Source organism: Bradyrhizobium sp. 6(2017), assembly GCF_011058295.2.
In the GTDB taxonomy this organism is placed as follows: domain Bacteria; phylum Pseudomonadota; class Alphaproteobacteria; order Rhizobiales; family Xanthobacteraceae; genus Bradyrhizobium; species Bradyrhizobium septentrionale.
Window position 1 is genome coordinate 738,025 of sequence record NZ_CP049289.2, and the last position, 455,049, is coordinate 1,193,073.

At 64.1% G+C, this 455,049-nt stretch carries 418 protein-coding genes, 2 tRNA genes, 1 other RNA gene, 4 pseudogenes and 1 riboswitch (2 of these 426 cut by a window edge); of the genes and pseudogenes, 192 read left to right on the forward strand and 233 right to left on the reverse strand.

From position 1 onward, the window contains the following. The 3 genes in view from minD to G6P99_RS03500 are tightly spaced (each overlapping or abutting the next) and all read left to right on the forward strand, a layout consistent with a single transcriptional unit that may run on beyond the window. Positions 1-777, forward strand: the 3' portion of a protein-coding gene (minD, locus tag G6P99_RS03490) for a septum site-determining protein MinD (protein WP_029080500.1). Its footprint begins 39 nt before the window's first position; 777 of the gene's 816 nt are visible here — the last part of the coding sequence; its start codon lies beyond the left edge, outside the window; the stop codon is at positions 775-777. Then, on the forward strand, positions 777-1,055 hold the full coding sequence (minE, locus tag G6P99_RS03495; protein WP_029080499.1) for a cell division topological specificity factor MinE: 279 nt from the start codon (positions 777-779) through the stop codon (positions 1,053-1,055). The genes minD and minE overlap by 1 nt, the downstream gene beginning before the upstream one ends. Beyond that, entirely contained in the window at positions 1,052-1,348 is a 297-nt protein-coding gene (locus G6P99_RS03500) for a hypothetical protein (protein ID WP_029080498.1), read from the forward strand. Before minE ends, G6P99_RS03500 begins: the two co-directional genes overlap by 4 nt. 24 nt (positions 1,349-1,372) lie before the next feature. Here the strand turns inward: G6P99_RS03500 and G6P99_RS03505 are convergent, their stop codons facing one another. Then, positions 1,373-2,176, reverse strand: coding sequence for an NAD-dependent protein deacetylase (locus tag G6P99_RS03505; protein ID WP_165127274.1), 804 nt, complete (start codon positions 2,174-2,176; stop codon positions 1,373-1,375). A 143-nt stretch (positions 2,177-2,319) separates the two neighbouring features. On the opposite strand from G6P99_RS03505, the gene G6P99_RS03510 reads away from it, so the two are divergent. Beyond that, the gene (locus tag G6P99_RS03510) at positions 2,320-2,700 is read left to right on the forward strand and encodes a c-type cytochrome (protein ID WP_051346167.1); all 381 of its coding nucleotides are present in this window, start codon (positions 2,320-2,322) and stop codon (positions 2,698-2,700) included. Positions 2,701-2,720: 20 nt separating this feature from the next. On the opposite strand, the gene G6P99_RS03515 is transcribed toward G6P99_RS03510, so the two are convergent. The 3 genes and pseudogenes from G6P99_RS03515 to G6P99_RS03525 form a co-directional block, all read right to left on the reverse strand. Then, positions 2,721-3,881, reverse strand: coding sequence for a LysM peptidoglycan-binding domain-containing protein (locus G6P99_RS03515; protein WP_165127276.1), 1,161 nt, complete (start codon positions 3,879-3,881; stop codon positions 2,721-2,723). Between the two features lie 166 nt (positions 3,882-4,047). Beyond that, positions 4,048-4,134, reverse strand: a pseudogene (locus G6P99_RS03520) (AsnC family transcriptional regulator); the annotation flags it as partial. Positions 4,135-4,194: 60 nt separating this feature from the next. Continuing rightward, positions 4,195-4,401, reverse strand: coding sequence for a hypothetical protein (locus G6P99_RS03525; protein ID WP_029080494.1), 207 nt, complete (start codon positions 4,399-4,401; stop codon positions 4,195-4,197). 404 nt (positions 4,402-4,805) lie between these two features. Here G6P99_RS03525 and G6P99_RS03530 point away from each other — a divergent pair, with 404 nt between their 5' ends. Next, positions 4,806-5,048, forward strand: a complete 243-nt coding sequence (locus tag G6P99_RS03530; protein ID WP_029080493.1) for a hypothetical protein — start codon at positions 4,806-4,808, stop codon at positions 5,046-5,048. Between the two features lie 22 nt (positions 5,049-5,070). Here G6P99_RS03530 and G6P99_RS03535 read toward each other — a convergent pair whose 3' ends face one another. Next, positions 5,071-5,535 carry an Lrp/AsnC family transcriptional regulator gene (locus G6P99_RS03535; RefSeq protein ID WP_029080492.1) on the reverse strand — a complete coding sequence of 155 codons (465 nt, stop codon included), beginning with the start codon at positions 5,533-5,535 and terminating at the stop codon, positions 5,071-5,073. 161 nt (positions 5,536-5,696) lie between these two features. Between G6P99_RS03535 and G6P99_RS03540 the strand changes: the two genes are divergently transcribed. The 3 genes from G6P99_RS03540 (at position 5,697) to G6P99_RS03550 (ending at position 8,528) form a co-directional block, all read left to right on the forward strand. Then, complete coding sequence (locus G6P99_RS03540) at positions 5,697-6,710, forward strand: 1-aminocyclopropane-1-carboxylate deaminase (RefSeq protein ID WP_165127278.1); 1,014 nt, start codon at positions 5,697-5,699, stop codon at positions 6,708-6,710. 99 nt (positions 6,711-6,809) lie between these two features. Next, a complete protein-coding gene (locus tag G6P99_RS03545) occupies positions 6,810-7,055 on the forward strand; it encodes a hypothetical protein (RefSeq protein ID WP_245284645.1) in 246 nt (81 codons plus the stop codon). Positions 7,056-7,262: 207 nt separating this feature from the next. Then, complete coding sequence (locus tag G6P99_RS03550) at positions 7,263-8,528, forward strand: S1C family serine protease (protein ID WP_165127280.1); 1,266 nt, start codon at positions 7,263-7,265, stop codon at positions 8,526-8,528. A 23-nt stretch (positions 8,529-8,551) separates the two neighbouring features. Here the strand turns inward: G6P99_RS03550 and G6P99_RS03555 are convergent, their stop codons facing one another. From G6P99_RS03555 to G6P99_RS03580, 6 genes are all read right to left on the reverse strand, one after another. Beyond that, positions 8,552-9,496, reverse strand: coding sequence for a metallophosphoesterase (locus G6P99_RS03555; protein ID WP_029080488.1), 945 nt, complete (start codon positions 9,494-9,496; stop codon positions 8,552-8,554). Positions 9,497-9,578: 82 nt separating this feature from the next. Then, positions 9,579-11,327, reverse strand: a complete 1,749-nt coding sequence (locus tag G6P99_RS03560; protein ID WP_029080487.1) for a flavin-containing monooxygenase — start codon at positions 11,325-11,327, stop codon at positions 9,579-9,581. Positions 11,328-11,486: 159 nt separating this feature from the next. Next, positions 11,487-12,179, reverse strand: coding sequence for an alpha/beta hydrolase (locus G6P99_RS03565; RefSeq protein ID WP_029080486.1), 693 nt, complete (start codon positions 12,177-12,179; stop codon positions 11,487-11,489). Positions 12,180-12,324: 145 nt separating this feature from the next. Then, a complete protein-coding gene (recQ, locus tag G6P99_RS03570; protein WP_029080485.1) occupies positions 12,325-14,193 on the reverse strand; it encodes a DNA helicase RecQ in 1,869 nt (622 codons plus the stop codon). Positions 14,194-14,433: 240 nt separating this feature from the next. Next, a complete protein-coding gene (locus G6P99_RS03575) occupies positions 14,434-15,648 on the reverse strand; it encodes a DUF2235 domain-containing protein (RefSeq protein ID WP_029080484.1) in 1,215 nt (404 codons plus the stop codon). A gap of 64 nt (positions 15,649-15,712) precedes the next feature. Continuing rightward, positions 15,713-15,997 (reverse strand): hypothetical protein, encoded by a 285-nt coding sequence (locus G6P99_RS03580; RefSeq protein WP_156928539.1) that lies wholly within the window; start codon positions 15,995-15,997, stop codon positions 15,713-15,715. On the opposite strand from G6P99_RS03580, the gene G6P99_RS03585 reads away from it, so the two are divergent. Next, positions 15,989-16,516, forward strand: coding sequence for a hypothetical protein (locus G6P99_RS03585; protein ID WP_246709450.1), 528 nt, complete (start codon positions 15,989-15,991; stop codon positions 16,514-16,516). The two genes, G6P99_RS03580 and G6P99_RS03585, sit on opposite strands and share 9 nt — an antisense overlap. A 48-nt stretch (positions 16,517-16,564) precedes the next feature. On the opposite strand, the gene G6P99_RS03590 is transcribed toward G6P99_RS03585, so the two are convergent. From G6P99_RS03590 to G6P99_RS03625, 8 genes are all read right to left on the reverse strand, one after another. Next, positions 16,565-17,956 carry a vWA domain-containing protein gene (locus tag G6P99_RS03590; protein WP_029080482.1) on the reverse strand — a complete coding sequence of 464 codons (1,392 nt, stop codon included), beginning with the start codon at positions 17,954-17,956 and terminating at the stop codon, positions 16,565-16,567. Between the two features lie 6 nt (positions 17,957-17,962). Then, a complete protein-coding gene (locus G6P99_RS03595) occupies positions 17,963-18,910 on the reverse strand; it encodes an AAA family ATPase (RefSeq protein ID WP_165127282.1) in 948 nt (315 codons plus the stop codon). Between the two features lie 255 nt (positions 18,911-19,165). Further along, a complete protein-coding gene (locus G6P99_RS03600) occupies positions 19,166-19,798 on the reverse strand; it encodes an HAD-IA family hydrolase (protein WP_198031151.1) in 633 nt (210 codons plus the stop codon). Between the two features lie 169 nt (positions 19,799-19,967). After that, positions 19,968-20,666, reverse strand: a complete 699-nt coding sequence (locus tag G6P99_RS03605) for a methyltransferase family protein (protein ID WP_165127284.1) — start codon at positions 20,664-20,666, stop codon at positions 19,968-19,970. 99 nt (positions 20,667-20,765) lie between these two features. Next, positions 20,766-21,107: a hypothetical protein gene (locus G6P99_RS03610; protein WP_156928538.1), complete on the reverse strand. Its 342-nt coding sequence runs from the start codon at positions 21,105-21,107 to the stop codon at positions 20,766-20,768. Between the two features lie 271 nt (positions 21,108-21,378). Then, the gene (locus G6P99_RS03615; protein WP_029080476.1) at positions 21,379-21,570 is read right to left on the reverse strand and encodes a hypothetical protein; all 192 of its coding nucleotides are present in this window, start codon (positions 21,568-21,570) and stop codon (positions 21,379-21,381) included. Between the two features lie 175 nt (positions 21,571-21,745). Next, positions 21,746-24,205: a S8 family serine peptidase gene (locus G6P99_RS03620; RefSeq protein ID WP_165127286.1), complete on the reverse strand. Its 2,460-nt coding sequence runs from the start codon at positions 24,203-24,205 to the stop codon at positions 21,746-21,748. A 346-nt stretch (positions 24,206-24,551) separates the two neighbouring features. Then, positions 24,552-25,226, reverse strand: coding sequence for a LuxR C-terminal-related transcriptional regulator (locus G6P99_RS03625; protein ID WP_165127288.1), 675 nt, complete (start codon positions 25,224-25,226; stop codon positions 24,552-24,554). Positions 25,227-25,680: 454 nt separating this feature from the next. On the opposite strand from G6P99_RS03625, the gene G6P99_RS03630 reads away from it, so the two are divergent. Then, complete coding sequence (locus G6P99_RS03630; RefSeq protein ID WP_334261918.1) at positions 25,681-26,430, forward strand: S1 family peptidase; 750 nt, start codon at positions 25,681-25,683, stop codon at positions 26,428-26,430. Positions 26,431-26,618: 188 nt separating this feature from the next. Here the strand turns inward: G6P99_RS03630 and G6P99_RS03635 are convergent, their stop codons facing one another. The 3 genes from G6P99_RS03635 to G6P99_RS03645 form a co-directional block, all read right to left on the reverse strand. Beyond that, entirely contained in the window at positions 26,619-28,841 is a 2,223-nt protein-coding gene (locus G6P99_RS03635) for an acetate--CoA ligase family protein (RefSeq protein WP_029080472.1), read from the reverse strand. 168 nt (positions 28,842-29,009) lie between these two features. Beyond that, positions 29,010-29,600, reverse strand: a complete 591-nt coding sequence (locus tag G6P99_RS03640) for a class GN sortase (protein ID WP_029080471.1) — start codon at positions 29,598-29,600, stop codon at positions 29,010-29,012. Between the two features lie 213 nt (positions 29,601-29,813). After that, the gene (locus G6P99_RS03645; protein WP_414645615.1) at positions 29,814-32,033 is read right to left on the reverse strand and encodes a marine proteobacterial sortase target protein; all 2,220 of its coding nucleotides are present in this window, start codon (positions 32,031-32,033) and stop codon (positions 29,814-29,816) included. Positions 32,034-32,286: 253 nt separating this feature from the next. Between G6P99_RS03645 and G6P99_RS03650 the strand changes: the two genes are divergently transcribed. Beyond that, positions 32,287-33,051, forward strand: a complete 765-nt coding sequence (locus G6P99_RS03650; RefSeq protein WP_029080469.1) for a helix-turn-helix domain-containing protein — start codon at positions 32,287-32,289, stop codon at positions 33,049-33,051. Between the two features lie 251 nt (positions 33,052-33,302). On the opposite strand, the gene G6P99_RS03655 is transcribed toward G6P99_RS03650, so the two are convergent. Further along, the gene (locus G6P99_RS03655) at positions 33,303-34,523 is read right to left on the reverse strand and encodes an ABC transporter substrate-binding protein (protein WP_035976700.1); all 1,221 of its coding nucleotides are present in this window, start codon (positions 34,521-34,523) and stop codon (positions 33,303-33,305) included. A 128-nt stretch (positions 34,524-34,651) separates the two neighbouring features. Beyond that, on the reverse strand, positions 34,652-36,193 hold the full coding sequence (locus G6P99_RS03660) for an acyl-CoA synthetase (RefSeq protein ID WP_029080467.1): 1,542 nt from the start codon (positions 36,191-36,193) through the stop codon (positions 34,652-34,654). A 215-nt stretch (positions 36,194-36,408) separates the two neighbouring features. Here G6P99_RS03660 and G6P99_RS03665 point away from each other — a divergent pair, with 215 nt between their 5' ends. The 4 genes from G6P99_RS03665 (at position 36,409) to G6P99_RS03680 (ending at position 40,439) form a co-directional block, all read left to right on the forward strand. Continuing rightward, entirely contained in the window at positions 36,409-37,545 is a 1,137-nt protein-coding gene (locus G6P99_RS03665; protein ID WP_165127294.1) for an acyl-CoA dehydrogenase family protein, read from the forward strand. Positions 37,546-37,661: 116 nt separating this feature from the next. Beyond that, positions 37,662-38,831, forward strand: coding sequence for an acyl-CoA dehydrogenase family protein (locus tag G6P99_RS03670; RefSeq protein ID WP_165127296.1), 1,170 nt, complete (start codon positions 37,662-37,664; stop codon positions 38,829-38,831). Continuing rightward, a complete protein-coding gene (locus G6P99_RS03675) occupies positions 38,831-39,487 on the forward strand; it encodes a glutathione S-transferase family protein (RefSeq protein ID WP_029080464.1) in 657 nt (218 codons plus the stop codon). Before G6P99_RS03670 ends, G6P99_RS03675 begins: the two co-directional genes overlap by 1 nt. A 133-nt stretch (positions 39,488-39,620) precedes the next feature. Beyond that, on the forward strand, positions 39,621-40,439 hold the full coding sequence (locus G6P99_RS03680; protein ID WP_156928537.1) for a helix-turn-helix domain-containing protein: 819 nt from the start codon (positions 39,621-39,623) through the stop codon (positions 40,437-40,439). A 178-nt stretch (positions 40,440-40,617) separates the two neighbouring features. Here the strand turns inward: G6P99_RS03680 and G6P99_RS03685 are convergent, their stop codons facing one another. Continuing rightward, complete coding sequence (locus G6P99_RS03685) at positions 40,618-41,841, reverse strand: ABC transporter substrate-binding protein (protein ID WP_165127298.1); 1,224 nt, start codon at positions 41,839-41,841, stop codon at positions 40,618-40,620. Between the two features lie 218 nt (positions 41,842-42,059). On the opposite strand from G6P99_RS03685, the gene G6P99_RS03690 reads away from it, so the two are divergent. The 5 genes from G6P99_RS03690 to G6P99_RS03710 all read left to right on the forward strand — a co-directional run bounded on the left by G6P99_RS03690 (position 42,060) and on the right by G6P99_RS03710 (position 48,363). After that, entirely contained in the window at positions 42,060-42,926 is an 867-nt protein-coding gene (locus G6P99_RS03690; protein ID WP_029080461.1) for a 3-keto-5-aminohexanoate cleavage protein, read from the forward strand. 106 nt (positions 42,927-43,032) lie between these two features. Further along, the gene (locus G6P99_RS03695; protein ID WP_029080460.1) at positions 43,033-44,634 is read left to right on the forward strand and encodes an AMP-binding protein; all 1,602 of its coding nucleotides are present in this window, start codon (positions 43,033-43,035) and stop codon (positions 44,632-44,634) included. Beyond that, complete coding sequence (locus G6P99_RS03700; RefSeq protein WP_256375159.1) at positions 44,631-44,759, forward strand: hypothetical protein; 129 nt, start codon at positions 44,631-44,633, stop codon at positions 44,757-44,759. The genes G6P99_RS03695 and G6P99_RS03700 overlap by 4 nt, the downstream gene beginning before the upstream one ends. Further along, positions 44,759-46,387, forward strand: a complete 1,629-nt coding sequence (locus G6P99_RS03705) for an acyl-CoA carboxylase subunit beta (RefSeq protein WP_165127300.1) — start codon at positions 44,759-44,761, stop codon at positions 46,385-46,387. The genes G6P99_RS03700 and G6P99_RS03705 overlap by 1 nt, the downstream gene beginning before the upstream one ends. Next, positions 46,384-48,363 carry an acetyl/propionyl/methylcrotonyl-CoA carboxylase subunit alpha gene (locus G6P99_RS03710; RefSeq protein ID WP_165127302.1) on the forward strand — a complete coding sequence of 660 codons (1,980 nt, stop codon included), beginning with the start codon at positions 46,384-46,386 and terminating at the stop codon, positions 48,361-48,363. Before G6P99_RS03705 ends, G6P99_RS03710 begins: the two co-directional genes overlap by 4 nt. Positions 48,364-48,496: 133 nt before the next feature. Here the strand turns inward: G6P99_RS03710 and G6P99_RS03715 are convergent, their stop codons facing one another. The 9 genes from G6P99_RS03715 to G6P99_RS03755 form a co-directional block, all read right to left on the reverse strand. Further along, positions 48,497-49,492 (reverse strand): ABC transporter ATP-binding protein, encoded by a 996-nt coding sequence (locus G6P99_RS03715; protein ID WP_165127304.1) that lies wholly within the window; start codon positions 49,490-49,492, stop codon positions 48,497-48,499. Next, positions 49,489-50,502: an ABC transporter ATP-binding protein gene (locus tag G6P99_RS03720; RefSeq protein ID WP_029080456.1), complete on the reverse strand. Its 1,014-nt coding sequence runs from the start codon at positions 50,500-50,502 to the stop codon at positions 49,489-49,491. Before G6P99_RS03720 ends, G6P99_RS03715 begins: the two co-directional genes overlap by 4 nt. Then, on the reverse strand, positions 50,502-51,395 hold the full coding sequence (locus tag G6P99_RS03725; protein ID WP_029080455.1) for an ABC transporter permease: 894 nt from the start codon (positions 51,393-51,395) through the stop codon (positions 50,502-50,504). The genes G6P99_RS03720 and G6P99_RS03725 overlap by 1 nt, the downstream gene beginning before the upstream one ends. A 60-nt stretch (positions 51,396-51,455) precedes the next feature. After that, positions 51,456-52,403, reverse strand: a complete 948-nt coding sequence (locus G6P99_RS03730) for an ABC transporter permease (RefSeq protein ID WP_029080454.1) — start codon at positions 52,401-52,403, stop codon at positions 51,456-51,458. Between the two features lie 35 nt (positions 52,404-52,438). Then, positions 52,439-54,034, reverse strand: coding sequence for an ABC transporter substrate-binding protein (locus G6P99_RS03735; protein WP_029080453.1), 1,596 nt, complete (start codon positions 54,032-54,034; stop codon positions 52,439-52,441). 423 nt (positions 54,035-54,457) lie between these two features. Continuing rightward, positions 54,458-55,345 (reverse strand): TauD/TfdA dioxygenase family protein, encoded by an 888-nt coding sequence (locus G6P99_RS03740; protein WP_029080452.1) that lies wholly within the window; start codon positions 55,343-55,345, stop codon positions 54,458-54,460. A 79-nt stretch (positions 55,346-55,424) separates the two neighbouring features. Next, positions 55,425-56,123 carry a DUF2270 domain-containing protein gene (locus G6P99_RS03745; protein WP_245284639.1) on the reverse strand — a complete coding sequence of 233 codons (699 nt, stop codon included), beginning with the start codon at positions 56,121-56,123 and terminating at the stop codon, positions 55,425-55,427. A gap of 122 nt (positions 56,124-56,245) precedes the next feature. Beyond that, on the reverse strand, positions 56,246-57,796 hold the full coding sequence (locus tag G6P99_RS03750; RefSeq protein WP_029080450.1) for an AMP-binding protein: 1,551 nt from the start codon (positions 57,794-57,796) through the stop codon (positions 56,246-56,248). 39 nt (positions 57,797-57,835) lie between these two features. Further along, a complete protein-coding gene (locus tag G6P99_RS03755) occupies positions 57,836-58,990 on the reverse strand; it encodes an iron-containing alcohol dehydrogenase (RefSeq protein WP_029080449.1) in 1,155 nt (384 codons plus the stop codon). 1,125 nt (positions 58,991-60,115) lie between these two features. On the opposite strand from G6P99_RS03755, the gene G6P99_RS03760 reads away from it, so the two are divergent. After that, positions 60,116-60,418 (forward strand): DUF6916 family protein, encoded by a 303-nt coding sequence (locus tag G6P99_RS03760; RefSeq protein ID WP_245284638.1) that lies wholly within the window; start codon positions 60,116-60,118, stop codon positions 60,416-60,418. Here the strand turns inward: G6P99_RS03760 and G6P99_RS03765 are convergent. The 5 genes from G6P99_RS03765 to G6P99_RS03785 all read right to left on the reverse strand — a co-directional run bounded on the left by G6P99_RS03765 (position 60,400) and on the right by G6P99_RS03785 (position 70,993). Continuing rightward, on the reverse strand, positions 60,400-60,957 hold the full coding sequence (locus G6P99_RS03765) for a GNAT family N-acetyltransferase (RefSeq protein ID WP_035976699.1): 558 nt from the start codon (positions 60,955-60,957) through the stop codon (positions 60,400-60,402). The two genes, G6P99_RS03760 and G6P99_RS03765, sit on opposite strands and share 19 nt — an antisense overlap. A 7-nt stretch (positions 60,958-60,964) precedes the next feature. Beyond that, positions 60,965-61,495 carry a phage tail protein gene (locus G6P99_RS03770; protein ID WP_165127306.1) on the reverse strand — a complete coding sequence of 177 codons (531 nt, stop codon included), beginning with the start codon at positions 61,493-61,495 and terminating at the stop codon, positions 60,965-60,967. Positions 61,496-61,507: 12 nt separating this feature from the next. After that, entirely contained in the window at positions 61,508-62,026 is a 519-nt protein-coding gene (locus tag G6P99_RS03775) for a phage tail protein (protein WP_029080446.1), read from the reverse strand. A gap of 12 nt (positions 62,027-62,038) precedes the next feature. After that, a complete protein-coding gene (locus G6P99_RS03780) occupies positions 62,039-62,536 on the reverse strand; it encodes a phage tail protein (RefSeq protein ID WP_029080445.1) in 498 nt (165 codons plus the stop codon). A gap of 381 nt (positions 62,537-62,917) precedes the next feature. Beyond that, on the reverse strand, positions 62,918-70,993 hold the full coding sequence (locus G6P99_RS03785; RefSeq protein WP_165127308.1) for a cadherin repeat domain-containing protein: 8,076 nt from the start codon (positions 70,991-70,993) through the stop codon (positions 62,918-62,920). Between the two features lie 880 nt (positions 70,994-71,873). Here G6P99_RS03785 and G6P99_RS03790 point away from each other — a divergent pair. The 3 genes from G6P99_RS03790 (at position 71,874) to G6P99_RS03800 (ending at position 77,691) form a co-directional block, all read left to right on the forward strand. Then, complete coding sequence (locus G6P99_RS03790) at positions 71,874-73,034, forward strand: efflux RND transporter periplasmic adaptor subunit (RefSeq protein ID WP_245284644.1); 1,161 nt, start codon at positions 71,874-71,876, stop codon at positions 73,032-73,034. Next, a complete protein-coding gene (locus G6P99_RS03795) occupies positions 73,031-76,204 on the forward strand; it encodes an efflux RND transporter permease subunit (RefSeq protein WP_029080442.1) in 3,174 nt (1,057 codons plus the stop codon). Before G6P99_RS03790 ends, G6P99_RS03795 begins: the two co-directional genes overlap by 4 nt. 296 nt (positions 76,205-76,500) lie before the next feature. Then, positions 76,501-77,691 (forward strand): ABC transporter substrate-binding protein, encoded by a 1,191-nt coding sequence (locus G6P99_RS03800; protein ID WP_029080441.1) that lies wholly within the window; start codon positions 76,501-76,503, stop codon positions 77,689-77,691. A gap of 161 nt (positions 77,692-77,852) precedes the next feature. Here G6P99_RS03800 and G6P99_RS03805 read toward each other — a convergent pair whose 3' ends face one another. The 5 genes from G6P99_RS03805 to G6P99_RS03825 all read right to left on the reverse strand — a co-directional run bounded on the left by G6P99_RS03805 (position 77,853) and on the right by G6P99_RS03825 (position 83,392). Beyond that, positions 77,853-78,242, reverse strand: coding sequence for an MAPEG family protein (locus G6P99_RS03805; protein ID WP_029080440.1), 390 nt, complete (start codon positions 78,240-78,242; stop codon positions 77,853-77,855). Between the two features lie 166 nt (positions 78,243-78,408). Continuing rightward, positions 78,409-79,494 (reverse strand): lipocalin-like domain-containing protein, encoded by a 1,086-nt coding sequence (locus G6P99_RS03810; RefSeq protein WP_029080439.1) that lies wholly within the window; start codon positions 79,492-79,494, stop codon positions 78,409-78,411. Next, entirely contained in the window at positions 79,484-81,943 is a 2,460-nt protein-coding gene (locus G6P99_RS03815) for an ABC transporter permease (protein ID WP_165127310.1), read from the reverse strand. The genes G6P99_RS03810 and G6P99_RS03815 overlap by 11 nt, the downstream gene beginning before the upstream one ends. Next, positions 81,940-82,593, reverse strand: a complete 654-nt coding sequence (locus G6P99_RS03820) for an ABC transporter ATP-binding protein (protein ID WP_029080437.1) — start codon at positions 82,591-82,593, stop codon at positions 81,940-81,942. Before G6P99_RS03820 ends, G6P99_RS03815 begins: the two co-directional genes overlap by 4 nt. 40 nt (positions 82,594-82,633) lie before the next feature. Beyond that, on the reverse strand, positions 82,634-83,392 hold the full coding sequence (locus G6P99_RS03825; RefSeq protein ID WP_029080436.1) for a class I SAM-dependent methyltransferase: 759 nt from the start codon (positions 83,390-83,392) through the stop codon (positions 82,634-82,636). Between the two features lie 224 nt (positions 83,393-83,616). On the opposite strand from G6P99_RS03825, the gene G6P99_RS03830 reads away from it, so the two are divergent. Next, positions 83,617-84,933, forward strand: a complete 1,317-nt coding sequence (locus G6P99_RS03830; protein ID WP_029080435.1) for an MFS transporter — start codon at positions 83,617-83,619, stop codon at positions 84,931-84,933. 219 nt (positions 84,934-85,152) lie between these two features. Here the strand turns inward: G6P99_RS03830 and G6P99_RS03835 are convergent, their stop codons facing one another. Both G6P99_RS03835 and G6P99_RS03840 read right to left on the reverse strand, forming a co-directional pair. Then, entirely contained in the window at positions 85,153-86,871 is a 1,719-nt protein-coding gene (locus G6P99_RS03835) for an N-acyl-D-amino-acid deacylase family protein (RefSeq protein WP_029080434.1), read from the reverse strand. Between the two features lie 188 nt (positions 86,872-87,059). Continuing rightward, positions 87,060-88,868 (reverse strand): chloride channel protein, encoded by a 1,809-nt coding sequence (locus G6P99_RS03840; RefSeq protein ID WP_165127312.1) that lies wholly within the window; start codon positions 88,866-88,868, stop codon positions 87,060-87,062. Between the two features lie 78 nt (positions 88,869-88,946). On the opposite strand from G6P99_RS03840, the gene G6P99_RS03845 reads away from it, so the two are divergent. Both G6P99_RS03845 and G6P99_RS03850 read left to right on the forward strand, forming a co-directional pair. Next, positions 88,947-89,399, forward strand: coding sequence for a MarR family winged helix-turn-helix transcriptional regulator (locus G6P99_RS03845; RefSeq protein ID WP_165127314.1), 453 nt, complete (start codon positions 88,947-88,949; stop codon positions 89,397-89,399). 262 nt (positions 89,400-89,661) lie between these two features. After that, positions 89,662-91,251, forward strand: coding sequence for a CHAD domain-containing protein (locus G6P99_RS03850; protein WP_334261919.1), 1,590 nt, complete (start codon positions 89,662-89,664; stop codon positions 91,249-91,251). Between the two features lie 73 nt (positions 91,252-91,324). On the opposite strand, the gene G6P99_RS03855 is transcribed toward G6P99_RS03850, so the two are convergent. Together G6P99_RS03855 and G6P99_RS03860 are read right to left on the reverse strand one after the other, a co-directional pair. Continuing rightward, complete coding sequence (locus G6P99_RS03855; RefSeq protein ID WP_156928535.1) at positions 91,325-91,513, reverse strand: hypothetical protein; 189 nt, start codon at positions 91,511-91,513, stop codon at positions 91,325-91,327. A 148-nt stretch (positions 91,514-91,661) separates the two neighbouring features. Further along, on the reverse strand, positions 91,662-92,885 hold the full coding sequence (locus tag G6P99_RS03860; RefSeq protein WP_029083579.1) for an MFS transporter: 1,224 nt from the start codon (positions 92,883-92,885) through the stop codon (positions 91,662-91,664). A 170-nt stretch (positions 92,886-93,055) separates the two neighbouring features. Between G6P99_RS03860 and G6P99_RS03865 the strand changes: the two genes are divergently transcribed. Beyond that, positions 93,056-94,342, forward strand: a complete 1,287-nt coding sequence (locus tag G6P99_RS03865) for a hypothetical protein (protein ID WP_035977726.1) — start codon at positions 93,056-93,058, stop codon at positions 94,340-94,342. A 110-nt stretch (positions 94,343-94,452) separates the two neighbouring features. On the opposite strand, the gene G6P99_RS03870 is transcribed toward G6P99_RS03865, so the two are convergent. Further along, positions 94,453-94,626 carry a hypothetical protein gene (locus G6P99_RS03870; RefSeq protein WP_165127318.1) on the reverse strand — a complete coding sequence of 58 codons (174 nt, stop codon included), beginning with the start codon at positions 94,624-94,626 and terminating at the stop codon, positions 94,453-94,455. A gap of 112 nt (positions 94,627-94,738) precedes the next feature. Next, positions 94,739-97,003, reverse strand: a complete 2,265-nt coding sequence (locus G6P99_RS03875) for a TonB-dependent receptor (protein WP_165127320.1) — start codon at positions 97,001-97,003, stop codon at positions 94,739-94,741. A gap of 109 nt (positions 97,004-97,112) precedes the next feature. Then, positions 97,113-97,310: riboswitch (cobalamin riboswitch) on the reverse strand. 112 nt (positions 97,311-97,422) lie between these two features. On the opposite strand from G6P99_RS03875, the gene G6P99_RS03880 reads away from it, so the two are divergent. Genes G6P99_RS03880 through G6P99_RS03890 form a run of 3 tightly spaced genes read left to right on the forward strand, consistent with a single transcriptional unit; the run spans position 97,423 to position 100,072 of the window. Then, a complete protein-coding gene (locus G6P99_RS03880; RefSeq protein WP_029083581.1) occupies positions 97,423-98,466 on the forward strand; it encodes a FecCD family ABC transporter permease in 1,044 nt (347 codons plus the stop codon). Beyond that, the gene (locus G6P99_RS03885; protein ID WP_165127322.1) at positions 98,463-99,236 is read left to right on the forward strand and encodes an ABC transporter ATP-binding protein; all 774 of its coding nucleotides are present in this window, start codon (positions 98,463-98,465) and stop codon (positions 99,234-99,236) included. Before G6P99_RS03880 ends, G6P99_RS03885 begins: the two co-directional genes overlap by 4 nt. 41 nt (positions 99,237-99,277) lie before the next feature. Then, positions 99,278-100,072 (forward strand): ABC transporter substrate-binding protein, encoded by a 795-nt coding sequence (locus G6P99_RS03890; protein ID WP_334261920.1) that lies wholly within the window; start codon positions 99,278-99,280, stop codon positions 100,070-100,072. Positions 100,073-100,275: 203 nt separating this feature from the next. On the opposite strand, the gene G6P99_RS03895 is transcribed toward G6P99_RS03890, so the two are convergent. From G6P99_RS03895 to soxX, 8 genes are all read right to left on the reverse strand, one after another. Further along, the gene (locus G6P99_RS03895; protein WP_165127324.1) at positions 100,276-101,316 is read right to left on the reverse strand and encodes an MBL fold metallo-hydrolase; all 1,041 of its coding nucleotides are present in this window, start codon (positions 101,314-101,316) and stop codon (positions 100,276-100,278) included. A 311-nt stretch (positions 101,317-101,627) separates the two neighbouring features. After that, on the reverse strand, positions 101,628-102,083 hold the full coding sequence (locus tag G6P99_RS03900; RefSeq protein WP_029083585.1) for a hypothetical protein: 456 nt from the start codon (positions 102,081-102,083) through the stop codon (positions 101,628-101,630). Next, a complete protein-coding gene (soxB, locus tag G6P99_RS03905) occupies positions 102,080-103,828 on the reverse strand; it encodes a thiosulfohydrolase SoxB (RefSeq protein ID WP_029083586.1) in 1,749 nt (582 codons plus the stop codon). The genes G6P99_RS03900 and soxB overlap by 4 nt, the downstream gene beginning before the upstream one ends. Positions 103,829-103,862: 34 nt before the next feature. Then, positions 103,863-104,165 carry a hypothetical protein gene (locus G6P99_RS03910; RefSeq protein ID WP_029083587.1) on the reverse strand — a complete coding sequence of 101 codons (303 nt, stop codon included), beginning with the start codon at positions 104,163-104,165 and terminating at the stop codon, positions 103,863-103,865. Further along, the gene (soxA, locus tag G6P99_RS03915) at positions 104,162-104,995 is read right to left on the reverse strand and encodes a sulfur oxidation c-type cytochrome SoxA (protein WP_029083588.1); all 834 of its coding nucleotides are present in this window, start codon (positions 104,993-104,995) and stop codon (positions 104,162-104,164) included. Before soxA ends, G6P99_RS03910 begins: the two co-directional genes overlap by 4 nt. Before the next feature lie 86 nt (positions 104,996-105,081). Beyond that, positions 105,082-105,393 carry a thiosulfate oxidation carrier complex protein SoxZ gene (gene soxZ, locus G6P99_RS03920; protein WP_029083589.1) on the reverse strand — a complete coding sequence of 104 codons (312 nt, stop codon included), beginning with the start codon at positions 105,391-105,393 and terminating at the stop codon, positions 105,082-105,084. A gap of 92 nt (positions 105,394-105,485) precedes the next feature. After that, positions 105,486-105,980: a thiosulfate oxidation carrier protein SoxY gene (gene soxY, locus G6P99_RS03925; RefSeq protein WP_029083590.1), complete on the reverse strand. Its 495-nt coding sequence runs from the start codon at positions 105,978-105,980 to the stop codon at positions 105,486-105,488. Between the two features lie 32 nt (positions 105,981-106,012). Further along, a complete protein-coding gene (gene soxX, locus G6P99_RS03930) occupies positions 106,013-106,303 on the reverse strand; it encodes a sulfur oxidation c-type cytochrome SoxX (protein WP_051346599.1) in 291 nt (96 codons plus the stop codon). Between the two features lie 468 nt (positions 106,304-106,771). Between soxX and G6P99_RS03935 the strand changes: the two genes are divergently transcribed. Beyond that, positions 106,772-107,440: a DUF938 domain-containing protein gene (locus G6P99_RS03935; protein WP_029083592.1), complete on the forward strand. Its 669-nt coding sequence runs from the start codon at positions 106,772-106,774 to the stop codon at positions 107,438-107,440. 6 nt (positions 107,441-107,446) lie between these two features. On the opposite strand, the gene G6P99_RS03940 is transcribed toward G6P99_RS03935, so the two are convergent. Beyond that, a complete protein-coding gene (locus G6P99_RS03940; protein WP_029083593.1) occupies positions 107,447-109,516 on the reverse strand; it encodes a prolyl oligopeptidase family serine peptidase in 2,070 nt (689 codons plus the stop codon). Between the two features lie 107 nt (positions 109,517-109,623). Next, on the reverse strand, positions 109,624-110,496 hold the full coding sequence (locus G6P99_RS03945) for a protein-L-isoaspartate O-methyltransferase family protein (RefSeq protein ID WP_165127326.1): 873 nt from the start codon (positions 110,494-110,496) through the stop codon (positions 109,624-109,626). A gap of 81 nt (positions 110,497-110,577) precedes the next feature. Between G6P99_RS03945 and G6P99_RS03950 the strand changes: the two genes are divergently transcribed. From G6P99_RS03950 to G6P99_RS03960, 3 genes are all read left to right on the forward strand, one after another. Beyond that, positions 110,578-111,069: a type II toxin-antitoxin system HicB family antitoxin gene (locus G6P99_RS03950; RefSeq protein WP_029083595.1), complete on the forward strand. Its 492-nt coding sequence runs from the start codon at positions 110,578-110,580 to the stop codon at positions 111,067-111,069. A 305-nt stretch (positions 111,070-111,374) separates the two neighbouring features. Then, positions 111,375-112,619 (forward strand): MFS transporter, encoded by a 1,245-nt coding sequence (locus tag G6P99_RS03955; RefSeq protein ID WP_029083596.1) that lies wholly within the window; start codon positions 111,375-111,377, stop codon positions 112,617-112,619. 200 nt (positions 112,620-112,819) lie between these two features. Next, positions 112,820-114,034 (forward strand): MFS transporter, encoded by a 1,215-nt coding sequence (locus tag G6P99_RS03960; protein WP_029083597.1) that lies wholly within the window; start codon positions 112,820-112,822, stop codon positions 114,032-114,034. Positions 114,035-114,314: 280 nt separating this feature from the next. On the opposite strand, the gene G6P99_RS03965 is transcribed toward G6P99_RS03960, so the two are convergent. Beyond that, positions 114,315-114,809 carry a VOC family protein gene (locus G6P99_RS03965; protein ID WP_165127328.1) on the reverse strand — a complete coding sequence of 165 codons (495 nt, stop codon included), beginning with the start codon at positions 114,807-114,809 and terminating at the stop codon, positions 114,315-114,317. A 134-nt stretch (positions 114,810-114,943) separates the two neighbouring features. Continuing rightward, complete coding sequence (locus G6P99_RS03970; protein ID WP_029083599.1) at positions 114,944-115,489, reverse strand: carboxymuconolactone decarboxylase family protein; 546 nt, start codon at positions 115,487-115,489, stop codon at positions 114,944-114,946. A 167-nt stretch (positions 115,490-115,656) separates the two neighbouring features. On the opposite strand from G6P99_RS03970, the gene G6P99_RS03975 reads away from it, so the two are divergent. Together G6P99_RS03975 and G6P99_RS03980 are read left to right on the forward strand one after the other, a co-directional pair. Beyond that, a complete protein-coding gene (locus G6P99_RS03975; RefSeq protein WP_029083600.1) occupies positions 115,657-116,841 on the forward strand; it encodes an acyl-CoA dehydrogenase family protein in 1,185 nt (394 codons plus the stop codon). Between the two features lie 182 nt (positions 116,842-117,023). Further along, positions 117,024-118,163 (forward strand): acyl-CoA dehydrogenase family protein, encoded by a 1,140-nt coding sequence (locus G6P99_RS03980; RefSeq protein WP_029083601.1) that lies wholly within the window; start codon positions 117,024-117,026, stop codon positions 118,161-118,163. 531 nt (positions 118,164-118,694) lie between these two features. On the opposite strand, the gene G6P99_RS03985 is transcribed toward G6P99_RS03980, so the two are convergent. From G6P99_RS03985 to G6P99_RS04025, 9 genes are all read right to left on the reverse strand, one after another. Beyond that, positions 118,695-119,732 (reverse strand): amino acid ABC transporter substrate-binding protein, encoded by a 1,038-nt coding sequence (locus G6P99_RS03985; protein ID WP_029083602.1) that lies wholly within the window; start codon positions 119,730-119,732, stop codon positions 118,695-118,697. Between the two features lie 47 nt (positions 119,733-119,779). Next, positions 119,780-120,373 (reverse strand): L,D-transpeptidase, encoded by a 594-nt coding sequence (locus G6P99_RS03990; protein ID WP_029083603.1) that lies wholly within the window; start codon positions 120,371-120,373, stop codon positions 119,780-119,782. Positions 120,374-120,541: 168 nt separating this feature from the next. Beyond that, complete coding sequence (locus G6P99_RS03995) at positions 120,542-120,670, reverse strand: DUF2474 domain-containing protein (protein ID WP_156928837.1); 129 nt, start codon at positions 120,668-120,670, stop codon at positions 120,542-120,544. Further along, positions 120,670-121,680, reverse strand: a complete 1,011-nt coding sequence (gene cydB / locus G6P99_RS04000; protein ID WP_165127330.1) for a cytochrome d ubiquinol oxidase subunit II — start codon at positions 121,678-121,680, stop codon at positions 120,670-120,672. The genes G6P99_RS03995 and cydB overlap by 1 nt, the downstream gene beginning before the upstream one ends. After that, entirely contained in the window at positions 121,677-123,083 is a 1,407-nt protein-coding gene (locus tag G6P99_RS04005; RefSeq protein ID WP_029083605.1) for a cytochrome ubiquinol oxidase subunit I, read from the reverse strand. Before G6P99_RS04005 ends, cydB begins: the two co-directional genes overlap by 4 nt. Positions 123,084-123,254: 171 nt before the next feature. After that, on the reverse strand, positions 123,255-123,833 hold the full coding sequence (locus G6P99_RS04010; protein ID WP_029083606.1) for a thioredoxin family protein: 579 nt from the start codon (positions 123,831-123,833) through the stop codon (positions 123,255-123,257). Between the two features lie 18 nt (positions 123,834-123,851). Beyond that, a complete protein-coding gene (locus tag G6P99_RS04015; RefSeq protein ID WP_029083607.1) occupies positions 123,852-124,547 on the reverse strand; it encodes a cytochrome c biogenesis CcdA family protein in 696 nt (231 codons plus the stop codon). 413 nt (positions 124,548-124,960) lie between these two features. After that, positions 124,961-125,572 carry a sigma-70 family RNA polymerase sigma factor gene (locus G6P99_RS04020; protein WP_165127332.1) on the reverse strand — a complete coding sequence of 204 codons (612 nt, stop codon included), beginning with the start codon at positions 125,570-125,572 and terminating at the stop codon, positions 124,961-124,963. Positions 125,573-125,807: 235 nt separating this feature from the next. Continuing rightward, positions 125,808-126,875, reverse strand: a complete 1,068-nt coding sequence (locus tag G6P99_RS04025; protein WP_029083609.1) for an acyltransferase family protein — start codon at positions 126,873-126,875, stop codon at positions 125,808-125,810. Between the two features lie 223 nt (positions 126,876-127,098). Between G6P99_RS04025 and hrpB the strand changes: the two genes are divergently transcribed. The 4 genes from hrpB to G6P99_RS04045 all read left to right on the forward strand — a co-directional run bounded on the left by hrpB (position 127,099) and on the right by G6P99_RS04045 (position 133,783). Then, entirely contained in the window at positions 127,099-129,633 is a 2,535-nt protein-coding gene (gene hrpB / locus G6P99_RS04030) for an ATP-dependent helicase HrpB (protein WP_029083610.1), read from the forward strand. Positions 129,634-129,962: 329 nt separating this feature from the next. Continuing rightward, positions 129,963-131,429 carry an NCS1 family nucleobase:cation symporter-1 gene (locus tag G6P99_RS04035; protein ID WP_156928838.1) on the forward strand — a complete coding sequence of 489 codons (1,467 nt, stop codon included), beginning with the start codon at positions 129,963-129,965 and terminating at the stop codon, positions 131,427-131,429. 190 nt (positions 131,430-131,619) lie between these two features. Continuing rightward, positions 131,620-132,132, forward strand: coding sequence for a TIGR02281 family clan AA aspartic protease (locus tag G6P99_RS04040; RefSeq protein WP_029083612.1), 513 nt, complete (start codon positions 131,620-131,622; stop codon positions 132,130-132,132). 151 nt (positions 132,133-132,283) lie between these two features. Continuing rightward, positions 132,284-133,783 carry a phosphomannomutase/phosphoglucomutase gene (locus G6P99_RS04045; protein WP_029083613.1) on the forward strand — a complete coding sequence of 500 codons (1,500 nt, stop codon included), beginning with the start codon at positions 132,284-132,286 and terminating at the stop codon, positions 133,781-133,783. Positions 133,784-133,960: 177 nt separating this feature from the next. Here G6P99_RS04045 and G6P99_RS04050 read toward each other — a convergent pair whose 3' ends face one another. The 4 genes from G6P99_RS04050 to G6P99_RS04065 all read right to left on the reverse strand — a co-directional run bounded on the left by G6P99_RS04050 (position 133,961) and on the right by G6P99_RS04065 (position 136,941). Then, on the reverse strand, positions 133,961-134,461 hold the full coding sequence (locus G6P99_RS04050) for an Lrp/AsnC family transcriptional regulator (protein WP_024578797.1): 501 nt from the start codon (positions 134,459-134,461) through the stop codon (positions 133,961-133,963). Between the two features lie 76 nt (positions 134,462-134,537). Further along, positions 134,538-135,485, reverse strand: a complete 948-nt coding sequence (locus G6P99_RS04055; protein ID WP_029083614.1) for a sugar kinase — start codon at positions 135,483-135,485, stop codon at positions 134,538-134,540. A 79-nt stretch (positions 135,486-135,564) separates the two neighbouring features. Next, a complete protein-coding gene (gene nudC, locus G6P99_RS04060; RefSeq protein WP_029083615.1) occupies positions 135,565-136,515 on the reverse strand; it encodes an NAD(+) diphosphatase in 951 nt (316 codons plus the stop codon). A 6-nt stretch (positions 136,516-136,521) separates the two neighbouring features. After that, entirely contained in the window at positions 136,522-136,941 is a 420-nt protein-coding gene (locus G6P99_RS04065) for an HIT domain-containing protein (protein WP_029083616.1), read from the reverse strand. A gap of 97 nt (positions 136,942-137,038) precedes the next feature. Between G6P99_RS04065 and ffs the strand changes: the two genes are divergently transcribed. The 5 genes from ffs to G6P99_RS04090 all read left to right on the forward strand — a co-directional run bounded on the left by ffs (position 137,039) and on the right by G6P99_RS04090 (position 140,618). Then, an RNA gene (ffs, locus tag G6P99_RS04070) (signal recognition particle sRNA small type) lies at positions 137,039-137,135 on the forward strand. A gap of 113 nt (positions 137,136-137,248) precedes the next feature. Continuing rightward, positions 137,249-139,093, forward strand: coding sequence for a DNA polymerase III subunit gamma/tau (locus G6P99_RS04075; RefSeq protein ID WP_029083617.1), 1,845 nt, complete (start codon positions 137,249-137,251; stop codon positions 139,091-139,093). 21 nt (positions 139,094-139,114) lie between these two features. After that, a complete protein-coding gene (locus G6P99_RS04080; protein WP_029083618.1) occupies positions 139,115-139,435 on the forward strand; it encodes a YbaB/EbfC family nucleoid-associated protein in 321 nt (106 codons plus the stop codon). Beyond that, a complete protein-coding gene (gene recR, locus G6P99_RS04085; RefSeq protein ID WP_028335942.1) occupies positions 139,436-140,041 on the forward strand; it encodes a recombination mediator RecR in 606 nt (201 codons plus the stop codon). It begins immediately after the preceding gene. Positions 140,042-140,189: 148 nt separating this feature from the next. After that, the gene (locus G6P99_RS04090) at positions 140,190-140,618 is read left to right on the forward strand and encodes a hypothetical protein (protein WP_029083620.1); all 429 of its coding nucleotides are present in this window, start codon (positions 140,190-140,192) and stop codon (positions 140,616-140,618) included. A gap of 130 nt (positions 140,619-140,748) precedes the next feature. Here G6P99_RS04090 and G6P99_RS04095 read toward each other — a convergent pair whose 3' ends face one another. The 3 genes from G6P99_RS04095 to G6P99_RS04105 all read right to left on the reverse strand — a co-directional run bounded on the left by G6P99_RS04095 (position 140,749) and on the right by G6P99_RS04105 (position 143,795). Next, on the reverse strand, positions 140,749-142,125 hold the full coding sequence (locus G6P99_RS04095; protein WP_029083621.1) for an AmpG family muropeptide MFS transporter: 1,377 nt from the start codon (positions 142,123-142,125) through the stop codon (positions 140,749-140,751). 78 nt (positions 142,126-142,203) lie between these two features. After that, entirely contained in the window at positions 142,204-142,509 is a 306-nt protein-coding gene (locus G6P99_RS04100; RefSeq protein WP_165127334.1) for a GIY-YIG nuclease family protein, read from the reverse strand. 77 nt (positions 142,510-142,586) lie between these two features. Beyond that, positions 142,587-143,795: a DNA recombination protein RmuC gene (locus tag G6P99_RS04105; RefSeq protein ID WP_165127335.1), complete on the reverse strand. Its 1,209-nt coding sequence runs from the start codon at positions 143,793-143,795 to the stop codon at positions 142,587-142,589. A 170-nt stretch (positions 143,796-143,965) separates the two neighbouring features. Here G6P99_RS04105 and def point away from each other — a divergent pair, with 170 nt between their 5' ends. From def to truA, 3 genes are all read left to right on the forward strand, one after another. Continuing rightward, on the forward strand, positions 143,966-144,493 hold the full coding sequence (gene def / locus G6P99_RS04110; RefSeq protein ID WP_029083624.1) for a peptide deformylase: 528 nt from the start codon (positions 143,966-143,968) through the stop codon (positions 144,491-144,493). Between the two features lie 177 nt (positions 144,494-144,670). Then, positions 144,671-145,606 (forward strand): methionyl-tRNA formyltransferase, encoded by a 936-nt coding sequence (gene fmt, locus G6P99_RS04115; RefSeq protein ID WP_029083625.1) that lies wholly within the window; start codon positions 144,671-144,673, stop codon positions 145,604-145,606. Continuing rightward, complete coding sequence (truA, locus tag G6P99_RS04120; protein ID WP_029083626.1) at positions 145,606-146,343, forward strand: tRNA pseudouridine(38-40) synthase TruA; 738 nt, start codon at positions 145,606-145,608, stop codon at positions 146,341-146,343. The genes fmt and truA overlap by 1 nt, the downstream gene beginning before the upstream one ends. Positions 146,344-146,406: 63 nt before the next feature. Here truA and dapE read toward each other — a convergent pair whose 3' ends face one another. The 11 genes from dapE to rpmH all read right to left on the reverse strand — a co-directional run bounded on the left by dapE (position 146,407) and on the right by rpmH (position 155,829). Next, entirely contained in the window at positions 146,407-147,573 is a 1,167-nt protein-coding gene (dapE, locus tag G6P99_RS04125) for a succinyl-diaminopimelate desuccinylase (RefSeq protein ID WP_029083627.1), read from the reverse strand. A gap of 17 nt (positions 147,574-147,590) precedes the next feature. Continuing rightward, positions 147,591-148,208 (reverse strand): DUF805 domain-containing protein, encoded by a 618-nt coding sequence (locus G6P99_RS04130; protein ID WP_029083628.1) that lies wholly within the window; start codon positions 148,206-148,208, stop codon positions 147,591-147,593. Between the two features lie 72 nt (positions 148,209-148,280). After that, positions 148,281-149,126, reverse strand: coding sequence for a 2,3,4,5-tetrahydropyridine-2,6-dicarboxylate N-succinyltransferase (gene dapD / locus G6P99_RS04135; RefSeq protein ID WP_029083629.1), 846 nt, complete (start codon positions 149,124-149,126; stop codon positions 148,281-148,283). A 221-nt stretch (positions 149,127-149,347) separates the two neighbouring features. Further along, positions 149,348-150,043 carry a pyrimidine 5'-nucleotidase gene (locus G6P99_RS04140; protein ID WP_165127337.1) on the reverse strand — a complete coding sequence of 232 codons (696 nt, stop codon included), beginning with the start codon at positions 150,041-150,043 and terminating at the stop codon, positions 149,348-149,350. A gap of 27 nt (positions 150,044-150,070) precedes the next feature. After that, positions 150,071-151,057 carry a DUF1036 domain-containing protein gene (locus tag G6P99_RS04145; protein WP_165129238.1) on the reverse strand — a complete coding sequence of 329 codons (987 nt, stop codon included), beginning with the start codon at positions 151,055-151,057 and terminating at the stop codon, positions 150,071-150,073. A gap of 86 nt (positions 151,058-151,143) precedes the next feature. Beyond that, positions 151,144-152,037 (reverse strand): acetylglutamate kinase, encoded by an 894-nt coding sequence (gene argB, locus G6P99_RS04150; RefSeq protein ID WP_029083632.1) that lies wholly within the window; start codon positions 152,035-152,037, stop codon positions 151,144-151,146. A gap of 167 nt (positions 152,038-152,204) precedes the next feature. Continuing rightward, positions 152,205-152,576, reverse strand: a complete 372-nt coding sequence (locus G6P99_RS04155) for a DUF423 domain-containing protein (protein WP_029083633.1) — start codon at positions 152,574-152,576, stop codon at positions 152,205-152,207. Further along, positions 152,573-153,226 carry a ribosome biogenesis GTP-binding protein YihA/YsxC gene (gene yihA / locus G6P99_RS04160; protein ID WP_029083634.1) on the reverse strand — a complete coding sequence of 218 codons (654 nt, stop codon included), beginning with the start codon at positions 153,224-153,226 and terminating at the stop codon, positions 152,573-152,575. The genes G6P99_RS04155 and yihA overlap by 4 nt, the downstream gene beginning before the upstream one ends. Positions 153,227-153,385: 159 nt before the next feature. After that, entirely contained in the window at positions 153,386-155,278 is a 1,893-nt protein-coding gene (yidC, locus tag G6P99_RS04165; RefSeq protein WP_029083635.1) for a membrane protein insertase YidC, read from the reverse strand. A 3-nt stretch (positions 155,279-155,281) separates the two neighbouring features. Next, the gene (rnpA, locus tag G6P99_RS04170; RefSeq protein WP_051346598.1) at positions 155,282-155,662 is read right to left on the reverse strand and encodes a ribonuclease P protein component; all 381 of its coding nucleotides are present in this window, start codon (positions 155,660-155,662) and stop codon (positions 155,282-155,284) included. A gap of 32 nt (positions 155,663-155,694) precedes the next feature. Continuing rightward, the gene (rpmH, locus tag G6P99_RS04175) at positions 155,695-155,829 is read right to left on the reverse strand and encodes a 50S ribosomal protein L34 (RefSeq protein WP_008542748.1); all 135 of its coding nucleotides are present in this window, start codon (positions 155,827-155,829) and stop codon (positions 155,695-155,697) included. 468 nt (positions 155,830-156,297) lie between these two features. On the opposite strand from rpmH, the gene G6P99_RS04180 reads away from it, so the two are divergent. Both G6P99_RS04180 and G6P99_RS04185 read left to right on the forward strand, forming a co-directional pair. Then, positions 156,298-157,776 (forward strand): ATP-binding protein, encoded by a 1,479-nt coding sequence (locus G6P99_RS04180; RefSeq protein ID WP_029083636.1) that lies wholly within the window; start codon positions 156,298-156,300, stop codon positions 157,774-157,776. A gap of 155 nt (positions 157,777-157,931) precedes the next feature. Continuing rightward, positions 157,932-158,008, forward strand: a tRNA-Arg gene (locus tag G6P99_RS04185). 394 nt (positions 158,009-158,402) lie between these two features. Here G6P99_RS04185 and G6P99_RS04190 read toward each other — a convergent pair. After that, positions 158,403-159,284, reverse strand: a complete 882-nt coding sequence (locus G6P99_RS04190; RefSeq protein WP_165127339.1) for an ArdC family protein — start codon at positions 159,282-159,284, stop codon at positions 158,403-158,405. A gap of 794 nt (positions 159,285-160,078) precedes the next feature. Here G6P99_RS04190 and G6P99_RS04195 point away from each other — a divergent pair. Continuing rightward, positions 160,079-160,330: a hypothetical protein gene (locus tag G6P99_RS04195; protein WP_165127341.1), complete on the forward strand. Its 252-nt coding sequence runs from the start codon at positions 160,079-160,081 to the stop codon at positions 160,328-160,330. Positions 160,331-160,348: 18 nt separating this feature from the next. On the opposite strand, the gene G6P99_RS04200 is transcribed toward G6P99_RS04195, so the two are convergent. From G6P99_RS04200 to G6P99_RS04215, 4 genes are all read right to left on the reverse strand, one after another. Next, on the reverse strand, positions 160,349-160,966 hold the full coding sequence (locus tag G6P99_RS04200) for a helix-turn-helix domain-containing protein (protein WP_246709451.1): 618 nt from the start codon (positions 160,964-160,966) through the stop codon (positions 160,349-160,351). A gap of 68 nt (positions 160,967-161,034) precedes the next feature. Continuing rightward, positions 161,035-162,024, reverse strand: a complete 990-nt coding sequence (locus G6P99_RS04205) for a PAS domain S-box protein (protein ID WP_165127343.1) — start codon at positions 162,022-162,024, stop codon at positions 161,035-161,037. 312 nt (positions 162,025-162,336) lie between these two features. Then, complete coding sequence (locus tag G6P99_RS04210; RefSeq protein ID WP_165127345.1) at positions 162,337-163,260, reverse strand: hypothetical protein; 924 nt, start codon at positions 163,258-163,260, stop codon at positions 162,337-162,339. Positions 163,261-163,452: 192 nt separating this feature from the next. Beyond that, positions 163,453-163,857: a hypothetical protein gene (locus G6P99_RS04215; protein ID WP_165127347.1), complete on the reverse strand. Its 405-nt coding sequence runs from the start codon at positions 163,855-163,857 to the stop codon at positions 163,453-163,455. 105 nt (positions 163,858-163,962) lie between these two features. On the opposite strand from G6P99_RS04215, the gene G6P99_RS04220 reads away from it, so the two are divergent. After that, a complete protein-coding gene (locus G6P99_RS04220) occupies positions 163,963-164,205 on the forward strand; it encodes a DUF6471 domain-containing protein (RefSeq protein WP_050426012.1) in 243 nt (80 codons plus the stop codon). Positions 164,206-164,461: 256 nt separating this feature from the next. Here G6P99_RS04220 and G6P99_RS04225 read toward each other — a convergent pair whose 3' ends face one another. Next, entirely contained in the window at positions 164,462-164,704 is a 243-nt protein-coding gene (locus G6P99_RS04225; protein ID WP_165127349.1) for a hypothetical protein, read from the reverse strand. 819 nt (positions 164,705-165,523) lie between these two features. Beyond that, positions 165,524-166,174, reverse strand: a complete 651-nt coding sequence (locus tag G6P99_RS04230; protein ID WP_165127351.1) for a response regulator transcription factor — start codon at positions 166,172-166,174, stop codon at positions 165,524-165,526. 220 nt (positions 166,175-166,394) lie between these two features. Here G6P99_RS04230 and G6P99_RS04235 point away from each other — a divergent pair. After that, a pseudogene (locus G6P99_RS04235) lies at positions 166,395-166,583 on the forward strand (hypothetical protein); the annotation flags it as partial. 54 nt (positions 166,584-166,637) lie between these two features. Here G6P99_RS04235 and G6P99_RS04240 read toward each other — a convergent pair. Next, on the reverse strand, positions 166,638-168,062 hold the full coding sequence (locus G6P99_RS04240; protein WP_205751473.1) for a DUF4041 domain-containing protein: 1,425 nt from the start codon (positions 168,060-168,062) through the stop codon (positions 166,638-166,640). A 279-nt stretch (positions 168,063-168,341) separates the two neighbouring features. On the opposite strand from G6P99_RS04240, the gene G6P99_RS04245 reads away from it, so the two are divergent. Further along, complete coding sequence (locus tag G6P99_RS04245; RefSeq protein ID WP_165129242.1) at positions 168,342-168,722, forward strand: NUDIX hydrolase; 381 nt, start codon at positions 168,342-168,344, stop codon at positions 168,720-168,722. A 142-nt stretch (positions 168,723-168,864) separates the two neighbouring features. Here the strand turns inward: G6P99_RS04245 and G6P99_RS04250 are convergent, their stop codons facing one another. Next, positions 168,865-169,053 (reverse strand): hypothetical protein, encoded by a 189-nt coding sequence (locus G6P99_RS04250; protein WP_165127355.1) that lies wholly within the window; start codon positions 169,051-169,053, stop codon positions 168,865-168,867. Positions 169,054-169,116: 63 nt separating this feature from the next. Here G6P99_RS04250 and G6P99_RS04255 point away from each other — a divergent pair, with 63 nt between their 5' ends. The 3 genes from G6P99_RS04255 (at position 169,117) to G6P99_RS04265 (ending at position 172,725) form a co-directional block, all read left to right on the forward strand. Beyond that, the gene (locus G6P99_RS04255) at positions 169,117-170,019 is read left to right on the forward strand and encodes an ATP-dependent DNA ligase (RefSeq protein ID WP_246709452.1); all 903 of its coding nucleotides are present in this window, start codon (positions 169,117-169,119) and stop codon (positions 170,017-170,019) included. 112 nt (positions 170,020-170,131) lie between these two features. Continuing rightward, positions 170,132-170,317: a DUF3606 domain-containing protein gene (locus G6P99_RS04260; RefSeq protein ID WP_165127357.1), complete on the forward strand. Its 186-nt coding sequence runs from the start codon at positions 170,132-170,134 to the stop codon at positions 170,315-170,317. A gap of 617 nt (positions 170,318-170,934) precedes the next feature. After that, positions 170,935-172,725 (forward strand): adenylate/guanylate cyclase domain-containing protein, encoded by a 1,791-nt coding sequence (locus G6P99_RS04265; RefSeq protein ID WP_165127359.1) that lies wholly within the window; start codon positions 170,935-170,937, stop codon positions 172,723-172,725. 179 nt (positions 172,726-172,904) lie between these two features. Here G6P99_RS04265 and G6P99_RS04270 read toward each other — a convergent pair whose 3' ends face one another. The 9 genes from G6P99_RS04270 to G6P99_RS47425 all read right to left on the reverse strand — a co-directional run bounded on the left by G6P99_RS04270 (position 172,905) and on the right by G6P99_RS47425 (position 180,266). Beyond that, a complete protein-coding gene (locus tag G6P99_RS04270; RefSeq protein WP_165127361.1) occupies positions 172,905-173,216 on the reverse strand; it encodes a hypothetical protein in 312 nt (103 codons plus the stop codon). A gap of 10 nt (positions 173,217-173,226) precedes the next feature. Next, positions 173,227-173,730: a M50 family metallopeptidase gene (locus tag G6P99_RS04275; protein ID WP_165127363.1), complete on the reverse strand. Its 504-nt coding sequence runs from the start codon at positions 173,728-173,730 to the stop codon at positions 173,227-173,229. Continuing rightward, positions 173,723-173,929, reverse strand: a complete 207-nt coding sequence (locus G6P99_RS04280) for a hypothetical protein (protein ID WP_165127365.1) — start codon at positions 173,927-173,929, stop codon at positions 173,723-173,725. The genes G6P99_RS04275 and G6P99_RS04280 overlap by 8 nt, the downstream gene beginning before the upstream one ends. Then, positions 173,926-174,609 carry a hypothetical protein gene (locus G6P99_RS04285; protein ID WP_165127367.1) on the reverse strand — a complete coding sequence of 228 codons (684 nt, stop codon included), beginning with the start codon at positions 174,607-174,609 and terminating at the stop codon, positions 173,926-173,928. The genes G6P99_RS04280 and G6P99_RS04285 overlap by 4 nt, the downstream gene beginning before the upstream one ends. A gap of 381 nt (positions 174,610-174,990) precedes the next feature. Next, positions 174,991-175,446, reverse strand: coding sequence for a cupin domain-containing protein (locus tag G6P99_RS04290; RefSeq protein ID WP_165127369.1), 456 nt, complete (start codon positions 175,444-175,446; stop codon positions 174,991-174,993). Between the two features lie 66 nt (positions 175,447-175,512). Beyond that, positions 175,513-175,908 carry a hypothetical protein gene (locus tag G6P99_RS04295; protein ID WP_165127371.1) on the reverse strand — a complete coding sequence of 132 codons (396 nt, stop codon included), beginning with the start codon at positions 175,906-175,908 and terminating at the stop codon, positions 175,513-175,515. A 32-nt stretch (positions 175,909-175,940) separates the two neighbouring features. Beyond that, a complete protein-coding gene (locus G6P99_RS04300; protein ID WP_165127373.1) occupies positions 175,941-176,318 on the reverse strand; it encodes a hypothetical protein in 378 nt (125 codons plus the stop codon). Positions 176,319-177,029: 711 nt separating this feature from the next. Beyond that, positions 177,030-179,456, reverse strand: a complete 2,427-nt coding sequence (locus G6P99_RS04305) for a DNA topoisomerase (RefSeq protein WP_165127375.1) — start codon at positions 179,454-179,456, stop codon at positions 177,030-177,032. A gap of 249 nt (positions 179,457-179,705) precedes the next feature. Then, positions 179,706-180,266, reverse strand: coding sequence for a phasin family protein (locus G6P99_RS47425; RefSeq protein ID WP_414645531.1), 561 nt, complete (start codon positions 180,264-180,266; stop codon positions 179,706-179,708). Positions 180,267-180,438: 172 nt separating this feature from the next. On the opposite strand from G6P99_RS47425, the gene G6P99_RS04315 reads away from it, so the two are divergent. Next, positions 180,439-180,888 (forward strand): hypothetical protein, encoded by a 450-nt coding sequence (locus G6P99_RS04315; protein ID WP_165127377.1) that lies wholly within the window; start codon positions 180,439-180,441, stop codon positions 180,886-180,888. Between the two features lie 42 nt (positions 180,889-180,930). Here G6P99_RS04315 and G6P99_RS04320 read toward each other — a convergent pair whose 3' ends face one another. Next, positions 180,931-181,119: a hypothetical protein gene (locus G6P99_RS04320; protein ID WP_165127379.1), complete on the reverse strand. Its 189-nt coding sequence runs from the start codon at positions 181,117-181,119 to the stop codon at positions 180,931-180,933. Positions 181,120-181,583: 464 nt separating this feature from the next. Between G6P99_RS04320 and G6P99_RS04325 the strand changes: the two genes are divergently transcribed. Beyond that, a complete protein-coding gene (locus G6P99_RS04325; protein ID WP_165127381.1) occupies positions 181,584-181,748 on the forward strand; it encodes a Flp family type IVb pilin in 165 nt (54 codons plus the stop codon). Positions 181,749-181,818: 70 nt separating this feature from the next. Here the strand turns inward: G6P99_RS04325 and G6P99_RS04330 are convergent, their stop codons facing one another. From G6P99_RS04330 to G6P99_RS04345, 4 genes are all read right to left on the reverse strand, one after another. Continuing rightward, positions 181,819-182,091: a hypothetical protein gene (locus G6P99_RS04330; RefSeq protein WP_165127383.1), complete on the reverse strand. Its 273-nt coding sequence runs from the start codon at positions 182,089-182,091 to the stop codon at positions 181,819-181,821. Positions 182,092-182,490: 399 nt separating this feature from the next. Next, on the reverse strand, positions 182,491-182,637 hold the full coding sequence (locus G6P99_RS04335) for a hypothetical protein (protein ID WP_165127385.1): 147 nt from the start codon (positions 182,635-182,637) through the stop codon (positions 182,491-182,493). 122 nt (positions 182,638-182,759) lie between these two features. Beyond that, the gene (locus tag G6P99_RS04340) at positions 182,760-183,041 is read right to left on the reverse strand and encodes a hypothetical protein (RefSeq protein ID WP_165127387.1); all 282 of its coding nucleotides are present in this window, start codon (positions 183,039-183,041) and stop codon (positions 182,760-182,762) included. Next, positions 183,038-183,415 carry a response regulator gene (locus G6P99_RS04345; protein ID WP_165127389.1) on the reverse strand — a complete coding sequence of 126 codons (378 nt, stop codon included), beginning with the start codon at positions 183,413-183,415 and terminating at the stop codon, positions 183,038-183,040. Before G6P99_RS04345 ends, G6P99_RS04340 begins: the two co-directional genes overlap by 4 nt. An 860-nt stretch (positions 183,416-184,275) precedes the next feature. Here G6P99_RS04345 and G6P99_RS04350 point away from each other — a divergent pair. The 4 genes from G6P99_RS04350 to G6P99_RS04365 all read left to right on the forward strand — a co-directional run bounded on the left by G6P99_RS04350 (position 184,276) and on the right by G6P99_RS04365 (position 189,940). Continuing rightward, positions 184,276-185,778 (forward strand): MmgE/PrpD family protein, encoded by a 1,503-nt coding sequence (locus tag G6P99_RS04350; protein WP_165127390.1) that lies wholly within the window; start codon positions 184,276-184,278, stop codon positions 185,776-185,778. Between the two features lie 349 nt (positions 185,779-186,127). Beyond that, entirely contained in the window at positions 186,128-186,949 is an 822-nt protein-coding gene (locus tag G6P99_RS04355) for a class I SAM-dependent methyltransferase (RefSeq protein ID WP_165127392.1), read from the forward strand. Between the two features lie 760 nt (positions 186,950-187,709). Then, positions 187,710-189,311: a hypothetical protein gene (locus G6P99_RS04360; protein ID WP_165127394.1), complete on the forward strand. Its 1,602-nt coding sequence runs from the start codon at positions 187,710-187,712 to the stop codon at positions 189,309-189,311. A gap of 53 nt (positions 189,312-189,364) precedes the next feature. Continuing rightward, the gene (locus G6P99_RS04365) at positions 189,365-189,940 is read left to right on the forward strand and encodes a hypothetical protein (protein ID WP_165127396.1); all 576 of its coding nucleotides are present in this window, start codon (positions 189,365-189,367) and stop codon (positions 189,938-189,940) included. A gap of 552 nt (positions 189,941-190,492) precedes the next feature. Here G6P99_RS04365 and G6P99_RS04370 read toward each other — a convergent pair. Both G6P99_RS04370 and G6P99_RS04375 read right to left on the reverse strand, forming a co-directional pair. After that, complete coding sequence (locus tag G6P99_RS04370) at positions 190,493-190,645, reverse strand: hypothetical protein (RefSeq protein ID WP_165127398.1); 153 nt, start codon at positions 190,643-190,645, stop codon at positions 190,493-190,495. A 205-nt stretch (positions 190,646-190,850) separates the two neighbouring features. After that, a complete protein-coding gene (locus G6P99_RS04375; protein WP_165127400.1) occupies positions 190,851-191,000 on the reverse strand; it encodes a hypothetical protein in 150 nt (49 codons plus the stop codon). Between the two features lie 161 nt (positions 191,001-191,161). Between G6P99_RS04375 and G6P99_RS47925 the strand changes: the two are divergent. After that, a pseudogene (locus tag G6P99_RS47925) lies at positions 191,162-191,412 on the forward strand (IS1 family transposase); the annotation flags it as partial. 97 nt (positions 191,413-191,509) lie between these two features. On the opposite strand, the gene G6P99_RS47430 reads toward G6P99_RS47925, so the two are convergent. Then, on the reverse strand, positions 191,510-191,758 hold the full coding sequence (locus tag G6P99_RS47430) for a response regulator transcription factor (protein ID WP_165127402.1): 249 nt from the start codon (positions 191,756-191,758) through the stop codon (positions 191,510-191,512). Positions 191,759-192,117: 359 nt separating this feature from the next. Between G6P99_RS47430 and G6P99_RS04385 the strand changes: the two genes are divergently transcribed. Both G6P99_RS04385 and G6P99_RS04390 read left to right on the forward strand, forming a co-directional pair. Next, positions 192,118-192,273: a hypothetical protein gene (locus tag G6P99_RS04385; protein WP_165127404.1), complete on the forward strand. Its 156-nt coding sequence runs from the start codon at positions 192,118-192,120 to the stop codon at positions 192,271-192,273. Positions 192,274-192,492: 219 nt separating this feature from the next. Continuing rightward, entirely contained in the window at positions 192,493-192,837 is a 345-nt protein-coding gene (locus tag G6P99_RS04390; protein WP_246709453.1) for a hypothetical protein, read from the forward strand. 1,182 nt (positions 192,838-194,019) lie between these two features. On the opposite strand, the gene G6P99_RS04395 is transcribed toward G6P99_RS04390, so the two are convergent. Continuing rightward, a complete protein-coding gene (locus tag G6P99_RS04395; protein WP_165127406.1) occupies positions 194,020-194,250 on the reverse strand; it encodes a hypothetical protein in 231 nt (76 codons plus the stop codon). Positions 194,251-194,312: 62 nt separating this feature from the next. After that, on the reverse strand, positions 194,313-194,570 hold the full coding sequence (locus G6P99_RS04400) for a hypothetical protein (RefSeq protein WP_165127408.1): 258 nt from the start codon (positions 194,568-194,570) through the stop codon (positions 194,313-194,315). A 358-nt stretch (positions 194,571-194,928) separates the two neighbouring features. On the opposite strand from G6P99_RS04400, the gene G6P99_RS04405 reads away from it, so the two are divergent. The 4 genes from G6P99_RS04405 to G6P99_RS04420 all read left to right on the forward strand — a co-directional run bounded on the left by G6P99_RS04405 (position 194,929) and on the right by G6P99_RS04420 (position 197,408). After that, a complete protein-coding gene (locus tag G6P99_RS04405; RefSeq protein ID WP_165127410.1) occupies positions 194,929-195,105 on the forward strand; it encodes a hypothetical protein in 177 nt (58 codons plus the stop codon). A 770-nt stretch (positions 195,106-195,875) separates the two neighbouring features. Beyond that, a complete protein-coding gene (locus G6P99_RS04410; RefSeq protein WP_246709454.1) occupies positions 195,876-196,196 on the forward strand; it encodes a hypothetical protein in 321 nt (106 codons plus the stop codon). Next, the gene (locus tag G6P99_RS04415; RefSeq protein WP_205751475.1) at positions 196,169-196,402 is read left to right on the forward strand and encodes a hypothetical protein; all 234 of its coding nucleotides are present in this window, start codon (positions 196,169-196,171) and stop codon (positions 196,400-196,402) included. Before G6P99_RS04410 ends, G6P99_RS04415 begins: the two co-directional genes overlap by 28 nt. A gap of 61 nt (positions 196,403-196,463) precedes the next feature. Then, the gene (locus tag G6P99_RS04420) at positions 196,464-197,408 is read left to right on the forward strand and encodes a DUF1259 domain-containing protein (protein WP_165127412.1); all 945 of its coding nucleotides are present in this window, start codon (positions 196,464-196,466) and stop codon (positions 197,406-197,408) included. A 231-nt stretch (positions 197,409-197,639) separates the two neighbouring features. Here G6P99_RS04420 and G6P99_RS04425 read toward each other — a convergent pair whose 3' ends face one another. The 3 genes and pseudogenes from G6P99_RS04425 to G6P99_RS04435 all read right to left on the reverse strand — a co-directional run bounded on the left by G6P99_RS04425 (position 197,640) and on the right by G6P99_RS04435 (position 201,071). Then, positions 197,640-197,900, reverse strand: coding sequence for a DUF1127 domain-containing protein (locus tag G6P99_RS04425; protein WP_165127413.1), 261 nt, complete (start codon positions 197,898-197,900; stop codon positions 197,640-197,642). Positions 197,901-198,534: 634 nt separating this feature from the next. Beyond that, positions 198,535-199,818: a peptidoglycan-binding domain-containing protein gene (locus G6P99_RS04430; RefSeq protein ID WP_165127415.1), complete on the reverse strand. Its 1,284-nt coding sequence runs from the start codon at positions 199,816-199,818 to the stop codon at positions 198,535-198,537. Between the two features lie 397 nt (positions 199,819-200,215). After that, a pseudogene (locus G6P99_RS04435) lies at positions 200,216-201,071 on the reverse strand (metal-dependent phosphohydrolase). Positions 201,072-201,138: 67 nt separating this feature from the next. Between G6P99_RS04435 and G6P99_RS04440 the strand changes: the two are divergent. Beyond that, positions 201,139-201,573, forward strand: coding sequence for a hypothetical protein (locus tag G6P99_RS04440; protein WP_165127417.1), 435 nt, complete (start codon positions 201,139-201,141; stop codon positions 201,571-201,573). A gap of 407 nt (positions 201,574-201,980) precedes the next feature. On the opposite strand, the gene G6P99_RS04445 is transcribed toward G6P99_RS04440, so the two are convergent. The 7 genes from G6P99_RS04445 to G6P99_RS04470 form a co-directional block, all read right to left on the reverse strand. Next, positions 201,981-202,295, reverse strand: coding sequence for a hypothetical protein (locus G6P99_RS04445; protein ID WP_334261923.1), 315 nt, complete (start codon positions 202,293-202,295; stop codon positions 201,981-201,983). Between the two features lie 320 nt (positions 202,296-202,615). Then, complete coding sequence (locus tag G6P99_RS04450) at positions 202,616-203,464, reverse strand: Ku protein (RefSeq protein ID WP_165127419.1); 849 nt, start codon at positions 203,462-203,464, stop codon at positions 202,616-202,618. A 327-nt stretch (positions 203,465-203,791) separates the two neighbouring features. Further along, positions 203,792-204,073 carry a hypothetical protein gene (locus G6P99_RS04455; protein WP_246709455.1) on the reverse strand — a complete coding sequence of 94 codons (282 nt, stop codon included), beginning with the start codon at positions 204,071-204,073 and terminating at the stop codon, positions 203,792-203,794. Between the two features lie 159 nt (positions 204,074-204,232). Next, on the reverse strand, positions 204,233-204,457 hold the full coding sequence (locus tag G6P99_RS47435) for a helix-turn-helix domain-containing protein (RefSeq protein WP_165127421.1): 225 nt from the start codon (positions 204,455-204,457) through the stop codon (positions 204,233-204,235). Further along, entirely contained in the window at positions 204,358-204,957 is a 600-nt protein-coding gene (locus G6P99_RS04460; protein ID WP_165123018.1) for a Crp/Fnr family transcriptional regulator, read from the reverse strand. The genes G6P99_RS47435 and G6P99_RS04460 overlap by 100 nt, the downstream gene beginning before the upstream one ends. A 629-nt stretch (positions 204,958-205,586) precedes the next feature. Beyond that, positions 205,587-205,853, reverse strand: coding sequence for a hypothetical protein (locus G6P99_RS04465; RefSeq protein ID WP_165127423.1), 267 nt, complete (start codon positions 205,851-205,853; stop codon positions 205,587-205,589). Positions 205,854-205,855: 2 nt separating this feature from the next. Further along, positions 205,856-206,245: a hypothetical protein gene (locus tag G6P99_RS04470; protein ID WP_246709457.1), complete on the reverse strand. Its 390-nt coding sequence runs from the start codon at positions 206,243-206,245 to the stop codon at positions 205,856-205,858. A 521-nt stretch (positions 206,246-206,766) separates the two neighbouring features. Between G6P99_RS04470 and G6P99_RS04475 the strand changes: the two genes are divergently transcribed. Further along, positions 206,767-208,380, forward strand: coding sequence for a PIN domain-containing protein (locus G6P99_RS04475; protein WP_165127425.1), 1,614 nt, complete (start codon positions 206,767-206,769; stop codon positions 208,378-208,380). A 218-nt stretch (positions 208,381-208,598) separates the two neighbouring features. Here G6P99_RS04475 and G6P99_RS04480 read toward each other — a convergent pair whose 3' ends face one another. The 5 genes from G6P99_RS04480 to G6P99_RS04500 all read right to left on the reverse strand — a co-directional run bounded on the left by G6P99_RS04480 (position 208,599) and on the right by G6P99_RS04500 (position 214,727). Then, positions 208,599-208,904, reverse strand: coding sequence for a hypothetical protein (locus G6P99_RS04480; RefSeq protein ID WP_165127427.1), 306 nt, complete (start codon positions 208,902-208,904; stop codon positions 208,599-208,601). Positions 208,905-208,979: 75 nt separating this feature from the next. After that, positions 208,980-209,465, reverse strand: a complete 486-nt coding sequence (locus G6P99_RS04485) for a hypothetical protein (RefSeq protein WP_165127429.1) — start codon at positions 209,463-209,465, stop codon at positions 208,980-208,982. 495 nt (positions 209,466-209,960) lie between these two features. Beyond that, complete coding sequence (locus G6P99_RS04490; protein ID WP_165127431.1) at positions 209,961-212,888, reverse strand: DUF3987 domain-containing protein; 2,928 nt, start codon at positions 212,886-212,888, stop codon at positions 209,961-209,963. Next, positions 212,885-213,181, reverse strand: coding sequence for a helix-turn-helix transcriptional regulator (locus G6P99_RS04495; protein ID WP_165127433.1), 297 nt, complete (start codon positions 213,179-213,181; stop codon positions 212,885-212,887). The genes G6P99_RS04490 and G6P99_RS04495 overlap by 4 nt, the downstream gene beginning before the upstream one ends. A gap of 271 nt (positions 213,182-213,452) precedes the next feature. Continuing rightward, positions 213,453-214,727 (reverse strand): tyrosine-type recombinase/integrase, encoded by a 1,275-nt coding sequence (locus tag G6P99_RS04500; RefSeq protein ID WP_165127435.1) that lies wholly within the window; start codon positions 214,725-214,727, stop codon positions 213,453-213,455. Between the two features lie 281 nt (positions 214,728-215,008). Between G6P99_RS04500 and G6P99_RS04505 the strand changes: the two genes are divergently transcribed. Continuing rightward, a complete protein-coding gene (locus G6P99_RS04505; RefSeq protein WP_029083637.1) occupies positions 215,009-215,488 on the forward strand; it encodes a DUF6538 domain-containing protein in 480 nt (159 codons plus the stop codon). A gap of 624 nt (positions 215,489-216,112) precedes the next feature. Next, positions 216,113-217,423 (forward strand): glycoside hydrolase family 16 protein, encoded by a 1,311-nt coding sequence (locus tag G6P99_RS04510; protein ID WP_165127437.1) that lies wholly within the window; start codon positions 216,113-216,115, stop codon positions 217,421-217,423. A gap of 180 nt (positions 217,424-217,603) precedes the next feature. On the opposite strand, the gene G6P99_RS04515 is transcribed toward G6P99_RS04510, so the two are convergent. After that, complete coding sequence (locus G6P99_RS04515) at positions 217,604-217,864, reverse strand: DUF927 domain-containing protein (RefSeq protein ID WP_245284798.1); 261 nt, start codon at positions 217,862-217,864, stop codon at positions 217,604-217,606. Between G6P99_RS04515 and G6P99_RS04520 the strand changes: the two genes are divergently transcribed. Both G6P99_RS04520 and G6P99_RS04525 read left to right on the forward strand, forming a co-directional pair. Further along, positions 217,793-217,981 carry a hypothetical protein gene (locus tag G6P99_RS04520; protein ID WP_245284799.1) on the forward strand — a complete coding sequence of 63 codons (189 nt, stop codon included), beginning with the start codon at positions 217,793-217,795 and terminating at the stop codon, positions 217,979-217,981. The genes G6P99_RS04515 and G6P99_RS04520 overlap by 72 nt on opposite strands. Positions 217,982-218,243: 262 nt before the next feature. Beyond that, a complete protein-coding gene (locus tag G6P99_RS04525; protein ID WP_165127439.1) occupies positions 218,244-218,621 on the forward strand; it encodes a hypothetical protein in 378 nt (125 codons plus the stop codon). A gap of 43 nt (positions 218,622-218,664) precedes the next feature. Here the strand turns inward: G6P99_RS04525 and G6P99_RS04530 are convergent, their stop codons facing one another. The 6 genes from G6P99_RS04530 to G6P99_RS04555 form a co-directional block, all read right to left on the reverse strand. Beyond that, positions 218,665-220,161 carry a sugar ABC transporter ATP-binding protein gene (locus G6P99_RS04530; RefSeq protein ID WP_165127441.1) on the reverse strand — a complete coding sequence of 499 codons (1,497 nt, stop codon included), beginning with the start codon at positions 220,159-220,161 and terminating at the stop codon, positions 218,665-218,667. After that, positions 220,158-221,255, reverse strand: a complete 1,098-nt coding sequence (locus tag G6P99_RS04535; RefSeq protein WP_029083164.1) for a hypothetical protein — start codon at positions 221,253-221,255, stop codon at positions 220,158-220,160. Before G6P99_RS04535 ends, G6P99_RS04530 begins: the two co-directional genes overlap by 4 nt. Continuing rightward, on the reverse strand, positions 221,252-223,375 hold the full coding sequence (locus G6P99_RS04540) for an ABC transporter permease (protein ID WP_029083163.1): 2,124 nt from the start codon (positions 223,373-223,375) through the stop codon (positions 221,252-221,254). The genes G6P99_RS04535 and G6P99_RS04540 overlap by 4 nt, the downstream gene beginning before the upstream one ends. A 70-nt stretch (positions 223,376-223,445) precedes the next feature. Continuing rightward, a complete protein-coding gene (locus G6P99_RS04545; protein WP_029083162.1) occupies positions 223,446-224,462 on the reverse strand; it encodes a sugar ABC transporter substrate-binding protein in 1,017 nt (338 codons plus the stop codon). 36 nt (positions 224,463-224,498) lie between these two features. Then, a complete protein-coding gene (locus tag G6P99_RS04550) occupies positions 224,499-225,470 on the reverse strand; it encodes an ABC transporter permease (protein WP_029083161.1) in 972 nt (323 codons plus the stop codon). After that, on the reverse strand, positions 225,467-226,198 hold the full coding sequence (locus tag G6P99_RS04555; protein ID WP_051346545.1) for a TetR/AcrR family transcriptional regulator: 732 nt from the start codon (positions 226,196-226,198) through the stop codon (positions 225,467-225,469). The genes G6P99_RS04550 and G6P99_RS04555 overlap by 4 nt, the downstream gene beginning before the upstream one ends. Positions 226,199-226,569: 371 nt before the next feature. Between G6P99_RS04555 and G6P99_RS04560 the strand changes: the two genes are divergently transcribed. After that, on the forward strand, positions 226,570-226,761 hold the full coding sequence (locus tag G6P99_RS04560; RefSeq protein ID WP_029083160.1) for an MJ0042-type zinc finger domain-containing protein: 192 nt from the start codon (positions 226,570-226,572) through the stop codon (positions 226,759-226,761). Between the two features lie 42 nt (positions 226,762-226,803). Here the strand turns inward: G6P99_RS04560 and G6P99_RS04565 are convergent, their stop codons facing one another. Then, entirely contained in the window at positions 226,804-227,826 is a 1,023-nt protein-coding gene (locus G6P99_RS04565) for an AraC family transcriptional regulator (RefSeq protein WP_029083159.1), read from the reverse strand. A 476-nt stretch (positions 227,827-228,302) separates the two neighbouring features. Here G6P99_RS04565 and G6P99_RS04570 point away from each other — a divergent pair, with 476 nt between their 5' ends. The 7 genes from G6P99_RS04570 to G6P99_RS04600 all read left to right on the forward strand — a co-directional run bounded on the left by G6P99_RS04570 (position 228,303) and on the right by G6P99_RS04600 (position 236,506). Next, the gene (locus G6P99_RS04570) at positions 228,303-229,955 is read left to right on the forward strand and encodes a fatty acid--CoA ligase (protein WP_029083158.1); all 1,653 of its coding nucleotides are present in this window, start codon (positions 228,303-228,305) and stop codon (positions 229,953-229,955) included. Between the two features lie 42 nt (positions 229,956-229,997). Further along, complete coding sequence (locus tag G6P99_RS04575; RefSeq protein WP_029083157.1) at positions 229,998-230,474, forward strand: MaoC family dehydratase; 477 nt, start codon at positions 229,998-230,000, stop codon at positions 230,472-230,474. Further along, entirely contained in the window at positions 230,471-232,174 is a 1,704-nt protein-coding gene (locus G6P99_RS04580) for an alpha/beta fold hydrolase (RefSeq protein ID WP_165127443.1), read from the forward strand. The genes G6P99_RS04575 and G6P99_RS04580 overlap by 4 nt, the downstream gene beginning before the upstream one ends. Then, positions 232,167-233,132: a poly(3-hydroxyalkanoate) depolymerase gene (phaZ, locus tag G6P99_RS04585; protein WP_063618972.1), complete on the forward strand. Its 966-nt coding sequence runs from the start codon at positions 232,167-232,169 to the stop codon at positions 233,130-233,132. The genes G6P99_RS04580 and phaZ overlap by 8 nt, the downstream gene beginning before the upstream one ends. 16 nt (positions 233,133-233,148) lie before the next feature. Beyond that, a complete protein-coding gene (locus tag G6P99_RS04590) occupies positions 233,149-233,577 on the forward strand; it encodes a phasin family protein (protein ID WP_165127445.1) in 429 nt (142 codons plus the stop codon). 93 nt (positions 233,578-233,670) lie between these two features. Then, on the forward strand, positions 233,671-234,888 hold the full coding sequence (locus G6P99_RS04595; protein ID WP_029083154.1) for an acyl-CoA dehydrogenase family protein: 1,218 nt from the start codon (positions 233,671-233,673) through the stop codon (positions 234,886-234,888). 73 nt (positions 234,889-234,961) lie between these two features. Beyond that, entirely contained in the window at positions 234,962-236,506 is a 1,545-nt protein-coding gene (locus G6P99_RS04600) for an acetolactate synthase large subunit (RefSeq protein WP_029083153.1), read from the forward strand. Between the two features lie 27 nt (positions 236,507-236,533). Here the strand turns inward: G6P99_RS04600 and G6P99_RS04605 are convergent, their stop codons facing one another. From G6P99_RS04605 to G6P99_RS04625, 5 genes are all read right to left on the reverse strand, one after another. After that, positions 236,534-237,769 (reverse strand): MFS transporter, encoded by a 1,236-nt coding sequence (locus G6P99_RS04605; protein ID WP_029083152.1) that lies wholly within the window; start codon positions 237,767-237,769, stop codon positions 236,534-236,536. Further along, the gene (locus G6P99_RS04610; protein ID WP_029083151.1) at positions 237,766-238,095 is read right to left on the reverse strand and encodes a hypothetical protein; all 330 of its coding nucleotides are present in this window, start codon (positions 238,093-238,095) and stop codon (positions 237,766-237,768) included. Before G6P99_RS04610 ends, G6P99_RS04605 begins: the two co-directional genes overlap by 4 nt. Further along, positions 238,082-238,657, reverse strand: a complete 576-nt coding sequence (locus G6P99_RS04615) for an isochorismatase family protein (protein WP_165127447.1) — start codon at positions 238,655-238,657, stop codon at positions 238,082-238,084. Before G6P99_RS04615 ends, G6P99_RS04610 begins: the two co-directional genes overlap by 14 nt. Positions 238,658-238,706: 49 nt before the next feature. Then, positions 238,707-239,159, reverse strand: a complete 453-nt coding sequence (locus G6P99_RS04620; protein WP_029083149.1) for a MarR family winged helix-turn-helix transcriptional regulator — start codon at positions 239,157-239,159, stop codon at positions 238,707-238,709. Positions 239,160-239,230: 71 nt separating this feature from the next. After that, positions 239,231-240,151 carry a LysR substrate-binding domain-containing protein gene (locus G6P99_RS04625; RefSeq protein WP_165127448.1) on the reverse strand — a complete coding sequence of 307 codons (921 nt, stop codon included), beginning with the start codon at positions 240,149-240,151 and terminating at the stop codon, positions 239,231-239,233. Between the two features lie 267 nt (positions 240,152-240,418). On the opposite strand from G6P99_RS04625, the gene G6P99_RS04630 reads away from it, so the two are divergent. From G6P99_RS04630 to G6P99_RS04670, 9 genes are all read left to right on the forward strand, one after another. Continuing rightward, complete coding sequence (locus G6P99_RS04630; RefSeq protein ID WP_029083147.1) at positions 240,419-241,456, forward strand: ABC transporter substrate-binding protein; 1,038 nt, start codon at positions 240,419-240,421, stop codon at positions 241,454-241,456. Positions 241,457-241,525: 69 nt separating this feature from the next. Next, positions 241,526-242,569, forward strand: coding sequence for an ABC transporter ATP-binding protein (locus G6P99_RS04635; RefSeq protein WP_029083146.1), 1,044 nt, complete (start codon positions 241,526-241,528; stop codon positions 242,567-242,569). Next, positions 242,566-243,471 (forward strand): ABC transporter permease, encoded by a 906-nt coding sequence (locus G6P99_RS04640; protein WP_029083145.1) that lies wholly within the window; start codon positions 242,566-242,568, stop codon positions 243,469-243,471. The genes G6P99_RS04635 and G6P99_RS04640 overlap by 4 nt, the downstream gene beginning before the upstream one ends. Then, a complete protein-coding gene (locus tag G6P99_RS04645; RefSeq protein WP_029083144.1) occupies positions 243,468-244,274 on the forward strand; it encodes an ABC transporter permease in 807 nt (268 codons plus the stop codon). Before G6P99_RS04640 ends, G6P99_RS04645 begins: the two co-directional genes overlap by 4 nt. Before the next feature lie 8 nt (positions 244,275-244,282). Next, complete coding sequence (locus G6P99_RS04650; RefSeq protein ID WP_029083143.1) at positions 244,283-245,410, forward strand: NAD(P)/FAD-dependent oxidoreductase; 1,128 nt, start codon at positions 244,283-244,285, stop codon at positions 245,408-245,410. 11 nt (positions 245,411-245,421) lie between these two features. Next, positions 245,422-245,718, forward strand: a complete 297-nt coding sequence (locus G6P99_RS04655) for a (2Fe-2S)-binding protein (protein ID WP_029083142.1) — start codon at positions 245,422-245,424, stop codon at positions 245,716-245,718. Next, positions 245,715-247,133 (forward strand): NAD(P)/FAD-dependent oxidoreductase, encoded by a 1,419-nt coding sequence (locus G6P99_RS04660; RefSeq protein ID WP_165127450.1) that lies wholly within the window; start codon positions 245,715-245,717, stop codon positions 247,131-247,133. Before G6P99_RS04655 ends, G6P99_RS04660 begins: the two co-directional genes overlap by 4 nt. Continuing rightward, positions 247,130-248,251, forward strand: coding sequence for an NAD(P)/FAD-dependent oxidoreductase (locus tag G6P99_RS04665; protein ID WP_029083140.1), 1,122 nt, complete (start codon positions 247,130-247,132; stop codon positions 248,249-248,251). The genes G6P99_RS04660 and G6P99_RS04665 overlap by 4 nt, the downstream gene beginning before the upstream one ends. A gap of 13 nt (positions 248,252-248,264) precedes the next feature. Then, complete coding sequence (locus G6P99_RS04670) at positions 248,265-248,612, forward strand: RidA family protein (RefSeq protein ID WP_029083139.1); 348 nt, start codon at positions 248,265-248,267, stop codon at positions 248,610-248,612. A 179-nt stretch (positions 248,613-248,791) separates the two neighbouring features. Here G6P99_RS04670 and G6P99_RS04675 read toward each other — a convergent pair whose 3' ends face one another. Then, a complete protein-coding gene (locus G6P99_RS04675; RefSeq protein WP_245284797.1) occupies positions 248,792-249,079 on the reverse strand; it encodes a hypothetical protein in 288 nt (95 codons plus the stop codon). 287 nt (positions 249,080-249,366) lie between these two features. On the opposite strand from G6P99_RS04675, the gene G6P99_RS04680 reads away from it, so the two are divergent. From G6P99_RS04680 to G6P99_RS04715, 8 genes are all read left to right on the forward strand, one after another. Next, the gene (locus G6P99_RS04680) at positions 249,367-250,437 is read left to right on the forward strand and encodes a sensor histidine kinase (RefSeq protein ID WP_084518585.1); all 1,071 of its coding nucleotides are present in this window, start codon (positions 249,367-249,369) and stop codon (positions 250,435-250,437) included. Positions 250,438-250,590: 153 nt separating this feature from the next. Further along, positions 250,591-251,247 (forward strand): response regulator transcription factor, encoded by a 657-nt coding sequence (locus G6P99_RS04685; RefSeq protein WP_165127454.1) that lies wholly within the window; start codon positions 250,591-250,593, stop codon positions 251,245-251,247. Between the two features lie 139 nt (positions 251,248-251,386). Then, entirely contained in the window at positions 251,387-251,770 is a 384-nt protein-coding gene (locus tag G6P99_RS04690; protein ID WP_245284796.1) for a hypothetical protein, read from the forward strand. 1 nt (position 251,771) lies between these two features. Then, positions 251,772-253,523, forward strand: coding sequence for an OmpA family protein (locus tag G6P99_RS04695; RefSeq protein ID WP_029083134.1), 1,752 nt, complete (start codon positions 251,772-251,774; stop codon positions 253,521-253,523). After that, positions 253,523-254,023 carry a Rab family GTPase gene (locus G6P99_RS04700; RefSeq protein ID WP_029083133.1) on the forward strand — a complete coding sequence of 167 codons (501 nt, stop codon included), beginning with the start codon at positions 253,523-253,525 and terminating at the stop codon, positions 254,021-254,023. The genes G6P99_RS04695 and G6P99_RS04700 overlap by 1 nt, the downstream gene beginning before the upstream one ends. A gap of 287 nt (positions 254,024-254,310) precedes the next feature. Next, positions 254,311-254,724: a DUF3597 domain-containing protein gene (locus G6P99_RS04705; protein WP_029083132.1), complete on the forward strand. Its 414-nt coding sequence runs from the start codon at positions 254,311-254,313 to the stop codon at positions 254,722-254,724. A 72-nt stretch (positions 254,725-254,796) separates the two neighbouring features. Next, positions 254,797-255,081, forward strand: coding sequence for a hypothetical protein (locus tag G6P99_RS04710; RefSeq protein ID WP_029083131.1), 285 nt, complete (start codon positions 254,797-254,799; stop codon positions 255,079-255,081). Positions 255,082-255,171: 90 nt separating this feature from the next. Further along, positions 255,172-255,333: a hypothetical protein gene (locus G6P99_RS04715; RefSeq protein WP_165127456.1), complete on the forward strand. Its 162-nt coding sequence runs from the start codon at positions 255,172-255,174 to the stop codon at positions 255,331-255,333. A 59-nt stretch (positions 255,334-255,392) separates the two neighbouring features. On the opposite strand, the gene G6P99_RS04720 is transcribed toward G6P99_RS04715, so the two are convergent. Both G6P99_RS04720 and G6P99_RS04725 read right to left on the reverse strand, forming a co-directional pair. Further along, positions 255,393-256,211: a class I SAM-dependent methyltransferase gene (locus G6P99_RS04720; RefSeq protein ID WP_029083130.1), complete on the reverse strand. Its 819-nt coding sequence runs from the start codon at positions 256,209-256,211 to the stop codon at positions 255,393-255,395. Further along, positions 256,198-256,662: an Rrf2 family transcriptional regulator gene (locus G6P99_RS04725; RefSeq protein WP_029083129.1), complete on the reverse strand. Its 465-nt coding sequence runs from the start codon at positions 256,660-256,662 to the stop codon at positions 256,198-256,200. The genes G6P99_RS04720 and G6P99_RS04725 overlap by 14 nt, the downstream gene beginning before the upstream one ends. Positions 256,663-257,004: 342 nt before the next feature. Here G6P99_RS04725 and G6P99_RS04730 point away from each other — a divergent pair, with 342 nt between their 5' ends. Then, a complete protein-coding gene (locus tag G6P99_RS04730) occupies positions 257,005-259,095 on the forward strand; it encodes a tetratricopeptide repeat protein (protein WP_051346547.1) in 2,091 nt (696 codons plus the stop codon). A gap of 46 nt (positions 259,096-259,141) precedes the next feature. On the opposite strand, the gene G6P99_RS04735 is transcribed toward G6P99_RS04730, so the two are convergent. Together G6P99_RS04735 and G6P99_RS04740 are read right to left on the reverse strand one after the other, a co-directional pair. Continuing rightward, positions 259,142-259,423: a helix-turn-helix domain-containing protein gene (locus G6P99_RS04735; RefSeq protein WP_029083127.1), complete on the reverse strand. Its 282-nt coding sequence runs from the start codon at positions 259,421-259,423 to the stop codon at positions 259,142-259,144. A 109-nt stretch (positions 259,424-259,532) separates the two neighbouring features. Continuing rightward, on the reverse strand, positions 259,533-261,272 hold the full coding sequence (locus G6P99_RS04740; protein WP_165127458.1) for an ATP-dependent Clp protease adaptor ClpS: 1,740 nt from the start codon (positions 261,270-261,272) through the stop codon (positions 259,533-259,535). 337 nt (positions 261,273-261,609) lie between these two features. On the opposite strand from G6P99_RS04740, the gene G6P99_RS04745 reads away from it, so the two are divergent. From G6P99_RS04745 to G6P99_RS04765, 5 genes are all read left to right on the forward strand, one after another. Beyond that, on the forward strand, positions 261,610-263,952 hold the full coding sequence (locus G6P99_RS04745; RefSeq protein ID WP_029083125.1) for a mechanosensitive ion channel domain-containing protein: 2,343 nt from the start codon (positions 261,610-261,612) through the stop codon (positions 263,950-263,952). Between the two features lie 229 nt (positions 263,953-264,181). After that, positions 264,182-265,282: an LLM class flavin-dependent oxidoreductase gene (locus G6P99_RS04750; RefSeq protein ID WP_029083124.1), complete on the forward strand. Its 1,101-nt coding sequence runs from the start codon at positions 264,182-264,184 to the stop codon at positions 265,280-265,282. 80 nt (positions 265,283-265,362) lie between these two features. Continuing rightward, positions 265,363-265,917, forward strand: coding sequence for a flavin reductase family protein (locus G6P99_RS04755; RefSeq protein ID WP_165129248.1), 555 nt, complete (start codon positions 265,363-265,365; stop codon positions 265,915-265,917). A 284-nt stretch (positions 265,918-266,201) separates the two neighbouring features. After that, a complete protein-coding gene (locus G6P99_RS04760; protein WP_029083122.1) occupies positions 266,202-266,957 on the forward strand; it encodes an SDR family oxidoreductase in 756 nt (251 codons plus the stop codon). A 209-nt stretch (positions 266,958-267,166) separates the two neighbouring features. Continuing rightward, the gene (locus G6P99_RS04765; protein ID WP_029083121.1) at positions 267,167-269,125 is read left to right on the forward strand and encodes a DEAD/DEAH box helicase; all 1,959 of its coding nucleotides are present in this window, start codon (positions 267,167-267,169) and stop codon (positions 269,123-269,125) included. A 50-nt stretch (positions 269,126-269,175) separates the two neighbouring features. On the opposite strand, the gene G6P99_RS04770 is transcribed toward G6P99_RS04765, so the two are convergent. From G6P99_RS04770 to G6P99_RS04785, 4 genes are all read right to left on the reverse strand, one after another. Then, positions 269,176-269,595, reverse strand: coding sequence for a hypothetical protein (locus G6P99_RS04770; protein ID WP_035977546.1), 420 nt, complete (start codon positions 269,593-269,595; stop codon positions 269,176-269,178). After that, positions 269,595-271,082: a hypothetical protein gene (locus G6P99_RS04775; protein WP_245284795.1), complete on the reverse strand. Its 1,488-nt coding sequence runs from the start codon at positions 271,080-271,082 to the stop codon at positions 269,595-269,597. Before G6P99_RS04775 ends, G6P99_RS04770 begins: the two co-directional genes overlap by 1 nt. Before the next feature lie 211 nt (positions 271,083-271,293). Then, entirely contained in the window at positions 271,294-273,156 is a 1,863-nt protein-coding gene (locus G6P99_RS04780; protein ID WP_165127460.1) for a sigma-54-dependent Fis family transcriptional regulator, read from the reverse strand. Between the two features lie 117 nt (positions 273,157-273,273). Continuing rightward, the gene (locus G6P99_RS04785) at positions 273,274-274,302 is read right to left on the reverse strand and encodes a DUF1254 domain-containing protein (RefSeq protein ID WP_165127462.1); all 1,029 of its coding nucleotides are present in this window, start codon (positions 274,300-274,302) and stop codon (positions 273,274-273,276) included. 107 nt (positions 274,303-274,409) lie between these two features. On the opposite strand from G6P99_RS04785, the gene G6P99_RS04790 reads away from it, so the two are divergent. Continuing rightward, entirely contained in the window at positions 274,410-275,297 is an 888-nt protein-coding gene (locus G6P99_RS04790) for a LysR family transcriptional regulator (protein WP_029083117.1), read from the forward strand. A gap of 108 nt (positions 275,298-275,405) precedes the next feature. Here the strand turns inward: G6P99_RS04790 and glgX are convergent, their stop codons facing one another. Together glgX and radC are read right to left on the reverse strand one after the other, a co-directional pair. After that, the gene (glgX, locus tag G6P99_RS04795) at positions 275,406-277,520 is read right to left on the reverse strand and encodes a glycogen debranching protein GlgX (RefSeq protein WP_165127464.1); all 2,115 of its coding nucleotides are present in this window, start codon (positions 277,518-277,520) and stop codon (positions 275,406-275,408) included. A 479-nt stretch (positions 277,521-277,999) separates the two neighbouring features. Then, positions 278,000-278,713 (reverse strand): RadC family protein, encoded by a 714-nt coding sequence (gene radC / locus G6P99_RS04800; protein ID WP_029083116.1) that lies wholly within the window; start codon positions 278,711-278,713, stop codon positions 278,000-278,002. Between the two features lie 288 nt (positions 278,714-279,001). Between radC and G6P99_RS04805 the strand changes: the two genes are divergently transcribed. Then, the gene (locus tag G6P99_RS04805; protein WP_029083115.1) at positions 279,002-279,721 is read left to right on the forward strand and encodes a DNA-3-methyladenine glycosylase I; all 720 of its coding nucleotides are present in this window, start codon (positions 279,002-279,004) and stop codon (positions 279,719-279,721) included. Positions 279,722-279,742: 21 nt separating this feature from the next. Here the strand turns inward: G6P99_RS04805 and map are convergent, their stop codons facing one another. Both map and G6P99_RS04815 read right to left on the reverse strand, forming a co-directional pair. Next, positions 279,743-280,567, reverse strand: a complete 825-nt coding sequence (gene map / locus G6P99_RS04810; RefSeq protein WP_029083114.1) for a type I methionyl aminopeptidase — start codon at positions 280,565-280,567, stop codon at positions 279,743-279,745. Between the two features lie 270 nt (positions 280,568-280,837). Then, the gene (locus G6P99_RS04815) at positions 280,838-282,154 is read right to left on the reverse strand and encodes a mechanosensitive ion channel family protein (protein ID WP_029083113.1); all 1,317 of its coding nucleotides are present in this window, start codon (positions 282,152-282,154) and stop codon (positions 280,838-280,840) included. Between the two features lie 323 nt (positions 282,155-282,477). Between G6P99_RS04815 and G6P99_RS04820 the strand changes: the two genes are divergently transcribed. Continuing rightward, positions 282,478-284,271: a potassium/proton antiporter gene (locus G6P99_RS04820; protein WP_029083112.1), complete on the forward strand. Its 1,794-nt coding sequence runs from the start codon at positions 282,478-282,480 to the stop codon at positions 284,269-284,271. A 3-nt stretch (positions 284,272-284,274) separates the two neighbouring features. Here G6P99_RS04820 and G6P99_RS04825 read toward each other — a convergent pair whose 3' ends face one another. From G6P99_RS04825 to mepA, 6 genes are all read right to left on the reverse strand, one after another. Then, complete coding sequence (locus tag G6P99_RS04825; RefSeq protein WP_156928776.1) at positions 284,275-285,513, reverse strand: hypothetical protein; 1,239 nt, start codon at positions 285,511-285,513, stop codon at positions 284,275-284,277. Between the two features lie 193 nt (positions 285,514-285,706). Next, positions 285,707-286,378 carry a molybdenum ABC transporter ATP-binding protein gene (gene modC, locus G6P99_RS04830; protein ID WP_029083110.1) on the reverse strand — a complete coding sequence of 224 codons (672 nt, stop codon included), beginning with the start codon at positions 286,376-286,378 and terminating at the stop codon, positions 285,707-285,709. Positions 286,379-286,380: 2 nt separating this feature from the next. Beyond that, positions 286,381-287,076 carry a molybdate ABC transporter permease subunit gene (gene modB, locus G6P99_RS04835; protein WP_029083109.1) on the reverse strand — a complete coding sequence of 232 codons (696 nt, stop codon included), beginning with the start codon at positions 287,074-287,076 and terminating at the stop codon, positions 286,381-286,383. Positions 287,077-287,078: 2 nt separating this feature from the next. Next, positions 287,079-287,864, reverse strand: coding sequence for a molybdate ABC transporter substrate-binding protein (gene modA / locus G6P99_RS04840; RefSeq protein WP_165127466.1), 786 nt, complete (start codon positions 287,862-287,864; stop codon positions 287,079-287,081). Between the two features lie 191 nt (positions 287,865-288,055). Next, a complete protein-coding gene (locus G6P99_RS04845) occupies positions 288,056-288,565 on the reverse strand; it encodes a hypothetical protein (RefSeq protein WP_029083107.1) in 510 nt (169 codons plus the stop codon). A 148-nt stretch (positions 288,566-288,713) separates the two neighbouring features. After that, the gene (gene mepA, locus G6P99_RS04850; protein ID WP_029083106.1) at positions 288,714-289,661 is read right to left on the reverse strand and encodes a penicillin-insensitive murein endopeptidase; all 948 of its coding nucleotides are present in this window, start codon (positions 289,659-289,661) and stop codon (positions 288,714-288,716) included. A gap of 195 nt (positions 289,662-289,856) precedes the next feature. On the opposite strand from mepA, the gene G6P99_RS04855 reads away from it, so the two are divergent. Next, positions 289,857-290,291, forward strand: a complete 435-nt coding sequence (locus G6P99_RS04855; protein ID WP_246709458.1) for a L,D-transpeptidase — start codon at positions 289,857-289,859, stop codon at positions 290,289-290,291. A gap of 324 nt (positions 290,292-290,615) precedes the next feature. After that, on the forward strand, positions 290,616-292,832 hold the full coding sequence (locus G6P99_RS04860) for a putative bifunctional diguanylate cyclase/phosphodiesterase (protein ID WP_414645534.1): 2,217 nt from the start codon (positions 290,616-290,618) through the stop codon (positions 292,830-292,832). A 6-nt stretch (positions 292,833-292,838) separates the two neighbouring features. Here the strand turns inward: G6P99_RS04860 and G6P99_RS04865 are convergent, their stop codons facing one another. From G6P99_RS04865 to G6P99_RS04875, 3 genes are read right to left on the reverse strand one after another with little or no spacing between them, the layout of a single operon-like run. Further along, positions 292,839-293,285 (reverse strand): DUF1801 domain-containing protein, encoded by a 447-nt coding sequence (locus tag G6P99_RS04865; protein ID WP_029083104.1) that lies wholly within the window; start codon positions 293,283-293,285, stop codon positions 292,839-292,841. 35 nt (positions 293,286-293,320) lie between these two features. Beyond that, positions 293,321-294,100, reverse strand: a complete 780-nt coding sequence (locus tag G6P99_RS04870) for a sulfite exporter TauE/SafE family protein (RefSeq protein ID WP_165127468.1) — start codon at positions 294,098-294,100, stop codon at positions 293,321-293,323. Between the two features lie 11 nt (positions 294,101-294,111). Further along, positions 294,112-294,717: a TetR/AcrR family transcriptional regulator gene (locus tag G6P99_RS04875; protein WP_029083102.1), complete on the reverse strand. Its 606-nt coding sequence runs from the start codon at positions 294,715-294,717 to the stop codon at positions 294,112-294,114. 112 nt (positions 294,718-294,829) lie between these two features. Between G6P99_RS04875 and G6P99_RS04880 the strand changes: the two genes are divergently transcribed. Continuing rightward, on the forward strand, positions 294,830-295,741 hold the full coding sequence (locus tag G6P99_RS04880; RefSeq protein WP_029083101.1) for a sterol desaturase family protein: 912 nt from the start codon (positions 294,830-294,832) through the stop codon (positions 295,739-295,741). 204 nt (positions 295,742-295,945) lie between these two features. On the opposite strand, the gene G6P99_RS04885 is transcribed toward G6P99_RS04880, so the two are convergent. Then, complete coding sequence (locus G6P99_RS04885) at positions 295,946-297,913, reverse strand: methyl-accepting chemotaxis protein (RefSeq protein WP_165127470.1); 1,968 nt, start codon at positions 297,911-297,913, stop codon at positions 295,946-295,948. Between the two features lie 658 nt (positions 297,914-298,571). Between G6P99_RS04885 and G6P99_RS04890 the strand changes: the two genes are divergently transcribed. Further along, entirely contained in the window at positions 298,572-298,880 is a 309-nt protein-coding gene (locus tag G6P99_RS04890) for a hypothetical protein (RefSeq protein ID WP_165127472.1), read from the forward strand. Positions 298,881-299,557: 677 nt separating this feature from the next. Here the strand turns inward: G6P99_RS04890 and G6P99_RS04895 are convergent. The 4 genes from G6P99_RS04895 to G6P99_RS04910 all read right to left on the reverse strand — a co-directional run bounded on the left by G6P99_RS04895 (position 299,558) and on the right by G6P99_RS04910 (position 303,931). Beyond that, positions 299,558-300,730 (reverse strand): acyl-CoA dehydrogenase family protein, encoded by a 1,173-nt coding sequence (locus G6P99_RS04895; RefSeq protein WP_029082982.1) that lies wholly within the window; start codon positions 300,728-300,730, stop codon positions 299,558-299,560. Positions 300,731-300,876: 146 nt separating this feature from the next. Next, on the reverse strand, positions 300,877-302,103 hold the full coding sequence (locus G6P99_RS04900) for an MFS transporter (RefSeq protein ID WP_029082981.1): 1,227 nt from the start codon (positions 302,101-302,103) through the stop codon (positions 300,877-300,879). 250 nt (positions 302,104-302,353) lie between these two features. Further along, a complete protein-coding gene (locus G6P99_RS04905; RefSeq protein ID WP_029082980.1) occupies positions 302,354-302,683 on the reverse strand; it encodes a hypothetical protein in 330 nt (109 codons plus the stop codon). Between the two features lie 297 nt (positions 302,684-302,980). Further along, positions 302,981-303,931 carry a helix-turn-helix domain-containing protein gene (locus tag G6P99_RS04910; RefSeq protein WP_029082979.1) on the reverse strand — a complete coding sequence of 317 codons (951 nt, stop codon included), beginning with the start codon at positions 303,929-303,931 and terminating at the stop codon, positions 302,981-302,983. Positions 303,932-304,177: 246 nt separating this feature from the next. On the opposite strand from G6P99_RS04910, the gene G6P99_RS04915 reads away from it, so the two are divergent. Then, positions 304,178-305,854, forward strand: a complete 1,677-nt coding sequence (locus G6P99_RS04915) for a winged helix-turn-helix domain-containing protein (RefSeq protein ID WP_029082978.1) — start codon at positions 304,178-304,180, stop codon at positions 305,852-305,854. 217 nt (positions 305,855-306,071) lie between these two features. Here the strand turns inward: G6P99_RS04915 and lepA are convergent, their stop codons facing one another. Further along, positions 306,072-307,883, reverse strand: coding sequence for a translation elongation factor 4 (gene lepA / locus G6P99_RS04920; protein WP_029082977.1), 1,812 nt, complete (start codon positions 307,881-307,883; stop codon positions 306,072-306,074). Between the two features lie 190 nt (positions 307,884-308,073). On the opposite strand from lepA, the gene G6P99_RS04925 reads away from it, so the two are divergent. Next, entirely contained in the window at positions 308,074-308,898 is an 825-nt protein-coding gene (locus G6P99_RS04925; RefSeq protein WP_245284775.1) for a M15 family metallopeptidase, read from the forward strand. A gap of 172 nt (positions 308,899-309,070) precedes the next feature. Beyond that, positions 309,071-310,684, forward strand: coding sequence for a glycosyltransferase family 39 protein (locus G6P99_RS04930; protein ID WP_029082975.1), 1,614 nt, complete (start codon positions 309,071-309,073; stop codon positions 310,682-310,684). Positions 310,685-310,707: 23 nt separating this feature from the next. On the opposite strand, the gene G6P99_RS04935 is transcribed toward G6P99_RS04930, so the two are convergent. The 5 genes from G6P99_RS04935 to G6P99_RS04955 all read right to left on the reverse strand — a co-directional run bounded on the left by G6P99_RS04935 (position 310,708) and on the right by G6P99_RS04955 (position 314,716). After that, positions 310,708-311,034: an HPr family phosphocarrier protein gene (locus G6P99_RS04935; protein ID WP_029082974.1), complete on the reverse strand. Its 327-nt coding sequence runs from the start codon at positions 311,032-311,034 to the stop codon at positions 310,708-310,710. Further along, entirely contained in the window at positions 311,031-311,432 is a 402-nt protein-coding gene (locus G6P99_RS04940) for a PTS sugar transporter subunit IIA (RefSeq protein WP_021076632.1), read from the reverse strand. Before G6P99_RS04940 ends, G6P99_RS04935 begins: the two co-directional genes overlap by 4 nt. 214 nt (positions 311,433-311,646) lie before the next feature. Continuing rightward, positions 311,647-312,087: an HPr kinase/phosphorylase gene (locus G6P99_RS04945; RefSeq protein WP_165127474.1), complete on the reverse strand. Its 441-nt coding sequence runs from the start codon at positions 312,085-312,087 to the stop codon at positions 311,647-311,649. Further along, positions 312,084-313,832 (reverse strand): stimulus-sensing domain-containing protein, encoded by a 1,749-nt coding sequence (locus tag G6P99_RS04950; protein WP_371261206.1) that lies wholly within the window; start codon positions 313,830-313,832, stop codon positions 312,084-312,086. The genes G6P99_RS04945 and G6P99_RS04950 overlap by 4 nt, the downstream gene beginning before the upstream one ends. Before the next feature lie 182 nt (positions 313,833-314,014). Next, positions 314,015-314,716, reverse strand: coding sequence for a response regulator transcription factor (locus tag G6P99_RS04955; RefSeq protein ID WP_016843287.1), 702 nt, complete (start codon positions 314,714-314,716; stop codon positions 314,015-314,017). Between the two features lie 237 nt (positions 314,717-314,953). On the opposite strand from G6P99_RS04955, the gene G6P99_RS04960 reads away from it, so the two are divergent. The 3 genes from G6P99_RS04960 to G6P99_RS04970 all read left to right on the forward strand — a co-directional run bounded on the left by G6P99_RS04960 (position 314,954) and on the right by G6P99_RS04970 (position 320,366). Then, entirely contained in the window at positions 314,954-315,688 is a 735-nt protein-coding gene (locus G6P99_RS04960) for a HugZ family protein (RefSeq protein ID WP_029082971.1), read from the forward strand. A 148-nt stretch (positions 315,689-315,836) separates the two neighbouring features. Continuing rightward, positions 315,837-318,437, forward strand: a complete 2,601-nt coding sequence (locus G6P99_RS04965) for a CHAT domain-containing tetratricopeptide repeat protein (RefSeq protein ID WP_165127476.1) — start codon at positions 315,837-315,839, stop codon at positions 318,435-318,437. A gap of 312 nt (positions 318,438-318,749) precedes the next feature. Then, positions 318,750-320,366, forward strand: coding sequence for a phosphoenolpyruvate carboxykinase (locus G6P99_RS04970; protein WP_029082970.1), 1,617 nt, complete (start codon positions 318,750-318,752; stop codon positions 320,364-320,366). A 209-nt stretch (positions 320,367-320,575) separates the two neighbouring features. On the opposite strand, the gene rocF is transcribed toward G6P99_RS04970, so the two are convergent. The 3 genes from rocF to G6P99_RS04985 all read right to left on the reverse strand — a co-directional run bounded on the left by rocF (position 320,576) and on the right by G6P99_RS04985 (position 325,219). Then, the gene (rocF, locus tag G6P99_RS04975; RefSeq protein WP_029082969.1) at positions 320,576-321,553 is read right to left on the reverse strand and encodes an arginase; all 978 of its coding nucleotides are present in this window, start codon (positions 321,551-321,553) and stop codon (positions 320,576-320,578) included. A 163-nt stretch (positions 321,554-321,716) separates the two neighbouring features. Then, on the reverse strand, positions 321,717-322,535 hold the full coding sequence (locus tag G6P99_RS04980) for an acyl-CoA thioesterase (protein WP_029082968.1): 819 nt from the start codon (positions 322,533-322,535) through the stop codon (positions 321,717-321,719). 173 nt (positions 322,536-322,708) lie between these two features. Then, entirely contained in the window at positions 322,709-325,219 is a 2,511-nt protein-coding gene (locus G6P99_RS04985; protein ID WP_029082967.1) for a glycogen/starch/alpha-glucan phosphorylase, read from the reverse strand. A gap of 243 nt (positions 325,220-325,462) precedes the next feature. Between G6P99_RS04985 and G6P99_RS04990 the strand changes: the two genes are divergently transcribed. After that, the gene (locus G6P99_RS04990) at positions 325,463-325,690 is read left to right on the forward strand and encodes a hypothetical protein (protein WP_029082966.1); all 228 of its coding nucleotides are present in this window, start codon (positions 325,463-325,465) and stop codon (positions 325,688-325,690) included. Between the two features lie 285 nt (positions 325,691-325,975). Here the strand turns inward: G6P99_RS04990 and G6P99_RS04995 are convergent, their stop codons facing one another. Further along, positions 325,976-326,266 (reverse strand): GIY-YIG nuclease family protein, encoded by a 291-nt coding sequence (locus G6P99_RS04995; RefSeq protein WP_029082965.1) that lies wholly within the window; start codon positions 326,264-326,266, stop codon positions 325,976-325,978. A 186-nt stretch (positions 326,267-326,452) separates the two neighbouring features. Here G6P99_RS04995 and G6P99_RS05000 point away from each other — a divergent pair, with 186 nt between their 5' ends. Further along, complete coding sequence (locus G6P99_RS05000; RefSeq protein WP_029082964.1) at positions 326,453-326,884, forward strand: hypothetical protein; 432 nt, start codon at positions 326,453-326,455, stop codon at positions 326,882-326,884. An 80-nt stretch (positions 326,885-326,964) separates the two neighbouring features. Here G6P99_RS05000 and G6P99_RS05005 read toward each other — a convergent pair whose 3' ends face one another. Both G6P99_RS05005 and pyrE read right to left on the reverse strand, forming a co-directional pair. Then, positions 326,965-327,762 carry a DUF2865 domain-containing protein gene (locus tag G6P99_RS05005; protein ID WP_029082963.1) on the reverse strand — a complete coding sequence of 266 codons (798 nt, stop codon included), beginning with the start codon at positions 327,760-327,762 and terminating at the stop codon, positions 326,965-326,967. A gap of 317 nt (positions 327,763-328,079) precedes the next feature. Further along, positions 328,080-328,643 (reverse strand): orotate phosphoribosyltransferase, encoded by a 564-nt coding sequence (gene pyrE / locus G6P99_RS05010; protein ID WP_029082962.1) that lies wholly within the window; start codon positions 328,641-328,643, stop codon positions 328,080-328,082. Positions 328,644-328,845: 202 nt separating this feature from the next. Between pyrE and G6P99_RS05015 the strand changes: the two genes are divergently transcribed. After that, entirely contained in the window at positions 328,846-329,472 is a 627-nt protein-coding gene (locus tag G6P99_RS05015) for a glutathione S-transferase family protein (protein ID WP_029082961.1), read from the forward strand. A 118-nt stretch (positions 329,473-329,590) separates the two neighbouring features. Here the strand turns inward: G6P99_RS05015 and G6P99_RS05020 are convergent, their stop codons facing one another. From G6P99_RS05020 to G6P99_RS05045, 6 genes are all read right to left on the reverse strand, one after another. Continuing rightward, complete coding sequence (locus G6P99_RS05020) at positions 329,591-330,226, reverse strand: LysE family translocator (protein WP_029082960.1); 636 nt, start codon at positions 330,224-330,226, stop codon at positions 329,591-329,593. 442 nt (positions 330,227-330,668) lie between these two features. After that, positions 330,669-333,734: a DNA polymerase I gene (gene polA, locus G6P99_RS05025; protein WP_029082959.1), complete on the reverse strand. Its 3,066-nt coding sequence runs from the start codon at positions 333,732-333,734 to the stop codon at positions 330,669-330,671. A gap of 202 nt (positions 333,735-333,936) precedes the next feature. Beyond that, complete coding sequence (locus tag G6P99_RS05030) at positions 333,937-334,674, reverse strand: response regulator (protein ID WP_029082958.1); 738 nt, start codon at positions 334,672-334,674, stop codon at positions 333,937-333,939. Next, positions 334,671-336,419 carry an ATP-binding response regulator gene (locus tag G6P99_RS05035; protein WP_029082957.1) on the reverse strand — a complete coding sequence of 583 codons (1,749 nt, stop codon included), beginning with the start codon at positions 336,417-336,419 and terminating at the stop codon, positions 334,671-334,673. The genes G6P99_RS05030 and G6P99_RS05035 overlap by 4 nt, the downstream gene beginning before the upstream one ends. After that, a complete protein-coding gene (locus G6P99_RS05040; protein WP_156928763.1) occupies positions 336,389-338,380 on the reverse strand; it encodes a sensor histidine kinase in 1,992 nt (663 codons plus the stop codon). Before G6P99_RS05040 ends, G6P99_RS05035 begins: the two co-directional genes overlap by 31 nt. A gap of 97 nt (positions 338,381-338,477) precedes the next feature. Continuing rightward, positions 338,478-339,434, reverse strand: coding sequence for a TRAP transporter substrate-binding protein (locus G6P99_RS05045; protein WP_051346523.1), 957 nt, complete (start codon positions 339,432-339,434; stop codon positions 338,478-338,480). A gap of 297 nt (positions 339,435-339,731) precedes the next feature. On the opposite strand from G6P99_RS05045, the gene ugpB reads away from it, so the two are divergent. The 11 genes from ugpB (at position 339,732) to G6P99_RS05100 (ending at position 351,160) form a co-directional block, all read left to right on the forward strand. Further along, on the forward strand, positions 339,732-340,970 hold the full coding sequence (ugpB, locus tag G6P99_RS05050; protein WP_245284778.1) for a sn-glycerol-3-phosphate ABC transporter substrate-binding protein UgpB: 1,239 nt from the start codon (positions 339,732-339,734) through the stop codon (positions 340,968-340,970). Between the two features lie 94 nt (positions 340,971-341,064). Next, a complete protein-coding gene (locus tag G6P99_RS05055; RefSeq protein ID WP_198031208.1) occupies positions 341,065-342,015 on the forward strand; it encodes an aminoglycoside phosphotransferase family protein in 951 nt (316 codons plus the stop codon). Positions 342,016-342,265: 250 nt separating this feature from the next. After that, on the forward strand, positions 342,266-343,888 hold the full coding sequence (locus tag G6P99_RS05060) for an ABC transporter substrate-binding protein (protein WP_165127480.1): 1,623 nt from the start codon (positions 342,266-342,268) through the stop codon (positions 343,886-343,888). A 308-nt stretch (positions 343,889-344,196) separates the two neighbouring features. Continuing rightward, the gene (locus G6P99_RS05065; RefSeq protein ID WP_029082951.1) at positions 344,197-345,210 is read left to right on the forward strand and encodes an ABC transporter permease; all 1,014 of its coding nucleotides are present in this window, start codon (positions 344,197-344,199) and stop codon (positions 345,208-345,210) included. Positions 345,211-345,219: 9 nt separating this feature from the next. Beyond that, positions 345,220-346,119 carry an ABC transporter permease gene (locus G6P99_RS05070; RefSeq protein ID WP_165127482.1) on the forward strand — a complete coding sequence of 300 codons (900 nt, stop codon included), beginning with the start codon at positions 345,220-345,222 and terminating at the stop codon, positions 346,117-346,119. A 97-nt stretch (positions 346,120-346,216) separates the two neighbouring features. Further along, positions 346,217-348,001 (forward strand): dipeptide ABC transporter ATP-binding protein, encoded by a 1,785-nt coding sequence (locus G6P99_RS05075; protein WP_029082949.1) that lies wholly within the window; start codon positions 346,217-346,219, stop codon positions 347,999-348,001. Between the two features lie 19 nt (positions 348,002-348,020). Continuing rightward, positions 348,021-348,200, forward strand: a complete 180-nt coding sequence (locus tag G6P99_RS05080) for a DUF4089 domain-containing protein (RefSeq protein WP_029082948.1) — start codon at positions 348,021-348,023, stop codon at positions 348,198-348,200. Positions 348,201-348,207: 7 nt separating this feature from the next. After that, entirely contained in the window at positions 348,208-349,605 is a 1,398-nt protein-coding gene (locus G6P99_RS05085; RefSeq protein ID WP_029082947.1) for an AtzE family amidohydrolase, read from the forward strand. A gap of 1 nt (position 349,606) precedes the next feature. Then, the gene (gene hpxZ / locus G6P99_RS05090) at positions 349,607-349,999 is read left to right on the forward strand and encodes an oxalurate catabolism protein HpxZ (protein WP_029082946.1); all 393 of its coding nucleotides are present in this window, start codon (positions 349,607-349,609) and stop codon (positions 349,997-349,999) included. 43 nt (positions 350,000-350,042) lie between these two features. Next, complete coding sequence (locus G6P99_RS05095; RefSeq protein WP_029082945.1) at positions 350,043-350,774, forward strand: GntR family transcriptional regulator; 732 nt, start codon at positions 350,043-350,045, stop codon at positions 350,772-350,774. Between the two features lie 38 nt (positions 350,775-350,812). Continuing rightward, on the forward strand, positions 350,813-351,160 hold the full coding sequence (locus G6P99_RS05100; RefSeq protein ID WP_156928760.1) for a DUF2489 domain-containing protein: 348 nt from the start codon (positions 350,813-350,815) through the stop codon (positions 351,158-351,160). A 166-nt stretch (positions 351,161-351,326) separates the two neighbouring features. On the opposite strand, the gene atzF is transcribed toward G6P99_RS05100, so the two are convergent. Further along, complete coding sequence (gene atzF, locus G6P99_RS05105; RefSeq protein WP_051346519.1) at positions 351,327-353,147, reverse strand: allophanate hydrolase; 1,821 nt, start codon at positions 353,145-353,147, stop codon at positions 351,327-351,329. A 204-nt stretch (positions 353,148-353,351) separates the two neighbouring features. After that, the gene (locus G6P99_RS05110; RefSeq protein ID WP_051346518.1) at positions 353,352-353,882 is read right to left on the reverse strand and encodes a MarR family winged helix-turn-helix transcriptional regulator; all 531 of its coding nucleotides are present in this window, start codon (positions 353,880-353,882) and stop codon (positions 353,352-353,354) included. A gap of 155 nt (positions 353,883-354,037) precedes the next feature. Here G6P99_RS05110 and G6P99_RS05115 point away from each other — a divergent pair, with 155 nt between their 5' ends. Then, positions 354,038-355,900, forward strand: a complete 1,863-nt coding sequence (locus tag G6P99_RS05115) for a feruloyl-CoA synthase (protein ID WP_029082942.1) — start codon at positions 354,038-354,040, stop codon at positions 355,898-355,900. 419 nt (positions 355,901-356,319) lie between these two features. Here the strand turns inward: G6P99_RS05115 and G6P99_RS05120 are convergent, their stop codons facing one another. Continuing rightward, positions 356,320-356,844, reverse strand: a complete 525-nt coding sequence (locus G6P99_RS05120; RefSeq protein WP_029082941.1) for a MarR family winged helix-turn-helix transcriptional regulator — start codon at positions 356,842-356,844, stop codon at positions 356,320-356,322. 82 nt (positions 356,845-356,926) lie between these two features. Between G6P99_RS05120 and G6P99_RS05125 the strand changes: the two genes are divergently transcribed. Then, on the forward strand, positions 356,927-358,129 hold the full coding sequence (locus tag G6P99_RS05125) for a cytochrome P450 (protein ID WP_165127484.1): 1,203 nt from the start codon (positions 356,927-356,929) through the stop codon (positions 358,127-358,129). Between the two features lie 53 nt (positions 358,130-358,182). After that, positions 358,183-359,409: an ABC transporter substrate-binding protein gene (locus G6P99_RS05130; RefSeq protein WP_035977477.1), complete on the forward strand. Its 1,227-nt coding sequence runs from the start codon at positions 358,183-358,185 to the stop codon at positions 359,407-359,409. A gap of 151 nt (positions 359,410-359,560) precedes the next feature. On the opposite strand, the gene G6P99_RS05135 is transcribed toward G6P99_RS05130, so the two are convergent. Beyond that, entirely contained in the window at positions 359,561-360,226 is a 666-nt protein-coding gene (locus tag G6P99_RS05135; RefSeq protein WP_029082938.1) for an isochorismatase family protein, read from the reverse strand. A gap of 149 nt (positions 360,227-360,375) precedes the next feature. Here G6P99_RS05135 and G6P99_RS05140 point away from each other — a divergent pair, with 149 nt between their 5' ends. Further along, positions 360,376-361,326, forward strand: coding sequence for a helix-turn-helix domain-containing protein (locus G6P99_RS05140; RefSeq protein WP_165127486.1), 951 nt, complete (start codon positions 360,376-360,378; stop codon positions 361,324-361,326). Positions 361,327-361,345: 19 nt separating this feature from the next. On the opposite strand, the gene G6P99_RS05145 is transcribed toward G6P99_RS05140, so the two are convergent. The 3 genes from G6P99_RS05145 to G6P99_RS05155 all read right to left on the reverse strand — a co-directional run bounded on the left by G6P99_RS05145 (position 361,346) and on the right by G6P99_RS05155 (position 366,032). Beyond that, on the reverse strand, positions 361,346-363,010 hold the full coding sequence (locus G6P99_RS05145; RefSeq protein ID WP_165127488.1) for a tannase/feruloyl esterase family alpha/beta hydrolase: 1,665 nt from the start codon (positions 363,008-363,010) through the stop codon (positions 361,346-361,348). A 226-nt stretch (positions 363,011-363,236) separates the two neighbouring features. After that, complete coding sequence (locus G6P99_RS05150; protein ID WP_029082935.1) at positions 363,237-364,511, reverse strand: NAD(P)/FAD-dependent oxidoreductase; 1,275 nt, start codon at positions 364,509-364,511, stop codon at positions 363,237-363,239. Between the two features lie 114 nt (positions 364,512-364,625). After that, positions 364,626-366,032 (reverse strand): MFS transporter, encoded by a 1,407-nt coding sequence (locus tag G6P99_RS05155; protein WP_029082934.1) that lies wholly within the window; start codon positions 366,030-366,032, stop codon positions 364,626-364,628. A 182-nt stretch (positions 366,033-366,214) separates the two neighbouring features. On the opposite strand from G6P99_RS05155, the gene G6P99_RS05160 reads away from it, so the two are divergent. Continuing rightward, a complete protein-coding gene (locus G6P99_RS05160; RefSeq protein WP_029082933.1) occupies positions 366,215-366,523 on the forward strand; it encodes a hypothetical protein in 309 nt (102 codons plus the stop codon). A 29-nt stretch (positions 366,524-366,552) separates the two neighbouring features. Beyond that, the gene (locus G6P99_RS05165) at positions 366,553-367,449 is read left to right on the forward strand and encodes a sigma-70 family RNA polymerase sigma factor (RefSeq protein ID WP_029082932.1); all 897 of its coding nucleotides are present in this window, start codon (positions 366,553-366,555) and stop codon (positions 367,447-367,449) included. Positions 367,450-367,626: 177 nt separating this feature from the next. On the opposite strand, the gene G6P99_RS05170 is transcribed toward G6P99_RS05165, so the two are convergent. Beyond that, positions 367,627-368,166 carry a DUF805 domain-containing protein gene (locus tag G6P99_RS05170; protein ID WP_051346517.1) on the reverse strand — a complete coding sequence of 180 codons (540 nt, stop codon included), beginning with the start codon at positions 368,164-368,166 and terminating at the stop codon, positions 367,627-367,629. A 389-nt stretch (positions 368,167-368,555) separates the two neighbouring features. Here G6P99_RS05170 and G6P99_RS05175 point away from each other — a divergent pair, with 389 nt between their 5' ends. The 5 genes from G6P99_RS05175 to G6P99_RS05195 all read left to right on the forward strand — a co-directional run bounded on the left by G6P99_RS05175 (position 368,556) and on the right by G6P99_RS05195 (position 373,399). After that, complete coding sequence (locus G6P99_RS05175) at positions 368,556-369,728, forward strand: ABC transporter substrate-binding protein (RefSeq protein ID WP_029082930.1); 1,173 nt, start codon at positions 368,556-368,558, stop codon at positions 369,726-369,728. Between the two features lie 316 nt (positions 369,729-370,044). Further along, the gene (locus tag G6P99_RS05180; protein ID WP_029082929.1) at positions 370,045-370,962 is read left to right on the forward strand and encodes a branched-chain amino acid ABC transporter permease; all 918 of its coding nucleotides are present in this window, start codon (positions 370,045-370,047) and stop codon (positions 370,960-370,962) included. Then, positions 370,959-371,906, forward strand: coding sequence for a branched-chain amino acid ABC transporter permease (locus G6P99_RS05185; protein ID WP_198031207.1), 948 nt, complete (start codon positions 370,959-370,961; stop codon positions 371,904-371,906). The genes G6P99_RS05180 and G6P99_RS05185 overlap by 4 nt, the downstream gene beginning before the upstream one ends. 4 nt (positions 371,907-371,910) lie before the next feature. Beyond that, entirely contained in the window at positions 371,911-372,678 is a 768-nt protein-coding gene (locus tag G6P99_RS05190; protein ID WP_029082927.1) for an ABC transporter ATP-binding protein, read from the forward strand. Then, entirely contained in the window at positions 372,671-373,399 is a 729-nt protein-coding gene (locus tag G6P99_RS05195) for an ABC transporter ATP-binding protein (RefSeq protein WP_029082926.1), read from the forward strand. Before G6P99_RS05190 ends, G6P99_RS05195 begins: the two co-directional genes overlap by 8 nt. 147 nt (positions 373,400-373,546) lie before the next feature. Here G6P99_RS05195 and G6P99_RS05200 read toward each other — a convergent pair whose 3' ends face one another. After that, positions 373,547-374,035, reverse strand: a complete 489-nt coding sequence (locus tag G6P99_RS05200; protein ID WP_246709836.1) for a TetR/AcrR family transcriptional regulator — start codon at positions 374,033-374,035, stop codon at positions 373,547-373,549. A gap of 212 nt (positions 374,036-374,247) precedes the next feature. On the opposite strand from G6P99_RS05200, the gene G6P99_RS05205 reads away from it, so the two are divergent. Then, positions 374,248-375,345: an enolase C-terminal domain-like protein gene (locus G6P99_RS05205; protein WP_029082924.1), complete on the forward strand. Its 1,098-nt coding sequence runs from the start codon at positions 374,248-374,250 to the stop codon at positions 375,343-375,345. A gap of 47 nt (positions 375,346-375,392) precedes the next feature. Here G6P99_RS05205 and G6P99_RS05210 read toward each other — a convergent pair whose 3' ends face one another. Continuing rightward, complete coding sequence (locus G6P99_RS05210) at positions 375,393-376,829, reverse strand: glutamine synthetase family protein (RefSeq protein WP_029082923.1); 1,437 nt, start codon at positions 376,827-376,829, stop codon at positions 375,393-375,395. Positions 376,830-376,974: 145 nt separating this feature from the next. Next, positions 376,975-378,333, reverse strand: a complete 1,359-nt coding sequence (locus tag G6P99_RS05215; protein WP_165127492.1) for an aromatic ring-hydroxylating dioxygenase subunit alpha — start codon at positions 378,331-378,333, stop codon at positions 376,975-376,977. Between the two features lie 123 nt (positions 378,334-378,456). Here G6P99_RS05215 and G6P99_RS05220 point away from each other — a divergent pair, with 123 nt between their 5' ends. Continuing rightward, positions 378,457-379,242, forward strand: coding sequence for an IclR family transcriptional regulator domain-containing protein (locus tag G6P99_RS05220; protein WP_029082921.1), 786 nt, complete (start codon positions 378,457-378,459; stop codon positions 379,240-379,242). Between the two features lie 6 nt (positions 379,243-379,248). On the opposite strand, the gene G6P99_RS05225 is transcribed toward G6P99_RS05220, so the two are convergent. Then, entirely contained in the window at positions 379,249-380,157 is a 909-nt protein-coding gene (locus tag G6P99_RS05225) for a helix-turn-helix transcriptional regulator (RefSeq protein ID WP_029082920.1), read from the reverse strand. Positions 380,158-380,331: 174 nt separating this feature from the next. On the opposite strand from G6P99_RS05225, the gene G6P99_RS05230 reads away from it, so the two are divergent. The 5 genes from G6P99_RS05230 (at position 380,332) to G6P99_RS05250 (ending at position 387,263) form a co-directional block, all read left to right on the forward strand. Continuing rightward, complete coding sequence (locus tag G6P99_RS05230; RefSeq protein WP_165127494.1) at positions 380,332-381,864, forward strand: benzoate-CoA ligase family protein; 1,533 nt, start codon at positions 380,332-380,334, stop codon at positions 381,862-381,864. Positions 381,865-382,034: 170 nt separating this feature from the next. Then, positions 382,035-382,844 carry an alpha/beta fold hydrolase gene (locus G6P99_RS05235; protein WP_029082918.1) on the forward strand — a complete coding sequence of 270 codons (810 nt, stop codon included), beginning with the start codon at positions 382,035-382,037 and terminating at the stop codon, positions 382,842-382,844. Between the two features lie 166 nt (positions 382,845-383,010). Further along, positions 383,011-384,699: a 2,3-epoxybenzoyl-CoA dihydrolase gene (boxC, locus tag G6P99_RS05240; RefSeq protein ID WP_029082917.1), complete on the forward strand. Its 1,689-nt coding sequence runs from the start codon at positions 383,011-383,013 to the stop codon at positions 384,697-384,699. Between the two features lie 149 nt (positions 384,700-384,848). Then, a complete protein-coding gene (gene boxB / locus G6P99_RS05245; RefSeq protein ID WP_029082916.1) occupies positions 384,849-386,300 on the forward strand; it encodes a benzoyl-CoA 2,3-epoxidase subunit BoxB in 1,452 nt (483 codons plus the stop codon). 123 nt (positions 386,301-386,423) lie between these two features. Continuing rightward, positions 386,424-387,263, forward strand: coding sequence for an alpha/beta fold hydrolase (locus G6P99_RS05250; RefSeq protein WP_051346516.1), 840 nt, complete (start codon positions 386,424-386,426; stop codon positions 387,261-387,263). Between the two features lie 141 nt (positions 387,264-387,404). Here the strand turns inward: G6P99_RS05250 and G6P99_RS05255 are convergent, their stop codons facing one another. Next, positions 387,405-388,205 carry an SDR family NAD(P)-dependent oxidoreductase gene (locus G6P99_RS05255; RefSeq protein ID WP_165127496.1) on the reverse strand — a complete coding sequence of 267 codons (801 nt, stop codon included), beginning with the start codon at positions 388,203-388,205 and terminating at the stop codon, positions 387,405-387,407. Positions 388,206-388,444: 239 nt separating this feature from the next. Between G6P99_RS05255 and G6P99_RS05260 the strand changes: the two genes are divergently transcribed. From G6P99_RS05260 to G6P99_RS05270, 3 genes are read left to right on the forward strand one after another with little or no spacing between them, the layout of a single operon-like run. Further along, positions 388,445-388,657, forward strand: a complete 213-nt coding sequence (locus G6P99_RS05260) for a hypothetical protein (protein WP_156928758.1) — start codon at positions 388,445-388,447, stop codon at positions 388,655-388,657. After that, entirely contained in the window at positions 388,644-388,850 is a 207-nt protein-coding gene (locus tag G6P99_RS05265) for a hypothetical protein (RefSeq protein WP_029082912.1), read from the forward strand. The genes G6P99_RS05260 and G6P99_RS05265 overlap by 14 nt, the downstream gene beginning before the upstream one ends. Before the next feature lie 48 nt (positions 388,851-388,898). Continuing rightward, positions 388,899-389,624: a sulfite exporter TauE/SafE family protein gene (locus G6P99_RS05270; protein WP_029079908.1), complete on the forward strand. Its 726-nt coding sequence runs from the start codon at positions 388,899-388,901 to the stop codon at positions 389,622-389,624. Between the two features lie 74 nt (positions 389,625-389,698). On the opposite strand, the gene G6P99_RS05275 is transcribed toward G6P99_RS05270, so the two are convergent. Further along, complete coding sequence (locus G6P99_RS05275) at positions 389,699-390,757, reverse strand: polysaccharide deacetylase family protein (RefSeq protein ID WP_029079907.1); 1,059 nt, start codon at positions 390,755-390,757, stop codon at positions 389,699-389,701. A 169-nt stretch (positions 390,758-390,926) separates the two neighbouring features. On the opposite strand from G6P99_RS05275, the gene G6P99_RS05280 reads away from it, so the two are divergent. The 13 genes from G6P99_RS05280 (at position 390,927) to phoB (ending at position 402,794) form a co-directional block, all read left to right on the forward strand. Then, positions 390,927-392,321, forward strand: a complete 1,395-nt coding sequence (locus G6P99_RS05280) for an OmpA family protein (RefSeq protein WP_165127498.1) — start codon at positions 390,927-390,929, stop codon at positions 392,319-392,321. A 2-nt stretch (positions 392,322-392,323) separates the two neighbouring features. Next, the gene (locus G6P99_RS05285) at positions 392,324-392,620 is read left to right on the forward strand and encodes a hypothetical protein (RefSeq protein WP_029079905.1); all 297 of its coding nucleotides are present in this window, start codon (positions 392,324-392,326) and stop codon (positions 392,618-392,620) included. A 107-nt stretch (positions 392,621-392,727) separates the two neighbouring features. Next, positions 392,728-393,318: a TetR/AcrR family transcriptional regulator gene (locus tag G6P99_RS05290; RefSeq protein ID WP_029079904.1), complete on the forward strand. Its 591-nt coding sequence runs from the start codon at positions 392,728-392,730 to the stop codon at positions 393,316-393,318. After that, positions 393,315-394,223, forward strand: coding sequence for a haloalkane dehalogenase (locus tag G6P99_RS05295; protein WP_029079903.1), 909 nt, complete (start codon positions 393,315-393,317; stop codon positions 394,221-394,223). Before G6P99_RS05290 ends, G6P99_RS05295 begins: the two co-directional genes overlap by 4 nt. Positions 394,224-394,242: 19 nt before the next feature. Beyond that, positions 394,243-394,470, forward strand: coding sequence for a SelT/SelW/SelH family protein (locus G6P99_RS05300; RefSeq protein WP_029079902.1), 228 nt, complete (start codon positions 394,243-394,245; stop codon positions 394,468-394,470). A 290-nt stretch (positions 394,471-394,760) separates the two neighbouring features. Next, a complete protein-coding gene (locus tag G6P99_RS05305; protein WP_224741319.1) occupies positions 394,761-395,816 on the forward strand; it encodes a lysylphosphatidylglycerol synthase domain-containing protein in 1,056 nt (351 codons plus the stop codon). An 84-nt stretch (positions 395,817-395,900) separates the two neighbouring features. Then, a complete protein-coding gene (locus G6P99_RS05310) occupies positions 395,901-397,214 on the forward strand; it encodes an ATP-binding protein (protein ID WP_029079900.1) in 1,314 nt (437 codons plus the stop codon). A 136-nt stretch (positions 397,215-397,350) separates the two neighbouring features. Next, positions 397,351-398,361, forward strand: coding sequence for a phosphate ABC transporter substrate-binding protein PstS (pstS, locus tag G6P99_RS05315; RefSeq protein ID WP_029079899.1), 1,011 nt, complete (start codon positions 397,351-397,353; stop codon positions 398,359-398,361). A 209-nt stretch (positions 398,362-398,570) separates the two neighbouring features. Next, positions 398,571-399,560 carry a phosphate ABC transporter permease subunit PstC gene (gene pstC / locus G6P99_RS05320; RefSeq protein ID WP_029079898.1) on the forward strand — a complete coding sequence of 330 codons (990 nt, stop codon included), beginning with the start codon at positions 398,571-398,573 and terminating at the stop codon, positions 399,558-399,560. A 4-nt stretch (positions 399,561-399,564) separates the two neighbouring features. Beyond that, positions 399,565-400,410: a phosphate ABC transporter permease PstA gene (gene pstA / locus G6P99_RS05325; RefSeq protein ID WP_051346119.1), complete on the forward strand. Its 846-nt coding sequence runs from the start codon at positions 399,565-399,567 to the stop codon at positions 400,408-400,410. After that, positions 400,407-401,225 carry a phosphate ABC transporter ATP-binding protein PstB gene (gene pstB, locus G6P99_RS05330; RefSeq protein WP_029079896.1) on the forward strand — a complete coding sequence of 273 codons (819 nt, stop codon included), beginning with the start codon at positions 400,407-400,409 and terminating at the stop codon, positions 401,223-401,225. The genes pstA and pstB overlap by 4 nt, the downstream gene beginning before the upstream one ends. Positions 401,226-401,236: 11 nt before the next feature. Beyond that, entirely contained in the window at positions 401,237-401,953 is a 717-nt protein-coding gene (gene phoU, locus G6P99_RS05335) for a phosphate signaling complex protein PhoU (protein ID WP_024578984.1), read from the forward strand. 130 nt (positions 401,954-402,083) lie between these two features. Further along, complete coding sequence (phoB, locus tag G6P99_RS05340; protein ID WP_029079895.1) at positions 402,084-402,794, forward strand: phosphate regulon transcriptional regulator PhoB; 711 nt, start codon at positions 402,084-402,086, stop codon at positions 402,792-402,794. A gap of 241 nt (positions 402,795-403,035) precedes the next feature. On the opposite strand, the gene G6P99_RS05345 is transcribed toward phoB, so the two are convergent. Together G6P99_RS05345 and G6P99_RS05350 are read right to left on the reverse strand one after the other, a co-directional pair. Further along, the gene (locus G6P99_RS05345) at positions 403,036-403,548 is read right to left on the reverse strand and encodes a GcrA family cell cycle regulator (RefSeq protein WP_029079894.1); all 513 of its coding nucleotides are present in this window, start codon (positions 403,546-403,548) and stop codon (positions 403,036-403,038) included. A gap of 260 nt (positions 403,549-403,808) precedes the next feature. Beyond that, the gene (locus tag G6P99_RS05350; RefSeq protein ID WP_156928484.1) at positions 403,809-404,048 is read right to left on the reverse strand and encodes a hypothetical protein; all 240 of its coding nucleotides are present in this window, start codon (positions 404,046-404,048) and stop codon (positions 403,809-403,811) included. Between G6P99_RS05350 and G6P99_RS05355 the strand changes: the two genes are divergently transcribed. The 3 genes from G6P99_RS05355 to G6P99_RS05365 all read left to right on the forward strand — a co-directional run bounded on the left by G6P99_RS05355 (position 404,047) and on the right by G6P99_RS05365 (position 407,411). Further along, positions 404,047-405,255 carry an aspartate aminotransferase family protein gene (locus G6P99_RS05355; protein WP_029079893.1) on the forward strand — a complete coding sequence of 403 codons (1,209 nt, stop codon included), beginning with the start codon at positions 404,047-404,049 and terminating at the stop codon, positions 405,253-405,255. The two genes, G6P99_RS05350 and G6P99_RS05355, sit on opposite strands and share 2 nt — an antisense overlap. Further along, complete coding sequence (argF, locus tag G6P99_RS05360; protein WP_029079892.1) at positions 405,255-406,181, forward strand: ornithine carbamoyltransferase; 927 nt, start codon at positions 405,255-405,257, stop codon at positions 406,179-406,181. The genes G6P99_RS05355 and argF overlap by 1 nt, the downstream gene beginning before the upstream one ends. A 225-nt stretch (positions 406,182-406,406) precedes the next feature. Beyond that, positions 406,407-407,411 (forward strand): Hsp33 family molecular chaperone, encoded by a 1,005-nt coding sequence (locus G6P99_RS05365; protein ID WP_029079891.1) that lies wholly within the window; start codon positions 406,407-406,409, stop codon positions 407,409-407,411. A gap of 37 nt (positions 407,412-407,448) precedes the next feature. Here the strand turns inward: G6P99_RS05365 and G6P99_RS05370 are convergent, their stop codons facing one another. The 6 genes from G6P99_RS05370 to G6P99_RS05395 all read right to left on the reverse strand — a co-directional run bounded on the left by G6P99_RS05370 (position 407,449) and on the right by G6P99_RS05395 (position 410,632). Then, complete coding sequence (locus tag G6P99_RS05370; protein ID WP_224497023.1) at positions 407,449-407,679, reverse strand: hypothetical protein; 231 nt, start codon at positions 407,677-407,679, stop codon at positions 407,449-407,451. A 23-nt stretch (positions 407,680-407,702) separates the two neighbouring features. Beyond that, the gene (locus G6P99_RS05375; RefSeq protein ID WP_029079889.1) at positions 407,703-408,074 is read right to left on the reverse strand and encodes a hypothetical protein; all 372 of its coding nucleotides are present in this window, start codon (positions 408,072-408,074) and stop codon (positions 407,703-407,705) included. A 27-nt stretch (positions 408,075-408,101) separates the two neighbouring features. Then, positions 408,102-408,596 carry a hypothetical protein gene (locus G6P99_RS05380; RefSeq protein WP_035976533.1) on the reverse strand — a complete coding sequence of 165 codons (495 nt, stop codon included), beginning with the start codon at positions 408,594-408,596 and terminating at the stop codon, positions 408,102-408,104. A gap of 419 nt (positions 408,597-409,015) precedes the next feature. Further along, positions 409,016-409,252, reverse strand: coding sequence for a hypothetical protein (locus G6P99_RS05385; RefSeq protein WP_156928482.1), 237 nt, complete (start codon positions 409,250-409,252; stop codon positions 409,016-409,018). A 130-nt stretch (positions 409,253-409,382) separates the two neighbouring features. After that, positions 409,383-410,162 (reverse strand): sensor histidine kinase, encoded by a 780-nt coding sequence (locus tag G6P99_RS05390; protein WP_029079887.1) that lies wholly within the window; start codon positions 410,160-410,162, stop codon positions 409,383-409,385. Positions 410,163-410,248: 86 nt separating this feature from the next. Further along, positions 410,249-410,632, reverse strand: a complete 384-nt coding sequence (locus G6P99_RS05395; protein WP_029079886.1) for a response regulator — start codon at positions 410,630-410,632, stop codon at positions 410,249-410,251. 823 nt (positions 410,633-411,455) lie between these two features. On the opposite strand from G6P99_RS05395, the gene G6P99_RS05400 reads away from it, so the two are divergent. Next, positions 411,456-411,716 carry a DUF1488 domain-containing protein gene (locus tag G6P99_RS05400; protein WP_084518382.1) on the forward strand — a complete coding sequence of 87 codons (261 nt, stop codon included), beginning with the start codon at positions 411,456-411,458 and terminating at the stop codon, positions 411,714-411,716. Between the two features lie 314 nt (positions 411,717-412,030). On the opposite strand, the gene G6P99_RS05405 is transcribed toward G6P99_RS05400, so the two are convergent. The 4 genes from G6P99_RS05405 to apaG all read right to left on the reverse strand — a co-directional run bounded on the left by G6P99_RS05405 (position 412,031) and on the right by apaG (position 414,905). Next, on the reverse strand, positions 412,031-412,354 hold the full coding sequence (locus G6P99_RS05405; protein ID WP_029079884.1) for a hypothetical protein: 324 nt from the start codon (positions 412,352-412,354) through the stop codon (positions 412,031-412,033). 175 nt (positions 412,355-412,529) lie between these two features. Then, positions 412,530-413,753 carry a radical SAM protein gene (locus G6P99_RS05410; protein WP_051346118.1) on the reverse strand — a complete coding sequence of 408 codons (1,224 nt, stop codon included), beginning with the start codon at positions 413,751-413,753 and terminating at the stop codon, positions 412,530-412,532. A gap of 133 nt (positions 413,754-413,886) precedes the next feature. Continuing rightward, complete coding sequence (locus G6P99_RS05415; protein WP_029079883.1) at positions 413,887-414,165, reverse strand: hypothetical protein; 279 nt, start codon at positions 414,163-414,165, stop codon at positions 413,887-413,889. A gap of 341 nt (positions 414,166-414,506) precedes the next feature. Beyond that, positions 414,507-414,905 carry a Co2+/Mg2+ efflux protein ApaG gene (apaG, locus tag G6P99_RS05420; protein ID WP_029079882.1) on the reverse strand — a complete coding sequence of 133 codons (399 nt, stop codon included), beginning with the start codon at positions 414,903-414,905 and terminating at the stop codon, positions 414,507-414,509. A gap of 287 nt (positions 414,906-415,192) precedes the next feature. On the opposite strand from apaG, the gene G6P99_RS05425 reads away from it, so the two are divergent. From G6P99_RS05425 to G6P99_RS05445, 5 genes are all read left to right on the forward strand, one after another. Further along, on the forward strand, positions 415,193-416,470 hold the full coding sequence (locus tag G6P99_RS05425; RefSeq protein WP_029079881.1) for an OpgC domain-containing protein: 1,278 nt from the start codon (positions 415,193-415,195) through the stop codon (positions 416,468-416,470). Further along, positions 416,470-417,234 (forward strand): SGNH/GDSL hydrolase family protein, encoded by a 765-nt coding sequence (locus tag G6P99_RS05430; protein ID WP_029079880.1) that lies wholly within the window; start codon positions 416,470-416,472, stop codon positions 417,232-417,234. The genes G6P99_RS05425 and G6P99_RS05430 overlap by 1 nt, the downstream gene beginning before the upstream one ends. A gap of 14 nt (positions 417,235-417,248) precedes the next feature. Then, positions 417,249-418,256 (forward strand): SGNH/GDSL hydrolase family protein, encoded by a 1,008-nt coding sequence (locus G6P99_RS05435; protein ID WP_165127500.1) that lies wholly within the window; start codon positions 417,249-417,251, stop codon positions 418,254-418,256. 263 nt (positions 418,257-418,519) lie between these two features. Beyond that, the gene (glpK, locus tag G6P99_RS05440; RefSeq protein ID WP_029079878.1) at positions 418,520-420,022 is read left to right on the forward strand and encodes a glycerol kinase GlpK; all 1,503 of its coding nucleotides are present in this window, start codon (positions 418,520-418,522) and stop codon (positions 420,020-420,022) included. A gap of 110 nt (positions 420,023-420,132) precedes the next feature. Beyond that, positions 420,133-422,577 carry a penicillin acylase family protein gene (locus tag G6P99_RS05445; protein ID WP_029079877.1) on the forward strand — a complete coding sequence of 815 codons (2,445 nt, stop codon included), beginning with the start codon at positions 420,133-420,135 and terminating at the stop codon, positions 422,575-422,577. 179 nt (positions 422,578-422,756) lie between these two features. On the opposite strand, the gene G6P99_RS05450 is transcribed toward G6P99_RS05445, so the two are convergent. Beyond that, the gene (locus G6P99_RS05450) at positions 422,757-423,038 is read right to left on the reverse strand and encodes a hypothetical protein (protein WP_029079876.1); all 282 of its coding nucleotides are present in this window, start codon (positions 423,036-423,038) and stop codon (positions 422,757-422,759) included. A gap of 151 nt (positions 423,039-423,189) precedes the next feature. Here G6P99_RS05450 and G6P99_RS05455 point away from each other — a divergent pair, with 151 nt between their 5' ends. Beyond that, the gene (locus G6P99_RS05455) at positions 423,190-423,783 is read left to right on the forward strand and encodes a GNAT family N-acetyltransferase (protein ID WP_029079875.1); all 594 of its coding nucleotides are present in this window, start codon (positions 423,190-423,192) and stop codon (positions 423,781-423,783) included. Between the two features lie 27 nt (positions 423,784-423,810). On the opposite strand, the gene G6P99_RS05460 is transcribed toward G6P99_RS05455, so the two are convergent. Further along, entirely contained in the window at positions 423,811-424,278 is a 468-nt protein-coding gene (locus G6P99_RS05460; RefSeq protein ID WP_165127502.1) for an EF-hand domain-containing protein, read from the reverse strand. Positions 424,279-424,451: 173 nt separating this feature from the next. On the opposite strand from G6P99_RS05460, the gene G6P99_RS05465 reads away from it, so the two are divergent. From G6P99_RS05465 to G6P99_RS05485, 5 genes are all read left to right on the forward strand, one after another. Continuing rightward, complete coding sequence (locus G6P99_RS05465) at positions 424,452-425,078, forward strand: glutathione S-transferase family protein (protein WP_029079874.1); 627 nt, start codon at positions 424,452-424,454, stop codon at positions 425,076-425,078. Positions 425,079-426,223: 1,145 nt separating this feature from the next. After that, the gene (thrC, locus tag G6P99_RS05470; protein ID WP_029079872.1) at positions 426,224-427,639 is read left to right on the forward strand and encodes a threonine synthase; all 1,416 of its coding nucleotides are present in this window, start codon (positions 426,224-426,226) and stop codon (positions 427,637-427,639) included. Beyond that, complete coding sequence (locus G6P99_RS05475) at positions 427,640-428,929, forward strand: M16 family metallopeptidase (RefSeq protein ID WP_029079871.1); 1,290 nt, start codon at positions 427,640-427,642, stop codon at positions 428,927-428,929. It abuts the gene before it with no gap. Positions 428,930-429,118: 189 nt separating this feature from the next. Then, positions 429,119-429,706 carry a GNAT family N-acetyltransferase gene (locus G6P99_RS05480; protein WP_029079870.1) on the forward strand — a complete coding sequence of 196 codons (588 nt, stop codon included), beginning with the start codon at positions 429,119-429,121 and terminating at the stop codon, positions 429,704-429,706. Positions 429,707-429,846: 140 nt separating this feature from the next. Further along, entirely contained in the window at positions 429,847-430,494 is a 648-nt protein-coding gene (locus G6P99_RS05485; protein ID WP_029079869.1) for a hypothetical protein, read from the forward strand. A gap of 119 nt (positions 430,495-430,613) precedes the next feature. Here G6P99_RS05485 and G6P99_RS05490 read toward each other — a convergent pair whose 3' ends face one another. From G6P99_RS05490 to G6P99_RS05510, 5 genes are all read right to left on the reverse strand, one after another. Further along, the gene (locus G6P99_RS05490) at positions 430,614-431,099 is read right to left on the reverse strand and encodes an ATP F0F1 synthase subunit B (protein ID WP_029079868.1); all 486 of its coding nucleotides are present in this window, start codon (positions 431,097-431,099) and stop codon (positions 430,614-430,616) included. A gap of 4 nt (positions 431,100-431,103) precedes the next feature. Beyond that, positions 431,104-431,670, reverse strand: coding sequence for a F0F1 ATP synthase subunit B (locus G6P99_RS05495; RefSeq protein WP_165127504.1), 567 nt, complete (start codon positions 431,668-431,670; stop codon positions 431,104-431,106). Positions 431,671-431,729: 59 nt separating this feature from the next. Beyond that, positions 431,730-431,960, reverse strand: coding sequence for a F0F1 ATP synthase subunit C (locus G6P99_RS05500; RefSeq protein ID WP_016847054.1), 231 nt, complete (start codon positions 431,958-431,960; stop codon positions 431,730-431,732). A gap of 55 nt (positions 431,961-432,015) precedes the next feature. Beyond that, complete coding sequence (locus G6P99_RS05505) at positions 432,016-432,765, reverse strand: F0F1 ATP synthase subunit A (RefSeq protein WP_029079866.1); 750 nt, start codon at positions 432,763-432,765, stop codon at positions 432,016-432,018. A gap of 72 nt (positions 432,766-432,837) precedes the next feature. Beyond that, positions 432,838-433,209: an AtpZ/AtpI family protein gene (locus G6P99_RS05510; RefSeq protein ID WP_029079865.1), complete on the reverse strand. Its 372-nt coding sequence runs from the start codon at positions 433,207-433,209 to the stop codon at positions 432,838-432,840. 275 nt (positions 433,210-433,484) lie between these two features. Between G6P99_RS05510 and G6P99_RS05515 the strand changes: the two genes are divergently transcribed. From G6P99_RS05515 to G6P99_RS05525, 3 genes are all read left to right on the forward strand, one after another. Next, entirely contained in the window at positions 433,485-434,108 is a 624-nt protein-coding gene (locus G6P99_RS05515; RefSeq protein ID WP_029079864.1) for a 2-hydroxychromene-2-carboxylate isomerase, read from the forward strand. Positions 434,109-434,139: 31 nt separating this feature from the next. Beyond that, positions 434,140-434,652 (forward strand): hypothetical protein, encoded by a 513-nt coding sequence (locus tag G6P99_RS05520; protein WP_029079863.1) that lies wholly within the window; start codon positions 434,140-434,142, stop codon positions 434,650-434,652. A gap of 64 nt (positions 434,653-434,716) precedes the next feature. Continuing rightward, a complete protein-coding gene (locus G6P99_RS05525) occupies positions 434,717-435,190 on the forward strand; it encodes a secondary thiamine-phosphate synthase enzyme YjbQ (protein WP_029079862.1) in 474 nt (157 codons plus the stop codon). 96 nt (positions 435,191-435,286) lie between these two features. Here G6P99_RS05525 and G6P99_RS05530 read toward each other — a convergent pair whose 3' ends face one another. Further along, on the reverse strand, positions 435,287-436,951 hold the full coding sequence (locus G6P99_RS05530; protein WP_035976527.1) for an MFS transporter: 1,665 nt from the start codon (positions 436,949-436,951) through the stop codon (positions 435,287-435,289). A gap of 317 nt (positions 436,952-437,268) precedes the next feature. On the opposite strand from G6P99_RS05530, the gene G6P99_RS05535 reads away from it, so the two are divergent. Continuing rightward, the gene (locus G6P99_RS05535) at positions 437,269-437,943 is read left to right on the forward strand and encodes a response regulator (protein WP_029079860.1); all 675 of its coding nucleotides are present in this window, start codon (positions 437,269-437,271) and stop codon (positions 437,941-437,943) included. Positions 437,944-438,134: 191 nt separating this feature from the next. Here the strand turns inward: G6P99_RS05535 and G6P99_RS05540 are convergent, their stop codons facing one another. The 6 genes from G6P99_RS05540 to G6P99_RS05565 all read right to left on the reverse strand — a co-directional run bounded on the left by G6P99_RS05540 (position 438,135) and on the right by G6P99_RS05565 (position 448,222). Next, positions 438,135-441,644, reverse strand: a complete 3,510-nt coding sequence (locus G6P99_RS05540; protein ID WP_165127506.1) for a PAS domain-containing hybrid sensor histidine kinase/response regulator — start codon at positions 441,642-441,644, stop codon at positions 438,135-438,137. 113 nt (positions 441,645-441,757) lie between these two features. After that, entirely contained in the window at positions 441,758-442,987 is a 1,230-nt protein-coding gene (hemA, locus tag G6P99_RS05545; RefSeq protein WP_029079858.1) for a 5-aminolevulinate synthase, read from the reverse strand. A gap of 191 nt (positions 442,988-443,178) precedes the next feature. After that, positions 443,179-444,243 carry an MBL fold metallo-hydrolase gene (locus tag G6P99_RS05550; protein ID WP_029079857.1) on the reverse strand — a complete coding sequence of 355 codons (1,065 nt, stop codon included), beginning with the start codon at positions 444,241-444,243 and terminating at the stop codon, positions 443,179-443,181. A 312-nt stretch (positions 444,244-444,555) separates the two neighbouring features. Further along, positions 444,556-446,700, reverse strand: coding sequence for a methyl-accepting chemotaxis protein (locus tag G6P99_RS05555; protein WP_165127508.1), 2,145 nt, complete (start codon positions 446,698-446,700; stop codon positions 444,556-444,558). 237 nt (positions 446,701-446,937) lie between these two features. After that, positions 446,938-447,672 (reverse strand): outer membrane protein, encoded by a 735-nt coding sequence (locus G6P99_RS05560; RefSeq protein ID WP_029079855.1) that lies wholly within the window; start codon positions 447,670-447,672, stop codon positions 446,938-446,940. A 229-nt stretch (positions 447,673-447,901) separates the two neighbouring features. Continuing rightward, complete coding sequence (locus tag G6P99_RS05565; protein WP_029079854.1) at positions 447,902-448,222, reverse strand: hypothetical protein; 321 nt, start codon at positions 448,220-448,222, stop codon at positions 447,902-447,904. A 102-nt stretch (positions 448,223-448,324) separates the two neighbouring features. On the opposite strand from G6P99_RS05565, the gene G6P99_RS05570 reads away from it, so the two are divergent. Next, positions 448,325-448,450, forward strand: coding sequence for a hypothetical protein (locus G6P99_RS05570; protein ID WP_256375151.1), 126 nt, complete (start codon positions 448,325-448,327; stop codon positions 448,448-448,450). A 42-nt stretch (positions 448,451-448,492) separates the two neighbouring features. On the opposite strand, the gene G6P99_RS05575 is transcribed toward G6P99_RS05570, so the two are convergent. From G6P99_RS05575 to G6P99_RS05585, 3 genes are all read right to left on the reverse strand, one after another. Then, positions 448,493-449,920, reverse strand: coding sequence for a hypothetical protein (locus tag G6P99_RS05575; RefSeq protein WP_165127510.1), 1,428 nt, complete (start codon positions 449,918-449,920; stop codon positions 448,493-448,495). A gap of 574 nt (positions 449,921-450,494) precedes the next feature. Continuing rightward, complete coding sequence (locus G6P99_RS05580) at positions 450,495-451,586, reverse strand: peptidoglycan-binding protein (protein WP_029079852.1); 1,092 nt, start codon at positions 451,584-451,586, stop codon at positions 450,495-450,497. Positions 451,587-452,294: 708 nt separating this feature from the next. Then, positions 452,295-452,369 (reverse strand) — tRNA-Thr (locus tag G6P99_RS05585). Between the two features lie 319 nt (positions 452,370-452,688). Here G6P99_RS05585 and G6P99_RS05590 point away from each other — a divergent pair. From G6P99_RS05590 to G6P99_RS05600, 3 genes are all read left to right on the forward strand, one after another. Next, entirely contained in the window at positions 452,689-452,898 is a 210-nt protein-coding gene (locus tag G6P99_RS05590; RefSeq protein ID WP_165127512.1) for a hypothetical protein, read from the forward strand. Between the two features lie 53 nt (positions 452,899-452,951). Then, the gene (locus tag G6P99_RS05595) at positions 452,952-454,646 is read left to right on the forward strand and encodes an FAD-dependent oxidoreductase (RefSeq protein ID WP_029079851.1); all 1,695 of its coding nucleotides are present in this window, start codon (positions 452,952-452,954) and stop codon (positions 454,644-454,646) included. 161 nt (positions 454,647-454,807) lie between these two features. After that, positions 454,808-455,049, forward strand: partial view of a UBP-type zinc finger domain-containing protein gene (locus G6P99_RS05600; protein WP_029079850.1) — the 5' portion only. The gene runs 67 nt beyond the window's last position; the window shows 242 of its 309 coding nt (coding positions 1-242); it begins with the start codon at positions 454,808-454,810; the stop codon falls past the right edge of the window.

Below are 455,049 nucleotides of genomic sequence, written 5' to 3' on the forward strand. Positions count from 1 at the left end.
GTCGGCAAGACGACCTCCACCGCCGCGCTCGGCGCGGCGCTCGCGCAAATGGGCCAGAACGTCGTCGTCATCGACTTCGACGTTGGCCTGCGTAACCTCGATTTGGTGATGGGCGCGGAGCGGCGGGTCGTATTCGACCTTATCAACGTGGTGCAGGGCGTCGCAAAACTGCCGCAGGCCCTGATCCGCGACAAGCGGCTGGAGAACCTCTGGCTGCTGCCGGCGTCGCAGACCCGCGACAAGGACGCGCTGACCGAAGAGGGCGTCAAGCGTGTCATCGCGGATCTCAAGACCAAGTTCGACTGGATCCTGTGCGACAGCCCGGCCGGTATCGAACGTGGCGCGACGCTCGCGATGCGCTACGCCGACGAGGCCATCATCGTCACCAATCCGGAAGTGTCGTCGGTGCGCGACTCCGACCGCATCATCGGCATGCTGGACTCCAAGACGGCTCGCGCCGAGCGCGGCGAACGGGTCGAGAAGCATCTGCTGGTCACCCGCTACGATGCCGGCCGCGCCGCCCGCGGCGAGATGCTGTCGATCGACGATATCCTGGAAATCCTTGCGACCCCCTTGCTCGGCATTGTCCCGGAAAGCCAGGACGTGCTGCGCGCCTCCAATGTCGGCTGTCCGGTGACGCTGAACAATGCCGGCAGCGCGCCGGCGCGCGCATATAGCGACGCGGTGCGGCGCCTGATGGGCGAGCAGATCGAAATGAAGGTGCCGGTCGAGCGAAAGGGGCTCATGGACCGGCTGCTGCGACGGAGGGCTGCGTGATGAACCTGATGCGGCTCTTTGGCGGCCGTGCAGGGTCCGCCCCCGTGGCACGGGAGCGGCTGCAAATCCTGCTCGCGCATGAGCGTGGCCGGAGCGGTGCGCCCGATCTTCTGGAGACCCTCCGCTCGGAAATCCTGAGCGTGGTGTCCAAACATGTCGATCTTGATCCCGACAAGATCGTGATCCGGATGGATCGCGGCAAGTTCGTCTCGATGCTCGAGGTCGACATCGAGGTTCCCAACGGCGTGCAACGATCGAAGATGGTGGCGGCCTCATGACGGCAGACAGCGACAGCCATATTGCCTGGCAGCGCGCGCAGCTGAAGAAGCTGCGCGCGGCGTTGAAGGCGATCGAGGCCGATCAGCTCGGCAAGGCCAATTGCGGGCGCGCGACGCAGATGACGATCGACGAATTGCAGCGCAAGATTGGCGAATCAGGCCGCTGCATCGCCGAGTATGAGCGCCGTACCCGTCGCCCGCTGGCGACGGATCTCGGCAGCCTCGCCAGCGTGAGCTGGACGCACTGGAACGCCAACATGCCGATGGCCAAATCGCAGCGCCATCGGGCGTGAGAGCAGACGCGAGCGAGCGCTGATCTACAGCAGAAACGACAGCGCGGTCTCGCACTGGTCCTCGACCTTGAGCGTGAGCAGGTCGTCGGCTCGGGTGCGGCCGAGATTGACGGCGGCAATTGGCAACCCGCGTTGCTCGGCCATCCGTACGAAGCGGAAGCCGGAATAGACCATCAGCGAGGAGCCGACGATCAGCAGCGCGTCGGCCTGTTCGAGATGCGTCTGCGCCGAAGCGACCGTGTCGCGCGGCACGTTCTCGCCGAAGAACACCACATCAGGCTTCAGCACGCCGCCGCAGGCTTCGCAGGCCGGCACCACGAACGACGAGAAATCCTGTTCGAGGTCGGCGTCGCCGTCGGGCGCATCGGTGGCATCGAGCGCGAGCCAGGCAGGGTTCAGCCGCGCCAGTTCGCCCTGAAATTGTTCGCGCGGCATCGTCGTGCCGCAGCTGAGGCAGCGGACCACGTCGAGGCGGCCGTGCAGGTCGATCACGCGCTGGCTGCCCGCGGCCTGGTGCAAACGATCGACGTTCTGGGTCAACAGTAGCTCGCAGCGGCCCTGTTGCTCGAGCTTGGCCAGAGCGCGATGCGCACCATTCGGTATCGCGCGGCCGAACCGCCGCCAGCCGACCATGCTGCGCGCCCAATAGCGCTGCCGCGTCGCCGCCTCGCCCAAAAATGCCTGGATGGTGACCGGGCGCGTCCGCTTCCAGTTGCCGTCGCTGTCGCGATAGTCGGGAATCCCGGAATTGGTGCTGCAGCCGGCTCCGGTCAGGACAAACAGGCGTTGATGGCTGGTGATGAAATCCTGGAGGGCGGGGTGCTGCATGGCAGCACATCTAGTGCGGCGGCTGGGCGTGCGCCAGATGCAGGGGCTTGCCGTGCGAGGACCTTTCATGCGGCCTCTGCGTTGACGGCATGGCACAAGCGACGCGGTGTTGCGAGCTTGCGCGGTTGCCGACGGAGCGATCGATGCGGCCCAGATTCATCGTCCTGCTTTGCGCACTGGCGTTCCTGCCGCTGCTGCCGTCCCATGGCCAGGATGCGGGCGTGTCCGGCGAGCAGGCGTTCAACAATTCCTGCCGCACCTGCCACACCGTCAAGGACGGCGACAACCGTGTCGGCCCGCATCTACACAACATCGTCGGCCGCAAGGCCGGATCGGTGGCGAATTTTCCCTACTCGGAGGCGATGAAATCATCCGACATCATCTGGGATGAGCGCACGCTGCTGCGCTTCATCGAGGATCCCGAAGCCGTGGTGTCGGGCAACGGCATGAAGCCGTATACCGGCGTGCGTTCGGCGGAGGATCGCGCCGGGATCGTGGCCTTCCTGAAATCTCCGGGCAAATGACCGCCGACGGAACGCCGATCTCACCGCGCCGGCAGGACGAAGACCTGGCCGGGATAGATCAAGTTGGGATTGCGGATCTGCAGCGCGTTTGCCCGATAGATCACCGCGTAGCGCTGCCCGGCGCCGAGCGCGCGCTGGCTGATCCGCCACAGACTGTCGCCGCGGGCAACGGTGGTCGTCGTGATCTTCGGCACGATCACGGCGGAGGGTGAGCTCACTGCCGCTGTGGTTGTCGCCGCCGCGAGCTGCGGTGTGGCCACATCCGCACGGCCGGATGATGCTGCAGGCGCCGGGATCGACGCGGTCGTCGTCGTGTCCGGAACGTTGAACGGCACCTCGGCACGCGCGCGGACCTTGCCGGAGCCCGGGTCGACGTCGTCAAGCCGGACCCGATAATCGCCGGCCGTTACGCCCTTGTTGATCGTGACCGAGAGGTGCCCCGCCTCGTCGGCCGTGGCGGATGTGATCAAGCTGTCGTTGAGATAGAGCCTGATGGTCGCGCCGGGAGCTGCCCGACCGCTGACATGGAGCTTGCCGCCCGGCTCGGTCTCGACGGCCTCGACAGCCACCTTTCCGGCCGCTGGCGCCGCGGCCGCAGGTTGCGACAGTACCCGGATCGGCTTGTCCGGCGTCATCAGCGCCACCATCGGCCGCTCCCTTGCCGCAGCCTCGAGCGCCACGGCCACGCTCTGCTTGGAGGTCACCTGCTTGCCGTCACGCGTGATTCGCAGGGTCAGGTCATAGTTTCCCGGCGGAAGCGGGCGCGGAACCATGACGAACTGGCCGGATGTATCAGCCACGATGCGATCGTGCACCTCGCCATTGCGCAGCAATTCCACCGTCGCGCCCGGCACTGCCCTGCCGGCGACAACGGTCTCGCCGGTCGGCTCGATGCTGACGACGTCGAACTCCGGCACCGCATCGCTGCCCGGTGCTGGCGGCGGTCCCGCCAACACGTTGGCGAGCGCCGCGGTCTCGGTTTGCGCCTTTGCCAGCGGCGTCTTGTCCTGGTCTTGCGCGGGAACCGTCGGCGCGGATGGCGCCGTCGCCATCAAAGGCGTGCTCACGCCGAGGATTTGCTGGGTTTGGTGGATGCCGTAGACCAGCGCCGCCGTGCCGCCGGCGGCAAGTGCCAGCAACGGTATCGCCAGTCTGATCGCCGTGACGTTCATGATCGTCATCCGCGGATGTCCCCGCGCGTCCGCGCGCGCCCCTGCAGCCTGAGGGGATTCCGGGTGAGACTGCGCCGATTTGCGCTGCCCATCAAGTCGAATGAGAGGATTACTCCTCCCGGGCCGCCTGGCCGACCGAGCTCACCGCCACTCTGCGGCATTGATCATGTCAGGCTCAGAACTCCGGTGCCGCATTGTCCACCACCTCCTTCATGACGAAGAAGGAGCGGGTCTGCCGCACGCCGGGCGGCGCGCTCAACCGGTCGCCACGGACGCGCTTGAAGCCGTCGACCTGCGCCGATTTTCGACGGCTGCGCATTGCCTATTGAGAGTACGAGAGCTGCTCTTCCGTCACCACGCGCTCGATGTTGCCTGCCTTGCTCCTGATGCGGTATCGAAGCCGCCCGTCTGCTTCAATCGGCATGCGTTGAACGATGGTGTAGACCGCCGGCTGATCGGCCTCGGCACGACCTTGCGGCCCCTGGGCCCGGTGGTGAACGTCTTCATTCAGCTTGTAGGCATATGACATCTATCCACCTCTGCAGTTTTGGGGTGCTCTAGAGCATTTTCGGTTCTGATTAAATCAGAACCGAAGCTCCAGCTTTTTTGTTTTGACGCGTTTTCTTCACGCGAACCGGTGTCCACTCCGCTCGAAAACGCTCTAACGCAGGACTGTGCCGTGACGCAATGGAGCTGTGGCTTCCTGTATCGACGCGACTTGCTGCTTCGATTGCCGCGTCAGGCCTCTCTGGAGTCCGCAGGAGCACGTAAGTCACATTGACCGAATACGCGGCAAATAGCCACCGAAACCTCGCCTTCGACGAAGGCTGTATGAGGGCGTTGGAAGGGTTCCCCAGCCATTTTGTGCGGCCTCAATTGCCATTTGATCTCCGCAGGCAGATGCTGCCAGCAAAAAGCGCAAGGGAGAGCAGCATGAGCAAGCCAGGTCTCGACAATCGGCATCCCAACAAGGACGGCGAAATCAGCGGCAAGCACGGCAACACGCTGCTGCGCACCTTGCGCAAGGTTTACGGGCCGGGTTTCGCGGCGGGTTATCCCGAAACCGAGAAGTTGAGCGATGTCCTGGCCGCACTGAATGAGACGTCGCTGAGCCAACTCCGCAGAGATCATCAGACCGGCCATCTCGGGCACAAGATCGCCAAAGCTTCGAAGTAGGTTGCCGAGCGGAGCTAGCGGCTCAAAACTCCAGCGCCGCATTGTCCACTACTTCCTTCATCACGAAGAAGGTGCGGGTCTGCCGCACGCCGGGCAGTGCGATCAACTGGTCGCCATGGATGCGCTTGAAGTCGTCGACGTCGCCGGCGCGGATCTTGAGGAAGTAGTCGAAGTCGCCGGCGACGAGGTGGCAGTCGAGCACGCATCTGAGTTTCGCCACCGCCTGCTCGAAGCTCGCAAAGCTCTCCGGCGTCGAGCGGTCGAGCACAACGCCGACCATGACCAGCGTGCCCTTGCCGAGTTTGCGCGGCGCCACCATGGCGCGGACGCCGCTGACATAACCCTCGTCGAACAGCGCTTGCGTCCGGCGATGGCAGGTGGCGGGGCTGACGCCGACCTGATCGGCCAGCTCGGCATTGCTGAGCCGGCCGTTCTTCTGCAGCAATCTCAACATCTTGAGGTCAATGCGATCGAGTCGGGCGGACATGGAAGAATCTCTCGCTGTTGGACTAATTTATGAAAGAAAACATAGCATCTGCGCCAAAATCAGCAATCATCGGTAACTGCGAGGGCTGAGTTAGAGAGCACCTTTCGCGCCTCGGGTGATAGGTGTGGCCGCCGTTCCAGACCACCAAAGAGGATGCCAGTATGCTGGAGAAGTTCGCGCGCTATCCGCTCACCTTCGGACCGACCGCCATCGAGAAGCTCGATCGGCTGTCAAAGCATCTCGGCGGCAAGGTCGAGCTCTATGCCAAGCGCGAGGATTGCAATTCCGGGCTCGCCTTCGGCGGCAACAAGCTGCGCAAGCTCGAATACATCATCCCCGATGCGATCGCCTCCAACGCCGACACGCTGGTCTCGATCGGCGGCGTGCAGTCCAACCACACCCGCATGGTTGCGGCCGTTGCGGCCAAGATCGGCATGAAGTGCCGGCTGGTGCAGGAGAGCTGGGTGCCGCACGAGGACGCGGTCTACGACCGTGTCGGCAACATCCTGCTCTCGCGCGTGATGGGCGCCGATGTGCGCCTGGTCGACGAAGGTTTTGACATCGGCATCCGCAAGAGCTGGGAGCAGGCGATCGAGGAGGTGAAGGCGGCGGGCGGCAAGCCCTACGCCATTCCGGCCGGCGCCTCCGTGCACAAATATGGCGGGCTCGGCTATGTCGGCTTCGCCGAAGAGGTACGCGCGCAGGAGCGCCAGCTCGGCGTCAAGTTCGACTACATCGTCGTCTGCACGGTGACCGGCTCGACCCATGCCGGCATGCTGGTCGGCTTCGCCGCCGATGGGCGCGCGCGCAACGTGATCGGCATCGACGGTTCGTTCACGCCCGCGCAGACCAAGGCGCAGGTGCTGTCGATCGCGCAGAACACGGCGAAGCTTGTCGAGCTCGGCCGCGACATCGTCGAGGACGATGTCGTGCTGATCGAGGATTACGCCTATCCCGCCTATGGCGTGCCGTCGGAAGAGACGAAGGCGGCGATCCGCCTCAGCGCGCGGCTCGAAGGCATGATCACCGACCCCGTCTACGAGGGGAAATCGATGCAGGGCATGATCGATCTGGTGCAGAAGGGCTTCTTCCCGGCCGGAGCGAAGGTGCTCTACGCCCATCTCGGCGGTGCACCGGCGCTCAACGGCTACGCCTACGCGTTCCGGAACGGCTGAGGCGGCTACGGGCTCTTACGGGGCTGCCGCGTCAGGTCCGCGTCAGCTTCGCCCGGTAGTTTCATCGTGCCGGGCGAGTCGGGAGACCTTCGCGTGAGGATGATGAATGCGGCCGGCCGAGCCATCGCCGCGCTCGGCATTGGCATCGTCGCCGTGGGACATTGGTTCTGGGTCTACCAGAACCATGGTCATATGCCGCGCACCCGCCTGCTGGCGCTGAACAGCGAGGTCGAACTCTATGCCGGCATCTTCCTGATCGGCGTCGGCGTGCATGCCCTCGCATCCTGGTACTGGTTCAACGATCCGGATCCGCCGGCGCAGTCCTCGGTTCGGGAGCCGCAATAGCCACCCGCGTTCGCAGCGCTTGGATTATGTCCGGGTTGACATCCTAGGAACAAAATAGGAACATGCGGCCATGTAACCTGAGGGTGTGGCGAATGCCGCATCCGCGGCGGTATTGCGTGGCCACAGGACCAAAGACCAAGCCGCGCACCACTTGCGGATGAATTTCTCCGCCTCCTATGATGGGGTTGTGGCTGGGGAGTGCGCGTCATGAGAGTTGTGATCTGGGCGGTCGTTGCGGCCGTTTGCCTGCTTGTGTCTGCAGCTCCGTCGAGTGCCCGCGGGCCCTATGGCTCGATCACTGTCGGCAACTGGAAGGGCGGCGCCTTCACGGACGACAAGAGCGGCACGTTCACGCATTGCTCGGCGGGGTCGACCTACCAGAGCGGCATCTTCTTCATGGTGGCGATCGCCGCGAATGGCAGCTGGCGGCTGGGCTTCGCCCATGAGAGCTGGCGTCTGACGCCGGGCGAGGCCTTTCCGCTTGCGCTGACCTTTGACGGCCAGCCGGCGTTCAATGTCTACGGCATGCCGCTCGGCACCACGCTCGTGAATGTCGAGATGCCCGTGAACTGCAGCCTGATCAATCAGTTCCGCAAGGCGCGCCAGATGACGGCATTCGCGCAGGGACAATTGTTTCAGTTCAACCTGAATCAGACCGGACAATTGCTGCCGGCGCTGCTCAACTGCGTCATGTCGGTGAAGAAGAACGGCGTCGCCAGTGCCGGGGAATTCGCGGTCGCGGCGAAGCCAGTGGCGGCCCCGCAGGCTGCACCGGCGCAGTCTGCACCGAACCCGCCACAGAAGCAGGCCAGGGGCGGGACCGGCACCGGTTTCGTGGTCAGCAGCACCGGTCATGTCGTAACCAACCATCATGTCATCGATGGCTGCAGCGAGATTACGGGTAATCTGAGCGGCGAGGCGCCAGTCAAGCTGCGGCTGGTGTCGAGCGATGAAACCAACGATCTCGCGCTGCTGCAGGCGCCGTCCCCGTTCAAGGACGTTGCCAAGATCAGGCAAAACGCCATTCCGGTCGGCAACGGCGTCGTGGCGATCGGTTACCCCTATCACGGGCTGCTGACATCAGATTTCACCGTGACCACGGGCATCGTCTCTTCGCTGAGCGGCATCCTCAACGACACCCGCTTCCTGCAAATCAGCGCCGCGGTGCAGCCCGGCAACAGCGGCGGCCCGCTGTTCGATCTCGGGGGCGGTGTGGTCGGCGTCGTGGCCGCGAAGCTCGACGCGGTCAGGGTTGCGCGGGCGACCGGAAGCATCCCGGAGAACATCAATTTCGCGATCAAGACCGGCGCGTTGCGCGATTTCCTCGACAACAGCGCGGTGCAGTACCAGATCGCCGAATGGCATGATGCGTCAAAGCGGGAGACGTCCGAGATCGCAAAGGACGCGCGCGGCTATACGCTCCTGATCGTTTGCAAGGTGAACGAACAGAGCGCGGGCGCGAAGAAGCCTTGATGGTGGTGCTGCGGTCTGCGGCGTCAATCGCCGAGCCGCCGCAGCGTATGCACCGTGATCTCGGCCGGGCAGTTCAGCCGCACCGGCGCCAGGCTGGTGCCGGCACCGGCCGATGTGTATCCGGCAAGCTGATGGAGGCGCCAGGCGCCTCTGCCCATGCGGCGCGGCAGCCGCGCCTCCAGCTTGATCGCGATGCCGCCGGGCAGGCAGAGCTGGCCGCCATGGGTATGGCCGCTCAGCATCAGGTCGAAGCCGGCCGCCGCCGCCGCGCGATAGGATTCCGGCGTATGCGCCAGCAGGATCGAGAACGCATCGCGCGGGATCGCCGCTGCGGCCTTCGGAATGTCGTCGGTGCGATAGAAATGCGCGTCATCGATGCCGGCGAGATGGATCGTTGCGCCGTCGCGCGTGATCGGCTCCTGCTCGTTGAACAACATCCTGATGCCCATCGCCTCCAGCGCCGGCGTCATGCGGATGCTGTCATGATTGCCGAGGATGCCATAGAGTGGCAGCTTGATCCGCGCGCAGAGATCCCTCATCAGCGCCAGGCTTTTCTCGAACGAGCCAAACGTCTTGCCACGATAGTCGCCGGTCAGGACGCAGATGTCGCAGGTGATGGTGCGCACGATGTCCGTGAGATGCTGCATCGCGCCGGCGCTGATGTCGGCGTGGAGATCGCTGAGCTGAAGGATGGTGAAGCCGTCGAATGCCGCCGGCAGGCGTGCCGACGTCACCAGATTGCGTCGTACCTCGACCTGGTCGGCGTTGCGCCTCGCGCGGCCGTAGAGGCCGGCCGCCTTGAGCGCAGTCGTGACGATCCGCGGCGCCAGATTCCAGTTCTCGACGTTGAACACCAGCGTGCCTTGGCCGAACAGCTGCTTCTCGTGCGCGGCCTCGATCGCAAGCCGGCGCACGACGTGATGTGCGCCGATCCGCTCGACCAATCCCTGCAGTGCCGTGTCGGCCATCGTCCCCCGTGCGGCCCGCGATGCGAAGCGCGGGCCGGGACGAGACTATCATGCGCGATCCCGGTGGGGATACCACTGCTGCTCAGACCATGGGAACGCGCCTGGCGGCGACCGCGGCCGGCGAGATCACCTCGATGTCGAGCGGCACCTGCCAGCGCTCGGTGAAGCGCACCTGCGGCGGCGCATTGCCGTTGCGGCCGCCCTGCAGCACGAAGCCGTCATAGCCCGAATTCATCACCTCATTGCACTTTTGCACATAGATCGGGAAGCCGCCGATATAGGGCATGAACACGCGGGGGCGGCCCGGGATGTTCGCGCCGACATACCAGGAGCTGCAGGTCGAGCGCAGCGAGACCGTGGAGACGTCGTTGACATGGGCGACCCAGGCGTCCTCGTCGTCGCGCACCGCCTCGATCGTGCCGGCGCCGATGTCGCGCATATGATTGATGCAATCCGCCAGCCAGTCGACATGCTGCTCGATCGCCTGGATCATGCTTGCGAGCACTGACGGGCTGCCGGGCCCGGTGATCATGAACAGGTTCGGAAAGCCCTCCGAGGCGAGGCCGAGATAGGCGCGCGGGCCGGCCCGCCATTTCTCGGCCAGCGTCTGCCCGCCACGGCCAGTGATCGCGATCTTGTCGAACGAGCCGGTCATCGCGGCGAAGCCGGTCGCGGAGACGATCGCATCACACCTGTACTCGGTGCCGTCGACCACGATGGCATCGCGCGTGATGCATTCGATCGGCGTCTTCGACACGTCGACCAGCTTCACATGCGGCAGATTGTAGGTCTCGAAATAATTGGTATCGACGCAGAGCCGCTTGCAGCCGAACACATTTTGCGGGCACAGCAGCTCGGCCGTCGCGGGATCCTTGACGATGCCGCGGATCTTCTCCCGCGTGAAATCGGCGATGGTGTCGTTGGCAGCCTGCTCGAACAGGAGGTCGCCGAAGGCGCCGAGGAAGGGCAGGCCGCCGCGCTGCCAGGCTTCCTCATAGAGCCGCTCGCGTTCCTGCTCGCTCGCCTGCAAAGCCGGCTGGGCGTTGAACTGAAAGTAGAAGCCGGTCGGGCGCGCGCGGGCCTTGGCGCGCAGCTCCGGATAATGCGCCTTGGCCTCCTTCAGATACTCCGCCGACAGCCGCTCGTTCCACGCCGGCACCGACCAGGTCGCGGTGCGCTGGAACACCGTGAGTTCGGACGCCTCCTGCGCGATGATCGGGATCGACTGGATCGCCGACGAGCCGGTGCCGATGACGCCGACGCGCAGGCCGGTGAAGTCGACGCCCTCATGCGGCCATTCGCCGGTGTGATAGATCGGCCCGCGGAAATCCTCCATGCCGGTGAAGGCCGGACGGTTCGGCGCCGACAGGCAGCCGACCGCCATGATGCAGAATTTCGCGGTGATCCTGTCGCCGCGGTCGGTCTCGATCAGCCAGCTGCCGGCCTTCTCGTCGAAGGTCGCCGCGGTGACGCGGGTGTCGAACACGATCTGGCTGCGCAGGTCGAAGCGGTCGGCGACGTGGTTGGCGTAGGCGAGGATTTCGGGCTGCGGCGAATATTTCTCCGACCAACTCCAATCCTGATCGAGTTCCTTGGAGAACGAGAAGGAGTATTGCAGGCTCTCGACGTCGCAGCGCGCACCGGGATAGCGATTCCAGTACCAGGTGCCGCCGACGCCGCCGCCGGCCTCGAACACCCGCGCCGTGAAGCCGAGCCCGCGCAGCCGATGCAGCATGTACATGCCGGCAAACCCCGCGCCGATCACCACAGCATCGAACGTTCCGGTTTCGGCAGGGCGTGCAGTTCTGTGCGCGGTGCTCTCCTGAGCCATGGCCCGTCTCTTCCCTGTATCGTCTCTTGGCCGCGCCTCGTTGGACGCGCTGCCCGAAAGATTAGGGCGAGGGCGGCGCGGCCCGCAAGCACATGCGTTGCCGCGCCGGGTATGGCTCCTATGCCGCGGTGCCGATGGCCGCGGTATCCGGGCGCTGCCTCAGGCGAGGCTGGTTGCCGCCTCGTCGATCAGCGCGGCCACCTCGGCCGGTTTCGAGGCCAGCGAGGCGTGGCCGGCGGCGAGCGTGATGATCTTGCGCGGTTTCATCCGCTCCGACATGCGCTTCTGGTTGTCCGGATTGATCATCCGGTCTTCGCTGGAGATCTGATACCAGACCGGCTTCTTCTTCCAGGCCGGCGCGGTGATGTTGTTTCCGAACGTGCTGGCAAGCGGCGCCTTCTGGGTCACCGCCATCACCAGCGCTTCATCGGCGGACAGATCCTGGCAGAAGCTCTCGTGGAACTTGTCAGGCTTGATCCAGAGGTAGCCGTCGCTATCGGGGGCAACATTGGCGATCGCCGCCGGCGGAAGCGCCTGGCTGATGCCGCCGGGGCTCTCGCCGGCGTCGGGTGCGAAGGCCGCGATGTAGACGAGGCCCACGACATTGGGAAGATCGCCGGCCTCGGTGATGACGGCGCCACCATAGGAATGACCGACTAGCAGCACCGGACCACTCTGCTGCTTGACCATCTTGCGCAGACGTTCGGCGTCATCAGCGAGTGAGGTCAGCGGCATCTCAACCGCTTGCAGGCCGCTGTATCCCTTGCGCGAGAGCGCGACGATCACCTTGCTCCAGTGCGCCGCGCCTCCCCAGAATCCGTGAACCAGAACGATCGTCGGCTTGCTGCTCATGCTCGGCTCCTCTGGTGGACCGGTTAAGGAAACGCGGTCAGGATGAGCGGGCATCCGGCAGCCGTCAACGAGACAAGAAGCGGCCGCATCGGTCCGGCGTCACGATGTCGTCACCAACACGATGCCGTCGGCCAATGCCGACTGTTCAGCCGTCGTTCGCCTTCACCAGCCTGATCAGCTCGTCGCCATAATGCTCGAGCTTCTTGTCGCCGATCCCGGCGATGCCGCGCAGTTCGGTCAGCGTGTCGGGCCGCATCGCGGCGATGCCGTCGATGGTGGAATCATGCAGCACGACATAGGCCGGCACGCCACGCTGCCGCGCCACCTCGGAGCGCCAGGCGCGCAGCGCTGCGTGTAGCGTGGGGTTGGCCTCCGCGCCTTTGCCGTCGGCCGCCGGCGCCAGCTCGCCGCGGCGCGACTTGCCGCGGATCGCACGGTTGCGCGCGCCTTCCGGCTGCTCGCGCAGCATCACCGCGGTCTCGCCCTTCAGCACGCCGCGTGCGCTGTCGGTGAGCTTGAGCGCGCCAAAAGCGTCGCTGTCGGCGCGCAGATGCCCCATCGCCACCAACTGGCGCAGCACCGCGCGCCATTGCTTCTCGTTGAGCTCGCGGCCGATGCCGAACACCGACAACTGGTCGTGGGCGAACTGCTTGACGCGCTCGGTCAGCCGCCCGACCAGCACGTCGATCAGGTGCATGGCGCCAAAACGCTGCCCGGTGCGATAGGCGCAAGAGAGCAGCTTCTGCGCGTGCACCTTGCCGTCGCGGACCCGCGGCGGCGTCAGGCAGTTGTCGCAATTGCCGCAGCTTTCCTCCGCGCGCGCCTCGCCAAAATAGCCGAGCAGGCGCTGCCGCCGGCAATGCACGGTTTCAGCCAGCGCGACCAGCGCATCGAGCTTGCCGATCGAGACCCGCTTGAAGGCGTCGGAGCCGGTGGATTCGTCGATCATGCGGCGCTGCTGCACGATGTCGGAGAGGCCATAGGCCATCCAAGCGGCCGAGGGCTTGCCGTCGCGGCCGGCGCGGCCGGTCTCCTGGTAGTAGGCCTCGATGCTCTTGGGCAGATCGAGATGCGCGACGAAGCGCACGTCGGGCTTGTCGATGCCCATGCCAAAGGCGATGGTCGCGACGATCACGATGCCGTCCTCGTTGAGGAAGCGGTCCTGATGCCGGGCGCGCACGGATGCGTCGAGCCCGGCATGATAGGGCAGCGCGGGAATGCCGGCCTCGCTGAGCGACGCCGCGACGTCCTCGACCTTGGCGCGGGACAGGCAATAGACCACGCCGGCGTCGCCTGCATGCCGCTCCTTGATGAAGCTCTTCAGCTGCGTGGTCGCGTTCTGCTTGTCGACGATCTCGTAGCGGATGTTGGGCCGGTCGAAGCTCGCGACGAATTGCGGCGCGTCGGTGAGTTGCAGCCGCTCGGCGATCTCCTTCCGCGTTGACTCATCCGCGGTCGCTGTGAGTGCGATGCGCGGCACATTGGGGAAGCGCTCGGCCAGCGCGGACAGGCCGATATATTCCGGGCGGAAGTCATGGCCCCATTGCGACACGCAATGCGCCTCGTCGATCGCAAACAGCGCGATCTGCGCCTGGCCAAGCAGATTGAGGCAGCGCGGCGTCAGGAGCCGTTCCGGCGCGACATAGAGCAAATCGAGATCGCCGGCGAGCAGCCGCCGCTCGACCTCGGAAGCTTCCTGATAGGACAGCGTCGAATTCAGCACCGCGGCGTTGAGGCCGGCTTCGGTGAGGCCGGCGACCTGGTCGCGCATCAGCGCGATCAGGGGCGACACCACGATGCCGCAGCCGTCGCGCAGCAGCGACGGCAGCTGATAGCACAGCGACTTGCCGCCGCCGGTCGGCATCAGCACCAGGCAATTGCCGCCATCGGTGACGTGGCCGATGATCTCTTCTTGCGCGCCGCGGAAGCCCGGCAGGCCGAACACGGAACTGAGCACGGCGCGCGCGTCGCGAGGCGGCGTGGATGCGTGGTCGAGGGCGGGCTGGGCAGTCATGATCCGAGATAGGGCGATTCGAGTTCCGTGGTCGAACGATTCCGGAACAGAACGTGTTAATACACCCTCCCGCGATAAACTCAATTCAGGCGTTGGCTGCCTGTTGCCGTGTACGCCCGCGCCACCGGCAAGCGGCTGAGCTCAGCCGCAAGCGGATCAAGGATGCGATCGACGCGGAGAGCGTTTTCGAGCGAAGTGGACACCGGTTCGCGTGAAGAAAACGCGTCAAAACAAGGAGCGTCAGACCGTCGGGGTCGGTGGCGCCGGCGTCATCGGCTCGACCTTGTAGGTGGTCGGCAGGTTGATCGGCCGGTAGGTCGAATCCTTCTCCATCCGTTCCAGCACCGAAGCATGGATGGTGGAGTTGTCCGGAATCAGCCGCGGCTCGCCCATCGGCAGATAGAAGCCGAGGAAGGATTTGCGCGCGGGCCATTCCTTCCATTTGTCGCTCTTCGGAATCCATTCCAGGATTTCCCAGGCGCCCGTCAGCGAATTGTGCAATGGGGCCGTCGCGCTTGGCGGCACATAGACGTGCGTGCGCGGCGGCAGCGGCATCCCCCAGGCGAGATGATCGATCAGCGCCTGGTCCATAGGCAGCCCGGCGGCCTTGGCCTGCTCGAGCATCCAGATCAGCGGAAATTTTGACGGCCCGCTCTCCGTCTCCGGATAGCCGCCGCCGACGTCGGAATGCACGCCGGCGAACCAGACCTGGCGGATATCCTGCTCCACCGCGGTCGACGGGTCGAACGGATCGGAGCGGAATTTCTGCGGTTCGATCCAGCGGTTGAGGCGAAACATGCGCCTGCGCTCGTCGATCGAGATCGCCTGGCGGAAGCGCTTGACGCTCGAATTGGTGCGGGTGAACAGCAGTGTCTGCAGATCGAACAGGAAGTTGTCCTGCCGCGGCACGATGATCGAGGCCACGGTGTCCCAGACCCCGATGAACTCGATATCGATGTTGCGGCCGCCGGCGATCTGGTTGAAGTGCCAGGCTTCTTTCAGCGGGGCATCGTCGAACGTGCCGTCCGGCTTCTGGGCGTCGGAACTGGCTTTCTTGTAGGTGTTGAACGCGTAGCCGGCGATGTCGAGCTGGTCGACCGGCAAGAGGCCCATCACGTGAACGAAGGCAGCCAGCACGCGCACGGTGTAGGCGCCGCGGCTGAAGCCGAACATCCAGACCCGGTCGCCCGGCTCCCAAGTCCGGCACAGGAACTGGTAGGCACCGAGCGTGTCCTTGTCGAGACCGGCGCCAAAGGCCAGCCCAAGCAGGCCGCGCACCTGCTGCTTGAAGCGGCCCCACGTGTTTTGCAGGCCGATCGTGCCGAGGCCGGGATGGTAATAGACCCGCTCGCGCTCGCTCTTGTCGGTGACGCGAAACAGCTTCAGCACATTGGAAATATTGGCGCCGATCTCGTTGCCGGTGCCGTCGCAACAAATCACAATATCCTTCGGCATCCGTTGCCCCCGCGGTCGCCGTGAAAATCCGCGGCCTCAATGTACGGCAGAATGCGGGCTGGATTCAATCTCCAATAGAATACGGTTCTGTGTACCCGGCGTGAACGCGGCCGCCGCGCAACCCGAATCCTCTGGCCGGCATTGGCATCAGCTGCATACTGGCGCTTGAGGACGATCCGCAGAATTCAATTGCAACGCTTTGGAAAAGGTGGGAATCTGCTTCCTGATCATTACAGTATTGCGTCGATATTTTCTCCCGTTCGGGGATTTCACCGGTGCGCGCGATCGTCTTGCCTGCGGCTTTGCGCAGCGTTCTCACCATGGACAGAAACGGATCGGCATGGGCCATCAAGCTCTCGTGACGGTCATTCTCGCGGGTCTGGTGGTGATTGCGTTCGGACTGTTCTGGTGGGTCGGCAGCTATTCCGATCGCGTCTTTGCCAACAGATTCCGCAGCCGCTTTCCCGAGAAAACGCTGAGCTGCAGCGGCGCCCAGCTCGGCGAACTGGTGCAGTCCGATCTCCGGATGAAGTATGTCTTCCCGATCCTGTTCCCGCTCGATCTCGCCGTCATGCTGGCGCTGGCCGGCGCGATGGGGACGGCGTCATCGTACTGGCTCAACCTGTCCTACCCGCCGGCGGCGTGGCTCGGCCTGGTGGTCCCGGCGGTGTATCTGCTGAGCGATCTGATCGAGGATTTCCTGCTGGGCTGGCTGTTGCTGCGCGGCGATCCGCATGGGGCGGCGCGATCGGCCTCGATCCTGAAGGCGATCACGACGATCAAGCTCGTCAGTATCTCGGCGTCGGTCGCGCTGACGCTGATTGCATTCGCCGGGTGGCTGTTCCACGGCGACGCGCTTCGTCTCTGAAGCGCGACAAGCATGATCTTCCCGGACATGCTTTAGGCCGCTGGCGGCCTATTGATAAGTCGCCACGATGTCGGAGACGGCGCGCTCGAGTTGCTGCGCGGTCGCGCATTGGCGGACGACGGTGCAGAACGTCGCGTAGCGCGGCATCTCGGAATCGCCAAAGCCCCAAACCATGCGGCCCTCGGGGTTGAGCCACACCAGCCGCTTGGAGCGCTCGCCGATGCGGCGCAGGATGTCGGCGCGCGGATCGAGATTGTTGCTGCGGGCGTCGCCGAGCACGATCACCGTCGTCTGCGGCGTGATCGCGCTCATCCAATTGTCCTCGAAATCGGCGAAGGAGTTGCCGTAATCGGACGAGCCGAAGCCGACCTTGGACATGATCTCCTTCATCGCCTCTTCCGGCGTCTTCGATTCCAGGATGTCGCTGACCTCGATCAAATGGCCCGAGAAGGCGAATGAGCGGACGTCGTCGACGACCTCATGCAGGCTGTGGATCAGCAGCAGGAAGAAGTCCGAGACGCGAGCGACCGAGCCCGAGACGTCGCACAGCGCCACGATCTTCGGCCGGTCACGATGCTTGCGCTTCCATGCAGTAAGGAACGGCACGCCGCCCCAGGCCGCGTTCCGTCGCAGCGTGCGGCGAACGTCGAGATGGCCGCGGCGCTGGCGCTTGCGCGGCTTGGAGTAACGCTCGCGCAGCCGGCGCGCGATCCGGCGGATCAGCGCGCGCATCTGCTCGACCTGACGCGGCTCGATCCGCGCCAGCGGCGCATTGCGCAGGATCTCGTTGCGCAGGTTCTCCGCTTCTTCACGGCCGTAGAGCAGCAGGGCTTGCGAGACGGTGTCGCGCACGGTGCCGCGCAGGCCGTTGAGCGCCTCCTGCAGCCGCTCGGCGAGCCCCGGATTGCGCGTGGTCAGGTCGTCGATATCGTCGCGCAGGCGCTGGATGCCCATCGCATCCAGGATGCGGGTCTGGAAGATACCGCGCTGGGTGAAGTAGCGAATGTCGGGCAGCGAGGCGGCGCCGGAGGCATTGGCGATCGCGGTCGATATCGCGGAGCGGTCCTGCGACAGCAGCATCTGCGCCAGCGGCCCGATATTCTCGTTGGGCGTATTCTCGTTGGCGGCACCGCCGGCCGTGTCGCCATGCTCATCGGCGGACGGATTGCTGCCCTGCTCGCTGTTGTCGTCTGTCTTGCTCTGCTCGGTGCTCTCCTGCTGCGGCTCGGGCTGGCTGAAGAACAGGTCAAAGCACTCGCCGAGCGCGCGCTTCTCGTCTTGCGTCTTGGCAAGCGTCAGCAGGAACGTGTCGCGTAGGATGTCGCGGTCGGCAAAGCCGACCTGAGCAACCGCGCGCATCGCATCGATGCTTTCGGCGGGCGAGACCCGGACCCCGGCTCCCCGCGCCGCACGAAAGAAGCGATGCAGGTTCTCGCGCATCTTGGTCTAGCTGAACACGCCGTGCCGCGACGCCTTGGCGATGAAGCTCGAAATCTGCGGCGTCGCAGCCTCGATATCGGCCTCGTATTTCAGCAGCACGTTGAGCGTATCCTTGACGATCTCGTGGTCGAGTTCGCTCGCCTGCAGCAGCACCAGCACGCGCGCCCAGTCGATCGCCTCGCTGACCGAGGGCAACTTCTTCAGGTCGAGCGTGCGGATCTCGTGGATGAAGCCGACCATCTGCTTGCGCAGCGTCTGCGAGATGCCTGGCACCCGGCTCTCGACGATGCGCTCTTCCAGCTTCTGTTCGGGGAAGCCGATATGCAGATGCAGGCAGCGCCGCTTCAAGGCGTCGCCGAGGTCGCGCTCGCTGTTCGAGGTCAGGATCACAGTCGGCGGCGCCACCGCCGAAACCGTGCCGAGCTCGGGGATCGTGACCTGGAAGTCCGAGAGGATTTCCAGGAGCAGCGATTCGAATTCGGCGTCCGACTTGTCGATCTCGTCGATCAGCAGCACGCAGCCGGCCGGCTGCTCCAGCGCCTGCAACAGCGGCCGCGGCTCGACGAACTCCTTGGAGAAGAACACGTCGCCGAACGTGTGCAGCTGGTCGAGCGCGGCAGCCAGCGTCTGCGCGCCGCCAAGCACCTCGCCGAGCTTGTCCTTCAGGATCTGGGTGTAGAGCAGCTGCTTGGCGTATTTCCACTCATACAGCGCCTTGGCCTCGTCGAGGCCTTCATAGCATTGCAGGCGGATCATCTTCAGGCCGCGCCAGGCGGCGATCGCCTTCGCCAGCTCGGTCTTGCCGACGCCGGCAGGGCCTTCGACCAGGATCGGCTTCTCGATCTGCTGCGACAGATAGACCGCGGTCGCGATCTGCCGGCTCGCAATATAGCCTTGCGCGGCGAGGCCGCTTTCCACGGCCTCGATCGAGGCGGTGGGCCTGGTGTCAGCCACGAGGATCAGCTCCGAATTTGCCTTGAACTCGGACCTGTTTTGCGCCTGTTGCGGGCAAAGCACAAGGCTCGTTTGGCTCGTAATGGCATGGGGTTAGCGCATGGTTCCCGGGATATTTCCGCCGAGCGCAATACGCAGAAGCGTAGCCCGGACAAGGAACGGATCGGTGCGATTTCGCGATCGTGCTGTGACCCGAGGGGAGGCTGAGGATTAGAAGCTGTCGCCTGAATGCGAAGTGAATAGGGGGAAACCGCTTCACCTCAGCGTGAGGCCGGTCGCGGCTTCCAGCTCGGCGATCGCTTGCGCTGAATTCACGACCTTGATCGTGGTCATGCCCATCTCGCGCGCCGGCTTCAGGTTGACGCCGAGATCGTCGAGATAGATGCAGTTCTTCGGGTTCACCTGAAGCGTCTCCACCATCATCTGGTAAATGCGCGGGTCGGGCTTGCGCAGGCCGATCTTCGCGGACTCGATGATGTGGTCGAACAGCGCCATCACCTCGGCGACGTAGAGCGTGCGCCCGCTGCGGCTGCCGATCGCATTCGCCGGCAGATTGTTGGTGATGCATCCGGTCTTGAACTTCGCCTTGACGCGCTTCAGTGCCTCGACCATCTCCGGGCGCAGGTCGCCGGACAGCAGCGGCAGCACGTCCTTGCCGCGCACCTCGGCGCCGAGTGCTTTCGATTCCGTGGCGAACAGTTCGTCGAAGGCGTCGATATCGATCTCGGCGCGCTCGAACTTGGCCCAGGCGTTCTCGAGATGGTTGGCGGCGTTGGTGCGGCGGATGATGTCGATCGGCAGGCCGCGCTCGGTCTCATAGCGCGCGAATGCCTCGAACGGCGAGGTGGTCAAGACGCCGCCGAAATCCCAGATCACTGCCTCGATCATCAAAATCCTGCCCGTTAAGATCCTGCCCGTTGCGAAGCGGCGGCTTCGCCTCGCGTTTTCCGGCCGTCTGGCAGGAAGATAGGGAAACGCGTGCCCGTTCTCTTTATGGGAATTGCCGCCGACTAGGCAAGCCGCCAGTTTGCGGTGAAAATCCGCCACGCGGAACGGCTCACCAGACCATCGGCACCAGGCGGTAGCGTACGCGGGCGAGATACTCGGCATAGCCGTCGAGCTCGGCGGTGAGCATCCGTTCCTCCATCAGCGCCCGCAAGCCGAGCAACGCCGCCATGACGGGTACGATGGCAAGGCCGTACCAGGATCCGAGCAGCAGCGGCGCGCCGACATAGGTCAGCAACCCGCTGGCATAGATCGGATGCCGCACATAGGCGTAGGGCCCCGTGGTCACAGCAGCATGACCGCGCTCGCGCTGGATCTTCACGACCGGCGCGGCATAGCTGTTTTCCCGGTAGGTCCGGTACACGATGTAGAACGATGCCGCGATCATGACAGCGCCGGCACATTGCAGCCAGCCGGGGACGAACGAAGTCTGGTAGCGGACCGCGTCGAGCGCCATCAGCGGCAACCACGTCAGCCAGAGCAACGGCATGATCGTCGTGATGATGCGATCCCATCCCGCCTGGCCGCGCGAGGTACGCCGCTCCGCCAGCAATCCCGGATCATGCTTCGCGAGCCAGGCCTCGGTGATCAGCCCGCCGATCGTGATCTCGAGCAGCAACACCCAAGCGCCGGCCCATCGCATGGTGCCGGCCGCGAGGAACAGCAGTATCCCGAGGCCTGTGAATGTGAAGGCCGCGCGGCGCAGATTGGGGCCAGGAGTATAGGGGCGGGGATTGCTGTTCTCGTTCATCTCTCTCTCTCCGGCGAGCGGCAACGGCCGCGCCGCCGGACCGGGCGGGCCGTTGCATGTCTAGGCAGCAGATCGATGCGGCTCAACGCGAAACGTCGATCACGGTCGGCGGGTCCAGTTTCGCGCCTGTCCGGAGTAGACCTTGCTCGGCAGCGCGCGCGCAGTGGGATCGAGCAGGATCTTCATCGCGGTGTTGAGCCGCGTCTCCGAGTGCGGCGAGCCATCATGGCGCATCTGCTGCGGGGCGCCCGGGCCCTGCGGCGGCGCCATGTAGGCCGACGTTGTCGGCGGAGCGGGCGTGGTGGCGATCTTCGGACGGGCGACAACAGCGGCCTCCAGCGGACGCCGCGCCTGGTCCATTCTTGACGCTGCGGATGGTGCTTCCGCCGGCGGCGGGGAGGCGGCGCTGTCGGATCCGGATTTGCGGGGTGGTCTTGCCATGGCATCGGCTCCTTAAGGTTCGGTGATGACGACGACGTCAGGATTTGTCCTCGTCGGATGTGGTGCGTTTGGCGATGATCGGGTTGCGATCGCTGATCGCGGCGAGCAGCGAGGCGTGGCTCACAACTGATGACACGACGATCTTCCCGGAGGGCTCGATCCGGCGACCTTTCTGCTGCTGTTGCTCCGGGCTCCTAGCGGTGGATTTCTGTATCATGTCGGCCTCCTCGAGGGGGGGGGGCCCGACAGCGCCGGGCCCCGAGTTTGGCGATCAGATGCCGAAAGCACCGAGGACGCCCGGCAGCGCCTGCACGGCCGTACCGAGGATGTCCTGCCAACCCTGCGGGTTGACCGACCCGTTGGTCGCCACTTCAGCAATCCGCTTCGGACCGCGCTCGATGCCCTCACACTGGATCGGGCTACGCACGCTTCCGAAGGTCTCAAAGTCGTTCCTTGCGTACATGTTCAGCTCCTTCTTTCGGTTTGAATTGACGGCAACTACGGGAGGTGAGCACCGACCGGGGCAGCCGTCGCTGGACGTCGCCCAGGGGATCGCTCATCGCGTCGATCCCCCGGACCACGTGACGCCGATTTCGCGCCACGTTCTGATCTCCTCCGAACGCAGAGGAGCAATCGCGTCAATAGACCTGCCACTGCCGCAGCGGCCCGACCGCCACCGGCACCACGTCGCTCACGTCGATCGTGTACTGATAGACTTCGCGCGCCTGGGTCAGGACCTGCGTCGGATTGAAGAAGCGGTAGGTCACGTCGTGGCAAATCGATTCCGGGCGGCAGATCACGCTCTGGTCGACTTCGACGGTGTCGAGCCGCAAGCCCTTCTTGGCGACGTCGCTGAAGATCTTCCGCGTGTTGTAGGCATTCATCGCGGAATAGTTGAGCGCACGATCCTGCGGCGAGAGACCGACATTGCGGAACTCGTTGTAGATGCGCTCGAGGAAGCCCTCAGCGCCGGCCGGCCAGGTGTCGGGGTCGGGCCCGAACAGCGTGTAGAGATCCCACTGATAGAAACCGCGCCAATCGGTCACCAGCGTCGGCACGACCGTTCCGTTGAGCAGCTTGGTCGTGTTGGTGCTGTCGACCCAGCCGGCCATCGAGACCCGCGCAACGCCGCCACGCGGCGGGAATGCCGGCGTCGTCGGTCGCGCGTCGGCGTCGGCGGCGGCGGCCGATCTCGCTGTCACCACGGTGCGGGTCGTTGCGGGATCGTCGTGCGAGACTTCCTGGTGCCACAGCGCCAGGATCAGTGCCGCGAAGAAGCCGAGACCGAACACGTCGAGCGGCTTGATCGCGTAGATCGGGATTGAGTCGATCGTCATCGTCCAGGTGATGGCGTCGGCGTCCGGGAAGTTGTTGCCGGAGCCGGCCGGTGTCGCGCTCTCGCCTTCGGCCTGGTTCAACAGATAGCGCGCCATGATCGCCGGATTGTACGGCGCCGAAGTATCGCCGGAGTGGTCGCGCTCCGGTCCGAACTCCGGATCGCCGCGTCCGATCAGGCTGTCGCGCCAGTTGGCGATCGCCTGCACGAAGTAGTCGAGGCGGGCTTCCTTGCCGAAATCGTAGAACAGCCTGCCGATCGGGAAGGCGAGCTGACCGGAGGACTCGGCCGCAGCGCCCTGCGGACGCATGCCCCCGCCGCAGCCGCAGCTCTTCTCGCTGGTTCGAACCGCGGGCGCCTCGTACATCGGCAGCGCTTGGGGCATTGCGACCGGAAGCGCGTTGCTCGGCATCAGTGCCGGCAGCTGCGGCGGCTGCAGCCAGGCTTGCGGCATCATGGCGGCCGACTGCATCGCCATCTGCGGCATCATCATCTGTGGCATTGCCATCTGCGGCATCGGTGCCGGCATCCAGACCATATCGCCGCCCGGATGGGGGGCGTGATAGGGATAAGGCGCGGGCGCTGCGATCTGCGCTGCGACGACACCGTGATCAGCGGGGGCCGCCATGGCCACAGGCGTCGCCGACGCGGCAGGCTGGGCCTCGCTTGGCATGATCCCGGGACTGCTTCGCAGGACCGAGCCGTCCGGCCCGAAAATGCGTGGAGCCGATGGTGCAGACATTGCTGATAGATCTCCCATGGAACCCTCTCTGGTTGCAGTTGGCTGAGCGGCGGATGACGGTTGGACGAAAGAGCGCGCGGACACTCCCCAGAAGCGGGGAGGCGCGGCCGTGGCACCCGACGGCATGACGGCGTCCGCCTGCTCGCCAAGCAGGGCGGCGACAGCCGCGGGAATATCGAGACGTCCGGCGAGACAGCGCGAGGCGCTGCCGTCATTGCGGCAAGGCACCGCGCTTTCGAGCAGCGCAGCACGGACGGCTTGCGGATCGGCCTTGCGTCCATTCTGGCGCAGGCATGAGAGCAGCAGGGCGACGACGCCGGTGACGATCGGCGCGGCGAAGCTCGTTCCGGAACGCAGGCTGATGTTGCGGACCGGCGAGGCGCCGGCGATGTTCTCGCCCGGCGCGAGGATACCGTTCTCGAGATACGCGTCGCCGAAATTGCTGAAGTGCAGCGGGGTGCCGGCGAGATCGCATGCGCCCACCGCCAGCACCGAAGCGAGGCTGCCCGGCACCTGGACGCAGCGGCAGCCGTCATTGCCCGCGGCGGCCACGATCAGCTTGCCGGCGCGTTCGCAGGCGCGGGCCGCGTCGATGAGGATGCGATCGGCCTGTCCCGTCGCGGATTGCTGGCCGCTGCTGATATTGATGACGTCGGCGCCCGCGGCGAGCGCCTGGTTGATCGCGAGCGCCAACGTGCTTTGCGAAGAGGGTTCGATCTGTCCGCCTGCATTCTCGCGATAGATCGAGAACACGGTCGCGCTGCAATTCGGCGCAACGCCGAGCACCGGGCTGCCGGGCGTGCCCATCAGCACGCTCGTGACATGCGTGCCGTGCTCGGACTGGATCATCGGCGAGGACGGCGCGACGAACTGGCCGCCCATCGCGACACGGGCCTGCCTGAGCGAGGGATGATTGAGATCGACGGGGCCGTCGATGATCGCGATCTTCACCGCGGGGGCGCCGCCCGACGCTCGCTGCCACAAGGCAGCCAGACCAGCGATGTCGGCAACTGGATTCATGAAATCAATCCCGACCGACCTGCCGCAAATCCTCGCAGCCGATCCGTCTTCCACGGCAATCTGCAATTACGCAGCGAGCGAAAAGAGCGGGATGTCGTTGCGTTGGCGATGTTGTGGCAGGTGCTTCGCGAAAGGCCTATTCGCCGTGGTGGATCAGAAAGGATCGAGCCGGGGATGGGGGCCGATCGATCCATGAGATCGATCGCTTGGGCCGAATGATCGATCAAAGGATTTAGCCGGGATCGATCTCATGGCGCGACGCACGCGCATGCGCCGTGACGCGCTGCATCATCGCGCTGATGCGCGACGCCGCGGTCGGTCGGACACGGAATTCAGGATGGCGGGATCAGCCGAGTTCGCGGCGCCGATCGGGCGCTGGCGCCGATGATGCGATCCACGGCGCTTCGCGCACGCGCCGCATCGCCTGCGCCCGGCGGGGCAGGCCGAGCTTCTGGAGCACGTGGTGGACGTGATGCTTGACAGTCGCAAGACTGAGATTGAGATCGCGCGCGATCTCTTTGTTGGACAGGCCCTGTCCAATCAGCGTGAGAACCTCGCCCTCGCGACGCGTCAGCCCCTGATCCGCATCGATCGTATCGGTCTGACGCTCCATGCAAAACAGCGCGCGCAGCAGGCCGCCGGAAATCTCGGCGCTGCAGGCGAGCCGCCCCGAGGCGACGTCCGACAGCGCGCGGCAGAGCTCATCGAAGCTGGCGTTCCGGGAAATGTAGCCGCTGAATCCGGCACGGCCGCAGCGAACCACGTCGCGCCGGTCTTCGTTGAGGCCGAGCGCTACCAGGTCGACTTCCGCATGCGCGCTCGCAATCACGCGTACTTCGTCGAGATCGATGCCCTGCGTGACATCGATCAGAATGACATTCACACTGCTTGAATCGAGTGTCTGGCGCAGGCCGGCGAGATCGGGCACCGCCGTCTCGATCGCAAATTCGGCGTGGTTCTGGAAGCTCGAGATGAGCCCCTCGCTGAACAGCCTGATCGGCGTGACGACCGCGATCCTCATCAATATCCTCGAACTTAACGAAATGGCGAATGGAAAGCCGTATGAAAGTCAACGGCACCGGCATCCAGAAAGTCATGAAGGTAAATGCGGTATGCTGCCAGAGGTTGTATTATTTCATTGTCGGGTGGAAACTACGTCCGCGATGCGCGCATGATCAAGAGGCTCAGTTCACATTCGAGCGTCGTCCGGATCGCGCGACGTGATCCGAAGTGTTGCATATCGCGACAAGACGGCGGATGCGGAGCACGTGCATGTGATGACGCGTGCAGGAATCCGGCGGCGACTTCAACGCCGTAGTCATCGACGCCTAGATATTTAGACAATTGACGCGTGCAGGGCCGGATGCTCTGTACAATATTGCGTGTTCTCCGAGCGCGAAGTGCGAGCGACGCAATGCCGCGTTTCGGATGCGCTTAATTCTGATGTAGATCGATAGGATTCCATGACGAGCCTGATGCGAGCGACAGCCTTTCTGACCCTGTTGATGGCAGCGCCCGCGTTCGCCATCGTCGGCGGCGGCGCGCCGTCGACCGACGGCGTGGCGCGCGCCGTGGTCACCATCGTCGGCTCGCGCGGCAATTTCTGCACCGGTGCGCTGATCGCGCCGAAAGTGGTGCTGACCGCGGCGCATTGCGTGCATCCCGGCGCCGACTACAAGATCGTCGAGTACGGATCGGACCGGCAGCCGAAGCTGCAGGACGTCAAGGCAGTCGCGATCCATCCAGCCTTTCGGATGCAGGCGATGACCAATCATGTCGCGACCGCCGATGTCGCGCTGCTGCAGCTCGCGGCGCCTGCCGCAGGCAAGGCGCCGGCCTTGCTCGGCATGCCCAACATTCCGATCCAGGGTGGCGGCCGTTTCACCGTCGCGGGCGTCGGCGTCACGGCGCGCGGCGACGGCAAGAGCGGCGGCAGCATTCGTGTCGCTGGCCTGATCGCGAGCGGCAAGCCCGGCACGCTGCAGATTCGTCTGGTCGATCCGGTCGGGCAGGGCGTGCGCGACGGGCTCGGTGCCTGCACCGGCGATTCCGGCGCGCCGGTGTTCGAGGACAAGCCAGGCGGGCCCGCAATCGTCGGCGTGGTGAGCTGGTCCACTGGCCCAAACGGCACCGCCGGCTGCGGCGGCATCACCGGCGTGACGCCGCTGACGCTCTACCGCGATTGGGTGATGCAGACCGCGCGGCAATGGGGTGCGAGCTTTTAGCGCGGCTCCAGTCCCGTCATCCTGAGGTGCGCGCTCTTGCGCGCCTCGAAGGATGCACGGCCCCACTGTGGCCGATTCATCCTTCGAAGCTCGCCCAGCGGCGCAAGTGCGCCGCAAGGCTCGCACCTCCAGCGACAAAGGCGAAGCCTTTGCGCGGGGATGACGGAGCGTAGAGAGCGCGCCGAACCTTAGTGCCCCGCCGCCTTGTTCGCGGCGGCGTTGTTCAGCACGATCAGGCCGTCGACGGCGACGCCGAGCTTGCTGTTGATCAGGAACGGATTGACGTCGATCGAGGCGATGCGGCCATTGGCATCCGCCATCAGGTTGGAGAGCCCGACCAGCGCCTTCACCGCCGACGGCTCGTGCAGCGCCGGCTTGCCGCGATAGCCCTTGAGCTTGACGCCGGCCTTGGTCTTCGCGATCAGCTCCTTCGCCTCGGCGGCGTCGAGCGGTGCGCCGGCAAGCGCCACGTCCTTCATCAGCTCGATATCGACGCCGCCGGTGCCGAACAGAACCACGGGACCCATCTCGGCGTCGAGCGAGGCGCCGACCACGAGCTCGAGGTCGGCCTTGACCTGCTGCGCGATCAGGATGCCTTCGAGCTTCGGGTTACCCTTCAGCTTCTTCACCCGCGCGGTGATGTCGTTGAACGCCTTCTTCACCTCGGCTGCATTGGCGAGGTTCAGCACCACGCCGCCGATATCGGACTTGTGCAGGATGTCGGGGCTGACCACCTTGGCGACCACCGGAAAGCCGATTGTCTTGGCGATCTTCACCGCCTCGGCTGCGGTCTGCGCGACCTCTTCCTTTGAGATCGGAATGCCATAGGCCTTGAGCAGCTTCTTCGAGGCAACCTCGTCGAGCGCGGCAGCGCCATTGGCCGCCTTCAGCGTCTTCTCCAGCACCGCGCGCGCGGACGGCTTCGAGCTCGACGCGATGTCGGGCACCGCCTTTCGCAGACCGGCATATTCGATCAGCGACTTGATCGCGCCGACCGCGCGGTCGAGGCCCTGCATCACTGCGATATCGGGCAGCGTCTTGCGCAGTCCCTTGGTGAATTCGGTGAAGCCGATCGACATCGCGCTGATATAGATTACCGGCTTGTTGGCGTGGCCCGCCATCTCGTTGACGATGCGCAGATTGCGTTCGCGCAGCTCGTGCGGCGCCTTCGGCAGCTCGGCATCGATGATCACGATGTCGGTGTCGGGATCGTCGATCATGATCTCGATCGACTTCATGTAGACGGAGGGATCGACCACCGCGGCGAAGCCGGCGTCGAGCGGGTTGCCGACGATGCTGCCGGGCCCGAGCATCTTGGCCAGCTGCTCCGATGCGCTCTCACTCAGCGGCGCAAAATTCAGCCCGGCGGAATAGAACGCGTCGATCAGAAGGCCACGCTTGCCGCCTGACAGCGACACGGCCGCAAGGCGGTTGCCCTTCGGCGGATCGGCATGGACGAAGCACTCGGTGGTCTCGATCAGTTCATCCAGCCCGCGCACGCGGATCACGCCCTCGCGGGTCGAGATCGCATCGAAGGTCTCGATCGAGCCGGCGAGCGCGCCGGTATGCGCCATCGCGGCGGCGCGGCCGCCTTCGGAGGCGCCGAGCTTGAGCGCGATCACCGGCTTGCCGGCGGCACGCGCGGCCTTGCAGGCGTCGCGGAACACTTTGGTGTTCCTGACGCCTTCGAGATAGACCACGATGACGCGGATGCTCGGATCGGCGGCGAAATAGCTCATCAGATCCGGCGTCTCGAGGCCGGATTCATTGCCCGTCGTGACCATGTAGCCGACACCGACACCGCGATCCTCCAGCGCCTGGCGGATCGCCATCACGATCGCACCGGATTGTCCGGCGATCGCCACTGCGCCCTGCTCCATGGTGACGATGCGGTCGTCGATATTGGTGAACAGGTTCTCGCCGGCGCTGAGATTGCCGAGGCAGTTCGGGCCGGTGACCGCAAGCCCGGTCTCCTTGATCGCCTGTTTCAGCTCGACCGCGAGCCGCTGGCTTTCCTCGTCCTGCAGCTCGCTGAAGCCGGAGGTGACGATGGTCGCCGAGCGCGCGCCGGCGGCGGCCGCGTCGCGGATCACCTGCACGGCAAAGCGGGCCGGCACCAGCACCAGCACATGATCGGGCTTCTCGGGAAGGCTGGCGAAATCCTTGTAGCAGGTGACGCCCCAAATCGCTTCGCGCTTGGCGTTGATCGGAAACAGGCCGCCGGCATATCCGTATTTGACCAGATTGTTCCAGATCCGCTCGGCGTAGTTGCCGGGCTTGTCGGTGGCGCCGACCAGCACGATGTTGCGCGGGTGCAGCATCGCGTGGATGCTCTTGACGATATCGCTGGCGTCAGCGGGCGGCGCCCATTTGTGGGAGGTATGAGATGCGGCGCTTGCGAGAGCTTCCATTGGGCCCGCCCTATCCTTGTTATCGTTGATTTCCTCTGGCCAACGGTCGGTCGCCGCAGCATGTCGTTCTTCGCTCCTTTTATGGCTGATGGACAAGGGTGGCAACTCACGCTGGCGCAAGTCAGAGCATCGCATGCAATATCCCGGCATACGCAAAATTCGTGCGGATCAGGAACCCCGTTCGAGCGGGGTCGAATCCGGTTCGATCAGGGTCGCGTGCAGTAGATAACGCTCCGGCCCCGATGTCAGCGCATCGAATGGCCAGCAGGTCGACAGCACCAGCTCATGGCGGTCGGTGAGCGGATCGATGCCGGATTGATCGAAGCGGACCACCGCGCTGCGGTCAGCCCGGTAGCGAAATGTCTTGCCGTCACTTCGCGTCACGTCGATCTCGTCACCGATTCTGACATCCTTGAGGAAACGAAAATGGGTGTCGCGATGCGCGGAATAGACCGCGACGCCCGGCTCGCCGGCATCGACGGTCTGTTCGACATGGCCGGGACCGAACGCCAGCGCCTGGCCGCTGCTGCCGGCGAGCGCGATCGCGGAGGCGTGCAGGCGCTTCACCTCGATCCGGGCCACCGGCCAGGTATCGGCCCAGCTCCATGGCTTCACGGGCTGGCCGGTCGCGATGCTGCTTGCGAAGGCACGCTCCAGCAGCAGCTGCGCGAGCAGCGCCTTGGCGTGGATATAGGCGCCCTGGCCGAACAGGATCAGGCCGATGAGGGCGAAGGCGAGGGGGAGAAGGAAGCGGCGCATTGTTGAGCCTTCCGTCATTCCGGGGCGCGAAGCGAACCCGGAATCTCGAGATTCTCAGGTGCGCAATTGCGCACCATAGTTCGATGCTGCGCATCGCCCCGGAATGACACTCGAAGAAAAAATTGGCGCGCGCGGCCCTTGGGGGACGGGTGGGAAGGCCGCGCGCGCTCTCGAAGGAGGAAGTCGAGGGGCACCTCCTCCTTTCATCCGACGTCATTGGGGCGACGTCTGACGCCGGTTGAACACCAGAAGGAGAAGGCTGACCGTGAGCAGGATCACGCCTGCGATCATCTTCAGCTCTGCATCGGTTGCGGTCTTCGGCAACTGGATCGTGCCGGGACCTTGCGTCGCGACCGGTGACCGCTTCAGCACAGCGAGCTGCACCTTGCCGTCGCCCGCTTCGGCGCGGCGGTCGGTCGGCGCGGCCGGCAGTCGCGGACGCTCGCCGAACACCTTTGCGAAATCCCAGCCGGCGGGCAGGTTGAGCGGCAGCTCGGAGAGCTTCAGCGGATCGCCTTCGGGGCGGCTCGGCGTCTTGTCGACCGCGACGAGGCTGGTCAGCCGCGTCACGAGCTGATGCTCCAGCGCGAGTGCAAGGATGGTCTTGTCGGCATCCTCCGGGCTCGCCTGGCGCGTGGTGCGCGCGACCTCGGCATCCGCGATCTTGCGGCGCGCCCACAGTTTTGACAGGCCCTTGCCTTCGGCGGCGCCGGCCAGCGGCAGCGTCACGCTCCACGGACGGTCGCCGATGCGGCCCTTGATCTCGACCGAGCCGGCAAGCTTGTCGAGCTTCGCGGCCAGCACCAGCGGCTCGTCGCGATAGACGTCGGGCAGTGCGGACGGCGTCAGGTCGGCGGTCGCGTCGGAGAATTTCGCGGCGAGGTTGGTCACCGCGGGATTCTCCAGCTTGGCGAACAGGTCGCGCATGCGCTCGTCGACCTGCTCGACCGAGCCGATATGGGTGAAGGTGCCGCGGCCGAGTTCGGCGGCGCGCGTCATCAGATAGGTGTTCGGCGCCGAGCCGATGCCGACCATGAACACCCGCGAGCGGCCGCGCAGCGCGCTGATGGTCTCGAACAATTGCTGCTCGTTGCCGATGGCGCCGTCGGTCAGGAACACGACCTGGCGGACATGGTTGGCGTCGTCATGGCTGGTGTCCGACAGCGCCGCGCGCATCGCCGGCACCATCTCGGTGCCGCCGCGGGCCTGCAGCGCGCTGACGAACGACGTCGCGTTGCCGATATTGGCGCTGTTGGCGGCGACCGGCGTCGGGAACAGGACGTCCATGGTGTCGTCGAAGCGGATCACGTTGAAACGATCCGCCGGCTGCAGGCGGCCGAGCGCATACAGCAGGCTTGCCTTGGCCTGGATCATCGAGATGCCGCCCATCGAGCCGGAATTGTCGATCACGAAGATCACTTCGCGCGGCAGGGCCTTTTGTTGCGCCTGCTCGACCGAGGGCGGGGTGACGAAGGCCAGCAGGTAGTCGGAATTGCCGACATGCTCGCGGAACAGTCCGACCGAGGGCGCCTTCTCGGCGGCCGGCTTCCAGGTCAGCTCGAAATCGCGATCGGCCGGCACCGGGCCCTCGGCGAGCTTGACGATGCGCGTCGTGCTGTCGGGGGTCTCGATCCTGACCTGGTGGAAGTGGCTCTTCACCTCGCCGAGCGGGAAGCCGGCATAGAGGCGCACCGTGATGTTGGTCGGATTGACCGGCGCGTTGTCGGCGGGATCGAGCACCTCGCGCGCGATACGGTCGCGGTCCGGCACGGGATCGGTCGAGGTGGCGCCCCAGCCATTGCCATCAGCGCGGAGGTCGACGCTCTGCACCACCGGACGTGGATTGTAGCGCGGGCCGACCACCATCGGCACCCGCAGCGAGAATTCGTTGCCGTTCTGCTGCACCGGCTCCTGATATTCGATCTGCACCAGCACGGTTTCGCCAGGGCCGATATTGGCGACCGAGTTGGTGAAGATGTTCGGCCGCTCCTGCTCGGTGAGCGCGGCCTTTTGGCCATTCTGTTTGGCTTGCTCGTAGATCGCGCGGGCCTGCTGCCGCTCCTTGATGTCGCCGACCACGATGCGGTCGCCGACCACCATCTTCAGCGTGTCGACCGCGCCGCCCGCCGGTAGCGGATAGACATAGGTCGCTTCCACCCAGTCCTTGGTCGGGTTGCGGAAGATCTGGGTGACGCGGGCGCGGACGGTCGGGCCCGACACCGTGAGGTCGACATCGATGCCGAGCCTGGTTGCATCGGCATAGCCGTCGTCGGTCTTGAACAGCAGCGAGCCGGATCGCGCGTCGCCTGGCCGCAGCACCGCCTGTTGCGGCAGCTCGGCCGACCACACCGGATCGAAACTCACAAGCAGCGCCGCAAAGCCGATCACCAGCGCGGCCACACCTTCCACCAGAAAGAACAGCACAATGCGCATCCGGCGCGACAGGCGGATCTGCGGGCTGCTCTCACATGCATCGTAAATCGTCATTTTCGTCACTCCCGAGCGAGGCTTTCGCTGCCTCGCGATCATGGAGAACGGCGGTTTTGGCGCGAGCAGAATGATCGGCAATGATTGGCCGCGGCCCGGCGCGGCCCGCCGCTCGCGGAGGCGGGTTTGTGCGGTTTTGTGATGGATTGTCCGGTCTGCTAGACTGCCCAGACTCATGGGGAATCGGGCAGGAATCACGATGCCGACGCCGGACAAGCAGCTTTCCGCCGAGCAGAGCCAGCAGGTTGCGGAGACCATTCGCGAGGAAATCGCGCGCCGCCGCATCTCGCGGCAGACCTTGGCCGAGCAGGCGAAGCTCAGCCTGTCGACGCTGGAGAAGGTGCTCGGCGGCCGCCGCCCGTTCACGCTGGCGACCACCGTGCGGCTGGAGCAGGCGCTTGGCGTCTCGCTCCGCAAGCTGCCCGAGGCGATCAGTGTGGTCGCGCCTGCCAATGGCGGGATCGCACCGGACAGCCTCGGATCCTATTCGCGCCGCTCGGTGGCGCGGATCGAGGGCACCTACATCACGGTGCGTCCGTCGTTCGGCGAGAAGGGCGCGGTCTATGCTTATCGCACCGAGATCGCCTGGGACGACGCGGCATCATCGCTCGGCTTTCGCGAGGGCGAGCGACAGGACACCGACTACACCCAGTATGGCGAGGTGGCGGTGCCCAATGAATCAGGCTTCGTCTACCTCGTGACCAACCGGCACGGCCAGCATCGCGTGATCACGGTCTCGCGCCCGCGCAATTCCGGCGAGATGTACGGCATCATTACGACGTTGCTCGCCGGCCGCGGTTCGCTGCTGACGCCGGTCGCCGCGCCGATCGCGTTCCTGCCGGTGAAGAACGTGCCCAAGCCGAGCGTCGGCCGGGTGTCGGCCGACGATGCCAACTTTGCCCTCTATCGCGAGCATCTGCGCCGCACGATCGATGAGCCGTTTGCGATCTTTTTGCCGGGATAATGTCGACAGGATTACGGGGCCGGTCCCGTCATCCTGAGGAGCGCGGAACGCGCGTCTCGAAGGATGCACGGCCACCAGCCGGGCCGTCGACCCTTCGAGACGCCGCTTCGCGGCTCCTCAGGGTGACGGTGAGATAGGGGCGCGCATCGCTCTGCCGGATTTCATCCAGCCTATCACTCCGCAAGAACAACGAAGCCGCCCGAAAGGGCGGCTTCGCGATCCTGTGCCGTTAGTTCGTTGAACGGACTGAACTAGCCCCCGGTCTCCGCGCTGATGATGTCGCCGAACAGCTCCCACTGCCCGTTCTTGAACTGCATCATCTTGAGCTGCTCGACCGGGGCGAAGTCGGTCGCGCTGGTGTTGATCCGGATGCCGGGGATAAGCGTGTCGGGCGTGAAGTCCTTCAGGCTCGCGGCCTGCTTCATCACGTTCTCGCGCGTCAGATTGTCGCCGGCCTGCTTCAGCACCTGCGCCATGGTCTGCGCCGCGGCGTAGCCATAGACCAGATTGGCGTCGGACAGATTGGCGCCCGGCAGGTACTTCTCGGCGAAGGCCATGAATTTCTTCATGCCTTCATCGTTCTTCCACTGCGGATCGGACGCGTCCTTGAGGTAGCCGGCCGACAGCACGCCTTCGGAAGCCTCGAGCCCGGCGGGCTTCATGACCGCGCCGATCGAAATCGAGACGTCGGTCATCACGTGCATCGGCTTCCAGTTGAGCTCGGCGATCTTCTTGATCGCCTGCGCGGCGAATTTCGGCGTCGAGATGTTGACGAACACATCGGCGCCGGTGTCCTTCAGCTTGACGATGTGGGAATCGATCGACGGCTCGGTGGTCTCGTAGCTTTCCTCGGCGACGATCTTGACGGACGACTTGTCGAGGACCTCCTTCAGGCCGATCAGGTAGTCCTTGCCGAAATCGTCATTGGCATAGAAGATCACGACCTTGGCGTCCGGCTTGGCTTTCAGGATGTACTTGCCGAAGATCCGCGCCTCGACGCGATAGCTCGGCTGGAAGCCCATCGTCCACGGGAAATCCTTCGGATCGTTCCACTTGCTGGCGCCGGTGGCGAGGAAGAGCTGCGGCACCTTCTTGGCGTTGTGATACTTCTGCACTGCGGTCTGCGTCGGCGTGCCCAGCGCGTTGAACACCAGAAAGACCTCGTCGCTCTCGATCAGCTTGCGGATCTGCTCCACCGTCTTTGGCGGCGAGTAGCCGTCGTCATAGGAGATCCAGTTGATCTTGCGGCCGTTGATGCCGCCCTGATCGTTGATCATCTTGAAATAGGCTTCTTCGGTCTTGCCGATGACGCCGTAGGCGGAGGCGGGACCGCTATAGGCCTCGACATTGCCGATCTTGATCTCGGTGTCGGAGGCGCCGGTGTCATATTTCTTTTGGGCAAAGGCGGCCTGGGTGGAGAGCAGGCAGAGCGCCGTGGCGGCGGCCAGCAGCAACAGTTTTGTTGTTTTCATAAAGACAATTTCCTCGATTGATTTTGATTGGGGACTTAACGCAACGAACCCGCAGCCGGTCCCGACAGACGGCTATGGGGCAATTGTTGTCGCGGCGAGATCATAAGCGCGTCACGCGCGTCTTGAGATCACGCCGCGGTATCGGTTGGCTTCGGCTGGCTGAATTGCTGCCGGAGCGTCGGCTTATGAATTTTGCCTGTCGCGTTTCGCGGCAGGGCATCGATGAATTCGATCAGGCGCGGGCATTTGAACCGCGCCAGATTGGCCTGGCAATGCGCGTGAATCTCCGTCGGCGTCAGCGAGTGGCCGGGTTTCACCGCGATCACGGCCATCCCGACCTCGCCCCATTGCTCGTTGGGGATGCCGATGACGGCGGCCTCGGCCACGGCTGCCAACTGGTGCAGCACGCTCTCGACCTCGGCCGGATAGACGTTCTCGCCGCCGGAGATGTACATGTCCTTCCAGCGGTCGACGATGTAGTAGAAGCCCTCCTCGTCGATCCGCGTGGCGTCGCCGGTATGCAGCCAGCCGTCGGTGAAGGAGGAGGCGTTGGCGTCCGGCCGGTTCCAGTAGCCCGGCGTGATGTTCGGACCCTTGACCCAGAGCTCGCCGAGCTCTCCGACCGCGGCATCGCTGCCGTCGGGCCGCACGATGCGCACTTCCGTATGCAGCACCGGCTTGCCGGATGAGCCGGCCTTGCGCGCGGCATCCTCGCGGTCGAGCACCATCACCGCGGGCGAGGTCTCGGTCATGCCGTAGCCCTGTTGCAGCGCGACGCCGCGCGCCTCCCAGGTCTTGAGCAGCGGCACCGGCATCGGCGCGCCGCCGACACCGCCAATGACGAGGCGGCTGAAATCCGCTGACGCGAAGGCCGGATGCTGCGCCATGAACTGGTAAATCGCGGGCACGCCGAAGAACACGTTGATGCCCTGCGCCGGATCAGAGATCAGCTTCAGCGCCTCGCTGGGGTCGAAGGCGCGCATGATCAGCACGGTGCCGCCCGCATGCAGCACCGGGTTGGTGTAGCAATTCAGCCCGCCGGTGTGGAACAGCGGCAGCACCGTCAGCAGCACCGAGGCCGGCGAGATATAGGCGGGGCCGCCGAGATTGACGCAATTCCAGAACGTCATCCCATGCGTGATGATTGCGCCCTTGGGTTGGCCCGTGGTGCCCGAGGTGTACATGATGGTCGAGATGTCATCGAGCATGACCTCCTCGAACCGCTCGAGCGCCCTCGCCGCAGCAATGCCGGCCTCATAGGCGCCGCCGGGGCCGAGCCGCACCGCGGCAGCGACATTGCAGAGTTTGGCGACCTCAAGCGCCGTCTCGGCGAGATCGTCATCATGGATCATCACCTTCGGCGAGGCGTCGGCTGTGATGTAGCGCAGCTCGGGAACGGTGAGGCGGGTGTTGAGCGGCAGGAAGATCGCGCCGATCCGGAAGCAGGCGAACTGCACCTCCAGCGTATCCGTGGTGTTCAGCGCCAGCACCGCGACGCGATCGCCGCCGCCGACCTTGAGCTCGTCGCGCAGATAGCCCGCGAGCCGCGACACGCGGGCGTCGAGCTCCGCATAGCTGAAGCGGCGATTGCTTGCGAGATCGACAAGCGCCATCTTGTCCGGCGTCCGCCGGCGATGATGCGCGATCCAGTCGTAGTAACGAACCGGCAAATGTCCCTCCTCCGGAACGGCAGTCTTGCGCCGCCTGTTCCTGGCTCGATTGATGCCATGAATTGGCAGTGGAGGGGGCGTATTGGGATACTGTCTTGCGTTTACTGGCTGGCTTGTGCCGGGATGGAAAGCCGGTCCGGCGGGCAGCCACTCGACGCAAGTGAACAGGGAAGAATCCGGACATCGTCGGAGGCGGGAATCAACGGAGCAAGCGGATGGCAAACCCGTTCTACACCAGCGAGCATGAGGCCTTTCGCGAGGTGATGCGGCGCTTTGTTGCCAGGGAAATCGAGCCTTATGCCCATCAATGGGACGAGGAGGGCGAGTTTCCGCGCGAGCTCTACGCCAAGGCGTCCGAGATCGGGCTGCTCGGCCTCGGCTTCCCGGAAGAATATGGCGGGATCGCCGCCGACCAGTTCATGCGGATCGTGGCCTCGCAGGAGCTGGCGCGGGCCGGCGCCGGCGGCGTCTCCTCGAGCCTGATGAGCCACACCATCGGCTCGCCGCCGATCGCCCGCGCCGCCCGGTCCGAGGTGAAGGCGCGGGTGCTGCCGGAGGTACTCGCGGGCAAGAAGATCTCAGCGCTCGCGATCACCGAGCCGAGCGGCGGCTCCGATGTCGCCAACCTCCGCACCAAGGCGCGGCGCGACGGCGACCATTACGTCGTCTCTGGCGAGAAGACCTTCATCACCTCGGGCATGCGCGCCGACTACCTGACGGTCGCGGTGCGCACCGGTGGCGAGGGCCCCGGCGGCGTCAGCCTCCTCTTGATCGAGGGCAACACGCCCGGCCTGTCCCGCACCCGGCTGAAGAAAATGGGCTGGTGGGCGTCGGATACCGCGACACTGCATTTCGACGAATGCCGCGTGCCGGTCGAGAACCTGATCGGCGAGGAAGGCCAGGGCTTCAAGATCATCATGCAGAACTTCAACAGCGAGCGCATGGGCATGGCGGCGAGCTGCACCGCCTATGCGCGGGTCTGCCTCGACGAGGCGATCGCCTATGCCAAGGAGCGCAAGACGTTCGGCAAGCCAATCGCCCAGCACCAGGTGATCAGGCACAAGATCGTCGACATGGCGCAGAAGGTCGCGGCCTCGCAGGCGATGCTGGAAATGCTGGCATGGCGGCTCGGCCAGGGCGAAAGCCCGGTCGCCGAGATCTGCATGATGAAGAACCAGGCCACCCAGACCATGGCGCATTGCGCTTCCGAGGCGGTGCAGGTCTTCGGCGGCGCCGGCTTCATGCGCGGCATCAAGGTCGAGCGCATCTACCGCGAAGTCAAAGTCAACGCCATCGGCGGCGGCACCGAGGAGATCATGAAGGATCTCGCGAGCCGGCAGATGGGGTTGTGAGTGACATGTCGTCGTTCCGGGGCGCGCGCAGCGCGAACCCGGAACCTAGAGATTGAACGGATCGAGATTCCGGGTTCGCCCGCTGCGCGGTCGCCCCGGAATGACAGGAAGCAAAAATGCTCTTCACCGCCGACCATGACGAACCGCGCCGCGCACTGCAAAAGTTCATCGCGGCCGAGATCAATCCCCATGTCGACGAATGGGAGATGGCCGATATCCTTCCGGCGCATGAGCTGTTCAAGAAGCTCGGCAATCTCGGCTTCCTCGGCCTCAACAAGCCGGTCGAATATGGCGGCCAGGGGCTGGATTACTCCTACGCGCTGATGATGGCCGAAGAGTTGGGTGCCATCACCTGCGGCGGCGTGCCGATGGCGATCGGGGTGCAGACCGATATGGCGACGCCGGCGCTGGCGCGGTTCGGCTCCGACGAGGTGCGCCGCGAATTTTTGGCGCCGGCGATTGCGGGCGACCAGGTCGCCTGCATCGGCGTCTCCGAGCCCGGCGCGGGCTCGGACGTCGCCTCGATCAAGACCAGTGCCCGCGCCGACGGCGACGATTACGTCATCAATGGCGGCAAGATGTGGATCACCAACGGCACCCAGGCCGACTGGATCTGCCTGCTCGCCAACACCAGCGACGGCCCGGTCCATCGAAACAAGTCGCTGATCTGCGTGCCGATGAAGACCAGGGGCGTGCAGGTCGCGCGCAAACTCGACAAGCTCGGCATGCGCTCGTCCGATACCGCGCAGATCTTCTTCGACAATGTCCGGGTGCCGAAGCGCAACCGGATCGGCGAGGAGGGGCAGGGCTTCACCTACCAGATGATCCAGTTCCAGGAGGAGCGGTTGTGGGGCGCGGCGGCCTGCCTGAAGGCGCATGAGTATATCATCAACGAGACAATCGAGTACACCCGCAACCGCAAGGCGTTCGGCGGCTCGATCCTCGACAATCAGGTGGTGCACTTCAAGCTCGCGGAGATGCAGACCGAGGTCGAGCTGCTGCGCTCGCTAATCTACCGCGCCGGCGAGGCGCTGGTGGCCGGCGAGGACGTCACCCGGCTCGCGACCATGGCGAAACTGAAGGCCGGCCGGCTCGGCCGCGAGCTCACCGATGCCTGCCTGCAATATTGGGGCGGCATGGGTTTTACCAACGAGACACCGGTGAGCCGCGCCTATCGCGACAGCCGCCTGACCTCGATCGGCGGCGGCGCCGACGAGGTGATGCTGATGGTTCTTTGCAAGATGATGGGCACGCTGCCGGGCCTCAAGCAAAAGGGAAACGCCTGATGATCACGCTGTATCACTGCGACGCCGCGCGCTCGTTCCGTCCGCTGTGGATGCTGGAGGAGCTCGTGCTTCACTATGAGCTGAAGATGCTGCCGTTCCCGCCGCGCGTGTTCGCCAAGGAATATCTCGGCATCAATCCGCTCGGCACCATCCCGTTCATGATCGACGGCGAGACGAAGATGACCGAATCGTCCGGCATCTGCCATTACCTCGGCACCAAATACGGCCCGACGACGCTGATCGTAGGTCCCGACGAGCCGGCCTATGGCGCCTTCCTGAACTGGATGTATTTCTCCGACGCGACGCTGACCTTTCCGCAGACGCTGGTGCTCCGCTACAGCCAGCTCGAACCGGAGGAGCGGCGCAACCCGCAGGTCTCGGGCGATTATGCAAAATGGTTCCTCGGTCGGCTGCGCGCGGTCGAGGCGGCAGCGGCGAATTCGGAATTCCTCTGCGCGGAACGCTTCACCGCCGCCGACATTGCCAACGGCTATGCGCTCCGGCTCGCCGGCAATATCGGCCTCGCCAAGGATTTCGGGCCGAATGTCGCGGCCTATTGGGCGCGGCTGCAGCAGCGTGATGGCTACAAGCGCGCGGTGGCGGCGGAGCAAAAAGCCGGGCAGGAACAGAACGTTGCGCCGCGCGCGCGGCCGTAACTTCTCCGTCGTTCCGGGGCAATGCGTCGGATCGCCCCGGAATGACGACGTTCAGCGTCGGTGACAGGTTGCGAATTTGCGCTATGGTAGCTCCGCCGCAGCGGCCCAAAGAGCCGCGCGAGGAGGAACCGCCATGGACGCGATCGTGGACGCAAAGGGCGAGCAATCCGGCCACCGGATGCTGATCACGCCGGAACGGGTGTTCTATGCCGGGCTGCTCGGCCGCCCGCGCGAGCGCTGTCCCGGCGCATTCCATGTCTATGTCGCGATCCGCGACGGGTTGCATCTGTCGACCAGCGAAGGCCGCGAGTCCCATGGCGAGCTCGCCGTGACGATGCCGAACCTGCGCCACACCATCACCAGCGAATATCGCTCGGCGATCTGCGTTGCGATCGAGCCGGAGAGCGTGCCCGACGGCACGCTGGAGGCGGTCGCCCGCCGCCTGCAAGGATCGGACTCGCATCTGTTCGCGGGTCGCATCCGCGCCGCCTATGCGACGCTTGCCGAGATGCAGCATCGTGACGCGATTGCGAATGCCGAGTTCGACACGATGTGCTTCGGCGACGCGCTGCCGCAGCGCGCGCTCGATCCGCGCGTGGTGCGCGCGATCGGCCGCATCGGGCAATTCTCCGGCGAGCCGGTGACCGCGGCTGGCTGCGCCACCGAGGCCGGGTTGTCGCCCTCGCGTTTCCTGCATCTGTTCAAGGAGGAGACCGGAATCTCGTTCCGCTCCTTCCGCGCCTGGAAGCGTGCGCGGCATCTGCTGCACTTCGCCAACCAGGACATCAACCTCGCGCATCTCGCGCAGGACATCGGCTATCCCGATAGCACCCATTTCAGCCACTCGATCCGCCGCTTCTATGGCCTGAAGCCGCGCGCGATCTTCTCCGGCTCGCGCGATCTTGCGATCTACCGCACCGGGCAGGCGGCGAGCGAACGCGCACTGACATAAATGTCGCCGTCGTCCCGGCGAAGGCCGGGACCCATAACCACCGATCCCAATGAGTTTAGACGGCTGGGGCTCCAGCGGACTCAACTAACCACTGTTCGTGGTTATGGGTCCCGGGTCGCGCGGAGCCTGTCATCGGGCGGCGCTTCGCGCCGACCCGTTGGCTTGCCCGGGACGACGGTTAGAGGTTCGCGCCCTGGATCACCTCGCCAAAGCGCAGCCAGCCCGGGCCCTCGATCCGTTGCAGCTGAAGCTGCTGCAGCGGGTGATGGTTGGTCGGGCTGGTGTTGACGCGGATGCCGGGCAACAGCGTCGGGACCTCGATGTCCGTCAGATTGTTCGCCTGCGCCATGATGTTGTCGCGGGCGAAATTGCCCTTGCATTGCTCGAGCACGATCTTCAACACCTGCGCCACTGTGTAGGCGTAGAGATTATAGCCTTCCTTCGGATTGCCGTCGGGGAAGTACTTTTCCATGAAGGCGAGGAAAGTCTTCACGCCGGGGTCGTTGGCCCAGGCCGGATCGGCGACGTCCTTCACATAGGCCGACGAGATCGTGCCCTGCGACTTGTCCAGACCAACCGGCGCGATGGTCGAGGAGATCGAGGCCGCGCCGCTGGCGATGAAATGCATCGGCTTCCAGCCGAGCTCATAGATCTTGCGGATCGACTGCGCGCAGAACTTTGCCGTGGTGCCCGAGATCAGCACATCGGGATTGGCGCCGCGCAGCGTAACGATCTGGGAATCGATCGTGGGATCGGTGACCTCGTGCGAGGCGACCACGGCTGATGTCGCGAACCGCTCGCCCAGCACATCCCTGGCGCCGGCGACGAAATCCTTGCCGAGATCGTCGTTCTGGTAGAGCACCGCGAACTTCGCGTCCTTGTTCTGGCTCAGCGCATATTTGACGAATACCTGCGCCTCGGTCCGCGCGCTCGGAGCAAAGCCCATGGTCCAGGGATAGCTCTTGTAGTCGCCCCATTTGTCGCCGTTCACCGACAGGAACAGATGCGGCACCTTAGCGGCGTTGATGTATTTGACGACGGACGAGTTCGGCGCGGTGCCGAGCATGTTGAACAGGAAGGCGACATTGTCGCTTTCGATCAGGCGGCGCACCTGCTCGACCGTCTTCGCTGGATTGAACGCGTCGTCGTAATAGATGTACTTGATCTGCCGACCGGCGATGCCGCCCTGCTCGTTGAGCATCTTGAAGTAGGCTTCCTGGCAGCGCGCCTGCACGCCGAGCGCTGACACCGGTCCGCTGAGCGAGGTGGTGCTGCCGATCCTGATCTCGGTCGCGGTGACGCCGGGCGTGTCCTCGGCAAGCGAAGGCCGCAGGCCTGCAGCTGCGGCAAGGCCAGCGCCTGCCGCGCCGGTGAGCCATGTGCGCCGGTTGATCGAGACCATGACGTTCTCCCCGTGATGCCGGCTTGTTGCGCCGCTTCTGCTTGGCGAGCAGAGCCTATGCGTCGTGCGGTCTTACGTCTTGTGTTAACCGGCTGGCGGCGAATTGCTGCGCGGGCGCATCGACTTAGCCAGTCAACGCAAGATGGCGCGACGGCAAAGTTCTCATCATGGGAAAACCAACGGCGCATGTGCGCTGCAACCCGGACAAGCGAGACGCCATGAGCGACAAGGCCGTCATCACCTGCGCGCTGAACGGCGTGCTTACCGACCCGAAGCAGCACAACGTCCCGGTGACGCCGGAACAGATGGCGCGCGAGGCCAAAGCCGCGTTCAACGCCGGCGCCAGCATCATGCACATCCATCTGCGCCAGCAGGAGCCGAACAAGGGCCACCTGCCGTCATGGGATGTCAGCATCAGCAAGGAGATCCAGCAGGCGATCCGCGAGGCTTGCCCGGGCGTGATCATCAATCACACCACGGGGACCTCGGGCCCGAACTACCAGGGCGCGCTCGACTGCGTGCGCGAGACCAGGCCCGAGATCGCCGCCTGCAATGCAGGCTCTCTGAACTATCTGAAGGTCAAGGCCGACAACACCTGGGCGTGGCCGCCGATGATGTTCGATAACGCGGTCGAGAAGGTGCAGGACTATCTCGATGTGATGAAGGTGGCCGGCACCATCCCCGAATTCGAATGCTTCGATGTCGGCATCGTGCGCTGCGTCGGCATGTACCGGCAGACCGGCATGTATTCCGGGCCGCTCGAATACAATTTCGTCATGGGCGTCGCCTCGGGCATGCCGGCTGATCCGGAGCTGCTGCCGATCCTCTTGAAGCTGAAGATGCCGGACGCGCATTGGCAGGTCACCGCGATCGGCCGCGCCGAGATCTGGCCGCTGCACCAGCGCGCCGCCGACCTCGGCGGCCATCTGCGTAGCGGGCTCGAGGACACGTTCTATCTCGGCGACGGCACCAAGGTGACCTCGAACGGGCAGCTCGTCGAAGGCCTCGCCGCCTGCGCGCGCCGTGCCGGCCGCGAGATAGCGAGCCCAGCAGAAGCGCGGCAGATCTTTGGGGTCAGGCACTGATCGTCAACCCCGCCGTCATTGCGAGCGAAGCGAAGCAATCCATCTTGCCATCGGAAGGATTGCTTCGTCGCTTCGCTCCTCGCAATGACGACGGAGGAGGAGCCACATGGACAACCTCTTAGCAACCGGCGGCGTCACCGGGCCGGGTCGTATCGGGCGGGTCGCGATCGGCGACCTCTTGAAGCGCGCCGCGCGGCGGTTTCCGGATCGTGTCGCGCTGACCGACGGCAACAGGCAGGTCAGCTTCACCGAGCTCGAACGCGACGCCAACCGCTTTGCCAATCACCTGGTGCAGCGCGGGCTGAAGCCGGGCGAGAAGATCTCGACCATCTGCAACAACTCCGTCGAGTTCGTCAAAGCGCTGTTCGGCATCCACCGCGCCGGCCTGGTCTGGGTGCCGATCAACACCATGCTCGGGCCGTCCGACATGGACTACATCCTCGGCCATGCCGAGGTGCGCTTCGCCATCATCGATGACAATCTGCACGCTCAGGCCGACCGGCGCGCCGCACTGGAAGCGCGCGGCATGGAGATGATCGCAATCGACCTGACCGGCAATGCCGGCAAGACCGGGTTGCAAAGCTTCAACGATCTCCTGGAAGGGCAATCCGACATCGAGCCGGAGGTCGAGATCAACGACCGCGATCTTGCGATGATCATCTACACCTCGGGCACCACCTCGCGGCCGAAGGGCGCGATGCACTGCCACCTCGCCGTTGTCATGGCCGTGATGAGCAACTGCATCGAGATGCAGCTCTCGCGCGATGACGGGATCACCGGGCAGTTTCCGCTGTTCCACTGCGCCGGCCACGTGCTGCTGCTCAGCTATCTCTCGGTCGGCGGCCGAATGGCATTGATGCGCGGCTTCGATCCGGTCGTCTGCATGGAGGCGATCGTTCGCGACCGGCTCACCGTGTTCGTCGGCCTGTCGCTGATGTATCAGGCGATCCTCGATCATCCGCGCCGACGCGAATACGACCTGTCGGGCCTGCGCTGCTGCATCTACACCATGGCGCCGATGGGCAAGCCGCTGCTCGAGCGCGCGATGGCGGACATGTGCCCGAACTTCGTGCTGTCCAGCGGCCAGACCGAGATGTATCCGGCAACGACGATGTCGCGGCCGGAGGTGCAGCTCGACCGTTTCGGCAACTACTGGGGCGAGTCGCTTGTTGTCAACGAGACCGCGATCATGGACGACAACGGCAACCTTCTGCCGCGCGGCGAGATCGGCGAGCTGGTGCATCGCGGACCTAATGTGATGATGGGGTACTACAAGGACGTCAAATCGACCGAGGAGGCGCGCAAGTTCGGCTGGCACCATACCGGCGATCTGGCCCTGATCGACGGCAATGGCGAGGTGCTGTTCCTCGACCGCAAGAAGGACATGATCAAGTCGGGCGGCGAGAACGTCGCCTCCGTCAAGATCGAGGAGACCTTGCTGGCGCATCCCGCCGTGCAGAACGCCGCCGTGGTCGGCCTGCCGCATCCGCAATGGGGCGAGGCGGTCTCCGCCTTCGTCAAGCTGAAGCCCGGCGCGGTGGCCGACGAGGCCGGTATCGAGGCGCATTGCAGAAAGCATCTCGGCGGCTTCCAGGTGCCGAAGCTGGTGCGTATCCTCGAGGAAATGCCGATGACCGCGACCGGCAAACTGCGCAAGGTCGAGCTGCGGCAGCAATACAGTGCATATTTCGACGGAAAGAGCGCATGATGATGGCTATCTCCACCCTCGTCATTCCGGGGCGCGCGAAGCGCGAACCCGGAATCTCGCGCAACAACCTCGAGATTCCGGGTTCGATGCGTTCGCATCGCCCCGGAATGACGGAGCAAGTTTGATGGCCATTATCGAGAACACGATTTCCACCGGTAGCGCCGGCTTCCAGGGCAATCGCGACGGCATGCTGGCGCTGATCGCCCGGATGCGGGGGTTGGAGGAGCGCACGCGCGCGGCGTCTGCCGCGGCCAAAGACCGCTTCCACAAGCGCGGCCAGCTGTTGCCGCGCGAGCGCGTTGCGCTGGTGCTCGATCCCGGCTCGCCCTTCCTCGAGCTGTCGACGCTCGCGGGCTACATGTTCGACGTGGCTGACGCCGACAAGAGCGTACCTGGCGGCGGGCTGGTCGCCGGCATCGGCTTCGTCTCTGGCATCCGCTGCATGGTCAGCGCCAATGATGCCGGCATCGACGCCGGCGCGCTGCAACCCTATGGCCTCGACAAGACGCTGCGGGTGCAGGAGCTCGCGCTGGAGAACAAGCTGCCCTATGTGCAGCTGGTCGAGAGCGCCGGCGCCAATCTGCTGCGCTATCGGGTCGAGGACTTTGTCAGAGGCGGCAATATCTTCCGCAATCTCGCGCGGCTGTCGGCGGCGGGGCTTCCTGTCGTCACCGTCACCCATGGCTCCTCGACCGCGGGCGGCGCCTACCAGACGGGCCTCTCCGACTACATCGTGATGGTCCGCGGCCGCACCCGCGCCTTCCTGGCCGGGCCGCCTTTGCTGAAGGCCGCTACCGGCGAGATCGCGACCGAGGAGGAGCTCGGCGGCGCCGAGATGCACACCTCGATCTCGGGCCTTGGCGACTATCTCGCCGAGGACGACCGCGATGCGCTGCGCATCGCGCGCGAGATCATGGCCAAGCTGCCATGGGACCGTCCTTGGGACCGACCGGCGTCCGAACCCGCCGCGTTCAGGCCGCCGCGCTATGACGCCGAGGAGCTGCTCGGCATCATGCCGATGGACCACAAGCGCCCCGTCGACATGCGCCAGGCGATCGCGCGCTTCATCGACGATTCCGACTTCACCGAATTCGGCGCCAATTACGGCCCGGCGACGGTTTGTGGTCATGCCCGCATCGAAGGGCAGGCGATCGGCATCATCACCAACAATGGCCCGCTCGACGTGCCCGGCGCCAACAAGGCGACGCACTTCATCCAGGCCTGTTGCCAGTCGCGCACACCGATCCTCTATATGAACAACACCACCGGCTACATGGTAGGCAAGGCCTATGAAGAGGCCGGCATGATCAAGCATGGTTCGAAGATGATCCAGGCGGTGACGTCGGCGACGGTGCCGCAGATCACGCTGTATTGCGGCGCCTCGTTCGGCGCCGGCAATTACGGCATGTGCGGCCGCGGCTTTCATCCGCGCTTCTGCTTCTCCTGGCCCAACGCCAAGACCGCGGTGATGGGCGGCGAGCAGGCCGCCGAAACGATGGCGATCGTGACCGAAGCCGCTGCCATCAGGCGCGGCAAGCCGATCGAGAAGGAGAAGCTGGAGGCGATGAAGGCGCAGATCACCGGCGTGTTCGACAGCCAGATGGACGTATTTTCGACCAGCGCCCGCGTGCTCGACGACGGCGTGATCGATCCGCGCGACACCCGCAGCGTGCTCGCCGACGTGCTGGCGATCTGCCGCGAGGCGGAGGCGCGCACCCCGCAGCGCATGCAGTTCTCGGTGGCGCGGCCATGAGCGGGGCAATCGTGAAGCGGACACCGTTCTTCAAGATCCTGATCGCCAACCGCGGCGAGATCGCGCTGCGCATCATGCGCACGGCGCGGCGGCTCGGCTATGGCGTCGTCGCAGTCTATTCGGATGCCGATCGCGATGCGCTGCATGTGCGCGAGGCGGATCAAGCGGTGCGGATCGGCGAGGCGCTGCCGGCGCAATCCTATCTGAAGATCGACACGATCATCGCAGCCGCCAAGGCGAGCGGCGCCGGCGCGGTGCATCCGGGCTACGGCTTCCTCGCCGAGAACGAGGACTTTGCGCAAGCGTGCCGCGATGCCGGGCTGGTGTTCATCGGGCCGTCGCCGGAAGCGATCCGTGCGATGGGGAACAAGGCCGGCGCCAAGGAGATCATGCAAAAGGCCGGCGTGCCCTGCGTGCCCGGCTGTCAGGGCGCCGATCAGGGCGATGCCGTGATGCTGACGGAGGCCAAGGTGATTGGTTTCCCCGTGATGATCAAGGCGGTCGCCGGTGGCGGCGGCCGCGGTATGCGGCTCGTCGCGGACGCCGCGGCATTTCCGGACGCGCTGCGCAGCGCGCGGTCGGAGGCGCAGGGCGCGTTCGGCGATCCCACCGTGATCCTCGAGCGTGCGATCGTCGATCCCCGCCACATCGAGATCCAGGTGTTCGGCGACCACTATGGCAACGCCATCCATCTCGGCGAGCGCGATTGCTCGGTGCAGCGGCGGCACCAGAAGCTGATCGAGGAGGCGCCGTCGCCAGCGGTGACGCAGGAGCTGCGCGCACGAATGGGTGCGGTCGCCGTGCAGGCCGTCAAGGCGATCGGCTATGAGGGCGCCGGCACGCTGGAATTCCTGCTCGATCGTACCGGCAATTTTTACTTCATGGAGATGAACACGCGGCTGCAGGTCGAGCATCCCGTCACCGAGGCGATCACCGGGCTCGATCTGGTCGAGCTGCAGCTCCGCGTCGCCGGCGGCGAGCCGCTCGGTGTGAAGCAGGAGGACATCACGTTCTCCGGCCACGCCATCGAGGTGCGGCTGTGCTCGGAAGACGCCGGGCATGACTTCATGCCGCAATCCGGCACGATGGCGCGCTGGCAGATGCCCGATGACATCCGCGTCGAGCACGCGCTGCAATCAGGCTCGGAGATTCCGCCGTTCTATGATTCGATGATCGCCAAGGTCATCAGCCATGGCGCGACCCGCGGCGAGGCGCGCGGCAAGCTGATCTGCGCCCTGGAACAGGTCACGGCCTTCGGCGTCACCACCAATCAGGGTTTCCTGATCGACTGCCTGCGCCATCCGGTGTTCGCCAAGGGCGAGGCAACCACGGCTTTCATCGGCAACAACCGCGATGCGTTGCTGGCGCCGCGGCCGGATCGGAGCAGCGACCTCGCGCTGGCGGCGCTGCTGCTCTACGTCACCAATCCGCACGCGCCGCCCTGGCAGCGCGGCCGGTCGCTGTCGGCGACATTCCCGCTCGGCCTACGGATCGATCTCGGCCACGGCGTCCAGGAGATCGAGATTTTTCGCGAGCGCGACGGCAGCTACGTCGCGACCCGCAATGGCGATCGCTTCAACTTCGCGATCGACGAGCTGGATCAGGACAGCATCCGCTTCCACCACGACGGCTTGATGGAGCAGGCCAAGTTCCTGCGCGACGGCGATCGGCTCTACATCCTCCACCGTGGCGTCGCGCTGTCGGCGCGCGATCTCACGCTCGCCCCGCCGGAGAGCGCGTCGGCCGCCGGCGGCGACGGCAAGGTCCGCGCCGCCATGAACGGCCGGGTCGTCGCGGTGCTGGTGAAGGCGGGCGACAAGGTCGCAGCTGGCCAGCCGGTGATGACGCTGGAGGCGATGAAGATGGAGCACGTCCACACCGCCGGCGTCGCGGGCACGGTGTCGTCGATTGACGTCGCCCAGGGCGAGCAGGTGACGACGGGGAAGATCGTGGTGGAGATCGAGGCGGCCGCATAACAGCTGTCGTCCCGGCGAAAGCCGGGACCCATAACCACCGATGCTGATTGCTGAAGCGCGCTGGGGCCGCAGCTCGTTGCAACAACCGACATTTGTGGCTATGGGTCCCGGCCTTCGCCGGGACGGCACTGCATTATTGACTAATCCGCCCGGTCCCGTCATTCAGCCAGCAGGCGACCTGATGACCCGTGCCCGCCGTTTGCAGCACCGGGCGCTCCGTTTTGCAGCGGTCGATCGCGTAGCGGCAGCGGGTGTGGAAGGCGCAGCCTGAGGGCGGGTTGATCGGGCTCGGCACGTCGCCGTCGATCATCGGTGCGAGCCGCTTGGCCTTGGGGTCGGCGACCGGCACGGACGCAAGCAGCGCCTGGGTGTAAGGATGGCGCGGATTGGCGAACAACTCGTGCTTGTCCGCGATCTCGACGATGCGGCCGAGATACATCACCGCGACGCGGTGGCTGATATGGGCAACGACCGCGAGGTCGTGCGCGATGAAGAGGTAGGAAAAATTCTGCTGGCGCTGCAGGTCGATCAGCAAATTGATCACCTGCGCCTGGATCGAGACATCGAGCGCGGAGACCGGCTCGTCGCAGACGATCAGCCGCGGGCCAAGCGACAATGCGCGCGCAATGCAGATGCGCTGGCGCTGGCCGCCGGAGAATTGATGCGGAAAATTCTTCATCTGGTCGGGCCGCAGGCCGACCTGCTGGAACAGTTCCGCGACGCGCTCCTGCTTCTTCGCGCCGGTGGCGAGGCCGTGCACAATCAGAGGCTCGCCGACAATGTCGCCGGCCGTCATGCGCGGGTTGAGCGAGGCGAACGGGTCCTGGAACACGATCTGCATCGAGCGGCGGTAGGGCCGCAGCGCGGTCTTGCTGAGCGGCGCGATGTCCTCGCCATCGAGCTTGATCGCGCCGCTGGTCGGTTCGACCAGCCGTAGCACGGTGCGCGCCACCGTCGACTTGCCGCAGCCGGATTCGCCGACCAGGCCGAGCGTCTCGCCCGCGCCAAGCGCAAAGCTGACGCCGTCGACGGCATGCACGGTGCCGACCTGGCGGCGCAGCACGCCGCCGCGCACCGCGTAATGCTTGACGAGATCGGTGACCTCGAGGAGCGGGCGCTGCTCGGTCATGACGCCTCCGTCATCTCGCCGGCGCGCCAGCATGCCGCCCAGTGATTGCTCTTGATCTCATCGAGCGGCGGATACTCTTGGCGGCAGCGGTCGATCGCGAGCTTGCAGCGCGGCGCGAAGGCGCAGCCGGGCGGCAGATTGGTCAGCGACGGCACCATGCCGGGAATTTCGGTCAGCCGCGCATCGGTCTTCGCGCCGAGCGCGATTACCGCGGGCATCGAGGCCATCAGCCCGCGCGTGTAGGGGTGCAGCGGCGTCTCGAACAGCGCCTCGACGGTCGCTTCCTCGACCTTCTTGCCGGCATACATCACGATCACGCGCTGCGCGGTCTGCGCGACGACACCGAGGTCATGGGTGATCAGGATCAGCCCGGTGCCGAGCCGCTTCTGCAGATCGACGATCAGCGCGAGGATCTGCGCCTGGATGGTGACGTCGAGCGCAGTGGTCGGCTCGTCCGCGATCAACAGCGCCGGCCGGCACGCCAACGCCATCGCGATCATGGCACGCTGGCGCATGCCGCCGGACAGCTGATGCGGATATTCTTGCGCGCGGCGCTCCGGCTCGGGGATGCGCACCAGCCGCAGCATGTCGACCGCCTGTTTCCAGGCCTCCTTGCTGCTCACCTTCTGATGCAGACGCACCGCCTCGATGATCTGGTCGCCGATCCGCATCACCGGATTGAGCGATGTCATAGGCTCCTGGAAGATCATCGAGATGCGGTTGCCCCTGATGTCGCGCATCGCGGCATCATCGAGCTTCAAGAGGTCGGTGCCCTCGAGCGTGACCGAGCCGCCGACGATGCGACCGGGCGGATCGGGCACCAGGCGCATGATCGAGAGCGCGCTGACGCTCTTGCCGCAGCCGGATTCGCCGACGATCGCGAGCGTCTCGCCGCGGCCGACCGAGAACGAGACGTCGTCGACCGCGCGGAACAGGCCGGAATTGGTGAAGAACACCGTTTGCAGGTTCTTCACATCGAGAACCGTATCGAGCGTAACAGCCTCGCTCATCAGCCCCGCTGCCTCGGATCGAGGATATCGCGCAACGCGTCGCCGAACAGATTGGTGCCGAACACCGCGAGGCTGATGGCAATGCCGGGGAAGATCACCAGCCACGGCGCGGTGCGGACGTATTCGGCTGCGGATTCCGACAGCATGCGACCCCAGGAGGGATAAGGCTCGGGAATGCCGAGGCCGAGGAACGACAGCGACGCCTCGGTCAGGATGGTCGAGCCGAGTTGCGCGGTGGCGAGCACGATCAGCGGTGCGATGGTGTTCGGCAGCACATGGCGCAGCGCAATCCGCGTCTCGCTCATGCCGATCGATTTGGCCGCCTCGACGAACGGCTGTTCGCGCAGCGCCAGCGTGTTGGCGCGGATCACGCGGGCAACCGTCGGGATCAGAGGAATCGCGATCGCAAGGATCACGTTCGGCAACGAGGGGCCGAGCGCCGCGGTCATGACAAGCGCGAGCACCAGCAGCGGCAGCGATTGCAGGATGTCGGTCACCCGCTGGAACACGAGATCGACCCAGCCGGCGAGATAGCCGGAGGTGAGACCTACGATCACGCCGAGTGTGGCGCCGAGGGTCGTGGAGCCGATGCCGACCGCGAGCGAAATCCGTGCGCCATGGACGATGCGGCTCCAGACGTCACGGCCGAAGGAATCGGTGCCGAACCAGTGCAGCATGGAGGGGGCGGCCAACCGGTGCGCGGAATCGACGCTGAGCGGATCGTAGCGGCTGATGACGTTGGCCGATAGCGCGGTCAGCACGAACAGCAGCATGATGATCAGGCCGATGGTGCCTAGCACGTGGCGCTGCGCGAGGAAGGCAACCCGCCCCCAGCCGCCGGTGGCGTTGGCCCCGGCGCGTCGCAGTTCACTTTCGAAATTGATCGTCGCCATCGGGCTCTCTATTTGAGCATGATCTTATCGGAAAACCGGTTCCCACTTTTCCGGATCATGCTAGTCCCCAAACCGGATGCGCGGGTCGATCGCCGCATAGAGCATGTCGACAGTGAAATTCACGACAACCACAACCACCGCGATGAACATCACGAGGTTCTGCACGATCGGGTAGTCGCGCCAGCGCAGCGCCTCGACCAGGAAGCGGGCGATGCCGGGGATGTTGAACACGGTTTCCGTCACGATCAGGCCGCCGATAAGGAACGCGGCCTCGATGCCGATCACGGTGATGACCGGCAGCACTGCGTTCTTCAGCGCATGGTGATAGTTCACGGAGGCCTCGGAGGCGCCCTTGGCGCGCGCGGTGCGGATATAGTCCTGGCGCAGGATTTCCAGCATCGAGGAGCGGGTGATGCGCATGGTCAGTGCCGCGCTGCGGAAGGCGACTGCCATCGCCGGCACGGCATAGATCGCGAGTGCCTCGGTCCAGGTTTTCGGGTTGGGGTTGAAGATCGGCATCGTGCCGAACAGCGAGACCGAGGCCATCAGGACCAGCAGGCCGAGCCAGAACGACGGCAGCGACAGGCCGCTGAGGCTGACCACGCGCAGCGCGTAGTCGAGCTTTGAACCCTGGTGCACGGCGCTGATGACGCCGAGCGGGATGCCGATCGAGGCCGAGAACAGCAGCGCCAGCCCTGCAAGCCGCGCGGTGATCGGAATCCGCGGCAGGATTTCCTCCAGCGCCGGCTTCTCCGAGACGTAGGAATAGCCGAGGTCGCCCCGCAGCAGGCCGCCGATCCAGTGCAGATACTGGATCACGATCGGCTGGCTCAGGCCGAGCTCGCGCTCGAGATTAGCCTTGTCGGCGGGATCGACGAAGCCCGCGGCGTCGAACAGGATGTCGACGATGTTGCCCGGAACGACCCGCAGCAGCACGAAGATGATGACCGAGATCCCGAACAGGGTCACGAGCATCAGGAACAGCCGCCGCACGATATAGGCAAACACCCTGGCTCTCTCCCTGGTCTCGAATCTTCTTCGCGCTACTTGTCCAGCCAGACGTCTTCGTAACGATAGCCGTTATAGGAGCTGTTGGACATGATCGTGACATTCTTTACGTAAGGCTGCCAGCAGGTGCCGGTGCGGGCATGGAAGATGATCGGACGCGCGACGTCTTCCTGCAGCTTCTTGTCGATCTCCCAGACCAGCTTCTTGCGCTTGTCGAGGTTGGTCTCTTCCGACTGCTGGTCGAACAGCTTCTCGATGTCCTTGTTGCAATAATTGGTGTAGTTCCGCTCCGAGCCGCAGGCATAGTTCTCGTAGAAGGACTGATCGGGCTCGTCGACGGCATTGCCGGTGAGGTTGAGGCCGAGCGAATAGTCCTTGCGCGCGATCTTCGGGAACCACTGCGCGGTGTCGACGACGTCGAGCTCGGCGTCGATATAGATGCTCTTGATCTGGTCGATCAGGATGATCGCAGGATCGCGGTAGACCGCGATGTTGCGGGTCGACACCTTGATCTGCAGGTGCTTGTCCGGGCCATAGCCCGCCTTCTGCATCAGCTTGCGGGCTTCCTCGCGGTTCTTCTCGATGTCGGGACCGTAGCCGGGGATCGATTCAAGCATGTCCTTGGGCATCGCCCACAGGCCGTCCGGCGCTGGCTCCATGGTGCCGCCGATATCGCCTTGGCCCTCGAACATGATCTGGATGAACGCCTTGCGGTCGAGCGCCAGCGCCAGCGCGCGGCGGATGTCGATGTTGTCGAACGGCGGTCCGCTCGAATTGATGATGATGTTGGTGGAGACGTTGTTCGGTTCCACCACGCAGACGGCATTGGGCGCCTGCGACTTGACGTCCTTGAGCAGCGGGATCGAGACCTCGGTCGGGAATGTCATGTCGAACTTGCCCGAGACGAAACCGAGGATCGCCGTCGAGCGGTTGGTGATGATGGTGAACTCGATGCCGTCGAGATAGGGCAGGCCCTTCTTGAAGTAATCGGGGTTCTTGGCGAGCTTGATCGATTCGTTGGCCTTGAACTCGACGAACTTGAACGGCCCGGTGCCGACAGGCTTGGTGCGCATGTCGCCTGGCGACACGTGGCAGGGATAGATCGGCGTATAGCCCGAGGCGAGCAGCGACAATAGCGCGGGCTGCGGCCGCTTCAGCTTGAACGACGCCTCGAGGTCACCGTTGGTCGTGACCTCGTCGACCTGGTCGTACCAGGATTTTCGCGGATTCTGCCGAAATTTCTGCTGCGACTTGCCCATCAGCATGTCGAAGGTGCATTTGACGTCGGCCGCCGTGAGCGGCTTGCCGTCGTGCCATTTCACGTCCTTGCGCAGCTTGAAGGTGAGCGTCTTGTTGTCGCCGCTCCAGGCCCAGCTCTCCGCAAGCTCGGGCCGGATCGTGCTGGCGCTGTTCTGGGCGATGTGCTGGTCGAAAATCACGAGATTGCTGAAGATCGGCATGAACGGCACGTTCAGCGAATAGGTCGCGCCCTCGTGGATCGAGGCGCTGCCGGGACTGTCGCGGTGATAGATCCTGAAGATGCCGCCTGATTTCGGCTCGGCTGCGAGTGAAGCGCCGCTGTTAGTCAGCACAGACAACACCGCGACGGCCAGCGCTTGCACGCTCCGCATGGTCCCTCCCACATTTCGGTCTCAATGGCCGATTGGCATCGACGATACCACGGTGACGCTGTCGGGCAACCAGCGAGGCTCGCGAAGGGATTGGCAATTCGGATGACGCCAGAGCATTAAAAATATCCAGGGACCGGGAATAATGCGTGTGATTACGGGGAACCTTGCGTGTTTTGCTATGCAGCGGCGAATCCCCGTTCGAATTTGGTTGCTGATGCCGAGGCGTGCGGAGTGAACGGTCTGCAAACAGCGACAGTTTGTCGCCGGTTGCGAGTGTGGCCGTCGACATGTTCTCCGTCATCCTGAGGTGCGAGCGGAGCGAGCCTCGAAGGATGCACGGCCACTAGTCGGGCCGTCGATCCTTCGAGACGCGCGCAAGAGCGCGCTCCTCAGGATGACGGTACAACAGGTACAGCATTCGCATCACTCCGCCGCCTGCGACGAGGGTGGGCTCACGCTGGCGACGCCATCCGCCTCGGTCGCCGAGATCGTGGTGCGGATCATCAGGCGGCCCTCATGCGCCGGCCAGGGGCGGCCGCGATGCATGGTGGCGCGATTGTCCCACATCACGACATCGCCCTGCTTCCATTGGTGCAGATAGCTGACGCCGGGCGCGGTCGCAGCCTCCGTCAACTGCGCGATCAGCGCCTTGCCGGCCTCGGCATCCATGCCTTCGACGCCATAGGCGTGGGAGGCGAGATACAGCGCGCCGCGGCCGTTGACGGGATTGCGCCAGACCATGCGCCAACACACCGGCGGCAGCGCATCGGTTTCCTCGGATGTTGCGAGCCCGGTGGCCACCTTGCTGCGCGAATGTGCGTAGGAGTGCCAGGCGAACGAATTCTCCAGCCGCTTTGCCACGTCCTTGTCGAGCCGCTCGAAGGCAAGCCGCATCGAGACGAATTCGGTCTCGCCGCCATGTTCGGGGATGATGCGCGCGGACAGGATCGAGGTCAGCGCCGGCACGCGCTTGAACGAGGAGTCGGTGTGCCAGAGCTGGTTGGCCCTGGCGCGCAGCTGCTGCCGATGATCCGACGGAACCACCTGGCCGTCGGGCCCGAAGGTCGAGAGGATCACGAAATGCGAGCCGGTGCCCATCGAACCGACCTTGGTCACCTCGGGCGGGCCGAAGCGGCGCGAGAAGGCGAGCTGGATGTCGTCATCGACCTGCTGGCCGCGGAACACCAGCACCGAATGTTCCTCGAACGCCGCGCGCACGGCCGCATAGGCGGCATCGCTGGCGGCAACATCTGACAGCGTGACGCCACGCAGTTCGGCTCCAAACCCCTGACGCAGTGGGATCACGTCCATCGGCACATCCTCCCTGACTTTTCTTGTTGATGTGAGGTTAGGGGAAAAGCCCGCCAGCGGCAACGCGAGGCGCGGCACCTCACCCCATCGCGATCAGGTTGTGCCGCTTGCGCCGGTCGATGACCTCGATGCGATGCGTGATGAAGGCGAACAGCGCCCAGCTGGAGTGGAAGGCGACGCCGGCCAGAATGACGATGGTTCCAGGAATCGGGCCGATCGAGGCACGGTCCAAGATCTCGCTCATCATGGTCAGCGGCAAGGGATGGATCGCAAGCTTGCCGTAGTATGCGATGGCCTGGATTGCGAAGATCCAGCCATAGGTCCGCCGCAGCCGCCGGCCGATCGCCCTGACATAGCTGATGTGATAGCGGGGGTGGCGATAGTCGTTGGCCAGCAACTCGGTCCAGGCCGAGTTCGGCGAGGGGCCTTCGCCGCGGATCATCGGCGCGTAGAAATCGGTTTCGAGCAACCGGGCGCGGGCGCGCCAGACGCTGAAATAGCGATAGCGCCGCGCCTCGAACAGCAGGAACACGGTCACCAGCAGCCCGACCAGCACCATCGGCAGTGGCGAGGATTCCGCGCTGCTGTAGGTCGCCGACAGCGCGATCCCGGTCGTGACAACTGCCCAGTTGGTCGAGCTGTCGAGGCGGGTGCGCCAGACGGTGCTGCGGTAGACCTCGCCGCGATAGAGGTGGGCGAGAGCGCCGATCTCGGCGGCGGTGAATTCGAGCTTTCCGGGCTGTACCGGCTCGGGCTCGCGCGGCTGGGGCGACGGCATGGCGGCCTCCGGCGAAGCTGGCTTGCGATTGCCGAGCATAGCGCGAAATCCGCGCGACGGGCGAGTCCGTTGCGCCCTCCGGTCTGCCTCGCAGCATCGCTCCGGTCCGCCGCATCGACCGCTCAGACGATCCGCGAGGTCTTGTTGCCCCAGTAGCGGTCGCGCAGCAGGCGCTTGTAGAGCTTTCCGGTCGGCAGCCGCGGCAGCTCGGCCTCGAAATCCACCGAGCGCGGCACCTTCTGGCGCGACAGCGCGCCGGTGCAGAATGCGATCAGCTCCTCGGCGAGTTCAGGCCCCGGCGCGATGCCGTCGGCCGGCTGCACCACCGCCTTCACCTCCTCGCCGAGATCGACATTGGGCACCCCGAACACCGCGGCGTCGGCGACCTTGGGGTGGGTGATCAGGAGGTTCTCGCATTCTTGCGGATAGATGTTCACGCCACCGGAGATGATCATGAAGGTGGCGCGGTCGGTGAGATAGAGGAAGTTGTCGTCATCGACATAGCCGACGTCGCCGACCGTGCTCATGCTGCCGTCCGCCGAGCGGGCCTCGCCGGTTTTTGCCGGATCGTTGAAATACTCGAAGGGCGAGCCGGTCTTGAACCAGACGGTGCCGGGCGTGCCCTTCGGGCAAGGCTGCATGTTCTCGTCGAGAATATGCAGGTCGCCGAGCAGCACCTTGCCGACGGTACCGCGATGCGCGAGCCATTCCTGGCTGTTGCAGGCGGTGAAGCCGAGGCCTTCGGTCGCGCCGTAATATTCGTGGATGATCGGGCCCCACCATTTGATCATGTCGTCCTTGACCAGTGCCGGACAGGGCGCCGCGGCATGGATCGCGATCTCCAGCGACGACAGATCGTAGCGGGTGCGGACCTCCTCGGGCAGCTTCAGCATGCGCGAGAACATGGTCGGCACCAGCTGGCTGTGGGTGATGCCCCATCTCTCGATCAGCTCGAGATAGCGCTCCGGATCGAAACTCTCCATGATCACGACGGTGCCGCCCATGCGGATGGTGAGATTGACCGCGGCCTGCGGCGCCGAGTGATAGAGCGGCGCCGGCGAGAGGTAGACCATGCCCTCACGGTAGTGCCAGAGCTTGATCAGGAAATCGAACAGCGGCAGGTTTTGCCCCGGCGGCTCTTCCGGCAGCGGCCGCACGATGCCCTTGGGCCGGCCGGTGGTACCGGACGAATACAGCATCGCGGTGCCCAGCGCCTCGTCCGCGATCGGAGTTGCCGGCAGGCCGGCGGTCGCCTGCGCGAGCCCGACAATGCGATCGCTTTCACTGTTGCCGTCGACCACGATGCAGAGCTCGACCTGCGGACACTCGTTCAGCGCCTCGCGCGCGATGTCGAGCTTCAGCTTCGAGGTGATCAGGACCCGCGACTGGCTGTTGGTCAGGATGTAGGCGAGCTCGCCCGGCGTGAGGAATGAGTTGACGCAGGTGAAGTACAGGCCCGACCGCTCGCCGGCGCCGCAGGCCTCGAGGTAGCGGTTGTTGTTCTCCATGAAGATCGAATAATGGTCGAGCCGCCGCAGGCCTTGCTTGCGGAACAGATGAGCGAGGCGGTTGCAGCGCGCCTCCAGCTCACGATAGGTGACGATCTCGCCGGTCCCGGCCATGATGAAGGCCAGTTGCAGCGGGCGCAGGTAAGCATGCTTGCCGGTGTACATCGAACTTTATTTCCCCCTCACTCGCGACGTGATCATGCTTCAGGCGGCCATCATCAGAATCTCGCGGACCTGGGATGGACTGTCGATCTTGCGCGGATTGCGCGGCACCCACGGCGTGCGCATCGCACCCGCCGCGATGCGGTCGAAATGTTCGGGGCTGACGTCCACCTCCTGAAGGCTGCGCGGCATGCCGAGGCCGCGGATGAAGTGGTCGAGCACGTCGCCGGCGTCCGCGTTCGGGTGACCCATCGCGGCCGCGACAAACGCCTGCCGGTCGGCATTGTCGGGCTTGTTCCAGCGCATCACCGCAGGCAGCATCACGCATGACGTATAGCCGTGCGGCACGTCGAACTCGGCGCCGAGCACGTACCCGATGCCGTGGCTCGCGCCCATCGGCACGCCGGAGGCGAGCGGGCCGGTCGAGAGCCAGGTGCCGATCTGGCAATCCATCCGCGCCGAAATGTCCTTCGGGTCCGCCTTCACCCGCGGCAGGCCTTGCGCCAGCATCTCCAGTCCCTTCAGCGCCTGGGCGTCGCCGTAAGGATGCGCCTCGCGCGAGCAGATGCCCTCGACGCAATGGTCGACGGCGCGGATGCCGGTCGACAGGAACAACCAGTCCGGCGTGTGCACCGAGAGTTCAGGATCGAGGATGGTCGCGCGCGGCATCACCAGCGGGTGGCGCAGCATCTCCTTCTGCCGCTTGGCCTCGTTGGTGACGCCCGCGATCGAGGAGAACTCGCCGCCGGCGATCGTGGTCGGCACGCTGATCTGGCGCACGACCGGCGGCTTCATCTCGGGCGCGACGCCGCCATGGGTGCGGATCGTGTCGATGCCGTCGGATGTCGTGACGTCGTTGGCGAGGCAAAGCTGCACCGCCTTGGCGCCGTCGGTGATCGAGCCGCCGCCGATCGTGACGATCAGATCGGCTTTCGCATCACGCGCCTGTTCCGTCGCCGCGATGACCGCGGCGCGCGGCGTATGCGCCGGCATCCGGTCGAAGGTGCCGGCGCAACGGGTCCCGAGCGCGCGGCGGACCTTCTCGATCTCGTCGGTCTCGCGGTTCAGCGTGCCCGACACCATCAAGAAGGCGCGCTGCGCGCCCAGCCGGTCGAGCTGCTCGACGATCGCCTCAGCGGCGGGGCGCCCGAACACGACTTCGTCCATGGCGCCGAATACGACACGGCCTCGATGCACGCGCCTGTCCTCCCTTAGGATGCTCCGCCTTGTTGGCGGCGCTTTGCGGGCACGTTAGCGGAGGAAATCGGGGTCGTCATCAGGTCCTCCGGGGCGCCCGGCGGAGGCTCGGCATCGACCGCCGTCGTCCCAGGACCCATAACCACCCGATTCGGTGATGAACGGGATCGTGGCCCCAGCGTCGCGCAGCAACGAATGTTTGGGGTAATGGGTCCTGGCTTTCGCCAGGACGACATCGAATATGTGGCGCTAGCTTGAGACATACATCCGCATCCTCGCGGCGCGCTGCGCCCGAGTCTTGCGTTTACTAGCCCTCGCTGGAAACAGAGGGCGCAGGGAAAGCCGGGTGCCGATCGCACCCATGGGCCCCGTGCAAAAGGTAGAAAGCACGGGGGTAGGACCACAGGTGTAACCGGAGCAATCCGGCTTTCCCTGCGCGATGGGCTACGGCTTACTTCGTGCTCTCCCCGGCGAGACTGGGCTTGCTTGTCACCGCCCCCGCATCACGCCTTCGCGTGTTGCGACGAGACACCTGCCGCTAGGGCGTCAGGACCACACGACTTCACCGTCCGCTTCGCGTGCTCTCGTCAGTCACACGCTCCGCGTCCACCGCATCCCACACCGCGTTCGTGACGACCGCGAAGCGCCCCTCGATCGGGTGAGACGGGCAGACCATACACCGAGTTGCCGTTCCGATAAACCGAAATATTTTCGCTGAAGGGGCTTGCGCCGTCGGGCAACTCAGTGGCACGCGCGCGTGAGGGACGCATCGGCGGCAGGGTTCCCTCTCCCCTTGCGGGAGAGGGTTAGGGAGAGGGGTGCCACACGACGTGCTCTCTCCGTATCTGTCACGGCGACAGCAAACGAAATTTTGCGAGGGCGGTGCGCTCATCGAACAGTTTAGCCCGGGGCCACCCCTCTCCCCAACCCTCCCCCGCAAGGGGGAGGGAGCCTTGCCAGTGTGCTCACCTTACGTCATCCCGGGGCTCGCGAAGCGAGAGCCCTCAGGTGCGCAATTGCGCACCGGGAAATGACGATGAGAGCTTCGAGTTGGACGACTGACGGAAACCTTGACGGCAATATCGCGCGGCGTGTTACACGTCGCATGCAACTGGGAACGTGCGCATGACATCCACCGTCGACCTCGCGGCATTGCAGATTGATGACTTCACGCCGCACCAGGACGCGGAGTTCGAGATGCAGGCGGCGGAAGGCGTCGTGGCGCTGAAGCTTGCCAAGGTCGAGCCCGCGGGCAGCAGCGGCCGGCCGGGCGGCGCGTTCTCGCTGCTGTTCGCGGGCCCGAAGGGAGCCTGGCTGCCGCAGGCGATCTACTCCGTGCAGCATCCGGCGCTCGGCATGATGGAGATCTTCCTGGTGCCGATCGGGCCGGTCGCCGACGGCAACGGCTATCAGGCCATTTTCACCTGACGACCGGATATTCCTGCGGCGCGCCAGCGCATCAGATCGTACACGCCCTTGTCTTCCTCGGTGGTGAAGCCGAGCCGGCGGTAGAGCCGCATCGCCGGGTTGAATTTCTCGACATGGATCGAGACATCCTTGCCGGCTGCAGCAGCCTCGTCGATCGCGTCGCGCAACAGCGCCTCACCGTAGCCGTTGCCGCGATGGGCCGGAATGAAGGCGATGTCGATGATGCGGTGCTGGCTCGGCCAGCGCTCGATGTAGAGCCGGCCGATGTCCTCATCGTCGCGCGCGATCACCAGCCAGTCGGCATTTGGATAAAACTGCTGGTAGTGCGCGTGCTGGGCTTGGAATTGCTGCTCGAGAAAGGCCGCCTTGTCCGCCTCGCTCCACGGCACCGGCGCCAGTTCCTCGGCGCGGGTCGAGGCATAGAGCCGGCCGAGGAACGGCAGATCGGCCTCCGACAGGCGGCGAAACCGGCAACCGGATTCAGCCGCGCGCGCCCAGCCGAATGCAGGTGCGTCAGTGGGGGAAGCGGGGAGCGCCAAAACGACCTCAGCCCCGTGGTGGGAAGACGCCTTGCAGCGAAATGCAGAAATTCAGCGTGAGGTAGGGCATCAGATTGTTGTGCGGCAGGCCGGAGCCCGTCAGTCCGATCATGTTGGTGCTCATCTGCACCAGCGTGGGTGTCGGAGTGCCGACGACATAGGCCGCGCCGTTCAGTGATCGTGCGATGCCTCGGGTCGGTGTCGGTGCGGCCTGGTCGGCCTGCAGGTTGATCGCCATCATGTCGTGGGGGTGCGCGGCGAGTTCCGTTTGCAGCAGAGTTACCGTGTCGGAGCCGCCGTTCTCGCCGAGGTCGCACAGCGAGAGGCCGGGTCCCTGTCCTGGTGCCAGTGGCGCGTTGCCCTGCATGTTCGGAAGCGCGAAGTTCGACGTGCCGTTGCCGCCATAGGTGGTGCCGAGCAGCGAGAACAGCGCCGTGTTCTGCGAGAGCGGCACAAGCTGACCGTTGCAGAACGCCCAGCCCTTGGGGGCGAAGTTGAACGGAAAGATGCGGATCTCGGCGACGAAGGGGTCAGCCATGGTGTCGCGCTCCTAGCTCTGGCTCGGGAAGATGCCGAACAGCGAAATAATGAAACCGACGCACAGAAAGGGCTGGATGTTGCTGTGCGGCTGGCTGCCGCCGGCCGGCCCGATCACCGCCGGGCTCAGCGGCGTGGTCGGCGTTTGCTCCTTGTAGAGCAGCAGCGCGCCGCTCATCTGGTCGAGCACGTTGCCTTGCGGATTCGAGCCGCTGCCGGTGTTCGTTGACGCCTGCATCGTATGGGTATGTGCCGGGATCGTCTGCGTCGTGAGGGTGACTTGCTCGGCGCCGCCGATTTCGCCGATCGTGAACGCGGTGCCCGCATTGGTGCCCATATGAAGCGGCAACCGGCCACGCAGGTCGGGGACGGCAAAGGTGTTCTGGCCATCGCCGCCATAGGTGGTGCCGATGAGGTTGAACAGCGCGTCATTCTCGGAGATCGCCAGCAGGCTGCCGTCGCAGAACTGCCAGCCGGCCGGCGCGAAATTGCCGGCGAACATTTTGATTTCGCCTATAAAGGGTTGTGGCATGAGAGGTCTCCGTCAATTCTGCGAAGGGAAGACGCCCTGCAGGGCGATGCAGAAATTGACCGTCAGGAAAGGTTGCATGTTCTGATGCGCCTGGCTGCCGCCGACCGTGGAAATGCTCCCCGGCGCGAGCGCGGTCAGCGCCGTGGGCGCGGCGTACGCGTTGTTCAAGGCGCCGAGAATGTTGTTGGCCGGCACCAGAAGTGCGCCGTTGGTGTTGGTGGCGTTCGCGATGTGGGTGTGCTGCGGCATTTCGTTAATCGAAAGCGTGTGCGCCTGCTCGCCGCCGAGTTCACCGAGCACATGGCCGTTGCCGACATGCATCGGGGTGCGGCCCTGCAGATTGGGGAGTCCGAAGGTGGTCTGCCCGTTGCCGCCATAGACGGTGCCAAGCAATGAAAAAAGCGCCTGGTTCTGATTGAGCGGAAGCAGTTGCCCGTTGCAAAAAGCCCAGCCCTTGGGAGCAAAGCCGAACGACATCATGCGGATTTCGGAAAGAAACGGATCAGCCATCGGTCCTCCGCGAATACGTCGTAAGATTTATGAAAAATACGAGACAATGATGCCGTGTCGACAGCGTGTGCACGATAGCGTGTTTTTCATGAAGTGCAACCTCAACGATTGTGCCGGGTTGGCAATTTTTCTTCAATCGCCGGTTGAGCGTGGCGTGCGAGCCGCGATTGCTGGCGCGCGATCCTTAGTGTGCATCCTTGTGCGATCACTGGCTGCGGAGTTCACGTCATGAAACGGACATCTGCGAGCGCATCCTGCGCGATGATCTGAGTTCTCTGCGGTGGGAATCCGGACTCGACCGCGCCGAACGAACAACGCCTGCCGAAGCGATTCGGCAGGCGTTGTCGTGGTCGATGTTATCCTGGTCGATACGGCGTCCGATCAGACGATCAGGTCATGATGCAACTGGGTCTGGACGTGATTGTCGGTCGGCATGCCGCCCATAGCGGCCAACACCGTCTCGTGTCCGGCCCACGGGTTGCGGGCATCGGAATGCCCGCTGAACAGATCTGACAACGCCTGGGTGTTCATCCCGTGGCTTGTGTCGGCTTGCGGCGCCGCCTGGGCGAATGCCGAGAAGTTGAAGCTTTGACCCATGGCCGCTGTGTTGGCAGTAGGCGCGCTGGCCTGCTGCTGGCTCGGGGCCACGGTGCTCGGCGCGAACACGAAGTTCTGCTGGGCCTGGCCGGGATCCATGCTGTGGTCCTTCGGCAGGTCAGTCGCGGTCGGCAGCCGGCGCTCGCCGTCGGCGAGGTTGATATACATCAAATCATTGGCATCGGAGGGCGAGGTCAGGTCGGCGAGGCCGATCACGTGTCCCAGTTCATGCACAACGGCGGTCAGGAGATCGAGATGACCCGCCGCTGCCGCCGACGGATCGGTCTGCAGATTGCTGCCGGACGCATTGAGGGCGTGCGTGAACTCCGAATTGTCCGATGGGGTCGGATCGACGAACCAGCCGTGGCCGGCGGCATCGACATCGATCGTAATGTGGCCGGAGCTTTCTAGGCCGACGACCTGGCCAGCGAGGTCCGCGACGCTGAAAGTGACGGCATGCAGCGCGGCGAGTTGACCCGCGCCGGCGCCTGCCTTCGCCCATTGGGCAATAGCCGCCGACACGACCGAGTCGAGCTCGCTCTGGGTCAGGTGGGTTTCGCCCGCCGTCGGCGAGGCTGCCGCAACGCCACCCGAACTGGCGACCAGGAACTGCGCGCCGCCAAAATAGCCGCCGCCTGCGGATTGCCCGGGGTCACCGATGGCCTGTGTGGCAACCGCGCCGTTTCCGGTGCCGGTCACGGTGTTGTTGCTCGCCACGTAGCTCGCGACCGCCGAGAAATTATACGGCGTGCCGGCATAGTTGGGACTGCCGATCAAGCCGGTTTTCGAAACGCCCTCCTGCTCGAGGAAGATGCCGGCGACCAGGCCGAGGCCCGTATTGCCGCCGAGATCAACGGTGTTCTTCAGTGCACCGGCGCCGCCGATCGTGGCGTTCAGCAGATTGTTGTCGCCGCCGGCTCCGGTCGCCGAGCCGTTCTGCACGTAGATGCCGGCAAATCCGTTCGTCGAATCGAGCGTATCGATCGTGTTGCCCTGGATCACCGCGGTCATATCGCCGGCAGCGCCGTTATGCACCAGCGTATAGATACCGCCGACGACGCCGGAGATATGATTATTGGTGATGGTCGTGCTCGACGAACCCGCGCCGTCCTCGAACACGCTGATGCCGTAACCCTGCGTCGAACCGCTGCCGGCAGAGCCTTGCGTGCCGATCGTGTTGCCGCTGATCGTGCCGGTGAAGTGCCCGTCGGTGCCGGTGCCTTTGGTGACTGCGAGAGCCCCGCCCAGAGCGCCTTTGATGGTGTTGTTCGAGATGTTGTAGGTCAGCGTGATATCGTTGGCCGCGCCGCCGCCGCCGATCGTGAGGCCGCCGCCGCCGCTGACGATGTTCTGGTTGGTGTTGCTGAAATTGTCGCCCGTCATGACCAGGTCTGACGACACCGTGCCGAGCAGATTGAGTTGGAACATGTCGCCGCGCGCGGAGGTGACGGTCGAGTTCTGGACCGTGGCGTTGAATGTGCCGCCGGTCGCCTGGAAGGCGATCGCGTCGTTGGACGCATTGCCGGCCGCGGAATTGGTCGCGAAGGTCGAGCCGGTCACGGTGATGCGATTCAGCGTCTGGCTGCCGTCGTTGAACACGTGCAGGGCATCATAGGCTGCGCCGGTGAGGGTCGAGTTCGTGATCGACGCCGTGCCGGACAGGCCGGTGAAGTAGACGTCGCCCTCGCCGATGCCGCCGACGCTGGTGCCGTTGGTGCCCGTCACCGTGGTGTTGCCGAGCGTGAAGCCGGTGACGGCGGTGCCGACGATGCCGTAGTTCTGGAAGTCGTGCATCGACACGTAGGAGATCTGCACGTCCTTGGTGTTGTTCAGGTAGATGCCGCTGCCCTGCGTGGTGCTGCCGTCGGCGCCGGTCTTGTTGGCGATGGTGCCGCCGCTGCCCGCCGTCGAGCCGTCACCGGTGACGTGCAGGCCGCCATTGCCGGCTGCGGTGCCGGTGTTGGAGAGGATGATGCCGTTGCCGGAGCCGCCGCTCGAGGTGATGCTCTTGAAGGTGAGGTTCGACGAGCCGATCTGGGTGTTCTCGACGTCGAGCGCGGTGCCGGTGCCTGACGTGATCGAGTTGGCGGTGCCGGTCAGCGAGATCGTGCCGCCATGGGTGAAGCTCATGCCGGCGCCGCTGGCGGTCTTGACCGTGATGTCGGACATCGAGACGGTGCCGACATTGAAGCCGTCGTCGCTGATGCCGATGCCGGTCGAGGCCGAGGTGTCGATGCTGACGCCGCTGATGCTGTGGCCCGACGTGCCGAGCAGGTCGATGCCGTTGTCGGCGCCGGTCACCTTGATCACCGGATCGGTGCCGATTGCGGTGTTGGCGGTGACCAGGGCACCGGTCACCGGGTTGGTGAAGGTCAAGGCGTGGCTGCCGCCGACCAGGTTGACGCCGTTGGCGAGGTTGATGCCGTTGGCCTCGGTGTAGGTGCCGGACCTCAGCACGACGTAGTCGCCGCTCCCTGCCGGGTTCGCCGCGTTGAAGGCGGCGATCGAGGTGTACGGGTCGGCAGCGGTGCCGAGATTGTGGCTGTTGGCCAGCGCCGTGGCCGAGTTGTCGATGTAGAACACCTGCGGCACGACGCCGACATGGAAGGTCTGGGCGCCTGAGGTGAGCGGCCCGCCGGTGCCGGTGTGGCCGTTGTCGCTGACGTTCAGCGTGACGGTATCCGAGCCGGCGAAGCCGTCATCGCTGTTGTACGTCAGCGTCGCCAGCGCGGTGTTGACCTGTGCGGCCGTGCCGGTCAGCGTCACTGTGTGGCTGTCGTTGTTGGTGAAGCTGGCCAGCCCCGTGGTGGTGAAGGTCAGGTTCGCGTGGCTGGAGGAAATCGTGGCCGTGACGGTGCCGGGGTCAGAATCGACGTCGGCGACCGAAAGGCCTGATATCGCAAAGTCGGTGTGCGAGAACGCAGTGCCGAGCGAATTGTCCGCCGGCACCGCCGCGGTCGGCGCATCGTCCACGGCGGTCACGCTTCCCGTCGTCGATGCCGTCCCGGTGTTGTTGCCGCCATTCGCGGTGCCGCCGTCATCGTGCACGGTCAGGGTATAGGAACGCGCGGTGCTGTCGGGATTTTCGCTGGTATTGTTGAACTGGATCAGGTCGAGCACCGCATTGTAATGCGCCAGCGTGTCGGTGCCGGTGAAGCTGATCGTTTCGGTGCCGGCGGTGCTGGTGATGTCGAAGTGGATCCCGCCGATGTCGCCGCTGGTGCCGGCGTGACCTGCGATCGAGAGCGCGTCCGACGCCTTCAGATTGTTCAGCACGAAGGTCGCATCGGTGATGTTGTTGCCTTCGGCGTCCGAGATCGTCAGGTTTGGCGTGATCGTGACCGGCGTCGAGCTCGAAGCCGGCGTGCCGTTCGGCGGCTCGGAGAATCCGGTGATGGCGCCGAAGGTCACGACGGGCGCGTCGTTGACCGGCGTGACATGGATGGTCGAGGTCGAGGTGTTGCTGTTGGCGCTGCCGTCGTTGACCGTGAAGCTGACGGTGCGATCAGCCCCGGTCGGGTTGTCGCTCGAGTTGAAATAGGTGATCGAATCCAGCGCGGCCTTGTAGTTGGCGACGCTGGAGGAGCCGGTCAGCGTCAGCACGCCGGTCGCGGAGTTGTACGATCCGCTGATGCCGTTCTGGTTGACGAAGCCCAGCACATCCTGGCCGGCGGCGAAGCCGCCGGTGATGGCAACCGTCGCGCTCGACATGCTGGCACTGTCGACGTCGGAGACGTTGACCGACGCATCGATCACGGATGCGGCCTGGTTCTCGGTATAGTTCAGCGTGCCGCCGGCCGTCGTGACCGGCGGATCGTTGACCGGGGTGACATTGATGGTGTCGGTGACCGGCGCCGAGTTGGCGGAGCCGTCATTGGTGATGATGGTGACCGTACGCGCCAGGCCCGACGGATTATCGCTGGTGTTCTGATAGGTCACCGAGGCGAGCGCCGCCTGATATTGGGCAACCGTGGCTGTGCCTGTCAGCGTCAGCAAGCCGGTTCCCGCATTGAACGAGCCGGTGATGCCGTTCTGGGTGGTGAAGGCGAGGACATCCTGGCCGTTGGCGTAGTTGCCGGTAATCTGCACGGTCGCGCCGGTCAGCGTGGTGTTGTCGACGTCTGTTACGGTGATCGCCGGGTCGAACGCGGTCGCGGCCTGGTTCTCGGTGTAGTTCAGCGTATGGCCGGCGACCACAACGGGCGGGTCGTTGACCGGGGTGACGTTGATGCTGTCGGTCACCGGGCTGCTGTCGAGCGTGCCGTCATTGGCTGTTATCGTGACGGTGCGCGGTGCGCCCGACGGGTTGTCGCTGGTGTTGTGATAGGTCACCGCGGCCAGCGCGGCCTGATAATTGGCGACCGTGTCGGTGCCGGTCAGCGTCAGCGTTCCGGTCGCGGCATTGAACGTGCCGGTGATGGTGGCGGTGTTGGCGAAGGCGAGCACGTCCTCGCCGTTGACGTAGCCGCCGGTGATCTGCACCGTCGCGGACACCAGATTGGCGTCGTCGCCGTCGGTGACGGTGACGGCCGAATCGAGCACGGTCGCGGCCTGGTTCTCGGTGTAGTTCAGCGTGTGGCCGGCGGTGACGACCGGCGCCTGGTCGACAACGACCGCGATGGTGAAGGTCTGCTGGTTGTGCAAGGTGCCGTCGCTGGCATCGACCGTGACGTCATAGGACGGATCAGCAATGTTGATCTTGCTGGGATCGGCGACCGTGACCTTGCCGGTGGCCGCGTTGATGGTGAAGGCGCCGCCGGAGGTGTCGCCGACCAGCGAATAGGTCACGGCGGGACCGTTGACGTCGGTCGAGGATGCCGTCACGCCGGTTCCCGAGCCGGCTGGTGCGCCGACCGCGACCCGGTTGACGCCAGCGTCGCTATCGACCGGGGTCGATGGTGCGACGTCGGTGACGGCGATGGTGAAGGTTTGCGAGTTCGCCAGCGTCCCGTCGCTGGACTGGGCAACGACGGTGTAGCTGCCGCCCGAGCTTTCGAAATCGATCTTGGTGGAATCGGCGACAGTGATGACACCTGTGGTGGCGTTGATGGTGAAGCCGCCGCCAGAGGTGTCGCCGACCAGCGAATAGGTCACCGCCGGGCCGTTGACGTCGGTCGACGACGCGGTGACGCCGACGGTCGAGCCGTTGGCCGCGCCTTCGACGATGGTGTTGGCGGCGGCGTCGGCATCGACCGGGGTCGACGGCGGGGCGTCGGCGACGGCGATGGTGAAGGTCTGCGAGTTCGCGAGCGTGCCGTCGCTGGCCTGCGCAGTCACTGTATAGGCGTGGCCGGGCGCACTTTCGTAATCGAGCTTGGTCGGGTCGGCGACGGTGATGACGCCGGTGGTGGCGTTGATGGTGAAGCCGCCGCCGGAGGTGTCGCCGGTCAGCGAATAGGTGACGGCCGGGCCGTTGATGTCGGTCGACGACGCGGTGATGCCGACCGTGGTGCCGGCGGCGGCGCCTTCGACGACGGCGTTGGCGGCGGCGTTGCTGTCGACGGGGGCCGACGGCGGGGCGTCGTTGACGGCGATGGTGAAGGTCTGCGAATTCGTCAGCGTGCCGTCGCTGGCCGTCGCGGTGACGGTGTAGGCATGCCCCGCCGCGGTCTCGTAGTCGATCTTGCTGCTGTCGGCAACGGTGATGACACCGGTCGCGGCATTGATGGTGAAGCCGCCGCCGGAAGTGTCGCCGGTGAGCGAATAGGTCACGGCCGGGCCGTTGATGTCGATCGCCGACGCGGTGATGCCGACGGCGGTACCGTTGGCCGCGCCTTCGACGACGGTGTTGGCGGCGAGGTCGCTGTCGACCGGGGTCGACGGCGCAACGTCGGTGACACCGATCGTAAAAGTGTGCGAGCTCGCGGTCGTGCCGTCGCTGGCTTGCGCGGTCACCGTATAGGAATGGCCCGCGCCGCTGCTCTCGTAATCGATCTTGGTGGGATCGGCGACAGTGATGACGCCCGTTGTCGCGTTGATGGTGAAGCCACCGCGGGAGGTGTCGCCGATCAGCGCATAGGTCACCGGCGGACCGTTGACGTCGGTCGACGACGCCGTGACGCCGACCGTGGTGCCGGCGGCAGCGCCTTCGGCAACCGCATTGGCGGTGGCATCGCTGTCGACCGGGGTGGATGGCGGGGCTTCGTTGACAGCAATGGTGAAGGTCTGCGAATTGGTCAGCGTGCCGTCGCTGGCGGTCGCCGTCACGGTGTAGGCGTGGCCGGGCGCGGTGCTCTCGTAGTCAATCTTTGTCGGGTCGGCGACGGTGATGACGCCGGTGGTCGCGTTGATGGTGAAGCCGCCGCCGGAGGTGTCGCCGGTCAGCGAATACGTCACGGCCGGGCCGTTGACGTCGGTCGCATGCGCGGTGATGCCGACCGCGGTGCCGACGGCCGCGCCTTCCACCACGGCGTTGGCGGTGGCATCGCTGTCGACCGGCACCGACGGGGCGACGTCGTTGACGTTGATCGTGAAGGTCTGCGTGCTCGCGAGCGTGCCGTCGCTGGCCTGCGCGGTGATGGTGTAGCTGCCGTGCGAGGTTTCGAAATCGAGCTTGGTTGGATCGGCGACGGTGACGACGCCGGTCGCCGCGTTAATGGTGAAGCCGCCGCCCGAGGTATCGCCGACCAGCGAATAGGTCACGGCTCCGCCGTTGATGTCGGTCGCGTGCGCCGTGACGCCGATGGCGGTGCCCACAGCCGCGCCCTCGGTGACCGAGTTGGCGGTGGCGTCGGTATCGGTGGGGGCGGACGGCGGAGCGTCGGTGACGTTGATGGTGAAGCTCTGCGTCGACGAGGTCGCGCCGGCCGTCGCGTGCACGGTGATCGTGTAGGCGTGGCCGGGTGCGCTGCTCTCGAAGTCGAGCTTGGTGGGATCGGCGACGGTGACGACACCGGTGCTCGCGTCGATCTTGAAGCCGCCGCCGGAGCTGTCTGATGTCAGCGAGTAGGTGGTTGCGGGGCCGTTCGGGTCGACCGCGGAGGCGGTAATGCCGACCAGCGTGTTGGCGGCGGCGCCCTCGACGACGGCGTTGGCGGCGACATTGACGTCGACCGGCGTGGAGACCGGCAGGTCGTTGACGTTGATGGTGAAGGTCTGCGAACTGACGCCGCCATGGCCATCGCTGGCCTGCACCGTGATGCTGTAGGCGTGGCCCGGCGCGGTTTCGAAGTCGATCTTGCCGGAATTGGCGACGCTGACGACGCCGGTGTTGGGGTCGATCTTGAAGCCGCCGTTGGAGGTGTCCGCCGTCAGCGAATAGGTGACGCCGGGGCCATTGACGTCGACCGCCGCTGCGGTGATGCCGACCAGCGCGTTGACGGCGGCGCCTTCGTTGACCGCGTTGGCGGTGGCGTTGCTGTCGGTCGGTGTCGAGGGCGGCGCATTGCTGACCGCGATCGTGAAGCTCTGCGACGAGACGAAGATGCCGTCGGTCGCCTGCACATTGACGACATAGCCGCCGCCGGAGCTCTCGAAATCGACCTTGGTGGGGTCGGCGATCGTCACCACGCCGGTATTGGCATCGATCTTGAAACCGCCATGCGAAGAATCGGACGTCAGCGAATAGGTGACCGGCAGGCCGATCAGGCTGTCGGAATGTGCGGTGATATTGACCGAGGTGTTGACGGCGGCGCCTTCAACGACGGTGTTGGCACCGGAATTGATGTCGGTCGGCGCCGACAGGAAGCCGTGGATCGGCGGAAACGGCGTGCCGGGAGGGCAGCCGAGATAGAGATATTGCAGACCATACGCATCGGCGAACGCCTGCGCGGCCGGATCCAGGATGATATTGCCGCTCGGATCAAGATGGAGTTCGGGACGGGTTAAACCACCGATTGTATAGGCGGGTATGGTCGTCATGTGCACTCCTGCAACCGGCGTGGAAGCCAGTCAGTATTTACAATTTTTGGATACGGGGACGTGTGAAGCCGTTCACACGTTGAAGTTGACCAGCCGCGACGGGAGACCGCACCGACTCGCTCGCAATGTGGGAAAGCCGCGATGTCCGCGGAGCCGTGACATCAGCAAGATCAAATGCGCTTGCCATTTACGTAGTCGCCTTCACCACTCACGCCGCGACAAAGTCCGATGAATGTTCGAGAAAATGCGGCGGCCAACAAAATTTCACTGTTTGGCAACCATGACCGTATTGGCGATATTTCCGAGTGTCAATGTGTGTCCGGATGACAGCGCACTGTTAACCACGATTCGACCATGCAGCGGGAGGTAGAGCGCAGGAAAAGGGACCGGTTTTGCCATTTGCGGCCGGAGGTTGTGCGCCAAAAGTCGAATCGGACGCCGTGTGACGAATCTGTGAAACGAATTCGCGTTGTGATTGATTCGGGGCGATCCGTCTGTGATCTCATACCCTCGAAAGGCCAGCCAGTCTGTCCCTTCCCGTCGTCACGGTTTCGCGATCGTGTCGTAAGGCGTTCAGACTACGTAACTATTCGCTTGATCCGGCGCCCATCTTGAACAGACTGGGGGGCGGCTACATCTGTGACGTCCACTGCCGCGACATCACGACGATTCGTCCGCGTTGAATCACTGCAATTTTAGATGCGACTTTGGTAGCCCTGCTTTGGTCGTTCTGGGGGAGAAGGAATTGAGTGCGATTGACAGAACGGAGCGTCCGGCTCTGGTTAACGGCGTCGAACGCGATTCGCTTCGCCGCCATGATTCGCTCCGCCGTCTTGATTCGCTTCGTCGCCTTGGCGGGCTCGGCCTCGCGCCTCTCGGCTTGCTTGCCGCGTTGACGCTCAGTGGCTGCGGCGACAAGAGCGCACAATCGCAGGCCGCGCCGCCGCCGCCGCCCGTGACGGTCGCGCAGCCGGTCAAGCGCACGGTCACCGACTGGGACGAGTTCACCGGCCGCTTCGAGGCGATCGAGGAAGTTCAGGTCCGCGCCCGCGTCGGCGGCTTCGTCAACAGTTTCGAGTTCAAGGACGGTGCGATCGTCCACGCCGGCGATCTGCTCTACACCATCGATCCGCGCCCGTTCGAGGCGGTCGTGCTGCAGGCCCAGGGTCAGCTCGCCGACGCACGCGCCAAGGGGGAGCTTGCCAAACGTGATCTCGAGCGCGGGCTGAACCTGGTGCAGACCAGCGCGGTCTCGGAGCAGGTCGTCGACCAACGCCGCCAGGCATTGCAGGCGGCGCGCGCCGCCGAGACGCAGGCCGAGGGCACGTTGAAAGCCGCGCAGCTCAACGTCGAATTCAGCCACGTGCTGGCGCCGATCACCGGCCGCGTCGGCCGGCATCTGGTCACTCCCGGCAATCTCGTGCAGGGCAGCGAGGGCGGCGCGACGTTGCTCACCTCGATCGTGTCGCTCGATCCGATCTACATCTATTTCGACGTCGACGAGGCGACCTATCAGCGCAACAGCAAGCTGTGGTTCGAAGGCAGGCGGCCGAGCTCGCGCGACACGGCGAACCCGGTGCAGGTGTCGCTGACCGGCGAGACCAAGCCCTCGCATGAGGGCAAGATGGACTTCCTCGACAACCGCCTCGACGTCTCGACCGCGACCTTGCGCAGCCGCGCGATCATTCCGAACAAGGATTTGTCGATCCTGCCCGGCCAGTTCGGCCGTGTCCGCATCATCGGCTCCTCGCCCTATGAGGCGCTGCTGATCCCGGACACCGCCATCGCCACCGACCAGTCGCGCAAGATCGTGTTCGTGGTCAAGGACGACAACACGGTTGAGGCAAGAGCGGTCGTGCTGGGGCCGCTCGATGAGGGCCTGCGGGTGATCCGCGAAGGCCTCAAGGCGGAAGACCATGTGATCGTCGACGGCCTGCAGCGCGCCCGCGTCGGCGCCAAGGTGACGCCGAAAATGGCTCAGGCTCCCGCGGATACCAAGCCAACGGCAGGCGACAAGCCCGCAGCAGGTTCTAAACCATGAATCTCGGCAGGCTTTCCATCAATCAGCCCATCCTCGCGATGGTGCTGTCGATCGTGCTGCTGATTGTCGGCGCGATCGCCTATCCGACGCTGCCGGTCTCGGAATATCCGCAGGTGGTGCCGCCGACCGTCGTGGTGACGACGCAATATCCCGGCGCCTCGGCGCAGACCGTGTCCGACACCGTGGCGGCCCCGATCGAGCAGGAGATCAACGGCGTCGAGGACATGCTGTATCTCTACAGCCAGGCTACCTCGAACGGCCAGCTCACCATCACCGCGACCTTCAAGCTCGGCACCGACCTCGACAAGGCGCAGGTGCTGGTGCAGAACCGCGTCGCGATCGCGCAGCCGCGGTTGCCTGAGGAGGTGCAGCGCAACGGCGTCACCACGCGCAAGAACTCGCCCGACATCCTGATGGTGGTGTTCATGCTGTCGCCCGACGACAGCTTCGACCAGCTTTACATCTCGAACTACGCGTTGCTGCAGGTCCGCGACCAGTTGTTGCGGCTCGACGGCGTCGGCGACATCCAGATCTTCGGCGCGCGCGACTATTCGATGCGGCTGTGGCTCGATCCCGACAAGCTGGCCAATCTCGGCCTGACCTCCACCGAGGTGATTGCGGCGATCCGCTCGCAGAACCTGCAGATCGCGGGCGGCCAGATCGCCGAGCCGCCGATCGCCGACCGCGCCTTCCAGCCCAATTTGGTCTTCACCGGCCGCCTCAAGGATCCCAGGCAGTTCGAAGACATCGTGGTGAAGGCCGGTTCCGACGGCCGCACCGTGCGCCTGCGCGACGTCGCCCGCGTCGAACTCGGCGCGCTGTCCTACACCACCAACAGTTTCCTGCTGCGCAAGTCGGCGGTCGGCATGCTGGTGACGCAGCGGCCGGGATCGAACGCGCTCGCCACCGCCAAGGAAATCTCCGACACGATGGTCAAGCTCAAGGCGAGCTTCCCGAAGGGGCTCGACTACAATATCGGCTACAACCCGACCGAATTCATCGCCCAATCGGTCCATGAGCTGATCAAGACCATCTACGAGGCGATGGCGCTCGTCGTCATCGTGGTGCTGGTGTTCCTGCAGGGCTGGCGGCCTGCGATCATCCCGATCATCGCGATCCCGGTGTCGCTGGTCGGCACCTTCGCGGTGATGGCCGCGCTCGGCTTCTCGATCAACAATCTGACGCTGTTCGGCCTGGTGCTGGCGGTCGGCATCGTGGTCGACGACGCCATCGTGGTGGTCGAAAATGTCGAGCGCCATCTCGAGCACGGCATGTCCAGGCGCGACGCTGCGCTCAAGACCATGGAGGAGGTCGGCGGCGCGCTGGTCTCGATCGCACTGGTGTTGTGCGCGGTGTTCGTGCCGACCGCCTTCCTCGGCGGCATCTCCGGGCAGTTCTTCCAGCAATTCGCGGTGACCATCGCGGTTGCGACCGCGATCTCCTGCTTCTGCTCGCTGACGCTGTCGCCGGCGCTGGCCTCGCAGATCCTGGTCCCGCACGAGGACAAGCGCCCGCCGGCGCGCTGGAACATTATCGCGCGCGGCTGGGACAGCTTCACCGCATTGTTCAACCGCGTGTTTGACCGGTTGGCGCACGGCTATGCGGCGGTGGCCGACTTCGTGATCCGCCACACCGTGGTGATGCTCGCGATCTATGTCGTGCTGATCGGCAGCGCCGGCTGGCTGCTCGCAACCACCTCGCAGGGCTTCATCCCGGCGCAGGATCGCGGCTACGTCATCATCTCGGCGCAGCTGCCGGGCGCGGCGTCGCTGGCGCGCACCACGGCGGTGGTGCGCGAGATCGAGCGGATTGCACTCGATACGCCCGGCATCGTTCGCGTCGCGGCTTTCGCCGGCTTCTCCGGCGCGACGCGTACGCAGGCGGGCAATGCCGCCGCGCTGTTCCCGGTGTTCGATGAGCCGGAGGTACGGCTGAAGAAGGGGCTGACCGCCACGGCGATCACCGCAGAGCTGCGCAAGCGCCTGTCGGTGATCCAGGGCGCCTTCATCATCGTGATCCCGCCGCCCGCGGTGCCCGGCATCGGCACCGGCGGCGGCTTCACGATCCGCATCCAGGACCGGCAGGGCCGCGGCCCCGAGCTGCTGGCCTCCGCCACCGACGAGCTGGTCGGCGCGGCGCGCAAGTCGCCCAACCTGACGTCGGTGTTCTCACCGTTCACCGCCAACACGCCGCAATTGTTCGTCGATATCGACCGCGTCAAGGCGCAGAAGCTCGGCGTGCCGATCGCCAGCATCAACGACACCATCCAGACCTATTTCGGTTCGACCTACGTCAACGACTTCAACCTGTTCGGCCGCACCTATCACGTGACGGCGCAGGCCGACCTGCCGTTCCGCAAGGAGACCACCGACCTCGCGCGACTGCGCACCCGCAACGCCGCCGGCGACATGGTGATGCTCGGCAGCGTCGTGGACTTCAAGGATACCTCCGGCCCCGACCGCGTCGCGCGTTACAATCTCTACGCCGCCTCCGAGCTGCAGGGTGAGCCGGCGCCCGGCACCAGCTCGACGACGGCGCTCAACACCATCAAGCAGCTCGCCGACGCGACGCTGCCGTCGGGCTTCACCTTCGAGTGGACCGACCTGTCCTACCAGCAGGTCACCGGTGGCAACGCCGGCCTCTACGTGTTCCCGATCTGCGTGCTGTTCGTCTACCTGGTGCTGGCCGCGCAATATGGCAGCTGGACACTGCCGTTCGCGGTGATCCTGATCGTGCCGATGTGCCTACTCGCCGCCACGATCGGCGTGCGCCTGATGGGCCAGGACGTCAACATCCTGACCCAGATCGGCTTCGTCGTGCTGGTCGGGCTCGCCGCCAAGAACGCGATCCTGATCGTCGAGTTCGCGCGTGACATCGAGCTCGAGGGCAAGCCACGGCTGGAGGCTGTCATCGAGGCCTGCCGGCTTCGGCTGCGGCCGATCCTGATGACGTCGTTTGCCTTCATCCTCGGCGTGCTGCCGCTGGTGGTGTCGTCCGGCTCGGGCTCGGAGATGCGCCAGGCGGTCGGCGTCGCCGTGTTCTTCGGCATGCTCGGCGTCACGCTGTTCGGCCTGGTCTTCACGCCGATCTTCTACATGGTGGTGCGCAACCTCGCGGAAGGAAAGAACGAGGGCAAGCCGGCGGCGCCCGCGGCCAATGTGGCGGAGTGAGGACGGCAGTCGGTGCTCCGCAGAAGCAAGTCCTTCCCCGTCATCCCCGCGCAAAGGCTTCGCCTTTGTCGCTGGAGGAGCCTGCGAAGCAGGCGTCTCGAAGGGTGCACGGCCACCAGCCGGGCCGTCGACCCTTCGAGACGCGCGTTCCGCGCTCCTCAGGGTGACGGGAAGCTGCAAGTGCTCGCGGAGAGAGCCCATACTATTGGCTGAGCGGGAAGGGATGGGCAGGCGCCGGGTTATAAAATAATGTCGCGCCGATTTTTCCTGATCAAGACTGCTGGGAGAGCATAACGATGAAGTCGGGATTTTTGGCCGCGGTTGCGGCGTGCAGCCTGATGCTTGCGGCGCCGGCGATGGCCCAGGGCGTCAAGATCGGTATCCTGAACGACCAGTCCGGCGTCTACGCCGACTACGGCGGGAAGTATTCGCTCGAGGCGGCACGGATGGCGGTCGAGGATTTCGGCGGCGAGGTGCTGGGCCAGAAGATCGAGATCGTCACCGCCGACCACCAGAACAAACCGGATCTCGCGACCGCGATCGCGCGGCGCTGGTACGAAGTCGAGAACGTCGACATGATCACCGAGCTCACCACCTCGTCGGTCGCGCTCGCGGTGCAGGAGCTGTCGAAGGAAAAGAAGAAGATCGACATCGTGGTCGGCGCGGCGACCTCGCGCATCTCGGGCGATGCCTGCACGCCCTACAGCTTCCATTGGGCCTATGACACTCGCGCGCTCGCCGTCGGCACCGGCGGCGCGCTGACGGAGGCGGGTGGCAACACCTGGTTCTTCCTGACCGCCGACTACGCCTTCGGCTACGCGCTGGAAAAGGACACCAGCGACATCGTCGCCTCGAAGGGCGGCAAGGTGGTCGGCTCGGTCCGCGTGCCGCTCAACTCGTCGGACTTCTCGTCGTTCCTGCTGCAGGCGCAGAGCTCGAAGTCGAAGATCATCGGGCTTGCCAATGCCGGGCTCGACACCACCAACTCGATCAAGCAGGCCGCCGAGTTCGGCATCGTCAGGGGCGGCCAGAAGCTCGCCGGCCTCTTGATGACGCTGTCGGAGGTGCACGGTCTCGGGCTGGAGGCGGCCCAAGGCCTCGTGCTCACCGAGGGCTTCTATTGGGATCACGACGACGCCTCGCGCGCCTTCAGCGAGCGCTTCATCAAGCGCACCGGCCACATGCCGAGCATGATCCATGCCGGCACCTATTCGGCGACGCTGAGCTACCTCAAGGCCGTGAAGGCGGCCGGCACCAAGGACAGCGAAGCGGTCGCGGCGAAGCTGAAGGAGCTGCCGGTCGACGACGCCTTTGCCAAGGGCAAGGTGCTCGCCAACGGCCGCATGGTCCACGACCTCTATCTGTTCGAGGTCAAGAAGCCGTCGGAATCGAAGAAGCCGTGGGACTATTACAAGCAGCTCGCCGTGGTGCCTGGCGACAAGGCGTTCTTCAGCGCCAAGGAGAGCGGCTGCCCGCTGACGAAGTAACGCGCGCATCCAATGGTGGTGTCGTCCTGGCGAAAGCCAGGACCCATTACCACCAGCGGATGTCGTTTTAGCAAGCTGGGGCCGTTAGTCCCGTCAATTACCTTGCCTTGTGGTTATGGGTCCCGGCGTTCGCCGGGACGACGGCGGAGTATGTGGCGCCCTCAATGGATCAGCCGCCACACCGCGCCGCCGATCGCGCCGACCCACAACACGATGCACGCCGTTGCCTGGATGCCAAAACCGCGGCTGCGCTTTGCCACCGCCTCGCGATAGCCGGTGAAGTAGACGATGCGGCCGATCACCCAGAGCGCGCCGATGGCTGCGGCTGCGGCGTCGCTGACATAGATCGCGAACAGCCAGAGCGACGGCAGGAAGATAGGCATCCATTCCAGCGTGTTCATCTGGATGCGGAAGATGCGCTCGAAATCCGGATGGCCCGAGATCGCCGGCAGCTTGACGCCATAGGCGACACGGGCGCGCGCGACCTCGATCGAGGTGAAGAAATAGAACGCGACGGCAAGGCAGGTGACGATGGCCGTGTAGTGGTACATGTCAGGCGTGTCCTCTTGTTCCGTTGGCCCCGATGTCATGACGGGGCAGCAGCGACCGGTGTGACGGGCAGAGCGATTATCAGCGACGTCGGAACTGCATTCCCTCCCCCGCAAGCGGGAGAGGTGCAGTGCGTTTGCCGCCCAGCTGATTCAAACTCATTCCGCCCTAGTACCCGGTCATCTCAAGATAGCCGATTCCGGCGTGGCTTCCCGTGAAGCGGATCGGGCCTTCCCAATAGGGGAAGCTGGTTCCCATCCAGCTCTTTGGATTGAGCGGCGTGGTCTCGATGACAAGGCCGCGCGCAGGCAGGCTGACGCGCCACGATGTCGGCAGCTTGCGGCCGTCGATCTCGGTGATCGCAACCGGCGCGATGCTGTTGCCGCTGGCCGCGATCTCGGTCGAGCGGCCGTCCGGCGTGATCCAGTTGCCGAACAGGTTCTCGCGGCCGTCCTTCTGGCGCAGCCGGTACAGCATCAGCTTCTCGTCGCCGGGCAGATGCAGCGAGAACCAGTCCCAGCCGGTCTGGTCTGATGCGAGCGGCTGGCTGCTCCATTCGCGGTCCATCCACGCCATGCCTGTGACCTCGACCGGTCTGTCGTCGATCACGATGCGGCCGGACGCCTTGTAGAACGGCTGGCTGTAGTAATAGGAGGCCTGTCCGCGATCCGACTTGCGGCTGTAGCCATGATCACCCTGCAGCACGAGCGGACGGTCGGCGGCAAGCCGGAGCGTGGCGCTGAAGTCGGCGGCAGAGGCCTTGAGCTCGAGCGGCGCGACGGTCTGCGCATCGAACGCATCGAGGCCGCGGATTTCCCAGGCATCGATCCAGGCGCGGAACGGCGTGGCGTCGACACCGGCCTGCCCAACGCCGCCGCGCGCAAAGGTCTCGCTGAAGCGATGCGTGGTGGCGCTGGTCACGGCGGCATGGCCCATCCAGACCTGCTGGTTGGCCCAGCCCTCGACCGCTCCGCCCGGCTTCATGGCCTGGCGGAACAGCGTCCACTGCGTGCCATAGGCTGCGCCATTCGAGTCGGACAGGTTCGCGGTGACGTACCACCACTCGATCCGGAATTCCGGATGCGGGCCATGATCGGCGGGAAACGTGAACTGCTTGCCCGGCGTGACGGCGGCAAATCCCTCGGCATTCTCGCCGAGCCCGGCAAAGCCCTGCGCAAAACTCTTGCCGCCAAGGGCAAGCGCCAGCGCGCCGCCGGCAAACGCACGGCGCGTGATGGTGCCGCTAGCGCTCATTGGCGAAGATCCGGATCAGGCTGGCCGGCTGCATGCGCGCCAGTCTAGCGACCGGCATCGCCGCCGCACAGAGCGCGGCGGCCATCGCCACCGCGAGCAGCTCGATCAGCTGCAGCGGGAAGATTTGGAACGGCAGCCGCCAGCCGAACGCTTTCACATTGACGATCGCAAGCAGGCACCACGCGACCAGCAGGCCGAGCGGCAGCGCGAACAGCGCGGTGATCGCCGCGACCGCCATGGTTTTCAGCAGTTCGAGCGCCGCGAGCCGCCGTCGCGTCAGGCCGATCGCCCACAGCGGCGCAAGCTGCGGCAGCCGTGAATTGGCGAGCGTCAAGAGGCTGGTCAGGAGCGCAATGCCGGCGACGCCGAGGGTGAAGGCGTTGAGCGCCGCGGTGACCGAGAAGGTGCGGTTGAACACCCGCCTGGATTCCGTCTTCATCCTGGCCTGGTCGGCGACGTTGCGGTCGTCGAGGCCGAATTTCTCCTGCAGCGCCGTGATCAGCGGCGCAATCCTGTCGGGCGCGACGCGCAGGCCCATCCGCGTCATCGGCGTCTGCGGGAAGCGCCGCGTCAGCGCGGCAAAGTTGACCGCGATCTGGCCCTTGGGGTTGCCGTAATCGGCATAGATGCCGACGATCTCGAGCGGCCAGGTGCCGCCGGGGGCGGGCACTTCGATGTGGTCGCCGAGGCCAAGCTTCATCCGTCGCGACAGCTGCTCGCTGACCAGACAAGTGTCGCCCGGACGCAGCCTGACCCAAGCATTGGCGGTGCTCTCGAGCAGCGGCCAGTTGTCGCGATAGGTGGTGTGGTCGGGCAGGCCGAGCACCTCGATCGGCGCGCCGCCGAGCTGGGCGTCGGCGCGGCCGCCGGGCAGGATCGCCTCGACCTCAGGCCGGTCGCGCAGCCATGCCTTGATCTCCTTCGCCTGGGTATCGCTGGCGGCGCTGATATAGACGTCGGCGGCGAGCCGGCCATCGAGCCAGACCAGGAAGGTGCGGCTAAAACTTTCCACCATGGTGCCGACGCCGACATTGACGGCGAGTGCGAGCAGCAGCGCCATCAGCGCCAGCGACAGGCCCGACAATTGCTGGCGGCTGTCGGCCCAGAACCAGATGCTAACAGGCGCTCGCGCGCTACGCTGGCCGAATGCGAGCGCGATTTGCAGGACCATCGGCAGGATCAGCGCTGCGCCGAGCATCAGCGCGGCCAGCACGGCAAAGCCCGCGATCAGGGAATCGCCGAACTGGATCAGGCCGGCGGCGACCGCAAACACCGCGAGCGCCGCCGCGCTCTGGAGCATGAGCCAGCGCCGCTGCGCCTGCTGCCAGGCCTGCGGCTGCGCGGTCGCCAGCACCGGCATCCGGATCGCCTTGGCGAGGCTCGCGGCCGCCGCGGCGAGCGCGCCGAAAATGCTGATCGCGATGCCGGCGAACCACCAGACGGGTTTGAGCGACAGCTGTCCCGGAATCTGCGCGCCATAGAGCCCGCGCAGGGACGCTGCGACATCCGGCAGCAAAGCCGCCGCGATGAAATAGCCGCATACCAGTCCAATGAGACCGGCGATCAGGGCCAGCGACACCAGCTCGATCACCAGCACGGTGTTGAGCATCCGCGCCGAGACGCCGCAGGCGCGCAGCGTCCGCAGCATCGGCAGCCGCTGCTCGAAGGCGAGCCCGATTGCGGAGTTGACGATGAAGAGGCCGACGAAGAACGACAGCAGGCCGAAGGCGGTAAGGTTGAGATGGAAGCTGTCGGTCAGGCGTTCGAGGTCGCTCTCCGTGCTCGGCTCGACCAGACGCAGCTTGTCACCCGCCACGCTCTCAAGCGTGCCATGCGGCGCTTTGGCCTTGCCGACCAGCAGGCGCGAGACTTGTCCGGGCATTTTCAGGATGTCCTGCGCGATGCCGATGTCGACGACCAGCGCGCCGGGCGCGAGCTCGGCCTGCACGCGCAGCGGCGGCAAGCTCATGCCGTTGGCCTGCGGCCGCTCGCCTTCCTTGAGGCCGAGATCGCGCAGCGTCTCAGGCGCCACCAGCATTTCGCCTGGAGGCGTGACGAAGGATTGCAGGTTGCCGCGGCCGATCGTCGGCGCGTTGCCGACCTCGGACGGCAGGGTCACCGGCTCGACGCCGAGCATGCGGAAGCCGCGCCCGTCGATCTGGACGCGGCCTTCCAACATCGGCGACACCGGCCAGCCGGCTCGGCGCAGATCGACGAACAGTTTTTGCGGGAAGGTCGCGCTGTCGCTGGCGACCAGCATCGCGGTGCGCGAACCGCCGAAGGTCGCGGCGGCGCGGTCATAGGCGATGCGGGCCTGCTGGTTCAGCGCCTGCACGCCGCTCCACAGCGCGGTCGCCGAGATCAGCCCGATCAGCAGCGTCGCGAGTTGCATCGGATGCCGCCGCCAATGGCTGAGCAGCACGGCGAGGATCCAGAGCGCGCGCCTCACGCAATTACTCCGGCATGCAGATTGACCTGGCGGTCGAGCGTTGCGGCGAGCCGCGCGCTGTGGGTGACCATCAGGAAGCCGCAGCCGGTGCGCGTCACCAGATCGCGCGCAAGTCGCAGCACCTCGTCGGCAGTGTCCTCGTCGAGATTGCCGGTCGGCTCGTCGGCGAGCAGCAACAACGGCTTCGGCGCCAGCGCACGGCCGATCGCGACGCGCTGCTGCTGGCCGCCGGACAATTGCTCGGGATAGCGCTTCAGGAGGGTTTTCAGCCCGAGTCGCTCGACCAACTCGTCATGCCAGGCGGCATCGTGGCGGCCGGCGATGCGCGACTGGAACACCAGGTTGTCGGCAACCGTCAGGCTCGGGATCAGGTTGAACTGCTGGAACACGAGGCCGAGCCGGTCGCGGCGCAGCTCGGCGCGGCCGGCATCGTTGAGCTGGGAGACGACGGTATCGGCGAGCCTGATCTCGCCGCCGTCGGCGGCATCGAGCCCTGCGATCAGATGCAGCAGCGTGCTCTTGCCGCTGCCGGATTCACCCGACAGCGCGACGCTCTCGCCAGTCGCAACCGCGAGGTCGACGCCGCGCAGCACCGCGACGTCTTCGCCGGCAGAGCGATAACTCTTGGTCAGGCCGGTGACGCGAAGCACCGCGGCGGTCTGGTCAGATGAAGCGATGGCCGTGCCTCATTCAAGGCTTCTGGTATTTCAGGACGAACTCGTCGATCGGCACCGGTGCCTTGAAGACGGGAATGTCCTTGGGGTCCTCCGCATGATGCAGGAAATCGCCCTCGGCCACCAGCTTGAAGCCGGCGGCCTCGATCTCCTGCTTCAACGTGCTCTCCTCGATCCGGTGCAGCGTCTTGGCGACATTGGTGCCGTCGCCCGGCTTGGCCGAGTGGTCGGCGATCACCAGAAAGCCGCCCGGCTTGAGCGCGGCGAACATCTTCTTGTTCATCGCGGCGCGGTCGACCGGCAGATAGGTGATGTCGTGATAGAAAAAGAAGAAGGTGATCATGTCGAGGTTTTGGGCCTCGGGCGGGATCGGGTCGTCATAGTCCCGCACCACATGGACGACGTTCTTCATCGCGGGCGCCTTCGCGCGAATGTCGAACTTGTCCTTCACGAAGCGCTCGAGGACGGCTGCGGAATCCTGCGCGTAGACCTTGCCCGACGGGGCGACGGTGCGCGCCAACAGTTCGGTGCTGTAGCCGGCGCTCGCCGCCATGTCGAGGATGGTCATGCCGGGCTTGACGCCGGCAAAGGCGAGCATCTTGGCCGGCTGGCGGCGCTGGTCGACCTGGCGATCCGCATCGCTGCGGTCGGGCGCGGCGACGATTGCCGCATAGTCGGGAGCGGCCGCATCCTGTGCGCGGACTTGAGGCACGGCGAGCAGCGCGGCGGACACAAGTGCAACGCAGGCGGCCGCGCGTAGGATCGATTTGTTCATGAAATAACCCCGGGCTTTTCGTTGGCCCCGAACATAGCAGGGAGGACATGACAGATCACCGCTTCACGGGCGTGACGACGCGATCGTGATCGGGCCGTTAGCGGCGCGCCGGGGCGTGCGACCCCGGGAAAATGCGTTGTTGCGTTGCTCGGCGAGGCGTGGCTAGCATCGCCAATTGGGGCCGATTTTACGAAGCCAAAAAACGAAACGACGGGGAGCCAGACATGACCACGCAACCGACGCCCGGAGGGATGTCGAAGGGGACGCCCAAAGGCGCCTGGACAATCACCTTCCTGCTGTTCCTGTTCATGGTGGTGAACTTTGCGGACAAGATCGTGGTCGGGCTCGCCGGCGTACCGATCCGCAAGGAGATGGGTCTCACCCCGGAGCAATTCGGCGATCTCGGCTCGGCCTTCTTCATCCTGTTCTCGATCTCGGCGATCGTGGTCGGCTTCATCGTCAACCGCGTCGATACGCGCTGGGTGCTGCTGATCCTGGCGGTGATCTGGTCGCTGGCGCAATTTCCGATGATCGGCACCGTCAGCTACACGACGCTGGTGATCTGCCGCATCATCCTCGGTGCCGGCGAGGGACCGGCCTTCGCGGTCGCCGCGCACGCTATCTACAAATGGTTTCCGGATGAGAAGCGCACGCTGCCGACCGCGATCCTGTCGCAGGGCTCGGCGTTCGGCGTGATCCTCGCGGTGCCCGCGCTGAACTGGATCATCGTCAATCACAGCTGGCATCACGCCTTCGGCGCGCTCGGCATCGTCGGCCTGATCTGGACCGTCGCCTGGTTCGCGTTCGGCAAGGAAGGGCCGCTGGTGTCGACAGCGGCCGCCGTCGCCGACGAGCAGCGGATTCCCTACAGGAAGCTCCTGACCTCGCGCACCTTCATCGGCTGCGTGGTCGCGACCTTCGGCGCCTATTGGGCGCTGTCGCTCGGGCTGACCTGGTTCACCTCCTTCATCATCGAAGGACTCGGCTTTTCGCAGCAGCAGGCCGGCTTCGTCTCGATCCTGCCCTGGATCTTCGGCGCGACCATCGTGCTGCTGACGGGGTGGATTTCGCAGCTGATGCTGGCGCGCGGCTTCACCACCCGCGGCGCGCGCGGCGTGCTCGGCGCGACGCCCTTGATCGTCGGCGGCTGCATTCTCGCGACGCTGCCCTATGCGCCGCCGGGCGGGCTGATGATCGCGCTCCTGGTGATCGGCTCCGGCCTGTGCGGCTCGATCTATGTGGTGTGCCCGCCGATGCTCGGCGAGTTCACGCCGGTGTCGCAGCGCGGCGCCGTGATCGCGATCTACGGCGCGCTGTACACCATCTCCGGCATCCTGGCGCCGATGGTGATGGGCAACGTGATCCAGCACGCCGCCACGCCGATGGCGGGCTACATGACCGGCTTCACCATCAACGCCGCGATCATGGTGGGCTCGGGCGTGCTCGGATTGCTGCTGCTGTGGCCCAACACCGAGCGCGCGCGGCTGACGGGCACGGCGCAGCCGGCGGGCACGATCAAAGGCGCGATGTCGCCGACGTAAGGCGGGGCGGCTCTAGCAACTCGCTCCACTTCGCCTCTCCCCTTGTGGGAGAGGCCGGATCGCATGCAGCGGAGCGCAATGCGATCCGGGTGAGGGGTTGCGGTCTCTCAAGGGACTGAGTTCGCTGAGGCAAACCATTCACCCGGATTTCCCGCTGACGCGCGAAATCCGGCCTCTCCCACAAGGGGAGAGGCGGGAGTTTGCCGCGACGGCCTTTTGTCAGTTCAACCGCTGCGCGCCGCGCACGAGCTTGCCCGGTCGCGCGCCGGTGGCCTTGCCTTCGCGCTGGGTCACCACGCCGGACACGATGGTGGCGTCGTAGCCGTCGACCTGCTGCAGCAGGCGGCGGCCGCCGACCGGAAGGTCGTAATGCACCTTCGGCGGATGCAGATGCAGGCGGTCGTAATCGATCACGTTGACGTCGGCCTTGAAGCCAGGGGCGATCACGCCGCGATCATGCAGGCCGACCGACAGCGCGGTCTTGCGCGACTGCGCCGCGATCACGAACGGGATCGAGAGCTTCTCGCCGCGGCTGCGGTCCCGCGTCCAGTGCGTCAGCAGATAGGTCGGGAAGCTGGCGTCGCAGATGATGCCGCAATGCGCGCCGCCATCGGACAGGCCGGGCACGGCGCTCGGCTCGCGCAGCATCTCATGCACGGCATCGAGATTGCCGTCGGCATAATTCAGGAACGGCACATAGAGCATCCCGCGGCCCTCGTCGGTCAGCATCGCGTCATAGGCGAGCTCTTCCGGCTGCCGGCCCTGGCGCCGCGCCTGCGGGCCGAGCGCGTTCTCCGGCGGCTGCTCATAGTCCGGCGGATTGCCCAACAGATACATCTTGTCGTAGTTCGGCCGGAAGAACAGCGGATCGTCAGTCGCCGTCGCGCTTTCGCTCAGGATCGCTGCGCGCACCTCGGGCCGGCGCAGATGGGTCAGCCGTTCGGCCAGCGGCAGCTTTGCAATGGCACGGTAGCTCGGATGGGTCTGGAACGGGTTGCGCGACAATTCCAGCCCGAGCAATAGCCCGACCGGCCGCGCGGCGATCTGGGTCGTGATCGACAGGCCGCGCGCGGCGGCTTCGTTGATGGTGTCCATGGTCTGCCGCCAGCGCCGCGGCGCCTTGTCGGCCTGCGCCACCGAAAACGAGATCGGGCACTTTGTGTTTTCAGCGACCCGCAGCATCATCGGCAGATCTTCGTGCACGGTGCTCTGGTCGAGCACGAATTGCAGCACGCTGCGGCCGACGCCGTGCATCGCGCCGGCGATCGCGGTCAATTCATCTTCGCCGGCTTTCAAGGTCGGCGTGTAGTCACCTGTCGAGGTGCGGTGGTTGAGCGTGCGCGAGGTCGAGAAACCCAGCGCGCCTGATCGTACTGCGTCGCCGGCGAGCGCCGCCATCGCCTTGTTGTCGTCAGGCGTTGCGGGATCGCGGCGCGCGCCGCGCTCGCCCATCACATAGACGCGCAGCGCCGCATGCGGCAGCTGTGCGCCGATGTCCATGTCGAAGCTGCGCTTCGACAGCCACTCCATGTAGTCGGGGAAGCTTTCCCATGCCCAGGGAATGCCGGCGCTCAGCACCGGCTCCGGGATATCCTCGACGCCTTCCATCAGCTGGATCAGCCTGACGTGATCGCTCGGCCGGCACGGCGCGAAGCCGACGCCGCAATTGCCCATGATCGCCGTGGTGACGCCGTTCTGCGACGACGGCGTGATGTCCTGGCTCCAGGTCACCTGACCGTCGTAATGGGTGTGGACGTCGACGAAGCCGGGCGCGACCAGCTTGCCCTTGGCGTCGATCTCTTCCCTGCCTTTTGCGGAGACCTTGCCGACTTCGGTGATCTTGCCGCCAGAGATCGCGACATCGGCTTCATAGAGGTCACCGCCCTTGCCGTCGGCGATGGTGCCGCCGCGGATCACGAGGTCTGGGGTCGAGGTCATGGCGTGTCATCCCGAGGCTGTTCTTGGTTGCCGGCATCATGGGTGCCCCCTTGATGCTGTCAACCATCGCCGATGAAGCTCTGGGATGCGCTGGCGACGATTTGCCAGCGAGGATCGAATGCGACCGCCCGGCGGAAATTTGTTCCGCGACGGGTCGATGACCGCCGCCGCGGCAGCCGCGTGCAAACCTAGCGGGCGCCGAAGAAGGCTGTCTTCTGGGTCTCCTCGGCCTGCAGCCTGGCGCGCACCCGCATGAGGTCCTTCCAGCCGATATAGCCGACCAGGCGCTGATCGTCGCGCGAGATCACCGGCAGATGCGAGACGTTGACCTGCATCAGGCGGTCGGCGAGCCGGTCGAGATATTCATCGGGATAGGCGACGGTGATCTTGCTCCCCGCCAGCAGCTGGCTCAGCGTCGTGGTGCGATGCTTGCCGGCGCGGCGCCAGCGCAGCACGGACGGCGGGTCGATCACCCCGAGCACGTGATGGTTGGCATCGACGACCGGAAAGCTCGGATGACCGGTCTTCGGGTTGGTCAGGAAGGCTGCCGCGCCGTGCAGCGTCATGGTGTCGGAAACGGTCTCGACCGCCTTGGTCATCACGTCGCGCACGCGCGTCAGCGCGAAGGGATCGACGCGGTACTCGCGCACCAGATGATGGCCGCGCCGCGCGACCTTCTCCGTCAGGATCGACCGCCGCATCAAAAGCACCGTGACGCCATGCGCGGTGCCGCAGGCCGCGATCAGCGGCAGCAGCACATGGGTGTTGCCGGTGAGCTCGACGGCGAAGAAGGTCGCGGTCAAGGGCGAGCGCATAGTGCCGCCCATCGTCGCCGCCATCGCCAGCAGCGCCCAGAAGCCGGGGCTCGCGGCAGGCAAATAGCCGCTCAGCACCGTTCCCATCGCGCCGCCCATGATGAGCAGCGGCGCCAGCACGCCGCCCGACGTGCCCGAGCCGAGCGCGACCGACCAGATCACGGCCTTCACCACGAGCAGCAGCAGTGCGGCCTTCAGCACCACCTCGCCGCTCAGCATTGCGGCAAGATTGTCATAGCCGACACCGAGCGCTTGGGGTTCGATGAGCCCGCCGAGGCCCACGACCAGGCCGCCCATCAGCGGCCACCACATCCAGTGGATCGGCAGCTTCAGGAAAATGTCCTCGCAGCCATAAACCAGCTGAGTGAGCACGCCTGACAGCAGCCCCGAGAGGATTCCGATCAGCATCCAGGCGCCGAGCTGCAGCACCGAGATGTCGACGCCGCCCGTGAACGGGAACAGCGGCGCCGGCATGTGCAGGAAGGTGCGTCCGACCGCGGCCACCACGGCGGCGACGGTGACGGGAATGAAGCTGCGCGGCGTCCACTCGAACAGCAGCAGTTCGACGGCGAGCATGATCGCGGCGATCGGTGTGCCGAACACCGTGGTCATGCCGGCGGCGGCGCCAGCCACCAGCAGGGTCTTGCGCTCGTTGTCCGTCACCGGAAGCATCTGCGCGATCAGCGAGCCGATCGCGCCGCCGGTCATGATGATCGGGCCCTCGGCGCCGAACGGACCGCCGGTGCCGATCGACACCGCCGACGACAATGGCTTGAGGATCGCCACTTTGGGGTCGAGCCGGGAACGGCCGAGCAGAATCGCCTCGATGGCCTCCGGAATGCCGTGGCCGCGGATCTTCTCGCTGCCGAAGCGCGCCATCAGGCCGATGATCAGCGCGCCCGCGACCGGCACCAGCACGGTCCAGAGACCGAGCGGCGAATCCTGCAATTTCAGATCGGCGAAGCTGAACCGGCCGAAATAGGCGATGTTGGTGGCGAGCTTGATCAGTTGCAGCAGTCCCGCCCCGGCCAGCACGCCGGCGCCGGCGACAAACACGGCGATCGCCGAGATCACCACGACCCGCGGATCGGTGGTGAAATCGCTCAGAAGGTGACTGGCCTTGTCGCCGATCTTGGAGGCGTTGTCGGCGGAGGCGCTCGATTTGGTGGAAATGACGCTCATGGGTGGCGTAAGGCTCTGACGAAGTGGACGCCGGGCGTCATATCGCATTGCGATATAATTACAAGCGGGAGACATCGAATGGCAGCGTTGAAAAGGCCTGCGAAATCGCCGGCCAGGAACCGGAAGCGGGTTCCCAGCCAGGCCGATTACGAGGCGCTGTCGCAGTTTCGCTATCTGATCCGGTGTTTTCTGGAGTTCAGCCAGGACGCCGCGAAGGCCGAGGGGCTGACGCCGCGGCAGCATCAGGCCCTGCTGGCGATCAAGGGATATTCCGGCGGCGGGCCGGTCACGATCGGCGATCTGGCCGAGCGGTTGCGGCTGCGTCACCATACCACGGTCGAGCTGGTCGACCGGCTGTCCGAGGCCGGATTGGTCGAGCGCGTGCTCGATCCCGCCGACCAGCGGCGAGTGCTGCTGAAACTAACCGGCCTTGCGGCCGATCATCTCGCCGAACTGTCTGCGGTTCATCTCGACGAGCTGTCGCGGATCGAGCCGCTGCTCAAACAGGTACTGTCGCGGCGGTCGGGCTGACCGCGTCGCGTGCACAATGCATCGCGCGTCAGGCGCGCGGGCTCGCGGTCCCGGCCTGATATCCTGGAACCTGTTGCTTGCGTTGGATGAACAAGCATCGAAAACGCGTGGCGCGCGTTTCTCGCCCTTGGATGGCGGCGCAACCCACTTCAACTTCACCGCGTGAGTTCAGGCACAATTCGTGGCAATGCACGCTGCCGTGCAAGGGATATGCCTTGTCATTGTCATGAAACCTTCATACACCAAGCTGGGGGCGATATCATTGAATGAGCGGCAGCCGGTCGTGATTGATGCGGGCAGTGCCATTGCCGTCGGGCATGGCGATCAGGCGGAAATCGAACTCAAGCTGCTTGCGCCGCAAGGAAGCCTCGAAAAACTGCGCGAGGCACCCTGCATCGTGCAGCATGCGCGCAATCGCGGCGCGTTTCACCGGCTTGAAACGGTCTATTACGACACGCCGGAGCGACTGCTGTTTCAGCATGGCATGTCCTTGCGCGTGCGACGCAGCGGCAAGACCTTCATCCAGACGCTGAAGCTTTCACCGAATGGCGCGCAGCCTCTGATGCGACGCCAATGGGAAGCGCCGGTTGAAGGCATCGCCCCTGATCTGGCGCGACTCCCCGTCGACGAGGTCGGCGATCCCGTGGCGGCGCTGAGCAACGACGCGCTGGTGGCGGTTTTCGCGACCAAGGTGCGCCGGCACGCGCGGCAGCTCGATCTGCCCGATGCGTCGGTTGAAGTCGCATTCGATGAGGGGACGATCGAGGCCGATGCGCGCCAGGAGGTCCTGTCGGAAATCGAGCTTGAACTGAAGAGCGGCAATGCCGGCGTCCTGTTCGATCTCGGAGCGCAGCTGCTCGACGCTGCGCCGCTGCAGATTGGCACGCGCAGCAAGGCGGAACGCGGCTATGCGCTTGCGTTTGATGTCGCGCCATCGGCAGCAAAAGCCGAGTTGTCAGGCATCACGGCGGAGCTTGTGGTCGACGACGTCATCGCACTGCTGGTGGGCTCCTGCTGGCATCATCTTTTGAAAAACCACGCGGTGGCCGAGCAGGGATCGGACCCCGAAGGCGTGCACCAGATGCGGGTGGCCCTGCGGCGCTTGCGGACGATCTGTGCGCTGTTCCGGCGCGACATTCCGTCGCCGGCATTTCTGGCGGTCAACACCGAAGCACAATGGCTGATGCGGCAACTCGGCCGGGCCCGGGATTGGGACGTCTTCGCCAAGGAGACGATCGCCCGCCTGGCCGGCGCGGCTCCGGATATCGACCTGGATGGCCTCCGCCAGGCGGTCGAACAGCAGCGGAAGTCGAGCTACGGCGCCTTGCATGGCGTTCTGGCCGATCCCCGTTGCAGCCGCTTCCTGCTCTCGCTGGGGCAGGTGGTGGAACGCCGCAGCTGGCGCAACGAGATCGACAGCGAAGCGCTGGCCGTCCTGTCGCAACCAATGCCCGTGCTCGCCGACAAAATCCTGGAACGATTGCATCGCAAGACGTTGAAGCGTGGGGCGCGCTTCCGGCGGCTCGATATCCATGCGCAGCACAATCTCAGAATCAACCTCAAGAAGCTGCGCTATGCGGCGGAATTCTTCCTGCCGCTTTATGCCGCGCACGCGCCGGCGAAGCGCTACGTGAAGCGGCTCGCCGGGCTGCAGGCCAGTCTCGGGCGGGTGTGCGACATCGGAAGCACGCGCACGCTGCTCCATGCCATCCGGCAGGACGACCAGCCTGCGCTTCATCTCGGCATCGGCGCGATGGCCGGCTGGCTGGCCCGCGATCAGATCGCGGTGGCGAAGACGCTGCGCAAGAGTTGGCGGCGGTTCAAGACGACGCCGGCATTCTGGGGCCGGTGAGTTTGGCAGCGGCAGTCATCGGCCGCGCCTCTTCCTGGAGGCTAGCTCGATGCGCGGTGAGTCCACCGCGCCATCAGGGCATCGGAGGTCGGACTTCGTCATCGGGCGAAACGGGCTCCGACGACGCGCCGGCTTCAGCGTCGCGCAAAGCTGTTTCCTGAGTAATCGGAATATGCGGCACGCTGCTGACCACGACCGGATTGTCGTCGTCGGCGTGGCTCATGAGTGTTTCAAGAAAGAGAAAAAATTTCTCTGAAAGCACAGCAACCTCCCCCGGTTCGGAAGAGTCACAATTAAGCTAGTCCTCCCAGGCGGCAGGCACCAGTCGTTATGGTGGGAAATCCCGTCAACAAACGGCGATTGTTGGCAGTTCGCGGGGCGGAGCGATCCTGCGGGGTTGCCTAGCGGGGCTACGCCCGGATTGTAGCCTCGGAGGCCTGCGGCTTGCGCTCGGTGACCAGCGCAAGCAGCACGGTCAGCACCATGAAGCCCACCGAGGCGCCGAACACCCAATGCGGCATGTGCTGGTCCATGATCCAGCCGAACAGCAGCGGGCTGACGATGCCGCCGAAGTTGAAGCCGGTGGAGACGATGCCGAAGGCGCGGCCGGCGGCGCCGGGAGGCGCGGCGTTGCGCACCATCATGTCGCGGGACGGCGCGATCACGCCGCCAAGGAATCCGGCGAGCCCCATCGCCAGCGTGAGCGCGACAGGCGGCAGGTCCATCAGCGCGATCAGCAGGACGAGCGCGGCATTGATCGCAAAGCAGGCCGCCGCGACCTGGCTGTGACGATGGGTCCAGTCGGCGAGATAGCCGCCCGCCAGCACGCCGGCGGCGCTGGCGCCGAGGAACGCGGTCAGCGCGATATTGGCGGTCGAGAACGACGCGCCGTAACCGCCCATCAGCGCCACCACGCCAAAATTGTTGATGCCCGAGGTCGACAGGCTGAGCAGCGTGAAGAACGCGGTCAGCACCATCAGCGCCGGCGTGATCACGCTCGTCTTCTGTGAGGCGTGGTCCTTGGCCTTGTTCCTGTTGGCGCCGGCATCGGGAATGCCGAGCACGATCAGGAACAGCGCCACCAGCGGACCGACCGCGCCGGCCACGATCAGTGCGCCGAGGCCGCCGATCGAGGCGACCAGCGCCGCCATGATCGCGGGCGCGACCGCGCCGCCGAGGAAGCCGGCAAAGGTGTGGATCGAGAAGGCGCGGCCCATCCGCGCCTCGTCCATATGGGCCGAGAGGATCGCGTAGTTAGCCGGATGATAGACGCTGTTGGCAAGCCCAAGCAGCACGGCGCAGACGATCAGCGAGGGATAGCTGAGATGCAGGCCGAGCCCGATCAGCGCACAGCCGCCGATGGTCAGCCCGATCAGCAGGATCTTGCGCGCGCCGATATGGTCGGCGAGGTAGCCGATCGGCGCCTGGGTCAGGCCGGAGACCACCGCGAACACCGTCAGCGCCAGGCCGAGCTCGACATAGCCGACGCCGAGCTGCTGCTTCAGGAACGGGAACAGCATCGGCAGCACGAAGATATGGAAATGGCTGACCCAATGGGCCACCGAAATCCCCGTCAGCGTGCGCACCGCGCTGTCGGCTCTCGCTTGCTGCGGTGCGGCCAGAACGTCGACCATTTTTGAGACAACCCTTTTCCCAACGCCCGGCAGGGCGCGCCGAAAATAGAGGCTGGCCGCTAATTGTCCATGAACGCGCCTGCATGGCTGCCCCCGGAGTGGGCGTGCCGGATCGACACATGCGGCATTAATGGCGGCGACAAAGCGTGGCGGCGCGGCGATGATCGGTCATGATCGACGCCAAAAAGCCGCTCCGGGTGCTCGTGTCAGAGGGCTCCAGCACCTCCGGCCGCGAGGCGATCACGATCCTGGGGCTGGCCGGCCATCACGTCGAAATCTGCGATCCCTCGCGCTGGTGCCTGGCGCGCTATTCCCGCTTTGTCCGCAAGTACCACCATTGTCCGCCGCTGCGCACCGATCCGGCCGGCTTCCTGCGCTTCGTCGAGCGTCTGTTGGCGTCGCGGCATTTCGATGTGCTGCTGCCGACCCATGAACAGGGCTTTCTGTTCGCCCGCGCCCAGGATCGATTGCAGCTGCGCGCCGGCCTGGCGCTGCCGGATTTCGCCAGCTATCGCGCCGTGCACAGCAAGGCCGGCTTCAGCCGTCTGCTCGACCAGCTCGGCCTGCCGCAGCCGCCGACCCGGATCGTGAACTCGGTCGATGAGCTGCGCGACGGCCTGCGGTTTCCCTCCGTGGTCAAGACGTCGATCGGCACTGCCAGCCGTGGTATCTGGTTTGTGCGCGACGCCAGCGATCTCCATCGCGCGCTCTACGATCTCGAATCCGCAGGCGATTTTGCCGGCGAGGTGCTGGCGCAAGACCTCATCACCGGCACCGTCGAGAAGGCCCAGTCGGTGTTTTGCCGCGGCACTCTCATTGCCTTCCACGCCTACCGTCAGATCGCAGCCGGCGTCGGCGGCGGCGAGGCGATCAAGGAGAGCGTGAGCCGGCCGGCGATCCGCGCCGCGCTCGAGACCATCGGCGCGCATCTTGGCTGGCACGGCGCGCTGTCGGTCGATGTCATCATGCCGCTCGACAGCGCAACGCCGCTTTTGATCGACTGCAACCCGCGGCTGGTTGAGCCCATGAACGCATACCGGTCCGGCACCGATCTGGTCGACCTGCTGCTGCGCGTCTCGCTTGACGAGACGCCGGCTCCGCTGGCGGACGGCCGCGCCGGCGTGCGGACCCATCTGGCGATGCAGGCGCTGCTCGGCAGCGCGTCGCGCGACGGCACAAGGCGCGAGCTGATCAGGGAATGCGGCCGCATCGCCGCGGGTGACGGTCTCTATCGCGGAAGTACGGAAGAGTTGACGCCGGTGCGGCTCGATTGGCTCAGCGCCGCGCCGCTGGCGATGACCACGGCGCTGCTGCTGGCATCGCCGCAGATCGCCTCATCGCTGGCGCGCAGCGGCTTCGGTGCGCATCTGCTGGATCGCGGCAGTATCAAGAAGATCGAGCGTGACGATTTTATTCGCAATGCCTCACGTCGTCCTGGCGAAAGCCAGGACCCATAACCACCGCTGCAAGTTTGGTAGAAGACTGGGGCCGCAGCTCGCCCGCCAACGTGCTTCAGGGGTAATGGGTCCTGCCTTTCGCCAGGACGACATCGTGGATGATGTCCGTCCTACAACGGCTCGTCGTCATTGCCATAGCGGTCGATCTTCGGGGTGGCGATGTCGCCATCCTCGTCATACTCGTCGTCCGGCGGCGCGGCGGGTGGCGGCGGCGCCTTCGACTTTTCGTCGGACTTCTTGCTGGGCTTGTCGGCGCCCTTGCTCGTCTTTCCGGCCTTGCCCATGCGTTTCCCCTGCGCGGGTTAAATCAGCTGCCGGAATTCTACCCCAGTTTGCTGGCGCTTGTAATGTGAGAGACGACGCTGCGGCGTCACACCCGCCGCGCCGGATCACGCTCTAAAACGTTGCGCCGGCCTTCACCATGTAGGTGCGGCCCGGGAGCGGATAGGCCGAGAAGCGGCCATCCGTGAACGAGCTCGCGATGGCGTAGTCGTAATAGAGCGCGTTGAACAGGTTGTTGACGCTGAGCGACCAGAAGAAGCGATCAATTTGCCCGCTCAGCTTGATATCGGCGGTGGCGTTGCCGGGAATCCGGCTCTGGGTGTTGGCCTGGTCGTTGTCCATGATGCGCGAGCTCCAGGCGCGCGCGGTGGCGTCGAACACCAGATAGTTCTGCCAAATATTCCAGGTCACGCCGACATTGCCGGTATAGCGCGACACCAGCGGCACGTCGTTGCCGGCCCAGATGCCTTCGCGGAAGACCGCGCGGGTGATCGCCATGCCGCCGCGCAAGGTCACGCTGTCGCTGACCTTGAGCGAGGCGCTGGTTTCCGAGCCGTAGCGGCGGGTCGGATCGAGGTTGACGTTGTAGAACAGCACCGGGTTGAAATGGATCTCGTTCTCGAGATCCATCAGATAGACGCTGGTCTGGACCTGGAAGCGGTTGGTCCTGACCCGGAAGCCGCCCTCGACGTCTTCCGACGTCTGGGTCTTGAGCGCAAAATTCTGCGCGATGGGCAGGAAGGTCAGCGGGTCGAATGACGGACCCGATGCGACGCGCTCGTCGACGTCGGGCGTGCGGAATGCGCGCGCGGCGCGGCCGAACACCGAGAATGTGTCGGTGAAGCGATGCTCGACGCCGACATGGAGCGCATATTGCGTCTCGTTGCTGTCGAGCGGCGACGCCTGCGTGTCGAAGGCGAACGGCGCATTCGGGTCGTAGCGATCACGCGCCGAGACGCTGGTATTCTGGACGCGTGCACCATAGGCGAAGTCGGTGGTCGGCAGCAATCCGAGCGTGTGCTGCCAGTAGCCTGCCACGCTCTGCTGCTCGATATTGTAGATGTGGAAGGGGTCGACGCCCTGGAACGCGCCGCGTGCCTGACGGAACGTCGAATCGTAATAATCGATGCCGGTCAGGATCGTCGACGGCATCCCCAGCATCACGTTCTTGACGCTGAGCCGCGGCGTCAGCGACCAGGTCTCCAGCGCGGCATCGTTGTAGGTCGAGGCGAAGCTGATGGTCGGTACCGTGCCGAAGAAGCCGCTTTGGGTATCGCGCTGCCGCCAGCCGCCGTCGACGATCAGGTCGACGCCGTTGATCAGCGTCTTGGTGAAGCCGGCGGTGACGCTGGCGGTCTGCTGGTTGGCATAGTCGAACGGCGTGCTGCTGCCCCTGCGGTCGGTTTGCAGCTCGTTGATCCCGATCGACGGATCGACCAGCCGCCCGCCGGGCAGGCCGAGCTTCTGGTCGCTGCCCGTGACGGTGAGGAAGGCGGTCAGATCGGGCGTGGTGTAGTTGATGCTGCCGACGGCGTTGCGCTGGTCGAGCGCATTGTTGACGCGGTAGCCGTCGGACTTGATGCCGTTGCCGTAGAACGAGGTGGACCACGGTCCCGCATTGAGCGCCGCGGAGACGGCGGCCATGCGGGTGTTGAACGAGCCATATCCCGCCTCGGCTCTCATCGTCGTCGGCGGACCGCCGACGCCGGTCTTGGTGATGATGTTGACGACGCCGCCCACCGCATTGTCGCCGTAGAGCACGGCGCCGCTGTTGCCGCGCGTGATCTCGATGCGCGCGATCGAATCGAGCGGGATCGTGGTGAGGTCGAAGCCGGCCTTGTCGACGTCGTTGAGCCGGCGGCCGTTGAGCAGGAACAGCGTGTTGTCGGTGGCGAATGCCCCGAAGCCGCGCAGGTCGACCGCGGTCTTGGCGCCGTTCGGCCCGCCATAGAGCGTTTGCAGCTGCACGCCCGGCACCTGCGCGAGGATTTCAGGCAGCGACTGTACCGGCGAATGCGCGATGTCGTCGGCCGTGATCAGGGCCGAGGACGATCCGACAATGCCGGCGAACTGGCGGCCGCCGCTGGTGCCGCCCGTTCCGGTGGCCGTGCCTGTCCCTGTGGTGCCCGATCCGCTTCCGCCGCCCACATTGGTGCTCTCTGCGGTGCCCGGCGCCGGGCGGCGCGGCGCCGGCGCTTCGTCCGCGGCCGGCCTGGCGCGCGTGACGTTCTGATCGCCCGGCTTGGTGACTTCGATGGTCGGTAGCTGATCGGGAGCAGGCGCCTGCTGCGCCCGCGCGGCGGAGACAATAAATACAGGCGCGAGCATCGTCGTCGCGAGCAGCAGCGTGCGCCGCCAATGGAAAGAGAAAGTGAGCATAAGCGAGACCTCGGTAACGTCAGTGGCACGTCACCGCGAACCAGTCTCACCATCGTGCTAACAGCCTCAGGTGAAGCTCATGCCTGTACTCCCCGACCGGCATCTTCGCGTGTGACCACGGCTGACGGCAGGTCTCCTGGCTCGCGGGTCGTTACCCTTCGTCGCCTTCCCAGGACCGAGATTCCCAGTGGCCTGTGACGAAGGATTCACCGCATACAGTTGCGGGGGCAGCCGCGGCCTTGGGGAAGTTTCCCCGCACCGCATTCCCTTTTCATCTCGCTAAAGAACCGTCATGTTCATCTAGGGTTCGGCCGGGCAGCAAAGTCAATCCGGCGGAAGTCGGGCAATGGCTGGGCGGCCACGGTTTTTATCGAGTGTCGCTTGTCTGCCACGGCGATCGCTGTAAGAGCATGGATCCAATGAGCGTGCAGGATTTTGCCTTGGCGGCCGAGGTCGCGGCGCGGCGACGGTGGGGCGCCACCGCGGCGCTGCTCGCGCTTGTGGCGCTGCTGTGCGTGATCTCGCTCGGCATCGGGCCGGTGCGGCTGTCGCCGCTCGCGGTGACCGAGGCGCTGTTCGGCGGCGGCAGCGACGTGGCGCAGGTGATCGTGCGCGAAATTCGTTTGCCGCGCACCATTCTGGCGTTCGCAATCGGCGGCATTCTCGGGCTGTCAGGCGCGGCGCTGCAGGGCCTGCTGCGCAATCCGCTGGCCTCGCCGTCGCTGTTCGGCGCGCCGCAATCGGCGGCGTTCGGCGCGGTGCTGGTGATCGCGCTCGGCCTGGCCGACGTGCGCTCCTACGCGCTGCCGGTGGTGGCGATCATCGCCGCGTTCGGCTCGGTGTTCGCGCTGCTCGCGATCGCCGGCCGCAATGCCGGGCTGCTGATTCTGATCCTCGCGGGGCTCGCGATCTCGAGCTTTGCGGGAGCTGCGACCGCGCTGGTGATGAACCTCTCCAGCAATCCCTTCGTGGTGCTGGAGATCGCGTTCTGGCTGCTCGGCTCGCTCGAGGACCGCAGCTTTCAGCATGTCGCGCTGGCGTTGCCCTTCATCATCGCGGGTGCCGCGATCCTGCTCAGCCAGGCGAGCGCGTTCCGTGCGCTGACGCTCGGCGAGGAGGCGGCGCAGAGCCTCGGCGTCGATGTCGGGCGGCTGCGGCTCTTCGTGATCGCGGGCGTTGCGCTCGGCGTCGGCGGCGCGGTCGCGGTCACCGGCACGATCGGCTTCATCGGGCTCTTCGCGCCGCATCTGATGCGTCCCCTGATCGGTCACGATCCGGCGCGGCTGCTGGTGCCGAGCGCGCTCACCGGCGCGGCGCTGCTGCTCGCGGCCGATATCGCGGTGCGCATCATCCCCTCGACCTCCGACATCAAGGTCGGTGTGCTGACCTCGATCATCGGGGTGCCGTTCTTCCTCTATCTGATCATGCGCGAACGCCGCGCGCTCGGCGGAGGCGTGGCATGACGCTGCTCTCCGCCATCGCGCTCAATGCGTCGCTCGGTAGCCGCAAGGTGCTGCACGATGTGTCGCTGTCGCTGGCATCAGGCCATCTGGTCGCGCTGGTCGGCCCGAACGGCGCCGGCAAGACCACGCTGCTGCGCGCGCTCGCCGGATTGATCCCGTCCGATGGCGAGATCCGGATCGGCGGCGATGCGCTGGCGGCGCTATCGTTGCGCGAGCGCGCGAAACGCTTTGCCTATCTGCCGCAGGGGCACATGGTGCATTGGCCGCTGCCGGCGCGCGACATCGTCGCGCTCGGCCGCTATCCGCATGGCGCGACCGATCCGGCGCGGTTGTCGCCGAAGGACATGGAGGCCGTGCTGCGGGCGATGCAGGCGGTCGACGTCACTGAATTCAGCGACCGCCGCGTCACCAAGCTGTCCGGCGGCGAGCGCAGCCGCGTCGCGTTGGCGAGGGTGCTGGCGGTCGAGGCGCCGGTGATCCTCGCCGACGAGCCGACCGCGTCGCTCGATCCGCGCCACCAGATCGACGTGATGCAGAAGCTGCGCAACGTCGCCGACACCGGCGTGCTGGTCGTCGTGGTGACGCACGATCTCGGGCTCGCCGCGCGCTTTGCCGATCACGTGCTGGTTCTGGCGGAGGGCCGGCTGGCGGCGCAAGGCGCGCCTGCGGAAGCATTGTCGGAGGCGGTCCTCGCCAGCGTGTTCCGGGTCAGCGCCTACCGCGCCGAATTTCAACGCGAGGCCGTCATCGTGCCGTGGGCGGACGTGTGATGCGCATGCGGTGTCTCGCAGCCTTGGCAATGGCGGCATGGATGATGTCGTGCGATGCCTCATCCGCCACCGGACCGCGCATCGTCTCGATGAATGTCTGCAGCGACCAGCTCGTGTTGTCGCTGGCCGATCCGGACCAGATCCTCGGGCTGAGCCGTTTTTCGCGCGATGCCTGGCAGTCCTGGGCCGCCGAGAAGGCGCGAAACTTTCCGCGGCTGTCCGGCGAGGCCGAAGATGTTCTGCTGCACAAGCCCGACCTTGTCGTCGTCAGCCTATTCGACAAGCGGGCGACGCGCGATCTGTTGAAGGCGAAGGGGCTACACCTCGTCGAGTTCACGGTGCCGCGCACGCTGGACGAGGTGAAGGACCAGATCCGCGCGATGGGCAATGTGCTGCAGCATCCGGATCGCGCGGAGGCCGAGATCGCGCGGCTCGATGCGGCGATCGCACGGGCGCGGGCGGTGGCTGATGGTCATCATTATCGCGTGCTGCCGCTGGAGCGGCGCGGCTTTGTGTCGGGTGAGAGCAGCCTGATCAGCTCGCTGCTGGCGGCAACGGGTCTTTCCAACGCCGCCGGCGAGCTCGGCTTCAGCGCCGGCGGATTTGCCTCGCTGGAAGCCATCGTGAAACTACGGCCGGATTTTATCCTGGTGTCGGAAGCCGGCGATCGCGCCGAGGACGACGGCCGCGCCTTCCTGCTGCATCCGGCGCTGGAGCGATTCTATCCGGAGGGCAAGCGCATCGTGCTGCCGGAGCGGCTCACCGTCTGCGGCGGCGTGATGCTGGCGGATGCGCTGGATCGGTTGACGGCGGAGCTGCAGCGGGTGACGCGGTGACTCCTCGTTATCCGTCATCCTGAGGAGCGCGTAGCGCGTCTCGGAGGATGCACGGCCCCGATATTTCCAAATGGCTGCGGACAGAGCGGGGCTGTCGCCCTTCGAGGCTCGCCCAGCGGTGCAAGTGCCCCGCAAGGCTCGCACCTCCAGCGACAACGGCGAAGCCGTTGCGCGGGGGTGACGGTTCGATATTTGTCTCGTGACTAACCGTGCACCACCGGCCCGCCGGCCTTCTTCCACGCGTCCATACCGCCTTCGATATGGGCGGTGTTCATCAGTCCCGCCTTCTTCGCGGCGGCCACCGCCATCGCCGAGCGTTCGCCGAAGGCGCAGAAGAACACGACGCGGCGGCCGGTCGCGGCGGCGACTTCGCGCAGCATGCCGCCGGGCTGCAAGGTGGCGCAGATCCCGGGATAGGGCGCGTGCAGTGCGCCCGCGAGCGTGCCGTGCTTGGTCCTTTCGCCGCTCTCGCGCAAATCGACCAGCAGGATATCGGGCCGGCCGAGGCTCGAGATAGCGTCGCGCGCGCTGAGGGAGAGGCCTTCCTTGGCGAGCTCGTCCTGGTGCAGGCCGACATGCATGTTGGCGGGCACCACGACATCCATCAGCTTCGGGTTCGGCAGATTGAGGTTGTTCATCAGCTCGACATAGTCGTCGATCGATTTGACCTGCAGCCGCGGATTGTAGCGCTTCTCCTCGCCGATCGTGGAGACGGTGTCGCCCTTGTAGTCATGTGCGGGGAACACCATCGTCTCCTCGGGCAGCCTCAAGAGGCGATTGAAGATCGAATCGTACTGCGCCCGCGCGCTGCCGTTCTGGAAATCGGTGCGGCCGGTGCCGCGGATCAAGAGCGTATCGCCGGTGAAGACGCGGTCGCCCATCAGATAGCTATAGGAATCATCGGTGTGGCCGGGCGTGTACATCGCCTCGAGGCAAAGACCCTCGATCGTCACCTTGTCGCCGTCGGAAACGCGCATCGACACCACGTCGGCCTTGCTCTGCTCGCCCATGATGGTGATGCACTGGGTGCGGTCGCGCAGCTCGCCAAGGCCGGTGACGTGATCGGCATGCAGATGCGTGTCGACCGCCTTGACCAGCCTGAGGTCGAGTTCCTGCAGCAGCTTGCAGTAGCGGTCGGCCTTCTCCAGCACCGGATCGAGGATCAGCGCCTCGCCGCCGGCGCGGCTCGCGAGCAGATAGCTGTAGGTGCCGGACACGCTGTCGAAGAGCTGGCGAAAGATCATGACGGCTTACCTATTCTCCGGGCCGAGTCACTTGGAGGATATTATTCCATAGATAGGGTCGATTCAAAGCAAATCCATCCCCGCGCGGATACGGGTCCCGTCACCCTGAGGAGCCGCGCAGCGGGCGTCTCGAAGGGTGGACGGCCCGGGTCTTTCCGCGAGGAGAGCAAATGCGCGCGGAGACACCGGGGCCGTGCATCCTTCGAGACGCCCGCTGCGCGGGCTCCTCAGGATGACGGGCGTATGATGCGCGATTGGGGGGGAGCGAACTTACGGCCGCACGTAGCTCCAGCCCTGCTCCTGCAGCTCCGTCAGGGACGAACCAGCGTGTATCCGTTCTCGGTCAAGAGCAAAATCTGCGCGACGCCGACCTGCACCGGGGTGGCGGCGGCGATGTAGTCCGGCCGCTTGCCGGTGTCGCGCTCGATCGTGTCGACGGTGTTGAGGCAGATATCGACCCGCACGCCCTCCGCGACCAGGCTTTCCACCAGCTTGCGGTTTGGGTTGTCGGGCTTGAGCAGCTCGATGCCCGGGCCGAAGGCAACGATCTCGACCGCGACCTTGTCGGGGTCGTAGTGCCTCATCAGATTGTTGGCGACGCTGATGACGAGGCCCTGCTTCCTCGGATCATTGTCGGAGAGCTGCAGCACGATCTTGTGCTCGGCGAACGGCTTGTCCTGCAGCGGCGCCAACTGGGCGCGGGCGAGGGAGGCTGCAAGCGCGAGCGCCGTCAGGCCGAGCGCAGCGATGATCGGGCGCCGCGTCATCCGAGCTTCGTCATGCCCGGGTTGTCGTCGACGCCCTTCAGCGTCACGCCGGGCTCGTCGCGGTTCGGCGGCCGGCCGGAGCGCAGGTGCTTGGCCACGACTTCCCAGACCGGCGCGCCGCTCTGCTGGTTGACCGAGGCCCAGCCCGCGACCTTGTACTGCTTGCCGGCTTCGAGATGCTTGCCGTTGCCAAGCTTCAGCTCGGAGATGCGCTTGCCGACGGATTCGCCCGGCGTGCAGGCATAGGCGAGGCCGCCGACGCGGACCATGTCGCCGCCCTGCTGATAGTAGGGATCGACGTTGAACAGATTGTCGCAGACGTCTTCCAGCACATCCTTGATCTGGCTGCCGGTCATGGTGGCGACGTAGGTCTCCGGATAGGTGATCGCGGTTTCCGACAGCACGTCTTCCATGGTCAGCGGCTGGCCGGCGAGCGCGGTTAGGCCCCAGCGGAAACCCGGCGACAGCGCGATCTCGGCGTTGAGCTCGTTGAGCAACGCGTCGCAGATCAGCTGGTCGACGGTGCCGGAGAAATTGCCGCGGCGGTAGAGCAGGCGGTCGGCGGTGCCGAGCTTGTCGCTCCAGTCGTCGACATGCGGGTCGCGCATCTTGTCGATCAGCGTTTGCATCGCCGGATCGGGCTTCAGCAGTTCGGCGAACACCGGCAGCAGCCGGTAGCGGACATTGGCGACCTTGCCCTTGGCGAGATCGAGATCGAGCACGCCGATGAACTTGCCGTTGGAGCCGGCATTGGTGACCAGCGTGACGCCGCCGGCATTGGTCACCGTAATCGGGATCGGGATCGCGTCATGGGTGTGGCCGCCGAGGATGACGTCGATGCCGGTGACGCGGCTGGCGAGCTTGAGGTCGACATCCATGCCGTTATGCGACAGCAGGATCACCGCCTCGACCTTGTCGTTGTTGCGGTGGCCGTCGACCAGCTTTTGCAGCTCCTCGTCGCGGATGCCGAACTTCCAATCCGGCGTGAAGCGCTTGGGATGCGCGATCGGCACATAGGGGAAGGCCTGGCCGATGATCGCGACGCGGTGGCCGCCGATCTCCCTGATGACAGACGGCTTGAATACGCGCCCCGAGGCCGGATCGAACGCCTTGGCGTCGTTGAACGCGGCTTCCTCAGTCAGGAACACGTTCTGCGCCAGGAACTCACCCTTGAAGCGGGCGAGATTGTCGCGCAGCACCTCTTCGCCATAGGTGAATTCCCAATGCCCGGTCATCGCCTCGATGCCGAGCAGATTGGCGGCCCCCACCATGTCGGCGCCGTTCATGGCGTTGGCGAGCCCTGAGCCCTGCCAGAGGTCGCCGCCGTCGAGCAGGATCGAGCGCTTCTCGCCGACATCGGCTCGCAGCTTGTCGACCAGCGTCTTCAGATGGGCAAAGCCGCCGAGCTTGCCGAAGCGGCCGGCGGCCTTCTCGAACTCGACGCAGGTGAAGGCATAGGCGTCGGCGCTGTCGGGCCGGATGCCGAACCGGTCGAGGAACGCCTTGCCGACCAGATGCGGCGGCTGGCCGGTCATCGCGCCGACGCCGAGATTGACGCTGGGCTCGCGGAAGAACACCGGCTTCAGCTGCGCATGCGTGTCGGTCATGTGCAGGATGCGGGCGTTGCCGAAGCGTTCGAGATCGTAGACGCTGGCGGTATCGGCGCCGCGCGCAAGCCGGGGCAGGCCGGCCACGAGCGTAGCGGCGGCCGAAGCTCTCAGGAAATCCCGGCGGCGGATGATCATTCTTCTCTCCGCGCGGCCCGTGGCCTGCGCGCCTTTAGCGAATTTCCATGTCCTTCCAGCGTTCCTTTTCGCTGGCGGCCTGGAAGATCGATGCCTTTGCCAGTGCCTCGGCCTCCTTGGCCTGGGCGACGGCGGTGTCGAAATCACCAGCCTCACCGGCCTTTTTTGCGGCAGATAGCGTCGCGGCGGTGGTGGTCCACTGGTTGCGCAGGCTGCCTGCTTCCTTGTTGGCGGCTTCGGCCGCGGCATAGGCCGCCTTGTAGTCAGCCTCGGAGGCGGCGAGGGCACCCGTCGCTGTTGCGAGCAGCAGGGCTGATGCCGTGAAGATGGTTCTCATGGCCGCGCTCCCGGACCCGAGATCGGCAGGCCGTTGCTGACGTAGGACAGATAATATTCGAGGTTGCGATACTCGTCGTCCTGCGGATTGAGCGGCACGCCGCGGATCTGGCTGTTGCAGGTGGTGAAGCGGCGGCTGGTGGTGCCCATGCCCGACCATTCCGAGCGGTAGATCGGCATCGCGTTCAGGATGCCGAGCGCCGGCGCCAGCACCTCGGCGCGGATCCGTTCGCCCGGGCTCTGGATGTGGCAGGTGGCGCAGGAGAAATTGAGCTGGCCGCGGCGGGTGTAGAAATACTCCTTGCCCTTCTGATAGGCCTCCAGCGCGCGCGGATCGTTCGGGATCTTGATATCCATCGGCTTGCCGCGCGAGGTGAAGGCCATGTAGGCGGTGAGCGCCGCCATGTCGTCCTTCACATAGGAGAACGGCGCCTCGCCATTGGCCTCACGGCAGCGGTTGAGCGCGAGCTCCAGCGTGACGACCTTGCCTTCCTTCTCGTCGAAATAGGGATAGTTCTGGCGGATGCCGATGCCTTGGTTCGGGAAGCAGTCGGCGTAGGTCTTGCCGTTCTTGAACGGCGTCGAGAACATCTCCTTGCCGGCTTCGAGCGAGAACTCGTAGGGCGGAAACTCTTCCTTCTCCAGCCACTGCTTGTGCAGGTCCTCATTCATCGAATAGGGACCGTTGACGAAATCCTCGAGCTTCAGCTTGGGGAATTTGCTGGTGAAGAATTTCTGGAACGCGGCCTTGTCGGCGGCGGGATCGACGGTGTCGGCCGCGCGCGCCGCCGGAGCGCACGCCAGAACGCCGAGCGCAAGCGTTGCGACCAGATTTTTGTTTGGACGCGTTTTCTTCACGCGAACCGGCGTCCACTTCGCTCGAAAACGCTCTAGAGTGCGGATTGCGAAGCGCCGCGTCATTGAATTTTCGCCGTGGCGGTGTCGGTCGCGCCCTTGTTGTCGACCCAGCTGACCTTGAGATCGTCGCCCTTCTTGCCGCCTTTGAAGGCGAACTTGACGTAGGGATCCTTGGAGACGCCGCCGCCCCAGTCGGCGACGAACACCGGCTTGCCGTCATACTCGAAGGTCAGCACCTGGATGAAGTGCGGCGGAATGATCTCGCCCTTGGCGTCCTTGACGAAGCCGGAATCCATCGGATGCTGGATCAGCGCCTGCACCTCAGTGGTGTCGCCGTTTGACGTGGCGCGCACGCGAATGCTCGATGCCATCGGTTTTGTTCCTATTGTTTGCGCATGATCTTATCGGAAAACCGGTTCCCACTTTGCACTAACGTGGCCCTCTGGGTCCGGATCATGCGTACTCAGCCGCCGCAGCCGCCGACGGTGACCTTGATTTCCTTTTGGGCGCTGTAGAGCTTGCCGCCGGCCTCGACGATCACGGTAACGTTGCTGGTCTTGGCCATCTTGATGCGGTTGGCGACCGTCGGCAGCGTGCCGGCCGGAATTTTGTACGAGGCGACCAGCGAGATCGGGTTCTCGCTGACCAGAAACGAGATCGAGGTGACGTCTGATAGCGTCGTCGTGGCGGAGATCGGCACCACAGCGCCGTTCTCGGCGATCTCCGGCGCGTCCATCTTGACCTTGTCCGAGGGCTCGGCAGTCTTGCCGTAGAGCGCCTTGATCGCGTCGGCCTCGCTCTTCTGCTTGAACGCGTCTTCCGGATATTTGTCATTGGCGGCGGCGAGCGCCTGCGGCACGTCGAACGGAATGACGCCGAGGCCGATCAGTGCGGCGACGCCGGCGCCTTTCAGCAGCAGGCGGCGTGTCTTGAAGAATTCGCTGGTCGTGATGTTCATCGAAAAAATCTCCTCAAGCGGCGGTCGCGGCGTCACAACGTCTGCAGGAAGTCCACCACCGCGTTGATTTCCTTCTCGCTCAAAATCCGGTTTCGGCCGAACGGCGGCATCACGGTTTGCGGATTGCGCTTGGTCTCGTCCGTCACGATCGCGACCAGCTCATCGCGGCTGTATTTCGCCTTGAGGCCGGTCAGCTCGGGGCCGATCGTGCCGGGCAGGTCGCCGCCCTTGATGACATGGCAGGTCAGGCAATTGCCCTTGCCGCGGTCGAAGGCGAGTTTCTGGCCCTCGGCGGCGGATTGGGCCTGCGCGGGCACCGCCATGGCGGCACCTGCCAGCAGCGCCAGGACGAAGGCTGGCTTGGAGAAAGTGGCGATCAAGGACGTTTCCCGGGCTTCTATCTCGATGATCCCATCGCAATATAAAGAGTGGAAAGCACAAAGGCCATCGGCTGGCAATGTGGAGAATGGTTGCGAGGCAGAGGGCGGTTAATGCGCTTTATGGCGCATGCGCCGACACGAAATAGCGCCCGTCACCCCCGCGCAACGGCTCCGCCGTTGTCGCTGGAGGCGCGAGCCTTGCGGCGCAATTGCGCCGTTGAGCGAGCCTCGAAGGGTCGACGGCCCGACTGTGGCCGTGCATCCTTCGAGGCTTGCAAGAGCTCGCACCTCCAGCGACAAAGGCGAAGCCTTTGCGCGGGGATGACGGGTTGGGCGGTATGCGATGCGGGTTCCGCTCTTGCCGATGGCACGTGCACGGTTCACAAGCGGCTGGCGTGAGGGAGAGAAGCGGTGGCGGAGTTCGTGGTAGAGTTCGGCAAGGATGGCCAGCCGGTCGAGGCGGATGGGCGGCTCGACGCGGCAGCGTTCCACCGCAACCATCAACCGATCTGGGCGGTCCTGAAACGCTTCCTCGCCGGCCAGTCCGGCGACGTGCTGGAAGCCGGCAGCGGTACCGGCCAGCATGTCGTGTATTTCGCGGGTCAGGCGCCCGACATCATTTGGTGGCCGAGCGACCTCCATCCGGCCCATCTGCGCAGCATCGCTGCCTGGCGCGCGCATGCCGGGCTTGCCAACATCCAGCCGCCGCAACCGATCGATCTGTCCGATCCGGCCTGGTCGCCATCCGACGGCAAAGGTCCGGACAAACTGCTCGCGATCTTCTGCGCCAACGTGATCCACATCGCGCCGTGGCGCGTCGCCGAGGGCCTGTTCGCCGGCGCCGCCCAGCATCTGCGCTCCGACGGCCGGCTGTTCCTCTACGGCCCGTTCAAGCGCGACGGCAAGCACACCGCGCTCAGCAATGCCGTGTTCGACACCTCCTTGCGCGAACGCGACGCCGAATGGGGCGTCCGCGATATCGCCGAGGTCGAGAAGCTTGCGGAGAGCGTCGGGCTGAAGCTGGCCGGTACATTCGAGATGCCGTCCAACAACATGATCCTGATGTTCGTGCGCAAGTAGCCGCGCTCAGGCGCTGTTGTCGATCCAGCCGATCTTGTCCTTCAGGAAGGTGTAGCCGAGTGCGATGAAGGCGGCGCGTTCCCGGTTGTCCTTGCCGTAGCCATGGCCGCCGGCGGCGGGCTCGTAGAGATAGGCCTCGTGTCCCATCGCCTGCAGCTTGGCCGTCATCTTGCGCGCGTGTCCGGGATGAACGCGGTCGTCGCGCCTCGTGGTGGCGATCAGGATCGGCGGATAGTGCTGTCCTGACTTCGCCGCATGATAGGCCGAGTAGGTCTGCAACCAGTCCCACTGCTCCGGCTTGTCGGGATCGCCATATTCCGCGATCCAGCTCGCCCCGGCGAGAAGCTTGGTGTAGCGGCGCATGTCGATCAGCGGAATCGTGCAGAACAGGGCGCCGAACCGTTCCGGATAGCGCGTCAGCATGTTGGTGATCAGGATGCCGCCGTTCGATCCACCTTCCGCGGCAATCCGGCTGGCGCGTGTCACGCCGCGTCTGACCAGATCGGCAGCGACCGCGGCGAAGTCATCATGCGCCAACCGCTTGCCAGCATTGCGGCCGGCATCGTGCCAGCGTGTGCCGAACTCTCCGCCGCCGCGGATGTTCGCCTGCACCGTGGTGCCGCCGCGCTCCAGCCACAGCTTGCCAAGCGCCGAACTGTAATAGGGCTTCACGGCGAGGCCGAAGCCACCATAGGCGCTCATATAGACCGGAGCGTCGCCGGTCTCGGTCGCAGGCCCGGTCTGCACGTAGGGGATGCGCTCGCCGTCGACCGAGATGGCCTCGTGCTGGGTGGTCACGAGCCCGTCGGCGGCGAATGTCTTCGGCGCCTGCTTCAACAGCGTCGGGCTCGCGACGCCGTCGACCAGCATCAGGGAGGGCGGCGTCAGCGGGTCCTGCACATTGGCCAGCATGTCGCCGTTGCTCTCGGACTCGTGCACATCAAGGCGCCAGACATCGACCACCCCGATCTCGGGAAGCCCAGGCAGATTCCGGCGGGTCCAGTCATTTGCCGAGGGTGTGCAGAGTTCGAAAACCGGTCGCAACTCATCCAGGATCGACAGCACCAGTACGCCGTCGGTCCAGAAAAATCCCTGCAGCGCGCGCCGCGCGCCCGGTTCGAACACGACAGTGAAATGGCGATCGCCTGCGAGAAAGGCCGACAGCGATATGCCGAGCACGGAATCGGCCGCATAGGTCTTCTCCGCCACGGTCCATGCCGAGCGCAGCTTGACCGCCAGCCAGTCCTGCTGCGCTTCGAGCCAGATGTCGGTCGGCAGATCGAGCTTGGTTTTCGCGCCGGTCTCGTCGCCGAGCCAGACCTTGAGATTGAAGAAGTCGATGCGATCGGTGAACCAGATGCGGGGACTGGGCCCAGTTCGGTCGCCGCCGCAATATGCTGCCATATGGTCGGCGGGTACCTCGAAAATCACCGGAGCCTGTTCGACGGCCTCGCCACGGCGCCAGCGCCTGACGGTGCGGGCATAGCCGGAGGTCGTGGCCATGCCTTCGCCAACCACGCTCGCCAGCAGCAGCGTATCGGCTTCGGCCCATTCGGCGCCACTCTTTGCTTCCGGCAGCACAAATCCGTCAACGACGAAGCTCTTCGCTTCCAGATCGTATTCGCGCAGCGTGGTGGCATCGCTACCGCCGCGCGACAGACTCACGATCGCGCGCGAACCGGCTTCGGGAGGCGCATGTGTCCAGCTCAGCAGCCAGTCCTTGTCTTCCTCGATGGCAAGATTGTCGATATCGAGCAGAATTTCCCATTCGGGGTTCGGCTTGCGAAACTCCTCAAGCGTCGTCCGCCGCCACAGGCCGCGCGGATTGTTCGCGTCCTTCCAGAGATTGTAGAGCAGTCCGCCGCGGCGCGTGACGTAAGGGATATTGTCCGGCCGGTCGTAGATCGCGGCCAACAGGTCGCGGTCAGCCGCAAATCGCGGGCCGCCGAATTTTTCCAGCGTCAGCCGGTTCTGCCGTTCAACGAAATCGAGTGCGCGGTCTCCCTCGATATCTTCCAGCCACAGATAGGGATCATCGTCAGGAGCGGCGAGAGTGGGCCTTTCGTCTGGGGACACAGCTGACTCCATCGACGATGATAGGGGGAGCTTGACGATCATACTTGATCTACGCGGACGCCCGCTTGCTGTCCATTGCGCGTCGTGTGGCGAACATCGCGTGTGGATCAACTATAGGCGAGGCACCAGCTATCCCCGCGCAGCCAGCAGCGTTCGTCGGGAATGTCGGCATCGCGATGGAGCCGCGTCACCTTCTGCCAGCCGCCGCGGGCGAAGGCTTCGGCCAACGCCTTTTCGGACGGTTCGTCACGGCCGCCGTCGCAGGGGATGATCGCGACCGGTGATATCCAGGACGCCTGATAGCCTGCCCCCTCGCGCCGGATGCGGAACACCGCACCGGATCGCGCCACCTGCTCCGGCGCGCCGCCCTTGAATCCCTGATCCGACGTCAGCGGCAGCATCAGGCGACCGCCGTCGGCGAGGCCGTCGAGCCATCGCGCGGCAGGCCGGGTGCAGCCGGCGTTGACGTAGATCACGTCGGCCGAATCGAACGCGACACGCGTGCCGTCGCCCTCGATGATCTCGACATTCCGGCAGGGAGCAAGATTGACACGGGCGCGTGCCGCAAGCTCCGGATCGTATTCGATGCCGGTGACGCGGCCGGTCGGTCCGACCAGATGCGCGAGGAGTGCGGTGTAATAGCCCGTGCCGGTTCCGACATGCACCACATGGTCGCCGGCGGCGGGCGAAGCCTGGTGTATGAGATGGGCGTGCAGCGAGGGCTGGCCGTTGTTGAGACTGCGCCCGGGCAACAGCGCGACCAGATCGTTGGTGTAGAGATAGACTGGATCGGCATCGGGCGTCGGCACATAGTCGCGGGTCCACCATCGCAGCATCATCCACGGTCCCGGGCCGACGAAGTCCTCGCGCGGAATGGCGGCGAAGGCCGCGGCCACGCGTGTGTCGCTGACGGCGGCGGCAGCCATGATCTGCTTGGCATAGGCGGCGCGGATGATGCGGAGTTCGGCCTGCCGGTCCATGTCTGCTCTCCTCTGCGTCTCGTTGTGTTATTTGACACATTGGGGTGTGTGAAATAGCATACCCTGATAACGGAGGCCAGAATGAAGAGACGGCTTTATCCGGCCGTGCTGGAGCGCGGGCCGCGCGGCGCATTCGGGGCATGGTTTCCGGACTTTCCGGGCTGCGTTGCCGCGGGGCGATCGCAGGAAGACGCGATCGAGCGCGCCGAGCATGCGCTGGCGCAGACCGTCGACGGCTGGGTCGAGCAGGGCAAGCCATTGCCGGAGCCGACCCCGATCGAGCGCATCGTGGCGCCGAAGGGCTCGGACGTCGCCGCCTTCTTCATGGTCGGCGTCGACCCGCCCGACCCGTCCGAGCGCGTCAACGTCTATCTGCCGAAGAGCCTCATCGCACGGATCGACAAGCATGCCGCCGGACTTGGCATGAGCCGTTCAAGCTTTTTCGGTTTCGCCGCGACGCTTGCGCTGGAATGGCACGTTCACAAGCCGTACCTCGTGGGGCCGCGCTCCAAGGTGCACAAGACCGGCGCGCTGCGCGCCGAGAAGCGTCCGGGCAAGAAGCCGGTGCGGTAGAAGATTTGCTCTCGAGCCGCCATCTGCTCTTTCACCGTCACCCTGAGGAGCGCGCTCTTGCGCGCGTCTCGAAGGGTCGACGGCCCGGCTGGTGGCCGTGCATCCTTCGAGACGCGCGTTCCGCGCTCCTCAGGATGACGGGACTGATAGAAGTGTCGGCCCTGCAATAGCGCACGAGGGCGGTGCGCTCTCTTGTGCGCCTCCCGCATGGCGTACGTTCGTTTGCGCCGGTTGATCGGCCTGCACCGGCTCTCCATAGTGCCGGCGTTGGAGGCTCCCGCCGGGGCTTCAGTGCGGGACCACCGATGATCGACGTGACAGCTGCGGAGGAGACGAGCGACGATGCGCGGGCGCGCAGCAATGTGTGGCGGCTTGCCGCTGCGCAGGCGCTGACCGGCGCCAATTCGGCCGTGATCTTTGCCACCGGCTCGATCGTCGGCGCGACGCTGGCGCCGAACGTTTCGCTCGCCACCGTGCCGCTCTCGATGTATGTGCTCGGGCTCGCCGCCGGCACGCTGCCGACCGGCGCGATCTCGCGCGCCTATGGCAGGCGCGTCGCCTTCATCGTCGGCACCTTCTGCGGCACGCTCACCGGCGCGCTCGGTGCCTGGGCGATCCTGCATTCGTCGTTCTGGCTGTTCTGCGGCGCGACCTTCCTCGGCGGGCTCTATGGCGCCGTCGCGCAGTCCTATCGCTTTGCCGCGGCCGATGGCGCCAGCGCCGCGTTCCGGCCCAAAGCGGTGTCCTGGGTGATGGCCGGCGGCGTGTTCGCCGGTGTGCTCGGGCCGCAGCTCGTGCAATGGACCATGGACATCTGGTCGCCTTATCTGTTCGCGTTCTCCTTCGTGATGCAGGCGCTGGTCGCGCTGGTGGCGATGGCGGTGCTCTCGGGCGTCGACGCACCGAAACCCGCGGCGGCGGATCTGCATGGCGGCCGCCCGTTGCTCGAGATCGCAAGGCAGCCGCGCTTCATCGCCGCGGCGCTGTGCGGCGTGATCGCCTATCCGATGATGAATCTGGTGATGACCTCGGCGCCGCTCGCCATGAAGATGTGCGGGCTGTCGGTCAGCGATTCCAATTTCGGCATCCAGTGGCACATCGTGGCGATGTATGGCCCGAGCTTCTTCACGGGCTCGCTGATCGCGCGGTTTGGCGCACCTCGCATCGTCGCGCTCGGGCTGGCGCTGGAGGCGGTGGCCGCGATGATCGGGCTGTCGGGTATCACGGCGCCGCATTTCTGGGCGACGCTGTTCGTGCTCGGCGTGGGCTGGAATTTTGCCTTCGTTGGCGCCTCCGCGCTGGTGCTGGACACGCACCGGCCGCAGGAGCGCAACAAGGTGCAGGCGTTCAACGATTTCCTGGTGTTCGGCATGATGGCGATCGGCTCGTTCTCGTCGGGCCAGCTGCTCGCCCATTACGGCTGGAACGCCGTCAACTGGGTAGTGTTCCCGCCGGTGCTTCTCGGGCTTGCCGTGCTGGCGCTCGCCTCATTCGCCAAGCGGCGGGCGAAATTGCGCACGGTGGAAGAAATCCCGAACCCGAGCCTCTAATGCTTCTTGTTTGAGCATGATCTCCGCGCAAACGCTTCGCGTTTTTCGCGAGGGAAAACCGCTTCGCACTTTTCCGGATCATGCTCCTGCCAATTGCTGACACTTCGATCGGTTTCGAAATGACCGGCTTGCACGGCTGCTCACATCGTGGGAACGGACTACTCCGGCCATGACGATGTGAGAAGAAGCAAGAGCAAGAAATGGACGCATCATCGCCCGCGCAATCAGACGAATCCTCGCTTGGTTACGAGGGCTGGCGCATCGTCGTCGTCTGCTTCCTGCTTGCGACCTTCGGCTGGGGATTGGGCTTCTACGGGCAGAGCGTCTATGTCGCCGAGCTGCAGCGGCTGCACGGCTGGCCGGCGTCGCTGATCTCGTCGGGCACGACGTTCTTCTATTTGTTCGGCGCTGCGCTGGTTGCCTTCGTCAGCGAGGCGATCAAGGCGTTCGGTGCGCGCAGCTGCCTGATCGCCGGCACCTTCGCGATGGCGGTCGCGGCGGTTGCGATCGGCGAGGTGCGCGAGCCCTGGCAGCTCTATCTTGCCGATGCGCTATTGGCGTTCGGCTGGGCCGGCACCAGCCTCGGTATCATCACCAACACGCTCGGCCTGTGGTTCGACAAGAAGCGCGGCATGGCGATCAGCCTGGCGCTGAACGGTGCGAGCTTCGGCGGCATCGTCGGCGTGCCGCTGCTGGTGGCGGGGATCGGCGCGTTCGGCTTCTCCGGCGCGATGATCGCGGCCGCCGTACTGCTGATCGTGGTGATGGTGCCGGTGATCCTGATCTTCGTCGGGCGGCCGCCGGCGCATCTTCACGCGGTGACTTCAGCCGCGGCCGATGCGCCGTCGGCGACGCAGCTGCGCGCGCGGGCGCTGCGCGACATCCGCTTCCTCTCGGTCTCGATTGCCTTCGCGCTGGTGCTGTTCGCCCAGGTCGGCTTCATCGTCCACCTGATCGCCTATCTCGACCAGGTGATCGGCCGCGAGCGCGCGACGGTGGCGATGGCGCTCTTGACCGCGATGGCCGTGGTCGGCCGCGTCTCCTTCTCCTTCGTGATCGACCGGCTCAACCAGCGGCTGGCATCGGCGCTGTCCTTTGTCAGCCAGGCGATCGCGCTCGTGATCATCATCAATGTGCATAATGACCTCGCGCAGATCGCCGCTTGCGCGCTGTTTGGCCTCTCGGTCGGCAATCTGATCACGCTGCCGGCGCTGATCGTGCAGCGTGAATTCGACCCGCGGGCGTTCGGCGTGCTGGTCAGCCTGATCACCGCGATCAACCAGATCACCTATGCGTTCGGCCCCGGCGTGATCGGGCTGCTGCACGATCTCTCCGGCAGCTACACGCTGCCGTTCTACGGCTGCATCGGCCTCGAACTGATCGCAGCGGTGACGATCATGATGAAGGGGAAGTAGCCCGGATGAGCGAAGAGTAATCGGGACCGCTCGATCGATTGGCGAGAAAGCCGCAGATTGCGCTGCACTCCATCCGATCTACCTTTCCACCTCCCCTTGAAAAGGGGAGGTCGCTTTGCTCGCAGAGCAAAGCGGGTCGGGATCTGCTCTCTCCACTTACAGCAGAGCCCGCGGCTGACCCCCATCCCGACCTTCCCCCTTTCAGGGGAAGGGGAATAAAGACCTGTAGCAGGATGCGGCGAAGCGCGATCCGGGCTACGAAATTATCCGGGCCGCGGAATTACACCGCGCGCTGCTTCAACAGATCGTCGAGGTCGAGCCGTCGCGTGAACATCGCGAGCTTGCCGTCGGCGCTGCGTGGCCATTCGGCTTCAGGCCGGTCCCAGTAGAGCTCGACGCCGTTCTCGTCGGGATCGCGCAAATAGAGCGCCTGGCTGACGCCGTGATCGCTGGCGCCGTCGAGCTGGATGCCGGCGGAGAGCAGGCGATGCAGCGCGTCGGCGAGCGCCGGGCGGGTGGGATAGAGGATGGCGGTGTGGAACAGGCCGGTGGTGCCCGGCGGGGGCGGATGGCCGCCCTTGCTCTCCCAGGTGTTGAGGCCGATGTGGTGGTGATAGCCGCCGGCCGAGATGAAGGCCGCGTCCGCGCCCAAGCGCTGCTGCAGCTCGAAGCCGAGCACGCCGCAATAGAAGCCGAGCGCCCGGTCGAGATCGGCGACCTTGAGATGGACATGCCCGATCCGCGTGCCCGCGACGATGGGAGGATTTTGCGGCATCGCCTGGCTCCGTTGGCGTCAATGCCTTGCCGTCAGGGGCAAGGCCTCAGCGCATGATATAGGCCGGATTTGCCGGGACCAGAGCGACTGATCCGGAAACGCAGCGTTTCCGCAAGCGCCATCCTTGGTGGAGTCTATGCGAGCTCGGACAGTTCGCCGCCGGGCAGCTCGAACTCGAACGCGTTCAGCGTCATCGACACCATCGTGTAATAGCCGCAGAGGCCGATCACCTCGACGAGGCCGCGCTGGCTCAGCACCTCGACGGCCTCGTCATAGAGCGGCTTCGGCAGGCCGTGGCCCTCGTGCAGCGCCTTGGCGACGTCGTAGATCATTTTGGCCTTGGGGTCGTCAAAGGTCGGCGTCCGGCGCACGCGAATGTCCTCGATGATCTTCGGGTCGAGGCCGCCCTTCAGCGCGAGGCGCTTGTGGGCATACCATTCGTAATGCGCGGTCCAGTGCCGCGCGGTGACGAGGATCGCGATCTCCGACAGCTTTGCCGGAAAGATCGTGTCGAAGCGCAGCACCTCGCCGAGCCGCGTGGCATGCCGCGCCATCTCCGGGCTGTTCAGCCAGGCCATCATCGGCGCCGGTGGCGCGCCGCGCTTGCCGGCGATCGACTCGTCGTAGGTTTCTTTCTGGGCGGCGGTCATTTCGCTAGGCGAAAGCAGCTTCAGCCGCATGTCCGTTTCCTCTTGTTTTTCAATCGTTACCTGTCTCGCCGATACACCCGATCACGCGAGGTGACCACCGACGCCAGAGCATGGCGCGGCCGCGAGGCATATTGAATTCGGCGGCCGCGCAGGTCTAAGGTCGATTCCAATTCGTCGATTTTGACTGGAAACGCACCATGGCTGACCTCGAGAAATTCCGCGCGGAGACCCGCGCCTGGCTGGAGCAGAACTGCCCGCCCGAGATGCGCAAACCGATGACCTCGGATGGCGACACCTTCTGGGGTGGCCGCAACATGAAATTCTCGTCCGACGCGCAGCGCGTCTGGTTCGAGCGGATGCGCGACAAGGGCTGGACCGTGCCGCATTGGCCGAAGGAATATGGCGGCGGCGGCCTCGATGGCGAGGAGGCCAAGATCGTGCGCCAGGAGATGGCCGCAATCGGTGCGCGCGCGCCGCTGACCTCGTTCGGCATCTCTATGCTCGGGCCGGCGCTTTTGAAATACGGCACCGAGGAGCAGAAGAAGGAGCATTTGCCGAAGATCACCGCGGGCCTGATCCGCTGGTGCCAGGGCTATTCCGAGCCGAACGCCGGCTCCGACCTCGCCTCGCTGCAGACCCGCGCCGTTGGCGACGGCGACGACTACATCATCAACGGCCAGAAGATCTGGACCTCCTACGCCAACTACGCCGACTGGATCTTCTGCCTGGTGCGCACCGATCCGGCGGCGAAGAAGCACGACGGCATCAGCTTCATCCTTTTCGACATGGCATCAACGGGCGTGTCGACCAAGCCGATCCTCTTGATCTCGGGCTATTCGCCGTTCTGCGAAACTTTCTTCGACAATGTCCGCGTGCCGAAGTCGCATGTCGTGGGCACCGTCAATCGCGGCTGGGATGTCGCGAAGTACCTGCTACAGCACGAGCGTGCGATGATCTCGGGCATGGGCGAGCGCGGCGTCGGCCGTCCGCTCGGCCAGATCGCTGCCGACTCGGTTGGCGCCGATGCGCAGGGCAAGCTCGACGATGCGCAGCTGCGCAGCCAGATCGCGAGCTTCGAGGTCGATGAAGCCGCGCTTGCCGCGGCGGCGGAACGCGCGGTCGATCTCGCCAAGGCGGGGCAATCGCATCCGGCGTTCTCCTCGGCGATGAAATATTACGGCACCGAGCTCAACAAGCGGCGCTACGAGATCCTGATGTCGGCGGGCGGCATCGACGCGCTGGAATGGGAAAGCGACCGCTCCAAAGGCGGCGCCCGTCCGCGCGCCTGGCTGCGCACCAAGGCCAATTCGATCGAGGGCGGCACCTCGGAGGTGATGCTCGGCATCGTCGCCAAGCGCATCCTCGATCTGCCGGGGGCGTGATCTTCACCTCCCCCTGAAAGGGGGAGGTCGGCGCGCTCGGGAACGCAATTGCGTTCCCTGAGCGCGACGGGCGGGGGTCAAGCCGCAAGCACGGAGCAAGCGGCAGACCCCCACCCCAACCCTCCCCCTTGCAGGGGGGTCAACAGTTGGAAAATTCATCGTCGTCATTTCGGAATCGATCCATGGCCCTCGTCCTCACCGAAGAACAATCCATGCTGCGCGACAGTGCGCGCGGCCTCATCAGCGACAAGGCGCCGGTCGCGCATCTGCGCGCCTTGCGCGACAGCAAGGATGCTACGGGCTTCTCGCGCGAGCTCTGGAAGACCTTTGCGGAGATGGGCTTCTCCGGCCTGCTGGTGCCGGACCAGTTCGGCGGCAGCGGGCTCGGCTGCGTCGAGGCCGGCATCGTGATGGAGGAGATCGGCCGCACCTTGATGCCGTCGCCGTTCCTCGCGACCTCGGTGCTTGCGGCCTCGGCGCTGTCGCGCGGCGGCAGCGAGGCGCAGAAGGCGCAGCATCTGCCGAAAATCGCCTACGGCTCGCTGCTCGCGGCGTTGGCGATCGACGAGGGTGCAAAGCATCGCCCGCTGCAGACCAGATTGCAAGCGACACGCTCGGGCAACGGCTTCAAGCTGTCCGGCGACAAGGCCTTTGTGGTCGACGGCCACACCGCCGATCTTCTGATCGTGGCCGCGCGCAGCGCGGGTAGCGCCGGCGAGAAGAACGGCCTGACGCTGTTCCTGGTCGATCCGAAGGCGAAGGGGCTCGCGATCGAGCGCACCGCGATGGTCGACTCGCATAACGCGGCGCGTATCGTGTTCGACAAGGTCGAGGTCAATGCCGACAGCGTGCTCGGCGAGGTCGATCAGGGCTTTGGGCTGCTCGAGGGCGTGCTCAACATCGGCCGCGGCACTGTGGCGTCCGAAATGGTCGGCCTCTCCGACGAGGTGTTCGGCCGCACCGTGACCTACCTCAAGGAGCGCAAGCAGTTCGGCAAGGCGATCGGCGAATTCCAGGCGCTGCAGCATCGTGCCGCCGAGCTCTACATCGATATCGAGATCACCCGCGCCGCCGTGCTGAAGGCGCTGCAGGCGCTCGATGCCGATCTCGACAAGGCGGGCAATGCGGTTTCCGTCGCCAAGGCGCGCGCCGGGACGACCGCGACGCTCGCCGTCCAGGAAGGCGTGCAGATGCATGGCGGCATGGGCATGACCGACCAGTTCGACATCGGCTTCTTCATGAAGCGCGCCCGCGTCTGCCAGGAGCTGTTCGGCGACAGCAATTTCCACGCCGACCAGCTGGCGCAGGGCAAGGGGTACTGAGGCACGGGAGCCGTCGCTACACGCACACTGTCATCGTCCGGCTCGACCGGGCGATCCAGTATTCCAGAGGCAGCCGTTATTGAGCCGAGAGGCCGCGGCGTACTGGATCACCCGCTTTCGCGGGTGATGACAATTGAGAGTGGGGCGACAGCGGTGGTCTAGGCCGCGCTGCCGATCAGCGGCGGCGACATCTCCGCGCAACACACTGTCATCGCCCGGCTCGACCGGGCGATCCAGTATTCCAGAGGCAGCCGTTATTGAGCCGAGAGGCCGCGGCGTACTGGATCACCCGCTTTCGCGGGTGATGACAATTGAGAGTGCGGCGACAGCGGTGGTCTAGGCCGCGCTGCCGATCAGCGGCGGCGACATCTCCGCGCAACACACTGTCATCGCCCGGCTTGACCGGGCGATCCAGTATTCCAGAGGCGTTCGTATTTGAGCCGAGAGGCCGCGGCGTACTGGATCATTCGCCTTCGCGGGTGATGACAATTGAGAGTGCGGCGACAGCGCTGGTCTAAGCCGCGCTGTCGATCAACGGATCGGCGGCGCGTACTGGACGCCGCCGGCGTTCCAGAGCTGGTTCATGCCGCGCGGGATCTTCAGCCTGGAGTCGGCGCCGACGTTGCGGTCGTAGACCTCGCCGTAATTGCCGACATGCTTGATGATGCGCACGGCCCAGTCCTTGGTCAGGCCGAGATCCTCGCCATAGGCGCCCTCGGTGCCGACCAGCCGCATCACCTCCGGCTTCTTCGATTTCAGCGCCTCGTCGATATTCTTCGAGGTGATGCCGAGCTCCTCGGCGTTGATCATGGCGTAGAGCGTCCACTTCACGATCATCATCCAGTCGTCGTCGCGCAGCCGGACCACCGGCGCCAGCGGCTCCTTGGAGATGATGTCGGCCAGGATCGTGTGGTCGCTCGGCTTGGAGAGGTTGAGCCGCAGCGCGTAGAGCTGCGAGGCGTCCGACGTCAGCGTATCGCATTGGCCGGAATCATAGGCCTTCACGACATCGTCCAGCTTGTCGAACTTCATCTCCGTGTACTTCATGTTGTTGGCACGGAAATAGTCGGCGAGGTTGAGCTGCGTCGTGGTGTTGGATTGCACGCAGACCTTGCTGCCGTTCAGGTCGAGCGCGGAATCGATGTTGCGCGCGCGGGGCAGCATGAAGCCCTGGCCGTCATAATAGGCGACCGCCGGGAAATAGAGGTCGTAATTGGTCTCGCGCGACATGCTCCAGGTGGAGTTGCGCGAGAGGATGTCGACCTTGCGGTTCTGCAGCTCCTTGAAGCGCTCGCTGGCGTCGAGCGGGACGAACTTCGCCTTCGACGGGTCGTCGAAGATCGCCGAGGCGACCGCACGGCAGAAATCGACGTCGAAGCCGGTCCAGTTGCCCTTGTCGTCGGGGATCGAGAAGCCCGGCAGGCCCTTGTTGACGCCGCACAGCACGTCGCCGCGGCGCACGGTGCGCTTCAGCGTGCGGGTGTCGTAACGCTCATAGGTGATGGCGGCTGCCGCAACCAGCACGGCGACCGCGAGCCCGATCGTCAGGCCGCCTCGAAATGTACGCATGGGTTCTTTCTCGCGAGTGATCGGGGGAAACGGGCGGATATCGGACGCTACAGTTCGGGCTTCTGGCGGATGATCACCTTGGTGCCGACGGGAACGCGGCTATAGAGATCGGCCACGTCGTTGTTGACCAGGCGGAAGCAGCCGGAGGAAACAGCGGTGCCGATGGTGTCGGGCCGGTTGGTGCCGTGGATGCGATAGACCGTGGTGCCGAGATACATTGCGCGTGCGCCGAGCGGGTTGCCCGGGCCGCCCGCCATGAAGCGCGGCAGATAGGGCTGGCGCGCGATCATCTCCGGCGGCGGCACCCAGTCCGGCCACTCGGCCTTGCGGGTGATGCTGACCAGGCCCTGCCACGTGAAGCCCTCGCGGCCGACGCCGATGCCGTAGCGGAGCGCGCGGCCATTGCCCTGCACGAGGTAGAGATGGCGCTCGGCGGTCGCGACGATGATGGTCCCCGGCGCCTCATTGGTCCGGTAATACACCACCTGCTTCTGCCATTCCGGATCGAGCTCGTAGCCGTCGTCGGCGACCAGGCCGGGCTCATCGGCATCGGGGCGGCTCTGGGCGAAGCCTTGCGACGTCGACAGCACGAGTGCGCCCGTGGCGATCAACATCCAGACCAGGTGACGAAGTTTCGTCATGCAAAGCTCTCCTTGTGGCGCGCGGCCAAATGGTTGCTCGACCCCAAATCGCGGCAGCATCAAATCTGAGCGGCAGCTTGATGGCAAGTTTAGGGCGGGCGTCACACTATATCACTGTAATGCTTCCGTTTTTTGTCATTGAGGGCCGGGCGTGCCGCGCCATTCGCCTCATTTCGGCGCGATCCAGAGTCGCAACGCGAACGAGATCACTGTCACCGTGCCGACGCCGCCGAGCCAGAGCGCCGCGAACCACAACAGGCGCTGGCCGAGCGGCCGTTGATTCGGGGCCTGCGGCATCAGTGGTATCCGTGGCCGGGCCGCACCTTGCCGCGGAACACCCAATAGGCCCAGGCGGTGTAGCCGAGGATCAGCGGCACCAGGATCGAGACCCCGAACAGCATGAAGATCTGGCTGTTGGCGGGCGCCGCCGCCTGCCAGATCGTGATGCTCTGCGGCACGATGTACGGGTACATGCTGATGCCGAGCCCGGCATAGGACAGCGCGAACAGCGCCAGTGTCAGGAAGAACGGCTGGTGGTCGTTCTTGTTGCTGAGCGCGCGCAGCAGCAGCGCGGTGGCGGCGGCGACCGCGATCGGCACCGGCGCGGTGAGGATGATGTTGGGCCAGGCGAACCAGCGCTGGGTGTACTGCACGGCCAGGAACGGCGTTGCGATGCTGACCGCGCCGATCGCGCACAGCATCGCGATCAGCAGGATCCAGCTCAGATGATAGGCGCGGTCACGCAACTCGCCCTCGGTCTTCATCACCAGCCAGGTCGCTCCCAGCAGCGCGTAGCCGATCACCAGCGCGATGCCGGTCAGGACGCTGAACGGCGTCAGCCAATCCCACCAGCCGCCGGCATAGTGGCGTCCCTCGACATGGATGCCCTGCACGATGGCGCCGAGCGCGATCCCCTGTGCCAGGGTCGCGACCAGCGAACCGCCGGCGAAGGCGAGGTCCCATTTGTTGCGCGCCTTCTGGGTCCGCCAGCGGAATTCGAAGGCGACGCCGCGGAACACGAGGCCGAGCAGCATCGCGATCATCGGCGTGTAGAGCGCCGGCATCAGCACCGCATAGGCCAGCGGAAACGCCGCCATCATGCCGCCGCCGCCGAGCACCAGCCAGGTCTCGTTGCCGTCCCACACCGGCGCCACCGTGTTCATGATGACGTCGCGATCGGCCTTTTGCGGAAACACCGGAAACAGGATGCCGAGGCCGAGATCGAAGCCGTCCATCACGACATAGACGAACACGGCAAAGGCGATGATGAAGGCCCAGATCGTGGTGAGGTCGATGGGAATGCTCATCGCGCGCCCTCCACGGCAGCACCTGCGGCCGGCGTGATGCCGGCGGCACGGGCGGGGAGATCCTTTGTCGGGCCAAGCTCGCCGGGATGCGGCGGCTGCGCCATCAGCCGCAGGATATAGATCACGCCCGCGGTGAACACGGCGAAATAGACGATGATGAAGGCGATCAGCGAGGAGCCGACCGCAGGCGCCGCCAGCGGCGATACCGAGTCGGTGGTGCGCAACAGCCCGTAGACGGTGAACGGCTGCCGCCCGGTCTCCGTGGTGATCCAGCCGGCGAGCACTGCGATGAAGCCGGCCGGGCCCATCAGGACCGCGAAGCGGTGCAGCAGCGGCGACTGGTACATCATGCCGCGCCAGCGCATCACGAGGCTGAGCAGGCCGAGTCCCAGGATCAGGAAGCCGAGCCCGACCATGATGCGGAACGACCAGAAGGTGATCGGCACCGGCGGCCAGTTTTCACGCGGCACGGTGTCGAGGCCGGCGAGCGGGGCGTCGAGCGAATGCTTCAGGATCAGCGACGAGAGCTTCGGCACCTCGATCGCATATTTCACCTTCGCTTCGGCCTGGTCGGGCCAGCCGAACAGGATCAGCGGCGCGCCGTCCTTGTGGCTCTGGTAGTGGCCTTCCATCGCCATCACCTTGGCCGGCTGGTGCTCCAGCGTGTTGAGGCCGTGCTGGTCGCCGGCGAGGATCTGGATCGGCGCCACCAGCGTCGCCATCCACATCGCCATCGAAAACATCACCCGCGGGCCGGCGAGATGCTGGTCGCGCAGCAGGTGCCAGGCGCCGACTGCGCCGACCACGAGCGAGGTGGTGAGATACGCCGCCAGCACCATGTGCACGAGGCGATACGGGAACGAGGGATTGAAGATCACCTTGAGCCAGTCGGCTGCGACGAACTGGCCATCGGCATTGACGGCATGGCCGGTCGGCGTCTGCATCCAGGAATTGGCCGATAGAATCCAGAACGCCGAGATCAGCGTGCCGATCGCGACCATCAGGGTCGCCAGGAAGTGCAGCCTTGGGCCGACGCGCGACAGCCCGAACAGCATCACGCCGAGGAAGCCCGCCTCGAGGAAGAACGCGGTCAGGACCTCATAGGCCATCATCGGGCCGATCACCGGCCCGGTCTTGTCGGCAAAGGACGACCAGTTGGTGCCGAACTGGTAGGACATCACGATGCCCGAGACCACGCCCATGCCGAACGCGACCGCGAAGATCTTCAGCCAGTAATTGAACAGGTTGATGTAGACTTCGCGCTTGGTGGCAAGCCACAGCGCCTCGAGCACCGCGAGATAGCTCGCAAGCCCGATCGAGAATGCGGGAAACACGATGTGGAACGACATCGTGAAAGCGAATTGCGCGCGGGCGAGTACGACCGCATCCCAGCCTTCGAACATGATCCACCATTTGTCGCCGACCTGGCGTGGACCTTACCACGCCAGGTGTGACGACAAACAGGGCGGATTGTCCGAGACGATGATGCGATTGAATGCAATCGCATCATCGTCTCATCTCCATTTGAGCATGATCTTTAGGGAAAACCGGGTCCCACTTTTCCGGATCATGCGCTAGCTGTTGGCGCTGAGCAGCCGGGCGACGGTGCGGTCGATCTCGTCGTACCGCCCCTCGCCGGCGTGCTGGAAGACGATCTTGCCGTTCTGGTCGATGATATATTGCGCCGGCCAATACTGGTTGCCGTAGGCGTTCCAGGTCTGCGAATTGTTGTCCTGCGCCACCGGATAGAGGATGCCGTGCCGCTTCAGTGCCGCCTGCACGTTGGACGCCGAATGCTCGAACGGGAATTCCGGGGTGTGGACCCCGATCACGACGAGGCCGCGGTCCCGGTACTTTGAATAGAGTTCGGTGACGTGCGGCAGCGTGTTGACGCAGTTGACGCAGCCATAGGTCCAGAAATCCACCAGCACCACCTTGCCGCGCAGATCGGCGAGCTTCAGCGGCTTCGAATTGAACCAGTTGCTGATGCCGGCGAATTCCGGCGCGGTCTGGCTCTGTTCGGCCGTCATCGCCGCGGCCACCGGCACCGCTTTCGCCGGCGTGTCGAACTCCGAGCAGAGGCCGGGGATGACGGCGCCGCCCAGGCCAAGGGCGCCGACGAGGGCCGACACAGCAAGCAAGCGCACGGGCATCGATATCTCCTGTGGGGTTCAGAGGCCGATCTGGCCGTTGGGATAGAACTGGGTCAGCCACGCCACGATCAGCGTGTCGTATTGCAGGTAGGAAAGTGCAGCGAAGCCGATGATCAGGACGCCGAAGCCCTGCTGCAGACGCGGCGCGATCCGCGCCATGCTGCGCACGCGGGTGGTGACGGCTTGGCCGCCATAGGCAATCGCGAGCATCGGGATCGCGGCGCCGATCGCGTAGGTGACGAGCTGCAGGCTCGCCCACGCCGTATCCTTCGAGGTCGCGACGATGGTCAGGATCGAGCCGAGCACCGGTCCGGCGCAGGGCGTCCACACCAGGCCGAGCGTGCTGCCGAGCACGAAGCCGCCGAGCAGGCCCTGCGACGGCGCAGCCTGACCGGCGCCGTAAGCGGCACCGCTGAGCCGGATCGACAGCCATTCGAACGGCGCCGGCCAGATCATCAAGAGGCCGAAGCCGGCGAGCAGGACGGCTGCGCCGGTGCGCAGCACATTCGGATCGAAATCGAACGCACGCGTGATCGCGCTCAGCAGCAATGCCACCGCAGAGAATGACATCACGAAGCCGAGCGCGATCACCGCGGGCCGCGCCTTGCGGGTCTGGCCTATCGATACCCCAAGCAGGATTGGCAGCATCGGCAGGGTGCAGGGGGCGGCGACGGTGGCGACACCGGTAAGCAGGGCTAGGGCAAGGCTGAGCATCGTCGTCCGTCCATCAGCACTCCCGGCTCGCCAGAAGGCCGTGCCGGGTACGCCTGATGGTCTTCGCGAGGACGGTCTGGCCGTTACGGCTGAGCCGTCGCGAATGACGTCACGTCCGTGTGAGACGAGGTGAGTTCGGCTTCACGACGCCGCGCCAAAAACAGAGCGACCCGGCTGGGGGGCATCCCGGCCGGGTCGTTGGAGGCTACTTGGGAGGTTGGAACTAGAGAAGCGTCGAAACTTGTTGAGCTGGTAGTGGTTGCGGTTGCGTCGTTGGATATGGGTATAGAGATCGGGTTTTTCCGGGTGATGTCGTCGATTGTTTCAATTGTTTCGTCGCCTGACTTTTTCGGCTTCGTCTACAATTGCCTGAATCGCGCGATCTCCTGCTAAGTATCTGAATTTGCGTTAGATTAAGCCGCGACGCTGTCCACGCCGGCACCCCTGAGGAGGTCGGCAAGCTGCTTGCGGGCATAGAACATGCGGGTCTTCACCGTGCTCTGCGGGATACCGATGATCTGCCCGGCCTCCTCGACCGACTTCTCATGGTAGTAGACCAGGTTGATGATCTCGCGGTGCGCCGGCGACAGCTTGGCCACGCAGGCGCGCAGGATCTCGCTGGTGGTGGCGCGATCGAGCGAGGTTTCCGGCGTGTCGGCGCCATCGGCGATCTCCAGCACGTCGTCCTGGTCGATATCCTCATGCTTGCGCTGGCGCAGCGCGGTCAGCGCCTTGAAGCGGGCGATCGACAGCAGCCAGGTCGAAACCTGCGAGCGGCCCTCGAACTGGGCCGCGGTGCGCCAGACGTCCAGGAACACCTGGCTGACCAGGTCCTCGGCCATCGTGGTGTCGCGGACCATCCGCAGCACGAAGCGGTAAACCCGGACATTGTGGCGGGCATAGAGCGTGTGCATCGCGGTGCGGTTATTCTGGGCGATACTCGCGAGCAGCATTTCATCCGAGGTCGCGCGGGCAGCGTCGATGTGCTTCTTGGCTGCAGTGTTGATGGCGATGACGTTCGGCATGACAGGCTCCCAATTCGCCGTTAGGCGGCGTTTCGTTAGGAGAATTGTTAGTTACCGCCCGTTTCCGGATGTCTGCGCGAAAAGCGGAAAATGGTTTCGTGACCGGGAGAATTGTTTCGTCGGCGGCCCAACGACGAAACATTCGGGACCAAAAAGCCAGTAATTTCAATGCGCGGAAAATTGGAGCGGCCGGAATCGCCTCTGTCGGAACGAATCCGGCCTATGACTTTCGGCACTATTCGGCCGCTTGCAAAGCGGGCGCTGCCTTTTTCGGGGCGATCCAGAACGCATCGGGCCGTTCGAACAGGAAATTGGCCCGCGCCGCCAGCGCCAGCCGCCAGATCAGGAGCGCACCGGCGACGCCGACCGCGGTCACGATCAGCGAAACCAGACCGATGTCGTGGATGACCCCGGACTTCAGCAGCAGGGTGCGTGTCGCGGCCATCGGCAGGAAGAAGGCGAGATAGATTACGATCGAATGCTCGCCGCAGAAGCGCAGGAAGCCGAGCCAGTGCGCGCGCGCCAACAGCGTGCCGGTCACGATGATTGCGCAGGCGCCGGCAAAGCCGAGCGCCAGCGAGACAACAGGCCATTCGCTGATATCGAGCGCAACCAGGCTGCCGTTGACGAGCGCCCAGAGCCCAAGCCCGAGCAGCGCAAACGCAGGCCGTGCCCGCGCGCGGTCCGACAGCACGAACACGTAACTGGCGAGGACATAGCCGGTGTAGAAATAGGCGAAGCGGGAGCAGAACTCGTCGATCACGGTCCAGCCGGTCGCGACATGCGCCGACTCCAGCAATGCTGCGATCAGCCAGATCACGAGCGGGTGGACGTTGCGCGTCAGTTTGGTGACGACGAAGAAGATCGGCAGCAGATAGATGAACCACAGCGTGCCGAACGGCTCGATGAAGGATTCGAGATACGCGAGCCCGACCTGGGCCCAGCCCGCCTCGGCGGCCAGCGACGGCGCCTTGAAGCCGAACTGGATCGTCACCCACAGCACATAGAAATAGGCGAAGTGCATCACTTTGCGGTCGAGATAGGTGCGCCAGTCGCGGTCGATTACGACCGACAGGAACAGTCCCGAGATCAGGAAGAAGTCCGGCATCCGGAACGGCTTCGCGAACATCACGGCATAATGCATGAAGCCGGTCTGGTCGGCGGCCTTTTCGACCCCCAGCACGGAGTGCATCATCACGACCATGATGATGCAGATGCCCTTGGCATAGTCGACCCAATCGACGCGCGCGCCCACGTTCCCGGCGGAACGATCTGTCGCAGCTGCTGTGCCGTTTGTGGTCATCCTTGTCCTGTCCCGGCGTGATCGTGCCTATCATCGGCCCGATCCGTTGCTTTCTCCTTTATCAATACAAATGATGTGCCGCCGAACCCGGACCTTTCCCCGGTTCCCTGCAACAGGCGAATGGTCTAAGAGGCCAGGAGTCCGAGACGATTCCGAAAGGGACCAGAGACGTTCGTTAACCACGGGACGCAGGCCGTCCCAGCCGCTGCCGCGATGAAAGTCCTTGCCACGCCATTTCGATAGCCCGCTGCCGATCGACGCCGTGCTCGATGAACTCGACCGCACGCTCGATGGCCATAATTCCGCAGTCCTGGTCGCGCCGCCGGGCGCCGGCAAGACCACGCGCGTGCCGCTGGCCTTGCTCGATGCGCCCTGGGCCAGGGGCAAGAAGATCATCGTGCTGGAGCCGCGCCGCATCGCTGCGCGCGCCAGCGCCGAGCGGATGGCGAAGACGCTCGGTGAGCGCGCCGGCGAGACCGTCGGCTATCGCGTGCGCTTCGGCTCAAAGGTGTCGCGCGCGACGCGGATCGAGGTCGTCACCGAAGGCATCTTCTCGCGCCAGATCCTCGACGATCCCGAGCTCAACGGCGTCGCCGCGGTGCTGTTCGACGAATTCCACGAGCGCTCGCTCGACGCCGATCTCGGGCTGGCGCTGGCGCGCGACGCGCAGACCGGCCTGCGCGAGGATCTGCGCATCCTCGTGATGTCGGCCACGCTCGACGGCGCGCGGGTCGCAAGACTGCTTGGCGATGCGCCTGTTGTCGAGAGCGAGGGCCGCGCCTTTCCGGTCGAGACCCGTTATGTCGGCCGCAAGGTGGACGCGCCGCTGGAGCGGCAGATGGCCGAGACGATCGCAACCGCGCTGCGCGCCGATGCCGGCTCGGTGCTCGCCTTCCTGCCGGGCGCGGCCGAGATCCGCCGCACCCAGACCTTCCTCGCCGAACGCGTGCACGACGCCTCCATCGAGATCGTGCCGCTGTTCGGCGCGCTCGATGCGAGCGTGCAGGATCGCGCCATCGCGCCGGCGCCGAAAGGCACGCGCAAGGTGGTGCTGGCGACCTCGATCGCCGAGACCTCACTGACCATCGAGGGCGTGCGCATCGTGGTGGATTCCGGCCTGGCGCGGGTGCCGCGCTACGAGCCTGACATTGCGTTGACCCGGCTCGAGACCGTGCGGGCCTCGCGCGCAGCGGTGGATCAACGGCGCGGCCGCGCCGGCCGCATCGAGCCCGGCGTCTGCTACCGTCTGTGGGACGAGCCGCAGACAGCGTCGCTTCCGGCCTACACCGCGCCCGAGATTCTCTCCGCCGACCTGTCCTCGCTGGTGCTCGACCTCGCGCAATGGGGCGTCAGCGATCCCGCTAGCCTTGCCTTCCTCGATCCCCCGCCGGGCCCGGCGCTCAAGGAAGCGAAGTCGCTGCTGTCAGAGCTCGGTGCGCTTGATGGTGACGGCCGCATCACCGAAGAGGGCAAGAGCCTGCGCGCGCTGGCGCTGCCGCCGCGGCTGGCGCGCATGATCGTGGATTCCGCCCGGTTCGGCGCGGCTGAGGAGGCGGCCGAGATCGCCGCGGTGCTGACCGAGCGCGGGCTCGGCGGCGACAGCGTCGATCTCGACCACAGGCTCGACCAGTTCCGCCGCGACCGTTCGCAGCGGGCATCGAGCGCGCGCAGCATGGCCGAACGCTGGGCCTCGCAGGTGGAGAGGTCTGAGAGACTTTCTTCTCCCTCCCCCCTTGCGGGGGAGAGCCGGGGAGGGGGGGCCGCAAAGGTAGTGTCTGTCGATCGCGGCGATCTTTCCACCGGCGTCATGCTGGCCTTCGCGTTCCCGGACCGCGTCGCCAAAAACCGCGGCAATGGCAGCTTCGTACTGGCCAATGGCCGTGGCGCCGCAGTCGAGCAGACGTCCGCGTTAGCGCGGCTGCCCTATATCGCGGTCGCCGAACTGACCGGCACGGCCGCGAGCGGCCGCATCCTGCTGGCGGCACCGATCACCCAGGACGAGATCGAGCAGCGCTTCGCCGACCAGATCGAGAATGTCGAAGAAGTGACGTTCGATCGCGGCGCGATGGCGCTGCGCGCCCGCCGCCGGCGCTCGCTGCACGCGATCACGCTGTCGGAAGCGCCGATGTCGCTGCAGCCCTCGGCCGAGACCGCACGCATCTTCGCCGACGGCCTGATCGCGGCGGGTCTCGACCGGCTGCCGTGGTCGAAGCATTCGAAACAATGGCGCGACCGAATCATGTTCCTGCGCAAGGCCGAGGACGAGAGCTGGCCCGATCTGTCGGATGCTGCACTTGCCGCGCGTGCCGAGGACTGGCTGGTGCCTGCGCTGTACGACAAGACCGCGCTGAAGGATCTGTCCGCCGGCGATCTGTCCGATGCGCTGATGGCGCTGCTGCCGTGGGAATTGCGCGCCCGGCTTGACCGCGAGGCGCCGACGCATTTCGAGGCGCCGACCGGAACGCAGCTCGCGATCGATTACGAGGCCGAGCAGGGGCCGACCATTGCGGTGCGGCTGCAGGAACTGTTCGGGCTCAACATCCATCCTTCGATCGCCAAGGGGGCGGTGCCGCTGGTGCTGGAACTGCTGTCGCCGGCGCAGCGGCCGGTGCAGGTGACGCGCGATCTGCCCGGTTTTTGGCGCGGCAGCTACGCCGCGGTTCGTTCCGACCTGCGCGGCCGCTATCCGCGCCATCCCTGGCCGGAAGATCCCGCCAGCGCGATGCCGACAAGGCGCGTGAAACCGCGCGGGACCTAAATCTTCGAGGCAATGCTTTGTCGTGCCGCGTCAACGTTTCGCGTTGTTGCGCCCCAAGGTCGCATTTCTCTCATTCGTCGTCCCGGCCGAGTGCGCAATTGCGCACGGGGGCCGGGACCCATACACCGCGGCCGGTGTTGTGGACGGGACTCGTCGTTCCAACATCGCGCAACAAGAGACATTGGTGGTTATGGGTCCCGGCCTTCGCCGGGACGACACCGAGTCTCTGTTTTCCGGATGATGCTTGATCGGTTGCGCTGGCGAGCGCCTGCAAACGGTGGTTAGATTTGCGCGCCGGGATCACGGGCTCGCATTTTGGGGACGCTGCCATGGAGATCAAGAACCTGGAGATCAAGAACGCATCGCCGTCGCTCTACAACGAAGACCTCGCGCCGGCCAGGGAACGCAACTGGGGCGCCTTCAGCATCTTCAACGTCTGGACGTCGGACGTGCACAGCCTGTGGGGCTACTATCTCGCCGCCAGCCTGTTCCTGCTCTGCGGCAGCTTCGTCAATTTCATCCTCGCGATCGGTGCCGGCTCGCTGGTGATCTTCGTGCTGATGAGCCTGATCGGCAATGCCGGCGTGAGGACCGGCGTGCCCTATCCGGTGCTGGCACGCGCCTCGTTCGGGATCTGGGGCGCCAACATTCCGGCGCTGGTCCGCGCCATCGTCGCCTGCTTCTGGTACGGCGCGCAGACCGCGGCGGCCTCGGGCGCGATCGTCGCGCTGCTGACGCGCATCGACAGCTTCAAGGCGTTCCACCAGTCCAGCCACATGCTCGGCCATTCCACGCTCGAGGTGATCTGCTTCGTCGTGATCTGGGCGCTGCAGCTCCTGATCATCCAGCGCGGCATGGAAACGGTGCGCCGCTTCCAGGACTGGGCAGGGCCGGCGGTGTGGCTGATGATGCTGATCCTCGCGGTCTATCTCTGCATCGCGGCCGGCGGCATCTCGCTCACGGCGCCGATCCCGCAGGATGTGCTGCTGGAGAAGACCAAGGAAGCCGGCGTGCCCGGCGTGCCCGGCTCGTTCCCGGCGCTCTGCGCCGTCGCCGCGACCTGGATCACCTATTTCGCCGCGCTCTATCTCAACTTCTGCGACTTCTCGCGCTATGCGCCGGACGTGCACGCGCTGCGCAAGGGCAATATCTGGGGCCTGCCGGTCAATCTGATCCTGTTCTCGCTGGTCGCCGGCGTCACCACGATCGCGGCGTTCAACGTCTATCACGAGGTGCTGCTGCATCCTGACCAGATCTCGGCGAAGTTCGACAGCTGGTTCCTGGCGCTGCTCGCTGCGGTCACCTTTGCGGTGGCAACGCTCGGCATCAACGTCGTCGCCAATTTCGTCTCGCCGGCGTTCGATTTCTCCAACGTGTTTCCGCGGCATATCGACTTCAAGAAGGGCGGCTACATCGCGGCGCTGATCGCGCTGGCGCTGTATCCGTTCGCGCCCTGGGAGGGCAACGCCGCCTCGTTCGTCGGACTGATCGGCGCGACGATGGGACCGATCTTCGGCATCATGATGGTCGACTACTATCTGATCGCCAAAGGTCGCGTGAACGTGCCGGCGCTGTATCAGGAGAACGGCGAATATCGCTTTCAGAACGGCTGGAACGTCAGCGCGCTGATCGCAGCTGCCATCGGCGCCCTGTTCTCGTCGGTGCTGCCGAACTTCACCTCGATCCTGCCGGCGTGGTGGGCGGTCTATGGCTGGTTCTTCGGGGGCGGAATCGCGGGCGCTGTCTACTACGCGCTGCGCGTTGCGATGCCGAGCCCGGTTGCCAAGACGGCCTGAAAGTCGGCCTGAAAGCCGGCAAAATCCTTCCGTCAGAGGCGGCCGATGTCGTTCAGCCACCTCTCACGGGCTGGCATTAACTCTTCGCTCATCCTTTTCGCCAAAATGGGAGCCTCGCGTTGCCGCGCTTGCTCGCGGCGGGGCGTGCGGCGTGGTGAAATTGCGTGTTCGGTTTTCCGAGTATGGTGTCATGCGTAACCTGATGATTTTCGCGGCCATCCTGATCGGGCTGGGCACCTTCATGGCACAGATGGCCAGCAAGATGTCGCCCGCCGCCGCGACCACCGCAAAGCAGACCATCGCCCCCGCCGTCACGGTGGCGCAGGCCAGCTCCCGCACGCTCAGCATTGCGCCCGATCCCCGCGGCCATTTCGCGACCGACGGCCGGATCGACGGCCAGCGCATCTACTTCATGGTCGACACCGGCGCTTCCGTGGTGGCCCTGAACGAGACCTCGGCCGCGCGGTTCGGCCTGCGACCGGTGCCGGGCGATTACACCTCGCGTGTCACCACCGCCAACGGCACCATCAAGGCCGCGCGCACGCGCATCGCCATGATCGAGCTCGGCGGCCTCACCGTGCGCGACGTCGACGCCCTGGTGCTGCCGGACGAGGCGCTGTCCGAAAACCTGCTCGGCCTGTCCTTCCTGTCGAAGCTGAAGCGCTTCGAATACGCCAACGGCAAGTTGTTGCTGGAGCAATAAATCCAGCCCTTTCGGGGTATCCGCGGCGACCCGATATCGCCGCCATTTCCGCCGTAATTGTCGGCCACCAGCCGCAGTCTCAGCTTTCGCCCGGCCTGCGCATTCGCTAAAGGCTGCGGCGATACCCTCTGCATGACCATAAGGCCGATCCATGTTTCCCAAGCCGAAATCCGCGCTGGTCCCGAACACCTATGCCTTCGAATCCGAGCCGATGGTGAAGCCGACCGGGTTTCGCGAATACGACGCGCGCTGGCTGTTCAACAAGGAGATCAACCTGATGGGCGTGCAGGCGCTGGGCATGGGGCTCGGCGCGCTGATCGCGGAGCTCGGCGTCAAGCAGGAGATCGTCACCGGTCACGACTTCCGCGGCTATTCCGCCTCGATCAAATACGCGCTGATCTCGGGCCTGATGGCCGCGGGCTGCAAGGTGCACGACATCGGGCTCGCGGTGACGCCGATGGCCTATTTCGCGCAGTTCGATCTCGACGTGCCCTGCGTCGCGATGGTCACCGCATCGCATAACGACAATGGCTGGACCGGCGTCAAGATGGGCGCCAACCGCCCGCTCACCTTCGGCCCCGACGAGATGACCCGGCTGAAGGAGATCGTGCTCAACGCCGCGTTCGACAACAAGACCGGCGGCTCCTACCTGTTTCACGAGCACTATCCGGCGCGCTACATCGCCGACCTCACCAATCGGCCGAAGCTGAAGCGCAAGCTGAAGGTGGTGGCGGCCTGCGGCAACGGCACCGCGGGTGCGTTCGCGCCGCAGGTGCTGCAGGCGATCGGCTGCGAAGTGATCCCGCTCGACACCGAGCTCGATCACACCTTCCCGAAATACAATCCGAATCCGGAAGACATGGAGATGCTGCACGCGATCCGCGATGCGGTGCTGGAGCACAAGGCTGACGTGGGTTTGGGCTTCGACGGCGACGGTGATCGCTGCGGCGTGGTCGACAACACCGGCGAGGAGATCTTTGCCGACAAGGTCGGCGTCATGCTGGCGCGCGACATGTCGGCGATCAACCCGAATGCACAGTTCGTCGTCGACGTGAAGTCGACCGGGTTGTTCGTGACGGACCCCATATTGCAGAAGCAGGGCGCGAAGACGGTCTACTGGAAGACCGGTCATTCCTACATGAAGCGTCGCACCAATGAATTGGGCGCGCTCGCCGGCTTCGAGAAGTCCGGCCATTTCTTCTTCAACAAGCCGTTCGGCCGCGGCTATGACGACGGCCTGGTGTCGGCGATCGCGATCTGCGAGATGCTCGACCGCGCCCCCGGCAAGTCGATGGCCGACCTGAAGGAAGCGCTGCCGAAGACCTGGTCGTCGCCGACCATGTCGCCGCATTGCGCCGACGAGGCGAAATACGGCGTCGTCGACGCCGTGGTGAAGCACTTCGAGACGCTGCAACAGAAGGGCGCGCAGGTCGCAGGCCAGAACATCCGCGATCTCGTCACGGTCAACGGCGTCCGCGTCACGGTCGAGGACGGCAGCTGGGGCCTGGTGCGCGCATCCTCGAACAAGCCGGAGCTCGTGGTCGTGGTGGAAAGCCCGGTCAGCGAGCAGCGCATGCACGACCTGTTCGAGGCGATGGATTCCGTGCTGCGCACTCACCCCGAGGTCGGCGAGTACAATCAGAAGATTTGAGAGCGCGCTGCTCGCGGCCAACAACGGTGTCATCACCCGCGCATGCGGGTGATCCAGTATTCCAGAGACGGTAGTGATTGAGCCGAGAGGCCGCGGCGTACTGGATCGCCCGGTCAAGCCGGGCGATGACAGCTCGGCAGGCGGCCAGCCGGGCGATGACAGTTGAGAAGGTGGTGCTTACGCCGCCGGCACCGGCAGCGCCGTGACCGACTTGATCTTCTCCATCGCAAAGCGCGAGGTGACGTTCTTCAGCGGCACCGCCGAGATCAGCTTCTTGTAGAAGACGTCATAGGCCTGCATGTCCGCGACCACGACGCGCAGCATGTAGTCGACGTCGCCGGCCATCCGGTAAAATTCCATCACCTCGGGCATGGCGCTGACGGCGTCGGCGAATTTGCGCAGCCACGCCTCCGAATGGTCGGCGCTCTCGACCGAGACGAACACCGAAATCCCGAGCCCGATCTTGTTCTGGTCGACCAGCGCGACGCGGCGCAGGATCACGCCATCGGCCTCCAGCCGCTGGATGCGCTTCCAGCACGGTGTCGAGGACAGCCCGACCCGGTCGCCGATCTCGGCGACGGAGAGCGAGGCGTCCTCCTGCAGCACGGTCAGGATCTTGCGGTCGATCGCATCGAGGCGGCGGTTGTTGTCATGAAGCTGGATGGCGACATCGGTCATAGAAGAAAGTTCCACATGAAGGTTCAATCTCCCTCATATAGAGAAAAATCTTCCAAATCAAGCGGGTCGTGGCCGGTCAGGCCGGCCGGGCCTCGGCGTGTTCGCCCAAAAACGCTTCAACTTCAGCACGTTGCGGTGCGGCATAAGCACCCCCGAAGCGGGTGCATTTCAGCGCTGCGGCGGCTGAGGCGAAGCGAAGCGCCTGCCGTAGCTCCTGCTGTTCGGTGATGGCCAGCGCAAATGCCCCGTGGAAGACGTCGCCGGCGCCGAGCGTGTCGACGGTGTGGACCGGGAAGGCGGGGGTTTCGTCGAGCTCGCCCTGCTCGTTGAGCCAGATCGTGCCCATCGGCCCGCGGGTGCCGGCCAGGAAGGAGGGGGTCAGCTTGGCGAGCTTCTGCAGCGCCTGCCCGTCGTCGGTGACGTCGGCGGTCTCCTGCAGCGGCTCGCTGGAAAACACCAGATGCGAGGAGGCGGTGAGCAGCCCTTCCCGCATCGACATCGCGCGGTCGACGTCGACCACCACGGGAATGCCGCGCCTGACGGCCTCGGCGCACAGCTCGGTGCAGAACGGTGCGCAGCGGCTCTCGGTCAGGATCGCCGCGCAATCCTCCAGCAGTAGCTCGGTCGGCGGCAGCTTGACCTTCCAAAGCTCGGGATCGCGGAAGGTGACGATGGTGCGCTCGCCGGTGGCGTCGATCATGATCGCCGAGATCGGGGTGACCAGGTTCGGCATGTGGATGAGATGGTTGGTCTCGATGCCCTCCTCGCCGAGCTTGTCGAAGATGTAGCGGCTCGAGGTCTCCCGCGAATCGCCCATCGGTCCGCAGATCGAGGCGCGGCCGCCCAGCCGGACGATGCCGATCGCGGCGTTCAGCGCATTGCCGCCGCAGATCTCGTCGAAATGCGTCGCATTCTCCTTGGAGCCGCGCGCCGGGACATTGACGCGAAAGGTCAGGTCGCGCACCGGCAGGCCGATGCAGAGGATGCGGGGCGGGACTTTCGGGGCGCCGTTCGGAAAATTCATGCAGGGGTCCGTCGCAATGGTTCCGTCAACTGCCACAAGCAGTGCTCGGACTAATCGGCAGAACGATGTCCGGTTCCCGCTACTGGTCCAACGGGTTTCGGTGATGCACCCAGCGCCCGAGCAAATGATGGGCAATCGCGAACGGATGCGGACCGGCAAGGCCGTCGGGGTGCTGGCGCTTGAGCATAAGCGTCGCCTCGGCGTGGTCGAACCAGCGCGCATCCTCCAGCTCGGTGCGGTCGACCACGATGTCCTCGTTGGTCGCACGCGCGGTGCAGCCGATCATCAGCGATGACGGATAGGGCCAGGGCTGCGTCATGTAGTAATTGACGTCGGTGCAGCGGATGCCGGCCTCCTCGAAAATCTCGCGCCGGACCGCATCCTCGATGGTCTCGGCGGCCTCGACGAAGCCGGCGAGGCAGGAATACATGCCGGGCATGAACTGCTTCTGCCGTCCCATCAGCACCTTGTCGCCTGACGTGACCAGCATGATCACGACCGGATCGGTGCGCGGAAAGTGCTCGGCCTTGCAGCTCGGACATACGCGCTTCCAGCCGCCGTCCTTCATCGCCGTGCGGGTGCCGCAATTCGCGCAGAAGCCGTGGCGCTGGTGCCAGGTCACCATGGATTTCGCCATTGCGATCGCCGAGAGCTGCTCGGGCGGCACAACGCCCTGCATCGCCATGCCGCGCAATTCGGTGATCGCGACGTCGCCGCGTCCGAGCAGCTTCTCCGCGGCTTGCGGTGCGATCCCCATGCCGAAGATCGGCGCGGCATCGCGCAAGCCCAGGAAGATCGTGCCGGGATTGGCGCCAAAGCTGCGCGCCTCCTCCAGCGAGAGCAGTGCGCGGGCGCCGCCTTCCTCCTGCTTCACCACCAGCGAGTCGCGATAGATCACATAGGCGCGGGCCTCGCGGTGGCCTTCGAGCGCAAACAGTTTTTCGTCATCGCTGCGCAGATGCGCGGCGCGGTCCAGCACATGGGTGACGAAGGCCGGCTGGCCGAGCGGAAAGGAATCGAATGCGGACATCGGAGTTCAACCCAACCAGATCTTGCGGCGAAGCGCGCTGATGAAATTCTGCACTTCCTCGGCGTCATGCGCCAGCGGCGGCATCACGCCCCAAACGGGACGCGGCCATGCAGCGTCGCTGGTACGGCGCGCGATGACATGGACGTGAAGCTGCGGGACGAGGTTGCCGAGCGCGGCGACATTCAGCTTGTCGCACTTGGTGACCTCTTTCAGGGCCCGCGAGACGCGGGTGATCTCCGTCATCAGCTGCGCCTGCTCGACCTCGTCGAGGTCGATGATCTCGACCGCGCCGTCGCGCCGTGGCACCAGCAGCAGCCAGGGATAATGCGCATCCTTGATGACGAGCACCTTGCACAGCGGCAGGTCGCCGATGTCGATGGTGTCTTTCTTGAGCTGCGAATGCAGCGACCAATTGGAGCCGGACATGAGGGGCAAATAATGCCTTTCCGTGTTCCCACACAAGTCCCACAAAGCACGGTCAGGCCGCTTGCTTTCCGACGGTTTTGGCCCCAAATAGGGACCGGGAGATTGGCGGTGGACGAGCCACTCGCCAACCGGGTCAGGTCCGGAAGGAAGCAGCCCTAACGAGGTCCGGATCGGGTCGCTCGTCAGTCTCCTACCTGTTTTTCCGAGCGAATCGTGCTGGAATGGCGGTCTCCGCGCCCGGCGCTTGATTTCGGCTCCTATCCGCACGCCGGCTGCAAGAGACAATTCCCAAGTTGCGGATCGACGCATGAATGACGCTGGCGCCCCCTCCCATCCCTCCGAAGGCGCAGGCCAGAGCGGTTTTGATCTCGGGGGAGCGCCGGAGACCGCAAAGCCGTACCGCGTTCTCGCCCGCAAATACCGCCCCTCCAGCTTCGAGGATCTGATCGGCCAGGAGGCCATGGTCCGCACCGTCTCGAACGCATTCGAGACCGGGCGGATTCCGCAGGCCTGGATCCTCACCGGCGTCCGCGGGGTCGGCAAGACCACCACCGCGCGCATCCTCGCCCGCGCCTTGAACTACGCCAAGCCGGACGGCTCGGTGAAGGGGCCGACCATCCACATGCCCGACCTCGGCGTGCACTGCCAGGCGATCATGGAAAGCCGGCACATGGACGTGCTGGAGATGGACGCCGCGTCCCATACCGGCGTCGACGACGTCCGCCAGATCAATGACAGCGTGCGCTATGCGCCGGCGAGCGCGCGCTACAAGGTCTACATCATCGACGAAGTCCACATGCTGTCGACCGCGGCCTTCAACGCCTTCCTGAAGACGCTGGAGGAGCCGCCGGAGCACGCCAAATTCGTGTTCGCCACCACCGAAATCCGCAAGGTGCCGATCACGGTGCTGTCGCGCTGCCAGCGCTTCGATCTGCGCCGCGTCGAGGCCGACGTGCTGATGAAGCATCTCGGCAATATTGCCGCGAAGGAGGGCGTCGAGGTCGAGCCCGAGGCGCTCGGCATCATCGCGCGCGCGGCGGAAGGCTCGGTGCGCGACTCGCTGTCGCTGTTCGACCAGGCGATCGCGCATGCCGCGGGCAACGTGAAGGCCGACGCGGTCAGGCAGATGCTCGGCCTTGCCGATCGCACCCGCGTCATCGATCTCTTTGATTCGCTGGCGCGCGGCGATCTCGCCAGCGCCTTCGCGGAATTCCGCGCGCAGTATGACGTCGGCGCCGATCCGGTCGTGGTGCTGTCCGACCTTGCCGAGTTCGTCAATTTCATCACCCGCGTGAAGGTCGTGCCGGCAACCGCCGACAATGTCGCGTTCGGCGAGACCGAGCGGGTGCGTGCACGCGAGTTCGCGGCAAAACTGTCGATGCGGGTGCTGTCACGGATGTTTCAGATGCTGCTCAAGGGCATTGCCGAGGTGCAGACTGCGACGCGGCCTGCCGCTGCCGCCGAGATGGTGCTGGTGCGGATTGCCTATGTCGCCGATCTGCCGACGCCGGATGAGGCGATCCGGATGATGATCGAGCAGAACGGTGGTGGCGCCGCGCCCGCGACGTCAGGCTCGGCCGCGTCACAGCCGTCGCGCGGCGCGCCGTCCTCGGCGATGTCTGCGATGCCCTCAGTGCCGATGCGTGCCCCGCAGGGGGCGCCACGCGCCGATCTGGCCGCGCGTCCGCAGATGGCGGCGCCGGTTGCCGATGCCGCGCCGGCGCTGCGGATCACTAGCTTCCCGCAACTGATCGCGCTCGCCGGCGAGAAGCGCGACATCATGACCAAGAGTGCGCTGGAGGCCGACGTGCGGCCGGTGCGCATCGAGGATGGCCAGCTCGAGATCGCGCTCGAGCCGAAGGCGCAGCGCGCGCTCGTCACCGATCTGTCGCGCAAGCTCGAACTGTGGACCGGACGGCGCTGGACCGTGATCATCTCTAACGAGGCCGGCCAGCCCACCGTACGCTCGCAGAACGAACTCGCGCGCAGCGAGCATCAGCGCGCCGCCGAGGCCGATCCGCGCGTGCAGGAGGTGCTGGCGCGCTTTCCCGGCACGAAAGTGGTCGAGGTCCGCCGCCTGGCCGCAGAGGTTCCGGTAGCGGATGCGACCGGCGAAGACCCGATTGAAACTTCCGACAGCGACGACGATTGATCAGATTATAGGAACGCACGCATGGCTGATTTTCTCGGCATGATGAAGCAGGCAGCGCAGCTGCAATCCAAGATGCAGGCGATGCAGGACGAACTCGGCAATGTCGAGGTCGAGGGTATTTCCGGCGGCGGCCTGGTCGCGGTGCGCATGACCGCCAAGATGGAAGTGAAGGGCATCAAGATCGATCCGTCGCTGATGAAGCCGGAGGAACGCGAGGTGCTCGAGGATTTGCTGGTCACCGCGCTCGGCGACGCCCGCCGCAAGGCGGAGACCGCGATGCAGGAGAAGATGATGGCTATCACCGGCGGGCTCAGCCTGCCGCCGGGATTTGGTCCGACCTAAATGGCTGCAAGCGTTGCCGGCCCCGAGATTGAACGCCTGATCCAGTTGCTGGCGCGGCTGCCCGGGCTTGGCCCGCGCTCGGCGCGGCGCGCGGCGCTGCACCTGATCAAGAAGCGCGAAGCCCTGATGACGCCGCTGACCGCGGCGTTGCAGGTCGCCATCGACAAGATCCAGGTCTGCAAGACCTGCGGAAACATCGATACACAAAATCCCTGCACGGTCTGCACCGATCCGCGCCGCGATCCCTCGATCATCGTCGTGGTCGCCGATGTCGCCGATCTCTGGGCGCTGGAACGCGCCAATGCGACCAATGGCCGCTATCACGTGCTTGGCGCAACGTTGTCGCCGCTCGACGGAGTCGGCCCGCAGGATCTCACCATCGATCAGCTGGTGGCGCGGGCGCATGCGCCTGAGGTCAGCGAGATCATCCTGGCGCTGAATGCGACCGTCGACGGCCAGACCACCGCGCATTACATCACCGACCTGCTGTCGGAGGCCAATGTGCGGGTGACGCGGCTGGCGCATGGCGTGCCGGTCGGCGGAGAGCTTGATTACCTCGATGAAGGTACGCTATCCGCAGCCATGCGGCAGCGGACGCTGTTCTAGCGCGCGATCCGGCGGCCGAACCCAGCGGCAGACGCCAGGCGTTCGGTGACAAGCCGAAAAGATCGCGCTGAAACAAAATGATAGGGTGGACGGCGATTCGGGGACGGTCATTCACGCTCGGACGAATCTAGATACGGAACTCCTGAAAATGACGACACAGCGATTCGGCGTACGCTTGGGCTTTGCGTTTCTGGCGGCCACCTTCGCCGCGCCTTGCGCCATTGCGCAGCAGAGCGACGCGCCGCAGAAGCCCGGCAAGATGATCCGGACCGGCGACGTGCTGTCGGGGGAACTCAGCGCCCTGAAGGTGCGCGATGCCAAGAACCGTGGCAAGCGCGTCGCGACCTACCAGATCACCAGCGAGCCGCGCCGCCTGCCGCCGCCGAACGGTCTCTGCAACCTCGAGACCGGGCCGGAAACCTTCCAGCTCATTCCGACCAACGACGCCCAGGCCGCGCAGCTGAAGAGTTTCACCGGCAAGGAAATCTCGGTGAAGGTCGACGAGGTCGCCTGCGCCCAGGACGCCGGCCAGATGAGCGAAGCCATCGTCACCAAGTGGAGCGTGGTCGCGAAGTAGGGCCGTGCCTCAATTGCAGTGTCACGCACGGCTCGACCGGGCGATTCAGCACGCCGCGGCCTCTCGATTCAAGCACAACTGTCTCTGGAATACTGGGTCACCCGCTTTCGCGGGTGACGACAGCGGAGGCTTAAACCCGCACCGGCCCCAGCTCGTCAAAATGCCCGCGGCGCTGCAGCCAGGCGAGCAGGATCAGGCTTGGGATCGCGACCAGCACGCAGATCGCGAAGAACACCGGCCAGCCAACGGCCTTGGCGACATAGCCCGCGCCCGATGACAGATAGGTGCGGCCGACCGCCGCGAGCGCCGTGAGCAGCGCATACTGGGTCGCGGTGTGCAGCGGGTTGCGGCACAGCGCCGAGAGATAAGCGACGAAGATCACGGTGCCGATCGCACTGGTGAAGTTCTCCGCCGTGATCGCAAGCGCGAGCGCCCATTGATCGACGCCGACATGCGCGAGCCAGGAGAACGAGAGGTTGGCGATCGCCTGCAGCACACCGCCGATCCAGAGGCTGGTGGCGAGCGAATAGCGCCGCGCCACGAAGCCGCCGGCAAATCCGCCGATCAGGGTTGCGGCAAGACCTACGCCCTTCACGATCGCCGCGTAATCGACCTTGGAAAAGCCGATGTCGATCACGAACGGTGCGGTCATGGTGCCTGAGAACGCGTCGGTGAACTTGAACAGCACCACAAAGGCGAGCGCCGCGAATGCGTCCTTGCGGCTGAGGAACTCGGAGAACGCGCCGAGCGCCGCGTGCCATACGCGTTCGGCTGCGGTCTGCGCATGCGTGGCTGCCTCCGCACCTTTCGATTGGGCCGGCTCGGTCGCAGCCAGCGCGGTGACGATGCCGATCACGACCAGCGCGGCCATCACCACATAGCCCCACATCCACGCCGACGGGCGCGCCACTCCGGCGGACTCGAACCCGCTGACGATGAACAGCGCGCCTGCGGTCGAGACCAGCATGCCGATGCGGTAGGCTGCGACATAGGACGCCATGCCGGCGGCCTGCTCGCTTTCCGGCAGGCTTTCGACGCGGAAGGCATCGACCACGATGTCCTGTGTCGACGAAGCGGTTGCGACCAGCAGCGCGGCAAGTGCCGCGAACCATGGCGATCGCGCCGGATCGGCCATCGCCAGCACCATGATCGCCGCGATCAGCAACAGCTGCGAGAACAGCAGCCAGCCGCGACGGCGACCGAACATTTGCGTGAACAGCGGCACATGCAGCGCGTCGACCAGCGGCGCCCAGAGGAATTTCAGCGTGTAGGGCGTGCCGATCAGCGCCAGCAGCCCGATGGTGCCGAGATCGACCCCGGCCTCCTTCATCCACACCTGCAGCGTCGAGCCCGACAGCGCCAGCGGCAGGCCAGAGGAGAAGCCGAGCAGCAACACGATCAGCACCCGCGGCTGCAGATATACGGCGAGGCCGTCGCGCCAAGAGGTGGCGGCAGGCTTTGGCGTCGGCTTTGCAGGCACGTCTGACGTCGCTTCAGGTGCTGTCATAGAACCGGTGTTACCAGATTCGTCCCCAAAAAGACTGTCATCGCCCGGCTCGACCGGGCGATCCAGTATCCCAGAGGCCTATCCGCCGCCACCGGCGATCTCCGGGTAAAGATCGATCCAGTCCGGATTGTCCTTCTCAATCAGGGATATTTTCCACGCGCGCGGCCATTTCTTTAGCCGCTTCTCGCGATGGATCGCCTGTTCGACATCGTCGAAGACCTCGAAATAGACCAGCCTCGCGACATCGTACTTTTCCGTGAAGCCCTCAACCAATTTCAGCTTCTGCTCGCCGACGCGGCGAATGAGGTCATTTGTCACACCGATGTAGAGCGTGCCGCCGATGCGGTTGGTGAGGATGTAGACGTAGTAGGAGCGTGCTCCCAATTGCCGCCTCTGGGATACTGGGTCGCCCGGTCAAGCCGGGCGATGACACCGATTATGGGGTGACATCGGGGGCTATACTACTCCCCCGCCTGCAGCTTGCGCGGGGCGGGGAACAGGTCGGGGGCGGCGGGTTTGACGAAGCGGGGGACTTCGATCGGGGTCTCGGACTTGCTGAAGTCGAGTTCCTCGATGCGGCCGGCGCGCTTCTCGATCTTGTCGGCGGAGATCAGGATCTGCCTGACGTCCTCGTTCACCTGGCCGAAATGGTTCTGCAGCTTCAGGACGCGCTCGCGCAGGCGGGCGAGATCATCGCCGAGATGCATCACCTCGTTGCGGATCTGGTCGGCGGCGTCGCGGATGCGGGCGTCCTTCAGGATCTGCTGCATCACCTGGATCGCCAGCATCAGCAGCGAGGGCGATACCAGCACGACGCGGGCGCGATAGGCCTTCTGGATCACGTCGTCGAAGCCGTCATGGATTTCGGCATAGACCGATTCCGACGGCACGAACATCAGCGCGGTGTCCTGGGTCTCGCCGGGGATCAGGTACTTCTCCGCGATGTCGCTGACATGCTTCAGCACGTCGGCGCGCAGCCGCTGGCTGGCGAATTTGCGCTCCTCGTCGCTGCGCGCATCGTGCAGCGCGGTCATGGCCTCCAGCGGGAATTTCGCGTCGATGCAGAGCGGGCGCTGGTCGGGCAGGAACACCACGCAGTCCGGCCGCTTGCCCGTGGTCAGCGTGTACTGGAACTCGAACGAGCCCTTCGGCATGCCGTCCTGGACGATGGCCTCCATCCGCGCCTGGCCGAACGCGCCGCGGGATTGCTTGTTGGCGAGCACGTCGCGCAGCGTCGTGACCTGGGTGGTGAGCTCGTTGAGGTTCTTGTGGGCGTGGTCGATGATGCCGAGCCGCTCATGCAGCACGCGCAGAGAATCCATCGTGTTGCGCGTGGTCTGTTCCATCGACTGGCCGACCCGGTGGGTCACCGAATCCAGCCGCTCGTTGACGGCACGGGCCATCTCCGCTTGGCGGCCGGCCAGCGCCTGCCCCATGGCATCGACCCGTCCTGAGGCCTCGCTCTGGGCCCGCAGCATGTCGGCGAGCCGCTCCTCCAGCTCGTCGGCCCGAATAGCCTGGGCCATCGCCAGTTCCGCGCCGCGCCGGCTGGCGCGCGCGATCACCACCGCGATGGCCAGCAGCAGCACCAGCGCCAGCGCGCCAAGGCCGATCAACGCATCGGAGACGCGGACCGGGAGGTCGCCAAGCGTGAGGAGAATCTCGTTCATGCCAGCCGTTGTAGCCGATTCGGCGTCGCCGCCGAACGAAAAGGGAACATTTATGGTCAACGCTCCCTTAATTTTCCTGGTTAACGCTGTGTAAAGAAACGTGGTTAAGGCCGCCTTAAGGGGTTCCTGAACGCATTGACCGCATCATGCCCGCAGCTTAAATCGCGGCCATGGCTATCAGAGAAATCATCATTCTGCCGGACAAGCAGTTGCGGTTGGTGTCGAAGGCGATCGAGAAGGTGACGCCGGAGATCCGCAAGCTCGCCGACGACATGCTCGAGACCATGTATGACGCGCCGGGCATCGGGCTCGCGGCGATCCAGGTCGCGCAGCCGCTGCGGCTGATCACCATGGACCTCGCCAAGCGCGACGAGAACGGCGAGACCACGCCGCAGCCGCGGGTGTTCATCAATCCGGAGATCATTTCGTATTCGGAAGAGCTGTCGGTCTACGAAGAGGGCTGCCTGTCGATCCCCGAATATTACGAGGAGGTCGAGCGTCCGGCGCGGGTGCGCCTGCGCTTCACCGATCTCGACGGCAAGGTGCATGAAGAGGATGCCGAGGGGCTCTATGCTACCTGCATCCAGCACGAGATCGACCACCTCAACGGCGTGCTGTTCGTGGACTATCTGTCGAAGCTGAAGCGCGACCGCGTCTTCAAGAAATTCGAGAAGGCCGCCAAGCGCGCGGCGGAGTGACGGCGTTCCTTCTGCTGTCATGCCCGGGCTTGACCCGGGCATCCACGTCTTACTTCTCAAGGGGCCAAAGACGTGGATGGCCGGGCACAGGCGAGCGAAAGCGACGCCGTCCTTGACGGCCATGCCCGGCCATGACGAATACTTGGATGTTTGAGCCTCTCGGAAGAAATTGACCGCATGCCTCTCCGCCTGATCTTCATGGGCACGCCCGATTTCGCAGTGCCGACGCTGCTGGAGCTTGTGGCCCATGGCCATGAGGTCGTAGCCGTCTACACCCGCGCGCCGAAGCCGGGCGGGCGGCGCGGCCTGCAGTTGCAGCCGACGCCGGTCGAGCAGGAAGCGCGCCGCCTCGGCATTCCCGTGCTGACGCCGAAAACGCTGAAGACGCCGGAAGCACTCGAGGAATTTCGCGCGCATGACGCGCATGCCGCCGTCGTCGTCGCCTATGGCATGATCCTGCCGCAGGCCATCCTCGACGCGCCCAGGCTCGGCTGCTTCAACCTGCACGCCTCACTGCTGCCGCGCTGGCGCGGCGCCGCGCCGATCAACCGCGCCATCATGGCGGGTGACGCCGAGAGCGGCGTGATGGTGATGAAGATGGATGTCGGTCTCGACACCGGCGACGTCGCGATGGCCGAGCGGCTGCCGATCTCGGACAGCATGACGGCATCCGATCTGCACGACGCGCTGGCGCCGCTCGGTGCCGATTTGATGGTGCGCGCGATGGCTGCGCTGCAGCGTGGTGGCTTGCAGCTTACGAAGCAGAGCGAGGACGGCGTCACCTATGCCGCCAAGATCGACAAGGCCGAGGCGCGGATCGACTGGAGTAAGCCGGCGCACGCGGTGCTGCGGCACATTCACGGGCTCTCGCCGTTTCCCGGCGCCTGGTGCGAGCTCGCCGGCGAAGGCGAGCCGGTGCGGCTGAAAATCCTGCGTTGCGAATTCGCCAAGGGCTCGGGCGAACCTGGCGATGTGCTCGACGACAAATTTGCCATCGCTTGCGGCGACGGCGCGATCCGGATTCTCGAACTGCAACGCGCCGGCAAGGCGCCGATGAAGGCGGCAGATTTTCTGCGCGGCACGCCGCTGAAGCCGCCTGCGCGGCTCGCCTGATGCCCCGCTACAAGCTCACCATCGAATATGACGGCACGCCGTTCTCCGGCTGGCAGATCCAGGACACCGCGCCGACCGTGCAGGGCGCGCTGGAGACGGCGGTGAAAGCGATCTGCGGCGAGGACGTGCGCGTCCATGGCGCCGGCCGTACCGACGCCGGCGTGCACGCGCGCGGCCAGGTCGCGCATTGCGACATCGCCAAGCATTTTCCGCCCGGCCGTTTTCGCGACGGGCTGAACGCGCATCTGCGGCCCAATCCGATCGGCGTGTTGGCGGCGGATATCGTATCAGACGATTTCGAGGCGCGCTTCTCCGCGACCAGGCGGCACTACCTCTATCGTATCACCAACACGCGTGCGAACCTCGCGGTCGACATCAGCCGCGTCTGGCGCGTGCCGCGCGCGCTCGATGCGGCAGCGATGCACAACGCCGCGCAGCGGTTGCTCGGCAAGCACGATTTCACCACCTTCCGCGACACCGAGTGCCAGGCCAAGTCGCCGGAGAAGACGCTTGATCAACTCGACGTCAGGCGCGACGGCGACGCCGTCAACATCGTGACGTCGGCGCGCTCGTTCCTGCACAGCCAGGTGCGCTCGATGGTGGGCTCGCTGGTCTGGGTCGGCGAGGGCCGCTGGAGCGCGGACGATCTCTTTGCCGCGCTCGCCGCCCGCAACCGCGCGGCGTGCGGCCCGGTCGCGCCGCCGGACGGGCTCTATCTGATGCGGGTGGATTATTAGTGGCCCCAATCCCTACTGTGCATGGGGTTGTTTTCGAAGTTTTGGTCTAGCCGAGCCGCTGGATTACGCAAAATACCTGTCCAACACGCCCCGATATATCCGCGTCAGCTTCTCCAGATCGGCCACCGGCGTGCGCTCGTCGATCTGGTGCATGGTCTGGCCGACCAGGCCGAATTCGATCACCGGGCAATAGCTGGAGATGAAGCGTGCGTCCGAGGTCCCGCCCGAGGTCGAGAGCTCCGGCTTGCGGCCGGTGATCTCCTCGATCGCAGCGACGGCGAGGTCGGTGAACGGCCCCGGCTTGGTGACGAACACGTTCGAGTTCGACGGCATCCAGTCGATGTGGGCGCGGATGCGGTTGCCGCAGGCTGTCGCCAGCCGCTCATCGACCAGCTGCCGCAGGCTCTCCTGGGTGTGGTTGTCGTTGAAGCGGATGTTGAATTTCGCTCGTGCCTGGCCGGGGATCACATTGCCGGCGGTGTTGCCGACATCGACCGTGGTGAATTCGAGATTGCTCGCCTGGAATTGCGCGCTGCCGTGATCGAGCGGCTCGTCGCTCAGCGCCACGATCAGCCGCGAGATGTCAGGCACCGGATTCGAGGCGCGGTGCGGATAGGCGACGTGGCCCTGCACGCCATCGACCACCAGCGTGCCGGACTGTGAGCCGCGCCGGCCGATCTTGATCATGTCGCCGAGCACCTCGACATTGGAGGGCTCGCCGAGCACGCAATGATCGAATTTCTCGCCGCGCTCGGCGCACCATTTCAACAGCTTGACGGTGCCGTTGATCGAGACGTCTTCCTCGTCGCCGGTGATCAGGAAGGAGATCGAGCCGTTGCCGTCTTCTTGTGGCTTGCCGCCATGGTCCTGCAGATATTGCAGCACCGCGGCGACGCTGCAGGCGATGCCGCCCTTCATGTCGACGGCGCCGCGGCCGTAGAGAAAGCCGTCCTTCACCTCGCCGGAGAATGCGCCGATCGTCCACGCTGATTCATCGCCGGGCGGCACCACGTCGGTGTGGCCGGCGAAGGTGATGTGCGGCGCGGAGCTGCCGATGCGGGCGTAGAGATTGTCGACATCGGCGGTGCCGGGCTCGGAGAACGTCACGCGATGGACGTCGAAGCCTGCCGCCTTCAGCAGGCTTTCGAGAACGCCGAGCGCGCCGGCGTCGGCCGGGGTGACGGAGGGGCAGCGAACCAGATCGCGGGTGATCGAGACGGCATCATTCATGCGCCTCGCTTAACACGTCACACCGCGGGTGGACCAGCTTTGTGAGGCACGATATCGAGTTCGCTCTGCTGATCCCAGCCCCGCCCGGAGCGCGACCCACTGCCGCTGTCGCCTCCTCGCCTCTCATGGGCTTTTCCCAGCGGATTGGGACCGTATCGATTTGGGTATGACGTGCCCCGCAGGAAGGCGAGCTCGATGAAGCCCCAGATATAGAGCACAAAGACAATCGTGCCCGCGGCCATGACCCAATAGGATTCATCGGGAAGCCGGTCCGAGAATTGGCTCATGAGACCGGGGATCGCGAAGAACGGGACCATCCACCAGCCGCTCTTGTCGCGGTCGTGCAGGCGCTTGATCGAGACCGCGATATAGACCCAGACGAACAGCGCCGTGCCGCTGGCCTTGACCAGCAATGCCGGCAGTCCGGCAGAGGTCAGCGACTTGTAGCTGTCCGGGTCGAACGCCCGGAAGATGTCGTCGACATTGAAGCCAAACCCATCCTTGCCGCCAAGGCCAGCCGAGACCACCAGCAGGGCGAGGAACATCATCCAGCAGACGATGATCAGGCCGCCGAGCCAGAATTTGGCCCGGTTGACGCGGCCCTTGAAGCCGAACAGGTAATTGGCCCAGTCCATGAAAAAAAACTCCGGGCGGCAGCAATTTTCGCGGCCCGGAGTTTTGTCGACGTCGGATGGAAATTGGTTCGATCAGTCCCGCAGCAGCTCGTTGATGCTGGTCTTGGCGCGGGTGCGCTCGTCGACGCGCTTGACGATCACGGCGCAGGCGACCGCCGGGCCGGGCTGGCCGTTCTTCAGCGGCTTGGCCGGCATGGTGCCGGGCACCACGACGGCATATTCCGGGACCTCGCCGACGAAGATCTCGCCGGTCTCGCGGTCGACGATCTTGGTGGAGGCGCCCAGGAACACGCCCATTGCGAGCACCGCGCCCTTGCGCACGATCACGCCCTCGGCGACCTCGCTGCGCGCGCCGATGAAGCAGTCGTCCTCGACGATCACGGGTTCGGCCTGCAGCGGCTCGAGCACGCCGCCGATGCCGACGCCGCCGGAGATGTGCACGCGCTTGCCGATCTGGGCGCAGGAGCCGACCGTCGACCAGGTGTCGATCATGGTGGCTTCATCGACATAGGCGCCGAGATTGACGAAGGAGGGCATCAGCACGACGTTGCGGGCGATGAAGGCCGAGCGGCGCACGATCGCGCCCGGCACGGCGCGGAAGCCGGCGTCGCGGAAACGGTTCTCGCCCCAGCCCTCGAACTTCATCGGCACCTTGTCCCACGACGAGGCGTTGCCCGGGCTGCCGGGAATGGCGGTCATGTCGTTGAGGCGGAACGAGAGCAGCACCGCCTTCTTCAGCCACTGATTGACCTTCCACTTGCCGCTGGCCTCGCGCTCGGCGACGCGGGTCTCGCCCTTGTCGAGCAGTTCCAGCGCGTGATCGACGGCCTCGCGGACCTCGCCCTTGGTCGAGGTCGAAATGCCTTCGCGGGCGTCGAACGCGGCGTTGACGGTGGTTTCGAGGGCGGCCAGCGACATCGGGACAATCCTTGGGCGTATCGGGGATTATGACGGGAATTTTGCAGCGCTTTTTCGGAATTTGGCGCCCTGGAGTCAAGGCAAACTCAACGTCGTCCCGGCGAGGCCGGGACCCATTACCACGAATGCCAGCGGTGCAGCACGATGGGGCCACAGCGCGGAGCCATACAGAGACTGATGGTTATGGGTCCCGGCCTTCGCCGGGACGACTTGGGGAGAGATCAGGGCTTTCCGTTCAGCCGCTGCAAGAACCCGGTCAAATCATCCGTGACATGGTCGACATGCGCGGCGTCGCGGCCTTCCAGCTCCCAGGTCTCGCGCACCACCTCCTGGCTGCCGTCGGGCACCACCAGCACGGTGGTCATGCCGAGCTCATGCGGCACCACCAGATTGCGCGCGAGGTCCTCGAACATCGTAGCTTTTGCCGGATCGACGTCGTGCAGCCTGAGGAACTTCTGATAGGTCTGCGGCGCCGGTTTCGGCTCGAGATCGGCCGCGATGATGTCGAACACACCGTCGAAATGGTTGGTGATGCCGAGTCGGTCCAGCACCGCATCGACATGGTCGACCGAGCCGTTGGTCAGGATCAGCTTGCGCCCGGGCAGTTTGGCGATCGCAGCCCCCATCGCCGGATTGGGCTGCAGCGGGGAATGATCGATCTTGTGCACATAGGCGAGGTAGTCGTCGGCCTGCACGCCATGCTCGGTCATCATGCCGCGCATCGTGGTGCCGTAGCGCAGGTAATAGTCCTTCTGAATCCGCCGCGCTTCCTCGGGCGTCACCTTCAGCCAGTTGCTGACGAACTCGCCGATCCGCGCATCGACCTGCTGCCACAGATTGACGTGATGCGGGTACAGCGTGTTGTCGAGGTCGAACACCCAGGTCTCGACATGGCCGAAGCTGCGGGGAGTTTTCATGGCGCTCTCAATCCGTTGTCCCGTGCATCACGGCATCGCAAAGCGCAGCGTCTTGCCGCCGCTGGTCATGTCGACGGTGGTGAAGCCGAGCGCGGCGAGGCCGCGGGTGGCGCAGTCGCCCTGCTCGTTGATCTCGAATTTGCTCTCGCGCGTGCAGAGCTGGACCGCGCCGCCCCAGTTCAGCGGCTTGTCCTTGATGCGGATGGCGCGGTTGTCGCTGTCGACGGCCTCGGCGAACGAATAGATCTGCTTCGGCATGCCCGTGACGTCGGGATGCAGGCACTTGCCTGGGTCGATCCGATACCAGCCGCGGCTGGTCACCACCTTGCCGTCATCGGTCGCAACTGCGGCCATCACCTTGTACTGCGTGTCGTTGCACCAGGTCAGGCCCGACGCCGACGGCTTCTGCACGGCATCAATCATGGTGGCGAAGAAATTCGGCGACTGCACGATGTCGCTGGCGAGCCCGCGACTCCTGAGGAACGCCGACAGCGCGCTCTGGGTCTTCGGCCCGTCGACGCCGTCGATCGGCGCCGCGTCGTAACCTGCGATCACGAGCAGGCGCTGGATGCCGGCGAGCCGCGCCTGCTCGTCGTCATATTCGCTGTCCTCGGCGAGATAGGCGACGAGATTGCCGTCATCGGTCTGCGTCGGCGTGATCTGGGTGAATTGCGCCGGCGTCTGGCCGGAGCGGCATTGGCGCGCGGCGGCAATCACGAAATTGTCCTGTGCGACGCAGAGCGTGTCGGTGCCGTTCTGCGGGATCGGCGAGGCGCCGTAGACGCCGAGCGCGCGTGCATTGAGCAGCACGCGGTCGGCGGTCAGCGTGCCCTGCACCACCACCCGGCAGGTCGCGGGATCGATGCGGAACCAGCCGCGTGTCGCCGTCGCGGCCTTGTCGTCGATGCCGATCGCGGCTTCGATCACATAGCTCATGCGGTTGCAGAGCTTGAGGTCGGCATGCGCCGGCGCCGCCGAGAACAGGATTGATACCAGCGCGGCCGGCAGCGACATCGCGAGCCGCATCGCCGGCGACCGGCGAGGCATCTTCGCCGTGAGTCCCGCGATGACGGCCTTCATTCGCGCTGCCGCGTCTGCCATTACTTATGGATCAGCGTGCCGGTGCCCTGGTTGGTGAAGAGCTCGAGCAGCACCGCGTGCTGCGTCTTGCCGTCGATGATCACGACGCCCTGCACGCCCTGTTCGAGCGCATAGATGCAGGTCTCGACCTTCGGGATCATGCCGCCGGAGATCGTGCCGTCGGCGATCAGCTTGCGGGCTTCCTTGATCGAGAGGTCCGGAATCAGCTTCTTGGACTTGTCGAGCACGCCGGGCACGTCGGTCAGCAACAGCAGGCGCTTGGCCTTCAGCGCGCCCGCGATCGCGCCGGCAAAGGTGTCGGCGTTGATGTTCAGCGTCTGGCCGTCCTGCGAGGTCGCCAGCGGCGCCAGCACCGGGATCAGCTCATAGCCGATCAGCTGATTGAGCAGCGTGAGGTCGACCTTTTCGGGGTCACCGACGAAGCCGAGGTCGACGGCCTTCTCGATGTTGGAATCCGGATCGACCATGGTGCGCGTCGTCTTCGACGCCTTCACCATGTTGCCGTCCTTGCCGGAGAGGCCCACGGCCTTGCCGCCGGCCTCGTTGATGTAGCCGACGATCTGCTTGTTGACCGAGCCCGCCAGCACCATCTCGACGATCTCGATGGTCGCGGCGTCGGTGATGCGCAGGCCGGCGGCGAATTCCGACTGAATGCCGAGGCGCTTCAGCATGGTCGCGATCTGCGGCCCGCCGCCATGCACGACCACCGGATTGATCGCGGTCTGCTCCAGCAGCACGATGTCGCGCGCGAACGCCTTGGCGGTGTCCTCGGCGCCCATGGCATGGCCGCCATATTTGATGACGATGGTTTCCTCGTCATATTCCTGCATGTGCGGCAGCGCCTCGGACAGGATGCGGGCCTGATCGAGCGGGCTGATGTGCTGGTCGGTCATGGGACTGGTCTCGTCGTCAGCGGAGGGGCGCGCAGGGTTCTATCTGATTGGCGGGCGGGGCGCAAAGCGGGATGATGATGCGTAGCCCGGTTGAAGCGAAGCGAAATCCGGGAATCGTGCCGTGGGTGCGGCCCCGGATTTCGCTTGCGCTCCATCCGGGCTACAGGTCAGCGCCTCGGCCACATCGCTGCGACCGCCAGCACCAGCCAGCTCAGGATCAGCAGCGTTCCGCCTGTCGGGGCGGCCATCGGAAACAATCCATGGCCGGCATATTGGCGCAGCACGAGGTCGCCGGCGAACAATGACGCCGCGATGACGAAACCGGCCGCTGCCGTAATTCCGAGCGTGGCATGGATGACCGCGCGGTCCGCAACGGCAATGGTCGCGATGGCTGCGGGTGCATGGAACAGCAGCATCGAGGACGCCGCCGCCAGCCGCGTGGCGGCATCAGGCAAATGGGCTGCGCCCGCCGCCACCATCACGCCGCAGGCGCCCATGACGGCGGCAACGCAGATCAGAAGGCGGGATAGGCCGTTCATCGGCGCCGTTCCTCGATCAGGCGCACCATCGCGGCGCGTAACTCCGGCATGCCGTCGCCGGTCCGCGACGAGGTCACCAGCAGTTCGGGGAACGCGGCGGGATGCTTTGCCAGCGTCGCTGACGTGTCGGCGATTACGGTCTTCAGTTCGCCTGCCTTGACCTGGTCGGCCTTGGTCAGCACGACCTGATAGCTGACCGCGGACTTATCCAGCGTCTTCAGCACGTCGAGATCGACGTCCTTGATGCCGTGGCGCGCGTCGATCAGCACATAGACCCGCGCCAGCGTCGCGCGCCCAAGCAGGAACTTGTGAATCAGCGCCGTCCATGACGCCACCTTGGTCTTCGGCGCCGAGGCGTAGCCGTAACCGGGCATGTCGACGAGACGAAAGTCCGCGTTTTCCGGGCCCTCGAAGAAGATCAGTTCCTGGGTGCGGCCCGGCGTGTGCGAGGTGCGAGCTAGCGCATTGCGGCCGGTCAGCGCGTTGATCAGGCTCGATTTGCCGACATTGGAGCGGCCGGCAAAGGCGACCTCGAGGCCGGCCATCGGCGGCAGCGTCTCGATCGAGGGCGAGGCCCAGATGAAACGCCAGTCGCCGGCGAACAGCTTTCGTCCCTGCTCGATCAGCTCCGCATCGGGTTCGGTGCTCATGCGAAGGATCCCATCTCGTGGTGGCCAGGCAAAGGCCCAAGGCGTGTCTTTGGCGTAAGACGACCCGGCCATCCAGGTCAACGTCCTGCCGCCCTCCAATACGTCGATGCCCGGCACGAGGCCGGGCATGACGCGGTGATCAAGCGCTGTTGCTGGAAGCTACGTCGCTTTCTTGGTCTCAGTCGTCACGCTTTTTTTTTGAAACGTGGATTTGAGATTGTCGAACAACTCCACTTTCACGCCGTTCTTGCGCATGATGAAGCTTTGCTGCAGCACCGACAGCAGGTTGTTCCAGGCCCAGTAGATCACGAGACCCGCCGGGAAGCCCGCCAGCATGAAGGTGAAGATCAGCGGCATCCAGTCGAAGATCATTTTCTGGGTCGGATCCGGCGGCGCCGGGTTGAGCTTCATCTGGACCCACATCGTGATGCCCATGATGATCGGCCAGATGCCCATCACCAGATAGGCTCCGATATGCGGTCCGAGCAGCGCGATCGGATCGAACGGAATCAGCCCGAACAGCGTGAACAGGTTGGTCGGATCGGGCGCCGAGAGGTCCTTGATCCAGCCGAAGAACGGCGCGTGCCGCATTTCGATGGTGATGAACAGCACCTTGTAGAGCGAGAAGAACACCGGGATCTGGACAACGACGGGAAGACAGCCGGCGATCGGATTGATCTTCTCCTTCTTGTAGATCTCCATCATTTCCTGCTGCTGCTTCACGCGGTCGTCAGGATAGCGCTCCTTCAGCGCGGCCAGCTGCGGCTGCACCGACTTCATCTTCGCCATCGAGGCGTAGGACTTGTTGGCGAGCGGGAAGAACAGCAGCTTCACGATCACGGTCACCAGCAGGATCGCGATGCCGAAATTGCCGACCAGGCGATAGAACCAGTCGAGCGCCAGGAACATCGGCTTGGTGATGAAGTAGAAGTGGCCCCAGTCGATCAGCAGATCGAAATGGTTGAGGCCGAGCTGCTTGTTGTAGCCGCCGAAGCCGACCAGCGGGAAGTTGAGGCCGACGACAGCGGCCTCCTTCGCGCCGGCGAACAGCCGCCCACTGGCGACGGCGGTGCCGCCTATCGGGATGGTCTGCCCGCCGAGCATGTAGTCGGCCTGGTAGCGCTTGTCGCCGGTGGTGAACCTTGCGGTTTCGAGCGTTGCGTCGGTGTCGGGCAGCAGCGCCGTGGCCCAGTATTTGTCGGTGATGCCGAGCCAGCCGTTGGTGACCTTCGAGAACACGACGCCGCGCGAGTTTCCGCCGGTCGAGGTCTTGCTCTCGTCGAGATTCTTGTAGGTGTATTCCTGCAGACCGTGTTCGCCGAGATAGCCGATCGGGCCTTCGTGCAGGATCGCGTAGCCCGAGACCGGCGGCTTGCCGCCGCGCGAGATCAGCCCGAACGGATACAGCGTCACCGGGGCGCTGCCGAGATTGTTGACCTCGTCCTTGATGGTGAAGAGGTAGCGCTCGTCGATCGCGATGGTACGGCGGAAGATCAGCCCCTGGCCGTTATCGTATTTCAGCGTCACCGGGCTCGTCGGCGACAGGTTGTTCGAGCCTTCCTGCTGCCAGACGGTTTCGCCGTTCGGGGTCTTCACCGACGAGCCGTTGGCGGTCAGCCACAGGAACTCGGCGTAATAAGGCTCGGCCGTGCCCGACGGCGACAGCAGCACGACAGCCGGCGATTTGGGGTCGACCGTCTCGCGGAACTGGACCAGCGCCAGGTCGTCGATCCGGGCGCCCTTCAACGCGATGCTGCCGGTGACGCGCGGCGTGTCGATCTTGATGCGCGGGCCGGAAGCGAGCACCGTCTCGCGGCTCGCCACCGGGGCGTCGGCCGCAGGCGCGCCCGGCGCCGGCGACGCAGAAGTCCCCGGAGCGGCGCCAGGAGTGGCGCCCGGAGTCGCCGGCTGCGCCGCTGGCTTCTGCACCTCGGCCTGCCGCTGGACCTCGCGCTGCTTCTCCATCTGCGGCACATTGTAGAAATATTGCCAGGCGATCAGGACGAAGCCGGACAGAATGACGGCAAGGATCGTGTTGCGGTTGTCGGACATCTCTTATGGTCTCGTCATTCCGTTCGGATTGGGCGCGCTTGTGTTGCCCGCCTTTGGCGCAGGCCGGTCGAGGCGGCGCAGCGCCGACCGCAGGTCGTCAAGCATGGTCGCAAAGTCGCGGGTCAGCGCGTCACGACGGCCGACTAGCACATAATCATGGTGCGGCCGCATGTATATGGCATCGACCCGTCTAATCACTTCGCGAAGCCGGCGGCGGATGCGGTTGCGCTCGGTCGCGGTGCCATTCTTCTTGGTGACGGTATAGCCGACGCGGATCGGGCCCTGATCGTCGCGGCGGCGGCCCTGCAGCACAAAAGCTGCGGTATTCGCCCGCGCGCCATTGGCAACGGCGAGGAAATCCGCCCGCTGCCTCAGCCGATCCATAATGGGTATCTCCGGAGTGGAGACGTCCGGGCTCAGGCGCTCAGGCGCTTGCGGCCACGCGCGCGGCGCGCAGCGAGGACCTTGCGGCCGCCAGCCGTGGCGAGACGGGCGCGGAAGCCGTGACGGCGCTTGCGCACCAGTTTGCTGGGTTGATAAGTCCGCTTCACGGGTAATTCTCCGCTGACCGGGCAATTTGCCGTTGTATTGAGATGAAGTCCGGTGATGCTGGCGGGCTCAAACGCGCCGTTTACGGCCCCGAACGAGCCGCCCCCGGGTCAAGAACCGGGCCATCGCGGACAGTTGGCGCGGCTTATAAGGGAGCGTCTTGTTTTCGTCAATGTCACAGGGCGTCGCAAACGGGCTTCTTCGAAACGTCGCAATTCGGGCGAATATATCTGTTTTCGCGGGGTTTTTGACGGTGAGGGACGCCTTCGGGCGCTCTAGAGCGTTTTCGAGCGAAGTGGGCACCGGTTCGCGTGAAGAAAACGCGTCAAAACAAGAAGCTAGAGCTTCGGTTCTGATTCAATCAGAACCGAAAATGCTCTAGGAACCGCCGACATTAGCGATCCGTAATTTGACCGGCTTGGGGGCCGGGCGGCATCTTCCGACCCCTAAGCCAAGCAAGGCCTTATCTTGTGGCTCTAACTGACGATCAGGCGCCCGCGCAGAAGCAGCGGCCCAAGCCGTCCCTTCGGCTCGGGCTGTCGGGCAAGCTGTTGCTGCTGACGATCCCCCTGGTGATGATCGCCGGGCTCCTGATCTACGTGCCGGCCATCGCCAACTTCCGGATGAACCGGCTCAATGACCGCCTGGCCGCCGCCAATACCGCGGCGCTGGTGCTCGACGCCGCCCCCTCCGGCCTGGTGCCGGATTCGCTGGCGCGGCAGATCCTGACCAGCATCGGTGCCCGCGCCGTCGCCATCAAGCTCGGGCAGCAGCGCCGCCTGCTTGCCAGCGCCGATTTGCCGGCCGCGATCGACCATGACGTCGACATGCGGACCATGACGGTGTGGTCGGCGATCGTCGATGCCTTCGAGATCATGCTGGAACACGGTGACCAGACCATCCGCGTGGTCGGCGCCGCGCCGGGCCAGGCGCAGTTCATCGAGGTGGTGATCGACGAGAAGCCGCTGCGGCAGGCGATGTACCGCTTCTCGCGCAACGTGCTGGTCGTTGCCCTCCTGATTGCCGGCCTCACCGCCGGCCTGGTCTATCTGGCGCTGCATTATCTGTTCGTCCGCCCGATGCGGCGGCTGACCGCGAGCCTGATCGGCTTCCACGAGAATCCGGAAAGTTCGGCGCGAATCATCGTGCCAAGCCAGCGCGGCGACGAGATCGGCGTTGCGGAGCGTGAGCTGTCGGACATGCAGCGCGACCTCGTCTCGATGCTGCATCAGAAGAGCCGGCTCGCCGCGCTCGGGCTCGCCGTCTCCAAGATCAATCACGATCTGCGCAACCTCTTGGCGTCGTCACAGCTGCTGTCGGACCAGCTTGCCAGCGTGCCCGACCCGCGGGTGCAGCGCTTTGCGCCAAAATTGTTGCGCTCGCTCGAGCGCGCCATCGCGTTCTGCCAGTCGACCTTGTCCTATGGCCGTGCGCAGGAGGCGGCGCCCGATCGCCGCGTCATCATGGTCGAACCGGCGGTCGCCGAGGTGCGCGAGTCGGCCGGGCTTGCGACCGATGTCTCGATCACCTGGATCAGCGCGATCGAACGCGGGCTCACCATCGACGCCGATCCGGACCAGCTGTTCCGCGTGCTGCTCAATCTGGTGCGCAACGCGACGCAGGCGCTGGAAAGTCGCACCGCCAGCGACGGCGGCGCCCAGCAGATCCGCATCACCGGCCGCCGCGAGGGGACGGTTGCGATCATCGAGGTCTCCGACACCGGCCCCGGCGTGCCCACCAAGGCGCGCGAGCACCTGTTCGAGGCGTTCCAGACCTCCGGCCGCCCCGGCGGCAGCGGGCTTGGCCTCGCGATTGCCGCCGAGCTGATCCGCGCCCATGGCGGCCATATCCATCTGGTCGAAGGCACCATCGGCGCCACCTTCCGGATCTCGATCCCGGATCGTCCGGTGGAACTGCTCTCGGTCCGCAGCGAGCGGGCACGGGCGTAAACGGCGTCCCGGTATTCCGGAGGCGCGGCCAAAACCGCGCCGAAATTGGCGTTTCCAGACCTTGCCAACCGGACCGGGAGCCTGTAGCTAGAGCGCTCTTTCGCGACGTTCCGGGCCTCCCGGAACCGTGCGGGCCCAAGCCCTACCGCGAAAATGCGCCCGTAGCTCAGCTGGATAGAGCATCAGACTACGAATCTGAGGGTCGGACGTTCGAATCGTTCCGGGCGCGCCATTAGCCATTTGAATAGAATAGCTTTTTTGAAAGCCTGAAGCTAGCTGCTTCCACGCGCAACAGCGGTGGAAGCAATATGGAAGCATAGCGACACCTTTCTCGCATAGTGCAGCCGCCGCCAGGAGGCTCGCATGGGCAGCAGAGTAATCGCAGCTTACAGCAGCTGAAAGCGCGGCATTCCGATACGCTGAATAGCTTGTGGGAAATGGCCCGTGCGCCGGCCCTTCCGGCGCGAACCCGCGCCGGCGCGCGTGCCAGAACCAACCAGCACCGCGCTTGCCGAAAGTTTCGAGTGTCTGGTCAGCATAGAACACTTCGATGCTGCGGCCCGTCACCGGATCGACATCGAAGAACGGCGCGTGCTTCTGGTGCTGACGATCGACGCTGGACGTTGTCATGCCGCCACCTCCGACGGCGCCGCAAGGGCCAAGCCGCGAAGGAAGTCAGCGGCGGCTTGCGCCTTGCTGCATGCCGTGAAGAAAGCGCGAGTGTCGGCCTTCAGAAGGCCAATCCAATTTTCAATATAACCGGCGTGGCGCAGATCGCCGTCAATCGAGAACTCGGCGCATAGAAAGGCTGAACAGAGTTCGGCAACCAGTTCCTCAGCAGCGTAGGCCCTCTCGCCGAAGCGGTGGCGCAGATCACGGGCCAGCCGCGACTTGTGGCCAGTCCAATGGCCAAGTTCATGAAACGCGGTCGAGTAGAAGTGAGCAGCATTCTTGAAAGCCTCGAACCGCGGCAGGCTGATGAAATCGGCGCCGGGCAGGTAGTAGGCTTCGCCGAAGCCCTCCCGTACGCTGGCGCCGGTGCACGCGAGAAATTCATCGATCGCGCTGGAGCGTTCGTCGCAATTGCGTGGCTTTGCGGCACCTGGCGCCACGACCCTCTCAGGAAGGTTTTCGCACTGGTCCAGGTTAAAAACTGTGTACTCCCGCAGCATCGGCACGATACGCGTGACGGCGTCATTGTCCGCACCTTTGTCGCGGACCAGTAGCTGTTTGACAAAATACACCTTCGTGCCGCGCTCGCCCTTGCGCACGTTGCCGCCCACTTCCAAAGCCTGCTTGAAGGTGAGAAAGCGCGGCGTGCGATATCCAGCCGCCTGCGCCATCCACAGCAGAACCAAGTTCGATCCTGAATAAGGCCGATTGGTCACCGCGTTGCAGGGTGTGTTCGCGCCAGGGGTTGCGGACCAGGGCTTGATCCAAGGCGCTGCGCCGGCTTCTAGCTCGGCAATGATGCGCGCCGAGACTTCCGCATAGAGGTCGCGTTTCATGGGATGTCCGTTGGCTGTGACTGATGCGACCGGTCGGTCGCTCGTTACAGCCGCGTCGGGTCCTCATGGCGCGGGCATCAAATTTTCACCCCCCGGGGGTACATGGACGGGCGGGGGGCCTCGCGCGCGCCGACACGTGTGCCGCGCAGATGGGGCTCCTCAATTGAAATCGTTAACAAATCGTTAAAGGGGAAAGGTGTCAGCGGTTCAGTACGGCCGTGCCGTGGCTACACGCTCGCTGGCCAGCTGACCTCGGCGAATGGTTGGTTCGCAACGGCCTCGCGATTAACTGGCCGCAATACTCAAAGGGCACGTATGGGGAGCAAGCCGGTCGCGGGATGTGGGCGGGGAATTGTGTCGAGCCGTGGCTGTTCCGAGCCTGCATCCGGGCAGGCGGGCGGCCCAGATTGCTCGGATGATGTGTATCATTGATCGTGCACGAGTGGACGAGGTGAAACCATCAAACGATGGAGCGGGGCGCCGCGCCGAACTCCCTAGCACGCGAGGCAAGCCGCCCCTAGCCCCGGATTTCCGGGCTTGCTGATGGCCCCGACGCTGGTCCGATGGTGCGCGCTCGACGCTGGCGCGGCCCCTATCACCTGACGCTGTGCGTCGCCGGTCAATGATGCCTGCGCCATCGTTGTCCGGTGTTGGTTCGGCGACTATTGCTTTCGGTTGGACGCTCCCGTCCGATTGGAAAGCGAACTGAAAAGGAACTTTGAAACCAGCACCGATGTCGTCTGCATCACCAGCGATGAAGGGACGCACTCGTTCCCGGCACAGAAGCACGTGCGGTGGCAGAGCAGGAAGCCAACGCGACCGGCAAGCTGGTGACGATCCGCAACCCCGTCACCGACGAGGTGCTGGCGACCATCAGACCGGTGTCCGTCGAGAGGACCGCAAAAAGTTTCGAGAACGCTGGCGCTCAACGTGGTGATGACGCAGCGGGCGGAGGCCATGCGATGTCCGTGCCAAGCAGACATCTGGGCTGGCCTTTGGCACGTCTGCTTTGGGCCCAAACTGGTAAGTTCATACGTCGAGATTAGCGAGTCGTTCTCGGTCTATCAGGACGAATTGCCTGCTCTCACCCCGTCGATGCGGAGCATCCTTTCATCTCGCATTTTTGAAAGCGCGCGAGACACCGTTTCCAGTTTCAGTCCAAGATAATCGGCTATATCGCGTCGAGACATCGGCAAGTGTATTTTGTCCGGTTGAGCCTGCCGTTGGTCCATTTCAAGCAGGAACGTGGCTACCTTCTCAAACGCATTCTTTCGGCCGAGAAGAACCATATGGTTCTCAGCGTGCACAAGGTTGAGAGTGATCAAGCCAAGAAGATTATTGACGCCCCCATCTTCGTTCGTCATTGCATCGAGGAGGCTCCGCCGTCGTATTACGCGAACTTCGGTGTCAACGATGGCGTCGGCAGTGAAGCGATGGGTTGCGCCATTCTCCAACCCAAATATGTCGCCGACTAGGTGAAACGAGTTGATCTGGCGGCGGCCATCTGAAAGCAACCTATAAGTCCGCACTGCTCCACAGATGACTTGGTACGCGTACTCTGCCTCTCCTCGCTCGCGGAAAAGCTCCGTCCCTTTACCAAACTTGAGCGCGCTTGAGTAGACACACTTGTTTGCAAGGGCATCTAGGCGTCTGTCGGCCGAATGGAGTACCTTGATCGGCATCGTGGCGTTCCTTGAGCTTTTATCATCCTGCACGCAGCGCGGCCATGTCGCGATCCGGAAGGCTGGCCTCACACCGGAAGTGTAATTTCGCAAACAAGCCCGTCCTTGCGCCAGTCAAAGTTAACTTTCCCTTTTTGCTGAACGATCATCTGCTCGATGATACGGCTGCCGAGCCCCTTCCGCGCAGGTTTCTGTGCGACTGGGCCACCTGTCTCAATCCAGCGTAGTCGCAATGGAGCGTCTGCCGCGTGTGACCATTCCAAGCGGACTTGGCCGTTGGGCGTGGACAAAGCACCGTACTTCGCGGCGTTGGTCGCTAACTCGTGCAGCGTGATCGCAATTGCTGGAGCGGCGTCTGGCACCAACATGGTCTGCGGGCCATCTATGAAAGTTCGTTTCCCGGTGATCTCGGAATAGGGAGCCAGTTCCTGTGTCGCAATCGCCGATAGCTCAGCACCGATCCAACGCGTTGCCGCGAAAAGCGAGCAAACATTTGAGAGTGCTTGGATGCGTCCGGCAATTATCTGTTTGAGACCTTCCGGCGAGTTTGACTGTGAAAGATTGACCGTGGCCAACGCGTTCGCAAGCAAGTTCTTGCTGCGATGCTCGGCTTCCCGTGCCAACGTCACGATCAGCTCCTGACTCCTTTTCTGGTCGGTAATATCTCTCGCAATCTTTGACGCGCCGACGATTTGGTCGTCGGCATCCTTGACAGGAGACACGGTCAGCGAAACAACGATCAAGTTGCCGCGCTTGTGTTGCCGAATGGTCTCAAAATGGTCGATGCGCTCACCTCGTCTGATGCGCGTCAAAATCTCCCGTTCTTCGCTTTGCCGATCCTGAGGTATAACAAGCGTAATGGGCTGACCAATCGCCTCGCTGGCAGAGTAGCCGAAGATGCGCTCAGCACCGCTATTCCAGCTTCTAATGATGCCATCGAGATTTTTGCTCACAATCGCGTCGTCGCTGGAGTCGATTATGGAAGCCAGCCAACGCAATCGTTGCTCGCTTTCGCGAAGCGCGGCTTCCAGCTCATTGGGTTTGGAAGCAATTCCCATTGCTGCCTCAGAGACCCTACCGCAACGCGGCAACCGGCGTTCGAAGTAACCACTATAGCAACTTGTAATCGTCCAGCGACGGGAATTTGGAACTCTACTGGGGCAAATCCGGAAGTTGCGGCTTGGGGCCGGATGTCTGCTTTGCCCCGATGCCCGTCCCGCCATTGGCATCGTCCGCCTTAAAGGGCAGTGCCTTCAGCAGCAGGGCCATGTCGTCCGAAACGGTATTATGGCGCAAACGCCACAATGGAGGTGAGCTAGGATAGGAACCGCGCCGTGAGGGCGCGGACGGCTTTGGCCGCAATCCTATTGCTAGGTGGCCTTATTGCCGGTCTGGTACTGCTCCGGGATCATGGTCCGTGTCTCTGGACCGGAGTACACGTACAGAAAATCCGTGTGCCACTCACCCCCGAAAATGTCTTTGTAATAAACGCGTCCACCCACACAGACACGGCTCCGGTCAGCGAGAACCGCGTCTATTTCGTCCTGACTGAATGCTCGCGTGGCGGCTTTCTTAACCGAGATTTGTTCGGCGAAATGAGCATTTCTTGCATTTGTCTCCGCCCGAAGAACGTCAGAAGGCGGAGCATCAAATGTTGGGATTTGTCCGCGCCTGGCGATCTCTACACCAGTAGCCATGATGACCTCGCGCGGCGGGGTTTGGCCCACATTTCGAACCCAGAAGCAGCCAGTTGTGATTTTCCCTGCCTCAAAGCCTTCGATCTTGTCGGCTTCAACAACGAGATAAGCCCGCAATTGAGCCCGCATTGTGAGGAGTGTATCGCGAGCGACCTCGGCCTGAGTTTTGGCGGCATTAGCAGCCAGCATGGAAACCTTAAACTGCTTTTCGCTGGCTTCTTTGGCGTCCAAAACCAACTGTCGCGTAGCCCGCCACAAGAATACGGTGGCAAAGCCCAAGATTCCTGTGCCCACGGCAAGGACCAACGTTCCAAAGGCGACCCAAAACTTGTCATGGAGCGCAAAGAAACAATAAAATCCCGAGAACCAAGCTGGCCCCCGGTACTCGCACTGTTCTTCGTGCTTACTCCGATCTTGGGCGCTGCGTTCGGCTTCATGGGTCGAGGCCGCCAAACTCTCTGGCTTTGCGCCGGGCTTAGCCTCTGGCTTCTCGGTCTTTTGAGTGTCGGGGTTATGGTTGGTTTGGGATAGCGTCGGCATGACCGGCAAATAGAGCGCGGCGATAAGAAACAGCAATCCAAGCCGCATCCGTCTCATTATCCCCCCAATCTCCTCCAATACTACCTGTTGGGGCGTCTGGGGCGCAATACACCTAAAGGGTTTTCAAGCCCGCAAAGACAATCCCCGGCCTGATGTATGCGCCGTTTGAAAACCTCATTCCAGAACTGACCCGCCTTTAGCTTACCTCTTTAATGCGCCACCGCGCCGGGCTGGTTTCGCCAGCCCGCTCTACGCCCTTCCCCTCATGGTTCTTGAGGCTGTGCTGGATACCCAGCGCGATGCCTGCACGTCGTCGCCGGTAGCGTCCTGCACGCCATGGGCGGTAAGCACCGCCTTCGCCAGCTCCGTCGTAGTCATTTGCTCCGTGGCCGTCCTGAGCACGTCCAGCGCCCGCCTATAGAGGGTGCCGCCTTTGAACCACGGGTTTGGCTTCCGCCGCTTCACGGCGATCCGCCCCAGGTTGTAGCTGGGGTCCAGCATCTTGATGACGGCCTCGACGTGCCGCATTTGCTCGCTCAAGGCGTCGTGCTGTTGCCGGTTAGCGAGTATCTGTCCGCCAAGCTCCATGTGGAGCCGTTCAAGGGTGTTGATGGCCGGGCCGGTATGAGGGCCTTTCGTCGGTCTGCCGCGCATTGCCGCATCCTATCGAATACGATAGCTAACGGATATGAACCGTTTGACCGGAAGTCAAGGCCGGTCTATCATATTTGTTAGCTCACGGAATCGATAGGAGATGCTATGGTCCTACCCAAAGCGGAAGAGGAATGGGGCCGACGCGCCAGCGACTTCCTCAAGGCGGAAATGAAGAAAGCCAATGTGACCTACGCGGACTTGGCCAAGCGGCTGAAAAAGCACGGCCTCAAGGATGAGACCGAGGCCGGGATCACCATGAAGCTCAAGCGTGGATCGTTTACCGCGATCTTCTTTCTTGCGTGCGTTGCAGCGTTGGAGCTTGAACAGGTGGTGCTAGAGGAAATCTGAATGAGCCTTGGCGCGGTCCGTGCGACGCAATCCCTTTCGGGGGCGAAATGCATAGATCAATTAAGGGCCGCTTGATCGGCCTAGCCGCAATCGAGGTGGTCATCGGCGTTATGTGGCTGTTCGGTACGACCAACCCGGCGGTTTTCGCTTGGGTGGCGATAGGTCTACCCGTACTGTTCTTGACGTTTGCTGCGCCCATAGCGTTGTACATCAGGTACCGCCGCTCTTTGACTCAAAACGGGCCGCCCTCACAACACTAGGCCGCTTTGGCCCTTGTGGCGTTTGCGCCATAATACCGGTCCGAAATTGCGAAGCGGGCCAGATCGACCGGAGCCGCGAGCGGCGCGGTCCTGACCCGCCGCCGAAGCCAACGGCGAAGCTCAGTCCCGCCGAGCCGCAATGTCGCCCGCAGGAACATCTCGGCGAACCGCTGGCGCTGGCGGTCATCGAGCCGACCCCAGCTTTCGAGAGTTACTGCAGCCAGATCGATGCGCCGCATTCCCGGTTCCCTTCGAACGGATCGGCCAAAGGAAACACGAAAAACGAAAATTGCAAATATGCTGAAAGGGCGCGGTCGCGCGGCCCCCGCGTTTTATGACACGCCCCAAGGGACCCGGCGGCTGAGTCGCGGAGGGTGGCCGCGCGATGGTACGCCCAACGTTCATCGCGACATCGCGACCACGATTTTCATTTACCCGCGATCAAGTCCGGCTTGTTCCGATGGCTCCATTCGCGTTTATTGGGACCCATGAAGACATGGTATGTCTCCTTCGAGCCCGGCATTCCAGCTGAGCCGCCAAGGCGTCCTTCATCCTTGGCGAGACAAACAGTCAATTTCGACTGTGAAGCTGATGCCAAGGCGTTCGCGCGGTCGAGGCTCAAAGACGCTAGCGACGTTCGGGCTGGTACGCTGAACCCGCATTCCCCAAAGCGAGTCATTTCGTCGGCACAAGTCCCGGCTTGGCTCGAAGAAAAGATCGCAAGATGATTTGCTGCGACGCAAAGAAGCCCCGCGAGGCGATCAGCGGGGCTCCTGCCGACGCCATTGAGGGGATGTGGGCCGGTGTGGGGTGCCGGGTCAACGACGGTCGAGCGTCTAATTCATAGCACCGACAGGGTGCACCTATTGACTTAAGTCAAGGGGACCGTCGCTAGCGGCGTGCTGAAAGCCCGCGCAGATGTCGCTTCTGTTAATGCGGACAGTGAGATCGTGGCCGCGTCGTCGCGTCTTCTGCCCGTCACGTCATCCACCGCAATCTGTAGCGGCTTGCCCAACCGCTATGTCGGCAACCTTCAGCCGATGCCGGGCGTGTCCCGACTATCCCGCGCCGGTCTCATCGTTCAAGGGGCCGGAAACTTGGGCTAGAACGCCGAGCCGCTCGGCAATGGTGACAAGCTGAGCTAGGGACTGGACGTTCATTTTTTCCATGATCACTTGCCGATGCGCCTTGATCGTGCGCTCGGTGCTGCCCAGTTCGCGCGCGGCATGCTTGTTTGTTTTCCCCCGCACGATGATCTCGAAGACCTGCCTCTGGCGCGGGGTCAGGGTCGATAGCCGGGCGCGAAGGGTTTCCAACTCGCCTTTCAACGCAAGTGCCGTCTCGTGTCGTGCTAGCGCCTTTTCAATTGCTCTCAATAGCTCATCCGACCTAACAGGCTTAATGAAGAAGTTGTCTGCCCCCGCTTTGATCGCCTTCACCGTGACGGTGATATCCATGTAGCCCGTCAGAAACACGATAGGTAGGGTCGAGCCGAACTCGATCAAACGGCTCTGTAAATCCGGGCCGCTCAAGCCACGCATCCGGACGTCGAGAAGAATGCAGCCCGGGCTGTTTTCGTCCGGGCGCTGGTCCAGCAACTGCTGGGCCGATGCATAAGTGACGACCCGGTATCCGGTCTTCTCTAATAGTCGCTTGATGGCTGTTCGGTACGACGCATCGTCATCCACGACATAAACGATGCCGGGCAATTGGCTCTCCTAGAAAGAAAGTGCTTGTTCTTGCTGTTGTTCTTTTCAGTGCTTTCTCACCCAGCATCATTGCCGGTCAGTCGCTCTCTCGAGGGGAACTAACGATGTCACTTTGCCAAGCGCAATTAAATTCGCAGCGGAGCCTCACTCTCTAGGTTGAGGTGTCACCATTCTGCTGCAAATGCTTCGCAGATGCGCATCTATTGCCGGACCGGCGCGTCATCCTAGGCCCATGCCGGTGATCCTGACGACCGACGAGGAGCGCGAGGTGTGGATTCGCGCACCATGGGACGAGGCCAAGGCGTTGCAGCGACCGCTGCCGGACGACGCGATCAGGATCGTGCTGCGCGGGGCCGACAAAGAGGATCGCGCGGCGGTAGCATATAGACCTGTTGCGGATCATCAATAATCGAGCGGAGGAAGTGTCGAACCTATTCGATAGCTCTAGATGGCTTGCGGCGGATCAGCCTGTGTGCTTTCCCAATCGCAAGGTCTGTCTAAATTCGATGGCCTCGGGCACCTCCCGAAATTCCAAAAGCTCTCCTGCAAGCTGAGCAAGGTGCGCTTTCACCTCTAACGGTGTTGCGCGAAAAAATTCTCGCCGTCGATTTACTTCGTTGACCCGGTGGCCCGCTAGCCGGTCATGCATGGACGTTTCGATGCCAACGGCATCATTCGAGAAGAATAGCGCATGGACATCGAAATTGAATGGCACGGACGCGTCACTCAGTTCCCGGATGCGCTCCATCGGATCGAGACGCCTCGTCATCCCAATCTTCACCATCTTTTCGCCGAACGAGCCAATGTTGGAAATCACGTACACATACCCTGCACGCGTGTTTGCCGCGCGAGCCTCTACGCTCTCGATTGCCGTCTCTACGTCGGCGATCTGCTCCCGAAGGCGTCGCATACCATCCTGGTCGCCATTCCCGGTAACCACTTCCAGCGCATTCTGGTAATGCTGCTTTTCCTTAAGTAGCTTCGCGCGCTCGCGCTCGATTTCTTGCTGAGCTTTTCGCTCTTCGCGCAACCGCTCACGTTCCTGTCGCTCGACTTCTTTTTCTTCAGCCTGCTTCTGAAGAAAATCAGCCGTGAGATCAAGTTCGTCGATGCGCAGCTGAACGTATGCAGGCGAAATGCTCACTTGCAGCGTGGCACCCAGCCTCCTAATAGTTTCTGCAACCTTCCTCAAGCGCTCAGTTGCACTTGGCAGTTTGTACGGCTTTAAACTCCGTACGAGATTGTCGGCTTCAGCGTTGAAAGCTCGCAACATAAGCTTGGAAATTTCTCGGGTCATCTTACGACCTTCAGCTTCGGACCCGCCGACTGTCCAATTCGTTGCGGCAAGGACTGCGCCGCCATGCTCTCTCTTGGCGCTGGCTTTGATAGAGTCTTGTAATCGATCCAGCGCCTTCTCGTAAGCTGCGGCATCTGAAAGTGGATGCCGATAGTTATAAATTCCAACCTCCTGAAGAATGGCCGTCTCCCTGGTCTCGACGATTTCTTGTCGTGCCTCATCGATCTCCTTCTGCAACGCATCTCGATTTGACGCAATATCAGCACGTACGTGCACGAGCTGTTCGCTTAGCGCATCCACCTGCACTTGCAGTTCGCGCCGCCGCGCGTCCATTTCGAGCAAGGGAATGGCACCGATAGATGCGAGTTGTTGGCGCGCGAGATCGCGCTCTGCCTTATGTTTCTCAAGCTCGGACTTTAGTTGTTCAACGGCAGCGACAAGTTCAGCTTTTCTGGAAAGAACTTCCTGTCGCTCAGCCTCCGCAGACTGTAGCTTTGACTTAAGCTGTTCGGCCTCCTCGAGGAGTTTGCGGGCAAAGGCGCGAGCGCCTAAAAATGGTACGGTCCTGTTCTGCTCTTCAACTTCAACCATCGATGACCTTCAGTAGTATTTGATCTTTGGAAAAACTCGATTATCTCAAGTTGAAGAAAATTCCAGAGTGCTATTGCGCTTTCAAGCACTGGCGTGAAGTTGCGAGTTCGACCTTGGGCGTAACCGTTCGCGGCTTGTCGCAGATTTGATCCTATATGCGCTAAGCCGCTTTGTTCGGCTGGAAGCCCGTACTTCTACGGACTTTTCACAGCCGCAAACTGAGGCTTAACCGATAATTTGCTATGGTTGCTCACCGAATTCTGGTCGGCGAAAGCGGAAATGGCGAGGTCCTCAAAACTAATAGCCGTGAAGCGCGGTACGGTTCTCTTGGTGCGCCGCAAGAGTGATCGGCTTTGGATGTTTCCCGGCGGTCGCAAGCGGCCACGCGAGACTGAGAAAGACTGCCTGCGAAGAGAAATCAAAGAGGAGCTACCCAAGCTCAAGCTCGGGCGCGTCCGGCTCTGGAAGGAAGTAAAATCGAAGAACCGCCGCTCCGGCAGAAAGATGAGCGACGCGATCTTTGTCGCCAGAAAAGCATCCGGTCCCCTGACCATTGGCGACAAGAACGAGATCGACAGAGCTATCTGGCGTAAGCCGCGCGGCATTCGACTTACGCCCACGTCTCGGTATGTCAGGGACAAGCTCTTTCCGAAAAAGTAAAGCCGCCTCAGTCGGCGGCTCCCTCATCTTCGGTACATGTCGCCTGTTGGCCCAAAACGGCTTCACTTAGGCATATTTGATGTCTGCTTTTGGGGGCAATGCGGACCTACTAGAGCTTGCCTTGGCAGATCGACAAGCCGAGTCAGCCACGCTCGTTTTCAGAAATGCGTTGCTTGCCGATGAACACGGGCGTCACAGTCTTAGCCAAGACTGGCCCCTCGTACCGCGCCGCAAGAGCGAGCAACCGCCGCTTGATAAAAGGATCATCCGCGCGATCAGCGAGATCGCGAACCAAAATTGCCCGCTGTTTATTAAATTCATCGTCCAGCATAAGATCACCTAATATGGTTGACTATACGGACCTTCATTTGCTTTAGCTATTTTTGAGTTGAGTATGGTTAAGCGTGCGAACTCCCCCGAAATGCCGGGGCTTCGTCAAGCCACAGCTCGCCACGCTGCGGCGCAAAGCGCCCAAAGCAGGCTATCTCCACGAGATCAAGTACGACGGCTACCGCGTTCAGCTTCACCTGAACCACGGGGAGGCCAAGGCGTATACCCACAACGGCTCGATTGGACCAAGCGGTTCGCGGTCGTCGCTAGGGCTTTCGACATCCCGGGCCAGGCGATCCTCGACGGCGAAGTCGTCGTTGTTCATGAGGGACGAACCAACTTCAGCGAACTGCAAGCCGAACTAGCAAGGGGCAGTCAGGATCGCCTTCTGTACTATGCTTTCGATCTGCTGTGGCTTGATGGACACGATCTGCGAAAGCTACCGCAGATCGAACGCAAGTCGATGCTACGTGGCTTATTCGACGCCTACGAGCTCGCGCCGCCGCTTTTGTACAGCGAGCATCTTGAAGGCGATGGGCAAGAGCTGTTCGAGCACGCGAGCAAGCTAAACTACGAAGGCATTGTTTCGAAGAAGATTGATGCGCCTTACCGATCGGATCGCAATGACGGTTGGTTGAAAGTTAAGACCGTTCAGCGGGAGAGGTTTCCCGTGGTTGGGCTCGTAAAAGACCCGACAGGTGTGGCCGCGCTTTATCTCGGTAAGCAGGAAGGCCGGGAACTGGTCTACATGGGCAAGGTTGGCACCGGCTGGTCCCGTACTGTCTCTAGCCAAATCCGCAAGCAACTCGACGCGGTCGTTAGCCCGAAGTCAAAGCTCACTAAGCCGGTGAAAAAGCCGAAGGCGGCCTGGGTAGAGCCGAGGTTCTGGGCCGATGTCGAGTACCGGGACATTACGTCCGAAGGACTGCTCCGAGCCAGTTCATTCAAGGGTCTCTCAAAGCGCTAGGAACGCGCTTTAGGCAACGACGTTACTGCTGCGGCGGATGGATTATCGCCAACGCGCTCGGCCCATTTGTGATCCTTGGAGCGCGGATCGCGCCTTGCATCGAAAGAAGCTCATGTCTGACAACCTTACCAACCGCGTCCAACCTGACCGCTCGAAGATCAACATGCACGAGCCCCACGAAGTCAAATATTGGACCCACGCGCTCGGTGTTTCGAAGGACGATCTTCAGAAGGCTATCGATAAGGTCGGAAATTCCGCTGCCACAGTGCGCAAGGAATTGGGTCTCGACAAACAATAGGAATGACAAATCCCAATTGTCCAATCTGCTTCGGCTTAGGCTGGGTCTGCGAGAGCCATCAGCATTCCTTGGACGGCCGAGGCACATGGTTGTCAGTGTGGCGCGGGCATGCCTTGCGAGTGCAATCGGACGGATGGGATCGATGCACCTGATGTGAGCAAGGTCATCGACCAACCGGAATAAAATGCGGCTCGGCCTTAGAGCTGGTAGAGCTACGCCGGTATTTGGATTACCGACGAGTTAGGAACGCACCAAGCAAGAATGCGACAGCAAGTGCTTGCAAGGGAGCCGCTCGGGTCGCTTCACTCAAATGATGAAGCCACCGATCATGTCGCGGCAGATGTTGCAACGCGTCGTCTTCAGCCATCTGCCGGATCGCTTCTGACGCCCGGTCAATTCGCTGCTCGGGCGTGGCGGTAGGTGCATCAGTGCTTTCGTCTGCCATGTTGCAAGTCTCCTCGCGTCAGTGACACTAACGCCCGGTGAATATCGACCGTTCCTAGACTTGCGTCGCCCATTCGGGCGATAGCTGATTGACAGCGCGGGCTTCTTCGTCAGGGCCATTGGCGAGCCGGCTCCTCCGTCGTACAATCGGGTATCCTTTGGATCGCGGGGCCATGGTGCAAGAGAGGCCAGATCGGATAGAGCGCAGGCTGTCGGCGATAATGGCCGCCGACGTAGCCGGTTATTCGCGGCTCATGCACGATGACGAGGAGGCGACGCACGCCAAGCTAAGCAGAATTTTCGCGAGCGAAGTGGGGCCTGCTGTTGCCGATCACGGCGGCCGCATCGTGAAGAACACCGGGGACGGGTTCTTGGCAGAGTTTCCAAGCGCGGTAGAAGCGGTTCGAGCTGCACTGCGGTTTCAATCCCGCATCCATGAACTTGTGGCTGGCGATCCGCAAGACGGCCGCATCGCCTTTCGCGTGGGCGTCAATATCGGCGACGTAATCGTCGAGCCCCATGACATCTTTGGAGACGACGTCAACATCGCGGCACGGCTTGAAAGCATCGCAGAAGCGGGCGGCATCTGCATCTCCTCCTCTGCCTATGATCAGGTCCGAGGCAAAGTCCGCGTTGAATTCGCCGATCTCGGCGAGCAGAACCTGAAAAACATTGCCCGACCGATCCGGGCCTATGCCGTGGTCCGGCGTATGCCTGGATCGGCGACAGAGGCCGATAGCACAACGCCCAGCTATCATTCAGTTCCGCGACAATCCATCGTCGTGTTGCCGTTCGTGAACATCGGCGGTGATCCCGAACAGGAATACTTCGCTGATGGCGTGACGGAGAGCCTGACCACAGACCTCTCGCGCATCCGCGGCTTGTTCGTGATTGCCCGGAACAGCGCGTTCTCGTACAAGGGCAAATCTACGGATGTGCGACAGGTTGGGCGCGAACTGGACGTCCGGTACGTGCTTGAAGGGTCTGTACAGCGTAGCGGCAACCGACTTCGGGTGAACGTTCAGCTTGTCGATGCCGAAACTGCCAATCACCTGTGGGCCGAACGCTTCGACAAGCCGATCACCGACCTTTTCGATATGCAGGACGAAATCGTATCGCGGCTCGCCAACACGCTAAGCACACAGATCATTGAAGCTGAGGCTCGGCGAGCGGAACGTTCGCTGCATCCCAATTCGATGGACCTCAATTTCCAAGGCAGGGCTTGGTGGCACAAGGGGCCAATCCCCGAGCACATGGCTCAGGCCCGGGGCTTTTTTGAAAGAGCATTGGCACTCGATCCCCAGAACGTCGAGGCGTTGGTCGGTATGGCAAGCGTTGATGTGGCTGTGGGCGGCGCCCTTCTGACTGACGAAAAGATCGCGTACTGTTTGGCAGCCGAAGCCAACGCGATCAAGGCGCTGTCGTTAGCCCCCGACCATGCCGAAGCCCACTTGGCTCTGGGCATGGTCTACATCTTTACAAACCGCGCCGCCCAAGGGATTGCCGAATGCGAACAGGCCGCGGTGCTCAATCCTAATATAGCCGACGTTCATAGCGCCATTGGCTTCGGAAAATGCTTGATGGGCCAGGCTGCCGAAACCGAAGGCCATATACTCGAGGCCCTCCGTCTCTCCCCTCGCGATATCGGCGCGCACTGGTGGCTATTTTGTGTAGGCAGGGCCAAGCTACAACTCGGCGCAGATGCCGAAGGAATTTCTTGGCTTCGACGCAGTATAGAAGCCAATCGCAATTTTCCTTCCGCGCATTTAGCGCTGGCCGCCGCTCTGGCGTTGATCGATGCCGTGGATGAGGCGCGGGTGGCCGCAAAGATCGGGCTTTCTCTTAATCCCGGCTTTACGATCCGCCGCTTCCGCCTTGGCGCATCAAGCGACAATCCGAGCTACCTTGAGGGGTTAGAGCGAATATGTAACGGCTTGCGCTTGGCGGGCGTGCCGGAAGACTGATGCCACTTTTGTGTTACGGACAGAGAACTCGTCTCTGTGTCAGAGCAGACGATCTGCCGCTAGGCAGCGTCCCTTTGGGCGATGCTCAAAGCAAAGGCCCCGACGCTTGCGCGTGGGGCCTTTCTAGATCATCAGGCACAAGTACATCCGTCGCGCCTTCCGATCAAACTCATCGCTGACTACACCACCTGATCATGAGCAAGCTGTGACAGCGACGCGGCGCTAGTGTGTTCACATTCCGCGCGAAACCGGCTTGCCGCCAACTCGCATTCGCGCCATTCAGACCGACGCTGATGTTCCATCGCCAGCGCCTTGCGGGTTTCAACGTCTAGGATGATCTGATCGATTTCAGCACCATCCAACGTTCGCTTGATCCGCAAAACGACAGACAACACCATCACGACATCGCCGTAACGCATCAACAGGTCGCGCGCCGCCAAATCACAGTGCGCGATGAATGCATCGATCGCCTCGTCACTGGTGCAAATCAACGACGCCAGTTCACGAGCCTGATAAGATCATCAACAGGCGCGGCGGGTTCGCCGTCGAGCAGAATGCGTTCCGCCGCCCGACCAGCCATAAACTCGATGCACTGAGTATAGACACCGCCAAAGACATCCGCCACAGGGCGACGATCCTCGCCCGCCTGTTGCATAACGGTGCGAAGCGCATCACGGACATCGGAGGCATCGCCGCGCCCTCCGTGAACGCCTCCGCGTGACCGGCACCCCAACACAGACCTTCGGAACCGCGGGCCTGGTTCACAGTCACGCCGCCGACCTCATGCCCCAACAGACGCGCGCAAACGGCGTGCCCTGCTTCATGGATCGCGATCCGCTCATCTTCATCGCATGTGCGGCCGAGCGATGTGAGCAAGCGATCGTAATCATCGACTTCCTCATCGAGGCCGCTTCCGTAGTCGGCCATGCTTCCGAGCCGGACAGCGGCCTCCACCTTGGCGAAAAAGGTCGCTGGTCCTTCCTCAGCCGGAACTTCCTCAGACATAGCCGAGCACCTTCTTTTGCCGTGCGATCATGCGCGCACGGATCGCGGCGACGGGCGAGCCCCCTGACTGCGGCATAGCGCGAGCGATCATCTCGGTCACGGCGGCCGGGATGCGGTTCTCGTCGTCAGGATCGACGACCCAACCATCGATGCGTGTGACGATTTGGTCGGGACGCCAACCGGGAGGCGCTGACTTCATGCTCGGGGCACCTCAATTTCAATCGAACGGGCTTCGGCGCTCCGATCGATGACGGTGAAGCCCGCCGCTCGCAGCACCGGATCGGGTTCGATCTGCGCTGCGATGGCGGGCTCCGAGGGTTCGATGACCGGGACAGGCCCCGGCTCTCCCGGAATTGCCTGCCGACCCTCGCGGACCGCTTCGGGCATCGCCGCTAGTTCCGCAACCGCGAAGTTGGCGGCCACCTCCACCTGAGCCGTGGTGTTCTGAACAAAGTTAGCGATCTGGTCGCTCTCGAAATGCCAAGGGCTGATCTCAGACAGGGCGTCAGCGAGCACCCGCGAGTGCTCAAGGTAGCCCGGCAACGCAGCTTTGATGGCATCGACCTGGTTGGTCAGTTTTTCCGCCGCCGCGGCGCGCTCGATGCGGTCGCGTTCAGCAGCGAACTGACGCTCGGCTTCTGCCTTCTGTTGCGCCAGCACGGCGATCGCATCGTCGATGGCTGCCAAGTCTAAGCTGGCGGTAGCGGCGGCACTTTGCACCCTGTCGAGTGCTCGTTGGTCGTCAAGATCGGCCGACAGCAACGCGTGCTGGCGGGCCTTAATCGCCTTGTCCGCTGCCGCCTGCGCCGCGACGCGCTTGATGGCGAGTTGTTCGCCGCGCTTCGCGAACGGGGCGATGACGATTTCGAGTTGGTGCATCGGAGCTTTTCGGAAGGGATTTTTCATGCAGCCAGCATAGGCCGACGCAATGTGATTTGCGTAGACCGGGCACGTGGAGCGCTCCACATTCGATGCAGGTTGTTGTGGTGCGCTCCACATTTCGGGGCGTTTGCTTGGCACGGCGGAGAAAATGACTTCGGCAGCCAGTGCTCGAGGTTCGCTTTACCCCGCTAAGCCGACTTTGATGGCTTGGCCCGCTAGGTCCGAAAAGTGCCAAGCACAGACACACAAAGCGTCACATTGCTGATGGAGAAGCGGCCGGGCATGGCAGTCTGCGCCGGTAAGCGGACAACCTATTCCTGCTGAACCCGAGCCGGCTTCGACCGGCTCGGGTTTTGCTCTTTGTTCTATTCAAGAACGCTACTTCTTGCTCGGGTCATCGTCCGGATCAACGTAAGTTATCCCGAATGGCCCTTGCGCTTGAACTTGAACGACGGAGGGACTGCTTACCCAACCGTAATGGTTCATTTTGGCAGGTGCTTCGACGTATCCGCCCGCCGTTAGCTCGATTGCTTTCTTCTCATCGAGTTTGTCGCCCATTCCGACGTGAAAGTTACCGGATATGACCGTAACGTATTCATCCGTTGGATGATTGTGAGCGGGAAATTTATAACCGCTCGGCATTTTTATGCGAATAACGAAGAGACCATCTTTGGAGGGGTCTCCTGAGAGAACGGCGACTTCCGCTCCCTTCGGAAACGTGGGAGGTGCTGGTCCCCATTTGACGTCGCCAGAGTTGATGGGCACTTTCATATCATCGGCAACGGCCGCACTACATGCCATGACGATAGCCAAAGCGATCAATCGGCGGGGCATCACTACCTCCTTTTTGGTGAAGCATCATTCTGTTCCAGTGGCGAACTAAGTCAACTGATGTTTGGCTCATGCTTCTTCATCCCCAGGGCGCAGCTCCTGCGGCTCCGACCAGACCGACCAGAATTCCCGCAGTCGGCTCTCCGCCTTCAATCGTGCGGACAAGCCGCCGCGATACTTCTGGACGTACGCGAAGAGCCGAGCGGTATCGATGATCCACACGTTCGCGCGCTTTTCGGCAAAGCGGCGGCGCAATCGCGCGGCATGGTCGATCCAGTTGTAGATCGCCTGGTCGGTTACGTCACACACGGTGGCCGCTTGGGCCACGGTCAGGAAGAAGCCCTCGCGAAGATCGTCCATTGCGTCGCCAGCCTTGCCGAACCGACGCACGCGGTCCGCAAGCCGCGCGGCTTCAGCGGACAACTGGTCAAGCTCGGCGGCGAGCGCCTTTTGCTCGTCGGTCATCTTATTCACTCTCCTTCACGTATCCATCCCGTTCACCGCCAGATCGGACGGCTCAACTCCTCTAGAACCTCGCGGCACTCCTCGTGTAGAACCAACTCGACCTCAGCACGGGAGCGTATCTCACAGATTGCCGCGAACTTGCTCGGGATCGACAGGATGCGTTCGCGGAACGCTGCGAAGATGATCTCCACCTGTCGCTGGACGGCCGATAGCGGCGCATATTCGCGGCGCCTGACGGCATTCTTCATTCGAAGTGCAGCCGCTTGCTCGTGTGCCAGTGCCGCGCGGGCTTCGCATAATGCGAGACTTAGACGCATAATCGCCGTGACGCCTTTGGCAGCTTGGCCGTCTTTGATAAGCGCGCGGGCGAACTCCTGAACGTCGTATTGGCCGCGCGGCTTCGCGGCCACGGCGCCGCGATTGAGTGCACGGTAGAACGTCGGTCGACTGATGCACGATCAGCCAGAGGAAGCGATCGAGAGCTTCAATCATGTGATGCGTCTGAGCCCTCGCGATCCCTTGTTAGTTCGCGTCTGGTATATGACAAGCTGGGCATATTTCGCGCATAAAGACTATGAGAGCGGGCGGACTTCGTGTCGCTAATCAGGCGTTGCAGAGGGCACCTGACTTCATTCACTAGCCGCTTTCACGGCCAACGCAATTCGAGCTGAGAAGCCGCTTGAAGCGAGGCAAGCAACTCGGCGACTGCTAGAATTTCAACCGGGTTTCCGAGCTTCCCAAGCGCACTATTTATTCCCCGTTAGATCACTCATCATCCGGCAAGGCATCCAGGGCGCGCTCCGCGATGCTGGCATCCCAGATTGACAGGTGCCGCTCTTTCCAAGCGTTGCCCGAAGATCCACGTTACGACCTTGGGTGCGGTCGGGACAGCCAGTCTCTAGGTGCGAGTTGCACCGACCACAAGCTGCGACCTTGGAGTAGCCGATGACCGATTCGAGCCGACGCACCGTTCTTGCAAATGGTGCTGCCGCCGCAGCGGAGACCGGTGTGCCGCAGGTATTCGCCCAAGCGGAGCCGGCGGGAACGGATCCGGGATTGCCGGCCGGCGCCAAGGTTGGCTTTTACAAAAAGGGCAATGTCCAGGGGCTCGCTGTCTATCGTTATAGCCATCCGCGTTCGCCGAATGCAGTGAGATCAACTCCCGGCGGGGCATACCATCCGCCCGAGCGATAGCGGGCCCCAAGCTTCAGCGCCATGTCCTTGTTGCCATAAGGAATCCGCAGTGGCGTGCCGGTCGCGGAACTTGCCTGAGCAATCGTCGATGCATCGGCAGCCGCCTTGGCTTTGCGCTTCCGGGAAGATTTCTTCGGAGCTGTCGATTGGCGGGCAGCCGATCGTGCGGGCTTGTGTGCGGTCTTACGACTGGGCTGGTGCAGGTTCGTTGAACTGTTCGAGGCAATCCAGGCGGACATAGCGGCGGAGTTAGCTTTGGCCTCGTCGGGAATGACGACGCCTTTCCCCTGCGCGATTTTCTTTGCATACGACAACTGGGCCGGACTGACAGGCTTGTGCTCTCCAGACGTTTCACTAGTTGCTGTCTTGGGCGCGTGTTCACTAAGAAATCTGCGGCAGACCGATATTGACGTCTTGTAGCCGGGCGGGGGCTTGATGCCCTTCTCCCGGCTGATGCTGTCGGCAAAACGTTTCATCGCAGGTGTTGGCGGATAGGCTGCGGAGTTGTTGCCAACTGCAGCACCTAACGAGGGTAGCCCTCCGGTCGCAGCGCCCTCCTTCAGCTTGCCGATGATGCGTTGAGCTACATCGCACACGGCGTCGATCGCGCCGAGCATCTCCTGCTTGCCGACAACAACATCGTCGAGCAAGCATTCCAATTGCGCAGTTACGCCGGGGTCGACCAGCGCAGGGTCAGCCTGTTTGAGAACGCCGAATAGCGAGAGGCCGGTCTCCGTCGGCAGGATGTGCTTCCCCTGGGTCATCAGAAAGCTCTGCTTCTTGAGCCCACTGATGATCTCGGCTCGGGTCGCCGGTGTGCCGATACCCTTGGCTTCCTTCAGGCGTTGCCGAAGGGCTTCGTCGTCGACGAAGCGCCAAGCATTTTGCATCGCATCGATGAGAGTGCCTTCGTTGTAACGCGGCGGCGGCCGAGTTTCCTTGTCTTCAATTTTGGAATCCTGCAGTTGTGCGGTCTCACCGTTGCGCAGCGCCGGAAGCAATTGTGCTTCATCGCCCTTTTCGTCGACGGGCCGCCAGTCCGGGAATGCTGCGCGCCAGCCGAGATCGATGGGCTGGCGGCCGGAGGCGCGGAACTCGAAGCCATGCACGTCGAGAGTTGCGGTTGTCTGCCGATAGCGGAAGTCGGGCATCAGCGCTGCCTGATAGCCCCGCGCGACGACGTCGAACAGTTTCTTCTCATCGGACGACAGACGAGGCCAGATCTCGCGCAGCTTATCGATCGTGTTGACATTGGGAATGACGGCGTGATGGCTCGCGCCCTCCAGTCCCTTATCGTAGAAACTGCCGCTTGCACCTTTGCGGATCATCGGTGGCTCAGGCAGGGGGATTGCGCTGAACGCTTGGCCTACCTGCAGTCCGGTCACGATCTTCGGAACGTCCGCTATCAAGCTCTGCGGCAGGTAGCGTACCTCCGCGCGCGGATAGGTGATGATCTTCTTGCCCTGGCCGTCATAGAGTTCCTGCGCCACCTCGAGCGTCTTGCTGGCCGGCCAGCCAAAGCGAGAGCCGCACAGTTTCTGTAGTGACGGCAAATCGTGCAGCTTGGGTGGCCCATGCCGCTTTTCTTCGACGCGCACGGCAAGCGTGCCCTCGAAGCCCTGAGCTGCATTAACGATATCCTGGGCGACCTCGCGCCGGACAATCCGCTCCTGCGGAGCGTGACGCATCTGGAATTGCCCTCCGGCAACCTTCGCGGTCGCGACAACCTCAAAATAGGCGATTGGCACGAAGTTTCGGATTTCCAGTTCGCGTGTGCAGACAATCGCCAAGGTCGGCGTCTTCACGCGACCAACCCCGATCACATGCCGAGCACCTTGCCCCAGGATGACGGTCGCGGTGCGCGTGAGCGACAGGTTGTAGATCTGGTCCGCCTGCCGTCGGGCGACGGCCGCGGCGTAAAGCCTGGCATATTCGGCATTGGATTTTGCCCGCTCGAACGCGTCGCGGATGGTCTGCGCGTCCTGCGCGGTGAACAGCACCCGGAGCACCCGGCCGCGGTAATTGTAATGCTCGAGAATTTCCTGACCGATGAGCTGGCCTTCGCGGTCGCAGTCGGTGGCGAGCCAAACCTGCCGGGCGGTGCGTAGGGCCTCTCGGATGGCTTTGAGCTTGGCGGCCTTGTTGCCGCCCTCTGCCGGGCGAGTACCGTAAAGACCCTCCGGCCGCAGGAGGATCGGCGACCAGCGTTTCCATTCTGGCACCACATCTTCCGGTTCAAGCAGATCGAACAAATGACCCTCGGCCGGGAGAACATCACCGTAGCGCGACCCAACGGCAGCCCGGATGTCTTTCGCCTGGCTGGATTTTTCCGTGATGACGACCTGATCAACCACGACGGGCTCGCGAGACATCTACTTCAAGGTGAGAACATATAGTGAACAGATTTATTTTACAAGCCGTCCTTTGAACGTCGTGCTTTCGCAGCAAGGATGTTTGGCAGACTTAATCGCACTTGTAGGCGGAACGATCGTCGGCAAACTGGTGTCGATAATTGTTGATGGCAGATCTTAAGCTCAACGCTGAGGCTCGAAGGGGGGTTCTTTTTGCCGCCGGTTTGCTTTTCGTACTGCTACTGCGAAATCCTAGCGCCGGGTTTGGGTCACATTCGCCGCGAAGCCTTCCCAAGGCCTGAAGATGAACTGCTTGGCAAGTTCGCTGTAGAGTTCACAAATCTTCTGTGACTCAGCGACAAAGTTTGCATAAGCCTGCCTTGCGAATTCGGTCTGAACCTCAATCGCCTTATCGAACGACCGCGCAGCCATGACCTTCTCGACAAAGGATCCGGTCTCCTCGAGCGACCTCTTGGTATAGTCCCTGTAGGCATTCGCGATAGTTTGAATACTGACTGGCCAGTTGTCCGCCGGTGTGACCGCGCCGATTGGGGGAGCATCCGTCGGTGCGACTTCGCCGATCAAGGGCGCATCCGCCGGGGCGGGTGCCCCGCTTGAGGGAGGCTCCGCCGGCGCAGTTCCGCCGTTCGTGACGGTGTCAATTGACGCGACCATTGCGCCGATTCGATCCTCATCCCGCTGGGCGAGCTTCGGGCTCTGCTGTTGATCATCAGGTTTCTGGTTTCGCTGGTCCGCCTTCCGGCTGCGCTGGCGTGGCTTACCGCGCGGCTTATCCTTGTGGGTCGTCGCCATTGCTGAACTCCGCTGTTCTGCATCAAACCAGACGCCAAGATACTCCGCCATGTTTGCGATGAAATCGCGGTTCTGCCTTGTTCGTTACGCGGCGTTGGTGTGGTGAACGGAACTCTGACTGGAATGCGAAGCGCAACCGCAACAGCCCTTTCCGTCCCTCTGGTAGAGGGGAATGGGCTTCGTCGAGTTGAACAAGGTCGACTACGGGCACACGCCAAGAGAATTGGAGTGGGTTCGTAACGGCGTGGAAGCAGCCCGCGAGTTGGCCGAACAGGAGGCGGAGAGGAAAGGAGGCAAGCCGCCGCGTCGGACGAACAGCGAGGCGATGGCACGCAAGCGCGAATTCAACGAGGCTGTGCGCCAACGCATCCGGGAGGTTGGCGTAGTTTGCGAACTTTCCCAAGATGACATCAAGCCCGCGCTGACAATCAAGCACCAAGATCGGCCGGTTCCGTCAGCCGCGCGTGATCAGCCTCGAATGGCTGCTGGGGAAAAGGGGGTGTCGGGAAAGAACGCCGCCGTTGAACGGATAGCCAATAACTGCAAAATGCTTTCGCCGAGTGCGCAGAAGCAAATGAAGGCGGCTATCCTCGATATGCTGGCCGAGAGGCCAAGCGAATGAAGCGCCGTCGGGAAAAAGTTGCGACGGGGTGAATGGCGCGAGTTACTCCCGTCGCCTTATCTCTTTCTTGCCCTGCGGTTGGTGATGCTCTCCGGCCTCTGCTTGTTTAGCCTTGTCGAACATCTCAAGGGCTAGAAGGTGCATGGCTCGCATCTTTACCGGATTAGATTCGGCCAGTGCCATCCGTGACGCGGTCTCGGCTTGCTTCAAGTAGTATTCGGCAGATGGCATCCCGCAACTCCCCGTGACACCCCCATAACGCATTTGAGTGATTGTCGTTCCACAGTCGCAGTTGTTCTGCGGGATTAAATTCGTTGATGCGGATCAAGGGTCGGATGGGGCCAGGGCCGTTGATTTTTGAGCAGGCACTTTCACTTTTGCAGATATCAGGAACGTACTACAGCGCTGTTCGCGGGCACTTGTCGTATGTCCGGTGGCGTCCGGCTAACGGTGCCTAAGGACGACCATAATGTAAACTTGGCCCCAGCTTTCTCGCGAGGGCCGTTTTCATCAACGAGCCACTCCGCAAAGAGCTAAAATTTCATCTTCGATTTCGCTCCATTGTCTGGAGAGTTTGCGAGCCGGCCTTTTAAGAAATTTAAGATTTTGCCCTCGATACTGACGGGACCCGCGGAGCGGGTATGCGTCACTCCAGGTTTCCAGGAAAACAAGATAAAATGAAGGGCAGGCTTACAATGAAAGCTATTTTCGTTAGGTTTTTTGCAGACGAAGCCGGCGCCACCGCCATCGAATACGGCCTGATCGCCACCGGCATCGCCATCGCCATTATCGCCGCGGTGAACGGCGTCGGTACGGCGTTGACCGGGACCTTTAACTCGGTCAGTAGCTCGCTGAAGTAATCCTGCATCGACAAACAAATTCTCAACCCTTTCGGGGCGCCAGGGCTCTCACGCCCCGAGAGTGGGTGTACTATGCCTCCGTTGAGCTGAGTTCTATCCCTGAGACCCGCTTTTCAAGGGTGGCAATTGTTCCCTTGAGATTATGGTACCGCTCATTCAGCGACCTTGCCAAAATCGAATACCTTCTGTCCGATCGGTCGAAAATCCCAGCGCGCTCTTCCTCGGCCGCGATGTCGGCTTCGATCGTCTGACAGGCGAGGACCAGATCGGTCAGTATTTTGCTGATCGTCGACTCTCGTGACTTGCTTTCGCGGGCTGTCTCAAAACGAGGGTGCATGTTCATTTTGGTGCTCCGATGTTTGAGTTCGGCACACAGAGAATAGCCGGCACCGAACTATTCACGCATGCGTCGCAAGTTGCTTGCCAATGTCGGGCCTTGGTTTTGGCGAATCCAAACGAGGTGGCCCCAGCAACCCTTGGAGGCCCTGGGGGCGATTGCTGAGGCCACATGGCCAGTCCCGCGTTAGTCGAGATTGGTCAGCCTGATCGCACACCGGATCCGGAGACGAGGCAAGCGCGAACCATAGTTCTTCGTCGCGACGCTGCGAAAACGTGGCAATATTACTACGCGGATTCACATGGGTTATCTTCATCAGAGAGCAGAAGCGCGGTGGGGAACGCACCCGATTAAAACGACGAGATGCGCTATCGAAAGTAGACACCTAGTCGCATTAGCTCGCCGCTACATGCTGGCGGTGATATCAATCCCATACCGCGCGAGAGCGAGAGATAAAACCAAGCCGATGACGCTGAACAGCGTAACAGTGGCGAGGGTGGATACCGGGCGCGAGGCGTCGAGATCTGTCGCAGGCTTCGAAAGGCTGAACATGAAACCTCCCCAAAGCAGAGGAGTGTAAGCGCCAAACCTGACGGGGGCCTGACGAAACGTTGCTGACGTCTGCGCCAGGGGCACGGGTGTATGTCATCCCGGCAACGTAGTCGCCAAGGCTGCTATCCGTTCGGCATGAATTTGGCCGAAACGATCGTCTTGCTGTCACTGGTAGGCTCAACTGAATCCTCGGAGAAAAAATTGAGTCTGCGGCTTCCCTTAAGCATGAAACAATTCACCCCCTTGCCGATGGTGCCGCCGCGCTCGCGGAATGAGTCCGCATCAAAGACGAGCGGGATCCAGCCAGCCCATCTTGCGAATTGTCTCCATGTCAGCGGATGACCCGCCGCTCCGCAGAAGGAGATCACGCGCGTTGACCGGGCGGGAAAGCGGTCATGGTTCATCTCCCAAACGGATTCACACCTCTCATGAGTTCATCAACGGTCCGGCCCAGTGCTTCAATGGTGAAGGGTTTCTGAAGTGAACGAACGTCGGCAAAGTCAGGTGGAATCCCGCTCGCGCCATAACCGGTCGAGAAAATGAAGGGGAGCTTACGCGTTCTGATAATCTCAGCCACCGGTGAACTTGATTTGCCGGCGAGATTTATATCTAGGACGGCGAAGTCGAACTCACTACTATTTGCTAAGTGAACCGCCTGTTCGAGGTGACCCGCCTCGGCCGCGACGGTGTGACCTAGCTCCTCCAGCATTTCCACAAGCATCATCCTGATCATTGCCTCGTCCTCTACGACGAAGACAGAATAGGCTGGCCCGGTCATGTGGAATGGTTACCTTTTGTCGGATGAAATCACCCTCGTAAGCTTAGCCGGCTGCGCGCGTGTCGCACCTCAATTCGGGCGTTAAGCTTGATGTCCGCATTGCAGGTTAAATCTGGAACGATGTTTTAGGCCGGTCGGTGAGACCGGGCTATTCGTGCCATCGTCCCATCACACACACCAGAAGGTCAGGCGACGCAACGCTGCCATATCGGCAATGAAAAGGCCGCAGGCATTTGCGCGCTGCGGCCTGTTCCGGGAAAATTGAATGTCCGTGCAATCACTATACTTCCAGCCCGGTTAAGATCTAGGCTGCCGCAAGGATTTCGAGCAGTGGAGTCCTAACAGCTGTTCCAGTAAGTGGAACATTCCGCATGTTGCGGGGCGGTCACAGTATCAGAGCTGTGAGCGAGTGCGCTCTATACGGGCAAGCACGCCGCGCACGTGGGGTTTCGGTAGCGGGTCAGTTTGACTGTGGCAGGCTTCCTGACTGGAATAGGACCAACCGCCGTCGCATTTTCGGCTGGGCTTGAAATGGGCGGGGCATGATCGCTGAACGATTCTTGGTCTGGGCTGCCTCCGCTGGCATTCTGTCCGAGCAACGTCAACGGCGACTCATTCGTGGCCTGGAGTCAAGCGGATTGTCCTGGACTTTCGCCCGGTGCCGGCGGGGCATGGGCGTACTTCTGGCTTCGCGTTCCTGCTGCCCTTATTCCTTGACGGCGCGGCCCATTATCAATTTCTGAATCTTATCGCCATCAGGCTCATCGCGATTTCGTTCAAGTCCTTACACGCGATGGCGGTCTTACTAAGCAGCGCTTACTGATTGGTGCCATTGCAGCAATTTCATAGTGGAGAGCTTCATGAAACGTCGTGAATTTCTGGCGCGATCCGCAACTGCCGTTTCCGCGAGTCTACTTCTGGGGAGCGTTCGGTCCGACGGTTATCGCTTCGTCAGTTCAGCGCTTGCCGCTGGCGAGGGAGATCGACAGAAAGCGACGCTTGAGCAGCAATTTGCCGAATTTGCACTTTCCATCAAATATGAAGCTCTGCCCGCTGACGTTATCGGCTCGGCCAAGCGCGTCCTTCTCGACACTCTCGGATGCGCATTCGGATCAGTAGGATCCGAGCCCGCAAATATAGCTGAGACGACAATTCGCAAGACTTTCGGGGAGGGCAATACAGCCACAGTGATCGGCTATCCGCGATCTGCTACCGTAGAAGGCGCGCTATTCGTCAATGGCGTTCTCGTTCGCTCCCTCGACCTGAACGATACCTATATTGGCACCGAGCCACTTCATCCGAGCGAGGTGCTGCCGACGGCGATTGCTCTCTGCGAGGAGAATGGACGATCCGGCCGCGAACTCATCGAAGCGATCGTCGTGGGCTATGAGGCTAGCATGCGCGTTAATGACGCCATCTCCTTCATTGAACGTGGCTTCCATCCCTTGTGTGCGGCCTCCTACGGCGTCCCTCTGATTGCGGGCAAGATCTGGGGGCTTCCTAAGGAAGCCCTCGCAAATGCGGTTGGAATATCGGGCGCACGTGGCTTCACGAGTTTTGTAGTGAATAGCGGCGCGATCAGCATGATGAAAGCCATGGGACTTGCCGCCACGGCGGCTGACGGCGTTTTCGCGACGCGGCTCGCCGCCCAGGGCTTTACCGGCCCTTCCGGCACGCTGGAATGGCTGGCGTCAAAAATGAAACCGGTCAAGGAGGGGTTGGCCGTTGATCTGGAGCTTGCGCGATACCGGCTGCCCCGGGTGGCATTCAAACGCTTCCCGATTCAGATTGAGTTGCAAGCCGTGGCAGAGGCTGGCGCATCACTCTCTGGAAAGATCAAAGGTCGCGGGCAGGATATCCGGGCGATCACGGTTGAGAGCTATCCGGGAATAATTGAACGTGTTGCGGATCCGGCGAAATTCAAACCGCAGACAAAGGGTACCGCCGATCACAGTCTGCCCACCTGCCTCGCCATGGCTCTTCTCGACGGCGATGTGACCGTCGCTCAATTCGAGAAAGATCGCTGGCGGTCCCAGGACGTGATGGCGCTGATGGAAAAGATGTCGGTGAAGCCCGGAGAGGCACTCATCGCCAAAATCCCCAAGGGGCGCGGTGCAAGCATAGAGATTGTCTTCGCAGACGGTCAGTCTTTGCGTGAGACGGTGGAAGTTCCCGAAGGCGACGCGGAACGCCCGCTGTCGCAATCGTCCCTCGAACGCAAATTCATGAACTTCGCGGTTCCTGTCGTTAGCAAGGTCGGCGCAGAGCGCGTCGTGTCGCTCGTCGATGGACTTGAAGAGTTAAAAGATGTCCGAGAATTGACCCAAGCCCTCAAGGCAACCGGAAAACAAAATCCGACGTGAACCTGAACGCCTGATCCACCGGCAATAGGAATGCCGATGTCGGTCGGGTGTTGGCACATTTCGGTCATGCCAAGCTGGTTGTCGAATGTCGGGTGTTCGTGGTGAAGTGGACAGTCTCGTTTGAGCGTTAGACTTTCCAGCTTGACCCATCTGCGACATCATCGCGCAATATTTGCTGTGATGCACAGCGGCGTTGTTCCGCAACGGTATGCTAATGTGCGGCCCTAAGCCTCAGGGAGGCGCTTGCCGGTAAGATCATTGACTGGCTCGAGAGGCCCGTGAGGATGCCACCCGGCCGCGCGAGCGACGCGACGAGGCCCGCGCGTTACTGCGTATGATGGAGGCGAAAATGTCACAAAGCAGCTCCGACGCCCCCGGTTGGCAGCTTGAGGGTAACGCTCCCCTCGCTTACGACACACATATCGTCGACGTCTTCTTACAGGCCTACTCGCGCCGACTTTTGGAAGTCGCCGCGATTAAACCGGGCGATCGCGTGCTGGACGTCGCGTGCGGCACTGGCGTTGTGACCCGACTCGTAGCAAACAAGGTCGGTTCTGCAGGACAGGTTGTCGGCTTCGATTTCAACGCGGGCATGCTCGCGCGAGCACACGCTTCTCGTGAAACAGCCGCCGCGATCGAATGGCAGTTGGGCAACGCTGCAGACATGCCGTTTGCCGATGCGACTTTCGACTGTGTCATTTGCCAACATGGCCTGCAATTCATTCCTAACAAAGCCGCAGCGGTTTCCGAAATGCATAGAGTGTTGGCCGATCGAGGTCGGATAGTTGTCAGCGTCTGGCGTTCAATCGAGCATTGCCGTGGCAATCGGCGATCGCTGACGCAGTTGAGCGTAATATGGGGAGAGAACACGCTGCGCAAATCCGATCAGCATTCAGCTTTGGTGACGCTGACCAGTTACACCAGCTCATTTTCTGCGGGATTTCGGGGCGTCGAAATTCGAATCGAACGCGAAACCATTCGACGCGAATCAATGGCTGAATATGTGCCGGCCTATATTTCAGCAACCCCTGTCGCAGCAACAGTTGCTGGCTTGGATAAGGAGGCACAAGCAAAGATTGCCACCGACGTAAGAGATGCACTTGCCGCCTACCGCGTTGGCGATGGCCTCGCCGCACCAATCGAAGCTCATGTGGCAATAGGACATCGCTGACAACGGGTTGTGTGGCTTTTGCGTCCGAGAAGACTTTGAGCGCTCAGGAAAGGACTGAGCGAAAGTTTGATTTGGTCAACAACCTCAAGATCGCCAAGACGCCTGGTCTCACCCCATTCCGTTCCCGCTACGCGGCCGCGCCGACGAGGTGATCGAGAAGGTTGCTGTTTTGCTGCGATTGCTCAGGGCCGGTTTTGGCCCATAGCCGAAGGTCGGTTTGACAATCGGTACGTCAGCTCGTCAAGGTAGAGCGGATGTCACTCAGCACAGTCAGACATAGCCGGTTGTGACCCCAATGCTGACTTCGGTGGAATCTCACCGTACCCCGACGGCATAGGAAGCGCCGTCCTGGGCCTGAAGGCGATGGCTAGACCGACCAACATAATCGGCATGTTCAAGAAGTGTCCTAATCCAGGGAATGCTGCTGCCCGAAAAGGGCAAGGTCGCCTGACCTTTTGATCTCCCGCAGTGATCTATTTTAGCTAGTGTTTCACTGTGCGAAAGCGCACAGTGAAACGATCATCGCTTACCCTTGATGTTTTTGTAGGTGGGCTGAGAGAGTTGCGCTCCCGCGTCGCGACGCATCAGGCAAATGGCGCGCCTTGAACCAATGCGTTTGTCTGGATCGCAAATCCTTCGCGTGACACCCGGGCAACAGTCAAAATCCGGAGCCAGAGGAATAGACGGAGCCGTACGCGGCCGATGGAGCAATCGCAATCTCGCGGAACATCGCGACCACAAGCCAGAGAGGGTACTTACGATGAGCACGAAATCGGGACGAACCCTGTTTGCCGCAGGCCTGATCACTGCAGCGCTCGCAAGCGGAGCAATCGGCCAGCAAGACGAAAAGCTCGGCAAAGTGGTCTTCCCCATCTCCTGTGATCCCACTGTGCAGGCCGAGTTCGACCGCGGCGTCGCCATGCTTCATTCGTACTGGTTTTTGATTGCCCGCCGAAAATTCGAAGGTATTTTGCAGCAGGATCCCACTTGCGCCATGGCGCATTGGGGCGTGGCGATGGACTTCCTCGGCAACACCCTTGCAACCACCCCGACGCGAGCCGACGCGCAGGCGGCCTGGGACGCACTCGAAAAGGCGCGGGTCACCGGCGCGAAGACGCAGCGCGAGCGTGACTGGATCGAGGCGCTGAGCGCCTATTTCCGCGACCACGACAAGGTCGCCGTGAATACCCGACTGGCAGCCTACACTGCCGCGATGGCGCAGATGGCGCAAAGCTATCCCGACGACTACGAGGTCCAGGTCTTTTATGCCTTGGCGCTTCAAGCCGCGGCGCCGAAAAGCGACCTCACCTACGCCAATCAAATCAAGTCCGCCGCGCTCTTGGAGAAACTCTTTGAGCAGAACCCGCAGCATCCGGGTGTGACCCACTACCTGATTCACGCTTACGACTTTGCGCCGCTCGCCGAGAAGGGAATCGCGTCGGCGCGGCGGTATGCCGGCATTGCGCCGGCTGTGCCGCACGCGCGACACATGCCTTCGCACATCTACTCCATGGTCGGGCTTTGGGAAGAATCCATCGCCTCGAACGCGTCGGCGCTTGACGTCCAGCCCGACTACTATCACGCGTCGGATTTTACGGTTTACGCACATCTGCAGCTTGCGCAGGACGCCAAAGCCGAGGCGATGATCAAGAAGTCGCTCGCCACCGCCGACCGCGGCGATCGTCCGATCAGCTTCGTCAATTTCACCGCCAAGGCCGCGATGCCGGCCCGTTACGTCCTGGAACGGGCGGATTGGGTCGGCGCTGCGGCGTTGCCAATGACCGCCACTCAATATCCCATGGCGGATTCGTTGATCCGCTTCACGCGCGGTCTAGGCATGGCGCGCACTGGCGATCTCGCCGGGGCCAAAGAAGAGATCGAAGCGATGAAGGCACTGCGAACGACGCTGCAGCGAGCCGACCAATCCTACTGGGCCGACCGTACCGAGGAGCAGATGCTTGCCGTTTCGGCCTGGATCGCACTGAAGGAAGGTGCGGGCGATCAGGCACTGCGGTTCATGCGGGCAGCGGCCGACGGCGAAGACGGCAGCCTCAAGCATGTGGCGATGGAGAATCGCCTCTATCCGTTCCGCGAATTGCTGGCGGAATTGCTTCTGGAGACAGGGCAGCCCGCAGCTGCCCTAAACGAGTTCGAGACCGCGCTCAAGCAGACGCCCAACCGCTTCCGCGCGTTCTGGGGAGCCGCCCGCGCTGCCGACAGCGCAGGTGACCGCCAGAAAGCCTCCGATTACTTTGGCAAGCTGGTGAACTTAGCCAGCAACGCTGACACGGAACGGCAGGAGATCCTTGAAGCCCGGGCATACTCGCGCCAGGACGAGACGATAGGTGGTGTACGGAAATAATCTCCTGATTGTCTCGGCCAACGCCCGGAAGCCATCAGGTTGAGAAAACAGCGATGATCCGGTCGGTCGCATTGGCAATACTGCTAGGCGGGCTGCTGAGCGGCGTGGCCATCTATGCCATAAGCTTTCCGGGCTGGCGGACCGCGACTGCGCCGCTGTTCGGCAGGCTCGAGAGCCGGGCTGAGACGGCCAGCACGGCGGAAGCCTGGCCGATCTGCACCACCATGGCATCAGTTGCATTGGACGTTGATTGGGCGCAACTCGATCCCGATTTTAAGACTGGCAAGACGGCACTACGCGCAGAGAATTGGAATGGCGCAATCGCAGCGTTCGAGTTCGCGGCGCTACGCGACCCGACTAATGCCGATATCCAGAACTACATCGGCTATGCCTATCGGCGGCTGCATCAGATAGGTCCAGCTATTGGCCATTATCAGAAGGCACTGATGATAAACTCGCGCCACCGCAGCGCGCATGAGCATCTCGGCGAGGCTTATCTGGTGCTCGGGGAGCCGGCCATGGCACAGCAACAGTTGGCGGCGCTGGAAAACCTCTGCCTCATGCCCTGCGAGGAATATGAAGACCTCAAGCGGGCCATTGCAGCGTATAGAAGGCTGGCCACGCGCTGAGATCAGAAGCCAAGAGAGCCCAAAAGCCTTTTCACTACAAAGCCAACTCCACCTTTGAGTTCTGCGCGGCGCGGTAAGCCAGCGTTTCGACGAATGCGCATTGCGTTTATTGCTGACCGCGCATGAGTCAGTGCCCGTACGCGCGCCGCCGGGACAAGGCATTTCGAGCCGCGACGGCGCTCGCTCATCCCTCGTTCACATTGATCTTCCTACTGTGCGCGACGGTTCAGAATACCCACAGGAGGAAACCATGAAGCTCAAATTTGCACTGATTGGACTCGCTGCCCTCGGCAGCCTTGCAGCTGTCGGAACCGCGTCAGCGCTGCCCGCCGCAACGCCGAATGCTTTCAGCGGCGATGATGCTGTCATCCAAGTCGGGGGCGGTCATGGCCATGGGCATGGATGGGGTCATCACGGCGGTCGCGGGCATCACTACGGCTGGGGCCGTGGCCACCATTATGGTTGGGGACACCATCGCCACTAACCGGTGCCACCTTCGCCAGCTCCAAAAATAGAAAGCCCGCCGGGCGTGAACCGGCGGGTCTGGCTTGGTCACGGCTTCTTATCGATCAGACCTAGCTCCAACATAGCCTGATAGGCGGCCGCGCGAGTTTCGAGCCACTCAAGCGCGGTCTCGCGTGTCTCTTCGTCGAGATGCTCCTCCACCAGGCCGCGGATCACGTCCTCGATTTCCTCATCCTCCATCGCAACGCCTCCTTTCCGGAACAATATTATACCAAGTAGATGACCGGCATGGTTGCCTTCATAAGCGCGGCTAAATTGACAGCTGCAGCGGCCATTGTATGTCGCAGGTACCCAGCTCTCGAAGCCGATCCCGCGCCGATCGTTCCCCGTTTGCTCACCAGAAAATTACGGAGGGTAACAATAATTGCACGCCGCGATCTGTAGATCAGATCCAGGCGGCCCAGTCGGGGAGACAGTCTGGAAGCGGCTTGTCGAGCAGGCCGGCGACCAGCACCGCGAGCGCCGCGCCTTCGACGTCACCTGCGCCGCCTGCGCAGTACTCGACGTTGTTGCCGTCCCACTCGAAATTCAGCACTTTTGACTTGGCAGGCTTAAGCCTTCCTCGTCTGCGAACAGATCGCGGCCGCTTTGGATGTCGAAGAAATAGCGTTCCATGACGCGCTCCTCTTCCTTTGCAGGCGGGAGCGCGGGAACGTCTCTCAGCCACCGGCGCCTACGGGCTGAGCCTCGGCCTAGGTAGTAGCCGTGAGCCGCGAGGTAGTAACCGGCGATCCGGATCAGTATATTTCAACCAGCTACGTTGAGCGACACAACCTTTCGCTGCGCATGGCATCGCGTCGGTTCACCCGGCTCACCAACGGCTTTTCAAAGAAGCTTAGACAACCACGTTGCGGCCGTCGCACTGTACGTCGCTCACTACAATCTGCCGCGCCCATGAAGCCCTGCGCACGACGCCAGCGAAGGCGCTCGGCGTGGCGGACAAGGCGTAGAGCGTTGCGCAGTCGGCGGATCAAGTGACAGCCCCAGCATAGGCCCCCAGCCCCGAGAAGTGCTGGGCCGTTTCTATGGTCGGTGCAGTCCTAATTAGGAAAGGCGCGAAGGGGAACTAGGACGCTTCATCTGATAGGGCCACGGTCCCAGATCAATGGCCGCTTCTATGATCTCTGCATGCAAGTAGATATTTAGCTTTCTAAGCAAGCGAAGGCGCTGGGTCGCAACTTGCGCTTCGGACCCGCCGATCTGGTGAGCGATCTCAGCGTCGGACCGCCCCAATGCCATGCGCCGGAGGATTTGTTTTTCACGCGTAGTGAGCGGCGCTGCCGGCGTATTCATAGCGCGAACGTTGCGATCGCAGCGATGACAATCGGGCTCAACCCCAGCGCCATAATCGAGAGCGAGAAAGGGATGTCATTGCCCATGACACAACCCTGCGCAGGCCTAAAGTCTACGTTGGGAAAACTTGGCGATGCTAGTGCAATTTGACGCCGAGGCAGACCCCCGGGATTCTACGGAGTTCACATCGGCGGCATTCGATTCTAATTTCTTTGCCGCCGGGGCTAGATTTCATTCCGAATAAATTTTCATTTATCCGGCAAGGGGGCCGAGCGTTACGGCCCCTTTTTGATTCAGTGCGATCCCCCGGGGCAATTCTAAGAAGTTGGTTCACCGCCGTTATGGAGTGGGACACTGAAATGAAGATGACCGACGTTCGGGAGCTAAAAGAAATGGCGGTGAAGCTAGAAGCCGCCGCTCGCAAGCTTCCGCAGGGGTCTGGTCGCGACGATCTACTTCGAGATATCGCGAATTTTCGCGCGCCGTTAGTCGCCCGGCTACGAAGCGAAGGCTGACGGCGAAGGAGCATTATATCGTGAACACCCGACTTCTCCGTGACCACTCTTGATAATTTGCATGCGCTCCGCAAACGCGGAAACAATCGGGCATGCCGTGGCGCCGCAAGCCGTACATTTCCTCCGCTATTGGTCCGGCTGGCCCAGCTGGCTTGTGGAATAGAAGAGACCTCAGAGGGTTCTAAAATCAGAACCTCTGGCGGCACGTAGGCGAAGAATATGTCCTTTGACCCGATGGCCGCGGCGGTTGATTGGCTAGACGTCTACCGTGCTTGCGAAACTGATGCCCTTCTCGGAATTCACGCCGAAATTTCGTTTGGCCGGGAGGAGGATGCGATGAGCTACTCCGAGGAGCTTCGTAAGGGCTCGCCGCTGCACCGCGTGACGACCATCGACGATCGAACATTTTCAATCGAGCCTGTCGACGAAGGTCTGAGTGACCTAGCTGCTTTCCAGCGCGTTGCTCGAGACACGGTCCGCCACGAGGGCGAGGATGGATATAGGATAACGCTCCAGAATCTTACGGGCTCAATTTACGACCTCCTGGTCCTTAAGCGGGATTGAGGGACGATATCCTCATCAGGGCGCAATGATCGAGCCACGGCACCACACTATCGAGGCAGAGCATATCGAACGGTGAACGATGGACCGTCCCAGTCCGGAGGTTCATAGATCACCACGTCGGCTGGCCCTATAAGCTCGCGCATGGCGGTGCAGGCCATTTCGTGCTTGTTCTGATCCGGGCTTACTATCCGATGCAGCTCGCCTGCGTTGATCTCGATATGCGGACGCCCTTGTCTGGCCGCCCGACCGACCGATTTGAGCCTCGGCCTCTTCGCGGAATTCCTCCGGGATGGGCATGGCGCGCCCTCATTCCAATCGATTGGCAAGCAACTACTGATTAAAAACCTAATCGCCCACTGTAACAGGTTGCGACGACTTCACAACCTTAGTTAGTAGCGACCCACTATGTTCGCGTTCTCAGAATTCACTCGGTTTCTGTCCGTTTGGGTAGGCAGGAGACGCCGTCACGGCAAGGGATGGCGCGCCGATCCATTCCGTTTTGTCCTGGCGAAGCCGTCTCGTTAAGCCCCTCGCCACTTCCAACTTTGTCCGCCAAGAAGGGGCACGCGCCATCCTGTCACCGCTCCGCAACATGCGGAAGGTTCCGGGCGCTGGAACAGCAGTTTAGACTCCACCGCTCAAAATCTTTGCGGCAGCCTCGATCAACCGGGGCTGGAGTATTATTATTGCACTGACAGGCAATTTCCCCGGACAGGCCGCAGTGCGCAGTGCATTGCGGCCTTTTTCATTAGGGGAAAAGTTCTTGCGCGAAACACCAGTGCTTTTGATTATCGATGCAATAGCAGTCAGCGCTGTCGTGATCGGCGCAATTTACGTCCTCGTCGACCATCTAGGCCGCTGGTCTAAGAAGCGGCTCCGACGTTGATTGTCTATTTTTCATGCCCCGGCTGCGGCGCGGTTTATTCTGCGGTTCAAGAGCGGAGCGCCGCTCCCGTGATCAGCTTAGGCCTCCTTAGCTGCCTAAGTTGCGGGAAGCCCGTCAATCATTGGACTGGAATCTATTGTTTCACTGACTGGAAATGCGTGGAAGACCCTGGAAAGGGAAAATCCGGTTGAACTCTAGACCCTTCTGTTCGCGGGAGAGCCGCCATCTGGAACAGCCAGTTGGCCGCGCTGGGCGGCTTTTGACCCAACGGATTCCGCCTAACTATTCGCGTTAATTTACGCGGCCCGTTCCTTGTCCGACCGTTCCTCGACAGTGGTCGCGGTTTCTTCAAACCCCTTTTCGTAATTGCCCGCGAACCTCTCGATACTGTCGGCCCACATCCTCAGCATTGAGACCTGAAAGTGCATTATTGGCTTCAAGGCACTCATGCCGATTGCTGTCGCTTCGGTGATGCGCCTTTGTGGGTCGCGCGCGAAACGGTCTACGTTAGATGTCTTGTCTGCCATGCTGTCCACTCCTTCTGCTCTGGTGTTGTGGCCCAAAGCTAAGTGTCGGGTTGTGCACTGCGTTATTCTAAACACTCGGCCAAAACTTGATCTGCCGCGAGTCTCGCACCTCGGTCGTCATACAATTCGTCCAGTTTTTTCAAGTAAGCGACTGCCGCTATTTGCAAGAGATCGAAATCATATTCCCCGGTATCACGAAGATTGGTGACGTAGCGATAACGGGCGGAACGCCTGCTATCGTTCTCGCTGATACCGGCGTGGAGCAAGTAGTTCCGCCAAGCGAACGCACACGCGCCTTCTATGGCTTGAGAAGTCGTCATGGGCACCTCCCTAAAACCAGAAAAGACTGACGAGCCGGTTCGTTCCGCGAATTTCTCACATGTGATGCTGTTCCGTCGGTGCGCCGCAAGATGTTTGCGCGCGGGCGATGTCGGTGCTGCGGTCGGCGACGTCCCATGATGTAATCGGTCACGCGGTTGGCTGTTCCTAGGGACAGCGCTGGGCCGCGAACTGAGGCTTAGTCGCCTTTCGAGAGGGCTGATTTGCCCGAATGACCGTGCGTGGCTCCCTGGAAAATTGAGACTGCAGAACGTGCGCGACGGTTCTGGCCCGCCAATTCCGTGTCTGCCCCTCCGAAAAGGGGTAAAGTGCCTCAGGGTCACATCCGAGGATCACAACATGACCCTACAAATCCCCGAGGTAGTTCCCACCAGGATCGACCGGCGTGTCTTCGCGATCATGGGCAACACGATGCCACCCCGAGATCCCGATGACGACGAAGAGGACGAAGAGCAAGACGACGAAGAGGACCGAACCGACGAACCGCCGGTCGTGCGCGAGCCGGACGAAGACTGAGCAGGATGCTTATGATTGACATAGCCGGAGCTTCGGAGAGCGTGATCCCCAGCCTACGTGCAGCGCGCTGTCGCGTCCGGCGGCTTTCGAGGTCGTTCTTAATTCCGAGAGCAGCGGGCAGTCGTTGAACGGACCACGGTTCCCGGCGGAGCAACCTGTTGGCTTTCACTGGTGCAGGAGGAGAGCATGACACTCATATGGCTTGGTGTGCTCCTGGTTTTCGGCGGCGTGCTCCAGATGGCGTATCGGCCAATCTGGCAAGGCCGATTGAGCGGTGGAAGGTGGCTTCGCTCCGGGCGTGACACGCTGGAACCTGAAAGACCGGGTAGCGGCTTCGGTATCAAATCGAATTGGCCTGGACTTGTGATGGTCGCGCTTGGCGGCGCTTTCTTGCTGGCGGGAGCAGCAGTCTGAGCTGGACGAATGTCTCAGGCGATGCCCGTTATCAAGCCCGGCCATGTACTAAATCCGCGCTGGCTATCGAAAGTCCGGTGACGGGGTTTAAGCGGACGTCACGGTGCGCCCTCCGACTTCGTTTGATCCAAAACCGTCATGGAAACGTGCGCGAGCAGGAGCCGATGCGATCCAAAGGTTCCAACTAACCTGTAAAACTATCTGTGATTTGATAGCAGGTTGACATTGCTATCCATGGTCGGTTTGTATTTTCGCTCGGGGAAAGCGATCTCCCCGCGAGGCGACATGCCCAAGCATCGCGTCCTGTTCACCAAGGGCGCACCATGTCGTCATACCCATCGGTCTCACCAGACAGATTGTCCCGTCTCATCGGCACCGCCAAGGCGCCGACGCTTGTCGACGTTCGCCTCGATGAACATTTTGCCTCTGATCCACGCTTAATCCCGGGCGCTATCAGCCACTCCCATCTCGACGTCAAGGACTCGGCTTCCCGCCTCAACGGCCAGTCCGTGGTCGTGGTCTACCAAAAGGGGCAGAAGCTCGCCGAAGGCACTGCCGCCTGGCTCGGGGACGGCAAAATTGCTGCACTGTTCGTCGGAGATGCGTCACGAGAACCCGTTGCAGCACAATACAGCCAGGAGGAACGACCATGCAGAAAGCAAAGCTCTCTCACCTGATTCTTGCGCTCGCGATCGCCGGTGCCGCCATGCCCGCCCACGCCCTGACCAAGGAGGAACTTGTCGCGAAACTTCAGGCCGCCGGCTACGCGGAAATCAGCGACGTCAAATCGACCGCCGAAGGCATGACGGCAAAAGCGATGAAGAACGGCAAACCTGTGAGGCTCGTGATCGACAGCAGCGGTCAGGTCAAGGAACAGGACTGACTCAGGAGTGAATAGCGCCCCCGCTTCGACACACCGAATCCAGATTCAAGGGAGTAATTCAATGCGCAACATGATTTCGGCGGTGATCGTCATCGGCTCCTGTTTCCTCGCTACAAGCGGAAGCGCGCAGAGAATCGACTGGCGGGTGTTCGCCGAGCCGTTCGTCTCGTCGGCCCATGCACAGACCGTCGACTGGCAGAAGGTCGATGACACGCTGGGCCGAAAGCCCGCCGTGTCGGGCGACGTGCATCGCTACGGCTTTCCGCGCAGCGATCTTGTGGTGACGCTCGACGGCGTCACCATCAAGCCGGCGCTGGCGCTCGGCGGCTGGGTCGCGTTCAAGCCTATGCACGATGGTGTCATGGCGATGGGCGATCTGGTGCTGCTGGAATCTGAGATCAACCCGGTGATGTTGAAGATGATCGCGAACGGGCTGCAGATCACGGCCGTGCACAACCATCTGCTGGGCGCGAGCCCGGCCACCTTCTACATGCACGTCGCCGCTCACGGCGACCCGGTCCAGATCGCCACGGCCATCCGGGATGCGCTGGCCGAAAGCAAGACGCCGCTGAAGGCCGCTGCGCCAGCAGCATCGCCGCCGGCGATCGATCTTGATACTGACCAGCTTGACCAGATCATCGGCGTCAAAGGCCAGGCCAATGGCGGCGTCTATCAGTTCAACGTGCCGCGCCGCGACCCGATCACTGCGGACGGCATGACGTTGACCCCGGTTGGCCCGATGGGCGTCGCCATCGGCATCAACTTCCAGCCGACCGGCGGCGGCAAGGCAGCGATCACCGGCGATTTCGTGCTCACCAATGGAGAAGTCAACCCAGTTATCATGGCGCTGCGAACGCACGGCATCGAGGTCACCGCGCTCCACAGCCATATGTTAGATGAACAGCCGCGTTTATTCTTCATGCATTTTTGGGCGAACGATGACGCAATCAGGCTCGCAAAGGGTCTCCGGGCCGCGCTCGATATGACCGCGAGTAGGAGGAGCTAATCCGTAGCGTCCGCGATCCACGGAGGCTTCAACCGCTGTCAAAGAAAGGAGAGTTCGGCCAAAAAATGCTTTGCCGGAACTCATTCATACGAGCCCGCCTTTTGGCCAACTCAGACATGGCCCGATGTCCGACTTGAGTCCGCTTTCGGGGAAGAGCGGAAGTTGAATTTCGGGGCCATCGCCCCCGGCGAACATTGGGTCGCGGCGCAAACCAAAGCGGCTTCGCCAGTGTTATCGGCTGTCGCGCCACGCATTTAGATACAATGGCGATTTTCGCACTTCTTCAACATCCGCCTTCGATACGCCAATGTCGGTGAGCAGCCAGTCATCAAGTTCAAGAAGTTCCCTGTATTGGCGCTGTCGTTCCAACCACAGTGCTAATCCGGCCAGCCACGCAGTCGGGATTCTCCAAGCCCCCCTAAAGGCCGGAAAAGAGGCTGAAGCTGCGTCGAGAGTGTTAGTTGAATTGTTGATCGTGCTGCCGCAGGGCATGTTTCACCTCCTCAATGGAGCGAAACAACGCTTGGCTGCGGGAGCTCATCGGGCGGTTGTCAACGGCCCGAGTGGCTTTTGTACTACAACAACCCCTGCTGCTCAATGGTCGATCTGAAGATCGCCAAAGAGACTCGGCGTACCCGTGCTCCGCACCTTGCTGTCGCTCGGCGACCCGCTGATTTGCTGCGGCGCATGAGTCTGTTGTTGGCCCTTGGCGTTACCTAGCCATCATCGATGTCTGCCTTTGGGGGCAACTCGGAGCTCGCTATCCCGAACGCGCGTACTTGCCTGACTTATGAGTATACGACCCCTGCCCTCATTTCGACCGAAGAACAACTGACCCATCGATAGTGCGTAGCGTTGCGCAATCGACAACTGCTAGCGGCTTTCCGCACGCTCGATTCGGCGGGAAAATGCCACTCATGGCTCCAAAACATCACCCAACGCCTCTCTCTGGCGGCGACCGCAAGGCGCTGACAAAGGAGCTAGCGCGTGCCCGAGCAGTGACGACAATGCTCGAAAACCGTGCCAACCCGGACGGTGAACTGCTTGCGGCAAGTACCGTCGTAACACTTCCACCCGCCAAGCCGGGGCTTGCCGTTTTTGCCCTTAACTTCGGCAACGTGCGCTGCTATCGGAACAGGCCGACGAGGCCTTCGATCTTGTCGAAGATCCGCTTCAGTTCGGCCTCGTTGCGCGTCACCTCTTCCTTGATGACGAACGCTTCGTCGAGGGTGATGTCGGCGCCGATCGCCTTGAGCTTCTCGACCAGGTCCTTGTCGCTGACCGCAGCCTTGATGGCTCCCGGGACCGATCTCACGCCGGCGAAAATGACCTCGCTCAGCATGCCGAGCCATTTGACAAGGCTCGTGAAATTTCGCGTATAGATCACCACGCCGAGCTTCATTACCATTCCGCCCGCGAAACGCGCGATGACGATCGGATCTTTCGACAGCGAGTCGGGAATCTCTGCGAAGATCCGTTTCACCGCGACGTCGACGACCTCGCTGGACAAGGTCGGCGCGATTACCTTCATCCTAGAGCGTATGTCGAGGAGCCGGTCGATCGAGTAGATGTATTTCGGCATGTTGTCCTTGTTCTTCAGCATCCACTGCGTCACCGATCCGACGAAGACCAGCCCCGCCGCGGCCGCCGAAGTCGCCGCGCACATGCCGAGGAGAAAGGCCGCCTCCGCATCCAGCAGCGTCTTGATGGGCTCGAGGTTCCTCGACACGTCGGAATACAGCTTGGCGAACATGTCGCTTTCCCAGCCGATGACCGTCTGGCTGTAGATCTGGCCGCTGTTGGTGACGAAGATCACGTCGCCGAAGGTTCCCGAGCCCGTCAGCCCCACGATGATCCTTGGTCCGGCAATTCCCTGCCATTGCTGGCCGACCTGGAGGGTCTGGGATATCGGCTGACCGGTCCCGTTGCTTTTGACGCCGCGCCTCGTCTGGTCGAGAGCGTAAGCGCCGCTCACCGCGACGGGCAGGTACGGATCATTCTTCTGGCGGCCGATGACCTTCACCATCTCGTCGATCAGCTTGTCCTCATCGGCCTTGACCGCAACAGGCATCACGAGCTGCGCAGGCGGCTTCGCGGGGGCCTTGTTCGAATTGGCGCTTGCCTTGGCGATCCACTCCGGATTGGAGCCCATGAACCTCGTCGAGTCCTGATAGGCGGCCACGACGAGCCCCAGCTTGCTCCAGGTAATGGGGCCCAGCATGCCGTCTGGCACCAAAGGCGGATGTTTGCGCTGCCAGTCGTGGACAGCAGTCACGAATTCCTTCGGGTCGGGATAGTGGTGCTTGAAGCCGAGCACGTTGCAGACCTTGGCGACGTCATCACCCCAGCCGGCCGATTTTGCATAGTAAGGCGTGAATCGGATTGCAATCGCGACGTTGAAGCGTGCCATGGGCTTTTCCTCGCGTTGTGCCTAGTGCCACCGCACTCGACCTGAATTGCTACTGCTTGTCGTAGAGAACCATATAAAATTGATCTGCTATCCGTTGGTGATCGGTCTCGACTTAGGTGATGTCGGCGAGCCAGATCCGGTTCGGCGAGGCGGCTGTGAAGTTCCGATCGATCAGGTTCGGAGCGATGGGGAAATCGTGGCGGCTGCCAGTCCGCAGCCGCCGCCTCAGTTGGCGGCCTCTTTCATTTATCGGACGCGATCATTTCCATTGGCACTCTTGAGACATGCCGGACTAGCTGTGACGATGTACGTTCCCGGGGGAAGAGAGAAGTCGTCGGCCAACGGCTAGCCTGCCGATGTGCGACGGGCTCATTTGAGGAACGCTTAGCTCGAACTGCTATCTCTGCGGCCCCGACAAGTTCAATTCGCGTTCTGCCCGAAACACATTGCTGTGAAGGTTGGCGATCCATTGCCGGCCACGGGACGTGATGTTCAGATAGCGGATCGCAAGCTGGATCTGCGGTGCGACGTTGGTCCAGTAGAACTGCGGAAGCTTATAAACGATATCCGCGGGCGTAGCGTAACCCAGCGTCTTGTTCAGCCCGATCTCCTCGAACTCGTAGAACAGCGCATTCGACTTCCGCATGTAATTGGGGTCGCCGAGCTGACCGATCAGATCGGCGGCGCGCAACAGCAACCCTTCCTCTTCGGTGAGATCGTCTGTGTCGGCCTTTGGTGTCGTTGCATAAGAAAAGCGCGTGTACCCGATGGCCCGGGCAATTCGAGCCGCGTCGACTTCCTCCACGCCGTCGAGCCGCTCGATCACGAACAGTTTTGAGCGGTCGACATGGTAAGGCGCGAGCGCGGCGTCGGATGATCCAACCGGCAACTGGACCTTCCGGCCGTTGAGGTCCGCAACATAGGCATCATCTTCGTCGCCCTGGACGATGCCGCGGACATATCCGATGTCGTGGGTGAGGCAGGCCAAAATGAAGTTCGCATAATCGTCGGCCGTGACGGTCCGCTGCAGCGCCCGCCCAGCCAGGATGTCGTGCCCAACGAAGCGTCACGAGCATGGTGTGCTCGATGTCGTGGTAAAGTGCATCGCTATTCCCAATGCACTCCATCGTCAGTCTTGCGGCAAAGGGCAGCAGTTTCGCCAGATCGGAATGGGAGGAGCGGAACTGGCCCTCTGTTTCTCGCGATAGGAACGAACCCAAGGCTTGTGCGGTCAGTTGCGGAATCGTGATCATATCGGCACCTCTCCGGTCCAGCTGTGGTTCGCGTCAAAGTCAAAACAGGTTTGGGTCATCAATTTCCATGGGACGCTATTCGTTCTTGATCCAGATCAACGAGCGGCGCGGCAACAGCTTCAGCGTTCACGGCATGAAAATGAGACGGGATAACGATAGCCGGTTGCGCCACAATCGCACTTTCCGTGCTGATCCTAATTGTCATCCTTATGATGTAGTCGGTCGCTCCCAAGAGAGGAAAGTGAGCAATTTTGCTCAGACGAGAGCTAAGCCGTGTGCTGAGTTAGCAAACACCGGAGGATTGCTCTATCCGGGGCTAGCGCAACGCCACCAGCGTTGTGAGCCTGCCTGGGTGATGAATTGTCCCTCATATATCTGCAATTTGCCCTCCGCGCATTCTCTAGACCGGGGTGAGCGCTATGCCAGAGATTTTTTTCGCATCGGCATTGTCGTGCTGGGAGTTTGCCCGGTCGCCCTTACTGCATTTGCTTTCTTCATCTGACCACCTGGGTCGCCCGCTCCGAATGGGCTGGTAGACGGCCCCAGCAATTGCCTGCCCCCTACACAGGCCCCCAAGGTGCTGGAGCCACTCTCAACAAGAGGCCGCCTCAGTTGGTGGCCTCTTTCATGATCCCATGTCGCCTGTTGGCCCATCAGCGAAGTGGCGGTTCGTATCGAGGACGGCTGCTCTACAGGGCGCGGCGTCTCGCGAGGGCCGACGTGGAGCGTTCACAGGGGAGACCGCGGGCCAAGTATTGAGCTGCGAAACGGGTCTAATTCTGAGGTGCTGATATTATTCTGAGAAAAAGGCAACATCATCCCATGGCGAATGGCTTGCATAGGACGAACCGCGCGCACTCGGAGACCTTGTGCACGTGGAGACGTTCTTTGCGCGGAACCTGGGAGGTCTCATCCATACCCGGACTCGTGTGCCGGGCCGGCTCGGGAAGGCAACAGCCGCGCGCCGAGCATGGTCTTGCGCAGATGCAGCGGCAGCTTGCGCAGATCGTCGCCATCGAGCGCGAGGATGTCGAAGGCGTAGAGCTGCACCTCGTCGTCCTGCTTCCGGGAATGCAGGCCGTTGAAGTCGGAGACGCCGTCGATGCCGAGTAGCACAGCTTCGCCATCGATGACGAATTGCTGACAGCGGTTGCGCAGTGCGGCCTCCTCAATGATTGGAAAGCGTCCGCTCCAATCATAGCCATTGCGGGTAAAGAGGTGCACAGGCTGCCGGCGCGCTGGACAATCAGGCGGTAGCCATCGTGCTTGATTTCGTGGACCCAGTCGGGCCCGGCAGGGACGGCCGTGGCGCGAGTTGGAAGACAAGGCTCGAAAGATTAACTGCATGATCAGCCTGGCGGGCGGCCACGGCGCGGCAACCGAGGGCCAGCAATTTTGTCGGCCGCCGCACGAATAGCGCCGGCAAGTTTCATTGCTTCTGTGCGAGCTTGTCCCGGCGGAAGGGCTCGCGCCTTGGCTAGTGCGGCAATAGCTTGGGCATCAAGCTCAGATGGTGAGTGCCACTCGACCTTATCTTTCATTGCTCAACCGGCCTTGCGGCGCGGCTTGGCTGCGGCCTTTTTGGCTTTGGTCGGTTTGGCCGCCGCTTCCGCTTTGCCCGATCCCTTGATGCTCTGCTTCAGCGCGTCCATCAGGTTGAAGACATTGCTCGGCGCGGGCTTGCGGGTTGCCGCGATCGGCTGACCCTTCCGCTTCTGCTCTAGCAGCTCTTGCAGAGCCTGCTCATAATGATCTTCGAACTTGTCCGGCTCGAAATGCCCGGACTTCTGCTCTACAATATGCTTTGCAAGATCCAGCATGTCCTTCGTGATCTTCACGTCCTGAATATCGTCGAAATATTCCGCTGCGTCGCGAACCTCATAGGGATAGCGGAGCAACATGCCCATGAGCCCCTTGTCCCGCGCCTCGAGCGCGATGACGTGCTCGCGATTGGTCAGCACCACGCGGGCGAGGGCGACCTTATCGAGCGAGCGGATGGTTTCGCGAATGACGGCGTAGGCATCGTGGCCGACCTTGCCATCCGGGACGATGTAGTAGGGACGAACGAGATACAGATCGTCGATCTCGCTTCTTGGCACGAACTCGTCGATCTCGATGGTTCGGGTGGATTCCAGCGCAATGTTCTCGAGCTCGTCCTTCGTCACCTCGAGATATTGGTCGGTGTCGACCTTGTAGCCCTTGATGATGTCCTCTGACGCGACCTCTTCGCCGCTGTCGGCGTCGACCTTGAGGTACTTGATCCGGTGACCAGTCTTCTTGTTGATCTGGTTGAAGCTGATCTTGTCGGATTCAGACGTCGCCGGAAAAAGTGCGACCGGGCACGTCACAAGCGACAGCCGCAAAAAGCCCTTCCAATTGGCGCGCGGGGCCATACTCAAAACTCCACTTACACTGAATGGTATCAATATAGGACGCCGGTCGGCGATGTGGAGTCGACAAGCGCGACATTAGGCGCATCGGCCGATAGGAACCGCTCTCGCGTCCAGCACTTGCCCGGGAACCAACCCAAGGGAGGTGACCGTGCTGGGCGAGACGTCTTATCTGATGGTGTGGTTATGGTTCATTGGTGCTTGTGTGCTCGGCGCCGCGCTCGTCTACGGCGTCATGCGAGCAGGGCGGCTGCGACGGAGTGAGCGAGCACGCCTGGACCAAAACACGGCGCGGACTCAGCGGGCGGAAGACCCGCACAAACGTCCATTTTAGGATCTAGCAGTCCGGACAGCATCGCCGATCCCGCGCAAGACGTCCTCGATCGCGGCCAGACACTGCTCGGGGGTGGCGCCGGGGAACGGGTGGTTCCAAGCTGTCTCTCGGGCGCGGTTCCTGGCGTCCGGATCGCTGCGGTCGAGCACGTGGCCGTGGTGTTCGCACTCGCGAACGGCATGGTGTTCGATCAGCGTGCCCAGCGCCCAGCCTTCGAGGCTGCGATAAGCGGGGCGGCTGGCCTGTAGCGGCAGGCGGCGTTGTACGTTGCTCTTCATGATGTGGTCTCGGATCAATCGACACCACCATTTATGCACCTCGGTCAAATCGGCCTTGGCACCCGGCTAGTTGTGCCCGCTATTGTCTCCTCGTTCCGCGCGCTCGGAGGATAAACCATCTCAGTGGCGCCATACGCGGCCCGGACTGTTCGGCCTCCCTTAGGGCTTCGCCAGACTGTCTTCCTGGTGGAGATAGTCGGGCTCAAATTCAGCCAACGCCTCCAGTTCCGCGCGGTCGTGAATCTCCACGGTTCGGGCCCGCCATGAGATCAGGCCGCGGCGTCTTAACTGCTGTACGGTGCGATTGATGTGCACGACCGACAGGCTGCAAGCATCAGCAAGGTTGGCTTGCGTGAAGGGGACGCGAAACGTGTTGTTATCCACCAGCCCCAAATTTCCAGCCGGGTGGCAAGTTCGCACAGGAAGTGAGCCACCCTGGCGCTCGCATCTCGCGCACCGACATTGGCAACCCATTCCCGATAGATCGACGCGTCGATCAGGGTATCGCGCCAGAAGGCATTCGTCAGCGCGTAGGACCGTTGCAGCATGACCCGCAGGTTTGCAAGCGAGATCACCGCGGCCGTTGTCGGGCCGGCGCTCACCAGTTCATGATCCATGATAGGAAACTGGAGTGCGTGCAGGTCGGGGATATCGCCCGGTACATAGACCGCCAGGATCTGGTTTTTCCCTGCGACAATTTTCTGCCGGATCGCGAAGCCATCAACAAGGAGGGTGCAGAAAGCGGCCCTGTCGCCCCCTCGTACCATCACCTCCCGGTCGGCAAACGACCGAATGGTCTTCGGCACTGCGCTTAGCAGGTTTCGGTCGGCCGCCGAGAGGCCGACTGCGGCTTGCAAGCGATCAGAAATTTTTCGATGTGGCATTGCCTGCCGCCTGATCTGCAACCGGAACTAGCACAGATCAGGGTAGTTGTCGCCGCTTCCGCCCGCGAACGGTGGGCCTTGCGACCAAAGTCTAGGCTCTGCCGCGCGTTGGAGGGCATGCCGTTCCAAAACAGGCAATTGCACAGGAACGATTTAGGGTCCGGGAAATTGGACAGTCCGGTGAATGCACATGATCCTGCCAAGCCGGTCCATTCACCTAAAGTCCCAGCGCTTTCCCCGAGCGCTGGGATTTGTCTTTGCGCCCTACTAAATGCCAACCCGCCTTATGTTCACTTCTGAACAGAACGCCGAACGGAAACGTTTTATCATTCGGATAGCTCAAACCCAACGGTTAGGACCCGTAAGACGAGGTGTGCCATGAAGCGGCGACGACGTTTCAAGCAGACTATGTCCCTCGGAGAGCGCCTTGCCCACGAAGCTCAAGAATTACGGCAACGTGCAAAAGGGCTTCCCCCATGTGGAGAGCGGGAGGCATTGCTGAGGAAGGCGCGGCAGGACGAAATAGCCGCCCATTTGACCGAGTGGCTAACGTCCCCAGGACTGAAACCGGCCAGCTAGGAAAGGAACGCTCATGAAAAGTCGAAGGACGCCTCAGTAGGCCGCATCTCTCACGCGAGCAGGTCGCTCCCCGCGTGCAGGATCTTAACGCAGGTCCCGCTCTCGTGGTATTCGAGCCAGCCCTTGTCTATCGCGTATCGTACACCCGCCCAGTATTCAGCAGGTGAGGCTTTATCGAGGTAAAGCAAGGGCCAGCTGATCTTCTCGATGTAAATCCTGCCGTCCTGAAGGGGTTCGAATTCTCGAGCGCGCTGCATGATCCGGCGGCCAACTTTCTCCGGATCTGCCCAGGGGCGCTCCTCCTTCATTTTTGTCATCGTTACCGCTCTCCCGGCCACCAGGTCGACGGAGGGTGTATGGCGGAGATTTTGTTCGTCCGCAATGCCACGAGATGGCTGCGCTTGAAGGGGCGACCTTGCTGGCGTGAGCAATCCTTGCACCGCATGTAGCGCTCAAGCTCGTGGATGGGCGTCCACTTCGGCCGCCGCACGATATCGAGCGCGACGGTCTGATGCGTCTCGCAGCCGAGGCACTTCACTTCGAGGTAGCGGTAGCCGGCGTTGAGAGCATCACCGAGGGCCGGGGACGGCTGGGCAGACCCCTGAAAGGCGAGCATGCGGGCGTTCCAAGCTTGGCAAGCTACGGCATCGGCCTCAAGCCGGGCTTCCTTGGCCCGCTCGGCGAGTTGCCGGACGGTGGCGCCGAACATTTATTCACGCGACTTCGAGCCCATGCAGCTTAGAAAGCAGGAGTTCAGTGGCGCGGCAAATTATCAACCTGTTGAGGCGCGGAACAGGAGAGGGCTACTGCGCATCGTGGGTGTGGACAGGAACGCCAAAGTTGGCCGAAATGGCCCGCATGCTGGCACGCCATTCAAGGGGCTATCCGTTGTGTGGTTGAGCCTTGGTGGTGTCGTCGGGCAACGTCGTCGCCAGGGCTCTCACCGCCCCCATGACTAGCCCTTCCATCGGAGGGAAATAGTACCTGGGCATTCTACCTCCGGAGGATCGCAGCAGCACGCGGGGTCGGAATACGATCCGCGCGTGTCCGTCTTCTCGCCTCCGCCGTAGAACGAAGGCCGGCACCAAGCGACGTCGAAGCAGCTCCGAACCCTCGAAGCGAGGATTTCTGGTAAGCCCAGCTGAACCGGGCAAATCGAGCTGGCGACTAAGTTAGTGGTCAGTCTTTCTTGGAATGAGGAATCCCACGTCGTACTGGGAGCCATGGAACATGACCATCCTTCTGGACAAGAACGTGATCACGAATGTTGCGCGGGGTGACGTAGCCACTGCCGAGGCCCTGAAACGAATTCTCGCGTCGGGAGAACATGTCTACATCGCCCATGCTGCATATAACGAACTCGTGCGGGATTCTCCGATCCATCTGCGCATGAGCTATGAAATGTTACTCAAGGACCTGCACATCACAACGCCCCCAGCGGGGGCCTCCAGCATCAAAGATCGGGGAGATTTTCACGCTGATAACATCACTCATGTGCCGGCGAGAGGAAAACCGGGCCAAATTAGGGAATATGGGAGACGAGACAGCACAACGCCTGGCGACGCTTTCGTCGCGGCAGAAGCAAAGGCCCTAAACGCGCGCCTGTGGACCCTTGATGAAAATTTGGCCAAACGAGCCCAGAACCTCGGGGTTACCAACCTCGGGGGCGTTTCCGGAATTAAGAGTCGGAACAATCCCGAAAGTATCGCGCAAGCCCGGAAACTGATGGGATTGAAGCCGTTGAGCATGTTGCAGAGCTCGGTTAAACCAAGCAAAGACGGCTCTAGTCCTCCATCCGGCGGCACAACAAAGGCGACTAGCAGCAAGGGCGGCTCCGCGAGTCCGCCATCAAGCGGCGCTACAACGACCAGCAAAGGCGGCGGGGCATCCGGAGCTAAAACAAAAATAACAACCGCTGAGGTTGGGCCACCGATAGAACCCGTGCAGGAGCACGGCCCTAGCGCAAGCGGGGACGCCAAATTCCAGGCGGCCACCTTAATGTTCGATGGCGTGAATTTCGTACTGCAAAAGATCAACGACCGGATCCAGCGACAGCGCTTTGAGGCCGAGTGGTCACGTTTGGCGCCCGAAGTAAGGCGGCGGCTCGACGCAGACCCTCAACTTGGCGCCATTGTGTTGATTTCCTATTGGAAGGACCAGGGCGATGTTAACAGTGCTATCGATACAGTTGCGGTCTTTCAGAACATTCAAGTGGGCTATGGCCTGACGCCTGATGACGCCCGGCGCGATGCATATTCGCAGAGCAGCCGCTGGACTGGCGGGTTCACGAATGTGGGCGACCAGATCTGGCTCAAACCAAAGGCGCCGCCGGACATCAAGAGACTGAAGCTTCCGTTCGACTGCACCATCGCCGGACTGGCCACCTTCGTTCCCGGAAAGGAAAAGCTTGTGCGAGTCAAATTCAGCGGAAAGGCGGGGTTCGACGATAAAATGCACAGCAGAGAGGTATTGAGTGTTCCAGCGGGGATGACACCGCGGTTTTTCTATCTCTGGCCGCCGGACAAGATCCGCTATTTTCAGGAAAGATGGATAACGCTGGAGGTGGATTGGGAGATGTCCAACGATGCTGACGTCCGCTACGGGGACGTCGACCCCTTTTCCAGCGGCGTGCCAGTGGTCAAACTGGACTCATGGTACAACCCGTACAATGCCACCGCGGCAATGGTTTGGCCTGCCGACAACAGCACCGCGAATCTGTTCCAGACCGCCGGGAAAACCCAAGACAATTTGGCTCTGCTCAGTGTTCAGATGATAGGGCCGTTGCGATGGGTCAGGCCAGAGTTCATCCGTATTCTCAAAGCTCCTTTCGATTCCAGTCCTTAAGGCCCGCATTACACGGTGCCGGGACACCAGGGATCCGTTTTCTGCCTCGCCGTTGCCCGGTCAGCGAAAAGCTATGGCGACAATCAAACATAACGCGCTGGTACGTGCGATCGATGATCTAGCCGATCGAGCGCGGAGAGAATCCTAGGTAAGAAGCGCCATGCAGGTGGAGAGGTGACCCCGGTAGGGTTAAACCTTGGTCGCCGTGCTTGGCCAACTTATGAAACGGCGCGACCATCACGGACGTAGCCACGAACCTGCTCCTTGTAGCCGCCTCGCGTGAAGTCGCGCACGCGAACGGCGGTCCAGCCGAGTTCAGCCATCAAGGTCGCAAGGTGCCGATAATTACCTGCAGTACGCTGGCGTTGAGACACCTCTAAGATGTCCATCAGCGTCTGCGTGCTGATCCGCTCCAGGCCATCAAAGCCTGTCTTGCCGCGCACGCGCTCCAGTCGGAGGCGCCACGAGTCTACGGGTTGCGCGGCTTCGGCTGCAGCGGCTTTCATTTTTTCTAGGAATGACACCTTGTTACCTCCCGTCGCAACGCTTTCGTCTTTAACGACCTGCGTTCCGCGCGATGATACTCCGCCCAGGACTCCTCACACTCCTTTGGGTGCCCAGTACGCGCCCGGCGTCATGCCGGCAAGCGGGCAAGGTGGATACCTTTTGATGAGGTGCGGATCTTGACTGACCCTGCGCTGTAGGTCCCAAAGCCCGGTGTCGATCGCCGTCAATCCGCGTGCGAAGTCTTCAAACGACGGATGATTGTGCATCCTCCAATCTCGGAAGCTTAGTGATCGGGCGTAGAAACCGACGAGTATCTTCAAGCCGAAGTCGTGTCTCATCTCTTCCCACTCCCATGCCTTCAACGGCAGAGGAGGAGCGCCCCGGGGACCGTACAAAGCGAACCATTCCTGCGCCAGCAGTGCTTTCTCCGCGGCGCACCTTTGGTAGGCGATGCTGTCTACACCGGTTTCACCTTTTACAAACCTGCCGCCAGTGACCGGGTTGTCGCACACCCGTCCATTGGGCCTTCTTGGTACATCCTGAAATAACGCGTCGACCTTGTCTTTGATGAGTGTCATCGTCGTCCCTCTCTGTTTGCAGTTGGGGCTGATAGAGCGAACGGCGTTTAGGCTTCGTTGTTGATAGCGGCCAATGACGATCGCGAAAGCGCAACCGGGGTCAGCTCATTTGTCTCGACGGAGAAGTAGCTAATTAGCTGAATTTGTTGGTTGCATTCGGGGCATTTCGGGACCGATAGCCTTGTTACCTGCCAGACCCGCCGACTATCCCACTCCAACTTCTGACATTTCTGACAAGTCAGTGTCAGAAATGTCAGAAAAATCGTCTCCACAAGGATCGATTTCCGCGTGATTTGGGCCGCCAGTACTTAGCTGAACGCCTGTCGTCCGCCTTAACTGAGTGAAACTGACTGGTGGCGGCAGGGACAGCTTGTTTTTCTGACAATTCTCCTTGCGCGTGCGAGACATAAATTTCTTTGGGTCTCTCCCCTTATTAGTAAATATACGGGCTCTGCCGGACACTAGGAGGACAAAGGCCGGACTACGGCAGATTTGTCAGAGCGCCCTCCCGGAGCCGTAAGTTCCGCCCGCTTTAAGTATTCTGTGGGCCTCTGCTCGCGCGGTCCGCGCCTGCTCGCGACGCTGCTGAAAATATTCGCGCAGCCCCGTCGCAACGTGCCACGCCTTGATGGGGGTACCTGGTTTACCTTCTTCGGGGTCAAGCCAACCCATTGCGCAAAGGCGTCCAGCCCACTCCTTTATTCGATGATCAGGTTCCCCCCTGAGGGACCTGACGCCTGCCGTGAAGTCGGATGGACGAAGGCGATCCTTGTCAGTCGAGAGAACAAAGTCTGCAAGGTCGCGGAGCTTATGTCGTTCTCTCCCGCCGTTGACGACGCCATCGTAGAAGCCAAAAAGGTGCGGCAGCAAAAATTGCCGGATCAGCTTATCCGCCTGCTTGGCGGTGTCGCGCGCGATTGCCTGAGACCAGTTGACGCCTCCGGACAGGGAGTTGTCTGGCTCCAATCCAAACAACTGCTGAACCCGCGCCGCGTCTTCAGGTGTAAAGGTGTCGTTGTCTCCATGCTCAGTTGGGTCGTGGATTTTCGTGACCTGGAGAACTAAACACAACCGCCCGAAATACCCCTTCAGCTTTCCAATGGCCGCGATCAGCGGGGCCGGGAAGCCATCGACCTTCTCGAGATCGTGAAGACGGTGCAGCATGTCGTCACGAACCTCGCACGCGTCTTCTTCAAATTTGAACTGCTGCGCCGGTGCCGCATTGATTGATCGGATCAGTTGTTCGTAATCGCTTGCTGCGGCAGCGACGGATGTATAGGTGTCGGGCAGGCCGGATGACTTCATCAAGACTGCTAAAAATCGTTGCAGCAGTCCATCATCGGTTAAGTCTCCGATTTTTGTGAGCTTATCGGGCTGAATGCCGCCCAAGATGCTGAGGGCGAGGTTGTCGATGCATATTTCTGCGCTGAGATCGTCTTTCCCCTTACCTACGCGGTCCTTGGTAAAAGTGGAGCCATTCCAAGCCTGCAAATAGAACGGCCGCGATGAGCCGGAGCTATATCGCTCAAAACTTTCGATCCATCCGGCAACTTCGTCTTGCACCATCAAAGAGCCGCAGGGCGCTCGCGAGAGTATCTCGGCAACCTTTTCGGGTGTGGCGTCGTTGATAACGCATCGTGGAGGGGCCGCCGGGACTGCGATCTTCTTCTTATCTTGAAGCCATCCCGCGTATTGCTTTTTGTAGAGTTTGCCTCTCTCCTGGTCGATACGGCGGAGTGGGCGTGTGGTCTTATCAATGATAGGCGACTTCAACGAGGACGGGAGCCCGACCAGAAGCACCCAAATAATCGGCTTTTCCCACCAATCATCACCAAGTCGGACGGTTGTTTCGGCGTTCATTGCGCCAGAAATAGCGGCCAATGATGCCGTAGCCACGGCCGAACGATCAGCTCCGAGCGCCGTCGCAGTTGCATCCACGAACTTACGGAGCTTCGGACTAAGAACCTCGAGCGGGAAGGGAGGGCCCACGAACTCCTCATAGGGGTCTGCGAAATCTTGCTCTGGGGTTCTTACCGTGGCGGTAACCACTGGCCGGATGTTCAGTGGGGACTTCCCCTTAGCAAAGTGTGGACACGTTACGCACGACTTACAGCCGGTGCCCTCGATAGCCCGGCAACTTGGATATCCGACCCCTCGCTCTCTATCAGCTAACTTGCGTTCGTAGAGCGCCTGTGTGTCAGCCGGGGTATAGGTGCCATGCCCCTTAGAGACTTTGTGCGCAATGGAATTGCCGTTCTCCATGAATGCCGTGCACAGCACGGACAAATTCCACTTGGGATTATCGTAGTCGCGCCCGCCGGTGCGCAGAGCCTCGCGCAGGAAAGCGCAGCCCTCTTTGCCGAAGATTGGACGGGGGTCCACGAGGTGTGCTTCCTGTGGCGTGCAGCCGTCCTGCGGTGATGCGTCTTGCACGTTCAGCGTGCTGAATGCTGGGTCTGGCGCGTCGAAAGTGCCGCCGCCTCCTGGCTCGGTGGCCGGCACGATTATGTCGCGCGACAGTCTGGGCTTGCTTACCGTGGCGGTAACAGCGGTCGACACCTGCGTCAGAAACGCGAGGTCTTTGGCGAACTCGTAGGCTTGACCAACCTGAAGCAACTCAACCCGACGAGGCGGATCGTATTTATGATTGAGCGTACCAGGCACGCGCAGAATGCGCGCTGCGTCTGTGGTGAGACCGGTGTCGCACTTGATGCCCTCTCGCAACAGGAGCGCCTTCAGCCCCTCGGCGTAGGGACGCCACTCGTGCACCGACAAGGGCGTGTCTGATATCCAGTAGACGTGCAGGCCGCCACCAGAGTTGACGACCATCGACGGTGGTGGAAGGCCAACACGTTGGCGGAAGGCCTTAAGCGCGTCGAACGCCTCCGTCAGGGCATGGTAGTGCTTCGCGTCCCCGGGCTTGACGTCGCAGTCGATCCAGATCGCCTTGAGGGCTGTCGCGTTCGCCGCCTTACGCACAGCCTTTCGCTTGCCGTCGGCCTTGGTGAGGCAGTCGCTCTGTTGCGACATGCAGACCCACACGTTGAAGAAGTCGGCAGTGCTCTCGACCCAGCTGGCGCGATTGAGGACTTCGTCGACGGTCTTGAAGGGCCAGCCGGCGACCCACGGCTTGCCGCCGTTCTTCGCCGGAGTGGTGTTCTTGACGTTGACGTGCATGTTGATCCAGCCGGGAGCTTGATCGCTCTCCGGCCAGACCAGCACGTTCTCCAGGAACTTGCGGCTTTCGTCGGCAGTCGACGCGATGGGCGGCAGCGCAATTTGCGGCTGGTTGGGATTTGTTCCCATGGCGGTAACGTTGTCAGCCGGGATTGCTGGCGGAAGCCTGTTACCGTCCACGGTAACTGCACCACGGGCGTCTACATTATCCCTCGGGGCTGAGCGGACGACGGCATGTAGGGTCATGCAGCGTTCCCGTTTTCAGCTGCCGGTGGGCATTGTTCCAAACCCAATGACGAATTGGGTATACTGGGCCGCGCGGTGAACTCCCCGACCCGGTTGATGGTGCGGACCGAAAGCCACGCCTCAATAGCGGATTTCCGGTAGCCGATGCGGCGCGCGCTCAGTTGTACAAAGGCTGGACCGGAGCCTTTTGAACGCATCCGTTGCAAGCTCGGCATCGATATGCCGAGCCAGTTGGAGACCTGCTTCTCTGTAAAAAGTGCCTCCGGTGCTTCGTCTCCTCGACCGACGATCATTGACGCCTCCCTACAAGGTTGTGGAGGTCTATAAAAAGGTCACGATTGCTTGTGAGTTCGTTTACTGAGCTCTCGATGGCGCCGGCTGTCCGCGATAGGAAATTGAGCATCAGCCCGCTTCGCCCTAGCGAACGAAAGCCTCGGCGCCCGCGGCGTAGTGGTGATGCGGTAATTGGCTCGCTAGATGAAGTAGAAGTTCGAATTCGCCTCGCGCGTTGCGAGAAGCGCAGCGACGTTGGTCTGGTTGCTCGACGCCGTCAATAGTTGCCGGTTACTCAATGGGGGGCTGCAGTATTCCAGCAACAATTTCGTGCCACCGCTGCAAAGCAGTCCTTTTGGCTTCGCGGAATGAGGCCCGGTTATAGACCGCGGCAACACCCTGTTGCTTGTGTGCAAGCAGGGCTTCGATCACGATGGGGTCTATACCAGCGTCATGAAGCCACGTCGAAAAGGTCCGGCGCAGGTCGTGGAGTACCCAAGGCGGCATATTCAAGTTGGAATTTGAGAGCGAAGCGTCGAGCTTCTTTTTGCCTTGGCTGAAGCCAGAGAAGCCGGTCCCCCGCTTGCCAAACACGCATCCCGTTGCATTCTCCGGACGTGGTGGCAAGATGCCGGCAATCATGGTTACGAGCGGGATTTCGTGAGCGAGTTTGCCCTTCATGCGGTCGGCACCGATCACGAGCGTGTCGGTCAGGACCTCGCTCCATCGCAGGCCCGCGATCTCTTCGCGGCGGCATCCCGTGAGAAGGCACAATCTCACAATGCGACCGTAGTCATCGCCGGCGCTTGTCGTACTCCAGATGGCACGAATTTCCGCCTCATTGAGCGCGCGATCGCGGGTGCGTTTGGGGTTCTGGATTGTAAATGTTACCGGGTTGGCATCCCCGTCGACGCGCCCCGTCCTAAGTCCCCAGCTCCACAGAGCGCTCAGCGCTGCCCTTACGTGGTTAGCGGCTATCGGGCCTGACTTCTTCGAGATGCGTTCCAGCACTTCGGATATGTCGCGTCGGCGGACGGCCTCCACTCGGTCGTGATGAAGGCATGCGGCATGCCTGCGGAGATTTCGTTCTGTCTCTGTGAAAGAACGAGGTCGAAGGCGGGTCTTGGCCTGGGACAAATAGGCTTCGATCAAATCCAACACGGTGCCGGCGTTCCGCTTAGCCTTGCGTTCGACCGATGGGTTTGCGCCACGGGTGATACTTGCGGCCTTGTGCCGGGCCTCTTCTCGCGCCTCGTCCAGTCCAACTACAGAGACATCACCGAGCGCGATCCGCCGCGTTCGGCCATGCTCGTCCCTATACTGGAAAACCCAGGACCGTCTTTTTGAACTAAGGGCTCGTATACCCAGGCCACGGCAGCCCGCATCCCAGAAGAGCTTTTCGGCCAATCCCGGTGGGCAGCACATCTTGCGGACATTCGCCTTTGTGAACGTGGTGCGGCGTGTCGCGTGGGTTTGCTTTGCAGTTAGCGGCGAGACCACTTCCGCCGATGGAAGCAATGTGGAAGCGGAACTCGCTTGAGAAGCAGATGACGCGTGATGGCTCATGAGTGCTCTTGGTGCCAATGTGCTGAAGGTGTCTCATTAGAAAATGGTGTGGTACAAGTGCATGGCAAGTCTTGTGATGGCTCTCGATCGCAATTGAGTTAACGTGACCGGAGAGCTAAAAGTGCCCAGCACTAACTACGAATCTGAGGGTCGGACGTTCGAATCGTTCCGGGCGCGCCACTCACGCAAGTTCCCATTGAAAATCAAGAACTAACGCAGATACAAGCGTTTAGCTGCCGCGTGGTGGTCACAAGCGGTAGTGCTAAATCGTGCGCGTGTTGATGGGCGTTATCAAGGATAGGCACGGAACGTACTGTGCCACGGTGCCAGAGAAGCCCAAGGGACTGCAGGCTGCGGTTGCGCGCGAGCTGAACAACGGCAAGGCCGCGCAGAAACACCTGAAGCGTTCGCTGGGCACCAAGGACCTCCGAGAGGCCAACATACGCGCCAAGCCCGTGTTGGCAGAATTTGACCGCATCATCGCCAAGGCAAAGGCGCGCCTCGCAGCCGCCATCATGCCGACGATCAAGCGCACCAGCCTGAATGACACCGAGATCAAGCGCATGGCCGAGTACGTGTACGCCAAGGCGCTGGCTTGGGACGAGCGTGTTCGCTTTGGCGGTCGAGATGAGATGGAGCGTCTTGAGGCTGAACACCTGCGTCTCGAAGGTACGCCTTTGGGTCCTTGGGCGGTCCCGTACGAGCAGTGGCCGCAGCGTGGCGTGCCTCGGTCAGTGTTCGAAGATATCATCGCTGGCTGATCTATCGATGCCGCGTCGCTCTCGACGGCGTCGGCCGACGCCAAAAGTCGCCCGGCTGACGACGTCTGCCGGCACTCGTTTCGTCCGCGTTCTTAGCGAGAAGCGGCTTCCCCCAGTTATGTGCCTTGATCGCAATTACAACGAAACGATCGACGTAATTCGCGACCTTCAACTCCGTGCTTCTCAACGGGCCGCTGGCCGCTTGCTTCGGCCCACGGGTAGAAGAAACGGAAGGATCGGTTGGGTCAAAACGCCACGGACTTCAGCACTATCAACTCCATATCAGCCGGGGCGGCCCTCATGCTCGCCGCCGGCTATGATCGATTGAGCCGGGTCAGTCGCCTACGCACCTCGTCCAATTGTCGCCATGCTACCTTATTTTTTTCGCCATACTCCCTCACTAGCCAAGCTAGTCTGGCAGTGGGGGGCGTACCTTCAAATCTCCACTGCGTTGAAATCCGCCCGCATCACCCGCTGCGGGCACGGGGTCCGTCGCGCAATTCGCGACGCTGGAATGGTCGCGCAATTCGCGGCAGTGGAATGGTCGCGCGGTTCGCGGCAGTGGAATGGTCGCGCGGTTCGCGACGGTGGAATTCTCGGTTCAATCCTCGGAAGGAACATGGAATGGCCCTTGCCGCGCCAGCAGGCTTTACGTCGAGCAATCTCGTCTATCAGGATAGCTTTTCCAGTTCGCTAGACAGCGACTGGCACACCTACATCACGAGCCGCGCCGCCAACGGTTGGGCGTGGAATAGCTATGGATCGGGTGGAAGCGGGCCGGGCGGCCCGTACGATGCCGACTACGACATGCCGAGCCAGGTGACCGTGACCAACGGTCTGCTGAACCTCACAGCGGCCAAGCAGACCGTCACCGGCATGAATCAGGGCTCGGTGCAGTCGTTTCCGATTACGTCGGGCGCCGTCAGCAGCTACGGCAACTTCGAGTTTAACGGCGGTTACCTTCAGATCAGCATGAAGGCGCCGAGCGGCAATGGTGCGTGGCCAGGGCTTTGGCTGATGCCCGGCGCGGGCTCGAGCAGCGGCGACAATTTCGAGATCGATATCCAGGAGGGGGGATATACCGGCTCGGGACCGGCAAACCAGGCCTTCTCCTGGCATCTTCACTCGCCGTCAGGGACGGTCGGCGGTGTTGTCGACACCGGCGTCGATCTCACGGCCGGCTTCCATACCTACGGCATCAATTGGGTGCCCGGCCAATCGATCACCTGGTACCTCGACGGAAGACAGATCGCGACGGTGACCAGCGCGCAGGTGCAGATTCCGAACCAGCCGATGCAGCTGATCATGAGCAATCAGGTCGCGAATTCAAACGCGGCCGGCTGGCATACTGCGCTTGATGGCTCTACCCCCTCGACGATGCAGATGCAGATCGACGAGATCCAGCTCTATCGATTGCCCGGCAGCGCCGGCTCCGTTACTGGCGCGAGGGTCGACACCTCCTCGCCGGTCACGCCACCGTCCCAGCCGACCACGACGTCCACGGACACGACCGCTACCTCAACTACCACTCCGACCACTGTTGTCACGCCGACTGCAACCTCGGACACGACTTCGCCGAGTACCGCGGCAGTCGACCCGGGAACGGCTACTACAACGACCGTCCCCAGCCTCCTAAGCGCCATGGGACTGGCTTCACCGTCCGGCTGGTCGGCCAGCACGACCGGCGCAAGCACTGGAAGCTGGGCAAACCAAGATTTTGCGCAACCGAGCTCGTTGGCAGACCCCGCACGGCAGACGGCCTCTTGGTCTGGAGATCAGGGCACGGCGGCGGCGTCTCAGGCAAGCAACAGCTTTGCGTTGCTGAACCAGTATCTGACCAGTAGCTCCGGTCGGGTCGATGGGGGTTCGATCGCTGTAGCGATGAGCGGCGCCGCCTGGGCACAGGACTCGTTCCTGACCAAACCTCAGAGCTAGTGCGTTAGCGGGCCTCACGCGGGGGGCTGGCCCTTCAAGGGGCAATCCGTTGTGTGGTGAGCCTTGGCGTGTGTCGTCCGGCAACGTCGTCGCCAAGGCTCTCACTCCCCGTGCTGGCGTCATGGTTTTCTAACGAGCGCCTGCAGCAGTCCGCCAACTTCTGGAGCTGCATGTCTTTAACTATTCCGTCTGAGCCGGGCCTAAACAGTGCCGCTTGTTCCCGCTGGCATAGCACGCAACATTCTGCTGCCAACTCGCCAAGGTGCCAGACCGGCGGAAGAAGTGTTCATGAGCGGTCACGCTCTGCAATAGCAGAGTGTCGCGACGGCCGACGCCGAAACAGTCGTCCGGCATCACGAACGAATTGCTATGCCAGCCAACTCGCTGCGTAGCTCGCGCTCGGTTTGGGCTTTTCACCTGAATCAGGAAGCTATTGAACAGGCCGCGCGCGGTTTGGCTCGGCGCGATAAAAAATCCGCCGTCCATGAGGAGCTGACGCGCGATTCGACATCGGCCGAAGTGAATCACGATCAATTCCCTGACTGTCCGACGGTGTGACCTGTGTCTTTGTTTCCGTTTGTTTCCCCTGCGGATAGCAACTTCACGGCATCGCTAACCGCACACGGCTCGACGCGGCGGTGGCGCAGTGGAAGCCTGACGCCTAGCCCCGGAGGAAATACATCCGCATTGCTCGATCGCGGCTCTGCCTGTCCCGCTACGCAAACTTTCGTCTCAGCCGCAGAACCTGTTCGCCATGTCCGGCGACAAACATCTCAAGCCAACGGGCGGCGGCCTTCAGTGCGTCCGGGAGAATGACGTGATGTCGGACAGGTCTGTGCTCGCCTGCATCGTCTGCTGCGCCGTGATGCTTGGTGCGCTCGGCGCGTCCGTGCATGCGCAGACGCCGTCGGCCTGCAAGGAGCCGCGGACCAGCACCAGTCGGGTCCCGATATTCTCGCCGCCGCTCGCCAACGTGGTGACGGGCACGGGACGGCTGCAATTCTATTCGGCGGCGAATCTGCACTGTCCGGTCAGCGGCGTCTTCGTCATTCCGAATGACGAGCTCGTCGCCTATGCGCAAACCAGTGATGGCTGGTCGTCGGTGATGTACGTCAATCCGCGGACGGGCAACGACGTCTCGGGTTGGGTGCGGTCGGCGAGGCTGAAGACGACCGGAACCGTCGGTCCAAAGCAGTAGGCCGCCGTGGCGTGCCGCGCCGTAACGCATGCCCGCCGGGGCATCAATGGATCGCCGCGTACATGATCTTCTCCTCGGTGGCTTCGAGCGCGGAGAATTCCTCGACCACCTTGCCTTGGCGCGACACGAGGATGCGGTCGGAGAGCGCCATGATCTCGGGCAGATAGGACGAGATCACCACCACCGCTTTGCCCTCATCGGCGAGCTGGTTGATCAGCTCGTGGATCTCGACGATGGCGCCGACGTCGACGCCGCGCGTCAGCTCGTCGAAGATGATAAGCTCGGGCTCCTGCACCAGCGACTTGGCGATCACCACCTTCTGCTGGTTGCCGCCTGAGAGCTCGACCACCTTGGCCTCATCGCCGATGGCGCGAACCTTCAGGCGCTGGGTCCAGGTCTTGCCGACCGAGTTGGTCTCGCGCCGCGACAACAGCATCCGCCCGCGGGGGAACTTGGAGAGCAGGCCGAGATAGATGTTGCGGGCGATCGAGGCGGTCTCGAAGAAGCCCTCCACCTTGCGATCCTCGGTCACATAGGCGATGCCGGCCTTGACCGCCGGCGCCGGGACCCGGTAGCGCACCGGCTTGTCGTGCAGCAGGATCTCGCCGCCGTGGAAGAAATCGCGCTTCAGCACGCCGGAGACGATCTTGAAGGTTTCGGTGCGGCCCGCGCCGACCAGGCCGAACACGCCGGTGATCTGCCCGGCAAACACCGACAGCGAATTGTTCTTCACCATCGGTGCCATCTTGAGGTTCTGCACGGTGAGCACGCGGGCGCCGGCCGGACGGACGCTGGGCTTCCGCGCGCCATACAGCGTGTTGGAGAGGTCGCGTCCGACCATCGCCTGCACGATCGCCGCCCGGTCGAACTTCGCCGCATCGTCGGTGATGACGTGCTTGCCGTCGCGCAACACGGTGATGCGGTCCGCAAGCAGCAGGGCCTCTTCCAGGGCGTGCGAGATGAAGATGATCGAGACGCCGCGCTTCTTGAGGTCGCGGACCAGGTCGAAGAAGTACTTCTTCTCTTCCGGCGTCAGCGACGCGGTCGGCTCGTCGAAGATGATGACCTTAGCCTTGTGCAGGACCGCGCGTGCGATCTCGACCATCTGCTTCTTCGCCGCGCCGAGCCCGCCTACGGTCGCAGTCGGCGTGACGTCGAAATTGAGCGATTGCAGGAATTGCTGGGCGGCGATGTAGATGCCGCGTAGTCGGTTGTAGAATTTCTCCTGCCCGAGAAAGAGATTTTGCGCCACCGTCATGGTCGGCACCAGGCTGTTCTCCTGGAACACCATGGCGATGCCGAGATTGCGGGCCTCGAGCGGCGTCCGCGGCGCGAACTCTGCGCCATCGACCGTCATGACCCCCGAGGTCAACGCTACGACGCCGGCCATCACTTTCGTCAGCGTCGACTTGCCGGCGCCGTTCTCGCCGACCAGCGCATGGATCTCGCCGCGGCGGAGCTCGAAGTCGACGCCCTCGATGGCGGGCACGCCGGCGTACAGCTTGGTGGCCTTGCGCAGGGACAGCACGATGTCGCTCATGAGCCGACCTCCTCGGCGAGCCCGGCGAGAGGCAGTTTCAGCACGCGGCCCGGTCCCTTGGCGATCAGCACAAGGTCGTCGCCCATTTCGAGCGCCGCGACGACGCCGTGGTTGATGCCGTCGACCCGGCTGTGCAGCGAATACATTGGCTTGCCGTCTTCGCTCAGCCGGATCACGAGTCCGTAGGAACGTGGCGGCGCCCATGGCTTGATGACGCCCATCGTCTTGATGTGTGCGCCCTGCATCGGTTCCTTGAATGAGAAGCCCGAGCGCAGCCGCGGTGCCACCCAATAGGCCGGATCGATCTCGGCCATCATGCGGCGCCGGTAGCCCGGCTCGCGCAGCACGAACTCGATCAGCTGAGTGCGTGCGGTGAATGCGGTGAGCCAATAGCCGCCGCCCGCGGCCTTCGACAGCCGCGAGGGATAGACGGGCAGGTGACCGAGCACGACCTGCGGCGGCCTGCCGTCCGCGACCAGGACGAGACGATGCCGCCAGCTCTCGCTGACCAGCACGCCATCGCCGCGCGCGCAAGCGCCGAAGGCGTAGCCGAGCTTTGAGGCCAACGGCTTCACCAGCTTGGTCCTGGGATCGAGCCGGAACACCCGGCCACTCCGGTTGAGCTCCATCAGGTCGCGCGCCCAGTCGTCGACGCCGCAGGTCGCCGAGCCATCAGTTGCGATCAAGGTCCCGTCGCCCGCCGGGCTCAGCGCGTTGATCGCATTGAAGGCGGTGTCGCTGAACGTCACGCTCGGCTCGCCGGCCGAGGGGTTGGCATAGAGCCGCACCTCGCGGCCGCCGAGCGCGACCGCGATGCCGCCGTCGGCGAACGCGCAGAGCGCCGAGATCGGTTGTTCGAAGCTGCGCAGCTCGGTCGCGGCGCTGCCGTCGAGGCGCAGCAGGCGCCGGCCGTCGGCGACATAGAGGTTGCGGTCGTCGGTTGCGAGGTCCTCGGGCGCCTCGCATTCCAGTAAGGTCGTCGCGGCCTCGAGCTTCTGGTTCGGCTTCAGCGCACCGTCGAACGACGGCACGGTGATGGTGGCCTCACCGCGCCCAAGAAAGCGGTTGGCGAATTCCCTGACAGCCGCTATCACGACAGCTTCCCCCAGCGCTTGTCATACTGCACGAAGTTCGGATCGGCGTTCGCGAGCTTGTAGCGGCCGATCCGGTTGTTCATGATGCCGCCGAGATAGAGATAGCCGCGATGCTCGCGCATCGAGGTGATCATCGGATGGTTCTCGCCGCGCAGGTCCCAGAACGATTCGAGGATCTTGCCCTGCTCGTTGAACTTGACGACGCAGCCGGTGTTGATGTTCGGGAACAGCCATTCGTCGACCGGGACGCGCTTGGCCATGCGGCGGCGGAAGCCGGGCATCTTCCAGGCGAGGTCGAGCGAGGGGCTGCGCATGCCGACCAGCGCCAGCCAGTAATTGCCGTCGGAGGCGAGATTGATGTTGTCGGGATAGCCCGGCAAATTGTCCATCACGACCTCGACCTGGCCCTTCTTCGGTCCCGCGAACCACAGTCGCTTGATCGAGCAGCCGAAGGTTTCGGCGAACAGGATCGACTGGCCGTCGCTGGCGACGCAGATGCCGTTGGGGAATTTGAGGCCGCGCAGCGCGGTGTGCGTGGCGCCAGTCTTGGTGTCGTAGCAGATGATGCGGCCATTGCCGCGCGCCTCGAGGCCATCGATCGGCCATTCGTCCATCTCGTAGCGCACGGTGGCTTCCGAGAAGAAGATCAGGCCGTCGTCAGTGATGTCGAGGTCGTCGGCCAGCCGCAGGCGGCTGTCGTCGTTCACCGAATGCATGCTGCGATTGGTTTCATCGGTGGCCTTCTCGACCGTACCGTCAGGCTTGATGCGGTAGAGGCCCATGCCGCCGATGCAGACATAGAGATTGTCCTGCCGGTCGAAGGCCATGCCGAGCGGCTGGCCGCCGATATGGGCGAACACCTCCATCCGCTGATAGTCGGGCGCGTAGAAGCGCATGATGTCGCCATGCCGCGAGCCGGCATAGAGATTGTTGTTGCGATCGAGGATCACGTCCTCCGGCGCCTCGATGCGGCCGAGCCCGATCAATTCGACGTCGCGCAGCTTGTCGTTCTGCTCGAACGGGCCGCCCTGGCCGATCTCGGTCGCGGGGGGCGGCGGCAAGGCGTGATAGGTCGGCGCGACATAGACCTTGCTGATGATGCGGGTGCGGTTCTTCTGCCAGCGGATGTCGACCATGGCGGCGATCAGCAGAATTTCCGCCAGCGCCATGCGGTTGATGCCGCCGCGTGCGTTGAGCGTGGTCAGGCCGTTGGTGACCAGGAGCACGATCAGCACGCCGACCAGCGATTTGGCGACCGAGCCCTTGCCGCCGCCGAGCGTGATGCCGCCCAGCACGGTCGCGGTCAGGACGATCACCTCGAGGCCGACGCCGATGTCGCCGCCGACGGTGCCGAGCCGTGCCGCGAAGAACAGCGCGGCGATGCTGGTCAGCACGCCGCTTGCGACATAGCAGAGCGCGATGGTGCGGCGAACCGGAATGCCGGAATTATAGGCCGAGCGGCGCGAGCCGCCGATCGCGGTGATGTGCCAGCCCGGGCGCAGCCGGGTCATGAAGATATGGCCGAAGATCGCGATCGCGATGTAGACGAGGGCGACGCTCGGAATCCCGAACACGTCGCCGCCGCCGATGAAGTTCCACGACGGGATGTCGGGAAAGGCCGCGGCGATCGAATTCGAATAGCGCTGGATCAGGAGATCGAACGCCGAACGGTAGATGATCAGGGTGATCAGCGTGGTGATGAAGGCGCGTAGCCGCAAATAGCCGATCAGCACGCCGTTGACGGCGCCGAGCAAGGCGCCGCAGGCGAGGGTCGCCACCACCACCGCCGGCACCGGCCAGTTCAGCACGTCGAGCAGATAGAGCGCGCAGAAATCCGTCAGCGCGAAGATCGATCCGACGGACAGATCGATGCCACCGACGATGACGACCAGTGCCATTCCGAGCCCGATGAAGCCGATTTCGCCGGCCTGCCGCGCGGTGTCGGCAAGGCTCGACGGCGACAGGAAGTGATCGATGGAGCGGCTGAGCGCGAAGCCGACGATCAAGAGCAGGATCACCGGAATTGCGGTCTCGGTCCAACGCTTCGACAGGATCTCGCCGAGGAGATGATCCGGCCAATAGCGGTAACGCAGGCTCGTCAAGGTGTCGCGCATCGGCATTCCAAAGGCGTTCGATTTGGGAGGTCGACGTCCCGGGCGTGACCCGGGACGTCGAGCGGGAATGGCCGGGCTATTTCTTCAGGTCGCTGAGATTCCAGCACGCGGTCGGACTGTCCGCGTTCTCCTTGGTGATCGGAATCAGAGTCGTGTATTCCGAACCCTTGATCGAACCGGCCTTGGCGCCCGACGACAGCAGCCATTTGATCGTGCCGGCCATCTGCGCGGCCTGGGTCGGCACGTCGTAGCTCATGTTGAGGTCGAAGGCGCCGGACTTTACGAGTTCGCAGGCGCCCTTGCGTTCGCCGCCGCCGGAGGTTGCCACGAACACCTTGCCGGTCAGGCCGGCTTCCTTCACCGCGGCCGCGGTGCCGATGTCCATGCCGTCCCAGAAGCCGACGATGCCGCAGAGATCAGGATTCTGCTTCAGCACGGTCTGGGTGATCGCCTTGGCCTTCGCCGCATCCCAGTCGGCCGCCTGGCTCGACACCACCTTGATCTCCGGATGCTTGGCGAGCACGTTCTCAACGCCCTTGAGCGTGTAGGCACTGGCCGCCGCCGAGAGCGCGCCCTGCACGATGGCGATCTTGTTCGACTTGCCCTGGCAGGCCTTCACCACCGCCTCAGTGTCTTTCTCGCCGATCTCGATCCAGTTGGCGCCGACGAAGGCCGAAGAGCGATAGGCCGAGCCCATGTTGATCTGGATGACGTAGATGCCCTCGTTCTCGGCGCGCTGCAGCAGCTTGGCATAGGTCTGCACGTCCGGATTGTGGATCACCATCACTGCCGGCTTTTCCGAGATCAGCGAGGTCACCGCCTGCGCGCCGGCATTGGTGTTCCAGTTCGGATCGCGGATCTCGAACTTCACGCCGAAGGGCTCGAGCTCCTTCTTCATGCCGGCGTACCAGCCTTCGGTGAGGTCGAAGTTCATGGCGACCGGAACGTAGGCCACCGTCTTGCCGGCGAGAGCGTCCTTGAACGGCTTCTGGAACGGTTCGTCGAGGCCCTGCTGGGCCAGGGCCGGTGCGGCGATGGCCGCAAGCCCCAGTGCTATGGCGGTCACCTTTGCAGAACTGACAATGCGCTTCATCGCTTCCTCCTTGGTTATGGTTGTTTCTCTGTTGGATCAGATGTCGCCCTGCTGTGCGGTTTCTTCGTTGCGCGGGTTCAGGAATGAATCCGTGATGACCGCGAGCAGCAGGACGACGCCTTTGACGAGGTTCTGTCCGGCGTAGGAGATGTCCATGATGGTCATGCCGTTGAGCATGGTGCCGATCAGCAGCGTTCCGATGATGACGTTGAGCACGCCGCCGCGGCCGCCCGACAAGCCGATGCCGCCGAGCACGACGACCAGGATGACGTCGTAGATCAGGGTCGAATTGAAGATGCGGGTCGGCATCGAGTTGACGGAGGCCGCCATCACGAGGCCCGCGAAGCAGCCGATCAGCGCCGCGACGACATATTGCAGCACGATGATCGGGCGCGAGGGGATGCCGGTGACGCGGGCCGCGTAGGGATTGTCGCCGATCGCGTAGATGTAGGCGCCCCAGCGGGTCCGGCGCAGCAGGAACGCGACCACGACGCAGGCGATCGCGAACATCACGATCGAGGTCGGAATGCCGACGATGGTACCTTGTCCGAGCCGCTCGAAGCCGGCCATGCCGTCGCTCCACTGCACGACGTCGAGCTGGAACAGCGCGGTCTGGCCGAGGCCGGCGAGCAGCAGGCCGCTCGCCAGTGTCGCGAACAGCGACGGGACTTCGGCGTAGGCAATCAGCCAGCCATTGACCAGACCGAAGCCGATCGTGAGCAGCACGGCCGTCAGCAGCGAGGTCGGCAGCGAGTGTCCGTTCTGCACCATCTGCAGCACGAGCCCCGGAGGTACCGCGAGGGCTGCGATCAGGGAGATATCGATGCCGCGCCCGATCACGACGATCGCCATCGCAAGCCCGAGGATGCCGAGCACCGCCACGTTCTGCAGCAGCGTCAGCATGTTCTCCGGCGTCAGAAAGCCGCGCAGGAAAATCGAGAACGCCAGGAAGAGGACAGCAAATACCGCGAAGACGATCTCCTGCTGATTGAACCGCAATCGCTTCATTGCCTCGTCCTTCCTGCGGCTATGGATGCGCCCGTCTGCCTGGATTTTGCGCGGGAGGTGGTCGCAACGCGGCTCGGCCGCGCTCTGCCGGCGACCGCGGCGTCGATAAACGTGCCGACGGCGTTGATGTAGGTTTCGATCGAGGTGCCGCGTCTGCGGTATTTCCAGCGTTTGACGTACCAGTCCTGCAGCAGCGGCTTGATCAGCGAGGCCGTCAGCGTGATCTGATCGATCGCGAACACCCCGCTGGCGACGCCCTGCCTGAGGACGTCCGCGATGATCTTCTCGGTCATCACCTCCATCTCGATGGCGCGCTGGCGTTCCGCGGCCGGAAACGACTTCGCTTCCATGAAGCAGAACACGAACCAGGGCTGCATCGCCTCGCTCATGCGAATATGGGTCGCGATGATCCAGTGCAGATGCTTGCGCGCATCCTGCTTGACGTTGGCGGGCGGCGAGTTGAGGACCTCCGCCGCCGTCTCGGCGACCTCGCCGAGGATCATCGACAGCAGCGTCGGTTTGCTGTCGAAATAGGTGTAGAGGCCGCCCATGCTGAGGCCGGAGGCCTCTGCGAGCTGGCGCAGGGTGGTGGCGTGAAAGCCGTGCTTGTTGGAAAGCGTGAGCGTCGCGCCGATGATGCGCGTGAGGTTCGGAACGGCGAGATGCGTTTTCTGGACCCGGATGGAATCGCGATGACGTTCGAGGATGCGTGCGCAAAGCACCTCCATCGCGAACGCATTCGTCCCCGGCCGCTGACGCGCGAGACCCAAATTGCCTCCCTGGCTATGTTCCCGGACCATTTCATTTTGTTGCTGGTCCGGGTGTGGGCTTTGCGCCCTTGCGTCATTCCTAGCCTACGAAACGGCCGTCGGAAAAGGGGGATGAGCAAATTTTCTGAGAGAGCGCTCGCTCGTTTTTTGGCGCATTCGCGTTGTTTGCCCGTGGCCCAGCGTTGCTGTCGCGGCTCTCGGGAATTTTTCGGTTGAAAGGACAGCACAAATTCCCGGTGCTCTGGTCGAGCTACATCCAGCTAGGCGGCCGTCACATTTCTGACGATGGGCATGTGGGAAGCTGCGGAGAGCAACCGCTTGCTGATTCGATGCGCAAATCCGATGTGACTTGTCCCCATTGCGAGGCCGGCTATCGCCGGATCGAATTGACGTCGAAGGGTGGCACCGCGGGTGAGTTTCGCTGCCTGGTGTGCGGCCACATGATCGAGCTGATGGATGGTTCGACCGATGTCGCGTTTCGGCTGACCGTGCAGCCGAGCAAGACGTCCTACGCCTTCTAGAAGCTGTGCGTTCGCGCGCGAGATGATGCGACGTTCCCGCAACTATTCGCCGCGAATATCGCTCGGCGCCTTGTTGGTCCAGCGGTGGAACGCGCGCCTGAAGTTTGCCGCATCGCTGAAGCCGAGCGCCAGCGCGATATCCTCGTTGGCCAGCGTCGTGTTGCGGAGATATTTCAGGGCAATCTGGGTCCGCAGCTCGTCGTGCAGTCCGCGAAAGGAAAAGCCCTGCTGACGCAGTTGGCGCCGCAGCGACCGGTCGTTCACGCCGAGCTGCTTGGCGATGGCCTCGAAGGTCGGCGGCTTTGCGATGTCGCGGAGCAGGATGGCGCGAATCTTTCCGGCAACGCCGATCCGCAATCTCAGATCCCCGAGCAAGTCGTCGCACAAGGCGACGATGGTCGGATATGTCGTCTTGTTGCCGAGATCCGCTTTCTGGTCCAGCAATTGCGCCTTGAAGACGATCTGGTTGGCCGGCTGATCGAAGCGCACCGGGCATCCGACATGATCGAGCGGAAGATCGAAGTCCGCCGCCTGCGAGTAGGCGAGCGTGACTTCGGAGGGAGCGAAGCCCGGCCCCATGACGTCGCGCATCAGCGAGATGTGGATGCCGATCTGCATCTCGGCGATGAATCTGTAGAGCGCGGGATCGGCAAACGCGTGCAGATTGGGCTCGATGGTCCATCTCGCATGGATCTTGTCTTCAGTGAAGTCGATCGCCGCGAGCGGCGCCGCGAGCGTGTGATAACGCATCGCGAATTCCATTGCCTTGCGGAAGTCAGGGCAGCACAGCAGCGCATAGCCGTACATTCCGTACGTCGAGATGTGGATCGATGCGCCGATGCTATACGGCAGATGACGGTCGGTCGACAGCCGGACCGCGTTTTGACAAACGGTCATCAGCTGCGTCAGCGAGATTCGCGCTTGCGGTGAGTGAACGTCCGCGAGCGGAATATTCGTGTTGCGGAGAATGGCGTCGGGGAGGACGCCGTGGCTCGCCAGCACGTCGAAGACCGCGCCGAGCTTGGTTGTCTCGTAGACCTTGTCGCTGGCGCCGACGCTCAGCATGTCGCTGCGGGAGCCCAGGGGTCTCTTCGGTCGCGTTGTTGGTTGCAACTCGCACCAGCCTTTCCTGCGGCGCAGCAAATTGAGACGACAACGTTTGAGGCGACCGAGCTTCTCCGACTCGGCGGATTGCTGTTCGCCATCATCACGGAACATAACTGGTTCGTGGCACAACCCAAGAGGTATCAGCAGTCATATCAGTAGTCATATCAGCGGGTTCGCCCTTGTTGCAAAGCAGCAGAGAACGCGTCGAAGAGAGCAGCTTTGTTCAAGACCGCTGCCGTCGATGAGAGCAGCTTGTCCGGCTAAGACCCCGCCAATGTCCGGTTCGGACCTTCACAAATCTCGGGCGTCACGCGAGGCTTCGTCCTAATGTCACACCGTCAGGCCGTCGTGACGTAGGACGGCAGACCACACGATCCGCTCACTCAGAATCGCGGACGTTGGCCGGAGGACATGCCAGGTCGAGGGAGACTTCCATGGTTGGAAGACTGATTCAGACTGCCCAATCCGCCTATCAATATCCACTCATCTTCAAGCAGCTCTGGCACACGCCGCGCGTGCAGGCGCCAGACCAGGAGATCGTCTATCGCGATCTCAAGCGCTTCACCTATCGCCAGACCAGAGAGCGGATCGGCCGCCTCGCCTCGGCGCTCAGCAAGGCAGGCGTCGAACCCGGCGACACCGTCGGCGTGCTCGAATGGGACAGCCACCGCTTCCTCGAAGCCTTCTTCGCGATCCCGATGATGGCGGCCGTGCTGCAGACGGTGAATGTCCGCCTGTCGCCGGAGCAGATCGCTTACACGATCGATCACGCCGGCGCATCGACGCTGCTCGTCAACGACGAGTTCGTCGGACTGCTGGAAGGCATCAAGGCGCAACTGCCCAAGGTCAAGCGGCTGATCGTGATGTCGGACAAGCCATCGCCGCAGACCGGCGGCCTGTCCTTCATCGGCGAATATGAAAGCCTGCTGGCTGCCGCCTCGCCCGACTACGACTTTCCCGATTTCGACGAGAACACCCAGGCCACCACCTTCTATACGACAGGGACGACCGGCCTGCCCAAGGGCGTCTATTACAGCCACCGCCAGCTCGTGCTGCACTCGCTCGCCGGGCTCGCGCTGTTTGGCATGGCGGGGACGCAGGGGCGTTTCTCGCGCGACGACGTCTACATGCCGATCACGCCGATGTTCCACGTCCACGCCTGGGGCTTCCCCTGGTCGGCGACGCTGGCCGGCACCAAGCAGGTCTATCCCGGCCGCTACGAGCCGGCGATGCTGGTCAAGCTGATCAAGAGCGAAGGCGTCACCTTCACCCACGGCGTGCCGACCATCCTGCAGATGCTGCTCAACGCCGCCGCTGCGGCGAACGTCGATCTCCACGGTCTCAAGATGGTGATCGGCGGCTCGGCGTTGCCGAAGGCGCTGGCCAAGCAGGCAATGGCGGCCGGCATCGACATCTTCGCCGGCTACGGCATGTCGGAGACCGGCCCGCTCGCCGCGGTCTCCCATGTCCAGTCCAAGGACCTCAGCGGCGATCCCGATGGCGAGGTCGAGTTCCGCACCCGCGCCGGCATCGCCGGCCCGCTGGTCGACCTCCGCATCGTCGATCCCGACATGAAAGACGTGCCGCATGACGGCAAATCCGCCGGCGAGATCGTGATACGGGCGCCCTGGCTCACCCAAGGTTACTACAACAATCCGCAAACCTCCGAAGAACTGTGGGCGGGTGGCTACCTGCACACCAGCGACATCGCGGTGATCAGCCCCGGTGGCTGCGTCCATATCACCGACCGCATCAAGGATGTGATCAAAACCGGCGGCGAGTGGGTCTCGTCGCTGCAGATCGAGGATCTGATCTCGCAATGCGCCGGCGTTGCCGAGGCCGCGGTGATCGGCGTCAAGGACGAGAAATGGGGCGAGCGGCCACTCGCGCTCGTAGTCAAGAAACCCTCCGGTGCCGACGGCCTCAGCGATGCTGCCATCAAGGACCACCTCAAGGTGTTCGCCGACCAGGGCGTCATCTCGAAATACGGCATCCCCGGGACGATCCTGTTCATCGACAGCATTCCCAAGACCAGCGTCGGCAAGATCAACAAGAAAGAGCTACGCGAGCGGTACGGCGACACGTGACGATGCGCGCGCAGCCGAGAAGGGTTCGAGGAGGACCACAAGATGAGCAATCTCACGCTTGCCGGCCTGGGCGAACATGTCGGACAGGAGCTCGGAATCTCCGACTGGGTCACGGTCGACCAGCAGCGTATCGACGCCTTTGCGTCCTGCACCGGCGATCACCAGTGGATTCATGTCGACGTTGAACGGGCCAGGCGCGAGAGCCCGTTCCGCGGTCCGATCGCGCATGGCTATCTGACGCTCGCGATGGTGGCATCGCTCTCGATGCAGGTCGGCATCATCCCGCGCGACGCCGCAGCCGGGCTGAACTACGGCATCGACAAGGTCCGTTTTCTGGCGCCGGTGCCGTCCGGCGCCCGGGTGAGGCTGCGCGTCGTGCTTGCCGGCATTGAGCGGAGGGAAGGCGGCCAGGTGATCATGAAGACCCAGAACACGCTGGAGGTCGAAGGCTCCGACAAGCCCGCACTGATCGCCGAGACGCTGGCCCTTCTGATCCCCGCGGCGGGAGCAAAGCAATGAGCACGGAAAATCGCAGCCCAGACTCGCCGGCGTCTGACGTGTCCGAGGCGGCGTCCAGGAATACGCTGGCGCTCAATCCACTGGTCGGGATCCAGGGCCAGGACCTCGTCGAGGGCGCCGGCATCCTGTTCAAGGCCGTCATGAACGAGCCGAAAGTCGCGACCGAGCAGTGGCTGTCGTTCGTCGGCGAGCTCGGCTCCATCGTGTCCGGCAAGTCCGAGCGCGCGCCGAAGGCGGGCGACAAGCGGTTCGCCGATCCGACCTGGAAGGAAAGCTCGCTGCATTCTGGCCTGCTCAAGGCCTATCTGGCGTGGGGCGAGGCGGTCAACGGCCTGGTCGACAAGACCAGCCTCAGCGACATCGACAAGCAGCGCGCGCACCTGATCACGGAGATCCTGATCGACGCCGTCGCGCCGACCAACACGATGCTCACCAACCCGGCGGCGGTCCGCAAGTTCATCGATACCGGCGGACAAAGCCTGTGGTCCGGCCTGAAGAACTACATGGATGACCTGACACGCAATCGCGGCATGCCGTCGATGGTGGACATGAGCGCCTTCAAGGTCGGCGAGAACCTCGCGACCACCCCGGGCGCCGTGATCTTCCGCAACGAGCTGCTCGAGCTGATCCAGTACACGCCGACGACGCCGACGGTCAGGAAGCGGCCGCTGGTGATCACGCCGCCGCAGATCAACAAGTATTACGCGCTCGACCTCTCGCCGGACAAGAGCATGGTGCGCTTCCTGCTCGAGAGCGGCATCCAGGTGTTTGCTGTGAGCTGGCGCAACCCGACGGCGGCGCACCGCGACTGGGGGCTGGACACCTATGTCGCAGCGCTGGACGAGGCCGTCGACGCGGCGCGCGAGATTTCCGGCAGCGAGGACATCTCGATAATGGGATCCTGCTCCGGCGGCATCACCGCGTCAGCCTATTTCGCGACGCTTGGCAGCGCCGCCGAAAAGAAGATCAAGAACCTGGTGCTGGCGGTCTGCCTGCTCGACCCCAACTCGGCCGAGGAGAGCACGTTCGGCTGCCTGATGACGCCCGAGACCATGCGGGCGGCGAAGGCCTCGTCGCAGCTGCGCGGCATCGTCGACGGCCACGACCTGGCGCGGATGTTCGCCTGGATGCGGCCCAACGATTTGATCTGGAATTACTGGGTCAACAACTATCTGCTCGGCAACCAGCCGCCGGCGTTCGACATCCTGTACTGGAACGCCGACACGACCCGCTTGCCGGCGGCGCTGCATGGCGACTATCTCGATCTCTATTTCTCGAACCCGTTCGTCAACGCCGGCAAGCTTAAGCTCAACGACAAGACCATCGACATGAGCAAGGTCAAGGCCGACAGCTACGTCGTCGCCGGCATGACCGACCACATCACGCCGTGGAAGGGCGTCTACAAGACCGCGCAAATCATGGGCGAGGGCACCACCTTCGTGCTGTCGAGCAGCGGGCACCTGCAGAGCCTGATCAATCCGCCGAGCAATCCGAAGGCGTCCTTCATGATCGGACCGATCTCCACCGACAAGCCCGATGCGTTCATGGCCTCGGCCGAAAAGCGCAAGGGGAGCTGGTGGCTCGACTGGCGCGACTGGCTGCAGCCGCGCTCTGGCGACGAGGTCAATGCGCCGGCCGTGCTCGGCAGCACGCGCTATCCGACCCTTGCTGCGGCTCCAGGAACCTACGTCTTTGACTGAAGATATCACCAGCGCCGACAAGGCAAGTCCGGGAAAGGTTGGGCCGGCAGCGGTGGCGCAGCGCAGCGCGATCGAGACGCGGCAGGTCACGATCGACGGCCAGCTGCTCCAGGTCGCGATCCGGCACGGTGACGGCAGCGCGCCGCCGCTGTTGCTGTTCAACGGGATCGGCGCCAATTGGGAGCTGGCGCGGCCGTTCCTCGAAGCGCTCACCAATACGACCGCCATCATCTTCGATGTGCCCGGTGTCGGCGGGTCGCCGAGGACGGCATGGCCCTATCGACCGTCGACGCTGGCGCGGCTGGCCGCCGATCTTGTCGCGGAGCTCGGCCATGCCGAGGTCGATGTCGCCGGCGTGTCCTGGGGCGGTGGAATCGCGCAGCAGTTCGCGCATCAGTTTCCAAAGCGCTGCCGGCGGCTGGTGCTTGCCGCGACCGCGCCGGGTTTCACCATGGTGCCGGCAAGCCCAGCGGTGCTGTGGAAGATGGCGACGCCGCGCCGCTACACCGACAAGGGCTACATGAAGACGATCGCCGCCGACATCTATGGCGGGGCGTTTCGCGATGACCCGTCCCTGATCGGCCGGCATGCGGCTGCGATGCATGGCGCGCGCAGCATGGGTTACTTCTATCAGCTGCTCGCGATGACCGGCTGGACCAGCCTACCCTGGCTGTGGTCGCTGCCGCAGCCGACGCTGATCCTGATGGGCCGTGACGACCCGCTGGTGCCTCCGATCAATGGTCAGATCATGGCGAGCCTGATCCCGAATGCCGAGCTGCACATGATCGACGACGGGCACCTGTTCATGGTGACGCGGCCAAAGGAAACCGCCGGCCTGATCGAGGCATTCCTGGCTGACGAGAGCCGTCAGGCCGCGGCGTCATCGCTGCTCTCGCGCACCACCAGTTACCTCAGGGATCTCGTTCCAACGTCCGGAGACGGGCGGCAAAAATCGTAACCACAGGGAGGACATCATGACGGATAACAGCTCATATATCGATGTGCTGCGGAAGTTCGGTAGTGATCTCGGCTTGCCGAAGCTGAACGTGGACGAATTGCTGCAGGCCCAGAAGAAGAACCTCGAAGCGCTCGGCCAGAGCGCGAAGGTCGCGGCGCAAGGCGCGCAATCGGTGGCGCAGAAGCAGCGCGAGGTGCTGGAGGCCGGGCTGCGCGAGGCCTCGACGTTGGCGCGCGAATACAAGCCGCTTGGCAAGGTCCACGAGAACCTCGCGTTGCAGACCGAATTCGCGCGGAAGATGTTCGATATTGCGGTGAAGGGCGCCCAGGACAGCGCGTCGACCGCGCGGCAGTCGACCACCGACGCGGTCAAGATCATCCAGGACCGCATGAAGGAAAGTTTTGAGGAGTTCCGCAGCAGCGTCCGTCCGAACAAGCCGACCTGACGTCACGACACGACGAATCCCGGCAGGACGTCGCGTTCTGCCGGGAGCGCGAGATATCAAGGCGAAACATCGCCAAGCATCAGGGAGGACACCATGGCAAACGCGCAGGCAACACGGGCCGCCAAGCCGGACTACGCGCCGCCGCCGATCAATGGCGATTTCTACGGGATTGCCAAGGTCCTGAACGAGACGGAACGCGCGCTGGTGCGGCGCGTGCGCGAGTTCACCGAAGGCGTGGTCGCGCCTGTGATCGAGGAGTTCTGGGCGCGCGACGAATTTCCGTTCGCGATCATCCCGAAGATGGCCGAGATCGGCATCGGCGGCGTCGGCTATCAGGGTTACGGCGCGGCCGGCGGCAGCTGGCTCCTGAACGGCTTTGTCGCGATGGAATTGGCGCGGGTCGATTCCTCGGTCGCGACCTTCTGGGGCGTCCACACCGGGCTCTCGGCGGGCTCGATCTATCTGTGCGGCGACGAGGCGCAGAAGCAGCGCTGGTTGCCGGCGATGATGCGCTTCGAGAAGATCGGCTCGTTCGGTCTCACGGAGCCGCTGGTCGGCTCCGCCACGTCGGGCGGGATGCTGACGACCTGCCGGCGCGAGGGCGACGTCTGGATCCTCAACGGCCAGAAGAAGTGGATCGGCAACGCCACCTTCGCCGACATCAACGTGATCTGGGCGCGCGAAGAAGGCTCCAACCAGGTGAAGGGCTTCGTCGTCGGTAAGGACAATCCCGGCTTCTCGGTCGAGAAGATCAAGACCAAGATGGCGCTGCGCGTGGTGCAGAACGGCTTGATCACCCTGAAGGATTGCCGCGTGCCCGAGGCGGACCGCCTGCAAAACGCCAACACCTTCAAGGATACCGCCAAGGTGCTGCGCATGACCCGCACCGGGGTGGCGTGGTTCGCGGTCGGCTGCGCGATGGGCGCCTATGAGCATGCGCTGCGTTACGCGACCGAGCGGCAGCAGTTCGGCAGGCCGATCGGCGGCTTCCAGCTGGTGCAGGATCTCCTGGTCAGGATGCTCGGCAACGTCACCGCGACGCAGGCGATGATGCTGCGGCTCGGGCAAATGCAGGACGAGGGCGTGATGCTGGACGAGCACGCCTCGCTGGCGAAGGCATTCTGCACCGTCAAATGCCGCGAGACGGTCGGCTATGCGCGCGAGCTGCTCGGCGGCAACGGCATCCTGCTCGAAAACCATATCGGCCGCTTCGTGGCCGATGCCGAGGCGATTTATTCCTATGAGGGCACGCGCGAGATGAACACCCTGATCGTCGGCAAGTCGATCACGGGATTGAGCGCCTTCGTCTGACAAGACGGAACCGAACGCCCAGATGGGAACATCATAACGAGTCAGGCGATCAACCGTACGACGGAGAAGCGGCATGAACGGCGCGGAGAGTCTTTTGCGGACGCTCGTCGAATCGGGGGTCGAGGTCTGTTTCGGCAATCCCGGCACGTCGGAGATGCACTTCGTCGCAGCCCTCGACAGGGTCAAGGGCATGCGGGTCGTGCTTGGCCTGTTCGAAGGCGCGGTGACTGGCGCGGCCGACGGCTATGGTCGCATGGCAGAGAAGCCCGCCGCGACGCTGCTGCATCTCGGGCCGGGCCTCGCGAACGGACTGGCCAATCTCCATAACGCGCGCCGCGCGGCGACACCGATCCTCAATATCGTCGGTGACCACGCGACCTATCACGCGCAATATGACGCGCCGCTCGCTTCCGACGTCCATGGCTTCGCACGGCCGGTCTCGGCCTGGGTGCATTCGTCGGCAAGCGCCCAGACCGTCGCTGCGGACGGAGCTCGTGCCGTTGAGGCGGCGCTGCAATATCCTGGTCAGATCGCGACCTTGATCCTGCCCGCCGACACCGCCTGGCTGGAAGCTGAGCGCCCGGCGCCGGCCTTGCCGAAGCCGATGCCGGCAGAGGTTTCGACTGAGGCGATCGACCAGGCTGCGGCCGCGCTCCGATCCGGCAAGAAAACCATGATGCTGATCCGCGGAGCCGCGCTGAAGGAGCGCGGGCTCAACGCAGCCGGTCGGATCGCCGCGGCGACCGGCGCACGGATCGCCTGCGATACCTTTGCGCCACGTTGCCAGCGCGGAGCCGGCCGCGTGCAGGTCGAACGCATTCCCTATTTCGCCGAGCAGATCGTCGAGTTCATGAGCGGGACGGAGCAGCTCATCCTGGTCGGCGCCAAGCCTCCCGTCAGCTTCTTCGCCTATCCGAACAAGCCGTCCTGGTGCACGCCCGAGAATTGCAGGATCGTCCATCTCGCCCACGCGCATGAGGATGGCGTCGTCGCCCTGGAGGCCCTTGCCGACGCAGTGAAGGCCGCAGGTCGGCCGCTGCACGTCGGCGCATTGAACAAGCCGGATATTCCGGCCGGTCCGCTTGATGCGCGCACGGCCGGACAGGTCATCGCCCATTATCTTCCTGATGGGGCCATCATTTCCGACGAAGGTGCGACGGCAGGCGGCGGCGTGCATCGGTTTGCAGCCAATATCGCGCCGCACGATCATCTGACGCTGACCGGTGGTGCGATCGGACAGGGTATCCCTCTCGCCACGGGCGCTGCGGTCGCCTGCCCGGACCGGAAGGTCGTCTGTCTCCACGGTGACGGTGGAGCGATGTATACGCTGCAGGCGTTGTGGACGCAGGCCCGGGAGCAGCTCGACGTCACCACGGTGATCTTTGCCAACCGCTCCTACGCGATTCTCAACATCGAGCTCGGGCGGGTCGGAGCCGGCGATCCCGGACCCAAGGCCTTTTCGATGCTCGATCTGCACAATCCCGAGCTTGATTGGGTCAAGCTTGCGTCCGGCATGGGCGTAGAGGCAAGCCGCGCAACCTCGGTCGAGGAATTCGCGAGCCAGTTCGCCAGTGCGATGAAGGATCGCGGTCCCCGTCTGATCGAGGTCATTTTGTGATTTTAGGCGTCGGCTTGACCGAACTGCCTACCGCTTCACCGCGGGCGGCAGGTCGCTTGCTTCGACATCCCGTTGAGACAGGAAAGTGATCGCCACGATCGCGGCGGCAAAGCCGGCGGCAGCGCCGACCCCGAGCGCCCAGCGCGGGCCGAGGTGATCGGCAACCCAGCCGACGATCGGTGCGCCGATCGGCGTGCCGCCGAGCGCCACGCCGAGCCGCAGCGCCATCACCCGTCCGCGCATCGCGGGCTCGGTCGAGAGCTGCATCAGCGCGTTCGAGGTGTTGGTGACGGTCAGCGCGGCGACGCCAATCACGACCAGCGCCGCGGCAAACAGCCAATAGCTCGGCGCCAGCGCGGCCAGCGTGCAGCCCAGTCCGAAGATCGCCGATCCCAGCATCAGCGAGGCGAAGCGCGGCTGGTCGCGGCTTGCGGCCAGCAGCGCACCCGACATGGTTCCGAGCGCCATTATCGACGACAGCAGCCCAAAGCCGCGCGCATCGGTGTGGAACACGCCGACCGCCATGGTCGAGATGAAGATCGGGAAGTTCAGTCCGAAGGTGCCGATCAGGAACAGCATGATCAGCGTCGCCCGGAGATCGGGGCGCGACCACACATAGTGGAAGCCCTGCATGACGCTGCCCTTGGTGCGATGGGCCCGCGCGTTCGGGCGCAGCTCGGAGGTGCGCAGCAGGGTCAGCGACGTCAGCACCGCCAGGAAGGACGCGCCGTTGAACAGGAAGGCCCAGCCGGTGCCGACGGAGGCGATGATGAGGCCGGCAACCGCGGGGCCGATCATCCGCGCGGCGTTGAACGAGGTCGAGTTCAGCGCGATCGCGTTCGAGAGGTTGGTGTCGCTGACCAGCTCGGCAACGAAGGTCTGGCGCACCGGGGCATCGAGCGCGGCGGCACAGCCGAACAGGAAGGCGAACACATAGACGTGCCAGAGCTGCACCAGTCCGGTGACGGTGAGAATCCCGAGCATCAGCGCGAGCGCGCCCATCGTCGCCTGGGTCGCCATCAGAAGCTTGCGCTGGTTGAAATGATCGGCGGCATATCCGGTCCACGGCATCAGCAGCAGCTGCGGTCCGAACTGCAGCGCCATCACGATGCCGACGGCGGATGCACTATGCTGCGTGAGCTGGGTGAGGACGAGCCAGTCCTGGGCGGCGCGCTGCATCCAGGTGCCGATGTTGGACACCAGCGCGCCGGCGGCCCAGACCCGGTAGTTGAAGCTCGCCAGCGATCGAAAGACGCGTCTCATGTTCGGTGCGGTTCATTGCCGCCGTGAAACCGTCCGAACCGCCGCGCCAGGAACAGGCCGATCAGGAGGCCTCCGAGCCCGAGCGCCGCGACATCGCTGGTGGTCCTCAGGCCGAAGTCGCCGACGCGGCAGACCAAGAGATATCCGACGGCGAGGTTGAAGAAGCCCCACACGATGTTGACTGATGATGACGACAGGCCCTCGCCGGGCGGTTTCGCGAACGGGCTCTGGAACGGCTCGCCCATCATGCCGGCGACGACGTGTGGGATGGCATTGGTGAGGAAGGCGCCGCCAAAGAAGTAGGCGACGAGGTCAAGCCAGTTCATGCGCGTTGGTCCTTTCAAGGAGGTCGATGATCGCCTGCGTCGAGCCGGCTTCGCCGAGCCGCGGGAACACGTGTTCGATGCTGTAGGCATGCGCGTTCGGCCGCGCATCGGTCATCGCGTCGGTCGCCAGCGTGACGTTGAAGCCCGCCTCATAGGCTTGCCGGGCGGTGGATTCGACGCCGGTGCCGGTCGCGACGCCGGCGATCACGACCTGCGTGACGCCGCGGGCTCTCAGCTGGTTCTCCAGATCGGTGCTCGCAAACGCGCCCCATGTCCGCTTGGTCACGACAATGTCGTCCGGCTGCCGCTCGAGCTCCGGGATCAGGTCGGTCCAGCCGTCGGGAAATGGTCCACCAGCGCGCGGCCGCTCGGTGCGTCCCGGCGCAACGCCGTCAACATTGACCAGCACGATCGGCAGTCCGCGCTGCCGGAATGCGCTGATGAGCGCGCAGGTCCGCGCCACGACGTCTCCGAACGGATGCATGAAGGGTGAGCCGACCAGCCCGCGTTGCAGATCGACGACGATGAGCGCGGTGATCGGATCGAGCGTCGTCAGTGCCATGATCGTTTCCTTGTCCAGCGGATGTTTTCCGCGATCGGCGCGGCCAGTCTCAATCGTTGACCAGCCGTTTCAGCAGGCCGACGGCGGCGGCGAGCTCTTCCTGCTCCCGCGGCGACAGCCGCGCGGCGATGGTGCGCGAGAGCCAGTCCTGCCGCGCCGCGCGGCCGGTGCGCAGCCGCTCGCGGCAGGTCTCGGTGAGCGACATGATGGTCTGCCTTCCGTCGTCCGGATCGGGCGCGCCGCGGACCAGGCCCGCGGCCTCGAGCGCTGCGATCGCCGAGCTCATCGACTGCGGACGCATTCCCTCCGATCGCGCCAGGCTGGACACGGTCGCGGGGCCGTTCTTTTCCAGACGAAGCAGGACCGCAACCTGGGACGGCGGCAGATCCTCGCGCTGGCCCTGCTCGCGAAGCCGGCGCTTCAGCGTGCCAATCAGCAAACGAAGGTCTTCGGCGAGCGCGGAGGTGCGCGCTGAGCCGGTGCGGGCGGGTGAATTGCTCATACGAAGTCGATAGTAGATGCGAAGGTAAACTGTAAAGTTGATCTTAGCAGTTAAGCTTCATAATTCCGTGATTAGCCCATGCCGGTCGCGGTTTCGCCGTCAAGCGCAACGAGCGCTTGCCGCAGGGTTTCCACCAGTTCGAGCGCGACGGGCGAGGGGCGCCGCTGCGGGGGAAACACCGCGGCGAATTCGAAATCGATCCGCGGCAGGAAGCGGCGCGCCACGACGCCGCGGCTCTCGAACTCCCGCGCCGTGAACGGATCGCAGAGCGCGACGCCAAGGCCGGACGAGACCAGTCCGCACATGATCTCCGACAGCATCGTTTCGACGCGCAGGATCCGGCGGACATCGTTGCGGCTGAAGGCCTGGTCGATGAGGTGGCGGCCGGTCGAGCCGGCCGATAGCGAGATGAACGTTTCGTCCTCGAAATCGCCCGGCTCGAGCGTGGCCTTGCTGGTGAGCCGGTGGCCGGCGGGCAGGATGGCGACGCGCGGCAGCGCGGGCATCCGCACGCATGGCAGACCGGAATGCGCGATCGGGGCCTCGGCAAAGCCGATGTCGCATTGATTGTTCAGCACCCAGTCGATCACGATCGGCGAGATCACGCCGAAGAAGGCGAGGTTGAAATTGGGCCGCTCTTTCAGGAAATGTCCGGTGAGCCGTGGCAGGAAGCCGTTGGACAGCGCAGGCAGCGCGGCAATTCGCAGCGTGCCGGTGCGGCGGCTGCGGATCTCTTCGGCGGCCGCGGTGATGCGCTCGAGGCCGACGAAGGAGCGTTCGACCTCCATATAAAGTGCCGTGGCCGCCGTGCTCGGCACCAGCCCGCTGCCACGCCGCTCGAACAGCTCCATCTTCAGCAGCGCCTGGAAATCACGGAGTAATCGGCTGACTGCCGGCTGGGTGACGGCCATCAGCTTGGCCGCCTCGGTCACGCTGCCGGTCAGCATCATGGCCCTGAAGGCCTCGACCTGCCGTGGATTGATCCGCGCCACCTTGTTCGTCCTTCATAATATTTCGGCATATGGAGCCTGTCATTATTCATTGGACGGCGAAAGCGAGGGCTGCGATCTTTTTCATCAAGTCTGGATGCCGCATGTTTTTTCAGCAGATTGGAATGGCTGAAAGGACGTTGGCGGTTTCTAGATACCGTTTTATCGCTCGGCTCGGGCTTTGAACGGGCGCAAGGCCAACCACACGCGCCGGCCTCCCGGTCATCGACTGCCGGGACGCCGCTGCGCAGCGAAATGGGAGCTTGGACGATGAAGACTCTTCGCCTTCTGTGCGCAGCCAGCCTCGCGGCGCTGGTCTCGGTGTCGTCGCAGGCCTCGGCCCAGCCGACGACGCTCTACGTCGCGGGATACGGCGGCTCGTACGAGAAGACGATGCGCGACGAGGTGATCCCCGCGTTCGAGCAGGCCAACGGTGTCAAGGTTCAATATGTCGCCGGCAACTCGACCGACACGCTCGCCAAGTTGCAGGCGCAGAAGGGCAACCAGCAGATCGATGTGGCGATCGTCGACGACGGTCCGATGTACCAGGCGATCCAGCTTGGCTTCTGCGGCAAGCTCGATGGTCTTTCCAACGTCGATCTCTACGACACCGCGCGCTTCAAGGACGACCGCGCGGTGGCGATCGGCATCGTCGCCACCGGCCTGATGTACAACACCAAGGTGTTTGCCGAGAAGGGCTGGGCGCCGCCGACATCGTGGAATGATCTGAAGGATCCGAAGTACCGGCAGCAGCTCGTCATTCCGCCGATCAACAACACCTACGGCCTGGAAGCGCTGCTGATGCTGGCGCGGATGAACGGCGGCAGCGAAGCCAATGTCGACGCCGGCTTCAAGATCTTCAAGAACGACATCAATCCGAACGTGCTGGCCTATGAGCCGTCGCCGGGCAAGATGACCGAGCTGTTCCAGTCGGGCCAGGCTGTGCTCGCGGTATGGGGCACCGGCCGCGTGCAGAGTTTTGCCAGCACCGGCTTCCCCGTCGACTTCGTCTACCCGAAGGAAGGTGCCGCTACGCTGCTCACGACCGCTTGCCCGATCGCCAAGCCGAACGCATCGCCGCTCGCCGGCGCCTTCATCAAGATGTTGCTTGATCCGAAGATCCAGCTCGTGCTGCTGAGGGAATATGGCTACGGGCCGGTGCTGAAATCGCTGGTGATCCCCGAGGGGCTCGGCAAGATGGCGCCGATCGGCGAGCGCGCGGCGAAGCTCTACAATCCCGACTGGACGGCGATCAACGAGAAGCGCGAGGACTGGACCAAGCGCTGGAATCGCGAGGTCGAGCGCTGACCTCGGGCGCAAGCCGCCTCTCGCCCGCGCCATCAATCCCGGCTCCTTCAATATCCGGAAAGCACATCGATGTCCTTTCTCGAACTCGAGCACGTTGCCAAACAGTTCGATTCGAAGACCGTCGTCGACGATTTCAGCCTCGCGGTCCGCAAGGGCGAGTTCATCTCGTTTCTCGGTCCGTCCGGATGCGGAAAGACCACGACGCTGCAGATGATCGCGGGCTTCCTCGAGCCGTCGCGCGGCGCGATCCGGCTCGAGGGGCGTGATCTCACCGCGGTGCATCCGGCAAGGCGCGGCCTTGGCGTGGTGTTCCAGAGCTATGCGCTGTTTCCGCACATGACCGTGGCCGAGAACGTCTCCTTCGGGCTCGAGATGCGGCGCGTGCCGCGGAGCCAGCGCGCCGAGCGCGTGACTGCTGCGCTCGCAATGGTCGGGCTTGCCGGCTTCGAGGAGCGCTATCCGCGGCGGATGTCGGGCGGCCAGCAGCAGCGCGTGGCGTTGGCCCGGGCGCTTGTCATCCAGCCGAGCGTGCTGCTGCTCGACGAGCCGCTGTCGAACCTCGACGCCAAGCTGCGCGAAGAGATGCAGATCGAGCTGCGCCAGATCCAGCGCACGCTGGGCACCACCACGATCCTGGTCACCCACGATCAGAACGAGGCGATGTCGCTGTCGGATCGCATCGTGGTCATGAGCCAGGGCCGCATCGAGCAGATCGGCACGCCGCAGGAGACCTATGAGCGGCCGGCGTCGGCCTTCGTCTCGCAGTTTCTCGGCAAGACCAATGATTTTGCCGCGACCGTGGACCGGACAGCCACGCCGGCACGGCTGGTCGCCGGCTCCTGGCATGCGCCGGCACCGGCGACTGTGGCCGGCCCGGTGACGATCAGCCTTCGCCCAGAACGCATCAGCTTTGCCGACGCAGGGCTCGCCGCCAAAATCGTCACCCGGATTTTCCAGGGCAATCACTGGCTGTTCCAGTGCGAGACCGAATGCGGGCCCGCGCTCGTGGTCCGTCAGAACGACGGCAAGCCGCAGCCGGCCGAAGGCGAGGCGGTTCTCCTGGCGTGGCGGCCGGAGGACATGAGCGTGCGCCCGAGTGGAGGCGTCGCATGAGCGCTGTCGACACCGCGCCGCGAGCCGTTGCGGCATCGTCCGGCCAGAGTTCAACAAGCGCGCCGTGGCTCTTGTCCGCGCCCGCGTTGATGCTGTTCGTCGGCGTGCTGGTGATCCCGCTCGCCATGACCGTGATGCTCTCGTTTCACGACTGGGGCCAATACAAGGGCATCGAGCCGGTCTTCATCCTGAAGAACTGGCGCGAGATCGCGAGCGATCCCTATTACGCGGAGATGTTCTGGCGGACATTCCGGATCGCGCTGCTGGCGACCTTGATCACCGCCGTGCTCGGCGCGCCGGAGGCCTACATCCTCAACCGCATGAGCGGACGCTGGAAGGGCTTCTTCATGCTGCTGATCCTCGGCCCGCTGCTGATCTCGGTGGTGGCGCGCACGCTCGGCTGGGCGCTGCTGTTCGGCGGCAACAACGGGCTCGTCAACAAGCTCCTGATGTCGCTTGGGGTGATCAACGCGCCGCTGCCCTTCATGTTCACCGAAACCGGCGTCGTCATAGCGCTGGCCCATGTCATGATGCCGTTCATGGTGCTCTCGGTCTGGGTCGCGCTGCAGCGCGTCGACCCGCAGATCGAGAATGCCGCGATGTCGCTCGGGGCCGGTGCCTTCACCATCGTCCGGCGCATCATCCTGCCGCAGATCATTCCCGGCGTGCTGTCGGGGGCGATCATCGTGTTCTCGCTGTCGGCCAGCGCATTCGCCACGCCCGCTATCATCGGCGGCCGCAGGCTCAAGGTCGCGGCGACGCTTGCCTATGACGAATTCCTCAACACGCTGAACTGGCCGCTTGGTGCGGCGGTCGCGGTGCTGCTGCTGGTGGCGCTGGCGCTGATTGTGGTCGGCAGCAACGCCCTGATCGAGCGGCGCTATGCCGAGGTGTTCCGATGAGAACCAACGGCCCGCTGGCGCTCGCCTTCCACGCCATTTTCGTTGTGATCATGCTGGCGCCGATCGTCGTGGTCTGCCTGGTCGCCTTCACGCCCGAGGGCTTCCTGTCGCTGCCGACCAACGGCTTCTCGCTGCGCTGGTTCAGGGCGATCGCGAACTATCCGGAATTCGTGCACGCCTTCTGGGTCAGTCTCGGGCTCGGCATGCTGTCGTCCTTCGTCGCGCTGTTGTTCGCGGTGCCGGTGGCGTTGGCGATCGCACGCTACCGGTTTCGCGGCCGCGACGCGCTGGTGGCGCTGTTCCTGTCGCCGCTGATGATCCCGCATGTGGTGCTCGGCATCGCCTTCCTGCGCTTCTTCACCTCGATCGGCATGGGCGGGAGTTTTGCGGCGCTGCTGGTTGCCCATCTGATCGTGGTGTTCCCGTTCGCGCTGCGCCTGACATTGGCCGCGGCAACCGGCATGGACCGCTCGATCGAGATGGCGGCGGTCTCGCTCGGCGCCGGCGGTTGGACGCTGTTTCGCCGCGTCACCCTGCCGTTGATCCTGCCCGGCGTGATCAGCGGCTGGGCGCTGGCCTTCATCCAGTCCTTCGACGATCTGACCATGACCGTGTTCCTGGCCGCGCCCGGCACCGAGACGCTGCCGGTCCGCATGTTCCTCTACATCCAGGACAACATCGATCCGCTGGTGACGTCGGTATCCGCGAGCGTGATCGCGATCACCATGACGGCGCTGATCCTGCTTGACCGCTTCTACGGGCTCGACCGCGTGCTCGCCGGCAAGAGCGATCCGGGGCGATAGGAGAACCTATGCACAAGGACTATGACGTCGCGGTCGTCGGCGGCGGCCTGCTCGGCTCCGCAGTTGCCTGGGGGCTGGGCCGGCTCGGCAAGACGGTGGCCGTGCTCGACGAAGGCGATATCGCCAAACGCGCCTCGCGCGCCAATTTTGCGCTGGTCTGGGTGCAGAGCAAGGGGCTCGGCATGCCGGCCTACACCGGCTGGACGGTGCGGGCATCGGAAGCGTGGGGCAGGCTCGCGGCCGAATTGAAGGACCAGACCGGCCTCGACGTCGCCCTGCAGCAGAATGGCGGATTTCATCTGACGCTCGGCGAGGACGAGTTCGCGCAGCGCGGCCAGCTCGTCACGCGCATGCACAACCAGGTCGGCGCGGCCGACTACAGGATGGAGATGCTGTCGGCATCATCAGTCAAGAAGATGCTGCCGCTGATCGGTCCCGAAGTCTCGGGCGGCAGCTTCTGTCCGCTCGACGGTCACGTGAATTCGCTGCGCACGTTCCGCGCCTTTCATACCGGCATGAAACTGTTCGGCGTCGACTATCTGCCGGAGCGGCCGGTGTCCGCGATCGTCAGCGAGGGCGGCGAATTCAGGCTCGCGACGCCGCAGGGCGAAATCCGCGCAGCAAAAGTCGTGCTCGCGGCCGGCAACGCCAATCAGAATCTGGCGCCGATGGTTGGCCTCGATGCGCCGATGGAGCCGACGCGCGGACAGATCGTCGTGACCGAGCGCACCGTGCCGTTCCTGCCGCACCCGCTGACCACCGTGCGCCAGACCGACGAGGGCACGGTGATGATCGGCGACAGCCGCGAGGAGCAGCTCGATGATCGCGCGGTCAATCATGCGGTGAGTGCGGTGATGGCGGATCGCGCGCAGCGCACGTTCCCACATCTCGCACGCCTCAACGTCGTGCGCACATGGGCCGGCATCCGCGTGATGACGCAGGACGGCTTTCCGATCTACGACCAGTCGGAGCGCGCGCCCGGCGCATTCGTTGCCTGCTGCCATTCCGGCGTGACGCTGGCATCCAACCACGCCTTCGACGTCGCTCGCATGATCGCCGACGGCGCGCTCGAGCCCGAATTGGTGGGGGCGTTCTCGGCCCGCCGCTTCGGCGCGCCGCGCGCAGGCCAGCATTGAAGAGGCATCCAATGTTCAAACGATCCGATCAAGACAAGCGGCCGAGCGTGCAGATCTTTGTCGATGGCGCCGCCATCGAGGCGCGCGCCGGGGACACGGTGTCCGCGGCGCTGCTGGCCTCTGGCCGCGACGTGCGGCGCGCCACCGCAGTCAACGGTGCGCCGCGGCTGCCCTATTGCATGATGGGCGTCTGTTTCGACTGCCTCGTCACCATCGACGGCGTCGGCAATCGGCAGGGCTGCCTGGTGCCGGTCACTGAGGGCATGCAGATCGAAATCCAGAAGGGCAAGAGGGAGATCGGCCGATGACCACGACGCCTCGTCGCGACAATTATGACGTCGTGGTGATCGGAGCGGGCCCGGCAGGGCTTGCCGCGTCCGCGATGGCGGCCGGGGCCGGCCTGTCGACACTGCTGCTCGACGAGAATCCGGGCCCCGGAGGCCAGGTCTGGCGCAGCATCGCGTCGACGCCGGTGACGGCGCCCGAGCAACTGGGGGCCGATTATTGGGCGGGCGCCGATATCGTTGCGGACGTGCAGTCGAGCGGCGCCGAGATCGTTCACCGCGCGACCGTCTGGAGCCTCGATCGTTATCTCGAGCTCGCCGTCTCGGTCGGCGGCACGTCGTCCTTCGTCAAGGCAAGGCGCGTGATTCTCGCGACCGGCGCGCTGGAGCGGCCATTTCCAATTCCCGGCTGGACGCTGCCGGGTGTGATGACCGCGGGGGCCGCGCAGACGATGTTGAAATCGTCGGGCCTGGTGCCTGATGGCCGCACCGTCATCGCGGGCCAGGGGCCGCTGCTGTGGCTGCTGGCGGCCCAGATCCTGCGGCTCGGCGGCCGGATCGATCGCATCCTCGATACGACGGAACGCCGCAATTATCTTGCGGCATTGCCTCACGCCTTGGGATTCCTGATGTCGCCCTATTTCGCCAAGGGGCTCGCGATGATGCGCGAGGTGAAGGCGAAGGTCCCCGTCGTCACCGGCGTCAGCGAGCTCGTTGCATCCGGCGATGGCCAGCTTGCCAGCGTGAGCTATGTCGCCGGCGGGCGGCGCGAGACCATTCCGGCGGAGCTGCTGCTGCTGCATCAGGGCGTCGTGCCCAACGTCAATCTGGCGATGGCGGCAGGGATCGAGCACCGCTGGGATGACCGCCAGCTCTGCTGGTCGCCGGTGCTCGATGCCGACGGCAACACGTCGGTCGCAGGCATCGCCATCGCGGGTGACGGCGCCGGCATCGGCGGCGCCAACGTTGCGGTGGCGCGTGGCCGCATCGCCGCGCGCGCCGCGGTCGAAGCGCTGGCGCCTGCCGCCACGGCGAAACTCACCGCCGAAAATTTGCTCAAGACGGCGCTGGCGCAGGCCGAACGCGGCCGCGCCTTTCTCGACGTGCTGTTCCGTCCGGCGCGCCAGTTCCGGATCCCGTCGGCGGACACGATCGTTTGCCGCTGCGAGGAGGTGACGGCCAAGGACATTCTCGATGCCGTCGCCATCGGTGCGACCGGTCCGAACCAGCTCAAAGCCTATCGGCGCACCGGCATGGGTCCCTGCCAGGGGCGTCTTTGCGGTCTCACCGTCACCGAGCTGATGGCAGAGGCGCGCGGCAAGAGCCCGCAGGAGATCGGCTACTACCGGCTACGCGCGCCGGTGAAGCCGATCACGCTGGCGGAGCTCGCGGCCATGCCGCGGACCGAGGCCGACGTCAAAGCGGTGGTGCGCGGATGACGAAGCTTGCGGATACCATCATCGTGGGTGGCGGCATCCACGGATGCTCGACCGCGCTTCATATGTGCCTGGCCGGCATGAAGCCGGTGCTGATCGAGAAGGACTATGCCGGACGCCACGCTTCCGGCGTCAACGCCGGCGGGGTCCGGCAACTCGCACGGCATGTCGCCGAGATTCCGCTCTCCATTCGTTCGATGGACATATGGGAGCGGATCGAGCAGCTGGTCGACGACGATTGCAGCTTCGAGAGCCATGGCCAGGTGCTGGTCGCCGAGAACGCCGCGGAGCTGGAAACGTGCCGCGCCCGGGTTGCGGAGTTGAACGCGCTCGGCTTCACCCATGAGGAGCTGATCGACGCAACGGAGCTGCGGCGGCTGGTGCCTGCGGTGGCCGACAGCTGTCCCGGCGGCGTGGTCTCACCGCGCGATGGCGCGGCCAATCCGGCGCAGACCACCACGGCGTTTCGGCGCAAGGCCGAGATGCTCGGAGCGACCGTGCGCGAGGGCGTCGCCGCCAGCAATATCCGCCAGCATGACGGGCTCTGGCATGTCGATGTCGGTGCCGACAGCTACGCCGCGCCGGTGCTCGTCAACGCCGCCGGCGCGTGGGCCGGGCGGATCGCCGCCAGTCTCGGCGAGCCGGTTCCGGTCGAGACGGTGGCGCCGATGCTGATGATCACCTCGCGCGTGCCGCATTTCATCGATCCCGTCGTGATCCTGCGTGGCCGCAAGCTGTCGTTCAAGCAATTCGCCAATGGCACGGTGCTGATCGGCGGCGGCCATCTGGCAATACCGGATCAGGACCGCAACGAGACGGTGCTCGACTGGCACAGCCTTGCGGTGAGTGCGCGCACCGTGTTCGAGCTATTCCCGGTGATGCGTGCCGCGACCATCATGCGCGCCTGGGCCGGCATCGAGGCGCGCACCAGGGACGAGCTGCCTGTGCTGGGGCCGAGTGCCCGTCACAAGGGGCTCTATCACCAGTTCGGCTTTTCGCTGCATGGCTTTCAGCTCGGTCCCGCCGCCGGCGCGGTAATGGCGGAGTTGATCGCCAATGGCGGCACCCAGACCCGGATCGGCGATCTCGGCATCGAGCGCTTCCAGACTTCCCAACCCTGAAGACGAGGACATCATGACCATCACCCGCAGCATCCGCACGCCGATCATGCATCGCGCCGTCGAAGCCAACGGCTTCGTATTCATCGGCGGCACCATCGCCGACGACACCAGCGTCTCGATGGGCGAGCAGACCCGCAACATCCTCGGCAAGATCACGGGCTATTTGAAGCAGGCCGGAACGGACCCCTCGCGCGTTGTCAGCGCCTCGATCTTCGTGACCGACCTGTCGAAGAAAAAGGAGATGGACGCGATCTGGACCGAATTCTTCGGCGACAATCTGCCGGCGCGGGCAACGGTCGGTGTGGCCGATCTCGGCGGCGGCGCACTGATCGAGGTGGTGGTGACCGCGCTCAAGGGCTAAGCATGATCCGGAAAAGTGCATAGCGGTTTTCCGAACAGATCATGCTCAAACGAGAAGCATGATCCGGACCCGACGGGCCGCGTTAGCGCAAAGTGCATCGCGGTTTTCCCTCGCGACAAACGCGGAACGCGTTTGCGCGGAGATCGTGCGCAGACAGGAGCCCAGGGCGCGATGAGGGTTCAATCTGAACTCATCGCGCCCTGGACCACGCCGTCCGCCGTCGGAGCTGCATAAATTTCCCGCGCGCGCTTGGTCACGGCCGCATAACGCGCCGTGGCGCTGAGGCTCATCAGGCCGGCGCGCACCAGTCCGAGAATGGCACGCCGGGAGTGGAACGGCCCGGTCTTGCGCGCGGCATATCCGCGCGGATAGAGCTGCAGGCGGCCGGCGAGAGCCTCCTGCAACGCCACCTTCTGGGTGGCACTCAGGCGCCGGCGCCGTGCGGGCTTCTCTGCTTCCGCCAACATACGCAGCTCGATGCGCGACGATTTTCGTGGCGCGGCCCTCATTGTCAGCTCAAGCTCCGGTCGACCGGCGCGGCCCTGCAAGGGCACAGCCCGGCTGGCGTCGCCATCGGCGACGGCATGTGGCACATCATGGATTGCGCCGTTGCTCATAGTTGAGAGACAACCGCATTTCGTGCGGTTGCGGCATCTGACGAAAGTCAGGATCGGTTGTGACGAAAGTCATATTCGTTTGCGGCCGCCACCGGCTTACGCCAGAGTGGGCTGCTCGCTGAGCTGATGGGCAACGCATGATCGATCTGAGCGCGGATTTGCTTGCGGCCGCAGAAGCCGATGTCATCGGTCTCGCCGTCATCGCTGCTGACCGACGCATGCATCGCAAGATCGGGCGGCTGGTCGAATGGCTTCCCGCCATCGGCGTCGATTGCTGCGAGTGCATGCTGCTGGTCGGCATGGAAGCCGAGTTGGCGGCACTGGCCGAGGGCCAGCGTGACATGATCGCGCTCGCCGGTGTGCGTGGCGCCTCGCCGGGGATCACGCAGCCGATAACGGCGGTGGTGCGGTGGAATGGCGCGCAGTCGCATTATTTCGTCATCGCCATGCCGGACTTCGCGGGCCGTCAGGTCGAAACGCTGCTCGGCAGCGAGCGCCGGGCACGGCGGCTGATGGAGCAGCAGCTCGAGGCGGCGAGCGCCGAGGTGCGGTTTGCCTCGCTGGCGCGGACCCGTCTGCGGCTGGCGCGCGATCTGCACGATACGCTGGTGCATTCGATCGTGGCGTTGCTGACCCAGATCCGGCTGATCAGGCACTATTTGTCGGCCGATCCCGCACGCGTGGCCGACAGTCTTGCGACCGCGGAAGACGCGGCGGCGAGCGGCCTTTCGCGTGCCCGCGAAGCCATCGATCGTCTGCGCACGCCCGACGATCTGAAGCTTGATCCCGATGTCGAGGGACTGCTGAGCGATTTCGCCGCACGCAGCGGCGTCAGGGTCTCGATCCAGATCGACGAGCAGGCACGGCCCGGCTTGCGCGACTGCGGTCTGACCGTTCAACGCATCCTCTCTGAGGCGCTGCGCAATGTTCAGGCACATGCCCAGGCGCGCCGCGTCTCCTTTCACGCCTTCGCCGAGCCGGCCGCGGTCGGCCGCAAGCTCGTTGTCGAGATCCGCGATGACGGCCGCGGCTTCGATCCCGCAGAGCCTACTCCAGGACATTTCGGATTGATTGGCATGGCCGAATTTGCTGAACTTGTCGGCGGAAGCTGCGCGGTGGAGAGCGCGCCTGGCCAGGGAACGCTGGTCCGGATATTGCTGCCCGTGGCGGTGCCGCCGACAGCGTCTGTCGGCGTGCTGGCTGATTGATGTCACGGCCCGCGCATTGAGCGCGTTTTTTCGAGCAAAGTGGCTACCGGTTCGCGTAAAGTAAACGCGACCAACAAGAGGATAAGAGCATGATCCGATTCGATCGGATCATGCTTTGGAGCGAGAAGACCTTCGAGAGGATGACGGAAGCCCGTGAGCAGGATTGAGAAGGTACGGGTGCTGATCGCCGAGGATCAGACGCTGATCAGGGAAGGTATCGCGACACTGCTTGCCCAGCAGAACGACGATTTCGAGATCCTGCCTGGTGCGGCCGATGGCGAGCAGGCCATCGAATTCGCGCGGCGCTATCGGCCGGACGTCATCCTGATGGACCTGCAGATGCCGCGGGTCGACGGCATTGCCGCGACCCAGCGGATTCTCCGCGAGCTGCCGCAGACCCATATCGTGGTGCTGACGACGTTCGAGACCAACGATCTGATCTTCCAGGCGGTCAGCGCGGGCGCCAAGGCGTATCTGTTGAAGGACGCCAGGATCGAGGAGATCGCGGGCACGATCCGCGCCGTGATCAACGGCCAGTCCGGGCTGTCGCCGAGCGTCGCCGCGCGCATCCTCGACGAGTTCAAGCGGCTGCGCGGCCCGCGCGTCTCGGCGAAGCTGCCGGTTCGCGACGGGCTGACGGCGCGGGAGAATGAAATTCTCACGCTGATCGTCGAGGGCAAGAGCAATACCGAGATAGGTGAACGGCTGCATTTGGCCGAAGGAACCGTGAAGAACTACGTCAGCACGATCCTGGAGAAATGCCAGGTCAAGAACCGTACGGAACTGGCAATAAAGGCAATAACTTACTAGAAATAATTGCCCCAAGCAGCACAACTACGCGGTTGATCCGGCTGAGATTGCTCGCCTTTCTCTGGGCCGCGCCCGTAAAATTGGCTATAGGATTGTTCCGGATTTGCTTTTTGACACTGCACGTCCGGATTGCGCGGCCATGAGTAATAAGCAGGGAATGACCATGAAGGGTATCGAGCGCCAGACCACCGATGGACTGGCAAACGCTCCGGCGGCCGGCAACGGCGTGGATCCGGCGGCGCATGGCATGGCGGCGATCGATCAGGTCCGCGATCTGCTGTTCGGCGGCGCGCAACGCTCGCTCGAGACCAACCTCTCGGGTCTGCGCGAGGAGATGCAGGCGCAGCTCAAGCAGATGCAGGCGGACTTCACCAACGAGCTCACCGCGCTACAGGCGCGGCTCTCCGACCTCGAGCGGGATACCGAGCAGAAGCGCCTCGACTCGCTGAAGGATGTCGGTGCGGCCATCACCCAGCTCGGCGCTGCGATCAGCGGATTGGGATCGGGCCGCTCGGGCAATTAGCATGGCAGCTGCTGCCGGCCAGAACCGCGAGATCGAGCAGCTCAAGACATTGCTGTTTCAGCCCGAAGCGACGCGTCTGACGTCGCTGGAGGCCGACCTCGACTCGCTGCAGCGATATGTCGGCAACGCCGACCGCCTGGAGACGGCAACCGCCGGCATCCTGGTGGAGGCGCTGGAGCGCGCCGAGGTCAACCGGCCGCGCGAGCTTGCCAGTGCGATCGCGCCGGTCGTGGTCTCCGCGATCCGGAGCGAGATCAAGAATTCGCGCGAGCAGATGATCGAGGCGCTCTATCCGATCGTCGGCCGGCTGGTCAGCGCCGCGGTTGCGAATTCGTTTCGGGAACTGGTTGCCTCGCTCGAGCAGCGCATCAATGCGTTGACCTCGGCCCAGCTGTGGGTGGGGCGCGTCAAGTCGCTGGTGACGGGACGCCCGATCAGCGAATTCGTGCTCGCGGACAACCCGCCGCGCGTCAACCGCCTGCTGATCATCGAGCGCGGCAATGGCCGCCTGATCGCGGACTGGAAGCGCGACGCCACCGACGACGAACGCGCCGACCTGCTCAGTGCGATGGTCGCGGCGATCCTGGAATTCTCGGTGCAGGCGCTCGCCGGCGAAGGCAATCTGCAGACGCTCGATTTCGGCGGGCGGCAGCTCGCGCTGCGCGCCTCGCCCCGCTTCATCCTGGCGGCGGAGTGCCTCGGGCCGCTGCGTCCCGCCGACAATGCCAGGATCAATTCGCTGTTCTTCGATGCGATCGAGCGCATCGACCGCGGCGCGGATTGCGATGGGCCGATGCTCGCCACGCTCGCCGCGTCGATCGAAACCGATGACACCCCGCGCAGGATCGCGAGCCGGCGCGGCAAGGTCATCCTGATCGCCTTGCTCGCGGCGGTGGCCGCGCTGTTGCTCTGGCTCGCCATGACGTCGCTGACGCGCAGCCTGCTGGAGCGGCGGACCCACGCGGCATTGGAGCAGCTCGCCGCCAAGCAGCCGCTGCTGGCCTCGTTCCCGGTTCGGCTTGATTTCGATCACGGCAGCCGCAGCGTGGCGGTCTCGGGTATCGAGCCCAGCCAGCTGGAGACCGCGCCATTGCTCGACGCGCTCGCAGCCGCGACGGCGCCGTACAGGATCGTCAACCGCATCGGCCTGGTGTCCGCACCGGAGCAGGTCGCGGCATCGCAGGCCGGCATCGCGGGCCTGCAGCAGAGCATGGCGCGCCTGCAGGCGAGCCTCGACCAGATGCGCGAGGCGATGAGCGCACAGGCCCAGTCGGGCGACCAGAAATATGCCGCGCTGAACGCGCAATATGACAAGCTCGGCGAGCAGTACGCGAAGTTGGGCGAACAGGTCGTCAAGCTGCAGTCGGTCGTCGACGGTCCGGCAGGGCGGCTCGACCGGTTCATCGCCACCACCGCGATCTTCTTCGTTTACAACGCCGACGAATTCCTCGACGCCGATCAGGCCGAGCAGCAGCTTCGCGAGCTCGCCGGATTGCTGGCGAACAACGATCTCAGGCTGCGCATCGTCGGCTACGCCGACCAGAGCGGCACGGAAGGCACCAACCGGACGCTGGGGCGCAAGCGCGCCGAGCAGGTGCAGCGCAGGCTGACCGCGCTTGGCGTCGATCCGTCGCGGCTGATCCTGGTGTCGCGCGCCGCGACGATGCCGATCACTGACCGGCCCGACACCACCGCCGGCGGCAACCGCCGGGTGTCGTTCGAGACGGTCTATCGAGGCGAAGTGTCGCGCTGATGCTCACCGCAAAAGTCATGTTGCTCGGCGATATGGGGGTCGGCAAGACGTCGATCCTCTACCGGCTGATCTACAATCGGTTCGAGGGCCAGTACAAATCGACGTTGGGCGTCGAGATCCTGAGTCATGACGTGGTGCCGGCGGACGGCAGCGATCCGATGCGCCTCGTGCTGTGGGACACCGACGGCGATTTCGGCACGCAGATCTTCGACACCGTCTATGTCACCGGCGCATCCGCCGCCATCATCGTGTCCGACGTCACGCGGCCGCAGACGGTGACCCGCATGGTCGAGCTGGTCCGCGGTTTCGAGGAACGGTTTCCGGGCCGGCCGTACCGGGCGCTGTTGAACAAGATCGACCTGCCGGAGGCCGCGGGAAGCGCCGGCGCGATCGGCGAGCTCGCGAAGTCGAGCGTCAAATCGGTCAGCGCCAAGACCGGCACAGGCATTGCGGAATGCTTTGTCGAACTCGCGCAGACCATCCGCCGCCGTCAGCTTTAGCTCAGGAAACCTAGGCGCAGGTTTGTGTCAGCCGCCCCGACTTCTCGGGGCTGGCGAATCGGGCCGGGACGGCTGACTTCATCGCACGTGGGGCGTACGATGAAACGCTCTCGATATGCGGCCGCTTGGCGAGCCGCACACTCTTCCCGCAAAGTGCACCACGCAGCCCACACTCCGATAGTGACGATGGTCATCTTCCGTTCGGCCAATGGCCTGCCTATCGTCCGCTCCGTCACTGGAACCAGCCATGAGGCAGAAGGTGTCTCGGGCGCACGGAGTGAGAGATCATGAGCATTTTTGGAAGCATCATGGGTGCAATCTTCGGCCATGGCGCCCAGGCCAAAACCGCTGGGACCGCCGCTGAGACCACAACGACGGCTGCGCCGGGTGCCTCGCCGGCAGCACCGTCGACGTCGGCTGCATCGACAGCGCCCGCGGCGCAAACCGTCGACGTCGCGGCGATCGTCGACAAGGCCGCCGCGGCCACCGGCGAGAAGCTCGACTGGCGCAGCTCGATCGTCGATCTGATGAAGGCGCTCGGCCTCGACAGCAGCCTTGCAGCGCGCAAGGAGCTCGCGAGGGAGCTGCACTACACCGGCGATACCGACAACACCGCCACGATGAACGTCTGGCTGCATCAGCAGGTGATGGCCAAGCTCGCCGCCAATGGCGGCAAGCTGCCGGCCGACATCAAGACCTGACGATTTGCCTTGGTGCGAGGCGCGCGTCTCGCACGGCTTCGAACGATCTGGATTGCGTGAGGAGCAGTTGTGATGGCCTCATCTCATCTTGCCATCCTGAACAAGCGGCGGTCCGCCATGTTGCGGTCCGCCGGATCGATCGGCGCGGCACTTGGATCTATCGCGTTGACGCTCGGTATCGCCATTGCCATCGCACATGCCGATAGCGCCAGCGACGAGCCGCGGCCGGCGAATGCGAATGTGCAGCGCGCCGCGCAGAACCTGCCGCCGGCGCGGGTCATCCTGCCGGCGCCGTGGGAGCAGGCTGCTCCCACGGCGCCGGTCGCAGCGCCAGCGAAGCCGGCAGACCGCAAATAATCTTCGCGCTTTCGTTGCGACCGGCGATCCACGCCTTGCGTAGCGAGCGCTGCGAATGGCCCGCACACCGCCCAGCTCTGGAGCCTCGCCATGCCAGAACAGGTCAAGCTGCCCCGAAAATTGTCGCAGGAGCCCGGTGGTCCGTCGACACTGCGGCCGAGCCACCGGCGGGTGATCGAGGACCGCTGGGCCAACAGCCCCGGCCTGCAGCCGCCGAGCGATGGAGAGAAGCAGGACGACGATACGCGCTGAGGCGAGAACGGCACGGCCACAGACCCGCCTCACCGAGCCCGCCAAACTCCGCACTGCGATCAGAGCCGCCGGGCCGTCGCGACCAGTGCGGTCGAGGGAATCGCGAAGATGTCACCGACCCGTCCGCGCTCGATCTCGCTCCGGAAGGCGCGCGCGACCGCGGCGCTCTGGCCCGCGTCGAGCCCACTCCAGTGCGGCATGAATTCGAACAGTCTGTCGACATCGCCGGGATTGCCGACATTGAGTTTGAAGTCATGGGTGATCTCGGCCACCGCCGGATCGGAGAAGCCGGCGGCGATGAGCGCGGCAGTGAGGCGGCCGGGATCGGCGAGCTCGGCGAGGCCCGTGCAGGGCATCGGTGTGACATTGTCGGGATAGAGCCGCCGGATGATCTGCGCGAGCTGCAGATGCACCGCGGCGCCGTCGGCGCTTTTCCAGACCGCAATCGCGGCCGTCCCGCCTGATCGCGTCACCCGCGCCATCTCGCGCAATCCGGCGCGCCAGTTGGGAAACAGCATCACGCCGAACACCGACACCGCCGCATCGAATACGGCATCTGGCAGGTCGAGCGCCTGGCCGTCCATCTGCCGCGCCTCGATATTCGCGACATCATGCGCGCGGACCCGCGCCACCATGCCGGCGGAGAAGTCGATCGCGGTGACGTCTGCGCCGGTGCGGGCGGCGGCAAGCGCTGCCGCACCGGTGCCGGTGGCGACGTCGAGCACCCTGGATGACGGGCCGATCGGGAGTGTTGCGACCGCGGCGTCGGCGAAGTGCGTCGTGAACGGCTGCGACTGCGCCTCGTAGGTGGCAACCATCTTGTCCCAGTGCGCGGGATCGTTGAACGGCAGCGGTTTCGCCTGCTCACTTGACTGCATGGATCTGGTCCTCGAGGCTTTGTTTGTGCTTGGCGAGCCGGCGCTTGAAATCCTTGGCGAGGGCATCGAGCGTCACCGCGCCGAGCCGCTTCAGGAAGATCGCCTCGACCTCTCGAAACGTGCCAGACAGCGCGTCGTTGACCGCCTGTTCGACCAGACAGCCGGGATTTTCCGAGCGATGGCCCATCGCAACGATGGTGGGCGCGCCGACCGCGCGATAGATGTCCGCGAGCGTGATGTCGGCGGGATCGCGCGCCAGCGTCCAGCCGCCGCCATGGCCTTTCTCCGAACGGACCAGCCCCCGCTCGCGCAGGCCCGCCATCACGCGGCGTACGACCACCGGGTTGGTGGCCATCGCCTGGGCAAGTTGCTCCGACGTGACCGGCTCGCCCGCTCCGATCATGTGGAGCAGGCCGTGCAGCACACCAGACAAACGGCTATCGCGTATCATGTAACTTCATATGTTGCATGATGGGCCGGACGTCAAGAGGGGCGATGGCGGGCGCATCATCGCTCCTGGTCGCCCTCTTACCTCCCCTTGAAAAGGGGAGGTCGCCTTGCTCCGCAGAGCAAAGCGGGTGGGGATCCGCTCTCTCCGCTTGCAGCGTCGTCTGCGGCTGACCCCCATCCCGACCTTCCCCCTTTCAGGGGGAAGAAGAGATCAGGGCCTGCACCCGGGTTATGATTCTTCAATCGGGATATTCGTGCCGGATTTGGCGGCGCCGCCCGTTTAATCCCTATCGGGATTGTGAAGGGCGAGGGCGGTATCGTGGGCAGTGTGGCGGTTGATCGAATGTTGCTGGATGCGGTGGCGCATTATGGCGCTGGCCGCGCGACGGAGGCCGGCACGCTGTGCGGCGATATCCTGACCGCCGATCCCGACCATGTTCCGGCGCTGCATCTGTCCGCCGTCATCGCCTTCGTGACCGATCGTGCTGCGGAGGGCGCGGTGCTGCTGAACCGGGTGTTCAGCCTCGATCCGCATCATGGGCCGGCATTCGCCACGCTCGGCGACGCGCTCGCCGTGAAGGGCGAGCATGAGGGCGCGGCGGCGGCGTTCCAGCGCGGCGTGACGCTGCGGCCGAAGGATGCCAGCCTGCACATCAAGCTCGGCGTTGCGCTGTGCGACCTGTCGCGCTTCGACGAGGCCGAGACGGCATTCCGCCGCGCCATCGCGCTCGATCCCGGCCTGACGCGGGCGAAGTTCAACCTCGCCGTTGCGCTGGCCGGGCAGCGGCGGCCGGTCGAGGCGGAGCAGGCCTATCGCGAGGTGATCGCGCGGGACCCGGCCTATCGCGGCGTCTGGCTCAATCTCGGCAATGTGTTGACCGATCAGAACAAGCTCGGCGACGCCGCCACCGCCTATCGCCGCGGCATTGGCGCCGATCCCGACAATGCCGGGCTGCATTGCGGTCTCGGCGGCGCGCTCTACCGCCAGGGCCTGCTCGACGACGCGATTGTGCAATTTCGCCGCGCGACGGCGCTCGATCCGGAGAACCTCACCCCGCAGCGTCTGCTTGCGATGGTCCTGCACGAAGCGGGCGAGCGCGAGGAGGCCCTCCGCATCTATCGGAATGTCTCGGCCCGCGACCCGTCCGACCACGTCATCCTCAACAATCTCGGCGCCTGCCTGTTCGAGCTTGGGCAGGTCGACGACGCCATCGCCTGCGCCGAGCTCGCGCTGGCGCTCAAGCCGGACTATGCGGCTGCGCACACCAATCTCGGGATCATCTTCGAGGCGCAAAATCTGGTCGAGGCGGCGGTCGCGGCACATCGGCGCGCCATTGAGCTCGAGCCCCATTACGCCAAGGGCCATGCCAATCTCGCGGTCGCGCTGCGCAATGCCGGCGACATCGATGCGGCGCTGGTGGCCTCGCGCAAGGCCATCGCGCTCGATCCCGATCAGCCGCTTGCGCATTACAACCACGCGCATTTCCTCCTGATGAACGGCGAGTTCGAGGAGGGTTTTGAAGAGTACCAGTGGCGCCGCAAGACCAAGATGCTCAGTGACGGCGATCCCGTGTTCGACGAGCCCGAATGGCAGGGGGAGCCGCTCGCCGGGCGCACGCTGCTGCTGTTTGCCGAATACGGGCTCGGCGACGCCATCAATTTCGTCCGCTATGTGCCGATGCTGGCGGGCAGAGGCGGCCGGATCATCCTGCAGGTGCAGCCGGCGCTGGTCTCACTGCTGCGGCCGATGCTGCCCGATGTCGCGGTGTTCGCCCGCGGCGAGCCATTGCCGCCGTTCGATCTACAGCTGCCTCTGCTGAGCCTGCCGCGGATCTTCCGCACCACCGTCGATACGATTCCCGCTGACGTGTCCTATCTGCAGGCGGATGCCGTCAAGCTCGCGCGCTGGCGCGCGGCGCTCGCCGGCGCTGCCGGGCTGAAGGTCGGCGTGGTGTGGGCCGGCAACCCGAGGCACAAGGGCGACCGCCAGCGCTCGCTGCCGGCAGACGCCGTGTTGCCGCGGCTGGTCACACCTGGTGTCCAGCTCTACAGCCTGCAGAAGGAACCACGGCCGGATGATGCTCCGATCCTGCGGCGTCTCGGTTCCGATATCGTCGACCTCGCGCCGACGCTCGGCGATTTCGCCGACACCGCGGCTGCCGTCTGCGCGCTCGATCTCGTGATCGCCGTCGACACCTCGGTCGCCCATCTTGCCGGCGCACTCGGTCGCCCGGTTTGGCTGCTGTGTCCCTATGCGCTGGACTGGCGCTGGCTGCGCGATCGCGCCGACACGCCGTGGTATCCGACCATGCGGCTGTTCCGCCAGGACCGACCGCAGGCCTGGGACCGCGTGCTGGCGCGGATGTCGGACGAGCTTGCGCGTCTCGCGGCCGGCGAGCGTGACTTGCTGCTGGCGCCGGTGCAGCGGGGATAATCAGCCAGCGGCGCCGATGGGCGGGCGGATCGTCTGTTGCTTGGCGTTACGCCGCCGAGAGCCGGATCTGGAACTTGCTGCCAGTCGCCTTGGCAAATCGTAGCAGCGTCTTGGTGCTCGGCAGCGTTTGGCCGCTTTCGAGGCGAGCGACGGTCGACTGACTCGTGCCCATCCTGGCTGCGAGTTCGGATTGCGATAGTCCCGCGCGTCGACGCGCCCTGACCAGCTCTGCAGCGATCTCGAACTCGGGCGCAAGGGCATCGTATTCAGCCCTGACCTTGGGATTGGCCAACAAGCGCGCCTTGAGCTTTTCGAATGGAATGGTCATGCAATTCCCTTTGCTCGCTGCAACGCCAACTCGATCTCCGCGGGCAAGCGGGAGGTTATCTCATTTTTGAGATGGAGTGGAGCGCGGGGACGTCCCGATGCGTCGGCCATCACCCCGCGCTCATTCCCTGCGCTCCGCCGAGCAGCTTGACGTTGAGCCGGCCGCCGTCGAACAGCATCTCATTCAGCGCGCCGTCGATGTCTTCAGCGGTGACGTCCCGGCCGCCGCCGCGTGCGATGCTCGCCTGAGCGATGCGGCGCATCAGCTCCTTGATGAAGGCGGCGCTGACGCTTGCCGTGCGCGCCACCGCCTGGTCGATGATGGCCTCGTCGAGCGGCAGGCCCTTGCCATAGAGCCGGATCAACTTGCCGCGCCCGGTCTCGTCGGGCAGCGGCACCTCGATCGCCTGGTCGATGCGGCCGGGCCGGCCGGCCAGCGCGCTCTCCAGCTCTTCTGGCCGGTTGGTGGTCAGCACGAACAGGATATCGCAATCCTCCTTCAGGCCGTCCATCTCGTTGAGCAGCTTGTTGAGCAGGGATTCCTCGCACGGTCCGCCCATGTCCTCGCGGTCGCGCGCGATCAGGTCGACATCCTCGATCACCACCATGGTCGGCTGCAGCAGCCGCGCAAGGCTCATATAGGCACCGAGCAGGCCGACCTGCTCGGCGGTGACGATCAGCGTGGTGTGGCCGGGCAGGTTGGTGGCAAGATAGCGAATGGTGTGGGTCTTGCCGGTGCCGGGCGGGCCGTAGAGCAGGATGCCCTTGCGGGTCGACTGGCCGAGCCCGCGCAGCAGATCGCGGCTTTCGACAAAGCCGAGCACGTTGCGGTCGAGCAGCCGCAACGTCCGGTCCGGCAGGATCACGTCATCGCGAGCAACCGTCGGCAAACGATGCACGGTCAAGCCACGCGAACGTCCGCGATAATTGGCGCCATCCTCCAGCGACAGGATCTTGCCGCGATAGGATCGCGCCGCATGCACGGCTATTTCCAGCTCGGCGAAGATGCGCTGCACGAAAGCATTGCCGGCCGCGCCGGCGGGCACCGCAAGCTCGATCCGCAGTGATGGCTCGTGGTTGTATTCGCGATGGAATGTCAGCAGCACCGCGTAGCGCAGCTCTTCGGTTCGGCACAGCCACAGTCCATTGGCGAGGCACTTCACCGGTTCGGCCTCGCCGATGTCGACGTCGTGATATTGCGGCGGCGCGATCGCCGGTGCATTGCGGCCGGCCTTCATCAGCGCCGCGAAGTCGAGGGTCTCGTAGCGATATTCCTCATGGATGCCGAAGAAGTGGATCGGATCGGTGAGCAGCTTCTCAATCGCGACCTGAACGTCGGCGCGCATGTGACCCGGAAACTGTCGCGCCCGCGTCACGATCAGGTTGCGCGGCACGTCGGCGAAATGCCAGTCGAGCGCAACGTAAGCGGATCGAAACGTTTCGCTTGGCAATTCTTCCGAGCTGCGGCGTGCGGCGAGCAGACAATCACTGCACAGCGAGGCGGTCGCACCGGTCATACCGGCGAGAAAAATCTCCGTCACGGCCCGCGGGGCTTCGCAGAGATCGCAGGGGCGGCTGGCGTCGGCGGATTCGGAGGTGATCATCAATGGCTGGCCGTTGGAGCGGATCAGCCACTTCGCCGAGTTGAATATTGCCCGTGCCACCGGTGCCGGATAGGGGCCGCACGGAATAGCACCTTTGGCTTCGATCAAGGCAGCCGCCGCGACGGCTTCCTGCTGGGATTTTCCGAACACCGTTCGCAACAAATCCTGCACGAATTCCAGCGGGGTTTCATCGTCGTCGTGGATGAAGAGCTGCACCGGTCCGTCGTCGGCAAAAACATCGTGCATGAGAGCCCCGCAACGCAATGGAACGCAAAAGAACAAAATAAGAACATCATAGAGGCCCTTGCTCGTCAAGCGAAAGATTGTCCTATCTCAGCCCTGGCGTGTGGGGAGCGCGGATTGGTCCGCTCAGCGCGGAACGCGCTGCAGAGCGTAAACGCGGCTCAACGCTTGTGACGATTGTGTTGCGGCAAATGCCAAGACAAATGCCAAGAGATGGCCGCCGCAGCGGCAAACTTCCGACACATCATCGAGGCGAAAAGGAGTAATCCGACATGATGCGAGCGCGAGGCAGATTCTCTCAAGGAATCTTCCGTCGCGCGATTATTTTTATGAGGTCCTCGTGTCGCACAAACTTCGTTTTGCGATCCTTCTCGTCTTCACACTGTTCCTCTCTCCCGCGCTCGCGCAGCCGGCCGCCAAGCCGGCGCCGCCGCAACCCGCACCCAGCGACGCGCTGACGCCTGAGCAGGCCAGGCGCGCGCTCGACACGCTGCAGGACGACAAGAAGCGCGGCGAGATCATCAACACGCTGCGCGCCATCGCCAACGCCTCGCCGCAGGCGGCGCAGCCCGCGCCGGCCCCCGAGCAGCAGTCGCCGATCCCGCTCACCGCCGACAGTCTCGGCGCGCAGCTGTTGCTGATGGTCTCGGAGCAGGTCGGCGAGATGTCGCGCGAAGTCGCCGACGTCGCGCGCACGCTGACGCATTTCCCCGCGTTCTATTACTGGTTCGTGCGCACCGCCAACGATCCGGCTGCCTACGGCCTCATGATCGATATCGCCTGGAAGCTGGCGCTGGTGTTCGGCTGCGCGCTGGCAGCCGAATGGGTGGTGTTCCGTCTGATCAAGCGGCCGGTCGCATTCCTGGAAGCGCGGCTGCCGCAGACTGCGCGGGTGCCGGTGCAGGCGCTGGCCAGCGCCGATCCGCCGTCGTCGGTCGCCGACGTCACCCCGGAGGGCGATCTGCATCGCCGCCGGCTCGGCCTGGCGCGGGCCTGGCAGTCGCTGGTCCGGCTGCCCTTCGTGCTCGGCCGCCTCGTGCTCGAATTGTTGCCGGTGGTGGTGTTCGGCGGCGTCGCCACCGCGCTGCTCGGCACCGAGATCGGCGACCAGTCGACCACGCGGCTCGTGATTCTGGCGGTCGTCAACGCCTATGTGTTCTCGCGCGTGCTGATCTGCGCCGTGCGCGCGCTGGCCGGGCCGTTCGGCCTGTTCCGCGTCCGTGCCGAGACCGCGGCCTATATCGAGATCTGGGCGCGGCGCATCGTGGCCGTCGGCGTCTCCGGCATCGCCTTTGCCAATGTCGCGCTGCTGCTCGGGCTATCTCGCGCCGGCTACGCCGCGCTGCTCCGGCTCGTGATGCTCGTCGTGCATCTCTTCATCGTCGTCATCATCCTGCAGTGCCGCCGGCAGGTCGCGGAAGCGATCCGCGCGCCGGCCGGTCGCACCGGCATCGCGGCGCGGACGCGCAACCGCCTCGCGTCGCTCTGGCACGTGCTGGCGATCGCGCTCGACCTCGCGCTATGGGCGGTGTGGGCGCTCAACATCCGCAACGGGTATTCGCTCCTGCTGCAATATTTCGTCGGCACCGTCGCGGTGCTGCTGGTCACCCGCCTCGTCATCATGGTGGTGCTGAGCCTGATCGATCGCGGCTTCCGTATCAGCCCGGATCTCTTGCACCGCTTCCCCGGGCTGGAGACCCGCGCCAACCGCTATCTGCCGCTGCTGCGCAAGGTGGTTACGGCGGTGATCGCGCTGATCGGCTTCGTCGCGCTGCTCGAGGTCTGGGGCGTCGACGCCATCGTCTGGTTCTATGGCGGCCAGATCGGCAGCCGCCTGATCTCGGCGCTGGTGACGATCGGGATTGCCGCGTTTGCCGCGGCCGTGATCTGGGAGGTCGCCAATGCGCTGATGGACCGGCAGATCGAATCGCTGTCGCGCGAGGGGCATTTTGCCCGCGCCGCGCGCCTGCGCACCTTCCAGCCGATGCTGCGCACCGCGCTGTTCTGCATCATCGTCACGGTGGTCGGGCTCACGGCGCTCAGCGAGATCGGCGTCAATGTCGCGCCGCTGCTCGCCGGCGCCGGCATCGTCGGCATCGCGATCGGCTTCGGTTCGCAGAAGCTGGTTCAGGACCTGATCACCGGGCTGTTCCTGCTGATCGAGAACACTGTGCAGGTCGGCGACAACGTCACGGTGTCGGGCCTCTCGGGCGTGGTCGAGAATGTCTCGATCCGCACCATGCGGCTGCGTGCCGGCGACGGCTCGGTGCATGTGGTGCCGTTCAGCGCGGTGACCACGATCACCAATGCCAGCCGCGGCGCCGGCAATGCCGCGGTCAGCGTCAACGTGTCCTACAAGGAGGACACCGACCGCGCCGGCGAGGTGCTGAAGGACATCGTCGCCGGGATGCGTCAGGAGGCGGCGTATCGCGCGCTGATCCGCGGCGATCTCGAATTGTGGGGCGTCGACAAGGTCGACGGCTCGGTCGTGACCATCGTCGGCCAGATCCGCTGCACCGATGGCGGCCGCTGGTCGGTGCAGCGCGAGTTCAACCGCCGCATGAAGCGGCGCTTCCAGGAAGAGGGCATCGAGATCGCCTCGATGGGCCAGACCATTTTGATGCAGCTTCCGGCACCCTCCGAGCCGGACACCAGCGCGCTGCCGCGCCGCGCCGCGGGCTGATTTGCGACACCGCGTTCCGTCTCATCGTTGCGACACCGTCTCGCGACGATGAGACGGCAAGGGCCTCGCTGAGCCCGAGGCATGGCTCATACTTGGCCGAAAACGCCGTCTTTCCTCCTCCTCTCCTGCGATTTCCGCGCTGGCACAGCGCTTGCTCAACGCATCTTTCGAATGCGCGGCAAGACGCATTGCATGACTGAACCGCAAAGCCAGAAGGAAGGAAATGCACATGGAGCTTGGCTACTTCACCATGCCCTCGCACCCGCCGGAGTGCGGATTGAAGGAGGGCCACGACTGGGACCTGCAGACGCTGCGCTGGCTCGACGAGCTCGGCTATCAGGAGGCCTGGATCGGCGAGCATCACACCGCACCCTGGGAGCCGCACCCGTCGCCCGACCTCTTGGTCGCGCAGGCGCTGCTGCAGACCAAGAATCTGCGCATCGGCCCCGGCGGCTTCCTGCTGCCGTATCATCACCCGGCCGAGCTCGCCAACCGCGTCGCGATGCTCGACCATCTCTCGAACGGACGGCTCAATTTCGGCGTCGCGGCCTCCGGCCTGCCGAGCGACTGGGCGATGTTCAATGTCGACGGCATGTCGGGCCAGAACCGCGACATGACTCGCGAGGCGCTCGAGATCATCCTGAAGATGTGGTCCGAGCCGGGCCCGTGGACGCACAAGGGTAAATTCTGGACGGTGAGCAAGCCGGACACGATGTTCGATTTCCTCAAGCCTCATATCAAGCCGCTGCAGGGACCGCATCCGCCGATCGGCGTCGCGGGGCTGTCGAAGAACTCGGACACGCTGAAGCTCGCGGGCGAGCGCGGCTTCATTCCGATGAGCCTCAACCTCAACCCGGCCTATGTCGGCAGCCATTGGGACTCAGTGGAAGCCGGAGCGGCCAAGACCGGCCGCAAGCCGAGCCGCAAGGACTGGCGGCTGGTGCGCGAGGTGTTCGTCGCCGACACCGACGAGGAGGCGTGGAGGCTGTCGACCGGCGACATGATGGGCCGGATGATGGGCGAGTACTTCCTTCCGCTGCTCGGCCATTTCGGCTTCAAGGACTATCTGAAGCATGCGCCCGACGTGCCCGACAGCGACGTCACCGTCGAATATTGCGCGCGCCGGAATTGGATCGTCGGCTCGCCGGCGACCGTCACCGAGAAGATCGAGAAGATCTACCAGGAGGTCGGCGGCTTCGGCGTGCTCTGCGTGTTCGGCTTCGACTACAAGCACAAGCCGGAGGCCTGGCGGCACTCGCTGGAGCTGCTCAAGAACGAGGTGATGCCGCGGCTCAAGCATCTCGGCGCCGAGTTCGAGAAGGCTGCATGACAGCTGCGCGGGGTGCGGGGCTTGCCTCGCACCCCGCGTCGCATATCTTGAAGGGGATTCTATCGGTTCAGGGTCAGGGCATGACGGTCGACGCACAGAGTTTCAAGCAGGCGATGCGCCATTGCGCGGGCGCGGTGGCGCTGGTGACGGTCGGCCGCGAGCCGGGCCAGCGCACCGGCCTGACGGTGACCTCGGCCTGCTCGCTCTCGGACAATCCGCCCTCGGTCCTGGTCTGCGTTAACCGTAACGCTAGCGCGCATACAAGGATCCGCGAAGAGCGCCATTTCGTCATCAACTTCCTGAACGAAGACCACGCGATGCTGGCGCTGACCTTCTCCGGCCAGAAGGGCGTCAACGGCGATGACCGCTTTGCGTTCGGCCGCTGGACCACGGGCGCGACCGGCGCCCCGGTGCTGGAGGATGCCGTCGCGGCGTTCGACTGCGTGCTGACGCAGGAGCTCGAGACCAAAACCCATTCGGTCTTCATCGGCGAAGTCCAGCATGTGCGCGCCGTGACCACGGTCGATCCGCTGATCTATCTACGCTCTGGTTTCCAGAGCGTGCGCAACATCCACGACCCCGTCGTGCTCGGCGATCTCGACGCGCGCCGCGTGAGCTGGAACGAGTTTTCCTGATCGATTGACGGAGTCGGCGATCGGTTGGATTGCGACGATACTATCGCCGCTCTTCCGTGTTTTCGCCGCGTCGGACGCGAGCCGCCCTCCGATAGTCAATCAGCATCGCTGACCAATCCTGATCAAATCGACGCGCGCATCATATGCGCAAGTGGCATGCTATAAGCGCCGTCGCGCGTGCAGGCGCGGTCGATGACGGCGTCGGTGCGCTCATCGCGGTTGCCGGCGGCAATGGGAAACACAGGCGCGTTCCAGGATCTCTCGTCAACAAGGGAGGATCAATCATGAAGATCGTTGTGATCGGCGGCACCGGACTGATCGGGTCCAGGACCGTTACCATTCTGCGCCAGCGCGGCCATGACGTCGTCGCCGCCTCGCCGAAGGGTGGCGTCAACACCATCACCGGCGAGGGGCTCAACCAGGCGCTGGCCGGCGCGGCCGTGGTGATTGACCTCGCCAATTCGCCATCGTTCGAGAACAAGGCGGTGATGGAATTCTTCGAGACCTCCGGCCGCAACCTTCTGGCTGCGGAGAAGCCGGCCGGTGTCCGGCATCATGTCGCGCTCTCGATCGTCGGCACCGACCGGACGCCCGAAAACGGCTACTTCCGCGCCAAGGTGGCCCAGGAGAAGCTGATCGAGGCCTCCGGTATTCCCTACACCATCATCCGCGCGACGCAGTTCATGGAATTCGTCGGGGCGATCGCCGATGCGGGTGGAGATGGCAAGGCGGTCAGGCTGTCACCCGGCCTGTTCCAACCGATCGCGGCGGAGGACGTGTCGGCCATGGTGGCCGATGTGGCGCTCGAGGCCCCGCGCAACGGCATCGTTGAGATCGCTGGTCCGGACCGCGCACCGTTCAACGAAATCGTGGCCCGCTACCTGAAGGCCGTCGGCGACCCGCGCGAGGTGATCAGGGACCCTGACGCCCTCTATTGGGGCGGCCGGGTCGAAGAGCACTCGCTGGTGCCGCTGGGCGAGGCCCGTCTCGGCCGGATCGACCTGGACGAATGGCTGCGCCGCTCACGGCCGGGGGGCTGATCGTCCCCCGCGGCACGTGGCGGGATCAAATCTGGCCCGGGCACCGCATTTACGGCCCAATTTGCGGTCCATGGGGCATGGTGATTTGCCCGCGCTTGGCGTAAAGCAGCCGAAATCACAATCGCCACGCGCGGCCGTGCCGCCTGCCGGACCTCGCGGCTCGACGCTGCCTGGTGCGGCGTTCTGCGCCAACCAGGATTTCCCTTCTCGTGTCATTTTCGACCACAAGCCCGCCGCTCGCCCGGGCCCTCGCCGAGCGCAGCTACGATCAGCCGACCCCCGTTCAGGTCGCGGTGCTTGCTGACGAAGCCGTCGGCCGCGACCTCTTGGTTTCGGCTCAGACCGGCTCCGGCAAGACCGTCGCCTACGGGCTTGCGATCGCAACCGATCTGCTGGACGGCGCCGAGCGGTTCGAACGGGCGGCGGCGCCGCTGGCCCTGATCGTCGCGCCGACGCGCGAGCTTGCTTTGCAGGTCCACCGCGAGCTCGCATGGCTCTATCAATATGCCGATGGACGCGTCGTCTCCTGCGTTGGCGGCATGGATCCGCGCCGCGAGCAGCGCGAGCTTGCCGCCGGCGCGCATATCGTCGTCGGGACGCCCGGCCGGCTGTGCGACCATCTGCGCCGCGGCCACCTCGACACCTCGGAATTGAAGGCCGTCGTGCTCGACGAAGCCGACGAGATGCTCAATCTCGGGTTTCGCGAGGATATGGAGTTCATCCTCGAGGCCACGCCGGAGGCGCGGCGCACCTTGCTGTTCTCGGCGACGTTCCCGCGCGGCATCGTCGCGCTGGCGAAGCAGTATCAGCAGCAGGCGTTCCGGATCGAGGTCGCGGGCGACGAAGGTGGTCATGCTGACATCGACTATCGTGCGATCCGGATCGCGCCGGGGGATGTCGAGCACGCAGTCGTCAACGTGTTGCGCTTCTTCGACGCGCCGAGCGCGCTGGTGTTCTGCAACACGCGCGAAGCCGTCAGGCATTTGCAGTCGGCGCTGCTGGAGCGCGGGTTCTCCGTGGTCGCACTGTCGGGCGAATTGACCCAGAACGAGCGCACCCAGGCGCTGCAGGCGTTGCGCGACGGCCGCTCCCGCGTCTGCGTGGCGACCGACGTGGCGGCGCGCGGCATCGACCTGCCGAGCCTCGACCTCGTGATCCATGCGGATCTGCCCAATGACGCCGAGGTCATGCAGCATCGCTCGGGCCGCACCGGCCGTGCCGGCCGCAAGGGCGTCAGCGTCCTGCTGGTGCCGCCGGCGCGTCGACGGCGTGCGGAATTGCTGCTCAATCTGTCCGGCATCGATGCGGTCTGGGGCACCGCGCCGCAGCCGGATGAAATCCGCAAGCTCGATCACGAACGCATGCTGAAGGATGCGGTGCTCACCGAGGAGTCGAGCCCCGACGATCTGGTGCTGGCGCAGGCATTGCTCGCCGAGCGCTCGCCGGAGGAGATCGCCGCGGCGCTGGCGCGGCTCTATCGTGCGCGACTGCCTTCGCCCGAAGACATCAGCGATCCCGGCGAGAGCAAGGGCCGATCGCGCGACGATCGCGGCCGGGACGATCCGCGCAGTTCACGCGGTGATGACCGGCCCGCGAGAGCCCGATCGAAGAGCGGAACATCGTCGTCGCGCCACGGCATGGCGGAAGCCAGCGTCTGGTTCCGGGCGGCGATCGGACGAAAGAAGAATGCGGAAGCGCGCTGGCTGTTGCCGATGATCTGCCGTCGCGGCGGCATCGACAAGCGCGACATCGGCGCCATCAGGATCATGGACACCACCACCGAGTTTGAGATTTCGGAGCGGGTCGCCGAATCCTTCGCTGTCAAGGTCCAGCGTCCGGACAAGGAAGACAGCATCCGCATCGAGCCGCTCACCGGCGCGCCGCAAGGGCAGGCGGCGTCCGACAAGCGATCACACGCGCCCCGGCGCGAGGCCGTCGACGCGGATGGCGGTGCGCGTCACGGTGACGAGGCGCGCGATGCGGCCGGTCCAAAGCACCGCGGCAAGCTTTATCGCGACAGCGGCGCGAAGTTCGGCGGTGAGCCGGCGTCGGGCAAGAAAAAGAAGCATAAGGACAAATCCGGCCACGCGGGACCGCCGCCGCGGGTAACTGCGTGGCCTGCGAAAGGCGCACCCGGAAAGAAGCCAAAGAAAAAGCACCGCGGCTGATCTGCCGCCGTGACGCGTGCGATGAAGCGATCGCGCGCGTCCCGCAACTTCTATTTCAGCCACACCATCAGCGGGACCGGCGCGCGCCCTGCGCACGACAGCGTTCCCTCATAGGCATGCGCCTTGCGGGCGCTGTACGTACAGGGCGCGCCGTCCAGCACCAGCTCCGCCGTCACCTGCGAATCCGGCCCCGCGAGTTGCAGCCGGATCTCTCCGGCCCGTTCTTCCGGTCCGTCCTGGGTGCAGATCCCGACATGCTTCATCTTCAGCGGTCCGGAGAATTGCTTTCGTGCGCCCGGCTCGCTTTCGGTGAGATGCCCGGTCAGCTCCCATTCGCCGAGCACGCCGGCCTGACCGAGAATCTCCATCGCGCCGAGCGGCGGCACATGGCACAGTGATAGTCCGACGGCGCCGAGCAGCGCCGCCGCACCGTTGCGCCATCCATTGTTGCGCGATGGTATCCGCAGCATCAGAGCTTGCTTCCGGTTGTCTGGCGCAATTCGATCAGCTCCGGCCTCGATACGTCGGAATCCGCGGTGAGCCGGGCGATCTGCACCGCGCATTCCTGGGTCTTGGCCTGATCGCCGGACGCCTTGGCGCTCTTGATCATGCCGAGATAGGCCGCCAGCCGATTGGGCTCCTTCTTGAGCACGGCCTCGTAGGTGGCAAGCGCCTCCTTCGCCCTGCCGCGATCGAGCAGCATTGCCGCGTAGAGCTCGCGCGCCGGCGCCAGCGGTCCGGGGGTGACGGGATGCTTTTCGGTCTTGTCTTCCGCTTCTGCTGCGGCATTCATCGCGCTGAGCGCCTCGTCGAATTTGCCTTCGGCGTACAGCACCCAAGCGCTCGCGATCTGCTGCTGGATGTCGACGATGTTGGACCAGTACGCGTCCTTTGCGTCCTTCAACTTGTCGCGCAGCTCGACGAGCTTCGCGATATCGGCCTTGGCGGCCGCCGGATCACCGGAGCGCGCGGCGCCGACCGCGCGGGCAAAATAGGTGATGGCGTCAGCATAGGCGTACTTGGTCGGACGCACCTCAAGCGCAGCAGCTCCCTTCCAGTCGCCGCGCTCGAACACATAGCGGGCCTGGCTTGCCGCCACCGCGTAGGGGCCGGCGAACCGATCCTGTTTGAACTCGAGCTTGCCGAGTTCGTCGACCACCGCGCGTGCCTCCTTGTCCTGGCCGAGCTGCAGATAGGCATAGACCAGATAGTCCATCGCGTGGGCCTGGTCCTGCAGTTCGCCGTCTTCCTTGGCGATGCGCGCGGACTCCTTGTTCGAGGCGATCGATTCCTTCCAGTAGCCGACGCGCGTGAAGATGTGTGACGGCATATGCTGGGCATGCGGCGCGCGTTCGGCGATCTTGGCATAGCGCATCGCCGCGTCGAGGCCCTTCTCCGCCAGCGTCGGATAGTCGTAGAGATGGATCAGATAATGCGCGATGCCCGGGTGCTCGGGCTGGCGCTTGAAGATCGGCTCGAGCAGTGCCGCGCCCTTCAGCTGGTTGGCATAGGTCTTGTCGGTGGGGGACGCCGCGACATTGAGCGTGATCGCATAGGCGATCTGGGCCTCGTCATCGTCGGCATAGTGGGTCGCGACCTGCTCTTCGGCGGCGAGGAATCGCTGCACGCGGGTGCGGTGATCGACCTTGTCATAGTCGACATACATCGCGGCGATCGCATTGATGTATTCTTGCTCGCGCGGCGTCTGCGCACCTAGCGCCTGGCCTTTCTTCACGGCCGCGAGGCCGAGCGGCAGGTTCTCCGGTGGTGGCGGTCCGTGCGGATTGTAGAGATAGCTGAGCGCGATGCCCCAATAGGCGATGGCGCATTGCGGGTCGGCCTCGAGCACCTCCTCGAAGGTGCGGCGCGATGCGCTGTACCAGAACGAATGCTGATACAGCATGGCGCGATCGAACAGCTCCTGCGCCTCCGGCTTGCAGGATGTCGCAAAATGCACTTTGCCCAATCGTTGGTCTTCAGAATGTGAGGCAGCAGGCTGCGAAATGGTCGCGGCAACCAGGCCAACGACCACAGCGAGGGGAAACCGTGTCATAGGACCCGCTCCGTGGCGTTGCATGAAAGCTGCAGGATATCACCTTTCCCGGCAAGGCGATATCGCGCCATGAGGGCCCCGGTCCGCGGGAACATTGCTCGAATGAAATATTTGGTTAGCCGTCGAAAGCGATCTTCAACGCCTTGATCTTCCGATACAGCGTGGCGCGGCTGAGCCCGAGCGCCTTCGCGGCCTCGGTCACGCGACCGCCGCTGGTGCGCAGCGCCTCCACGATCACCGCGCGCTCGCTTCCCGCATGATCCGCCTCGGCGCTCCGTGCGCTGAACGGCGGCAAATCGAGATCGGCTTCGGTGATGACGCCGCCTTCGGCGGTGGCGCCGGCGAGCCGCAGCACATGGCGGAGCTGGCGCATGTTGCCGGGGAACGGATAGGCCATCAGCTGCACCCAGGCGTCAGGCGCGATGCGGCAGTGCGGCGCCTCCTCGTCGGCGATCTGCGCGATGACATCGCGCCTGTCGGCACGCTCGCGCAACGCCGGCAGCCGGACTTCCATGCCGCGCAGCCGGTAATACAGATCGGAGCGGAAGCTGCCGTCTTCGGCCATCAGCGCCAGATCGCGATGGGTGGCGCTGATCAGGCGGATGTCGACCGCAACCGGCTTCAGCGCGCCAAGCGGCCAGACCTCGCGATTTTCCAGCACGCGCAGCAGCCGCGTCTGCAACGACAGCGGCATGTCGCCGATCTCGTCGAGGAACAGCGTGCCGCCGCTGGCCTGCACGATCAGTCCCTTCGATCCTTCGCGCCGCGCGCCGGTGAAGGCGCCGGCCTCGTAGCCGAACAGCTCGGCGTCGATCAGGCTCTCCGGCATTGCCGCGCAGTTCAGCGCGACATAGTTGCGGGCGCGACTGCTGGCGGCGTGGATGGCGCGCGCGAACACGTCCTTGCCGGCGCCGGTCTCGCCACGCAGCAGGATCGGCAGATCGAGATTGCCGACCGTCATCAGCCGCTTCACGCCTCTGATCAGCACGGGATCGCGGCCGGCAAGCTTGTGCAGCCCGCTGAACTGCCCGGCCGGTTTTTCACGCGGCTGTGTCGGCGGAGGCCGCAGCGAACGCGCCCGCGCCGGCGGCGCCAGGTGGCCGCGTCCCCATGGCGTGCCGTCGGCCCGGCGCAAGGTGACGGACTCGTCCGCGGCGCGTGTCGCGCGATCGTCGAGCTGGATCAGATGCGACAAATCGATGCCGTCGTCGATCATGGCATCGGTCAATCCAAACACGCCGCGCGCGGTGCGGCAGGCGCCGACCACGCGACGGTCGTCGTCATAGGCGAGCATGCCGTGGCCATCGCCGGGCAGGGTCGCGATCCAGGAAGCGCGGTAGCGCCGGCGGAAGAACGACTGCTCGATCCGCCGCGTCGCCTCCGTGGTGACGGCGAGCGCCAGCTCATGCGCGCTGCGGCCGAGATCGCTGCGGCATGAAGAGATGTTGACGGCGCCGGCGAGGCGCCCGGCATGATCGAACAGCGGCGACACCGCGCAGGTGAACATGTGCCACTGCTCGCGGAAATGCTCGTCGCCATGCACGAGGATCGGCCGCTGCTCGGCGAGCGCGGTGCCGAGCCCGTTGGTGCCTTCGAACGTCTCGGCGAAGTTCGAGCCGGTGTAGATCTTCCATTCCAGGAACATCCGCGCGTAGTCGCCCTCGGGCAGCCGGCTCACCAGCATGGTGGCGTTGGGATCGGCGAGGTTGACGCAGTAGCCGCTATCGTGGAGCACGCGGGCGAGGTCCTCGATCTCCGGGATCGCGACCTGGATCAGGTCCTCCATCGGTTCGGCGATGTGCCGGACCTCGGCTTCGGTGAGGGTCTGCGGCGGCCCGCGCCGGGCCGGGTCGAGGTTGTGATTGACCAGGCAGCGCCGCCAGGACGCGGCAATCCGCGTCTCGGTGTCGACGCCGGCCGCCTGATTGGCCGCCGATAAAACACGGGCGACGTGATTTGAGGCCGAAAGATTGGCCATCCAGAGGTCTCCACCCTGTATTTTTGCCAAAGTCTGGCACCCCGCGGCCGAATGTCAATTGGCCGGCGGGGTCGCGGGGAGGGACCTTGGGTGGAGGATCGCGGTACCGGACGCGGCTCAGTCCGCAGGCTGCGCCTCGGGAAATTTCCAGCTGCCGTCGAGGATCTCGGCGCGCGGTTGGAACAGCCGGACGGTGTAATTCCATCCCGGCGTGATCGGCAGGCAGTTGGCGACCTTGCCGTCGCAGCCGCCGAACTGGATGGTGACCGCGCCATCGGAGGCTTGCTTTGCGGTGATGCTGTTCACCGCATAGGCATTGGCCGGGTTCGGTTGCAGGTAGCCTTCACTGTTGTAGACGGTGAGCGACCAGAAACCATCGACCGGGATATCCCTGACCGTCAGCCGGTAGATGGTGCCGCCGTCATTGCGCGCGGGCGTGATCGGAAGATAAAGCGCATCCTGCTCCGGATTGCCGCCCCACAACATCGCGCTTCCGATCAGGTGTCGCACCGGATCGACCTGATGCGCGTCGGCGCCGAACATCCGCCGCGTATCGGAGACCGTGGCGCCAAGCTGCAACAGTGCGGCTTTCACCGTCTTCAGGCTTGCCGCATCCCAGTTCGGGATCTCGAATGCGCCGGGCCGGTCCTGGCTGGCCTTGACCGCGTCCTGCAGGGCGTGAACCTGCCGGACCTCCTCGGCGTTCGCAAAATCGACCTGGAAGCGGACGACCGCAACGGCGTAGCGCGTGCCGACCGCGTCGCGGGTCAGGGTGTGGCGACCGGCGCCGTAATGGACCGCAAGGGTGTACTGGTCTTCATTGACGATTTGCATCGCCATGAAACGCTTGGCGCCGCCGGGTAGCTCGATTGTCACCGGTCCGGCATCGAGATCGAAGACCGCAAGCGAATAAAGCGTGTCGCGGTTGGGACGGACGATGCCCTGCTGGACCGGAGCAGCAAGCTCGCGGCCATGACGGAATTTTCCGAAGCCGCCACTGCCGGCCACCCCGGCGAAATAGGTATCGGTCTGGGCGCGGTTGTAGGTGTCGATGGTGACGCGCTGCGGGGCCGATGGGGGTGTTTGTGCGGACGCGATGGTTCCCGCCAATGCAAATGACATGGCTGCCAGGATGCTCGTTTTCATAGGCGCTCCGGATGAGGTCCTCTCCGTGCGAGCTGGTAGTCTGTCCAAATACGAAAATAAATGACCACGATTGGCAGATATCCTACCGAATATGGTAGGAGTGCCGGATGGATCTCAACGCCGTCAGGATGTTTGTTGCGGTTGTGCAGGCGGGCAGCCTGTCCGCGGCGGCCACGCGCCTTGCAATGCCGCTGCCGACATTGAGCCGCCGCATCCGCGATCTCGAACGGCAGCTCAAGGTCCAGTTGCTTGAGCGCTCGGTCCGCGGCGCCAGGCTCACCGATGCCGGCGCAAGGCTTTACGAACACGCCGGCCGCGGCATCGAGACGCTGCTCGAGGCCGAGCAGGTGATCGTGAACGACCAGGCCCATCTGAAGGGACGCCTGCGGCTGTCATTGCCGCCGACGTTCGAGCCGTGGTGGGAGTTGCTGGCCGCGTTCCAGCGGCGCTATCCCGATATCGAGATTTACCTCTACACGACCGAGCGTCGCGTGGACCTGGTCGAGGACGGCATCGATGTCGCGCTTCGTGTCGGCGCGATCGTTCACGAGGCCATGGTGGCGCGACACCTGCTCTCGTCCCGCAATATCCTCGTGGCCAGCCCGCAACTGGTGAAGCGCCTCGGCGTGCCAAAACATCCGGATGCGCTGCATGATCTGCCATGCGCGACGTGGGCCTCGCGCATCGATGAGCAGGCGCGCTGGGACTTGGCCGGGCATGTCGTCGAGCCCAGGGCGGTGCTGGCCACCAACGACTACGAGCATTTGTGCAGGCGCGCGCTGCGTGGCGATGTGGTCACCGAGCTGCCGCCCTTCCTTGCGGCGGCGCCGATCCGGGAGAAGCGCCTGGTCCGATTGCTGCCGCAGCATCCGCTGCCGGAGTGGTCGCTCAACCTGGTCTATCCGCCGCACCGTCACCAATCGACCATCGTCAGGACCTATTTGGATTTTTGCCAGGGCTTTCTGCCGAAGATCGTGCAGGCGTGCACGGTTTGAGTGGAAGTCGTAAGCTGCTTCGTAGGGTGGATTAGCCGAAGGCGTAATCCACCGCTCCGCGTCCAACGCAGAACGGCGGATTACGCTTCGCTAATCCGCCCTACAGAGCTACTTCACCTCGCCGGTCGTGAGCAGCACGAAGGAGCGGCCCGTCACCTTGTAGGTGCTGTCGAACGCGAATTGCGCGCCCGCCGCTTGCTCCGGCGCGCTGGTATCGAGCAGCAGCGACCAGTGCGCGCCGGCGGATGTCGTCGGTAGCTTGAAGTCGACCTCGCCCTCATAGCTGTTGAGGATGACAAGCACGGTGTCGTCCTCGCCCTCGCGTGCGGTCGCGGTCTTGCGCGCGCGGCCGTCGAGCAGCGCGGCAAAGCATTTGATCCAGCCGGTGGTCCAATCGGCCCGCGTCATCTCGACGCCCGACGTGCTGATCCAGACCACGTCGCGGATGTTGAGCTCTGCGTCGCGATCGCCGGAGAGGAAGCGGCTGCGGCGCAGGATCGGGTAATCGCGCCGCAGCTTGATCATCCGCTTGGTGAAGGCGAGCTGCTTGTTCGCGTCGTCGGACAAATTCCAGTCGAACCAGGAGATGTCGTTGTCCTGGCAATAGGCGTTGTTGTTGCCGCGCTGGGTGCGGCCGAACTCGTCGCCGCCGAGCAGCATCGGCGTGCCCTGCGAGGCCAGCAGGGTCGCCAGCAAGTTGCGCTTTTGGCGCTCGCGCAAGACGAGAATGTCGGGATTGTCGGTCGGGCCCTCGGCGCCGCAATTCCAGGAATGGTTGTCGGACGAGCCGTCGTTGTTGTTCTCGCCGTTGGCCTCGTTGTGCTTAAAGTTGTAGCTCGCCCAGTCGTTCAGCGTGAAGCCGTCATGGGCGGTGATGAAGTTGACGCTGGCCCAGGTGCGGCGCCCCTCGCGGTTGAACACGTCGTGCGAGCCGAGTAGCCGCGGCGCCAGCGCGCCGGGCGTGGCCTCGCCGCGCCAGAAGTCGCGCACAATGTTGCGGTACTTGTCGTTCCATTCCGCCCAGCCCGCCGGAAAGCCGCCGACCTGGTAGCCGCCGGGACCGCAGTCCCAGGGTTCGGCGATCAGCTTGACGGTCGCGAGCAGCGGGTCCTGGTTGACAGCCTTCAGGAAGCCGGACTGCTCGTCGAAGCCGTAGACCTCGCGCGCCAGGATGGTGCCGAGGTCGAAGCGGAAGCCGTCGACATGCATGTGGCCAGCCCAGTAGCGCAGGCTGTCCATCACCAGCTGGATCACCCGCGGATGCGACAGGTTCACCGTGTTGCCGGTGCCGGTGTCGTTGATGTAGTAGCGCCGCTTGTCGGGCAACAGCCGGTAGTAGCTCGCATTGTCGATGCCCTTGAACGACAGCGTCGGACCGCGCTCGTTGCCTTCGGCGGTATGGTTGTAGACGACGTCGAGGATCACCTCGAGGCCGGCGCCGTGCAGCCGCGCCACCATCTCCTTGAACTCGCGCAGGCTGTTCGGTACGTCGGCGGCATAGCGCGGGTCCGGCGCGAAGAAGCCGATGGTGTTGTAGCCCCAGTAATTGGTGAGGTGCTTGTCCAGCAGATTGCTGTCGTTGACGAAGGAATGCACCGGCAATAGCTCGATCGAGGTGATGCCGAGCGCCTTCAGATGATCGATCGCGGCGTTCGATCCGAGGCCGGCATAGGTGCCGCGCAGGTTCTCGGGGATGCCGGGATGCTGCTTGGTAAAGCCCTTGACGTGGGTCTCGTAGACGACGGTCTCGTCCCAGTGGGCTTCCTGCCGTTGCGGCTCCTGGGCCCAGTCGAAATTGGGATCGCACACGACGCATTTCGGCATGAACGGCGCGCTGTCGCGCTCGTCGAACGTCAGATCGTCGCCGCTTTCCACCTTGTAGCCGAACACCGCCGGATTCCATGTCAGGCTGCCGGCGTGGGCGCGCGCATAGGGATCGAGCAGCAGCTTGTTCGGATTGAAGCGGTGGCCGCCGTCGGGCTGGTAGGGACCCGAGACGCGATAGCCGTAAAGCGTCCCCGGCTGCACGCCGTTGATGAAGCCGTGAAACACCTGGTCGGTATATTCGGGCAGCTCGAGGCGATGGGTCTCGCGCTCGCCGTCGAACAGGCAGACCTCGACCTTGCTGGCATTGGCGGAGAACACCGCGAAGTTGGTGCCGCGGCCGCTCCAATGCGCGCCCAGCGGATAGGGCAGGCCTTCCTCGACCACGAAATCGGACATCGCGTCCCCCAAACCATCAAATCAATCTGCAACAAACGCCGCCGCGCGGAAAACGTTGCATTGGTTATTTTAGTGGCATCGCGCGCGGTTCGTATGACGCCATCGTCATTCCGGGCTCTCGCTTCGCGATGCCCCCGGGTGCCCAATTGCGCACCGTGTCGTGAGAATGCGGAGCTGTGTCTTCAACCACGCTGTCATCGCCGGGCTTGACCGGGCGATCCAGTACGCCGAGGCCCATCCGCTCAAACACGACTGTCTCTGGAATACTGGATCACCCGCTTTCGCGGGTGATGACATCGGAAAGGCTGTTTCACATTGAATCAGACTGACACCGTCGTCCCGGCGAAGGCCGGGACCCATAACCCCAGATATCAGTTGGTTGGCGATGCTGGGGCCGCAGCCCGCTTCAACAGTTCACCCTGTGGTAATGGGTCCCGGCCTTCGCCGGGACGACAGCGGAGGGCTTGTTGAGTGCAATGCTAAATCAACCGCATGCCCTTGAAGCTCGTATGCCCGTTCTTGCCGACAATGATGTGATCGTGCACCGCGATGCCGAGCGGCTTTGCGATATCGACGATCGCTTTGGTCATCTGGATGTCGGCCTGCGACGGCGTCGGGTCGCCGCTCGGATGATTGTGCACCAGGATCAGCGCGGTCGCCGACAATTCCAGCGCCCGCTTGATCACCTCGCGCGGATAGACCGGGGTGTGATCGACGGTGCCGGTCTGCTGCACCTCGTCGGCGATCAGCTGGTTGCGCTTGTCGAGGAACAGCAGGCGGAATTGCTCCTTTTCGGCAAACGCCATGCCGGTGCGGCAATAGTCGATGACGTCGTTCCAGGACGACAGCGCGATGTTGCGCCTGATCTCGCCCTTGGCGATCCGGCCGGCGGCTGCCGCCAGCAGCTTGAGCTGGTTGATCGAGGCGTCCTTGATGCCCTCGACCTCGCGCAACCGCGCCACCGGCGCGTGCACGACTTCGGCGAAGGAGCCGAACTTCTTCAGCAGCGCCTTGGCCAATGGCTTGGTGTCGCGGCGCGGAATGGCGGCGAACAGCGCCATCTCAAGCAGCTCATAGTCGGTTAGCGCGTCGGGGCCGGCCGCATGGAAACGCTCGCGCAGCCGTTCGCGATGGCCATGATAATGCGGCATCTCGTCGGGCTGGTCGGTGCTGTCACTGGCTTTGGCGGGCATCGGCCACAACCATGCCGTGCCTGCCGGGTTTTGCAAGGGGCGATGCAACCCACGGTCATCGCCCGGCTCGACCGGGCGATCCAGTACGCCGCGGCTTCTCGATTCAAGCGGTGGCGTCTCTGGAATACTGGATCACCCGCTTTCGCGGGTGATGACACCGCAAATGGGTCCTGGCTTTTGCCAGAACGACGATCGTGTGTGAGGCGCCCACTTCCCCGGTTTGCCACGATGCGACGGGCGAATTACCGTTCGCTGCAACGGTTCGAGATCGAAAAGGGGGAGGACGGCGTGACGTCATTCAAGGTGATCCGCGCGCGCGCCGAGAAGCGCAAGGGCGGGCCGAAGGCACTGGAGAAATTGCTGCGGCCGCCGGCGGGCGCCAAGGTGCTGGCAAAGCTCGGCGACGACCGCGTGCTGGCCGAGATGACCAGGCGCGTGTTCTGCGCAGGCTTTGCCTGGAGCGTGATCGACGCCAAGTGGGAGGGTTTCGAGCAGGCGTTCCTCGGCTTTGAGCCCGCCAAGCTCGCCTTCAAATCAGATGAATTCTGGGAGAAGCTGACCAGCGACACGAGGATCGTGCGCAACGGCGCCAAGATCATGTCAGTGCGCGACAATGGCCGCTTCGTGCAGGAGATCGCGCGCGAGCACGGCAGCTTCGGCAAATTCCTCGCGGCATGGCCGTCGTCGGATGAGGTCGGGTTGCTTGATCTGCTGACCAAGCGCGGCAGCCGGCTCGGCGGCAACACCGGGCAGATGCTGCTGCGCTTTCTCGGCTGGGACGGCTTCGTCACCTCGCGCGACGTCGTCGCCTGCCTGCGCGATGCCGGCCTCGATATTGCCGAGGAGGTCAAGTCGAAGCGCGATCTCGCCAAGGTGCAGGCGCAGTTCAACGCCTGGGCGGAGGAGACCGGGTTGTCCTATCTGCATTTGTCGCGGATCTGCGCGATGTCGATCGGCGAGAACCACACGCCCGAGGAGATCGTCGAGCGGACGCGAAGCGATTATTGACCTTGTCGAGGATGGCCCCGGTTACACCTGAACCCAGGGCTTCTCGCCATGGCGCTCGGACAGCGTGAAGATCTCGACGCCGTCGGCGGTGACGCCGACCGAGTGCTCGAACTGCGCCGACAGCGAACGGTCGCGGGTCACCGCGGTCCAGCCGTCGGACAGGATCTTCACATGCGGCTTGCCGAGATTGATCATCGGCTCGATGGTGAAGAACATGCCGGGCCTCAACGGCACGCCCTCGCCGGGGCGGCCGATATGGATGATGTTCGGCTCGTCGTGGAACAGGCGGCCGAGGCCATGGCCGCAGAAGTCGCGCACCACGCTCATGCCTTGCGGTTCGACATAGCTCTGGATGGCGTGACCGATATCGCCGGTAGTGGCGCCGGGCTTCACCGCCGCGATGCCGCGCATCATCGCCTCATAGGTCACCTCGATCAGCCGCTCGGCCTTCCGCGCGATGGCGCCGATCGCATACATCCGGCTGGAATCGCCGTACCAGCCGTCGACGATGAAGGTGACGTCGACATTGACGATGTCGCCTTCCTTTAGCGGACGATCGCCCGGCATGCCGTGGCAGACCACGTGATTGATCGAGGTGCAGGTCGAGTAGCGATAGCCGCGATACATCAGCGTCGCCGGATAGGCACCGTGGTCGAAGGCGAACTTGCGGACGAAGTCGTCGATATCGGAGGTCGGGACGCCTGGCTTGACGAGGTCGGTCAGCGCATCGAGGCATTTCGACACCAACGCACCGGCCTTGCGCATGCCGGCAAAGCCGCTCTGCCCGTGCAGCTTGATCTGGCCGGTCTTGCGAAGCGAGGTGTCGGTGGCGTCGATATAGCTCATGGGCGGGCTGTTTCTGCAGGCAAGGGGCTGATTTCAGGCTCTAATTTAATGATCGGCGCGCCCGGTGCAAGCCAAGGTTAGGCATGGGGACAATTCCCAAACAGCTTGATTTTGCGGCCCAATCCGGAACAGCGGCAGCCGGTCCTCCGAAAAAACTGTGCGCAAACGCTAGAGCCCTTTCCGTTCCGATGGAATCGGAACGGAGCTCTAGATTCTTGTTTTGACGCGTTTTCTTTACGCGAACCGGTATCCATTTCGCTCGAAAACGCTCTAGCTGGAGACCTCGACCACGCTCTCGACCGGCAGCGCGCCGCCGCGGATCCGGAGTTCCCGCACCGGATAGGGCACCCTGATGCCCTGCTGCTTGAAGGCGTCCCACAGTGCCAGCATGACGTCGCTCTTCACATTGTCCATGCCGTCGGGATCGGCGATCCAGAAGGTCAGAGAGAACTTCATGCCGAGCTCGGCGAATTCGGTCAGGATGCAGTTCGGCGGCTTGCCCTTGAGCGCGCGGGCGTGGGCCGCGGCGGTCTCGATCGCGAGCTTGCAGACCAGTCTCGGATCGGCGTCGTAATTGGCGGCGAAGGCGATCTTCACCAGCGTATTCTTGTCGGTATAGGTCCAGTTGGTGACCTTCTGCGTCACCAAATCCTCGTTCGGGATCAGGAACTCGCGGCCGTCGCCGGCGGCGACCGAGATGTAGCGGGTTTTCATCGCGCTGATGCGGCCCTGGCTGTCGCCGATGGTGACGAGGTCGCCCGGCTTCACCGATTTGTCGACCAGCAGAATGATCCCCGAGATGAAGTTGGCGACAATCTTTTGGAGGCCGAAACCGATGCCGACGCCGACGGCGCCGGAAAGCACCGCCAGAGCCGACAAGTTGATCCCGACGGCACTCAAGGCAATGGCGACCGCGACCACCATTAGGCCGATGCGAATGATCTTGACCAACAACACCTGGATCGACGGGGTCAGATCGGTCGAGCGGGTGATCTGGCCGTCGATGAAATTGCTGGCGATATTGCTCAGCCACAACGCTAGGATCAGCACCGCGCCGGCCTTGATCAGCAGCAGCGGCGACAGCCGCAGACCGCCCATGACGACGGCGAACGAATCCAGCGTGTCGGCCGCCCAATCGAGCTGGCCGACGATGCTGAGCGCCGCAACCACCCAGGCTGCGATCGACACCGTCTTGACGATGAAGGCGTTGTCGATCACCGAGGTTACGAGGCGGATCACGAGCCAGGCCAGCGCCAGCTTGGCGGAGACCGCGATCAGGTAGCTGCGGCTCGGCCATGTGGCGTGCCACATCACGATGCGCGAGATCACCATCAGCACCGCGAACACGGCGGTCGAGGCGCTCGTCACCATCACGCGGGCAAAGTGCCGGAGCGGCAGCGGCCACCGGCTCGCCAGCGACGACAACTCGACCCGTGAGTGAATGGCGGTATCGGCCGCGTAGGCGAGGCCCGCGGCGGCGAGGATGATGCCGAACTGCAGATAGAACCAGGGCGAGGCGACCTCGGCGCCGACCGAGCGCGCGGCCATTTGGATCGATTCCAGGACGTCCTTCCAGCTCATGTCCATCGGCAAATTCTCAACTTGCAGTGCGGGTCAGGCAAATGTGATTCGAAGGTGTTGGGAGATTCCCACAACGGCGCGCGCGCGACCATCGATACACCACAGTGTCGAGGCGCATTAGAGCGTTTTCGAGCGAAGTGGTCACCGGTTCGCGTGAAGAAAACGCATCAGAACAAGAATCGAGAGCCCCGTTCCGATTTTGTCGGAACGGAAAAGGATCTCGGGGCAGCGGGACCGGGCACATTGCCGCCTATGGCAGAAATCGTTTGGCGTCCCGGTGTGTCGACGATAAGGATGCAATTGCAAGTATTTGAGACCCCCGAAGGCGCATGGCATCCCTCGACTCCGTCAGTATAGCGATCCTGCTCGGCGCGGTGCTGGTGATGGCCGGCATCCTTTCGAGCCTGCTGGCGTTGCGGTTCGGCGCCCCCTTGCTGCTGGTGTTCTTGCTGGTCGGCATGCTGGCGGGCGATTCCGGCCCCGGCAGGCTGCAGTTCGACGACGTCCGCACCACCTATCTGGTCGGCTCGGTGGCGCTGGCGCTGATCCTGTTCGACGGCGGCTTGAAGACGCGGTTTGCCAGCATCCGCACCGTGCTGGTGCCGTCGATGGTGCTGGCGACCGCCGGCGTGCTGCTGACCGCGCTGATCACGGCGCCGGTCGCCCGCTATGTGCTCGACCTCAACTGGACCGAGTCGCTGTTGGTGGGCGCCGTGGTGGCCTCGACCGACGCCGCGGCGGTGTTCCTGCTGGTGCACACCCAGGGCCTGCGCCTGCGGCCGCGCGTCGGCGCGACGCTGGAGGCGGAGTCCGGTACCAACGATCCGTTCGCGATCTTCCTCACTTTGATGCTGGTCGAGTTCATCTCGATCGGCCAGAGCTCCGCCTCGCACATCGCGATGGAGTTCGTCCAGGAAGCGGTGCTCGGCGCCATCATCGGGGTGATCGGCGGCCGGCTGGTGGTGCTGGCGTTGAACTATGTGGCGCTGCCGCAGGGCCTGCATGCGCCGTTCGTTACCACAGCGGCACTGGTGATCTTCGGCGGCTCGCAGATCGTGCATGCCTCGGGATTTCTCGCGGTCTATCTCGCCGGTATCATCATCGGCAACCGGCCGACCCGCGCGCATAATTCGGTGGTGACATTCCTCGACGCCGCGACCTGGCTGGCGCAGATCGTGATGTTCGTGCTGCTCGGCCTCCTGGTCTCGCCGCATCGCCTGCTCTCCAGCGCCGGCGGCGCGGTGCTGGTGGCGTTCGCGCTGATGCTGGTGGCGCGGCCGCTGGCGGTGCTGATCTGCCTTGCGCCGTTCAAGTTCAACTGGCGGGAAAAGATCTTCATCGCTTGGACCGGGCTGCGCGGCGCGGTCGCGATCTTCCTCGCCTCGATCCCGATGCTGGTCGGCCTGTCGAAGGCCTATCTGTACTTCGACGTCGCCTTCGTCGTCGTCATCATCTCGCTGTTGCTGCAGGGCTGGACGCTGGGACCGGCGGCACGGCGGCTGCATGTCGCGCTGCCGCGCGCCGAACGCGGCCCGCGTCGCGTCGAGCTCGACCTGCCCGGCCAGCTCGAGCAGCAGCTGGTCGGCTATCCGGTGCGGCCGAAGAGCCTGTATTTCCGCCGCGGGCTGATTCCGTCCTGGTCGAAGCCGACCTTGGTGATCCGCGACGAACGGATCCTGACGCCTGTCGAGGCCGATCCGGTCGCGCCTGGCGACTACATCTATCTGCTGGCGCCGCCGGAGCGCGCCGAGGCGCTCGACCGCTTCTTCGTCGACATGGCGCCATCGAGCACGCCCGATCCGCATCTGCTCGGCGACTTCATGGTCTCGGGCGAGCATACGCTGGGCGAGCTCGCCGAGATCTACGGCGTCAAGGTCGATGAGCACCAGGCCAAGCTGACGCTGGCGGATTATTTCGACATCAATCTCGACCGCGCGCCGAAGGAAGGCGCCGAGCTTGCGCTCGACGAGATCGTGCTGGTGGCGCGCAGCATCAGCGGCGGCCGCGTCAATGTCGTCGGCCTGCGGCTGCCGGAGGAAGAGGAGGAGGTCGCGCCGCAGACGCGGATGCAGACCGTGCGGCGCAAGCTCGCCGATATCTGGGCGTCGGTGGCGGGGGTCTGAGCGCTACTGCTTGCGCAGGAACTGCGAATCCGGCGCGAACTTCTTGATCATCTCGGACAGGCCGTCGTCGGCCGGCGGGCCGGGCGAGTCCGGGTTGGGCTCGTCCTTGAACTTCTGGCCGGAAATCTCGGCCAGCGCCGCGAGCAGTGTCTCATCGAGATCGTCCGCTGCTGTCTTTCCGGCTGGTCGCTTCGCGAGCGGTATGATGGCGGGCGGAGGTGGCAGCGGCGCCGGCGGAGCGGGCTTCGGCTGGTTGGGCGCGACGATTCGGGTCTCCGGTTCGGGCTTCGCCGCGATCGGCGCCGGTATCGGTGGAGGCTTGGGGGGATCCGCCCGCCTGGCGGCGGCCTGGCTGACGGCGGCGATCAATGATGCTTCGAGATCGGCGGGAGTCTCAGCCGTCATCGGCACCGGCGGCGGCGCGGCGGGCTTCGTGTCCCGGGGCGCGCGACCGAACAGCGGTTCCCGCTGGTTCGCCGTCGGCGGCCGGTTCTCGGTTGCCTTGCTGGGCTCCCTGCCGGGCTTGAAGAGACCCGCGCGTTCGGCGGCGAGCCTCGCGGAAGCCTCCTCGACCGTGGCGAGCAGGGACGATTCCAGCGCATCGGCGGGATTGCTCGGCGGTGTCGGCGGCGCCGCTGGCTTGGCGACAGGGGCGACCACCACCTTCGGCTCCTGCCGTGGCGGCACCGGCACCGGCGGCGGCCGCGATACCTCGACCACCGGCGGTGGCCGCGATGCCTCGAGCGGTGGGGCCGGCGGGACCGGCTGACCGCTGCGGGCGCGCGCGATGATGCCGTCGACGATCGCCCCGAGGCGGCTCTTGTCGGGTGCGGCGAGATAGCTGGCCGCCAGCTCGTCGACATATTGCGGGCCGTAATCGGCGAGCACATGCGCGATCTGGGCCAGATCAGGATCGCTCTCGACCAGCCGTCGCCACGCCTCCCGGTCGTAGGGCGCGCCGTTCTTGTCGGGCCAAGCCACCCGGCGTGGCTGACGCTGAGGTCCGGCGTCCTGGCCGGTGACCGGGTCGAGGGTCGGCGGCCGCAGCCCGGCACTGAGCCGCGGAGGGGTAAATCCCGCGGCGGCTGCCGGCGCGGCATCATCTGCCGGGCTTCGGCGGCGTTCGGCGACCTGCAGCGCGATCAGGCCGACGCCCATCAGCAGAAAGCCGAGCGCGGCCCACGAAATCGTGGCGCACAGCACCGCGCCGATCAGCAGCAATACCCAGCCTGTCAGTCGCACAATGTGCCCTTCCCCATGCCCGATCGGATGTCCCGATGCGGGCCTAGCAGACAAGATTGGCTATCTTATGCCGACTTTCGGAAAAACGGCCAGCTAGAGCGTTTTCGAGCGAAGTGGACACCGGTTCGCGTGAAGAAAACGCGTCAAAACAAGAATCCAGAGCTTCGGTTCTGCTTCAATCAGAACCGGAGCTCTAGGCGCCTGATGTCAGCACCTTGACACCGCCGAACGCGGTCACCTGGCCGCGGCGCAGCATCACGATCTGGGTGGCGAGCTGGCGCAGCTCGGCCGCGTCGTGGCTGACATAGACCATGGGGACGCCGGCCTCGTCCCGCAGCCGCACCAGATAGGGCAGGATCTCGAGCTTGCGGCTTTCGTCGAGCGCGCCAAGCGGCTCGTCCAGCAGCAACAGCCGCGGCTTCGACAACAGCGCGCGGCCGAGCGCGACGCGCTGGCGCTCGCCGCCGGACAGCTTTCCGGGGCGGCGGTCGAGCAGGGCGCCGATGTCGAGCAGGTCGACGACGCGCTTGTGTTGCGCGGGATCCTCGGCGAGGCCGTTCATGCGGCGGCCGTAGTCGAGGTTCTGCCTGATATCGAGATGCGGAAACAGCCGTGCGTCCTGGAAGACGTAGCCGATGCGGCGGCGCCAGGTCGGGACGTGGATGCCGGCGGTGGTGTCGTCGACCGTCTCGCCATCGATCACGATCGTGCCGCGGTCAGGGCGCACCAGTCCCGCGATCGTGTTGATCAGCGAGGTCTTGCCGGAGCCGGACGCGCCGAACAGCCCGGTAACGCGGCCCTCGCTGGTGAACGATGCGGCAAGCGTAAACTCGCCGAGCTGCTTGGTGATGTCGACGCGCAGCATCGCTATTGCCCGTGCAGGCGCGCGGTGGCGCGGCGCGCGAACACTTCGGCTGCGACCAGCGCGCCGACCGCGAGCACGACCGAGATGATGACGAGCCGGGCTGCAGCGGTGTCGCCATCAGGCGTCTGGATCAGCGAATAGATCGCCGACGAAATGGTCTGGGTCTCGCCGGGAATGTTTGAGACGAAGGTGATGGTGGCGCCGAACTCGCCGATCGCCTTGGCAAAGCCGAGCACCATGCCGGCCAGTACGCCCGGCAGCGCGAGCGGCAGCGTCACCGTCGCGAACACCCGCCACGGTGCGGCGCCGAGCGTCTCGGCGGCCTGCTCGAGACGGCGATCGACCGCCTCGATCGAGAGACGGATCGGCCGCACCAGCAGCGGAAACGACATCACGCCGCAGGCCAGCGCCGCGCCGGTCCAGCGGAACGCGAACACGATGCCGAGGTGATCGGCCAGCCAGCCGCCGACCAGGCCGCGCTTGCCGAAGGTCAGCAGCAGGAGATAGCCCGTGACGACGGGCGGCAGCACCAGCGGCAGATGCACGGCGGCATCGAGCAGCGACTTGCCCCAGAAGTCGCGCCGCGCCAACAGCCAGGCGAGCGCGATCCCGAACGGGGTTGCCACCAGCGTTGCGATGACAGCGACCCGCAGCGACAGCAGGATCGCCGTCCATTCGGTCGGCGAGATCTCGAACACGCTCAGGTCGTCGGGCTGATCAGGAACTTGAAGCCATACTTCTCGAGGATCGTCTTCGCCGCCGACGAACGCAGGAAGGCGAGATACTCGGCCGTCTCCGGCTTCGCGGTCGTGGTCGCCGCGACCGGATAGATGATGGCCGGATGGCTGTCGGCCGGGAAGGTGCCGACGATCTTGACGCCGGGCTCGACCTTGGCGTCGGTCGAGTAGACGATGCCGAGCACAGCTTCGCCGCGCGCCACCAGCGTCAGTGCCGCGCGTACGCTGTCGGCCATCGCGAATTTCGGCTCCGCCGCCTGCCAGGCGCCGAGCTTCTCGAGCGCGGCCTTGGCGTATTTGCCGACCGGCACCGCCTTGACGTCGCCGGTGGCGATCTTGCCGTCGCCGGCGAGCTTGGCGAGATCGAACCCAGGTCCGATGTTGACGTTGTCGATCTTGGAATCCTTCGGCGCGATCAGCACGATCGAGTTGCCGAGCAGGTTGACCCGGGTCTGCTCATTGATGTTCTTCTGCTTGATCGCGTAGTCCATCCAGTCGGTGTCGGCGGAGACGAACACGTCGGCCGGCGCGCCCTGCTCGATCTGTTTTGCCAATGCCGAGCTTGCGGCGTAGCTGGCGCTGATCTTGACGCCGGTCTTGGCGGTGTAGGCCGCATTGATGTCGTCGAGCGCGTTCTTCATTGAGGCCGCGGCAAAGACGGTGAGCGTCTTGTCCTGAGCGCTCGCGGGCGGATGGATCGCGCCGAGCAGGATGACGAAGGCAATGAAAAGTCCGGCAAATCGTGACATGGAAAGCGCTCCGTGCGAGCTCGCGCGCGAACGGCCACGCGCAAATCAGGCGTTGGTTGGGGTCTGGGCGCGACAGGCGGACGCGCTGTTCCGCTGGTCCCCGAAGGACTTACGGTCCCGGGGGATATCGCACTGCAAACATAGCAGGCTGGGACTTACGGTAAAGGCGACCGTTTGTCTAACCGGGCGTCCTATTCATCCGACGGCTGGATCGCGATCGACAGCGAGTTCTCTTTTGAGCCGCTGACCTGCAGCACGAAGGGGCTGGCGGCGAGGTCGTATTTCATGGTCTTGCGGATACCGTCGCAATCGGTTGCCCCGCTGAATGCTTTCGGCTTCAGGAAATGCCCGTCCTGCACCAGGTCGACCCAGGCGCCGGCTGAGAGGCTGACGGTATAGAGCCCGGCCTTCGGCGCGGCCTTGAAGCTGGTGAAGCCGGCGAAGGTGCCGTCCTTCGGCGCGCGCTCCGGCGGGCTCGGCAATTTGGCGTCGCCGGGCGTGACCAGCGCCAGCGTGATGGCGGTTGATGGCAGTGCCGTCTGCTCGCTGCCCGAGGTGAGCTTGGCGCGATCCGGCGCGGTGAGCGCGGCGCGTGCGCGGTCGATCGACCATTTGAACTTGTCGCAGCCGCTCGGCTCCTCCGCTGCGAAAGCGGGAGCCGAGATCAGCAGGAGCGATGCGGCGAGGAGCGATTTGCGCATGTCTGGTCCAATACAATGATGATGGATGAAACAGATCAGCGGCCCCGATCCATCGCTCGACCGCGCTTACGGCGCGACGACATCAGATCATAACGCAGTTCGAGCCGACCGGCATAGCCGCCTGACGAAGATGTTATTGGCTTGGATGCTACTGTTTGGCGTCGGGCGCGTTCAGCACCGCCTTGCAGTCCGCCGGCAGCTGCGCCAGCGTCATCGGCGGGCGCGGTTTCGGCGGCTTCGGCGGCGGCTTTGGATGCAACACCGAATCCTTGAACCAGTAAGCGAGATCGGATGGCTTGCAGCCTTCGCCTTCCGACTGCGGCTTCTGTCCCTCGCATTCGGGGCTGCCGGACGGGCATCGCATGCGGATGTGGAAATGGTAGTCGTGGCCCCACCACGGCCGGACCTTCGACAGCCAGCTGCGGTCGGCCTTGGCGTCGCGGCACAGCGCCTTCTTGATCGCGGGATTGACGAAGATGCGCTGCACCGCCGGCTCCCGCGCCGCATCGCGGATGACGAGCGCATGACCCGGCGTGAACACGCGCGGATCGATGTCGAGCCGGTCGTCGCGCACCATCATCACCGCCGACATCTCCTCGCGGTCCTCGCGCGACAATTTGCGATCCGGCATCGGTGTCAGCCAGATATCGGCGTCGAGCCCGACCTGGTGGCTGGCGTGGCCGGTGAGCGCAGGGCCGCCGCGCGGCTGGCCGATATCGCCGACCAGGATGCCGGGCCAGCCGGCGTCCTTGTGCGCGCCGGCCGCGAGCCGCTTCAACAGCGCGATCATGTCGGGGTGACCCCAGTAGCGGTTGCGCGACAAGCGCATCACCTGCCAGGTGTCGCCATTGAGCGGCATCTGCGCCGCGCCGGCAAGGCAGCCCTTGGTGTAGCCGCCGATCGACCGCGTCGGCATCGCCGCGGGCAGCACCTTGCGTGCGAACAGCTCCTTCGCCCCGATCTTTGGATCGTTAGGGTTAGCGAGCGGCGGCAACGGCTGCGGAGTGAGCGAGCCCTTGTCCTGCGCCCGCGCGGATATGGTGCAGGCGACGAGGATTGAGATCAGGAGCGGGATCAGATGAAGGCGGGGGGTCATTCGGATCACTCTGTCTGCGCAAGGCTAGCATGAATTCGAACAAGGCGGACCGCGCATTCATCCCATTTGCTTGATCGCCCACAAGACGGATTAAGATTACCCGCGGCTTGCTGGCGCGCATATGAGCCACGCCACTTTACAAGCACACGTTGCAGGCGACATCATGCCTGCAATAATTTCAGGGTAGGCGTCATTATGACAAGCGTATGCGTACGGCTGGCGTTTGCCGCCGCGACTGCCGCGTCGACATTGGCATTGTCTCCGGCGCGGGCCGACATCGTCGTTCACATCGACAAATCGTCCCAGCGCATGGCGGTCAGCGTCGACGGCGCGACGCGCTACAACTGGCCGGTGTCGACCGGCCGCCGCGGCTATGGCACGCCGAGCGGAGCCTTCCGTCCGCAGATGTTGGCGCGCCGCTGGTACTCGCGGAAGTATTACAACTCGCCGATGCCGTACTCGATCCTCTTCCATGGCGGCTTTGCCATCCATGGCACCTACGAGCTCACGCGTCTCGGCGGGCCGGCCTCGCATGGTTGCGTGCGCCTGCATCCCTCGCACGCAGCACAGCTCTATGGGCTGGTCGAGCGCAACGGCCGCGGCGGCACGCGGATCGAGATCACCAACTAGCCGGCATGGCACGCGGACGGGCATAGGCGCGCAGCGGCTTAACCCTGCGATAACCCTGTCACATGCTGGTAAACATTGATGCGCTTGCAGCGCATTCGGCGCATTCATTAGGCATTCGCGCGCTGATTTACGCTTCCTTCACCACGCTTCGGCGCTTCCACGCTGCAAATCTGCGCTGTTCGTCGCTTGCACACCGCCGGCAACTCGCGCGTGGCGTGAACTCGCCTGCAAAGCAGGCATGCCCTGATATCTCATACAGCGCAGCGCTTCGCCAGGAGATACCAATTTTTCAGAGACTTATTGCAGAAATATCGCCGAGCTGGAATGCGCGTGGGGCGTGCGATACCGATGATGCGGCCGAAGAAGATCAAGAAACCAAACCAGGCCAAACTGGCCCGCTCCCGGGGGCGTCGGCCCCAGGCGGTGCCGAAAGTATCGGGCAGCTGGCGCCGCCCTGCCGTCGAGATCGGCGAGCTGGTGCGCCAGCGCGCGCAGGCTGAGGCAGCGATCGCAGAGGCACGCAAGTCGAACGCGCGATTGCGCGAGGCGATCGACATCCTGCCGCAGGGCATCGTGTTCCTGGACCCCGAGGGCCGCTACACGCTCTGGAACAAGAAATACTCGGAAATCTACCAGCGCAGCTCCGATCTGTTCGAGTACGGTGCGCGCCTGGAAGACACCATCCGCATCGGCGTCGCGCGCGGCGATTATCCCGAGGCCAAAGGCCGCGAGGAAGAGTGGATCGCCGAACGGGTCAAGAAGATGTACCAGCCGGGCGAACGGCACGAGCAGGTGCTGGCCGACGGCCGCGTGGTGTTGATCGAGGAGCGACTGACCTCGGATGGCGGCATCGTCGGTCTGCGCGTCGACATCACCGAACTGAAGCAGCGCGAAGCGTCGTTCCGCCTGCTGTTCGACGGCAATCCGGTGCCGATGATCCTGTGTGCGCTCGACGGCGAACGGATCCTCGCCGTCAACGACGCCGCGATCGCGCATTACGGTTACGTCCGTGCCGAATTCGAGCGAATGACGATCAGGAGCCTGCAGGCGTTCGATACCGAACTGCCATGGGCCGCCGGCCGCAGCAGCGACGAGCAGGCGGCGCGGACCTGGAAGCATGTGCGCGCGGACGGCACGCTGATCGACCTTGCGATCTATTCGCGCCAGCTGATGCATGGTGACCAGCCGGCGATGCTGCTCGCGCTGATGGACATCACCGAGCGCAAGCGCGCCGAGGCGCGGCTCGCCTTCATGGCCCAGCACGACAGCCTGACCGGCCTGCCCAACCGCAACCTGCTGCGTCAGCAGATGGACGAGATGCTGCAGCACACCCGCCGCTCGACCGACAAGGTTGCGGTGCTGATCCTCGGGCTCGACAATTTCAAGGCGGTCAACGAGACGCTCGGCCACGGCATCGGCGACAAGCTGTTGCGCGGGGTCGCCAAGCGCCTGCGCTCGACGCTGCGCGAGGAAGATGCGCTGGCGCGTCTCAACTCCGATGAATTCACCATCGTGGAAGGCGGCGTGATGCGGCCTGAGGACGCGGTGCTGCTGGCACGGCGGATCCTGGATGCGATCGGAGAGCCCTATCTGCTCGAGGGACATTCGGTGGTGATCGGCGCCAGCATCGGGATCGCGATGTCGCCCGGCGATGGCGAGGATTCCGAAAAGCTGTTGAAGAGCGCCGACATGGCATTGTCGCGCGCCAAGAGCGAATTCCGCGGCACCTTCTCGTTCTTCGAGGCCGAGGTGGATGCGCGCGCGCAGAGCCGCCGCAAGATCGAGATCGATCTGCGCGATGCGATCCAGAACGAAGGCCTGCGGCCCTATTACCAGCCGCTGGTCGATCTCGCGAGTGGGCGCATCACCGGCTTCGAGGCCCTGGTACGCTGGCCGCATCCGGAACGCGGCATGATCTCGCCCGGCGAGTTCATTCCGGTGGCCGAGGAGACCGGCCTGATCAACCCATTGGGCTCGCTGATGCTGCATCGCGCCTGCATGGATGCGGCGCAATGGCCCGATGACGTGCGCGTCGCGGTCAATCTGTCGCCGCTGCAGTTCCGCACCGGCAATCTGCTGGCGCTGATCACCGATGCGTTGCGGCAATCCGGCCTGCCGGCGCGGCGGCTCGAGCTCGAGATCACCGAGACGCTGCTGCTCGAGAAGAGCAGTCAGGTGCTCGCGACGCTGCATGCGCTGCGCGCGCTCGGGGTGCGGATGTCGATGGACGATTTCGGCACCGGCTATTCGAGCCTCAGCTATCTGCGCAGCTTCCCGTTCGACAAGATCAAGATCGACCAGTCGTTCGTGCGCGACCTCGGCGCGAACCCGGACGCGCAGGCGATCGTGCGTTCGATCGTCAGCCTCGGCATGGGGCTCGGCGTCACCATCACCGCCGAGGGCGTCGAGACCGAAGCGGAGCTGAGCTGCCTGCGCGCCGAAGGCTGCCACGAGGGCCAGGGTTTTCTGTTCAGCCGCGCCCGGCCGAACACCGAGGTCATCAGCCTGCTGAAGGCGCAGCGCGTCGCGACGGCGGCGTAGCGAAGCCTAAGTCGCTTTCTTGTTCAAATGATAGGTCAGCGCCAGCGCAACACAATGGCGCAACGCGGGCTCCGGAAGCTTGCCGGCGACATCGAGCAGGATCGCGCGATTGCCGCTGTAGCTGAGCTCGGGATAGAGTTCGCGGAAGGTCTCGACCAGATTGGTCTGGCAATGGAAGTAGACCGCGACCTGGCCGGCGGCCGGCTTCACCTGATCGATCCGGATCGTGCTGCCGCTGCCGGTCTCCGGCGTCAGGTAGCTCGGCTGACCCCATTTCAGCGTCTCTTCCAGGGCGCCGACGCCCCTGGTCGCCTTCGCGGTCTCGAAGATCAGGCGCCGCAGCGCCAGCAGCCTGGCCTTGACGGGGGCAGGGTAGGCGTCGAACAGCGCGTCTGTCGATTTCGCTTGCGGACGTCGTGCCGCTTTGCTCGTCGATCTTGCCGGCTTGCGCATGGCGGGCTCCGCTAAGGAGGACGTATCGCTTCTATCTACCACAGCGCCTTGAAGGTCATATAGACCGCCATCAGCGACACGAAGAAGATCATGGCGATGCGCAACGTCGCGCGGTTGATGCGGTTGGCGGCGCGGGCGCCGAGATCGGTGCCGGCGAGCAGGCCGACGATGACGCCCGCCAGCACCGGCCATGACGCGAGCGAGCCCTCGCTCCAATAGATCCAGGCCGACGGGATCGTGGTCGGGATCAGCGACATCACGAGGCTCACCATCTGCGCCTGATGCTGCGGCACCCCGAACACGGCGCTCAATCCGACCACGGTCGCCAGTCCGCCGCCGATGCCGAGAAAGCCGGACGACAGGCCGGCCAGCAGGCCAACAATGAGCAGCGCCGGCCACGATAGGTCGCGCGTGGCGTGGCCGTCATGCTCCGGCTTGTCGCGGCCGCCGCGCAGGATCAGCATCGCGTCAAGCGCGACGAGATAGGCCACATAGGTCCAGCGCAGCGCGGGCTCGGCGACATGGTTCGCTGCAAGCGCGCCGGCAGCGCCGCCGCCAACGAAACCAACAGTCAAGAGAGCGATCCAGCGCAGCGGTGTGCGGTTGCCGCTTTGCCAATAGCGCCTGATCCCGGTCAGGCTGGTCGGCGGCACCTGCGCGACCAGCGAGATGCCCTGCGCGACGTGCTGGCCGGCGCCGAGCAGCAGCACAGAGAACACCACCAGGCCGCCGCCGGGGCTGACGCCGAGCAGGCCTGCGGTCAATCCGCCGGCGAGGCCCGTGACGATGCCGGCAATGAGGTCGTGGATGTTCACCGCGTGCTCCGTCAGCGCCTGGCGGCAAGGCCCGCGAGGAAGATGTCGAAGGCCTGCATCGCCTCCGATGTCGAGACGGTTTCGCCCCACAGCCGTTGCAGCACGATGCCCTGGAACATCGCGACCATCGCCCGCGCTGCGCCGCGCGGCTGCACGCTGCGGTCGATCGCGCCGCTTTTCTGGCCGCGACGCAGCAGCTCCACGATCATGGCGATCGGCTGGCGGATTCCGCTGGTCACCTGGTCGCGGACGACGTCGTCGCGCAGCGCTTCCGCCCAGAGCTGCAAGGCGACGCGGCGGGCGCGCAGTCCCTCTTCCTTTTGCAGGTCACCGAGAAAGGCGCGGGCGATCGATCGCAGGCTCTGCAGCACGTCGTCCGACGGGCCCTTGAGCGCGAGCAGGGCGCTGTCGCGACCATGGCGGCTTTCCCCGATCGCCTGGATCAGCTCCTCCTTGCCGGCGAAATGCCCGTAGATGCAGCCGGCGCTGAGCCCGGACTGCTTGATCACGTCCTGGATCGTGGTCTGGTGAAATCCCTGGCGGGCAAAGCAGATTTCTGCGGCCTGCAGGATCTCCTCGCGGCGGATCGCCAGGGTTTCGGGTTTCACCTTCGGCATTGTCGGTCCTTGTCAGTCGCGAATGCGGCCACGACCGCCGGGCCGGCTTGACGAACATCTCAGCTCACTATAAAGAACGAATATTCGTTTTGTAAAGAGAGGAGCGATCGGTATGATCGGTTTTGCAAAGCTGCTGTGGCATCCGGGTGCAGGCGAGATGGCCAATGTCGAGCTGCCGTCGACCGGTGCGCGCATTGCGTTTCTGCTCGCGAGCTTCGCGATCGTGCTGCTGTTCGAGGCCGCGTTTCCACTGTTCAGCTATGGCCGCGGCGAGCGGATGCGTAACATCGGCCGCAACGTCGCCATCACCGTGATCTTCGTCGGCGTCAACCTGCTGCTCAGCCCGCTGTCGCCGCTGGCTGCGCAATGGACGTGGGATGCGAAATTCGGCCTGTCCTGGTGGCTCGGCCTGTCACCGCCGAGCCAGCTGCTGCTCGGCATTATCGGACTCGACCTGTTTGCCTATTTCGCCCACGTCTCGATGCACAAGCTCGGCTGGATGTGGCGCTTCCACCGCATGCACCATGCCGACCGCTTCGTCGATGTCACCACGGCCTTCCGCGAGCATCCCGGCGAAACGCTGTGGCGGATCGGCTGGCACATCGCCGGCGTGATCGTGTTCGGAACGCCGGCCTGGGTGTTGGTCACCTATCTGACGCTGTCGGCGCTGAACGCGCAGTTCGAGCATGCCAATATCCGTCTGCCCGAGCGGCTCGATCGCTGGTTGCGGCTCGTCTTCGTGACGCCGAACATGCACAAGATGCATCATTCCCGTCACCAGCCGGAGACCGACAGCAATTATTCGAATTTGCTCTCGATCTGGGACCGGCTCGGCGGCACCTACAATCGCGGTCCGCGCTTCGCGGAGCTGCGTTACGGCCTCGACGGTTTCGATGATCCAGAGAAGCAGTCACTGCGCGGGCTGCTCAAAATGCCGTTCATGGGCAGTTGGGGGCTGAACGGGTCAGGGCCGGACGACAAGGCGGAGCGATCGGCGCCGCCGCCTGTGCTGCCCTGGCCATGACTCGAACACTGCGCCGCAGGTCGGGTTTGCGGACCGGGTTTACCTCTCCCCATTGGGGAGAGGTCGATTTGCGCAGCAAATCGGGTGAGGGGGCGCGGCTCCAACGAGAGACCGTAATCCCTCACCCGGCGCTACGCGCCGACCTCTCCCAAGGGAGAGGTGGACTTCCGCTGGCGCTCCAGATCAACCTAGTCTTGTCATGCTCTAGGCGGCGTTGCGCAGTCCGGCGAGGAAGGTGTCGACGCTGTGCGACAGCGCGGACGCGTGATCGCCGAGCTGGCCTGAGGTATCCAGCACATTGCCGGTGAGGGCGCGGGATTGGCCGGCGGCCTCGCTCGCGCCGGCGATATTGGCGGAGACCTCGACGGTCCCGGCGGAGGCCTGCTGCACGCTGCGGGCGATCTCCCGCGTCGCCGAGTCCTGCTGCTCGACGGCAGCCGCGATGGCGGTCGCGATCCCCGAGATCTCGCGGATGGTGCCGCTGATGTCGCCGATTGCGCTGACGCAATTGCCGGTGGCTGACTGGATCGCGCCAACCTGGCCGGCAATTTCCTCGGTCGCCTTCGCGGTCTGGCTCGCCAATCCCTTCACCTCGGCGGCGACCACGGCAAAGCCGCGGCCGGCCTCGCCGGCGCGCGCCGCCTCGATGGTGGCGTTGAGCGCCAGCAGATTGGTCTGGCTGGCGATCGCGCTGATCAGCCGCAGCACGTCGCCGATCTTCTCGGCGGATGCGGCCAGGCTCGTCACCATCTCGGTGGTCTCCCTGGCCTTGGCGACGGCATTGTCGGCGACATGGCTGGAATGGGTGACCTGGCGGCCGATCTCGGTGATCGAGGACGCCAGCTCTTCGGTGGCGGCTGCGACCGCATTGACGCTGGCCGATGCCTCCTCGGACGCGGCGGCTGCCGCCGAGGTGCGTTCGGAGGCGCCGTTGACGCTGGTCGTGATCTCGTTGGCGACGCGCTGCATGTCGCTCGACGACCGCGCGACGGCGGCGACCATGCCCTTGACGTCGGATTCGAAACGGTCGGCCATCTGCCGCTGCAGCGCTTGCTTGTCGACCGCAGCCTTCACCTTGTCGGCCTCCTGCGCATCGCGCAGCGAAGAGGTCTCGATCATGCCGCGGCGAAACACGTCGACCGCCTTGGCCATCGTGCCGAGCTCGTCGCGGCGCTCGCTGCCGGGAATCGTGACGCTGGTGTCGCCGCTCGACAGGCGGTTCATCACCGCGGTGATCGCGGTGAGCGGCCGGGACAGGCCGCGGCCGAGCAGGAACGCGAGCAACACCGCTGCGGCGAGGATCGCGACCGTGCCGAGGATCAGATTGCGCTGCGCGCTTGACGCCGCGGCTTCATAGTCGCTGGTGTCCTTGATGATCTCGAGCACGGCGACCGGCTCACCGGCATAGTTCTTGATCTGCCCGAGGTAGAGCTCCACGGCATGGCCGTCGAGTGTCGCGTCGCGCAGCAGCGCCGAACCGCTCATCACACCCTTGAGCTCGTCCTGGGTCGCGACCACGGTGTCGCCGAAGGTCGAGGACAGCCGCCTGAAGCTCTGGCCGTCGAAAGAATGCACGGCGAGGTCGATGCCGAAACGCTTCTTGGCGCGGTCGACGAATTCCTTGCCGAAGGCGGCGCCGACATCGACATTGGCCAGCGTCTTGCCGTCGTGCATGATCGGGGTCATGCCGAAGATCGAAAGCGCTTCGCGGCCGGGCTCGACGCCGACGATCGGCTTCCCGGCCTTGATCGATTCCACCACCGTCGTGCGTCGCGCGGACGCGTCGTCGCCGAACAGTTTTGGCGCGTGGACCCGGTAGAAGCTCGTCGCCGGGGCCTGCCAGAACGAGATCAGCGGGATGCCCTGTGCCTTCATCGACGCCCAAGGAGCGCTGAGCAGCTTGCCGAGGCCATCGCGGTCGCCCTTGGCCATGGCGTCTTCGACCGGCGGCAAGGCGGCGATGACAGCCGACACGGCCAGTGCCGCGCGCCCCTCGTAATCGATCGCTGCAATCACGCTGTCATATTGCAGCTTGAGCTGCTGATCGAGCGCGAGCCGCGTCAACGCGCGCTGCTGGCTGATGGAGAAGCCGCCGAGGATGGCGCAGGCGACTGCAACGGTCAGCGAAATCGCCAGGATCAGGCGGGCGGCAATCGAGCGAAGCGTGAACATGGGACCAGCGGAACTCCAGGCATTAGCGCCGTCCGCAAAGTCTCAGAAAAAGCTTAACAACCGGGTGTTGTTGCCGCCGGTATTCGTACAGCGACCATTGCCGCCGGTGCTACTTTCGTACTGTCCGCCAAAGCGCGATGAGATTGAGTTGAATCAGTCGGACCGCAGACTCGTTTCGCCTCTCCCGCTTGCGGGGTCGAGACGAGCGAAGTTCGCTCTTAGGCCGACGCGCGCCGAGCGACGCGAAGCGTCGTCCGGAGTGCGGCGGGTGGGGGCTCTCTCCACGATGGGAATCGGGGTGATACCCACCCCAGCCCTTCCCGCAAACGGGAGAGGGAGCGCAGCGTCCTCGCGGTCGTTAGGGACGTGTACTCATAAACGCCAGCGGTCCGATGTTCGCTTCCGGAGAACAAGCGGACATCGCGAAGCCACGTTGAAATCGGTCGAGAATGACCCATCTCAGACCTCGCGCATTTGTCCGTGTGGCGCCCGTTGAACCAGTAAACGCCTCGTTCGGACGTCGCGGTATCGCTGACTGGCCAAGAACCGATTGTATTTTGTCAAATCGTGCTTAGTTAACAAGCATCGTCTTTTGTCAAAGACGGCCGAGAGTTCGGCGCTCCCAGAGCAGAGTGGCTTCCTCAGAATGGGGCTAAAAATGACAGAACTTCGAATTGACGCGGGCAAAGCAGAACGAATAATCGCGCAAACCTTGCGCGACGAAAAGGGCATACCTCCAGCCGATGCAGCCGCCGTGGCTGCAAATATTTGTCGGCGGCTTACGATGGCGATGCCGACGAGCCCCTCATTGGATCGCTATCGGATCATTTCGAGAGAGCCACCAGCCGGCGACGGTTTCGCGAGTGCAGTGGCTAAAGCGCTCACTGAAGGGAAGAGTGAGCTTTGGAACGCCAGCGAACTTTGGGAGCTTGTTTACAATCAAGGTCGCCATCTTCGGACGAACTAGTAATAAACCGCGTTCAATGCCTGCCAGTGCTCGGACCCAACTGCCCGAAAGCATCGCCCACCAGACCCCGCGGCTCGACGCTCTAGGACTAACATCACATCTAAATTGAAGAGTGAGCAATTTTGCTCAGACGAGAGCTAAGCCGTGTGCTGATTTGGCAAGCTCCGGAGGATTGCTCTATCCGGGGCTAGCGCAACGCCACCAAGCATTATTCGGCTTGGGGGCGTTGTGAGCTGCCTAGGTGGTGAGTTGTCCCGCATATATTTGCATTCGGCCCTGCGTGGTCATTCGCAGCCTGCCCGATAGTTCGACCATGTAACCCATTGCGATCAGCCGGGCGCTGTGTTCGGCCGGGATCACTGCTGGAGGGCTGGTTACGCCAGACGGCTTGCCGACTATAAGCAAGGAAGCAAACTCTTCCGGGCTAAGCGGTTTCGTTTTTGAGACCATGATCAGAGTATGGCCATATCTTGCAGTTCCGGATGTTCAATTTTGAACACAGAATTGCAAATAAGGCCGCCTCAGTTGGCGGCCTCGTTCATTTATTGATGCGATGCCATTTCGCCTCTTGGCCCCGACATGCCCGTGATCGCCCGGCGATATCAGGTTTTAGGGGGTAGAGCCGACATGGCGGATTTATGAGTGCGCGCCCTGGTTCAATCTGACGTCATCGCGTTTCAGCGCGTCGTCGGCGGGGCGCCGAGATTCCCCGCCAGGATCGCCTTGCCGGCATCCTCATATTGCGTGTCGCGGGCCTGGATCTGCTGCGCGATCGCGTGCATGTCGCGAAACCGCCGCTCGAACGGATTCTTCGCGAAGACCGCCGTTGCCCCCGACATGTGATAGGCGATGTCGACCACGGCGGCCGACTGGTGGATGGTCCAGGTCGAGGCGATGCGGATCGCGACCCGATGTGCCTCGCTGACGGGATCGCCGCGCGCGAGATCGCGCCAGACGTCGTTGGCCGTTGCATACAGATAGGCGCGGGCGGCGCGCAGGCTCGCCTCGGTGCGGCCGATCTGGCCCTGCACGGCGTTGTTGTCGCGCATTGCCTTTAGGCCCTGCGGGGTCTTGCCGCGGGCAAGCTCGGTTGCCGCATCCAGCATGGCGCGCGCGACGCCGAGCGAGGTCGCGGCAAAGCCCATGCTGAACACCATGTTGGTGGTGAGCTTGTAGAGCGGCCCCGCCTCGCGGCATGCGGCCGGATCGTCGCGCAGAGCCGCGAACTTGTCCGGGATGAAGAGGTTCTCGACCGAATAGGAATCCGTGCCGGTACCCTTCAGGCCGATCACGTCCCAGACGTCGTACATCACAGCCTGCGACATCGGAAACAGGATGGTGCGGATCTCCGGCGAGCCGTCAGGCTTCTTGCGCGGCGAGCCGTCGGCCTCGACGACGCGGACATGGGCGCCGAGCCAGCTCGCCTGCCGCGAGCCCGAGGCAAAATCCCAGCGCGCATTGGCACGGTAGCCGCCGGGCTCGGCGCGGACCTCATGGGCGATCGCGCCCCAGGCGAGAATCCCGGGCGCGGTGTTGAAGATCTCGTTGGCGGCGTCGGGCTCGAGATAGGCCGCGGTCATGGCGCAGACGCCGCACTGGCCGAGGCACCAGGCGGTCGATGCATCCGCCTTGGCGATCTCTTCCTGCATCTGCATGAACGCTTCCAGCGTCGCCTCGGCGCCGCCGAAGCGCTTCGGCAGCAGCGCGCGATACAGCCCGTTCTCGACCAGTGCCGAGATGACGGAAGGCGTCAGCCGCCGCGTCCGTTCGATCTCGTCGGCTTCAGCTATGATCAGCGGCGCCAGCGCGCGTGCCCGCTCGACAAGGTCGAACCCCTGCGGCTTGTTCATGCGTTTCCTCGGGCCCCTTCTGACATTGTTGTTGGGCGGGTTAAGCGATGGTGACCCATCCGGCAAAGGAGGGCAAGGCGGGACGGCGCCGACGCAGATCAGCTATCCATCCGCTGCGCCGGTGCGTGATCGATCGACCGACGCGCTCAGGCCGCGGCGCGGCCGAGGTCGAGCGACGGCTGGCGCTTGGTGGAGAAGCTCAGCGCGACTGCGACCGCGGCGAGGCCGATCGCGAAGGAACCGGCGTGCAGCCACGTATAGCCGTGGAACGTGTCGAACACGTAACCGCCGGCCCATGGTCCGAGCGCCATGCCGAGGCTTGCAAAGGCCGACACCGCGCCGAACACCGTGCCCATGATCCGCGCGCCGAAGAACTCGCGCACCAGCACGGCATAGAGCGGCATCACGCCGCCATAGGCGAGGCCGAACACCACCGACAGCGCATAGAATTCGCCGAGCTGCGCCACCGCCAGATAAGTCGCGATCGACAGCGCCTGTACCAGCAGGCCGCCGACCAGCACCGGCTTGGCGCTGAGCCGGTCGGCGAGCACACCGAGCAGCAGCCGTCCGCCGAGCCCGGAGAAGCCGGCGAGGCTGTACACCGTGACCGCCGTCAACGGCGCGATGCCGCACACCATGGCATAGGACACCATGTGGAAGATCGGGCCCGAATGTGCCGCGCAGCAGGCGAAATGAGCCAATGCGAGCGTGATGAATTGCGGCGTGCGCAACGCCTGCGCCACGGTCCATTCCGCTTGTGGCGGGTTCGCGGCTGCGCCAGTCGCGACGGTCGATCCCTGAGGCGCGGGGCGCACCAGGAAAGATGCCGGGATCAACAGCGCCCATGCAACGATGCCGATGACGAGCATCGCAAAGCGCCAATCATAGGCCGTGATCAGCCAGCTCGCCGATGGCGCGACGGTCAGCGGCGAGACGCCCATGCCGGCCGATACGAGGGCGACGGCGAGGCTGCGATGCTTGTCGATCCAGGCGCTAGCAAGCGCCATCATCGGCGCATAGAAGCTGCCGGCGGCGATCCCGATCAGGACGCCGAAGCACAGCTGGAATTGCCACAGGGTCTGCGCCTGGCTTGCCGTCACCAGGCCAAGGCCGAGCAGCAGGCTGCCCGCCAGCACCACGATGCGGGTGCCGAACCGGTCGGACAGCGCGCCCCAGGCGAACGCCGCAAAGCCCATGCAGAGGAAATCCAGCGTCGCTGCTGCCGATATGCCGGCGCGCGACCAGCCCATCGCATCCGAGATCGGCTGCAGGAACACCGCGAGCGACAGCATGGTGCCGAAGCCGACGCAAGTCATCAGCGCGCCCGCGCCGACGACGACCCAGCCATAATCGAACCGAGCGTCCTTGCTCATGCATTTCCCCGGCGCTGTTGTTTTTTGTGGTGCGCGCAGGGAGGATGGTGGCCTATCTGAGGTCCAGGGGCAATATGACGGGCAACATGCCTCTCATTCCGGGATCAGCGGATTGTGAGTTGCGTGCGCAAGATGTCGCAGCGCCGCGGCTAAAGCGCGATGAGGTTGGGTTGAATCATCATCGCGCTTTAGCTTCTTGTTTGAGCATGATCTTTTCGGAAAACCGCGTCACACTTTTCCGGATCATGCTCTACCCGCAATTCCAGGCCCGCCCGATCGGGGTCCAGGTCCAGCACGGGCCAAAACTGCCGCCATTGTAGCGGCCGCGGTAGAATCCGGGCCGGCCGTAATAATACAGGTCGTCGCCGTACCAGTAGCGCGGTGAATAGTCCGGGTAGCCGCGGGCCGCGCCGCGCGGACCGAGCACAGGAATAGTTTCGTTGGGCGGCTGCCGGTAGCCGGGCAGGAAGCCGTAGCCATGCCAGCGGGCGGTCTGCCGCTTCTTCGAGGAAGCGGCCGCGCTCAGGTCCGGCTGCAGCAAGGCGAGGATGACGATCGAGAGAGACAGGATGCGCAACATGATCGGAGTCTAGTCGGGCCGCTGCGCCGTGGCGATTCAAATCATGGTGTCAGCCTGTCGCCAAGGTGACGCGTAACGGCGGTCGTGACGACCGCCGGCGTCAGATAGGATTTGTTCTATCGCTCGCCTCATCCGGGCAGGCCCCGGTTGGACGCTTACGGGGTAGAAGCGGACATCAGCCAGCCGACAATCTCCGCTGAAACCGTCGAAAATGACCCTTAGCGGTCGTGGGACCTTCTTGCCCGCTTGCATCCGGAGCTTTTCGGAATGATGTTGCTTCTCGCATCTGCGATGCTGTCAACGTGCACGCCGTCGCCAATTGCTCGGGGTGTCCCCGGTCAGCTTTCTGAAGGCGGCGGCGAACGCGGTCTGGGAGGAATAGCCGAGCGCGACTGCGACCGAGATGACCGACGCGTCGGTGTCGCGTAGCATGTTTTTGGCCTCCTCGAGCCGGTGCTGACGCAGCCAGGCATGCGGCGACAGCCCGGTGCTTTTCTTGAAAGCGCGGCAGAAATGGAAGCGCGACAGACCGGCATCCGAGGCGAGCGCGGCGAGAGAGACGTCCGCATCGCTATCCTGGTGCAGGCGTTCGATGGCGCGGCTGAGCACCTTCGGCGAAAGACCACCCATGGTCGGCTGGATCGTGGTTGGCGAGCCGGTGTGCGCAGCCAGGAGACGCGTGGCCAGAAGGCTTGTCAGTTGACACCTGAACAGCGTATCCAGAACCTCATTGCCCTCCGGGACATCTGCCACGGTCAAGAGCAATCGGGATGTAACGGGGTCGGGGTGCGCCGTTCGCTCCAGGAGATTGATTGGTCCGGCGGTGTCGGCTTCTTCGGCCACGCGCTCGAGCGTCGCGGGCGGAAGATAGAACTCAACGACATCAACAGGTTTTGGAATGTCCCATCGGGAGCTTGATCCTTTCGGAATGATTATCACAGCCCCGGGACGGAACGTTCCGGTCGCAACTGATCGTCCCGACCGCCGTTCCATGCGCTGCACCGAGCCGTTGTAAGCCATGATGACGTGGTGGGTCTTGGGCCCGCAGACGTCGTGCACTCGTTTATATTTCCGGTGGGCGATCGCGGCACCGGAGGTATCCAAAGCCATGCGAAATGCCGTGGTCCCGAGCACCCGCGCCATTTCCGCACCGGCGTGAGGGCGCTCGGCATTGGCCGGAGTAACTTGGCACGCCTCAGGCGCAACTGACGCGTCCTCCTGGGAATCGCGCAGGATATGCTTGTTCATGATCGTATCCTCGCATTGGGGAGGCGATGCAGGGCGGGAGAAAAGCCGTGATCCGGAGCGGCCAGATTTGTTGCGTTGATTGTGAAGCTCAGTGCGCGTCGCGTGCCGGGCGGGCCAACCATTTCTCGAACCGGGCTTGTTCCCGAAGGGTGAGAAAATGTGTACTGTTTCGAGCGGAAAAAACCTTGCAGTCGGCCTGAATTGCGATTGAGTTTTCCTTGGCTTCTTGTCCAAGAAGGATCAGAAGTGCAGTTTCTGTTCGAAGATTATTGCCTCGATGCTAACCGGCGCGAGCTCAAGCGAGGCTCCGAGCTCATCCCCATTGGACCGAAGGTGTTCGATCTGCTGCTCTTCCTGGTCCAGAACCGGGAACAGGTCGTGACAAGGGACGATCTTCTGAAGGCGGTGTGGGAAGGACGGATCGTGTCCGAATCCACGCTGACCAGCCACGTCAATGCCGTGCGCAAGGCAATCGGGGATACCGGCAAGGAGCAACGCCTGATCCGGACGGTTTCTCGCAGAGGCCTCCGGTTTGTTGGCAAGATCATCGAGGAAGAAATGCCCGCGCGAGCCTCGGTCACAGACCCGGGTACGGAGCTTGGCGTTCAACATGCAAAGAACATTCAGGAGCCAATCAGGGCCTTTGAGGTCAGTGCGCCGACTGAAACGCGAGAGGCTGCGCCAGTTTTTGCAGCCGAGGCCGAGAGTCCGCCTCCGCTGCCCGACAGGCCTTCTATTGCGGTGCTTCCGTTCCAGAATATGTCCGGCGATGTCGAACAGGAATACTTTGCCGATGGAATGGCCGAGGACATCATCACGGCGCTGTCCCGTTTCAAGGCACCATTTGTCATCGCGCGAAACTCCAGCTTCACCTACAAGGCGCGCGCCGTCGACGTGAAGCAGGTTGGGCGCGAGCTTGGGGTGCGCTACGTGTTGGAAGGGAGCGTTCGCAAGGCGGCAAACCGAGTGCGCATTACGGGACAACTCGTCGATGCCGCTACTGGAGCACATATTTGGGCCGATCGGTTTGATGGCGAACTCGGCGACATCTTCGATTTGCAGGACCAGGTGACTGAGAGCGTTGTCGGGGCGATCGCGCCCGCGGTGGAAAAAGCTGAGATCGAGCGGGCCAAACGCAAGCCGACCGCTAGTCTCGACGCCTATTCCCTCTATTTGCGCGGTCTGGCCCGGCTTCATCAGTTTGGCAACCGGCAAGCGAACGACGAGGCATTGCTTCTGTTCAACCGCGCGATCGAGTTCGACCCGGAATTTGCCACCGCCTACGGTCGTGCAGCCTCTTGCTACCTCATTGCCAGGATCAATGGCTGGATTCCGGACACAGCGAACGCGATTGCCGAAGTGAAGAAGCTCACCCAACGGGCAGTTGAGTTGGGCAAGGATGACGCGATCGCGCTCTCCGCTGGCGGGAATGCGTTAGCGTTTGTTGTTGGGGATCTCGGGGTAGGTGCCGGCTTAGTTGATCGCGCGCTCGCGCTTAATTCCAATTTGGCTGAGGCATGGAATTTCGGCGGCTGGGTAAAGCTCTGGCTCGGCGAGCCGGAATCGGCGATCGAGCGCTTCGCACGTGCCATTCGCCTGAGCCCACTTGATCCGTGGCTGATGGGCATGCGAGCCGGGACCGCGTATGCACATTTCTTTTTGGACCGCTATGACGAAGCGGCATCATGGGCTGCAATGGCATTGCAGTGCAGTCCGGACTATCGACCTGGATTACGTATCACCGCCGCAAGCAACGCAATGGCCGGTCGGCCGGAACAAGCACACAAGGCAGTGGCTCGGCTGCGAGAACTGAGCCCAACGCTGCGCCTTTCCAATCTCAAAGATATGCTTGGCCCTTATCGACGTGCTGAGGACGTCGCGCGATATGAAGAAGGATTGCGGCAAGCAGGGTTGCCCGAATAACCCTCCCGGCCAAGATGCTCGCCCCTGGCATCCTGAGCGCGGCGATGAAGGCTTCCTGCCGCCGCTGTTTTGCCTGACATGTCACATGTCCTCGGCGTTGCCCGAACACCCTGGCCGACGCGTGCCGGCTACTTTGCAAGGGGTTGTTGTCGAGATTTTCGGTTAGGGCGGGACTGGCGCGGTTGTCGTCAAGCTGGCGACGGTCCGTGACGGCGCCTCAGCTGTCCACCTTGAGCGCGGCGATGAAGGCTTCCTGCGGGATGTCGACCTTGCCGAACTGCCGCATCTTCTTCTTGCCTTCCTTCTGCTTCTCCAGAAGTTTGCGTTTGCGCGTGATGTCGCCGCCGTAGCACTTCGCGGTGACGTCCTTGCGCAGCGCGCGGACGGTTTCGCGCGCGATCACTTTGCCGCCGATCGCCGCCTGGATCGGGATCTGGAACATGTGCGGCGGGATCAGCTCCTTCATCTTCTCGACCATGGCGCGGCCGCGGCCTTCGGCGCGGGTGCGATGCACCAGCATCGACAGCGCGTCGACCGGCTCGGCGTTGACGAGGATCTGCATCTTCACCAGATCGGCCGGCTTGTAGTCGGTCAGATGATAGTCGAACGAGGCGTAGCCCTTGGAGACCGACTTCAGGCGATCGTAGAAATCGAACACCACCTCGTTGAGCGGCAGATCGTATTTCACCATCGCGCGGGAGCCGACGTAAGTGAGCTCCTTCTGCGCGCCGCGGCGGTCCTGGCACAGCTTCAGCACGCTGCCGAGATATTCGTCGGGGGTGAGGATCGTCGCCTCGATCCACGGCTCCTCGATCTCGGCGATCTTGACCACGTCGGGCATGTCGACCGGGTTGTGGATCTCGAACTCGGTGCCGTCGGTCAGCTTCATCTTGTAGATCACGCTCGGCGCGGTCGCGATCAGGTTGAGGTCGAACTCGCGCGACAGCCGCTCCTGGATGATCTCCAGATGCAACAGCCCGAGGAAGCCGCAACGGAAGCCGAAGCCGAGCGCGGCCGAGGTTTCCATCTCGAAGGAGAAGCTGGCGTCGTTCAGCCTGAGCTTGCCCATCGCCGCGCGCAGCGTCTCGAAATCGTCGGCATCGACCGGGAACAGGCCGCAGAACACGACCGGGATCGCCGGCTTGAAGCCCGGCAGCATTTCGGTGACCGGCTTCCTGTCGTCGGTGATGGTGTCGCCCACTCTCGTGTCGGCGACTTCCTTGATCGCGGCGGTGATGAAGCCGATCTCACCGGGGCCGAGCTCCTCGACCTGCGTCATCTTCGGCGTGAAGAAGCCGACGCGTTCGATGTCGTAGGCCGCGCCGGTGCCCATCATGCGGATGCGGCTACCCTTCTTCATGGTGCCGTCGACGACGCGGATCAGCACGACGACGCCGAGATAGACGTCGTACCAGCTGTCGACCAAGAGCGCCTTCAGCGTCGCGTCAGGGTCGCCCTTCGGCGGCGGCAGGCGGGAGACGATCGCTTCCAGCACATCGGGAACGCCGAGGCCGGTCTTGGCCGAGATCATCACCGCGTCGGAGGCGTCGATGCCGATCACGTCCTCGATCTGCTGCTTGACCTTCTCGGGCTCGGCTGCGGGCAGATCGACCTTGTTCAGGACCGGCACGATCTCATGACCGGCGTCAAGCGCATGGTAGACGTTGGCGAGCGTCTGCGCCTCGACGCCCTGGCTGGCGTCGACCACCAGCAGGGAACCCTCGCACGCCGCCAGCGACCGCGAGACCTCGTAGGCGAAGTCGACATGGCCGGGCGTGTCCATCAGGTTGAAGATGTAGTCCTTGCCGTCCTTGGCGCGGTAGTTCAGCCGGACGGTCTGCGCCTTGATGGTGATGCCGCGCTCGCGCTCGATATCCATCGAATCGAGCACCTGCTCCTTGCCCGCCATTTCGCGATCCGTCAGGCCGCCCGTCATCTGGATCAGGCGGTCGGCGAGGGTCGATTTGCCATGGTCGATATGGGCGACGATGGAGAAGTTGCGGATGTTCGAAATCGGGGCGGTTGTCATGGGGCGCGGGATAGCATCCGCACCCCCGCGCGGGCAACCATATTGCGGTATTTTGCAGGGGTGTGACGGCGAATCACCGGGGTGTTTCAGTCAGGGCTGCCGCGATCGATTTTCGGGCCTGTTTCTGCTAGGTCTTTCAGCCCGAAACCCTCGCTTCTCCTGATATGCGCCGAACAGCTGGAATCCGAGGATGAACGCGATCGAAGAGGCCAATGTCGCGCGGATCGATCAGGCCGGGAAACGCCGAATGGCTGTGCGATCGGTGGCGTGCGCCCATGTTTTGCTCGCACTGATGCCGCCACTTGCGCATGCCCAAGACAGGCGCGAGCTGCTCGACCGTCTGGTGCGCGCCTATCCCGACGCGCTGTCCGCCCACGACAACACCACGATCACCTGGCGCGACGGCACGGTGATGCCGGTCGATGACGGCGTCGCCGGCAAGCCGTTCGATCAGATGCTGCGCAACGCGTCGATCCTCGATCAGATGCGGTTGTCCTATCCGTCCGGGCCGGCCGCGCCGCCGGCCCCGAATGCCGATCCCGGCCGTTTCCGCAACGAGGCCTTCTTCAAGAAGATGTACGGCGACTGCAATACGGGCGAGGTCAGGCGGAACCTGGTGACGATCATTTGGCTGCCGGGATCCTGGGGCAAGCCGGTTCAGGTCACGCGGGTCAATGGCGTGGCCGAGCGTCTCAAGCAGGTCTCGGCCGAGATCGACGCGCTCGGTCCGGCGCTGCGCGCCGCCGCCTTTCCGATCGCGGGTGTGCTGTCGTGTCGCGCCGTCGCCGATACCGGTCGGATGAGCATGCATGGCTACGCCGCCGCGATCGACCTCAACCTGAAAGTTTCGGATTACTGGCTGTGGGCGGGCAAGGGCAGCACAATCGCCTACAAAAACCGTATGCCGCAGCAGATCGTCGACATTTTCGAGCGCCACGGATTCATCTGGGGCGGCAAATGGTATCACTACGATACCATGCATTTCGAGTACCGGCCGGAGCTTCTCGGAAAGTGAATCGGCCGGTTTGAGGCGTTCTCACGCCAAGCTGATTTCACTCGCCACAAAAACGCGCTAAAGCGCGCTGAACTGCTGGTGAGCATTCACTCATCGTCCTTCCGCTTCCATTCGGCATGTCCCTTCGGAAAACCACCTTCCAGTTTTCCGGGTCATGCCTCAGGCACAGGCCATGTCGACCGTCTCCACCCTCCCTGCCGCCCGGCGCACCAGCCGCAAGCTGACGATCCGGCGCATCGCCGCATGGGTTGCCTCGCGCGCAACCAGTCCCGGGACCGGCCTGTGGCTCGTGATCGGCTTCGCGCTGGTCCACGCGATCCTGTGGACGCTGATCCTGATCAGGCTCAAGGCCGCGCAGGACGTCCATATGGATGTCGCGGAAGCCTATGCCTGGGGCCAGCGGTTCCTGCTCGGCTATGGCAAGCATCCGCCGCTGTCGGGCTGGATCGCCGGGGTCTGGTTCAGGATATTCCCTGTCACCAACTGGTCGACCTACGCGCTCGCGATGGCAACCGTCAGCTTCGCGCTGGTGGTGTGCTGGCTGATTGCGCTGCGGGTCGTCGATCGCCGCCGTGCGTTCTTCATGGTGGTGATGCTCGCGCTCTACCCGATCTTCAATTTCAAGGGCTTCAAGTACAACGCCGACCTCGCGCAGCTGGTGCCGCTGCCGCTCCTGGTGCTGGCCTATCTGAACGCGTTCGAGAAGCGGACCGTGAAATCAGGCCTCTGGCTCGGCTTTGCCGCCATGCTGGCGCTGATGACCAAGTACTGGGTGGTAACGATGATCGGCGCCATCGGGCTTGCTGCGCTGATCCATCCGCAGCGGATGCAATTCCTGCGCTCGCCGGCGCCATGGGTTGCGATCGGCACGATGGTCGTGGCGATGATTCCGCATCTGGTGTGGCTGGAGGAGGTGAACTTCCTGCCGTTCACCTATGCCGGCGATGTCTACGCGCTGTCGAGCCGCGCACTCAACGTCCAGCTCGTGATCGGCTACATCGTGCACAATGTCGGGCTGCTCGCGATTCCCGTCGTGCTGGGGCTCGTGGCGCTGCTGCTCGGGTCGGTGCCGTGGCGGCCGTCGGACGTGCTGGCGCGGATCTGGTCGCGCGGACCCAATCCGGGCGTCAATCGTCCGCAGGCGCTCAACGTCTGGATCATCCAGTCGATCGTCGCGATCGGACCGCCGCTCGGCGCGTTGGCTTTCGAGGTCTATATCAAGACTGATTGGGGCATCCCGCTGTTCTTCCTGGTGCCGCTTGCGCTGGTTGCGATCCCCTCGCTTCGTATCCCGCGCATGGCGCTGTTCTCGATATCCGCCGTCTGGTTCGTGGCCACGGTTGCCACGCTGATCGCTGCGCCCAGCATCGCCACGCAGGAGATGGCGTCCAGCCACAATGGCGCTTCGACCTATGCCGCGCGCTCCGAACTCGCCCGCGAGCTCACCGAGACCTGGCAGGCCAAATTCCATTCGCGCTGGGCCGTGGTCGTCGCACGTTCCGACATCGGCGAGCCGATGACGTTCTACAGCCCCGATCATCCGGCATCGCTGGTGCCGGGCGAGGCGTGGTCGTCGGGGCTGACATCGCTTGACGAGGCCAAGCGCCTTGGCTTCATCGGCGTCTGCGACACCACCGATCCGGTGTTCCTGAAGCCTTGCGAGGCATGGATGGCGGAGAATGCCAGGGATGCCGAGCCGCTGGTGATGACCACCATGCGGTTCTTCAACGGCCATCCCGGCCCATCGACAGTCTGGAAAGTTTATCTGGTGCCGCCCGCGAAGTAGCGCCTCGTTACGCGAGGCTGCACTTAGGTGCCTTCCTCGTTGAACTTGCTGGCGACGAGTTCGGCGATGGCGTCCAGCGCCTGCTGCGCCTCCTCGCCCTTTGCCGAGACCACGACCGTGGTGCCGGGCCCGGCGGCGAGCATCATCAATCCCATGATCGAGGTGCCGCCGACGGTCTCGCCGCCGCGCGTGACCCAGATCTCGGCGTTGAAGCGCTCGACCATCTGGACGAATTTCGCCGATGCCCGCGCATGCAGGCCGCGCTTGTTGACGATCAAGAGCTCACGGGAGATGGCGCCCGCCGGCACGCCCGCGCCGACCTGGTTTTCGCCCGGGGCCTCGCCGCTCATTTGCCTGCGAGAACGCGGCTGGCGATCGTGACGTACTTGCGGCCGGCTTCCTGGGCCATCGCGATCGCGTCGGGCAGCGAACGCTCCTCGCGAACCTTGGCGAGCTTGACCAGCATGGGAAGATTGATGCCCGCGAGCACTTCCACCTTCGGGCGGCTCATGCAGGAGATCGCCAGGTTCGACGGCGTGCCGCCAAACATGTCGGTGAGGATCGCAACGCCGTCGCCGCTATCGACGCGGTTCACCGCCTCGATGATATCGCTTCGACAGAGATCGGAATCATCCTCGGCGCCGATCGTAATTGCTTCAATTTGTTTCTGCGGACCCATGACGTGTTCGAGCGCGGCTCGGAACTCGTCGGCAAGGCGCCCATGGGTCACCAGCACTAGACCAATCATCGGAAACTCCTCGCGGGCGCCCTTTGGTGCACCGCACGAACGCGCCACTTTGACCATCCAGAGGCCCTGCGCAAGAGGGCATCTTGGCTAGTCTCCCTGTTCCTGGCGGTAGAGAGGGGAGGCTGCGCCGGTAAAATCCGACGCGATAGTGGATGTGATATGGTTACCAATTCCCTTCTCACAATTGGCCGCAAGATTACGGGAACATGAACTTTCAGGTTGTCGTCAGCGCAGCGACAACCAGCGGCAGGGGTTGGAAGCCGGCCGGTACGGAAATTCGCGGTATTGAAACACCATTAAGGCGAGTCTTGAGCGCCTCCGGCGGCGGCAGCCGCGCGGCGTCGTCGGCCGCGAGGTCGACGACCAGCCCCACCACGGCCTCATTTGCGAACGGGCAATGGCGGATTCCGAGGCCTCGGATCTCGATCAGACCGGCCAATTGCTGTGCCGGGCGAACCCACAATTGTTCGCCAGCTGTGTCGAGATAGACACGGTCATCCCCCACCAAAATGGCCGGCGGGAGCACTCCGGTGCGCCCGGCGAGAATCAGCTCGAAGGCCAGACGCGACTTGCCGGCACCCGACGGGCCGCGGATCAGCACCGCACGCTCGCCGACCAGAACGGCGGATGCGTGCACGCTTGAATTGTCGCTCATAGTGACGGCAGCCTGACCACGAAGCGCGCGCCGGCAACTGTTGGCTTGCCATCCTCGCCGGCCGGGCCAAGGCGGTTCTCAGCCCAGATGCGCCCGCCATGCGCTTCGATGATCTGCTTGGAGATCGAAAGCCCGAGGCCGGAGTTCTGGCCAAATCCCTGATGCGGCCGGTCGGTGTAGAAGCGCTCGAAGATCCGCTCCAGCGCGTCCTCGCCGATGCCGGGCCCGTCATCGTCGACGATGATCTCGACCTCGCCGCGGGTGCGGCGGCAGACGATGCGTACCTTGTCGCCCGGCTTGGAGAAGGATTGCGCGTTCGACAGCAGGTTGGAGATCACCTGGCCGAGCCGGGAATCATGGCCGGGCACGGAGAGCGTGTCGGTCGATCCGCGGCCCTCGAAGCGGGCTTCGACGGCGACGTCGTGGCCGAGCCGGGTCTCGTTGGCGACGCTGGTCAGCGTCGTCAGCAGCCGCCGCAGATCGACAGGCGCCATATCCTGACGCTGCAGCTCGGCATCGAGCCGGCTCGCGTCGGAGATGTCGGAGATCAGGCGGTCGAGCCGCCTGACGTCATGCTCGATCACGGCGAGCAGCCGCGCGCGGCTGTTCTCGTTGCGCGCCAAAGGCAGCGTCTCGACCGCGGAGCGCAGCGAGGTCAGCGGGTTCTTCAGCTCATGGGCGACATCGGCGGCGAACATCTCGATCGCCTCGATGCGGCTATAGAGCGCGTTGGTCATGTCGCGCAGCGCGCCGGAGAGATGGCCGATCTCGTCGCGGCGCCCGGTGAAGTCGGGAATCTCGACGCGGGTCTGGATGCGGTTACGGACGCGCTCCGCGCTTTCGGCGAGCCGCCGCACCGGGCCTGCGATCGTGCTCGCCAGCAACAGCGACAGCATGATCATGACCGCGGATGCGACGCCGCCGATCTTGAGGATCGCGAGGCGCTCGGACATCACCAGCTGGTCGATGTCGTCGCCCTGTGTGGTCAGCATCAATGCGCCGCGCACCGCGCGGAAATGCTGCACCGGAACGGCAACCGACACGATGATCGCGCCGCGCTCGGTGACGCGCACCGCGCTGCCCTTCATGCCATCGAGCGATTGCGCCACTTCGGAATAACCCTTGCCGCCCTCGGGGCCGAGCTCGCGGTAGATCGGCAGGTCGCCGCGGTTGAGCCAGGTCTTGATGGTGGCCTTGCTCTTCTCATACAGCGACGGCTTCTCCGACGGCGGCGGCAGCTCCATGCGCAGCACGTCGCCGCGCGCGAACAGATTGCGGCTGTCGAGGATCAGGCCGCCATCGCGGTCGAAGATGCGGGCCCGCGTCTTGGTCGGCGCGATCAGGCGGCGCAGGATCGGCGCAAGACGCTCCGGATTGATCGAGAAGTCCGCCGATTCGTCCGGTTGGCCAAAACTCTCGCCGGGCTTCAGGTCGAGCAGCCGGTCGGGATCGATGGTGACGGTATTGCCTTCGACGGTCGCGGAGGCGGCGATCGCCTCCGAGATGATCTCGGCATAGACCAAGAGGCTCTGTGTGCGTGCTTCGATCAGGCCGGCGCGAAATTGCGAGAGATAGAGGATGCTAGCGACCAGCGCGACGAGGCCGGCGAGGTTGAGCGAGACGATGCGGCGTGTCAGGCTCGAGAACGACAGCGCGAAGAAGAACTGACCGGCGCGACGCAGCCAACCGAGCGGCCGGCGCCAGCCCTTGTCCTGCGCCAAGTCCTGCGCAACGTCGTCGGCCACGGCCTCGTGATCGAGGACCTGTGATGCGTCCTCGGTGTTCAGTCCCTGCTCGAGCTGCGTTCGATCAAGCACTGGCAAAGCTGCCGGTTGGTATGGATGTCGTCCCGCGAAGCATTTGGTGGCCCGAGCTTACCCCAGCCGTGCGGAGCCTGTCAGGTAACAAGCCGCCCGGGAAGTGCAGATCAGGCTTCCTTGAAGCGATAGCCCACGCCGTACAGCGTCTCGATCATCTCGAAGTCGTCGTCGACCACCTTGAACTTCTTGCGCAGCCGCTTGATGTGGCTGTCGATGGTGCGGTCGTCGACATAGACCTGGTCGTCATAGGCCGCGTCCATCAGCGCGTTGCGGCTCTTCACAACGCCGGGGCGGGTGGCGAGCGCCTGCAGGATCAGGAATTCGGTCACAGTGAGCGTCACCGGCTCGTTCTTCCAGGTGCAGGTGTGGCGCTCCGGATCCATCCGCAGCAGGCCGCGGTCGAGCGCGCGGGCGTCCGGCTCCTTCGGCGCGGCGGTCGGATCCTTCGGCTGGCCGCGGCGGAGCACGGCCTTGACGCGTTCGACCAGCAGGCGCTGCGAGAACGGCTTGCGGATGAAATCGTCGGCGCCCATCTTCAGGCCGAACAATTCGTCGATCTCTTCATCCTTCGAGGTGAGGAAGATCACCGGCAGGTCGGACTTCTGGCGCAGCCGGCGCAGCGTTTCCATGCCGTCCATGCGCGGCATCTTGATATCGAGGATCGCCAGATCGGGCGGCGACGTGCGAAACCCATCCAGCGCCGACGCACCGTCCGTGTAGGTCATGATGCGATAGCCTTCGGCTTCGAGCGCGATCGAGACCGAAGTAAGAATGTTGCGGTCGTCGTCGACCAGGGCGATTGTGGGCATGTGCTGCTTTCACAATTTGAGAGTGGCTTAAGCGGCGGGCACTCTGGCGACGCGCCGTGGAAATGGGCTTCGAACGCGGTCAACGAGCAATGCAAGCTGGGCTGAAGTGTGACCGAGTTCCGCAAAAACGCTGCGACCCAAGCGATGGACCCCATATAGCACCCTTAGACCCTGAGAAAAGGCCCTTTTTTCATGCGGAACCGGCTCGATTCGCCCATAAAATGACCCGATAGGCCCATGCAACCGACCGCCGACTTCGACCCCGCCCGTCTTGCCCGCTCGCTGCTGCGCCGCAGCCGCCAGGGCGCGCTCGCCACGCTGATGACCGGTACCCGCGATCCCTATTGCTCGCTGATCAATCTGGCCAGCCATCCCGACGGCTCGCCGATCCTGCTGATTTCGCGGCTGGCGCTACACACCAAGAACATCCTGGCCGACGGCAGGGTGTCGCTTATGCTGGACGAGCGCGCCGAGGGCGACCCGCTGGAGGGAGCCCGGATCATGCTCGGGGGGAAGGCCGAGGAGGTCGCGGAGTCTGAGCGGGAGCTCGTCAGCCGCCGCTATCTCGGCGCCCACCCTTCGGCGGAAGCCTTTGTAGAATTTAAGGATTTTTCGTTCTTCCGGATACAGCCGAGCGGCGCCCATCTGGTGGCCGGGTTCGGCCGTATCGTCGACCTCAAGCCAGCGCAGTTCCTGACCGATCTCGGCGGGGCCGAAGCGCTGCTGGAGGCTGAGCCCGGTGCGGTGGCGCATATGAACGAGGATCACCGCGAGGCCATGAACCTCTACGCCACGCGGCTGCTCGGCGCGGAAAGTGCCGACTGGCTCTGCACCGGCTGCGACCCGGAGGGTATGGACATGCAGGCCGACCGCAACACGCTGCGGCTCGATTTCCCCGAGCGGGTCACCAACGGCACCGAGCTGCGCAAGATGCTCGTGCGGCTCGCCGGCGAGGCGCGCGCCAAGCAGTAGTGCTACGGGAATCTCGGAGCTCACCTTGAACGGCGGCCGTCGTTGCCGCGACCCATGGCGGCAGCACAAAGGATCGCGGCGCAGCGAGGCATGATGTCGCATGGCTCCCGCTCCTTGCGCGATCGTCGCCGTGCCGGGAACGAGGCCCATGAAGTCAGGCAATCATCTGGTCGTCGCGCTTGGACTTGCGCTGGCCGCGAGTGGCAGCCTGTCCGCGCCGTCGTTCGCGGAGCAGGGTAGCGTCGCGGCGCTCAGCGCGAAGATCAACGCGCTCAGCCGCGCCGGCAAATATGCCGAAGCGCTGCCGCTGGCGCAGGGCCAGCTCGACAGCCTCGAAAAGAAGTACGGGTCCGATAATCGCGATGTCGCGGCGGCGCTGAACAATCTCGCCCAGATCTACGGCGCGCAGGGCCGCGACGCCGAGGCAGAGCCGCTGTTGAAGCGCGCCATCGCGATCCTCGACAAGGTGTCGGGTTTGAATTCCGCCGACGCTGCGCCTGAATTGAACAACCTTGCCGCGCTCTATCAGCGGCAGGAGCGCTATGCCGATGCCGAGCCGTTGTTCAAGCGGGCACTGGCGATCCGCGAGAAGGCGCTGGGTCGAAACCATCCCGATCTCGGGCAGTCGCTCAACAATCTGGCGACGCTGTACGAGAAGCTCGGTCGCCACGGGGAATCCGAGCCGCTGTTCAAGCGCGCGCTCGCGATCTACGAGAAGGCGGCCGGCCCCGAGCATCCCGCGGTCGCGACCCTGCTCAACAATATCGGCCAGGTCGAGAAGGTGCAGGGGCGCTATGCGGAGGCCGAACCGCTGATCAGGCGGTCGCTTGCGATCCGCGAGAAAGTGCTCGGGCGCGAGCATCCCGATGTGGCGCGGTCGCTCAACAATCTCGCCGATCTCTATGAGCGGCAGCGCCGTTATGCCGATGCCGAGCCGCTCTATCAGCGCGCAGTCGCGATCCGGCAAGGCGCGCTCGGACCCGATCATCCCGATCTTGCGACATCGCTCAACAACCTCGCCGGGCTCTACCAGGCCGAAGGCCGCAGCGCGGACGCGCTGCCGATCGTCGAGACCACGATTTCGAATGGCCGGGCGCAGCTCCGCGTGGCGCTGCCGGTCTTGCTCGCCGCGCAGCGCCAGCAATTGCTGACCGGCGACAGGGCGCTCGACGCTGCGCTGAATGTGGTCCAGCGCGCCACGCAATCATCGGCGGCGTCGGCCGTGAACAAGCTTGCGGTGCGGCTTGCCGCCGGCACCGACCGTCTCGCGCAACTGGTGCGCCGCGACCAGGACCTCGCGGCGGAAGCCGAGGCGCTGGACAAGGCGCTGCTCTCGGCGGTGTCGAAGGACCGGGCCAAGCGCGACGCTGCGGCCGAAGCACGCAGCCGCGCGCGGCTTGCCGCGATCGCGACCGAGCGCGCCGGCCTGCAAAAGACCTTTGCGACCGAGTTCCCCGACTATGCCGCGTTGTCGAATCCCTTGCCGATGACCGCACGGGAGATCCAGGCGCTGCTCTTGCCCGACGAGGCGATGGTGCTGTTCGCGGTCGCTGACAAGGAAAGCTTCGTCTTCGCGCTGACCCGCGACGCGGTCGACTGGAAGCAGGTCTCCCTTGGCGGCGATGCGCTGTCTGCCAAGGTTGCCGCATTTCGTCGCGGGCTCGATATCGGCAAGGCGAGCGATGCCAGCGACAAGGCCGGCCTGTTCGATCTCGCACTGGCCAATGAGCTCTACGCGGCGCTGCTCGGCCCGGTCGATGCGCTGGTCAGGGACAAGCGCAGCCTGCTGGTCGCGCCTGTAGGAGCGTTGACAGCGCTACCATTCCATTTGCTGGTCACCGAGCCGCCGCCTTCAGCGATTCCCGAAACATTTGCCGGCTATCGCGACGCGGCATGGCTGTTGAAGCGGCAGGCGGTATCGGTGTTGCCTGCGGCTTCCAGCCTGAAGGCGTCGCGCGCCTTCGCGCGCAAGGAGCAAAGCACAAAGCCGCTGACCGGCTTTGGCGATCCGCTGTTCAATCCGTCGCGCGAGGGCTCGGGCGCCGGCCGCACCGCGGTCAAGCAGGCCTCGCGCGCGCTGGTGACGTCGGCCTACACCGATTTCTGGCAGGGCGCCGGCGTCGATCGTGCGCGGCTTGCCGCCGCGCTGCCGCAACTGCCTGACACCGCCGACGAATTGAATGCGGTCGCAAAGGACCTCGGCGCTGAAGCCTCCGACATCCATCTCGGTGCTGACGCGAGCGAGACCACGGTGAAGCGCGCGCCACTGACTGATTACGCAATCATCTATTTCGCAACGCATGGCCTTGTCGCAGGCGATGTGAAGGGTGTTGCGGAACCTTCGCTCGTGTTGAGCATTCCTAATCAGCCGTCAGACCTGGACGACGGACTGCTCACCTCAAGCGAGGTCGCGCAGCTCAAGCTCAACGCCGATTGGGTGGTGCTATCTGCGTGCAACACGATCGCCGGCGACAAGCCCGGTGCCGAAGCCCTGTCAGGGTTGGCGCGCTCGTTCTTCTACGCGGGCGCGCGAGCACTGCTGGTGTCGCACTGGTCGGTGGATTCGGAGGCCGCAACGCGGCTGACCATTTCGACCTTCGATCGCCTGAAGGCCGACCCCAGACTGGGACGCGCCGAGGCGTTGCGCCAGGCGATGCTCGCCTATCTCAACGACACATCCTCGGCGCGAAATGCATACCCGGCATTCTGGGCGCCGTTCGCCCTGATCGGCGAAGGCGCGGCCCGCTAGCTGGCACCTTTTGTGCATCGCAACGCCTTGTGCGCAGCGAGAAAGGCAGTGGAACGCCGCCCGACGGCTGTGAAAACAAAGCGAAAGCGAAAGCAAAACGAAAGGGTCCCGCGCTGCGGTATTTGCGCCAGATGATGTGCCCGCCTTGGAATCAACCAAAAGCCGTTCGACTGGCTTGGCAAGCCCGGCGATCCCCACTATTAGGTCGCCGGACCGGGGCCGAGAGGCTATATTCTGATGACGGTCACCGCGGCGGGGCGCGATTAGCGACATTCGCGCGAACAAGGATACGCGGGTTCGAGGAGGTACTTCGTGCAAGAGACGGGCGTGCATAACGGTGCCTTCGGCGCCGACAAATTCGGCTTAAAGAATCTCAAGGGCGTGCATTGGAACTATGGTGCGCCTCAGCTTTACGAGCATTCGTTGCGCAATGGCGAAGCGGTGCTCTCGGCCGACGGCGCGCTTTGCGCGGATACCGGTGAGTTCACCGGCCGCAGCCCGAAGGACAAGTTCACGGTCCGCGATGGCCTGACCGACAAGAGCATGTGGTGGGCTGGCAACCAGTCGATCACGTCGGAGCAGTTCGCGGCGCTCTATGCCGACTTCCTCAAGCATGCCGAAGGCATGACGCTGTTCGCGCAGGATCTCTATGGCGGTGCCGATCCGACGCATCGCATCAAGACCCGCGTCTTCACCGAGCTCGCCTGGCATTCGCTGTTCATCCGCACGCTGCTGATTCGCCCCGAGGCGTCGGAGCTCGCGAGCTTCGTGCCGGAACTCACGATCATCGATCTGCCGAGCTTCCGCGCCGATCCGAAACGTCACGGCTGCAAGTCGGAGAACGTCGTCGCGATCGATTTCGCCCGCAAGATCGTCCTGATCGGCGGGTCTTATTATGCCGGCGAAATGAAGAAGAGCGTGTTCACCACGCTGAACTTCTACCTGCCCGAGAAGGGCGTGATGCCGATGCACTGCTCGGCCAATGTCGGCCCCGACGGCGACACCGCGATCTTCTTCGGCCTGTCCGGCACCGGCAAGACCACGCTCTCGGCCGATCCCAAGCGCACGCTGATCGGCGATGACGAGCATGGCTGGAGCGCCGACGGCATCTTCAATTTCGAAGGCGGCTGCTACGCCAAGTGCATCAAGCTCTCCGCCGAGGCCGAGCCCGAGATCTACGCCGCCAGCAAGCGCTTCGGCGCGGTGCTGGAAAACGTCGTGCTCGGCGCCAACGACCGCGTGCCCGATTTCGACGACGGCTCGAAGACCGAGAACACCCGCTCGGCCTATCCGCTCGATTTCATCCCGAACGCCTCGCGCACCGGCTGCGCGCCGCATCCCAAGAATGTGGTGATGCTCGCCGCCGACGCCTTCGGCGTGATGCCGCCGATCGCCAAGCTGACGCCGGCGCAGGCGATGTATCACTTCCTGTCCGGCTACACCGCGAAGGTCGCCGGCACCGAGCGCGGGCTCGGCAACGAGCCGCAGCCGGAGTTCTCGACCTGCTTCGGCTCGCCGTTCCTGCCGCGTGATCCGTCGGTCTACGGCAATCTGCTGCGCGAGCTGATCGCCAAGCACAATGTCGATTGCTGGCTGGTCAACACCGGCTGGACCGGCGGCAAGTACGGCACCGGCCGCCGCATGCCGATCAAGGTGACGCGTGCGCTGCTCACCGCGGCGCTGAACGGCAGCTTGCGCAATGCCGACTTCCGCACCGACAAGTATTTCGGCTTCGCGGTGCCGACCTCGCTGCCGGGCGTCGAGCCGCACATCCTCGATCCGATCAAGACCTGGGCCGACAAGATCGAGTTCGACAAGACCGCGCGTGCGCTGGTCGGCATGTTCCAGAAGAACTTTGCCAAGTTCGAAGCGCAGGTCGATGCCGAAGTCCGCGCCGCCGCGCCGGAAGTGAAGCTCGCGGCGGAGTAATTCGCGCGCTGATACGTGATTTGAAAAGGCGGCCCTCGTGGCCGCCTTTTCTGTTTCAATTTCTCTATCGCCGCGCGGTGCTAACTCAATCCGTCACCCTGAGGAGCCGCGAAGCGGCGTCTCGAAGGGTCGACGGCCACCAGCCGGGCCGTGCATCCTTCGAGACGCGCCTGCGGCGCTCCTCAGGATGACGGGACCTGGTTCACGGGCTACTCGCCCATCTCCGGCAGCACTGCGTTGCTCGGCGTCTGGCGGTCGGTGATCTGCAGGCCGAACAGGCTGCCGATCAATTCGACCGCGACGCGCGCGGTGCGGCCGCGCTCGTCGAGGAAGGGATTGAGCTCGACGATATCGAGCGAACGCACCAGCCCGGAATCGTGCAGCAGCTCCATAATGAGGTGCGCTTCCCGATAAGTCGCGCCACCCGGCACAGTGGTGCCGACGCCGGGCGCCACCGCCGGGTCGAGGAAGTCGACGTCGAACGAGACATGCAGCACGCCATTCTTGGCCCTGACGCGCTCGATGAGGCGGCGGGTCAGCACGGCGACGCCGAACTCGTCGATCTGGCGCATGTCTGATATCGAGACGTTGCGTTGCCGCAGCAGCTTGCGCTCCAGCGGGTCGACCGAGCGGGTGCCGATCAGGTCGAGCTGATCGGGCGGGATCGAGGCGCGCGGCAGCCCGCCGAGCAGGTCGTCGAGGCCAGGCTCGCCGCACAGGAAGGCCGCGGACATGCCGTGCATGTTGCCGGTGATGGTGGTGGCCGGCGTGTTGTAGTCGGCATGCGCATCGACCCACAGCGCGAACAGCGGCCGGCCCTTCTCCTGCCAGTAGCGCGCGACGCCGTTGATCGATCCCATCGACAGCGAGTGATCGCCGCCCATGAAAATCGGAATCGCGCCGGAATGCGCCAGCCAGTAGGCGCGCTCGGAGAGCGTGCGGGTCCAGGTCTTCACCTCGTCGTAGAATCTGGTGTTCGCCGGCACCGGGCCGTCGGCGACCACGGCCGGGATCGCCAGGTTGCCGTGGTCGTCAACTTGGAAGTCGAGCTGCTCGAGCAGGCGAGCGATGCCTGCGGTGCGCAGCGCGTCCGGTCCCATCAGCGGGCCGGCCTGCGATGCGCCGATCTCGATGGGAACGCCGAGCAGGGCGATGCGTGATGGTTTGGAGTTGTCGGCTTCGGACATGCGGCGGTGCTCCCAAAGGCGTGGAACAGAAGCGACGCGCCAATGTTCCCTCAACCCCTGAAATAGGCAATCCGGTCACAACAGGCCAATGTGGATATGTGCGCTTCGCCTCGGTTTGACGCGTTTTCTTCACGCGAACCGGTGCCCACTTCGCTTGAAAACGCTATGCCTTGAAGTAGGCGATCTGCGTCGTGGTCGCGAGCAGGCGGCCGGAGGGCGACCACAATTCGCCGTGCTGGTCGCCATAGCTCTTGTGGAAGGTCTTGGCGTCGGCCGTGGCGAGCACGCGGGTGGTGTCCTCTGCGTCCAGGTCCGCCGCGTCGGCGTGGAAATAGGTCGTCAGCGACACCGTGCCGAACGGCACCAGCTCGTGCCGCGCGTGGAAGACGCGGCCGAAGAAGGCGTCCGACATCGACATCAGCGACAGCGCATCGAGCTTGCGCGGCACGCGGTCGGCAATCCACATCTTGGAATAGGCGCTCGACGGTTCCTTCGCGGCGCTGCCGCTGAACTTCGGTTCGCCCTCGGCAAAGCGAAAATCGTACTGGTTGGCCCAGGTCATTGCGAGCTTCGGATAGGACCGCAGCTGCTCGAACGGCACCGCGCCCGGAAAGTCGGCCGGCTGATGCGACCACGAGGGCCGGCGCTCGGCGAACACCGCGGTCGCCAGCGTCGCGACCTCGCCGCCGCCCTGCGTCATCTCGACCGACCAGTGCTGGCTCGAACGGTTGGCCTTGACCAGGCGGACATCGAGATCGAACGCGCCCTCGGCGACCGGCGCGCAGTAATTGACCGTCAGTGCCAACGGATCGCCCGCGCGCTGCGGATGCTGCATCAGCGCCCGCAGGATGGTCGCCGCCGTACAGCCGCCAAACGGGCCGACGAACGCCCAGTAATCCGGGCTGGTCCGTCCCTGCCAGCGGCTGTCGCCGGCGGTCACGGCGGTGGCTTCATCGAAACGGTGCGGGGTCTTGGTGAGCATGCTCTTTGGTTCCGTCATTGCGAGCGAAGCGAAGCAATCCAAAGCCGCAAAGCAAGTCTGGATTGCTTCGTCGCTTCGCTCCTCGCAATGACGCTCTCATCTGGACAAGCACTACCCCGGCTGCCGCGCGTAATTCAATGACGTCGGGCGTAATCGATTTCCGCGTCGCGGGATTAGCCCTTCGCCTCGCGCTGAACGCCGAGCTGCGGCGAGGCGGTCGGATGCACCGGCACGTGCCAGATGTCCTCGGCATATTCGCGGATGGTGCGGTCGGAGGAGAACCACGCCATGCGTGCCACGTTGAGGATTGAGGCGCGGGTCCAGGCGGAAGGCACGCGCCAGCGCGCGTCGATGCCGCGTTGCGCGTCGTAGTAGGAATCGAAATCGGCCGAGACCATGTAGTGGTCGAGATAGCGCAACGCGTGTCCGATCGAGGCGAAGCGGGCGGGATCGCCGGGCGAGAACTCGCCGCTCTCGATGGCGCGGATCGCGCGCTCGAGCCGCGGTGAGTTGCGGATCGCGTCGCTGGCGTCCAATCCCTGCTTGCGGCGGACCATGACATCACCGGCCTCGAGGCCGAAGATCGCGATGTTTTCCTCGCCGACATTGTCGCGGATCTCGATATTGGCGCCGTCGAGCGTGCCGATGGTCAGCGCGCCGTTCAGCGCGAGCTTCATGTTGCCGGTGCCCGAGGCCTCCATGCCGGCGGTCGAGATCTGCTCGGAGAGATCGGCGGCCGGGATGATCACCTCGGCAAGGCTGACATTGTAGTCGGCGAGGAAGACGACCTTTAGCTTGCCGCCGAGCGATGCATCGTTGTTGACGATTTCGGCGACGTCGCTGATCAGCTTGATGATCAGCTTGGCGTAGCGGTAGCTCGCCGCCGCCTTGCCCGCGAAGATTTTTACGCGCGGCACCCAGTCGCGTTGCGGCTCGTCCTTCATCGCGTGGTACAGCGCGATGGTCTCCAGGATGTTGAGCAGCTGCCGCTTGTATTCGTGGATGCGCTTGATCTGCACGTCGAACAGCGCCGACGGGTCGACCTTGATGCTGTTGCGCTCGCCGATCAGCCGCGCCAGCGCCAGCTTGTTGTGGTGCTTGACGTCGCGGAAGCGCTTCTGGAATTCGAGGTCGCTCGAATGGGTCTCCAGCCGTTCGAGCAGCGAGAAGTCGTCGAGTACGGCCTCGCCGCAGGTCTCGCGCAGCAGCGCGGTCAGCCGCGGATTGGCCAGCATCAGCCAGCGGCGGAAGGTGATGCCGTTGGTCTTGTTGGTGATGCGTGACGGATAGAGATGATGGAGGTCGTGGAACACGGTCTCCTTCATCAGATCGGAATGCATCGCCGAGACGCCGTTGATGCGGTGCGAGCCGACGAAAGCAAGTTGGCCCATGCGCACGCGGCGGCCGCTCCGCTCGTCGATCAGCGACACCGAGGCGCGATATTCGATATCGCCGGGGAAGCGCTCCTCGGCGAGCGCGAGATGCGCCACGTTGATGCGGTAGATGATCTCGAGATGGCGCGGCAACAGCCGCTCGAACAATTCGACCGGCCAGGTCTCGAGCGCCTCCGGCAGCAGCGTGTGATTGGTGTAGGACAGGGTCGCGACCGTGATTTTCCAGGCCTCGTCCCAGCGGAAATTGTGCAGGTCGACCAGGATGCGCATCAGCTCGGTGACCGCAAGACTCGGATGGGTGTCGTTGAGCTGCACGGCGGCCTTCTGCGCGAGGCTGCGCAGACCGCCATCGGAGGCGAGCTGGCGTTTCACCAGATCCTGCAGCGACGCCGAGACGAAGAAATATTCCTGGCGCAGCCGCAGCTCGCGGCCCGCCGCGCTCTCGTCGTTCGGATAAAGGAATTTGCAGATCGCTTCCGCACGCGCCTGCTCGGCGCTGGCCGAGACGTAGTCGCCGCTGTTGAAGACATCGAGCTGGAGCGGATCGGGCGCATGCGCCGACCACAGCCGAAGTGCGTTGACGTGCTGGCCGCGCCAGCCGACGATCGGCGTGTCGTAGGCCATTGCCTCGACGGTTTCCGCCGGGTGCCAGGTGGCGCGGTCCCGGCCGCGCTCGTCGACATGCTCGACATGGCCGCCGAAGTGGACGTTGTAGACCACCTCGGGCCGCTGGAATTCCCAGGGGTTGCCGAAGGCGAGCCACTCATCGGGATATTCCTGCTGCCAGCCCTGGTTCATGATCTGGCGGAACAGCCCGAAATCGTAACGGATGCCGTAGCCGGTGGCAGGGATCGCCAGCGTCGCCATGCTCTCCATGAAGCAGGCCGCCAGCCGTCCGAGGCCGCCATTGCCGAGCGCGGCGTCCGGCTCGCATTTGCGCAGCTCTGAGAGATCGACGCCGAGGTCGCCGAGCGCAGCCGCGAACACCGGCAGCAGCCCCATATTGTTGAGCGCGTCGGTGAACAGCCGGCCGATCAGGAACTCGAGCGAGAGATAATAGACGCGCTTGGCGCCGGCGTCGTAGCTCTGCTTCTCGGCCGTCAGCCAGTGGTGCACGATGCGGTCGCGCAGCGCCAGCGTCGCGGCCTTGTACCAGTCGCGCCCGGTCGCAACGGTGGCGTCCTTGCCGATCGCAAGCCGGAGCTTGGCCAGGATCGCGCCCTTGATCTCGGTCAGTGCCAGCTCATCGATCGGCTGGTTCAGTGCCGGGTAGTTTGTTTGTTCCTGCAACGCCCAATCCCTGCCGTTCAGATTTCCGGATCATGATGCGATCATATTGTCCGGATCATGCCCCAAGGCGATGATACGCGTGTTGCATGGCAATCAAAACCGCCCGAAACGTTGCCGTGCACAGCGCTGCCGACATTTTATGCAAGGACCGGGCCGATTTAGGGGCCTTCGGAACCGTCGTTGCCGGTGCTACGATCGACCGTGAAAGCCTAAATCTTGCGGCAATTTGGCGGAGGATGCGTGATGAGACTCGTGATCGAGATCGCGGCCGCAGCATTGCTCATGGTGTGCATCACGGCGACCAGCGCGGCTTACGCCGCGGGCAAACTCGACCGCAGCGCCGACGGCCTGAGCTTCAGCGTGGCGCAGAACGCCTCACCGGCCGCGCGCTGCGCCGCCATCAAGCGGCAATGCGGCGGCAAGTTCTACGCAAATGCCTGCGGTGACAAATTGCTGTCGGCGGCAAATTAAGCCGGCGCGCAAGGCGTTTCACGCGCGGTCGGGAACACCGTGGTGATACGGATTCCCAGAACTTAACGAGTTCTTTACAAACGAACCTGTCGCCCGTGGGGCGGGCACATTTTTAAGCTCCGACGCATTTCATTCCGAAGCAATTTTCAACGGGCCGCTGACATTTGTCGGCGGCCCGAATTGCTTTTGGGGGCCGTGCGAGCATGGCGACCGCTTTTTCATGAGGAAACGGCAGTCACCACAATTCGTCGCCCCGGCGAAGGCCGGGGCCCATAACCACAGCCGTTAAAGAAGATGGGACAGGTCGCTCCACTCCGGATTATCTTGCTCGATCAGGCGAAGCTTCCAGTCGCGGCGCCATTCCTTCAGCGCTTTTTCCCGTGCAATCGCCTCCTGTGGTGAAGCGTAGACCTCTACGTAAACCAGTCGCGTGACGCCGTACTTCTTGACGAATTGTGAGCCGCGTCCGGAACGATGGAGCGTCAGCCGATTGCAAAGATCGTTGCTGACGCCGATGTAGAGCGTCCCATGGCGGCGGCTCGCGAGAATGTAAACGTAGTAAGCCGCAGCATTCATTTCAGGGCACCGATCACGTGAGATGTCCGATCGCGGTGGTTATGGGCCCCGGCCTTCGCCGGGGCGACGCCTATTGATGGCATCAGAACGAATTAAGAACACTTTAGCAAGTCTTTGATATATCATTGTGATTCGGCGCCTGTGCCGACACAATATCTATGGTCTCTCAGTCTCCACGAGGACTACATGTCCACCATCGCGTTTGATCCATTCGCCCTGACCCGGATTGCCGATTTCGCGCGTTCGCTGTCGCGGCTGCATCAGGCCTCGCGTCGCCAGCCGATCGACGACGACCAGCTCGATCGCGAATTCAACGCGGTCTGCATGTCGATCTGGGGCTACACCACCGATGATTTCGGCGACGAGCTGTTCTCATCAGAGGATCACGCCTGGCTCGACGCGCTCGATGAAGCGCATGCGCGCATCTTCGCCGCCGAGCACGGTTACGATCTGGTCGACGATCACGGCATGCTGACGGATTGGTGGGGCTATTGCTGGATGATCCTCGCCGAGAAGCGCGGCATCCTCAACCCGGAGAACCGCGCGGCCGCGCGTGCCGCGATCGAGGAGAAATACATGGCTGCGCCGAACGTGATCGGCGTGATCGTGGCGCGCTAGCCGTTTTGCGTCATTGTGAGCGCCAGCGAAGCAATCCATCGCGCCACAGCGGAATCTCCTCGCAATGACGGCTTGCGCCGTCAGTTCGCCTCGGCCCGCTTGGCGGGCTTTGCGGCGTTGCCCTTCGGCACCACCGAGGACGGCGCGGCGGGCGCGACATCGCGGCTGGTCTCCGGCAGCGGCGCGTCGCCGGCGAGTTCGGCGCTGACGGGTGCGACCTTCATTTCGCCGAGCCGCGCGCGGACCGCCGCGGTCAGCCCGGGATAGGAGGCGATCGGTGTGAAGTCGAAGGACTGCTCGTTGCCGACACGGACGCCGGTATAGGCGACGAGGCCGTCGGTGGTCGCGATCACGTCGCCGGCGCGCAGCGAGGCATCGAGCGCCAGGTCGACCGGCGCAAGCCCGGCGGGGTCGCGGCCGTTGCAGGTGCAGTCGGCGCGCAGCGCCTTGCGATAGGCGAAGGCGTTTTCACTGTCGGCATAGCGCTCGCCGGTGGTCGAGGCGGCACTGTCGATATGGCCGCCGTAATAGACCTTGGTCGCGCTTGCCGGACAGAAGGCCTGGCAAAGCTGCGCCGGCGTCGCGTTGCCGCGCATGGTCAGCGGAAAATATTTGCCGTCGCAGCTGCGCACACAATAAGCGGGCCCGGAACCGGCCACCCGCGGCGCCGAGATGGGTGCGGACGTCGGCCGTTCCGGTTGTTGGTTGAGGCCGAACGGATCGGCGAAGAAATTGGCCTGTGGCGGGGCCTGCCGGCCCTGCTGCTTCTGGGAACCGCCGAAGAACAAGTCGAACAGCCCTTCGGCCGACACAGGCGCGGGCACGACCAGCACGGAACCCGCAAACGCCGCGGCGGCAAGCATCACGCGGCGCCGCATGCGCCGATCACTCAACTCTGTACGCAACGCCAACTCCACCCGACGCACCACGCCGCGGCGACAAAGGTGCCGCGGCGGATTCACCATAATCCGGGATGGTAAACGAGCGATTGATCGCGCGTGACGGCGTCACAGGAAGAAGGCGAGTTCGCGATCGACAGGATCTCGTCATGGCCGGGCATAGCCGTCCGAAGGACGGCGTCGCTTCCGCTCGCCTATGACCCGGCCATCCACGTCTTCGCCTCCACGCGGTGAGAAAGACGTGGATGCCCGGGTCAAGCCCGGGCATGACGGCGGAGGTTACCGCGAGAGCGCGATCAGCCCTTCAGAAACTCGCCGGCCTTGTACAGCGCGCGGAACGGCAGTCCGGCTTCGGCAAACGTCTCGGTGGCGCCTTCCTCGCGGTCGACCATGGTGAAGACCAGCGCGATCTCGCCGCCGGCCTCGCGCACAGCTTCCACCGCTTTCAGCGCCGAGCCGCCTGTCGTGGTGACGTCCTCGACGATCACGATGCGCTTGCCTGCCAGGGTCTCACCCTTGGCGAGCCCTTCGACGGCAAGCCGCGCGCCGTGCTCCTTCGGCTTCTTGCGCACGAAGAAGGCGGCGATCGGGTGGCCCTTCAGCCAGGAGAGCTGTGCGATGGCGCCGGCCAGCGGCACCGCGCCCATCTCGAGCCCGCCGACGAAATCGAGCTTGTCGTCCTTCAGCGCCTCATAGGTGAGCTCGGCGAGCAGCGCTGCGCCTTCGGGATCGAGCATCGTCGGCTTCAGGTTGAAATAGAAGTCGCTCTTGCGTCCCGACGCCAACGTGATCTCGCCGCGGCCGAACGAACGCTTGCGGATGATCTCGGCGAGGCGGGCGCGGGAGGCTGATTTGGACAAGGCTTTTTCCCTTTGGGGGCTTTTTGGGGGTTTGCGGCGGCCGGCAATCTATCGGCGGTCTCCAACACATTCCAGCGGGTAAATCCCGCCGTCAACAGTGCCCGCGTCGCCATTTCAGCGCAGCCGTGTGCGGAAAGCGCGGGTTGTGCGATCAACGGGTTCCCCCTAAAGCAAGCGCCAAACACTTGCGAGGGAAGCGGAAATGTCCATCGAGCTGCACACCTGGAACACGCCCAACGGCCGCAAGATCTCTGTCGCGCTGGAGGAAATGGGCCTGCCCTACAAGGTGATCCCGGTGAATATCGGCAAGGGCGAGCAAATGGCGCCCGGCTTCCTCGAAATCAGCCCGAACAACAAGATCCCGGCGATCGTGGACCCCGACGGTCCCGGCGGCAAGCGCGTCAGCATCTTCGAGTCCGGCGCGATCCTGCTCTATCTCGGCGAGAAAACCGGCAAGTTCCTGCCGAAGCCGCTCACCGAGCGGATTCCGGTCTATGAGTGGCTGATGTGGCAGATGGGCGGTTTCGGCCCGATGCCGGGCCAGGTGCATCATTTCATCGCGCTGGAGGACGAGCAGGACCGCGCCTATGGCCTGAAGCGCTACATGGCCGAGACGCGGCGGCTCTACGGCGTGCTGGATCGCCGGCTGGATGGCCGCGACTTCGTCGCCGGCGATCTCTCTGTTGCCGATTTTGCCATCCTCGGCTGGGCCTGGCGCCATCCGCGCCACAAGGTCGATCTGGCCGACTTCCCCAACGTCAAGCGCTGGTACGAGACGCTGATGGCCCGCCCCGCCACCAGGCGCGGCATGGACGCGAAGCTGGATTGATCTGGTGTGTCATTGCCGGGCTTGACCCGGCAATCCATCCTCTTCGCAAAGACCTTTCGATGTTTGCGTGCGCAAACGATGGATGCGCGGGTCAAGCCCGCGCATGACGAGATGGGCTCTACGCCCTCCTTGCCTCGAGCGCCATCTTCATCGCAAGCCCTGCGAGCACCGTGCCCATCAGCCAGCGCTGCACCAGCAGCCAGGTCGGGCGGGCGCCGAGGAACACTGCGATCGAGCCGGCGGCGAGCGCGATCATCGCGTTGACGCTGACGCTGATCACGATCTGGATCGAGCCGAGCGCGAGCGACTGCGTCAGCACGCTGCTGCCGGTGGGATCGATGAACTGCGGCAGCAGCGCGAGATAAAGCATCGCGATCTTCGGGTTCAGCAGATTGGTGACAAAGCCCATCGCGAACAGTTTGCGCGGGCCGTCGACCTTCAGCGTCTTGACCTGGAACGGCGAGCGCCCGCCGGGCTTCAGCGCCTGCCACGCCAGCCAGAGCAGATAGGCCGCGCCGGCAAAGCGCAGCGCGTCATAAGCATAGGGAATCGCAAACAGCAGTGCGGTGATGCCGAACGCCGCGCACAGCATGTAGAACACGAAGCCGAGCGCGACGCCGCCGAGTGAGACGATGCCGGCCCCGGGCCCTTGCGTGATCGAGCGCGAGATCAGGTACATCATGTTCGGGCCCGGCGTCAGCACCATGCCGAGGCAGACGAGTGCAAAGCCGAGCAACGCGGATGTGTGGGGCATGTTGGCTCTCGCGAGGGGATACACGCACTTCTAGCGTGTCATTCGCCGCGCAGCCATGCTGGAATTGCTCTCGGAGCAATGTAGCGGCAGCGGTGGTGCGAGGGCTTCGGCCGGAACGACCGATCGCACACCGCAAGTGAGGTGAGCACATCGGTTAGGCTCCCTCTCCCCTTGCGGGAGAGGGTGGGGAGAGGGGTAGCCGCGGGCGAGATGACTAATGGACGCGCGGCTCGTGCAATTTCGAACCGCGCGTCGTCGAAACTCATGTTGAGAGAGCACGTCGTGTGGTACCCCTCTCCCCACCCTCCCCCGCAAGGGGGGAGGGAGCCCGTCTGCTGGTGCTCACCTTACTTGGAGGGGAGTCGCATAGGCGGCGATAGCGTCACTTCACCAACGAGCAGCCACCGTCCCTGAGCCCCGCCCTTGCGGGGCGAGGTGAAGATCAATGCGCCTCGTCCCAGTTGGTGGCCGCCCGCGCGTCCACCTGCAGCGGCAGCGACAGGATCACTGCAGGGAAGGGCGCGTCCTGCATCACCTTCTGCACCACAGGCAGCGTCGCCGCGACTTCGCCGTCGGGCACCTCGAAGATCAGTTCGTCATGCACCTGCAGCAGCATCTGCGCCGACAGCTTTTTCTCGGCCAGCGCGTCCTCGACCCGGATCATGGCGCGGCGGATGATGTCGGCGGCGGTGCCCTGCAGGCGTGCGTTGATCGCGGCGCGCTCGTTGAAGGCGCGCACCGAGGCGTTGGAGGCCTTGATATCAGGGTAATAGCACTTGCGGCCGAACAGCGTCGTCACATAGCCATTGCGGCGGCAGAAATCCTTGGTCTCGTCCATATAGGCGCGGATGCCCGGGAAGCGCTCGAAATATTTCTTGATGTAGGCCGAAGCTTCCTCACGGGCGATGCTGAGCTGGTTGGCGAGGCCGAACGCCGAGATGCCGTAGATGATGCCGAAGTTGATCGCCTTGGCGCGGCGGCGCACCTCGCTCGGCATGTCCCTGATCGGCACGCCGAACATTTCCGAGGCGGTCATGGCGTGAATGTCGAGCCCGTCGCGGAACGCCTGGCGCAGCACCGGTACGTCGGCGATCTCGGCGAGCAGCCGCAGTTCAATCTGGGAATAGTCGGCCGACACCAGCTTGTGGCCCGGCGTCGCGATGAAGGCGCGGCGGATCTTGCGGCCGTCCTCGGTGCGCACCGGGATGTTCTGCAAATTCGGCTCGTTCGACGACAGCCGCCCCGTCGCGGTCGCCGCCAGCGCGTAGGTGGTGTGCACGCGATGGGTCTGCGGATTGACGTAGGTCGGCAGCGCGTCGGTGTAGGTCGATTTCAGCTTCGAGACCTGGCGCCACTCCAGGATCTTCCTCGGGAATTCGAGACCCTGTTCGGCGAGGTCGTCCAGCACCTGCGCGGTGGTCGACCAGGCGCCGGTCTTGGTCTTGGTGCCGCCGGGCAATCCCATCTTGCCGAAAATGATGTCGCCGATCTGCTTCGGGCTGCCGATATTGACCGGCTCGCCGGCGATCTGCTGGATCTCGGCCTCGACCCGCGCCGCGGTCTGGGCGAAATCACCCGACAGCCGCGACAGCACCTGGCGGTCGATCGAGATGCCGCGCCGCTCCATCCGCGCCAGCACCGACACCAGCGGCCGCTCCAGCGTCTCGTAGACCGTGGTCATCCGCTCGGCGACCAGGCGCGGCTTCAGCACGCGCCACAGCCGCAGGATCAAATCGGCGCTTTCGGCGGCGTATTCGGTCGCCTTGTCGATCGTGACCTGATCGAAGGTCAGCTTGCCCTTGCCGCTGCCGACGAGGCCGCCGTAACTGACGACGGCATGCTCGAACCAGCGTTCGGCGAGCGATTCGAGCGCATGCGAGCCGCGGCCGGCATCGAGCGCGTAGCTCATCAGCTGCGCATCATCGATGTTGCGCAAGGTGATGCCGTGTTGCGCCAGCATCACCGAGGTGAACTTGACGTTGAAGCCGACCTTCTGGATGCCGGCGGACTCCAGCAGCGGCTTCAGTGCGGCAAGCGCCTCGGCCGCCTTGATCTGGCCGGGTGCGAGGCCGGCATCGAACAGGCCGGCGCCGCCGCCGGGCTGGCGGTGGCTGAGCGGCACGTAGCAGGCGTCGTTCGGCGCCAGTGCCAGTGCGAGCCCGGAGAGCTCGCCCTGCATCGGATCGATCGATTCGGACATCGCCTCGATCGCGACATAGCCGGTGTCGGGCACGCGGGCGACGAAGGCCTTGAGCTGGTCGAGGCTGCCGATCGCCTGATACGCCTTGCGGTCGAAGCCGGTGTTGCGGATCGCTTCGCCGCGGGTCTCCGCCAGCGCGGCCGGCGTGCCCTTCAGGCTGGAATTCTTGTCGTCACGGGCGCCGCTCGGCTTGCCGCGACCATTCGAAGCCGGCCTTGCGGGTGCAGCAGCGGTCGATCCGTCTCCGGGCGCCGGCGTGACATCCGACGGCGGCAGCGGCGAGAACACGCTGGCGCCGCTCTTGTTGCCGGGATCGGCGTCGACATTGGCGGGATCGATCTGCGCGTATTCGGCGACGCGGCGGGTGAGGGTGGAGAACTCCATCGCCTTGAGGAAGGCGACCAGCCGGCGCGAGTCGGGCTCGTGCACGGCGAGGTCGTCGAGCGGCACGTCGAGCGCGACCTTGTCGTCGAGCAGCACGAGCTGGCGCGAGATGCGGGCCTTCTCGGCGTTCTCGAGCAGCGCCTCGCGCCGCTTCGGCTGCTTGATCTCGCTGGCGCGGAACAGCAGCTGATCGAGGTCGCCATATTCGATGATCAGCTGCGCCGCGGTCTTGATGCCGATGCCGGGCACGCCGGGAACGTTGTCGGTGGAATCGCCGGCCAGCGCCTGCACCTCGACCACCTTCTCCGGCGGCACGCCGAATTTCTCGATCACCTCGTCGCGGCCGATGCGGCGATCCTTCATCGTGTCGTACATCACGACCTTGTCGTTGACGAGCTGCATCAAATCCTTGTCGGAAGATACGATCGTCGTGGTCGCGCCGCGCTCGCTCGCCAGCCGCGCATAGGTCGCGATCAAATCGTCGGCCTCGAAGCCTGACTGTTCGAGGCAGGGCAGGTCGAAAGCGCGCACCGCCTCGCGGATCAGCGCGAATTGCGGGATCAAATCGTCCGGCGCCGGCGGCCGGTGCGCCTTGTAGTCCGGATAGAGCTTGTTGCGGAAGGTGATCTCCGACTTGTCGAACACGATCGCCAGATGCGTCGGCCGGTTGTCCTCCGGCATGTCGCGCAGCAGCTTCCACAGCATGTTGCAGAAGCCGAGCACGGCATTGACCTGCAGCCCGTCGGATTTGCGGTTCAGCGGCGGCAGCGCGTGATAGGCGCGGAAGATGTAGCCCGAACCGTCGACCAGGAAGACATGGTCGCCCTTCGCCGCGGGCCTGGTAGCAATGGGCTCGGCGGCAACGGGCTTGGGGGCGGTCTTCGGGGCTGATTTGGCGGGGTCTGTGGAGGCTGTTTTCGGCATGGCCGAAACTTAGGGATTTTTGCGCGGATTGACAGCCTTTGCGTCACAGAATCCGCTTGTGCCACACAACCAAATCGTCGTCCTGGCGAAGGCTGGGACCCATACCCACAATGGGTTGTTAGAGGACCGTCGTGCCGCCTGCCGGTTACGACGGCCGCGGCGTATGGGCCCCGGCCTTCGCCGGGACGACAATAGAGAAGAGCTACGCCTTGTCGCCGGTCGGCGAGAACAAATAGCCGCCGCCTCGGATGGTCCGGATCACCGACGGCTTGGTCGGATCGAATTCGATCTTGCGGCGGATCCGCATGATGCGCAGGTCGACGGCGCGGTCGAAGGCTTCCGCATCGCGCGCATTGGCGAGTTCCAGCAACCGCTCGCGCGACAGAACCCGCTTCGGATTGGCCGCGAACACCTTCAGCAGGCCGAATTCGGAGGCCGTCAGCGGGTGCTCATTGCCTTCGTCGTCGCGCAAGGCCTGGGCCTCGAGATCGAGCCATTTGGTGCCGAACCGCACCAATTGCTCCTTTTCGGCCTTCGCGCTGGCCGGTTCCGGCGCCGCAGTCTTCGCGGGGCCGCTCCGCCGCAGCACCGAGCGGATGCGCGCCATCAGCTCGCGCAGCTCGCAGGGTTTTGCGACGTAATCGTCAGCGCCGAGCTCGAGCCCGACCACGCGGTCGATCGGACTGGCAGTAGCTGTCAGCATGATGACGGGGACGTTGATCTTGCTCTTGAGGTCGCGAATGATCGACAGCCCGTCTTCCTCGGGCATGTTGAGGTCCAGCACCACGAGATCGGGCGTGCTGCTCTCGATCTCCTTGCGCAGGCTCTTGCCGCCATCGCACAGCGTCACGCCAAAGCCGTGCATCTTGAGGTAATCGCCGACCATCTCGCGGGCCGGCGCCTCGTCGTCGACGATGAAGATATGCGGGTTCTGGTTCATGATGTCTCTGTCGCCGGCAGTGTAACCGTAAAGGTCGACCCCTGTCCGGGACCGGGGCTCTGAGCGGTCACATGGCCGCCATGCATGTCGATGATGCGCTTGACGATGGAGAGGCCGAGGCCGGTCGAGCTCTCGCCCGCGGTCGGCTTGGCCGACAGCCGCTGGAACCGGCCGAACAGCCGCCCGAGATCCTCGGGGCTGAGGCCGGGGCCCTGGTCGGAGATGCGGATCACGGTGTCTTCGCCCTCGTGGCTGACCGAGACCGTGATCTTGCCGCCGATCGGCGAGTATTTGATAGCGTTGCTGACGAGGTTGTCGATCGCCTCGCGGATCCGGTCGGCGTCGCACATCGTGACGAAATGCTGCGGACCCGAGACCGAGATGCTCTGCTGCTTGTTGACGGCCGAGGGCAAATTGGCCTCGGTGACCTCGTTGACGAGGGCCGCGACGTCGACCGGCTCGCGGCGAATGGTGATGTCGAAGGCATCGGCCATCGCATCCGAGATCAGGTGGTCGACCATCGAGGTCAGCCGCTTGGTCGCATCCCGGATGTGCTCGACCTGCGACGTGACGCTCTCCTTCGGCGAGCCGGCGCCGATCAGTTCGGTCAGCATCTCGGTGCGGCCGAGGATCACGCCGAGCGGATTCTTCAGGTCGTGGGCGACGGTGCCGAGGATCTCGTTCTTGAAGCCGTTGGCGCGCTGCAGCCGCAGCCACTGCGCCGACAGCCGCCGGTTGGCCTGCATCAGCGCGCGGGTGCGCTGCGCGACGCGGTCCTCGAGCTGGCTGTTGGCCTCGTGCAGCTGCTGGTACAGGATCACATTGTCGAACGCGATCGACAGCCGGCTCGAGAAGATCTCGACCAGCGCACGGTCGGTGTCGGAGAGCTGGCGTTCGGCCTGCAGCAGCACCACGACCTCGCGGCCGCTGCCGGTGCGCGAATAGAGCACGCTGCGGTGGTCGGCGAATTCGTTCTTGCGGCGCTGGAATGCGGCCTCCACCATGTGCCGCAGGTCCGCATCGAGCGCCTTCGACGAGGTGGTGCCGATGAAGCGGCTGTAGCAGCCCGAGCAGGCCAGCACCGAGAAATCGCATGCGGCTGCGTTGCCGTCGTCGCGCAGCACCAGGATCCCGGCGCAATCGACATTGAGCAGCGAGGCGAGCTGGGTCAGCACGCCTTCGGCGAGACGCTGCATCGACTTGAAATCGTACAGGGTCGAGGCGGCGTCGATGATGATCTCGAGGCCGCGCCTTGTCTGCACCATGCGCTCGAGCTGCTGGTAGCTGCGCAGCGCGGCCGTCAGCGAGGTGAACAGCTTGTCGGCGGTGAGCTCGGTCTTCGCCTTGTAGTCGTTGATGTCGTACTGCACGATGACGCGCCGCTCCGGCGCCTGGCCGGGCTGGCCGGTGCGCAGGATGATGCGGACGGTCTCGTTCTTGATCTCGCTGCGGATGTACTCGACGAGCTCGAGGCCGGCGACGTCGGTCTCCATGATGACGTCGAGCAGCACGGCTGCGATGTCAGGGTTGTCCCGCATCAGCGTGCGGCCTTCGGCCGCGGAGTAGGCCGAGAGGATCTCCAGCGTCGAGCCGTTCAGATTGTAGTCGCTGAGCGCGAAACGGGTGCCTTCATGGACGGCGTGATCGTCGTCGATGACGGCGATCTTCCATTTGCGGGCCGACGAGTCCTCCGGGGGGCTCTCGGTATCGTCGATCAGTTGGAGGACATCGTCCTGTTCGGCCATTGACTGGTTCCGTCAGCTGCTGCGTCAGTGATCGTGGGCTGGCCCTTGGCGATCCTGGGCATGATAATGCGAAAAGTGGTGCCTTGTCCTACCCTTGACTCCAGCATCATGCGTCCGCCGAGCTGCTGGGTGACCAGGTTATAGACGATATGGAGGCCGAGGCCCGTACCACCTTCGTTGCGGCGCGTCGTAAAGAAGGGGTCGAACGCCTGCCGCTGCACGTCCGGCGTCATGCCAGCCCCGTTATCCGCGAAGATGATCTCGACGTCGTCGGCGCCGCGTCCGCGCGCCGAGATCGTGATGTTGCCGGAGCGGCCGTCGGCGAAGGCATGATTGACGGCGTTGAGGAAAAGATTGGTTAAGATCTGCCCATAGGCGCCCGGATAGCCGTCGATCAGGAGCCCCTCGGGCACGTCGACGGACAGCGCGATGGCGGCCTTCTTCAGGACCGGCCGCAGGCTCGCCACGATCTGGTCGGTCGATTCGCCCAGGCTGAACTGACGTCGCTCGGCATGCGAGCGGTCGACGGCGACCTGCTTGAACGACTGGATCAGTTCGCCGGCGCGCTGCAGATTGGAGACCAGCTGCTGCGAAGCGTCGCGCGAAGCGCGCACGAAGTCATCGAGCTTGGAGCGGCGCAGCGGCTCGGTCTTCAGGTCGTTGTCGAACATCTCGGCGCGGCGGGCAAAGCTCGAGGCCACCGTCAGGCTGATGCCGATCGGGTTGTTGACCTCGTGGGCGACGCCGGCCACGAGGCCGCCGAGCGCGGCGAGCCGCTCGGCATCGATCAGGTTCTGCTGCGCGGCATTGAGCTCGAGCAGCGCGCTTTCGGCCTTCTCCTTGGAGGTCCGCAGCTCGTCCTCGGTCTTGCGCTTGGCGATCGCGTTTTCGCGGAACACCTCGACCGCGCGCGCCATGGCGCCGACCTCGTCCCTGGCCGAGGTGCCCTGCACCGGCCGGTCGAGATCGCCCGAGGTGATCGTGCGCATCGCGGCCATGATCTGCGCGAGCGGCAGCCGGATCGACAGTGCGATCATGACGCCGGCCGACATGATGACGCCGAGGAAGACCACGGCAATCGACAGCACCCGGCGCGAAATCGACGACAGCGTCCTGTCGAAGGTCTCCTGCGCCTTCTGCTCGCGCTGGCGCATCTTCACCGAGAGATCGTCGATCGCGCCGATCGCGTCGGCCTGGCTGGCGTCGATCGAGTTGCGCAACAGGTCGGTGCGGTTGGTGAGTTGTTCGCTCAGCTTGCCGAGCCCGTCGCGCAGCTCGGCGGTCTTGACCTTGAGCCGCGCCAGCGCCATGCGCTGCAAATCGTTCTCGGCCATATCGGTCATGACCGGGATCGTCTTCTCGATCGTGTCGATGTTGCGGCGGGCCTCCTCGGCCGACGACGAGGCGAGCGAGAGGTAGTAGGCGTTGGCGGCGACCAGCAGCGAGGTGAACGCCTCGCGCGACTTGCCGAGCGCGGGCCAGATCAGCGCGTCGCGATGCCCGGTCGCGCCCTCGATGATCGAATAGAGTCCGGCCATGTCCTTGGTCGGCGTCAGCACCTGCTCGTCATAGGTCTTGGAGATCTTGGTCTGCAAGGTACGCAATTCACCGAAGCCGTCGAGGAAACGGCTGGTGACGCGTTCCAGCTGCTCGACCGAGCCCGACAGCATCGGGTCGGTCGAGGCCCGGTTGGTCAGCGTGCCGAGCACGGCCTCGCGCAGCAGCAGGATTTCCGCGAACAGGTCCGGGCTCGGCTGGTTGATGTAGCGGTGGATCAGGTTCTGCAGCCGGCTGGTCTCGCTTTCGAGCTTGGCCAGGATCTTGTCGGATTCCCGCACCTGGCGGACATCCTCCCAGGCGGAGCCGAGCACCTTCGAACCGTTCCAGATCAGCACCGCGAGCACGATCACGACCGCGGAGTTGAGCAGCGCGATCGAAAGAATGCGCCAGCGGATCGGCACCGCACGCAGCAACTGGACGATACGGAAACGGCCCTGCGGCCCAAAGGCCGCCGGCCGCCGTGTCTTCCTGTCCTGTTTGGGTGCAGCCAAGATCCGGTTACTCCATGTTGCGGATGCGTTCGATCAGCGCGGATAGAGCGGGATCGCGCTCGGCCCTGGCATAGATGCCGGCCATCGCCGCCTCGAACGGCTTGCGGTCGAAGTCGGTCACGACCTTGACGCCCGCGAGCTCCGCCTGCTTGCGCGAGCGCTCCTCGAGCTCCCGCCACTTGTCGCGCATATAGATGCTGGAGCGCTGCGCGGCATCGCGGAACATGGTCTGCTCGTCCGGCGAGAGGCTGGCCCAGGCCTTGCGCGACATCACCAGCACTTCCGGGCTCATGGTGTGCCGGGTCAAGGTGTAGTAGCCGGCGTATTTGTAGTGGCCGGTGGTGACGAAGGACGGCCAGTTGTTCTCCGCGCCATCGATCAGCCGGTTGGCGAGCCCGGTCAGCACCTGGCCGTAGGGCATTTCGACCGGCTGGGCGCCGAGCGCGCGGATCACGTCCGACATCTGTTCGGATTGCTGCACGCGCAGCCGCAGCCCCTTGAGGTCGTCGAGCGAGCGCACCGGGCGGACGCTGTTATAGATCGAGCGGGCGCCGGAATCGTAGAAGGTCAATCCGACGAAGCCATGGGCTTCGAAACTGTTCAGGATCTCGGTCCCGATCGGTCCGTCCAGCACATGTTGCAGGTGCTCAAGCGACCGAAACAGGAACGGCATCGCCAGCACGTTGACCGACGGCACCATGGTTCCGATCAGCGCGACGTTGGTCCGGTTCAGATCGATGGCGCCGGCCCGGGTCTGTTCCAGCGTCTCCTTTTCCTCGCCGAGCTGGCGGGAATGGAAGACCACGATGCGGTGCCGGCCGGAGGTCCGCTCGGCGATCAGGCGGTCCATGTAATTCAGTGCCTGAACGGTCGGATAGTCCTCATTCTGGGTATCGGCAGTGCGGAATTCGCGCGCAAAAAGGCTCGCCGAAACCGCTGTCCATAACAGCGCGACGGCAAGCATCATTGTCCGCGAAAGGCCGGCGCGGCGGTACACAGGCTACAATTCCCCTTGTGATTTGTGTCCAGGGCGGGAGAAAAAGGTTCAATGCTTTCTAGCAGAACGTGGGTGGTTCGCCCATCGGCCAAACGTTAAATCCGCGGTGCAACCTGCGGTGTCGATTGAATCCGGGGTTGTGGCGCCTTATGACTGCGCGCTGGCATCGAGGAACAGCTCGTCGTGAAGTTCGCTTTCAAACTCCTGCAACTCACCGTGGCGGCCCTTCTGCTTGTATCGCCCGCGCAAGCTGCGACCGAGATCATGTGGTGGCACGCGATGTCGGGTGAGCTCGGCAAGCAGCTCGAGAAGCTCGCCGCCGATTTCAACACCTCGCAGTCCGACTACCGGATCGTGCCCGTCTACAAGGGCAACTACACCGAAACCGTCACCGCGGCGATCTTCGCCTTCCGCTCGCGCAGCCAGCCGGCGATCGTTCAGGTCAACGAGATCGCCACCGCAACCATGATGGCGGCGCGCGGCGCGATCTATCCGGTGTTCGAGCTGATGCGCGATCAATCGGAAGCGTTCGCGCCGTCGGCCTATCTGCCCGCGGTGGCCGGCTACTATGCCGATGTCGATGGCAACATGCTGTCGTTTCCGTTCAACGCCTCGACGCCGATCCTCTACTACAACAAGGATATGTTCCGTTCGGCCGGGCTCGATCCGAGCCAGCCTCCGAGGACCTGGCCGGAGCTCGGCATCGCGGCCAAGCGGTTGCGCGCCGCGGGCGCAATGTGCGGCGTGACCACGTCGTGGCCGTCCTGGATCAACGTCGAGAATTTCTCCGCCTTCCACAATCTGCCGATCGCGACCAAGGCCAACGGATTCTCCGGGCTCGATGCGCAGCTGATCTTCAACAACCCGCTGCTGGTGCGCCATATCGCGCAGCTCGCGCAGTGGCAGGCCGACAAGACCTTCGACTATAGCGGCCGCGGGCAGTTGGCCGAGCCGCGCTTCCAGAAGGGCGAGTGCGGCATCTTCATCGGCTCGTCGGGCACCCGCGCGGACATCAGGGCCAATTCGAAATTCGAGGTCGGCTACGGCATGATGCCGTACGATCCCGACGTGCAGGGCGCGCCGCAGAATTCGATCATCGGCGGCGCGACGCTGTGGGTGCTGCGCGACCGGCCGCGTGCCGAATACGCCGGGGTGGCGAAGTTCTTCGCCTATCTGTCGCGGCCGGAAGTCCAGGCCGCCTGGCACCAGAACACGGGTTACCTGCCGATTACCCGCGCCGCGTTCGATCTCACCCGCACGCAGGGCTTCTATGATCGCAATCCCGGCGCCTCGATGTCGATCGAGGAGGTCACGCTGAAGCCACCGACCGACAACTCGAAGGGCATCCGCCTCGGCTCGTTCGTCCTGATCCGCGATGTGATCGAGGAGGAGCTCGAGCAGGTGTTCGCCGGCAAGCGTTCGGCGCAGGCCGCGATGGACAACGCCGTCGAACGCGGCAACCGCCTGCTGCGCCAGTTCGAGCGCGCCAATCCGGACCGGTGAGGGTGCACACATCCTCCCTGGATGACGGAGAAGCAGTTGAACAAGCCTTTGCGCGGGGATGACGGGGATAGATTGGGCTACGAGATTCCTTGAAATGATATCCCTTCCATCCATCACCACCTACGACAGCTACCGCGCCTGGCGCAGCGACACGTCGCGCTGGCTGCCGGTCGCGCGCGATATTGCCGACGGCCATGGGCTGTTCTGGCGCACCCCGCATGTGTTCTCGACCGGCACCAATCTCGTCATCGGGCTCGACGGTGAGCTGATCCTGAAACTCTTCCCGCCGTTTCTGCGCCCGCAATTCATCTCCGAACGCGGCGCGCTGGCGGAGCTGCGCGGACGGCTCGGCTTTCCAATCCCCGACCTGGTCGCGGAGGGCGAGCGGGACGGCTGGCCGTATCTCGTCATCACCCGCCTGTCCGGCACCGTCGGCTCGGAGGTGTGGCCATCGCTGTCGGAGCCCGAGCGGGAGCGCGTGCTCGCCGAGATCGGCGCCGTGATCGCAGCGGTGCAGCGCGTGCCGCCAGGCCGGTTGCTAGCGATCGAGCCGCGCTGGGAGGCCTTCATGCGCGGGCAGATCGCGCAGTGCCGGGCGCGGCACGAGCGGCTCGGCCTGCCGGCGAAATTCCTCGCCGGGCTCGATGATCTCTTGCGAGACGCCGCCGAATTGATCCCGATGGCCGCGCCGCCGGTGATCCTGACCGGCGAATACATCCCGGAGAATTTCCTGCTGGGGCGCCGGGCCGACGGCTGGCACGTCGCCGGCCTGTTCGACTTCGGCGATGTCCGGACGGGCTGGGGCGAATACGACCTGCTCGGTCCCAGCGCCTTCATGGCCGCCGGGCATCCGCGGAGGGTGCGCAGCTTGTTCGACGGCTTTGGCATCGCATCTGCGGATTTGACGTTCGCGCTGAAGCGGCGGCTGATGGCGCTATTGATGCTGCACTGGGCCAGCGATCCGCTCCGGCACATCTGCATCGCCGGGTGGCCGGACCGGGTCGACGATTTCGTGCAATTGCAGGAGCTGATCTGGCCGGATTAGCTCTCTTGGCGGGCGGCCCTGATGGTCGGCCAGAAAGCGAGCAGCGCCTATTTTGTGCTTGTTTGTTAAGCAGGCGGCCTTGCTTTGTATGCAATAGGCGGCGGCTACTGCGGTCGGATCAAAATACCTCTGCCGTTTTCTCCCGCCTTTGCCGCGTGTTAGCGCCGACATAAGGATCCATTAAGGGTTGGCACAAACCTTGCGATCCCTGTTCCAAAGCCATTTTCAAAAAAGGCATTTGGAGCATCACATGAAGCGTCGCGATTTCCTCAAATCGGTGTCTGGACTGGCAGCGGGGGCGCTGGCGCCGACCGCGCCCGCGATCTGGTCGCCGGCCAAGGCCGACGCGCGCTCCGAGACGCTGCTGATCGTCTCCGAGGGTGGTCCCAACAATCTCGATATCCACGGCATCGGCACCAACGTGCCCGGCTACGAGGTGTCGTGGAATTGCTACGACCGGCTGATCAGCCACGAGATGAAGAGCGGTCCGGGCGGCGTGCCCTATTACGACCGCGACAAGTTCAAGGGTGAGCTCGCCGAGGACATGAAGATCGACGACATGTCGGTCACCTTCAAGCTGCGCAAGAACGCCAAATTCCACGACGGCACGCCGGTCACCGCGAAGGACGTCAAATGGTCGCTCGACCGCGCCGTCTCGGTCGGCGGGTTTCCGACCTTCCAGATGAGCGCGGGCTCGCTCACCAAGCCCGAGCAGTTCGTCGTCGTCGACGACTATACGGTGCGCGTCGACTTCCTCAGGAAGGACAGGCTGACGATCCCCGACCTCGCGGTGATCGTGCCCTGCGTCGTCAACTCCGAGCTGGTGAAGAAGAACGCGAGCGAAAAGGACCCGTGGGGTCTCGAATTCACCAAGCAGCAGACCGCGGGCTCCGGCGCCTACAAGGTGACCAAATGGACCGCCGGTACCGAAGTGGTCATGGAGCGCAACGACGATTGGGTCTGCGGTCCCTTGCCGAAGATCAAGCGCGTGATCTGGCGCATGGTGCCGCAGGCCGGCAACCGCCGTGCGCTGCTCGAGCGCGGCGACGCCGACATCTCCTATGAGCTGCCGTTCAAGGATTTCCAGGAGATGAAGACGAACGGCAAGCTCAACGTGGTCTCGCTGCCGTTCTCCAACGGCATCCAGTATATCGGCATGAACGTGACCAAGCCGCCGTTCGACAATCCGAAGGTGCGGCAGGCGATGGCCTACGCGATGCCGTATCAGAAGATCATGGATGCGGTGCTGTTCGGTCTCGCCAATCCGATGTTCGGCGCCTCAAAGGACAAGCCGACCGAAGTCGCCTGGCCGCAGCCGACAAAATACAACACCGATATGGAGAAGGCCAAGGCGCTGCTCGCCGAGGCCGGCTACGCCAACGGCTTCGAGACCACGATCTCGTTCGACCTGAATTTTGCGGGCGTCAACGAGCCGCTCTGCGTGCTGGTGCAGGAGAGCCTCGCGCAGCTCGGCATCAAGACCACGATCAACAAGGTGCCCGGCGCCAACTGGCGCACCGAGCTGAACAAGAAGGAAATGCCGCTGTTCACCAACGTGTTCTCGGGCTGGCTCGATTACCCCGAGTACTTCTTCTACTGGTGCTATCACGGCAACAATTCCGTCTTCAACACCATGAGCTACAAGTCGCCGGAGATGGACAGGCTGATCGACGGCGCGCGCACGGCTGCCGCAGCCGGCGACACCGCGGCCTATGACGCCGACGTCAAGGGCTTCGTCGATCTCGCCTACGCCGACATCCCGCGCATCCCGCTCTATCAGCCGTTCGTCAACGTCGCGATGCAGAAGAACATCTCGGGCTACCAATACTGGTTCCACCGCCGCCTCGACTACCGCGCAATGGCGAAGGGGTGAGGGCGCATGCTGATCGTCCGCGACACATCCGGAGGTGGTGTGGGTTCAGGTGAGGTGAGCACGCCTCTCAGGCTCCCTCCCCCCTTGCGGGGGAGGGTGGGGAGAGGGGTAAGCCGCGAACGCGCAAAGACGACATTAGGCGGGAAGGCGCCAAACCATTTCGCATCGTCACAAACAACTTCGCTGAGAATCCAATCCCGTTTGGCATCGGAGCAAGCGGTACCCCTCTCCCCAACCCTCCCCCGCAAGGGGGGAGGGAGCCCTGCCAGTCCCGTTGTGGCGTCGCAGCCAGAAACAGCGAGGCCAGCATGCTGACCCTGATCGGCAAGCGGCTGCTGTTCGCGATCCCGTCGCTGATCGGGGTTGTGATCGTGACGTTCCTCTTGACGCGCGCGCTGCCGGGCGATCCCGCGGCGTATTTTGCAGGGCCTGCGGCAACCAAAGAGGCGGTCGACCAGATCAGGAAGAAGCTCGGCTTCGACAAGCCGCTGATCGAGCAGTTCGTCCGCTACAGCAACGATCTCGCCCATGGCGATCTCGGCACCTCGCTGACCACCGGGCAGCCGGTCGCCGCCGAGCTGCGCAATCGCCTGCCGGCATCGGCCGAGCTCACTCTGCTTGGCCTCGTCGTCTCGATCGTAATCGCGATCCCGCTCGGCGTGCTGGCGGCGACACGGCCGGGCTCCTGGATCGACCATCTCTGCCGCGTCACCACGACGGCCGGCGTGTCGCTGCCGGTGTTCTTCACCGGGCTCGTGCTGGTCTATGTGTTCTACTTCCGGCTTGGCTGGGCGCCGGCGCCGCTCGGCCGGCTCGACGTGTTCACCAGCGCGCCGCCGACGGTCACCGGCTTCTATCTGATCGACACGCTGATCGCGCGCGACTTCGAGGCGTTCCGTTCGGCGCTCAGCCAATTGATCCTGCCGGCGGTGACGCTCGCAATCTTCTCGCTGGCGCCGATCGCGCGGATGACGCGCGCCTCGATGCTGGCGGTGCTGGCCTCCGATTTCGTCCGCACCGCGCGCGCCAGCGGCCTGTCGCCCGGCAAGGTGATCGTCACCTACGCCTTCCGCAACGCGATGCTGCCGGTCATCACCACGCTCAGCATGGTGTTCTCCTTCCTGCTCGGCGCCAACGTGCTGGTTGAGAAGGTGTTCGCCTGGCCCGGCATCGGTTCCTACGCGGTCGAGGCGCTGATCGCGTCCGACTTCGCGCCCGTGCAGGGATTCGTGCTGACCATGGCGGTCATGTACGTGCTGCTCAATCTCCTGATCGACATCCTCTATGGCGTGATCGATCCGCGCGTCAGGCTGGAAGGGTAGGGAGGACAGATGAGCAGCGTTGCCCCCACTGTTGAGCCGATCGGTCCCGCACGCACCTCCGGTCTCGCCGCGATCATTGAGCAAACCCGCTACGTCCTCGGCGAGAACAAGGTCACCGGCTTTGCCTTCGCGCTGCTGATCGTGATCCTGTTTGCCGCGCTGTTCGGGCCTTATGTGGTGCCGTACGACCCGCTCGCCTCTGATACCGCGGCCGCATTGAAGCCGCCGTCCGCCGCGCACTGGTTCGGTACCGACCAGCTCGGCCGCGACATCTTCAGCCGCGTCATCGTGGCTACACGGCTCGACACTTTCATCGCGGTCGCTTCCGTCGTGCTGGTGTTCCTGATGGGCGGGCTGGCCGGTATCGCCGCCGGCTATTTCGGCGGCTGGACCGACCGCATCGTCGGCCGCGTCGCCGATACCATCATGGCGTTTCCGCTGTTCGTGCTGGCGATGGGCATCGTCGCAGCGCTCGGCAACACCGTGCAGAACATCATCATCGCGACCGCGATCGTGAACTTCCCGCTCTATGCCCGCGTCGCGCGCGCCGAGGCAAACGTCCGCCGCAATGCCGGCTTCGTGCAGGCGGCGCGGCTCTCCGGCAATGGTGAGTACCGCATCCTGCTCGGGCACATTCTGCCGAACATCATGCCGATCATGATCGTGCAGATGTCGCTGACCATGGGCTATGCGATCCTCAACGCCGCGGGCCTGTCCTTCATCGGGCTCGGCGTCCGGCCGCCGACGGCGGAGTGGGGCATCATGGTTGCCGAGGGTGCGGGCTTCATGGTCTCAGGCGAATGGTGGATCGCGCTGTTCCCGGGCCTTGCGCTGATGATCGCGGTGTTCTGCTTCAATCTGCTCGGCGACGGCCTGCGCGACATCGTCGACCCGCAGCGGAGGACCTGATGACTGTCTCGGCACGGTGTCGCGCTACCTCGCCGCTACTTTGCATGGGGTTGTTTTGCGGATTTTTGGATGATGCATCGCATTGGGGGAGGCGGTCATGACCGCCCAGCCGCTGCTCGACGTCAGCGACCTCACGGTCGAGTTCACCACCCGCCGCGGCATCGTCAAGGCGGTGCAGCACGTCAATATCTCGGTCGGCAAGGGCGAGACCGTCGGCATCGTCGGCGAGTCCGGCTCCGGCAAGTCGGTGACCTCATATGCGGTGATGCGTATTCTCGATCGTGCCGGCCGGATCGCCGACGGCTCGGTGATGTTTTCAGGCATCGACGTCAAGGCGGCGACCGAGAGCCAGATGCGCGATTTGCGCGGCCGCGAAGTCTCGATGATCTTCCAGAATCCGCGCGCCGCCCTCAATCCGATCCGAAAGGTCGGGCATCAGATCGAGGATGTGCTGCGTCAGCATGTCCAGCAGGCGCAGGTCACCGACCGCGGCGAGAAGGCGATCGAGGCACTGGAGCAGGTCAAGATCGCGCGTCCGCGCGAGCGTTATCACGCCTATCCGTTCGAACTGTCAGGCGGCATGTGTCAGCGCGTCGTCATCGCGCTGGCACTCGCCTGCAACCCGCAGCTTCTGATTGCCGACGAGCCGACCACCGGCCTCGACGTCACCACCCAGAAGGCGGTGATGGACCTGATCGTCGAGTTGACCCGGCGCCGCGCGATGTCGACGATCCTGATCACGCATGATCTTGGTTTGGCTGCCGCTTATTGCGACCGCGTCGTGGTGATGGAGAAGGGCCGCGTGGTCGAAACCGCTGTCTCGGCCGACATCTTCGCGTCGCCGCAGCACGACTACACGAAGAAACTGATGCGCGCGACGCCGCGGCTCGGGGTGTCGCTGCGGGATCTGCTGCCGGAGGAAGAGACGAAGTCTCCGCAGCCTATCCCCGTCATGGCCGGGCTTGACCCGGCCATCCATCGACCTTCGCAAGACGCTTCTCCCTCGATGGACCCCCGGGTCAAGCCCGGGGGTGACGAGAGAACACGGCCCCTCCTGTCAGTCGAAAAACTCGTCAAGGAATATCCCCGCCAGGGCGCGGGCTCGGTGCTGGCAAAGCTGTTCGGTCGCAAGCCGCCGCTCGAGGAGGAGATCTTCCGCGCCGTCGATGGCATCAGCTTCTCGATTGATCACGGCGAGAGTGTCGGGCTGGTTGGCGAATCCGGCTGCGGCAAGTCGACGACATCGATGATGGTGATGCGGCTCTTGGACCAGACCTCCGGCCGCATCCTGTTCGACGGCGAGGACATCGGCGCCATCATGCCGCAGTCCTTCGCGCGGCTGCCGCGGCGCAGCCAGATCCAGATGGTGTTTCAGGATCCAACCGACAGCCTCAACCCGCGCTTCACCGCGACGCGCGCTATCGCGGACCCGATCATGCAGCTGGGCGATATCCGCGGGCGTGACGCGCTCCGCGACCGCTGCGAGGAGCTCGCGCGGCTGGTCGGTCTGCCGGTCAATCTGCTGGACCGTTTTCCGCACCAGCTTTCCGGCGGCCAGAAGGCCCGCGTCGGCATCGCGCGCGCGATCGCGCTGCACCCGAAGCTCGTCATCCTGGACGAGCCGACCGCGGCACTCGACGTCTCGGTGCAGGCGGTGGTGCTCAATCTGCTGCAGGACCTCAAGCAGTCGATGGGCATGAGCTATCTGTTCGTGTCGCACGATCTCAATGTGGTGCGCCTGCTGTGTGATCGCGTCATCGTGATGCGCGCCGGTCGCATCGTGGAGCAGGGCACGTCCGAACAAGTCTTGGGCAATCCGCAGGATGCCTATACAAGGGAGCTGCTGACGGCGATCCCGCATCCGCCGTTGCCGGTTGCTTGAGAAATTCATTGGGAGCGAAATGGCCGATCATCTCGACGACTACATGAACGCCGTCGCCCGTGCGATGGCGTTGCCGCTGGAAGACGCCTGGCGTCCCGCGGTGCGCGCCAATCTCGAGGCCTCGCTGCGGTTGGCGCGGCTGGTCGATGACTTCCCGCTGCCGGACGAGATCGTGTCCGCCGCGATCTATTCGACCTGAGACCGCGATGTCCGAAACTCCCACGTTCATGTCGGCCGCCGAAATCGCGCAGGCCGTATCAAGCCGCAAGATGACTGCCCTCGCAGCGACCGAAGCTGCGCTCGCGCGCATCGCGGCGCACGACAAGGTGCTCAACTCCTTCACCGACGTCACCGCCGATCGTGCGCGTGCCAGGGCCAGGGCAGTCGATGCCGCGCTCGCGGTAGGCCAATCGGTCGGCCCGCTCGCCGGCGTTCCCTTCGCGGTCAAGAACCTGTTCGACGTGCAGGGGCTCTCGACCCGCGCCGGCTCGAAGATCAACCGCGACCTGCCGCCGTCGCCGCGCGATGCCGCGCTGATCGAGCGGATGGAAGCGGCCGGCGCCGTGCTGGTCGGCGCGCTCAACATGGGCGAATACGCCTACGACTTCACCGGCGAGAACGTGCATGACGGCCCGTCGCGCAATCCGCATGACCCGACGCGGATGACCGGCGGCTCCTCGGGCGGCTCGGGCAGCGCCGTCGGCGGCGCGCTGGTGCCGATTGCGCTCGGCTCCGATACCAACGGCTCGATCCGCGTACCCTCGTCGTTCTGCGGCACCTTTGGCCTGAAGCCGACCTATGGCAGGTTGTCGCGCGCGCGGTCCTATCCGTTCGTCGCGAGCCTCGACCATCTCGGTCCGCTGGCGCGCAGCGTGAAGGATCTCGCGCTCGCCTATGACGCCATGCAGGGACCTGACGGCGATGATCCCGCCTGCATCGTGCAGTCGATCGAGCCGACCGTGCCGTTGCTTGCCAATGATGTCGGCCGGCTGCGCGTTGCGATCGCCGGCGGCTATTTCCAGCAGAACGTGTTTCCGGAGGCTGTCGAAGCGGTCGCACGCGTGGCGAAGGCGCTCGGTGCCACGCAGACAGTGGAGCTGCCGGAGGCGGCGCGCGCCCGCGCCGCGGCCTTCATCACCACCACCACCGAGGGTGCCGCACTGCATCTCGATCGCCTGCGCAAGCGTCCCAATGATTTCGATCCGGCGGTGCGCGACCGCTTCATCGCGGGTGCGATGGTCCCGGCCGTCTATGTCGACAAGGCGCAGAAATTCCGCCGCTGGTTCCGCGCCAAGGCAGCGGAGCTGTTCCAGTCGGTCGACGTGATCCTTGCGCCGGCGACGCCGTGCACCGCGCCGAAGCTCGGCCAGGTCAATTTCACGCTCGACGGCGTCGAGCTGCCGGTGCGCGCCAATATCGGCATCCACACCCAGCCGATCTCCTTTATCGGCTTGCCGGTCGTGGCCGTGCCGGTGCCGCTCGAGCCGATGCCGATCGGCGTGCAGATCATCGCCGCGCCCTGGCGCGAGGACATCGCGTTGCGGGTCGCCTACATGCTGGAACAGATGGGCGTTGCTGCGGCACCCGCACCGAGAGGACTCTGATATGGACATTGATCTTCCCGACGTGGTCGCCGAAGTCACCGCGCAGTTCCAGCGCTACGAGAAGGCGCTGGTGTCGAACGATGTCGCGGTGCTCGACGAGCTGTTCCGCAACGACAGCCGCACGCTGCGCTATGGCATCGGCGAGAACCTCTATGGCTATACCGAGATCATGGCGTTTCGCGCCGGGCGCTCGCCGGTCGGCCTGATGCGCAAGATCGACCGCACCGTGATCACGACCTATGGCCGCGACACCGCAATCGCCTCGACGCTGTTTTACCGGGACAGCACACCGGGTAGAGTGGGGCGGCAGATGCAGACGTGGATTCGCTTCCCCGAGGGCTGGAGAATCGTCGCGGCCCATGTCAGCGTCATCGACGAGCCCAAGACTACTTGAACAACGGCGTTTGAACCGGACTGCTTGAAAGGACGCTTGAGGCATGAGCCTGGACGATCTTCCGACGCGTATGCCGCCGGGCGCCGAGCCCGACGCGGCCGTGCGCCGCGTCGATCGCCCGTCGTCGCTCACCGACAAGATCACCCGCGCCGAAGAGCTGCGGCTGCAACTCGCCGACGAGATCGTGCGCGGCACGCTGCCGCCGGGCGCCGGGCTCGACGAGACCGACCTCGCGCGCCGCTTCAACGTCTCCCGCACGCCGGTGCGCGAGGCGCTGCGGCAGCTTGCCGCCAGCGGCCTGATCGATGCCCGCGCCCATCGCGGCGCGGTGGTGGCGCGGCCGTCCCTTGAAAGGCTCACCGGCATGTTCGAGGCGATGGCCGAGCTGGAGGCGATGTGCGCCGGCCTTGCCGCCGAGCGGATGACGCCGGCGGAGCGCCACGCGCTGGAAGCGGTCCATGAGGAGCTGCGGGTCTTGAGCTACACCGGCAATCCCGAGCGCTTCCACGAGGTCAATGAGCGCTTCCACAACGCGATCTACGCCGGATCGCAGAACGCCTATATCGCCGAGATCACCCTGGCGACCCGCGTGCGCGTGCAGCCATTCCGCCGCGCCCAGTTCCGCAACCTCGGGCGGCTGGCAAAATCCCACGCCGAGCACGACCGCGTCGTCGTCGCCATCATGCGCGGCGACAAGCCAGGTGCCGCCGCCGCAATGCGCGCCCATATCGAGCAGGTGCGCGGCGAATACGAGACCTACGCGGTGTCGGTGTAAGGCACGACCAGAGCAGGCTGCAAAGAAAGGGCGTCACCTTGAGCCATGACGAATCCAAGATTGCTGCAGCGCGCCGAAGCATATTTGAAGCTGCGCAAGATATGCTCGCGGGACGGCTTTCGTACATCGAAGGAGCAAGAAAAATCTGTCCAGCCCGCTTCGCGTGGGGGCTGGATGAATGGGACCCGGATTTGGTGCCCTTCGTCGGCATTTTCTCCGAAACGGATGCGCTGCCGGTGGGCGATGAGAGATCACTCTGGCAAAAGTCGGCGCTGGAGGCTCTTGCGCCGGAGATAGCTCGAATGGAGGCTTGGGCCCGGAAATTTGGAGAGCCTCATTCTAAAAGCCTCGTAGAGCGTTTTTCCTGCGGAGAAATTGAATTGTAGCGGCGAGTATGGAGCCCTCCTTACCTCGCCCCGCTTGCGGGGAGAGGTCGGATCGCATCGTTAGATGCGATCCGGGTGTGGGGGGACAGGTCTTTCGGTAGTCACGGAACGTTGAGAGAAGCCCCTCCCCGCAAGAGCGGGGCGAGGGAGCACACCATTCCCGCGGTTACGCCTTCACCTTCTCCGCCATGAACGCCCGCCAACCGCCATAGGCGGAAATATCCTTCGCGCCGTTGATTGCGGCGGGCTCGACGATGAAGCCCTTGGCCTGCCGTCCGTCGGCGAGCCTGATCGTGCCGATCGAGAGCGGCGGCGGAATCGCGGCAACGAATTTTCCGAACGCGGCCGGCGACATCGCCCAGAGCTCGAGCTTGATCGCGTGTCCTGCGTCGCCCTCGATGCGCAGCATGCCGGGCTTCGGCGGCGTGGTGTCGAGTGCGTAGAGCCTGTAGTCCGGCGCGGTGACCGCCTCCTCGAGCAGGCGCGCATCCAGCGTCGTCAGCTCGTGGTTCAGCGCCATGCCGGAGAGATGCGCGCCGACCACTGCGATGGTGATCTCGTCGGCCCCGGCCTGCGCCGGCACTGCGGCGAGCGGTGGCTGCGGCAGCGCCTTGGCGCCGATGGCAAGTCCGGTGTCGGCGTGGAACACGCGGCCGATGCCGGCAAGCTCGGCATCGCGGCCGGCGGGCGCGAGCAGCGTGATGCCGAACGGCGCACCGTCGGGCCGCATCGCCGCCGGCAGCGCGAGGCCGCAGAGATCGAGCAGGTTGACGAAATTGGTGTAGGTGCCGAGCCGCGAGTTCAGCTCGATCGGGTTGGCCAGCACGTCAGCGGTGGAATAGACGGTCGGGGCCGTCGGCAGCACGATCGCGCCACACTGCGCAAAGGTGCGCTCGGCGACACGGCGCAGCGCCTGCAGGCGGTACAGCGCAGTGAACGTATCCGCCGCCGTGAGCCGCGCTCCGCCGATCGTGATCTCGCGCGTCACCGGATGGATTGCGTCCGGCGACGACGCCAAGAGGTCACGGATCACGAGATAGCGCTCGGCGACCCACGGCCCCTCATAGAGCAGCCGCGCGGTTTCGTAGAACGGCTCGAGATCGAACTCGACGAGGTCGGCGCCAAGCGACTGCCAGCGCTTGCATGCCTCGCCATAGGCTTTCTCGGCCTCGCGGTCGCCGAAGAAGATCAACTGACCGCTTTTGGGAATGCCGAGCTTCAGCTTGGCCGGAAACGTTGCCAGTGATGCCAGCGGCCGGTCGCGCGAGAACGGATCGGCTTCATCCGGCCTGGCCATCACGGCGAGCGCGGCCATCGCATCGTCGACGGTCAGCGAGAACACCGAGATGCAGTCGAGCGTTCGGCACGCAGGCACGAGTCCCGCGTTCGAGATCAGCCCGAGGCTCGGCTTGAGGCCGACGATGTTGTTGAGCATCGCCGGCACCCGGCCGCTGCCGGCGGTGTCGGTGCCGAGCGACAGCGCGACCAGTCCCGCGGATACCGCGACCGCGGAGCCCGAGCTCGATCCGCCGGGCACGAGATCGCCGCGCACCGGATTTTTGGGAATGCCGTAGGGCGAACGCACGCCGACCAGGCCGGTGGCGAACTGGTCGAGATTGGTCTTGCCGATGATGATGGCGCCGGCCGCGCGCAGCCGGGCGACCGCGGTGGAGTCGTGCGCCGGCATGTAGGAGAAGGCCGGGCAGGCTGCGGTGGTCGGCAGGCCCTTGACGTCGATATTGTCCTTCACGGCGACCGGCACGCCGTAGAGCGGCAGCGTCGGGTCGGCGAGGCGCCCGGCCTCGGCGAGCGCCTCCTTTTCGTCGCGCAGGCTGATGAAGATGGCGGGATCGTTGTGCTCGCGGATGCGCTGGTAGCTGCGCGCCACCGTTTGGGCCGGCGTCATGGTCCCGGCGCGATGCGAGGCGACGATCGCGGCGACAGTTTCAGTCACGTGGTTGGCCCCGTCTGTTGAGCGGCAAGGCATCGGATGTCCTGCGCGAGGGAATTGTAGCCTGATCGAAGCAAGCAATGTGCCATTGTGTACAATTCGAATGCGCTCGCGTCACGGCAAATTATTGTACGATATCAATTGTTTGAAGCGGTCGCCAGCAACTGCTGCAGACTCGCCTGCGAATGCTTCTGCCTAATCTTAGGGCAGGTCTGATCAAGCCGAAATCTGAGCCGGAGGTCAGGTGAAGCAGGCAAGGATCTGCAGCAGCCGCTCGCGGTTTTCCTTGCCGATCTTCGCGGCGACATGCCGCTCGTGCTCGGCGGCGAGCCGCTTGAACTGGGCCAGCGCGGTCCTGCCGCGCGCGGTCAAATGCAGCGCATGGGTGCGGCGGTCGGTGGCGGAGGGGATACGGCTGACGAAGTCGCGTTCTTCCAGGCTGTCGAGCAGATGAACCAGCCGCGCGCGCTCGATCCCGAGCCGCTTGGCCACCGCCATCTGGCTCAGGCCCGGATTGGCGCCGATCACGGTCATGACCGAATATTGGGTCGGACGGATATCGGCCGCCGCCAGCGTCTTGATGAAGTCCTGGAAGATCCAGAGTTGGAAGCGCCGCACCGCGTAGCCGGCGTGGCCGGCCAGCGCGTCGAGGCCGATCTCGTCGCCGTTGTCGCCGCGATGTGCCCGGCCGTTCGCCGCCCGCGCCTGGGGGCGGCGGATTGCCGCTCCGGTTCCTGCCGCCTTGCGCAACGTCTTTTGCTGGCTTGCCATGGCGGCGATGCTAGCGCGCCCGAGGCGCAAGGGAAAGATTGTTGTTGACGACAACAATTGTTGCTCGCAACTTTGTAGCCAAAGAGCCCGGCCGGGACCGCGATGCTGCACGATGTTGCAGCGCGGTCCTGCAAGATGCGGGCGAGGAGGAAATTATGACGATGGCCGCCAGCGCAGACAATCCAGACCGCCTGTTCGCGACGCCCGCGATCGTTGCCGACCGCCGTCAAGACGGCAGCATCCTGGTTCGATCCACCATGCCGCTGAAGCAAGGTGCCCGCTGCATCGGCGACTGGCTGGAGCATTGGGCGCGGCAGGCGCCGGATCGCATCTTCCTCGGCGAGCGCGCCAGTGCCGAGGCGCCCTGGAGCACGGTCAGCTATCGCGATGCGCTCGGAATCGTGCGCCGCGCTGCATCGTGGGTGCTGGCGCAAGGGCTGAGCGCCGACCGGCCGCTCGTCATCCTGTCCGACAACGGCATCGATCACGCACTGTTTGCGCTCGCCGCCCAGCATGTCGGCGTGCCTTCGGCCGCGATCTCGCCGGCCTATTCGCTGATGTCGCGGGATTTCGACAAGCTGAAGAGCATGATCGAACTGCTCGATCCCGGCGCGATCTATGTCACGGGCACAAAGCTGTTCGCGCCGGCACTTGCCGCGATCGAGCCGCTGCATCGGGCGACCCTCGTCAGCGGCAATCCCGGCGATGCCGACGCAATGCCGTTCCGCACCGTCGCAACGACGCCGGAAGCGCCCGAGATTGCAAAAGCCTTCGCGGCGGTGACGCCGGACACGATAGCAAAATTCCTGTTCACCTCGGGCTCGACAGGCACGCCGAAGGCCGTGATCAACACCCAGCGCATGCTGACATCGAGCCAGCAGGCCAAGGCGCAGACCTGGACGTTCCTGGATCAGTCCGGTGGCGAGCTTGTGATCCTGGACTGGCTGCCCTGGAGCCACACCTTCGGCGCCAATCACAATTTCAATCTGGTGCTGCGCAACGGCGGCACGCTCTATATCGACGGCGGCAAGCCGGCGCCCGGCCTGTTCGCGACCTCGCTCGCCAATCTGCGCAGCGTGGTGCCGACGGTCTATTTCAACGTGCCGCGCGGCTTCGACATGCTGATCGCGGCGCTCCGCACCGATGGCGAGCTGCGCCGCAAATTCTTCGAAGGAACCAAATTCGCCTTCTATGCCGGCGCGGCGCTGCCGCCGAATCTGTGGGACGCGCTGGAGGAATTGTCGCTGCAAACCGTGGGGCGGCGCTTGCCGATGGTGTCGGCCTGGGGCTCGACCGAAACCTCGCCGCTCGCGACCGATTGTCACTTCCTCGCCAAACGCTCCGGCAATATCGGCGTGCCGATCCCCGGCACCGAACTCAAGCTCGTGCCGTCGGGCGACAAGCTCGAGGTGCGCGTGCGCGGGCCCAATGTCACGCCGGGTTACTGGAAGGCGCCCGGGCTCACCGCCGAGGCCTTCGACGACGAGGGCTTTTACAAGATCGGCGACGCCGTCACCTTCGCCGATCCTGACAGGCCCGATCTTGGCCTGTTCTTCGACGGCCGCGTCGCCGAGGATTTCAAGCTCAATTCAGGAACCTGGGTCAGCGTCGGCACCTTGCGCGTCGCGGGCATCGCGGCACTGGCCCCGCTTGCGCAGGACATCGTCGTCACTGGTCATGGCCGCGACGAGGTGCGGTTCCTGGTGTTTCCGAACATTGCCGCCTGCCGCGCACTGGCGGAACTTTCCGAGAGCGCCGACGTGCGAGAGGTGATCAGCCATCCTGCGATCCGCTCCGCGATCGGGCAGGGGCTGGCAAAACTGAAGGCGCAAGGCGGCCATTCCTCCGGCCACGCCACCCGTGCGCTGCTGCTGGCCGAGCCCGCCTCGGTCGATGGCGGGGAGATCACCGACAAGGGCTACATCAACCAGCGCGCCGTGCTGACGCGCCGCGCCGCAGCAGTGGCGGTCCTGGAGGACGGCGCGTCGGCCGAGCCGATCGCCTGCGCGGGCTCGTGACGTGATTTGTACCGGTAGGGTGCTGGCAGGGCGCCACGTACACCGCCGTCGTCCCTGCGAAAGCAGGGACCCATATTCCGCGGCCGACGTTGTGTACAAAGGTCGTCGTTCCGCTGGCGCGCAATAATCAGCATTGGTGGTCATGGGTCCCGGCTCGGAGGCCGGGACGACACCGAGTTTGTGGAACGTCTGGCGGACCATACACTTGAGCCGTCCGCACCGGTTCCCCGGAGCCTTGCCCCGCAAGGGTTCGTATTTTTAGTTGCCATGGCAACTAAGCTGTGCGAGTTTCCGTGCCAATCGGGACAGGGCCGGTCAACGGCCACGCGTTTGGGAGGAAAATGTTGCGCAGCAGCGCGCGAGCGGCACGCATGGAAGACCGGGCGAATATCGCGGTGGCGCAGGGTGCCGCCGTACGGTCAGGTCGTGCTTTGCCCGGTCACGGCGCCGAGATTCTCGTGCAACCGGCGCAACAGGTCGATCAGCACCTCGCGCTCGTCCTTTTTCAGGCACGACAGCAGCCGCCGCTCGCGCTCCAGCGCCGCGACGATCACCTTGTCGTGGATGGCGCGGCCGCGCGCGGTCAGCGTGATCGAATGGGTGCGGCCGTCGTCGGGCGCCGTGCGGATCGTCAAAAGCCCGCGCTTCTGCAGCGCCGCGAGGTTGCGGCTGACCGGGCCCTTGTCGAAGCCGATCACCTGACAGATCCGCGAGGCCGGAATCCCCGGCTCGATCGCCAGTTGCGAGATGATTCGCCACTCGGTGACGTTGACGCCAAAGTTCTTCTGGTAAAAGGCGGTGGCGCTGTTCGACAGCTTGTTGCCGATGAAGGTGATGAACGCCGGCACATAGCGATTGAGGTCCAGCAGCGGGCCGTCGGTGGCGTCTGCGGGATCGGCCGGTCTCGGCCGGCGGGGCTTTCGGGGGAGGGGCTGACTGCTCATTTCTCAAATCATCGCTGCGAAACTGCTCGGGAGCAATAGACATGCGGCCCGTGTTGACAAGATCAAACCTCGGGAGGTCCCGATGACTGCAACGGCAGGGACGTCCGTCCCGCACCTCGACGTCGATCCGTTTGCGCTCGAATTCTTCGCTGATCCGTTCCCGACCCATGAGCGGCTGCGCGAGGCCGCACCCGTGGTCTATCTCGACAAGTTGAACGTCTACGGCGTGGCCCGCTATGCCGAGGTCCATGCGGTCCTGAACGATCCCGCGACCTTCTGCTCCAGCCGCGGCGTCGGCCTCAGCGACTTTTCCAAGGAGAAGCCGTGGCGGCCGCCGAGCCTGATCCTGGAGGCCGACCCGCCGGCGCATACCCGCACCCGCACGGTGCTAAGCTCGGTGCTGTCAGCGACCGTGATGAAGCAGCTTCGCGGGCGATTTTCCGCCGCCGCGGAGGCCCGCGTCGATGTGCTGTTGGAGAAGCGCCGTTTCGACGCGATCGAGGACCTTGCGGACGCCTATCCGCTGTCGATCTTCCCGGATGCGCTGGGCTTGCGGCCGGAGGGCCGCGAGCATCTGCTGCCTTACGCAAGCCTGGTGTTCAACGCCTTCGGGCCGCCGAACGAGCTCCGCAAGCAGGCGATCGAGCGCTCGGCGCCGCATCAGGCCTATATTGCCGAGCAGTGTCAGCGCGACAATCTCACCCCGGGCGGCATCGGGGCCTGCATCCACGCCCATGTCGATAGCGGTGCCATTACCGCGACCGAGGCGCCGCTGCTGGTGCGCTCGCTGCTATCGGCCGGTCTCGACACCACCGTCAACGGCATCGGTGCCGCCGTCTACTGCCTTGCCCGCTTCCCCGACCAGTTCGAGAGGCTGCGCGGCGACCCGACGCTGGCGCGCAACGCTTTCGAGGAAGCCGTGCGGTTCGAAAGTCCGGTCCAGACGTTCTTCCGCACCACGACCCGCGACGTCGAGCTCAGTGGCGCCAGCATCCCCGAAGGCGAGAAGGTGCTGATGTTCCTGGCTGCGGCCAATCGTGATCCGCGCCGCTGGGAACAGCCCGATAGCTACGACATCACGCGTCGTACGTCGGGCCATGTCGGCTACGGTTCGGGCATCCATATGTGTGTCGGCCAACTTGTCGCCCGCCTCGAAGGCGAAGTGATGATGGCGGCGCTCGCGCGTCGTGTCGCCAAGATCGAAATATCAGGCGAGCCAAAGCGCCTTTTCAACAACACACTGCGCGGGCTCAGCAGCCTGCCGGTCGAGATCACGCCGGCCTGACGAGAAGCTCAATACCGGCAAAGGTTGGTTGAGGAAACAGGGGAGTGGATAGGATGAGGGGCTTCGGAGTTGGGCGATTTAGGATTGGACTTGCGCTGGCACTGGCCTGCGCCGCAGGCAGCGCACGCGCGGAGATTTCCGGCGATGTGGTGCGCGTCGGCGTGCTCAACGACATTTCCGGCATCTTCCAGGACACCAACGGCATGGGCTCGGTGGAAGCCGCGCGCATGGCGGCGGAGGATTTCAACGGCGGGGCTAAGGGCATCAAGGTCGAGATCGTCTATGCCGATCACCAGAACAAGGCCGACGTCGGATCTGCGATCGCGCGCAAATGGCTCGATGTCGAAGGCGTCGATGCCATTGTCGACGTGCCGAACTCGGCCGTCGGCCTCGCCATCAACACCATCCTGCGCGATAGCAGGATGACGTTCCTGGCGTCGTCGACCGCAAGCTCCGATCTCACCGGCAAGGCCTGCTCGCCGAACACCATTCAATGGGTCAACGACGCCTGGGCGACCGGCAACACCACCGCGGCCGCGATGATGCAGCGCGGCGGCAAGGACTGGTATTTTGTGACCGTCGACTACGCACTCGGCAAAGGCATTGAAGCTGAAGCGACGAACTATATCGAGAAGCACGGCGGCAAGGTCCTGGGATCGAGCAAGCATCCGCTCGGCACATCGGACTTCGCGTCCTTTCTGCTGCAGGCGCAGAACTCGAAAGCAAAGGTGATCGGGCTCGCCAATGCCGGCGGCGACACCATCAACGCGGTGAAGCAGGCGGCCGAGTTCGGCATCCAGCAGGGCGGCCAGACCATGGTCGCGTTCCTGCTGTTCGTGAACGACGTCCACGGCATGGGCCTGAAGGTCGCGCAGGGCCTGCAGCTGCTGGAGGCCTTCTACTGGGACATGAATGACGACACCCGCGCGTTTGCAAAACGCTTCGCCGCGCGTCCCGGCATGAACGGCAAGATGCCGAGCGGCAACCAGGCCGGCGTCTATGCCGCGACGCTCGCCTACCTCAACGCGGTTGCCGCCACCGGCAGCGACGACGCCAAGGCCGTGGTGCCGCAGATGAAGACCTTCAAGGGCATGGACAAGCTGTTCGGCGAGACCGCGATCCGCCAGGACGGCCGCGTCGTCCACCCGATGTACCTGTTCGAGGTGAAGAAGCCGGAGGAGTCGAAATACCCTTACGACTATTACAAGCTGATCGCGACCATCCCTGCCGACCAGGCCTTCCGCCCGCTGGCCGATGGCGGCTGCTCGCTGGTGAAGTGAGGCGCGCTCCGTTTGCCTCGCCCCGCTTGCGGGGAGAGGATGACGCGCTCGAAGAGCGCGGCGGGTGAGGGGGACCCTCCACGAGTCGCAATCGTGGATGGAGCCCCTCACCCCGACCCTCTCCCCGTAAGAACGAGGAGAGGGAGAAGACCTACGCCGCCTTCGGGCTCGCTGCACCGTCCGTCACCTTCACCCGCGCCAGCATCTCGGCCGCCGTCATCACATGCGCTGTCGAGAACGCGAGGATCGTCAGCGTGGCGCGATGCACCTGCTCGGCTGACAGAGCGCCCTGGCCGACATCCGGATAGTCGAACGTGCCCGTCGCATCCGACAGGAAGACCACCTTGTAATTGTGGAACATGGCGTCCCGCGCGGTGGCGTGGCAGCAGTTCTCGGTCGTCGTCCCTGAAATGATGACCGTCGTGATGCCCCATTCGCGCAGGATGAGGTCGAGGTCGGTGGCGAAGAACGCGCTGTAGCGGTGCTTCTTGATGACGTGCTCGCTCGGCGCGGGTGCGAGGTCATTGAAGATCTCGACGCCCGCGGTGCCATCGACCAGCGACGACCGGTCGGCGATGGGCGAATAGAGATCGTCATAGAGCCCCATGTCGCTGCCGTCGCGGCGATGCACATGCGCGGTGTAGATGACGCGGATGCCCTTGTCGCGACAGGCCTTCAGCGTTTGCGCCAGCCGGGGCACCATGGCGGCCGCTTGCGCGGAACGCAGCTTGGCGCCCTCGGCCACGAAATCGTTCTGCATGTCGACAACGATCATGACGGTTCGGGCGGGATCGATGATGTCGCATTGGTAGCCCATGTGGTGTCTCCTCTTCTAAAGGGAGATATTTCTACATCCCCCGCGGCAGCCGTTCTTGGCTGCGCCGGCCAATCGCTGGCCTGTGCTTGCCAGAACCGGGCGGCGGACGCAGAATATCCCGCTGCCGGGTTGGGTGGGAGCAAGGTCCGATGCAGACCCCAGATCACACAGTCGTCGCGCAAACGCTTGTCGCGCCAGGTGACAGTTTCGACCGCTGGCATCACGTCACCTGCCGCGAGTTCTCGTTGACCGAATGCCGCCGGGTCGCCGACGAGGCGTTTGCCGCGTCGATCTCGATCCGCAATTTTGGCCCGCTTGCGATCAACGACATCTGGTCGTCGACCCCGGCGGCCGACCGGATCCGGGTGGTGCGCAGCGCGAGCGACGTCCGCCGGGACCCGCGCGACTATTTCATGCTTTGGCTCACGTTGCGCGGCGAGGTCGGCTTTACACAGGGCGGGCGCGAGGTGCAGATGCGCCGCGGCGATCTCATGCTCCATGACCAGGCGCAGCCGTTCACGCTCGAATTCGCCCCGAGCGCGCGTTCGATCATGGTGTCGATCCCGCGGCCGCTGCTGCTCGCGCGCCTGCCGGATGCGCAGCGCCTGACCGCACGGCGGGTCGGCAACGATTCGAAAGTGGGAGCGCTGGCGGGATCGCTGATCGGCCGGTTGACGCGGCTCGATGATGCGGCGGGACCGGCTGCGGTACGGCTCGGCGCCTCGGCGCTCGACATTTTCGCAACGACGCTGCAAACCGAGCTGACGGATGACATGCCGCGGCACGGCGACGAACGGCTGGCGCGGGTCAAGGGCTACATTCTCGCCAATCTCGACGATTCCGAGCTCGATCTCGATGCGATCGCCAAGGCGCAGCATATGGCGCCGCGCACGCTCAATCGCCTGTTCGCGCGCGAGGGTACGACGCCGATCCGCTGGCTCTGGCAGCAGCGTCTCGCCGGCGCCTACCGGGCGCTGGCCGAACGACGCTTCAGCCACGTCACCGATGTCGCGTTGAGTTTCGGCTTCAGCGACGTCTCGCATTTCAGCCGCGCCTTCAAGGCCGCGTTCGGCCGGTCGCCCCATCAGGTGATGGGGTGACGCGCGGATCGACCTTTCGTCACGGCGCGCAGGAGAAACTCGACGCCGCGATCACCGGTCCAGTCTTGTGGTGCGGCCAGGCCGGCCAGCGGCACAGCGGCAGCGCGCGCAACGTCTCGAAACCCGGCGCCTGCACTTTCTGCTCCGTCACTTCCAGATCGGCGGGCGTCTTGCCGTTCTCGACCCAGTCGACCAGCACCGCCAGCATGTCGACATTCGCCGGCGCGCCGGAGCCGACATGGTCGACGCCGGGCGCGGTGTAGAGCCGCGCAAACTCCGCCGTCTTCTCCTTGCCGAGCGTCTTCTCGACAGTCTCGAAATAGCGGATGCCGGCATAAGGGCTTTGCGCATAATCGGCCATGTGCTCGAGGATCACGAGCTTGCCGCCATGGGTGTGGAAGCGGCTGAGATCCGTATCGGTTGAATCCATCAGCGCGGAGACCTGCCGCACGCGATCCTTGTAGTCCTCCGGCCTGTAGGTCGTGACGTCGAGTTTTGGATCGCGCGCGAAGACATACTGGATTCCGCCGGCGCCGTAGATCCAGGCGATGCCGTTGGTGGGCGCGGGCGGTTGCGCCGGCGCCGTGGTGCCGAGCCACCACGCCTTCCATCCGCCGGTCGGGCCGAATGCCGGTGTGTTCTCGCCGGACACGCCCCAGCCCGGATAGTCGTCGAGCCCGTTGGCGAGCGGGAACGAAAATTTGTAGGTCGCATGCAGCGTGTCGATCGCCGCGATCTGCTTGTCGGTCAGACAGTCGTCGCCGCTCTGGCCCGCCGCGCATGCCAGCGAGGCCGGCTTGAACGCGGCCTTGCAGCCGACCGGGTCCTGCACCAGCGCGTCGTCGGAGCCGTCCTGTCTGTCGCAGGCCTTCAGCACGGCATCTGCCACCAGCTTCACCTGGGCCGGGCGGATCCAGCCGTCGCCCATCGTGACAAGGCCCGAGCGGGTGCCGGCATGCTGCAGCCCCACCCAGTTGATCACGGGCACGCGCGCGAAAATGCCGTCGAAATCGTCGGGGTAGCGCTGCGCCATGGTCAGCGCCTCGCGGCCGCCTTCGGACGATCCCATGAAATACGTCTTCGCCGGCGGTTTGCCGTAGGCGCGCACAACAAGCGTCCGCGCTGCGTCGCGCACTTTCTTGTAGGCCTTGTGCGAAAAATTCTCGAACGCCTCGTCGTTGAGCGCGAACAGCTGGGGCGGCTCGCCGGGCTTCGACTCGTGGCCGGAATCGGTGCCGACGGTCGCGAAGCCGAGTGCCAGCGGCGAGGATTTGTCGAACGGATAGGCCGGCGGCAGGCCAAGGCCGCTGATCAGCACGCCGTTGAAGCCGCCGCCGCCATATTGCAGCGAGCGGCCTTTCCACTCCACCGGCAAGTTGACCTCGAACTTGATCGGCGGTGCCGTGGGATCGGCGGGATCGATATGGGCGAGCACCTTGCAGAAGGCGGGATTGGCCGGGACGACGCGGCCGGATGGTGTCGGTCCCTTCTCGGCAACCGCGAGCGGCGACGGCGCCTGGAGCATTGCGCTATCGACCTTGATCGTGCCATCGGCGGGGCCGGCAAGTCCGCTACAGGTGGCCACGGGATCGGCGAGCATCTGCGCCGCCGCCGCGTCGCCTGCGAATGACGTCAGCGTGGCAAGCGAAGCCGCAAGCGCCCATGCGCGCGCATCGATCTGCATTGTTTCCTCCCCGCAATAATTGTTGCCGTGGCAAGTATTTCACGCGAGGGGAGTTGCAAGCAGTTCCGTCATCCCCGCGCAAAGGCTCCGCCTTTGTCGCTGGAGGTGCTCGCGAAGCGAGCCTCGAAGGATGCACGGCCACCAGCTCGGCCGTCGACCCTTCGAGGGCCGCCGAAGAGGCGGCCACCTCAGGGCGACGGTGCGCAGGGGCTGCGCGGAGCAATGCCTACTGCGCGACCTTGCTGCTGCCTTGGGTGATCAGCCGCGCGGCGCGCTGGTTGCGGGCGTGGACCCAGAGCCAGCTCAGCGCGACGCTGAGGCGGTTGCGCAGGCCGATCAGGAAGTAGATGTGGGCGATGCCCCAGATCCACCACGCGAGCGCGCCGCGCAGCTTGATCTTGCCGAAGTCGATCACGGCGAGCCGCTTGCCGATCTGGGCGAGGCTGCCGGCATGCTTGTAATGGAACGGCGGCAGCGTTTCGCCCTTCAGCCGCGCCTTGATCAGGGCTGCGGCGTAGCGTCCTTCCTGCTTTGCGGCCGGCGCGATGCCGGGCACCGGATTGCCGTCCGGGCCCTTGATGGTGACGGTGTCGCCGACGGCGAAGATATCGGGATGGCCGGGCACGGTGAGATCCGGCTCGACCTGCAACCGGTGCGCGCGATCGGCCGGCGCGTTCAGCCATTCGGCGGCGCGCGAGGCGCGCACGCCGGCGGCCCAGACGATGGTGCGCGCCGCGAGCTTCTTGCCGCCATAGACCACGCCGTCGGCCGCGCATTCGGTGACCGCTTCGCCGAGCACCACCTCGACGCCGAGGCTCTGCAGCGCGCGCTGCGCATAGGCCGAGAGATCGTCCGGGAAACCGGCCAGCACGCGCGGGCCGGCCTCGATCAGCACCACGCGCGCCATCCGCGTGTCGATGTGGCGGAAGTCGCGCGGCAGCGTGTCCTTGGCGAGGTCGGCGATGGTGCCGGCCATCTCGACGCCGGTCGGGCCCGCGCCGACCACGACGAAGGTGAGCAGCGCCGCGCGCGCGTCCGGATCGGTCTCGCGCTCGGCGCGCTCGAACGCAACCAGAATGCGCCGCCTGAGCGTGGTGGCGTCCTCCAGCGTCTTCAGGCCGGGCGCGAACGGCTCCCATTCGTCATGCCCGAAATAGGCGTGGCGCGCGCCGGTGGCGAGGATCAGCGTGTCGTAGGGAATGCTGCCGCCGTCATCGAGCTGCACCTGCTTTCCGGCCGCATCGACGCCGCAGACATTGGCAAACAGCGTCGTCACCTCGGGCCGGTCGCGCAAGAGATAGCGGATCGGCCAGGCGATCTCGCTGGTCGCAAGCGATGCGGTCGCGACCTGATAGAGCAGCGGCTGGAACAGATGGTGGTTGCGGCGGTCGATCAGCGTGATCTCGACCGGCGCGCCGGAGAGACCGAAGGCGGATTCCAACCCGCCGAAGCCGGCGCCGACGATCACCACGCGATGAGGTTTGGCCGGCGCTTGCGTCATGAGATGTCGCTCTCGGTTCCGAACGGCTTCGTCATTTGATTATGTAGTCATTCGCAGCCTCATTCCAACACGAAATGCCCGATCGCCCGATAGCGAAACCCAATCGTTGCAACGTCATGCATCCTGCGGCGCGGCTGCTGCGACGGCTCGTCGCCGCATCGGCAGGAATAGTCCCGCGACAGCGCCAGCAAACGACAGCGTTGCTGCAAGGCTCATCGCGGGAGCAAATCCGCTGGTGAAATGTCCGGATGAATCGGCGGCGCCATTGGCTACGAGGCTCGCCACCAGCGCCGCGATGCCGAACATGCCGCCGAGGAAGCGGCCCATGTTGAAGATACCAGACGCCTTGCCCATCTCGCTGACGGCAACCGCGCTCAGCACCGCGTTCTGCGCAGCCGGCATCGCCATCGAGACGCCGACGCCAGCGAGCACCAGCGGCGCAACCAGCGCGGAATAGGACACCGACGGGCCCACGATCTCGCTGATCCAGCCGAGCCCGATCGCCTGCATTAGCAGACCGGTGACGACCAGCGAGCGCTCGCCGAACCGGTTGACGGCGGCGCCGGCGATCGGTGCCGTGACGAACAGCGTCGCCGTCCACGGCAATAGCCGCAGCCCGGCGCCGAAGGCGTCGAAGCCGAGCGCGATCTGCAGGAACTGCGGCAGCAGGAACAGCACGCCGTACATCGCGGCATAGAACAGCACGCTTGCGGCCATGCCGGAGGCGAACGGTCTTGCCGCGAACAGCCGCATCGGCACCATCGGGTTCGTCGCACGCAGCTCCCACAACACGAACATCACAGCCAGCGCGGCGCCGGCGATCAGCGCGCCGGTCACCTCCGCGCTGGCCCAGCCGACGCTGTTGCCGCGCAACAGGCCCCAGACCAATGCCAGCGCGGCGAGCGCGACCAGCGACAGTCCCGCGACGTCGAGCGGCGCTGCCGGTCCAAAACTTTCGCGCAGGCGCGCCAGCACGAGGGTAATCGCGACCAGGCCGATCGGCAGGTTGATCCAGAAGATCCAGCGCCAGCCGAGATGCTCGGTGATGAAGCCGCCGATCGCGGGGCCGATGATCAGCGCGCATCCGGTGACGCCGCTGAAAATGCCGAGCGCGCGGGCGCGTTCCTCCCGGCCGAAGGCGCCGCTGAGGATCGCCATCGCCAGCGGCATCACCAGCGCTGCGCCTGCGCCCTGCAGGGCGCGGGCGGCGATCAGTGCCGCGGCGTTGCCGGCCAGCGCGCAGGCCACCGATGCCACCACGAACAGGCCGATCCCGGCCGCGAACATTTTCCGGCGCCCGAAGCGGTCGCCGAGCGCGGCGCCGGTCAACAGCAGCACCGCGAAGGTCAGGTTGAAGGCGTTGACGGTCCATTGCAGCGTCTCCACCGGACTGCCGAAATCGGCGCGGATGGTCGCGAAGGCCGTGGTCATGATCATGGCGTCCAGCGCCATCATGAAGGATGCCAGCGCGGTGAGGCCGAGCACCCAGCGCTGTTCGGCGCGCTCTCGAGGGGTCTGCATGGTCGTTCTCCGTTGGCGTGCGGCAAGGTTGCGGCGCGCTTCGCAGGCCAGGACGAACCGGGGCCGGCAAAGGATGCGGCCGAAAATAACTTTTGACGGACCGCATCCTTTGGCGGTCGGCAAACGTCCTTGGGTCTGACGCGGCCTGTTCCGGCCGCAGAGATCGAGCCAAGGAGGTTGCGATGAGACGGACCCTGATCAGGTACAAGGCGAAGCCGGAGATGGCCGAGAAGAATGCCGAGCTGGTTTCGGCGGTGTTCGCCGAGCTGAAGGCGGCAAAGCCGGATGGCGTGCGCTATCTGACCTTGCGGCTGGAGGACGATACCTTCATCCACATGGTCGAGACCGCGGCCGACGACGGCTCGAGCCCGATCCCGAAGCTCGCGGCGTTCCAGGTCTTCCAGGACGGCATCCGCGATCGTTGCGCCGAGCCGCCGCTGGTTCGCAGTGCCGTGATTGTCGGCAATTATCGTATGCTGGATGAGCCGTGAACCGAGTGAACCGACTTGGCGGAGCCATCATGACGTCACCACCCCAAGCGCCTGAAGCGACCGAGGTCGACGCGCTGCTGGCGGCGATGCGGCCCAGGCTGCATCGCTACTGCGCCCGTATGGTCGGATCGGTCATCGATGGCGAGGATGTGCTGCAGGACGCGCTGATCAAGGCGGTGGAGGCCTTTGCGTCCGCAGCGCCAATCCAGAACGTGGAAGCCTGGCTGTTCCGGATCGCGCACAACACCGCGCTCGATTTCCTCAGGCGGCGCAATCGCCAGGACGCGCTCCACGCGCCGGAGGAGGTGGACATGATGGCCGGAGAGCTCGATGATGTCAGCCGCCGCGAGATCGCAGCGGCGAGCCTGCGCACTTTCATGCGTCTGCCGGTGGCGCAGCGCTCCAGCGTGATCCTGATGGACGTGCTCGGTTGCTCGTTGCAGGAGGTCTGCGGCATCATGGATTTCAGCCTGCCCGCGGTGAAGGCGGCGCTACACCGCGGACGGACGCAGTTGCGGGATTTCGCCCGCGAGCCCGACGACGCGCCGCGGCCCGGCCTGTCGCCGGCCGATCGCAACAGGCTGAATGCCTATGTCGGCCGCTTCAACGCCCGCGACTTCGACGCCATCCGCGCCATGATCGCCGATGACGTCAGGCTCGAGCTCGTCAATCGGACACGGCTCAACGGCAAGGCCGAGGTGTCGCGCTACTTCGGCAATTATTCGAAGATCCACGATTGGCACCTGGTGACCGGACAGGTCGAGGGACGCCCCGCGATCCTGGTGTTCGACCCGGACGCACGAGGCGCGCCGCCGCGCTCGTTCATGCTGCTCGACTGGTCGGCCGACAAGGTTGCGACGATCAGGGATTTTCGGCATGCGGACTATGCGATCGATGGCGCCGAATGGGTGGTGGATAAAGGGTGACCGGTCGGCGCTCCGCGCGTTGCGCAATGATCGCGCCACAAACTCAGCGTCGTCCCGGCCTCCGAGCCGGGACCCATAACCACGAATGACAATCGTTCTTGCACGCTGGGGCCTCAGCGCTCTTCAACAATCCAATCCTGTGGTTATGGGTCCCTGCCTTCGCAGGGACGACGGCCGCTACCGCGTCTTGCCGCCGAACTCGCCGCTGGCGATACGCGCAACGCGGTTGCCGGCTGCGGCCGGGGTGCTGCCCCTGCTTGAGAAGCCGTCATCGCCCGTCTCATGTGGCGCTTCGCCGAGGCGTTCGCCGGGCCAGAACGTCAGGGCCAGCATCAGCGCAAGGTTGACGAGCGTGCCGACCGTCGTGCCGGTGTGCTGGTAGGTCAGCGCATATTCCGGATATTTTCCGGCGACGACCCGGTCGATCACGACGAGCGCGATCCAACCCACCATCACGCAGACCGGGTCCCATCCGATGTCGCGGATACGCATCGATTGCAGCATGAAGGTCATGGCAAGCACGACATAGAAGCCGATCAACAGCGGCATGCTGTTGGCGGCTTGCGCCAGCAGCACATCCGTCCGGCCGCTCGCCGGTGCATTGCCGGTGATGCCGAACACCAGCATCAGGTAGCCGCAGCCGACCACGAAGCTGAAGAAGAAATAGGCCAGCCGGCCGAGCCGGGCGTTGAAGCCGAAAATGTAGTTCAACAACATGCGACGCGTCCCTTTGGACCGAGCCTCGTCCGGCGATGCTTTCGAGAGCATGAAGTCCGGGACGGCTTCCCGGGACGTGGTTTCCGAGCGCTTTACCGAATCCTTAAAGCCTGCTGCAGTGCGGCGGCGGTCTCCGGAGGGAGCGGGGTGCGACAATCGTTGCCTACGCAACCGGCATTATATTTCTTGCTTTGCCCGGTTTAGACGAATTATGATGCACAGTGCTCGGGTATGCGCCGAAGGTTCTAATAGGGTGCCGTCGGTTCATGCTTGCTGCAGACTTGCGATATCGCGCACAAAACACGTCACAGAACGACGCGCGTATAGCGTGACCCCCGGGCCCTCGTGATCGAGCCTGGCGGGATCTTTGGTTGAGGAGGGGAGTGAATATGAAAAAGGCATTTTGGCTGGCAGGCGCCATGGCACTGGCGCTCGCGCAGCCCGCGACGGCGGCTGACAGCGTCAAGATCGGCTTTGTCTCGACCTTCAGCGGTCCGACCGCCGTGATCGGCAACGACATGCGCAATTCGTTCGAACTCGCGCTCGACCATCTCGGCCGCAAGATCGACGGCAAGCCGGTCGAGGTGATCTACGAGGACGACCAGCAGAAGCCCGATGTCGGCAAGCAGAAGACCGAGAAGCTGGTGCAGTCCGACAAGGTCGACTTCATCGTCGGCTACATCTGGTCGAACGTGCTGCTGGCGTCGCTGAAGACCGCGGTCGATTCCAAGACCTTTTTGATCTCGGCCAATGCCGGTCCGTCGCAGCTCGCCGGCGAACTGTGTTCGCCCTACGTGTTCTCGACCTCCTGGCAGAACGACCAGACCCCGCAGGCGGTCGGCACCTACATGAACCAGAAGGGCGTCAAGTCGGTATTCCTGATCGGCCCGAACTACGCCGCGGGCAAGGACATGCTGGCCGGCGTCAAGAGCACCTTCAAGGGCGAGGTGGTCGGCGAGGAGTATACGGTGTGGCCGAGCCAGCTCGATTTCTCCGCCGAACTCACCAAGGCGAAGAATTCCAAGGCCGAGTCGATCTTCGTGTTCTATCCGGGCGCGGCCGGCGTGCAGTTCCTGAACCAGTATGCGCAGGCCGGCATCAAGCAGCAGATCCCGCTCTATACCGCCTTCACCATCGACGAATTGTCGCTGCCGCTGCAGAAGGACAATGCGCTCGGCGTTCCCGGCGCGCAGCAATGGGTCAACGATCTGCCCAACGAGGAGAACAAGAAGTTCGTCGCCGACTACCGCAAGAAGTATCCGGGCCTGCGCCCGACGTTCTACGGCGCGCAATCCTATGACGCTGCCAACCTCATCAACAGCGCCGTGGTCGCGGTGAAGGGCGACCTGACGAAGAAAGACGCGATGAAGGCCGAGATGGAGAAGGTGAACTTCAAATCGGTGCGCGGCCTGTTCAAGTACGGCAACAACCACATTCCAGTCCAGAACTTCTATCTGCAGGACGTGGTCAAGGACGCCGACGGCCAGCTCTCGCTGAAGACGGTCGCGACCATCGTCAAGGATGACCAGGATCGCTTCCACGACAAGTGCGCGATGAAATAACTCTTGGGCAATCTTGGCCCGAGCCTTGCTTTTCATTCACCTCGCCCCGCTCCTGCGGGGAGAGCATAGGCCGCCTCCGGCGGCCGTTCTTGAAGAAGAACGCCGAAGCAAAGCTTCGGCTATGCGCGAAGCGATTGGGTGAGGGGCTCCTTCCACGAGTTCGATTCGTGGAGATGGCCGCTCACCCCAACCCTTTCAGGGCGAGCTTTGCTCGTCCCGGCCGCGCAAGAGCGGGGCCGAGGGAGAACAACAAGCCGTAAAAGCGGCAGCGCATGCGCGCTGCCGCTGTTTTGTTTCAGCCCGATATGAAGGATCCATGTACCTCGTCGTCGAACAACTGCTGAACGGCCTGCAATTCGGCCTGCTGCTGTTCCTGCTGGCAGCCGGACTGACGCTGGTGTTCGGCATCATGGACTTCGTCAATCTGGCGCACGGCTCGCTCTACATGATGGGCGCCTATTTCGCGGCGACCTTCGTGGCCTGGACCGGCAGTTTTGTTCTTGGCGCGCTGATGGCGCTGGGCGCCACGCTGCTGCTCGGCATCGCGCTCGAATATGCCGCGCTGAGGCATCTCTACGGCCGCGACCATCTCGACCAGGTGCTGGCGACATTCGGCCTGATCCTGTTCTTCAACGATGCCGTCCGGCTGATCTGGGGCCCGGCCGGTCTCGCGCTGCCGCTGCCGGTCTGGCTCACCGTTCCGGTGCAGATCATTCCCGGCGTGTACTATCCGGCCTACCGGCTGATGATCATCGTGGTCGCGCTGGCGGTCGCAGCATTGCTCTATCTCGTCGTGATGCGCACCCGCGTCGGCATGCTGATCCGCGCCGGCGCCTCCAACCGCGAGATGATCGGGGCGCTCGGCATCAACATCAAGCTGCTGTTCACGTTGGTGTTCGGCCTTGGCGCCGCGCTCGCCGGGCTCGCCGGGCTGATGCAGGCGCCGATCCTCACCGTGCAGATTGGCATGGGCGAGAACATCCTGATCCTCGCTTTCGTCATCATCGTGATCGGCGGCATCGGCTCGATCCGCGGCGCGTTCATGGCCGCGGTGTTCGTCGGCATCATCGACACGATGGGCCGAGCCTTCCTGCCCGACCTGCTGCGCAAGGTCTTGAGCGGGGCTGCGGCCTCCACCGCGGCGCCGGCGTTGTCCTCGATGCTGATCTATCTCTTGATGGCCATCATCCTCGTGCTGCGGCCTGAAGGGCTGTTCCCGGCGGCCAAACGATGATGCCCAAGCTCAACGCCTCCAATTCCGTCGCGGCGCTGCTCTGCGCTGCCCTGGTCTTGCTGCCGGTCTATTCGGCGGTGACCGGCAACATCTTCATCCTGACGCTCTTCACCCGCATCGTGATCTTCGCGCTGGCCGCCGCCAGCCTGAACCTGATCATGGGCTATGGCGGCATGATGAGCTTTGGCCACGCCGCCTATCTCGGCATCGGCGGTTATGCCGTCGGCATCCTCGCCACTGAAGGCATCGGCTCCGGCTTCATCCAGTGGCCGGTGGCGCTCGCGGTCTCGGCGCTGTTCGCGTTGGTGATCGGCGCGCTGAGCCTGCGCACCCGCGGCGTCTACTTCATCATGATCACGCTCGCCTTTGCGCAGATGGCCTATTACATCACCTCCGGCCTGTCGCGTTACGGCGGCGACGACGGCCTCACCGTCTACAAGCGCAGCGATTTCGCCGGCCTGATCGACCTCTCGAACCGCACCCAGTTCTATTACCTCTGCCTGGCCTGCCTGTTCGGCGGCCTCTATCTGATCTGGCGCATCGTCAATTCGCGCTTCGGTCTCGTGGTGCAGGGCGTCCGCTCCAACGAGCAGCGCATGCAGGCGATCGGCTTCCATGCCAACCGCTATCGCCTGGTCTGCTTCGTGATCGCGGGCACCATCTGCGGCCTTGCCGGTGCGCTGCTTGCCAACAACACCGACTTCGTCAGCCCCGCCGTGATGTACTGGACCCGCTCCGGCGACCTCATGGTGATGGTGATCCTGGGCGGCATGGGCTCCCTGTTCGGCCCTGTGATCGGCGCGATCGTCTATCTCCTGCTCGAGGAGCTGCTGTCGCAGGTCACCGAATATTCGGGACTGATCCTCGGTCCGGTGCTGCTGTTGATCGTGCTGTTCGCGCGCGGCGGCATCATGGGCCTGCTCGGGAGGATGCGCCGTGCCTGATTCCCTGGCTGAGCCCCTGCTCCGCGTCGAAAATCTGGTCCGTCGCTACGGCGGCATCACCGCGACCGACAACCTCTCGATGGAGGTGGTGCCGGGCGAACTGCACGCCATCATCGGCCCCAACGGCGCCGGCAAGACCACGCTGATCAGCCAGCTCACCGGGCAGGTGATGCCGAACTCCGGCACCATCCGCTTCGCCGGCCGCGATGTCACGGGCCTGCCGTCCTATAAGCGCAGCCGGCTCGGGCTGGCGCGCTCGTTCCAGATCACATCGCTGCTGAAGGATTTCTCGGCGATCGACAATGTCGCGCTGGCGGCGCAGGCGCACGACGGCCACTCCTTCCGCTTCTGGGGCAATGCGCGCAAGGAGCGGCGTCTGCGCGACGCCGCGCGCGCGGCGCTGGAGCGCGTCGGCCTCGGTAAGCGTGCCGATGTGCTGGTGTCGCAATTGAGCCATGGCGAGCAGCGCGAGCTCGAGCTCGCGGTCGCGCTCGCCACCAAGCCGCAGCTGTTGCTGCTCGACGAGCCGATGGCCGGGCTCGGCGTCACCGAATCCGCGCGGATGGTTGCGCTGCTGAAAGAGCTGCGCAAGGAAGTGACCATCGTGCTGGTCGAGCACGACATGGAGGCGGTGTTCGCGCTGGCCGACCGTATCACGGTACTGGTCTATGGCCGCGTCATCGCCTGCGACGTGCCGGATGCGATCCGCAAGCATGAAGAGGTCAAGCGCGCCTATCTCGGCGAACAGCATGCGGTGACAGGCCATGGCTGATATCAAAACCGCTGAAACCCTGCTCGAAGTCGATGGAATCGAGACCTGCTACGGGTTGAGCCAGGTGCTGTTCGGCCTGTCGCTGCAGATCAGATCGGGCGAGATGGTCGCGCTGATGGGCCGCAATGGCATGGGCAAGACCACGACCATCCGCTCGATCATGGGCCTGACGCCAGCGCGATCGGGCGCGATCCGCTTCGCCGGCGAGGCGGTGCGCGGCCTGGCGTCCTACAAGATCGCAAAGCTCGGCATCGGCCTGGTGCCCGAGGGACGCCAGATCTTTCCGAACCTGACGGTGCGCGAAAATCTCGTCGCCGCCTCGGGCAACCGGTTCGGCGCCTCCAATCCCTGGACCATCGACAAGATCCATGCGCTGTTTCCGCGGCTCGCCGAACGCACAGGCAATATGGGCGTCACGCTGTCCGGCGGCGAGCAGCAGATGCTCGCGATCGGCCGCGCGCTGATGACCAACCCAAAACTCCTGATCCTCGACGAGGCCACCGAAGGCCTTGCGCCCCTGATCCGCGGCGAGATCTGGAGCTGCCTGTCGATGCTGAAGGGACGCGGGCAGTCGGTGCTCGTGATCGACAAGAACGTCGGAAACCTCGCCCGCATCGCCGACCGCCACTACATCATCGAGCGCGGCAAGGCGGTGTGGAGCGGGACCAGCGAGCAGCTGATCGCCGAGCCGGAGCTGCAGCACAAGTATTTGGGGATTTGAGCAGCAAGCATTGCCGTATAGCCGTCATCCTGAGGAGCCTGCGTAGCAGGCGTCTCGAAGGATCGATGGCCCGGCTGGTGGCCGTGCATCCTTCGAGACGCGCTACGCGCTCCTCAGGATGACGGATCAGAGAGGCGTGCTGCCGCCTCACCGCGAAGAGCTTCGCAGCAGTCGTTTGGCTGCATCGGCCGCGGCCGCCGCATAGGCCCGATCGCCATGCACCAGCATCAAGGAGATCGCGCCCTCGGAGAGCAGCCAGATCTCGCGCGCACGGCGGTGAGCCTCGCGGACGCCAGCCCGCTTCAGCAAGTCGCCGAGGTGGGTTTCAAGCAGTGCTTTGTGCCGACGCGCAATTGCCCGTGCGGGATGGCCGGGGAGATCGGCCAGTTCGACGACCAGCCTGGTAAATCCCGAGCCGGCCCATCGCGGCCGGTCCGCCCAGACCGCGAGGTCGCGGAATAGGCCGTCAACGATCGCCGCCGGCGAGCCGGACAGCTTGTCACCGAACGTGGCGAACGCGGCCAAGGCCAATTCGTTCTGGGCTTCCAGCACGAAGGCGAGCAGCTGATCCTTGCTTTGAAAATGATTGTAGAGCGTGCGCTTCGTGACCCTCGTCGCCGCTGCGATTTCGTCCATGCTCACGCGGCTATATCCGCGCTGGCGAAACAGGACGTAGGCGGCAGCAAGGATGCGCTGTCGTGTCGGTTCTGCAGATCGTGCCATGCAGTCACCCCAGAGTATACCAGGTAGTGAATTTACACCGGCCGAAAAACCGATTGGAATGGCATCTGTGACTTTTTCAGCCCGTTGTAATCAGTTTCTTCCCTCGCGCTGCGAAGGCAATCGTCATGCCCGACCCATTGACGCTCAGAGAAATCAGAGCCCGTCCGGTGGTGCTCAAGCTGAAGCGGCCTGTGGTCGCGCGCATTGTCACGATATCGGAGTGGCCGCTCGTTCTCATCGATCTCGTGACCGAGGAGGGCATCGTCGGGCGAAGCTATCTCGAGCCCTATATCGTGAAATCGATGCGATATCTGGTTCCCGCACTTCACGACCTCAGCGAGTTGCTCAAAGGTCGAAGCGTGGCGCCAGTCGAGCTCTTCGAGGCAGCGCGCAGATCCCTGCACTTTGTCGGCTACGAGGGATTGTCGATGATCGCCGCGTCGGGTCTCGACATGGCTGCGTGGGATGCGTTGGCGAAGGCCGCAAACAAGCCGCTGTGCGTGCTGTTAGGTGCTACGGTCGGCGCCGTGAGGTCCTACAACAGCAACGGCCTTTGGTTGAAAGAGCCGGCCGCCGTCGCAGCCGAAGCCTTGGAGTTGCGGGACGAAGGAGGATTCTCCGCTCTGAAATTGCGGCTCGGCCGAAGCGATCCGCGCGAAGATTTGGCGACGCTCGACGCGGTGCGCAAAGCGGTCGGTGAGCGCATGCATCTGATGGTCGACTACAACCAGGGGCTAAATCTCGCCGAAGCCATCGAGCGCTGCCATATGATCGACGACCATGGCCTCGACTGGATCGAAGAGCCCGTGCTCTACGACAATCTCGACGGGCACGCCCAGCTTGCGGCAGAGCTGAAGACACCGATCCAGATCGGGGAGAACTTCTATGGCCCGAGGGAGATGCACAAGGCGATCGCGAAGAAGGCTTGCGACCTTGTGATGCCTGATTTCATGCGCATCGGCGGAGTGACGGGCTGGATGCGCGCGGCAGCGATCGCCGGCGCAGCGGGCATACCGATATCAACGCATCTTTATCCGGAAGTCGCCGCTCACGTCATGCGTGCAACGGAGACCGCGCATTGGCTGGAGTGGCAGGATTGGGCCGATCCAATTCTCGAGCGGCCATATGAAATAAAGGATGGCCTTTTGCATATTCCCGACGCGCCCGGCCTCGGCTTGGAATGGAACGAACGGGCTGTTGCCGCAAACCTCGCGAGTCTCTAGCCGCAGAGTGGGTTGGTTCGAGGGGGTGCCCCGCGCGTGGCTCCCCCTCAAAACATCTCGAAATACTCGCGGTGCTCCCAGTCCGACACCTCGGCCTGGAAACGCTCGATCTCCGCATTCTTGATGAAGACGTAATAGTCGACGAACTCTGGTCCCAGCGCCCCGCGGAAGAACGGATCGTCGTTGAGTGCGAACACCGCTTCGCGCAACGATTTCGGCAGCAGCGCGGCCTTGGTCTCGTAGGGCGTGTCGGCGGACGGGCCAGGATCGAGCTTGCGGTCGACGCCGTCGAGGCCGGAGAGGATCTGGCTTGCCATGTAGAGATAGGGGTTGGCGGCTGGCTCACCGATCCGGTTCTCCAGCCGCGTCGCCGGATCGCCGGCACCGCCGAGCACGCGGATCATCACGCCGCGGTTGTCGCGGCCCCAGATCGCGCGGTCCGGCGCCAGCGAATAGGAGCGGTAGCGCTTGTAGCCGTTGATGGTTGGCGTCGTGAACACGGTAGAGGCCCGCGCGTGCTCGATCAGGCCGGCGAGCCAAGCGCGGCCGAGCGGGCTGAGCGGCTCGCCGGCTTCCTTGGCCATGAAGACGTTCTCGCCATTGGCGCGCGACACCAGCGACTGGTGCAGGTGCCAGCCCGAGGCAAACACGTTCGGCAGCTTCGGCCGGCACATGAAGGTCGCGTGATAGCCATGGCGGCGCGCGATCTGCTTCACCGCGGAGCGGAACAGCACCATGGTGTCGGCCGGTGCGAGCCCGACCGTCGGCGCGAAGGTGAATTCGCACTGGCTCGGGCCAAACTCGACCTCGACCGAGCGCAACGGCAGGTCGAGCGCGAGGATGTCGCGGCGGATGATCTCGAGCGCCGGCTCCATCAGATCGTAGCGCTGTTCGGTGAGGTACTGATAGCCGTGCGACAGCAGGCTCACCGACGGCGGCCGTCCGGGCTGGCCGGCATCCTCCGGCGCCATATGCGCATCGTCGAGCTTGAACAGATGGAATTCAACCTCGAGGCCCGCGACGAAATCGTAGCCGCGGTCTCCGAGCTGATCGAGCACCTTGCGATAGAGGTTGCGGGTCGCGAACGGCACCGGCCGTCCGTCGCTGAAATAGAGATCACAGAGCACCCAGCCGGTGTTCTCCGCCCAGGGCAGCACGCGGAACGTGGTGGGGTCGGCGACCATCAGCACGTCGGCCGCGCCCTCCATCTCCTTCATGCCGAAGCCGCCGCCGGCGGTGAACACCGGAAACACCGTCTTGTGCGAGGTGTCCTTGGCGAGCATCGTCGTGGTGATCGAGCAGCCACCCTCCAGCGAGCGCACCGCTTCGCCGGCGATCAGCGTCTTGCCGCGCAGGATGCCGTGCTGGTCCGGGAATGAGAGGCGGATGACCTCGAGGTTCTTCTCCTCGACGATGCGGCGGAGGCGGTTCGCGGCCTCCTTCTGCTCATCCGACCACAGGCCGTGACGCTCGACAAAGCTCAAGGCGTTACCCCTCTCTCAGTCGTCATTGCGAGGAGCTCGCGACAAAGTTGCACGCAATTTTGCGCTGAAGCGACGAAGCAATCCATGTCTCGCCAAGCGGCACGATGGATTGCTTCGCTTCGCTCGCAATGACGGAAGGACATGACTACTCCGCCGCCGTCAGATGATGCACCTTGCCTGCGATCTCGCGCGGCACTGGAGCGGCCCACGGCGCGCCGCGGCGGCGCTTGACGTCGACCTCCATCCAGTAGAGCTCCCAGCCTAGCGTCGGCCCGATGCCGTCCATCGTCGCCGGGCCCTGGATGCTGCGCGCCGAGGCGTCGTCTAGGAACAGCATCGGCTTCTCGCCGCCGGCAACCTTCTCGATCTCTTGCCGCAGCAGGCGGCGGTACTGCACGATCGCCTTGTCGCTCTGGCCGAGATGCTCGTTGGTGCGGTCCTGGATCGCCCCCATCGATTCCACCGCCCACTGGTCGTGGACGTTGATGTCGGTACCCATGCCGGTATAGGTCTCGGTCGCCTGCTCGTGCGGATCGAAGCCGTAATCGTTGCTGCGGTTCTTGCGCGACTTGTAGTCGGGCAACGTGTAGAGCTCGAGCCGCTGGTCGCGCATCTTCTGCTTGTCGACCGGCGCCGCGTAGCTGGTGAAGATCGCATACCAGTAGCAGTTCTCGTCATCGACCGGCACGTGCCACTGCGTGATCGTCATCTCGGTCGACATCGGAATGACGAAGCCGTGCGGGAACAGCTGATTTGTCACCCGCACATGGGTGCGCTCCTCGTCGAGCTCGCGCAGCGCGATCAGGCGCAGGCCGTATTCGGTGTGCTCGACATTGATGATCGGCCGACCATATTCGCGCAGGATTTTGGTCATCGGCATGTCAGAGCCGGCGGATGCGCCGCGGAACTGCTTGCCGTAGGCGGCCGAGGTGTCCTCGTCCTCGAAGAAGCGATGCAGGAAGGAGGCGTGCGCCGGATCGATGCCGACCTCGAGCGCCTGCAGCCAATTGCAGTTCATGTGGCCCTTGAACGCGAAGGTGTGGCTGTCGGGTGCCACGAAGCAGTCGAGCTCCGGAAATGCCGGCGGGGTGCCTTCGCCGAGATAGGCCCAGAGGATGCCGCTCTTCTCGACCACCGGGTAGGAGCGCTGCTTGATGCCCTTGCAGAGCTGCGAGCCGGCAGGCTCGGCCGGCGTCTCGATGCATTGACCTGATACGTCGAACAGCCAGCCGTGGAAGGCGCAGCGCAGCCCGCCATGCTCGAGCCGGCCGAAGGCGAGGTCGGCGCCGCGATGTGCGCAGTGGCGGTCGATCAGCCCGTAGCTGCCGTCCTCGCCGCGGAACAGCACGAGGTTTTCGCCGAGCAGTTTGACCGGCCGCACCGGGCGCGGTCCCTCCAGTTCGTCGACCAGCGCCGCCGGCTGCCAGTACATCCGCATCAGCTTTCCGCAGGGGTCTTTGCGGCCGGTGCGGGTGATCAGATCGTTCGCTTCCTGGCTCATCATGGCGGCGTCTCCCGGATTTGGATTTGTTCGCCTATTGAACTTATGTGCGAATTATGCCATGTCTAATTCCAACAGCAAGCGCAATTTTTGAACCGTTCAAAGCCCAACCCAAACCTAAACCTCATGCCCAAGCTGAAGCGCAACGATCAGGACGAGCGCGCCACCGATTTCGTCGAGGCCCTCGATCGCGGTCTGCGGCTGTTGCAGGTGTTCGGCACCGTCTCCGGCCCGGCGACCTTGAGCGATCTGGCGCGCGCCGCCGACCTGCCGCGCGCCACCGCGCGCCGCATCCTGTTCACGCTCGCGCATGGCGGTTTTGTCGCGACCGACGGCAAGCTGTTCACGCTGACGCCGCATGTGCTGACGCTGGCGGGCTCGTTCCTGCAATCCAACCAGGTGGTGACGGTGCTGCAACCGGTGCTCGATCGCATCGCGACCGCGGCCCAGGAGATCGCGTCGCTCGCATTGCTCGACGGCGATGATGTCGTGTTCGTCGCGCGCTCGAGCCCGACCCGCGTGTTCTCCGCCGGTCTCGATATCGGCTACCGGCTGCCGGCGTTCTGCACCTCGGTCGGTCGCGCGATGCTTGGCCGGCTCGCCGATGCCGAACTCGCGGCGCGGCTGAAGGCGATGCGCCGCGATCCGGTGACGCCGCAGACGGTCACCGATCCAAAAAAACTGCTGGCCGTCATCATCGCCGATCGTGCGCAGGGCTATTCACTGGTCGACCGCGAGGCCGAACCGCATTTCCGCTCGATCTCGGTCCCGGTGCGCCGCTACGACGGCACCATCGTCGCCGCGATCAACATGGGCGCGCATGTCGATCGCGTACCGAAGCAGGAATTGATCGACCGTTTCCTGCCGCTGCTGCGCGACGGCGCTGATGATGTGAAGAGTAGGCTGCTTTAGCTCGGGCTACAGCGCCACGCTGCGCAGCCCGAACGAGCGCGCCTCGTTCTGCAGCACCGGCCGCACTGAATCGATCAGCCGCGCCGCGGCGGCGTCGACCGAGAGGCCGGCGGTGTCGACCACCGCCGATGCGCGTGCATAAAGCGGTTCGCGGCTGACCAGGATGTTGCGCAATTCGGCCATCGCCGAGCGGTCGTCGGCCATCGGGCGCAGATCGCCCTGGCGGCGGACGCGCGCCATGTGCTCCTCCGGCTCGGCCTTCAGCCAGATCGTGTAGAATGACGACAGGATCAGGTCGAAGGTCAGGGCCTCGGAGACGATGCCGCCGCCGGTCGCCAGCACCATCAATTCGTTGCGTGCCAGCAGCTGCGTCAGCGCGGCCTGCTCCATCCTGCGAAAGCCTTCCTGGCCGTACAGGGCGATGATCTCCGCGACCGAGAGGCCGTTCTGCGCCTCGATCTCCTTGTTGAGCTCGACAAAGCTCCAGCCGATCTTCTTCGCCAGCATCCGGCCCAGCGTGGTCTTGCCGGCGCCGCGCAGACCGATCAGCGCGATGCCGGAGAACGAGGCGCGGCGCGGTGCCAGCGGGCTGCTGCCGGCGAGGATGTCCTTGGCCTGCGCGATCTGGTTCGGCGAAGCTTTGCGCAAGAAGTCGCGGATGACAGCCCAATCCGGGATCGGTTCGCTCGAGGGAATCAGGTCCTCGAGATGCGCGCCCATCGCGCCTGCGACACGGCGCAGCAGCACGATCGAAACATTGCCTTTGCCGCTCTCGAGCTGGGCGATGTAGCGTTCGGAAATGCCGGAGACCTTGGCGAGCACCTTGCGCGACATGCCGGCCAGGCCGCGCGTCGTGCGCACACGCTGGCCGAGCTGCTCGAGGAAGTCGGTTTCCGGATCGTTGGCTGCGGTCATGATCCCTGTGCGACGTGCGGGTTCTGTTCAGGCTGGAATCAGACCCAAGCTTTAGGAAACATAGTGCCGATGAGGATTGACAGCAAGCCAATGTGGTGGCTTTGTATGAATTATAATTCTAAAAACTTGACGGGAGAGGGCAGGCGCGACGCGCTTTTGCCTGAGGAGCGGGCCATGACTTACAACGCAGTGACCTGGCTGCTCGATCGCAATGTCGATGAAGGCCGCGGCGACAAGGTCGTGTTCGACGACACGGTGTCGCAAATCACCTATGGCCAGCTGCAGCAGCAGACCCGCCGCCTCGGCAACATGCTGCGCCGGCTCGGCGTCCGCCGCGAGGAGCGGGTCGCCATGATCATGCTGGATACGGTCGATTTCCCGGTCGTGTTCCTGGGCGCGATCCGCGCCGGCGTGGTGCCGGTGCCGCTCAACACGCTGCTGACATCAGAGCAATATGCCTACATCCTCGGCGACTGCCGCGCCCGCGTGCTGTTCGTCTCCGAGGCGCTGCTGCCGGTCGTGAAGGACATCATCGGCCGCATGCCCGACCTCGAACATGTCGTGGTCTCCGGCAAGGACACGCACGGCCACAAGAAGCTGTCCGACGAGATCGCGCGCGAGGGCGACGTGTTTGCCACCGCGCCGACCCATGCCGACGAGCCGGCATTCTGGCTCTATTCGTCGGGCTCGACCGGCATGCCGAAAGGCGTGCGCCATCTGCATTCCAACCTCGCCGCGACCGCGGAGACCTACGCCAAACAGGTGCTCGGTATCCGCCAGGACGATGTCGGCCTGTCGGCGGCAAAGCTGTTCTTTGCCTATGGGCTCGGCAATGCGCTGACCTTCCCGATGTCGGTCGGCGCCACCACGGTGCTCAATTCGGAGCGTCCGACGCCGGCGGTGATGTTTGCGCTGATGAACAGGTATCATCCGAGCATCTTCTTCGGCGTGCCGACGCTGTTCGCGGCGATGCTCAACGACGAGGCGACCAAGGCGCAGACCGGCGGCAATCGGCTGCGCGTCTGCACCTCGGCCGGCGAGGCGCTGCCGGAATCGGTCGGCAATGCCTGGAAGGCGCGGTTCGGCGTCGACATTCTCGACGGCGTCGGCTCGACCGAGCTCTTGCACATCTTCCTGTCGAATGCGCCCGGCGACATCAAATACGGCTCGTCCGGCCGTCCGGTGCCCGGCTACAAGGTGCGGCTGGTCAACGAGATCGGCGCCGATGTCGCCGACGGCGAGGTCGGCGAGCTCGTGGTCGATGCGCCCTCGGCCGGCGAGAGCTACTGGAATCAGCGCGCCAAGAGCCGCGCCATCTTCGAGGGCGCCTGGACTCGCACCGGCGACAAATACACGCGCGACGCTGACGGCCGTTACACCTTCTGCGGCCGCGCCGACGACATGTTCAAGGTCTCGGGCATCTGGGTCTCGCCATTCGAGGTCGAGAGCGCGCTGATCACCCATCCCGCGGTGCTCGAAGCCGCCGTGGTGCCGGAGGCCGATCCGGAAGGGCTCTTGAAGCCGAAGGCCTATGTGGTGCTGCGGCCCGGCAGCTCGGCCGATGGTCTGAATGAGGCGCTGAAGGAGCACGTCAAGCAGAAGATCGGCCCGTGGAAATATCCGCGCTGGATCGACGTGGTCGACACTCTGCCGAAGACGGCGACCGGCAAGATCCAGCGGTTCAAATTGCGCGACGGTGCGCACTAGCGTTTCCCGGCGTCGTCCCGGCCTAGTGCGCAATTGCGCACGGGAGCCGGGACCCATAACCACAGGCTTTAGTTGTTGCGCGATAGCCGTTGAACAGCATCCCTCAAAACGAAGGCCGCGGCGTATGGGTCCCGGCTTTCGCCGGGACGACGAGTGAGGAAGGCCCCACTATGCAGAATTTGAACCCCTCAGGCTTCCTCAGCATCGACGGCGCCGAGCTCGAATACCGCATGATCGGTCCAATGCCCGAGAAAGCCCCGACCATCGTGATGCTGCATGAAGGTCTCGGCTGCGTCGGGCTGTGGGGCGATTTCCCGGAGAAGCTGCAGGCGGCGACCGGGGCCGGCGTGTTCGCCTATTCGCGCGCGGGCTATGGCGCCTCGTCGCCGGCGAAGTTGCCGCGTCCGGTCGATTACATGCATCGCGAGGCGCTCGACGTACTGCCGAAGCTGCTCGATCGGATCGGCTTCCGCCGCGGCCTCTTGCTTGGGCACTCCGATGGCGGATCGATCGCGGCGATCTATGCCGGCTCGCATCAGGACCATCGCCTGCACGGGCTCGCATTGATCGCGCCGCATTTCATCGTCGAGGACATCTCGGTCAACTCGATCGCCGAGACCAAGACCGCGTATCAGACCACCAATCTGAAAGAGAAGCTGGCGCGCTGGCACAAGGATGTCGACAGCACCTTCTTTGGCTGGAACGACGCCTGGCTCGACCCAAAATTCCGCGACTGGGATATCTCCGACTATCTCGCCTATATCCGCGTCCCCGTCCTGATCGTGCAGGGCGCGGAGGATCAATACGGCACGATGCGGCAGGTCGAGATCGCCGAGGGCGAGTGCTACTGCCCGGTCGACGCCGCGGTCATCGAAGGCGCCGGCCACTCGCCGCATCGCGAGGCGCCGGCAGTGACGCTGGATTCGGTCACCGAATTCGCCAAGGCGGCACTCCGCGACGACCGGACCTTGGCGGCCTGACATTTGGTGCCGGTGCCAGGCCATTGGCCGAGCGGGCGAATTTCCCGAACATGAAACAAAATGCATGTTTTCGCGTTTTCAACTGGACCAGATCGAAAACATGCATTATTGTGCATGAGGACTGAGACGACGAACCTTCAAAACGAACAACAGATAAGGGTGGCCCATGGCTGGTGACGATCGCGTCCTTGCAGGCGGGGCGAAGTACATCGACTTCCAGACCGATCCGTCGCGTTACCGCCACTGGAAGCTCGACATCGCGGGTGACGTCGCGACGCTGACCATGGACGTCGACGAGAACGCCGGCCTGTTCGAGGGCTATCAGCTCAAGCTCAATTCCTACGACCTCGGCGTCGACATCGAGCTCGCCGATGCCGTGCAGCGGCTGCGCTTCGAGCATCCGCAAGTGAAGGTCGTGGTGATGCGCTCGGGCAAGAACCGGGTGTTCTGCGCCGGCGCCAACATCCGCATGTTGGCGGGCTCGACCCACGCCCACAAGGTCAACTTCTGCAAGTTCACCAACGAGACCCGCAATGGCCTCGAGGATTCCAGCGAGAATTCCGGCCAGAGCTTTATCACCCTCGTCAACGGCACCGCGGCCGGCGGCGGCTATGAGCTGGCGCTCGCGACCGATCACATCATGATGGCCGATGACGGCGCTGCCGCCGTCGCACTGCCGGAAGTGCCACTGCTCGCGGTGCTGCCCGGCACCGGCGGGCTTACGCGCGTCGTCGACAAGCGCAAGGTGCGCCGCGACCACGCCGACTTCTTCTGCACCATCGAGGAAGGCATCAAGGGCAAGCGCGCCGTGTCCTGGCGTCTGGTCGACGAGATCGCGCCGAACTCCAAGCTCGAGGGCAAGCTTGCCGAGCGCGTCAAGGAATTTGCAGCGAAGTCGAAGCGCAACGGCACCGGCAAGGGCATCACGCTGGCGCCGCTGACGCGCACCATCGATGACAGCGCGATCCGCTACGGCTTTGTCAGCGTCGATATCGATCGCGCCGCGCGCATCGCCACGATCTCGATCAAGGCGCCGGAAACTGCGGCGCCCGCCGATATCGACGGCATGATCGCGCAAGGGTCTGCGTTCTGGCCGCTGCAGGTCGCCCGCGAACTCGACGATGCGATCCTGCATCTGCGCATCAACGAGCTCGAGATCGCGATGCTGGTGTTCAAGAGCCATGGCGACCGCGCCAATGTCGTGTCCTACGACGGGTTCCTGGAAGCCAACAAGGCGCACTGGCTGGTCAACGAGGTCAGGCACTACTGGAAGCGCGTGCTCAAGCGCATCGACGTCACCTCGCGCACGCTGGTGACGCTGGTCGAGCCGGGCTCCTGCTTCGTCGGCACGCTCGCCGAGCTCGTGTTCGCCGCCGACCGCTCCTACATGCTGATCGGCCAGAAGCAGGGCGACAACCGCCCGCCGCCGGCGATCGAGCTGACGGCGATGAATTTCGGGCCGTATCCGATGAGCCATGGCCTGACCCGGCTGCAATCGCGCTTCCAGGCCGATCCATCGGATATCGAGCGCGCACAGGCATCGATCGGCAAGGCGCTCGACGCCGAAGAGGCCGAGGAGCTCGGTCTCGTCACCTTCGCGCTCGACGACATCGACTGGGACGACGAGGTCCGCGTGTTCTTCGAGGAGCGCACCTCATTCTCGCCCGACGGCCTCACCGGCATGGAAGCAAATCTGCGCTTCGTCGGTCCCGAGACGATGGAATCGAAGATCTTTTCCCGTCTCACCGCGTGGCAGAACTGGATCTTCCAGCGGCCCAACGCGGTCGGTGAAGACGGCGCGCTGCGGCGCTACGGCACCGGCCAGAAGGCGCAATTCGACATGACGCGCGTTTGATTTTGTGTCCCGGGCGCTGCGCGGCACGCGAGTGACGCGCTGCAGAACCGGGACTTATGTGGACCACGAATCAATGGGTCCCGGCCCTGCGGCGCACCGCTTCGCGCTGCACCGCGTCCGGGACACGAGACCCAGCAAGGAGCACGGCCATGAACATGAACATCATGAACGTCGATTACTCGACCAAGATTCCGAACAATGTGAATCTCGCCGAGGACCGCCAGGTGCTCAAGGCCCTGGAAGGCTGGCACCCCGGTTACATGGACTGGTGGAAGGACATGGGGCCGGATGGCTTCCAGGAATCGCTGGTCTATCTGCGCACCGCCTATTCGGTCGATCCGCGCGGCTGGGCCAAGTTCGATTACGTGCGCATGCCCGAATATCGCTGGGGCATTCTCCTTGCGCCACAGGAGGAAAATCGCGTCATCCCGTTCGGCGAAGATTTTGGCAAGCCGGCCTGGCAGGAAGTTCCCGGCGAGCATCGAGCGATGCTGCGCCGCCTGATCGTGATCCAGGGTGACACCGAGCCGGCCTCGGTCGAGCAGCAGCGCCATCTCGGCAAGACCGCGCCCTCGCTTTACGACATGCGCAACCTGTTCCAGGTCAATGTCGAGGAAGGCCGCCATCTCTGGGCGATGGTCTACCTCCTGCAGAAGTATTTCGGCCGCGACGGCCGCGAGGAGGCGGATGATTTGTTGCGCCGCCGCTCCGGTGACGCGGACTCCCCGCGCATGCTCGGCGCCTTCAACGAGGCGACGCCGGACTGGCTGTCGTTCTTCATGTTCACCTATTTCACCGACCGCGACGGCAAGATGCAGCTGCATTCGCTGGCGCAGTCGGGCTTCGATCCGCTGTCGCGCACCTGCCGCTTCATGCTGACCGAGGAAGCCCACCACATGTTCGTCGGCGAGACCGGCATCACCCGCGTCGTGCAGCGCACCTGCGATGCGATGCAGGAAGCCGGCATCACCGATCCGACCGACATCGCCAAGGTCCGCGCGCTCGGCGTGATCGACCTGCCGACCATCCAGAAGAAGCTGAACCTGCATTATTCGCTGTCGCTCGACCTGTTCGGCTCCGAGGTCTCGACCAACGCCGCGAATGCCTTCAATGCCGGCATCAAGGGCCGCTACAAGGAAACCACAATCGAGGACGATCACCAGCTCAAGAACTCGACCTATCCGGTCATGAAGATGGTGGATGGGCAGATCAAGATGGTCGACGAGCCGGCGCTGACCGCGCTCAACATGCGGCTGCGCGACGACTACACGCAGGATTGCGTCAAGGGCATGCTGCGCTGGAACAAGGTGATCTCGAGCGCGGGCTACGACTACAAGCTCGCGGTGCCGAACACGGTCTTCCATCGCCAGATCGGCGAGTTCAGGGACGTCCATGCCACCCCCGATGGCCTGCTGATCGACGACGCCACCTGGGCCAAGCGCAGGAACGACTGGCTGCCGTCGACCGAGGACGGCGACTTCATCGCCTCGCTGATGAAGCCGGTGACCGAGCCGGGCGAGTTCGCCTCCTGGATCTCGGCGCCCAAGGTCGGCATCGACAACAAGCCCGGCGATTTCGAGTATGTGAGGATCGAGAGCTGATTCTCTCCGGACGGAGAGAGCAGGAAAGGGGCGAGCCGAAAAGGTCCCAGGCTCGCCCCTTTTCCTCGTCGAGAGCAGTACGCTTGCTTGTGTCGTCGTGGCTTGGGATTTCGGGGTGCTGTCATGAGTGAAGAGAGTTTTCCGGGTCCGGCGCTGCGTCCGTTGCAGCTTCGGATTGGGGCGCAGACGATCGCAGGTTTCGAGAGTGGCGGCACCGGCCGCCACATCCTGCTCGTCCACGGCAATTCGTCGTCGTCGCGGATCTGGCAGAAGCAGCTTCAGGGACCGCTCGGCGCCAAATACCGGCTGGTTGCGATCGACCTTCCCGGCCATGGTGCATCGTCGCCGGCGCCCGATCCGGAGCACGGCTATTCCGGTGCGGGCTATGCGGATTGCATCGCCGCCGCCGCGCGGGAACTCAGCCTGAAGGATGCGGTCATGGTGGGCTGGAGCCTCGGCGGACACGCCGTGCTGAACGCGGCCGCATCGCTGCCGACGGCGGCCGGACTGATGATCTTCGGCACGCCGCCGATCAGCAAGGCGCCGGATGGATTTTCCGGCTTCAAGGGGCTGTCGGCCACCATCTTCACGCCGGCGCCGAGCGACGCGGAGATCGAGGAGTGGGGGCAGTCGGCCTTTGCGCCGGGCTATGCGCCCCGCCCGTCCTTCCTCGAAGCTGATTTCCGCCGCACTGACGGCAATGCGCGGGGCTATCTCGGTGCCAGCGTGCAGGCCGGCCGCTTCGCCGACGAGGTCGAGATCGTGCGCAATCTCAAGATTCCGTTCGCGATCGTGCAGGGCAGCGAGGAACAGATCGTCGATCTCGGCTATCTGCAGCGGCTGTCCGCGCCGACGCTGTGGCGCGGACAGGTTCAGGTGATCGAAGGCGCGGGCCATGCCACGCAATGGGAGCAGGCCGAAGCCTTCGACCGGACCCTCGACGCGTTTGCTTCGAGCCTTTGAGCTGACCTGTCATCACCCGCGAAAGCGGGTGATCCAGTATTCCAGAGACAGTGTCGTAAGGCACAAGACCCCCGCAGCATGCTGCCATGTCTTGGTCAAGCCGGGGCGTGACAATCAGACAATGGCGACTGCGGTCGTGACCTACCCCGCGATCTCCAGCCCCGCGGTCGCGTAGACCACGCCGCCATCGACTGCAATCGTGTTCCCGACTACGTAGTCGCCGGCGCGCGAGGCGAGGTAGATCGCCACACCCGCCATATCCTCGTCGGTGCCGACGCGCTTCGCCGGAACGCGCTTGGCGACCTCGTCGGCGTGGTCGCGCGCGGCCTTGTTCATGTCCGACTTGAAGGCGCCCGGCGCGATCGCGGTGACGTTGATGTTGTCCTTGATCAGCCGCGTCGCCATCCGCCGCGTCAGATGGATCACCGCAGCCTTGCTCGCGGCATAGGAATAGGTCTCCATCGGGTTGACGAAGATGCCGTCGATCGAGGCGATGTTGATCACCTTGCCCGGCTTGTCATGCGTCGCCGCGGCACGCAGCGGCTTGGCCAGCGCCTTGGTCAGGAAGAAGATCGACTTGACGTTGAGGTTCATTACCTTGTCCCAGCCGCTCTCCGGGAATTCGTCGAAATCGGCGCCCCATGCCGCGCCGGCATTGTTGACCAGGATGTCGAGCTTCGGCTCGCGCTTGATGATCTCGCCCGCGAGCTTTTCGCAGCCCTCGACGGTCGAGATGTCGATCGGCAGCGCGATGCACTCGCCGTCATATTCGGCAGAGAGCTCCTGGGCGGTGGCTTCGCACGGCCCGGCCTTGCGCGCGGTGATGTAGACCTTGGCGGCGCCCTGCGCGAGGAAGCCGGCCGCGATCATCTTGCCGATGCCGCGAGATCCTCCGGTGACCAGCGCGACGCGCCCCTTCAGTGAGAACAGATCCTTGAACATGTTGCCTCCCTTGCTGTGGCAAGCGTTCTGGCCGTGTTGGCGGAGCTAGTCAAGGAACCGCCGCGGCGGATGAACCTGCTGCCCGATCAATCCAAGGAATTGTCTTGATCGATATGCCCGCAGAGATCGTGCGTCGATTCGATCAAGCTTTCTTGAGATGTGATGCGTTGAACAAACGGGTCAGTCGCTTTGACGTATCGAGCACGTGGGGTGGAATTCCAGGACAAGGAGTTCCAAGAATGAAGCACATTTCATTGCCGGTGACGGGTGTGATGCCTGTCACCCTTATTCAATCGGGCCGAAGGCGGAAGGGCCTCTTCGCAGCAATCCTTGGCGCAATTCATGTCTCGCGACGGATCCAGACGCGCCGCGTTTTGAAGCAGTATCGGCATCTGATCGACCGCGCCGATCGCCACCGTACCAATCTGGAGGGCGCTCATGTCCATCGGTGAGCGGTCGACGACGCGCAAATCGATCATCCGTCTCCCTGACATCAGCGAGATCACGCTATTGATCGTCATCGCGATCGGATTTCTTGTCCTGCATTTGCTCACTGCGACGCTTTTGATGCCTGCGGCCGCAGGCGATCCGGCCGAGCCCCAGCCAGCCGCGCCGCAAGAGGTGAGGGCGGTTCACACCGACTAGCGCTCTCCCAATTCATTCATCATCACTCTCATCAACGGAGGTCCGCTCGTGGCCGACGTCACATCATTTCTCGTGCTCAGCGCGGCGGTGTTTTGCGGCGCCTTCGTATCCGGTCTCGCCGGCTTTGCCTTTTCGGCGATTGCCGGCGCTATCCTGCTGCATGCGATGCCACCCACCGAGGCGGTGCCGCTGATGATGGCCTGCAGCGTCGGCGTGCAGGGCGCCAATCTGTGGGCGCTTCGACACCACATTCAGTGGAAGGAGAGCCTGTCGCTGATATCAGGCGGACTGCTTGGCGTGCCGCTCGCGCTCTGGCTGTTGCACAACACCGATAGCCGGACCTTCCGCGAAGGCTTCGGCGTCATGGTCGCGCTCTATGCCGGCTACATGCTGTTCAGGCCCGCGATCGGCTACGGCCGGTTGCCGGAAGGGCGCAACGCGCTTGTCGGGTTTGGCGGCGGCCTGATCGGCGGGTTGACCGCGATGCCCGGCGCGCTGCCGACGATCTGGTGCGACATCCATGGCGTGCCGAAGCAGCAGCAGCGCGGTCTCGTGCAACCCTTCATCGCCGCGATGCAGATTTCCTCGCTCGTGATGCTGCTGCTGCATCGCGATCTCTCGATGAAGGTCGCCTACGACGTCGTCCTGGGCGCCCCGGCGCTGCTGGCCGGTTCGTGGCTCGGCATCTTTGCCTTCCGCAACATCAACGAGGCCAATTTCAGGCGCGTGATCCTCAGCTTGTTGCTGGCGTCGGGGCTGTTGCTGGTGATCTGAGAGCATGATCCGGAAAAGTGCGAAGCGGTTTTCCGAAGAGATCATGCTCAAACAATTTTAGGGACGTCGCTCGATTACGCCGCGTCGATGCGGCGAAAGCCGTTCCACACCGCGGTGGCGGCGCCTGAGGTCAGCACCGGCAACAGCCGCGCTTCCTGGTAATTGCCGTTCAGTGAGACGCGCTGCAAGGCGGTCATGTGGTCGGCGCTTTCGGCAAACAGCATGCCCGGCCGCGTCGTCACCGCGGTCTTGAAGCCGATCGATTTAGCGAGCGCGAATTCGCGCTGCCCGGCGGCGATCCGGTCGCCATAGGGATAGGCGAGGTGCGCGACCGGCCGCTGCAGGGCTTGCTCGATCCGCGCCCGGCTGGTCGCGAGCTCGAACGACGCGATGGTCTCGCTCTGCTTGGCGAGATTGCAATGGGTGATGGTGTGCGCGCCGATCGTGACGAGCGGATCGTCGGCAAAGCCGCGCAACTCGTCCCATGACATGCACAGCTCGCGCGCGATGCCGGCCTCGTCGACGCCATGGCGGGTGCAACGCGCTGATATCTCGGCCTGCATCTCCTGCTCGCCCGGCAGCGAACGCAGCCAGTCGTGCATGCGGCCGAAAGCGGCGCGCCTGGCCGGTGGCGTCGAGGTGTCGATCCGCGTCATCACGCCATCGATCGGCACCTCGATCGCGGACGCTGCCGATATCACCCGCTCCAGCGCGATCCACCACAGCCTGCCGCAGCCCTCGGCGAAATCGCTTGCGACATAGACCGTGAACGGCGCGCCGAACTCGCGCATGACGGGCAGCGCGAAATCGCGGTTGTCGCGATAGCCGTCGTCGAAGGTGAAGCAGGCGAAGCGCCGCGCGAAGTTCCGTTCGGTGAGACGGCGATGCGCCTCGTCCATGCTGACGACATCGACGTCGAGCGCGCGCAGGTGCGTCAGCATCGCGCGCAGGAAGTCGGGCGTAACCTCGAGATGATGGTTGGGCTGGAACGCGTCGCCGCGCCGCGGGCGGACGTGGTGCAGCATGAAGATGGCGCCGACGCCGGCGAAGATCGGCCGCAGCAAATGATGCGCGCCCGAAAAATACAACGCCTCCAGCCCGGCACGGATCACGGTGTTGCGGAGTTGTTTCATGAGGGCGCCGGCCGGCCGATTTGCATTCCGCGGCAAACTTAGCGAAAGACCACTGAAGAAACTGTTATTCCGGTCCGACATGGCGCCCCCGCCATGATGCTTGATTTGGGGTTTGACAGTCAGCCAAGGGTTTGTTTTCTCTCTGGTTCCCGAGCCCGCAGGACCCTGAATGCACGGACTTTTCAAGTGGAGTAGCAAGTGGTGGCCGGGCGTGATTCCACTGGTCGTCCTTTGGGGTATCGCGGCCTGGACCAGCACGGCAACGGTCGAAGCCGACCTTGCCGCGCGCTCTAATGCCGCACTCAAGGACACCGTGCTCGACAAGCGCCGCATCAGCGTCGACGGCCGCGACGTGACGTTTGCGGCCAACGCCTTCTCCGAGGACGGCCGCCTCAGCGCGGTGGCGTCGGTCGAGGCGGTGCCGGGCGTGCGGCTGGTCAACGACGAGACCCGTCTTGTTGCCGAGGCCAAGCCCTATGTCTGGTCCGCCGACCGCGACGTGGTGCGGGTCACGCTTGGCGGCAATGCGCCGCTGCCGTCGAGCAAGAGCAAGCTGACCGAGGCCGCGAAGGCCAGCCTCGGCGGTGTCGAGGTGGTGGATCAGATGGCGCTCGCCCGCGGCGCACCGTCGCGGTTCGACGCGGCGGCGCTGCTGCTGCTCGACCAGATCAGCAAGCTGAAGGACGGCAAGATCACGCTGACCGACAGCAAGGTTAACCTCGCCGGCATGGCGCGCGAGCTCGGCGGACGCGAAGCGGTCGCGGCCGCGCTGAAGAATCTGCCGGAAGGCTATTCGGTCGCCGCCAACGACATCAAGGCGCCGCCTTACGTGTTCCAGGCCTACAAGGACCCGGTCGCGGTGACGCTGACACTGACCGGATACGTGCCCGACAACAACGTGCATGCCGCGCTGGTCGCGGCCGCTGGCCGCAAGTTCTTCAGCGAGAAGGTGGTCGACAATCTCAAGGCCAGCCTCGGCGCGCCGTCGGGTTTCGCGGCGGCGGTGGCGCCTGCGCTCGGCGCGCTGTCGCGGCTGTCGACCGGAACGCTTGTCGTCTCGGACCGCGAGGTGAAGCTGTCGGGCGATGCGCTCTATGATGCCGCGGCCGGCCAGATCCGCGACGGGCTCGGCAAGGACTTCCCGCAGGGCTGGCAGTACAAGGCCGAGGTCACGGTCAAGCCGGCGGCGGCGCCGGTCGATCCCACAGTGTGCCAGCAGCTGTTTTCCGAGATCCTCTCGAAGGGCAAGATCCGCTTCGAATCCGGCAAGGCCGACATCGTGCCTGACTCCGCCGGTCTGCTCGACCGCCTGATCGAGACCGCGATGCGCTGCCCGAATGCGACGATCGAAGTCGTCGGCCATACCGACAGCGACGGTGAGGAAGCCGCCAACCAGGCGCTGTCGGAGCGTCGGGCGCAGGCCGTGGTCGATTACCTGGTGCGCGCCGGGCTGCCCGCCAATCGCTTCACGCCGATCGGCTATGGCAGCACGCAGCCGCTCGCCGGCAACGACAGTGAAGACGGCAAGGCGCAGAACCGCCGCATCGAATTCGTGGTGAAGTAGCGATGACCGTGCTCGCGACATTCTTCTGGGGTTGGCTGCTCGGCGCAGCGCTGCTCGGCTTCGGCATGGGCTGGATTGCGGTGGTGCATCGGGCGCAGGGCGTCTCGAAGGCCTGGATCGGCTGGCTGGCGCTGGTTGCCGCCGCGCTGGTGGCCGCGTCGTTCGCGCGGGTCATGCCCGGCCGCTTCGGTTACTGGCTCGATCTGTTCCTGGTCATGTTCGCGCTCTATCTCGTCGGCTGCGCCATCGGCTCCTGGCTGCGCGACTGGGTGGTTTCCCGCAGCAAGCCCGCGAGCTGACCCCAAACCCTTGATCCATCAGGCCTGACGAGGCCGCCACGCGCGGCGCCGGCCGCATTCATTTTACGGCTTGACATCAATACGTACGTACGTATTAAATCGTGGCGATGCCAAAACCCTCTCTCCGCGATGCCATCCTCGACGCCGGCCTGAAGCAAATGTTCCGCACCGGCTATCACGGCACCAGCGTGCGCGACGTCACCGCCGCCGCCGGCGCCCCGCAGGGCTCGTTCACCAACCATTTCCGCTCGAAAGAGCTGTTCGCCTCCGAGGTGCTCGATCGCTACTTCCTCTATGTGCGCGGCCTCGTTGCGGAAGCGCTTGATGACACCGCGCTGCCGGCGCGCGAACGGCTGCGGCGCTACCTCGATCTCATCACCGGCAAGCTTGCGCATGACGGCTTCACCCGCGGCTGCCTGATCGGCGATTTCAGCCTCGAGGCGTCAGGCTCGAGCGAGATGCTGCGCGCGCAGCTCGACGACATCTTCCGGGAATGGCGCCTGCCGTTTGCGGCCTGCATCGCCGAAGCCCAGGCCAAGCGCGAGATCGCCTCCGACTTCGATCCCGACGCGCTTGCCGATTTCCTGCTCGCATCCTGGCAGGGCGCGATGCTGCGCATGAAGGTCGAACGCAGCGGAGCGGCGCTGACGCGTTTCAAGACGATCGCATTCCAAACCGTGTTCAAGGAGTTGCCATGACCATGTCCGCCGAGATCAGCCTGCATCATCGCTCCGTGTTCGGGACCACGATGGCCTATCGCGAGACCGGACGCAGCGACGCGCCGCACGTGCTGTTCCTGCACGGCAATCCGACGTCGTCCTATATCTGGCGCAACATCATGCCGCTGGTCGCGCCGGTCGGGCACTGCATCGCGCCCGACCTGATCGGCTACGGCCAGTCCGGCAAGCCCGACATCGCCTATCGCTTCTTCGACCATGCCGACTATCTCGACGCGCTGATCGACGCGCTCGGCATCAACTCGGCGTATCTCGTCGCGCAGGATTGGGGCACGGCGCTCGCGTTCCATCTCGCGGCGCGCCGTCCGCAACTCGTGCGCGGGCTCGCTTTCATGGAGTTCATCCGCGCGATGCGGGACTGGTCCGATTTCCACCAGCACGACGCGGCGCGGGAGACGTTCAAGAAGTTCAGGACACCGGGCGAGGGCGAGGCGATGGTCCTCGACAACAATGCGTTCGTCGAACGCGTGCTGCCCGGCTCGATCCTGCGCAAGCTCAGCGAGGAGGAGATGGCGGCCTACCGCGCGCCGTTTGCGACGCGCGAGAGCCGCAGGCCGACATTGATGCTGCCGCGTGAGCTGCCGATCGCCGGCGAACCTGATGATGTCGATCAGGCGCTCACCGCAGCACATGCGTCGCTTGCGGCATCGAGCTATCCGAAGCTCTTGTTCGCGGCCTCGCCCGGGGCACTGGTGTCGCCGGCCTTCGCCGCCGAATTCGCGGCGACGCTGCAGCATTGCGCGGTCATTCAGCTCGGAGCCGGCGCGCACTATCTGCAGGAAGATCATCCGGAGGCGATCGGCCGCTCGGTCGCAGGCTGGATCGCCGGGATCGAGGCCGCGAGCGCGCAACGCCGCGCGGCATGAGTGGACGGGAGGGCACGCCATGACCGATCTCTCGATCATTTATTGCCGTCCCTGCGGTTACGAGAAGCGTGCCAGGGAGGCGGCCGCGCTGCTGCGCGAACGCTTTGGGCTCGATGCGGCGCTTGTGCCCGGCAAGGGCGGCATCTTCGAGGTCAGGCTTGACGGCAAGGTGATCGCCCGCCGCGTCAAGGGGCATTTCCCCGATGCCTCGGAAATCGTCACCGCGGTGGCGTCGGCACGGACATGACCGCGCCGCCGCTCGCGGCTTCCTCCCCGTAGTATTCCGGATGCCTCGCGGGCCGTTCGGCGGGCTAACTACCGCACGGGAATGTCAAGTCTTGTCGAAGGTGGCGAGAAACGCGCATATTTGTGCATCCGCTGTCATGAATCATCCCTAATATCTTGAAGATGCGCGTTTTATTGTCCTTCGACGAATTCCACTCCGGCTTAAAACGCGCTACACGGGGCAGGACACAGCGAAGCGCCGGCGGAGTTCGCCCGGGAGCCGTCGTCGCGGGATCGCAATTCGAGGTCTAGATGCTGGAAGCAATACGCAGGGCGATGGCGTTTCTGCGCCAGAAGCAAATCCTGCATCGGCTGGGTGTTGTGATCAGCATCGCCGTCATCGGCATCGCCTGTTACGTCCTCTATCACATGCTGCGCGGCATCGACACCAACGAGGTGCTCGAGGCCATCAAGAGCACCGAGCCGCGGCAGATCGCGCTGGCGGGGCTGTTTGTCACAGCCGGCTATTTCACGCTGACCTTCTACGATCTGTTCGCGGTGCGTGCGATCGGCCACGCCCACGTGCCCTATCGCATCAACGCGCTCGCGGCATTCACCTCGTATTCGATCGGCCACAATGTCGGCGCCAGCGTCTTCACCGGCGGCGCGGTGCGCTACCGGATCTATTCGGCCTGGGGACTGAACGCGATCGACGTCGCCAAGATCTGCTTTCTCGCCGGCCTCACCTTCTGGCTCGGCAATGCCGCGGTGCTCGGGCTCGGCATCGCCTACCACCCGGAGGCCGCCGCCAACATCGACCAGCTGCCGCCTTGGCTCAACCGCACGCTGGCGTTCGGTATCATCATCGCGCTGGTCGCCTATGTGGTCTGGGTCTGGACCCAGCCGCGGGTGGTCGGCCGCGGCCCCTGGACGGTGACCCTGCCGGGCGGTCCGCTGACGCTGCTGCAGATCGCAATCGGCATCGTCGACCTCGGCTTCTGCGCGCTGGCGATGTACGTGCTGGTGCCGGACGAGCCCAATCTCGGCTTCGTCGTGGTCGCCGTCATCTTCGTGTCGGCGACCCTGCTCGGCTTCGCCAGCCACTCCCCGGGGGGCCTTGGGGTGTTCGACGCCGCCATGCTGGTCGGCCTCTGGCAGATGGACCGCGAGGACCTGCTCGGCGGCATGCTGCTGTTCCGCCTGCTCTACTATATTGCGCCATTCGTCATATCTGTAATCTTGCTGACGTTTCGGGAGGTTATCGTCGGCGCCCGACTCAAACGGCTGCCGCAGGCTGATTCGGGTCCCCGTGCTGAGCCGCATCATGAGGCGGTTCTGGTCCGCAAGCGCGGTGACTCCGGCGTCTGATGAAGCGGCCCGATGCCTCCCGAGGGAAGGTCGATGTGACCGCGCCTGGGCGAGACATGAACCGACGGGAAGAAAGCCGCCGCGATGGCAATTGACGATTCGCATTCCTCCATCTTCTCGCCCTGGCCCGACCGGTTGCGTCATGCCGCGCTGATCCTGCTCGCCGCGGCGCTGGCGCTGAGCGTGGTGGTTTCACTCGGCGAGTTGTCGCTGGTCCGCGCCTGCGCGGTGTTCGCCTGCATCGCGGCCGCGGCGCTGGTACCATGGCGGCTGCATGATGCCGGCACCTCGCGGGAGGATGTCCGCGGGGGCAATCCGGTCGAGGCCTCGGCCGTCAGCGCCGTGGTCGCCGGCATGCCGGACCCGGCGGTGCTGCTCGATCGCGCCGGCCGCGTCATCCATCTCAACACCGCCGCGTCTGAGCTCGCGCCGGCGCTGCGCCGGAACGAACTCGCGCAATTTGCCCTGCGTTCGCCGGAGATCATCACCGCGCTGCGCGAGGCGATCGCGACCACCGAGCCGCGACGGGCCACCTACACCGACCACGTCCCGGTCGATCGCTGGATGGAACTGGTGATCACGCCGGTTCCAGTGCCGACCCAGTTCGGCGGCACCGAGAAATGCATGCTGATGACCTTCCACGACCTGACGCCGCTGCGCCGGGTCGAGGAGATGCGCGCCGACTTCGTCGCCAATGCCAGCCATGAGCTGCGCACGCCGCTCGCCGCTTTGTCCGGCTTCATCGACACCCTGCAGGGGCCGGCGCGCGATGACGCGCGGGCGCGCGAGCGGTTCCTCGGCATCATGCACACCCAGGCCATCCGCATGGCGCGGCTGATCGACGACCTGCTGTCGCTGTCGCGGGTCGAGCTGTCGGCCCATGTGCGGCCCGAGGCCTCGATCGATATCGTGCCGATCATCCGTCAGGTCGCCGACGGGCTCGAGGCGCTGGCCAGCGAGCGTCAGGTCGAAATCGACGTCGACCTGCCGCAGGCCCCGGTCACGATCGCCGGCGACCGCGAGGAACTGCTCCGCCTGTTCGAAAACCTGATCGAGAATGCCCTCAAATACGGCGCCTCCGGTGGCCGCGTCATAGTGTCGCTCAACCAGACCGCGCCGGGCACGGGCGGCGAGGGAAGCCCCGAAATCCGTGTTTTGGTACGGGATTTCGGCCCCGGCATCGCCCCGGAGCACCTGCCGCGGCTTACAGAGCGCTTCTATCGGGTCGACGTCGGCGACAGTCGTAACCAGGGCGGAACCGGCCTCGGATTATCGCTGGTGAAACATATTCTTAACCGTCATCGCGGGCGTCTTTTGATCGAGAGCGTGCCGAAAAACGGCGCGACTTTTACCGCCTGTTTTCCCCGGCCGAAGACCCCGATACCGACCCAAAGCTAAGCACTTTCAGCCGCTTAGCGCTGTCATCCAACTGTCATCCAACCTTCGTAAAAGCAGCACCGACCGCTCCTAGATGGACCGGCGTGAGCGCAATCGGGCGCGTTCGGCGCTTCGCTCACAAGATGGAGACCACCCCATGAATTTCATCAAAGCAATCGTCGCTGCCGGCTTGGTCGCCGCTTCGACGTCAGCCTTCGCTGCCGATATTACCGGCGCGGGCGCGACGTTTCCGTTCCCGATCTATTCGAAGTGGGCTGACGCCTACAAGAAGGACACCGGCAATGGCCTGAACTATCAGTCGATCGGTTCCGGCGCCGGCATCAAGCAGATCCAGGCCAAGACCGTGACCTTCGGCGCCACCGACGCGCCGCTCAAGGCCGAGCAGCTCGAGAAGGACGGCCTCGTCCAGTGGCCGATGGTGATGGGCGCGATCGTTCCGGTCGTGAACGTCGAGGGCGTCAAGCCGGGCGACCTCGTGCTGTCGGGCGAAGTGCTCGGCGACATCTACCTCGGCAAGATCACCAAGTGGAATGACGCGGCGATCGCCAAGCTCAATCCGAAGCTGACCCTGCCGGGCGACGCCATCACCGTCGTGCGCCGTTCGGACGGTTCGGGCACCACCTTCAACTTCACCGACTATCTCGCCAAGTCGAATGCCGACTGGAAGTCCAAGGTCGGTTCCGGCACCGCGGTCGAATGGCCGGTCGGCGTCGGCGCCAAGGGCAACGAAGGCGTTGCCGGCAACATCAGCCAGACCAAGAACGCGATCGGCTATGTCGAGTATGCCTACGCCAAGCAGAACAAGCTGACCTACACCGCGCTGGTCAACAAGGCCGGCAAGACCGTGCAGCCGACCATCGCCGCCTTCCAGGCCGCTGCGTCGAATGCCGACTGGGCCAAGGCTCCCGGCTACTACGTGATCCTGACCGACCAGCCGGGCGAAGCCTCCTGGCCGATCACCGCGGCGACCTTCATCCTGATGCACAAGGACTCGACCGACAAGGCGGCCTCGCAGGAAGCGCTCAAGTTCTTCAAGTACGCCTTCGAGAAGGGTGACAAGGCGGCCGAAGAGCTCGACTACATCCCGATGCCGGACTCGGTCGTCAAGCTGATCGAGAAGACCTGGTCGTCGGACATCAAGAGCTAAGTTCGATATTTCGAACACGGCCTGTGCCGCCTTCCAAGGGGGCGGCACAGGTTGAGCGACTAGACCCGGGCTCCTTCAGGGGCCCGGGTTCGCGCCCCGGGAGGCGCAAGCCGGAACGGCGCCCGGTCAAATGCGTCAGTGAAGATCGCTTCGGGGCGTAGCGGTTTGCGTGGCTTTCACATAGTAAAGAGGGGATTGGCGTGGCAGACATGGCTGTTCAGAGCGATGTGATGGAAGCCGCGGGACCTTACGATCGCGCCAAGGCCCTCAGCGCCTTCAAGCTGGGTGATCTCACCTTCTATTGGATCACCCGTATCTCCGCGATTTCGGTTCTGTTGATCCTCGGCGGCATCATCCTGTCGCTGATCGTCGGCGCCTGGCCGGCGATGAAGGAATATGGTTTCGCCTTCCTCTGGACGCAGCGCTGGGCGCCCTCGGCCGATCCGCCGGTGCTCGGCGCGCTCGGCCCGATCTACGGCACGCTGATCACCTCGGTCATCGCGATGATGATCGCGATCCCGGTCGGCATCGGTATCGCCATCTTCCTCACCGAGCTCTGCCCGCAAATGCTGCGCCGCCCGATCGGCATCGCCATCGAGCTGCTGGCCGGCATCCCCTCGATCATCTACGGCATGTGGGGCTTCTTCGTGCTGGGCCCGTTCCTGGCCAACACGTTCCAGCCCTTCATGATCCGGATCTTCGAGGGCGTGCCCGTCTTGGGTGCGGTGTTCGGAGGCCCGCCGTCCTATCTCAGCCTGTTCAACGCCGCGCTGATCCTTGCGATCATGGTGTTGCCCTTCATCACCGCGATCTCGGTCGACGTGTTCAAGACCGTGCCGCCGGTCCTGAAGGAGGCCGCCTACGGCATGGGCTGCACCACCTGGGAAGTCGTCCGCAGCGTCGTGATCCCCTACACCCGGGTCGGCGTGATCGGCGGCGTCATGCTGGCGCTCGGCCGCGCACTCGGCGAGACCATGGCGGTGACCTTCATCATCGGCAACTCGTTCCGCATCTCGTCGTCGATCTTCGCGCCGGGCACCACGATCTCGGCCGCGATCGCCTCCGAATTCGCCGAGAGCGACGGCCTGCACCAGTCCGGCCTGATCCTGCTCGGCTTGCTGCTGTTCGTGCTGACCTTCTTCGTGCTCGCCGGCGCGCGATTGATGCTGATGCGGCTTGAAACGAAGGCGGGGAAGTAACGCCATGAACCCGATCTACAAATCCCGCCGCCGCAGCGACATCGTCATCCGCGCACTCTGCGTCGGCGCGGCGTTGTTCGGCGTCACCTGGCTGGCGCTGATCCTGTTCACTCTGCTCTACAACGGCCTCGCCGGCCTCAGCGTGCAGCTGTTCACCCAGAACACGCCGCCGCCCGGCTCGACCGAAGGCGGTCTGCTCAACGCCATCGTCGGCTCGGTCATCATGACCGTGATCGGCGTCGGTATCGGTGCGCCGCTCGGCCTGTTCGCCGGCACCTACCTCGCCGAATACGGCAAGAACGACAAGCTCACCTCGGTGATCCGCTTCATCAACGACATCCTGCTCAGCGCGCCCTCGATCATCATCGGCCTGTTCATCTATGGCGCGGTGGTGGTGCCGATGCGCGGCTTCTCGGCGATCGCAGGCGCGCTCGCGCTCGCTGTGATCGTGATCCCGGTGGTGCTGCGCACCACCGAGGACATGCTGCTGCTGGTGCCCAATCCGCTGCGCGAGGCAGCCTCCGCGCTCGGCCTGCCGCGCTCGCTGGTGATCAAGCGGATCGCTTATCGTGCAGCGCGATCCGGTCTGATCACCGGCGTGCTGCTGGCGACCGCCCGCGTTGCCGGCGAAACCGCGCCGCTGCTGTTCACCGCGCTGTCGAACCAGTTCTTCAGCTGGGATTTGACCAAGACGATGGCCAACCTGCCGGTGACCATCAACAATTTCGTGCAGAGTCCCTACGCCTACTGGAAAGAGCTGGCGTGGAGCGGTGCGCTGCTCATCACATTCACTGTGCTCGCGCTGAACATCGGCGCGCGCATCCTTGGTGCCGAAAGGGCCGCAAAATGACCGAGCTTTCCGTCTCCACGACTGTCGCGAGCCACGTTCCCCAGGTGCCGCTGCCGGAAGCGCCGCCGAAAGTCACGGTGCGCAACCTCAACTTCTATTACGGCGAGCACCACGCGCTGAAGAACATCAACCTGACGCTCGGCACCAACCGCGTCACGGCGTTCATCGGCCCGTCCGGCTGCGGCAAGTCGACCCTGCTGCGCATCTTCAACCGGATGTACGATCTCTATCCGGGTCAGCGCGCGGTCGGCCAGCTGATGCTGGACCAGACCAACATTCTCGATCCCAAGCTCGACCTCAATCTGCTGCGTGCGCGGGTCGGCATGGTGTTCCAGAAGCCGACGCCGTTCCCGATGACGATCTACGAGAACATCGCCTTCGGCATCCGCCTCTACGAGAAGATCTCGAAGTCCGAGATGGACGACCGGGTCGAGAAGGCGCTCCGCGGCGGCGCGCTGTGGAACGAGGTCAAGGACAAGCTGAACGCTTCCGGCCTGTCGCTCTCCGGCGGCCAGCAGCAGCGGCTGTGCATCGCGCGCACCGTGGCGGTGCGTCCCGAGGTGATCCTGTTCGACGAGCCGTGCTCGGCGCTCGACCCGATCTCGACCGCCAAGGTCGAGGAGCTGATCCAGGAGCTCTCCGAGGATTACACGATCGCGATCGTCACCCACAACATGCAGCAGGCGGCGCGCGTCTCCGACAAGACCGCCTTCATGTATCTCGGCGAGCTGATCGAGTTCGACGACACCAACAAGATCTTCACCTCGCCGAGCGATCGACGCACGCAGGACTACATCACCGGCCGGTTCGGCTGAGGAGACAAGCGATGGCTTCTGAACATACCGCCAAGGCATTCGACAGCGACCTGCAGGAGTTGACCCGCCTGGTCGCCGAGATGGGCGGCCTCGTCGAGCGCATGATCACCGAGTCGGTCGACGCGCTGATCCGCCGCGACGTCGCGCTGGGCAAGCGCGTGGTCGCCGCCGACATCGAGATCGACAATCTGCAGCGCGTCATCGAAGAGCGCGCGGTGCTGACGATCGCTCGCCGCCAGCCGATGGCGATCGACCTGCGCGAGATCGTCAGCGCGATGCGCGTCGCGACTGACCTCGAGCGGATCGGCGACCTCGCCAAGAACATGGGCAAGCGCGTCGCGGCGCTGGAGAGCGATTTCCAGCCGCTGAAGCTGATCCGCGGCCTCGAGCACATGACCGACCTCGTGCTGTCGCAGGTCAAGTCGGTGCTCGACGCCTATGCCGCGCACGATCTGCCGGCGGCGATGAACGTCTGGAAGGGCGACGAGGAGGTCGATGCGATCTGCACCTCGCTGTTCCGCGAACTGCTCACCTACATGATGGAGGATCCGCGCAACATCTCGTTCTGCATCCATCTGATGTTCTGCGCCAAGAACATCGAGCGGATCGGCGACCACGCCACCAATATCGCCGAGACCGTGTTCTACATGATCGAGGGCCAGCAGATCACCGACAAGCGTCCGAAGGGCGATATGACCAATTTCGCCACCACGGTGCCGGGCAACTAGGGCATGATCCGCATCGGCGGAACCGGATTGTCGTCGCGACAAACCGTTTCCCACGGGGAATATGCTCAGGGGTTGAGTGTTTCGGTTTGCGTTTGGGCAACGGATCACCACAGAGAAAGAACTTAGACCGATGAGCGCACGCATTCTGGTAGTCGAAGACGAGGAAGCGCTGACGACACTGTTGCGCTACAACCTCGATGCGGAAGGCTACGACGTCGAAACGGTGGGACGCGGCGACGACGCCGACACCAGGTTGAAGGAGCGCATCCCCGACCTCGTTGTGCTGGACTGGATGCTGCCGGGCCTGTCCGGCATCGAACTGTGCCGCCGCCTGCGGGCGCGGCCCGAGACCAAGCAGCTTCCGATCATCATGCTGACCGCGCGCGGCGAGGAGAGTGAGCGCGTGCGCGGGCTTGCCACCGGCGCCGACGATTACATCGTCAAGCCGTTCTCGGTGCCCGAGCTGCTGGCGCGGGTGAAGGGCTTGCTGCGCCGTGCGAGCCCGGAGCGGCTTGCCACCGTGCTGACCTATGGCGATATCGAACTCGACCGCGAGAAGCGCCGCGTGGCGCGCTCCGGCCGCCCGATCGATCTCGGGCCGACCGAATATCGTCTGCTCGAATTCTTCCTCGAGCATCCCGGCCGGGTGTTCAGCCGCGAGCAGCTGCTCGACAGCGTCTGGGGCCGCGACATCTATATCGACGAGCGCACCGTCGACGTGCATATCGGCCGCCTGCGTAAGTTGCTCAATCCGGGCCGCGAGCAGGATCCGATCCGCACCGTGCGCGGCGCCGGCTACGCGCTCGACGACCGCTTCGCGAAGGCCGAGCCGCAGCCGTAACGGCCGTGTGGCATTCATAAACCGCAACACGTTGTCGTCCCGGCGAAAGCCGGGACCCATACGCCGCGGCCGGCGCAATCGGCACGCGGCCAGACGGCTTTCAAACAACACCCATTCGTGGTTATGGGTCCCGGCCTGCGCCGGGACGACGCCGGTGATGCATCCGGGCTACGGTTCTCACAAAAAAATCCCCGCTTTCACGGGGATTTCTTTTTCAGTCCTACGCCAGTTTCCCGAGTGCTCACTTGATCTGCGGTTTCGCCGACGGCCGGCGGCGATCGCCGGCGGGCTGGTAGGCGACGCGCGAGTGGTGTGCGCAATAGGGCAGGCCGCCGAGCGCCTTGCCGCCGCAGAAGAAGAATTCCGGGCTCGATGGATCGCCGACCGGCCAGTGGCAGGTGGCTTCGTTCAGCTCGAGCAGCGACAGCCGCTGGCTCATCGGCACCACGTTGTCGTAGGAGATCGGATCGGGCTCCATCTCGACCTCGAAGGCATGCGCCAGCGCGGTGTTGCCGCGCGAGACCGGACGCGCCACCCGCATCATGTGCTGGGCGGGGCGGGCCTTGCGCTGCCGCGGCGCGGCCGTGGAGGGGGCCTTGGCGCGGCCGGAGAGGCCGAGCCGATGCACTTTGCCGATCACGGCATTTCGCGTCACATTGCCAAGTTCCGCGGCGATCTGGCTGGCCGAGAGGCCAGACTCCCAGAGCTTCTTCAGCTGCTCGACGCGATCGTCGGACCAGGTCAATACAGTCATCGCATTCTTCCTTTCGCATGGCGCCGGCCAGTCATTGGAGCGACGCTGCGAGCCAAATCCGGGTCAAAATCCCAGCGGCCAGAATCCCTTAGCCCTCGCCGGGCGCGGTCTTGCGCCCGAACGTTTACGTGTGACACGAAGGCTACTTAGAGGGTCCAGTACTGCCGCACGAGATGTCGTACCCGACAGGCCAAACGCTACAATATGGCGTGACTCTGGCGCAAGAGTCCGCGGCCGTGCGTCCACATGTTCCCACAAAGTTAAGCACTGTAATGAGGCTTTTCCACCGCACCGGAATGCTCCGGATTGCGCTCGTTTCGCATCGCAGGAAGGCCGGCAAAGGCCGGCTCCTGGCGATTGACACCTACTGGCCGCAGCATAGAATGGCTGCACGTGCCGCCCGCAAAGGCGGCCGTTTTGTTTTCCGAAGCTGGCCGTTGCTGCACTGGCGTCAAGGCGCGCACGGCAATTGTCGGCTTCAAACCGGCAGTGAACGCCATGACCAACAGCGCCTCGTCGCATCTGCTCCCCGTCTTCGCCCGGGTCGATCTCGGCTTCGAGCGCGGTGAGGGCGCCTGGCTGATCGCAACCAACGGCGACCGCTATCTCGACTTCACCTCGGGCGTTGCGGTGAACGCGCTCGGGCACGCGCATCCGCATCTGGTCCAGGCGCTGCAGGAACAGGCGACCAAGCTCTGGCACATGTCGAACCTGTTCAAGAGCCCGGACGGCGAGGCGCTGGCCGCCCGGCTGTGCGAGCAGAGCTTTGCCGACTTCGTGTTCTTCTGCAATTCCGGCGCAGAGGCGATGGAGGGCGTGATCAAGCTGGTCCGCCATTATCACTTCTCCAAGGGCCATCCCGAGCGCTACCGCATCATCACCTTCGAAGGCGCCTTCCACGGCCGCACGCTGGGCACGCTGGCTGCGACCGGCTCGCCAAAATATCTCGAGGGTTTTGGCCCGCCGATGGACGGCTTCGACCAGGTGCCGCACGGCGACATCGAGGCCGTCAAGAAAGCGATCGGCCCGCACACTGCCGGCATCCTGATCGAGCCGGTGCAGGGCGAGGGCGGCGTGCGCTCGGCGCCGCAGGCGTTCTTCAAGGCGCTGCGCGCGCTCTGCGACGAGCATGGCCTGCTGCTCGCATTCGACGAGGTGCAGACCGGTATGGGCCGCACGGGCGATCTTTTCGCCTACAAGCGCACCGGCGTGACCCCTGACGTGATGTCGCTGGCGAAGGCGCTCGGCGGCGGCTTCCCGATCGGCGCGGTGCTGGCGAGCGCCAAGGCGGCTGAGGGCATGGCGCCGGGTTCGCACGGCTCGACCTTCGGCGGCAATCCGCTGGCGGTCGCCGCGGCCAATGCCGTGCTCGACGTGATGCTGAAACCCGGCTTCTTCGAGCACGTGCAGAAGATGTCGCTGCTGCTCAAGCAGAAGCTAGCCTCCGTCGTCGACCGCTATCCGTCCGTGCTGGCGGACGTGCGCGGCGAGGGGCTGTTGATCGGCGTCAAGGCCGTGGTGCCCTCCGGCGACCTGATCGTCGCGCTGCGTAACGAGAAGCTGCTCACCGTTGGCGCCGGCGACAATGTGGTGCGCTTCCTGGCGCCCCTGATCGTCACCGAGGCCGAGATCGACCAGTCGATCACAGCGCTCGAGCGCGCCTGCTCTGCGCTGGCGGCAACCCAGCCGAAGAAGGCGGCGGGATGATGAGCAAGCCTGTCCGCCACTTCCTCGACATCGACGAGGTGCCGCTCGCCGAGCTGCGCAACATGCTGTCCGCTGGCGCCGCCATGAAGGCGGCGCGGAAGGCGCATGAGAAGGGCAGGAAGCCGCTTGAGGGCAAGACGCTGGCGATGATCTTCGAGCGCCCGTCGACCCGCACAAGGGTGTCGTTCGACGTCGGCATGCGCCAGCTCGGCGGTGAAGCCATCATGCTGACCGGCGCCGAGATGCAGCTCGGCCGCGGCGAGACCATTGCCGACACCGCGCGCGTGCTGTCGCGCTATGTCGATGCGATCATGATCCGCATCCTCAACCATGACGCGCTGCTCGAGCTCGCGGCGCATGCCACCGTGCCTGTGATCAACGGCCTGACTCGGCGTTCACATCCCTGCCAGGTGATGGCCGACCTCATGACCTATGAGGAAAATCGCGGTTCGATCGAGGGCAAGACGGTGGCCTGGACCGGCGACGATAACAACGTGCTGGCCTCCTGGGCGCACGCCGCCGAGCGCTTCAAGTTCCAGCTCAATGTCGCGACCCCGCCGGAGCTCTCGCCGAAGAAGCCGATGCGCGACTGGATCAAGGCGACCGGCGCTCCGATCGTGCTCGGCACCGATCCGGAAGCCGCCGTGCGCGGCGCCGACTGCGTCGTCACCGACACCTGGGTGTCGATGGGCGACAAGGAGGGCGAGCACCGCCACAACGTGCTGAAGCCCTATCAGGTCAATGCCAAGCTGATGTCGCTCGCTAAGCCGGACGCACTGTTCATGCACTGCCTGCCCGCGCATCGCGGCGAGGAGGTCACCGACGAGGTGATCGACGGCCCGCAATCCGTGGTGTTCGACGAGGCGGAAAACCGCCTGCATGCGCAGAAGGGCATTCTGGCCTGGTGTTTCGACGCGGTCGCGTAGTCGTAGGTCACTAACGTTGTCGTCCCGGGCAAGCGCAGCGCGACCCGGGACCCATAACCACCGCTGTCAATTGTTGTGAAGGCTGGGGCCTCAGCTGGATGCATCAACCGACAGTGGTGGTTATGGGTCCTGCCCCAGTGCGCAATTGCGCACAAGGCAGGGACGAAGAGTTCGCGTTTAGCTCAACCCCTTTATTTCATGGTTCGAGACCCCAGATAGAGCGCCATGGTTTCACAATCCCCTGACATCAAAATCACGCCCGAGGCGCCGGTTCGCGCGCCGTCAGCGGTTCCTGTCGACGATGCCGTGCTGGCCTTCGAGGTCGGCGCGCTGGATCTGCGCGGCCGGCTGACCCGGCTCGGCCCCGCGCTCGACGAGATCCTGCACAAGCACGATTATCCGCCCGCGGTGGGCAAGCTGCTCGGCGAGGCCATCGTGCTGACCACGCTGCTCGGCTCGTCGGTCAAGTTCGAGGGCCGTTTCATCCTGCAGACCCGGACCGATGGTCCGGTCTCGCTGCTGATCGTCGATTTCCAGGCGCCCGACCGGCTGCGTGCCTATGCGCGTTACGACGAGGCGCGCCTCAAGACTGGTCAGAGCTCGGGCGAGCTGCTTGGCAAAGGCCATCTCGCGATGACCATCGACCAGGGCGCGAACACCACCAGCCGCTACCAGGGACTGGTCGCGCTCGACGGCGGCGGCCTCGAAGAGGCGGCCCACGAATATTTCCTGCGCTCGGAGCAGATTCCGACCCGGGTGCGCCTTGCGGTCGGCGAGGAGATGCGCGGCGGCGAGGGCGGCAAGCTGCACTGGCGCGCCGGCGGCATCCTGCTGCAATTCCTGCCCAAGGCGCCCGAGCGCGCCAAGCAGGCCGATCTGCACCCCGGCGATGCGCCGGAGGGCACGGCCACGCATCACGTGCCTGACGATGACGCCTGGGTCGAGGGACAGTCGCTGATCTCGACCGTCGAGGATGTCGAGCTGATCGATCCCGATCTCTCTGGCGAACGGCTGCTCTACCGGCTGTTCCACGAACGCGGCGTCCGCGTCTTCAACCCGCAGACGTTGCGCGCGCAGTGCTCCTGCTCGCGCGATGCGGTGTCGTCGATGCTGAAGAGCTTTGCGCCGAACGATCGCGCCGAGATGGTCAAGGACGGCAAGGTCGTCGTCACCTGCGAGTTCTGCTCGTCGGTGTATGAATTCACGCCGCAGGAAGCCGGCGTGGAGTAGGCGGCAACCTGTCCACGAGGCCCGGTAACCAGGCCTGTCAGCTCAGCAAGGTGCGGGTCTTGCTGACGGCGTCATAGATTTCGATCTGAAGCATCGGATAAGCCGCCTTCAGTTGTCGGCCGGACGTTTCAGCAGCCTCGACCGTGTCGAACTCCGACTTGAAATGTTTGTCGACAATGATCACGAAACCTTCGGCAGGAGGCCGGTCGGCGCGCAGTGGCTTCTTCGGCTCTGGTTCGTCAGTGGACGGTGGGGATTTCTTCATCATGGGAATTCCTCCTGGATCGACCTTCAACTCAGCCGGTGAAACGCCGGCGGCAAGACTTCACGAACGAGTTCGCTCAGATTCAGCGTCTCCCCGCTGTCGGTGATGTCCGAGAACAGCACCTCGACATAGGGGTGTTGGCGGTTGAACGCAGCACCGCGTTGGTATTTCGCACTGACGATCCGCTCGATCGCCGCCAGGTTAAGTCTGCCAAGCGCATTGTATTGATCGCGGAACAGGCTTCGGTGTCCGCCGCGGTGCTCGACAGACTCGGCCCAGACGTCCATCACCTTGCGGCCGATGAATGCCTCGATCCGTTCATTTCCATCCCGGGCGAGAAGCCGCAGCCCGTCCATGCTGTGCGGTCCGTCATCGACGCCGATTTGGGTAAGTGACATAACGAATCTCCTATTGTTGCAGTTTGCTTACATCGGCAGTCCCTCGGGGACTGCGCCGCCTTCATTGTCCCATCGCGACAAAGCCGCAGCGCGCGATCTCGCATCCTGACGCGCCTCCAGAACCTTGTTGCGATCGGCATCATCCTTGTGCTTGTGCAGGAAGCGCGCGATCTGCCCGCGGAGCGCCGCCGTCTCCAGCAGCTTTCCGACCGATCCGGCGGTGTCGAAGATTTCCCGCTGCAGCGTCTTCGGCAGGACGTTCCATTGCATGATGACGGCCGCGCCGAGACACCGCAGAACGTACTCCTCTTCGGCGGCAAGGGCCGCGCCGCGGGAGCGGTCCTGCTCCGCAACGTTCACTGCGTCGTCAAAATTGTCCGCCAGTTGCTGCTCGTTATCCGCGAGCGAAGCGAGGCGGTCTTGCTGCTCCTGAAACTTGCGGCTTTCGCCCTGACCGCTCGAACGCTTGATCAGTTCGCCATATGCGGCTGCCTTGGCACGATACTGCTGAGATTTGAACATGGCGGGCCCTTTCGCTGGAGGTCTCCGCGCATTCCGACCCAACTCGATGGCCGACGAGGATGATCTTTTATATGGGAAGCAAAGGGTCGAATAACGAGCACCAAGGCCACAAATCACCGGCAGAAGAAAATCGGATGGCGCGCGTGAATATCTGCACCGCGACAACGTTCACCGCGGTCGCCTGTTCCTGAAGGATAGGTCAGAGCCGATGTCGACGCCGTTGCCTGGTGAGAGACGACCGGAGGCCATGCTCTTCGGCATCCGATGAATGGCGGTCTCAATCCGCCTCGTAATGAGGCGGCTTTTCCTCAAGGTCGGCAGCCAGAGCTTCGGTTCTGATTGAATCAGAAGCGAAGCTCCAGTTTGTCAGTGTGACGCGTTTTCTTCACGCGAACCGATGTCCTTCGCTCGAAAACGCTCTAGCACGGCGTTCGAAGGCCGGGAGATGTCAGCCAATCATTGATGTGCGAGGCGGTCTCGATCAGGCGCGCCTTGCGAAGCATCGCATCGCGCTGAAGGCTGGGCAGGAATGGCTTCGCAGCATCCTTTATCCTCACCGCCTCGAACGCCAGCAGATCATGAGGCGGCGGTTCAGGTTGGCTGTGTTGGGCAATCGGCATAAAGCTCTCCTGATTACTGGCGGGAGCTTGCAGCACTCTCAGTCACCGGTATCGGCCAGAGGCGGAGCGGTGATGACCGCAGTAGATACCCCTTATGCCCGGTAGTCGACTTAATTCGTCATTGAGCGTCATATCCAGACTTTAGCGGGTGGGTTCGGGACGTCCACTATGCGGTTGACGATGTCAGAGAAGCCAATGGTGCGTCGAATGCATACACGAAGCCGGTCGGCTCATAGCTTAGCCGCACATCGCCGCGCAGCTGCCTGCCGAGCGTCTCGATCAGCCGTGTCCCGAAACTGCGCCTTTCGGGAGGGTGGACTGCCGGTCCGTTTTTCTCGGTCCATATCAGATGCAAGCGCTGTGTTGGTTGATCCAGCCTCCAACTGATGTCGATCCGCCCTTGTGGGGCGGACAGGGCGCCGAACTTCGTGGTGTTCGTGCAGAGCTCGTTGAGCGTCATTGCGATGGCGATAACGGCGCCCGACGTCATGCGAATATTGGGTCCTGAAATCGAGAATTTCGGCTCATCCGGATTGTTGAATGCTTCAGTGGCGCCGCGGACGACCGTGCCAAGATCCGCGCTGCTCCATCTTGCCTGCAGCAGGAGATCGTGCGCCCGCCCGAGCGCCAGCAGCCGGCCCTCGATGGCGTGCCGCGCGTGTTCAGCTCCTTCCAGGTTGCGCAGGCTCTGGGAGACGATGGCACCGACGGTTGCGAGCGTGTTCTTGATGCGGTGGTGCAGCTCCTCGAGGATCACCTTCTGCAGCTTGTCGGCCGCTTCGCGCTCCTTGGCGTCAATGCCGGCCGCGGTCAGCAAACTCTGGGCATCGATCTCGGCCTGCGCGAGGAGAAGGCGAAGGCTGACATTCTCTTCCGCCAGAACGTCTTGCTGCGGTGCTAAGCGGCTTGCAGCACGCGGGTCTGTGCGGAGGTCGGCTGGAGACATCATCGACCGTATCATTATAAGCTTGCTCTTCGGCGAATGTTTTCTGCGCAATCAGGGACGTATCCGGCAGGAAAGACGCGAGCGCATCAGGCGCGGCCGATCATGCCATGCATCTCAGCTATCACTTTCCCGGCATCGAGTGGCTTGGCGAAGGACCTGCTGCAGGCGGGAAGATGAAGGCTCGGCAGGTTCGATTGCCCCGATACCACGATGATCTTGATCGACGGCCAACGCCCGTGCACGGCATGTGCAAGTTCAAGGCCGTCCATGCTGCCGGGCATCTGGATGTCTGTGCATACCAGCGCGATATCGGACCTGGATTCCAGGATAGCCACAGCCTCATCGGCATCCATGGCCTCAAGTGGCGTATAGCCGGCGTCTTCCACCATTTCTACCGCGCGCATGCGAAGCAGCATCTCGTCCTCGACAATGAGCACAACAGCTGGAATGCCTGAATGATCGAGTACCATTAGAACGCCTGGAACGCCGCTCGCAGCGATTTGAGAGATCGAAGCTGCCCTGAACCGGACGAGGCAGTCGATCTGGGACAAGCATCTCGGTGCCCATTCGATCCCCGGCCAGCTGATGAATGATACAAGCTCGCCGCGAACGCACGTTGCCATCTCGCGCCGGCGACAAACGGCAGGCTTGCTCCTGCGTGTCACTAGCGTGTTGGTTCTCAGTTGGGAGCGAGCACACAGCAGCGCACCGCCCTCTTAGGCCGTTCAATCGGCCGGTCCGCCGCGCTTACTGCAGAGAAGCTCCTGCATTTCGGCGGCATTTCGCGCGCCTCGTCCACGGCGGCCACCGCTCGGATCATCCTGCGGCGAAAGCGCGCAGCGTTGGATCACCATTGAATGACGACCGCGGCGGCGACCAGCAGCACCAAGAAGATCGGCAGCAGCACCGGTGGTACGAGCAACCCGCGAAGATCGAATTTGGAGATATCTGACATGTGACCGCCTGTTTTGGTCAAGGCGGGAGCGCAACACTCTCAGTCACCGGTAACAGCCCGGGGCGCGCGGTGATACTGAAACACGTAGCGATCCTTCCGCCCGACAACAAGGCGAATCGCGATCTATTTGTGGGGGCCTGGAGCGAGTGGGCTTGTCATTCGTTAGTGGAGTAGCCACGTAAGCGGTAGCGCAACTGTATTGTTACAGCATCCCCTTTGCGGAAGCGCGAAGCCTTAGCCGCCAAATCTTGCCCCCGATATCGACCGACGACACGTCGCTTCAATGTGCGCGTCTCGGGGCACGGCGCGCCATGGCATCAACCTGATAGGCCTCATCCATGATTGAGTTTCCAAATCATAGTCGTTCATACGACCAGACGCGGCGCGCCGTGCGGTTTTGGGGATATGACAGTGCTATTGAGGCATCATTCTTCGTCACCGAAGGCGCCTTGAAGCGCATTCAATCGGATGCCTACCTCGACGAGCCAGGCCTTTTGAACGCATTCGATGCCAATCGCGATCTGATATGTGCCGCCGCTGCCAGGGTCTATGTTCGCGGAAGCAGGGGATCTTACGATCTGGTTGCTGCGAACTTCTGAAATCGGCGCCGTCGATCCGATCACGCGAGACAATCTGGCAGATTGAGCACGTTGGTCGAGCTTGCGAGCGATCAACTGGAGGATGTCATGGATACGAGTTTCGTACAGACTTTCCTGGCGTGCGGAGGAATTTTCGTTCTCTCGTTCGTTGCGATCGGGGCTTTCTGGCTCCTGGAGCGCATGCGGGGCGCCAGTGCCCCTCACATGTGAAGGCGGGGGCAGTTGGCCGGCAGACCAGGTCCTCGCCGTTTGCAACGCCGCCAAAAAGAAAGGCCGCGGATTTCTCCGCGGCCCTTTTGGGGCTTTCGGTTTACTCAGTAGCGGTCGGTCCCGATTCCGACGCTCACGCCCGGCGCGCGGAACCCGATGCCACCACGCTCTTCATAATCACGGCGCTCAATGTAGCGCTCGCGGGGCGCATATCCGTATGAATCACCGCGCTCACGGATGATGACGCGGCGTTCGCCACGTTCACGCCAGCAGCGGCCGTCCTCATTGCAAACCATGCGGACGTTTTGGATGTTGCTCTCCGGTGTAGCGGACGCGCCGAGCGAGAGCGGTCCGGCGTAAGCCGTGGTTGTGGCAGTCATGACAAGGGCACTTGCGCCGGCCGCCAAATAGATCGCGAGATTCTTCATACTAATCCTCCAAAAGTGCTTGTGTCAGGAAGCCAATGGTCTCGCGAGGCATTGGTTCCTGGTGCCGACCCGTCGGTTCCATTGATCGCGTGACGGCCGCGCCGCCCCAACGCGCAATTTCACATTGAATGATGGCGAGTTGACTGGCCGTCGAGCAAATCAGAAAAGTTCGAAACTATTTCTGTTGCTCAGAAGCATGGTGCCTCGCATTCGCGGGCATGGCACCTGTCAAAGTGTCGTGTACATTGACGCGACTGCCGTCTGGCTTGCTGACGTAAAGATGGCGTTCCAGAACGGACTGCATGTTCTCAAACATCGCATAGAGATCGTCGCAATAGACCGAAGGATTATCGTAGCCGTTCGCCTTGGAGAAACGGTGCGGAAGATAGCCGCCCCCGCAGGCGTTCATGAACTTGCATTGCCGACACTTCGCGCAAAGATTGATTGAAGCATCGCGCGCGGCTTTCCAGCGAGGCTCGTTCCTGACAGCGTCGATCGCATGATCGAAGATGTTGAAGCTGGTGTTCGTGAAGCCGTCGCCCGCAATCCGCAGCACATCGTGCGCCTCCACGGTGCCATCGGTCATGATGGTGCAAAGCTCGACGGGCTTGTGGCCGACGCCCTCGGTCGGTGAATTGTTGTCGAGCAGCGCGGTGATCATGTCGGAAATGATGCGGATATTGGCCGTCGGTGTGGCGCGATTCGCCTCCAGCCATACGTCGAACAAGCCCTTGTAGAACGCGGCAATGGATGGCGGCTGCTCGTCCACCGTCGCGTCGGGGATCATGATGTCGTAGTTGGAGATCCCGCACGCAGCGAAAAAATCGGCATATTGCTGCGGCGCATAAGCGGGATTGCAGACTGCCAGGGCAATCACGCCAATCTCGCGCGACACCAGCATGCGAGCGGCTCGTTCGACAGCGGCGTGGGTGCCCGTACCCTGGAACGTCTTGCGGTGAGTGTCGTGAATGTGCGCCGGCCCATCCAGACTGATCGCGACCGAAATGTTGTGGGCCTCGAAGCAGGCCAGCCAATCGTCATCGATCAACACGCCGTTGGTCGTGACCGCGATGGGTATCTCGCAGCCGGTCCGTGATGAAATATCCTCGCAGGCCTCGGCAATGCGGTGGAAGTTCTCGGCGCCCCACAGCAGCGGTTCACCCCCGTGCAGAATGATGGGAAAATCGACGAGGGCGTATCTGAGAACGTGCTGTTCTATGCGCTGCAGCAATTGCTGCTGCACGTCCGGGCTCATGAGCTTGGGCTTGCTATAAACGGACGCGTCGCGGAACCAGTAACAATAGGAGCAATCGATGTTACATCTCGTTGCAACCTTGACCAACAATTGCGTGATCGGCTGATCCTGGAAAGCGGCAAAATCTGCACCGTCCGCTGACATGCCGATACCGAGACTGGTTGAAGGAGCTAGCTAGAGCGTTTTCGAGCGAAGTGGATACCGGTTCGCGTGAAGAAAACGCGTCAAAACAAAGAGCTAGAGCTTCGGTTCTGATTCAATCAGAACCGAAAATGCTCTAGTACCCTCGAACAAATCCGCCTCGGCGAAACGCGCCCGCGCCCGGAGCGTACGCCGCTCTGCGAAACGCGCCTGCGCTAGGCCCCTTGGCAAAACCCCCACGCCTGAAAGCGGCTTGGGTCACCACGGCTTCGTCGGCGACGACTCCTTGCTGCACACCCTGTCCGCGCAGATCGCTCAGCAATGCGTCGATACCCTGATGGTCGCTTTGAATGATTGCGTCCGGCCCATGGAGCTGGATGAGGCTCGCCAAAACCTTCAGCGTCGTAATCGGCATGGTCACGCTCCTGTATTCGCAGCGCGGTGCAGGGATCAACCGAAGCCCGGCGCATTGAACAGCCCGAGCAACAACAAAGTATACCGTTTTTGTCGCAGAGGCAACGTGGTCGGTCCGGGCCAATCCCTTAGGGCGCAATTTCCGGATACGCTCGTGCACTATGCCACAAGCACGTTGATGCAAGGAAACCAACGTGTTGGATCGCACCGCGAGAGTGCGGACCTATGTTTGACCGTCACAGCTTCGTCGCGATCGCTCTCCACGGTGACGGAGAGCGTGCGGACTGGCTCCCTGAAGACTTGTGGCGCGCACCCTTGCCGCGACGTTGTCGCCGGGGAGTCTCAGTTCAACACCCTTTTCCCATCCGGGCTCGGGCTGTCCAGCGAGAACGTCGGCACGTCGATGTCGAAGCGCTCGCCGGCTTCGGTGACCATCTGGTAACTGCCGGTCATGAAGCCGGAGGCGGTCGGCAGCGGCACGCCCGAGGTGTATTCGAAGCGCTCGCCGGGCGCGAGCACCGGCTGCTCGCCGACCACGCCCTCGCCACGCACCTCCTGGCGGCGCCCGGTGGCGTCGGTGATGATCCAGTGCCGGGTGCGCAGCTGCACCGTTTCCGGCCCCGCATTGACGATCACGATCTTGTACGACCAGAAATACTCGCGCCGATCGACCGATGAGCGCTCCGGCATGAAGTTCGGCTCGACGGTGACTTCGATCTGGCGGGTAACGGCGCGGTACATACGGCTCAATCCGATGATCTCGGCGCAAAATCCGTTTTCGACCGGATCATGCGCAAACAGGCGCCTATCATAGCCAATTGGTCAGCCGGAACCAATCGCTTGCCGGGCCGTGAAAAGCCGGTCCCGGGGCCGGCCGTTCATCGCGGTTTCAACATAGTTCCGCTCTAAAGCGCGGCGGCATGCCGCCGCACTCTGTGCTTTGTCGGCAAGGCTTTCTCCGGAAGTCGTGGACCGGTATTATCTTTTCAGCACGGCCTGCGGGGCGTCCGCAGCCGACACGGTGTTTGATGAGCTCGATTGCCGATCCCATAGCCGGTTCGCCGGTGGCTGAGGCCAAGACTGACGTCAAGGCCGAGGCAAAAGCCGATGCCGAGGTGAAGGCGAAGGCCGCGGCGCCTGCGATCACGCTGCCGGTGACCGGCGAGCGCGAGCTCAGGCTCGACCTGTTCCGCGGGCTCGCGCTGTGGCTGATCTTCATCGATCATCTGCCGACCAATCTCCTGACCTGGCTGACGATCCGCAATTACGGCTTCTCCGACGCCACGGAGATCTTCATCTTCATCTCCGGCTACACCGCGGCCTTCGTCTATGGCCGCGCCATGCTGGAGGGCGGCTTCGTGATCGCGACCGCGCGCATCCTGCGCCGGGTCTGGCAGATCTATGTCGCGCATGTCTTCCTGTTCACGATCTTCCTCGCCGAGATCTCCTATGTGGCGACCTCGTTCGAGAACCCGCTCTACACCGAAGAGATGGGGATCATGGACTTCCTCAAGCAGCCCGACGTCACCATCGTCCAGGCGTTGCTGCTGCGCTTCCGTCCGGTCAACATGGACGTGCTGCCGCTCTATATCGTCTTGATGCTGTTCCTGCCGCTGATCCTGTGGCTGATGAAATGGAAGCCCGATGTCACGCTCGGCCTGTCGGTCGTGCTCTACGCGGTGACCTGGCAGTTCGACCTCTATCTCTCGGCCTATCCGAACGGCTTCTGGGCGTTCAATCCGTTCGCCTGGCAATTGCTGTTCGTGTTCGGTGCCTGGTGTGCGCTGGGCGGCGCGCGGCGGATGTCGCACATCCTGTCGTCGAACATCACGATGTGGATCTGCATCGTTTATCTGGTCGCCGCGTTCTTCGTGACGCTGACCTGGTACGTGCCGCAGCTCGGCCACATCATGCCCAAGGTGATCGAGCAATGGATGTATCCGATCAACAAGACCGACTTGGACGTGTTGCGGTTCGCGCATTTCCTGGCGCTCGCAGCCCTCACCGTGCGCTTCCTGCCCCGGGATTGGCCGGGGTTGAAATCGCCCTGGCTGCGACCTTTGATCCTGTGTGGCCAGCATTCGCTTGAGATATTCTGTCTCGGGGTCTTCCTCGCCTTTGCCGGTCACTTCGTGCTTGCCGAAGTATCTGGCGGTGCCGCACTGCACGCCTTGATCAGCGTCAGCGGCATCCTCATCATGTGCGGCATGGCGTGGATTATTTCGTGGTACAAACACTCCGCCGACAAAGGCGCCTCGAAAAAAGGCGCCGGCGGCAACGCCGATATGGCGGGAGGGGGAGCATGATGTCCGCGCGGACGCTGCTGGGCCTGACGCTATTGGCCGCCTGTTTGGCGGCGGCGCCCGCACGCGCCGGCGACACCGCCGAGCCGCCCGCGCCGCCCTGCGACGTGCCCGCCTATCTGCTTTCGACCGAAAGCTCGCTGCCGAAGGTCATGGATGCCGTGAAGGCCAACCAGCCGCTCAACGTGCTAGTGGTCGGCAGCCGCTCCTCGACCATTCCTGGCAACGAGGCGAGCGCCTATCCGGCCACGCTGCAGGCGGCGCTCAAGGAGGCATTGCCGTCGTCTGTGATCGATCTATCCGTAGAATTACAGGGAAAGAGCACCGCCGAGGAGACCGCGGGAACCCTTGTTAAGCTTGCTGAAGCAAAAAAGCCTACTTTGGTTATCTGGCAGACCGGCACGGTCGATGCTATGCGAGCAGTCGATCCCGACGATTTCCGTACCGCCATCAACGACGGCGTTGTTGCGTTGCGGGGCGCCGGGACTGACGTGGTGCTGGTCAATCTGCAATACAGCCCGCGTACGGAGACGATGATCTCTGCACCGCCATATCTCGACAATATGAAGGTGGTGGCGCAGCAGCACGACGTTCCGCTGTTCGACCGGTTCGCGATCATGAAGCAATGGAGCGACGCCGGATATTTTGACCTGTTCAGCACCTCGCATGGTGTCGACCTGGCCAAGAAGGTTCATGCCTGTCTCGGCCGGGCCCTTGCGAAATTCGTGATCGATGCGGCCCATCTGGGCCCGGTGCAGCAGAATTAGAGGAAGCAGAGTTGATGCGTTTTGCGTTCCCTTTTCGCCTCACCGTAGGGCGAACCCTGTGCGCCGTTGCGGCGCTCGCGCTGCTCGCGCCGCTATCGGTTACGCCGTCGCGCGCGCAGACCGGCCAGGGCGATCAGCATGCGGCACTCGCGCCCGGTGCCAAGTCTGAGGCCGCACGGCCTGACGCGGACAAGCCCGCCGCCATCGAAGCCGATGCGGCCAATCAGCAGCCCGGCGTCGCCGCGAAGGCGTTCGACAAGGTGAGGCAGGTCGCCAAATCCGCCAGCGACATTTTCCACCGCGTGCCGTGCCAGCAGCCCAAGGGCGTGCCGAGCTCGACCGGCTCGCTGCCGCATGTCGCGGCCAAGCTCGCCGCCGGCAAGCCGGTCGTGATCATCGCATTCGGCTCGTCCTCGACGGAAGGGTATGGTTCGTCGGCGCCCCAATTCACCTATCCGAACCGGCTCGCCGGACAGCTGCGCCGGCAGTATCCGTCCGCCGACATCACCGTGCTCAACCGCGGCAAGGGCGGCGAGGACGCGCCCGAGATGATGGCACGGCTGCAGACCGAAGTGATCGACGTGCATCCCGACATGGTGATCTGGCAGGTCGGCACCAACGCGGTGCTGCGCAACCTCGATCCCTCCGAGACCGCAAAGCAGGTCGAGGACGGCGTGGCGCGGCTGCAGGCCTCCGGCGCCGACGTCGTGCTGGTCGATCCGCAATATTCGCCGCGCGTCACCGAGCGTCCCGAAAGCGCGCGCGGCATGGTGAAGCTGCTCGGCCGCATCGCCGCCCTGCGCCATGTCGGCATCTTCCCGCGCTTCGAGGTGATGCGCGACTGGCACGAGCGGCAGGCGATCCCGATCAACGATTTCGTCACCGCTGACGGCCTGCATATGAACGACTGGGGCTACGCCTGCTTCGCCCAGCTGCTCGGCGACGACATCATCCGCTCGGTCGGCGCGATCAAGATCGGCGTCAACGTCCCCGGCGACGTGCGGACCTACCGGCCGATGTGATCGGGCTCGTTCTCTCCCTGCGTCTAATGTGTCACCGTCACCCTGAGGAGCGCGAAGCGCGTCTCGAAGGGTCGACGGCCAGACTGTGGCCGTGCATCCTTCGAGACGCGCTACGCGCTCCTCAGGATGACGGGTCTGACAGCCTCAGAGGGTCTGATAGCCTCGCGGCGAACGGCGCCCTCAATCTTGACCTCGCCGCGGTAATCCGCTCCCTTGGCGCCTGAACCAATCTCCTTCGGGAAGACGCCTCAAGGGAAACGCTCATGTCTTTCGTGCTGGCCATCGATCAGGGCACCACTTCGTCGCGCGCCATGGTGTTTCGCGGCGACATCTCCATCGCCGCGGTGGCGCAGCAGGAATTTCCGCAGCATTTTCCAGCCTCCGGCTGGGTCGAGCACGAGCCGGAGGACATCTGGACCTCGACCGTGATGGTGTGCCGCGAGGCGTTGGAGCAGGCCGGCCTCAAGGCCAAGGACATCGCCGCGATCGGCATCACCAACCAGCGCGAGACCACCGTGGTGTGGGACCGCGCCACCGGACAGGCGGTGCACCGCGCCATCGTCTGGCAGGACCGCCGCACCGCCGACATCTGCGCCAAACTGAAGGCCGAAGGCCACGAGCCCGCGATCTCGGCCAAGACCGGGTTGATCATCGACCCTTATTTCTCCGGGACCAAAGTCGCCTGGATCCTCGATCACGTGCCGGGCGCGCGCGAACGCGCCGAGCGCGGCGAACTGCTGTTCGGCACCGTCGACTGCTACCTGCTGTGGCGGCTCACCGGCGGGCGTGTGCATGCCACCGACGCCACCAACGCCTCGCGCACGCTGCTGTTCAACATCCACAGCGGCGCGTGGGACGACGACCTCATCAATCTGTTGCGCGTGCCGCGCTCGATGCTGCCCGAGGTGAAGGATTCCTCCGCCCGCTTCGGCGAGAGCACCGCCGATCTGTTTGGCGGCCCGATCGCGATTTCCGGCATCGCCGGCGACCAGCAGGCCGCGATCATCGGCCAGGCCTGCTTCGAGCCCGGCATGATGAAGTCGACCTACGGCACCGGCTGCTTCGCGCTGCTCAACACCGGCACCACGCCGGTGGCCTCGAAGCACAAGCTGCTCACGACGATCGCCTATCAGCTCAACGGCCAGCGCACCTACGCGCTCGAGGGCTCGATCTTCGTCGCCGGAAGCGCCGTGCAGTGGCTGCGCGACGGGCTCGGCATCATCAAGCATGCCGCCGAGACCGGGCCGCTTGCCGACAAGTCCGACTCGATGCAGAGCGTCTACCTGGTGCCGGCCTTCGTCGGCATGGGCGCGCCGTACTGGAATCCGCGCGTGCGCGGCGCGCTGTTCGGGCTGACCCGCAACACCGGCCCGGCGGAGCTCGCGCATGCGACGCTGGAAAGCGTCTGCTACCAGACCTTCGATCTGTGGGCCGCGATGCGCACCGACTGGCCGGAGGCCAACGCCACCAACACCGTGCTGCGCGTCGATGGCGGCATGACCGCGTCGGACTGGACCATGCAGCGGCTCGCCGATCTGCTCAACGCCCCGGTCGACCGTCCGATGATCCAGGAGACCACGGCGCTCGGTGCGGCCTATCTCGCCGGGCTCGAGGCCGGCGTCTATCCGGAGCCTGCAAAATTCGCCGACAATTGGCGGCTCGAGCACCGCTTCAGGCCGGCGATGAGCGAGGCAACGCGCGACCGTAAGCTCGCCGGCTGGGCGCGCGCCGTGAAGGGCGTGCTGGCGAGCGACGAGGGGGAATAGCGAACTGTGCGGTAGACGCTCCACACCTCCCCTGCAAGCGGGAGAGGGGGCGCAGCACAGCTGTGGCTGAAGACGTCTCAAAACCAATAACAACCATCGGAGAGAACAACATGAACACGGATTTCAACCGGGTCACCAGACTACTCACCGCCGCGCTCTGCGCCGTGATGCTGGCCGCTCCCGCCGCGGCGCGCGAGAAGCCGAGCCCGCTGGTGGCGGCGCGCGAGGTCAAGACCGACGTCGCCGGGCTGACGGCGCCGGGCCAGATCCTGGTCGACGTCTGGGGCATCCCGCACATCTATGCCGGCAACGAGCACGACCTGTTCTTCCTGCAGGGCTTCAACGCCGCGCGCGACCGGCTCTGGCAGATCGATCTCTGGCGCAAGCGCGGGCTCGGCCTGTTGGCGAAGGATTTCGGCCCCGCTTATGCCGAGCAGGACAAGGCGCTGCGCCTGTTCCTCTATCGTGGCGACATGAATGCGGAATGGGCCGCCTATGGCCCGAAGGCGAAATCCTATGCCGAGGCCTTCGTCGCCGGCGTCAACGCCTATGTCGCCGACGTCAAGGCGGGCAAGCGGCCGCTGCCGATCGAGTTCAGGATCGCAGGCACGATGCCGGACCTGTGGTCGGCGGAGGATGTCGTGCGCGTCCGGAGCCACGGCCTGACCCGCAACGTCGCCTCCGAGGTGAAGCGCGCGCAGGTCGCGTGTGCCGCAGGCCTCGATGCCGATCGCTTCCGCGTCAAGCTGGAGCCGGCATGGACCACCAAGATCCCCGACGGGCTCGATCCCTGCAGCGTGCCGAAAGGCGTGCTCGCAGCCTATGACCTCGCCACGCGCCCAGTCGCCTTCGCCACGCCGAAGGACCTGAAGGCGGCGCTGGCGCATGATCCCGACACATTCCTCGCCGCCGCCGACCAGCAGCGCGACACCATCGGCTCCAACAACTGGGTGATCGCGGCCTCACGCACCGCGACCGGGCGTCCGATCCTCGCCAACGATCCGCATCGCGAGCACTCGGTGCCGTCGCTGCGCTACATCGTCGCCCTCAACGCGCCCGGCATCTCCGTGATCGGCGCGGGCGAGCCGGCGCTGCCAGGCATCTCGATCGGCCACAACGACACCATCGCGTTCGGCCTGACCATCTTCAACGTCGACCAGGAAGACCTCTACGTCTACGAGCTCAACCCTGACAATCCGAACCAGTACCGCTACGGCACGGGCTGGGAGGACATGCGCATCGTGCACGAGAAGGAAGCGGTGAAGGGCGAGGCCGACCGCGACCTCGAGCTGAAGTTCACTCGCCACGGCCCGGTGATCTATGTCGACGATGCAAAGAAGCGCGCCTTCGCCGTGCGCTCGATCTGGTTCGAGCCGGGCACCTCGGCCTATTTCGGCTCCTCCGACTACATGACCGCGAAGAGCTGGAAAAGTTTCCTCGGCGCGATGCGGCGCTGGGGCGCGCCGTCGGAGAACCAGGTCTATGCCGACACGTCAGGCAATATCGGCTGGGTCGCCGCCGGCAAGACGCCGCGCCGCACGAGCTTCGATGGATTGATGCCGGTGCCCGGCGACGGCCGCTACGAGTGGCAGGGCTTCCTGTCGCTCGACGAATTGCCGAAACTGTATCAGCCGAAGCAGGGATTCATCGCCACCGCCAACCAGATGAACTTGCCGGCGGATTATCCGGTCAATGAGCGCCGCGTCGGCTTCGAATGGTCCGACAGCGCGCGCTGGCAGCGCATCACCGAGGTGCTGCAAGCCAACAGCAAGGTGACGCTGGCGGACGCGATGGCGCTGCAGAACGACGACACCGGCATGCTCGCGCGCCGGTTGGTCGCGCTGTTGAAGCCGCTGTCATCCGACGATGCCAATGTGAAGAAGGGGCTCGACCTGTTGAAGGCATGGGACGCGCGCGATGCGGCCGACAGCGCCGCCGCTGCGGTCTACGAGGTCTGGATCGCGAACCATCTCGGCCCGGTCCTGCTCAAGACCACGGCGCCGAAGGTGGCCGAGCTGATCGCGCCGGAGGCGTCCAGCATCTCCGCCATCGTCGGCTATCTCGAAAAGCCCGACGCTGCGCTCGGCAGCGATCCCGCCGCCGAACGCGACCGCGTGCTGCGCGACAGCCTCGGCGCGGCCGTCGCCGACGTCACCGCAAAGCTCGGACCCGATGCCTCGACCTGGCGCTGGGGCCGGCTGCATGTCGCAAAATTCGATCACGCGCTGATGCCGCTCGCCGACAAGGCCACCGCGGCGCAGATGACGGTCGGCCCGCTCGCCTATGGCGGCGCCGCCAACGTGCCGCGCGCCGCCACCTATCGCCGCTCCGACTATCACCTCACCGCGGGCGCCTCGTTCCGCATGGTGCTCGACGTCGGCAATTGGGATGCGAGCCGCACCATCAACACGCCAGGCCAATCCGGCGATCCCTTCAGCGCCCACTACCGCGACCTCGCGCCGCTGTGGGCCGCGGGCCAATATGTGCCGCTGCTCTACAGCCGCCCGGCCGTGGAGGCCGCGACGGCGGAAGCGATCACGCTGACGCCGCGGTGAGGGAAGGCTGGTGGCCGCCCAAAACTCCACTGTCGTCCCGGCGAAAGCCGGGACCCATAACCACAGGGTTGCGTTGTTGAACGGCGCTGTGGCCCCAGCGCGCAAAAGCAATCGGCATCGGTGGTTATGGGTCCCGGCCTTCGCCGGGACGACAGTGAATATGTGGCCGATATCGTCGACTACTTCACCTGCTTCTCCTGCAACTCAAGCATCGCGCGCAGCGTGTCGTCGCTGAGCTTGCCGTTCGGTGACGGCGTGCGCCGCTCGACGGTCTCGACCGGGCGCGCGTGCTGCGGGATAACCTGAGTGCTCATCACCGGCGCGCCATCCGTGACGTCCTCGGCCGCACCAGCCGCGCTCGTCCCATGTGCGTAACCGATGCCGCGCCGCCGCCGTGCCGGCTTCGGCTTCGGTGGCGGCGGCGTATAGATGATCGGCGGCAGCGTGTGATGGCGCGACACGGCCTCTGCTCCGGTAGCCTCTCCACATCGAGCGCCTGATTCGCCAAAACGCCGACTGACAAATCGGTAATATTGTTACGCCGCGTTGCATTGCATGTGCCGCGAGACACGCGGATATTTCCCGCCGATAATTGGAAACAAAGGTCGCATGATGCTGCTACCCGACGGGTACTCCGACATCCCCCACGGCAAGATCGCCGCCGTCGTCACACATCTGGAAATGACCGAGCGCCCGCCGCGCCGCGACGATCCGCCCGGCGCGTGGCGCCTGTGCAAGGTCGATCCGCCCGCGCTCGACTGGTACCGCGATCTCTACCGCCGCGTCGGCGAGGAATGGCTGTGGTTCACCCGCACGGGGCTCGATGACGCCGATCTGGCTGCTCGGATCCACGCGCCCGGCATCGAGCTCTACGGGCTGGTCGTTGACGGCCATGATGAAGGCCTGCTCGAACTTGATTTGAGCGAGCCCGGCCAATGCGAGCTGCTCTATTTCGGCGTCACCGCAAAATTCATCGGCACCGGCGCCGCGCGCTTCCTGATGAACCGCGCTCTCGAGATCGCCTGGTCGCGCGACGTCAACCGCGTCTGGGTGCATACCTGCACCTTCGACCATCCCGCGGCTGTCGCGTTCTACCAGCGCTCCGGCTTTCGTCCGTTCAAGCGGCAGATCGAGGTGGCCGACGATCCCAGGCTCGACGGTAAATTGCTGCGCGATGCGGCGAGGCATGTGCCGGTGATTGCGTAACGGGGCTGCGGCAGCAGAGACGTGACCTCAGTGGAATCTGTCGCGTGGCCGCTCGGCCGGGCCTTGGGGACCTTTTGGCGCGGTCGCGGCTCTTAGCTCGTCGGCCGTGACACGGCAGTCGCCATTGCTGTCGAAGCGCAGGATGAACGCGTTCGGTTTCTCGACGAATTCCTTGCGGGTAATCTTGCCGTCCTGATTTTCGTCCAAATAGCCGAAGTCAGCGTCGGCCAATGTCGCATCGGCTTTCTGAACCGTGGCGAACTCGGATCGGTCGAGCTTGCCGTCGCGATTGTGGTCTGCGGAGGCAAAGATCCGATCGGCAAAGCTCTTCCATTCATCGCAGGTGTAGACGCCGTCGCGATTGGCATCCCAGATCGGCGGCACGCTCTTGAGCAGCCCATCCTGCGCAGGCCGACCACTGGATTGGGCAAGAAGCGGGCCGCTCGTCAGAAGCAGCCCCAAGGCCGTAACCCATAGAAGTTTTTCGCGCGACAAATCCCCCTCCCGCTTCTGAGCCGCGAGCATCGGCTTCTGATGGAGCCTGCGCGGGTCATCTGCCGGAGTTGAGATAGAAAATCGATGTGGACTGCTGGTGCATCTCATAGCAAAAAAGTACTGTTTTCGTGAACGGCTCCGCTTCGCGCTCGTCCGGCAATCGTGAGTGAAACATGTTCCTGATCGGCCAATACGACTCGCCCTTTGTCCGCCGCACCGCGATTGCGCTGCGGCTCTATGGGTTGCCCTTTGAGCACAGACCGTGGTCGACTTTCGGCGATGCGGAGCAGGTCGCGGCCTACAACCCGGTGCGGCGGGTGCCGACGCTGGTGCTTGACGATGGCGAAGCGCTGATCGAGAGCGGTGCGATCCTGGATTATCTCGACGAACTGGTCGGGCCGGAGAAAGCGATGATCGCGCGCTCCGGGCCTGAGCGGCGCAAGCATCTGCGCATCACGGCGCTCGCGACCGGGCTCGCCGACAAGGCGGTGAGCCTGATCTACGAGCGCGTGCTGCGCAAGGAGCAGCTCAAGCTTTGGGTCGAGCGTTGCGATGCGCAGATATCAGGCGTGCTCGCGGTGTTGGAGAAGGAGAGGGCGGCGGTGCCATCGCCGTATTGGCTGGAGAAGCGCATCGGCCATGCCGACATCGCGGTCGCCTGCGCGCTGCGCTTCACCGGCGAGGCGCATCCGCATCTGTTCGACGCGCGCTATCCTGCGCTGCAGGCCCACGCCGCGCGCTGCGAGGCGCTGCCGCCGTTCCAGGAGATCGTGCAGCCTCTGGCGCCGCCGAGCGGTTAGGGGATAGCGCCGCTCTCTCTCCATCGTCATTCCGGGGCTCGCGAAGCGAGAGCCCGGAATCCATCAGGCCGCGGGTTCCGTGGATGGATGGATTCCGGGCTCGACGCTTCGCGTCGCCCCGGAATGACGAGTGGATGGAGGCGCGCGCCCCTGCCACTGAGTTGCCCGACGGCGCAAGCCCCAGGAGCAAAAATATTTCGGTTTATCGGAATTGCAACTTAGTGTATGGTTCGCCCGTCTCACCCGATCGAGGGGCGCTTCGCGGTCGTCACGAACGCGGTGTGGGATGCGGTGGACGCCGAGTGTGTGACTGACGAGAGCACGCGAAGCGGACGGTGAAGTCGTGTGGTCCTGACGCCCTAACGGCAGGTGTCTCGTCGCAACACGCGAAGGCGCGTTACGACGGCGGTGACAAGCAAGCCCAGTCTCGCCGGGGAGAGCACGAAGTAAGCCGTAACCCATCGCGCAGGGAAAGCCGGGTTGTTTCCGGTTACACCTGTGGTCCTACCCCCGAGCTTTCTACCCATTGCTCGGGGCCCATGGGTGCGATCGGCACCCGGCTTTCCCTGCGCCCTCTGTTCGAGAGGAGGGCGGAACGAAGAGCAAAGCTCGGACAAATCATGTCGCGAGAACGCGAAGCTGCGTCCCCACCCACACTGTCATCGCCCGGCTCGACCGGGCGATCCAGTACGCCGCGGCTTCTCGATTCAAGCACAACCGTCTCTGGAATACTGGATCGCCCGGTCGAGCCGGGCGATGACAGCGAACAAGCTGTTTGACAGGTTGAATCGAAAACCATCCTCATCGTCGTCTTGGCCTAGTGCGCAATTGCGCACGGGAGCCAGGACCCATTACCCCAAATCTCAATTGTTGTGCGACGCTGGGGCCACGATCCTCGTTCGCCATCCAACTGCGGTGGTTATGGGTCCTGGCTTTCGCCAGGACGACGAACGGAGAGAGAGCTGCACAATCCATTTCATCACGAGGCAATTCACCACCCCGCGCGACCCCGGGGACGTGCGCTTCGGGCTACCCATTGTGGGCCCGATCTTCTATGGTGACCTCATCCGGTTCGCATGCGGCGAACTCGATAATTCCATGATATCAAAGGCTTAAGGCTCGGATCGAAGCCTTTGGAGGGCGGTTTGACGCGGTATATTTCGACCAGGGGCGAGGCCCCGGTGCTTGGCTTCTGCGATGTGATGCTGACCGGGCTCGCCCGCGACGGCGGGCTCTACGTGCCCGAGACCTGGCCGCAGCTTTCGCCCGAGACCATCGCCGCCCTGTTCGGCCGTCCCTATTGGGAGGTCGCGGTCGAGATCATCCGTCCGTTCGTCGCCGGCGAGATTTCCGACGCCGAGCTCGGCCGCATGGCGAACGAGGCCTATGCCACGTTCCGCCATCCCGCCGTGGTGCCGCTCGACCAGGTCGGGCCGAACCAGTTCCTGCTCGAGCTGTTCCACGGGCCGACTTTGGCGTTCAAGGACGTCGCGATGCAGCTGATCTCGCGGCTGATGGATCACGTGTTGGCCAAGCGCGCACAGCGCACCACTATCGTGGTCGCGACCTCGGGCGATACCGGCGGCGCCGCGGTCGAGGCGTTCGCGGGGCTCGACAATGTCGACCTCGTGGTGCTGTTCCCGAACGGGCGCATCTCCGAGGTGCAACGCCGCATGATGACGACGACCGGCGCCGGCAACGTTCATGCGCTGGCGATCGAAGGCACGTTCGACGATTGCCAGGCGCTGGTGAAGGCGATGTTCAACAACCATCGCTTCCGCGACCAGGTGGCGCTGTCGGGCGTCAACTCGATCAACTGGGCGCGCATCGTCGCGCAAGTGGTCTACTATTTCACCGCGGCGGTCGCGCTCGGCTCGCCGCAGCGCACCGTCGACTTCACGGTGCCAACCGGCAATTTCGGCGACATCTTCGCCGGCTATGTCGCGAAGCGGATGGGGCTGCCGATCCGCTGGCTGCGTATCGCCGCCAACGTCAACGACATCCTGGCCCGCACCCTGAAGACCGGCATCTACGAGGTGCGCGAGGTGCACGCCACGACTTCGCCGTCGATGGATATCCAGGTGTCGTCGAATTTCGAGCGGCTGCTGTTCGAGGCCAGCGGCCGCGACGCCGAGCAGGTCCGCCGCCTGATGGGCTCGCTCAAGCAGTCCGGCCGCTTCGTGCTGCCGGATGCGACGCTGGCCGCGGTGCGCCGCGATTTCGACGCCGGCCGCGCCGACGAGACCGAGACGGCGGCGGCGATCCGCGCCGCCTGGCGCGAGGCGGGCGATCTGGTCGATCCCCACACCGCGGTGGCGCTCGCGGTCGCCGACCGCGACACCTCGGACTCCAATATCCCGAACATCGTGCTGTCGACCGCGCATGCGGCCAAATTCCCCGACGCAGTCGAGGCCGCCTGCGGGGTGCGTCCGCAGCTGCCGGCCTGGCTCGGAGGGTTGATGACCAAGTCCGAACAGATGACGGTCATGAAGAATGATTCTGCCGAGGTCGAGCGCTTCGTGCTGTCGGTCAGCCGTGCCGCCAAGCAAGGAGTTGCCTGAATGAGCGTTGAAATCACCAAGCTGCCGAGCGGCCTGACCGTCGTCACCGACAGCATGCCGCATCTGGAGACCTCGGCGCTTGGGGTCTGGGCCGGCGTCGGCGGGCGCGACGAAAAGCCGAACGAGCACGGCATCTCGCATCTGCTCGAACACATGGCGTTCAAGGGCACCGCACGGCGCTCCTCGCGCGAGATCGTCGAGGAGATCGAGGCGGTCGGCGGCGATCTCAATGCCGGCACCTCGACCGAGACCACGGCCTATTATGCCCGGGTGATGAAGGCCGACGTGCCGCTGGCGCTCGACGTGCTCTCCGACATCCTCGCCAACCCGTCCTTCGTGCCGGACGAGCTGGAGCGCGAGAAGAGCGTCATCGTGCAGGAGATCGGCGCAGCGCAGGATACGCCCGATGACGTCGTGTTCGAGCATCTCAACGAGCTCTGCTACCCGGACCAGCCGATGGGCCGTTCGCTGCTCGGCACCGCCAAGACGCTGAAGGCCTTCAACCGCGACATGCTGCGCGGCTATCTCTCGACGCATTACCGCGCCCCCGACATGGTGGTCGCCGCCGCCGGTGCCGTCGATCACAAGCGCATCGTCGAGGACGTCGCGCAGAAGTTTGCGAGCTTCGACGCCACGCCGGCGCCGAAGCCGCAAGCCGCAATGTTCGGCAAGGGCGGCTCGCGCGTGGTGCACCGCGATCTCGAGCAGGCGCATCTGACATTGGCGCTCGAAGGCGTGCCGCAGACCGACCTGTCGCTGTTCTCGCTGCAGGTCTTCACCAATACGCTCGGCGGCGGGATGTCGTCGCGGCTGTTCCAAGAGGTGCGCGAGAAGCGCGGGCTGTGCTACTCGATCTACACCTTCCACGCGCCCTACACCGACACCGGCTTCTTCGGTCTCTATACGGGCACCGATCCGGCTGACGCGCCGGAAATGATGGAAGTGATCGTCGACGTCATCAATGACGCGGTCGAAACCCTGACCGAGGCCGAGGTCGCCCGCGCCAAGGCACAGATGAAGGCCGGCCTGTTGATGGCGCTGGAAAGCTGCTCATCGCGGGCCGAGCAACTGGCACGCCATGTGCTAGCCTATGGAAGGCCGCAGACGGTGGACGAACTGGTGGCGCGGATCGATGCTGTCAGCGTCGAATCGAGCCGCAACGCCGCCCGCGCCCTGCTGTCGCGTAGCCGGCCCGCCGTCGTTGCCCTCGGCAGCGGCAGGGGTCTGGACACGGCGGTGTCTTTTGCGGAAGGATTGACCAAGTCGAAGGCAAAGTCGTTGCTGCACTAGAATTTACCTCTTCCCGCTTGCGGGGAGAGGTCGGATTGCTCTCGGCGATGCGAAGCATCGTCCGGTGCAATCCGGGTGAGGGGGTACAGGTCCCAGCGATCGGCTCGCTCGTGGACGGAGCCCCTCACCCCAACCCTCTCCCCGCAAGGGCGGGGCGAGGGGGAATAGCTTGGCGGGGAGTGTTGGGCCATGGCCCTGTTTCGTTTGCCGTCTAGTGGACCCGCTGCATTGATGCCGCGCGGTCACGGGCTGTTGCTGCGCGCGCCGCAAATGTCGGATTTCCCGCAATGGGCGCAGTTGCGCGAATTCAGCCGCGCCTATCTCACGCCGTGGGAACCGATCTGGCCGTCCGACGACCTGACCCGCGCGGGCTTCCGCCGCCGCTTGCGCCGCTACACCGAGGATATCGCCGCCGACCGCTCCTACCCGTTCATCATCTTCCGCGAATCGGACGGGGTGATGATCGGCGGTATCACGCTCGCCAATGTCCGCCGCGGCATCGTGCAGGCCGGCACGATCGGCTACTGGGTCGGCCTGCCGCACGCCCATCGCGGCTACATGACGACGGCGCTGCGGGTGCTGCTGCCCTCACTGTTCGGCGAGCTCAATCTGCATCGCATCGAGGCGGCCTGCATTCCCTCCAATGCGTCGTCGATCCGGGTGCTGGAGAAGTGCGGCTTCACCCGCGAAGGCCTGGCGCGGCGCTATCTCTGCATCAACGGGATCTGGCAGGACCACCTGCTGTTCGGCCTGCTGCACGAGGATTTCCGCGGCTGATTCTTACGTCTTTTGGCCGGTGGCGGGCGCCGCTCAATGTCCTTTCAAGATGCCTTGGGTTCGCCGCCATTGGCTTGCTATAACGCCCGCGAAACGGGGAACTCCACTCGGAGACCACTTGGGGGCTTTAGGGATATCGCATGGGTGACAGGGTGATCAGGTTCGCGCTCGCGGCGGCGGTAACGATCGGTCTCGGTGCCACCCTGCTGCCGTCGGTCGGCTCGGCGCAGTCGCTGAGCGACCGCTTCAAGAGCCTGTTCGGCGGCGGCTCGTCCGATTCGGACAAGCCGGCCGCGCCAGCCGCGCCAAAACAGCTCAATGACGCCGACGCCGAGCTGACCTGTCCGCCGGTGCAGATCCGCGCCGGGGCCTCGACCTATTCCGTGGCCGCGAACGGCAAGGAGGCGGTCGGCAACGACGTCAAGTTCCTGGCCTCGATCACGCGCACTGCGCGGCAATGCGGCCTGAACAGCGGGCAGATCACCGCCAAGATCGGTATCCAGGGGCGGGTGATCGCCGGGCCCTCGGGCGCGCCGCCGACTGTCCAGGTGCCGCTGCGCGTCGCCGTGGTGAAGGGCGGCATCGGCGAGAGGACGGTCATGACCAAGGCCTACACCACCACGGTGCAGATGGACGAGAGCGGCAGCGTGCCGTTCAGCCTGGTCGCCGAGGATGTGGTCTATCCGGCGCCGACGGCCGCCGAGAACGACGATTACATCTTCTATATCGGCTTCGACCCGCAGGCCCTGAAGCCGGAGCCCAAGCCCCGCGCGCCGAAGAAGAAGTAGCGCCGTTCCGATTCAATCGGAACGGGATCGCGTGGCTTCAGGCGGGGCGGATTTGAGCAAACAAAAAGGCCGGCGCGATCAGCTCGCGCCGGCCTTTTGTAGAAGAAGTTGAGATCGCGTCAGTTCAGCTTGGAGCGGACTTCGGCGATGCCCTTGCCGACCAGGTCGTCGGCAACCGAGCCCTTGACCGACTGCGACAGGATGGTCGAGGCGGCGGTCACGGCGGCGTTGGCCGCGGCGGCGCGGACATCGGCCACGGCCTGGGCCTCGGCTTGGGCGATCTTGCTCTCGGCGGTCTTGGTCCGCCGCGCGACAAAATCTTCCATCTTGGTCTTGGCCTCGGCCGCGATCCGCTCGGCCTCTTGCTTGGCGCTGGAGATGATCTCCTGGGCCTCGCGCTCGGCGCTGGCGCGGCGCGCCTTGTACTCGCCGAGCAGCTTGTTGGCCTCGTCCTTCAGACGGCGGGCGTCCTCGAGCTCGGCCTTGATGCGCTCGGCACGGTGGTCGAGCGCCGTCAGCAGGGTGCGATGGACGCCGAGGTAGCCGAACACGACCATCAGAATGACGAAGGCGATCGCAACCCAGGTTTCCGGTTCGTAAAACATCGGCCTATCCCTTCAGCGACGCGTCGACGGCGCTGTTGACCGCATTCGCGTCCGGCGTGACGCCGGCGAGTTGCTGGACGATGGCGCCGGCTGCATCCGCCGCGATGCCGCGGACGTTGCTCATGGCGTTGGTCCGGGTCGTTGCGATCTGCTTCTCGGCGTCGGCGAGCTTGGCCGCCAGCTTCTCTTCCAGCGCCTTGCGCTCGACTTCCGAGGCCGCGTTCAGCTTCTCGCGGGTCTCGTTGCCGATCGCCTGCGCGTTGGCACGGGCGTTCGCCAGCTCGGTTTCATAGGCCTTCAGCGCCGCGTCGGCCTGGTCCTTCAGCTTCTGCGCCTCGGCCAGATCGCCCTCGATCTTGTTCTGACGTGCATCGATCGTCCCGCCGACACGCGGCAGTGCGATACGCGACACGATCAGGTAGAGCGCGACAAATGCAATCGCCAGCGACACCAGCTGCGAGGCGAAATTGGACGAATCGAACGGCGGAAAGGCTCCGCCGTGATGTCCGCCATCGGTCTCGGTGTGGGCGCCGGCTTTCTGGCCTTTTGCCTCGCCATGACTCTCAGCCATGGTGTTCTCCTGTTGCTGTCATGCGCGCCGCCCGAAGGGGCGGCGCGACGGGGTGCCGCTCAGAGCGGAACGAACAGCAGAAGCAGCGCGATCAGCAGCGAGAAGATGCCGAGCGCTTCGGTCACCGCGAAGCCGAAGATCAGGTTGCCGAACTGGCCCTGAGCGGCCGAGGGGTTGCGCACCGCAGCGGCGAGGTAGTTGCCGAAGATGATGCCCACGCCGACGCCCGCACCGCCCATGCCGATGCACGCGATGCCCGCGCCGATAAGTTTTGCTGCTGCCGGTTCCATTTGTAGCTCCTTGAGAAAGATAGACAGATTGGTGGGTGGAGATTCCCCGGACCGCTTAGTGTCCCGGATGAATGGCGTCGTTGAGGTAGATGCAGGTCAGGATCGCGAACACGTAGGCCTGCAAGAACGCGACCAGCAGTTCAAGGGCGTACAGCGCCACCGTGAGCGCGAGCGGCAGCACGCCGCCGAACCAGCCGAGCGCGCCGAGCGAGAAGCCGAGCATTGCGACGAAGCCCGCGAACACCTTCAGCGCGATGTGGCCGGCCAGCATGTTGGCGAACAGACGAACGCTGTGCGAGACCGGCCGCAGGAAGAACGACAGGATCTCGATGAACATGACCAGCGGCAGGATGTAGACCGGAACGCCGTGGGGGACGAAGATACTGAAGAATTTCAGGCCGTTCTTGTAGACGCCGTAGATCAGGACGGTGAAGAAAACCAGCAGCGCAAGCGCCGCGGTCACGATCAGATGGCTCGCAATCGTGAAGGTGTAGGGAATCACGCCCACCAGGTTCGAGACGCAGAGGAACATGAAGAGCGAGAAGATCAGCGGGAAGAACTTCATGCCTTCCGCGCCGGCCGTGCTGCGAATTGTGGTGGCGACGAACTCGTAGGAGATTTCGGCGACCGACTGCAGACGACCCGGAACCAACTCCCGGCCGCTCGCCAGCATCAGCAGCGCTATCAGCAGCACCGCGATGAGCATGAAGAGCGTCGAATTGGTGAAGGCGATCGTGTGATTGCCGATGTGGCCGAGCGTGAAGAGGGGCTCGATATTGAACTGGTGGATCGGGTCGATTTTCATCCGCGCGGCTCTTGGTCCACCGGCCATCGTGCCGGTAATCGAATTTCAGATGTCGTGACTTCCCGCCAGCGCTCACCGCTTGCCCGAGGCCACGCCCGCGGACCTCACCACGTTGACCACGCCGGCGACGAAGCCGAGCAGCGTTAACACGATGAATCCGAATGGCGACGTCGACAGCAAACGGTCGACCCCCCAGCCAAGCGCCGCTCCGACGGCAACGCCCGCGACCAGCTCCGAGGAAAGACGAAAACCGAGCGCCATCGCCGAAGCTCTGGCCGCACGGTCCCCGCCTTCAGTACCGGATTGATCAGTCTTGCTCCTGCGGCTGTCGCGAATTTCTGACAACCGATGATCGAGACTTCCGAGCCTTGCGGAAAGCGCAGCTTCGTCGGGAGACGAATGATCGCGACTTCCATCTGCGCCGTCGTTGGTGCTTTCAGCCATGCTGCAAACACTAACCGATGCCGCGGATGATGGAAATTGCGCCCGTCCCCGTCAAAAGCCGCGCGGACCATACTTACCGCGTCTAATCAAGTCAAGATTGCGTCGTAACCAGTTATTGCTTTGATTCTGCTGGATTTATTTGGAGATATTCAAGGTCAGAGTGACACAGTGATCGCAGTGCAACAGCTTGCGTGGCATTGAGCGATATTGCGCGGCTTATCCTGCTCTGCTGGGATCACCCAAAGTCTCCCGCTCTCGTGCAGTCAAGGTTCCGCATGCCGCGCCCAATCGATTACTACTTCTCGCTGCAATCACCTTGGGCCTATATCGGCCACAAGCCCTTCGTTCGGCTCGTAAGCATTTACGATCTCAAGGTAAATTACCGACCCGTGCTGCTGGTCGATCTGTTCTCGGAGACCGGCGGGCTGCCGCTCGCGCAGCGCCATCCGGTGCGGCAGCGCTACCGGATGATCGAGTTGCAGCGCTGGCGCGACAAGCGCGGGCTGAATTTCCATCTGCAGCCAGCCAACTGGCCGTTCAACGGTCGTCTGGCTGATGGCGTCGTGATCGCGGCGCTCGAGGTGGGTCTCGACCCCGAGCCGTTTTTGCAACGGGCCTATCCCGCGGTCTGGGAGCTTGAGCTCAACCTTGCCGATCCCGCCACGCTGGTGAAGCTCGCCGACGATGCGGGCTTGCCCGGCCGGCAGCTTGTCGAGCGCTCACCCTCTGATGCGATCAGCGCGGCCTATGAGCAGAATCGCCAGGATGCGCTCAACGCCGGCGTGTTCGGCTCGCCCGGCTATGTGCTCGATGGCGAAGTCTTCTGGGGCCAGGACCGGATCGAATTGCTCGAGGACGCGTTGAAGTCAGGCCGCAAGCCCTATAGCTCTGTGGGCTAGGGGCAGGAATCAGGTTGAGGCGGAGCAAGCCATGCCCATCGCGTCGTCGCTCTCAAAATCGTCCATCGCAATTGTTGCGGCCGTTTTGATCACGAGCGGCGCGGCGACGGCGCAAACCGCGCCCGACACCGAGAACGGCCGCTACGCATTGTCTCCGGCAGGCGACGGCTTCCTGCGGCTCGACACCCGCACCGGCGCGGTGTCGACCTGCACCAATTCCAGCGCCGGCTGGGCCTGTTACATGGTGCCCGACGAGCGCGCGGCGCTGGATGCCGAGATCGGGCGCTTGCAGGCCGACAATGACAATTTGAAGGGCGAACTTGTGGCGCGCACACCGCCGGCCAAGACCGACGAGGCGCTGCCGAAGTCGGATTCGTTGAAGAAGGCCGAGCCGAAGGTCGCCGAGGGCGAGCGCAAGATCGAGATTCCGCTGCCGAGCGACCGCGACATGGATCGCGTGATGTCGTTCGTGGAGCGGGCCTGGCGGCGGCTGATCGAGATGGCCAACCGCGTGCAGCGCGACGTCAATGGCGGCAAGATTTGAGGTGACGCGGCGCTGCTCAAAAGCGTCGTCGCAGCCTCCGCCGTGACGTGTTGAAGGAGCGCAGATGAATTCAGCGAGAACCATGTCGCGCTCGACGCCATCATCGGTCGCTGCGACCAGCATCGTCTCGTCGCGGTTGACGGTGGAAACCTCTGGCGCAGGCTTTACCGACATCACGCGCGAGGTCGTAAAATTCCTGCGCGAAGTGCGTGCCGGCGAGGGCGTGGTAACGCTGTTCATCCGTCACACCTCGGCCTCGCTGACGATCCAGGAAAATGCCGATCCGACGGTGCTGGTCGACCTGATGACGGCGCTCGATCGCGCCGCACCCGAAGACGGCGGCTGGCGCCACGATACCGAAGGTCCCGACGACATGCCGGCGCATATCAAGACCATGCTGACGGCGACCTCGCTGCAGATTCCGGTCCTCGATGATGAAATGGCGCTCGGCACCTGGCAGGGCATCTATCTGATCGAGCATCGCGCCCGTCCGCATCGGCGCGAGATCGTGCTGCAATTCATCGGGGCCACGCACTGACGCGTTCGACCGGCTTTCAATTCGATCTGGCTTCTCAAATGACATCGGCCGCGGATCGCTCCGCGGCCGATGCTGTTTGATCGAGATGTCGACCGATCAGGTCTTGCTGATGTCGACGTCCTTGGTCTCCGGAATGAACAATGCGCCAACCACGACGGTGATTGCCGCGAAGATCACCGGGTACCACAGTCCGGAATAGATATCGCCGGTCGAGGCGGTGATCGCAAACGCGGTCGCCGGCAGCAGGCCGCCGAACCAGCCGTTGCCGATGTGATAGGGCAGCGACATCGAGGTGTAGCGGATCTTGGTCGGGAACAGTTCGACCAGCATCGCTGCGATCGGTCCGTAAACCATGGTGACGTAGAGCACCAGGATGAACAGCAGACCGATGACTGCGGCTACCTGCGGACGGAAGACGTCGAACGGGTTCGACATCTTCACGATGCCGGCGTCACCCGGCTTCGGATAGCCCGCCGCCTGCACCGCCGCTGTTATCGCGGGGTTCGACGTCTTGGCGTCCGTGTAGGGCACTTCCTTGTCGTTGACTGTGATCTTTACCGGCGAGCCGGCCGGGCCTGGCACGGTGGAGTACTTCACCGACGACTGGGCCAGGAAGGCGCGGGCGGTATCGCAAGGCGCCGTGAAGACGCGGGTGCCGACCGGGTTGAACAGATCGCCGCAGCCCGCGGGATCCGCCACCACCTGCACCTTGACCGTCTCATAGGCCTTTTCCAGCGCCGGGTTGGCGTTGGTCGTGATCATGCGGAAGATCGGGAACAGTGTGAGTGCGCCGATCAGGCAGCCCGCCAGGATGATCGGCTTGCGGCCGATCTTGTCCGACAGCGCGCCGAACACCAGGAAAAAGCCGGTGCCGAGCAACAGCGACCAGGCGATCAGGAGGTTGGCGGTGTAGCCGTCGACCTTCAGGATCGATTGCAGGAAGAACAGCGCGTAGAACTGGCCCGTGTACCAGATCACCGCCTGGCCCATCGTCAGGCCGAACAGCGCGAGGATCACGATCTTGGCGTTGCTCCAGGTCGCGAAGGCTTCGGTCAACGGCGCCTTGGAGGCCTTGCCCTCGTCCTTCATGCGCTGGAACACCGGCGATTCATTCAACCGCAGCCGGATCCAGACCGAGATGCCGAGCAGCAGCACCGACACCAGGAACGGAATGCGCCAGCCCCATTCCGCGAAGTCCTTTTCGCCGATGATGGATCGGGTGAACAGAATCACCAGCAGCGACAGGAACAGTCCGAGTGTTGCCGTGGTCTGGATGAACGAGGTGTAGTAGCCACGCTTGCCCTGCGGCGCATGCTCGGCGACATAGGTCGCCGCACCGCCATATTCACCGCCGAGCGCAAGGCCCTGCAACAGGCGCAGCGAGATCAGGATGATCGGCGCCGCGATGCCGATGGTCTTGGCGTTGGGCAACAGGCCGACGATGAAGGTCGACAGACCCATGATCAGGATGGTGACGAGGAAGGTGTATTTGCGGCCGACGATGTCGCCGACCCGGCCGAACACGATCGCGCCGAACGGGCGGACCAGGAAGCCGGCGGCAAAGGCCAGCAGCGCGAAGATATCGCGGGTCGCCGGCGGATAGTCGGAGAAGAACTGCGCGCCGATGATGCCGGCCAGTGAACCGTACAGATAGAAATCGTACCACTCGAAGACGGTGCCGAGCGACGACGCGAGGATGACGAAACGCTCATCCTTGGTCATGCCGGCGGGCCGCGCCGAAGTTGCAGTCATTGTGGACATCTGGATCGCTCCCCCCGAATTATTGCTGCCATGCTCGTTCCCGTCTGCCGGGTTGGGCCCGAATAAGCCCCAAGCTTGAGTTAAAGGGTAACATTGCAGTGAAATGTGCCCCAATAAGACTTTTGGCCTTTTCAGGATCGAACTTATCTTCTGAGGGACGAGCGATATGGAACGCTCCCGGCGTGCGTCTATTGCGGCGCACAAGCTGGGCGGGTTAACTGCGTTGGCATCTGGTATTATCGAGCCCTTGCGTGATACTGCCGCGCGGGCGACAACCGAACGGTGCGGGTTTGTCAAGGCCCGCTTGTGGGACTGAGATGACTGCTGCTGCCAATACTCACCTTGTCATCGCCGACGACCATCCGTTGTTCCGCGATGCGTTGCGCCAGGCGGTGTCGAGCGTCGTGAGTTCGGCCACGATCAGCGAGGCCGGATCGTTCGAGGATCTGACCGCGCTCCTGGAACGGGACTCCGAGGTCGACCTGATCCTGCTCGACCTGAGCATGCCGGGGATCAGCGGCTTCTCCGGCCTGATCTATCTGCGGGCGCAATATCCGGCGATCCCGGTCGTCATCGTCTCTGCCAGCGACGATGCCGGAACCATCCGCCGCTCGCTCGACTTTGGCGCCTCCGGTTTCATCCCGAAGCGCTTCGGCGTCGAGACGCTGCGCGATGCCATCATGAAGGTGATGGAAGGCGACGTCTGGGTTCCGCCGGACACCGATCTGTCGGCTGGCGGCGATCCCGACATGACCCGGCTGCGCGACCGCCTGGTGACACTGACCCCGCAGCAGGTGCGGGTGCTCATGATGCTGTCCGAGGGGCTGCTCAACAAGCAGATCGCCTACGAGCTCGGCGTCTCAGAGGCCACCATCAAGGCCCATGTCTCGGCCATCCTGCAGAAGCTCGGCGTCGAAAGCCGCACCCAAGCCGTGATCGCCGCCGCCAAGATCGCCGGCGGCCAATGGCGCCAGGGCACGCCGTCGAGCTGACGGACATCGCCCGGCCTTTCGTTCCGTCACCCCCCGCAACGGCTTCGCCGTTGTCGCTGAGGAGCGCGCTCTTGCGCGCGTCTCGAAGGGTCGACGGCCACCAGCCGGGCCGTGCATCCTTCGAGGCTCGCTTCGCTCGCACCTCAGGATGACGGGGCAGGTGTGGAATGCGCGGTTTGCGCACTTTGCTGCTACTCCGCCGCCACCATCTGCTGCGTCCGCCACTGTCCGAGCAGAGCGCGGAGCGAGGCCGGTTTGACCGGCTTGTTCAGCACCGCGATGTTTTCCTCGCGCGCGGCGGCGCGCACGGCCGGGCTGCGGTCGGCGGTGATCAGGATCGCCGGGATGCCGTCGCCGAAGCGGCGGCGGATATCGCGGATCGCGGCGACGCCGTTGCCGCGGTCGAGATGGTAGTCGACCAGCACGCCGGTGACGCGGCCGCCGGCGCCCTCGATCGCACTGATCGCGCCGTCGGCATCGAGCACCGCGATCACCTCGGCGTCCCACGCCGTCAGCAGCGTCTTCATGCCGTCGAGAATGGCGGGATCGTTCTCGATGCAGACGATCAGTGAACCGCTCATCGGCGTCTTCGACAGCGGCGTGGCGCTGGTGACGGCGGCGGTGTGATTGACCGCGGTCGCGACCGGCACCGTGACCGAGAATGCCGAGCCGCCGCTCAGATTGGCCGAGATCGCGATGCGGTGATTGAGCACGCGCGCCAGCCGCTCGACGATCGACAGGCCGAGACCGAGGCCGCGGGCGATCCGGGCGCCCTGCTCGAGGCGGTGGAATTCCTTGAAGATCTCGCCGCGCTTCTGCACGGGGATACCGACGCCGGTGTCGAAGATGCTGATCTGCAGCTTGTCGCCGCGGCGGCGGCAGCCGATCAGCACGCGGCCACGCGGGGTATATTTGATGGCGTTGGAGATGAAGTTCTGCAGCAGCCGGCGCAGCAGCGAGCGGTCGGATTCGACCGGCAGCGAGCAGGCCACGAAGCGCAGATCGAGGCCCTTGTCGCGGGCGATCGGCATGAACTCGATCTCCAGCGAGCGCATCAGGTCCGCCATCCGGAAGCTCGTGATCGCCGGCGTCATGGCGCCGGCGTCGAGCCTGGAGATGTCGAGCAGCGCGCCCAGGATATCCTCGATCGCTTCCAGCGAGTCGTCGATGTTCTCGACCAGGCGTGAATCCTCGCCGCCGTTCTGGCGCTCGACCAGGCTCGTGACGTAGAGCCGCGCCGCATTGAGCGGCTGCAGGATGTCGTGGCTGGCAGCCGCCAGGAAGCGCGTCTTGGAGGCGTTGGCGTCTTCCGCGACGCCCTTGGCGAGCGCGAGCTCCGAGTTCAGCCGCGTCAGTTCCTCGGTGCGGTCGCGCACGCGCTTTTCCAGCGTCGCATTGGCGCGCTCCAGCGCCTCGGCGGCCTCGAAGCTCGGCGTGACGTCGGAGAAGGTGATGACGAGCCCGCCGCCCGGCATCCGGTTGGCGCGCACCTCGATCACCAGATGGCGGTCGGTGAAGCGTTCCAGATAGGGCTCGCCCTCGGTGGTGTAGGCGCGCAGCCGCAGCTGCAACAGGCTGTCGCTGTCGCCCGCCGGCGGCGGACTGATCGCCCCCATGAATTCGAGGATCTCGGGCAGCGGGATACCGAGCTGCACCAGATGCTGCGGCAGCCCGAGCAATTCGGAGAACTGGCGGTTGGAACAGATCAGCTGCAAATCGGCGTCGAACACCGCGATGCCCTGGCGCACATGATTGAGCGCGGTCTGCAGGATCTCGCGGTTGAAGTGCAGCGCGGCGTGGGAATCGTCGAGCAGCTTCAGCGCGGCCTTGGCCGACACGGTGCGCCGCTGCAACAGCAGCGACATCACGAGGCGCGAGGACGCGGCCCCGATCGAGGAGGCGATCAACCGCTCGGCATGCTGCAGCAGCTCGAAATCGGCCGGCGCCGAGGTCTGCACCATGATGTTGCGGTCGGCCGCGAACGAGGCGAAGGCCTCGCGGGTGCGGTCGGGACCGAGATATTGCGTCACCGTGCTCTGGATGTCCTGCACCGTGACCGTGGTGCGCCAGCGCCGGAAGCTCGGCGCGATCGGCGCCAGCGCGTTGGGCACGAACACATCGGCCTGCAACAGCTCGATCGCGGACGGCGCGCGCGCCAATGAGAACAGGACATAGGTCAGGATGTTGAGCGCAAGGCTCCACAGCACGCCGTGCAGCAGCGGCGGCAGGTCGGCGCCGAACAAGGCCTGCGGCCGCAGCGCCTCGATCCCGAACGGTCCATGCTGCAGCAGCATCAGGCCGGTGGTCGAGGTCTCCAGGAAGCTCGGGATGAACAGCGTGTAGAGCCATGTCGCGAAGCCGACCAGCATGCCCGCCATGGCGCCGCGCGCGGTAGCGCGCCGCCAGAACAGGCCGCCGAAGAAGGCCGGCGCCAGCTGGGTGATCGCGGCAAACGACAGCAGGCCGATCGCGACCAGCTGGGTGTTGCCGAGCGCGCGATAGTAGAAATACGCCAGCACCATGATGGCGAAGATCGAGAACCGGCGCGCCTTCAGCAGGAAATCGCCGAAATCCTTCTGGCCGGTGCTGATGTCGTCGCTGCGCGGCAGCACCAGCGGCAGCACGATGTCGTTGGAGACCATGATCGAGAGCGCGACGCATTCGACGATCACCATCGCGGTCGCCGCTGACAGCCCGCCGACGAAGACGGCGAGGCTGAGCAGCTGCGAATTGCCCTCGATCGGCAGCGCCAGCACGAACATGTCGGCATCGACCGCGCCGAACGGGAAGATGACGAGGCCCGCGATCGCGATCGGAATCACGAACAAATTGATCGCGACGAGGTAGAGCGGGAACAGCCAGCGCGCCCGGCTGACCTCGGCGCTGGTCGAATTCTCCACCACGCTGACGTGGAACTGGCGCGGCAATAGCATGACCGCGCAGAACGACAGCAGCGTCATGATCAGGAAATTGCCGATCGACGGCACGTATTCGATCGCGCGCACCGCCTCCGGCGTCTTCAGGGCGCGCTCATAGAGCTCGACCGGAGAGAACATCCAGAAGGTGACGAAGGCGCCGGCGGCGATGAAGGCGACCAGCTTGACGATGGATTCGGCGGCGATCGCCAGGATCAGGCCGTGCTGGTGTTCGGTGGCGTCGGTATGACGGGTGCCGAACAGCACCGCGAACACCGCCATCGCCAAGGTCACCATCAGCGCGATGTCGCCGATGATCGGGATTTTCGAGAACGCCTGGTCCTCGCTCAGGATGGTCTCCAGCGACGACGCCATCGCTTTCAGCTGCAGCGCGATGTAGGGCACCGAGCCGATGATCGCGATCAGCGCCACGGTGGCCGCGACCGCCTGGCTCTTGCCGTAGCGCGCGGCGATGAAGTCGGCGATCGAGGTGATGTTCTGCGACTTGGCGAGCGCGATCACCCGGCGCAGCAGCGGCGTGCACAGTCCGATCATCACGATCGGGCCGACATAGATCGCCAGGAAGTCGATGCTGGTGCGGGTGGCGAAGCCGACCGAGCCGAAGAAGGTCCAGGAGGTGCAGTAGATCGCCAGCGACAGCGGATAGATCCACTGGCTGGCACGGCCGCGCGCGCCCGGCGACGTCCGGTCGCCGCGGCTGGCAATGAAGAACAACAATCCGATGTAGGCGAACGCCGTGGCGATGACGCCCCAGTCGTGCAGCATCGCTGCCTATCTCCTGTCCCGGCCAAGAACGGGCCGGTTGCCCCGATTATAACGCAAAGGGCCGGCCGCGCATCGCACGACCGGCCCAAATTCGGGGGCGGAGAAGGATAGGGTTACTCGGCGGCCAGCGACTTCTGGCGCAGCGGCAGGCCGAGCCGGTCCCAGACCTGGAGCAGGGCCTCGGCCAGCGCGTCGATCAGGCCGTCGTCATGGTAGGGCGAGGGCGTGATGCGCAGCCGCTCGGTGCCCTTGGCGACCGTCGGATAGTTGATCGGCTGGATGTAGATGCCGTGGTCCTCGAGCAGCAGGTCGGAGGCGCGCTTGCACTTCTCGGGATCGCCGACGAACAGCGGCACGATATGGGTGTCGCTCGACATCACAGGCAGGCCGGCGGCGGTCAGGATCGCCTTGGTGCGGGCGGCGCGGTCCTGGTGCCGCTCGCGCTCCCAGTTCGAGGTCTTCAGATGGCGGATCGCGGCCGTCGCGGCCGAGCAGATCGCCGGCGGCAGCGCGGTCGTGAAGATGAAGCCCGGCGCGTAGGAGCGCACCGCGTCGATGATCTCGGCGCGGCCGGCGATATAGCCGCCGAGGCAGCCGAACGCCTTGGCGAGGGTGCCTTCGAGCACGTCGATCCGGTGCATCACGCCATCACGCTCGGCAATGCCGCCGCCGCGCGGGCCGTACATGCCGACCGCATGCACCTCGTCGACATAGGTCATGGCGCCGTACTTCTCGGCGAGATCGCAGATCTTGGCGAGCGGCGCGACGTCGCCGTCCATCGAATAAAGGCTCTCGCAGACGATCAGCTTCGGCCGGTCGGGGCCGGCGGCGATCAGCAGCTCTTCGAGATGGGCGACGTCGTTGTGGCGGAAGATCTGGCGCTCGCAGCCGGCCTGCCGCACGCCTTCGATCATCGAATTGTGGTTCAGCGCGTCCGACAGGATCAGGCAGTTCGGGATCAGCTTGGCGAGCGTCGAGATGCCGGTCTGGTTCGAGACATAGCCCGAGGTGAACAGCAGCGAAGCTTCCTTGCCGTGGAGGTCGGCGAGCTCGGCCTCAAGCTGCACCAGCGGATGGTGGGTGCCCGCGATGTTGCGGGTACCGCCGGCGCCGGTGCCGACCCGGGTCGCGGTCTCGACCATGGCGCCGACCACCTTGGGGTGCTGGCCCATGCCGAGATAGTCGTTGGAGCACCAGATCACGACGTTGCGGCTGCCTTTCGGCGAATGCCAGGTCGCGTGCGGGAAGCGTCCCGCGATCCGCTCGAGGTCGGCGAACACCCGGTAGCGCCGCTCGTCATGCAGGCGGTTGAGGGCGGTTTGGAAGAACTGGCTGTAATTCATCGGCGAACCCAGAAAGCGGAACCTGACCGGAAAAGCTGCCTCTTCTTAGAGCTTTTCCAGCTCTAATGTCCATGCATTGGCTCACATCTGGGCATGCGCCGCAGTTGGGCAAATTGCCCTAGCGGGGGTCTATCCGCCTTGATTTCGGGCAAATCGCCGGGAGGCGGCATGGCCGCCCCGGAACCGGGCGCTCAGGTCGTCCTGAAGCGCAGCATGCCGTCGGCGGCCATCTCGGCCGTCAGCCGGCCCTCGACCAGCATGTAGTTGACATGGGCAACCAGTTCGCCGGCAGCGAAGCCCATCTGGTGCTCGTCCAGCACGTGCTTGTGGAACACCACCGGCACCAGCTCCTTGGAGGTCTGCGGCACCTCGCGGCAGGCCTCGGCGATCAGCCGGCAGCGCTCCTCATGGTGATCGGCGAGCTGCTTGATCCGGGTCTTCAGCCCGTAGAACGGCACGCCGTGTCCGGGCAGCACCATCACGTCGTAGGGCAAAGTGGTGGTCAGGCTCGCCAGCGACGCCAGATATTCGCCGAGCGAATTCTGCTCGGGCTCGACCGCCCAGACACTGACATTGGGCGAGATCTTACTCAGCACCTGGTCGGCGGACAGGAATAATTTGTCGGCCGCACAATACAGCATCACCTGGTCGAGCGCGTGGCCGCCGCCGGTGATCACCTTGAAGCGCCGCGCGCCGATCACGACCTCGTCGCCATGGGTGAGGCGGTGATAGGACGGCGGCAGCACCGAGACGCGCTTCAGATAGTCCTGGCCGCGGCCGAGCAGCTTCTCCGTCAGGTCCTCGTCCATGCCGTGGCGGCGGAAGAACAGCCGCTGCGCGTTGCGCCGTTCCTCGGTGCCGCGGTTCTGGTGATAGACCGACTGCAGATATTCCACCTGCGACATGAACAGTGGGCAGCCGAAGCGCTCGGTGATCCAGCCGGCGAGACCGACATGATCGGGGTGCGAATGGGTCACGATCAGCCGCGTGACCTTGACGTGCTTCAGCGGTCCCTCGAACAGCGTGGTCCAGGCCGAGATCGATTCCTCATTGCCGAAGCCGGCATCCACCATGGTCCAGCCGTCGCCGTCGGCGAGCAGATAGACGTTCACATGGTTGAGGCGGAACGGCAGCTTCAGCCGCGCCCACAGCACGCCGGGGGCGACCTCCACGACCTGATCGTGGCCGGGATGGTTCTCCCAAGGGTATCGCAATGCCTCCGCCGAGGAGGGCAGGCTGTCGGTCTTCGTATGCATGCTATCGGCTTAGCGGCACATTGCCCGCCGCGCCAGCCGAAAAATCAGATAGTCGTCCGGAGAATGGGGCGGCGAGGCACCCGAATTCCGTAGCCCGGATTGCGATGCGCTTCATCCGGGTTACATCTCTCTCTTCTCCTTCCCCCTGAAAGGGGGAAGGTTGGGATGGGGGGCAGCCGCGGGCGACGCTGCAAGCCGAGAGAGCAGATCCCCACCCGCTTTGCTCTAACGAGCAAAGCGACCTCCCCTTTTCAAGGGGAGGTCAAAGCATGCGTAGCCCGGATGGAGCGAAGCGTAATCCGGGGCCTATTCCTACGCCGCGCGGATTTTCGACAGGAAGCCGTCGATCTCCGAGCGCAGCACGTCGGCCTCGCGGCGCAGCGCGTCGGAGGCGCTCAGCACCTCGCCGGCGGCGGCGCCGGCTTCGGCTGACGCGGTGGAGACGCCGACGATGTTGCTCGACACCTCGCTGGTGCCACCGGCGGCGTGCTGGATGTTGCGGGCGATCTCACGGGTCGCCGCGCCCTGTTCCTCGACGGCGGCGGCGATCGCGGTGGTGACGTCGTTGATCTCGCCGATTGTGCTCGAGATGTTGCGGATCGCGGAAACCGCCGTGGTCGTCACCTCCTGCATGCTGACGATCTGCTGGCGGATTTCCTCGGTCGCCTTCGCGGTCTGGCTGGCGAGGTTCTTGACCTCGGAGGCGACCACGGCAAAGCCGCGGCCGGCCTCGCCGGCGCGCGCCGCCTCGATGGTGGCGTTGAGCGCCAGCAGGTTGGTCTGCGAGGCGATGGTCTGGATCAGGTCGACCACGACGCTAATCCGCGCGGCGTTGTCGGCAAGGCCCTGCATGGTGCTGTCGGTGGCGCTGGCTTCCTCGACCGCCTTGCGGGCGATTTCCGCCGAGGTGACCACCTGGCGGCCGATCTCCGAGATCGACGACGACAGCTCCTCGGTGCCGGCCGACACCGTCTGCACGTTGACCGAGGTCTCCTCGGCGGCCGAGGCCACCGCATTGACCATTGCGCTCGACTGGTCGGCGGTTGCCGACATGCTCTGCGCGGTCGACTGCATCGAGTTCGCCGCGGTCTGCAGGCTGCCGAGCGCGCTGCGGACATTGGACTCGAAGGTGACGATCTGCGCTTCCATGCGCGTGGTGCGCTCCGCCTTGGCGGTGCGGTCCTTGTTCTGGTTTGCCGTGAGCTCGCGGCCCTCGATCATGCTCTCGCGGAACACCTGCAGCGCGTCGGCCATCACAGCGATCTCGTCGCGCTGCCGGCTCTGCGGGATCTCGGTGTCGAGGTCGCCGTCGGACAACAGCTGCATCGAACGCTGCAGGCCGCGGATCCGGCGCAGGATGTTGCGCCCGACATAGAGCCAGACGAACAGGAACGAGCCGACCAGCGTCAGCGCGCCGAGCGCGATCATCACCATGGTCGCGAGCGAGATCTGCTGCCGCGCCTGGAAGGTCGAGGTGTCGGTCTCCTTCTGCACGGCCTCGACCAGCTGCTGCACGCTGATGCCGAGCCCGACATTGAGCTTGCGCGTTTCTTCCAAAATGGTCTGGCCGTAATCGATCGCGTCGAGCTCCTTCTGGCGGATCTTGAACACGCCGGTCTTGCCCTCGCCGAGCACGAGCAGCTTCTGCGCCGTGTCGCGCACCGCGACGATCGCCGGATTGTTCGGCAGGTCCTCGAGGTTGGACTTGATGCGTTCGCGCCCGTTCTTGAACTCGGCCTCGATCGCATCGAGCGTCTCGCTGGAATTGGCCGACAGCGCGGCGGTCATGTCGGCGGCCATCAGATTGCCGGCGGAGAGCACGTTGCTGATCTGGCCGACAGTGCGGGCCGCCTCGGTGGCATCATCGGCGGACACGTCGGCGGCGCCGAGGATGGCGTTGAGTCTCGTTTGGGCGTCGAGCATCGCGGGGCTCGCGGCGGAGACGAAGACCGCCTGCGCCTTGCGCAGCGCATTGTACTGCTTGTCGCGCAGCGCGCCGACTTCGAGCCGCTCGCGCGCCGCCGAGATCAGGCTATTGGTGGCCTCGTCGGTGTTCTTGACGTTCTCCTGCAGCGCGCTGACCACGGATTTGTCGGCGCCGAGCTCGATGATCTCGCCGAGCTTGGCGCGGGTCGCCTGCGCGACCTCCTTCACCTTCTTGCTGCGATCGTTGAGTGCATCCTCGCTCTGCACGGCGAGCAGGCCGGGACCTTGCGCCGCCAGCGAGGCGCTCTGCGCTGACAGTTGCAGGCTTGCGGCAAGCCGCGGGATGTCGCGGCCGCTGAGATCGGTCATGGTGCCGCCGAGCTGATGCAGCACGATGCCGGCGCCTGCGCTGATCACAAGCGCCATGCCCGCGATCACGGCGAATGCCGCGAACAGGCTGCCCCTGACGCCCATCTGCGGCAGGCGGATGTGCTTGAGATTGAGTTTGCCGAGCTTGAACCGAAACGCCATTGCCCCCGTGCCCCCTGGCCCACTACCCCTGGCCACTACTCTTGGATGTTTCCCCGGCGCGGGAGTATCGGTGCGGCGGGTTAACAAAATCGGGAAAATTGCGACGATCCGCCGGATTTTTCAGGGCGGCGGTGCGCGAGCACTCTCCTAGTTCGCTGTGCGGAATCGATGCACGCGACCGGACGCAAAAAGGCCGGCGCGAGCCGGCCTTTCCACTATTGGTTGTGGGGCGTGGTCTCAGTAACGCGCGTAGCCGGGGCCGCCGAGGTTGCCGAGATTGAAGCGGTAGTTGAGGCCGGCCTTCACCGTGTGCTCGTCATTGTGGAAGCTGCCGAACGGCACCAGCGCGGCCGGCGCGGTGAAGCGGCTGTCGCCGAAGTCGTAGTACTGGTACTCGACCTTGGCCGACCAGTTCGGCGCGAACATGTATTCGGCGCCGCCGCCGATCGTCCAGCCGTTGCTGTGATTGTCGGTGAGCGCGAAGCCGACCGGCGCGCCGCCAAGCGTCACGGACTCGTTGTTGTCGGAGTAGGCGTAGCCGCCCTTCACATAGATCAGGCCCGGGCCCCAGGTGTAGCCGACGCGGCCGGTGATCGATGCGATGCCGCGCTGGTTGTTGTTGTAGACATAGCCGCCGGGGAAGATCGCGTTGAGCTGGTGGTTGCCGACCCAGGAATACTGGCCTTCGAGGCCGATCACCCACATCGGCGACAGCTGCCAGTCGTAACCGCCCTGCACGCCGCCCATGAAGCGGGCGCTGGAGTCCGACAGCGCGAGGCCGTTGAACGTGTTGTTCTGGGAAAACACGCCGCCGAGATGGCCGCCGAGATAGAAGCCGGTCCAGTTGTAGAGCGGAGCGGCGTAAACGGGCGCGGGCGCCTTCTGGTAATAGCCGCGGTTGAGGTCGGCGGCCTGAGCGGTGGCGCTCAAGGCTGCGACAGCGGCTGCGGTTGCAAGCAGGATCTTCTTCATGTGGTCAGTCTCCGGACAAGTCGTGGAGGCGCAGCGACATGGCGCCGTCCATGGCCGGCGAGATAGACAGCATTTGAATAAAATGCTGTCACCGGAAGACCGCCCGGCGCGTTAAGTCGCAGGCTTTGCGGCGAAACGTTTTGTTGTGCCTAACGAACGCTTAAGCCGGAATCAAGGAAGGCTTAACCCGGCGCGTGCGACGCCCGCCCGCCGTCAATCAAGCCGCTTGCTAACCAAGTCGCTTGCGCACGTCGTCGCGCATCTGCTCGCGGAACGCTTGACGGCGCGCGGCGCGGTCTTTGACGGGGACGTCGTGGCGATCGAAGACGTCGAACTTCTCCAGGATCGGATAGTGCTCGCTCGCCATCGCCAGCACGCGCAGCAGCGCGGCGACCTTCGGGGTCGGGCCGGTGACCTCCCATTTGCGGAGCTTCTCGGCGCCGCCGGCGGCCGGCAACCCGCACAGCTTCGCCATGTCGGCCGCCGTCAGCTCGCGGCCAAGCGCCTCGCCGAGGTGTTTACGCAATTTCTTCAGTTCTGGGCCGGTCACGCTTTAAGTCCGCTCCGCGATCGCAAAGTGTGAAGTGAGTCACATGACGTGCTCGGGGTGCGGGCTATACGCCGCGCATGCGACTTTCTAAAGGAAACCATCATGCACGCCATCATCGAGAGCCTCAGCCCCGAACACGGACACATCGATTGGAAATGGGTCGGCAGTGTGTTCGCGTTCTACATCGTGCTGACGATCGGCGGCGTGGGCCTGCTGCTCGCGCATTGATCCAGCGAACCCGACGAGGGCACTTTCTGCCGTAGACAGTCCTCAGTTGCCGAGGGGCGACGTCAATTTTCTCTTGACGGAACCGAGGGTTCGCCGAAGCCAAGTATAGGCAAAGCGCTTGATGGACATGTTGGCCAAGCTCTGTTGATCCATGGCTAGCCGTTGGAAGTCCGTGGCCAACCTTTGGTGGTCAGTGGCCAGCCTTTCGTAGGCGTTGGCCAGCCCTTGATGGTCTTCTATCAGCTTGTTGTAGACGGGGAGAACATGTTCTTCCAGATATCGGCCGCGTGCGGTCAGCTCCAGTCCGCGCGTGCTGATGGCGAGTTCCAGGGGGTCGAGCGCCCCGGGAATCGCATTGCGCGCAAGCTCAACCCGTTGCGCTTCGTCGTCGACGACTTTGTCAAATTGCTCGACCATTCGCTTGAAAGTCCACGCCGGAGACAGCGCGACTTCGTGAAACGCACGATCGATGATCGATTGCGCCTTCGAAGGATTTCGTATGACCGAGACCACCTCCGCCATGTTGCTGTGGTCGCGGTTGAGCGGGACATAATGATCCCACGGCTTTACCGCACCTGAATAGTCACCTTCATAGAGGATCATCAGAGTACGAAGCGCGGCAGCTTCGAAAATGCGGGGAGAAACCACCCGGATAACGATCTTGCCGTCGTCGTCTCCCAGAAATTTCTGTCTCACCACCTCGTGGGACACATCGGGATTTTCGGCGCAGAAGCGTTCCACCTGGATTTGGGCGTCCCCGGTGAAATCGATGAAACTGACCCCGCTCTCCGTCCCCAAAACGGCCTTCGAGCTCGCGATGAAGTCAACCCAGGAGCCGCCGTAGATTCGGGACGTTTCGCTCGTGTCGATGTCGCAGACCAGATTGTACTGAGCTGCATCAGCGGCAAATCTGTCGGCTATTCGCCATTTTTCCTCGGCGAAGTATCCGTACCAAGGCGGAGCCTTGCGTGCGCGATACGAAACGTCGAGCGGACGTTCCGAATAATTCGGCACGTCCATCGACAACAGATGCTCGGGTACAAATCCCGTCAAAGTATGCTCGAAACGTACCTTGTCGAAGAACGTGTCCCGATAGATTCTTCTGGTGACGTCCGAGTTCGTAACGGTAAAAATCGCTCCGATCTGCAGATCGGCCAATGCAGCATTTTGACGATCGATAAATCGATATTCGTCTTGAATGAACGCGACCTTGACCCCTTTGAAGCGCCTGATCTTGTCACGGAGCGAGGCGGGAACATGGTTCTCCATCGAGATCACGACGGAATAGTGAAATACCAGGCAGTCAAAGGCATCCAGATCTGGTCCGATCGCATCGAACGCCAGCGGATCCACGATCGTATATTTATGCTGACTGTATTGGCGAAACGCTCGGATATGGTCCGATACCGTATTGGTTCTCAGGGCTGCTGCGGCGCACAGCAGCAGAATGTTGTAGCGGGGGGATTGCACTCTGGTTTCTCGTCGTGGTGATCAAGCAGTTGGACGTGAATAATCTGATTCTCTCAACTTCCGCGCGGTCTCCGCTCACCAAATTTGCGAACTTGACATTCGCTCTCGCTGGTGCCTCCCGGGCGCCACGCTGGTGCGAGCCAAGTTCCTGAGGTTTGAAGTTCCGCTGGGCTCGGGTGCTCGCTTACCAGACATTCAGCGCGTCCTTGGCATGCAACCCATGCAAGCGCAACCGAGGGGCGATAGCAAGCCCAATTGCCCGTGCGGGATGATGGTCTGCATTGCGTGGATGCCAGCGCTCACTTCGCGGTCTCCGCCAATGATCTGACGCACCATGCCGTCGTGCATCTGCTCACGAAATGCCTGGCGGCGCGCGGCGGATAGTACCGGCCAATTTTTACAGTATAGCGCACCCGGGAACTGCTCTCCAGGTGGATCAGGCCGCTGACAAGTCTCAGCCGGCAATGGACATGAGGAGGCAAGGGCGTGTCGAAGAGCGTGAGGTTTTTGGGTGGATGGGTCGGTGGTGTCGCAGTTTGAATTTTATTGGGATAGCAAAGCGAGCCAGCCCGCCTCAGAACTGGAGTAGCACGCGGAACATGCTGCGTCCGAAATGTGCCTCGAAGGCGAACAGCGCGTAGAACTCCGCGATGCGCGGCCGCCTATCCGGCGGCAACCGTGCGAGGGAGGCATCGCTCGATGACCTGTCCGGCGGATCGTCGATGCAATCGGGATGGCCATCCGGCCGCCCCACGAAATGCGCGAGTTCGTGGATGAGCGTGCCGATCTGCAGGTCGCTCGACGCGAAGAAATAGACCGGCGCGATCACCACCGCATCCGCCCGCAGCGTGGCGGATGTGCCATTCGTCCGGTCGAGCTGAACGGTCTCGCCGCGCATGGTGACGCCGTTCGAAATCGCGAGCGCTAGCGTGCGGGATTCCGCCATCTCGTTAAAGGAGAGCGTAAACGGGAACTTAATGAAAGTCGTAGCGGGACTCAGGGCGGCGACCGAGAGCTCGCGATCGATGGCGCGAAAGGTGCGCTCGATCAGCACAAAATCCGGCGGCGGCGGATCGCTGAGCAGAACCGCGAAGTGTTTGCGCACGAGCGTCTGGGCCGGAGATTCGATTGTGCCCATTACTTTCGCCGCGGTCAGCGTGCGCAGCGCGCTCTTCACGCAGGCCCGCGAGATGGGCAAGGTGTCTTCGAACATCTGCTCCATCATCTCATCCGTGACGGTGAAGGTCGGAGCCGGCGGCGCAACCTGGCCGACACCGCTGCGGGGCGCGAGCGATCTCGATGATCCGCTCGCCAGGATTGGCAACGAGGCGCGTAAAATGCGATTGAGCGCCTGAATCGTCGGCCCGTTCGGGTCGATGCGGAAATCGACGAAACTGATGTTCTGCTTCTGGAACCTGCCGATCGCCGCGCGCGTCAACGGGCCCATCAAGCCATCCGTTGCGAGGCGTGGCGTCGGGCCGCCCTGACTGGTGCCGACCGCATTCAGTGCCTGCTGGATGGTGAGAACATCGTTGCGGACGTTGGCCCCGCCCTGCCCCACGGAACGGCCGACCACGACGGGCAAGGCGACCTGATTATCCGGTTCGACGCGGGGAGCGGTCGCGCGGCAGCTCTGATCAAAACAGTAGCAACGCAAGCGTCCCATTGGCTGTGCCCCAAGGCGATGCCGGCCCAGTTCTCAAGTCGAACTGCACCGGCTCTACCGGTCTACACAAATTCGCCTGCAAGTCCATGTGGCAACTTTGCTCGACTTGAGCTTGTCGTGCTGGCGGGTGCGTAGCGCAGTCTGCCGCGTGCTCAGGGCGGCCGACGCGGTGTAGTCGAAGCCGCGCCGGAAGCAGGCGACAAGGCCGCCGTCGCCGCAACCCAGCGCCTATTTTCCCTCTGTAATGAGGAAGTCGACAAACACTTCTGCGAACGGGAAGGTCGGTCGAAAAAGAAGAATTCGCCCTCCGCGTTCATCTTCAAATCGATCAGTCGAGACGATGTATATCGTCCGACGTCTGACTCAGCCGATTGAGGACGACGGCGAATGAAGCGCATTTCCGAAGCCGAAGACCGATGGTCTATCGCGAAAATCCGCCCCCGCCGATGCGGAGCAAGTTTCGTTCCGCGGCGCCCCTTCGGGCCGGCTTGATCGTGGGTGTGTCTAGCAGATCAACCAGGCAAAACGGTTGTCGCCGGATAAGAATGGCGGCTCGTGGTCGTCGAGGCGCCCCGCGATGATCGACTCTATGTCCGCGAAGTAGCTTTCGTCGGGTGACCAAACCTGTTTTTGTGGCGACGGTTGGTGGCAAGCAAGCGGGATTAGTGTTGCAATTGCAAGAGGATCTAGGCCTCTCAATAGGATAGGTGGTGCTGCCAGACAGGATTGAACTGTCGACCTCTCCATTACCAATGGAGTGCTCTACCACTGAGCTACGGCAGCATGCCCGGGAAAAATTGAATCGGCCCCAAGGGCCCGTCCAAGCGGGCGGTTCTTGCCACAGGCCTCCCCTTCGCGCAAGCGAAACAGCGTCCCTGCTGCCCGTGAAATCGGCAGAAATTGGCGTTCCTCGCCGGCGATTCCGACCAATCCGGCCGATTTCGGCCGGATTGGGTTCCCGATCGGTCGAAAAGCTCCTGATTCTGTCGCGCGCCGAATCATGCCATCGAGCACAACTGGCCGACCGGGCAGGGTGCGCCGGCGTCGGCCATTGTCTATGCTGGCCTCTTGCTAGAGGCGTCGGCAGTTCGAGAGTTTTGCAATGACGGGCGATCACGACAAGGGCGGCGGGCAGGCCGGGGCCCGCGTGAAGGATTCACGACAGGATCGTCTCAAGCTGGCGCTGCGCGAAAACCTGAAGCGGCGGAAGTCGCAGGCGCGCGGTCGCGAGGATGTGGCTTCCGAACCGGGCCATGGCTCTTTAGATCGTGGCTCGCTAGATGACGCCGGTGGAAACGAGCCGCGCCGTTAACCCGGCTCGTGTGTTGCAAGAACGTGTGTTGCAAGAAGAAGCGGGTCGCCGACATGGCTGTAGATGAGACGACGATCGATCGGCTGAACGCAACCGCTTACGCCTTTCCGCGCCATGAGCAGACCTTTCCGACCCTGACGGCGCATGAGATCGAGCGGATGCGTCGCTTCGGCGAGCCGCGGTCGTTTGGGGATGGCGAGGCGCTGTTCGAAACCGGCAAGCCGGGGCCCGGCATGTTCGTCGTGCTGTCGGGCTCAATCGCGATCACCCAGCGCGACGGCCTCGGCCATGTCACGCCTGTGATCGACCAGGGGCCCGGCCAATTCCTCGCCGAGATCGGCCAGCTTTCCGGCCGCCCCGCGCTGGTCGACGGCCATGCCGACGGTGTTGTCGAGACCTTGCTGCTGCCGCCGGAGCGGCTGCGCGCGCTTTTGGTCGCCGAGGCCGACCTCGGCGAGCGCATCATGCGCGCGCTGATCCTGCGCCGGGTCAGCTTGATCCAGGGCGGCGCCGGCGGGCCGGTGCTGATCGGCCCTGCGTCTGTCGGCAACATGGCGCAGCTGCAGAATTTCCTGGCGCGCAACGGCCAGCCGCACCACTTCCTCGACCCCGAGACCGACAAGGACGCTGCCGACCTCGTCGCGCGCTATTCGCCGACGCGCGCCGAGCTGCCGCTGGTGGTCTGTCCGAACGGCACGGTGCTCCGCAATCCGTCCGAGACCGCGCTTGCGATGGCGCTCGGCATGATCGGCAACAGCGCGCATGACAAGCTCTACGATGTCGCCGTGGTCGGCAGCGGCCCGGCCGGGCTTGCCACCGCGGTCTATGCGGCCTCGGAAGGGTTGTCGGTCGCGGTGTTCGATTCCCGCGCCTTCGGCGGCCAGGCCGGCGCCAGCATGCGGATCGAAAATTATCTGGGCTTCCCGACCGGCATCTCCGGCCAGGCGCTCGCCGGGCGCGCCTTCAACCAGGCGCAGAAATTCGGCGCCGAGATGCTGATCCCGGTCTCCATCAAATCGCTCGACTGCACGAAGGCGTCGGGCGCGTTCGCGCTCGCCACCGGATGCGGGCACACGTTGCGCGCCAGGTCGGTGGTGGTGGCGAGCGGCGCGCGCTATCGCCGGCCTGCGATCGACAATCTCGAGAGCTATGAGGGCCGCGGCGTCTGGTACTGGGCCTCGCCGATCGAGGCGCGGCTCTGCGCCAACCAGGACGTCGTGCTGGTCGGCGGCGGCAACTCCGCAGGCCAGGCGGCGGTGTTCCTGTCGGCGCATGCCCGCAGGGTCAACATGATGATCCGCGGCGGCGGGCTCGGGGCCAGCATGTCGCGCTACCTGATCGAGCGCATCGAGGCGACGCCGAACATCGAACTGATGTTCAACACCGAGGTGATCGGCCTCGACGGCGCAGAGACGCTGGAGCGCGTGCGCTGGCGCAGCCGGCTCGCGCCCGACGAGTTCACCATGGATATCCGCAATCTGTTTTTGTTCGTCGGCGCCGATCCCGCCACCAGCTGGCTCGAGGGTTGCGGGGTGCTGGTCGACCGCGGCGGCTTCGTGATGACCGGCGAGAGCGGCGAGGGCGCGCGCGCCGTGCCGCTGCTCGAGACCACGGTGCCCGGCGTGTTCGCGGTCGGCGACGTCCGCTCCGGATCGGTCAAGCGCGTCGGCGGCGCGATCGGCGAGGGCGCCCAGGTCGTCGCCGCCCTGCACGGCTATCTCGCCGATGCGGGCAGTCCGTCGCTGTAGGGAATGATCGATGCGACACCATCCCCGTCCTCCTGAGGAGCCGCGCAGCGGCGTCTCGAAGGATATACGGCACGCCTGTGGCCGGTTCATCCATCGAGGCTCGCTCCGCTCGCACCTCAGGATGACGGGCTAAATAGGCGCACGAGGCAAGAGGGCCAAAAATGTCAAAAGGCTGCACCCACATCACCGGCATACAGGACGTCACGCCGAGCGCGCTCGGCTGCGAGGAGTGCCTGAAGAGCGGTAGCCGCTGGCTGCATTTGCGGATCTGCCGGAGCTGCGGCCATGTCGGCTGCTGCGACGACTCGCCGAACCGGCATGCCACCGCGCATTTCCACGCCACCGGCCATCCCGTGATCGAGGGCTACGATCCGCCGGAAGGCTGGGGCTGGTGCTATGTCGA

Excerpts from the sequence above, each read along its gene's own strand:
- minE (WP_029080499.1), top strand. The coding sequence starts at position 777 with ATGAACCTGATGCGGCTCTTTGGCGGCCGTGCAGGGTCCGCCCCCGTG.
- G6P99_RS03500 (WP_029080498.1), top strand. The coding sequence starts at position 1,052 with ATGACGGCAGACAGCGACAGCCATATTGCCTGGCAGCGCGCGCAGCTG.
- G6P99_RS03505 (WP_165127274.1), bottom strand. The coding sequence starts at position 2,176 with ATGCAGCACCCCGCCCTCCAGGATTTCATCACCAGCCATCAACGCCTG.
- G6P99_RS03510 (WP_051346167.1), top strand. The coding sequence starts at position 2,320 with ATGCGGCCCAGATTCATCGTCCTGCTTTGCGCACTGGCGTTCCTGCCG.
- G6P99_RS03515 (WP_165127276.1), bottom strand. The coding sequence starts at position 3,881 with ATGACGATCATGAACGTCACGGCGATCAGACTGGCGATACCGTTGCTG.
- G6P99_RS03525 (WP_029080494.1), bottom strand. The coding sequence starts at position 4,401 with ATGTCATATGCCTACAAGCTGAATGAAGACGTTCACCACCGGGCCCAG.
- G6P99_RS03530 (WP_029080493.1), top strand. The coding sequence starts at position 4,806 with ATGAGCAAGCCAGGTCTCGACAATCGGCATCCCAACAAGGACGGCGAA.
- G6P99_RS03535 (WP_029080492.1), bottom strand. The coding sequence starts at position 5,535 with ATGTCCGCCCGACTCGATCGCATTGACCTCAAGATGTTGAGATTGCTG.
- G6P99_RS03540 (WP_165127278.1), top strand. The coding sequence starts at position 5,697 with ATGCTGGAGAAGTTCGCGCGCTATCCGCTCACCTTCGGACCGACCGCC.
- G6P99_RS03545 (WP_245284645.1), top strand. The coding sequence starts at position 6,810 with ATGATGAATGCGGCCGGCCGAGCCATCGCCGCGCTCGGCATTGGCATC.
- G6P99_RS03550 (WP_165127280.1), top strand. The coding sequence starts at position 7,263 with ATGAGAGTTGTGATCTGGGCGGTCGTTGCGGCCGTTTGCCTGCTTGTG.
- G6P99_RS03555 (WP_029080488.1), bottom strand. The coding sequence starts at position 9,496 with ATGGCCGACACGGCACTGCAGGGATTGGTCGAGCGGATCGGCGCACAT.
- G6P99_RS03560 (WP_029080487.1), bottom strand. The coding sequence starts at position 11,327 with ATGGCTCAGGAGAGCACCGCGCACAGAACTGCACGCCCTGCCGAAACC.
- G6P99_RS03565 (WP_029080486.1), bottom strand. The coding sequence starts at position 12,179 with ATGAGCAGCAAGCCGACGATCGTTCTGGTTCACGGATTCTGGGGAGGC.
- recQ (WP_029080485.1), bottom strand. The coding sequence starts at position 14,193 with ATGACTGCCCAGCCCGCCCTCGACCACGCATCCACGCCGCCTCGCGAC.
- G6P99_RS03575 (WP_029080484.1), bottom strand. The coding sequence starts at position 15,648 with ATGCCGAAGGATATTGTGATTTGTTGCGACGGCACCGGCAACGAGATC.
- G6P99_RS03585 (WP_246709450.1), top strand. The coding sequence starts at position 15,989 with ATGGGCCATCAAGCTCTCGTGACGGTCATTCTCGCGGGTCTGGTGGTG.
- G6P99_RS03580 (WP_156928539.1), bottom strand. The coding sequence starts at position 15,997 with ATGGCCCATGCCGATCCGTTTCTGTCCATGGTGAGAACGCTGCGCAAA.
- G6P99_RS03590 (WP_029080482.1), bottom strand. The coding sequence starts at position 17,956 with ATGCGCGAGAACCTGCATCGCTTCTTTCGTGCGGCGCGGGGAGCCGGG.
- G6P99_RS03600 (WP_198031151.1), bottom strand. The coding sequence starts at position 19,798 with ATGATCGAGGCAGTGATCTGGGATTTCGGCGGCGTCTTGACCACCTCG.
- G6P99_RS03605 (WP_165127284.1), bottom strand. The coding sequence starts at position 20,666 with ATGAACGAGAACAGCAATCCCCGCCCCTATACTCCTGGCCCCAATCTG.
- G6P99_RS03610 (WP_156928538.1), bottom strand. The coding sequence starts at position 21,107 with ATGGCAAGACCACCCCGCAAATCCGGATCCGACAGCGCCGCCTCCCCG.
- G6P99_RS03615 (WP_029080476.1), bottom strand. The coding sequence starts at position 21,570 with ATGTACGCAAGGAACGACTTTGAGACCTTCGGAAGCGTGCGTAGCCCG.
- G6P99_RS03620 (WP_165127286.1), bottom strand. The coding sequence starts at position 24,205 with ATGAATCCAGTTGCCGACATCGCTGGTCTGGCTGCCTTGTGGCAGCGA.
- G6P99_RS03625 (WP_165127288.1), bottom strand. The coding sequence starts at position 25,226 with ATGAGGATCGCGGTCGTCACGCCGATCAGGCTGTTCAGCGAGGGGCTC.
- G6P99_RS03630 (WP_334261918.1), top strand. The coding sequence starts at position 25,681 with ATGCGAGCGACAGCCTTTCTGACCCTGTTGATGGCAGCGCCCGCGTTC.
- G6P99_RS03635 (WP_029080472.1), bottom strand. The coding sequence starts at position 28,841 with ATGGAAGCTCTCGCAAGCGCCGCATCTCATACCTCCCACAAATGGGCG.
- G6P99_RS03640 (WP_029080471.1), bottom strand. The coding sequence starts at position 29,600 with ATGCGCCGCTTCCTTCTCCCCCTCGCCTTCGCCCTCATCGGCCTGATC.
- G6P99_RS03645 (WP_414645615.1), bottom strand. The coding sequence starts at position 32,033 with ATGCGCATTGTGCTGTTCTTTCTGGTGGAAGGTGTGGCCGCGCTGGTG.
- G6P99_RS03650 (WP_029080469.1), top strand. The coding sequence starts at position 32,287 with ATGCCGACGCCGGACAAGCAGCTTTCCGCCGAGCAGAGCCAGCAGGTT.
- G6P99_RS03655 (WP_035976700.1), bottom strand. The coding sequence starts at position 34,523 with ATGAAAACAACAAAACTGTTGCTGCTGGCCGCCGCCACGGCGCTCTGC.
- G6P99_RS03665 (WP_165127294.1), top strand. The coding sequence starts at position 36,409 with ATGGCAAACCCGTTCTACACCAGCGAGCATGAGGCCTTTCGCGAGGTG.
- G6P99_RS03670 (WP_165127296.1), top strand. The coding sequence starts at position 37,662 with ATGCTCTTCACCGCCGACCATGACGAACCGCGCCGCGCACTGCAAAAG.
- G6P99_RS03675 (WP_029080464.1), top strand. The coding sequence starts at position 38,831 with ATGATCACGCTGTATCACTGCGACGCCGCGCGCTCGTTCCGTCCGCTG.
- G6P99_RS03680 (WP_156928537.1), top strand. The coding sequence starts at position 39,621 with ATGGACGCGATCGTGGACGCAAAGGGCGAGCAATCCGGCCACCGGATG.
- G6P99_RS03685 (WP_165127298.1), bottom strand. The coding sequence starts at position 41,841 with ATGGTCTCGATCAACCGGCGCACATGGCTCACCGGCGCGGCAGGCGCT.
- G6P99_RS03690 (WP_029080461.1), top strand. The coding sequence starts at position 42,060 with ATGAGCGACAAGGCCGTCATCACCTGCGCGCTGAACGGCGTGCTTACC.
- G6P99_RS03695 (WP_029080460.1), top strand. The coding sequence starts at position 43,033 with ATGGACAACCTCTTAGCAACCGGCGGCGTCACCGGGCCGGGTCGTATC.
- G6P99_RS03700 (WP_256375159.1), top strand. The coding sequence starts at position 44,631 with ATGATGATGGCTATCTCCACCCTCGTCATTCCGGGGCGCGCGAAGCGC.
- G6P99_RS03705 (WP_165127300.1), top strand. The coding sequence starts at position 44,759 with ATGGCCATTATCGAGAACACGATTTCCACCGGTAGCGCCGGCTTCCAG.
- G6P99_RS03710 (WP_165127302.1), top strand. The coding sequence starts at position 46,384 with ATGAGCGGGGCAATCGTGAAGCGGACACCGTTCTTCAAGATCCTGATC.
- G6P99_RS03715 (WP_165127304.1), bottom strand. The coding sequence starts at position 49,492 with ATGACCGAGCAGCGCCCGCTCCTCGAGGTCACCGATCTCGTCAAGCAT.
- G6P99_RS03720 (WP_029080456.1), bottom strand. The coding sequence starts at position 50,502 with ATGAGCGAGGCTGTTACGCTCGATACGGTTCTCGATGTGAAGAACCTG.
- G6P99_RS03725 (WP_029080455.1), bottom strand. The coding sequence starts at position 51,395 with ATGGCGACGATCAATTTCGAAAGTGAACTGCGACGCGCCGGGGCCAAC.
- G6P99_RS03735 (WP_029080453.1), bottom strand. The coding sequence starts at position 54,034 with ATGCGGAGCGTGCAAGCGCTGGCCGTCGCGGTGTTGTCTGTGCTGACT.
- G6P99_RS03740 (WP_029080452.1), bottom strand. The coding sequence starts at position 55,345 with ATGGACGTGATCCCACTGCGTCAGGGGTTTGGAGCCGAACTGCGTGGC.
- G6P99_RS03745 (WP_245284639.1), bottom strand. The coding sequence starts at position 56,123 with ATGCCGTCGCCCCAGCCGCGCGAGCCCGAGCCGGTACAGCCCGGAAAG.
- G6P99_RS03750 (WP_029080450.1), bottom strand. The coding sequence starts at position 57,796 with ATGTACACCGGCAAGCATGCTTACCTGCGCCCGCTGCAACTGGCCTTC.
- G6P99_RS03760 (WP_245284638.1), top strand. The coding sequence starts at position 60,116 with ATGACATCCACCGTCGACCTCGCGGCATTGCAGATTGATGACTTCACG.
- G6P99_RS03770 (WP_165127306.1), bottom strand. The coding sequence starts at position 61,495 with ATGGCTGACCCCTTCGTCGCCGAGATCCGCATCTTTCCGTTCAACTTC.
- G6P99_RS03775 (WP_029080446.1), bottom strand. The coding sequence starts at position 62,026 with ATGCCACAACCCTTTATAGGCGAAATCAAAATGTTCGCCGGCAATTTC.
- G6P99_RS03780 (WP_029080445.1), bottom strand. The coding sequence starts at position 62,536 with ATGGCTGATCCGTTTCTTTCCGAAATCCGCATGATGTCGTTCGGCTTT.
- G6P99_RS03785 (WP_165127308.1), bottom strand. The coding sequence starts at position 70,993 with ATGACGACCATACCCGCCTATACAATCGGTGGTTTAACCCGTCCCGAA.
- G6P99_RS03795 (WP_029080442.1), top strand. The coding sequence starts at position 73,031 with ATGAATCTCGGCAGGCTTTCCATCAATCAGCCCATCCTCGCGATGGTG.
- G6P99_RS03800 (WP_029080441.1), top strand. The coding sequence starts at position 76,501 with ATGAAGTCGGGATTTTTGGCCGCGGTTGCGGCGTGCAGCCTGATGCTT.
- G6P99_RS03805 (WP_029080440.1), bottom strand. The coding sequence starts at position 78,242 with ATGTACCACTACACGGCCATCGTCACCTGCCTTGCCGTCGCGTTCTAT.
- G6P99_RS03810 (WP_029080439.1), bottom strand. The coding sequence starts at position 79,494 with ATGAGCGCTAGCGGCACCATCACGCGCCGTGCGTTTGCCGGCGGCGCG.
- G6P99_RS03825 (WP_029080436.1), bottom strand. The coding sequence starts at position 83,392 with ATGAACAAATCGATCCTACGCGCGGCCGCCTGCGTTGCACTTGTGTCC.
- G6P99_RS03830 (WP_029080435.1), top strand. The coding sequence starts at position 83,617 with ATGACCACGCAACCGACGCCCGGAGGGATGTCGAAGGGGACGCCCAAA.
- G6P99_RS03835 (WP_029080434.1), bottom strand. The coding sequence starts at position 86,871 with ATGACCTCGACCCCAGACCTCGTGATCCGCGGCGGCACCATCGCCGAC.
- G6P99_RS03840 (WP_165127312.1), bottom strand. The coding sequence starts at position 88,868 with ATGAGCGTCATTTCCACCAAATCGAGCGCCTCCGCCGACAACGCCTCC.
- G6P99_RS03845 (WP_165127314.1), top strand. The coding sequence starts at position 88,947 with ATGGCAGCGTTGAAAAGGCCTGCGAAATCGCCGGCCAGGAACCGGAAG.
- G6P99_RS03860 (WP_029083579.1), bottom strand. The coding sequence starts at position 92,885 with ATGGTCGACGTTCTGGCCGCACCGCAGCAAGCGAGAGCCGACAGCGCG.
- G6P99_RS03865 (WP_035977726.1), top strand. The coding sequence starts at position 93,056 with ATGATCGACGCCAAAAAGCCGCTCCGGGTGCTCGTGTCAGAGGGCTCC.
- G6P99_RS03870 (WP_165127318.1), bottom strand. The coding sequence starts at position 94,626 with ATGGGCAAGGCCGGAAAGACGAGCAAGGGCGCCGACAAGCCCAGCAAG.
- G6P99_RS03875 (WP_165127320.1), bottom strand. The coding sequence starts at position 97,003 with ATGCTCACTTTCTCTTTCCATTGGCGGCGCACGCTGCTGCTCGCGACG.
- G6P99_RS03880 (WP_029083581.1), top strand. The coding sequence starts at position 97,423 with ATGAGCGTGCAGGATTTTGCCTTGGCGGCCGAGGTCGCGGCGCGGCGA.
- G6P99_RS03885 (WP_165127322.1), top strand. The coding sequence starts at position 98,463 with ATGACGCTGCTCTCCGCCATCGCGCTCAATGCGTCGCTCGGTAGCCGC.
- G6P99_RS03890 (WP_334261920.1), top strand. The coding sequence starts at position 99,278 with ATGATGTCGTGCGATGCCTCATCCGCCACCGGACCGCGCATCGTCTCG.
- G6P99_RS03895 (WP_165127324.1), bottom strand. The coding sequence starts at position 101,316 with ATGATCTTTCGCCAGCTCTTCGACAGCGTGTCCGGCACCTACAGCTAT.
- G6P99_RS03900 (WP_029083585.1), bottom strand. The coding sequence starts at position 102,083 with ATGACGCGGCGCCCGATCATCGCTGCGCTCGGCCTGACGGCGCTCGCG.
- soxB (WP_029083586.1), bottom strand. The coding sequence starts at position 103,828 with ATGATCATCCGCCGCCGGGATTTCCTGAGAGCTTCGGCCGCCGCTACG.
- G6P99_RS03910 (WP_029083587.1), bottom strand. The coding sequence starts at position 104,165 with ATGAGAACCATCTTCACGGCATCAGCCCTGCTGCTCGCAACAGCGACG.
- soxZ (WP_029083589.1), bottom strand. The coding sequence starts at position 105,393 with ATGGCATCGAGCATTCGCGTGCGCGCCACGTCAAACGGCGACACCACT.
- soxY (WP_029083590.1), bottom strand. The coding sequence starts at position 105,980 with ATGAACATCACGACCAGCGAATTCTTCAAGACACGCCGCCTGCTGCTG.
- soxX (WP_051346599.1), bottom strand. The coding sequence starts at position 106,303 with ATGGCGGTGCCCGCGCAGGCCCAATCCGCCGCCGAGGGCCAGAAACTC.
- G6P99_RS03945 (WP_165127326.1), bottom strand. The coding sequence starts at position 110,496 with ATGGACCGGCAGGCCGAACTCCGCATCATCCGCGCCGCCTATGCCAAG.
- G6P99_RS03950 (WP_029083595.1), top strand. The coding sequence starts at position 110,578 with ATGAAGAGACGGCTTTATCCGGCCGTGCTGGAGCGCGGGCCGCGCGGC.
- G6P99_RS03955 (WP_029083596.1), top strand. The coding sequence starts at position 111,375 with ATGATCGACGTGACAGCTGCGGAGGAGACGAGCGACGATGCGCGGGCG.
- G6P99_RS03960 (WP_029083597.1), top strand. The coding sequence starts at position 112,820 with ATGGACGCATCATCGCCCGCGCAATCAGACGAATCCTCGCTTGGTTAC.
- G6P99_RS03965 (WP_165127328.1), bottom strand. The coding sequence starts at position 114,809 with ATGCCGCAAAATCCTCCCATCGTCGCGGGCACGCGGATCGGGCATGTC.
- G6P99_RS03970 (WP_029083599.1), bottom strand. The coding sequence starts at position 115,489 with ATGCGGCTGAAGCTGCTTTCGCCTAGCGAAATGACCGCCGCCCAGAAA.
- G6P99_RS03975 (WP_029083600.1), top strand. The coding sequence starts at position 115,657 with ATGGCTGACCTCGAGAAATTCCGCGCGGAGACCCGCGCCTGGCTGGAG.
- G6P99_RS03980 (WP_029083601.1), top strand. The coding sequence starts at position 117,024 with ATGGCCCTCGTCCTCACCGAAGAACAATCCATGCTGCGCGACAGTGCG.
- G6P99_RS03985 (WP_029083602.1), bottom strand. The coding sequence starts at position 119,732 with ATGCGTACATTTCGAGGCGGCCTGACGATCGGGCTCGCGGTCGCCGTG.
- G6P99_RS03990 (WP_029083603.1), bottom strand. The coding sequence starts at position 120,373 with ATGACGAAACTTCGTCACCTGGTCTGGATGTTGATCGCCACGGGCGCA.
- G6P99_RS03995 (WP_156928837.1), bottom strand. The coding sequence starts at position 120,670 with ATGCCGCAGGCCCCGAATCAACGGCCGCTCGGCCAGCGCCTGTTGTGG.
- cydB (WP_165127330.1), bottom strand. The coding sequence starts at position 121,680 with ATGAGCATTCCCATCGACCTCACCACGATCTGGGCCTTCATCATCGCC.
- G6P99_RS04005 (WP_029083605.1), bottom strand. The coding sequence starts at position 123,083 with ATGTTCGAAGGCTGGGATGCGGTCGTACTCGCCCGCGCGCAATTCGCT.
- G6P99_RS04010 (WP_029083606.1), bottom strand. The coding sequence starts at position 123,833 with ATGCCCGTGCGCTTGCTTGCTGTGTCGGCCCTCGTCGGCGCCCTTGGC.
- G6P99_RS04015 (WP_029083607.1), bottom strand. The coding sequence starts at position 124,547 with ATGCTCAGCCTTGCCCTAGCCCTGCTTACCGGTGTCGCCACCGTCGCC.
- G6P99_RS04020 (WP_165127332.1), bottom strand. The coding sequence starts at position 125,572 with ATGCCGAACGTCATCGCCATCAACACTGCAGCCAAGAAGCACATCGAC.
- G6P99_RS04025 (WP_029083609.1), bottom strand. The coding sequence starts at position 126,875 with ATGACCACAAACGGCACAGCAGCTGCGACAGATCGTTCCGCCGGGAAC.
- G6P99_RS04035 (WP_156928838.1), top strand. The coding sequence starts at position 129,963 with ATGGAGATCAAGAACCTGGAGATCAAGAACGCATCGCCGTCGCTCTAC.
- G6P99_RS04040 (WP_029083612.1), top strand. The coding sequence starts at position 131,620 with ATGCGTAACCTGATGATTTTCGCGGCCATCCTGATCGGGCTGGGCACC.
- G6P99_RS04045 (WP_029083613.1), top strand. The coding sequence starts at position 132,284 with ATGTTTCCCAAGCCGAAATCCGCGCTGGTCCCGAACACCTATGCCTTC.
- G6P99_RS04050 (WP_024578797.1), bottom strand. The coding sequence starts at position 134,461 with ATGACCGATGTCGCCATCCAGCTTCATGACAACAACCGCCGCCTCGAT.
- G6P99_RS04055 (WP_029083614.1), bottom strand. The coding sequence starts at position 135,485 with ATGAATTTTCCGAACGGCGCCCCGAAAGTCCCGCCCCGCATCCTCTGC.
- nudC (WP_029083615.1), bottom strand. The coding sequence starts at position 136,515 with ATGTCCGCATTCGATTCCTTTCCGCTCGGCCAGCCGGCCTTCGTCACC.
- G6P99_RS04065 (WP_029083616.1), bottom strand. The coding sequence starts at position 136,941 with ATGTCCGGCTCCAATTGGTCGCTGCATTCGCAGCTCAAGAAAGACACC.
- G6P99_RS04075 (WP_029083617.1), top strand. The coding sequence starts at position 137,249 with ATGAATGACGCTGGCGCCCCCTCCCATCCCTCCGAAGGCGCAGGCCAG.
- G6P99_RS04080 (WP_029083618.1), top strand. The coding sequence starts at position 139,115 with ATGGCTGATTTTCTCGGCATGATGAAGCAGGCAGCGCAGCTGCAATCC.
- recR (WP_028335942.1), top strand. The coding sequence starts at position 139,436 with ATGGCTGCAAGCGTTGCCGGCCCCGAGATTGAACGCCTGATCCAGTTG.
- G6P99_RS04090 (WP_029083620.1), top strand. The coding sequence starts at position 140,190 with ATGACGACACAGCGATTCGGCGTACGCTTGGGCTTTGCGTTTCTGGCG.
- G6P99_RS04095 (WP_029083621.1), bottom strand. The coding sequence starts at position 142,125 with ATGACAGCACCTGAAGCGACGTCAGACGTGCCTGCAAAGCCGACGCCA.
- G6P99_RS04105 (WP_165127335.1), bottom strand. The coding sequence starts at position 143,795 with ATGAACGAGATTCTCCTCACGCTTGGCGACCTCCCGGTCCGCGTCTCC.
- def (WP_029083624.1), top strand. The coding sequence starts at position 143,966 with ATGGCTATCAGAGAAATCATCATTCTGCCGGACAAGCAGTTGCGGTTG.
- fmt (WP_029083625.1), top strand. The coding sequence starts at position 144,671 with ATGCCTCTCCGCCTGATCTTCATGGGCACGCCCGATTTCGCAGTGCCG.
- truA (WP_029083626.1), top strand. The coding sequence starts at position 145,606 with ATGCCCCGCTACAAGCTCACCATCGAATATGACGGCACGCCGTTCTCC.
- dapE (WP_029083627.1), bottom strand. The coding sequence starts at position 147,573 with ATGAATGATGCCGTCTCGATCACCCGCGATCTGGTTCGCTGCCCCTCC.
- G6P99_RS04130 (WP_029083628.1), bottom strand. The coding sequence starts at position 148,208 with ATGGACTGGGCCAATTACCTGTTCGGCTTCAAGGGCCGCGTCAACCGG.
- dapD (WP_029083629.1), bottom strand. The coding sequence starts at position 149,126 with ATGTCGCTGGCCGCCCTCGAAACCACCGTCAACGCCGCGTTCGACGCC.
- G6P99_RS04140 (WP_165127337.1), bottom strand. The coding sequence starts at position 150,043 with ATGAAAACTCCCCGCAGCTTCGGCCATGTCGAGACCTGGGTGTTCGAC.
- G6P99_RS04145 (WP_165129238.1), bottom strand. The coding sequence starts at position 151,057 with ATGTCGCTGCCGGCCGCGCTGGTATCAATCCTGTTCTCGGCGGCGCCG.
- argB (WP_029083632.1), bottom strand. The coding sequence starts at position 152,037 with ATGACCGACCAGCACATCAGCCCGCTCGATCAGGCCCGCATCCTGTCC.
- G6P99_RS04155 (WP_029083633.1), bottom strand. The coding sequence starts at position 152,576 with ATGAACGGCCTATCCCGCCTTCTGATCTGCGTTGCCGCCGTCATGGGC.
- yihA (WP_029083634.1), bottom strand. The coding sequence starts at position 153,226 with ATGAGCACCGAACCCGATGCGGAGCTGATCGAGCAGGGACGAAAGCTG.
- yidC (WP_029083635.1), bottom strand. The coding sequence starts at position 155,278 with ATGTCCGACAACCGCAACACGATCCTTGCCGTCATTCTGTCCGGCTTC.
- rnpA (WP_051346598.1), bottom strand. The coding sequence starts at position 155,662 with ATGGATCGGCTGAGGCAGCGGGCGGATTTCCTCGCCGTTGCCAATGGC.
- G6P99_RS04190 (WP_165127339.1), bottom strand. The coding sequence starts at position 159,284 with ATGAAACGCGACCTCTATGCGGAAGTCTCGGCGCGCATCATTGCCGAG.
- G6P99_RS04200 (WP_246709451.1), bottom strand. The coding sequence starts at position 160,966 with ATGCCGATCAAGGTACTCCATTCGGCCGACAGACGCCTAGATGCCCTT.
- G6P99_RS04205 (WP_165127343.1), bottom strand. The coding sequence starts at position 162,024 with ATGGGAATTGCTTCCAAACCCAATGAGCTGGAAGCCGCGCTTCGCGAA.
- G6P99_RS04210 (WP_165127345.1), bottom strand. The coding sequence starts at position 163,260 with ATGAGACGGATGCGGCTTGGATTGCTGTTTCTTATCGCCGCGCTCTAT.
- G6P99_RS04215 (WP_165127347.1), bottom strand. The coding sequence starts at position 163,857 with ATGCGCGGCAGACCGACGAAAGGCCCTCATACCGGCCCGGCCATCAAC.
- G6P99_RS04220 (WP_050426012.1), top strand. The coding sequence starts at position 163,963 with ATGGTCCTACCCAAAGCGGAAGAGGAATGGGGCCGACGCGCCAGCGAC.
- G6P99_RS04225 (WP_165127349.1), bottom strand. The coding sequence starts at position 164,704 with ATGCGGCGCATCGATCTGGCTGCAGTAACTCTCGAAAGCTGGGGTCGG.
- G6P99_RS04240 (WP_205751473.1), bottom strand. The coding sequence starts at position 168,062 with ATGGTTGAAGTTGAAGAGCAGAACAGGACCGTACCATTTTTAGGCGCT.
- G6P99_RS04245 (WP_165129242.1), top strand. The coding sequence starts at position 168,342 with ATGGCGAGGTCCTCAAAACTAATAGCCGTGAAGCGCGGTACGGTTCTC.
- G6P99_RS04250 (WP_165127355.1), bottom strand. The coding sequence starts at position 169,053 with ATGCTGGACGATGAATTTAATAAACAGCGGGCAATTTTGGTTCGCGAT.
- G6P99_RS04255 (WP_246709452.1), top strand. The coding sequence starts at position 169,117 with ATGGTTAAGCGTGCGAACTCCCCCGAAATGCCGGGGCTTCGTCAAGCC.
- G6P99_RS04260 (WP_165127357.1), top strand. The coding sequence starts at position 170,132 with ATGTCTGACAACCTTACCAACCGCGTCCAACCTGACCGCTCGAAGATC.
- G6P99_RS04265 (WP_165127359.1), top strand. The coding sequence starts at position 170,935 with ATGGTGCAAGAGAGGCCAGATCGGATAGAGCGCAGGCTGTCGGCGATA.
- G6P99_RS04275 (WP_165127363.1), bottom strand. The coding sequence starts at position 173,730 with ATGTCTGAGGAAGTTCCGGCTGAGGAAGGACCAGCGACCTTTTTCGCC.
- G6P99_RS04280 (WP_165127365.1), bottom strand. The coding sequence starts at position 173,929 with ATGAAGTCAGCGCCTCCCGGTTGGCGTCCCGACCAAATCGTCACACGC.
- G6P99_RS04285 (WP_165127367.1), bottom strand. The coding sequence starts at position 174,609 with ATGCACCAACTCGAAATCGTCATCGCCCCGTTCGCGAAGCGCGGCGAA.
- G6P99_RS04290 (WP_165127369.1), bottom strand. The coding sequence starts at position 175,446 with ATGCCCCGCCGATTGATCGCTTTGGCTATCGTCATGGCATGTAGTGCG.
- G6P99_RS04295 (WP_165127371.1), bottom strand. The coding sequence starts at position 175,908 with ATGACCGACGAGCAAAAGGCGCTCGCCGCCGAGCTTGACCAGTTGTCC.
- G6P99_RS47425 (WP_414645531.1), bottom strand. The coding sequence starts at position 180,266 with ATGGCGACGACCCACAAGGATAAGCCGCGCGGTAAGCCACGCCAGCGC.
- G6P99_RS04315 (WP_165127377.1), top strand. The coding sequence starts at position 180,439 with ATGGGCTTCGTCGAGTTGAACAAGGTCGACTACGGGCACACGCCAAGA.
- G6P99_RS04320 (WP_165127379.1), bottom strand. The coding sequence starts at position 181,119 with ATGCCATCTGCCGAATACTACTTGAAGCAAGCCGAGACCGCGTCACGG.
- G6P99_RS04325 (WP_165127381.1), top strand. The coding sequence starts at position 181,584 with ATGAAAGCTATTTTCGTTAGGTTTTTTGCAGACGAAGCCGGCGCCACC.
- G6P99_RS04330 (WP_165127383.1), bottom strand. The coding sequence starts at position 182,091 with ATGAACATGCACCCTCGTTTTGAGACAGCCCGCGAAAGCAAGTCACGA.
- G6P99_RS04335 (WP_165127385.1), bottom strand. The coding sequence starts at position 182,637 with ATGTTCAGCCTTTCGAAGCCTGCGACAGATCTCGACGCCTCGCGCCCG.
- G6P99_RS04340 (WP_165127387.1), bottom strand. The coding sequence starts at position 183,041 with ATGAACCATGACCGCTTTCCCGCCCGGTCAACGCGCGTGATCTCCTTC.
- G6P99_RS04345 (WP_165127389.1), bottom strand. The coding sequence starts at position 183,415 with ATGACCGGGCCAGCCTATTCTGTCTTCGTCGTAGAGGACGAGGCAATG.
- G6P99_RS04350 (WP_165127390.1), top strand. The coding sequence starts at position 184,276 with ATGAAACGTCGTGAATTTCTGGCGCGATCCGCAACTGCCGTTTCCGCG.
- G6P99_RS04355 (WP_165127392.1), top strand. The coding sequence starts at position 186,128 with ATGTCACAAAGCAGCTCCGACGCCCCCGGTTGGCAGCTTGAGGGTAAC.
- G6P99_RS04360 (WP_165127394.1), top strand. The coding sequence starts at position 187,710 with ATGAGCACGAAATCGGGACGAACCCTGTTTGCCGCAGGCCTGATCACT.
- G6P99_RS04365 (WP_165127396.1), top strand. The coding sequence starts at position 189,365 with ATGATCCGGTCGGTCGCATTGGCAATACTGCTAGGCGGGCTGCTGAGC.
- G6P99_RS04370 (WP_165127398.1), bottom strand. The coding sequence starts at position 190,645 with ATGGAGGATGAGGAAATCGAGGACGTGATCCGCGGCCTGGTGGAGGAG.
- G6P99_RS47430 (WP_165127402.1), bottom strand. The coding sequence starts at position 191,758 with ATGAATACGCCGGCAGCGCCGCTCACTACGCGTGAAAAACAAATCCTC.
- G6P99_RS04385 (WP_165127404.1), top strand. The coding sequence starts at position 192,118 with ATGAAGATGACCGACGTTCGGGAGCTAAAAGAAATGGCGGTGAAGCTA.
- G6P99_RS04390 (WP_246709453.1), top strand. The coding sequence starts at position 192,493 with ATGTCCTTTGACCCGATGGCCGCGGCGGTTGATTGGCTAGACGTCTAC.
- G6P99_RS04395 (WP_165127406.1), bottom strand. The coding sequence starts at position 194,250 with ATGGCAGACAAGACATCTAACGTAGACCGTTTCGCGCGCGACCCACAA.
- G6P99_RS04400 (WP_165127408.1), bottom strand. The coding sequence starts at position 194,570 with ATGACGACTTCTCAAGCCATAGAAGGCGCGTGTGCGTTCGCTTGGCGG.
- G6P99_RS04405 (WP_165127410.1), top strand. The coding sequence starts at position 194,929 with ATGACCCTACAAATCCCCGAGGTAGTTCCCACCAGGATCGACCGGCGT.
- G6P99_RS04415 (WP_205751475.1), top strand. The coding sequence starts at position 196,169 with ATGCAGAAAGCAAAGCTCTCTCACCTGATTCTTGCGCTCGCGATCGCC.
- G6P99_RS04420 (WP_165127412.1), top strand. The coding sequence starts at position 196,464 with ATGCGCAACATGATTTCGGCGGTGATCGTCATCGGCTCCTGTTTCCTC.
- G6P99_RS04425 (WP_165127413.1), bottom strand. The coding sequence starts at position 197,900 with ATGCCCTGCGGCAGCACGATCAACAATTCAACTAACACTCTCGACGCA.
- G6P99_RS04430 (WP_165127415.1), bottom strand. The coding sequence starts at position 199,818 with ATGGCACGCTTCAACGTCGCGATTGCAATCCGATTCACGCCTTACTAT.
- G6P99_RS04440 (WP_165127417.1), top strand. The coding sequence starts at position 201,139 with ATGGGACGCTATTCGTTCTTGATCCAGATCAACGAGCGGCGCGGCAAC.
- G6P99_RS04450 (WP_165127419.1), bottom strand. The coding sequence starts at position 203,464 with ATGGCCCCGCGCGCCAATTGGAAGGGCTTTTTGCGGCTGTCGCTTGTG.
- G6P99_RS04455 (WP_246709455.1), bottom strand. The coding sequence starts at position 204,073 with ATGAAGAGCAACGTACAACGCCGCCTGCCGCTACAGGCCAGCCGCCCC.
- G6P99_RS04460 (WP_165123018.1), bottom strand. The coding sequence starts at position 204,957 with ATGCCACATCGAAAAATTTCTGATCGCTTGCAAGCCGCAGTCGGCCTC.
- G6P99_RS04465 (WP_165127423.1), bottom strand. The coding sequence starts at position 205,853 with ATGACAAAAATGAAGGAGGAGCGCCCCTGGGCAGATCCGGAGAAAGTT.
- G6P99_RS04470 (WP_246709457.1), bottom strand. The coding sequence starts at position 206,245 with ATGTTCGGCGCCACCGTCCGGCAACTCGCCGAGCGGGCCAAGGAAGCC.
- G6P99_RS04475 (WP_165127425.1), top strand. The coding sequence starts at position 206,767 with ATGACCATCCTTCTGGACAAGAACGTGATCACGAATGTTGCGCGGGGT.
- G6P99_RS04485 (WP_165127429.1), bottom strand. The coding sequence starts at position 209,465 with ATGACACTCATCAAAGACAAGGTCGACGCGTTATTTCAGGATGTACCA.
- G6P99_RS04490 (WP_165127431.1), bottom strand. The coding sequence starts at position 212,888 with ATGACCCTACATGCCGTCGTCCGCTCAGCCCCGAGGGATAATGTAGAC.
- G6P99_RS04495 (WP_165127433.1), bottom strand. The coding sequence starts at position 213,181 with ATGATCGTCGGTCGAGGAGACGAAGCACCGGAGGCACTTTTTACAGAG.
- G6P99_RS04500 (WP_165127435.1), bottom strand. The coding sequence starts at position 214,727 with ATGAGCCATCACGCGTCATCTGCTTCTCAAGCGAGTTCCGCTTCCACA.
- G6P99_RS04505 (WP_029083637.1), top strand. The coding sequence starts at position 215,009 with ATGGGCGTTATCAAGGATAGGCACGGAACGTACTGTGCCACGGTGCCA.
- G6P99_RS04510 (WP_165127437.1), top strand. The coding sequence starts at position 216,113 with ATGGCCCTTGCCGCGCCAGCAGGCTTTACGTCGAGCAATCTCGTCTAT.
- G6P99_RS04520 (WP_245284799.1), top strand. The coding sequence starts at position 217,793 with ATGCCAGCCAACTCGCTGCGTAGCTCGCGCTCGGTTTGGGCTTTTCAC.
- G6P99_RS04525 (WP_165127439.1), top strand. The coding sequence starts at position 218,244 with ATGTCGGACAGGTCTGTGCTCGCCTGCATCGTCTGCTGCGCCGTGATG.
- G6P99_RS04530 (WP_165127441.1), bottom strand. The coding sequence starts at position 220,161 with ATGAGCGACATCGTGCTGTCCCTGCGCAAGGCCACCAAGCTGTACGCC.
- G6P99_RS04540 (WP_029083163.1), bottom strand. The coding sequence starts at position 223,375 with ATGCCGATGCGCGACACCTTGACGAGCCTGCGTTACCGCTATTGGCCG.
- G6P99_RS04545 (WP_029083162.1), bottom strand. The coding sequence starts at position 224,462 with ATGAAGCGCATTGTCAGTTCTGCAAAGGTGACCGCCATAGCACTGGGG.
- G6P99_RS04550 (WP_029083161.1), bottom strand. The coding sequence starts at position 225,470 with ATGAAGCGATTGCGGTTCAATCAGCAGGAGATCGTCTTCGCGGTATTT.
- G6P99_RS04555 (WP_051346545.1), bottom strand. The coding sequence starts at position 226,198 with ATGGAGGTGCTTTGCGCACGCATCCTCGAACGTCATCGCGATTCCATC.
- G6P99_RS04560 (WP_029083160.1), top strand. The coding sequence starts at position 226,570 with ATGCGCAAATCCGATGTGACTTGTCCCCATTGCGAGGCCGGCTATCGC.
- G6P99_RS04565 (WP_029083159.1), bottom strand. The coding sequence starts at position 227,826 with ATGCTGAGCGTCGGCGCCAGCGACAAGGTCTACGAGACAACCAAGCTC.
- G6P99_RS04570 (WP_029083158.1), top strand. The coding sequence starts at position 228,303 with ATGGTTGGAAGACTGATTCAGACTGCCCAATCCGCCTATCAATATCCA.
- G6P99_RS04575 (WP_029083157.1), top strand. The coding sequence starts at position 229,998 with ATGAGCAATCTCACGCTTGCCGGCCTGGGCGAACATGTCGGACAGGAG.
- G6P99_RS04580 (WP_165127443.1), top strand. The coding sequence starts at position 230,471 with ATGAGCACGGAAAATCGCAGCCCAGACTCGCCGGCGTCTGACGTGTCC.
- G6P99_RS04590 (WP_165127445.1), top strand. The coding sequence starts at position 233,149 with ATGACGGATAACAGCTCATATATCGATGTGCTGCGGAAGTTCGGTAGT.
- G6P99_RS04595 (WP_029083154.1), top strand. The coding sequence starts at position 233,671 with ATGGCAAACGCGCAGGCAACACGGGCCGCCAAGCCGGACTACGCGCCG.
- G6P99_RS04600 (WP_029083153.1), top strand. The coding sequence starts at position 234,962 with ATGAACGGCGCGGAGAGTCTTTTGCGGACGCTCGTCGAATCGGGGGTC.
- G6P99_RS04605 (WP_029083152.1), bottom strand. The coding sequence starts at position 237,769 with ATGAGACGCGTCTTTCGATCGCTGGCGAGCTTCAACTACCGGGTCTGG.
- G6P99_RS04610 (WP_029083151.1), bottom strand. The coding sequence starts at position 238,095 with ATGAACTGGCTTGACCTCGTCGCCTACTTCTTTGGCGGCGCCTTCCTC.
- G6P99_RS04615 (WP_165127447.1), bottom strand. The coding sequence starts at position 238,657 with ATGGCACTGACGACGCTCGATCCGATCACCGCGCTCATCGTCGTCGAT.
- G6P99_RS04620 (WP_029083149.1), bottom strand. The coding sequence starts at position 239,159 with ATGAGCAATTCACCCGCCCGCACCGGCTCAGCGCGCACCTCCGCGCTC.
- G6P99_RS04630 (WP_029083147.1), top strand. The coding sequence starts at position 240,419 with ATGAAGACTCTTCGCCTTCTGTGCGCAGCCAGCCTCGCGGCGCTGGTC.
- G6P99_RS04635 (WP_029083146.1), top strand. The coding sequence starts at position 241,526 with ATGTCCTTTCTCGAACTCGAGCACGTTGCCAAACAGTTCGATTCGAAG.
- G6P99_RS04640 (WP_029083145.1), top strand. The coding sequence starts at position 242,566 with ATGAGCGCTGTCGACACCGCGCCGCGAGCCGTTGCGGCATCGTCCGGC.
- G6P99_RS04645 (WP_029083144.1), top strand. The coding sequence starts at position 243,468 with ATGAGAACCAACGGCCCGCTGGCGCTCGCCTTCCACGCCATTTTCGTT.
- G6P99_RS04650 (WP_029083143.1), top strand. The coding sequence starts at position 244,283 with ATGCACAAGGACTATGACGTCGCGGTCGTCGGCGGCGGCCTGCTCGGC.
- G6P99_RS04655 (WP_029083142.1), top strand. The coding sequence starts at position 245,422 with ATGTTCAAACGATCCGATCAAGACAAGCGGCCGAGCGTGCAGATCTTT.
- G6P99_RS04660 (WP_165127450.1), top strand. The coding sequence starts at position 245,715 with ATGACCACGACGCCTCGTCGCGACAATTATGACGTCGTGGTGATCGGA.
- G6P99_RS04665 (WP_029083140.1), top strand. The coding sequence starts at position 247,130 with ATGACGAAGCTTGCGGATACCATCATCGTGGGTGGCGGCATCCACGGA.
- G6P99_RS04670 (WP_029083139.1), top strand. The coding sequence starts at position 248,265 with ATGACCATCACCCGCAGCATCCGCACGCCGATCATGCATCGCGCCGTC.
- G6P99_RS04675 (WP_245284797.1), bottom strand. The coding sequence starts at position 249,079 with ATGTTGGCGGAAGCAGAGAAGCCCGCACGGCGCCGGCGCCTGAGTGCC.
- G6P99_RS04680 (WP_084518585.1), top strand. The coding sequence starts at position 249,367 with ATGATCGATCTGAGCGCGGATTTGCTTGCGGCCGCAGAAGCCGATGTC.
- G6P99_RS04690 (WP_245284796.1), top strand. The coding sequence starts at position 251,387 with ATGAGTAATAAGCAGGGAATGACCATGAAGGGTATCGAGCGCCAGACC.
- G6P99_RS04695 (WP_029083134.1), top strand. The coding sequence starts at position 251,772 with ATGGCAGCTGCTGCCGGCCAGAACCGCGAGATCGAGCAGCTCAAGACA.
- G6P99_RS04700 (WP_029083133.1), top strand. The coding sequence starts at position 253,523 with ATGCTCACCGCAAAAGTCATGTTGCTCGGCGATATGGGGGTCGGCAAG.
- G6P99_RS04705 (WP_029083132.1), top strand. The coding sequence starts at position 254,311 with ATGAGCATTTTTGGAAGCATCATGGGTGCAATCTTCGGCCATGGCGCC.
- G6P99_RS04710 (WP_029083131.1), top strand. The coding sequence starts at position 254,797 with ATGGCCTCATCTCATCTTGCCATCCTGAACAAGCGGCGGTCCGCCATG.
- G6P99_RS04715 (WP_165127456.1), top strand. The coding sequence starts at position 255,172 with ATGCCAGAACAGGTCAAGCTGCCCCGAAAATTGTCGCAGGAGCCCGGT.
- G6P99_RS04720 (WP_029083130.1), bottom strand. The coding sequence starts at position 256,211 with ATGCAGTCAAGTGAGCAGGCGAAACCGCTGCCGTTCAACGATCCCGCG.
- G6P99_RS04725 (WP_029083129.1), bottom strand. The coding sequence starts at position 256,662 with ATGATACGCGATAGCCGTTTGTCTGGTGTGCTGCACGGCCTGCTCCAC.
- G6P99_RS04730 (WP_051346547.1), top strand. The coding sequence starts at position 257,005 with ATGTTGCTGGATGCGGTGGCGCATTATGGCGCTGGCCGCGCGACGGAG.
- G6P99_RS04735 (WP_029083127.1), bottom strand. The coding sequence starts at position 259,423 with ATGACCATTCCATTCGAAAAGCTCAAGGCGCGCTTGTTGGCCAATCCC.
- G6P99_RS04740 (WP_165127458.1), bottom strand. The coding sequence starts at position 261,272 with ATGCACGATGTTTTTGCCGACGACGGACCGGTGCAGCTCTTCATCCAC.
- G6P99_RS04750 (WP_029083124.1), top strand. The coding sequence starts at position 264,182 with ATGGAGCTTGGCTACTTCACCATGCCCTCGCACCCGCCGGAGTGCGGA.
- G6P99_RS04755 (WP_165129248.1), top strand. The coding sequence starts at position 265,363 with ATGACGGTCGACGCACAGAGTTTCAAGCAGGCGATGCGCCATTGCGCG.
- G6P99_RS04760 (WP_029083122.1), top strand. The coding sequence starts at position 266,202 with ATGAAGATCGTTGTGATCGGCGGCACCGGACTGATCGGGTCCAGGACC.
- G6P99_RS04770 (WP_035977546.1), bottom strand. The coding sequence starts at position 269,595 with ATGCTGCGGATACCATCGCGCAACAATGGATGGCGCAACGGTGCGGCG.
- G6P99_RS04780 (WP_165127460.1), bottom strand. The coding sequence starts at position 273,156 with ATGGCCAATCTTTCGGCCTCAAATCACGTCGCCCGTGTTTTATCGGCG.
- G6P99_RS04785 (WP_165127462.1), bottom strand. The coding sequence starts at position 274,302 with ATGAAAACGAGCATCCTGGCAGCCATGTCATTTGCATTGGCGGGAACC.
- G6P99_RS04790 (WP_029083117.1), top strand. The coding sequence starts at position 274,410 with ATGGATCTCAACGCCGTCAGGATGTTTGTTGCGGTTGTGCAGGCGGGC.
- glgX (WP_165127464.1), bottom strand. The coding sequence starts at position 277,520 with ATGTCCGATTTCGTGGTCGAGGAAGGCCTGCCCTATCCGCTGGGCGCG.
- radC (WP_029083116.1), bottom strand. The coding sequence starts at position 278,713 with ATGCCCGCCAAAGCCAGTGACAGCACCGACCAGCCCGACGAGATGCCG.
- map (WP_029083114.1), bottom strand. The coding sequence starts at position 280,567 with ATGAGCTATATCGACGCCACCGACACCTCGCTTCGCAAGACCGGCCAG.
- G6P99_RS04815 (WP_029083113.1), bottom strand. The coding sequence starts at position 282,154 with ATGGACATGAGCTGGAAGGACGTCCTGGAATCGATCCAAATGGCCGCG.
- G6P99_RS04820 (WP_029083112.1), top strand. The coding sequence starts at position 282,478 with ATGGCATCCCTCGACTCCGTCAGTATAGCGATCCTGCTCGGCGCGGTG.
- modC (WP_029083110.1), bottom strand. The coding sequence starts at position 286,378 with ATGCTGCGCGTCGACATCACCAAGCAGCTCGGCGAGTTTACGCTTGCC.
- modA (WP_165127466.1), bottom strand. The coding sequence starts at position 287,864 with ATGTCACGATTTGCCGGACTTTTCATTGCCTTCGTCATCCTGCTCGGC.
- G6P99_RS04845 (WP_029083107.1), bottom strand. The coding sequence starts at position 288,565 with ATGCGCAAATCGCTCCTCGCCGCATCGCTCCTGCTGATCTCGGCTCCC.
- mepA (WP_029083106.1), bottom strand. The coding sequence starts at position 289,661 with ATGACCCCCCGCCTTCATCTGATCCCGCTCCTGATCTCAATCCTCGTC.
- G6P99_RS04855 (WP_246709458.1), top strand. The coding sequence starts at position 289,857 with ATGACAAGCGTATGCGTACGGCTGGCGTTTGCCGCCGCGACTGCCGCG.
- G6P99_RS04860 (WP_414645534.1), top strand. The coding sequence starts at position 290,616 with ATGCGCGTGGGGCGTGCGATACCGATGATGCGGCCGAAGAAGATCAAG.
- G6P99_RS04865 (WP_029083104.1), bottom strand. The coding sequence starts at position 293,285 with ATGCGCAAGCCGGCAAGATCGACGAGCAAAGCGGCACGACGTCCGCAA.
- G6P99_RS04875 (WP_029083102.1), bottom strand. The coding sequence starts at position 294,717 with ATGCCGAAGGTGAAACCCGAAACCCTGGCGATCCGCCGCGAGGAGATC.
- G6P99_RS04880 (WP_029083101.1), top strand. The coding sequence starts at position 294,830 with ATGATCGGTTTTGCAAAGCTGCTGTGGCATCCGGGTGCAGGCGAGATG.
- G6P99_RS04885 (WP_165127470.1), bottom strand. The coding sequence starts at position 297,913 with ATGTTCACGCTTCGCTCGATTGCCGCCCGCCTGATCCTGGCGATTTCG.
- G6P99_RS04890 (WP_165127472.1), top strand. The coding sequence starts at position 298,572 with ATGACAGAACTTCGAATTGACGCGGGCAAAGCAGAACGAATAATCGCG.
- G6P99_RS04895 (WP_029082982.1), bottom strand. The coding sequence starts at position 300,730 with ATGAACAAGCCGCAGGGGTTCGACCTTGTCGAGCGGGCACGCGCGCTG.
- G6P99_RS04900 (WP_029082981.1), bottom strand. The coding sequence starts at position 302,103 with ATGAGCAAGGACGCTCGGTTCGATTATGGCTGGGTCGTCGTCGGCGCG.
- G6P99_RS04905 (WP_029082980.1), bottom strand. The coding sequence starts at position 302,683 with ATGTTGCGCATCCTGTCTCTCTCGATCGTCATCCTCGCCTTGCTGCAG.
- G6P99_RS04910 (WP_029082979.1), bottom strand. The coding sequence starts at position 303,931 with ATGAACAAGCATATCCTGCGCGATTCCCAGGAGGACGCGTCAGTTGCG.
- lepA (WP_029082977.1), bottom strand. The coding sequence starts at position 307,883 with ATGACAACCGCCCCGATTTCGAACATCCGCAACTTCTCCATCGTCGCC.
- G6P99_RS04925 (WP_245284775.1), top strand. The coding sequence starts at position 308,074 with ATGAACGCGATCGAAGAGGCCAATGTCGCGCGGATCGATCAGGCCGGG.
- G6P99_RS04930 (WP_029082975.1), top strand. The coding sequence starts at position 309,071 with ATGTCGACCGTCTCCACCCTCCCTGCCGCCCGGCGCACCAGCCGCAAG.
- G6P99_RS04935 (WP_029082974.1), bottom strand. The coding sequence starts at position 311,034 with ATGAGCGGCGAGGCCCCGGGCGAAAACCAGGTCGGCGCGGGCGTGCCG.
- G6P99_RS04940 (WP_021076632.1), bottom strand. The coding sequence starts at position 311,432 with ATGATTGGTCTAGTGCTGGTGACCCATGGGCGCCTTGCCGACGAGTTC.
- G6P99_RS04945 (WP_165127474.1), bottom strand. The coding sequence starts at position 312,087 with ATGAGCGACAATTCAAGCGTGCACGCATCCGCCGTTCTGGTCGGCGAG.
- G6P99_RS04955 (WP_016843287.1), bottom strand. The coding sequence starts at position 314,716 with ATGCCCACAATCGCCCTGGTCGACGACGACCGCAACATTCTTACTTCG.
- G6P99_RS04960 (WP_029082971.1), top strand. The coding sequence starts at position 314,954 with ATGCAACCGACCGCCGACTTCGACCCCGCCCGTCTTGCCCGCTCGCTG.
- G6P99_RS04965 (WP_165127476.1), top strand. The coding sequence starts at position 315,837 with ATGAAGTCAGGCAATCATCTGGTCGTCGCGCTTGGACTTGCGCTGGCC.
- rocF (WP_029082969.1), bottom strand. The coding sequence starts at position 321,553 with ATGTCCGAAGCCGACAACTCCAAACCATCACGCATCGCCCTGCTCGGC.
- G6P99_RS04980 (WP_029082968.1), bottom strand. The coding sequence starts at position 322,535 with ATGCTCACCAAGACCCCGCACCGTTTCGATGAAGCCACCGCCGTGACC.
- G6P99_RS04990 (WP_029082966.1), top strand. The coding sequence starts at position 325,463 with ATGAGACTCGTGATCGAGATCGCGGCCGCAGCATTGCTCATGGTGTGC.
- G6P99_RS04995 (WP_029082965.1), bottom strand. The coding sequence starts at position 326,266 with ATGAATGCTGCGGCTTACTACGTTTACATTCTCGCGAGCCGCCGCCAT.
- G6P99_RS05000 (WP_029082964.1), top strand. The coding sequence starts at position 326,453 with ATGTCCACCATCGCGTTTGATCCATTCGCCCTGACCCGGATTGCCGAT.
- G6P99_RS05005 (WP_029082963.1), bottom strand. The coding sequence starts at position 327,762 with ATGCGGCGCCGCGTGATGCTTGCCGCCGCGGCGTTTGCGGGTTCCGTG.
- G6P99_RS05015 (WP_029082961.1), top strand. The coding sequence starts at position 328,846 with ATGTCCATCGAGCTGCACACCTGGAACACGCCCAACGGCCGCAAGATC.
- G6P99_RS05020 (WP_029082960.1), bottom strand. The coding sequence starts at position 330,226 with ATGCCCCACACATCCGCGTTGCTCGGCTTTGCACTCGTCTGCCTCGGC.
- polA (WP_029082959.1), bottom strand. The coding sequence starts at position 333,734 with ATGCCGAAAACAGCCTCCACAGACCCCGCCAAATCAGCCCCGAAGACC.
- G6P99_RS05030 (WP_029082958.1), bottom strand. The coding sequence starts at position 334,674 with ATGAACCAGAACCCGCATATCTTCATCGTCGACGACGAGGCGCCGGCC.
- G6P99_RS05035 (WP_029082957.1), bottom strand. The coding sequence starts at position 336,419 with ATGGCCGAACAGGACGATGTCCTCCAACTGATCGACGATACCGAGAGC.
- G6P99_RS05045 (WP_051346523.1), bottom strand. The coding sequence starts at position 339,434 with ATGCTTGCCGTCGCGCTGTTATGGACAGCGGTTTCGGCGAGCCTTTTT.
- ugpB (WP_245284778.1), top strand. The coding sequence starts at position 339,732 with ATGTGGTGGCACGCGATGTCGGGTGAGCTCGGCAAGCAGCTCGAGAAG.
- G6P99_RS05055 (WP_198031208.1), top strand. The coding sequence starts at position 341,065 with ATGATATCCCTTCCATCCATCACCACCTACGACAGCTACCGCGCCTGG.
- G6P99_RS05060 (WP_165127480.1), top strand. The coding sequence starts at position 342,266 with ATGAAGCGTCGCGATTTCCTCAAATCGGTGTCTGGACTGGCAGCGGGG.
- G6P99_RS05065 (WP_029082951.1), top strand. The coding sequence starts at position 344,197 with ATGCTGACCCTGATCGGCAAGCGGCTGCTGTTCGCGATCCCGTCGCTG.
- G6P99_RS05070 (WP_165127482.1), top strand. The coding sequence starts at position 345,220 with ATGAGCAGCGTTGCCCCCACTGTTGAGCCGATCGGTCCCGCACGCACC.
- G6P99_RS05075 (WP_029082949.1), top strand. The coding sequence starts at position 346,217 with ATGACCGCCCAGCCGCTGCTCGACGTCAGCGACCTCACGGTCGAGTTC.
- G6P99_RS05080 (WP_029082948.1), top strand. The coding sequence starts at position 348,021 with ATGGCCGATCATCTCGACGACTACATGAACGCCGTCGCCCGTGCGATG.
- G6P99_RS05085 (WP_029082947.1), top strand. The coding sequence starts at position 348,208 with ATGTCCGAAACTCCCACGTTCATGTCGGCCGCCGAAATCGCGCAGGCC.
- hpxZ (WP_029082946.1), top strand. The coding sequence starts at position 349,607 with ATGGACATTGATCTTCCCGACGTGGTCGCCGAAGTCACCGCGCAGTTC.
- G6P99_RS05095 (WP_029082945.1), top strand. The coding sequence starts at position 350,043 with ATGAGCCTGGACGATCTTCCGACGCGTATGCCGCCGGGCGCCGAGCCC.
- atzF (WP_051346519.1), bottom strand. The coding sequence starts at position 353,147 with ATGCCTTGCCGCTCAACAGACGGGGCCAACCACGTGACTGAAACTGTC.
- G6P99_RS05110 (WP_051346518.1), bottom strand. The coding sequence starts at position 353,882 with ATGGCAAGCCAGCAAAAGACGTTGCGCAAGGCGGCAGGAACCGGAGCG.
- G6P99_RS05115 (WP_029082942.1), top strand. The coding sequence starts at position 354,038 with ATGACGATGGCCGCCAGCGCAGACAATCCAGACCGCCTGTTCGCGACG.
- G6P99_RS05120 (WP_029082941.1), bottom strand. The coding sequence starts at position 356,844 with ATGAGCAGTCAGCCCCTCCCCCGAAAGCCCCGCCGGCCGAGACCGGCC.
- G6P99_RS05125 (WP_165127484.1), top strand. The coding sequence starts at position 356,927 with ATGACTGCAACGGCAGGGACGTCCGTCCCGCACCTCGACGTCGATCCG.
- G6P99_RS05130 (WP_035977477.1), top strand. The coding sequence starts at position 358,183 with ATGAGGGGCTTCGGAGTTGGGCGATTTAGGATTGGACTTGCGCTGGCA.
- G6P99_RS05135 (WP_029082938.1), bottom strand. The coding sequence starts at position 360,226 with ATGGGCTACCAATGCGACATCATCGATCCCGCCCGAACCGTCATGATC.
- G6P99_RS05140 (WP_165127486.1), top strand. The coding sequence starts at position 360,376 with ATGCAGACCCCAGATCACACAGTCGTCGCGCAAACGCTTGTCGCGCCA.
- G6P99_RS05145 (WP_165127488.1), bottom strand. The coding sequence starts at position 363,010 with ATGCAGATCGATGCGCGCGCATGGGCGCTTGCGGCTTCGCTTGCCACG.
- G6P99_RS05150 (WP_029082935.1), bottom strand. The coding sequence starts at position 364,511 with ATGACGCAAGCGCCGGCCAAACCTCATCGCGTGGTGATCGTCGGCGCC.
- G6P99_RS05155 (WP_029082934.1), bottom strand. The coding sequence starts at position 366,032 with ATGCAGACCCCTCGAGAGCGCGCCGAACAGCGCTGGGTGCTCGGCCTC.
- G6P99_RS05160 (WP_029082933.1), top strand. The coding sequence starts at position 366,215 with ATGAGACGGACCCTGATCAGGTACAAGGCGAAGCCGGAGATGGCCGAG.
- G6P99_RS05165 (WP_029082932.1), top strand. The coding sequence starts at position 366,553 with ATGACGTCACCACCCCAAGCGCCTGAAGCGACCGAGGTCGACGCGCTG.
- G6P99_RS05170 (WP_051346517.1), bottom strand. The coding sequence starts at position 368,166 with ATGTTGTTGAACTACATTTTCGGCTTCAACGCCCGGCTCGGCCGGCTG.
- G6P99_RS05175 (WP_029082930.1), top strand. The coding sequence starts at position 368,556 with ATGAAAAAGGCATTTTGGCTGGCAGGCGCCATGGCACTGGCGCTCGCG.
- G6P99_RS05180 (WP_029082929.1), top strand. The coding sequence starts at position 370,045 with ATGTACCTCGTCGTCGAACAACTGCTGAACGGCCTGCAATTCGGCCTG.
- G6P99_RS05185 (WP_198031207.1), top strand. The coding sequence starts at position 370,959 with ATGATGCCCAAGCTCAACGCCTCCAATTCCGTCGCGGCGCTGCTCTGC.
- G6P99_RS05195 (WP_029082926.1), top strand. The coding sequence starts at position 372,671 with ATGGCTGATATCAAAACCGCTGAAACCCTGCTCGAAGTCGATGGAATC.
- G6P99_RS05200 (WP_246709836.1), bottom strand. The coding sequence starts at position 374,035 with ATGGACGAAATCGCAGCGGCGACGAGGGTCACGAAGCGCACGCTCTAC.
- G6P99_RS05205 (WP_029082924.1), top strand. The coding sequence starts at position 374,248 with ATGCCCGACCCATTGACGCTCAGAGAAATCAGAGCCCGTCCGGTGGTG.
- G6P99_RS05215 (WP_165127492.1), bottom strand. The coding sequence starts at position 378,333 with ATGATGAGCCAGGAAGCGAACGATCTGATCACCCGCACCGGCCGCAAA.
- G6P99_RS05220 (WP_029082921.1), top strand. The coding sequence starts at position 378,457 with ATGCCCAAGCTGAAGCGCAACGATCAGGACGAGCGCGCCACCGATTTC.
- G6P99_RS05225 (WP_029082920.1), bottom strand. The coding sequence starts at position 380,157 with ATGACCGCAGCCAACGATCCGGAAACCGACTTCCTCGAGCAGCTCGGC.
- G6P99_RS05230 (WP_165127494.1), top strand. The coding sequence starts at position 380,332 with ATGACTTACAACGCAGTGACCTGGCTGCTCGATCGCAATGTCGATGAA.
- G6P99_RS05235 (WP_029082918.1), top strand. The coding sequence starts at position 382,035 with ATGCAGAATTTGAACCCCTCAGGCTTCCTCAGCATCGACGGCGCCGAG.
- boxC (WP_029082917.1), top strand. The coding sequence starts at position 383,011 with ATGGCTGGTGACGATCGCGTCCTTGCAGGCGGGGCGAAGTACATCGAC.
- boxB (WP_029082916.1), top strand. The coding sequence starts at position 384,849 with ATGAACATGAACATCATGAACGTCGATTACTCGACCAAGATTCCGAAC.
- G6P99_RS05250 (WP_051346516.1), top strand. The coding sequence starts at position 386,424 with ATGAGTGAAGAGAGTTTTCCGGGTCCGGCGCTGCGTCCGTTGCAGCTT.
- G6P99_RS05255 (WP_165127496.1), bottom strand. The coding sequence starts at position 388,205 with ATGTTCAAGGATCTGTTCTCACTGAAGGGGCGCGTCGCGCTGGTCACC.
- G6P99_RS05260 (WP_156928758.1), top strand. The coding sequence starts at position 388,445 with ATGAAGCACATTTCATTGCCGGTGACGGGTGTGATGCCTGTCACCCTT.
- G6P99_RS05265 (WP_029082912.1), top strand. The coding sequence starts at position 388,644 with ATGTCCATCGGTGAGCGGTCGACGACGCGCAAATCGATCATCCGTCTC.
- G6P99_RS05275 (WP_029079907.1), bottom strand. The coding sequence starts at position 390,757 with ATGAAACAACTCCGCAACACCGTGATCCGTGCCGGGCTGGAGGCGTTG.
- G6P99_RS05280 (WP_165127498.1), top strand. The coding sequence starts at position 390,927 with ATGCACGGACTTTTCAAGTGGAGTAGCAAGTGGTGGCCGGGCGTGATT.
- G6P99_RS05285 (WP_029079905.1), top strand. The coding sequence starts at position 392,324 with ATGACCGTGCTCGCGACATTCTTCTGGGGTTGGCTGCTCGGCGCAGCG.
- G6P99_RS05290 (WP_029079904.1), top strand. The coding sequence starts at position 392,728 with ATGCCAAAACCCTCTCTCCGCGATGCCATCCTCGACGCCGGCCTGAAG.
- G6P99_RS05295 (WP_029079903.1), top strand. The coding sequence starts at position 393,315 with ATGACCATGTCCGCCGAGATCAGCCTGCATCATCGCTCCGTGTTCGGG.
- G6P99_RS05300 (WP_029079902.1), top strand. The coding sequence starts at position 394,243 with ATGACCGATCTCTCGATCATTTATTGCCGTCCCTGCGGTTACGAGAAG.
- G6P99_RS05305 (WP_224741319.1), top strand. The coding sequence starts at position 394,761 with ATGCTGGAAGCAATACGCAGGGCGATGGCGTTTCTGCGCCAGAAGCAA.
- G6P99_RS05310 (WP_029079900.1), top strand. The coding sequence starts at position 395,901 with ATGGCAATTGACGATTCGCATTCCTCCATCTTCTCGCCCTGGCCCGAC.
- pstS (WP_029079899.1), top strand. The coding sequence starts at position 397,351 with ATGAATTTCATCAAAGCAATCGTCGCTGCCGGCTTGGTCGCCGCTTCG.
- pstC (WP_029079898.1), top strand. The coding sequence starts at position 398,571 with ATGGCTGTTCAGAGCGATGTGATGGAAGCCGCGGGACCTTACGATCGC.
- pstA (WP_051346119.1), top strand. The coding sequence starts at position 399,565 with ATGAACCCGATCTACAAATCCCGCCGCCGCAGCGACATCGTCATCCGC.
- pstB (WP_029079896.1), top strand. The coding sequence starts at position 400,407 with ATGACCGAGCTTTCCGTCTCCACGACTGTCGCGAGCCACGTTCCCCAG.
- phoU (WP_024578984.1), top strand. The coding sequence starts at position 401,237 with ATGGCTTCTGAACATACCGCCAAGGCATTCGACAGCGACCTGCAGGAG.
- phoB (WP_029079895.1), top strand. The coding sequence starts at position 402,084 with ATGAGCGCACGCATTCTGGTAGTCGAAGACGAGGAAGCGCTGACGACA.
- G6P99_RS05345 (WP_029079894.1), bottom strand. The coding sequence starts at position 403,548 with ATGACTGTATTGACCTGGTCCGACGATCGCGTCGAGCAGCTGAAGAAG.
- G6P99_RS05355 (WP_029079893.1), top strand. The coding sequence starts at position 404,047 with ATGACCAACAGCGCCTCGTCGCATCTGCTCCCCGTCTTCGCCCGGGTC.
- G6P99_RS05350 (WP_156928484.1), bottom strand. The coding sequence starts at position 404,048 with ATGGCGTTCACTGCCGGTTTGAAGCCGACAATTGCCGTGCGCGCCTTG.
- argF (WP_029079892.1), top strand. The coding sequence starts at position 405,255 with ATGAGCAAGCCTGTCCGCCACTTCCTCGACATCGACGAGGTGCCGCTC.
- G6P99_RS05365 (WP_029079891.1), top strand. The coding sequence starts at position 406,407 with ATGGTTTCACAATCCCCTGACATCAAAATCACGCCCGAGGCGCCGGTT.
- G6P99_RS05370 (WP_224497023.1), bottom strand. The coding sequence starts at position 407,679 with ATGATGAAGAAATCCCCACCGTCCACTGACGAACCAGAGCCGAAGAAG.
- G6P99_RS05375 (WP_029079889.1), bottom strand. The coding sequence starts at position 408,074 with ATGTCACTTACCCAAATCGGCGTCGATGACGGACCGCACAGCATGGAC.
- G6P99_RS05380 (WP_035976533.1), bottom strand. The coding sequence starts at position 408,596 with ATGTTCAAATCTCAGCAGTATCGTGCCAAGGCAGCCGCATATGGCGAA.
- G6P99_RS05390 (WP_029079887.1), bottom strand. The coding sequence starts at position 410,162 with ATGTCTCCAGCCGACCTCCGCACAGACCCGCGTGCTGCAAGCCGCTTA.
- G6P99_RS05395 (WP_029079886.1), bottom strand. The coding sequence starts at position 410,632 with ATGGTACTCGATCATTCAGGCATTCCAGCTGTTGTGCTCATTGTCGAG.
- G6P99_RS05400 (WP_084518382.1), top strand. The coding sequence starts at position 411,456 with ATGATTGAGTTTCCAAATCATAGTCGTTCATACGACCAGACGCGGCGC.
- G6P99_RS05405 (WP_029079884.1), bottom strand. The coding sequence starts at position 412,354 with ATGAAGAATCTCGCGATCTATTTGGCGGCCGGCGCAAGTGCCCTTGTC.
- G6P99_RS05410 (WP_051346118.1), bottom strand. The coding sequence starts at position 413,753 with ATGTCAGCGGACGGTGCAGATTTTGCCGCTTTCCAGGATCAGCCGATC.
- G6P99_RS05415 (WP_029079883.1), bottom strand. The coding sequence starts at position 414,165 with ATGCCGATTACGACGCTGAAGGTTTTGGCGAGCCTCATCCAGCTCCAT.
- apaG (WP_029079882.1), bottom strand. The coding sequence starts at position 414,905 with ATGTACCGCGCCGTTACCCGCCAGATCGAAGTCACCGTCGAGCCGAAC.
- G6P99_RS05425 (WP_029079881.1), top strand. The coding sequence starts at position 415,193 with ATGAGCTCGATTGCCGATCCCATAGCCGGTTCGCCGGTGGCTGAGGCC.
- G6P99_RS05430 (WP_029079880.1), top strand. The coding sequence starts at position 416,470 with ATGTCCGCGCGGACGCTGCTGGGCCTGACGCTATTGGCCGCCTGTTTG.
- G6P99_RS05435 (WP_165127500.1), top strand. The coding sequence starts at position 417,249 with ATGCGTTTTGCGTTCCCTTTTCGCCTCACCGTAGGGCGAACCCTGTGC.
- glpK (WP_029079878.1), top strand. The coding sequence starts at position 418,520 with ATGTCTTTCGTGCTGGCCATCGATCAGGGCACCACTTCGTCGCGCGCC.
- G6P99_RS05445 (WP_029079877.1), top strand. The coding sequence starts at position 420,133 with ATGAACACGGATTTCAACCGGGTCACCAGACTACTCACCGCCGCGCTC.
- G6P99_RS05455 (WP_029079875.1), top strand. The coding sequence starts at position 423,190 with ATGCTGCTACCCGACGGGTACTCCGACATCCCCCACGGCAAGATCGCC.
- G6P99_RS05465 (WP_029079874.1), top strand. The coding sequence starts at position 424,452 with ATGTTCCTGATCGGCCAATACGACTCGCCCTTTGTCCGCCGCACCGCG.
- G6P99_RS05475 (WP_029079871.1), top strand. The coding sequence starts at position 427,640 with ATGAGCGTTGAAATCACCAAGCTGCCGAGCGGCCTGACCGTCGTCACC.
- G6P99_RS05480 (WP_029079870.1), top strand. The coding sequence starts at position 429,119 with ATGGCCCTGTTTCGTTTGCCGTCTAGTGGACCCGCTGCATTGATGCCG.
- G6P99_RS05485 (WP_029079869.1), top strand. The coding sequence starts at position 429,847 with ATGGGTGACAGGGTGATCAGGTTCGCGCTCGCGGCGGCGGTAACGATC.
- G6P99_RS05490 (WP_029079868.1), bottom strand. The coding sequence starts at position 431,099 with ATGTTTTACGAACCGGAAACCTGGGTTGCGATCGCCTTCGTCATTCTG.
- G6P99_RS05495 (WP_165127504.1), bottom strand. The coding sequence starts at position 431,670 with ATGGCTGAGAGTCATGGCGAGGCAAAAGGCCAGAAAGCCGGCGCCCAC.
- G6P99_RS05500 (WP_016847054.1), bottom strand. The coding sequence starts at position 431,960 with ATGGAACCGGCAGCAGCAAAACTTATCGGCGCGGGCATCGCGTGCATC.
- G6P99_RS05505 (WP_029079866.1), bottom strand. The coding sequence starts at position 432,765 with ATGAAAATCGACCCGATCCACCAGTTCAATATCGAGCCCCTCTTCACG.
- G6P99_RS05510 (WP_029079865.1), bottom strand. The coding sequence starts at position 433,209 with ATGGCTGAAAGCACCAACGACGGCGCAGATGGAAGTCGCGATCATTCG.
- G6P99_RS05515 (WP_029079864.1), top strand. The coding sequence starts at position 433,485 with ATGCCGCGCCCAATCGATTACTACTTCTCGCTGCAATCACCTTGGGCC.
- G6P99_RS05520 (WP_029079863.1), top strand. The coding sequence starts at position 434,140 with ATGCCCATCGCGTCGTCGCTCTCAAAATCGTCCATCGCAATTGTTGCG.
- G6P99_RS05525 (WP_029079862.1), top strand. The coding sequence starts at position 434,717 with ATGAATTCAGCGAGAACCATGTCGCGCTCGACGCCATCATCGGTCGCT.
- G6P99_RS05530 (WP_035976527.1), bottom strand. The coding sequence starts at position 436,951 with ATGTCCACAATGACTGCAACTTCGGCGCGGCCCGCCGGCATGACCAAG.
- G6P99_RS05535 (WP_029079860.1), top strand. The coding sequence starts at position 437,269 with ATGACTGCTGCTGCCAATACTCACCTTGTCATCGCCGACGACCATCCG.
- G6P99_RS05540 (WP_165127506.1), bottom strand. The coding sequence starts at position 441,644 with ATGCTGCACGACTGGGGCGTCATCGCCACGGCGTTCGCCTACATCGGA.
- hemA (WP_029079858.1), bottom strand. The coding sequence starts at position 442,987 with ATGAATTACAGCCAGTTCTTCCAAACCGCCCTCAACCGCCTGCATGAC.
- G6P99_RS05550 (WP_029079857.1), bottom strand. The coding sequence starts at position 444,243 with ATGCATACGAAGACCGACAGCCTGCCCTCCTCGGCGGAGGCATTGCGA.
- G6P99_RS05555 (WP_165127508.1), bottom strand. The coding sequence starts at position 446,700 with ATGGCGTTTCGGTTCAAGCTCGGCAAACTCAATCTCAAGCACATCCGC.
- G6P99_RS05560 (WP_029079855.1), bottom strand. The coding sequence starts at position 447,672 with ATGAAGAAGATCCTGCTTGCAACCGCAGCCGCTGTCGCAGCCTTGAGC.
- G6P99_RS05570 (WP_256375151.1), top strand. The coding sequence starts at position 448,325 with ATGCACGCCATCATCGAGAGCCTCAGCCCCGAACACGGACACATCGAT.
- G6P99_RS05580 (WP_029079852.1), bottom strand. The coding sequence starts at position 451,586 with ATGGGACGCTTGCGTTGCTACTGTTTTGATCAGAGCTGCCGCGCGACC.
- G6P99_RS05590 (WP_165127512.1), top strand. The coding sequence starts at position 452,689 with ATGACGGGCGATCACGACAAGGGCGGCGGGCAGGCCGGGGCCCGCGTG.
- G6P99_RS05595 (WP_029079851.1), top strand. The coding sequence starts at position 452,952 with ATGGCTGTAGATGAGACGACGATCGATCGGCTGAACGCAACCGCTTAC.